The organism is Pseudomonas alcaligenes (assembly GCF_041729615.1).
Lineage (GTDB): Bacteria > Pseudomonadota > Gammaproteobacteria > Pseudomonadales > Pseudomonadaceae > Aquipseudomonas > Aquipseudomonas alcaligenes_B.
This window is the reverse complement of the sequence record NZ_CP154874.1, coordinates 843,920-1,288,955: the sequence shown is the minus strand read 5'-3', so window position 1 is coordinate 1,288,955 and position 445,036 is coordinate 843,920. Positions and strand designations below refer to the sequence as shown.

Annotated in this window: 411 protein-coding genes, 8 pseudogenes and 1 riboswitch (2 of these 420 cut by a window edge); of the genes and pseudogenes, 222 read left to right on the top strand and 197 right to left on the bottom strand. The window is 67.3% G+C overall.

Annotated elements, in window-relative coordinates; translation table 11 throughout:
- The 7 genes from AAG092_RS06160 to AAG092_RS06130 all read left to right on the top strand — a co-directional run.
- Window positions 1-685: the 3' portion of a hypothetical protein gene (locus AAG092_RS06160; RefSeq protein ID WP_373388980.1), read on the top strand. 188 nt of this gene lie to the left of the window's left edge; only the last 685 of its 873 coding nucleotides appear in the window; its start codon lies off the left edge, out of view; its stop codon occupies window positions 683-685.
- Window positions 685-2,391: a hypothetical protein gene (locus AAG092_RS06155; RefSeq protein WP_373388979.1), complete on the top strand. Its 1,707-nt coding sequence runs from the start codon at window positions 685-687 to the stop codon at window positions 2,389-2,391. The genes AAG092_RS06160 and AAG092_RS06155 overlap by 1 nt, the downstream gene beginning before the upstream one ends.
- Window positions 2,381-3,202, top strand: a complete 822-nt coding sequence (locus AAG092_RS06150) for a phage BR0599 family protein (protein WP_373388978.1) — start codon at window positions 2,381-2,383, stop codon at window positions 3,200-3,202. Before AAG092_RS06155 ends, AAG092_RS06150 begins: the two co-directional genes overlap by 11 nt.
- A 9-nt stretch (window positions 3,203-3,211) precedes the next feature.
- Complete coding sequence (locus AAG092_RS06145) at window positions 3,212-3,454, top strand: hypothetical protein (RefSeq protein ID WP_373388977.1); 243 nt, start codon at window positions 3,212-3,214, stop codon at window positions 3,452-3,454.
- Window positions 3,451-3,696 (top strand): hypothetical protein, encoded by a 246-nt coding sequence (locus tag AAG092_RS06140; protein ID WP_373388976.1) that lies wholly within the window; start codon window positions 3,451-3,453, stop codon window positions 3,694-3,696. The genes AAG092_RS06145 and AAG092_RS06140 overlap by 4 nt, the downstream gene beginning before the upstream one ends.
- Window positions 3,674-6,934: a hypothetical protein gene (locus AAG092_RS06135; protein WP_373388975.1), complete on the top strand. Its 3,261-nt coding sequence runs from the start codon at window positions 3,674-3,676 to the stop codon at window positions 6,932-6,934. Before AAG092_RS06140 ends, AAG092_RS06135 begins: the two co-directional genes overlap by 23 nt.
- Before the next feature lie 122 nt (window positions 6,935-7,056).
- Window positions 7,057-7,359 (top strand): ribbon-helix-helix domain-containing protein, encoded by a 303-nt coding sequence (locus tag AAG092_RS06130; protein ID WP_373388974.1) that lies wholly within the window; start codon window positions 7,057-7,059, stop codon window positions 7,357-7,359.
- Window positions 7,360-7,412: 53 nt separating this feature from the next.
- Here the strand turns inward: AAG092_RS06130 and rhlB are convergent, their stop codons facing one another.
- From rhlB to AAG092_RS06110, 4 genes are all read right to left on the bottom strand, one after another.
- Window positions 7,413-8,822 carry an ATP-dependent RNA helicase RhlB gene (rhlB, locus tag AAG092_RS06125; protein ID WP_110681017.1) on the bottom strand — a complete coding sequence of 470 codons (1,410 nt, stop codon included), beginning with the start codon at window positions 8,820-8,822 and terminating at the stop codon, window positions 7,413-7,415.
- 92 nt (window positions 8,823-8,914) lie between these two features.
- Window positions 8,915-10,075: a dipeptidase gene (locus AAG092_RS06120; protein WP_373388973.1), complete on the bottom strand. Its 1,161-nt coding sequence runs from the start codon at window positions 10,073-10,075 to the stop codon at window positions 8,915-8,917.
- Between the two features lie 96 nt (window positions 10,076-10,171).
- Complete coding sequence (locus tag AAG092_RS06115) at window positions 10,172-11,110, bottom strand: GGDEF domain-containing protein (protein WP_110681019.1); 939 nt, start codon at window positions 11,108-11,110, stop codon at window positions 10,172-10,174.
- 242 nt (window positions 11,111-11,352) lie between these two features.
- Entirely contained in the window at window positions 11,353-12,012 is a 660-nt protein-coding gene (locus AAG092_RS06110; protein WP_373388972.1) for an alpha/beta hydrolase, read from the bottom strand.
- 392 nt (window positions 12,013-12,404) lie between these two features.
- Between AAG092_RS06110 and AAG092_RS06105 the strand changes: the two genes are divergently transcribed.
- The 4 genes from AAG092_RS06105 to AAG092_RS06090 all read left to right on the top strand — a co-directional run bounded on the left by AAG092_RS06105 (window position 12,405) and on the right by AAG092_RS06090 (window position 16,598).
- Window positions 12,405-13,433 carry an amino acid ABC transporter substrate-binding protein gene (locus tag AAG092_RS06105; RefSeq protein ID WP_110681021.1) on the top strand — a complete coding sequence of 343 codons (1,029 nt, stop codon included), beginning with the start codon at window positions 12,405-12,407 and terminating at the stop codon, window positions 13,431-13,433.
- Window positions 13,434-13,531: 98 nt separating this feature from the next.
- A complete protein-coding gene (locus AAG092_RS06100) occupies window positions 13,532-14,716 on the top strand; it encodes an amino acid ABC transporter permease (RefSeq protein ID WP_110681022.1) in 1,185 nt (394 codons plus the stop codon).
- 10 nt (window positions 14,717-14,726) lie between these two features.
- Window positions 14,727-15,824: an amino acid ABC transporter permease gene (locus AAG092_RS06095; RefSeq protein WP_373388971.1), complete on the top strand. Its 1,098-nt coding sequence runs from the start codon at window positions 14,727-14,729 to the stop codon at window positions 15,822-15,824.
- A 12-nt stretch (window positions 15,825-15,836) separates the two neighbouring features.
- A complete protein-coding gene (locus tag AAG092_RS06090) occupies window positions 15,837-16,598 on the top strand; it encodes an amino acid ABC transporter ATP-binding protein (RefSeq protein ID WP_373388970.1) in 762 nt (253 codons plus the stop codon).
- 58 nt (window positions 16,599-16,656) lie between these two features.
- Here AAG092_RS06090 and AAG092_RS06085 read toward each other — a convergent pair whose 3' ends face one another.
- The 17 genes from AAG092_RS06085 to AAG092_RS06005 all read right to left on the bottom strand — a co-directional run bounded on the left by AAG092_RS06085 (window position 16,657) and on the right by AAG092_RS06005 (window position 33,394).
- On the bottom strand, window positions 16,657-16,962 hold the full coding sequence (locus tag AAG092_RS06085; protein ID WP_110681025.1) for a YkgJ family cysteine cluster protein: 306 nt from the start codon (window positions 16,960-16,962) through the stop codon (window positions 16,657-16,659).
- Window positions 16,963-17,020: 58 nt separating this feature from the next.
- Entirely contained in the window at window positions 17,021-17,488 is a 468-nt protein-coding gene (locus AAG092_RS06080) for a glycine zipper 2TM domain-containing protein (protein WP_373388969.1), read from the bottom strand.
- 428 nt (window positions 17,489-17,916) lie between these two features.
- Window positions 17,917-19,005, bottom strand: a complete 1,089-nt coding sequence (locus tag AAG092_RS06075) for a type I restriction endonuclease (protein ID WP_373388968.1) — start codon at window positions 19,003-19,005, stop codon at window positions 17,917-17,919.
- A gap of 70 nt (window positions 19,006-19,075) precedes the next feature.
- Window positions 19,076-19,624, bottom strand: a complete 549-nt coding sequence (locus AAG092_RS06070) for a DUF2878 domain-containing protein (RefSeq protein ID WP_373388967.1) — start codon at window positions 19,622-19,624, stop codon at window positions 19,076-19,078.
- A 58-nt stretch (window positions 19,625-19,682) separates the two neighbouring features.
- A complete protein-coding gene (locus tag AAG092_RS06065) occupies window positions 19,683-20,957 on the bottom strand; it encodes a class I SAM-dependent methyltransferase (RefSeq protein ID WP_373388966.1) in 1,275 nt (424 codons plus the stop codon).
- Window positions 20,944-21,735: a DUF1365 domain-containing protein gene (locus AAG092_RS06060; protein WP_373388965.1), complete on the bottom strand. Its 792-nt coding sequence runs from the start codon at window positions 21,733-21,735 to the stop codon at window positions 20,944-20,946. Before AAG092_RS06060 ends, AAG092_RS06065 begins: the two co-directional genes overlap by 14 nt.
- Entirely contained in the window at window positions 21,732-22,979 is a 1,248-nt protein-coding gene (locus AAG092_RS06055) for an NAD(P)/FAD-dependent oxidoreductase (RefSeq protein ID WP_373388963.1), read from the bottom strand. The genes AAG092_RS06060 and AAG092_RS06055 overlap by 4 nt, the downstream gene beginning before the upstream one ends.
- Window positions 22,976-23,734 (bottom strand): SDR family NAD(P)-dependent oxidoreductase, encoded by a 759-nt coding sequence (locus AAG092_RS06050; RefSeq protein WP_373388962.1) that lies wholly within the window; start codon window positions 23,732-23,734, stop codon window positions 22,976-22,978. The genes AAG092_RS06055 and AAG092_RS06050 overlap by 4 nt, the downstream gene beginning before the upstream one ends.
- A complete protein-coding gene (locus AAG092_RS06045) occupies window positions 23,731-24,153 on the bottom strand; it encodes a nuclear transport factor 2 family protein (protein ID WP_373388961.1) in 423 nt (140 codons plus the stop codon). The genes AAG092_RS06050 and AAG092_RS06045 overlap by 4 nt, the downstream gene beginning before the upstream one ends.
- Window positions 24,146-25,588: a deoxyribodipyrimidine photo-lyase gene (gene phrB / locus AAG092_RS06040; protein ID WP_373388960.1), complete on the bottom strand. Its 1,443-nt coding sequence runs from the start codon at window positions 25,586-25,588 to the stop codon at window positions 24,146-24,148. The genes AAG092_RS06045 and phrB overlap by 8 nt, the downstream gene beginning before the upstream one ends.
- The gene (locus AAG092_RS06035) at window positions 25,585-26,502 is read right to left on the bottom strand and encodes a MerR family transcriptional regulator (RefSeq protein WP_373388959.1); all 918 of its coding nucleotides are present in this window, start codon (window positions 26,500-26,502) and stop codon (window positions 25,585-25,587) included. The genes phrB and AAG092_RS06035 overlap by 4 nt, the downstream gene beginning before the upstream one ends.
- Window positions 26,499-27,449, bottom strand: a complete 951-nt coding sequence (locus tag AAG092_RS06030) for a YbgA family protein (RefSeq protein ID WP_373388958.1) — start codon at window positions 27,447-27,449, stop codon at window positions 26,499-26,501. Before AAG092_RS06030 ends, AAG092_RS06035 begins: the two co-directional genes overlap by 4 nt.
- Window positions 27,450-27,614: 165 nt before the next feature.
- A complete protein-coding gene (locus AAG092_RS06025; protein WP_373388956.1) occupies window positions 27,615-27,911 on the bottom strand; it encodes a helix-turn-helix domain-containing protein in 297 nt (98 codons plus the stop codon).
- A 51-nt stretch (window positions 27,912-27,962) separates the two neighbouring features.
- Entirely contained in the window at window positions 27,963-30,794 is a 2,832-nt protein-coding gene (locus AAG092_RS06020; RefSeq protein ID WP_373388955.1) for a valine--tRNA ligase, read from the bottom strand.
- Between the two features lie 149 nt (window positions 30,795-30,943).
- Window positions 30,944-31,402: a DNA polymerase III subunit chi gene (locus AAG092_RS06015; protein ID WP_373388954.1), complete on the bottom strand. Its 459-nt coding sequence runs from the start codon at window positions 31,400-31,402 to the stop codon at window positions 30,944-30,946.
- A 79-nt stretch (window positions 31,403-31,481) separates the two neighbouring features.
- Window positions 31,482-31,898 carry a DNA polymerase III subunit chi gene (locus AAG092_RS06010; protein ID WP_373388953.1) on the bottom strand — a complete coding sequence of 139 codons (417 nt, stop codon included), beginning with the start codon at window positions 31,896-31,898 and terminating at the stop codon, window positions 31,482-31,484.
- Window positions 31,899-31,906: 8 nt separating this feature from the next.
- The gene (locus AAG092_RS06005) at window positions 31,907-33,394 is read right to left on the bottom strand and encodes a leucyl aminopeptidase (protein WP_373388952.1); all 1,488 of its coding nucleotides are present in this window, start codon (window positions 33,392-33,394) and stop codon (window positions 31,907-31,909) included.
- A 142-nt stretch (window positions 33,395-33,536) separates the two neighbouring features.
- Here AAG092_RS06005 and lptF point away from each other — a divergent pair, with 142 nt between their 5' ends.
- Together lptF and lptG are read left to right on the top strand one after the other, a co-directional pair.
- Window positions 33,537-34,679 carry an LPS export ABC transporter permease LptF gene (gene lptF, locus AAG092_RS06000; RefSeq protein ID WP_110681041.1) on the top strand — a complete coding sequence of 381 codons (1,143 nt, stop codon included), beginning with the start codon at window positions 33,537-33,539 and terminating at the stop codon, window positions 34,677-34,679.
- Complete coding sequence (gene lptG / locus AAG092_RS05995; RefSeq protein ID WP_373388951.1) at window positions 34,666-35,727, top strand: LPS export ABC transporter permease LptG; 1,062 nt, start codon at window positions 34,666-34,668, stop codon at window positions 35,725-35,727. Before lptF ends, lptG begins: the two co-directional genes overlap by 14 nt.
- 51 nt (window positions 35,728-35,778) lie before the next feature.
- Here the strand turns inward: lptG and AAG092_RS05990 are convergent, their stop codons facing one another.
- Complete coding sequence (locus tag AAG092_RS05990) at window positions 35,779-37,044, bottom strand: Hsp70 family protein (protein ID WP_373388950.1); 1,266 nt, start codon at window positions 37,042-37,044, stop codon at window positions 35,779-35,781.
- Window positions 37,045-37,212: 168 nt separating this feature from the next.
- On the opposite strand from AAG092_RS05990, the gene AAG092_RS05985 reads away from it, so the two are divergent.
- From AAG092_RS05985 to AAG092_RS05975, 3 genes are all read left to right on the top strand, one after another.
- Window positions 37,213-38,139 (top strand): substrate-binding domain-containing protein, encoded by a 927-nt coding sequence (locus AAG092_RS05985; protein WP_373388949.1) that lies wholly within the window; start codon window positions 37,213-37,215, stop codon window positions 38,137-38,139.
- A gap of 83 nt (window positions 38,140-38,222) precedes the next feature.
- The gene (locus AAG092_RS05980; RefSeq protein WP_373388948.1) at window positions 38,223-38,963 is read left to right on the top strand and encodes a substrate-binding periplasmic protein; all 741 of its coding nucleotides are present in this window, start codon (window positions 38,223-38,225) and stop codon (window positions 38,961-38,963) included.
- Window positions 38,964-39,131: 168 nt separating this feature from the next.
- Complete coding sequence (locus AAG092_RS05975; RefSeq protein WP_110681045.1) at window positions 39,132-39,995, top strand: oxaloacetate decarboxylase; 864 nt, start codon at window positions 39,132-39,134, stop codon at window positions 39,993-39,995.
- Here AAG092_RS05975 and AAG092_RS05970 read toward each other — a convergent pair.
- Window positions 39,985-40,722 (bottom strand): ABC transporter substrate-binding protein, encoded by a 738-nt coding sequence (locus tag AAG092_RS05970; protein WP_181418730.1) that lies wholly within the window; start codon window positions 40,720-40,722, stop codon window positions 39,985-39,987. The two genes, AAG092_RS05975 and AAG092_RS05970, sit on opposite strands and share 11 nt — an antisense overlap.
- 104 nt (window positions 40,723-40,826) lie before the next feature.
- Between AAG092_RS05970 and AAG092_RS05965 the strand changes: the two genes are divergently transcribed.
- Window positions 40,827-41,093 carry a DksA/TraR family C4-type zinc finger protein gene (locus AAG092_RS05965; RefSeq protein ID WP_373388947.1) on the top strand — a complete coding sequence of 89 codons (267 nt, stop codon included), beginning with the start codon at window positions 40,827-40,829 and terminating at the stop codon, window positions 41,091-41,093.
- Here the strand turns inward: AAG092_RS05965 and AAG092_RS05960 are convergent, their stop codons facing one another.
- Window positions 41,094-41,561 carry a hypothetical protein gene (locus AAG092_RS05960; protein WP_373388946.1) on the bottom strand — a complete coding sequence of 156 codons (468 nt, stop codon included), beginning with the start codon at window positions 41,559-41,561 and terminating at the stop codon, window positions 41,094-41,096.
- A 140-nt stretch (window positions 41,562-41,701) separates the two neighbouring features.
- On the opposite strand from AAG092_RS05960, the gene AAG092_RS05955 reads away from it, so the two are divergent.
- On the top strand, window positions 41,702-42,565 hold the full coding sequence (locus AAG092_RS05955) for a DMT family transporter (RefSeq protein ID WP_373388945.1): 864 nt from the start codon (window positions 41,702-41,704) through the stop codon (window positions 42,563-42,565).
- A 3-nt stretch (window positions 42,566-42,568) separates the two neighbouring features.
- Here AAG092_RS05955 and ureC read toward each other — a convergent pair whose 3' ends face one another.
- From ureC to AAG092_RS05925, 6 genes are read right to left on the bottom strand one after another with little or no spacing between them, the layout of a single operon-like run.
- A complete protein-coding gene (gene ureC, locus AAG092_RS05950; RefSeq protein WP_373388944.1) occupies window positions 42,569-44,269 on the bottom strand; it encodes an urease subunit alpha in 1,701 nt (566 codons plus the stop codon).
- Window positions 44,269-44,574, bottom strand: a complete 306-nt coding sequence (locus AAG092_RS05945; RefSeq protein ID WP_061903491.1) for an urease subunit beta — start codon at window positions 44,572-44,574, stop codon at window positions 44,269-44,271. Before AAG092_RS05945 ends, ureC begins: the two co-directional genes overlap by 1 nt.
- Window positions 44,571-45,083 carry an N-acetyltransferase family protein gene (locus AAG092_RS05940; RefSeq protein ID WP_373388943.1) on the bottom strand — a complete coding sequence of 171 codons (513 nt, stop codon included), beginning with the start codon at window positions 45,081-45,083 and terminating at the stop codon, window positions 44,571-44,573. The genes AAG092_RS05945 and AAG092_RS05940 overlap by 4 nt, the downstream gene beginning before the upstream one ends.
- 10 nt (window positions 45,084-45,093) lie before the next feature.
- On the bottom strand, window positions 45,094-45,396 hold the full coding sequence (gene ureA / locus AAG092_RS05935) for an urease subunit gamma (RefSeq protein WP_076425734.1): 303 nt from the start codon (window positions 45,394-45,396) through the stop codon (window positions 45,094-45,096).
- Window positions 45,396-46,232 (bottom strand): urease accessory protein UreD, encoded by an 837-nt coding sequence (locus AAG092_RS05930; protein WP_373388942.1) that lies wholly within the window; start codon window positions 46,230-46,232, stop codon window positions 45,396-45,398. Before AAG092_RS05930 ends, ureA begins: the two co-directional genes overlap by 1 nt.
- 54 nt (window positions 46,233-46,286) lie before the next feature.
- Window positions 46,287-47,336, bottom strand: a complete 1,050-nt coding sequence (locus AAG092_RS05925; RefSeq protein ID WP_373388941.1) for an AraC family transcriptional regulator — start codon at window positions 47,334-47,336, stop codon at window positions 46,287-46,289.
- A 301-nt stretch (window positions 47,337-47,637) separates the two neighbouring features.
- On the opposite strand from AAG092_RS05925, the gene eat reads away from it, so the two are divergent.
- The 3 genes from eat to eutC are packed head-to-tail and all read left to right on the top strand — an operon-like array spanning window position 47,638 to window position 51,273.
- Window positions 47,638-49,002: an ethanolamine permease gene (gene eat / locus AAG092_RS05920; RefSeq protein WP_373388940.1), complete on the top strand. Its 1,365-nt coding sequence runs from the start codon at window positions 47,638-47,640 to the stop codon at window positions 49,000-49,002.
- 49 nt (window positions 49,003-49,051) lie between these two features.
- Window positions 49,052-50,446 carry an ethanolamine ammonia-lyase subunit EutB gene (locus tag AAG092_RS05915; protein WP_373388939.1) on the top strand — a complete coding sequence of 465 codons (1,395 nt, stop codon included), beginning with the start codon at window positions 49,052-49,054 and terminating at the stop codon, window positions 50,444-50,446.
- Between the two features lie 11 nt (window positions 50,447-50,457).
- Complete coding sequence (gene eutC, locus AAG092_RS05910; protein ID WP_373388938.1) at window positions 50,458-51,273, top strand: ethanolamine ammonia-lyase subunit EutC; 816 nt, start codon at window positions 50,458-50,460, stop codon at window positions 51,271-51,273.
- 27 nt (window positions 51,274-51,300) lie between these two features.
- Here the strand turns inward: eutC and AAG092_RS05905 are convergent, their stop codons facing one another.
- The 22 genes from AAG092_RS05905 to AAG092_RS05800 form a co-directional block, all read right to left on the bottom strand.
- Window positions 51,301-51,720 carry a hypothetical protein gene (locus AAG092_RS05905; RefSeq protein ID WP_373388937.1) on the bottom strand — a complete coding sequence of 140 codons (420 nt, stop codon included), beginning with the start codon at window positions 51,718-51,720 and terminating at the stop codon, window positions 51,301-51,303.
- 64 nt (window positions 51,721-51,784) lie between these two features.
- Window positions 51,785-52,483, bottom strand: coding sequence for an urea ABC transporter ATP-binding subunit UrtE (gene urtE, locus AAG092_RS05900; protein ID WP_373388936.1), 699 nt, complete (start codon window positions 52,481-52,483; stop codon window positions 51,785-51,787).
- Between the two features lie 152 nt (window positions 52,484-52,635).
- Complete coding sequence (gene urtD / locus AAG092_RS05895; protein ID WP_373388935.1) at window positions 52,636-53,487, bottom strand: urea ABC transporter ATP-binding protein UrtD; 852 nt, start codon at window positions 53,485-53,487, stop codon at window positions 52,636-52,638.
- On the bottom strand, window positions 53,484-54,575 hold the full coding sequence (gene urtC / locus AAG092_RS05890) for an urea ABC transporter permease subunit UrtC (protein ID WP_373388934.1): 1,092 nt from the start codon (window positions 54,573-54,575) through the stop codon (window positions 53,484-53,486). Before urtC ends, urtD begins: the two co-directional genes overlap by 4 nt.
- The gene (urtB, locus tag AAG092_RS05885; protein ID WP_373388933.1) at window positions 54,575-56,146 is read right to left on the bottom strand and encodes an urea ABC transporter permease subunit UrtB; all 1,572 of its coding nucleotides are present in this window, start codon (window positions 56,144-56,146) and stop codon (window positions 54,575-54,577) included. Before urtB ends, urtC begins: the two co-directional genes overlap by 1 nt.
- A gap of 175 nt (window positions 56,147-56,321) precedes the next feature.
- Complete coding sequence (gene urtA, locus AAG092_RS05880; protein ID WP_373388932.1) at window positions 56,322-57,587, bottom strand: urea ABC transporter substrate-binding protein; 1,266 nt, start codon at window positions 57,585-57,587, stop codon at window positions 56,322-56,324.
- A gap of 14 nt (window positions 57,588-57,601) precedes the next feature.
- The gene (locus AAG092_RS05875; RefSeq protein WP_373388931.1) at window positions 57,602-58,372 is read right to left on the bottom strand and encodes a GntR family transcriptional regulator; all 771 of its coding nucleotides are present in this window, start codon (window positions 58,370-58,372) and stop codon (window positions 57,602-57,604) included.
- A gap of 4 nt (window positions 58,373-58,376) precedes the next feature.
- On the bottom strand, window positions 58,377-60,170 hold the full coding sequence (atzF, locus tag AAG092_RS05870) for an allophanate hydrolase (RefSeq protein ID WP_373388930.1): 1,794 nt from the start codon (window positions 60,168-60,170) through the stop codon (window positions 58,377-58,379).
- Between the two features lie 166 nt (window positions 60,171-60,336).
- Window positions 60,337-60,930 carry a MarC family protein gene (locus tag AAG092_RS05865; RefSeq protein ID WP_174237177.1) on the bottom strand — a complete coding sequence of 198 codons (594 nt, stop codon included), beginning with the start codon at window positions 60,928-60,930 and terminating at the stop codon, window positions 60,337-60,339.
- 70 nt (window positions 60,931-61,000) lie between these two features.
- Window positions 61,001-63,766, bottom strand: coding sequence for a response regulator (locus AAG092_RS05860; protein ID WP_373388929.1), 2,766 nt, complete (start codon window positions 63,764-63,766; stop codon window positions 61,001-61,003).
- Between the two features lie 142 nt (window positions 63,767-63,908).
- Window positions 63,909-65,198, bottom strand: coding sequence for a phosphoribosylamine--glycine ligase (gene purD, locus AAG092_RS05855; RefSeq protein ID WP_373388928.1), 1,290 nt, complete (start codon window positions 65,196-65,198; stop codon window positions 63,909-63,911).
- Window positions 65,199-65,415: 217 nt separating this feature from the next.
- On the bottom strand, window positions 65,416-67,023 hold the full coding sequence (purH, locus tag AAG092_RS05850) for a bifunctional phosphoribosylaminoimidazolecarboxamide formyltransferase/IMP cyclohydrolase (RefSeq protein ID WP_373388927.1): 1,608 nt from the start codon (window positions 67,021-67,023) through the stop codon (window positions 65,416-65,418).
- A gap of 83 nt (window positions 67,024-67,106) precedes the next feature.
- A complete protein-coding gene (gene fis, locus AAG092_RS05845; protein WP_110681068.1) occupies window positions 67,107-67,442 on the bottom strand; it encodes a DNA-binding transcriptional regulator Fis in 336 nt (111 codons plus the stop codon).
- Window positions 67,439-68,437 (bottom strand): tRNA dihydrouridine synthase DusB, encoded by a 999-nt coding sequence (gene dusB / locus AAG092_RS05840; protein WP_373388926.1) that lies wholly within the window; start codon window positions 68,435-68,437, stop codon window positions 67,439-67,441. The genes fis and dusB overlap by 4 nt, the downstream gene beginning before the upstream one ends.
- Window positions 68,438-68,649: 212 nt before the next feature.
- Window positions 68,650-70,056: a DUF3426 domain-containing protein gene (locus AAG092_RS05835; protein WP_373388925.1), complete on the bottom strand. Its 1,407-nt coding sequence runs from the start codon at window positions 70,054-70,056 to the stop codon at window positions 68,650-68,652.
- A gap of 61 nt (window positions 70,057-70,117) precedes the next feature.
- Window positions 70,118-70,999, bottom strand: a complete 882-nt coding sequence (gene prmA, locus AAG092_RS05830; protein ID WP_373388924.1) for a 50S ribosomal protein L11 methyltransferase — start codon at window positions 70,997-70,999, stop codon at window positions 70,118-70,120.
- 122 nt (window positions 71,000-71,121) lie between these two features.
- Complete coding sequence (gene accC, locus AAG092_RS05825; RefSeq protein WP_110681072.1) at window positions 71,122-72,477, bottom strand: acetyl-CoA carboxylase biotin carboxylase subunit; 1,356 nt, start codon at window positions 72,475-72,477, stop codon at window positions 71,122-71,124.
- A 17-nt stretch (window positions 72,478-72,494) separates the two neighbouring features.
- Complete coding sequence (gene accB / locus AAG092_RS05820) at window positions 72,495-72,956, bottom strand: acetyl-CoA carboxylase biotin carboxyl carrier protein (RefSeq protein ID WP_110681073.1); 462 nt, start codon at window positions 72,954-72,956, stop codon at window positions 72,495-72,497.
- Between the two features lie 25 nt (window positions 72,957-72,981).
- Window positions 72,982-73,425: a type II 3-dehydroquinate dehydratase gene (gene aroQ, locus AAG092_RS05815; RefSeq protein ID WP_110681074.1), complete on the bottom strand. Its 444-nt coding sequence runs from the start codon at window positions 73,423-73,425 to the stop codon at window positions 72,982-72,984.
- 122 nt (window positions 73,426-73,547) lie between these two features.
- On the bottom strand, window positions 73,548-75,338 hold the full coding sequence (dsbD, locus tag AAG092_RS05810) for a protein-disulfide reductase DsbD (RefSeq protein WP_373388923.1): 1,791 nt from the start codon (window positions 75,336-75,338) through the stop codon (window positions 73,548-73,550).
- Window positions 75,339-75,445: 107 nt separating this feature from the next.
- On the bottom strand, window positions 75,446-76,339 hold the full coding sequence (locus tag AAG092_RS05805) for a methyl-accepting chemotaxis protein (RefSeq protein WP_373389563.1): 894 nt from the start codon (window positions 76,337-76,339) through the stop codon (window positions 75,446-75,448).
- Between the two features lie 1,150 nt (window positions 76,340-77,489).
- Window positions 77,490-79,127 (bottom strand): diguanylate cyclase, encoded by a 1,638-nt coding sequence (locus AAG092_RS05800; RefSeq protein ID WP_373388922.1) that lies wholly within the window; start codon window positions 79,125-79,127, stop codon window positions 77,490-77,492.
- A gap of 243 nt (window positions 79,128-79,370) precedes the next feature.
- Between AAG092_RS05800 and AAG092_RS05795 the strand changes: the two genes are divergently transcribed.
- The 4 genes from AAG092_RS05795 (at window position 79,371) to speA (ending at window position 83,635) form a co-directional block, all read left to right on the top strand.
- Window positions 79,371-80,441 carry a DUF2333 family protein gene (locus AAG092_RS05795; RefSeq protein ID WP_373388921.1) on the top strand — a complete coding sequence of 357 codons (1,071 nt, stop codon included), beginning with the start codon at window positions 79,371-79,373 and terminating at the stop codon, window positions 80,439-80,441.
- Window positions 80,441-80,977, top strand: coding sequence for an NUDIX hydrolase (locus AAG092_RS05790; protein WP_373388920.1), 537 nt, complete (start codon window positions 80,441-80,443; stop codon window positions 80,975-80,977). The genes AAG092_RS05795 and AAG092_RS05790 overlap by 1 nt, the downstream gene beginning before the upstream one ends.
- A 252-nt stretch (window positions 80,978-81,229) precedes the next feature.
- Window positions 81,230-81,601, top strand: coding sequence for a translation initiation factor Sui1 (locus tag AAG092_RS05785; RefSeq protein ID WP_373388919.1), 372 nt, complete (start codon window positions 81,230-81,232; stop codon window positions 81,599-81,601).
- A 120-nt stretch (window positions 81,602-81,721) separates the two neighbouring features.
- The gene (gene speA / locus AAG092_RS05780; RefSeq protein ID WP_373388918.1) at window positions 81,722-83,635 is read left to right on the top strand and encodes an arginine decarboxylase; all 1,914 of its coding nucleotides are present in this window, start codon (window positions 81,722-81,724) and stop codon (window positions 83,633-83,635) included.
- Window positions 83,636-83,757: 122 nt separating this feature from the next.
- Here speA and AAG092_RS05775 read toward each other — a convergent pair whose 3' ends face one another.
- Genes AAG092_RS05775 through AAG092_RS05765 form a run of 3 tightly spaced genes read right to left on the bottom strand, consistent with a single transcriptional unit; the run spans window position 83,758 to window position 86,619 of the window.
- Window positions 83,758-84,216, bottom strand: coding sequence for a DUF2214 family protein (locus tag AAG092_RS05775; RefSeq protein WP_373388917.1), 459 nt, complete (start codon window positions 84,214-84,216; stop codon window positions 83,758-83,760).
- A 9-nt stretch (window positions 84,217-84,225) separates the two neighbouring features.
- A complete protein-coding gene (locus AAG092_RS05770) occupies window positions 84,226-85,260 on the bottom strand; it encodes a diguanylate cyclase (RefSeq protein ID WP_373388916.1) in 1,035 nt (344 codons plus the stop codon).
- A gap of 12 nt (window positions 85,261-85,272) precedes the next feature.
- Window positions 85,273-86,619, bottom strand: a complete 1,347-nt coding sequence (locus AAG092_RS05765; protein ID WP_373388915.1) for an MATE family efflux transporter — start codon at window positions 86,617-86,619, stop codon at window positions 85,273-85,275.
- Between the two features lie 162 nt (window positions 86,620-86,781).
- Between AAG092_RS05765 and AAG092_RS05760 the strand changes: the two genes are divergently transcribed.
- From AAG092_RS05760 to AAG092_RS05750, 3 genes are all read left to right on the top strand, one after another.
- Complete coding sequence (locus tag AAG092_RS05760; protein ID WP_373388914.1) at window positions 86,782-87,246, top strand: aminoacyl-tRNA deacylase; 465 nt, start codon at window positions 86,782-86,784, stop codon at window positions 87,244-87,246.
- Between the two features lie 84 nt (window positions 87,247-87,330).
- On the top strand, window positions 87,331-92,232 hold the full coding sequence (locus tag AAG092_RS05755) for an alpha-2-macroglobulin (RefSeq protein ID WP_373388913.1): 4,902 nt from the start codon (window positions 87,331-87,333) through the stop codon (window positions 92,230-92,232).
- 212 nt (window positions 92,233-92,444) lie between these two features.
- A complete protein-coding gene (locus AAG092_RS05750; protein ID WP_373388911.1) occupies window positions 92,445-92,840 on the top strand; it encodes an endonuclease domain-containing protein in 396 nt (131 codons plus the stop codon).
- A 73-nt stretch (window positions 92,841-92,913) separates the two neighbouring features.
- Here the strand turns inward: AAG092_RS05750 and AAG092_RS05745 are convergent, their stop codons facing one another.
- A complete protein-coding gene (locus tag AAG092_RS05745; protein WP_373388910.1) occupies window positions 92,914-93,204 on the bottom strand; it encodes a hypothetical protein in 291 nt (96 codons plus the stop codon).
- A gap of 80 nt (window positions 93,205-93,284) precedes the next feature.
- On the opposite strand from AAG092_RS05745, the gene pbpC reads away from it, so the two are divergent.
- Window positions 93,285-95,606 (top strand): peptidoglycan glycosyltransferase PbpC, encoded by a 2,322-nt coding sequence (gene pbpC / locus AAG092_RS05740; protein WP_373388909.1) that lies wholly within the window; start codon window positions 93,285-93,287, stop codon window positions 95,604-95,606.
- A gap of 7 nt (window positions 95,607-95,613) precedes the next feature.
- On the opposite strand, the gene AAG092_RS05735 is transcribed toward pbpC, so the two are convergent.
- The 9 genes and pseudogenes from AAG092_RS05735 to AAG092_RS05695 form a co-directional block, all read right to left on the bottom strand.
- On the bottom strand, window positions 95,614-96,330 hold the full coding sequence (locus AAG092_RS05735; RefSeq protein ID WP_373389562.1) for a methyl-accepting chemotaxis protein: 717 nt from the start codon (window positions 96,328-96,330) through the stop codon (window positions 95,614-95,616).
- A gap of 144 nt (window positions 96,331-96,474) precedes the next feature.
- Window positions 96,475-97,506 (bottom strand): annotated as a pseudogene (locus tag AAG092_RS05730) (methyl-accepting chemotaxis protein); the annotation flags it as partial.
- Between the two features lie 176 nt (window positions 97,507-97,682).
- A complete protein-coding gene (locus AAG092_RS05725; protein WP_373389561.1) occupies window positions 97,683-98,744 on the bottom strand; it encodes a GGDEF domain-containing protein in 1,062 nt (353 codons plus the stop codon).
- Between the two features lie 147 nt (window positions 98,745-98,891).
- Window positions 98,892-99,335: a DMT family transporter gene (locus tag AAG092_RS05720; protein ID WP_110681091.1), complete on the bottom strand. Its 444-nt coding sequence runs from the start codon at window positions 99,333-99,335 to the stop codon at window positions 98,892-98,894.
- A gap of 56 nt (window positions 99,336-99,391) precedes the next feature.
- Entirely contained in the window at window positions 99,392-99,880 is a 489-nt protein-coding gene (locus AAG092_RS05715) for an N-acetyltransferase family protein (RefSeq protein WP_373388908.1), read from the bottom strand.
- Window positions 99,877-100,437 carry a DUF4136 domain-containing protein gene (locus AAG092_RS05710; protein ID WP_373388907.1) on the bottom strand — a complete coding sequence of 187 codons (561 nt, stop codon included), beginning with the start codon at window positions 100,435-100,437 and terminating at the stop codon, window positions 99,877-99,879. The genes AAG092_RS05715 and AAG092_RS05710 overlap by 4 nt, the downstream gene beginning before the upstream one ends.
- 63 nt (window positions 100,438-100,500) lie before the next feature.
- On the bottom strand, window positions 100,501-101,100 hold the full coding sequence (locus AAG092_RS05705; RefSeq protein ID WP_373388906.1) for a DUF4136 domain-containing protein: 600 nt from the start codon (window positions 101,098-101,100) through the stop codon (window positions 100,501-100,503).
- 103 nt (window positions 101,101-101,203) lie between these two features.
- The gene (locus AAG092_RS05700; protein ID WP_110681094.1) at window positions 101,204-101,866 is read right to left on the bottom strand and encodes a TetR/AcrR family transcriptional regulator; all 663 of its coding nucleotides are present in this window, start codon (window positions 101,864-101,866) and stop codon (window positions 101,204-101,206) included.
- A 219-nt stretch (window positions 101,867-102,085) separates the two neighbouring features.
- Complete coding sequence (locus tag AAG092_RS05695) at window positions 102,086-103,006, bottom strand: LysR family transcriptional regulator (protein ID WP_373388905.1); 921 nt, start codon at window positions 103,004-103,006, stop codon at window positions 102,086-102,088.
- A 109-nt stretch (window positions 103,007-103,115) separates the two neighbouring features.
- Here AAG092_RS05695 and AAG092_RS05690 point away from each other — a divergent pair, with 109 nt between their 5' ends.
- From AAG092_RS05690 to AAG092_RS05680, 3 genes are all read left to right on the top strand, one after another.
- Window positions 103,116-104,462, top strand: a complete 1,347-nt coding sequence (locus AAG092_RS05690) for an aspartate aminotransferase family protein (RefSeq protein WP_373388904.1) — start codon at window positions 103,116-103,118, stop codon at window positions 104,460-104,462.
- A gap of 144 nt (window positions 104,463-104,606) precedes the next feature.
- Complete coding sequence (locus tag AAG092_RS05685; RefSeq protein ID WP_373388903.1) at window positions 104,607-106,103, top strand: CoA-acylating methylmalonate-semialdehyde dehydrogenase; 1,497 nt, start codon at window positions 104,607-104,609, stop codon at window positions 106,101-106,103.
- Between the two features lie 337 nt (window positions 106,104-106,440).
- Window positions 106,441-107,211, top strand: coding sequence for a gamma-glutamyl-gamma-aminobutyrate hydrolase family protein (locus tag AAG092_RS05680; RefSeq protein WP_373388902.1), 771 nt, complete (start codon window positions 106,441-106,443; stop codon window positions 107,209-107,211).
- A gap of 389 nt (window positions 107,212-107,600) precedes the next feature.
- Here AAG092_RS05680 and AAG092_RS05675 read toward each other — a convergent pair whose 3' ends face one another.
- Window positions 107,601-108,368, bottom strand: a complete 768-nt coding sequence (locus tag AAG092_RS05675; protein ID WP_373388901.1) for a hypothetical protein — start codon at window positions 108,366-108,368, stop codon at window positions 107,601-107,603.
- 145 nt (window positions 108,369-108,513) lie between these two features.
- Window positions 108,514-108,912 (bottom strand): hypothetical protein, encoded by a 399-nt coding sequence (locus AAG092_RS05670; protein ID WP_373388900.1) that lies wholly within the window; start codon window positions 108,910-108,912, stop codon window positions 108,514-108,516.
- Between the two features lie 878 nt (window positions 108,913-109,790).
- Here AAG092_RS05670 and AAG092_RS05665 point away from each other — a divergent pair.
- Window positions 109,791-110,228, top strand: a complete 438-nt coding sequence (locus tag AAG092_RS05665; RefSeq protein ID WP_373388899.1) for an abscisic acid-deficient protein Aba4 family protein — start codon at window positions 109,791-109,793, stop codon at window positions 110,226-110,228.
- 56 nt (window positions 110,229-110,284) lie between these two features.
- Here AAG092_RS05665 and AAG092_RS05660 read toward each other — a convergent pair whose 3' ends face one another.
- The 3 genes from AAG092_RS05660 to AAG092_RS05650 all read right to left on the bottom strand — a co-directional run bounded on the left by AAG092_RS05660 (window position 110,285) and on the right by AAG092_RS05650 (window position 112,392).
- Window positions 110,285-110,869 (bottom strand): hypothetical protein, encoded by a 585-nt coding sequence (locus AAG092_RS05660; protein WP_373388898.1) that lies wholly within the window; start codon window positions 110,867-110,869, stop codon window positions 110,285-110,287.
- Window positions 110,870-111,085: 216 nt separating this feature from the next.
- Complete coding sequence (locus AAG092_RS05655; RefSeq protein ID WP_110681104.1) at window positions 111,086-111,433, bottom strand: virulence factor; 348 nt, start codon at window positions 111,431-111,433, stop codon at window positions 111,086-111,088.
- A 104-nt stretch (window positions 111,434-111,537) separates the two neighbouring features.
- Window positions 111,538-112,392, bottom strand: a complete 855-nt coding sequence (locus tag AAG092_RS05650; RefSeq protein ID WP_373388896.1) for an OmpA family protein — start codon at window positions 112,390-112,392, stop codon at window positions 111,538-111,540.
- Between the two features lie 124 nt (window positions 112,393-112,516).
- Here AAG092_RS05650 and AAG092_RS05645 point away from each other — a divergent pair, with 124 nt between their 5' ends.
- Window positions 112,517-113,230 carry a hypothetical protein gene (locus tag AAG092_RS05645; RefSeq protein WP_373388895.1) on the top strand — a complete coding sequence of 238 codons (714 nt, stop codon included), beginning with the start codon at window positions 112,517-112,519 and terminating at the stop codon, window positions 113,228-113,230.
- 6 nt (window positions 113,231-113,236) lie between these two features.
- On the opposite strand, the gene AAG092_RS05640 is transcribed toward AAG092_RS05645, so the two are convergent.
- From AAG092_RS05640 to AAG092_RS05625, 4 genes are all read right to left on the bottom strand, one after another.
- A complete protein-coding gene (locus AAG092_RS05640; protein ID WP_110681107.1) occupies window positions 113,237-113,962 on the bottom strand; it encodes an ABC transporter substrate-binding protein in 726 nt (241 codons plus the stop codon).
- A 51-nt stretch (window positions 113,963-114,013) separates the two neighbouring features.
- Complete coding sequence (locus AAG092_RS05635; RefSeq protein WP_110681108.1) at window positions 114,014-114,355, bottom strand: zinc ribbon domain-containing protein YjdM; 342 nt, start codon at window positions 114,353-114,355, stop codon at window positions 114,014-114,016.
- Window positions 114,356-114,400: 45 nt separating this feature from the next.
- Window positions 114,401-114,877 (bottom strand): LEA type 2 family protein, encoded by a 477-nt coding sequence (locus AAG092_RS05630; protein ID WP_110681109.1) that lies wholly within the window; start codon window positions 114,875-114,877, stop codon window positions 114,401-114,403.
- A 75-nt stretch (window positions 114,878-114,952) separates the two neighbouring features.
- Window positions 114,953-117,016, bottom strand: a complete 2,064-nt coding sequence (locus tag AAG092_RS05625; RefSeq protein WP_110681110.1) for a bifunctional diguanylate cyclase/phosphodiesterase — start codon at window positions 117,014-117,016, stop codon at window positions 114,953-114,955.
- A gap of 246 nt (window positions 117,017-117,262) precedes the next feature.
- Here AAG092_RS05625 and AAG092_RS05620 point away from each other — a divergent pair, with 246 nt between their 5' ends.
- Together AAG092_RS05620 and AAG092_RS05615 are read left to right on the top strand one after the other, a co-directional pair.
- Window positions 117,263-118,564: an ammonium transporter gene (locus AAG092_RS05620; RefSeq protein WP_373388894.1), complete on the top strand. Its 1,302-nt coding sequence runs from the start codon at window positions 117,263-117,265 to the stop codon at window positions 118,562-118,564.
- A gap of 1 nt (window position 118,565) precedes the next feature.
- Window positions 118,566-119,210 carry a hypothetical protein gene (locus AAG092_RS05615; RefSeq protein WP_181418732.1) on the top strand — a complete coding sequence of 215 codons (645 nt, stop codon included), beginning with the start codon at window positions 118,566-118,568 and terminating at the stop codon, window positions 119,208-119,210.
- Between the two features lie 63 nt (window positions 119,211-119,273).
- On the opposite strand, the gene AAG092_RS05610 is transcribed toward AAG092_RS05615, so the two are convergent.
- The 4 genes from AAG092_RS05610 to AAG092_RS05595 all read right to left on the bottom strand — a co-directional run bounded on the left by AAG092_RS05610 (window position 119,274) and on the right by AAG092_RS05595 (window position 121,947).
- The gene (locus tag AAG092_RS05610) at window positions 119,274-119,855 is read right to left on the bottom strand and encodes a superoxide dismutase (protein ID WP_110681112.1); all 582 of its coding nucleotides are present in this window, start codon (window positions 119,853-119,855) and stop codon (window positions 119,274-119,276) included.
- Between the two features lie 179 nt (window positions 119,856-120,034).
- The gene (locus AAG092_RS05605; RefSeq protein ID WP_110681113.1) at window positions 120,035-120,877 is read right to left on the bottom strand and encodes an EamA family transporter; all 843 of its coding nucleotides are present in this window, start codon (window positions 120,875-120,877) and stop codon (window positions 120,035-120,037) included.
- A gap of 58 nt (window positions 120,878-120,935) precedes the next feature.
- On the bottom strand, window positions 120,936-121,544 hold the full coding sequence (locus tag AAG092_RS05600) for a LysE/ArgO family amino acid transporter (protein ID WP_110681114.1): 609 nt from the start codon (window positions 121,542-121,544) through the stop codon (window positions 120,936-120,938).
- 1 nt (window position 121,545) lies between these two features.
- Entirely contained in the window at window positions 121,546-121,947 is a 402-nt protein-coding gene (locus AAG092_RS05595; RefSeq protein ID WP_373388893.1) for an ACT domain-containing protein, read from the bottom strand.
- 95 nt (window positions 121,948-122,042) lie between these two features.
- Between AAG092_RS05595 and AAG092_RS05590 the strand changes: the two genes are divergently transcribed.
- Complete coding sequence (locus tag AAG092_RS05590; RefSeq protein ID WP_373388892.1) at window positions 122,043-122,933, top strand: LysR family transcriptional regulator ArgP; 891 nt, start codon at window positions 122,043-122,045, stop codon at window positions 122,931-122,933.
- Between the two features lie 228 nt (window positions 122,934-123,161).
- On the opposite strand, the pseudogene AAG092_RS05585 reads toward AAG092_RS05590, so the two are convergent.
- Both AAG092_RS05585 and AAG092_RS05580 read right to left on the bottom strand, forming a co-directional pair.
- A pseudogene (locus tag AAG092_RS05585) lies at window positions 123,162-123,698 on the bottom strand (methyl-accepting chemotaxis protein); the annotation flags it as partial.
- Window positions 123,699-124,277: 579 nt separating this feature from the next.
- Window positions 124,278-125,054: pseudogene (locus AAG092_RS05580) on the bottom strand (cache domain-containing protein); the annotation flags it as partial.
- Between the two features lie 265 nt (window positions 125,055-125,319).
- On the opposite strand from AAG092_RS05580, the gene AAG092_RS05575 reads away from it, so the two are divergent.
- The 6 genes from AAG092_RS05575 (at window position 125,320) to AAG092_RS05550 (ending at window position 131,083) form a co-directional block, all read left to right on the top strand.
- Window positions 125,320-126,309: an NAD-dependent epimerase/dehydratase family protein gene (locus tag AAG092_RS05575; RefSeq protein WP_373388891.1), complete on the top strand. Its 990-nt coding sequence runs from the start codon at window positions 125,320-125,322 to the stop codon at window positions 126,307-126,309.
- 85 nt (window positions 126,310-126,394) lie between these two features.
- On the top strand, window positions 126,395-127,417 hold the full coding sequence (locus AAG092_RS05570) for a Leu/Phe/Val dehydrogenase (RefSeq protein WP_373388890.1): 1,023 nt from the start codon (window positions 126,395-126,397) through the stop codon (window positions 127,415-127,417).
- A 66-nt stretch (window positions 127,418-127,483) separates the two neighbouring features.
- On the top strand, window positions 127,484-128,575 hold the full coding sequence (pdhA, locus tag AAG092_RS05565; RefSeq protein ID WP_373388889.1) for a pyruvate dehydrogenase (acetyl-transferring) E1 component subunit alpha: 1,092 nt from the start codon (window positions 127,484-127,486) through the stop codon (window positions 128,573-128,575).
- On the top strand, window positions 128,568-129,557 hold the full coding sequence (locus AAG092_RS05560; protein ID WP_373388888.1) for an alpha-ketoacid dehydrogenase subunit beta: 990 nt from the start codon (window positions 128,568-128,570) through the stop codon (window positions 129,555-129,557). The genes pdhA and AAG092_RS05560 overlap by 8 nt, the downstream gene beginning before the upstream one ends.
- A 15-nt stretch (window positions 129,558-129,572) precedes the next feature.
- Window positions 129,573-130,679 (top strand): dihydrolipoamide acetyltransferase family protein, encoded by a 1,107-nt coding sequence (locus tag AAG092_RS05555; protein ID WP_373388887.1) that lies wholly within the window; start codon window positions 129,573-129,575, stop codon window positions 130,677-130,679.
- A gap of 11 nt (window positions 130,680-130,690) precedes the next feature.
- On the top strand, window positions 130,691-131,083 hold the full coding sequence (locus AAG092_RS05550; RefSeq protein ID WP_110681376.1) for a GFA family protein: 393 nt from the start codon (window positions 130,691-130,693) through the stop codon (window positions 131,081-131,083).
- Here the strand turns inward: AAG092_RS05550 and AAG092_RS05545 are convergent.
- From AAG092_RS05545 to AAG092_RS05535, 3 genes are all read right to left on the bottom strand, one after another.
- Window positions 131,080-131,982 (bottom strand): DMT family transporter, encoded by a 903-nt coding sequence (locus tag AAG092_RS05545; protein ID WP_110681123.1) that lies wholly within the window; start codon window positions 131,980-131,982, stop codon window positions 131,080-131,082. The two genes, AAG092_RS05550 and AAG092_RS05545, sit on opposite strands and share 4 nt — an antisense overlap.
- Window positions 131,983-132,279: 297 nt before the next feature.
- Entirely contained in the window at window positions 132,280-132,540 is a 261-nt protein-coding gene (locus tag AAG092_RS05540; RefSeq protein ID WP_110681124.1) for a YebG family protein, read from the bottom strand.
- 158 nt (window positions 132,541-132,698) lie between these two features.
- Window positions 132,699-133,568, bottom strand: a complete 870-nt coding sequence (locus AAG092_RS05535) for a helix-turn-helix domain-containing protein (RefSeq protein ID WP_110681125.1) — start codon at window positions 133,566-133,568, stop codon at window positions 132,699-132,701.
- Window positions 133,569-133,712: 144 nt separating this feature from the next.
- Between AAG092_RS05535 and AAG092_RS05530 the strand changes: the two genes are divergently transcribed.
- Entirely contained in the window at window positions 133,713-134,609 is an 897-nt protein-coding gene (locus AAG092_RS05530; protein WP_373388886.1) for a DMT family transporter, read from the top strand.
- Here AAG092_RS05530 and AAG092_RS05525 read toward each other — a convergent pair.
- From AAG092_RS05525 to yaaA, 4 genes are all read right to left on the bottom strand, one after another.
- Window positions 134,606-135,241 carry a 2'-5' RNA ligase family protein gene (locus AAG092_RS05525; protein WP_373388884.1) on the bottom strand — a complete coding sequence of 212 codons (636 nt, stop codon included), beginning with the start codon at window positions 135,239-135,241 and terminating at the stop codon, window positions 134,606-134,608. The two genes, AAG092_RS05530 and AAG092_RS05525, sit on opposite strands and share 4 nt — an antisense overlap.
- Window positions 135,242-135,243: 2 nt before the next feature.
- A complete protein-coding gene (locus tag AAG092_RS05520; protein WP_373388883.1) occupies window positions 135,244-135,612 on the bottom strand; it encodes a hypothetical protein in 369 nt (122 codons plus the stop codon).
- 6 nt (window positions 135,613-135,618) lie between these two features.
- Window positions 135,619-136,452, bottom strand: coding sequence for an SDR family oxidoreductase (locus AAG092_RS05515; RefSeq protein WP_373388882.1), 834 nt, complete (start codon window positions 136,450-136,452; stop codon window positions 135,619-135,621).
- 72 nt (window positions 136,453-136,524) lie between these two features.
- Window positions 136,525-137,304 (bottom strand): peroxide stress protein YaaA, encoded by a 780-nt coding sequence (gene yaaA / locus AAG092_RS05510; RefSeq protein ID WP_373388881.1) that lies wholly within the window; start codon window positions 137,302-137,304, stop codon window positions 136,525-136,527.
- A 210-nt stretch (window positions 137,305-137,514) separates the two neighbouring features.
- Here yaaA and AAG092_RS05505 point away from each other — a divergent pair, with 210 nt between their 5' ends.
- From AAG092_RS05505 to AAG092_RS05470, 8 genes are all read left to right on the top strand, one after another.
- Window positions 137,515-138,645, top strand: a complete 1,131-nt coding sequence (locus AAG092_RS05505) for a tetratricopeptide repeat protein (RefSeq protein ID WP_373389560.1) — start codon at window positions 137,515-137,517, stop codon at window positions 138,643-138,645.
- Window positions 138,646-138,707: 62 nt separating this feature from the next.
- Entirely contained in the window at window positions 138,708-139,835 is a 1,128-nt protein-coding gene (locus tag AAG092_RS05500) for a polysaccharide deacetylase family protein (protein WP_373388880.1), read from the top strand.
- A 66-nt stretch (window positions 139,836-139,901) separates the two neighbouring features.
- Entirely contained in the window at window positions 139,902-140,831 is a 930-nt protein-coding gene (dmeF, locus tag AAG092_RS05495) for a CDF family Co(II)/Ni(II) efflux transporter DmeF (protein WP_373388879.1), read from the top strand.
- A gap of 280 nt (window positions 140,832-141,111) precedes the next feature.
- Complete coding sequence (locus AAG092_RS05490) at window positions 141,112-142,503, top strand: PhoH family protein (RefSeq protein ID WP_110681139.1); 1,392 nt, start codon at window positions 141,112-141,114, stop codon at window positions 142,501-142,503.
- A gap of 99 nt (window positions 142,504-142,602) precedes the next feature.
- On the top strand, window positions 142,603-143,094 hold the full coding sequence (gene moaC / locus AAG092_RS05485; protein WP_373388878.1) for a cyclic pyranopterin monophosphate synthase MoaC: 492 nt from the start codon (window positions 142,603-142,605) through the stop codon (window positions 143,092-143,094).
- Entirely contained in the window at window positions 143,091-143,336 is a 246-nt protein-coding gene (locus AAG092_RS05480; RefSeq protein ID WP_110681143.1) for a MoaD/ThiS family protein, read from the top strand. Before moaC ends, AAG092_RS05480 begins: the two co-directional genes overlap by 4 nt.
- Before the next feature lies 1 nt (window position 143,337).
- Window positions 143,338-143,793 carry a molybdopterin synthase catalytic subunit MoaE gene (moaE, locus tag AAG092_RS05475; RefSeq protein ID WP_373388877.1) on the top strand — a complete coding sequence of 152 codons (456 nt, stop codon included), beginning with the start codon at window positions 143,338-143,340 and terminating at the stop codon, window positions 143,791-143,793.
- A 242-nt stretch (window positions 143,794-144,035) separates the two neighbouring features.
- Window positions 144,036-144,812, top strand: coding sequence for an ABC transporter substrate-binding protein (locus tag AAG092_RS05470; RefSeq protein ID WP_373388876.1), 777 nt, complete (start codon window positions 144,036-144,038; stop codon window positions 144,810-144,812).
- A gap of 1 nt (window position 144,813) precedes the next feature.
- Here AAG092_RS05470 and AAG092_RS05465 read toward each other — a convergent pair whose 3' ends face one another.
- Window positions 144,814-145,491, bottom strand: coding sequence for an ArsR/SmtB family transcription factor (locus tag AAG092_RS05465; protein WP_373388875.1), 678 nt, complete (start codon window positions 145,489-145,491; stop codon window positions 144,814-144,816).
- Between the two features lie 75 nt (window positions 145,492-145,566).
- On the opposite strand from AAG092_RS05465, the gene AAG092_RS05460 reads away from it, so the two are divergent.
- The 4 genes from AAG092_RS05460 to AAG092_RS05445 all read left to right on the top strand — a co-directional run bounded on the left by AAG092_RS05460 (window position 145,567) and on the right by AAG092_RS05445 (window position 148,539).
- On the top strand, window positions 145,567-145,893 hold the full coding sequence (locus tag AAG092_RS05460; RefSeq protein WP_373388874.1) for an NIPSNAP family protein: 327 nt from the start codon (window positions 145,567-145,569) through the stop codon (window positions 145,891-145,893).
- Window positions 145,881-146,228 carry an antibiotic biosynthesis monooxygenase gene (locus AAG092_RS05455; RefSeq protein WP_373388873.1) on the top strand — a complete coding sequence of 116 codons (348 nt, stop codon included), beginning with the start codon at window positions 145,881-145,883 and terminating at the stop codon, window positions 146,226-146,228. The genes AAG092_RS05460 and AAG092_RS05455 overlap by 13 nt, the downstream gene beginning before the upstream one ends.
- A gap of 80 nt (window positions 146,229-146,308) precedes the next feature.
- Window positions 146,309-147,649, top strand: coding sequence for a putrescine-ornithine antiporter (gene potE, locus AAG092_RS05450; RefSeq protein ID WP_373388872.1), 1,341 nt, complete (start codon window positions 146,309-146,311; stop codon window positions 147,647-147,649).
- A complete protein-coding gene (locus tag AAG092_RS05445; RefSeq protein WP_373388871.1) occupies window positions 147,649-148,539 on the top strand; it encodes an amino acid ABC transporter substrate-binding protein in 891 nt (296 codons plus the stop codon). The genes potE and AAG092_RS05445 overlap by 1 nt, the downstream gene beginning before the upstream one ends.
- A 35-nt stretch (window positions 148,540-148,574) precedes the next feature.
- Here AAG092_RS05445 and AAG092_RS05440 read toward each other — a convergent pair whose 3' ends face one another.
- Genes AAG092_RS05440 through AAG092_RS05430 form a run of 3 tightly spaced genes read right to left on the bottom strand, consistent with a single transcriptional unit; the run spans window position 148,575 to window position 150,543 of the window.
- Window positions 148,575-148,910, bottom strand: coding sequence for a cupin domain-containing protein (locus tag AAG092_RS05440; RefSeq protein ID WP_373388870.1), 336 nt, complete (start codon window positions 148,908-148,910; stop codon window positions 148,575-148,577).
- 14 nt (window positions 148,911-148,924) lie between these two features.
- On the bottom strand, window positions 148,925-150,247 hold the full coding sequence (locus AAG092_RS05435) for a DUF1329 domain-containing protein (protein WP_373388869.1): 1,323 nt from the start codon (window positions 150,245-150,247) through the stop codon (window positions 148,925-148,927).
- 2 nt (window positions 150,248-150,249) lie between these two features.
- Window positions 150,250-150,543 carry a hypothetical protein gene (locus AAG092_RS05430; RefSeq protein ID WP_373388868.1) on the bottom strand — a complete coding sequence of 98 codons (294 nt, stop codon included), beginning with the start codon at window positions 150,541-150,543 and terminating at the stop codon, window positions 150,250-150,252.
- A gap of 136 nt (window positions 150,544-150,679) precedes the next feature.
- Here AAG092_RS05430 and AAG092_RS05425 point away from each other — a divergent pair, with 136 nt between their 5' ends.
- A complete protein-coding gene (locus tag AAG092_RS05425) occupies window positions 150,680-151,186 on the top strand; it encodes a winged helix-turn-helix transcriptional regulator (protein WP_373388867.1) in 507 nt (168 codons plus the stop codon).
- 1 nt (window position 151,187) lies between these two features.
- On the opposite strand, the gene AAG092_RS05420 is transcribed toward AAG092_RS05425, so the two are convergent.
- The 4 genes from AAG092_RS05420 to AAG092_RS05405 all read right to left on the bottom strand — a co-directional run bounded on the left by AAG092_RS05420 (window position 151,188) and on the right by AAG092_RS05405 (window position 155,267).
- Window positions 151,188-151,817: a transcriptional regulator gene (locus AAG092_RS05420; RefSeq protein ID WP_110681164.1), complete on the bottom strand. Its 630-nt coding sequence runs from the start codon at window positions 151,815-151,817 to the stop codon at window positions 151,188-151,190.
- Between the two features lie 74 nt (window positions 151,818-151,891).
- A complete protein-coding gene (locus AAG092_RS05415) occupies window positions 151,892-153,028 on the bottom strand; it encodes an NAD(P)/FAD-dependent oxidoreductase (RefSeq protein WP_373388866.1) in 1,137 nt (378 codons plus the stop codon).
- The gene (locus tag AAG092_RS05410; protein ID WP_373388865.1) at window positions 153,025-153,966 is read right to left on the bottom strand and encodes an ornithine cyclodeaminase family protein; all 942 of its coding nucleotides are present in this window, start codon (window positions 153,964-153,966) and stop codon (window positions 153,025-153,027) included. The genes AAG092_RS05415 and AAG092_RS05410 overlap by 4 nt, the downstream gene beginning before the upstream one ends.
- A gap of 104 nt (window positions 153,967-154,070) precedes the next feature.
- Window positions 154,071-155,267 (bottom strand): CaiB/BaiF CoA transferase family protein, encoded by a 1,197-nt coding sequence (locus AAG092_RS05405; RefSeq protein ID WP_373388864.1) that lies wholly within the window; start codon window positions 155,265-155,267, stop codon window positions 154,071-154,073.
- 147 nt (window positions 155,268-155,414) lie between these two features.
- Between AAG092_RS05405 and AAG092_RS05400 the strand changes: the two genes are divergently transcribed.
- The 5 genes from AAG092_RS05400 to AAG092_RS05380 all read left to right on the top strand — a co-directional run bounded on the left by AAG092_RS05400 (window position 155,415) and on the right by AAG092_RS05380 (window position 160,288).
- Window positions 155,415-156,572: a diguanylate cyclase gene (locus AAG092_RS05400; RefSeq protein WP_373388863.1), complete on the top strand. Its 1,158-nt coding sequence runs from the start codon at window positions 155,415-155,417 to the stop codon at window positions 156,570-156,572.
- A 35-nt stretch (window positions 156,573-156,607) separates the two neighbouring features.
- Window positions 156,608-157,147 (top strand): YaeQ family protein, encoded by a 540-nt coding sequence (locus AAG092_RS05395; RefSeq protein ID WP_110681172.1) that lies wholly within the window; start codon window positions 156,608-156,610, stop codon window positions 157,145-157,147.
- A 100-nt stretch (window positions 157,148-157,247) separates the two neighbouring features.
- On the top strand, window positions 157,248-158,963 hold the full coding sequence (gene recJ, locus AAG092_RS05390) for a single-stranded-DNA-specific exonuclease RecJ (protein ID WP_110681174.1): 1,716 nt from the start codon (window positions 157,248-157,250) through the stop codon (window positions 158,961-158,963).
- A gap of 46 nt (window positions 158,964-159,009) precedes the next feature.
- Window positions 159,010-159,447, top strand: coding sequence for a nucleoside deaminase (locus AAG092_RS05385; protein WP_373388862.1), 438 nt, complete (start codon window positions 159,010-159,012; stop codon window positions 159,445-159,447).
- Window positions 159,448-159,547: 100 nt separating this feature from the next.
- On the top strand, window positions 159,548-160,288 hold the full coding sequence (locus AAG092_RS05380; protein ID WP_373388861.1) for a tellurite resistance TerB family protein: 741 nt from the start codon (window positions 159,548-159,550) through the stop codon (window positions 160,286-160,288).
- Between the two features lie 3 nt (window positions 160,289-160,291).
- Here AAG092_RS05380 and AAG092_RS05375 read toward each other — a convergent pair whose 3' ends face one another.
- Window positions 160,292-161,935 (bottom strand): diguanylate cyclase domain-containing protein, encoded by a 1,644-nt coding sequence (locus AAG092_RS05375; RefSeq protein WP_373388860.1) that lies wholly within the window; start codon window positions 161,933-161,935, stop codon window positions 160,292-160,294.
- Between the two features lie 200 nt (window positions 161,936-162,135).
- On the opposite strand from AAG092_RS05375, the gene AAG092_RS05370 reads away from it, so the two are divergent.
- The 9 genes from AAG092_RS05370 to AAG092_RS05330 all read left to right on the top strand — a co-directional run bounded on the left by AAG092_RS05370 (window position 162,136) and on the right by AAG092_RS05330 (window position 170,490).
- Window positions 162,136-163,068: an autotransporter domain-containing protein gene (locus tag AAG092_RS05370; RefSeq protein WP_373388859.1), complete on the top strand. Its 933-nt coding sequence runs from the start codon at window positions 162,136-162,138 to the stop codon at window positions 163,066-163,068.
- A 177-nt stretch (window positions 163,069-163,245) separates the two neighbouring features.
- Window positions 163,246-164,341, top strand: a protein-coding gene (prfB, locus tag AAG092_RS05365) for a peptide chain release factor 2 (RefSeq protein ID WP_373388858.1) whose coding sequence is annotated in 2 segments (ribosomal slippage) — window positions 163,246-163,317 and window positions 163,319-164,341 — 1,095 coding nt in all. Because the reading frame shifts where the segments join, the coding sequence is not laid out codon by codon here.
- 53 nt (window positions 164,342-164,394) lie between these two features.
- Window positions 164,395-165,912, top strand: a complete 1,518-nt coding sequence (gene lysS, locus AAG092_RS05360) for a lysine--tRNA ligase (RefSeq protein WP_373388857.1) — start codon at window positions 164,395-164,397, stop codon at window positions 165,910-165,912.
- Between the two features lie 131 nt (window positions 165,913-166,043).
- Complete coding sequence (locus tag AAG092_RS05355) at window positions 166,044-166,757, top strand: TetR/AcrR family transcriptional regulator (RefSeq protein ID WP_373388855.1); 714 nt, start codon at window positions 166,044-166,046, stop codon at window positions 166,755-166,757.
- Window positions 166,758-166,824: 67 nt separating this feature from the next.
- On the top strand, window positions 166,825-167,376 hold the full coding sequence (locus tag AAG092_RS05350; protein ID WP_373388854.1) for a hypothetical protein: 552 nt from the start codon (window positions 166,825-166,827) through the stop codon (window positions 167,374-167,376).
- Between the two features lie 9 nt (window positions 167,377-167,385).
- On the top strand, window positions 167,386-168,675 hold the full coding sequence (locus tag AAG092_RS05345) for a flavohemoglobin expression-modulating QEGLA motif protein (RefSeq protein ID WP_373388853.1): 1,290 nt from the start codon (window positions 167,386-167,388) through the stop codon (window positions 168,673-168,675).
- A 114-nt stretch (window positions 168,676-168,789) separates the two neighbouring features.
- Window positions 168,790-169,536: a TIGR00266 family protein gene (locus AAG092_RS05340; protein ID WP_373388852.1), complete on the top strand. Its 747-nt coding sequence runs from the start codon at window positions 168,790-168,792 to the stop codon at window positions 169,534-169,536.
- A gap of 93 nt (window positions 169,537-169,629) precedes the next feature.
- Window positions 169,630-169,962, top strand: a complete 333-nt coding sequence (locus AAG092_RS05335; RefSeq protein ID WP_373388851.1) for a hypothetical protein — start codon at window positions 169,630-169,632, stop codon at window positions 169,960-169,962.
- Between the two features lie 24 nt (window positions 169,963-169,986).
- Window positions 169,987-170,490, top strand: a complete 504-nt coding sequence (locus AAG092_RS05330; protein ID WP_373388850.1) for an O-acetyl-ADP-ribose deacetylase — start codon at window positions 169,987-169,989, stop codon at window positions 170,488-170,490.
- Here the strand turns inward: AAG092_RS05330 and AAG092_RS05325 are convergent.
- Window positions 170,487-170,831 (bottom strand): pilin assembly protein, encoded by a 345-nt coding sequence (locus AAG092_RS05325; protein ID WP_373388849.1) that lies wholly within the window; start codon window positions 170,829-170,831, stop codon window positions 170,487-170,489. The genes AAG092_RS05330 and AAG092_RS05325 overlap by 4 nt on opposite strands.
- A gap of 195 nt (window positions 170,832-171,026) precedes the next feature.
- Here AAG092_RS05325 and ppc point away from each other — a divergent pair, with 195 nt between their 5' ends.
- The 5 genes from ppc (at window position 171,027) to AAG092_RS05300 (ending at window position 176,533) form a co-directional block, all read left to right on the top strand.
- Window positions 171,027-173,663, top strand: coding sequence for a phosphoenolpyruvate carboxylase (gene ppc / locus AAG092_RS05320; protein ID WP_373388848.1), 2,637 nt, complete (start codon window positions 171,027-171,029; stop codon window positions 173,661-173,663).
- Window positions 173,664-173,825: 162 nt separating this feature from the next.
- Window positions 173,826-174,473 (top strand): adenylate kinase, encoded by a 648-nt coding sequence (gene adk / locus AAG092_RS05315; protein ID WP_373388847.1) that lies wholly within the window; start codon window positions 173,826-173,828, stop codon window positions 174,471-174,473.
- Window positions 174,474-174,559: 86 nt separating this feature from the next.
- Window positions 174,560-175,240 (top strand): tRNA (adenosine(37)-N6)-threonylcarbamoyltransferase complex dimerization subunit type 1 TsaB, encoded by a 681-nt coding sequence (gene tsaB / locus AAG092_RS05310; RefSeq protein ID WP_373388845.1) that lies wholly within the window; start codon window positions 174,560-174,562, stop codon window positions 175,238-175,240.
- Between the two features lie 94 nt (window positions 175,241-175,334).
- A complete protein-coding gene (locus AAG092_RS05305; RefSeq protein WP_110681220.1) occupies window positions 175,335-175,679 on the top strand; it encodes a hypothetical protein in 345 nt (114 codons plus the stop codon).
- Window positions 175,679-176,533, top strand: a complete 855-nt coding sequence (locus AAG092_RS05300; RefSeq protein ID WP_373388844.1) for a DUF72 domain-containing protein — start codon at window positions 175,679-175,681, stop codon at window positions 176,531-176,533. The genes AAG092_RS05305 and AAG092_RS05300 overlap by 1 nt, the downstream gene beginning before the upstream one ends.
- Here AAG092_RS05300 and AAG092_RS05295 read toward each other — a convergent pair.
- The gene (locus tag AAG092_RS05295) at window positions 176,530-177,297 is read right to left on the bottom strand and encodes a hypothetical protein (protein ID WP_373388843.1); all 768 of its coding nucleotides are present in this window, start codon (window positions 177,295-177,297) and stop codon (window positions 176,530-176,532) included. The genes AAG092_RS05300 and AAG092_RS05295 overlap by 4 nt on opposite strands.
- Window positions 177,298-177,403: 106 nt before the next feature.
- Between AAG092_RS05295 and AAG092_RS05290 the strand changes: the two genes are divergently transcribed.
- Entirely contained in the window at window positions 177,404-178,183 is a 780-nt protein-coding gene (locus tag AAG092_RS05290; protein ID WP_373388842.1) for a class I SAM-dependent methyltransferase, read from the top strand.
- Here AAG092_RS05290 and AAG092_RS05285 read toward each other — a convergent pair.
- Window positions 178,180-178,818 carry a TetR/AcrR family transcriptional regulator gene (locus AAG092_RS05285; protein ID WP_110681228.1) on the bottom strand — a complete coding sequence of 213 codons (639 nt, stop codon included), beginning with the start codon at window positions 178,816-178,818 and terminating at the stop codon, window positions 178,180-178,182. The two genes, AAG092_RS05290 and AAG092_RS05285, sit on opposite strands and share 4 nt — an antisense overlap.
- 93 nt (window positions 178,819-178,911) lie before the next feature.
- Here AAG092_RS05285 and AAG092_RS05280 point away from each other — a divergent pair, with 93 nt between their 5' ends.
- Both AAG092_RS05280 and AAG092_RS05275 read left to right on the top strand, forming a co-directional pair.
- Complete coding sequence (locus AAG092_RS05280; RefSeq protein ID WP_373388841.1) at window positions 178,912-180,015, top strand: efflux RND transporter periplasmic adaptor subunit; 1,104 nt, start codon at window positions 178,912-178,914, stop codon at window positions 180,013-180,015.
- Window positions 180,016-180,018: 3 nt separating this feature from the next.
- The gene (locus tag AAG092_RS05275; RefSeq protein ID WP_373388840.1) at window positions 180,019-183,090 is read left to right on the top strand and encodes an efflux RND transporter permease subunit; all 3,072 of its coding nucleotides are present in this window, start codon (window positions 180,019-180,021) and stop codon (window positions 183,088-183,090) included.
- Window positions 183,091-183,151: 61 nt separating this feature from the next.
- Here the strand turns inward: AAG092_RS05275 and AAG092_RS05270 are convergent, their stop codons facing one another.
- From AAG092_RS05270 to plsB, 3 genes are all read right to left on the bottom strand, one after another.
- On the bottom strand, window positions 183,152-183,829 hold the full coding sequence (locus AAG092_RS05270; protein WP_110681233.1) for a DUF4197 domain-containing protein: 678 nt from the start codon (window positions 183,827-183,829) through the stop codon (window positions 183,152-183,154).
- Between the two features lie 112 nt (window positions 183,830-183,941).
- The gene (locus AAG092_RS05265; protein ID WP_373388839.1) at window positions 183,942-184,343 is read right to left on the bottom strand and encodes a hypothetical protein; all 402 of its coding nucleotides are present in this window, start codon (window positions 184,341-184,343) and stop codon (window positions 183,942-183,944) included.
- 75 nt (window positions 184,344-184,418) lie between these two features.
- Entirely contained in the window at window positions 184,419-186,905 is a 2,487-nt protein-coding gene (gene plsB, locus AAG092_RS05260; RefSeq protein WP_373388837.1) for a glycerol-3-phosphate 1-O-acyltransferase PlsB, read from the bottom strand.
- A gap of 274 nt (window positions 186,906-187,179) precedes the next feature.
- Between plsB and AAG092_RS05255 the strand changes: the two genes are divergently transcribed.
- The 5 genes from AAG092_RS05255 (at window position 187,180) to AAG092_RS05235 (ending at window position 192,162) form a co-directional block, all read left to right on the top strand.
- Entirely contained in the window at window positions 187,180-188,100 is a 921-nt protein-coding gene (locus AAG092_RS05255) for an ABC transporter ATP-binding protein (protein WP_373388836.1), read from the top strand.
- Window positions 188,097-188,828, top strand: coding sequence for an ABC transporter permease subunit (locus AAG092_RS05250; RefSeq protein WP_110681240.1), 732 nt, complete (start codon window positions 188,097-188,099; stop codon window positions 188,826-188,828). Before AAG092_RS05255 ends, AAG092_RS05250 begins: the two co-directional genes overlap by 4 nt.
- A gap of 2 nt (window positions 188,829-188,830) precedes the next feature.
- A complete protein-coding gene (locus tag AAG092_RS05245) occupies window positions 188,831-190,663 on the top strand; it encodes a GldG family protein (RefSeq protein WP_373388834.1) in 1,833 nt (610 codons plus the stop codon).
- 82 nt (window positions 190,664-190,745) lie between these two features.
- Complete coding sequence (locus AAG092_RS05240) at window positions 190,746-191,723, top strand: DUF4340 domain-containing protein (protein WP_373388833.1); 978 nt, start codon at window positions 190,746-190,748, stop codon at window positions 191,721-191,723.
- Between the two features lie 229 nt (window positions 191,724-191,952).
- Window positions 191,953-192,162, top strand: a complete 210-nt coding sequence (locus AAG092_RS05235) for a cold-shock protein (protein ID WP_043306963.1) — start codon at window positions 191,953-191,955, stop codon at window positions 192,160-192,162.
- A 108-nt stretch (window positions 192,163-192,270) separates the two neighbouring features.
- Here the strand turns inward: AAG092_RS05235 and AAG092_RS05230 are convergent, their stop codons facing one another.
- The 5 genes from AAG092_RS05230 to AAG092_RS05210 form a co-directional block, all read right to left on the bottom strand.
- Complete coding sequence (locus AAG092_RS05230; protein WP_373388832.1) at window positions 192,271-192,642, bottom strand: hypothetical protein; 372 nt, start codon at window positions 192,640-192,642, stop codon at window positions 192,271-192,273.
- 3 nt (window positions 192,643-192,645) lie between these two features.
- Entirely contained in the window at window positions 192,646-193,458 is an 813-nt protein-coding gene (locus tag AAG092_RS05225; protein WP_373388831.1) for a putative RNA methyltransferase, read from the bottom strand.
- Entirely contained in the window at window positions 193,455-194,594 is a 1,140-nt protein-coding gene (dapE, locus tag AAG092_RS05220) for a succinyl-diaminopimelate desuccinylase (protein ID WP_373388830.1), read from the bottom strand. Before dapE ends, AAG092_RS05225 begins: the two co-directional genes overlap by 4 nt.
- A 104-nt stretch (window positions 194,595-194,698) precedes the next feature.
- A complete protein-coding gene (locus AAG092_RS05215; protein WP_373388829.1) occupies window positions 194,699-197,296 on the bottom strand; it encodes a glycosyltransferase in 2,598 nt (865 codons plus the stop codon).
- A gap of 109 nt (window positions 197,297-197,405) precedes the next feature.
- Window positions 197,406-198,536: an iron-containing alcohol dehydrogenase gene (locus AAG092_RS05210; RefSeq protein ID WP_373388828.1), complete on the bottom strand. Its 1,131-nt coding sequence runs from the start codon at window positions 198,534-198,536 to the stop codon at window positions 197,406-197,408.
- A 91-nt stretch (window positions 198,537-198,627) separates the two neighbouring features.
- On the opposite strand from AAG092_RS05210, the gene tcdA reads away from it, so the two are divergent.
- The 3 genes from tcdA to AAG092_RS05195 are packed head-to-tail and all read left to right on the top strand — an operon-like array spanning window position 198,628 to window position 200,793.
- Window positions 198,628-199,437 carry a tRNA cyclic N6-threonylcarbamoyladenosine(37) synthase TcdA gene (gene tcdA / locus AAG092_RS05205; RefSeq protein ID WP_373388827.1) on the top strand — a complete coding sequence of 270 codons (810 nt, stop codon included), beginning with the start codon at window positions 198,628-198,630 and terminating at the stop codon, window positions 199,435-199,437.
- A 46-nt stretch (window positions 199,438-199,483) separates the two neighbouring features.
- On the top strand, window positions 199,484-199,945 hold the full coding sequence (locus AAG092_RS05200; protein WP_373388826.1) for a DUF1456 family protein: 462 nt from the start codon (window positions 199,484-199,486) through the stop codon (window positions 199,943-199,945).
- A gap of 50 nt (window positions 199,946-199,995) precedes the next feature.
- A complete protein-coding gene (locus AAG092_RS05195; protein ID WP_181418734.1) occupies window positions 199,996-200,793 on the top strand; it encodes an ABC transporter substrate-binding protein in 798 nt (265 codons plus the stop codon).
- On the opposite strand, the gene AAG092_RS05190 is transcribed toward AAG092_RS05195, so the two are convergent.
- The 7 genes from AAG092_RS05190 to map form a co-directional block, all read right to left on the bottom strand.
- Entirely contained in the window at window positions 200,790-201,194 is a 405-nt protein-coding gene (locus tag AAG092_RS05190) for a SufE family protein (RefSeq protein ID WP_373388825.1), read from the bottom strand. The genes AAG092_RS05195 and AAG092_RS05190 overlap by 4 nt on opposite strands.
- Window positions 201,191-202,396, bottom strand: coding sequence for an aminotransferase class V-fold PLP-dependent enzyme (locus AAG092_RS05185; protein ID WP_373388824.1), 1,206 nt, complete (start codon window positions 202,394-202,396; stop codon window positions 201,191-201,193). The genes AAG092_RS05190 and AAG092_RS05185 overlap by 4 nt, the downstream gene beginning before the upstream one ends.
- 82 nt (window positions 202,397-202,478) lie before the next feature.
- Complete coding sequence (gene dapD / locus AAG092_RS05180) at window positions 202,479-203,513, bottom strand: 2,3,4,5-tetrahydropyridine-2,6-dicarboxylate N-succinyltransferase (protein ID WP_373388823.1); 1,035 nt, start codon at window positions 203,511-203,513, stop codon at window positions 202,479-202,481.
- A gap of 37 nt (window positions 203,514-203,550) precedes the next feature.
- Window positions 203,551-203,898 carry an ArsC family reductase gene (locus tag AAG092_RS05175; RefSeq protein WP_110681263.1) on the bottom strand — a complete coding sequence of 116 codons (348 nt, stop codon included), beginning with the start codon at window positions 203,896-203,898 and terminating at the stop codon, window positions 203,551-203,553.
- An 8-nt stretch (window positions 203,899-203,906) separates the two neighbouring features.
- Window positions 203,907-205,103 (bottom strand): succinyldiaminopimelate transaminase, encoded by a 1,197-nt coding sequence (dapC, locus tag AAG092_RS05170; protein WP_373388822.1) that lies wholly within the window; start codon window positions 205,101-205,103, stop codon window positions 203,907-203,909.
- 17 nt (window positions 205,104-205,120) lie between these two features.
- The gene (locus AAG092_RS05165; RefSeq protein ID WP_110681268.1) at window positions 205,121-207,823 is read right to left on the bottom strand and encodes a [protein-PII] uridylyltransferase; all 2,703 of its coding nucleotides are present in this window, start codon (window positions 207,821-207,823) and stop codon (window positions 205,121-205,123) included.
- A gap of 24 nt (window positions 207,824-207,847) precedes the next feature.
- Window positions 207,848-208,648: a type I methionyl aminopeptidase gene (map, locus tag AAG092_RS05160; protein WP_373388821.1), complete on the bottom strand. Its 801-nt coding sequence runs from the start codon at window positions 208,646-208,648 to the stop codon at window positions 207,848-207,850.
- A gap of 263 nt (window positions 208,649-208,911) precedes the next feature.
- Between map and rpsB the strand changes: the two genes are divergently transcribed.
- From rpsB to ispD, 23 genes are all read left to right on the top strand, one after another.
- Complete coding sequence (rpsB, locus tag AAG092_RS05155; RefSeq protein ID WP_110681271.1) at window positions 208,912-209,652, top strand: 30S ribosomal protein S2; 741 nt, start codon at window positions 208,912-208,914, stop codon at window positions 209,650-209,652.
- Between the two features lie 123 nt (window positions 209,653-209,775).
- Window positions 209,776-210,639 (top strand): translation elongation factor Ts, encoded by an 864-nt coding sequence (tsf, locus tag AAG092_RS05150; protein ID WP_110681273.1) that lies wholly within the window; start codon window positions 209,776-209,778, stop codon window positions 210,637-210,639.
- Window positions 210,640-210,790: 151 nt separating this feature from the next.
- The gene (gene pyrH / locus AAG092_RS05145) at window positions 210,791-211,534 is read left to right on the top strand and encodes a UMP kinase (protein ID WP_110681275.1); all 744 of its coding nucleotides are present in this window, start codon (window positions 210,791-210,793) and stop codon (window positions 211,532-211,534) included.
- The gene (frr, locus tag AAG092_RS05140; protein WP_373388820.1) at window positions 211,531-212,088 is read left to right on the top strand and encodes a ribosome recycling factor; all 558 of its coding nucleotides are present in this window, start codon (window positions 211,531-211,533) and stop codon (window positions 212,086-212,088) included. The genes pyrH and frr overlap by 4 nt, the downstream gene beginning before the upstream one ends.
- Before the next feature lies 1 nt (window position 212,089).
- On the top strand, window positions 212,090-212,851 hold the full coding sequence (gene uppS / locus AAG092_RS05135; RefSeq protein WP_373388819.1) for a polyprenyl diphosphate synthase: 762 nt from the start codon (window positions 212,090-212,092) through the stop codon (window positions 212,849-212,851).
- Entirely contained in the window at window positions 212,845-213,660 is an 816-nt protein-coding gene (locus tag AAG092_RS05130) for a phosphatidate cytidylyltransferase (RefSeq protein ID WP_373388818.1), read from the top strand. The genes uppS and AAG092_RS05130 overlap by 7 nt, the downstream gene beginning before the upstream one ends.
- Window positions 213,657-214,844: a 1-deoxy-D-xylulose-5-phosphate reductoisomerase gene (gene ispC, locus AAG092_RS05125; protein WP_110681283.1), complete on the top strand. Its 1,188-nt coding sequence runs from the start codon at window positions 213,657-213,659 to the stop codon at window positions 214,842-214,844. Before AAG092_RS05130 ends, ispC begins: the two co-directional genes overlap by 4 nt.
- A 19-nt stretch (window positions 214,845-214,863) precedes the next feature.
- Window positions 214,864-216,216: a sigma E protease regulator RseP gene (gene rseP, locus AAG092_RS05120; protein WP_373388817.1), complete on the top strand. Its 1,353-nt coding sequence runs from the start codon at window positions 214,864-214,866 to the stop codon at window positions 216,214-216,216.
- Window positions 216,217-216,290: 74 nt separating this feature from the next.
- A complete protein-coding gene (gene bamA / locus AAG092_RS05115) occupies window positions 216,291-218,654 on the top strand; it encodes an outer membrane protein assembly factor BamA (RefSeq protein ID WP_373388816.1) in 2,364 nt (787 codons plus the stop codon).
- A gap of 36 nt (window positions 218,655-218,690) precedes the next feature.
- The gene (locus AAG092_RS05110) at window positions 218,691-219,194 is read left to right on the top strand and encodes an OmpH family outer membrane protein (RefSeq protein ID WP_110681288.1); all 504 of its coding nucleotides are present in this window, start codon (window positions 218,691-218,693) and stop codon (window positions 219,192-219,194) included.
- 2 nt (window positions 219,195-219,196) lie between these two features.
- A complete protein-coding gene (lpxD, locus tag AAG092_RS05105) occupies window positions 219,197-220,255 on the top strand; it encodes a UDP-3-O-(3-hydroxymyristoyl)glucosamine N-acyltransferase (protein WP_373388815.1) in 1,059 nt (352 codons plus the stop codon).
- 44 nt (window positions 220,256-220,299) lie between these two features.
- Complete coding sequence (gene fabZ, locus AAG092_RS05100; protein ID WP_110681292.1) at window positions 220,300-220,740, top strand: 3-hydroxyacyl-ACP dehydratase FabZ; 441 nt, start codon at window positions 220,300-220,302, stop codon at window positions 220,738-220,740.
- Window positions 220,737-221,513, top strand: a complete 777-nt coding sequence (gene lpxA, locus AAG092_RS05095; RefSeq protein ID WP_110681293.1) for an acyl-ACP--UDP-N-acetylglucosamine O-acyltransferase — start codon at window positions 220,737-220,739, stop codon at window positions 221,511-221,513. Before fabZ ends, lpxA begins: the two co-directional genes overlap by 4 nt.
- Before the next feature lies 1 nt (window position 221,514).
- The gene (lpxB, locus tag AAG092_RS05090) at window positions 221,515-222,648 is read left to right on the top strand and encodes a lipid-A-disaccharide synthase (RefSeq protein ID WP_373388814.1); all 1,134 of its coding nucleotides are present in this window, start codon (window positions 221,515-221,517) and stop codon (window positions 222,646-222,648) included.
- Entirely contained in the window at window positions 222,648-223,250 is a 603-nt protein-coding gene (gene rnhB, locus AAG092_RS05085; RefSeq protein WP_373388813.1) for a ribonuclease HII, read from the top strand. The genes lpxB and rnhB overlap by 1 nt, the downstream gene beginning before the upstream one ends.
- Window positions 223,251-223,340: 90 nt before the next feature.
- The gene (gene dnaE, locus AAG092_RS05080; RefSeq protein WP_373388812.1) at window positions 223,341-226,871 is read left to right on the top strand and encodes a DNA polymerase III subunit alpha; all 3,531 of its coding nucleotides are present in this window, start codon (window positions 223,341-223,343) and stop codon (window positions 226,869-226,871) included.
- 115 nt (window positions 226,872-226,986) lie between these two features.
- The gene (locus tag AAG092_RS05075; protein WP_110681299.1) at window positions 226,987-227,937 is read left to right on the top strand and encodes an acetyl-CoA carboxylase carboxyltransferase subunit alpha; all 951 of its coding nucleotides are present in this window, start codon (window positions 226,987-226,989) and stop codon (window positions 227,935-227,937) included.
- 59 nt (window positions 227,938-227,996) lie between these two features.
- Entirely contained in the window at window positions 227,997-229,313 is a 1,317-nt protein-coding gene (tilS, locus tag AAG092_RS05070; protein ID WP_373388811.1) for a tRNA lysidine(34) synthetase TilS, read from the top strand.
- Between the two features lie 157 nt (window positions 229,314-229,470).
- Window positions 229,471-231,099, top strand: a complete 1,629-nt coding sequence (locus AAG092_RS05065; RefSeq protein WP_373388810.1) for a CTP synthase — start codon at window positions 229,471-229,473, stop codon at window positions 231,097-231,099.
- A gap of 10 nt (window positions 231,100-231,109) precedes the next feature.
- The gene (kdsA, locus tag AAG092_RS05060) at window positions 231,110-231,955 is read left to right on the top strand and encodes a 3-deoxy-8-phosphooctulonate synthase (RefSeq protein WP_373388809.1); all 846 of its coding nucleotides are present in this window, start codon (window positions 231,110-231,112) and stop codon (window positions 231,953-231,955) included.
- A 72-nt stretch (window positions 231,956-232,027) separates the two neighbouring features.
- Window positions 232,028-233,317: a phosphopyruvate hydratase gene (gene eno, locus AAG092_RS05055; RefSeq protein WP_373388808.1), complete on the top strand. Its 1,290-nt coding sequence runs from the start codon at window positions 232,028-232,030 to the stop codon at window positions 233,315-233,317.
- Window positions 233,318-233,376: 59 nt separating this feature from the next.
- Window positions 233,377-233,661, top strand: a complete 285-nt coding sequence (locus AAG092_RS05050; protein ID WP_110681309.1) for a septum formation initiator family protein — start codon at window positions 233,377-233,379, stop codon at window positions 233,659-233,661.
- Complete coding sequence (ispD, locus tag AAG092_RS05045) at window positions 233,658-234,368, top strand: 2-C-methyl-D-erythritol 4-phosphate cytidylyltransferase (protein ID WP_373388807.1); 711 nt, start codon at window positions 233,658-233,660, stop codon at window positions 234,366-234,368. Before AAG092_RS05050 ends, ispD begins: the two co-directional genes overlap by 4 nt.
- Window positions 234,369-234,402: 34 nt before the next feature.
- Here the strand turns inward: ispD and AAG092_RS05040 are convergent, their stop codons facing one another.
- A complete protein-coding gene (locus tag AAG092_RS05040; protein ID WP_373388806.1) occupies window positions 234,403-236,541 on the bottom strand; it encodes a methyl-accepting chemotaxis protein in 2,139 nt (712 codons plus the stop codon).
- A 174-nt stretch (window positions 236,542-236,715) separates the two neighbouring features.
- On the opposite strand from AAG092_RS05040, the gene AAG092_RS05035 reads away from it, so the two are divergent.
- Window positions 236,716-237,531, top strand: a complete 816-nt coding sequence (locus AAG092_RS05035) for a M48 family metallopeptidase (RefSeq protein ID WP_373388805.1) — start codon at window positions 236,716-236,718, stop codon at window positions 237,529-237,531.
- Window positions 237,532-237,564: 33 nt separating this feature from the next.
- Here AAG092_RS05035 and AAG092_RS05030 read toward each other — a convergent pair whose 3' ends face one another.
- The 4 genes from AAG092_RS05030 to AAG092_RS05015 all read right to left on the bottom strand — a co-directional run bounded on the left by AAG092_RS05030 (window position 237,565) and on the right by AAG092_RS05015 (window position 240,932).
- Entirely contained in the window at window positions 237,565-238,008 is a 444-nt protein-coding gene (locus AAG092_RS05030) for an ester cyclase (RefSeq protein WP_110681317.1), read from the bottom strand.
- 101 nt (window positions 238,009-238,109) lie between these two features.
- Window positions 238,110-238,691, bottom strand: coding sequence for a TMEM165/GDT1 family protein (locus tag AAG092_RS05025; RefSeq protein WP_181418736.1), 582 nt, complete (start codon window positions 238,689-238,691; stop codon window positions 238,110-238,112).
- A gap of 93 nt (window positions 238,692-238,784) precedes the next feature.
- Window positions 238,785-238,898: riboswitch (yybP-ykoY riboswitch) on the bottom strand.
- 33 nt (window positions 238,899-238,931) lie between these two features.
- Window positions 238,932-239,930, bottom strand: a complete 999-nt coding sequence (locus tag AAG092_RS05020) for a methyltransferase (protein WP_373388804.1) — start codon at window positions 239,928-239,930, stop codon at window positions 238,932-238,934.
- Between the two features lie 33 nt (window positions 239,931-239,963).
- Complete coding sequence (locus AAG092_RS05015; protein ID WP_373388803.1) at window positions 239,964-240,932, bottom strand: 2-hydroxyacid dehydrogenase; 969 nt, start codon at window positions 240,930-240,932, stop codon at window positions 239,964-239,966.
- A 67-nt stretch (window positions 240,933-240,999) separates the two neighbouring features.
- Between AAG092_RS05015 and AAG092_RS05010 the strand changes: the two genes are divergently transcribed.
- Window positions 241,000-241,629: a LysE family translocator gene (locus AAG092_RS05010; protein ID WP_373388802.1), complete on the top strand. Its 630-nt coding sequence runs from the start codon at window positions 241,000-241,002 to the stop codon at window positions 241,627-241,629.
- A 54-nt stretch (window positions 241,630-241,683) separates the two neighbouring features.
- Here AAG092_RS05010 and AAG092_RS05005 read toward each other — a convergent pair whose 3' ends face one another.
- A complete protein-coding gene (locus AAG092_RS05005; RefSeq protein ID WP_373388801.1) occupies window positions 241,684-242,859 on the bottom strand; it encodes an acetyl-CoA C-acyltransferase in 1,176 nt (391 codons plus the stop codon).
- A gap of 171 nt (window positions 242,860-243,030) precedes the next feature.
- On the opposite strand from AAG092_RS05005, the gene AAG092_RS05000 reads away from it, so the two are divergent.
- The 4 genes from AAG092_RS05000 to AAG092_RS04985 all read left to right on the top strand — a co-directional run bounded on the left by AAG092_RS05000 (window position 243,031) and on the right by AAG092_RS04985 (window position 250,950).
- Window positions 243,031-244,713 (top strand): fatty acid--CoA ligase, encoded by a 1,683-nt coding sequence (locus AAG092_RS05000; RefSeq protein WP_373388800.1) that lies wholly within the window; start codon window positions 243,031-243,033, stop codon window positions 244,711-244,713.
- Window positions 244,714-244,931: 218 nt separating this feature from the next.
- Entirely contained in the window at window positions 244,932-246,704 is a 1,773-nt protein-coding gene (locus tag AAG092_RS04995; protein ID WP_373388799.1) for a DUF1302 domain-containing protein, read from the top strand.
- 28 nt (window positions 246,705-246,732) lie between these two features.
- Window positions 246,733-248,100 carry a DUF1329 domain-containing protein gene (locus AAG092_RS04990; RefSeq protein WP_373388798.1) on the top strand — a complete coding sequence of 456 codons (1,368 nt, stop codon included), beginning with the start codon at window positions 246,733-246,735 and terminating at the stop codon, window positions 248,098-248,100.
- A 132-nt stretch (window positions 248,101-248,232) separates the two neighbouring features.
- Window positions 248,233-250,950, top strand: coding sequence for a LuxR C-terminal-related transcriptional regulator (locus AAG092_RS04985; protein WP_373388797.1), 2,718 nt, complete (start codon window positions 248,233-248,235; stop codon window positions 250,948-250,950).
- On the opposite strand, the gene AAG092_RS04980 is transcribed toward AAG092_RS04985, so the two are convergent.
- Complete coding sequence (locus AAG092_RS04980) at window positions 250,943-251,770, bottom strand: metal-dependent hydrolase (protein WP_373388796.1); 828 nt, start codon at window positions 251,768-251,770, stop codon at window positions 250,943-250,945. The two genes, AAG092_RS04985 and AAG092_RS04980, sit on opposite strands and share 8 nt — an antisense overlap.
- 115 nt (window positions 251,771-251,885) lie before the next feature.
- Here AAG092_RS04980 and AAG092_RS04975 point away from each other — a divergent pair, with 115 nt between their 5' ends.
- The 5 genes from AAG092_RS04975 (at window position 251,886) to AAG092_RS04955 (ending at window position 260,446) form a co-directional block, all read left to right on the top strand.
- Entirely contained in the window at window positions 251,886-252,926 is a 1,041-nt protein-coding gene (locus tag AAG092_RS04975; RefSeq protein WP_373388795.1) for an AraC family transcriptional regulator, read from the top strand.
- Window positions 252,923-253,567, top strand: coding sequence for an MBL fold metallo-hydrolase (locus AAG092_RS04970; protein WP_373388794.1), 645 nt, complete (start codon window positions 252,923-252,925; stop codon window positions 253,565-253,567). Before AAG092_RS04975 ends, AAG092_RS04970 begins: the two co-directional genes overlap by 4 nt.
- Before the next feature lie 84 nt (window positions 253,568-253,651).
- Window positions 253,652-254,338, top strand: coding sequence for an OmpA family protein (locus tag AAG092_RS04965; RefSeq protein WP_373388793.1), 687 nt, complete (start codon window positions 253,652-253,654; stop codon window positions 254,336-254,338).
- A gap of 185 nt (window positions 254,339-254,523) precedes the next feature.
- Window positions 254,524-258,282 (top strand): PAS domain S-box protein, encoded by a 3,759-nt coding sequence (locus tag AAG092_RS04960; RefSeq protein ID WP_373388792.1) that lies wholly within the window; start codon window positions 254,524-254,526, stop codon window positions 258,280-258,282.
- A gap of 25 nt (window positions 258,283-258,307) precedes the next feature.
- Window positions 258,308-260,446, top strand: coding sequence for a putative bifunctional diguanylate cyclase/phosphodiesterase (locus tag AAG092_RS04955; RefSeq protein WP_373388791.1), 2,139 nt, complete (start codon window positions 258,308-258,310; stop codon window positions 260,444-260,446).
- Between the two features lie 78 nt (window positions 260,447-260,524).
- Here AAG092_RS04955 and AAG092_RS04950 read toward each other — a convergent pair whose 3' ends face one another.
- Window positions 260,525-261,427: an acyltransferase gene (locus AAG092_RS04950; protein ID WP_110681345.1), complete on the bottom strand. Its 903-nt coding sequence runs from the start codon at window positions 261,425-261,427 to the stop codon at window positions 260,525-260,527.
- Window positions 261,428-261,639: 212 nt separating this feature from the next.
- Entirely contained in the window at window positions 261,640-265,113 is a 3,474-nt protein-coding gene (locus AAG092_RS04945; protein ID WP_373388790.1) for a NahK/ErcS family hybrid sensor histidine kinase/response regulator, read from the bottom strand.
- A gap of 145 nt (window positions 265,114-265,258) precedes the next feature.
- Here AAG092_RS04945 and AAG092_RS04940 point away from each other — a divergent pair, with 145 nt between their 5' ends.
- Window positions 265,259-265,828 carry a GNAT family N-acetyltransferase gene (locus tag AAG092_RS04940; protein ID WP_373388789.1) on the top strand — a complete coding sequence of 190 codons (570 nt, stop codon included), beginning with the start codon at window positions 265,259-265,261 and terminating at the stop codon, window positions 265,826-265,828.
- A complete protein-coding gene (locus AAG092_RS04935; protein ID WP_373388788.1) occupies window positions 265,821-266,651 on the top strand; it encodes an AraC family transcriptional regulator in 831 nt (276 codons plus the stop codon). The genes AAG092_RS04940 and AAG092_RS04935 overlap by 8 nt, the downstream gene beginning before the upstream one ends.
- A gap of 7 nt (window positions 266,652-266,658) precedes the next feature.
- Here the strand turns inward: AAG092_RS04935 and pta are convergent, their stop codons facing one another.
- From pta to AAG092_RS04920, 3 genes are all read right to left on the bottom strand, one after another.
- Window positions 266,659-268,758 (bottom strand): phosphate acetyltransferase, encoded by a 2,100-nt coding sequence (gene pta / locus AAG092_RS04930; RefSeq protein WP_373388787.1) that lies wholly within the window; start codon window positions 268,756-268,758, stop codon window positions 266,659-266,661.
- 65 nt (window positions 268,759-268,823) lie between these two features.
- Window positions 268,824-270,011: an acetate kinase gene (locus AAG092_RS04925; protein ID WP_373388786.1), complete on the bottom strand. Its 1,188-nt coding sequence runs from the start codon at window positions 270,009-270,011 to the stop codon at window positions 268,824-268,826.
- Window positions 270,012-270,013: 2 nt separating this feature from the next.
- The gene (locus tag AAG092_RS04920) at window positions 270,014-270,256 is read right to left on the bottom strand and encodes a DUF3565 domain-containing protein (protein WP_373389559.1); all 243 of its coding nucleotides are present in this window, start codon (window positions 270,254-270,256) and stop codon (window positions 270,014-270,016) included.
- Between the two features lie 50 nt (window positions 270,257-270,306).
- Here AAG092_RS04920 and AAG092_RS04915 point away from each other — a divergent pair, with 50 nt between their 5' ends.
- The 3 genes from AAG092_RS04915 (at window position 270,307) to AAG092_RS04905 (ending at window position 272,222) form a co-directional block, all read left to right on the top strand.
- Entirely contained in the window at window positions 270,307-270,792 is a 486-nt protein-coding gene (locus AAG092_RS04915; RefSeq protein WP_110682349.1) for a peptidylprolyl isomerase, read from the top strand.
- A gap of 118 nt (window positions 270,793-270,910) precedes the next feature.
- Entirely contained in the window at window positions 270,911-271,393 is a 483-nt protein-coding gene (locus tag AAG092_RS04910; protein ID WP_110682348.1) for a glutathione peroxidase, read from the top strand.
- A gap of 91 nt (window positions 271,394-271,484) precedes the next feature.
- Window positions 271,485-272,222, top strand: coding sequence for a nitroreductase family protein (locus AAG092_RS04905; protein ID WP_373388784.1), 738 nt, complete (start codon window positions 271,485-271,487; stop codon window positions 272,220-272,222).
- Window positions 272,223-272,226: 4 nt separating this feature from the next.
- Here the strand turns inward: AAG092_RS04905 and AAG092_RS04900 are convergent, their stop codons facing one another.
- The gene (locus AAG092_RS04900) at window positions 272,227-272,922 is read right to left on the bottom strand and encodes a class I SAM-dependent methyltransferase (RefSeq protein ID WP_373388783.1); all 696 of its coding nucleotides are present in this window, start codon (window positions 272,920-272,922) and stop codon (window positions 272,227-272,229) included.
- A 150-nt stretch (window positions 272,923-273,072) separates the two neighbouring features.
- Here AAG092_RS04900 and AAG092_RS04895 point away from each other — a divergent pair, with 150 nt between their 5' ends.
- From AAG092_RS04895 to rarD, 4 genes are all read left to right on the top strand, one after another.
- On the top strand, window positions 273,073-273,666 hold the full coding sequence (locus tag AAG092_RS04895; protein WP_373388782.1) for a TetR/AcrR family transcriptional regulator: 594 nt from the start codon (window positions 273,073-273,075) through the stop codon (window positions 273,664-273,666).
- A gap of 58 nt (window positions 273,667-273,724) precedes the next feature.
- Window positions 273,725-274,834, top strand: a complete 1,110-nt coding sequence (locus AAG092_RS04890) for an NADH:flavin oxidoreductase (RefSeq protein ID WP_373388781.1) — start codon at window positions 273,725-273,727, stop codon at window positions 274,832-274,834.
- Between the two features lie 46 nt (window positions 274,835-274,880).
- A complete protein-coding gene (locus AAG092_RS04885; RefSeq protein ID WP_373388780.1) occupies window positions 274,881-275,282 on the top strand; it encodes a hypothetical protein in 402 nt (133 codons plus the stop codon).
- A gap of 163 nt (window positions 275,283-275,445) precedes the next feature.
- The gene (gene rarD, locus AAG092_RS04880) at window positions 275,446-276,342 is read left to right on the top strand and encodes an EamA family transporter RarD (RefSeq protein ID WP_373388779.1); all 897 of its coding nucleotides are present in this window, start codon (window positions 275,446-275,448) and stop codon (window positions 276,340-276,342) included.
- Here the strand turns inward: rarD and AAG092_RS04875 are convergent.
- The 3 genes from AAG092_RS04875 to AAG092_RS04865 are packed head-to-tail and all read right to left on the bottom strand — an operon-like array spanning window position 276,339 to window position 277,998.
- Complete coding sequence (locus AAG092_RS04875) at window positions 276,339-276,872, bottom strand: dihydrofolate reductase family protein (RefSeq protein ID WP_373388778.1); 534 nt, start codon at window positions 276,870-276,872, stop codon at window positions 276,339-276,341. The two genes, rarD and AAG092_RS04875, sit on opposite strands and share 4 nt — an antisense overlap.
- Window positions 276,873-276,882: 10 nt before the next feature.
- Window positions 276,883-277,287 (bottom strand): anti-virulence regulator CigR family protein, encoded by a 405-nt coding sequence (locus tag AAG092_RS04870; protein WP_110682340.1) that lies wholly within the window; start codon window positions 277,285-277,287, stop codon window positions 276,883-276,885.
- A 57-nt stretch (window positions 277,288-277,344) separates the two neighbouring features.
- Entirely contained in the window at window positions 277,345-277,998 is a 654-nt protein-coding gene (locus AAG092_RS04865) for a 7-cyano-7-deazaguanine/7-aminomethyl-7-deazaguanine transporter (RefSeq protein WP_110682339.1), read from the bottom strand.
- Window positions 277,999-278,173: 175 nt separating this feature from the next.
- On the opposite strand from AAG092_RS04865, the gene AAG092_RS04860 reads away from it, so the two are divergent.
- Window positions 278,174-279,508, top strand: coding sequence for a DEAD/DEAH box helicase (locus AAG092_RS04860; protein ID WP_373388777.1), 1,335 nt, complete (start codon window positions 278,174-278,176; stop codon window positions 279,506-279,508).
- A 167-nt stretch (window positions 279,509-279,675) separates the two neighbouring features.
- Here AAG092_RS04860 and AAG092_RS04855 read toward each other — a convergent pair whose 3' ends face one another.
- Window positions 279,676-280,653: a zinc-dependent alcohol dehydrogenase family protein gene (locus AAG092_RS04855; RefSeq protein ID WP_373388776.1), complete on the bottom strand. Its 978-nt coding sequence runs from the start codon at window positions 280,651-280,653 to the stop codon at window positions 279,676-279,678.
- A gap of 148 nt (window positions 280,654-280,801) precedes the next feature.
- Here AAG092_RS04855 and AAG092_RS04850 point away from each other — a divergent pair, with 148 nt between their 5' ends.
- A complete protein-coding gene (locus AAG092_RS04850; protein ID WP_110682336.1) occupies window positions 280,802-281,527 on the top strand; it encodes an ABC transporter substrate-binding protein in 726 nt (241 codons plus the stop codon).
- Window positions 281,528-281,572: 45 nt separating this feature from the next.
- On the opposite strand, the gene AAG092_RS04845 is transcribed toward AAG092_RS04850, so the two are convergent.
- A complete protein-coding gene (locus AAG092_RS04845; protein WP_110682335.1) occupies window positions 281,573-282,295 on the bottom strand; it encodes an rRNA pseudouridine synthase in 723 nt (240 codons plus the stop codon).
- 97 nt (window positions 282,296-282,392) lie between these two features.
- Between AAG092_RS04845 and AAG092_RS04840 the strand changes: the two genes are divergently transcribed.
- Entirely contained in the window at window positions 282,393-283,520 is a 1,128-nt protein-coding gene (locus AAG092_RS04840; RefSeq protein ID WP_373388775.1) for a PQQ-dependent sugar dehydrogenase, read from the top strand.
- Between the two features lie 12 nt (window positions 283,521-283,532).
- Here AAG092_RS04840 and AAG092_RS04835 read toward each other — a convergent pair whose 3' ends face one another.
- Window positions 283,533-285,734, bottom strand: coding sequence for an LTA synthase family protein (locus AAG092_RS04835; protein WP_373388773.1), 2,202 nt, complete (start codon window positions 285,732-285,734; stop codon window positions 283,533-283,535).
- Between the two features lie 169 nt (window positions 285,735-285,903).
- Between AAG092_RS04835 and AAG092_RS04830 the strand changes: the two genes are divergently transcribed.
- Window positions 285,904-286,740, top strand: coding sequence for a S1 RNA-binding domain-containing protein (locus AAG092_RS04830; RefSeq protein ID WP_373388772.1), 837 nt, complete (start codon window positions 285,904-285,906; stop codon window positions 286,738-286,740).
- A gap of 131 nt (window positions 286,741-286,871) precedes the next feature.
- Window positions 286,872-287,309 carry a PaaI family thioesterase gene (locus AAG092_RS04825; protein ID WP_373388771.1) on the top strand — a complete coding sequence of 146 codons (438 nt, stop codon included), beginning with the start codon at window positions 286,872-286,874 and terminating at the stop codon, window positions 287,307-287,309.
- Window positions 287,310-287,436: 127 nt separating this feature from the next.
- On the opposite strand, the gene cmoB is transcribed toward AAG092_RS04825, so the two are convergent.
- The 10 genes from cmoB to AAG092_RS04775 all read right to left on the bottom strand — a co-directional run bounded on the left by cmoB (window position 287,437) and on the right by AAG092_RS04775 (window position 295,740).
- Window positions 287,437-288,408, bottom strand: coding sequence for a tRNA 5-methoxyuridine(34)/uridine 5-oxyacetic acid(34) synthase CmoB (gene cmoB / locus AAG092_RS04820; protein ID WP_373388770.1), 972 nt, complete (start codon window positions 288,406-288,408; stop codon window positions 287,437-287,439).
- Window positions 288,405-289,148 carry a carboxy-S-adenosyl-L-methionine synthase CmoA gene (cmoA, locus tag AAG092_RS04815; RefSeq protein ID WP_373388769.1) on the bottom strand — a complete coding sequence of 248 codons (744 nt, stop codon included), beginning with the start codon at window positions 289,146-289,148 and terminating at the stop codon, window positions 288,405-288,407. The genes cmoB and cmoA overlap by 4 nt, the downstream gene beginning before the upstream one ends.
- Window positions 289,149-289,213: 65 nt before the next feature.
- Entirely contained in the window at window positions 289,214-289,783 is a 570-nt protein-coding gene (locus tag AAG092_RS04810) for a hypothetical protein (RefSeq protein WP_258371496.1), read from the bottom strand.
- 86 nt (window positions 289,784-289,869) lie between these two features.
- Complete coding sequence (locus tag AAG092_RS04805; protein ID WP_373388768.1) at window positions 289,870-290,538, bottom strand: lysoplasmalogenase family protein; 669 nt, start codon at window positions 290,536-290,538, stop codon at window positions 289,870-289,872.
- Window positions 290,539-290,634: 96 nt separating this feature from the next.
- Window positions 290,635-290,826 carry a hypothetical protein gene (locus AAG092_RS04800; RefSeq protein WP_373388767.1) on the bottom strand — a complete coding sequence of 64 codons (192 nt, stop codon included), beginning with the start codon at window positions 290,824-290,826 and terminating at the stop codon, window positions 290,635-290,637.
- Between the two features lie 10 nt (window positions 290,827-290,836).
- Entirely contained in the window at window positions 290,837-291,238 is a 402-nt protein-coding gene (locus AAG092_RS04795) for a protease inhibitor I42 family protein (protein WP_110681857.1), read from the bottom strand.
- A gap of 72 nt (window positions 291,239-291,310) precedes the next feature.
- A complete protein-coding gene (lon, locus tag AAG092_RS04790) occupies window positions 291,311-293,698 on the bottom strand; it encodes an endopeptidase La (protein WP_373388766.1) in 2,388 nt (795 codons plus the stop codon).
- 49 nt (window positions 293,699-293,747) lie between these two features.
- Window positions 293,748-294,452, bottom strand: a complete 705-nt coding sequence (locus tag AAG092_RS04785) for a hypothetical protein (protein ID WP_373388765.1) — start codon at window positions 294,450-294,452, stop codon at window positions 293,748-293,750.
- Window positions 294,449-295,186 (bottom strand): hypothetical protein, encoded by a 738-nt coding sequence (locus tag AAG092_RS04780; RefSeq protein ID WP_373388764.1) that lies wholly within the window; start codon window positions 295,184-295,186, stop codon window positions 294,449-294,451. Before AAG092_RS04780 ends, AAG092_RS04785 begins: the two co-directional genes overlap by 4 nt.
- Entirely contained in the window at window positions 295,183-295,740 is a 558-nt protein-coding gene (locus tag AAG092_RS04775; RefSeq protein WP_373389558.1) for a methyl-accepting chemotaxis protein, read from the bottom strand. Before AAG092_RS04775 ends, AAG092_RS04780 begins: the two co-directional genes overlap by 4 nt.
- Window positions 295,741-296,409: 669 nt before the next feature.
- Here AAG092_RS04775 and AAG092_RS04770 point away from each other — a divergent pair.
- Window positions 296,410-297,162: an AraC family transcriptional regulator gene (locus AAG092_RS04770; protein ID WP_373388763.1), complete on the top strand. Its 753-nt coding sequence runs from the start codon at window positions 296,410-296,412 to the stop codon at window positions 297,160-297,162.
- Window positions 297,163-297,166: 4 nt separating this feature from the next.
- Here the strand turns inward: AAG092_RS04770 and AAG092_RS04765 are convergent, their stop codons facing one another.
- Window positions 297,167-298,021: a sulfurtransferase gene (locus tag AAG092_RS04765; protein WP_373388762.1), complete on the bottom strand. Its 855-nt coding sequence runs from the start codon at window positions 298,019-298,021 to the stop codon at window positions 297,167-297,169.
- A gap of 99 nt (window positions 298,022-298,120) precedes the next feature.
- On the opposite strand from AAG092_RS04765, the gene AAG092_RS04760 reads away from it, so the two are divergent.
- Entirely contained in the window at window positions 298,121-298,912 is a 792-nt protein-coding gene (locus AAG092_RS04760; RefSeq protein ID WP_373388761.1) for a lysophospholipid acyltransferase family protein, read from the top strand.
- Between the two features lie 184 nt (window positions 298,913-299,096).
- Here AAG092_RS04760 and AAG092_RS04755 read toward each other — a convergent pair whose 3' ends face one another.
- Window positions 299,097-300,158, bottom strand: a complete 1,062-nt coding sequence (locus AAG092_RS04755; RefSeq protein WP_373388760.1) for an SMP-30/gluconolactonase/LRE family protein — start codon at window positions 300,156-300,158, stop codon at window positions 299,097-299,099.
- Between the two features lie 108 nt (window positions 300,159-300,266).
- Between AAG092_RS04755 and rnd the strand changes: the two genes are divergently transcribed.
- From rnd to AAG092_RS04740, 3 genes are read left to right on the top strand one after another with little or no spacing between them, the layout of a single operon-like run.
- A complete protein-coding gene (gene rnd / locus AAG092_RS04750; RefSeq protein WP_373388759.1) occupies window positions 300,267-301,382 on the top strand; it encodes a ribonuclease D in 1,116 nt (371 codons plus the stop codon).
- Window positions 301,379-301,672, top strand: coding sequence for a YcgL domain-containing protein (locus AAG092_RS04745; RefSeq protein ID WP_110681866.1), 294 nt, complete (start codon window positions 301,379-301,381; stop codon window positions 301,670-301,672). The genes rnd and AAG092_RS04745 overlap by 4 nt, the downstream gene beginning before the upstream one ends.
- 5 nt (window positions 301,673-301,677) lie before the next feature.
- Window positions 301,678-302,604, top strand: a complete 927-nt coding sequence (locus AAG092_RS04740) for a D-2-hydroxyacid dehydrogenase (protein WP_373388758.1) — start codon at window positions 301,678-301,680, stop codon at window positions 302,602-302,604.
- Window positions 302,605-302,619: 15 nt separating this feature from the next.
- On the opposite strand, the gene AAG092_RS04735 is transcribed toward AAG092_RS04740, so the two are convergent.
- A complete protein-coding gene (locus AAG092_RS04735; RefSeq protein WP_373388757.1) occupies window positions 302,620-304,242 on the bottom strand; it encodes a methyl-accepting chemotaxis protein in 1,623 nt (540 codons plus the stop codon).
- Between the two features lie 186 nt (window positions 304,243-304,428).
- Here AAG092_RS04735 and AAG092_RS04730 point away from each other — a divergent pair, with 186 nt between their 5' ends.
- Complete coding sequence (locus AAG092_RS04730; RefSeq protein ID WP_110681868.1) at window positions 304,429-304,878, top strand: YcgN family cysteine cluster protein; 450 nt, start codon at window positions 304,429-304,431, stop codon at window positions 304,876-304,878.
- A 58-nt stretch (window positions 304,879-304,936) separates the two neighbouring features.
- The gene (locus AAG092_RS04725) at window positions 304,937-306,157 is read left to right on the top strand and encodes a hypothetical protein (protein ID WP_373388756.1); all 1,221 of its coding nucleotides are present in this window, start codon (window positions 304,937-304,939) and stop codon (window positions 306,155-306,157) included.
- A 28-nt stretch (window positions 306,158-306,185) separates the two neighbouring features.
- Here the strand turns inward: AAG092_RS04725 and AAG092_RS04720 are convergent, their stop codons facing one another.
- Window positions 306,186-306,533: a YajD family HNH nuclease gene (locus tag AAG092_RS04720; RefSeq protein ID WP_373388755.1), complete on the bottom strand. Its 348-nt coding sequence runs from the start codon at window positions 306,531-306,533 to the stop codon at window positions 306,186-306,188.
- An 83-nt stretch (window positions 306,534-306,616) separates the two neighbouring features.
- On the opposite strand from AAG092_RS04720, the gene AAG092_RS04715 reads away from it, so the two are divergent.
- On the top strand, window positions 306,617-306,889 hold the full coding sequence (locus tag AAG092_RS04715) for a hypothetical protein (protein WP_373388754.1): 273 nt from the start codon (window positions 306,617-306,619) through the stop codon (window positions 306,887-306,889).
- On the opposite strand, the gene AAG092_RS04710 is transcribed toward AAG092_RS04715, so the two are convergent.
- Together AAG092_RS04710 and AAG092_RS04705 are read right to left on the bottom strand one after the other, a co-directional pair.
- Window positions 306,873-307,298, bottom strand: a complete 426-nt coding sequence (locus AAG092_RS04710; RefSeq protein WP_373388753.1) for a hypothetical protein — start codon at window positions 307,296-307,298, stop codon at window positions 306,873-306,875. The genes AAG092_RS04715 and AAG092_RS04710 overlap by 17 nt on opposite strands.
- On the bottom strand, window positions 307,298-309,334 hold the full coding sequence (locus AAG092_RS04705; RefSeq protein WP_373388752.1) for a S9 family peptidase: 2,037 nt from the start codon (window positions 309,332-309,334) through the stop codon (window positions 307,298-307,300). The genes AAG092_RS04710 and AAG092_RS04705 overlap by 1 nt, the downstream gene beginning before the upstream one ends.
- 109 nt (window positions 309,335-309,443) lie before the next feature.
- Between AAG092_RS04705 and AAG092_RS04700 the strand changes: the two genes are divergently transcribed.
- From AAG092_RS04700 to AAG092_RS04685, 4 genes are read left to right on the top strand one after another with little or no spacing between them, the layout of a single operon-like run.
- The gene (locus AAG092_RS04700) at window positions 309,444-309,926 is read left to right on the top strand and encodes an MFS transporter (RefSeq protein ID WP_110681874.1); all 483 of its coding nucleotides are present in this window, start codon (window positions 309,444-309,446) and stop codon (window positions 309,924-309,926) included.
- 36 nt (window positions 309,927-309,962) lie between these two features.
- Window positions 309,963-310,406 carry an HIT family protein gene (locus AAG092_RS04695; protein ID WP_373388751.1) on the top strand — a complete coding sequence of 148 codons (444 nt, stop codon included), beginning with the start codon at window positions 309,963-309,965 and terminating at the stop codon, window positions 310,404-310,406.
- Between the two features lie 3 nt (window positions 310,407-310,409).
- The gene (locus tag AAG092_RS04690) at window positions 310,410-311,189 is read left to right on the top strand and encodes a class II glutamine amidotransferase (RefSeq protein WP_110681876.1); all 780 of its coding nucleotides are present in this window, start codon (window positions 310,410-310,412) and stop codon (window positions 311,187-311,189) included.
- A gap of 2 nt (window positions 311,190-311,191) precedes the next feature.
- Entirely contained in the window at window positions 311,192-311,725 is a 534-nt protein-coding gene (locus tag AAG092_RS04685) for a DUF2937 family protein (protein WP_373388750.1), read from the top strand.
- Between the two features lie 48 nt (window positions 311,726-311,773).
- Here AAG092_RS04685 and AAG092_RS04680 read toward each other — a convergent pair whose 3' ends face one another.
- The 3 genes from AAG092_RS04680 to AAG092_RS04670 all read right to left on the bottom strand — a co-directional run bounded on the left by AAG092_RS04680 (window position 311,774) and on the right by AAG092_RS04670 (window position 314,519).
- A complete protein-coding gene (locus AAG092_RS04680) occupies window positions 311,774-312,268 on the bottom strand; it encodes a PaaI family thioesterase (protein WP_373388749.1) in 495 nt (164 codons plus the stop codon).
- 82 nt (window positions 312,269-312,350) lie between these two features.
- Complete coding sequence (locus AAG092_RS04675) at window positions 312,351-313,529, bottom strand: VWA domain-containing protein (protein ID WP_110681879.1); 1,179 nt, start codon at window positions 313,527-313,529, stop codon at window positions 312,351-312,353.
- Window positions 313,530-313,673: 144 nt separating this feature from the next.
- A complete protein-coding gene (locus AAG092_RS04670) occupies window positions 313,674-314,519 on the bottom strand; it encodes a MoxR family ATPase (RefSeq protein ID WP_110681880.1) in 846 nt (281 codons plus the stop codon).
- A gap of 213 nt (window positions 314,520-314,732) precedes the next feature.
- Here AAG092_RS04670 and cysK point away from each other — a divergent pair, with 213 nt between their 5' ends.
- Complete coding sequence (gene cysK / locus AAG092_RS04665) at window positions 314,733-315,707, top strand: cysteine synthase A (protein WP_373388748.1); 975 nt, start codon at window positions 314,733-314,735, stop codon at window positions 315,705-315,707.
- A gap of 246 nt (window positions 315,708-315,953) precedes the next feature.
- On the opposite strand, the gene AAG092_RS04660 is transcribed toward cysK, so the two are convergent.
- The 3 genes from AAG092_RS04660 to AAG092_RS04650 all read right to left on the bottom strand — a co-directional run bounded on the left by AAG092_RS04660 (window position 315,954) and on the right by AAG092_RS04650 (window position 319,507).
- Window positions 315,954-316,856: a DMT family transporter gene (locus AAG092_RS04660; RefSeq protein ID WP_373388747.1), complete on the bottom strand. Its 903-nt coding sequence runs from the start codon at window positions 316,854-316,856 to the stop codon at window positions 315,954-315,956.
- Window positions 316,857-316,966: 110 nt separating this feature from the next.
- Window positions 316,967-317,710 carry a TorF family putative porin gene (locus AAG092_RS04655; RefSeq protein WP_373388746.1) on the bottom strand — a complete coding sequence of 248 codons (744 nt, stop codon included), beginning with the start codon at window positions 317,708-317,710 and terminating at the stop codon, window positions 316,967-316,969.
- Between the two features lie 96 nt (window positions 317,711-317,806).
- A complete protein-coding gene (locus AAG092_RS04650) occupies window positions 317,807-319,507 on the bottom strand; it encodes an amidohydrolase (RefSeq protein ID WP_373388745.1) in 1,701 nt (566 codons plus the stop codon).
- Between the two features lie 156 nt (window positions 319,508-319,663).
- Here AAG092_RS04650 and AAG092_RS04645 point away from each other — a divergent pair, with 156 nt between their 5' ends.
- From AAG092_RS04645 to AAG092_RS04635, 3 genes are all read left to right on the top strand, one after another.
- A complete protein-coding gene (locus AAG092_RS04645; protein WP_373388744.1) occupies window positions 319,664-320,587 on the top strand; it encodes a LysR substrate-binding domain-containing protein in 924 nt (307 codons plus the stop codon).
- A 100-nt stretch (window positions 320,588-320,687) separates the two neighbouring features.
- Window positions 320,688-322,325 (top strand): AMP-binding protein, encoded by a 1,638-nt coding sequence (locus tag AAG092_RS04640; protein ID WP_373388742.1) that lies wholly within the window; start codon window positions 320,688-320,690, stop codon window positions 322,323-322,325.
- Between the two features lie 2 nt (window positions 322,326-322,327).
- Window positions 322,328-323,503 (top strand): CaiB/BaiF CoA transferase family protein, encoded by a 1,176-nt coding sequence (locus AAG092_RS04635; protein WP_373388741.1) that lies wholly within the window; start codon window positions 322,328-322,330, stop codon window positions 323,501-323,503.
- A gap of 32 nt (window positions 323,504-323,535) precedes the next feature.
- Here the strand turns inward: AAG092_RS04635 and AAG092_RS04630 are convergent.
- Window positions 323,536-324,028, bottom strand: a pseudogene (locus AAG092_RS04630) (Lrp/AsnC family transcriptional regulator).
- Window positions 324,029-324,228: 200 nt separating this feature from the next.
- Between AAG092_RS04630 and AAG092_RS04625 the strand changes: the two are divergent.
- Window positions 324,229-324,849 (top strand): LysE family translocator, encoded by a 621-nt coding sequence (locus AAG092_RS04625; protein WP_373388740.1) that lies wholly within the window; start codon window positions 324,229-324,231, stop codon window positions 324,847-324,849.
- A gap of 19 nt (window positions 324,850-324,868) precedes the next feature.
- Here AAG092_RS04625 and AAG092_RS04620 read toward each other — a convergent pair whose 3' ends face one another.
- The 6 genes from AAG092_RS04620 to AAG092_RS04595 form a co-directional block, all read right to left on the bottom strand.
- Window positions 324,869-326,197 carry an ATP-binding protein gene (locus AAG092_RS04620; RefSeq protein WP_373388739.1) on the bottom strand — a complete coding sequence of 443 codons (1,329 nt, stop codon included), beginning with the start codon at window positions 326,195-326,197 and terminating at the stop codon, window positions 324,869-324,871.
- A 54-nt stretch (window positions 326,198-326,251) separates the two neighbouring features.
- Window positions 326,252-326,701 carry a Spy/CpxP family protein refolding chaperone gene (locus AAG092_RS04615; protein WP_373388737.1) on the bottom strand — a complete coding sequence of 150 codons (450 nt, stop codon included), beginning with the start codon at window positions 326,699-326,701 and terminating at the stop codon, window positions 326,252-326,254.
- A gap of 244 nt (window positions 326,702-326,945) precedes the next feature.
- Window positions 326,946-327,623: a response regulator transcription factor gene (locus AAG092_RS04610; protein ID WP_110681892.1), complete on the bottom strand. Its 678-nt coding sequence runs from the start codon at window positions 327,621-327,623 to the stop codon at window positions 326,946-326,948.
- 27 nt (window positions 327,624-327,650) lie between these two features.
- Window positions 327,651-328,061: a hypothetical protein gene (locus AAG092_RS04605; RefSeq protein WP_373388736.1), complete on the bottom strand. Its 411-nt coding sequence runs from the start codon at window positions 328,059-328,061 to the stop codon at window positions 327,651-327,653.
- A 51-nt stretch (window positions 328,062-328,112) separates the two neighbouring features.
- Window positions 328,113-328,412, bottom strand: a complete 300-nt coding sequence (locus AAG092_RS04600; protein ID WP_373388735.1) for a YciI family protein — start codon at window positions 328,410-328,412, stop codon at window positions 328,113-328,115.
- A 1-nt stretch (window position 328,413) separates the two neighbouring features.
- Window positions 328,414-329,004: a septation protein A gene (locus AAG092_RS04595; protein WP_373388734.1), complete on the bottom strand. Its 591-nt coding sequence runs from the start codon at window positions 329,002-329,004 to the stop codon at window positions 328,414-328,416.
- 65 nt (window positions 329,005-329,069) lie between these two features.
- Between AAG092_RS04595 and AAG092_RS04590 the strand changes: the two genes are divergently transcribed.
- From AAG092_RS04590 to rluB, 6 genes are all read left to right on the top strand, one after another.
- Complete coding sequence (locus AAG092_RS04590; protein WP_373388733.1) at window positions 329,070-329,930, top strand: PHP domain-containing protein; 861 nt, start codon at window positions 329,070-329,072, stop codon at window positions 329,928-329,930.
- Window positions 329,931-329,943: 13 nt separating this feature from the next.
- Window positions 329,944-330,576 (top strand): L-threonylcarbamoyladenylate synthase, encoded by a 633-nt coding sequence (locus tag AAG092_RS04585; RefSeq protein ID WP_110681897.1) that lies wholly within the window; start codon window positions 329,944-329,946, stop codon window positions 330,574-330,576.
- Window positions 330,577-330,686: 110 nt separating this feature from the next.
- Complete coding sequence (locus AAG092_RS04580) at window positions 330,687-331,385, top strand: ScpA family protein (RefSeq protein ID WP_373389557.1); 699 nt, start codon at window positions 330,687-330,689, stop codon at window positions 331,383-331,385.
- A complete protein-coding gene (gene scpB, locus AAG092_RS04575) occupies window positions 331,386-332,174 on the top strand; it encodes an SMC-Scp complex subunit ScpB (RefSeq protein ID WP_373388732.1) in 789 nt (262 codons plus the stop codon). It abuts the gene before it with no gap.
- A gap of 77 nt (window positions 332,175-332,251) precedes the next feature.
- The gene (locus tag AAG092_RS04570; RefSeq protein WP_110681900.1) at window positions 332,252-332,437 is read left to right on the top strand and encodes a DUF1289 domain-containing protein; all 186 of its coding nucleotides are present in this window, start codon (window positions 332,252-332,254) and stop codon (window positions 332,435-332,437) included.
- A 92-nt stretch (window positions 332,438-332,529) separates the two neighbouring features.
- Entirely contained in the window at window positions 332,530-333,672 is a 1,143-nt protein-coding gene (gene rluB, locus AAG092_RS04565) for a 23S rRNA pseudouridine(2605) synthase RluB (protein ID WP_373388731.1), read from the top strand.
- 54 nt (window positions 333,673-333,726) lie between these two features.
- Here the strand turns inward: rluB and AAG092_RS04560 are convergent, their stop codons facing one another.
- From AAG092_RS04560 to AAG092_RS04540, 5 genes are all read right to left on the bottom strand, one after another.
- Entirely contained in the window at window positions 333,727-334,653 is a 927-nt protein-coding gene (locus tag AAG092_RS04560; protein WP_373388730.1) for a GGDEF domain-containing protein, read from the bottom strand.
- 199 nt (window positions 334,654-334,852) lie between these two features.
- Complete coding sequence (locus AAG092_RS04555) at window positions 334,853-335,593, bottom strand: YciK family oxidoreductase (protein WP_373388729.1); 741 nt, start codon at window positions 335,591-335,593, stop codon at window positions 334,853-334,855.
- Between the two features lie 31 nt (window positions 335,594-335,624).
- On the bottom strand, window positions 335,625-336,296 hold the full coding sequence (gene mupP / locus AAG092_RS04550) for an N-acetylmuramic acid 6-phosphate phosphatase MupP (RefSeq protein WP_373388728.1): 672 nt from the start codon (window positions 336,294-336,296) through the stop codon (window positions 335,625-335,627).
- 5 nt (window positions 336,297-336,301) lie between these two features.
- Complete coding sequence (gene ubiG / locus AAG092_RS04545; RefSeq protein WP_110681905.1) at window positions 336,302-337,000, bottom strand: bifunctional 2-polyprenyl-6-hydroxyphenol methylase/3-demethylubiquinol 3-O-methyltransferase UbiG; 699 nt, start codon at window positions 336,998-337,000, stop codon at window positions 336,302-336,304.
- Between the two features lie 12 nt (window positions 337,001-337,012).
- The gene (locus AAG092_RS04540) at window positions 337,013-338,347 is read right to left on the bottom strand and encodes a TRZ/ATZ family hydrolase (RefSeq protein ID WP_373388727.1); all 1,335 of its coding nucleotides are present in this window, start codon (window positions 338,345-338,347) and stop codon (window positions 337,013-337,015) included.
- A gap of 103 nt (window positions 338,348-338,450) precedes the next feature.
- Between AAG092_RS04540 and mtnA the strand changes: the two genes are divergently transcribed.
- The 28 genes and pseudogenes from mtnA (at window position 338,451) to AAG092_RS04400 (ending at window position 369,508) form a co-directional block, all read left to right on the top strand.
- Window positions 338,451-339,527: an S-methyl-5-thioribose-1-phosphate isomerase gene (gene mtnA / locus AAG092_RS04535; protein WP_373388726.1), complete on the top strand. Its 1,077-nt coding sequence runs from the start codon at window positions 338,451-338,453 to the stop codon at window positions 339,525-339,527.
- Window positions 339,528-339,740: 213 nt separating this feature from the next.
- The gene (gene gyrA, locus AAG092_RS04530) at window positions 339,741-342,509 is read left to right on the top strand and encodes a DNA gyrase subunit A (protein ID WP_373388725.1); all 2,769 of its coding nucleotides are present in this window, start codon (window positions 339,741-339,743) and stop codon (window positions 342,507-342,509) included.
- A 10-nt stretch (window positions 342,510-342,519) separates the two neighbouring features.
- Complete coding sequence (serC, locus tag AAG092_RS04525) at window positions 342,520-343,605, top strand: 3-phosphoserine/phosphohydroxythreonine transaminase (RefSeq protein ID WP_373388724.1); 1,086 nt, start codon at window positions 342,520-342,522, stop codon at window positions 343,603-343,605.
- Window positions 343,605-344,702, top strand: coding sequence for a prephenate dehydratase (gene pheA / locus AAG092_RS04520; RefSeq protein ID WP_373388723.1), 1,098 nt, complete (start codon window positions 343,605-343,607; stop codon window positions 344,700-344,702). Before serC ends, pheA begins: the two co-directional genes overlap by 1 nt.
- Before the next feature lie 9 nt (window positions 344,703-344,711).
- A complete protein-coding gene (gene hisC / locus AAG092_RS04515) occupies window positions 344,712-345,821 on the top strand; it encodes a histidinol-phosphate transaminase (protein ID WP_373388722.1) in 1,110 nt (369 codons plus the stop codon).
- A gap of 4 nt (window positions 345,822-345,825) precedes the next feature.
- Window positions 345,826-348,054 (top strand): bifunctional prephenate dehydrogenase/3-phosphoshikimate 1-carboxyvinyltransferase, encoded by a 2,229-nt coding sequence (locus AAG092_RS04510; protein ID WP_373388721.1) that lies wholly within the window; start codon window positions 345,826-345,828, stop codon window positions 348,052-348,054.
- Window positions 348,051-348,719 (top strand): (d)CMP kinase, encoded by a 669-nt coding sequence (cmk, locus tag AAG092_RS04505; protein ID WP_373388720.1) that lies wholly within the window; start codon window positions 348,051-348,053, stop codon window positions 348,717-348,719. The genes AAG092_RS04510 and cmk overlap by 4 nt, the downstream gene beginning before the upstream one ends.
- Before the next feature lie 146 nt (window positions 348,720-348,865).
- The gene (rpsA, locus tag AAG092_RS04500) at window positions 348,866-350,545 is read left to right on the top strand and encodes a 30S ribosomal protein S1 (RefSeq protein ID WP_110681914.1); all 1,680 of its coding nucleotides are present in this window, start codon (window positions 348,866-348,868) and stop codon (window positions 350,543-350,545) included.
- Between the two features lie 158 nt (window positions 350,546-350,703).
- Window positions 350,704-350,988 (top strand): integration host factor subunit beta, encoded by a 285-nt coding sequence (ihfB, locus tag AAG092_RS04495; RefSeq protein ID WP_110681915.1) that lies wholly within the window; start codon window positions 350,704-350,706, stop codon window positions 350,986-350,988.
- A gap of 27 nt (window positions 350,989-351,015) precedes the next feature.
- On the top strand, window positions 351,016-351,276 hold the full coding sequence (locus AAG092_RS04490) for a LapA family protein (RefSeq protein WP_373388719.1): 261 nt from the start codon (window positions 351,016-351,018) through the stop codon (window positions 351,274-351,276).
- A gap of 87 nt (window positions 351,277-351,363) precedes the next feature.
- The gene (locus tag AAG092_RS04485; RefSeq protein ID WP_373388718.1) at window positions 351,364-352,329 is read left to right on the top strand and encodes a UDP-glucose 4-epimerase family protein; all 966 of its coding nucleotides are present in this window, start codon (window positions 351,364-351,366) and stop codon (window positions 352,327-352,329) included.
- Window positions 352,323-353,333, top strand: a complete 1,011-nt coding sequence (locus tag AAG092_RS04480) for a glycosyltransferase family 4 protein (RefSeq protein WP_373388717.1) — start codon at window positions 352,323-352,325, stop codon at window positions 353,331-353,333. The genes AAG092_RS04485 and AAG092_RS04480 overlap by 7 nt, the downstream gene beginning before the upstream one ends.
- Window positions 353,334-353,366: 33 nt before the next feature.
- Window positions 353,367-355,359: pseudogene (locus AAG092_RS04475) on the top strand (polysaccharide biosynthesis protein).
- An 89-nt stretch (window positions 355,360-355,448) separates the two neighbouring features.
- The gene (locus AAG092_RS04470; RefSeq protein WP_373388716.1) at window positions 355,449-355,769 is read left to right on the top strand and encodes a ComEA family DNA-binding protein; all 321 of its coding nucleotides are present in this window, start codon (window positions 355,449-355,451) and stop codon (window positions 355,767-355,769) included.
- A gap of 98 nt (window positions 355,770-355,867) precedes the next feature.
- Entirely contained in the window at window positions 355,868-356,755 is an 888-nt protein-coding gene (locus AAG092_RS04465) for an NAD(P)-dependent oxidoreductase (RefSeq protein ID WP_373388715.1), read from the top strand.
- On the top strand, window positions 356,752-357,558 hold the full coding sequence (locus AAG092_RS04460) for a hydroxypyruvate isomerase family protein (RefSeq protein ID WP_373388714.1): 807 nt from the start codon (window positions 356,752-356,754) through the stop codon (window positions 357,556-357,558). Before AAG092_RS04465 ends, AAG092_RS04460 begins: the two co-directional genes overlap by 4 nt.
- 118 nt (window positions 357,559-357,676) lie before the next feature.
- Window positions 357,677-358,936: a lipopolysaccharide biosynthesis protein gene (locus AAG092_RS04455; protein ID WP_373388713.1), complete on the top strand. Its 1,260-nt coding sequence runs from the start codon at window positions 357,677-357,679 to the stop codon at window positions 358,934-358,936.
- A 27-nt stretch (window positions 358,937-358,963) separates the two neighbouring features.
- Window positions 358,964-359,962 (top strand): UDP-N-acetylglucosamine 4,6-dehydratase (inverting), encoded by a 999-nt coding sequence (gene pseB, locus AAG092_RS04450; RefSeq protein ID WP_373388712.1) that lies wholly within the window; start codon window positions 358,964-358,966, stop codon window positions 359,960-359,962.
- 3 nt (window positions 359,963-359,965) lie between these two features.
- Window positions 359,966-361,126, top strand: coding sequence for a UDP-4-amino-4,6-dideoxy-N-acetyl-beta-L-altrosamine transaminase (pseC, locus tag AAG092_RS04445; protein ID WP_373388711.1), 1,161 nt, complete (start codon window positions 359,966-359,968; stop codon window positions 361,124-361,126).
- Entirely contained in the window at window positions 361,123-361,821 is a 699-nt protein-coding gene (pseF, locus tag AAG092_RS04440) for a pseudaminic acid cytidylyltransferase (RefSeq protein ID WP_373388710.1), read from the top strand. The genes pseC and pseF overlap by 4 nt, the downstream gene beginning before the upstream one ends.
- Before the next feature lie 4 nt (window positions 361,822-361,825).
- Entirely contained in the window at window positions 361,826-362,917 is a 1,092-nt protein-coding gene (gene pseG / locus AAG092_RS04435; protein WP_373388709.1) for a UDP-2,4-diacetamido-2,4,6-trideoxy-beta-L-altropyranose hydrolase, read from the top strand.
- 20 nt (window positions 362,918-362,937) lie between these two features.
- Window positions 362,938-363,426: a UDP-4-amino-4,6-dideoxy-N-acetyl-beta-L-altrosamine N-acetyltransferase gene (gene pseH, locus AAG092_RS04430; protein WP_373388708.1), complete on the top strand. Its 489-nt coding sequence runs from the start codon at window positions 362,938-362,940 to the stop codon at window positions 363,424-363,426.
- Between the two features lie 5 nt (window positions 363,427-363,431).
- On the top strand, window positions 363,432-364,493 hold the full coding sequence (gene pseI, locus AAG092_RS04425; RefSeq protein ID WP_373388707.1) for a pseudaminic acid synthase: 1,062 nt from the start codon (window positions 363,432-363,434) through the stop codon (window positions 364,491-364,493).
- 12 nt (window positions 364,494-364,505) lie between these two features.
- Entirely contained in the window at window positions 364,506-365,498 is a 993-nt protein-coding gene (locus AAG092_RS04420) for a hypothetical protein (protein WP_373388706.1), read from the top strand.
- A gap of 86 nt (window positions 365,499-365,584) precedes the next feature.
- On the top strand, window positions 365,585-366,694 hold the full coding sequence (locus AAG092_RS04415) for a DUF1972 domain-containing protein (protein ID WP_373388705.1): 1,110 nt from the start codon (window positions 365,585-365,587) through the stop codon (window positions 366,692-366,694).
- A 128-nt stretch (window positions 366,695-366,822) separates the two neighbouring features.
- Entirely contained in the window at window positions 366,823-368,154 is a 1,332-nt protein-coding gene (locus tag AAG092_RS04410; protein WP_373388704.1) for an undecaprenyl-phosphate glucose phosphotransferase, read from the top strand.
- Window positions 368,124-368,207, top strand: coding sequence for a hypothetical protein (locus tag AAG092_RS04405; protein ID WP_373389556.1), 84 nt, complete (start codon window positions 368,124-368,126; stop codon window positions 368,205-368,207). Before AAG092_RS04410 ends, AAG092_RS04405 begins: the two co-directional genes overlap by 31 nt.
- Window positions 368,208-368,287: 80 nt before the next feature.
- Window positions 368,288-369,508 carry an O-antigen ligase family protein gene (locus AAG092_RS04400; RefSeq protein ID WP_373388703.1) on the top strand — a complete coding sequence of 407 codons (1,221 nt, stop codon included), beginning with the start codon at window positions 368,288-368,290 and terminating at the stop codon, window positions 369,506-369,508.
- 56 nt (window positions 369,509-369,564) lie between these two features.
- Here AAG092_RS04400 and AAG092_RS04395 read toward each other — a convergent pair whose 3' ends face one another.
- Window positions 369,565-371,619: a hypothetical protein gene (locus tag AAG092_RS04395; RefSeq protein WP_373389555.1), complete on the bottom strand. Its 2,055-nt coding sequence runs from the start codon at window positions 371,617-371,619 to the stop codon at window positions 369,565-369,567.
- Between the two features lie 555 nt (window positions 371,620-372,174).
- On the opposite strand from AAG092_RS04395, the gene AAG092_RS04390 reads away from it, so the two are divergent.
- The 3 genes from AAG092_RS04390 (at window position 372,175) to AAG092_RS04380 (ending at window position 374,198) form a co-directional block, all read left to right on the top strand.
- Entirely contained in the window at window positions 372,175-373,335 is a 1,161-nt protein-coding gene (locus AAG092_RS04390) for a CynX/NimT family MFS transporter (RefSeq protein ID WP_373388702.1), read from the top strand.
- A gap of 91 nt (window positions 373,336-373,426) precedes the next feature.
- The gene (locus AAG092_RS04385; RefSeq protein WP_110681925.1) at window positions 373,427-373,855 is read left to right on the top strand and encodes a hypothetical protein; all 429 of its coding nucleotides are present in this window, start codon (window positions 373,427-373,429) and stop codon (window positions 373,853-373,855) included.
- 10 nt (window positions 373,856-373,865) lie between these two features.
- Window positions 373,866-374,198 (top strand): YnfA family protein, encoded by a 333-nt coding sequence (locus AAG092_RS04380; protein WP_110681926.1) that lies wholly within the window; start codon window positions 373,866-373,868, stop codon window positions 374,196-374,198.
- An 8-nt stretch (window positions 374,199-374,206) separates the two neighbouring features.
- On the opposite strand, the gene AAG092_RS04375 is transcribed toward AAG092_RS04380, so the two are convergent.
- From AAG092_RS04375 to AAG092_RS04355, 5 genes are all read right to left on the bottom strand, one after another.
- A complete protein-coding gene (locus AAG092_RS04375) occupies window positions 374,207-374,437 on the bottom strand; it encodes a YheU family protein (RefSeq protein WP_373388701.1) in 231 nt (76 codons plus the stop codon).
- 28 nt (window positions 374,438-374,465) lie between these two features.
- Entirely contained in the window at window positions 374,466-377,219 is a 2,754-nt protein-coding gene (locus AAG092_RS04370) for a 7TM diverse intracellular signaling domain-containing protein (RefSeq protein ID WP_373388700.1), read from the bottom strand.
- A gap of 80 nt (window positions 377,220-377,299) precedes the next feature.
- Complete coding sequence (locus AAG092_RS04365) at window positions 377,300-378,496, bottom strand: osmoprotectant NAGGN system M42 family peptidase (protein ID WP_373388699.1); 1,197 nt, start codon at window positions 378,494-378,496, stop codon at window positions 377,300-377,302.
- A gap of 43 nt (window positions 378,497-378,539) precedes the next feature.
- Entirely contained in the window at window positions 378,540-380,276 is a 1,737-nt protein-coding gene (gene ngg, locus AAG092_RS04360; protein ID WP_373388698.1) for an N-acetylglutaminylglutamine synthetase, read from the bottom strand.
- A 14-nt stretch (window positions 380,277-380,290) separates the two neighbouring features.
- Window positions 380,291-382,060 (bottom strand): N-acetylglutaminylglutamine amidotransferase, encoded by a 1,770-nt coding sequence (locus AAG092_RS04355; protein WP_373388697.1) that lies wholly within the window; start codon window positions 382,058-382,060, stop codon window positions 380,291-380,293.
- Between the two features lie 113 nt (window positions 382,061-382,173).
- Here AAG092_RS04355 and AAG092_RS04350 point away from each other — a divergent pair, with 113 nt between their 5' ends.
- Window positions 382,174-382,638 (top strand): MarR family winged helix-turn-helix transcriptional regulator, encoded by a 465-nt coding sequence (locus tag AAG092_RS04350; RefSeq protein ID WP_373388696.1) that lies wholly within the window; start codon window positions 382,174-382,176, stop codon window positions 382,636-382,638.
- Window positions 382,639-382,662: 24 nt separating this feature from the next.
- Here the strand turns inward: AAG092_RS04350 and AAG092_RS04345 are convergent, their stop codons facing one another.
- From AAG092_RS04345 to mnmC, 5 genes are all read right to left on the bottom strand, one after another.
- Window positions 382,663-383,355, bottom strand: a complete 693-nt coding sequence (locus tag AAG092_RS04345; RefSeq protein WP_373388695.1) for an MBL fold metallo-hydrolase — start codon at window positions 383,353-383,355, stop codon at window positions 382,663-382,665.
- 2 nt (window positions 383,356-383,357) lie between these two features.
- Window positions 383,358-384,113: a sulfite exporter TauE/SafE family protein gene (locus AAG092_RS04340; protein ID WP_373388694.1), complete on the bottom strand. Its 756-nt coding sequence runs from the start codon at window positions 384,111-384,113 to the stop codon at window positions 383,358-383,360.
- Window positions 384,113-384,655, bottom strand: coding sequence for a rhodanese-like domain-containing protein (locus AAG092_RS04335; protein ID WP_373388693.1), 543 nt, complete (start codon window positions 384,653-384,655; stop codon window positions 384,113-384,115). Before AAG092_RS04335 ends, AAG092_RS04340 begins: the two co-directional genes overlap by 1 nt.
- 28 nt (window positions 384,656-384,683) lie before the next feature.
- The gene (locus tag AAG092_RS04330; RefSeq protein WP_110681935.1) at window positions 384,684-384,950 is read right to left on the bottom strand and encodes a metal-sensing transcriptional repressor; all 267 of its coding nucleotides are present in this window, start codon (window positions 384,948-384,950) and stop codon (window positions 384,684-384,686) included.
- 82 nt (window positions 384,951-385,032) lie between these two features.
- A complete protein-coding gene (gene mnmC, locus AAG092_RS04325; protein WP_373388691.1) occupies window positions 385,033-386,985 on the bottom strand; it encodes a bifunctional tRNA (5-methylaminomethyl-2-thiouridine)(34)-methyltransferase MnmD/FAD-dependent 5-carboxymethylaminomethyl-2-thiouridine(34) oxidoreductase MnmC in 1,953 nt (650 codons plus the stop codon).
- A gap of 78 nt (window positions 386,986-387,063) precedes the next feature.
- Here mnmC and pap point away from each other — a divergent pair, with 78 nt between their 5' ends.
- The gene (gene pap, locus AAG092_RS04320) at window positions 387,064-388,557 is read left to right on the top strand and encodes a polyphosphate:AMP phosphotransferase (protein WP_110681937.1); all 1,494 of its coding nucleotides are present in this window, start codon (window positions 387,064-387,066) and stop codon (window positions 388,555-388,557) included.
- 1 nt (window position 388,558) lies between these two features.
- On the opposite strand, the gene AAG092_RS04315 is transcribed toward pap, so the two are convergent.
- Window positions 388,559-388,768, bottom strand: a complete 210-nt coding sequence (locus AAG092_RS04315) for a DUF6316 family protein (RefSeq protein ID WP_110681938.1) — start codon at window positions 388,766-388,768, stop codon at window positions 388,559-388,561.
- A 207-nt stretch (window positions 388,769-388,975) separates the two neighbouring features.
- Here AAG092_RS04315 and AAG092_RS04310 point away from each other — a divergent pair, with 207 nt between their 5' ends.
- Window positions 388,976-389,941: a DMT family transporter gene (locus AAG092_RS04310; RefSeq protein ID WP_373388690.1), complete on the top strand. Its 966-nt coding sequence runs from the start codon at window positions 388,976-388,978 to the stop codon at window positions 389,939-389,941.
- Here AAG092_RS04310 and AAG092_RS04305 read toward each other — a convergent pair.
- The 3 genes from AAG092_RS04305 to AAG092_RS04295 all read right to left on the bottom strand — a co-directional run bounded on the left by AAG092_RS04305 (window position 389,931) and on the right by AAG092_RS04295 (window position 393,032).
- Complete coding sequence (locus AAG092_RS04305) at window positions 389,931-390,551, bottom strand: NAD(P)H-dependent oxidoreductase (RefSeq protein WP_373388689.1); 621 nt, start codon at window positions 390,549-390,551, stop codon at window positions 389,931-389,933. The two genes, AAG092_RS04310 and AAG092_RS04305, sit on opposite strands and share 11 nt — an antisense overlap.
- The gene (locus tag AAG092_RS04300; RefSeq protein ID WP_373388688.1) at window positions 390,544-391,938 is read right to left on the bottom strand and encodes a class II fumarate hydratase; all 1,395 of its coding nucleotides are present in this window, start codon (window positions 391,936-391,938) and stop codon (window positions 390,544-390,546) included. Before AAG092_RS04300 ends, AAG092_RS04305 begins: the two co-directional genes overlap by 8 nt.
- 80 nt (window positions 391,939-392,018) lie before the next feature.
- Window positions 392,019-393,032: a DUF2804 domain-containing protein gene (locus AAG092_RS04295; RefSeq protein ID WP_373388687.1), complete on the bottom strand. Its 1,014-nt coding sequence runs from the start codon at window positions 393,030-393,032 to the stop codon at window positions 392,019-392,021.
- A gap of 203 nt (window positions 393,033-393,235) precedes the next feature.
- Between AAG092_RS04295 and AAG092_RS04290 the strand changes: the two genes are divergently transcribed.
- The 6 genes from AAG092_RS04290 (at window position 393,236) to AAG092_RS04265 (ending at window position 398,204) form a co-directional block, all read left to right on the top strand.
- Complete coding sequence (locus AAG092_RS04290) at window positions 393,236-393,730, top strand: DUF2059 domain-containing protein (RefSeq protein WP_110681943.1); 495 nt, start codon at window positions 393,236-393,238, stop codon at window positions 393,728-393,730.
- 12 nt (window positions 393,731-393,742) lie between these two features.
- Complete coding sequence (locus AAG092_RS04285) at window positions 393,743-394,048, top strand: BolA family protein (protein WP_373388686.1); 306 nt, start codon at window positions 393,743-393,745, stop codon at window positions 394,046-394,048.
- A 123-nt stretch (window positions 394,049-394,171) separates the two neighbouring features.
- Window positions 394,172-395,110: a rhodanese-related sulfurtransferase gene (locus AAG092_RS04280; RefSeq protein WP_373388685.1), complete on the top strand. Its 939-nt coding sequence runs from the start codon at window positions 394,172-394,174 to the stop codon at window positions 395,108-395,110.
- A gap of 118 nt (window positions 395,111-395,228) precedes the next feature.
- Window positions 395,229-395,828: a DsbA family protein gene (locus AAG092_RS04275; RefSeq protein ID WP_373389554.1), complete on the top strand. Its 600-nt coding sequence runs from the start codon at window positions 395,229-395,231 to the stop codon at window positions 395,826-395,828.
- Window positions 395,821-397,599, top strand: a complete 1,779-nt coding sequence (locus tag AAG092_RS04270; protein WP_373388684.1) for an ABC transporter ATP-binding protein — start codon at window positions 395,821-395,823, stop codon at window positions 397,597-397,599. The genes AAG092_RS04275 and AAG092_RS04270 overlap by 8 nt, the downstream gene beginning before the upstream one ends.
- A gap of 92 nt (window positions 397,600-397,691) precedes the next feature.
- Window positions 397,692-398,204: a hypothetical protein gene (locus tag AAG092_RS04265; protein WP_373388683.1), complete on the top strand. Its 513-nt coding sequence runs from the start codon at window positions 397,692-397,694 to the stop codon at window positions 398,202-398,204.
- Between the two features lie 163 nt (window positions 398,205-398,367).
- Here AAG092_RS04265 and AAG092_RS04260 read toward each other — a convergent pair whose 3' ends face one another.
- The 3 genes from AAG092_RS04260 to ccoG all read right to left on the bottom strand — a co-directional run bounded on the left by AAG092_RS04260 (window position 398,368) and on the right by ccoG (window position 401,948).
- The gene (locus AAG092_RS04260; RefSeq protein WP_373388682.1) at window positions 398,368-398,973 is read right to left on the bottom strand and encodes a hypothetical protein; all 606 of its coding nucleotides are present in this window, start codon (window positions 398,971-398,973) and stop codon (window positions 398,368-398,370) included.
- Between the two features lie 87 nt (window positions 398,974-399,060).
- Window positions 399,061-400,470 (bottom strand): GntR family transcriptional regulator MpaR, encoded by a 1,410-nt coding sequence (gene mapR / locus AAG092_RS04255; protein ID WP_373389553.1) that lies wholly within the window; start codon window positions 400,468-400,470, stop codon window positions 399,061-399,063.
- A 62-nt stretch (window positions 400,471-400,532) separates the two neighbouring features.
- A complete protein-coding gene (ccoG, locus tag AAG092_RS04250) occupies window positions 400,533-401,948 on the bottom strand; it encodes a cytochrome c oxidase accessory protein CcoG (RefSeq protein ID WP_373388681.1) in 1,416 nt (471 codons plus the stop codon).
- Window positions 401,949-402,320: 372 nt separating this feature from the next.
- Here ccoG and hppD point away from each other — a divergent pair, with 372 nt between their 5' ends.
- The 4 genes from hppD (at window position 402,321) to maiA (ending at window position 406,328) form a co-directional block, all read left to right on the top strand.
- Window positions 402,321-403,403 (top strand): 4-hydroxyphenylpyruvate dioxygenase, encoded by a 1,083-nt coding sequence (gene hppD / locus AAG092_RS04245; protein ID WP_373388680.1) that lies wholly within the window; start codon window positions 402,321-402,323, stop codon window positions 403,401-403,403.
- Window positions 403,404-403,407: 4 nt separating this feature from the next.
- Window positions 403,408-404,547, top strand: coding sequence for a homogentisate 1,2-dioxygenase (locus AAG092_RS04240; protein ID WP_373388679.1), 1,140 nt, complete (start codon window positions 403,408-403,410; stop codon window positions 404,545-404,547).
- Window positions 404,548-404,692: 145 nt separating this feature from the next.
- Window positions 404,693-405,676, top strand: coding sequence for a fumarylacetoacetate hydrolase family protein (locus AAG092_RS04235; protein ID WP_373388678.1), 984 nt, complete (start codon window positions 404,693-404,695; stop codon window positions 405,674-405,676).
- Entirely contained in the window at window positions 405,666-406,328 is a 663-nt protein-coding gene (maiA, locus tag AAG092_RS04230) for a maleylacetoacetate isomerase (RefSeq protein WP_373388677.1), read from the top strand. Before AAG092_RS04235 ends, maiA begins: the two co-directional genes overlap by 11 nt.
- 795 nt (window positions 406,329-407,123) lie before the next feature.
- Here maiA and AAG092_RS04225 read toward each other — a convergent pair.
- Both AAG092_RS04225 and AAG092_RS04220 read right to left on the bottom strand, forming a co-directional pair.
- Entirely contained in the window at window positions 407,124-408,971 is a 1,848-nt protein-coding gene (locus tag AAG092_RS04225; protein WP_373388676.1) for an AAA family ATPase, read from the bottom strand.
- A 182-nt stretch (window positions 408,972-409,153) separates the two neighbouring features.
- Window positions 409,154-409,621 carry an Lrp/AsnC family transcriptional regulator gene (locus AAG092_RS04220; RefSeq protein WP_373388675.1) on the bottom strand — a complete coding sequence of 156 codons (468 nt, stop codon included), beginning with the start codon at window positions 409,619-409,621 and terminating at the stop codon, window positions 409,154-409,156.
- Between the two features lie 198 nt (window positions 409,622-409,819).
- Here AAG092_RS04220 and AAG092_RS04215 point away from each other — a divergent pair, with 198 nt between their 5' ends.
- The 5 genes and pseudogenes from AAG092_RS04215 (at window position 409,820) to AAG092_RS04195 (ending at window position 418,302) form a co-directional block, all read left to right on the top strand.
- Window positions 409,820-413,287, top strand: a complete 3,468-nt coding sequence (locus AAG092_RS04215; protein WP_373388674.1) for an indolepyruvate ferredoxin oxidoreductase family protein — start codon at window positions 409,820-409,822, stop codon at window positions 413,285-413,287.
- A 175-nt stretch (window positions 413,288-413,462) separates the two neighbouring features.
- Window positions 413,463-414,515: a Leu/Phe/Val dehydrogenase gene (locus AAG092_RS04210; protein WP_373388673.1), complete on the top strand. Its 1,053-nt coding sequence runs from the start codon at window positions 413,463-413,465 to the stop codon at window positions 414,513-414,515.
- A gap of 64 nt (window positions 414,516-414,579) precedes the next feature.
- A complete protein-coding gene (locus tag AAG092_RS04205; protein ID WP_373388672.1) occupies window positions 414,580-416,040 on the top strand; it encodes a sodium-dependent transporter in 1,461 nt (486 codons plus the stop codon).
- Between the two features lie 325 nt (window positions 416,041-416,365).
- Window positions 416,366-417,565: pseudogene (locus AAG092_RS04200) on the top strand (MFS transporter); the annotation flags it as partial.
- Window positions 417,566-417,750: 185 nt separating this feature from the next.
- Window positions 417,751-418,302, top strand: coding sequence for a glutathione peroxidase (locus AAG092_RS04195; protein ID WP_110682687.1), 552 nt, complete (start codon window positions 417,751-417,753; stop codon window positions 418,300-418,302).
- Between the two features lie 55 nt (window positions 418,303-418,357).
- On the opposite strand, the gene AAG092_RS04190 is transcribed toward AAG092_RS04195, so the two are convergent.
- From AAG092_RS04190 to AAG092_RS04170, 5 genes are all read right to left on the bottom strand, one after another.
- Entirely contained in the window at window positions 418,358-419,641 is a 1,284-nt protein-coding gene (locus AAG092_RS04190) for an outer membrane protein transport protein (protein WP_110682686.1), read from the bottom strand.
- Window positions 419,642-419,786: 145 nt separating this feature from the next.
- Window positions 419,787-420,266: a hypothetical protein gene (locus AAG092_RS04185; protein WP_373388670.1), complete on the bottom strand. Its 480-nt coding sequence runs from the start codon at window positions 420,264-420,266 to the stop codon at window positions 419,787-419,789.
- 231 nt (window positions 420,267-420,497) lie between these two features.
- Complete coding sequence (locus AAG092_RS04180) at window positions 420,498-423,023, bottom strand: penicillin acylase family protein (RefSeq protein ID WP_373388669.1); 2,526 nt, start codon at window positions 423,021-423,023, stop codon at window positions 420,498-420,500.
- Window positions 423,024-423,134: 111 nt separating this feature from the next.
- On the bottom strand, window positions 423,135-423,344 hold the full coding sequence (locus AAG092_RS04175; RefSeq protein WP_373388668.1) for an SEC-C metal-binding domain-containing protein: 210 nt from the start codon (window positions 423,342-423,344) through the stop codon (window positions 423,135-423,137).
- Window positions 423,345-423,349: 5 nt separating this feature from the next.
- Complete coding sequence (locus AAG092_RS04170; protein WP_373388667.1) at window positions 423,350-423,832, bottom strand: LEA type 2 family protein; 483 nt, start codon at window positions 423,830-423,832, stop codon at window positions 423,350-423,352.
- Window positions 423,833-423,944: 112 nt separating this feature from the next.
- On the opposite strand from AAG092_RS04170, the gene AAG092_RS04165 reads away from it, so the two are divergent.
- Entirely contained in the window at window positions 423,945-424,508 is a 564-nt protein-coding gene (locus AAG092_RS04165) for a hypothetical protein (protein WP_110682683.1), read from the top strand.
- Window positions 424,509-424,547: 39 nt separating this feature from the next.
- On the opposite strand, the gene AAG092_RS04160 is transcribed toward AAG092_RS04165, so the two are convergent.
- The 3 genes from AAG092_RS04160 to AAG092_RS04150 all read right to left on the bottom strand — a co-directional run bounded on the left by AAG092_RS04160 (window position 424,548) and on the right by AAG092_RS04150 (window position 426,694).
- Window positions 424,548-425,657 (bottom strand): hypothetical protein, encoded by a 1,110-nt coding sequence (locus AAG092_RS04160; protein ID WP_373388666.1) that lies wholly within the window; start codon window positions 425,655-425,657, stop codon window positions 424,548-424,550.
- Window positions 425,658-425,721: 64 nt separating this feature from the next.
- Window positions 425,722-426,192, bottom strand: a complete 471-nt coding sequence (locus AAG092_RS04155) for a YchJ family protein (RefSeq protein ID WP_373388665.1) — start codon at window positions 426,190-426,192, stop codon at window positions 425,722-425,724.
- Window positions 426,193-426,196: 4 nt separating this feature from the next.
- Complete coding sequence (locus AAG092_RS04150) at window positions 426,197-426,694, bottom strand: DUF6231 family protein (RefSeq protein ID WP_373388664.1); 498 nt, start codon at window positions 426,692-426,694, stop codon at window positions 426,197-426,199.
- Between the two features lie 422 nt (window positions 426,695-427,116).
- On the opposite strand from AAG092_RS04150, the pseudogene AAG092_RS04145 reads away from it, so the two are divergent.
- Together AAG092_RS04145 and AAG092_RS04140 are read left to right on the top strand one after the other, a co-directional pair.
- Window positions 427,117-427,479, top strand: a pseudogene (locus tag AAG092_RS04145) (OmpA family protein); the annotation flags it as partial.
- A gap of 132 nt (window positions 427,480-427,611) precedes the next feature.
- Window positions 427,612-428,352: an OmpA family protein gene (locus AAG092_RS04140; protein ID WP_110682678.1), complete on the top strand. Its 741-nt coding sequence runs from the start codon at window positions 427,612-427,614 to the stop codon at window positions 428,350-428,352.
- 63 nt (window positions 428,353-428,415) lie between these two features.
- On the opposite strand, the gene AAG092_RS04135 is transcribed toward AAG092_RS04140, so the two are convergent.
- On the bottom strand, window positions 428,416-428,880 hold the full coding sequence (locus tag AAG092_RS04135) for a CopD family protein (RefSeq protein ID WP_373388663.1): 465 nt from the start codon (window positions 428,878-428,880) through the stop codon (window positions 428,416-428,418).
- 79 nt (window positions 428,881-428,959) lie between these two features.
- On the opposite strand from AAG092_RS04135, the gene dinG reads away from it, so the two are divergent.
- The 8 genes and pseudogenes from dinG to AAG092_RS04095 all read left to right on the top strand — a co-directional run bounded on the left by dinG (window position 428,960) and on the right by AAG092_RS04095 (window position 439,926).
- A complete protein-coding gene (gene dinG, locus AAG092_RS04130; RefSeq protein ID WP_373388662.1) occupies window positions 428,960-431,107 on the top strand; it encodes an ATP-dependent DNA helicase DinG in 2,148 nt (715 codons plus the stop codon).
- 81 nt (window positions 431,108-431,188) lie between these two features.
- Window positions 431,189-433,444: a beta-agarase gene (locus tag AAG092_RS04125; protein ID WP_373388661.1), complete on the top strand. Its 2,256-nt coding sequence runs from the start codon at window positions 431,189-431,191 to the stop codon at window positions 433,442-433,444.
- A gap of 108 nt (window positions 433,445-433,552) precedes the next feature.
- Complete coding sequence (locus tag AAG092_RS04120) at window positions 433,553-434,698, top strand: serine hydrolase domain-containing protein (RefSeq protein ID WP_373389552.1); 1,146 nt, start codon at window positions 433,553-433,555, stop codon at window positions 434,696-434,698.
- Window positions 434,699-434,721: 23 nt separating this feature from the next.
- Window positions 434,722-435,411, top strand: a pseudogene (locus tag AAG092_RS04115) (OmpA family protein); the annotation flags it as partial.
- Window positions 435,412-435,453: 42 nt separating this feature from the next.
- Complete coding sequence (gene pdxH / locus AAG092_RS04110) at window positions 435,454-436,143, top strand: pyridoxamine 5'-phosphate oxidase (protein ID WP_373388660.1); 690 nt, start codon at window positions 435,454-435,456, stop codon at window positions 436,141-436,143.
- Window positions 436,144-436,174: 31 nt separating this feature from the next.
- Complete coding sequence (locus AAG092_RS04105; protein WP_373388659.1) at window positions 436,175-437,263, top strand: CdaR family transcriptional regulator; 1,089 nt, start codon at window positions 436,175-436,177, stop codon at window positions 437,261-437,263.
- Between the two features lie 125 nt (window positions 437,264-437,388).
- Window positions 437,389-438,747, top strand: a complete 1,359-nt coding sequence (locus AAG092_RS04100) for a GntP family permease (protein WP_373388658.1) — start codon at window positions 437,389-437,391, stop codon at window positions 438,745-438,747.
- 48 nt (window positions 438,748-438,795) lie between these two features.
- A complete protein-coding gene (locus AAG092_RS04095; protein ID WP_373388657.1) occupies window positions 438,796-439,926 on the top strand; it encodes a glycerate kinase in 1,131 nt (376 codons plus the stop codon).
- Here AAG092_RS04095 and AAG092_RS04090 read toward each other — a convergent pair.
- Window positions 439,923-440,165: a hypothetical protein gene (locus AAG092_RS04090; protein WP_373388656.1), complete on the bottom strand. Its 243-nt coding sequence runs from the start codon at window positions 440,163-440,165 to the stop codon at window positions 439,923-439,925. The two genes, AAG092_RS04095 and AAG092_RS04090, sit on opposite strands and share 4 nt — an antisense overlap.
- A 179-nt stretch (window positions 440,166-440,344) precedes the next feature.
- Here AAG092_RS04090 and AAG092_RS04085 point away from each other — a divergent pair, with 179 nt between their 5' ends.
- The 4 genes from AAG092_RS04085 to AAG092_RS04070 form a co-directional block, all read left to right on the top strand.
- The gene (locus AAG092_RS04085) at window positions 440,345-440,809 is read left to right on the top strand and encodes a hypothetical protein (RefSeq protein WP_110682669.1); all 465 of its coding nucleotides are present in this window, start codon (window positions 440,345-440,347) and stop codon (window positions 440,807-440,809) included.
- Between the two features lie 215 nt (window positions 440,810-441,024).
- Window positions 441,025-443,820 carry a monovalent cation/H+ antiporter subunit A gene (locus tag AAG092_RS04080; RefSeq protein ID WP_373388655.1) on the top strand — a complete coding sequence of 932 codons (2,796 nt, stop codon included), beginning with the start codon at window positions 441,025-441,027 and terminating at the stop codon, window positions 443,818-443,820.
- On the top strand, window positions 443,820-444,179 hold the full coding sequence (locus tag AAG092_RS04075; protein ID WP_373388654.1) for a Na+/H+ antiporter subunit C: 360 nt from the start codon (window positions 443,820-443,822) through the stop codon (window positions 444,177-444,179). The genes AAG092_RS04080 and AAG092_RS04075 overlap by 1 nt, the downstream gene beginning before the upstream one ends.
- On the top strand, window positions 444,176-445,036 hold the 5' portion of the coding sequence (locus AAG092_RS04070; protein WP_373388653.1) for a monovalent cation/H+ antiporter subunit D. The gene runs 627 nt beyond the window's last position; only the first 861 of its 1,488 coding nucleotides appear in the window; its start codon is at window positions 444,176-444,178; its stop codon lies off the right edge, out of view. The genes AAG092_RS04075 and AAG092_RS04070 overlap by 4 nt, the downstream gene beginning before the upstream one ends.

Here is a 445,036-nt window from a genome sequence, read left to right as displayed (position 1 = left end):
CACCGATCCCAGCACAGAGGTGACCATTGCCGCCGGCGGCGGCGGCTCGTCCATCGTGCCCCTCACTTTTCCTGCCACCTACCACCTTTTCGTATTCGACCAGGAGGTGTACTGCGTCCTGAACTACTCGGTTAACCGCTACCAGTGGTGTGCCTGGGGCAAGTCAACAGTCGGTGGCTTGGTAAGCAGCGGCATGTGGCTAGGGGCCACATGGGGGGGTGTAGCCTCTGGCAGCGGTTTCAGCATCGGATTGAATACCAACAGCACCGCGAACCCATCGGGCGCTCTGATGTGGGCCGCCCACCCCAACAACACGACGCGCACCTCCCTGATTGCAGCTGGCCTCGATGGCAAAACCTGGTTCACCGATGACTGGCTCGGGGGTACTTACGTCGCCAACGAAATACTCGCCACCCAGCCCAACTCCTTTAACAGTGAGTCTGTACTGGTGCCCATTCGTGCCTATGCACCCCGACCATCGTTGAAGTGGTCGCTGGTTACCGATCTGGTGTATGCCCGATATTTGCGTATCGACAACTATGAACCAGGCCAGCTCATCGAGCTGGGTACTGATCGCTGGATGGTGTTTCCCTGGCATCAGAAGAACCCGGCGGCACGGAACGGCGGCGGCGCTATCAACCACACCGGCACCTTCGGCTGGGCCATTCGGTACGAGGGGCCGTAATGGCAGTGCTCACTGGTACGCTGCGCCGGACCTCTTCTGGCGGGGCAACTGGCGGGGGGATCACTGTCGAGCTGGAGCAGTTCGCCGTGCTGCCGACTCCGCAGCCTGGGTACCCCGCTGTCAGGTCCGCCGGCGGCAATATCCTGATCACCGCCTGGCCAGTCGAGGCGAACCCCCGAGCACTGACCGGCTCGCGGCGGAGGATATTCGTTGACGACTGGTACTACCGCATCCACATCAATCCGCATCGCATCGATCTCGGCAACGTAGTTTCCACCCAGACCTCCTTGGTGCGTGTCTGGAACGCATACCTGACACCGGTCACGCTGCAGGAGATCGAGAGCGGGGAGGAAGGCGTCCTGGTTGTCGGTCAGCCGGAGCCGCCGTTCTCGATCGCTGCGCTGAAGGAGCTGTCCTGGAGCGTCAGCGTTACCCCTGATGGCCAGCCGGTACTGGATACCCATATCGAATGGCGTTTCGCCGGCGGCCACACCGCCAGGCTCCGAATCACGGCCAACCGAATCGTCGCCTGGAGCCTGGTACCAGACTGGGCTGACGGCATCCTCGAGGAGCTGGAGTGGAAGACCGACGTGCTGGCCAGCGAAACCATGGTCGAGCAGCGCCGGGCTCTGCGTCTGAGCCCTCGCCGCGTTCTGGAGGCTCTGGTATTCGCCGAGGGCCACGAGCGGCAACTGCTCGATCTGATGCTGTACTCCTGGGGGAGCAGGGTTTGGGCGCTGCCGATCTGGCCAGACATCCAGCTACTCGCCGAGGGCGTGCCGCTAGGCAGCTACCGCATCAACTGCCAGACCGTAGGGCTGGACTTCGAGATCGGCGGCATTGCGCTACTGAGAGGCGATGACGCATTCACCTATGAGGTGGTGGAAGTCAGCGACATCGACGCCACTGGACTGGATCTTACCCGGCCAACCCAGCAGCAATGGCCGGCTCGATCCAGGCTCTATCCGGCGCGGCCGGCACAGCTCTTGGAAGAACCGCAGCTGACTCGAATGACCGACCAGTTGCAGTCACTGACGGTGCGTTTCCTGATCCTGGACGCCTGTGACTGGCCTGATCAGATGCCGGCGACGAGCTATCGGGGCCGCGCGGTTCTCGATACCGCGCCGGACGAGTCCGAGGATCTGACCTCTACGTTCGCCCGGCTGCAGGCGACGCTCGATAGCGGCCTGGGACTCCCGCTGCTCACCGACCTGGCCCAGCGGGCGATGCCGGTGTGCTCCTGGCGCTGGATTGATATGGGGCGTGCCAAGCGGTCTGAGCTGCGATCGCTGCTGTATGCACTGCGCGGGCAGCAGGTGCCCCTGTGGATACCGACCTTCGCCGATGACCTGACAGTGGTCGCCGATATTCCGGCGGCGGTTTCCCATATAGATGTGCGTAGCATCGGCTACACCCGCTTCGCCTCAGCTCGTCCGGGCCGCCGGGACATTCGCATTCAGCTGACCTCGGGTGCCGTCTTCTATCGGCGCATCTCCAGCAGCACCGAGCTGGAAGGGCATATCGAGCGCCTGGCCATCGATTCGGCCCTAGGGCTGGACGTTCCTCTCGGCGCCGTTGCGAGGATCTCCTGGATGGTGCTTAGCCGGCTGGCCTCGGATCGAGCAGTGATTGAGCACGAAACTGATAGCGAAGGCGTGGCCACATGCGCGCTTACATTCCGCGGGGTTAGAGACGATGAGTTTTAACAGTCGCGAGTTCAGCCTGGCCAGCGGCCGGCCGGTTCGGCTGTATCAGTTCAGCCGCGGCGTGCTGCATTGGAGCTACAACAGCAGCGATCGGGACGTCGCCCATCAGAACCAGATATTCCGGGCTCTGCGTGGCGGTATCAGCGACGACGGCATCCGACAGGGCGGCGGCGACAACGTGCGCAACCTGCGCATCCTAGCGCCGGCCGACTTGGAGGTCGCTCAGTTCTACCGGGGCATTCCGCCGAGCGATGCGATCGACCTGGTCATCTACGACCGCCACGTCGGTGAGGAAGAGTTCCGGGTTTCCTGGGTCGGCGAGATCCAGAGCGTTGCCTGGCCGGCGGTCGACCGCTGCCAGATCGTCTGTAACCCTGAGACGGTGAGTATGGGCCAACAGGGCCTGCGCCTTTGCTGGGAACGGCCTTGCCCACATGCCTTGTACGAGCACAATTGCCGGGCCAACCGGGACGATTTCAGGGTCGACGGGACCATCACCAGCATGGATGGCGCGATGATCCACTCGGCAGCGTTCGCGACCAAGCCTGCAGGCTGGTTCAGTGCTGGCTACCTGGAGTGGAGCCTGGGCGCCAATGTCTGGGAGCGGCGGGCGATCGAGGGCAACCTTGGTACCGGACTGCTGGTGTTCGGCGGCACATCCGGGCTGGAGCTGGACATGCAGGTACGCGCCTATGCCGGGTGCGACCAGCTCCTGCAGACCTGCTCGGACAAGTTCCACAACCATCTCAACTACGGCGGGATCTTCCACCTGCCGCGTCGCTCGCCGTTTGACGGCAACCCAATCTTCTAGAGGTGCTGCATGGACCCGTACACATGGGCATACATCGCCATCATGGCCATCAGTGCCTACGTCTCTTACAAGAATCGGCCGAAGTCTGCAGCCCCCAAGCCCACGGCGTTTGAGGACTTCGAGTTTCCGCAGTTCGAGGAGGGCCTGGCTCAATGCGTGTTCTTCGGCGATTGCTGGACCGAGGACTGGATGGTGGGCGGGCTGGGCAACTTCCGCACCCGCGCCATCAAGACCAAGGGGGGCAAGAAGTGACCGAGGACTTCTTCGTCACGCTGCAGCACCTGCATAGCGTTCCTGGGCTGAGTTCCCGGCCGGGCTTCTGCCACAAGGGCGCCCGCCAGCTTGCCGATCGCTACCAGCTCGATTGGGCCCAGATCGTTGCCCGAGGTGGCATCGAGGCCAGCCGTCTGTTGGCCACCGGCGACTCCATGGCCAAGCACCTGGTGGACTTTGCACGTGAGGAGGTAGTCCGTGGGCAGCAGCAAGAGCGTTAAAGTTGGGTATCGCTACTACTTCGGCATACACATGCTGCTCGGCCGCGGAGAGGTCGACGAGCTGCTGGAGATAAAGGTCGGCGGCAAACGAGCCTGGCGAGGTAGCGCCACTGGCAACACTTCCTTCCAGATAAACGCTGGCGAGCTGTTTGGTGGCGACGACGGTGAAGGTGGCATCCAGGGGCGCCTCGACGTGATGATGGGGGCACCGACTCAGCCAGTGAACGCCAACCTGGCGGCCATGCTTGGCGGCATCGTCCCGGCGTTCCGCGGCATGTTCACCCTGTTCTACGACGGCCTGGTCACGTCGATGAATCCCTACCCGAAGCCCTGGACATTCCGCGTCCGCCGAGCCTTGAAAGGCTGGGATGGTGACGTTTGGTATTCGGACAAGGCAGTCATCACGATGATCGATCCGGAGACCGGCGACACTATCAAGGCCATGAACCCGGCCCACATCCTATACGAGCTGGAGACCAATCGGGATTGGGGGCGGGGCAAGAGCCGGACCCGCATCGACGATGCTGCCTGGCGTGCAGCAGCTGACCAGCTCTATGCCGAGGGCTTCGGTCTGTGCATCCGCTGGGTGCGGTCCGACTCGATTGACAGTTTCGCCGGCGGCATACTGGATCACATCGCCGGCAATCTCTACACCAGTAGAACCACCGGCCTGCGCAAGCTGACGCTGGTACGAGACAACTACGACGTCGACGATCTGCCGCACTTCACCCCGGAGGACGGCTTGCTCGACATCGAGGACGATGACAACTCGGCAAACGCTGATGCAGCCAACGAGGTTGTCGTGACCTGGCGCAATCCGATCGATAACTCCAAGCGCCCAGCACGTGAGCGCAATCTGGCCGCGATCCGCGCCGCCGGCGGCCGAGTTATCAGTGTGACAACCGAGTACCTGGGCATTCCGACCTATGCGCTGGCAGCGCGGGTCGCGAAGCGAGACCTGCGGGCAAAGGTGGCAGCCAAGCGCTGGAAGCTGGTCCTGGATCGCCGAGCCAGGGATATCGAACCTGGCGCTGCTTTCCGTTTCTCTTCTCCAGCCCGCGGGCTCTACAACATCGTTGTCCGCGCCGGCCGCGTCGACGAGGGCACGCTCGACCAGGGCAAGATGACCATCACCGCGGTGCTCGATGTCTTCGGCATGCCTTCGACCACGTTCTCGGCGCCGCCGCCATCCGGCTGGACGCCACCCAACACCACTCCCCAGGCCGTTACCGTTCGACGCTTGGTCGAGGCAACATGGCGCGACCTGGCGGCCTCGATCGACGCGGCCAACATGCAGCTGCTCGATGCCACTTCGACCTATCTGGCTGCCCTGGCGGTTCGGCCGACCAGCCTGTCTCAGGGGTTCCACCTACACACTCGCGTCGGCTCTGCGGCGTTCGGCAAGCGTGATGGGGGCGACTTCTGCCCAACCGCGTTGCTGGCCACCGCGATTCCGATTGGGCATGCCCCTGTAGTTGTCGGGGTGACGGCCCCCATTGACCTGGACCAGGTCGTGGTTGGTACCGCAGTGCTGATTGATGACGAGATCCTCCGCGTGGATGCCATCGACCAGACGGCCCTAATCGTCACGCTGGCCAGGGGCTGTGCTGACACTATCCCAGCGCAGCACGCGACTGGGGTTCGGATGTGGTTCTACGAGGGCTTTGCCGGGAACGACCCTACGGAGTACTCCTCCGGCGTGACCGTCGATGCGAAGCTGCTGACCAGCACCTCCTCGGGCATCCTGAGTGAAGACTCCGCGCCAACTGACAGCCTGTTGCTGCAGGGGCGTGCCGGAAGGCCTTATGCACCAGGTGCTTTCCGTATTCAGGGGGAGATCCTTCCAACAGCTCTCGCTGGCGTGCTGGAGCTGACCTACGCCCACCGCGATCGCACTCTGCAGGCCGACCAACTGGTGGATACTGCCCAGGGCAGCATCGGCCCGGAGCCGGGTGTCAACTACAAGGGCAGGCTCACGCGTGTAGACACCGGTGAAGCGCTGGACGCCCAGAGCAGCTCCAGCGCCTCGATGTCACTGTTCGGGGCATACGATGGGCTCGTCGAAGTTGAGCTGTGGGCCGAGCGCGGCGGCCTGGCCAGCTGGCAGGTCTACAAGCGGCGCTTCAACTACACCTTCACCTTCACCGGCTGGGCGACGCCAGCCGCGGTCATCACGGCGATGAGCGAGGCGTATGCTGACTTCAATACGCTCCCGGCTACCGCGGTGCGCACCAACTACGGACTAAGCCTTTCCCAGTCATACATGGGCGGGGTACTGGGCCCAGATGGGCGCATCTACGCAGTCCCGTCGAACGCCGCCTCGATCCTGATCATCAACCCTGCATCAGGTACCGCCAGCCTGAGCGCTATGGGGGCGAGCCTTTCGGGTTCCTCCAAGTTCAACGGCGGCCTGCTCGGCCCCAACGGGAAGATCTACTGCATCCCCTCGGCCGCCACCGACATCCTGATAATTGACCCTCTGACGAGCAGCGCCACACGCAGTACCATGGGGCTGTCGCTTACTTCCACCTCCAACAAGTGGTTCGGAGGTTCCGTAGGGCTCGATGGGAAGCTCTACTGCGTGCCATTTGAGAGCGCGCAGATCCTGATCATCGACCCAAGTGCTGGCACCGCCAGTCTGAATGCCATGGGGGCCACGCTCACCGGATCCGCGAAGTGGATCGGAGCGGTGCTGGCCAACAACGGCAAGATCTACTGCATTCCCCACGACGCGACGGACATCCTGATCATCGACACCACGACTGGAACCGCCACCCGCAGCACGATGGGGGCGAGCCTGAGCGGTTCGTCGAAGTGGTGTGGAGGGGTGCTTGGCTCGGATGGGAAGATCTACGGTATCCCGTACAACGCGACGGACATCCTGATCATCGACCCTATCGCAGGCACAGCGACCAGGAGCGCTATGGGTGCCACCCTGTCTGGCAGCAACAAGTGGGAGTGCGGTGCGTTCGCTCCGAACGGCAAGATCTACGGCTTGCCCAGGAATGCTGCGGACATCTTGGTCATCGACCCGGTCGCCGGCACTGCCACCAGGTCGACCTTGGGGGCCAGTCTCAGCGGGAGTGACAAGTGGTATGGAGGGGTGCTGGGGCGGGACGGGAAGATCTACACGGTTCCAGGGTCAACTGGCTCAGGAGACGTCCTGGTGATATCGGTGCCAGATGCCGAGGCGCTACCGGCCGATATCTGCTGGAGCCCTAAGCTCAACAAGTTTTAGAATTCCTTTACCACAGCTGCAACGCCTGAGCGTGATGGTTTATCGCGCACAGGCGCTGCGTTTTTCGCGCGCCGCTACATCAACGCAGCATGGCCGACGCGCAGCAGATTCGGGAGCAGGCGATGTGTGAGCTGTATGTGAAGGCCGATCCTATCCTCTACGAGTCGCGCTCGCGCTCCCTGCGCATCCGCGGGGTGGTCACCACCCTGCGCCTGGAGAACCAGTTCTGGGACATCCTGCGCGAGATCGCCGAGGTCGACGGCATGACCACCAACCAGCTGATCACCAAGCTGTACGAGGAGGTCATGGACTACCGCGGCGAAGTGGTCAACTTCGCTTCCTTCCTGCGCGTCAGCTGCACGCGCTTCCTGACGCAGCGCCCGCAGCGCAGCGCCGAGGTGCTCAGTCTGGTGCAGTCGCGCTAGGCTGGCGCGCACAAAAAAGCCCGCATCGAGCGGGCTTTTTCTTGGGCTGCCGATCAGTGCTTGCGCGGCACCGGCTTGAGCAGTTCTTCCGGCGGCATCTCGCAGGTGATCTTGCGCCCGAGCAGCTCCTCGATCGGTGGCAGGGCGAAGGCGTCGTCCTCGCCGGCGAAGCTGATCGAGGTACCGCTGGCACCGGCGCGACCGGTGCGGCCGATGCGGTGCACGTAGTCGTCCGGCACTTCCGGCAGGGTGAAGTTGATCACGTGGCTGATGGCATCGACGTGGATGCCGCGGCCGGCCACGTCGGTGGCCACCAGCACGCGGATCTTGCCCTCGCGGAAGCCTTCCAGGGTCTTGATCCGCTTGTGCTGCGGCACGTCGCCGGACATCTGTGCAGCGCTGACGCCATCGCGCACCAGCTTCTCCTCGATGCGCCGTACCTCGTCGCGGCGGTTGGCGAACACCATCACCCGCTGCCAGTCGTTCTGCGTCACCAGGTTGTACAGCAGCTTGTACTTGTCCTTGCTGGACACGGCGTAGACGTGCTGCTCGACGGTGTCGCTGGCGACGTTCTCCGGCTCGATCTCGACGATCGCCGGGTTGACCGTCCACTGCCGCGCCAGGTTCATCACATCTTCGGTGAAGGTGGCGGAGAACAGCAGGGTCTGGCGCTCGCCCTTCATCGGGGTCTGGCGGATGATCTGGCGTACCTGGGGGATGAAGCCCATGTCGAGCATGCGGTCGGCCTCGTCCAGCACCATCACCTCGACCATGTCCAGGTGCACCTCGCCGCGCTGGTTGAAGTCCAACAGGCGGCCCGGGGTGGCCACCAGGATGTCGCAGTAGCGCGACTCCAGCTGCTTGAGCTGCTTGTCGAAGTCCATGCCGCCGACGAAGCTCATCACGTTGAGGCCGGTGTACTTGGTCAGGGCCTGGGCGTCCTTGGCGATCTGCACCACCAGCTCGCGGGTTGGCGCGATGATCAGTGCGCGCGGCTCGCCCATGTAGCGTTCCTTGGGCGGCGGGGTCTGCAGCAGCTGGGTGATGGTCGAGATGAGGAAGGCGGCGGTCTTGCCGGTGCCGGTCTGGGCGCGGCCGATGGCGTCCTTGCCCTTGAGGGTGTGGCCGAGGACCTGGGCCTGGATCGGGGTGCAGTAGGGAAAGCCCAGGTCGTGGATGGCGTGCATCAGCTCGGGGGCCAGCTTGAAGTCGTGGAAGCGGGTCTTGCCTTCGGCGGGTTCGACCACGAAGTCTTCCAGCTTCCAGGTATCCACCGGCTTGGCCGGGCGCTCCTGGCGCGGCTTGTCGTTGCGTGCCTTCTTCTCGCGCGGCTTGGTCGCCGGCTTGGGCTGTTCGGCGCGGGGTTCGCGGGCGGCAGCCGGCTGGCTGGCGGGGGTGGAGCTGGTTGGGGTGGGCTGCTCGGCATCGCCCTTGCTGAAGATTTTCTTGAGTGCTTTGAGCACGGGCCGGTCTCGTATTGGTTAAGGAATGAACGCCGGCCAGTGTAATGCAAGAAGCCCGCGCGGCGAAGAGCCGGGCGGGCTGCGCGCGGGGCTCAGTCGGGCAGGCTGGCCAGCAGCAGGTCGCGCACGTTGCCGCCCATGATGGCGGCGATCTCGGCCTCGCTGAAGCCGGCCTTCTGCAGGCCCTCGGTGATCTGCGCCAGGCCGGTGCTGTCGAAGGGCGTGTGCACCGTGCCATTGAAGTCCGAGCCCAGCGCCACGTGGGCCACGCCGACCTTGTCCGCCGTGTAGCGGATGGCGCGGACGATGGCGTCGACCGAGGTCGCGCAGACCGCGGCGTCCCAGTAGCCGATGCCGATCACCCCGCCGCTGGCGGCGATGCGCTTGAGGTGTTCGTCGCTGAGGTTGCGCGGCCCCGGGCAGGTGCCGGCCACGCCGGTGTGGGAGACCAGCAGCGGGCGCCTGGCGACGGCCAGGACTTCATCGATCAGCGCCTTGGAGGCGTGGGCCAGGTCGATCAGCATGCGCTTCTCCTCCAGGCGCGCGACGACCTGGCGGCCCAGCGGGGTCAGCCCGCCTTTCTCCAGGCCATGGGCCGAGCCGCCGACCTCGTTGTCGAAGAAGTGGGTCAGGCCGGCGATGCGAAAGCCGGCGTCATACAGGCGGTCGATGTTCTCCAGCTTACCCTCGATGGGATGCAGGCCCTCGGTGGCGAGCAGGGCGGCGACCCGCTGCGGGTCCTGCTGCCAGGCCTGCAGGAAGGCCTGCAGGTCGCCACGGCTGCGTACCAGCACCAGTTGCCCCGCGCTGCCGGCGGCGGCCTGCTCCAGCTTGCCGGCCTGGTACAGAGCGCGTTGCAGCAGGCTGTCCCAGGTCGCCCGCGGCCAGCGCTGGGCCATGGCCAACAGGGTGATGTTGTCGGTATCGCTGGGGTTGCTCTGGTAGTTGATGCCGCGCGGGGTCTTGGTCACGGTGGAGAACACCTGCAGGCCGACGTGGCCTTCGAGCAGGCGCGGCAGGTCGGAGTGGCCGTAGTCGTGGCGCTGCAGCAGGTCGCGTTGCCAGAGCAGGGCGTCGTCGTGCAGGTCGGCGACGAACAGGCGCCGATGCAGTTCCTCTGCCTTGTCGCTGGCGGGGTAGGGGGCGGGATTGGCCACGCTGTTCATCTGGCGGTCGAGCAGGCCGGGCAGGGTGAAGAAGACGCCGGCGCCGACGGGGACGAGGAGCAGCAGGGCGAGCAGCAGCTTGCGCATGAGGGGCATCCATTCATTGTTGTTATGCCGCGACTCTAACAAGCCGATGCAGTGCAGGGCGATGAGGCGGCCGATTCGCCGGGGGATTTGGCCGGGTCAGCCGAACAGGCAGTTGCGCCCCTGCTGCTTGGCCTTGTACAGCGCCGCGTCGGCCCGCGCGATCAGGCCTTCCAGACCATCCTTGGGCTGCATCTGGGCCATGCCGATGGACACGGTGAGGCCGGGCAGGACGCCCACCGGCGAGTAGAACGAGGTGACCTGTTCCAGGCTCAGGCGCAGGCGCTCGCCGATGGTGCGGGCCTCCTCGGCGTTGAGTTCCGGCAGGAGGATGACGAATTCCTCGCCGCCATAGCGCACCATGCTGTCCTTGGGCCGCAGCTGGTTGCGCAGGGTGTGCGCCACCAGGCACAGGGCGTAATCGCCGGCCAGATGGCCGTGCTGGTCGTTGTAGGCCTTGAAGTGATCGACGTCGAGCATGAGCATGCACAGCGGCTGGCCATTGAAGGCGCAGCGAGTGCTTTCGCGCTCGTACACGTGCTCCAGCCAGCGCCGATTGAAACAGCCGGTGAGGGTGTCGAGGTTGGCGCTCTGCTCGCTGTCGAGGATGATCCGGTTGCCCTGGCGAACTCGGTCGCAGAGCAGCTCCAGCAGGTTCTGCATCAGCTCCGGCGACTGCTCGAACAGCTTGACCAGCGACTCGCGGTGCAGGCGCAGTATCAGCGAGGGGCGCGTGGCCACCACATAGGCGGAGGGGCGGTCGTTGTCGATGAAGCTGATCTCGCCGGCGCAGTCGCCCGGTGACAGGGTGCTCACCGCCTGGTTGTCGAGGGAGCCGAGGTAGACCTTAAGCTCGCCTTCCAACAGGACGTAGAGGTGCTGGTTGCGGTTGAACGGTGACAGGAGAATCTCGCCGGCTTCCAGTTCGCAAGCACGAAATTCCCCGAGCAGCTTTTGCAGGCTGCTGGCGGCGACGTTCTGGAACAGTCGCGATTGACGGATCTGCTGCAGATCCTGCGGCCAGTGGGCGTTTTTCATCGGTGCAATGAATAACCTGTCCGGCTGCGTCTGTTTGCTGGCATCGCTAACACTCCCTGTCGTGGGGCGAGCACCATTTCTGACCTTATTCCCAGGAATAAGGCCTAGGCAATCCTTGACCCCGGCCTGCCCGACCAGCGGTCAAAGGTGGCGAATGACGCCGCCCGAAGCGTCATTCGCCTGACTGGGCAGGCTTCACTTGGCGCGCCCGTTGCGCGGGGTGACGATGCCTTGACGCAGGCTCAGCTGGCCAGGCGCTGGTGCAGCCAGGCGGCGATGTCCTGGATTTCCTCCAGCACCACCTCGTGGCCCATGGGGTATTCATTCCAGGCCACCGGCACGCCATGGGCGGCCAGTGCGTCATGGGCGGCGCGGCCCATGAAGGGCGGCACCACCTCGTCCTGGCTGCCGTGCAGGCAGAGCACCGGCAGGGTCAGGCGGGCGGCGTCCAGCTGCAGGTTCTCGGTGAAGGTCGGGGCGTAGGTAGAGAGCGCCAGCAGCCCGCCCAGCGGTCCCTGCCAGCTCAGGAAGGCGGTATGGAAGACCACCGCGCCGCCCTGGGAAAAACCGGCCAGGATGATCCGCGCCGGGTCGATGCCGCCGTCGCGCTGCGCCTCGATGAGATCGATCACCACCTGTGCCGAGGCTTCCATCTGCGGCCTGTCGATGGCCCGCGCCGGGCTCATGGCGAGGATGTCGTACCAGCTGGGCATGGACCAGCCGCCATTGATGGTCACCGGCCGGGTCGGCGCCTGCGGCAGCACGAAGCGGGTGCCCGGCAGCGTCTGCTGGAGCATCTGCGCCACCGGCTCGAAGTCGTAACGGTCGGCGCCCAGGCCGTGTAACCAGATGACGCAGGAGTCGGCGGCGAGGGTGGGTTCGAGTATCAGGGCTTCGTGCATGCTTGCTCCAGGTTGGTGCGCTGACGCCTCCCCCGAGGGCGGCGTGAAATTGTTGTCGGTTGAATCAGTTAAGAAGATGTCGCGTCGGTAAAACTTTGCCTATTGACCCTCGTTAAAAACCGTTCGGTCAGGAAACTGGTACGGCCCTTGCTGTAGCGAACGGGTCCGGCGGGGGCCGCCTCTGGAGCGGAAAGCCGGACGATCTGCTGCGTCTCAATCCCGTATGACCTGCGGGGCGGAGTGGGTGATTCGCCGGTCCGCGGATCGGCATCTAGACTCACTTCAGGTTCGCACCCCGGTTGATCCCGCCATGGTGGCGGGATCGAACGTGCCTCACAAGGGTACGGCGGCAGGACCGAGACTCGACCAAACAAGAACACTTGGAGGTTTTGATGAAGATGGTGAAATCCACCCTGGCGGTATTGACCACGGCTGCGGTGCTCGGCGTGAGCGGTTTCGCTCAGGCCGGTGCGACCCTGGATGCGGTGCAGAAGAAAGGCTTCGTGCAGTGCGGTATCAGCGACGGCTTGCCCGGTTTCTCCTACGCCGATGCCAAGGGCAACTACATGGGCATCGACGTGGATGTTTGCCGTGCCGTGGCCGCTGCCGTGTTCGGCGACGCCTCCAAGGTCAAGTACAGCCCGCTGACCGCCAAGGAGCGCTTCACCGCGCTGCAATCCGGCGAAGTCGACATGCTGTCGCGCAACACCACCTGGACCAGCTCGCGCGACGCGGCCATGGGCCTGAACTTCACCGGCGTGACCTACTACGACGGTCAGGGCTTCCTGGTGAACAAGAAGCTCGGCGTTTCCAGCGCCAAGGAACTGGACGGCGCCACCGTGTGCATCCAGGCCGGTACCACCACCGAGCTGAACCTGGCCGACTACTTCCGCGCCAATGGCCTGAAGTACACCCCCATCACCTACGACACCTCCGACGAGAGCGCCAAGTCGCTGGAGTCCGGCCGTTGCGACGTGCTGACCTCCGACCAGTCGCAACTGTACGCCCAGCGCATCAAGCTGGCTGCGCCGGACGACTACGTGGTGCTGCCGGAAGTGATCTCCAAGGAGCCGCTCGGCCCGGCCGTGCGCCAGGGTGACGAGGAGTGGTTCGACATCGTGCGCTGGAGCCTGTACGCCCAGCTCAACGCCGAGGAACTGGGCGTGACTTCCGCCAACGTGGAAGAAATGGCCAAGTCCACCAAGAACCCCGACATCGCCCGCCTGCTGGGCGCCGAGGGTGACTTCGGCAAGGATCTGAAACTGCCGAAGGACTGGGCCGTGCAGATCATCAAGCAAGTCGGCAACTACGGTGAAATCTTCGATCGCAACGTCGGTGCCGGCAGCGAGCTGAAGATCGAGCGTGGTCTCAATGCCCTGTGGAACAAGGGTGGTCTGCAGTACGCGCCGCCGGTGCGTTGACCGCCATGCCATCGCCCCCAGTCGCGGGGCGATGGTGTTCCTGATTCCATGAACTCCGCGCCGCCGATTCGGGGCGCGGAGCTTCCATGAGGGCCGTTATGCAAAATCCCCCCATTCCCTCGCGCCCGCGCTCATCGGTCTGGACCGATCCGCAGGTGCGCGCCTGGCTGTTCCAGATCATCGCCGTGGTCGCCGTGGTGGCCGTCGGCTGGTACCTGTTCCACAACACCCAGAGCAACCTGGCCCAGCGCGGCATCCTGTCCGGCTTCGGCTTCCTCGACAACAGCGCCGGCTTCGGCATCTCCCAGCACCTGATCGACTACACCGAGAGCGACACCTACGGGCGCGTCTTCGTCATAGGTCTGCTGAACACCCTGCTGGTGTCGGCGATCGGCATCGTGCTGGCGACCATCCTCGGTTTCATCCTTGGCGTGGCGCGGCTGTCGCCCAACTGGTTGATCAGCAAGCTGGCCACCGTCTATATCGAGACCTTCCGCAACATCCCGCCGCTGCTGCAGATCTTCTTCTGGTACTTCGCGGTGTTCCTGCCGCTGCCCGGTCCGCGGCAGAGCCTGAGCATCAACGACACCTTCTTCCTCAGCAACCGCGGCCTGAACATGCCGTCGCCGGCCATTGCCGAGGGCTTCTGGCCCTTCCTTATCGCCCTGGTCGTGGCGCTGGTGGCGATCTTCTTCCTCGCCCGCTGGGCGCGGCAGCGTTTCGAGGCATCCGGGCAGACCTTCCCGACCCTGATCAGCAGCCTGGTGCTGCTGTTTGGCCTGCCGGCGCTGGCCATGCTGGTGTTCGGCGATCCCTTCCACTGGACGCTGCCCGAACTCAAGGGCTTCAACTTCACCGGCGGTTGGGTGCTGATCCCCGAGCTGATGGCGTTGACCCTGGCGCTGACCATCTACACCGCCGCCTTCATCGCCGAGAACGTACGCTCCGGCATCCAGGCGGTCAGCCATGGCCAGACCGAGGCGGCGCGCTCGCTGGGCCTGCCGGCCGGCAAGACCCTGCGCCTGGTGATCATTCCGCAGGCCCTGCGGGTGATCATCCCGCCGCTGACCAGCCAGTACCTGAACATCACCAAGAACTCGTCGCTGGCCGCGGGCATCGGCTACCCGGACATGGTCTCGCTGTTCGCCGGTACCACCCTCAACCAGACCGGTCAGGCCATCGAGGTCATCGCCATCACCATGAGCGTGTACCTGGCCATCAGCATCAGCATTTCCATCCTGATGAACTGGTACAACAAGCGCATCGCGCTGATCGAGCGGTAAGGAGAAGCGCATGGAAGTCCATCAATTCCGTCCCAGTCTGCCGCCGCCGCGCATGAGCGTGGGTGTGATCGGCTGGCTGCGGGCCAATCTGTTTTCCAACTGGTTCAACACCCTGCTGACCCTGCTGGCCATCTACCTGGTCTGGCTCATAGTGCCGCCGCTGCTGCAGTGGGCGCTGTTCCAGGCCGACTGGAGCGGCACCACCCGCGCCGACTGCACCAGCGAGGGCGCCTGCTGGGTGTTCATCAAGGAGCGCTTCAGCCAGTTCATGTACGGCTTCTACCCGGAAGAGCTGCGCTGGCGCGTGGATCTGACCGTGTGGCTGGCGGTGATCGGCGCGGCGCCGCTGTTCGTGCCGATGATGCCGCGCAAGGCCCTGTATGGCCTGGCGTTCCTGGTGGCCTACCCGCTGCTGGCCTTCTGGCTGCTGCATGGTGGCTTCCTCGGCCTGAGCGAGGTGGAGACCAGCCAGTGGGGCGGCCTGATGCTGACCCTGGTGATCGCCGCCGTCGGCATCGCCGGTGCGCTGCCGCTGGGCATCCTGCTGGCCCTCGGCCGACGCTCGAAGATGCCGGCGATCCGGGTGATCTGCGTGACCTTCATCGAGTTCTGGCGCGGCGTGCCGCTGATCACCGTGCTGTTCATGTCCTCGGTGATGCTGCCGCTGTTCCTGCCGGAAGGCCTGAGCTTCGACAAGCTGCTGCGCGCGCTGATCGGGGTGATCCTGTTCCAGTCCGCCTACATCGCCGAAGTGGTGCGTGGCGGCCTGCAGGCCATCCCCAAGGGCCAGTACGAGGCGGCCGCGGCCATGGGCCTGGGCTACTGGCGGATGATGGGCCTGGTGATCCTGCCGCAGGCGCTCAAGCTGGTGATCCCGGGCATCGTCAACACCTTCATCGCCCTGTTCAAGGACACCAGTCTGGTGATCATCATCGGCCTGTTCGACCTGCTCAACAGCATCAAGCAAGCCACCACCGACCCGACCTGGTTGGGCATGGCCACCGAGGGCTACGTGTTCGCCGCCCTGGTGTTCTGGATCTTCTGTTTCGGCATGTCCCGCTACTCCATGCACCTGGAGCACAAGCTGGACACCGGCCACAAGCGTTAGGAGTCATAGAGCATGACCGAAGTTAAGAAAGAAGCCGCGGCCGAGCCGATCATCCGCCTGCAGGGCGTGAACAAGTGGTACGGCCAGTTCCATGTACTGAAGGACATCAACCTCGACGTGCAGCAGGGCGAGCGCATCGTGCTCTGCGGCCCGTCCGGCTCCGGCAAGTCCACCACCATCCGCTGCATCAACCGCCTGGAGGAGCACCAGCAGGGGCGCATCGTCGTCGATGGCACCGAGCTGACCAGCGACCTCAAGCACATCGAGGCGATCCGCAGCGAAGTGGGCATGGTGTTCCAGCACTTCAACCTGTTCCCGCACCTGACCGTGCTGCAGAACTGCACCCTGGCGCCGATGTGGGTACGCAAGATGCCCAAGCGCAAGGCCGAAGAGATCGCCATGCACTTCCTCGAGCGCGTGCGCATCCCCGAGCAGGCGCACAAGTACCCGGGCCAGCTCTCCGGCGGCCAGCAGCAGCGCGTGGCGATTGCCCGTGCGCTGTGCATGAAGCCGAAGATCATGCTGTTCGACGAGCCGACCTCGGCGCTCGACCCGGAAATGGTCAAGGAGGTGCTGGACACCATGATCGGCCTGGCCGAGGACGGCATGACCATGCTTTGCGTGACCCACGAGATGGGCTTCGCCCGCACCGTGGCGAACCGGGTGATCTTCATGGACCGTGGCGAGATCGTCGAGCAGAACGAGCCCAACGCCTTCTTCGACAACCCGCAGAACGAGCGCACCAAGCTGTTCCTCGGGCAGATACTGCACTGAGGCGCAGCCGCAACGAACAAGGGAGCCGCAGGGCTCCCTTTTTTGTCGGCGGACGACTTCAGCGGTAGATGGTGGACATCCCCCGGCGCTCGTCCTGGCACTCGGCCGAGCCCATCTCGAACTCGCGGCAGATCAGCGGGCGCACCTCGTAGATGGTGCAGCGCATGTTGTCGCGATCCAGCGCCGCGCACCAGCCGTCGTCCAGGCGGCGCATCACCTCGCCGCCCCAGGCGTCGGTGGCGATGAAGCGCTCTGGCACGCCGGTGTCGCTGATCAGCATGACCTCCAGCTGGCAGCAGCAGGCCGCGCAGTTGCTGCAGCTGAGGTCGCTGGCGGGAAGTTGCAGGTGGGGAATGCTATTCATGGCCGCGCAGTCTACGGCAGGGCGTCCCCGCGCGCTTGCCCGGCCGACCGCTGCCCTGTCACAGCACCACCCGGCTGGCGCCGTTGACCGTGGTGATACGCACCCGGTCGCCGAGGCGCAACGGCTGGGCCGGGTCGACCTCCTGCACATAGGCGCGCAGGCTGCCGTCGTCCTCGCGCACGGTGATCTCCACGCCCTGGCGGCGGGTCAGGCCTTCCTCCGCCGCCGCCCCGGCCATGCCGCCGGCGACGCCGCCGAGCACGGTGGCGATGGTGCTGCCGCGCCCGCCACCGATGCCGCTGCCGGCGATACCGCCGACCGCGGCACCGGCCAGCGCGCCGATCGGCGTGCGGGTGCCCTCGATCTGCACCGGGCGCAGGGACTCGACGGTGCCCAGGCGCACCGTCTGCACGGCGCGGGCATCGGCCCGCGAGTAGGTGGAGCCATTGAGGTTGGAGGCACAGCCGCCCAGCAGCAGGGCGGCGCTCAGGGTGGCAGTCAGCAGCAGGGTCGGGAAGCGTTGCATGGCTAGGTCCTCGTGGACATCTTCAAGATGGCTACAGGTTACGAGGAGGTCGCTGAACGCCGGCTGAACCCTGGCTGAACCAGAGCTGAACGACTCGATAGTGGTGCTGCATATGCTTCAGACAGCGCTTTGCTGAGGCGAATACAAAGGTCTCAGGCGTGCCGATTCCCCGTCAGGAGGCCGAGTGGATGGGGCGCACAGGGGGACGCGAGGCAGGGCGCCGAGCGAGGAGCGAAGGGACAGGGACTTCCCTTCGTGACGCCCCCCGGAGCGGCACCGGAGGGAGGGAACCCCGCCGTAGGCGGGGCTGGATGCCGGGGTGTGTTTCTTTGCTTACTTTCTTTGCACAGGCAAAGAAAGTAAGGCGCCCAGCAGGGCGAAACAATGGCGAAGTTACTCGCCTGAAGCCCGATACCTACGACATCAACTCATTCCGCTTGAGGGCTGTAGTAACCCACTGTGGCCTTGAGTTGTTCGGAGAAGCCGAAAATCTCATCTAGGGAGGAGATCGGGTGGCGGGTTTCGTTCTTCTCCTGATCGAAGATGCCGATGTACTTGAGGCTCCGATTAAAGTGCAGTCGACAGATGGGTTTGCGGTTGTTGTCGTCGAGCAGAATGCCAAAGTAGCTCTGTGTGTCCCGATGCACGATGCGTTTGGCATCGACGACGGTGCGTACTATGGCTTTAACGATATGGAAGCCTTCCAGCTCTTCCAAAGTGGTTACCACACTATCATCCGCCGGCTCAACAGCCTTGCTCTGCTCTTCAGTGGTTGTGGGTGGAGCTGTTTGGAGCAAAGGAGCTCCACTCATTGCGGATTTCAAGCGGTCATTGATTTGGTCATTGAGAAACTGAGCCATTGCCTTGCGGGTTAGTTCGCCGAACTGTTCACGTACTTTCTGCGTGATAATTCCATCGTAAACCCGCGCAGCGAAAAATTTCACGAACTCGTCGCTAGGGCTGTTGAATTGACCTGCAATTTCTTTCTTGATCTGGCTGACATACTTCAGCTCACCAGCTGCGTTGATGATTGACTCGACATCGAACGCACTTTTGGTCAGTTTCTGCAGCTCGGGGACAACGTGCTCGTCTATGTCGAGCAGGTCCAGCTCCAGAAAAGCCTTCTCGTCCATCTTGTTTGGAGCGTCGAGGTCAGTGAAGAACTTGTAAACCTGACCGTTGGTGAGAATGGCTATGCGCGCATTGGTTACATGGAAGTAGCGAAACAGCTGCGAGGCATGGTTCAGGCTAAGCGGCTCACCAATTTTTTTGCACTCAATAAGGATCTGAACGATGCCTTCCTTGAGAATCGCGTAATCGATCTTTTCGCCCTTCTTGGTACCGACATCGCAGACATACTCGGGAACTACCTCAGTAGGGTCGAATACGTCATAACCAAGCACCGCATTGATGAAAGGCATGACGAACGCTGTTTTCGTGGCCTCCTCGGTTTTGATCGACGCTGCCTGCTGGCGGACTTTTGCGCTGAGACTATTTAGCTTTTCGAGAAACTCCATATCCCGCTCCTTGCTGACAAATTCGTGGTCGTCTGACCGGTCAAGTAGGAACGAGTGTAGATACTGTGTTTCAGGCTTGCCCGTTTGCTGATCGATGTTCGGAAAGCGCCTTGGCCCGATACATTCCGGCAAAGCCATGTACCACCACCATCACCCCGGCCCAGATCGCCGCGAGCAGCAGCAGGGTCGGCCACAGCCCCAGCGGCAGGCCGACACCGGCCAGCTTGGCGCCGCCCAGGTAGGACAGCGGCCCGGCGATGGCCCCGAGCAGGCTGCCCAGCCACCAGGGGCGGGCGCTCCAGGCCAGGCTGTGGTTGAGGCTGGTGGCGAACAGCGCCCACAGCAGGGCTAGCCAGGGCGGCAGCAGGCGGCTGTCGCCGGCGAAGTCGAACACGCCGAGGTTGAGCAGGAAGGTATCCAGCGCACTGCCGAACAGCGCTACGCTGGCCACCAGGCGGCCTTCGGCGCGCCAGCTGGCGACCCAGACGAAGTGTGCGGCCAGGCAGGCCAGGGCCAGGGCCAGCAGCCAGGGGCGGGTGGCGCCGAACACACAGGCGAACCAGCCGATCTGGAACAGCAGGGCATTGAGGATCAGCGAGCGGGGCGCGGTCAGCTGCATGGCGTTCTCGAAGGGTTGGAGACGGCGAGGATAGCCCGATCCTCGCCAGGGGTGGGCCTCAGGCGCCGAAGTTTCCCAGCAGCGGTGCCGGGCGGGCGCCTTCCTTGGCCAGCAGCAGCTGGGCGGTGCCGATGGTGCGCTCGAGGAAGCCGCCCTCGCAGTAGCACAGGTAGAACTCCCACAGGCGGTAGAAGTAGTCGTCGTAGCCGAGCTGCTCCAGGCGGTGGCGGGCGCGGCGCAGGTTGTCGTGCCACAGGCGCAGGGTGCGCGCGTAGTGCAGGCCGAAGTCCTCCATGTGGTGCAGGTTGAGGTCGGTGTCGCGGCTGACGATCTCCAGCATCTTGTTCACCGAGGGCAGGGCGCCGCCGGGGAAGATGTAGCGCTGGATGAAGTCCACTGACTTGCGCGCCTGCTCGTAGCGCTGGTCGCGGATGGTGATGGCCTGCAGCAGCATCAGCCCGTCGTCCTTGAGCAGGCGCGCGCATTGCTTGAAGTAGGTGGGCAGGAAGCGATGGCCGACTGCCTCGATCATCTCGATCGACACCAGCTTGTCGTACTGGCCCTGCAGGTCGCGGTAGTCCTCCAGCAGCAGGGTGATGCGCTCCTGCAGGCCCAGCTGCTCGATGCGCTGGCGGGTGTACTCGTACTGTTCGCGCGACAGGGTGGTGGTGGTCACCCGGCAGCCGTAGTGGCTGGCCGCATAGATGGCCATGCTGCCCCAGCCGGTGCCGATCTCCAGCAGGTGGTCGTCGGCCCTGAGGTCGAGCTTCTGGCAGATGCGTTCGAGCTTGTTCAGCTGGGCCTGCTCCAGGCTGTCCTGTTCGCTGCCGAACATGGCCGCCGAGTACATCATGGTGGGGTCGAGGAACTGCTCGAACAGCGCGTTGCCGAGGTCGTAGTGGGCGGCGATGTTCTTGCGCGAACCCTTGCGGGTGTTGCGGTTGAGCCAGTGCAGGCCCTGCAGCAGGGGCCGGCCGAGCCTGGCCAGGCCGCGCTCCATGCCGTCCAGCACGTCGAGGTTGCTGACGAACACGCGGATCACCGCGGTCAGGTCCGGGGTGGTCCAGTAGCCGTGGATGTAGGCCTCGCCGGCGCCGATCGAGCCGTTGCCGGCGACCATGGCCCAGACGGCGGCGTCCTGCACGTGGATTTCCGCGTGCAGCGGCGAGCCGGCCTGGCCGAAGGTCTGCCGTTCGCCGTCCTCGACGATTGCCAGCTGGCCGTGGCGCAGCTGGCCGAGTTGGCGCAGCACGGCGCGCTTGAGCAGGCCGGCGCCGACGCCATTGCCGGCGCGCACGCTGGTTTTCGCGGAAGTAAGGTCAGGACTCTTCATGGCGGGGCTCCAGATGGGCGGTGCGGTATTCACCGTCCGCGGCACGATGGGAAAAGATCGGGGTGCGTTTGAGCAGCAGGCGCAGGGCCTGCCAGTAGATGCCGAGCAGGGTCTTGGCGGTCATCCAGGGGAAGGCCAGCAGGTGGCGGTGCAGGCTGGCGCGGCTGAGCTCAATGCGGCTCAGGCCGAGGCCGGCCTCGAACAGCTTGTCCGCGCCCTGCCAGTCCTCCATGTGGATGTGCAGGCGTTCGCCGGGGGGCGAGTAGCGCATGCGGTATTCCAGTTCGCGCGGCAGGAAGGGCGAGACATGGAAGCTCTTGGCCACACGGTGGCGCGACTCGCCCTCGGCGTTGGCCGGCAGCACGTAGTGGTAGCGCTCGCGCCAGGGCGTGTTGCTGACCTCGCAGAGGATCGCCTGCAGGCGCTCCTGCTCGTCGAAGCAGTAGAAGAAGCTGGCCGGGTTGAAGGCCAGGCCCCAGCTGCGCGGCTGGCTCAGCAGGCAGATGCGCCCGCGCGGCGCCTGGCCCAGGGCCTCGCCGACGCGCTGGCGCACGGCATCGGCCAGGCGCATGCCGCGGCCGGTGAGCTGCGGCAGGAAATCGCTCTCGCGGAAGGCGAAGGGCGCCCAGCGCGAGCGCCCGGCCAGCGGCGACAGGGCGAGTACGGCATCCTGCTCGGCCAGGTCGAGGTAGAGCATGCCCATGCGGTAGCGGAAGGCATGGCCGCGCGGCAGATGCCGGCGATGCCCGACCCAGCCCTGGTACAGGGCGCTGTTCACAGTTCTTCCCCGAAGGCGCGGGCCACACGCAGCGCGCTGGTCACGCCGTCCTCGTGGAAGCCGTTGGCCCAGTAGGCGCCGCAGTAGTAGGTGTGCTGCACGCCGCACAGTTCTTCCCAGCGCGCCTGCGCGGCGATGCCGGCCAGGCTGTACTGCGGGTGGGCGTAGCGGTAGCGGCCGAGAATCTTGGACGGGTCGATGGCCGCGGTCTGGTTGAGGCTGACACAGAAGGTGGTGTCGCTGCGGATGCCCTGCAGGATGTTCATGTTGTAGGTCACCGCCGCCGGCTGGTCGACCGGACCGCCGAGGCGGTAGTTCCAGCTGGCCCAGGCCAGGCGGCGCTGCGGCAGCAGGCGGGTGTCGGTGTGCAGCACCACGTCGTTGTCGGCATAGCGCAAGGCGCCGAGGACCTGCTGCTCGGCCTCGCTGGGCTGCGCCAGCAGGGCCAGGGCCTGGTCGCTGTGGCAGGCGAAGATCACCTTGTCGAAGCGCTCGACGCCGGCCGGGCTGTGCAGCAGCACGCCGGCGTCGTCGCGCTCCACGCGCTGCACCGGGCAGTTCAGGCGGATGCGTTCGGCGAAGCTGGCGGTCAGCGGCGCCACGTAGCTGCGCGAACCGCCGCAGATCACCCGCCATTGCGGGCGATCGCTGACCGACAGCAGGCCGTGGTTCTTGAAGAAGCGCACGAAGAACTGCAGGGGAAAGGCCAGCATGTCGGCCAGCGACATGGACCAGATCGCCGCGCCCATCGGCACTATGTAGTGATCGATGAAGCGCTGGCCGTAGCCGCGCGAGTCCAGGTAGGCGCCGAGGGTCATGTCGGCCGGGATGTGCTGTTCGGCGAGGTCGAACAGCGCCTCGCGGTTGAAGCGCAGGATGTCGCGCAGCATGCCCCAGAAGGCCGGACGCAGCAGGTTGCTGCGCTGGGCGAAGAGGCTGTTGAGGTTGTTGCCGTTGTACTCGCTGCCGCTGACCGGGTCGTGCACCGAGAAGCTCATCTCGGTGGGCTGCGAGGCGACGCCGAGCTGGTCCAGCAGGCGGATGAAGTTGGGGTAGGTCCAGTCGTTGAACACGATGAAGCCGGTGTCTATCGCATAGCGCTGGCCCTGCACCTCGACATCCACCGTGTGGGTGTGGCCGCCGATCCAGTCGCCGGCCTCGAACAGGCTGATCTCGTGCTTGCGGTTGAGCAGGTAGGCGCTGGTCAGGCCGGCGATGCCGCTGCCGACGATGGCGATTTTCATGAGTGCGATTCCGTGCGGGAGAGTCGTTTGCCGATGGCCAGCTGCAGGCCCTTGGGCAGGTGCGCGAGCAGCAGCAGGATGGCGATGAAGGGGCCGGGGAAGGCGATTTCGTAAGGCCGCCGCTGCAGTTTCGTGGCGATGTGCCGCGCGGCCTTTTCCACTGGCCAGCGCATGGGCATGGGGAAGTCGTTTTTCTGTGTCAGCGGTGTGTCGACGAAGCCGGGGCTGACCAGGGTGACGGCGATGCCTTCGGCGGCCAGGTCGACGCGCAGCGCCTCGAACAGGTAGCGCATGGCGGCCTTGGAGGCGCCATAGGCCTCGGCGCGCGGCAGCGGCAGGAAGGTCACCGAGCTGGACACCGCCACCAGGTGCGGGCGCTCGCCGCGGCGCAGCAGCGGCAGGGCGGCTTCCACGCAGAGGGCGGCGGAGAACAGGTTGGCGCGCATCACCCGCTCGACCATGGCCGCTTCGAAGGCGCTGACCTCCACGTATTCGCAGGTGCCAGCGTTGAGGATGGCCTGGTCCAGCGCGCCCCAGTGCTCGCTGATGCGCTGGCCAATGGCATGCACCTGCTCGGGGTCGGTCAGGTCGCCGGGCGCCTGCAGCACCTGGCCGGGATAGCGCTCGGCCAGTGCATGCAGGGCGCCGGCATTGCGTGCGCTGAGGGCCAGGCGATGCCCCTCTTGCAGCAGGACTTCGGCCAGGGCGGCGCCGATGCCACTGCTGGCGCCGGTCAACCAGATGCGTCTGCTCATGCCAACCTCCTTTTCAGCCAGGCGATGACGCCGCCCATCAGCGGCAGGTGTTCGTAGAGCATGGCACCGGCGTCGAAATAGTCGCGGTGCTGGTAGACCTTGTCCCACCACAGCAGGTGCGAGCAGCCATCCACGCTGATGCGCGCGCCGCCACGCAGGCGCGGGTGGCGAAAGTGCATAGTCCAGCGCAGGTAGCCTTCGCCGTCGCACACCTGGTCGAAGCCGTGGAAGTCAAACTCGAGGCGGCCGACATTGGCATACAGCTCGGCGAAGTAGCGCTGCAGCGCTGGCAGTCCGCGCACCTCGTGCAGCGGGTCGCGGAACAGCACGTCGTCGCTGTACAGCTGGCCCAGGCGCTGCAGGTTGCTGGCGTCGAGCGCGGCGAACTCGGTGGCGAAGCGCCGCAGGAACTCAGACATCGGCCACCTCCAGCGACGGCAGGTTCTTGAAGGCCTGCAGGGCGCGCTCGCGCGAGCGCGCCAGGTCGACGATCGGGCGCGGGTAGTCGGCGATGCCGAACAAGCCGCCCATTGCCGACGGATCATGGATGTCGCGCTTGTTCAGCCCGGCCAGTTCCGGCACCCAGGTGCGGATGAAACGGCCATCCGGGTCGAACTTCTGCGACTGGCTGATCGGGTTGAAGATGCGGAAGTAGGGTGCCGCGTCGGTGCCGGTGGAGGCGCTCCACTGCCAGCCGCCGTTGTTGGCGGCCAGGTCGCCGTCGATCAGGTGCTGCATGAAGAAGCGTTCGCCCAGGCGCCAGTCGAGCAGCAGGTTCTTGGTGAAGAACATCGCCACCACCATGCGCAGGCGGTTGTGCATCCAGCCGGTGGCCAGCAGCTGGCGCATCGCCGCATCGACGATGGGGATGCCGGTGCGGCCCTGCTGCCAGGCTTCCAGGTCCCCGGGCGCATCGCGCCACGGCACGGCCTCGGTCTCCGGGCGGAAGGCGCGGTGCCGCGATACCCGCGGGTAGCCGACCAGGATGTGCTTGTAGAACTCGCGCCACAGCAGTTCGTTGATCCAGCAGACCGCGCCCGGGTTGCCGCTGTCGAACTCGCCCTGGTTGCTGCGCAGGGCGGCGTGCAGGCACTGGCGCGGCGAGATCACGCCGGCGGCGAGGTAGGGTGACAGCTGGCTGGTGCCGTCGATGGCAGGGAAGTCGCGCTGCTCCTGGTACCAGGCCATGCGCTGCTCGGCGAACTCGGCCAGGCGTTGTTGGGCGGCGTCCTCGCCGGCTGGCCAGAGCGCGCGCAGGGCCGGCGTGGGCGTGGCGAAGCCGTCCACCGCCAGCGGTAGCGGATCACCGGCAATCGCCAGAGGTGCCTGCGCCTGCGGCGCCGCCACCAGGGCTGGCAGGGCGCTGTGCAGCAGGCGATAGCAGGCCTTGCGGAACTGGCTGTAGACCTGGAAATAGTTACCGGCCTGGGTCAGCACGCTGCCCGGGCGGAAGAACAACTGGTCGAGACACTGCCGGAAGGCCACGCCCAGGGGTTGCAGTGCCCGGGCCACGGCCTGGTCGCGGCGGCTCTCGTGGATGCCGTACTCCTCGTTGACCCAGACGGTACCGACATCGTGGCTGCGGCACAGGGCGGCGAGCACCTCGGGGGCGTCGCGCCAGTGCGCAGCCAGGCGCACCAGCAGCGGCACGTTGAGACGGGCCAGTTGCTGCTGCAGCTCGGCCAGGTTGCGCAGCCAGAAGTCCACCTTGGCCGGTGCGTCATCATGCTCGCGCCACTGTTCGGGGCTGATCAGGTAGACGGCCAGGGTCGGGCCGGCGGCCATGGCGGCGGCGAGCGCGCTGTTGTCCTGTACGCGCAGGTCGCTGCGCAGCCAGATCAATTGATGTTTCACAACAACTCCTGCTGCTTCAGCAGCTGTTCGGCGCTCAGCGGGTCGTCCGCCAGGTGCAGGCCAGGCAGCATGCGCACCTCGTCGGCATGGATGCGCGCCGCCGGGCCGGCCAGCAGCAGCGGCGCCGGGAAATGACTGTTGAGGCGCGGCAGCTCGCGTTGCAGCAGCTGCGCGTCGAGGCTGTGGCTGGAGTACAGCAGCAGGGCACGCGGGGCGATGCGTTCGCAGGCCAGGGCCAGCTCGCCCAGCGGCATGGGCCAGTCGAACACCTCCACCGGGCAGCCGGCGCTGCTGGCCAGCCAGGCGCACAGCCACAGCTCGGGCTCCAGCGGCAGACTGGAGAGGTTGACCAGCAGCAGCGGCGCACCGCCCTGCTGGCGATTGCTGTGGTAGAGGCGGGCGCCGAGCTTGCTGCGCAGCCAGGAATGGAAAAACACCCGCTCCAGCTGGGCGCCGAACGGTGCGCCCTGCCAGCGCTGCTGCAGGTCGGCCAGCAGCGGCAGCAGCAATTGCTGGCACAGGGTGCGCGGCGGGTAGAGGGCCAGGGCGCGGTTGAACTGTTCGTCCAGCGTGCGCTCGGCCTGCTGCTCGATGCTCTGCAGCAGCTCCTGGCGCAGTGCATCCCAGGGGCTGGCGCCGCTGTGTTGCGCCAGCGGACGCTGTTCCAGCAGTTCCTTGACCTGGCCGACCGCCACGCCGCGCGCCAGCCAGGTGAGGATGGCCTGGATGCGCACCACGTGGTCCTGCGAGTACAGGCGGTGGCCCTTGGGCGTGCGGTGCGGCACGATCAGCCCGTAGCGGCGCTCCCAGGCGCGCAGGGTGACCGGGTTGACCCCGGTGCTGCGCGCCACTTCGCGGATCGGCAGGTAGCCCTGGGCGAGGGCGGCCTGGTAGTCGTCGCCGGCCGTGCTCATAGGGCGTTGCGCAGGCTGAGGTTTTCCGGATGCGGCTGCAGGTAGGCCTGGCGCGCCACGTAGCGATCCGGATGACGGCGGAAATGGTGCTTGAGCAGGGTCAGCGGCACCACCAGGGGAATGATGCCGCTGCGGTACTGGGTGATCAGCTGCTGCATCTCTTCCTTCTCCTCGCTGCTCAGGGCCTGCTTGAGGTAGCCGGAGAGGTGCTGCAGCACGTTGCTGTGGGTGCCGCGAGTGGCGCACTTCTTCAATGCCGCCATCAGCTGGCTGAAGTAGTGCGGGCCGAACTCCAGCGGGTCGTGCCTGCCCAGGTCGGCGAGCAGGCGGCCGAGGGCCTTGTACTGCAGCGGGTTGTTGGCCATCAGCTGGTACTTGTAGCGGGCATGGAAGTCGATGATCGCCTTGCGCGTCAGGCCGGCGTGCAGCAGACGCTGCCACTCGGCGTAGGCGAACACGCGGGTGAGGAAGTTCTCGCGCAGCACCGGGTCGTTGAGGCGGCCGTCTTCTTCCACCGGCAGGTCCGGGCGCAGACGGGTGAAGGCGGCGGCGAAGATGCCGCTGGCGCCGCCATCGGCCGGGTAGCCGTTGTCCTGGTAGACCTTGACCCGCTCCATGCCGCAGGAAGGCGACTTGTGCATGAAGATGTAGCCGCTGATGTCGTCCAGTTCGCCGGCCATGCGCGTGCCGTAGTCGTGCAGGGCCTGGGTCACGTCGCGCTCGCGGTTGACCGTGCCAAGGGCGCGCGGCGCCTGCGGGTCGCCGACCAGGCGGATGGGCTCGCGCGGGGTGCCCAGGCCGATGGCCACTTCCGGGCACAACGGGACGAAGTCGAAATGCTCGGCCAGCACCCGGCTGCACAGGCGCGATTCCTTGTGGCCGCCGTTGTAGCGTACCTCGGCCCCCAGCAGGCAGGCGCTGATGCCCAGCTTGAGCTTGCTCGTCATGGCTCCTCCCGTTCGTAAACTTGTACAGGTTTTGCTCTTTGTACAGATATTCCTATCTTAGGAATTAACTTGTACAAGTCAAATTATTTGTACAGTTTTCGTATCGGGTGTTTCTCCAGGCGTGCAGGGGCCGCCGCCCTGATGGCGGTGCCCGGACGGCGGGGGTCAGGGGTAGTCGAGCAGCAGGCGGATCTGCGGCAGATGGGCGGCGACCCAGGCAGGGTCGATCGGTCCCCAGTCGGCGATGCGGTAATGGCCGGCGTTGTTGCGCTCGCCGTCGTGCTGCACGAAGTCGCAGCGGATATCCAGCTCGGCCAGCGCCGCCAGGGTGTCCTGGGCGGTGCGCCGGGGCATGCCGGTGGCGGCCATCAGCGCCGGCACGCTGGTGGCCGTGCCGCTGTCGATCAGCCAGGCGACGTAGAGGCGGCGGTAGAAGCTGGTGCGGGTCTTGCTGACTTCCATGCGTGCTCCTGCAGACAGCACAAGGCCCGCGATGGCGGGCCTTGTCGGGGGTTACAGCTTGGCGATCTTCTCGCGCTGCTCGACCAGCTTGGCCAGCGCCTGTTCGGCCTCGGCCAGCTTGGCGCGCTCCTTGTCGAGCACCTCGGCCGGGGCCTTGGCGACGAAGCCCTCGTTGGCCAGCTTGCCGCCGACCCGCTGCACTTCGCCCTGCAGGCGCTGGATTTCCTTGTCCAGGCGCGCCAGTTCGGCGTCCTTGTCGATCAGGCCGGCCATCGGCACCAGCACCTGCATCTCGCCGACCAGGGCGGTGGCGGACATCGGTGCTTCCTCGGAGGCTTCCAGCACGCGCACCGACTCCAGCTTGGCCAGCTTGCTCAGCAGCGGCTCGAAGTCGGCCAGGCGGCGCAGGTCTTCGGCGTTGGCGTTCTGCACGATGATGTCGATGCGCTTGGCCATGGAGATCTTCATCTCGCCACGGATCTGCCGTACGCCGAGCATCAGCTGCTTGACCCACTCGATGTCGCCTTCGGCGCTCGCGTCGATGCGGCTCTCGTTGGCCACCGGCCATGCCTGCAGCATGATGGTGGCACCGTCCTTGCCGGCCTGGGCCTTGATGCGCTGCCAGATTTCCTCGGTGATGAAGGGCATGAACGGGTGGGCCAGGCGCAGGATCACCTCCAGCACGCGCACCAGGGTGCGGCGGGTGCCGCGCTGGCGCTCGATCGGCGCGTTCTCGTCCCACAGCACCGGCTTGACCAGCTCCAGGTACCAGGCGCAGTACTCGTCCCAGATGAACTCGTACAGGGCTTGCGCCGCCATGTCGAAGCGGAAGGCGTCGAGGTGGCGGGTGACGTCCTGCTCGCAGCGCTGCAGGGCGGAGATGATCCAGCGGTCGACCGGCGACAGGTCGACCGGCTCGTCGTTGACACCGGTGTCCTGGCCATCGGTGTTCTCGATGACGAAGTTGGCGGCGTTCCACAGCTTGTTGCAGAAGTTGCGGTAACCCTCGACGCGGCCCATGTCGAACTTGATGTCACGACCGGTGGAGGCCAGCGCCAGGTTGGTGAAGCGCAGGGCGTCGGTGCCGTAGGCGGCGATGCCTTCCGGGAACTCGGCGCGGGTCTGCTTGGCGATCTTCTCGGCCAGCTTGGGCTGCATCATGCCGCTGGTGCGCTTGGCCACCAGGGCTTCGAGGTCGATGCCGTCGACGATGTCCAGCGGGTCGAGCACGTTGCCCTTGGACTTGGACATCTTCTGGCCCTGGCCATCGCGCACCAGGCCGTGCACGTACACGGTCTTGAACGGGATCTGCCCGGTCAGGTGGGTGGACAGCATGATCATCCGGGCAACCCAGAAGAAGATGATGTCGAAGCCGGTGACCAGCACGTCGGTGGGGTGGAAGGTCTTGAGGAAGTCGGTCTGCTGCGGCCAGCCGAGGGTGGAGAAGGTCCACAGGCCGGAGCTGAACCAGGTGTCCAGCACGTCTTCGTCCTGGCGCAGGGCGATGTCACCGAGGTTGTGCTTGGCGCGCACTTCCGCCTCGTCGCGGCCGACATAGACGTTGCCGGCCTCGTCGTACCAGGCCGGGATGCGGTGGCCCCACCACAGTTGACGGCTGATGCACCAGTCCTGGATGTCGCGCATCCAGCTGAAGTACATGTTCTCGTACTGCTTGGGCACGAACTGGATCTCGCCGCTCTCGACCACGGCGATGGCCTTCTCGGCCAGCGGCTTGGTGGAGACGTACCACTGGTCGGTCAGCCACGGCTCGATCACGGTGCCGGAGCGGTCGCCCTTCGGCACTTTCAGGGCGTGGTCTTCGATCTTCTCCAGCAGGCCGGCGGCTTCGAAGGCGGCAACGATCTGCTTGCGCGCGACGAAACGGTCGAGGCCGGCGTATTCGGCCGGCAGGCTGCCGTCGATCTCGGCGTTGACGCTGCCGTCGATGTTGAACACCTGGGCCCTGGCGAGCACCTGGGCGTCCTTGTCGAAGATGTTGATCAGCGGCAGGTTGTGGCGCTTGCCGACTTCATAGTCGTTGAAGTCGTGGGCCGGGGTGATCTTCACGCAGCCGGTGCCGAACTCGGGGTCGCAGTAGTCGTCGGCGATGATCGGGATGCGCCGGCCCACCAGCGGCAGTTCGATGTAGCTGCCGATCAGCGCCTTGTAGCGCTCGTCTTCCGGGTGCACGGCCACGGCGGAGTCGCCGAGCATGGTTTCCGGGCGGGTGGTGGCGACGATCAGGTAGTCCAGGCCCTCGGCGGTTTTCTTGCCGTCGGCCAGCGGGTAGCGCAGGTTCCACAGGTGGCCCTTCTCGTCGTGGTTTTCCACTTCGAGGTCGGAGATGGCGGTGTGGAACTTGGTGTCCCAGTTGACCAGGCGCTTGCCGCGGTAGATCAGGCCGTCCTGGTGCAGGCGCACGAAGGCTTCTTTAACGGCTTCGGACAGACCTTCGTCCATGGTGAAGCGCTCGCGCGACCAGTCCACCGAGGAGCCCAGGCGGCGGATCTGCCGGGTGATGGTGCCGCCGGACTGCTCCTTCCACTCCCAGACCTTCTCCAGGAACTTCTCGCGACCCAGATCGTGACGGCCAATGCCCTCGGCGGCCAGCTGGCGCTCGACCACCATCTGGGTGGCGATGCCCGCGTGGTCGGTGCCCGGCTGCCACAGGGTGTTGCGGCCCTGCATGCGGCGGAAGCGGATCAGGCAGTCCATGATCGAGTTGTTGAAGCCGTGGCCCATGTGCAGGCTGCCGGTGACGTTCGGCGGCGGGATCATGATGGTGTAGGGCTCGCCGGAACCTTGCGGGGCGAAGTAGTTGTTCTGCTCCCAGGTCTGGTACCAGGAAGTTTCGATGGCGTGGGGCTGGTAGGTCTTGTCCATGAGTCGGCGGGACCGTATTGGCAACTGAGCGGGAAAGCCGCCGAGTATAACGGCTGGCGCCACCCGCGTGCCACTGGCCGCCGGTTGGCGTGGCCCGGCGCTAGCCGCGGGGCCTCAGTTCGCCTGCCGGGCTGGCGAGTGTGGGCAACTCAGGGCTTGGGCTGCTTGAGCAGGCGGTCCAGGCGGGCATCCAGGCGGCGCTTGAGCTCGGCCTCGATCTGCGGGACGAAGTCGTCGATCACGTCCTGCAGGATCAGCTGGGCGGCGGCACGCAGCTCGGCGTCCAGGCGGTTCTGCAGCAGCTGGCTCTGCACCACGCGGGCGGTCACCTGCGGCGCCACGCTGGCGGCCTGGGGCGCGGCGGGCGCCGCCACGGCCGGCTGCACCGGGTAGGACAGCGGCACACTGGTTACCGGCGCGGCGGTGACGGGAGCGGTAGTCGGCCCGGGGCCGGGCTCGATGATTTCCGAGAGCAGGGGGATCTGCAGGTCGTCGTCGAGGGTTTCGGTCAGCAGGGGCGGCTCCAGCTGCTCCTTCTCCAGCAGCTGGCGGATGGCCTCGAGGTCGTCCAGCAGATGGGCGGGTTTGGGCGGTTGGGAGCTGTCCATGGGCGTCGCGGGAGGGGAAGGTGGCCGAGGAGGCCGATTCTACGCTGTGCGGCGGGCTATTTCGAGAATGCGCTGCATTTCACAGCTCGACCCGCTGCGGCTCGTGGCCGAGCTGGCGGTACTGGCGGAAGTTCTCGCGGCACTGGGCCAGCAGCGCCGGCTCTTGGTTGACGATCTCGATCACCCGGGTGAAACGGGCCAGGTGCGGCGACAGCTGCGGGTGCAGGTTGAGCAGCACGCCGCCGGCCTGCGCCGGCTCCTGGTCCAGGCCGATCACCACCGGCGCCTGCGCGTCTTCCTCATGCAGGCCGTGGGGGATGAAGGATTCCGGGCGGAAGCTCCACAGCAGGCGGTCCAGTTCCTCGCACTGCGCCTGGTCGGCGCCGCGCAGGAACACCGGCAGGCCGGCCTTCCAGGCCTTGGCGGCCAGCTGGCAGGCCGCGCGCAGGCGGCCTTCCGGCGTGGCGGAGGAGAGCACGTAGAACTCGACGCGCATGGGCCGGGTCAGGCCTTGGCGCGGTCGAGCAGGTACTGGGTCAGCAGGGGTACCGGGCGGCCGGTGGCGCCCTTGTCCTTGCCGCCGCTGACCCAGGCGGTGCCGGCGATGTCCAGGTGCGCCCAGTGGTAGCTCTTGGCGAAGCGCGACAGGAAGCAGCCGGCGGTGATGGTGCCGGCCTTCGGTCCGCCGATGTTGGCGATGTCAGCGAACGGGCTGTCCAGCTGCTCCTGGTACTCGTCGTACAGCGGCAGCTGCCAGGCGCGGTCGTCGGCATGCTCGCCGGCCTTGAGGATCTGTTTGACCAGCGCCTCGTTGTTGCCCATCAGGCCGGAGACGTTGGCGCCCAGGGCGACCACGCAGGCGCCGGTGAGGGTGGCGATGTCGATCACCGCCTGCGGCTTGAAACGCTCGGCGTAGGTCAGGGTGTCGCACAGCACCAGGCGGCCTTCGGCGTCGGTGTTGAGGATCTCCACGGTCTGCCCGCTCATGGTGGTGACGATATCGCCCGGCCGAGTCGCCCTGCCGCTGGGCATGTTCTCGGCGCAGGCCAGCAGGCATACCAGGTTGATCGGCAGTTGCAGCTCCAGTACGGCGCGCAGGGTGCCGAGCACGCTGGCGGCACCACACATGTCGTACTTCATCTCGTCCATGCCGGCGGCCGGCTTGATGCTGATGCCGCCGGTGTCGAAGGTGATGCCCTTGCCGACCAGGGCGAAGGGTTTGTCGTCCTTCTTGCCGCCCTGGTAGTTGAGCACGATCATCCGCGGCGGCTGCTCGCTGCCCTGGGCCACGGCGAGGAAGGCGCCGGCGCCCAGTTCCTTGAGCTTCTTCTCGTCGAGGATGTCGACCTTGAGGTTCTTGTGCGCCTTGGCCAGGGCCTTGGCCTCCTCGGCCAGGTGGCTGGGGTGGCAGAGGTTCGGCGGCAGGTTGCCGAGGTCCTTGGTGAAGGCCATGCCGGTGGCGATGGCGCGGGCGTGCAGGCTGCCGCGCTCGACGTCGGCCAGCTCGGCCTTGTCGGCGATCAGGGTGATCTTCTTCAGTGCCTTCGGCTCGGCCTTCTTGCTCTTGAACTGGTCAAACACGTAGCCGCCATCGGCCAGGGTTTCCACCAGCAGACGGGCCTTGCCGTAGGCATCGCGGCCCTTGACCTTGAGCTCGCCGAGGGCCAGCACCGCGTCGCTGCCACCGAGGTTCTTCAGCACGCCATGGGCGGCTGCAACCAATTTGCGGAACTGGCGGTCGGAGAGTTCGCCCTTGCCGCTGCCGAGCAGCAGCACGCGCTCGGCCTTGAGGCCCGGCAGGCTGTGCAGCAGCAGGGTCTGGCCCTGCTTGCCGGCGATGTCGCCGCGCTTGAGCAGGGCCGAGATGGCGCCACCGCTGGCGTCGTCCACGGCCTTGGCGGCGACGCCGAGCTTGCGGCCTTCGCCGAGGGCGACGACCAGGGTGGCGGTCTTCAGGGTTTCCGGACGGGTGCTTTTGACGAGGAATTCCATGGTGAGCTGTCCCCAAGACAAAGAGTCGGGTTTGCAGGATAATGCCGGCTATTTTTTCGAGGTCCGCCTTGGCGGGCCGTGCAACCGAGTGCGGCTAGTGTGAGCGTTGCCGCCTGAGCCTGACAACCCTGGAGCGTCCGGTTTGATCGTCTTCCGTTACCTTTCCCGTGAGGTGCTGGTCACCCTCGGCGCGGTGAGTGCCGTGCTGCTGGTGATCATCATGAGCGGGCGTTTCATCAAGTACCTTGCCCAGGCCGCACAGGGAGTGCTGGACCCGGGCGTGCTGTTCCTGATCATGGGCTACCGGATTCCCGGTTTCCTCCAGCTGATCCTGCCGCTGGGCCTGTTCCTCGGCATCCTGCTGGCCTACGGCCGGCTCTATCTGGACAGCGAGATGACCGTGCTGTCCGCCACCGGCATGAGCAACCGCCGCCTGCTCGGCTACAGCATGGCGCCGGCCGCCGTGGTCGCCGCGCTGGTGGCCTGGCTGAGCCTGGGCCTTGCGCCGCAGGGCGTGGCCGAGGTGGCGCGCATCCTCCAGCAGCAGGATGCCCTGACCGAATTCGACACCCTGGTTCCCGGTCGCTTCCAGGCCATGAAGGACGGCTCGCGGGTGACCTACACCGAGGGCCTGTCCGATGACCGCGCCCAGCTGGCCGGGGTATTCATCACCGAGAAGCGCGCCGACCAGGGCCGTGCCGACCAGGGCAAGAGCCGCGCCGGCGGTATCACCCTGCTGGTGGCCGAGCAGGGCCGCCAGGTGATCCAGGAGGATGGCAGCCGCTACCTGATCCTGGAGAACGGCTACCGCTACGACGGCAACCCCGGCCGCGCCGACTACCGGGCGATCAAGTACGACACCTATGGCGTGCTGCTGCCCAAGCCGGAAGTCAGTGGCGAGATCGGCGAGCGCGAGGCGATTCCGACCCGCGAGCTGCTCGGCAGCGACGAGCCGCGCCACCAGGCCGAGCTGCAGTGGCGCCTGTCCATCCCGCTGCTGGTGTTCGTCGTCACCCTGCTGGCGGTGCCGCTGGCACGGGTCAATCCGCGCCAGGGCCGCTTCCTCAAGCTGCTGCCGGCGATCCTCCTGTACATGGCCTATCTGGCGCTGCTGATCGGTGCCCGTGGCCAGCTGGACAAGGGCAAGATTCCCCTGGAGCTGGGCCTGTGGTGGGTCCACGCGCTGTTCCTGCTGATCGGCCTCGGCCTGGTCGGCTGGCAGCCCCTGCAACTCAAGCTGGCCAGTCGCCGCGCAGCCAAGGAGATGGCCCATGGGCAGGCTTGATCGTTACATCGGCAGCAGTGTGTTCTTCGCCATCCTGGCGGTGCTCGGCATCATCGTCGGGCTGGCCCTGCTGTTCGCCTTCATCGACGAACTGGGCGACGTCGGCGACAACTACGGCACCCTGGAAGCGCTGATCTACGTGCTGCTGACCCTGCCGCGGCGCGCCTACGAGATGCTGCCGATGGCGGCGCTGATCGGCTGCCTGATCGGCCTCGGCAGCCTGGCCAGCAGCAGCGAGCTGACCATCATGCGCGCCGCCGGCGTGTCGGTCGGGCGCATCGTCTGGGCGGTGATGAAGCCCATGCTGGTGCTGATGCTGGTCGGCCTGCTGGTCGGCGAATACCTGGCGCCCTGGAGCGAGAGCCAGGCCCAGGCCCATCGCTCGCTGGCCCAGGGTGGCGGCGAGGCGCAGAGCTCCAAGCGCGGCCTGTGGCATCGCCAGGGCCAGGAGTACGTGCATATCAACGCCGTGCAGCCGGGTGGCAAGCTGCTCGGCGTGACCCGCTACCAGTTCGATGGCGAGCGCAAGCTGCTGTCCGCCAGCTTCGCCCGTCGCGCCCAGTACCAGGGCGACCACTGGCTGCTGGAAGAGGTGCAGACCACCCACTTCCGCGAGCGCAGCACCGAGGTGCTCAAGGCCGCCAGCGAACGCTGGGACGTCGAGCTCAGGCCCGAGCTGCTCGGCACCGTGGTGCTGGAGCCCGAGGCCCTGTCGATCAGCGGGCTGTGGCGCTACATCCACTATCTCGGCGAGCAGGGCCTGAACAACGGCAACTACTGGCTGGCGTTCTGGACCAAGGTGCTGCAGCCGCTGGTGACCGCGGCGCTGGTGCTGATGGCGATTTCCTTCATCTTCGGCCCGCTGCGTTCGGTGACCCTCGGCCAGCGCGTCTTCACCGGCGTGCTGGTGGGCTTCGTGTTCCGCATCGCCCAGGACCTGCTGGGGCCATCCAGCCTGGTGTTCGGCTTCGCGCCGCTGCTGGCGGTGGCGGTGCCGGCGGCGATCTGCGCCCTGGCCGGGGTGGTGCTGCTCAGGCGCGCGGCCTGACCCCCGCAGGCAGGAAAAGGCCGGGCATTGCCCGGCCTTTTTGTTTGCGCCTCAGCCGTAGCGCCGGTGCGCCTCGATGGCCAGGCCGCTGCCGATGCTGCCGAAGCTGTTGCCCTCGGTGGCGCGGGCGTTGGGCAGCAGGGCGGCGACGCTCTGGCGCAGGGCCGGCACGGCGCTGGAGCCGCCGGTGAAGAAGATGGTGTCGACTGCGGCATGATCCACGCCGGCGCTTCTGAGCAGCTCGTCGACGCCGGTGCGGATGCGTTGCAGCAGGCCGTCGATGGCCTGGTCGAACAGCGGCCGGTCGAGCATGGCGACCAGGCCATCCTCGACGCGTGCCAGGTCGATCAGGTGCTCGTCCCGCTCGGTCAGGCTGATCTTCGCTTCCTCCACCTGCATGGCCAGCCAGTGGCCGGCGCGCTGTTCGGTGAGGCGCAGCAGGCGATCGACGCCGGTCGGATCGACGATGTCGTAGCGCATGCTCTTCAGTGCCAGCTGGGCCTTCTGTGCGTACACCGCGTTGATGGTGTGCCAGGTGGCCAGATTGAGGTGGTGGCTGGTCGGCATCAGCGCGTCGCTCTTCATCCGGCGGCCATAGCCGAACAGCGGCATCACCCCGTCCAGGCTCAGCTGCTTGTCGAAGTCGGTGCCGCCGATATGCACGCCGCCGGTGGCCAGGATGTCGTCCTGGCGCTCGCTCAGCTCGCGGCGCTGCGGCGCCAGGCGCACCAGGGAGAAGTCCGAGGTGCCGCCACCGATGTCGACGATCAGCACCAGTTCCTCGCGGGTGATGCTGCGTTCGTAGTCGAAGGCCGCGGCGATCGGCTCGAACTGGAAGGACACCTCCTTGAAGCCGAGCTTGTGCGCCACCGCCTGCAGGGTGTTGGCAGCCTCGGCGTCGGCGAGCGGGTCGTCGTCGACGAAGAACACCGGGCGGCCCAGCACCACCTGCTCGAACTCGCGGCCGGCCTGGGCCTCGGCGCGCTTCTTCAGTTCGCCGATGAAGAAGCCGAGCAGGTCGCGAAACGGCAGGGCGCTGCCCAGTACGGTGGTCTCGCTCTTCAGCAGCTTGGAGCCGAGCAGGCTCTTCAGCGAGCGCATCAGGCGCCCCTCGTAGCCATCGAGGTATTCGGCCAGGGCCTGGCGGCCGTAGACCGGGCGGCGCTCCTCGGTGTTGAAGAAGATCACCGAGGGCAGGGTGATCTTGCCGTCCTCCAGCTCCAGCAGCGGCTCCAGGCCCGGCCGCCACCAGCCGACGGTGGAGTTGGAGGTGCCGAAGTCGATGCCCAGGGCGTTGGCGGGGAGCGGATGGTTCATGGCGCGGCGATTCCGGAAAAAACGGCCGCGCATTCTATGCGAGTACCCGGGCGCGTGCGCGGGCAATCGTCGGCTGGAGTGATGGCAGAGTGCTAGGCTGGGAAGGGGAGACCGAGGATGTTGTCTGGAGTCGGAAGTGGGTCTCCCGAGTCCGTCTGGAGTCCCCTCATGCGTCTGCTCCTGCTGCCCACACTGGGCTTTGTGCTGCTCTGCTCGCTGGGTGTCGCGGCCCGCGCCGATTGCGTCAGCCTGGTGTCCGGCGCCGGTGGCGCGGCCTTCTGGCACGGTGTCGAGCAGGGCGCCCGGCAGGCGGCCCAGGAGACCGGGCTGCAGCTGTATTTCCGCGGGCCGAGCAAGGAAACCGATCCCCAGGCGCAATTGCGCATCGTCGAACGCATGCTCGCGCATGGCTGTCGCGCGCTGATAGTCGCGCCCAGCGGCGCGGCTGTCGCCGAACACATGCGCCAGCTGAAGGACCAGGGCATCGCCGTGCTTTATATCGATCGTGACCTGGGCGGTGACGAGGTGATAGGCGCCGTGGTGACCGACAACCACCAGGCCGGTCTGCTGGCCGCTCGGCAGATGGCGCGGCTGCTGCGGGGTGGCGGTCGGGTCGGCGTGCTGCGTCCCGACTCCCAGGCCAGTTCGGTGGCCGAGCGCAGCGTCGGTTTCATCCAGGGGGCGCGCGAGGCCGGCCTGGACGTGGCGCTGGAGGCACGCCTGCCGGTGCACGACTACATGCCCAGCGCGGCCGATCTGCAGGTGCTGGAGACCCTGGACGGCCTCTTCACGGTCAACGAGCGCACCACCCAGAGTGCCCTGGCGGTGCTGCGCCGCGCCGGGCGCAGCGGGCAGTTGGTGCATATAGGTTTCGATGCCGACCCTCTGCTGGTCGAGGCCCTGCGCCGTGGCGAGCTGGCCGCCCTGCTGCTGCAGCAGCCCTGGGAAATGGGCTATCGCAGCGTGTGGGCGGCCCACCAGCATTTGCGTGGCGCCAGGCCCGGCCCGCGCCACGAGCCGCTGGCGGCGCTCTACGTGGATGCTCAGCGGCTGGACGACCCCGCCATTCGCCACCTGCTGCCCCTGGCGGACTAGCCGGCCAAGCCGACGAACAGCGCTCCCGCTGGCGGCGCGCGAGCGCTGCTGGACTAGGCTGAAGCCATGGGAGGGCGGTGCGGATGCGTGCATCGGTGCGGGTCTGGATATTCTGCTGCGTTCTGTGGCCGCTGCTGGCGGTGGCCGAGCTGCGCCTGCTGACCGAGCAGGCCCCGCCCACCAGCTTCCTGCGCGATGGCCAGCCCGACGGCTACTCGGTGGAAGTGGTGCGCGAACTGATCCGGCGCACCGGCAGCCAGGCCAGCATCGAGCTGCTGCCCTGGACCCGCGCCTACTTCCTGGCCAAGAGCGAGGCCGATACCGGCCTGTTCGCGGTGGTGCGCACCGCCGAGCGCGAGGCGCTGTTCCAGTGGGTCGGGCCGATCCTGCAGGGGGCGACGCGCTTCTACTCGCTGAAGAGCAGCAACTTGCGCATCGACAGCCTGGAGGACGCGGCCCGCGCCGGCACCCTGGCCCTGCCCAAACAGTGGTACAGCTACGAGACCCTGCAGCGCATGGGCTTCACCAACCTGTACGGCGTGCCCAGCTCCCGGCAGATGGTGACCATGCTCAAGCACGGCCGGGTCAAGCTGATCGCCACCGAGGACCTGACCCTGCGCGAGGAGCTGGCCACTGGCGGGCTGACCCCGGAAGAGGTGCAGGGGCACCTGGCCTTCATGCAATCCGACTACTACATCGCCTTCTCGCCGCAGACCGCGCCAGCGTTGGTCGAGCGCTGGCGGCGCGAGCTCGATGGCATGCGCCGCGACGGCAGCCTGGAGGCCATCCTGCGCCGCTGGTTACCCTCGGCCAGGTTGCATTGAGCGCCAGGGACAGCGAGGTGCACGGGTGAAAATGCTGCGGCGCCACCCGTCGCTGAAAGCGGAGTGCAAGGCGGATGGGTGTATATGTAGTTTTACTACATGACGAGTTTTGTAGTTTTGCTACATAATTCGCCGGGATAACCGAGAACGACCTGCAGAATGCCTTCCATGCCAATAGCCTCACACCATGATCTTCGCGCCCAGTTCCGTGCGCTTCTGGCCTCGGATGCCTGCTACCACACGGCATCGGTGTTCGACCCGATGTCCGCCCGGATTGCCGCCGACCTCGGATTCGAGGTCGGTATCCTGGGCGGTTCTGTAGCTTCACTACAAGTTCTGGCCGCGCCGGACTTCGCCCTGATCAGCCTCAGCGAGTTCGTCGAGCAGGCCACCCGCATCGGCCGGGTGGCACGCCTGCCGGTGATCGCCGACGCCGACCACGGCTACGGCAACGCGCTCAACGTGATGCGCACGGTGGTCGAGCTGGAGCGCGCCGGCATCGCCGCGCTGACCCTCGAGGACACCTTGCTGCCGGCCCAGTTCGGTCGCAAGTCCACCGACCTGATCGGCATCGACGAAGGCGTCGGCAAGATCCGCGCGGCACTGGAAGCGCGGGTCGACCCGGACCTGGCGATCATCGCCCGTACCCACGCCGGGGTACTCGAGGTCGACGAGGTGATCCGCCGTACCGTCGCCTATCAGGAGGCCGGCGCCGACGCGATCTGCATGGTCGGGGTGGGCGACTTCGAGCATCTGGAGGCGATCGCGCAACATCTCAGCGTGCCGCTGATGCTGGTCAGCTATGGCAACCCCTCGCTGCGCGACGACGCGCGCCTGGCCAGCCTCGGCGTGCGCATCGTGGTGGACGGCCACGCCGCCTACTTCGCCGCGATCAAGGCCACCTACGACTGCCTGCGCGAGCAGCGCGGCATCCCCGCCAGCGATCACAACGCCACCGAGCTGACGCACAAGTACACCCAGCCCGAGGACTACATCGTCTGGGCCCGCGAGTACATGAACGTCAAGGAGTAGCGATCTCCTGCTCGATCAGGCGCTGCAGCGAGCCGTCCCGGCGCATGTCCTTCAGGGCCTGGTCGAAGCGCTGCAGCAGCGCGCCCTGGCCGGCCTGCTTGGCGAATACCAGGTAGGTGGGGTTGATGCTCAGCGGCCGCGGCAGGGCGACCAGTTGCTCCAGCCCCGGCAGGGCCAGCAGGCGCTGGCCGGCCAGCTCGATGGCGATCACCGCGTCCAGCCGGCCGGAGGCCAGCTTGCGCAGGTTGGCTTCGTCCGCGCTGCCTTCCTGGGTCTCGATCTGCCCGGTGCGTGCGGCCTGGTCGAACTCCTCCGTGTAGCTCCAGCCGCGAATCACCCCGACGCGCTTGCCGTGCAGGTCTGCGATGCCGCGGAAGTCGAAGGCCCGTTCGCGTTGTACGTAGAGCAGCAGGCGCTCTTCGAAGATCGGCGCGGAGTAGTCGAACACCCTGAGCCGCTCGGCGTTCTTGTAGATGCCGCCGATGCCCAGTTCACCGGCGGCGCCCCGGAGCAGGGCGCGCTTCCAGGGCATGGCCTGGATCGCCAGGGGTTCGCCGAGGCGGGCGAACACGGCCTGCAGCAGGAGCGGGTAGAGCCCCCGGGGCTGACCATCCTGCTGGTACATGAAGGGGGGATTGGCGTTGTCGATGGCGATCAGCGTCTGCGCCCGGGCGGACAGGACGCTGCAACTGAGCAGGAGAATCGCCAGCAGACGTAGGCAAGGCATCGATGGGTTTCCTCGGCTGTTGCCGCAAGCATAGCCAGCGGTGCTTGCATTGCCGACAGGCTGGGCGCATATCTGGGAGCGAGAGCCCATTGCCGGAGGTACCCATGGCCGGAGGTTGGACCAACGACGGCGCGGTGCAGGAGCAGATCGACAGCAGCATCGAGGACGCCATCGCCCGCGCACGCAGCCAGCTGCCACGCGGCGAGAGCCTGAGCCACTGCGCGGAGTGCGACGCCCCCATCCCCGAGGCACGCCGCCAGGCGGTGCCCGGCGTGCGCCTGTGCGTGAACTGCCAGGCGGCCCACGACCAGGAGCAGGCGGCGTTCAGCGGCTACAACCGGCGTGGCAGCAAGGACAGCCAGCTGCGCTGATCAGGGGCTGATCGAGTAGCCGCGGGCGCTCATGCAGTTGATATAGGCCTGGCTGGAACCGCTCTGCGCGGCCTGCTCGCTGCGCCTGTCCGCGCGCCGCTCGCGGCGTTGGCGCGAGCCGCCGACCACCACGCCGGCGGCCGCCGCCTCGCGGGCCTGGTTCTGTCGGTATTGCTGCTTCACATCGTCGTCGATGCGGTCGTAGACCTCGTCGTGGCGCTGGCCGCGCACCTCGGCCGCCGCCGCCCCCGCCGCCGCGCCCACCGCGGCGCCACGCAGGCGCTCGCCACCGCGGGACGAGTCCGACGACGAGGAGGGACTGCCGGCAGCCTGGCTCTGGCAGGCGGCGATATCGTTCTGGATCTGCTGCTGGGTCTGGCCGTTGAGCGGGATCAGCGTCTCGGCGCCGGCCATGGCGGTCGCCAGCAAGGAGCAGGCGAGCAGGGGGATGCGAGGGGACCTGAGCATGGCGACCTCCTTGAGCGCTGCGCTGTGTTAACTCTAGTTGCGGGGGCGGGCATCGGCGGCGCAGCAGACGGCTGGTGCTGGTCGCGACCGACGCGCCTTGGCAGAATTGTTAGCCACCTTATTATTAGGCTGTTCTCAAGTTGCACGAGCATTCCCGCCCCGGCCTGGGTATCGCGCTGATCCTCGCGGCCGGCCTGCTGCTGTCCAGCCAGGATGCCCTGGCCAAGACCCTCGCCGCCTCCTATCCGCTGCTGCTGGTGGTGTGCCTGCGCTACCTGGCGCAGAACCTGCTGATGCTGGTGGTGTTCGCCCCGCGCATGGGCCTGGACCTGGTGCGTACCCGCCGCCCGCTGCTGCAGCTGGCGCGTGGGCTGAGCCTGGTCGGGGTGACCCTGCTGTTTTACGCCGGGCTGCGCCATATCCCGTTGGGCGAGGCAACGGCGGTGATCTTCCTGGCGCCGCTGGTGGTGGTGGTGCTGTCGGTGCTCTGGCTGAAGGAGACGGTCAGCCGCGGCGTGTGGCTGGCGGTGGGCGGCGGTCTGCTCGGCGTGCTGCTGATCGTGCGCCCCGGTGGCGAGCTGTTCAGCCCGGCCAGCCTGCTGCCCCTGGGCGCGGCGTTCTGCTTCGGCCTGTACCAGCTGCTGACCCGCCGGCTCAGTGCCACCGATGCCCCGGCCACCAGCAACTTCCTCACCGCGCTGGTCGGCACCCTCGGCGCGGGCCTGCTGTTGCCCTGGACCTGGCAAATGCCGGCGCCCATGGACGTGCTGCTGATGGCTGCCCTGGGCGGCCTGGCGATGACCGGGCACATGCTGCTGACCCACGCCTACCGCTTCGCCAGCGCCGCCAGCCTGGCCCCCTTCACCTACGGGCAGATCCTGATCGCCACCCTGATTGGCGCCCTGGTGTTCGACCACCTGCCGGATGCCTGGGCCGTGCTCGGCATGGCGGTGATCATCCTCAGCGGCGCCGCGCTGGCCTGGAGCCAGCGGCAGAGGGCGTAGTGCTCAGAACAGGAAGTAGCGCTGGGCCAGCGGCAGTACCTCGGCCGGCTCGCACCAGAGCAGCTGGCCGTCGGCCTTGACCTGGTAGTTCTGCGGGTCGACCTCGATGCTCGGCAGGTAGCCGTTGTGGATCAGGTCGGTCTTCTGCACCTCGCGGCAGCCCCTGACCACACCGATCTTCTTCTTCAGCCCCAGCTGCTCGGGCACGCCGGCGTCGAAGGCCGCCTGGCTGATGAAGGTGATGCTGGTGGCATGGCGGCTGCCGGCGTAGCTGGCGAACATCGGTCGGTAGTGCACCGGCTGCGGCGTGGGGATGGAGGCATTGGCGTCGCCCATCAGGCTGGCGGCAATCGCTCCGCCCTTGAGGATCAGCGTCGGTTTCACCCCGAAGAAGGCCGGGCGCCAGAGCACCAGGTCGGCCCACTTGCCCACTTCCACCGAACCCACCTCGTGGCTGATGCCGTGGGTGATGGCCGGGTTGATGGTGTACTTGGCGATGTAGCGCTTGGCGCGGAAGTTGTCGTTGCCTGGCGCGTCCTCGGGCAGCGGGCCGCGCTGCTGCTTCATCTTGTCGGCGGTCTGCCAGGTGCGGGTGATCACCTCGCCGACGCGGCCCATGGCCTGGCTGTCGGAGCTGATCATGCTGAAGGCGCCGAGGTCATGCAGGATGTCCTCGGCGGCGATGGTCTCGCGGCGGATGCGGCTCTCGGCAAACGCGACGTCCTCGGCGATGCTCGGGTCCAGGTGGTGGCAGACCATCAGCATGTCCAGGTGTTCGTCGATGGTATTGCGGGTGAACGGCCGGGTCGGGTTGGTCGAGCTGGGCAGCACATTCGGGAACCCACACGCCTTGATGATATCCGGCGCATGGCCGCCGCCGGCGCCCTCGGTGTGGTAGGTGTGGATGGTGCGGCCCTTGAACGCGCCCAGGGTGGTCTCGACGAAGCCGGACTCGTTCAGCGTGTCGGTGTGGATCGCCACCTGCACATCGTACTGGTCGGCGACCGACAGGCAGTTGTCGATCGCCGCCGGGGTGGTGCCCCAGTCCTCGTGCAGCTTGAGGCCGATGGCGCCGGCCCTGACCTGTTCGATCAAGGGTTCGGGCAGCGAGGCGTTGCCCTTGCCGGTGAAGCCCAGGTTCATCGGGAAGGCGTCGGCGGCCTGCAGCATGCGCGCCATGTGCCAGGGCCCGGAGGTGCAGGTGGTGGCGTTGGTGCCGGTGGCCGGCCCGGTGCCGCCACCGATCATGGTGGTGACGCCGCTCATCAGCGCCTCTTCGATCTGCTGCGGGCAGATGAAGTGGATATGGGTGTCGATGCCGCCGGCGGTGAGGATCATGCCCTCGCCGGCGATCACCTCGGTGCCGGCGCCGATCGCGATGGTCACGTCGGGCTGGATATCCGGGTTGCCGGCCTTGCCGATGGCGTGGATGCGCCCGTCCTTGAGGCCGACGTCGGCCTTGACGATGCCCCAGTGGTCGATGATCAGCGCGTTGGTGATCAGGGTGTCGACCACGTCGGCGGCGCACAGCTGGCCCTGGCCCATGCCGTCGCGGATCACCTTGCCGCCGCCGAACTTCACTTCCTCGCCGTAGCTGGTGAAGTCCTTCTCCACTTCGATCCACAGGTTGGTATCGGCCAGGCGCACCTTGTCGCCGACGGTGGGGCCGAACATGTCGGCATAGGCTTGGCGCGAAATCTTCATCACAGGTCCCCCATCACGCGGCCGGCGAAGCCGAACACCCGGCGCGCGCCGGCCAGTTCCACCAGCTCCACCTCGCGGCTCTGCCCCGGCTCGAAGCGCACCGCGGTGCCGGCCGGGATGTTCAGGCGCATGCCTCGCGTAAGCGCTCGATCAAACGCCAGCGCATCGTTGGTCTCGAAGAAGTGGTAGTGCGAGCCGACCTGGATCGGCCGGTCGCCGCTGTTGGCCACGCTGAGCCTGAGGGTGCGGCGGCCGGCGTTGAGTTCGATCTCGCCGTCCTGGATCTGGTATTCGCCGGGGATCATGGTGCGCTGCGCTCCGGGGTGAGGATCAGTTGCATGAAGGTCAGGTCCAGCCAACGGCCGAACTTGCGGCCCACCTGGGGCATCTGCCCGGTGATGGCGAAGCCCAGGCGCTGGTGCAGGCGGATCGAGGCGGCGTTGCCGCTCTCGATGGCGGCGACCATCACGTGCTTGTCGCAGGCCTTGGCGCGCTCGATCAGCGCGGCCAGCAGCAGCGGGCCGAGACCTTTGCCGCGCTGGTCGGCGCGGATGTACACCGAGTGCTCGACCGTGTGGCAGAAGCCGTCGAAGGGGCGCCAGTCGCCGAACGAGGCGTAGCCGACCACCTCGCCGGCGGCGTTCTCGGCCACCAGGATCGGGTAGCCCTGCTGGGCACGGGCGGCGAACCAGGCCTGGCGGTTGGCCAAGTCGACCACGTTGTCCATCCAGATCGCGGTGGTATTGAGCACCGCGTCGTTGAAGATGTCGCGCAGGGCCGGCAGGTCGGTTTCCAGGGCGTCGCGGATCAGCATGCGGGCGGCCTCAGGCAATCGGCTGGTGGACGGTGACCAGCTTGGTGCCGTCGGGGAAGGTGGCCTCGATCTGGATCTCCGGAATCATTTCCGGCACGCCTTCCATCACCTGCTCGCGGGTCAGCAGGGTGGTGCCGTAGTGCATCAGCTCGGCCACCGTGCGGCCGTCGCGGGCACCTTCGAGCAGGGCGGCGGAGATCAGCGCCATGGCCTCCGGGTAGTTGAGCTTGAGGCCGCGGGCCAGGCGCCGCTCGGCCACCAGGCCGGCGGTGAAGATCAGCAGCTTGTCCTTCTCGCGGGGCGAAAGATCCATCAGGTACTCCAGATTCGCGGGGGCACGGCCGCGCGGCCGAGCAGGGCAGGGCGCAACAGGCGCCAGAGTTCGATCAGCCAGGCGCGCGCGTGCAGCGCCTCGCCGGCCAGGCAGCGGGCCACCAGCAGGCCCGGCAATTGGGTCAGGTCGCCACGACCTCTGCAGTGCAGCTCGCGGCAGCGCTGCAGCAGTTCGGCATCGATCTCGCCGCTGGCCAGCAGGGTGGCGAACACCGGCTGGCCGTCCAGGCCGATGGGCGAGTCGAGCAGACCGTCGCCACCGACCACGCGCTGGCGCTCGTGCCACAGCAGCTGGCCATCGCGGCGGATATCCAGGCCGGCCTGGAAATGCCCGGCCTCGAAGCGCTCGCCGGCGGCGGGGCGGCCGAGGGCGACCATGTCCCAGTAGAACAGGCGGGCGTCGCCTTCCAGCTCGATGCGGGTGCTCAGCTCGGCCTGGGCGCCGGCGTAGACGATGGTTTCCTGCGGCAGCCATTCCAGGGTTGCGCCTGGGGCCACACGCAGTTCGATCCGTTGCTGCGCCACGCTGCTGGCACGGTACCACTTGGCCGCGCCCGGGCTGGTCAGTTGTGTCCAGGCCTGCTCGCCGACGCTGGCCGAGAGAGTGAGGCTGTCGCCGCCGGCGATGCCGGCCGGCGGGTGCACGATGATGTGCTGGCACACCTCGGGGCCCTCGGCGTGCAGGTGTTTCTGCACCCGCAGCGGGCCCAGGTGGCGGCGCAGCACCGGGCGCGTCCAGTCCTGCTGGCGGGCGTAGGCCAATTCCAGTTCGGCGTGCCAGGCGGGGGTGATAAGCGCGGGTTGAACGGCGGTCATGCGGTGGTTCCAGGCAGACTGGACGAGGCGGCAGTGTAGCGTGGCAGCATGGGATCAGGCCGTACTCATCTGCAGCCATTGCCGCGGGCTGGCGTCGAACCAGCGGCGGAAGGCGCGGGAGAAGGCGCTGGTCTCGGAGTAGCCGAGCAGCGGCGCCAGTTCGCTGACCGGCAGGCGCCGGCGCAGGTAGTGCAGGGCCAGCTCGCGGCGTACCTGGTCGATCAGCGCCGAGTAGCTCAGGTTCTGTTCGCGCAGGCGCCGTTGCAGGGCGGCCGGGGTCAGGCCGAGGCCGGCGGCGATGCGCTCCAGCGGCGGCTCGCCCAGCGGCAGGGCATCGCGCACCAGGCCGCGGGCCTGGTCGACCAGGCACTGCGGCGATTGCTGGCCGCCGAGGCGGACGATGGCGTCCTGCACCAGCATCAGCAGCACCGGATCGCGCTCGGGCATCAGTTTGCCGGCGATGTCGCGTTTGGGAATCAGCAGGGCATTGCAGGGCTGGTCGAACAGCACGGGGGCGTCGAAGGCCGCCTGGTGCTCGCGCCAGCCTTCCGGTCTGGCATGTTCGAACAGCACGGCACGCGGTGCCCAGTCCGGCCCCAGGGCGTGGCGCACCAGGTTCAGCGCCATGCCCATGGTCAACTCGGCGTCCTGGCGGCGATCGAGGATGGCCGGGTGATGCACCTGATAGTCGAAGCGGTAGCACTCGTCGATGTCCACCAGGCGGATCAGGGTGTCGTGCTGGTGGTAGGGAAAGGCTCGGGCGAAATTCTGCAGGGCCTGCTCCAGGCTATGCGAACAGAGCCCGACATAGCCGAGCAGGCCGAGTGCGCGCGGCAGGAACTGCTGGCCGTAGCGCAGGCCGAAGTTGTCGCAGCCGGACTGGCTGGCCGCTTCCTCCAGCACCTTGCAGTAGTTGCTCAGGCTGAGGCTGAGGGTCGGGTGCAGCAGCAGGTCCGGGTCGATGCCGGCCACGCCGAACACCCGCTCCGCGTCGCCACCCTGCAGGCCGATGAAGCCGTCCAGGCCACAGGCGGCGGCCGACAGCACGCCGAGGTTGCTCGGCGAGTCGGTCATGGCCAGCGGATGGGCGAGGTTCAGGGGCATGGGCAGGCGCCACGGTGAAGTTGCCAGTGGTTTAGCAATAGTCATGCCCCGTCGCCTAGGCGCTCTGCCATCCGCCTCGGTCCGCTGGTTCGGCGCCATTTTGCATCGCCTTGGGGCGGCGCCGTAACGGTATGCACCGGCATGGCGCAAAAGCCCGTGCCAGAGCGGTTTGCGGGCCGTCTGCCGACTTGACTCTGCAGCTGCGCGCGGACTTTGCAAGGTCAAGTCTCGGCCGGGGGCGGCTGGATATCCTCGCCATGCGATCGACCTATCACGTGGCTCTCTACCGAGGAACAAGACCATGAGCACAGCGCAACTTAAACCCAGCCTCGGCACCCTGCACCTCTGGGGTATCGCCGTGGGCCTGGTGATTTCCGGGGAGTATTTCGGCTGGAGCTATGGCTGGGGCGCGGCCGGCACCCTGGGCTTCCTGATCACCACCCTGATGGTGGCGGCGATGTACAGCTGCTTCATCTTCAGCTTCACCGAACTGACCACCGCAATACCGCACGCCGGTGGGCCCTTCGCCTACAGCCGGCGTGCCTTCGGCCCCACCGGCGGGATGATCGCCGGCATGGCCACCCTGATCGAGTTCGTCTTCGCCCCGCCGGCCATCGCCATGGCCATCGGCGCCTACCTCAACGTGCAGTTCCCCGGGCTCGATCCGAAGCTGGCGGCGGTCGGCGCCTACCTCATCTTCATGACCCTCAACATCCTCGGCGTCAGCATCGCCGCCACCTTCGAGCTGGTGGTCACCGTGCTGGCGGTGCTCGAGCTGTTGGTGTTCATGGGCGTGGTGGCGCCGGGCTTCAGCTTCAGCAACTTCGTGGTCGACGGCTGGGCCGGCAGCAATGAGTTCGGCATGCCCGCCATCGCCGGCATCTTCGCCGCCATTCCGTTCGCCATCTGGTTCTTCCTCGCCATCGAGGGCGCGGCCATGGCCGCCGAGGAGGCCAAGGACCCGAAACGCACCATCCCGCGTGCCTATATCGCCGGCATCCTGACCCTGGTGTTCCTGGCCCTGGGCGTGATGGTGATGGCCGGCGGCGTGGGCGACTGGAAGGCCCTGTCCGGCATCAACGACCCGCTGCCGCAGGCGATGAAGGCGGTGGTCGGCGAGAACTCCGGCTGGCTGCACATGCTGGTGTGGATCGGCCTGTTCGGCCTGGTCGCCAGCTTCCACGGCATCATCCTCGGCTACTCCCGGCAGTTCTTCGCCCTGGCTCGCGCCGGCTACCTGCCGCCGGCCCTGGCCAAGCTGTCGCGCTTCCACACCCCGCACCGCGCCATCATCGCCGGCGGCCTGATCGGCATCGCGGCGATCTACAGCGACGGCCTGATCGCCCTGCAGGGCATGAGCCTGACCGCGGCGATGATCACCATGAGCGTGTTCGGCGCCATCGTCATGTACATCATGAGCATGCTCAGCCTGTTCAAGCTGCGCAAAAGCGAGCCGAACCTGGAGCGCACCTTCAAGGCGCCGGGCTACCCGCTGGTGCCGGGCATCGCCCTGGCCCTGGCCCTGGTGTGCCTGGCCGCGATGGTCTGGTTCAACGGCACCATCGCCCTGTTGTTCCTCGGCCTGATGAGCATCGGCCTGGTGTACTTCAAGCTGACCGGCGCCCAGCGCGACGCCGTGCCGGCCGACGCCCTGCTGCAACCGTAATCGCGATGCGCCCGCCGGCAACGGCGGGCTTTTGTTTCAGGAGAGAGCCATGGCCAGTTTCAGCCACACCGTCGGCCACCAGACCTGGCGCTTCGACAGCCTGCGCGAGGTGATGGCCAAGGCCAGCCCGGCGCGTTCCGGCGACTACCTGGCTGGCGTGGCCGCCAGCAGCGATGCCGAGCGCGTCGCCGCACAGATGGCGTTGGCCAATATCCCGCTCAAGCATTTCCTCAACGAGGCACTGATTCCCTACGAAGACGACGAGATCACCCGGCTGATCATCGACACTCACGACGCGGCGGCCTTCGCCCCGGTCGCCCACCTCACCGTCGGCGGCCTGCGCGACTGGCTGCTCGGCGAGCGCGCCGACGAGGCTAGCCTGCGCGCCCTGGCGCCGGGGCTGACGCCGGAGATGGCGGCGGCGGTGTCGAAGATCATGCGCGTGCAGGACCTGATCCTGGTGGCGCAGAAGATTCGCGTGGTCACCCGTTTTCGCAACACCATGGGCCTGCGCGGCCGCATGTCGACGCGCCTGCAGCCCAATCACCCGACCGACGATCCGTCCGGTATCGCCGCCAGCATTCTCGACGGCCTGCTATACGGCAACGGCGACGCCATGCTGGGCATCAACCCGGCCACCGACAGCCTGGGTGCGCTGAGCGACCTGCTGAAGATGCTCGATGCGATCATCCAGCGCTACGAGATCCCCACCCAGGCCTGCGTGCTGACCCACGTCACCAGCTCCATCGCCGCCATCGAGCGTGGCGCGCCGGTGGACCTGGTGTTCCAGTCCATCGCCGGCACCGAGGCGGCCAACGCCGGCTTCGGCATCACCCTGCAGGTGCTGCAGGAGGGCTACGAGGCTGGGCTGTCGCAGCAGCGCGGCACGCTGGGCGACAACCTGATGTACTTCGAGACCGGCCAGGGCAGTGCACTGTCGGCCAACGCCCACCATGGTGTCGACCAGCAGACCTGCGAGGTGCGCGCCTACGCGGTGGCGCGCCACTACAAGCCATTCCTGGTGAATACCGTGGTCGGCTTCATCGGCCCGGAATACCTGTACAACGGCAAGCAGATCATCCGCGCCGGCCTGGAAGACCACTTCTGCGGCAAGCTGCTCGGCGTGCCGATGGGCTGCGACATCTGCTACACCAACCACGCCGAGGCCGACCAGGACGACATGGACACCCTGCTGACCCTGCTCGGCACGGCCGGCATCAACTTCATCATGGGCATCCCCGGTTCCGACGACGTGATGCTCAACTACCAGACCACTTCCTTCCACGACGCGCTCTACGCGCGCCAGGTGCTCGGCCTCAAGCCCGCGCCGGAGTTCGAGGCGTGGCTGGAGCGCATGAACATCCTGCATCAGCAGGGCGGCCGCCTGCGCCTCGGTGACGCGGTGCCACCTGCCTTCCGCAGCGCCCTGGCGCAGCTGGCCTAGTGGAGATGGCGATGAACGATCATGACGAACTCGCGGCCAATCCGTGGATCGCGCTACGCCGCCTGACTCCGGCGCGCATTGCTTTGGGCCGTGCCGGCACCAGCCTGCCCACGGCGGCGCAGCTGGATTTCCAGTTCGCCCACGCCCAGGCGCGCGATGCCGTGCACCTGCCGTTGCATGCCGAGGCGCTGGCCGAGGACCTGGTCAGCCAGGGGCTGCCGGTGCTGCAGCTGCACAGCGCGGCCAGCGACCGGCATACCTACCTGCAGCGCCCCGACCTGGGACGACGCCTGGACGCCGCTTCGGCGCAGCGCCTGCGCGACCACCGCTCCGAGCACCCGCAGGGCTACGACCTGGCCATTGTCATCGCCGATGGCCTGTCGGCTTTGGCCATCGAGCGACATGCCGCGCCTTTCCTTGCCCGCCTGCGCGAGCAGGTGAGCGGCGATGACTGGTCGCTGGCTCCGCTTTGCGTGGTGCGCCAGGGGCGGGTGGCGGTCGCCGACGAGGTGGCCGAGCTGCTCGGCGCGAAGATGGTGGTGATCCTGATCGGCGAGCGTCCGGGGCTGAGTTCGCCGGACAGCCTCGGCCTGTATTTCACCTACGCGCCGAAAGTCGGCCTGACCGACGCCTTCCGCAACTGCATCTCCAACGTGCGCCTGGAGGGCATGAGCTACGGTGTGGCCGCACACAAGCTGCTGTACCTGATGCGCGAGGCCTGCCGGCGCAAGCTGTCCGGCGTCAGCCTCAAGGACGAGGCCGAGCTGCCAGGCCTGGAAAGTGAGCAGCCGGCGCGGCTGAATTTTCTGCTGGATTCGTTGCAATAGCTCGCGGGGAAGCGTTGCGAGGCGGCTCTACCCGGCGGCCCGCTCGGCGCGTTGGTGCAGCCAGGCGGCGATGCTGGAGTACAGGCTCAGTACCAGCAGGGCGGCGCACACCAGCCACCACCACTGCAGGTGCAGGCCATAGTATGGTGGCGAATGCAGCACGCCGGTTAGCCAGAACAGCGCCAGCGGTATTGCCATCAGGGTGGCGCACCAGGCACGGCCCCAGGAGCGGCAGTACGACCAGGGCCGCAGCACGGCCAGCAGCAAGGCGCACTCGGCCAGCACGATGACGCAGAACAATAATACCCACTGCAGCGGATAGGCCGGTTCAATGCCCTCGGGCATGGAGCGACGTGCCCAATAGTCCGGCAGGCTGCCGCCATAGATGACCATGGCGCAGCCGAACACGGCGCAGAGGGGCAGCAACAGGTGGCGCCAGGCGATCATCGGTTTCGCTATCCAGTCGGAACGATGACCGATTATGGGCAAAACACGGGCTGGGCGTCGCCGTTCAGATCGCCACCAGGCCGCGCACGCCATCGGCCTCCATGGTCTCGCCACGGCCCTGCTGGACGATTTCGCCGCGGCTCATCACCAGGTACTGGTCGGCCAGTTCGGCGGCGAAGTCGTAGAACTGCTCGACCAGCAGGATGGCCATATCGCCGCGCTCGGCGAGCTTGCGGATGACCACGCCGATCTCCTTGATCACCGAGGGCTGGATGCCTTCGGTGGGTTCGTCGAGGATCAGCAGGCGCGGCTGGCTGGCCAGCGCGCGGCCGATGGCCAGCTGTTGCTGCTGGCCGCCGGAGAGGTCGCCGCCACGGCGCTGCTTCATCTCGCGCAGCACCGGGAACAGCTCGTAGATGAACTCGGGGACGGTCTTGGCTTCGCTGGCGCCGAAACGCGACAGGCCCATCAGCAGGTTCTCTTCCACGGTCAGGCGCGGAAATATCTCGCGGCCCTGCGGCACGTAGGCGATGCCGGCGTGCACGCGCTGGTGCGGCTTGTGGCCGTTGATGGTCTGGCCTTCCCAGGCGATGCTGCCTTCCTTGGCCGGGATCAGGCCCATGAGGCATTTCAGCAGGGTGGTCTTGCCCACGCCGTTGCGCCCGAGCAGGCAGGTGACTTCGCCGATCTTCGCCTCGAAGGACAGGCCGCGCAGGATATGGCTGCCGCCGTAGTACTGGTGGAGTTGTTGGACTTCTAGCATGTATTCGCCTCTTGAGTCCTACTTGTCTGCTTCCCTCTCCCCCGCCCCTCTCCCGCCGGCGGGAGAGGGGAGCAAGTGCGCAGTGTCGGACCTTGGCTCCGCGCAAGTTCCCTCTCCCATTTATGGGAGAGGGTTAGGGAGAGGGTGGTTGTTCAGCGACCGAGGTAGACCTCTATCACCCGTTCATTGGCCTGCACTTCTTCCAGTGAGCCCTCGGCCAGCACGCTGCCCTGGTGCAGCACGGTGACGTGGTCGGCGATGGTGCCGACGAAGCCCATGTCGTGCTCGACCACCATCAGCGAGTGCTTGCGTGCCAGTGACTTGAACAGCTCGGCGGTGAACTCGGTTTCGGCATCGGTCATGCCCGCCACCGGCTCATCGAGCAGCAGCAGTTGCGGGTCCTGGACCAGCAGCATGCCGATCTCGAGGAACTGCTTCTGGCCGTGGGACAGCAGCCCGGCGGGACGATGGCGCGAGCTCTCCAGGCGGATGGTGGTCAGCACTTCCTCGATACGCTCCTTCTGCGCGCCGGAGAGCCTGGCGCGCAGGCTGGCCCATACCGACTTGTCGGTCTTCAGCGCCAGTTCCAGATTCTCGAACACGCTGAGCGCCTCGAACACCGTGGGTTTCTGGAACTTGCGGCCGATGCCGGCCTGGGCGATCTCGACCTCGCTCATCTGCGTCAGGTCGAGGGTTTCGCCGAAGTAGGCGTGGCCGTTGTCCGGGCGGGTCTTGCCGGTGATCACGTCCATCATGGTGGTCTTGCCGGCGCCGTTGGGGCCGATGATGCAACGCAGTTCGCCGACGCCGATGTACAGGTTGAGGTCGGTCAGTGCGCGGAAGCCGTCGAAGCTGACGTTGATGCCTTCCAGGGTGAGGATGGTGCCGTGGCGCACATCCAGGCCCTTGGCCGCAGCGCTGCCGAGACCGACCGCGTCGCGGCCGCTGCCGGCCGGGTCGAAGGCGGGTTCGAGCATGAATTCGGGTACTGGAGCGGCTCTCATTGGTCCTTCTCCTTCTTGATCAGACCGATCACGCCTTTCGGCAGGAACAGGGTGATGACGATAAACAGCGCGCCGAGGGCGAACAGCCAGTACTCGGGGAAGGCCACGGTGAACCAGCTCTTCATGCCGTTGACCATGCCGGCGCCGAGCAGCGGTCCGATCAGCGTGCCGCGGCCGCCGAGGGCGACCCAGATGGCCGCCTCGATGGAGTTGGTCGGCGACATCTCGCTGGGGTTGATGATGCCCACCTGCGGCACGTACAGCGCGCCGGCCAGGCCGCACAGCACGGCGGAGAGCACCCAGATAAACAGCTTATAGCCGCGCGGATCATAGCCGCAGAACATCAGGCGGTTCTCCGCGTCGCGCACGGCGGTCAGTACCCGGCCGAACTTGCTGCGCGCCAGGGCAAAGCCCAGCGCCAGGCTGCCGGCCAGCAGCAGCACGGTACAGAAGAACAGGAAGGCGCGGGTGCCCGGCGCGGTGATATCGAAGCCGAGAATGCTGCGGAAGTTGGTGAAGCCGTTGTTGCCGCCAAAGCCGGTTTCGTTGCGGAAGAACAGCAGCATGCCGGCGAAGGTCAGCGCCTGGGTCATGATCGAGAAATACACGCCCTTGATCCGCGAGCGGAAGGCGAAGAAGCCGAACACCAGGGCCAGCAGGCCGGGCGCGAGCACCACCAGGCACATCGCCCAGAGGAAGCTGCTGGTGCCGTACCAGTACCAGGGCAGCTCGCTCCAGGCGAGGAAGCTCATAAAGGCGGGCAGCCCATCTCCCGCACTCTGGCGCATCAGGTACATGCCCATGGCATAGCCGCCCAAGGCGAAGAACAGGCCGTGCCCCAGAGAGAGCAGGCCGGCGTAGCCCCAGACCAGGTCCAGCGCCAACGCGACAATGGCGTAGCAGAGGATCTTGCCGACCAGGGTCAGGCCGTAGGCCGAGACGTGCAGTGCGTGGTCTGCCGGCAGCAGGTGCAGCAGCGGCATGGCCAGCAGCACAGCCAATACCAGCAGGCCGATGGAGAGAGAAGCCTGCGGACCCAGTTTCGCCGTGGCGCGGGCCAGCAGCGTTTGGTTGAGTGCTTGAGTCATCAGTCGATCACCCGTCCCTTGAGTGCGAAGAGGCCCTGCGGACGCTTCTGGATAAACAGAATGATCAGCGCGAGGATCAGGATCTTGCCGAGCACGGCGCCGATCTGCGGCTCCAGCAGCTTGTTGGCGATGCCGAGGCCGAAGGCGGCCATGACGCTGCCGGCCAGCTGGCCGACGCCACCGAGCACCACCACCAGGAAGGAATCGATGATGTAGCTCTGGCCCAGGTCCGGGCCGACGTTGCCGATCTGCGACAGGGCCACGCCACCGAGGCCGGCGATACCGGAACCGAGGCCGAAGGCGAGCATGTCGACCTGGCCGGTCGGAACCCCACAGCAGGCTGCCATGTTGCGGTTCTGGGTGACGGCGCGGACATTGAGGCCGAGGCGGGTCTTGTTCAGCAGCAGCCAGGTCAGCGCCACCACGAACAGCGCGAAGCCGATGATCACCATGCGGCTGTAAGGCAGTACCAGGTTCGGCAGCACCTGCACGCCGCCGGACAGCCAGCCGGGGTTGGCGACTTCGACGTTCTGCGCGCCGAAGATCACCCGCACGGCCTGGATCAGGATCAGGCTGATGCCCCAGGTGGCCAGCAGGGTTTCCAGCGGACGGCCGTAGAGGTGGCGGATCACCGTGCGCTCCAGCGCCATGCCGATGGCGGCGGTGACGAAGAAGGCCACCGGCAGGGCGGCCAGCGGATACAGCGCCAGGTAGCCGGGAGCGAAATTCTGGAAAGCGATCTGCACCATATAGGTGGTGTAGGCGCCGAGCATCAGCATCTCGCCGTGGGCCATATTGATCACGCCCAGCAGGCCGAAGGTGATGGCGAGACCGAGGGCGGCCAGCAGCAGGATCGAGCCGAGGCTCAAGCCGCTAAAGGCCTGGCCGAGCAGCTCGCCGACCAGCAGGCGACGCTTGACCTGGGCCAGGCTGGTTTCGGCGGCGGTGCGTACCGCGGCGTCGCTTTCCACCCCATCGGCCAGCAGGCCTTCCAGGCGGGTGCGGGCCAGCGGGTCGCCGCTCTCGCCGAGCAGGCGCACGGCGCTCAGGCGCACGGCCGGGTCGGGGTCGACCAGCTGCAGGTTGGCCAGGGCCAGGGCCAGGGCGGCGCGCACGGCCTCGTCCTGCTCGCCGGCGACGCGGGCGTTGAGCAGTTCCAGCTGCGCCGGCTTGGCGCTCTTCTGCAGCTGCTGGGCGGCGGCCAGGCGCGTGGCCGGCTCCGCGGCGAGCAGTTGCTGGCTGGCCTGCACGTTGGCCAGCAGGCCGCGCAGACGGTTGTTCAGGCGCAGCTTCTTCGGCGTGCTGGCTGGCAGGGCCTCGCCTTCGGCGGCGACGAACTGGCCATCCTGTTCGATGAAGGCCTGCTTGGCGCTGTCGACGGCCAGGCGCCCGCCCTGCAGGGCATCGAGCAGCGGCTGGCGGGCGGGATCGGGCTGTGCGGCCCAGCGCTCCAGGAGCTTGGCCTGCTTGGTCGGGTTGGCGGCGACGAAATCATTGGCGTCGCCGGCATGGGCGGTCAGTGGCAGCAGCAGTGCCAGTGACAGCAGGATTCGATAAAGGGCAGTGGGCATACGAAGGATCCTTGGGGTACGCCGGAATATTCCCTCTCCCATTGATGGGAGAGGGTTAGGGAGAGGGGCTTGGTCTGGCGAACCCTCTCCCCCGGCCCCTCTCCCGCTAGCGGGAGAGGGGAGGCAGACCGCAGCCCGGGTGCAACCGGGAACGGCCTAGCGGACTACTTAGGGCTTAGTTGGACTTCACCGCATAGTCCGGCTTCTTGTCGTTGCCGGGGATGAAGGGGCTCCACGGCTGGGCGCGCAGCGGGCCTTCGGTCTGCCAGACGATAGAGAACTGACCGTCTTCCTGGACTTCGCCGATCATCACCGGCTTGTGCAGGTGGTGGTTGGTCTTGTCCATAGTCAGGGTGTAGCCGCTCGGTGCGGCGAAGGTCTGGCCGGCCAGGGCTTCGCGGACTTTGTCGACGTCGGTGGTGCCGGCTTTCTCGACGGCCTGGGCCCACATGTTGATGCCGACGTAGGTGGCTTCCATCGGGTCGTTGGTCACCGCAGTCTGGTAGTTCGGCAGGTTCTTGGCCTTGGCGTAGGCCTTCCACTTGTCGACGAACTCGCTGTTGACCGGGTTATCCACGGACTGGAAGTAGTTCCAGGCGGCCAGCTGGCCGACCAGCGGCTTGGTATCGATGCCGCGCAGTTCTTCCTCGCCGACCGAGAAGGCCACCACCGGGATGTCGGTAGCTTCGATGCCCTGGTTGGCCAGTTCCTTGTAGAACGGCACGTTGGAGTCGCCGTTGACGGTGGAGATCACCGCAGTCTTGCCGCCGGCGGAGAACTTCTTGATGTTGGCGACGATGGTTTGATAGTCGCTATGACCGAAGGGGGTGTAGACCTCTTCGATATCCTTGTCGGCCACGCCCTTGCTGTGCAGGAAGGCGCGCAGGATCTTGTTGGTGGTGCGCGGGTAGACGTAGTCGGTACCCAGCAGGAAGAAGCGCTTGGCCTCGCCGCCGTCCTCGCTCATCAGGTATTCCACGGCCGGGATGGCCTGCTGGTTCGGCGCGGCGCCGGTGTAGAAGACGTTCGGCGACATCTCCTCGCCTTCGTACTGCACCGGGTAGAACAGCAGGCCGTTGAGTTCCTCGAACACCGGCAGCACGGACTTGCGCGATACCGAGGTCCAGCAGCCGAAGACCACGTCGACCTTGTCCTGGGTCAGCAGCTGGCGCGCCTTCTCGGCGAACAGTGGCCAGTTGGAGGCCGGGTCGACCACCACCGGTTCGAGTTGCTTGCCGTTCACGCCGCCCTTCGCGTTGATCTCGTCGATGGTCATCAGCGCCATGTCTTTCAGCGAAGTTTCGGAGATGGCCATGGTGCCGGACAGCGAGTGCAGGATGCCGACCTTGATGGTCTCGGCGGCCTGCACGGTCCAGGTCATGCCCATGGCGGCGATGGAAGCGGAAAGGGTGAAGGCCTTGATCAGGCTGCGACGTTGCATAGTGCGATCTCCATTCACGAACTTGAGTGTTGAACTGCTGGGTTGTTGTTATCTGTTGTGGCAGTGGAACCAAGGTCATCGCGTCCCCCCCGCGCCGCCGGCGCCTTCTGTCGGGCGCTGTGCAGCATGTGCAGGGTGATCTTGCGCACTTCCGCCTTGCTCTCTTCGATATGGGTCCTGAGCAATAGCTGTGCCTCTTCGCAACGGCGCGCGAGGATCGCGCCAAGAATTCGTCCATGCTCGTCGTAGGTGGCGGTAATCCGTGGCCGCTGGGTGAAGTCCAGGCGCCTTAGAATGCGGATCTGCTCGGTGACCTCCTGGTGCACGCGGGCCATCTCGCGATTGCCGCCGGCCTCGACCAGCTGGCAGTGGAACTGCTCGTCGAGCAGGGAAACCGCCTTGCCGTCGTGCAGGCGCTGCTCGGGTTGCACCAGCCAGGTGCGACCGAGCTGCTGCAGGGCGGGACCCGGCTCGACTTCGGGGCGCTGGCACAGGCGGCGCACCGCCTCCAGTTCCAGCACGATGCGCAGGTCGTAGAGTTCCTCGAAGCGCGCGAAGTCCAGCGGGCTGACCTGCCAGCCGCTGCGAAACTGCACCTGTACCTGGCCTTCGCGCTGCAGGCGGTACAGCGCCTGGCGCACCGGCGTGCGGCTGGCGGCCATGCGCTCGGCCACCTCGCCCTCGCTGAAGCGATCGCCCGGCAGCAGGCGGAACTCGAAGATGTCCTCCTTCAGCTGCCGGTAGATGGCATCGGCCAGGCTCGGCGGTGCGCCGCGTCGGGGCATGGACTCAGCCCTGCTGGCTGGCGATGAAGGCGCGCCAGCCGCCGAAACCGGTGATGTCCCGTGCACCCTCCAGCGCATAGGGCTCGCAGATGAAGCCCTTGACCCAGCGCCCGTCGGCCAGCTGCAGGTTGCCGATGCCCAGCGGTGGTGGAATCTCGGCGACGAATTCGCCGAAGCGTGCCTGCGGCACGTCCCACAGCTCGACGATGATCTCGGCGCCGTCCTCGGCCACCCGCGCCAGGCCCGGCTTGGGCGGCACGGTGCCGGGCAGGGCGTAGAGGCGGTAGTGGGCCGAGCTGGTGGTCTGCTCGACCAGCACCGCATCGCGGCTGGTGAGCTGGAAGTTCAGCGGCATGCCGGTGAGGTGCGCGCCGACCACGGCCACCCGCACGCTGCCCGGCGCCTGGACCGGCGCGCCCTGGGGCGGCAGCGCGCGGCCGGTGGCACCCAGCGGCAGGGCGCGGAAGTCCTGCCAGCGCCGGCCGAGGGCGGCCAGTGCCTGGTCGTGCCAGGCCGGGGCGAGCAGGGTGATGCCGGCCGGCAGGCCGTCGGCGCGCAAGCCCGCGGGCACGGCCAGGGCGCAGAGGTCGGCGAGGTTGGTGAAGTTGGTGTAGGTGCCGAACTGGCTGTTGAACAGCACCGGTTCGGCCTGCATCTCGGCCAGGGTGCGAATGGTCGGCGAGGTCGGCACCACCAGGGCGTCGAAGTCGGCCAGGGCCTCGTTGATCCTGCGGCTCAGCTCGGCGCGGATGTACTCGGCCTTGTAGGCGTCGCAGGCGCTGTATTTCTCGCCGCCCGCCACGATGCCGCGTATCACCGGGTTGATATGCGCGGGGTCGACGCCCTCGACCGCCACCGTGCGTTCGGCGACCCAGGAGCCCTGGTAGAGCTGCGCGGCCAGTTCGCGGAAGGGGGCGAAGTCGATCTCCACCAGCTCGGCGCCCAACTCGCGCAGCTGGCCCAGGGCCTGCTCGAACACGGCCTGGTTCTGCGCATCGCCGAAGAACTCGGGGGCGGCCGGCACGGCCAGACGCGGCTTGGCCGGCATGCCGACCTTGGCGCTGTTGGGGTTTTCCCTACTGTAGGGATCGGCGGCATCGAAGTCGCCGGCGATAGTGGCCACGGCCTGGGCATCGGCCACGGTCAGGGCAAACACCGAGATGCAGTCCAGGGTACGGCAGGCCGGCACCAGGCCGCGGGTCGACAGCCAGCCCTTGGTCGGCTTGAGCCCGACGATATTGTTGAAGCCGGCCGGCACGCGGCCGGAGCCGGCGGTATCGGTGCCCAGGGCGAAGGGCACCAGGCCGCGCGCCACCACGCTGGCCGAGCCGGAGCTGGAGCCGCCGCTGACGTAATCCGGATCGAAGCTGTTGGGCACCGCGCCATAGGGCGAGCGGGTGCCGACCAGGCCGGTGGCGAACTGGTCGAGGTTGGTCTTGCCGATGACGATGGCGCCGGCGGCGCGCAAGCTGGCGACTACGCAGGCGTCGGCCGCGGCGGTGTAGGCGAACTCGGGGCAGGCGGCGGTGGTTGGCCAGCCGGCGACGTCGATATTGTCCTTGATGGCGAAGGGCACGCCGTACAGCGGCAGCTTGGCCAGGTCGCCGGCGGCGGCCAGACGCTCGGCCAGCTGCTCGAGCTGGGCCTGCAGCTGCTGCGCAGAGGCGAGGCTGATCCAGGCGGGATCGCTGTCGCTCAGTTCGGCCAGCAGCTCGGCCAGCACGACCGGTTGCAGGTGCTGGTTGCGATAGGCCTGTTGCCAGTCGGTCAGGGTCCAGCCGCGGGTGCTGTGCGACATTGCTGCGGATTCCTTCTTGTATCCAAGTTGGTATCCGCAAAGCAGAAGCTATGCCAGTCTGTTAACTGACTGATTTATATGATTTTTATCGTGGTTGATAGCGCGCATGGGCGTCGCGGTTGCCCTCTTTGGGGGCCGCGCGCCCGGCGCTGGTGCGTGCGGGTGATCAGGGGGCCAGGTAGCCCTTGACCCCGGTGAAGATGATCTGCGCGGCCAGGGCGCAGACGAACAGGCCCATCAGCCGGCTGAGGATCTGCAGGCCCTGCTGGCCGAGCAGGCGCTCGACCTTGTCGGACAGATAGAGCACCAGGCCTACCGTGACGCTGGCAATGGCGATGGCGGCGATGGCGATCAGCTTGTCGTCCCACTCCGGCTGGCTGATGCCCATCACCAGCAGCGCACCGATGGTGCCGGGGCCCACGGTGAGCGGGATGGTCAGCGGTACGATTGTGACGTCCTGGTTGACGTTGTCGGCCTGCACTGCCGACTTGCCCTGGGCCATGCCCAGCGCCGAGATGAACAGCACCGAGCCGGCGCCGATGCGGAAGGCATCGGCGGTGATGCCGAAGATCTCGAAGATGGTCTGGCCGAACAGGTACAGCAGCACGCTGGAGATCAGGGTGCCCAGCGCCACCTTCCAGGCCAGCCGCTTGCGCTCCCTGGTGCTGTAGCCCGGCGTCAGGCCGATGAAGCAGGACAGCACGAAGAACGGGCTGTAGAGAACCAGCATCTTCAGGTAAATGGTGAACAGCAAGGACAGCATGGGAACGGCTCGCCAGTGGAAGTGCAGCACAGCATAGAGGGCGACGGCTGGAGGCCGCTACCCGGGTTCAGGAGGGCAGGGCGTCACGCTGGCGGCGTTCGCGCTCGCCGACCCAGTGGGCGATCAGCTCGCGCAGCTGCGACATTTCCACCGGCTTGGACATGTGCCCGTCCATGCCGACCTGGCGTGCGCGCTCTTTGTGTTCGGCGAGGATGTGCGCGGTCAGTGCCACCACCGGCGTGCGGCCGCGCCGCTCGCGCTGCTCCCACTCGCGCAGGCGCTCGGTGGCGGAGAAGCCATCGAGCACCGGCATCTCGCAGTCCATCAGCACCAGGTCGTACTGGCGTTCCTGCATGGCGCGCAGGGCCTCCTCGCCGTTGCTGGCGGTGTCCGGCTGCAGGTTGAGCTTGCTCAGCATGCCGCGGATGACCTTGGTGGAGATGCTGTTGTCCTCGGCCACCAGGATGCGGAAGTCCTCCGGCACCTGCAGCGGGCCACTCTCGGCCGGTTGCAGCCGGGGGATACCGGCCTGGCGTTGGGCCAGTTCGTCGGCCAGGGTGGTCTTCAGCGTGTAGCCGGCCACCGGCTTGGCCAGGATGCGCTTGATCCCGGCGTTGCGCGCGATGATCTTGCTCGGCGCGTTGCTGATGCCGGTGAGCATGATCAGCAGGATGTCGTGGTTGAGGTTGGGGTCTTCCTTGATCTTGGCGGCCAGCTGCATGCCGGTCATGCCGGGCATTTCCTGGTCCAGCAGCACGGCGTCGAAGAACTCGCGCAGGTGCGCCTTGGTGCGCAGCAGGGCCAGGGCCTCCTTGCCGGAAGCCACCGCGCTGACCTGCAGGCCCCAGGCCGTGCACTGCTGCACCAGCACCTTGCGACAGGTCTCGTTGTCGTCCACCACCAGCAGGCGCGCGCCCTGCAGCGGGCCGTCGAGGTCGGCGGTGGGCTGCTCCAGGCGCTGCGGGTCGAGCGGCAGGGTCAGCCACAGGGTACTGCCGGCGCTGCCGCCGCTCTGCACGCCGAACTCGCCGTCCATCAGGCGCACCAGCTGGCGGGCGATGATCAGGCCGAGGCGGCCGCCGAGCTTGCTGCTGGAGAGGAAGTCGCTGCTGTGCAGCTGGCTGTTGAGCAGGGCATCGCGCTCCTCGGCCTCCAGCGGACGGCCGCTGTCCTGCACGGCGATGCGCAGGCGCGGAGTCTTGCCTTCGGTATCCAGGGCCACCACCAGCAGGACTTCGCCCTCGTCGGTCTGGCGGAAGGCGTTGTCCAGCAGGCTCAGCAGGGTCTGGCGCAGGCGCGTGGGGTCGCCGCTGACCACCCTGGGTACCTGCGGCTGGGTGAAGCTGATCAGCTCGACCTTCTGCTGCTCGGCCTTGGCGCGGAAGATGTCCAGGCAGTCGTCGATCAGGGCATTGAGGTCGAACTGCACGTCGTCCAGCTCGATCTGCCCGGATTCCAGCTTGGAGATGTCGAGGATCTCGTTGATCAGGGTGAGCAGCTCGTTGCCGGAGCTGTGGATGGTCTGCACATAGTCGCGCTGCTTGGCCGACAGCGGGGTGCCGAGCAGCAGCTCGGTCATGCCCAGCACGCCGTTCATGGGGGTGCGGATCTCGTGGCTGATCTTCGCCAGGAACTCGGCCTTGGCCTTCAGCTCGGCGCTGCTGGCGGCCTCGCGGGTGCTCTGGAACAGGGTCTCGCGCTGGATCTGCCGCTGCCGCTCGGACAGCGCGATGCTCAGCACCAGGCCGGCGACCATGGCCACGCTGAACAGGCTGAGCACCAGCCAGCCGGGGTTGAGCTGGTCGAAGCCGAACAGCACCGGGCCGAGCACGGCGAAGCCCAGGTCGAAGATCGCCACGCCGGCGAACACCAGGCGTGCCGGACGGTAGCCGCCACGCCAGTGCACCAGTGCGATGGCCGGTACGGTCAGGGCCACCAGCACCACCAGGCCGTAGACCAGCCAGCTGTGCCAGAACAGACCGGTGAAACCGATCATGGCCGCGGCGGCGGCGATCAGGGCGAATTCACCGTGCAGGACATGGCGCAGCGGGCTGCGTTCGGCCGGGCTGCCGCTGAAGAAGAAACGGGTGTAGCCGAGGATGCACAGGGCGGCGGCCAGGGCCGCCAGGTCGGCGATCAGCGACTGGTTGTAGCTCTGCTCCGGCAGCAGCACCGCCAGCAGGCCGATGTTGGCGGTGGCGCAGACGGCCAGGGCGACGTGCATGCCGGCCAGCCACAGGTTGCTGGCGGTGGGCGAATAGGCCATGCGCAGCAGGTTGAACAGGGCCAGCAGCAGCAGGCCGCCGAGCAGCGCGCCGAACAGATAGGCGGGTTTTTCCTGGGCCACCAGCTCGGGTTCGTCGATGACCTTGAACCACATCATCAGTGCATGGTTGGAGGTCATGCGCAGGTAGGCGGTGCGCGGCTGGTCGTCGTTGGGCAGGCTGAACAGGTAGGCCCGCGAGGGCAGTGGCCGCGAGCTCAGGGTCAGGGCCTCGCCGGTGCGCAGCTGCTGTTCCAGCTCACCGTCCTTGACCAGGTAGAAGTCCAGATGCTGCACGCGCGGGGCGAACAGCCACAGCCAGTGCGGGCTGGACAGGGCGCGGGTATCGACTTTCAGCCAGATGGCCTGGGGCGAGGCGGGGAGGGTGAAGGCCAGGCGGTCCAGCGGCTGGAAGCGCGAGCGCTGGGCCTGGACCTCGGTGAACGTCAGCTCGGCCGACTTGTCCAGCAGGATCGACCAGCTGTCTCCGGTGGTATTGGGCGCAGCCGAGGCCGACAGCCCCAGGAGCAGGCTGACGAGAAGTCCTGTGGCGATCCAGAGCCGGCGCACGGCAGAGTCCCTTCGGTGAGTGATCTCCGGATTATAGCTAGGGCTTATGGACAAAAGGCAGCCATCTAGGCTGCCTTAATGAGGGTTTTACCGCATCTTTACCTTGCGGCCGGTCGCAATAGTGCGGACCGGCCGCCGACTGTCACTTCTCGCCCTGTTCGCGGGCGATGGCGCGGTAGCCGATGTCGGTGCGGTAGAAGCTGCCGTTCCAGCGGATCTGCTCGGCCAGGCGGTAGGCCTGCTGCTGGGCGGACGACACGCTCGGGCCGATGGCGGTGGCGCACAGCACGCGGCCGCCGGCGGTGACGACCTGGCCGTCCTTCAGCGCGGTACCGGCATGGAACACCTTGCCGTCGATCTTGGCGGCGGCGTCCAGGCCCTCGATCACGTCACCCTTGGCGTAGTCGCCCGGATAGCCACCGGCGGCGATCACCACGCCCACGGTCGGACGCGGGTCCCAGGTCGCCTCGACCTTGTCCAGCGCCTTGGCCAGCGCGGCCTCGACCAGCAGCACCAGGGAGGATTCCAGGCGCAGCATGACCGGCTGGGTCTCCGGGTCGCCGAAGCGGCAGTTGAACTCGATGACCTTGGGCTTGCCGGTCTTGTCGATCATCAGGCCGGCATAGAGGAAGCCGGTGTAGACGTTGCCTTCGCTGGCCATGCCGCGCACGGTCGGGTAGATCACTTCGTCCATCACGCGCTGGTGCACGTCCGGAGTGACCACCGGAGCCGGCGAGTAGGCGCCCATGCCGCCGGTGTTCGGGCCGCTGTCGCCGTCGCCGACGCGCTTGTGGTCCTGGCTGGTGGCCATCGGCAGCACGTTCTCGCCGTCGACCATGACGATGAAGCTGGCTTCCTCGCCGTCGAGGAACTCCTCGATCACCACGCGCGCACCGGCATCGCCGAAGGCGTTGCCCGACAGCATGTCGCGCACGGCTTCCTCGGCCTCTTCGAGGGTCATGGCGACGATCACGCCTTTACCGGCAGCCAGGCCGTCGGCCTTGACCACGATCGGTGCGCCTTTCTCGCGCAGGTAGGCCAGGGCCGGCTCGACTTCGGTGAAGTTCTGGTAGTCGGCAGTCGGGATCTTGTGGCGGGCCAGGAAGTCCTTGGTGAAGGCCTTGGAGCCTTCCAGCTGGGCGGCGGCGGCGGTGGGGCCGAAGATGTCCAGGCCGCGCGAACGGAACAGGTCGACCACGCCCTTCACCAGCGGCGCTTCCGGCCCGACTATGGTCAGCTGCACGTTCTTCTCGGCGAAGTCGGCCAGCTGCTCGATGGCCAGCACGTCGATGGCGACGTTCTCGCACTTGGCCTCAGTGGCGGTGCCAGCGTTGCCCGGGGCGACGAAGACTTTCTCGACGCGCTTGTCCTGCGCCACTTTCCAGGCCAGGGCGTGCTCGCGGCCGCCGCTGCCGATGATCAGTACGTTCATGGGGTATCTCCTGACCGTAGCCCGGATGTAATCCGGGGCTTTTGAGTGGGGTGTTCCCGGATTTCATCCGGGCTACGACGCAAATCTTTCGGGCCGCGATGGAGCTGGTGGATGCTAGGCGCGGAGGGCTTCGATAAGCGCAGTTGCCGACTGGCAATGAGCATTAGCGAAGTCGTCCGCAACAACGCAGACGCCTGCTACAGCGCGGCCATGCCAATCAATGGCGGAAGTGGCGCATGCCGGTGAACACCATGGCAATGCCGGCTTCGTCGGCGGCATCGATCACTTCCTGGTCGCGCATCGAGCCACCCGGCTGGATCACCGCGGTGATGCCGGCCTTGGCGGCGTTGTCGATGCCGTCGCGGAAGGGGAAGAAGGCGTCCGAGGCCATCACTGCGCCCTTCACTTCCAGGCCGGCATGCTCGGCCTTGATGGCGGCGATGCGCGCGGAGTTGACGCGGCTCATCTGGCCGGCGCCGACGCCGACGGTCTGGCGGTTCTTGGCATAGACGATGGCGTTGGATTTGACGAACTTGGCCACTTTCCAGGCGAAGATCAGGTCGTGTACTTCCTGCTCGCTCGGCGCGCGCTTGGTCACGACTTTCAGGTCGCTGGCGGCGATCATGCCGATGTCACGGCTCTGTACCAGCAGGCCGCCGTTGACGCGCTTGAAGTCCCAGCCGGCGGCACGTTCGGCCGACCACTCGCCGCACTCCAGCAGGCGCACGTTGGCCTTGGCGGCCACCACGGCGCGGGCCTCGGCGGAGACTTTCGGGGCGATGATCACTTCGACGAACTGGCGCTCGACGATGGCCTTGGCGGTCTCGCCATCCAGCTCGCGGTTGAAGGCGATGATGCCGCCGAAGGCGGATTCGCTGTCGGTGGCGTAGGCCAGGTCATAGGCCTTGCGGATGCCGCCTTCGTCTTCCGGTACCACGGAAACGCCGCAGGGGTTGGCGTGCTTGACGATGACGCAGGCCGGCTTGACGAAGCTCTTCACGCACTCCAGCGCGGCGTCGGTGTCGGCCACGTTGTTGAACGACAGTTCCTTGCCCTGCAGCTGCTTGGCGGTGGACACGCTGGCTTCGCCCGGGGTGGCCTCGACATAGAAGGCCGCGCTCTGGTGCGGGTTCTCGCCGTAGCGCATCTCCTGGGCCTTGATGAACTGGCTGTTGAAGGTGCGCGGGAAAGCGCCGCGGCCTTCGGTGGAGAGGGTGTCGCGGCTCTGATCGATGGTGCCCAGGTAGTTGGCAATCATGCCGTCGTAGGCGGCAGTGTGCTCGAAGGCCTTCAGCGCCAGGTCGAAGCGCTGGGCATAGGTCAGGCCGCCGGCTTTCAGCGACTCGACTATGCCGGCGTAGTCGCCGGCGTTGACCACGATGGCGACGTCCTTGTGGTTCTTGGCCGCGCTGCGGACCATGGTCGGACCGCCGATGTCGATGTTTTCGATGGCATCGGCCAGGTCACAGCCCGGCTTGGCCACGGTGGCGGCGAAGGGGTAGAGGTTGACCGCGACCAGGTCGATCGGCTGGATGCCGTGCTCTTCCATCACCGCGCCGTCGAGGGCGCGACGGCCGAGGATGCCGCCGTGGATCTTCGGGTGCAGGGTCTTGACGCGACCGTCCATCATTTCCGGGAAGCCGGTGTAGTCGGCGACTTCCACGGCTGCCACGCCGTTGTCCTTGAGCAGCTTGTAGGTGCCGCCGGTGGAGAGGATTTCGACGCCCAGGGCGACGAGCTCGCGGGCGAACTCGAGGATGCCGGTCTTGTCGGAGACGCTGATCAGGGCACGGCGAACGGGGAGGCGGGTGGTCTGGTCGGTCATTGCAAAGTCCATCGGAGCTTGGGGTTCAGTAAAAAAGGGCGACCCTTTCAGCTTGCGGGCCGCCCTTTTCCAGGATTCGCTGCTTACAGCAGATCGTATTGCTTGAGCTTCTTGCGCAGGGTGCCGCGGTTCAGACCGAGCAGCTCGGAGGCCTTGGTCTGGTTGCCCTTGACATGGTTCATCACGGTCTCCAGCAGCGGTGCCTCGACCTCGGTCAGTACCAGGTTGTAGACGTCGGTCACTTCGGCCCCCTCGAGGTGGGCGAAGTAGTTGCGCAGGGCCTTTTCGACGCTGTCGCGCAGGGTCTGGCCCTGTTCGAACGGCGTGTTCAGGTGCTGCTTCAGGTTGGCGTTGTCGCTCACGGGTACTGCCCCATCAAAAACTGATTGCTCAAAAAAAGGCTCGGTCATCCTCGTCATGCGGCCACCCCTTCTCCTTTATTGTTCTGCTCGGCGAAGAACTGCCGAACGGCGGTGCACTGCGCGTCCGTACTTTCCAGACGATTGAACCCGGCGCGGAACTCGCGAGCGCCGGGCAGGGTTGCCAGGTACCAGCCGACATGCTTGCGGGCGATGCGCACGCCCATCACTTCGCCATAGAAGGCGTGCAGCGCGGCCAGGTGCTCCAGCAGGATGCGTTCTACTTCGTAGAGGGTCGGCGCCGGCAGCTCCTTGCCGGTTGCCAGGAAGTGGGCGATTTCGCGGAAGATCCACGGTCGCCCCTGCGCCGCACGGCCGATCAGCAGAGCATCGGCGCCGGTGGCGTCGAGCACGGTACGGGCCTTGTGCGGCGAATCGATGTCGCCGTTGGCGAACACCGGAATGGATACCGCCTGCTTGATGGCGGCGATGGTGTCGTACTCGGCCTCGCCGGTGTACAGGTCGGCGCGGGTGCGGCCGTGCACGGCCAGGGCGGCGATGCCGGCCTGTTCGGCGATCTTGGCCACGGTGACGCCGTTTTTGTTCGCCCGGTCCCAGCCGGTGCGGATCTTCAGGGTGACCGGCACATCCACCGCCTTGACTACGGCGTGGAGAATCGCCGTCACCAGCTCTTCATCTTTCATCAGGGCTGAGCCGGCGGCCTTGTTGCAGACTTTCTTGGCCGGGCAACCCATGTTGATGTCGATGATCTGCGCGCCCATCTCCACATTGCGCCGGGCGGCCTCGGCCAGCATCTCGGGATCGCCGCCGGCGATCTGCACCGAGCGTGGCTCCGGATCCCCCTCGTGCACTAGGCGCAGGCGCGACTTGCGGCTGTTCCACAGGCGCACGTCGCTGGTGACCATCTCGGAGACCACCATCCCGGCGCCGAGGCGCCGGCACAGCTGCCGGAACGGCTGATCGGTGACGCCCGCCATGGGGGCGAGGATCAGCTGGTTGGGCAGTGTGTAAGGGCCGATGCGTACCACCGACATGGTCATCCCTGTTGTCTCGAAGGTCGTTTCGGGCAATGGCGTAGCCTGCCAGGGAGCGAAACGGCGATCGGGGGAGTGCGAAAAAGGGAGGGCATGATACCCGCTCTCGATGACCGGATAAAGGCTGTTTTGAACAAATTATGAGCAGCCATCGGGTTATCGCCTTTGGCTAGGAGAAGTGCCGCAAGCGCCGGGAATCCGGCGCTTGCGGCCTATTCGGGAGAGTGGAAGCTGAGGCTGTAATTGACCGCCTTGGCGCCCGGATCCTTGATCTCCAGGGAGATGTGGATCGGCGTCTGCGGCGGCATCTCATCCTGGCCGGCCAGCTCGCCGCTGAGGTACTCGCTGGGGCGGAAGCGGCTGCTGGCGATCAGCTGGCCGTTGAGGTCGGCGAAGCGCAGCTCCAGCAGCGGGAAAGGCTGGGCGAACTGGGCGCGGTTGTAGAGGATGGCATCGACCATCAGCGCGTCCATGTACTGCGGGTGGCTGCGCACCACCAGGTTGGTGCTGCGGATCTGCGTGATGTCGACCTTGGACGGCAGGCTGCAGCCGATCTCCGGGCAGAGTGCCTCGAACCAGGGGCGGTACTGGTCCTGGCGGGCCAGTTCCTCGAAGTGGTAGATCACGTACTGGGTGGCCAGGGCGCCGGCGGCGATCAGGTTCAGCAGGCTCCAGCCGATCCAGCGACCCCAGGGCTTTCTGGGCTGTCGCCAGTCCAGTTGCAGCGGATCGTCGCTGAGTGCCAGCAGGCTGTCATCGCGCAGCGCTGGCTCGCTGCGAGCCGGTTTGGATGGCGCCGCGACCACCGGTTCGGCGGTGATGCCGTAGTCGCCGTCGGCGATTTCCTCGGGCTCGTCGGTGCCGAGGTCGCCCAGTACCGGCTCGTCACGTTCGCGTGCAGATGCTTCGATGGGTTGCGCCCTGTGCGGTGACTCGGTCTTGGTTGTGGGAAGCGGGCTGGGTGCAGTGTGCTGCTCCGCTCGGGCGGCTTGCTCGGAGTGGGATTCCTCGGCGCGTGGGCGCGGCATCGGGGTGGGCTTGCGCGGCGCCTCGTCTTTGAGCAACGACTCGGCCCAGCTCTCGTCATGGCGCTTGTCCTCGTCCTCGCCGCGCAGCAGGCGTTCGGCCGGCTTGGGGGCGCTGTCCATGGCCAGGAACTCGCGGGACAGCTGCATTTCCTGTTCTTCCAGCTTGGCCAGCTCCTCGTCCAGGTCGAGGTTGTCCAGATCCAGGTCGTCGTGAATCCACAGGGTGTCGACGGACTTCTTCTCGGGCGCCGCTGGCTGGCTGGGCTTGACCGGCACCGTTGGCGTGGCGGCGGCCGGCGCGGGTGCGGCGGGCGGTGGTGCTACAGGCGCCGGGGCGGGCGCAGGGTGGGGCGGTGCGGCGGTGGTTGCGGGGGCGGCCGGTTTCGTCGCTGCCGGTGCGGGAGTCGCTGCGGGCGATGACGTAGCTGGTTTGCTGGCCCGGTTCTGGTCCACCAGCAGCTGCTGGGCGGCATTGAACACGCGCATGCAGGCCCCGCAGCGCACCGCACCATGGGCCGCGCCCAACTGGGCGCGACTGATGCGGAAACTGGTACGGCAGTGGGGGCACTGGGTGACGAAACTGTCGGTCATGCGGCGGTCCGTGCGAAACAGGGCGCTAGTTTACCCAAGCCGGGGCCCGGGTAGACAAGCTCTAGGCGCGTTTGACGCCGCTGATGCGGACCCAGCCGTCCTTGATCGCGGTCGGATCCAGGTCGAAGGCGCCGGCGTAGGCGGCGCGCACTTCCTCGGCCTGTTCGGCGAGGATGCCGGACAGCGCCAGGCGGCCGCCGGCCTTGACCAGGGCGGTGATCTGCGGGGCCAGAGATACCAGCGGGCCGGCCAGGATATTGGCCACCACCACCTCGGCCGGCTGCTGCGGCAGGTCGGCGGGCAGGTAGACCGGGAAGCGCGCCGGGTCGATGCCGTTGCGCCCGGCATTGTCGCGCGAGGCCTCCAGGGCCTGCGGGTCGATGTCGGTGCCGAGCGCCTGGGGCGCGCCGAGCAGCAGGGCGGCGATGGCCAGGATGCCGGAGCCGCAGCCGAAGTCGAGCACGGTGCAGCCGGTGAGGTCCTGGCCGTCCAGCCATTCCAGGCACAGCGCGGTGGTCGGGTGGGTGCCGGTGCCGAAGGCCAGGCCCGGGTCGAGCAGCAGGTTGACCGCCTCCGGCTGCGGCGCGGCGTGCCAGCTCGGCACTATCCACAGACGCTGGCCGAAACGCATCGGCTGGAAGTTGTCCATCCAGCTGCGCTCCCAGTCCTGGTCCTCGATGTGCTCGATCTGGTGCTCGGGCAGCGGGGCGCCAGTAAGCAGTTCGAGGTGCGCGACCAGATTGGCCGGGTCGGTGTCGGCCTCGAACAGGGCCAGCAGGTGAGTGTTGGACCACAGCGGGGTGGTGCCCAGGTCCGGCTCGAAGATCGGCTGGTCCTCTGCGTCCATGAAGGTTACCGACACGGCGCCGACGCCGAGCAGGGCGTCCTCGTAGGTCTCCGCCTGCTGCGGGGTTATGGCGAGACGGACTTGTAACCAGGGCATGGCGAACCTCATGGGCGGTGTAGCGTGGGCGCGCAGCTTACTTGAGGGGGCGGTGCCCCGCCAGTTCAGGCGCTGAAACGACAAGGGCCGCCCGAAGGCGGCCCTTGCTCACGGCAGGATAATCAGTGCTTATCCATGCCCAGCTTCTTCTCGAGGTAGTGAATGTTCACGCCCCCCTTGAGGAAGCCCTTGTCGCGGGTCAGGTCGCGGTGCAGCGGGATGTTGGTCTTGATGCCGTCGACCACGATCTCGTCCAGGGCGTTGCGCATGCGCGCCATGGCTTCGTCGCGGGTGCGACCGTAGCTGATCAGCTTGCCGATCAGCGAGTCGTAGTTCGGCGGTACGGAGTAGCCGCTGTACAGGTGCGAGTCGACGCGGATGCCGTTGCCGCCCGGAGCGTGGAAGTGCTTGACCTTGCCGGGGCAGGGCATGAAGTTGTCCGGGTCTTCGGCGTTGATCCGGCATTCCAGGGCGTGGCCGAGGATCTTCACGTCTTCCTGCTTGATCGACAGCTTGTTGCCGGCGGCGATGCTGAGCATTTCCTTGACGATGTCGATGCCGGTGACCATCTCGGTGACCGGGTGTTCGACCTGCACGCGGGTGTTCATCTCGATGAAGTAGAAGCGACCGTCTTCATAGAGGAACTCGAAGGTGCCGGCGCCACGGTAGCCGATCTCGATGCAGGCATCGACGCAGCGCTTGAGCACTTCGGCGCGGGCCTTCTCGTCGATCAGCGGGGCGGGGGCCTCTTCCAGCACCTTCTGGTGACGGCGCTGCAGCGAGCAGTCGCGGTCGTACAGGTGGATGGCGTTGCCCTGGCCGTCGGACAGTACCTGGACTTCCACGTGGCGCGGGTTGCCGAGGAACTTCTCCAGGTAGACCATCGGGTTGCCGAAGGCGGCACCGGCCTCGGTGCGGGTCAGCTTGGCTGACTTGATCAGGTCTTCTTCCTTGTGCACCACGCGCATGCCGCGACCACCCCCGCCGCCAGCGGCCTTGATGATCACCGGGTAGCCCACTTCGCGGGCGATGCGCAGGGCTTCTTCCTCGTCTTCCGGCAGCGGGCCGTCGGAGCCCGGTACCACCGGCACGCCGGACTTGATCATGGCTTCCTTGGCCGAGACCTTGTCGCCCATCAGGCGGATCACGTCGGCGGTCGGGCCGATGAAGGCGAAGCCGGACTTCTCCACGCGCTCGGCGAAATCGGCGTTCTCGGCGAGGAAGCCGTAGCCCGGGTGGATGGCGGTGGCGCCGGTGACTTCGGCGGCACTGATGATCGCCGGGATGTTCAGGTAGGACTGCGCGCCCGGTGCCGGGCCGATGCATACCGACTCGTCGGCCAGGCCCAGGTGCATCAGTTCGCGGTCGGCGGTGGAGTGCACGGCCACCGTCTTGATGCCCAGCTCCTTGCAAGCGCGCAGGATGCGCAGGGCGATTTCGCCACGGTTGGCGATCAGGACTTTCTCCAGCTTCTGCATCGCAGGTTCCCCGCGCATCAAACGATGGTGAACAGGGGCTGGTCGTACTCAACCGGCTGGCCGTTCTCGACGAGGATCGACTCGATCACGCCGCTGGCCTCGGCCTCGATGTGGTTCATCATCTTCATGGCTTCGACGATGCAGAGGATGTCGCCCTTCTTCACGGTCTGGCCGACTTCGGCGAAGTTGGCGGAGGTCGGCGAGGCGGCGCGGTAGAAGGTGCCGACCATCGGCGAGCGCACCACGTGGCCGTTCAGCTTGGCAGCGGCCGGCGCGGCTTCGGCGACGGGTGCGGCGGCGACCGGTGCGGCCGGTGCGGCGACCGGGGCCGGCGCTGCGGCATACACCGGCTGGGCGGCCATGGCCTTGTTGCTGTGCCGGCTGATGCGCACGGACTCTTCGCCTTCGCGGATTTCCAGCTCGTCGATACCGGACTCTTCCAGCAGCTCGATCAGTTTCTTGACTTTACGGATATCCATAGCTTTTCAACTCCCAAGGGTGAGGTCAGGGGCGTTCTAATTGTTCCAGGGCGGCCTCCAGGGCCAGTCGATAACCGCTGGCGCCAAGGCCGCAGATCACTCCCACCGCTACGTCGGAAAAGTAGGAGTGATGGCGGAAGGGTTCGCGCTTGTGCACGTTGGACAGGTGCACTTCGATGAATGGGATGCTCACCGCCAGCAACGCGTCACGTAATGCGACGCTGGTATGGGTGAAAGCCGCCGGATTGATGAGGATGAAGTCGACTCCTTCACCTTTCGCCGCATGAATGCGCTCGATCAGCTCGTACTCGGCGTTGCTCTGCAGGTACAGCAGGTGATGGCCGCCGGCGCGGGCGCGCTGCTCCAAGTCCTGGTTGATCTGCGCCAGGGTGGTGGAGCCGTACTTGTCGGGCTCGCGGGTGCCCAGCAGGTTGAGATTGGGGCCGTGCAGCACCAGGAGGGTGGCCATGGGCGCTTCCTTGTTGTTCTGACCGTGGATTGGCCGGGACTATGCCGAAAGCGCCGCAGGCTGTCCAGTTGCCGGGAGTAGTCGGCACGATGGCCGAAATTTGCGGCAGAAATATGACGTCGTCAGTTCTGGCGAGCGGCGGCGCGGGTCAGGCGTTCGGCGAAGTCGGCGGCACTGATTTCACCTACGACACGCAGATCGGCCCATTCGTCACCCTTTTCGCCGAAGAACAGGATCGCCGGCGGGCCGAACAGCTGGTAACGGTCGAGCAGGGCGCGCTGGTCCTCGCGGCTCTCGGTGATGTCGAAACGGATCAGCCGGTAGCCGCCCAACTGCGCGGTGACCGCCGGGGCGGTGAGCACTTCGCGCTCGATCACCTTGCAGCTGATGCACCAGTCGGCGTACCAGTCCAGCAGCAGCGGCTGGCCGGCGGCCTTGGCCGCGGCCAGGGCGGCGTCCAGCTCGGCCGGGGTGGTGACGGTCTGCCACTCGCCGTGTGCGGGCGCATCCGCCGTGGCGACGACGGCGGCCTCGGCGCGCCCCAGCGGGCGCAGCGGGTCGCCCTCGCCCTGCAGGGCACCGATCCAGGCGATCACCGCGTAGACCAGCAGCGGCAGGCCGAGCAGCTGCGCCAGCTTCTGGTGATGGGTCTTGGGCGTCAGCTCCAGCACACCCAGCCACAGAGCGATGCCGGCAGCCAGCAGGCCCCACAGGGCCAGGGCGACCGGTGCGGGCACCACGCGTTCTAGCAGCCACACGGCCACCGCCATCAGCAGGGCGCCGAAGGCGTTGCGCACGGTGACCATCCAGGGGCCGGACTTCGGCAGCAGGGCGCCGCCGCCGACGGCGAACAGCACCAGCGGCGCGCCCATGCCCAGGCCCAGAGCGAGCAGCTTGAGGCCGCCGCCGAGGGCGTCGCCGCTGCTGCTGATATACAGCAGGGCGCCGGCCAGCGGCGCCGACACGCAGGGCGATACCAGCAGGCTGGAGAGCACGCCGAGGGCGGCGGCGCTGAAGATGGTGCCGCCGTGCAGGCGCTGGCTCAGGCGCTGCAGCGGGGCGTCGATGGCGGCCGGCAGGCGCAGTTCGAGGAAGCCCAGGCTGGCGGCGCCGAACAGGGTGAAGAAGATGGCGAAGGGCACCAGCACCCAGGGCGACTGCAGGCGCGCCTGCAGGTTGAGTTCGGCGCCGAACAGGCCCATCAGCGCGCCGAGGATGGCGAAGCTCAGCGCCATCGGCAGCACATAGGCCAGCGACAGCACCAGGCCGCGGGCGCCGCCTGGCTGACCGCGCAGCACTACGCCGGTGAGGATCGGCAGCATCGGCAGCACGCAGGGGGTGAAGGTCAGGGCCAGGCCGCCGAGGAAGAACAGCGCCAGTTCCTTCCAGGTCCAGCCGCTCGGCGCGGTGGCCGGCGCCGGGCTGGCGCTGGGCTGCGCCGCACCCTGGCCATCGACCTCGATGCGCTCGCTCTCCGGCGGGTAGCACAGGCCCTTGTCGGCGCAGCCCTGGTAGCCGACATGGATGGTGAAGGGCAGGCCGATGGGGTTGTCGATCGGCAGCGTGATGTCGGTGATGCCGTAGTACACCTCGACGTCGCCGAAGTATTCGTCATGCTTGGGCTCGCCGGCCGGCAGCATGGCCTCACCCTTGGCCAGGTCGCTGGGCTCGATGCGGAAGCTGAAACGGTGCTTGTAGAGGTAGTAGCCCTCGGCATTGACGAAACGCAGCTTGACCGACTGCTCGCCGCTTTCCACCAGGCTCAGGCGGAAGGCCTCGCGCACCGGCAGGAAATCGCCGCTGTTGTTCAGCGGGGCGTCGTCGATGATGCCGCGTGGCGCCGGGTCCTCGAACAGGCCGGCTAGCGCGGGCAGGGTGAACAGCAGCAGGAACAGGGGCAACAGACGGCGCATGACGGACTCGCACGAAAGAGGTGCCGGCATCATACCCAAGTCGTCCGCCCGGCCACAGGCGACCCGTGGGCGCAGGGTGTCAGCGGATATTGCCGGCCGACGTGCGGCTAGACGCGGAAGGCCTGCACCGCCGTGTGCAGCTGGCCACCCAGCTGCAGCAGCTGCTCGCCCTGGGCACGGCCCTCGCCGATGCGGCTGAGGTTGTCGCCGCCGAGGCTGTGGATGCGCTCGCTGCGGTCGCGGATCTCGCTGGCCGCGCCGCCCTGCTGGGCGGTGGCCTCGGCGATGCGCTCGGCCATGCTGGCGATGGTGCGGATGGCGCCGACCACCTCGTCCAGCGCGCCATCGGCCTGCTCGGCCTGGCCGGCGGTGGCCTCGGCGTGCTCGACCTGGGCGCGCATGGCCGCCACCGACTGCTGGGCGGCCTGCTGCAGGCGGGCGATCAGCTGCTGGATTTCCTCGGTGGCGCCGCTGGTGCGCTGGGCCAGCGAGCGCACTTCCTCGGCCACCACGGCGAAGCCGCGGCCCATCTCGCCGGCGCGCGCCGCCTCGATGGCGGCGTTGAGGGCGAGCAGGTTGGTCTGCTCGGCCACGCCACGGATCACCGTCAGCACCGAGCCGATGGTGGCGGTCTCGGCGGCCAGCTGTTCGATGGACTGGGCGTTGCCCTGCACCTCGCCGACCAGTGCATGCAGGCCGGTGAGGCTCTGTTCGATGACCCGCTGGCCCTGTTCCACGGCACGGCTGGCGGCGCGACTGGCCTCGGCGGCCTGGCTGGCGTCGGCGGCGACGCTGGCGATGGTGTGCTCCAGCTCGCCCAGGGCGTCGCGGATCTGCGCGGTATCGGCCAGCTGGCGCTCGGCGCCGCCGTGCAGGCCCTGGCTCAGCTCGGCCAGGGTGCGGCTGCTGCCGGCCACCTCGCCGGCGTGCTGGTGGATGGTGCCGACCAGCTCGACCAGGTAGCGGCGCAGGCGGTTGAGCGAGTCCTCGATATCGCGCATCTCGCGGGTACGCGCCTGCAGCTGGATGTCGGCGGCGAAATCGCCGGCGGCCCAGGTCGACAGGGCCGGGGCCAGGCGCGTCAGGACATGGCTCATGCGCCGCTGGATCTGGTCCAGGAGCAGGGCGATGAGCAGGATCAGGCCGATCGCCAGGCCCTGGATCAGGCGCACCTCGCCCTGGATGCGTCCGTGCTCGGCGCGCACCGCCGGCTCCAGCTCGGCCAATGCCTGCTGCAGCTGCGCTACCTTGGCCGCACTGGCGGTAGCCAGCGCGCTGCGCTGCTCGATCAGGGCGCGGGTGCGAGCCAGCTCGGCCGGGTAGCGCTTGATCAGGCTGGCCAGGTCGCGCTTGAGGGCGATGCCCTGGTCTTCGGCCTGCTGCTGTTCGGCGCCGCTGTCGAGGCCGAGCAGGTCGGCGAAGCTGCTGGCGGCCGAGTCGGCGCTGGCGGTCACGCCCAGCAGAGGCAGGGCATCCAGGGCGCTGGCCAGCTGGGCCAGGGCCTGCAGTTCGCGCTCGACATCCGCCGCCAGCTCGCTGCGCCCGCTGCTTACCAGCTTGCCGCGCGCATGGGCCAGGCGTGCCAGGTGCTGGGCGGCGCGGAACAGCGGCTGCTGGTAGGTCGCGGCCGCCGAGCTGGCGCTGTCCGCGGCGTATTTCTGCAGCTGATCGAGGGCCCCGCCGATCTCGCGCTCGGCCTGTAGCAGCAGGCCCTGGGGGTCGCCGGCCAGCTTGCCGGCGGCCAGCAGGTCGCCGGCGATGAAGGTGCTCAGCTCGGCCAGGCTGGGGCGCAGGTTGTCGGCCAATGCGCCGGGCAGGACCTCCAGCTGGGCCTCCAGTTCGGCGATGGCCTGGCTGGCCTGGCTGTGGCGCAGGGCATCGCCGCTGCCCAGGTAGGCCTGTACGTTGCCGGCGACCTGGTGCTGGAACTGCTGGGACAGGTTGAGGTAGCGCTGCATCAGCAGGTAGGGCTGCTCCAGCGCCCGCTCCGACCACCACAGAGTGGCGCCGAGGGCGACGCAGGCGGTGACGAGGAGGGCGGTGGAGAGATTGGTGAGCTGCTTGAGACGCATGGGGCACCGGAAAACGACCTAGGCGATGCCCCGCAGGTTATTGCGGTTTGGTTACGGCTTTATGACGGCATGACGCGGATCACGCTTCGTCGCGGTGGAGCGCCACCCGGTGGATCTCCACCCGGTTGCGCCCGCCGCGCTTGGCCACGTAGAGCGCCTCGTCGGCCTGCTTGGACAGGGTGTTGCAGTCCATGCCCTCGGCCAGTTCGGCGATGCCGCAGCTGAAGGTGCAGGACAGGTCCTGGGGCTGTGCCGGGTAGTGGATCTCGGCGAAGCGCCGGCGGATCTCGTCGAGCACCTTGGCCGCGGTGACGGCGTCGGTGTCCGGCAGCACCACGGCGAACTCCTCGCCGCCGTAGCGGCCGATGTAGTCGGTCTTGCGCAGGCGCTGCTTGAGGAACAGCGCCAGGCTCTTGATTACCCGGTCGCCCATGGGGTGGCCGTAGGTGTCGTTGACCTTCTTGAAATGGTCGATGTCGAGCATGGCGAAGGTCAGCGGCTGGCCGTCGCGGCGGGCGCGGAAACGCGCATCCTCCAGCAGCTGCAGGGTGTGAGTGTGGTTGTACAGCCCGGTGAGGCTGTCGCGCACCATGCGTGCCTTGAGATTACGTGCGCGGGCCGCGCGGTTGCGCACGGTGGCGATCAGGTGGCGCGGCTTGATCGGCTTGGTCAGGAAGTCGTCGCCGCCCTCGCTCATGGCATCGAGCTGCTTGTCCAGGTCGTCCTCGGCGGACAGGTAGATGATCGGCACGCTGACATAGCGGTCGTTGTGGCGGATCACCTTGGCCAGTTCGGTGCCGTTGCACTCGGGCATGTACATGTCGAGGATGATCAGGTCGGGCTGGAACTCGGCCAGCTCGGCCATGGCCTGGATCGGCTCGGTGAGGGTGCGGGTGACGATGCCGGCGCTGTTCAGCACGCGCTCGGTGTGGGTGGCCTGGGCCCGCGAGTCGTCGACGATCAGCACCTTGTAGGGGTCGTAGTGGACCACGTTGGTGAGGATCTCGATGCGCTCGATCAGGCTGGAGGCGTCCAGGGTACCGGTGAAGAACTCCTGGCCGCCGGCGCGTACTGCGGCCAGGCGGGTCGGGGTGTCGACGTCCTGATGGCTGAAGAACAGCAGTGGCAGTTTCTGCTCCAGGCCCTGCTGGGCCTCGTCGGCCAGGGTCAGGCCGAGACCGGGGCCGGCGAAGTCCACTTCCATCAGGATGGCGGCCGGGTGGCGCTCGGCCATGGCCGCACGGAAGGCCGGGGCGCTGTCCAGGGCCTGGGCACTGAGGCCGAAGAATTCCAGCTGCTGGGCCAGGCGTTCGGCGCGCTCGCGGTCCTGCAGGGCCAGGTACACCGGCTTGCGCAGCGGCGGCAGAAAGGTCTGCTCGTACTGGTCGCCATGGCGCAGGCCGGTACGCGACAGGCGCTGCATCAGCTGGTTGATTTCGGTGATCAGCGGGCTGGTGAGGCGGCCGCGATTCGCTTCCACGGCATCCAGACAGTGGCCGATGGCGCTGGCCAGCTGGATATGCACGTCCTGCTCGAAGCGCTCGGCGTAGCGCAGCAGGCCCAGGTTGGCCTCGACCATCTCGGCCATCACGCCGGCATCCCACTCCTGCTGCTGCAGGCGCTGCCATACTTCCAGCACCTGGCGGGCCTGATGGATCACGCGCTTGGCGAAGTGCTGCTTGAGGCGGTCGCGACTGGGGTCTTCGTGCTCGGTCATAAGGGCATCTGGCTGGTGCAGGCCTCGAGTGCTGCGTGATGGCGTCATGCTACCACTGGTTATTATCTGTACGACAACCATCGATCATCTGGCGCCGGTTTTCCAGCATTTGGCCGAATCAGCCGCATGTACAACCTATGAGACCATTCCGACACTGCTTCCGATCCGAGCTTCACTTATAGTGCTGTCGAGGAATCGGCCGCAGCAAGAGCGGACGACGGGTGCAAGCTAAGGACCAAGATCATGCTGGACTGGAAGAATCGCGCGGGCGAGCTGCGTGACAACCTCGGAGACTCGGTTGATGGCGTGCGCAGCTACGCACGCGGTGGCTGGCTGGGCAAGACGCTGGGTAGCCTGCTCGGCCTCTACCTGCTCGCCGCCCTGCTGGTTGGCTGGTACTGGAGCCAGGAGCCTGAGCTGTTCCCGGTGCAGCAGCATGCCCAGGCCGCGGCCGAGCAGGCCCAGCGCAAGCTGGTCAGCGGCTACACCACGGTGGAGACCCTCAAGCAGGTGTCCGAGACCCTGCTGAGCAAGCCCGGCGGCTACCTGTCCAACGACATCGCCCCGCCCGGCCTGTGGCTGGACAACATGCCGGCCTGGGAATACGGCGTGCTGGTGCAGGTGCGCGATCTGTCGCGGGCGCTGCGCAAGGACTTCGCTCGCTCGCAGTCGCAGTCCACCGAGGACCCCAACCTGGCCAAGGCCGAGCCGCGCTTCAACTTCGACAACAAGTCCTGGGCCCTGCCGGCCTCCGAGGCCGAGTATGCCGAGGGCATCAAGTCGCTGGATCGCTACCTGGCCGCCCTGGCCGACCCAGGCCAGCCCAAGGCGCAGTTCTATACCCGCGCCGACAACCTCAACAACTGGCTGGGCGACGTCGCCACCCGCCTCGGTTCGCTGTCCCAGCGCCTGTCCGCCAGCGTCGGCCGGGTACGCCTGAACACCGACGTGGGCGAGGGCCAGGGCGCGCCCGTGGGCGAGAGCCTGCCGGTGCGCGAGGAGGAGGTGAAGACCCCCTGGCTGCAGATCGACAACGTGTTCTACGAGGCCCGTGGCCAGGCCTGGGCGCTGTCGCACATCCTGCGCGCCATCGAGGTGGACTTCGCCGACGTGCTGGCGAAGAAGAACGCCACCGTCAGCGTGCGGCAGATCATCCGCGAGCTGGAGGCGGCCCAGGAGCCGCTGTGGAGCCCGATGGTGCTCAACGGCAGCGGCTACGGGGTGCTGGCCAACCATTCGCTGGTGATGGCCAACTACATCTCCCGCGCCAATGCCGCGATCATCGACCTGCGCACCCTGCTGAGCCAGGGCTGATGGCCATCAGCGCGCGCGAGGCGGCGCACCGGGCCGCCTCCGACGCCGAGCGCATCGCCTGGGTCGACGAGCAGGACCACCTGCTCGGCAGCCTGCCACGTGCCGAACTACGCGAACGCGGGCTGATCGGGCGCGGCACCTTCATCCTGCTGTTCAACACGCGCGGTGAGCTGTGCGTGCACCGGCGTACCCTGAGCAAGGCGATCTATCCCGGCTACTGGGATGTGGCGGCCGGCGGCATGGTCGGCGAAGGCGAGAGCTATGCCGAGTCCGCCGCCCGCGAGCTGCACGAGGAGCTGGGCATCGCCGGCGTGGCCCTGCACGAACATGGGCGTTTCTTCTTCGATGTGCCGGGCAATCGCCTGTGGTGCGCGGTGTACGCGGCCGTCTCCGACGCGCCGCTGCGCCTGCAGCCGGAGGAGGTGCTGGAGGCACGCTTCATCGCCCCGCAGCAGGCGCTGGAGGAGGCGCTGGGCAAGCCCTACTGCCCGGACTCGCTGCAGGCCTTGCGGCTGTACCTGGCCGCCCTGGCCTGAGCCGCCGCGGCCCGCGCCGGGCCTGGTTTTGTGCAGTATTTCCGTGCGCGGCGTGCGCGATGCCGCACGAGGTCGCCAATCCGTCGATCAATGGCGCAATTTCGCACTTAGCATCCCGGCCTTTTGCCCTTACACTGCGCCACCTTTCCAAGCCAGGCGCCATGCCTGGTTGCGCTGCCCCTGCCTGAGTGGGGCTTCGCGGTCGGTTGCCTGCCGGCCAGTCGCTATCCTGACCCCTACGAGGAAAAGCCGGTGGTCAAGAAAGCTTCGTCGTTCTCCGCCCTGGGCGGTCTCGTCTATTCCACCGATGCCGGTCGGCACTGCCCCGACTGTGGCCAGCCCGTGGCCGCCTGCATCTGCAAGCAGAGCCGGATTCCCGAAGGCGACGGCATCGCCCGCGTGCGCCGCGAGACCAAGGGCCGTGGCGGCAAGACCGTCACCACCGTCACCGGCGTGCCGCTGCCCGAGGCCGAGCTGAAGGAGCTGGCCAGCGCCCTGAAGAAGCGTTGCGGCTGCGGCGGCGGGCTCAAGGACGGGGTCATCGAGATCCAGGGCGACATGGTTGAGCTGCTCCTCGAAGAGCTGGCCAAGCGCGGCTTCAAGGCCAAGAAATCCGGCGGCTGAGCCGGGGTTTCCTAAACTTCCCCGAGAGCGGTGCGCTGCAGGCACCGGCAATCGTCATATCCATGCTCTATACCAGGCTGCCCATGGGCGGCACTTTTCCCTCGCCAACAGGAGACCTCGATGGCCGCAAGACGCACCCGCAAAGACGATGGCAGCCAATGGACAGTCGCGGACAGCCGCAGCGTGTATGGCATTCGCCACTGGGGCGCCGGCTTCTTCTCGATCAACGACGCCGGCCGTGTCGAGGTGCGCCCCAATGGCCCGGACAGCGCGCCGATCGACCTCTACGCCCAGCTCGACGGCCTGCGTGAGAGCGGCCTGTCGCTGCCGCTGCTGGTGCGTTTCCCGGACATCCTGCAGTCGCGCGTGCGCCAGCTGACCAGCGCCTTCGACGCCGCCATCGAGCGCCTCGAGTACGGCAGCCGCTACACCGCCCTGTACCCGATCAAGGTCAACCAGCAGGAAGCGGTGGTGGAGAACATCATCGCCACCCAGGACGTCTCCATCGGCCTGGAGGCCGGCTCCAAGCCCGAGCTGATGGCCGTGCTGGCGCTGGCGCCGAAGGGCGGCACCATCGTCTGCAACGGCTACAAGGACCGCGAGTTCATCCGCCTGGCGCTGATGGGCCAGAAGCTCGGCCACAACGTGTTCATCGTGATCGAGAAGGAATCCGAGGTGCAGTTCGTCATCGAGGAGGCGGCCAGGATCAAGGTCACCCCGCAGGTGGGCCTGCGCGTGCGCCTGTCCTCGCTGGCGTCCTCCAAGTGGGCCGACACCGGCGGCGAGAAGTCCAAGTTCGGCCTGTCCGCCGCGCAGATCCTCTCGGTGGTCGAGCGCCTCAAGCAGGCCAAGCTGGACCAGGGCATCCGCCTGCTGCACTTCCACATGGGCTCGCAGATCGCCAACATCGCCGACTACCGCAAGGGCTTCCGCGAGGCCATCCGCTACTACGGCGAGCTGCGTGCCCTCGGCCTGCCGGTGGACCACATCGACGTCGGCGGCGGCCTCGGCGTGGACTACGACGGTACCCACTCGCGCAACGCCAGCTCGATCAACTACGACATGGAGGACTACGCCGCCACCGTGGTCGACATGCTCAAGGAGTTCTGCGACCGCCAGGACATCCCGCATCCGCACATCTTCTCCGAGAGCGGCCGGGCGATGACCGCGCACCACGCCGTGCTGGTGGTGCAGGTCACCGACGTCGAGCGGCACAACGACGAGGTGCCGCGCATCGACGCCAGCGTCGAGCAGCCGGAAGTGCTGCAGGTGCTGATCGAACTGCTCGAGGACAGCGATCCGGAGATGGTCGCCGAGACCTACTGGCGCGCCACCCACTACATCGAGGAAGTGGCCGCGCAGTATTCCGCCGGCAAGCTCAACCTGGCGCAGAAGGCCCTGGCCGAGCAGTGCTACTTCGCCATCTGCCGGCGCCTGCACAACCAGCTCAAGGCGCGCCAGCGTTCGCACCGCGCGGTGCTCGACGAGCTCAACGACAAGCTGGCGGACAAGTACATCTGCAACTTCTCGGTGTTCCAGAGCCTGCCGGACACCTGGGCCATCGGCCAGATCCTGCCGATCCTGCCGCTGACCCGCCTGGACGAGGAGCCGCTGCGCCGCGCCGTGCTGCAGGACCTGACCTGCGACTCGGACGGCAAGATCAAGCAGTACGTCGACGAGCAGTCGATCGAGACCAGCCTGCCGGTGCACGAGGTGCGCGAGGGCGAGGACTACGTGCTCGGCGTGTTCCTGGTCGGCGCCTACCAGGAGATCCTCGGCGACATGCACAACCTGTTCGGCGACACCGACTCGGTGAACATCTACCAGCGTCCGGACGGCAGCGTGTTCCACACCGGTATCGAGACCCACGACACCATCGAGGACATGCTGCGCTACGTGCACCTGTCGCCCGAGGAACTGATGACCTACTACCGCGACAAGGTGGCCGGGGCCAAGCTCAGCGCCGCCGAGCGCGCCCAGTACCTGGATGCGCTGCGCCTGGGCCTCACCCGTTCGTCCTACCTGGCGACCTGAGCCAGCGGCAGCTCCTGCGCGTGAACGAAAAAGCCCGGCATTCGCCGGGCTTTTCTCTGCACGGTAGCCCGGATGCAATCCGGGACAGGCGCCCCCCGGATTGCATCCGGGCTACAACATGATTAACCGCCGAACATCCCGTGGCCACGCGCCATCAGGCTGGCCAGGAAGGGCAGGCAGAGCAGCAGGAGCAGCTCGATGCGGATCACCCACAGGGTGCGCCGGGCCGTGGCCGGGCTGATGCTCGGCGCCTTGCCGGCCAGCAGCTCGTTGCGCCAGCCGAAGAAGGTCAGGGTCGGCACGATCGACAGCAGGCCGATCAGCAGGAACAGGCTGACCTTGGCGTGGAACAGCCCGTTGTGCAGGTAGTAGTCCAGACCCTTGCCGTACCACAGCACCCGCACCAGGCCGGTGGCCAGCACCAGGCCGGCGCTGATGCCGTAGGCGATGTCGATGCGTTGCAGGCGGCGGGCGGTGGCGGCGTCCAGTTCGGCCTTGAACAGCACGTGCTCGCTGGTGAGCAGGGCGAACAGCACGAAGATCGACAGGTAGTGCAGGCTGGCGGCGATGGCGTCGGCCATGGGGGCTCCTCAGATGGTGGGATCGGCATGGACCGTACGGTTGCGGCCCTGTTGCTTGGCCTGGTAGAGGGCGCGGTCGGCGCGCTCCAGCAGTTCGGCCTGCGGCTCGCCCGGGCAGGCCAGGGCGGTGCCCAGGCTGGTGGTCATCGGGTGCTGGAGCGCGCCGATGCTCATCGGCTGGTCGGCGATGGTATGGCGCACGCGCTCGGCGATCAGACTCAGCTCGTGCTCGTCATGCACCGCCACCAGGGCGACGAACTCCTCGCCGCCCAGGCGTACCAGCAGATCGTTCGGGCGTAGCGCCGCGGCCATGCGCCGGGCGCTCTGCCACAGCACCTGGTCGCCACCGGCATGGCCGAACTGGTCGTTGACCTGCTTGAAATGGTCGAGGTCGATGTAGATGGCGCCCAGGCTCAGGCCGGCGGCCAGGGCACTGGCCTGTTCGCGGGCGAAGAACTGGTCGAGGGCGGCACGGTTCCACAGTTGGGTCAGGGCGTCGATCAATGCTTTGCGCTGCTCGCGGTTGACCGCCTGGCGCAGCTGCTGGGCCTGCTGGCCCATGCTGCGCAGCTGCAGGTAGCCCTCGGCCAGGGTGGCCAGGTCGCGCAGGCGCAAGCGCTCCTGCTGGCTCAGCCCGCGCGGCTGGGGATGCAGTATGCACAGGGTGCCGATCGGCTGGTTATCGTGGAACAGCGGCTGGCCGGCGTAGAAGCGGATGAAGGGCGGTCCGGTGACCACCGGATTGTCGGCGAAGCGTGGGTCCTGCCGCGCATCCTCCACCACCAGCGGACTGCGCTGGGCCACGGCGTGGCCGCAGAAGGAGATGTCGCGCGGGGTCTCGGTCAGCTCCAGGCCGATACGTGCCTTGAACCACTGGCGGTCGTGGTCGATCAGGCTGACCAGCACCGTCTCTACCCCGAACAGCTCGCGGGTCAGGCGTACCAGGGTGTCGAGGTATATCTCGGCAGGTGTATCGACCAGCTCCAGGTCGTCCAGGGCGCGCTGGCGCAGGTGTTCATCGGCAGGGCAGGGGGCAGGCAGCATATCCATCTCCGCTCAGTGTTGGGGGGCCAGCCAGGCATCTTGCCGGTGCAGGCGCCAGCCGAGAACGGCCAGGCTGAGCCCACGCATCAGCATAAAGCATAGGAGCGCCAGCCACAGGCCGTGGTTGCCCAGGCCGCGCAGCAGCCAGCCGAGGGCCAGGCCCAGGGCCACGCTGACCAGCATGGCGTTGCGCATCTCGCGGGCTCGGGTGGCGCCGATGAACAGGCCGTCGAGCAGGTAGCTCCACACCGCCACCAGCGGCAGGGTGGCCAGGTAGGGCAGGTACTGGTAGGCCACCGCGCGCACGGCGGCGATGTCGCTCTGCAGCTCGACGAACAGCCGGCCGCCGAGCAGGAACAGCAGGGCGAACAACAGGCTGCCGAGCAGCGACCAGCCGCCGGCCACCACCAGGGCGCGGCGCAGCGCCAGGCGGTCGCGCGCGCCGATGGCATGGCCGCACAGCGCCTCCACCGCGTGGGCCAGGCCGTCGAGGGCAAAGGCGGCGAGCAGCAGGCCGTTGAGCAGCAGGGCGTTGGCCGCCACCGTGGCGTCGCCCAGGCGGGTGCCCTGCACAGTGATGAGGAAGAACACCAGGTGCAGGGCCAGGGTGCGGATCAGGATGTCGCGGTTCACCGCCAGCAGCGCGCGCCAGCTGTGCCACTGGCGCAGCGCCGCGCGGTCGATTCGCCCTGGGTGGCGCTCGAGGGTGCGCCAGGCGAGAAACAGGCCGAGCAGGGCGCCGCACCATTCGGCGAGCACCGAGGCGCGCGCCGAGCCGAGTACGCCCCAGTCCAGGCCGAGGACGAACCACAGGTTGAGGGCGACGTTGAGCAGGTTGGTGGTCAGCATCACCGCCAGTGCCCCGCGCGCGCTCTGCGTACCGAGCAGCCAGCCGATCAGCGCGGCCACCGCCAGGGTCGCCGGCAGACCCAGCAGGCGCTCATGGAAGAAGGCGCGGGTCAGCGCGTCGAGCTGCGCCGAGGGGCGCATCAGCTGCAGCGCCAGGTCGCTCAGGGGGATGGCCAGCAGGCCGACCAGCAGGGCGATCAGCCCGGCCAGGGCCAGGCTCTGCAGCAGCACCTGGCGCAGCGCGGCGCCGTCGCCGCGGCCCACCGCCTGGGCGGCGAACCCGGTGGCGCTCATGCGCAGGATGCCGAACACCCCGACCAGCATGGCGTACAGGCTGCCGCCCACGGCCACCGCACCGAGCTGGTGGGCGTGCGGCAAATGGCCGATCACCGCCGTATCCACCAGCGCCACCAGGGGCACCGAGAGGTTGGACAGGATCATCGGCGCGGCCAGCGCCCAGACCCGCCTGTGGGTCGGGGCATGGCGCCAGGCGGCGAGCAGTGCGGGCATGGGCGATTCCGGCAAAAGGCCGATTATAGGCGCGCAGGCATAGCGCAAAGCCATCTAACGCACTGCCCCGGATAGTCGCAAGTGCAAGGCCGGGCGAGCGCCGCGCCGGCTAGACTGCAAGCAACGGAGGGCCGCAGCTGGTCGCGGCCGAGGAGGTGCAGCATGCGCATGGCCGAAACCCTGGTCCGCAGCCTGAAGCGGGCCGACTGTCATTACGATCTGGTCGAACACGAGCATTCCGCCACCAGCCTGGAGTCGGCGCGCAAGGCGCGCATCCCGGCCGAGCGCATGGCCAAGTCGGTGGTGCTCGACGACCGCCGAGGCCACTACCTGATGGCCGTGCTGCCGGCCAACCGCCTGCTCGACCTGAACAAGGTGCACAAGGGACCCTGGCGCTGGCAGCTGACCCGCGAGCAGAACCTCGGCAGCCTGTTCAAGGACTGCGAGCGCGGCGCCATCCCGGCCATCGGCGAAGCCTACGGCATGGGCATGCTGATCGACCCGGCGCTGGCGCGCCAGGCCGACATCTATCTGGAGGCCGGTGACCACGAGAGCCTGGTGCGTCTGCCGATCGAGGACTTCTTCCGCCTGGCGCCGAATGCCCAGCTCTGTGAGCTGAGCCATTAGCGAACTGCGTGGCGGTTCCTCGAAGGTGGTGGTCGGCTCGGCTATAGTGCTGAGCTTCCCACCTCACTCTTCCGAGAGTCTGCCATGCATTGCAAAGGATTGTTTCTGGCCGTCGCGCTCGCGCTGCTGAGCGCCTGTGATTCCTCCACCCCCGATACCCCGGCGCCCACCACCAGCCCCGCCGCCACGCAGGATGCGGCGCGGCCGGCGGTGGACCAGGCGGCGCTGGCCAAGCGCTACGCCGGCCGCGAGCTGAGCGTGGCCGATGCCTCGGAAATCCAGCTGGACGGCGCCAGCACCCTGTCGGTGAGCTTCAGCGTGCCGCTGGACCCGGACCAGGACTTCGCCAGCAAGCTGCACCTGGTCGACAAGAAGAGCGGCAAGGTCGACGGCGCCTGGGAGCTTTCGGACAACCTGATGGAGCTGCGCCTGCGCCACCTGGAACCGCGGCGCAGCCTGGTGCTGTCGGTCGACCCCGGCCTGCGCGCGATCAACGGCAGCGAACTGGCCGCCGAGTACAGCGCCACCCTCGACACCCGCGATCTGCAGCCCACGGTCGGCTTCGCCAGCCGTGGCTCGCTGCTGCCGACCCGCCTGGCCGAGGGCCTGCCGGTGATCGCGCTGAACGTCGACAAGGTCAACGTCGAGTTCTTCCGCATCAAGCAGGAGGCCCTGCCCAGCTTCCTCGCCCAGTGGGGGCGCAACGCCAACCTCGACACCTGGCAGTCGCGCGAGCTGCTGCCGATGGCCGAGCTGGTCTATGGCGGGCGCTTCGACCTCAATCCGGCGCGCAACACCCGCGATACCCTGCTGCTGCCGATCGCCGGCCTGGAGCCGTTCAAGCAGCCCGGCGTTTACCTGGCGGTGATGCGCCAGGCCGGTACCTACAACTATTCGCAGCCGGCGACCCTGTTCACCTTGAGCGACATCGGCCTGTCGGTGCACCGCTACCACGGCCGCCTGGACGCCTTCGCCCAGGCCCTGGAAGGCGGCAAGGCGCTGGAGGGCGTGCAAGTCGAACTGCTCGGCGACAAGGGCCAGGTGCTGGCCAGCGCTGAGACCGACGACAGCGGCCATGCCGAGCTGCCGTTGCCGGACAAGGCCACCCTGGTGCTGGCCCGCCAGGGCGAGCAGACCAGCCTGCTCAACCTCGGCAGCCCGGCCCTTGACCTGGCCGAGTTCGACATCACCGGCCCGCTGGCCAACCCGCTGCAGTTCTTCGTGTTCGGCCCGCGCGACCTGTATCGCCCCGGCGAGCTGGTCCTGCTCAACGCCCTGCTGCGCGATGCCGATGGCCGCGCGGTGCAGCCGCAGCCGGTCAACGTGGAAGTGCGCCGGCCGGACGAGCAGGTCAGCCGCAAGTTCGTCTGGGAGCCAGGCGCGGGCGGCCTCTACCAGTACAAGCTGCAACTGGCCGGCGAGGCGCCGACCGGGCGCTGGCAGCTGCTGTTCGACTTCGGCGGCGGTCGTCGCCAGGTCTACGAATTCCTGGTCGAGGATTTCCTCCCCGAGCGCCTGGCACTGGAGCTGAAGGGCAGCGAGACGCCCATCGCGCCGAGCGACGAGGCGCGCTTTCAGGTCGAGGGGCGCTACCTCTACGGTGCGCCGGCCGCCGGCAACCGCCTGACCGGCCAGGTCTACGTGCGTCCGCTGCGCGAGGCCGTGGCGGCGCTGCCCGGTTACCAGTTCGGCTCGGTCACCGAGGAGGAGCTGAGCCAGGACCTGGAGCTGGAGGAGACCATCCTGGACGCCCAGGGCAAGGCCACGGTCGGCGTGGAGAACCGCTGGGCCGAGGCCAAGTCGCCGCTGCAACTGATCCTCCAGGCCAGCCTGCAGGAATCCGGCGGTCGCCCGATCACCCGCCGCCTGGTGCAGCCGGTGTGGCCGGCCGAGCGCCTGCCGGGCCTGCGCGGCCTGTACGACGGCGACAGCGTGGACGGCGACGGCCTGGCCGAGTTCGAGATCCTGCTGGCCGACCCGGCCGGCAACAAGCTGGCCAGCGACAACCTGCAGGTGCGTCTGATCCGCGAGCGTCGCGACTACTACTGGAGCTTCTCGGAGAGCGAGGGCTGGAACTACCACTACAACGAGAAGTTCCTCAACCTGGGCGAGGAGAGCATCCAGGTCGCCGCCGGCGGCACCGCCAGGGTCAGCTTCCCGGTGGAGTGGGGCCCCTATCGCGTCGAGGTGACCGACCCCCAGACCGGCCTCACCAGCAGCCTGCGCTTCTGGGCCGGCTACTCCTGGCAGGACAACACCGAGGGCGGCGCGGTACGCCCGGACCAGGTCAAGCTGGCGCTGGACAAGCCGGCCTATGGCGCCGGCGACACGGCCCAGGTCACCGTCACCCCGCCGGCCGGTGGCAGCGGCTACCTGATGGTCGAGTCCAGCGACGGCCCGCTGTGGTGGCAGGAGATCGAGGTGCCCGCCGAGGGCAAGAGTTTCGACATCCCGCTGGCCAAGGAGTGGGCGCGGCATGACCTGTACGTCAGCGCCCTGGTCATCCGCCCCGGCGAACGCAAGGCGGGCGCCACGCCCAAGCGCGCCGTGGGCCTGCTGCACCTGCCGTTCGACCGCGCGCCACGCCAGCTGCAGGTCAGCCTGACCGCACCGGAGAAGATGCGTCCGCAGCAGCCGCTGAAGGTCAAGGTGCAGGCGAAGAACGCCGACGGCAGCATTCCGCAGAAGGTCAACGTGCTGGTGGCGGCGGTGGACGTCGGCATCCTCAATATCACCGAATACCAGACGCCCGATCCGTTCGTCGAGCTGTTCGGCCGCAAGGCCTATGGCGTCGACCAGCTCGATGTCTACGGCCAGCTGATCGAGGCCGGCCAGGGGCGCCTGGCCAAGCTGGCCTTCGGTGGCGACGCGGCGCTGGCCAAGGGCGGCAAGCGTCCGGACACCAGCGTCACCATAGTCGCTTTGCAGAGCGTGCCGATTGAGCTGAACGCCCAGGGCGAAGGCGACGTCAGCCTGGACATCCCCGACTTCAACGGCGAACTGCGCCTGATGGCCCAGGCCTGGACCGACGAGCGCTACGGCATGGGCGAGGGCAAGACGGTGGTGGCCGCGCCGCTGGTGGCCGAGCTGTCGGCGCCGCGCTTCCTCGCCGGTGGCGACGAGACCAGCGTGGCCCTGGACCTGACCAACCTGTCCGGTGCTGCACAGAAACTCGAGGTGCAGATCGAGGCCGAAGGCCAGCTGAGCCTGGCGGACCCCGCCGGCCATAGCGCGCCACTGGCCCTCGACCAGGCCCAGCGCCACACCCTGCGCATTCCGGTCCGCGCGGCCGGCGGCTATGGCACCGGCGTGCTGCGGGTCAAGGTCAACGGCCTGAGCCTGCCGGGCGAGAACCTGCCGGCCTTCGCCCGCGAGTGGCGCATCGGCGTGCGCTCGGCCTGGCCGGCGCAGCAGCGGCACCTGCGCAGCGTGCTGCAGGGCGACAGCTGGCAGCTGCCGGCTGGCACCCTGGCGGCCTTCGAGCCGGCCGGGCGCGAGGCGCTGCTCAGCGTCTCCAGCCGCCCGCCGCTGAACCTGGCCGAGCAGATCCAGGCGCTCAGGGCCTACCCCTATGGCTGCCTGGAGCAGACCACCAGCGGCCTGTACCCCTCGCTCTACGCCGACGCGGCGACGCTGCAGAAGCTCGGCCTGGAGGGTGAGCCGGACGAGCAGCGGCGCAACTCCATCGAGATCGGCATCGAGCGTCTGCTGGGCATGCAGCGCTACAACGGCAGCTTCGGCCTGTGGGGCTCGGACAGCGAGGAAGAGTATTGGCTGACCGCCTACGTCACCGACTTCCTCCTGCGCGCCCGCGAGCAGGGTTTCGCCGTGCCGCCGGAGGCGCTGGAGAAGGCCAGTGAACGCCTGCTGCGCTATCTGCAGGATCGCCAGCTGGTCGACGTTGGCTACAGCGACAACCTCGACCACACCCGCTTCGCCGTGCAGGCCTACGCCGGCCTGGTGCTGGCGCGCAGTCAGCAGGCGCCGCTGGGCAGCCTGCGCGCGCTGTACGACCGCCGCGCCGACGCCAAGTCCGGCCTGCCGCTGGTGCAGCTGGCCGTGGCCCTGCAGAAGATGGGCGACAAGCCGCGCGCCGACGAGGCCCTGGCCCTCGGTCTGGGACTCGGCCGCCAGCGCCAGGAGTGGCTGGCCGACTACGGCAGCCCGCTGCGCGACCAGGCGCTGATCTACGCCCTGCTGGAAGAGAACGACCTGGCCGCCGGCAGCCGTGACCAGCTGCTGTTCAGCCTGGCCGAGGAGCGCGCGCTGCAGGACTACCTGTCGACCCAGGAGCGCAACGCCCTGTTCCTCGCCGGCCGCGGCCTGATCAAGACCCCGGAGAAGAGCTGGAACGCCGTGCTCGAAGCCGGCGGCCAGGTGCGCGAGCTGAGCAACGCGCAGCCGGCGGTCAAACTGGACGGCGCCAGCCTGAGCGAGCCGCTGAGCCTGAGCACCGGCTTCGCCGACAAGCTCTACCAGCAGCTGACCATCTCCGGCTACCCGACCCAGGCGCCGGCCGCGCGCGGCAACAACCTCAGCATCGAGCGCGGCTTCTACGGCCTCGACGGTCGTCCGCTGGACCTCGGTAACCTGGCCAGCGGCCAGCTGGTGCTGGTGCACCTGGCGGTGCGCGCCGAGGAGCGCGTGCCCGACGCCCTGGTGGTGGACCTGCTGCCGGCCGGCCTGGAGTTGGAAAACCAGAACCTGGCGCAGAGCGCTGCCAGCCTGGACGACGCCAGCAGCGCGGTGAAGGAGTGGCAGAAGGCGATGCAGAATGCGGCGATCAAGCACCAGGAGTTCCGCGACGACCGCTTCGTCGCCGCCGTCGACGTCAATGGCTACGACACCACCCACCTGCTGTACCTGGCCCGCGCCGTCACCCCCGGCAGCTACCGGGTACCGCCGCCTCAGGTCGAGTCGATGTACCGCCCGGCGTGGAACGCGGTGGGGGCGGCGCCGGCGCAACTGGTGGTGAGGGAGCGCTGAACAGCACCCTCTCCCTAGCCCTCTCCCGTAAACGGGAGAGGGGACTGGCCGTGCGGGAGGTTAGTACGGGGTTGTCCTACGAACTCACACGTCCAGGGGCCAGAGGACGATGTTGGAGTGGCAGGTGCGTGCAGGGAGCCGAGATGGAGTCACCCCTCTCCCGCTCGCGGGAGAGGGGCGGGGGAGAGGGCAGCAGGAGCAAGGAGGCTCCCATGGGGCTGAGGGAAAACGCCAAGACGCTGCGAACCCATATGACAGACGCCGAAGCGCGGCTCTGGTATCAGCTGCGCGCCCATCGTTTCATGGGCCTCAAGTTCAAACGACAGAAACCCGTAGGTCGCTACATAGTCGATTTCGTCTGCCTGGAGTACTTTCTGGTAATCGAGTTGGACGGTGGGCAGCATATGGAACAGGCCGATCAGGACCGCGAGCGGGATCAGTATCTAAGCGAGCGAGGTTATCGGGTGCTGCGCTTCTGGAACCATCAGGTACTGCGTGAGATGGAGGCGGTGCTGGAGCGGATTCGTCTGGAGGTTGGTCCCTCTCCCTACGCGGGCCGCCCCGGCCCCTCTCCACTTGGCGTGCCCCCACAAGTGGGCGAGGGGTGACGACAGTCAATGGTCCCTGCGCGGACTGCTCCCTCTCCCGTTCACGGGAGAGGGCCGGGGAGAGGGTAGGGCTTCAACTCACGATCAAACTCAACAACCACAACCCCAGCAACCCATAGACCACCATGCGCACGAAGGCCTTGCGCATGCCGGCGCGGACGGCGGCATAGAGCAGCAACAGGCCGCAGACCATGGCGACGATGCTGAGCAGGCCGACGTCGGTGCCCAGTGCGCTGGCCAGGCCGTCGAGGAAGCTGCGGCCGATGTCGGCGAACAGGCCGAAGAAGCCGCTGAGGGCGTCGACGATGAAACGGATCAGGGTGCCGAGGGCATGGCCCAGCCATTCGAAGAAGTCTTGGATCAAGGTATGAATATCCGCAGGGCCGGTAAGGGTTGCCGCGCAGCATGCCATAGCCGATGCCCCTCGCGCAGCGAGGGCCGGCGATGAAGCGCTGGCGGCGCAGGCTGGCGCTGATCGCCCTGCCGCTGGCCCTGCTGTGGCTGGCCGACCGCCTGTTCCCGCTGCCCTTGCCGGAGGACGGCCTGGCCCGCGTGGTGCTGGCCGAGGACGGCACGCCGCTGTGGCGCTTCGCCGATGCCGAAGGCGTGTGGCGCTACCCGGTGACCACGGACGAGGTCTCGCCCTACTACCTCGAGGCGCTGCTGACCTATGAGGACCGCTGGTTCTACCAGCACCCCGGGGTCAACCCGCTGGCCCTGGGGCGTGCTGCCTGGCAGAACCTGTCCGGCGGGCGCGTGCTGTCCGGTGGCAGCACTCTGTCGATGCAGGTGGCGCGCCTGCTCGATCCGCACCAGCGGACCCTCGCCGGCAAGTTCAAGCAGCTGTGGCGCACCCTGCAGCTGGAGTGGCACCTGTCCAAGGACGAGATCCTCGCCCTCTACCTCAACCGCGCGCCCTTTGGCGGCACCCTGCAGGGCGTGGCGGCGGCCAGCTGGGCCTACCTGGGCAAGCCGCCAAGCCAGCTGACCCGCGCAGAGGCCGCGCTGCTTGCCGTGCTACCGCAGGCGCCCAGCCGGCTGCGCCCGGACCGCCACCCCGAGCGTGCCCAGGCCGCGCGCGACAAGGTGCTGCGGCGCCTGGCACAGTTCGCGCAATGGCCACAGTCGGCGGTGGACGAGGCGTTGCAGGAGCCGGTGCTGCTGGCGCCGCGCCAGGAGCCCAACCTGGCGCCGCTGCTGGCACGACGGCTGAACGTGGCGGGCAGCCCGCCGCTGATCCGCACCACCCTCGATGCCAATCTGCAGCGACGGCTGGAGGACCTGCTGCTGGGCTGGCGCGCGCGCCTGCCGGAGCGCACTTCGGCGGCCATCCTGGTGGTCGACAGCGAGAGCATGGCGGTGCGCGCCTACCTCGGTTCGCTGGATGTCGGGGATGACAAGCGCTACGGCCATGTCGACATGATCCGCGCCCAGCGCTCGCCCGGCTCCACGCTCAAACCGTTCCTCTATGGCCTGGCCATGGACGCCGGGCTGATCCACTCCGAATCGCTGCTGCAGGACGTGCCGCGGCGCTACGGTGACTACCGGCCGGGCAACTTCGCCGCCGGTTTCACCGGCCCGGTATCGGCCAGCGAAGCGCTGGCCACCTCGCTCAACCTGCCTGCCGTGCAGCTGCTGGAAGCCTATGGACCCAAGCGCTTCGCCGGCGAGCTGCGCGGCGCCGGGGTGCCGTTGGCGCTGCCGGCCGGCGCCGAGCCGAACCTGGCGCTGATCCTCGGTGGCGCCGGCAGCCGCCTGGAAGAACTGCTGGCCGGCTACAGCGCCTTCGCCCGTGGCGGGGTGGCCGCGCGGCCACGGCTGCAACCGCAGGACGCGCTGCACGAGCGACGTCTGCTCTCGCCCGGCGCGGCCTGGGTGGTGCGGCGCATACTTGCCGGGCAGGCGCGGCCGGACCGTGACCCGCGCGCCGAGCTGGTGCAGCGTCCCGTATTGGCCTGGAAGACCGGCACCAGCTACGGCTTCCGCGATGCCTGGGCGATCGGCGTCGGTCCGCGCCACCTGATCGGCGTGTGGATCGGCCGCCCGGACGGCACGCCGGTGCCCGGCCAGTTCGGCCTGGCCTCGGCCGCACCATTGCTGCTGCAGGTGCACGACCTATTGGTCAACCGCGACCGCCAGCGCGGCCTGGTGCCGCCGCCACAGGAGGTGCCGGCGAGCATCGGCGTGGCGGCGATCTGCTGGCCGCTGGGCCAGGCGCTGGCCCGCGACGACCCCAACTGCCGGCGCCAGCGTTTTGCCTGGACCCTCGACGGCACCGTGCCGCCGACCCTGCAGGCGGCCGACCAGCCGCTGGGGCTGGGCTTGAGCCAGCGTGTCTGGCTGGATGCGCATGGCCGGCAGGTGGCGGCCAGCTGCGAAGGCGCACGGGAAAGCCAGATCGCCCTGTGGCCGGCGCCGCTGGAACCCTGGCTGCCACGCCGCGAGCGGCGCGCCGCGCGCCTGCCGGCGGTCTCCGCCAGCTGTCCGCCCGCGCTGCCGCCACCGGCGGCGCCGCTGTCCATCGTCGGGGTGCGCGAGGGTGACCGCCTGCGCCGCCCGGCCGGCAATGCCGGGCCGCTGCGCCTGAGCCTCTCGGCCCTGGGCGGCAGCGGCACGCGCTGGTGGTTCCTCAATGGCGCGCCGCTGGGCGAGAGCCAGCCGGGCGAGAGCCTCGAGCAGAAGCTCGAGGCGACCGGGCTCTACCAGCTCAGCCTGCTCGACCAGAGCGGGGCGACGGCGCGGGTGGAGTTCCGCGTCGACGACTGAGCTCGCCTCAGGCTAGCTTGAAACGGTTGACCAGGGTCTGCAGCTCGCCACCCAGGCGCGCCAGGTCGACGCTGGCGGCCGAGGTTTCCTCGGTGGCCGCGGCCGACTGCTCGGCCACATCGCGGATGCTGGACACGCTGCGGTTGATCTCCTCGGCCACCGAGCTCTGCTGTTCTGCGGCGGTGGCGATCTGCTGGTTCATCTGCTGGATATTCGACACCGCCAGGTTGATCGCCTGCAGCGCCTCGCCGGCCTGGCGGGCGGCGGTCACGGTGTCGCCGGCCTGCTCGCGGCTCTGGCCCATGGTCTGCACCGCGCCTTCGGCACCGCTCTGCAGGGTGCTGATCAGGCCCTCGATCTCCGCGGTCGATTCCTGGGTGCGACGTGCCAGCGCGCGTACCTCGTCGGCCACCACGGCGAAGCCGCGTCCGGCCTCGCCGGCGCGGGCCGCCTCGATGGCCGCATTGAGCGCCAGCAGGTTGGTCTGCTCGGCAATGCTCTTGATCACGTCGAGCACGGTGCCGATGTTGTTGCTGTCCTGCTTCAGGCGCTCGATGGAGCCGGCCGACTGCTCGATGCTCTGCGCCAGGTTCTCGATGCGGGCGATGGCCTGCTGCACGGTGTGGCTGCCCTGGGCCGCCTGGTAGTCGGCCTGCTCGGCGGAACCGGCGGCGGCCTCGGCGTTGCGCGCGACATCCTGCACGGTGGCGGTCATCTCGTTCATCGCCGTGGCCACCTGTTCGGTCTCCATGCGCTGCTGCGCGACCCCGGCGCTGGTCTGCTCGGTCACCGCGGACATTTCCTCCGCCGCCGTGGCCAGCTGCTCGATGCCGCTGCTCAGGCGGGTCAGCAGGTTGCGCAGGCTCTCGGTCATGGCCTGCATGGCTTGCATCAGCTGGCCCAGCTCGTCGCCCCGGCTCGTCTCGATGTTCTCCGACAGGTCGCCCTCGGCCACCTTGCGCGCCAGGCCGACCACCTGCTGCAGGGGGCGCACGATCAGCTGGGTGATCAGTAGGGCACAGGCCAGGCCGATGATGAAGGCGATCACGCTGGCGCTCAGCAGCAGGGCTTCGGCCTGGCTGGCTTCCTCCTCGAGTGTCTTCATCTGCAGGGCCAGGGAGTCGGCCGAGGCCTTGGCGACCAGGCGGGCGCGCTCGGTCATGTCGCTTTCGCTGCTATCGCGCTGCGCCACGGCCTGACGCAGGCGCTCGAAGTCGCCGCGGTAGACGTCGAGCTGCTGCAGGGCGGCATCGATGTCGGCACGCGCGGCCGGGTCGTCCAGCTGGGCGCGCAGTTCCTGGCCGAGCTGCTGCAGGCCGTCGAACTGGCTCTGCAGGCGCTGGGCATGTTCGGCCGCGCCGCTGATGATGAAGTTCTTCTCGTGGCGCCGGGCGTCGAGCATCTGCCGGGCCAGGGTGCTGGCTTGGTTGGCGAATTCCAGGGTGCGGATGCTGTTCTCGTCGCCGCTCTGGCGGATCTGCTCGACGGCGACCTGGTTCAGGCGCTGCTCCAGCTCGTCGAACTGCACCAGGGCCTCACGGGCGGCCTTCTCCATGGCGGCCTGTGCTTCACGATTACCGGAACTGGCGCGTTCCAGGGCCTGCAGCTGCTGGCGGTAGGCGGTCGCCTCGGTGCGGATCGCCTGCATCAGCGCGATGGTTTCCGGGCGGCTCATCACCGCCAGGCTCTCGTCCACCAGACGGTCGATCTCGTCGATGGCCTTGAGCGCCTCGCGCAGGTACTTGTCATCGCCGCGCAGGATGAAGTTCTTCTCGTCCTGGCGGGCATGGGCCAGGGTGCTGTCGATCTGGTTGACCCGCAGCAACACGTCGAAGCGCCACAGGGTGCTTTCCAGCGCCCTCTGGCTGGTCAGGGCTACGCCCAGGGTGATCAGCAGCACCAGGCCGAACCCGCATAGGAGCTTCTTGCGGACGCTGAGGTCGAGTAGGAGGGTCTTGAGCACGATGTATTCCTCTGAAACCAACTGAGCCGGATGATGGCAAATTAATGGCGTCAGAGGATTGTACAGTTGTCGCAGAGTATTGCTAGCGTGTTTGTATAACTTTTGTACAAGAATCAGGGGGCCGCTAGAACCAACCTGTCACGTCCCTCGGCCTTGGCCCGGTACAGCGCATCATCGACCCGCTTGAAGAAGGATTCGGCGCTGTCGTCGCCGGGCTCCAGGCAGCCGACGCCGAGGCTGGTGGTCAGCGGCAGGCTCTGGCCCTGCAGCTCGAAGCCGTCGGCGGCGAGTTCGCGGCGGAACTGTTCGGCCAGCTCGCGGGCCTGCTCCAGTGCGGTGCCCGGCATCAGCACGCCGAATTCCTCGCCACCCAGGCGCAGCAGGGCGTCGCTGTCGCGGCGGAACACCTGGCGCATGCGCTCGGCGAAGGCGCTCAGGCAGGCGTCGCCGCTGCTGTGGCCGTACTGGTCGTTGATGCGCTTGAAGAAGTCGATGTCCAGCAGCACCAGCGACAGCGGAGTGCCCTGGCGCCGGGCGCCGGCGACCATGGCCGGGAACAGGCTGTTGAACTGCAGGCGGTTGCCCAGCTGGGTCAGGCTGTCGGTACGGCTGAGCTGCTCGTAGCGCTCGCGCTGGTCGAGCAGCTGCTGTTCCAGGTCGAGGGTCGCGTGGTACTCGCGGTGGCTGCGGTTGAGGGCCAGCAGCAGGTAGGCCAGGTAGAAGGCCAGGGTCACCAGCAGGGCCTCCTGGGTCGCCCAGTGCAGCGCCAGCACGACCAGGCCGGGCAGGTAGATCAGGAAGATGGCGGCCACGCAGCGCTGCTTGCGCATCGGGAAGTTGAAGGCCATGGCGGTGCTGAAGGCCACGGTGCTGAGGGTGGCGATCAGCCGCGACGGCTCGAACTGCGGGTGCCACAGGGCCCAGGCGTGGGCCAGGCCCCAGCTCAGGCAGGTGACATGGATCAGCAGCCAGTGGCGGTCGATCCACTGGCCGAGGCTGGCCGCGTTGTCCTGGCTGGGCAATCGGTGCAGCCAGCGCAGGGCCAGCAGCAGGGCGAACAGGGCGGCGCCGAGCGAGCCGAACAGGGTCATGTCCGCCGGGGTGCTGCTGAAGCCCCAGGTCAGCAGCCAGGCCAGCAGGTAGAAGATGCCGCCAAGGCGGGTGCGCACGCGCATGTCCTGGCTTTCGCGCCAGAGGGCGAAGTGGGCGGAGGGATGAGGGCGTGCGTCGGGAGCCATGCGCTGTGATCACAAAATCGGCTGATCGTCAGCATAACGTCGACTCGCGGCAAAGTGCCAGCACTCCGTCGCCTGGCCTCCTGTTCAGCCGCGACGGATCATCCAGACCCCGCCGATGATCAGCGCCAGGCCGGCGATCTTGCCCAGGGTGATGGGCGCCTCGCGAAAGCCCGCCCAGCCGTTGTGGTCGAGCAGCAGGGCCATGCCCAGCTGGCCGGCCAGCACCAGCACGGTGAACAGCAGGGCGCCGATGCGCGGCCCGGCGAAGGCCGCGGTGACGATGAAGAAGGCGCCGAGCAGGCCGCCGCTCCAGTGCCACCAGTTCAGCCCCTTGAATGCGGCCAGGCCGGAGACCTCGCGCTGCGCCAGGACGATGATCAGCAGCGCGGCGGTGCCGACCAGGAAGGACACCAGGGCGGCGGCCATGACGCTGGACAGGTGCTTGGCCAGCTGGCCGTTGATACCGGCCTGCAGCGGCATGATGGCGCCGGCGAGCAGGGGCAGGGCGAGTAGCCACCAGTTGGGCATGGAGGTCTCCGGGCAAATCGTGGGGGCGGCATTATGCCTTTTTGCTGTCCCTGCGGTCAGCTTTGCAGGGGCTTGGCGAACTGCACCAGGGCCACCCGGCGCTGGCCGCGCTGACGCTCGACCAGGCCCGTCAGGCGATAGCCCAGGCCGGCATAGAGCAGCAGGCCGGCGCCGTTGTCGTTGAAGCAGGAAACCCGCAGTTCGCGGGCGGCAAAGTCGCGCCGGGCCAGCTGCTCCATCACCCCGACCAGGTACTGGGCCACGCCCTGGCCGCGCGCCCAGGGCGCGATCATCAGGTTACCCAGGGCGCAGTAGTCGCCGGCGACGCTCTGGTAGAAATTGGCGAAACCGGCCGGGCGGCCGTCGAGCAGGGCCAGGGTGCTGGCCTGGCGTTCGGCGCAGGCAGCGGCCAGCTGTTCGCGGGTCAGCGGCCAGTGGGCGCGGGGGAAGGCGAAGAACAGCTCGTCGGCGTTGCGCACGAACTGCACCACCTGGTCGAGGTCGGCGTCGGTGGCCGGGCGATGGCCGAGCAGGCGGTCGTTCATTGCGGCGGATACTGGCCGATGATCTCGGCCACCCTGGCACGCAGGGCCGCCTCGCGCTCAGCCGGGGTCTCCGGCGCCGGACGCAGCACCTGCTCGGCGCTGCCACGCCAGACCAGCTTGCCATCGCGGCCGTCGAGCAGGTCGATCTGCAGGGTGCTCACGCGGTAGTCCAGGGTGCGCGTCTCGGTGTGCACCGGGCCGCTCCAGAAGCCGCCCCAGGGATCGCCCCAGTAGCCGCCGTAATGGGTGCTGACCTGGTCCTGGCGCTGCTCGACGATCAGCCAGGCCTGTACCTTGAGGTCCGCCGTGCCGCCGGCCTGGGCCGGGCGCAGGCCGCGCTGCTCGAGCTGCTCGGCGATGGCCTGGCGCAGGCGCTGCTCGGTGAGGTCGCTGCGGATGCGTGGGTCGTCCGGGCGGTACTGCAGGGCCGGCGCCTGCCAGCTCCAGCTGCGGTAGGCGGCGAAATCACGGTGCTGGTCGTAGTCGCGCTCGACCCGGGCAGTCTGGCAGGCGGCCAGGAGTAGCAGGGCGGGCAGCAGGAGCAGGCGGGCGAACATGGTGCAACCTCCGGGGCAGAACCCCTATCGAACCCCAGGCGGCGGCGTTCGGCAAGCACCGTTTCAGTTCGGCGGGTAGGCGCCGAGGGCATCTTCCACCGCGCGGCGCAGGGCCTCGGCGCGCTCGCCCTGGCTGCCCTCGCTGCGTGCCTCGGCGCTGCCGCTCCACAGCGGCTGGTCACTGGCGCCGTCGTACAGGTCGATGCGCACCACCGCCACCTCCACCTCGTAGGTGCGCACCAGCGGCACGCTGCCGTACAGGCCGTAGTGGTCGCCGTAGGGGCCGTGGCCGTAGTAGCTGCCGTAGTCGTCGCGCACCTGGTACTGGCGCCGCTCCAGGTGCAGGCTGGCGCCGACCTGCAGGTCGGCGGCCGTGCCGGCACGGGCCGGGCGCAGGCCGCGCTGGTCGAGGCCGGCGCCCACCACCTCGGCCAGCAGCGCGCCATCGGCCCAGGCGCTGCCGGCCGGCGGCTCGCGCCAGGCCCAGTTGCGGTAGCGCGCGTAGTCGCGCGGCGCGGCCGGGTAGGCGCTGCGGTCGAAATGGTTGGCCGCCTCGGGCGGTGCCGGCGGCAGCGGCTGGCCTTCGGCGCGGTAGGGGTTGGGGCTCTGGCAGGCGGCGAGCAGCAGGGCCAGGGCCAGGGCCGGCGGGAGCAGGGCTTTCATGCGCGGGTCCGGGAGCATGGCGAAGTCTCCTCAGGGTAGCGCGGATGGCGGGCGTGGGGGAGGGCGGCCGCCCGGCGCGCCGTCGCGCGCCGGGCCGGCGAGGTCAGCCGCGGGCCGGCGGGGTCAGGCCGCAGCCCTTGAGGATGATGCGCTCGAGGTTGTCGGCGGCTTCCTCGAAGTCGGCCTTCTTCAGGCTGTTCTTGCCGGTGAACAGGCAGATCTGGCTGGCGAAGTCGGCGTAGTGCTGGGTGCTGCCCCAAAGCAGGAAGATCAGGTGCACCGGGTCGATCGGGTCCATCTTGCCGGCGTCGATCCAGGCCTGGAACACCCCGGCGCGCTGGCGGAACCACTCGCGGTAGTCCTGGTTGTAGTGGGCGGTCAGGTACTGGCCGCCGCTGATCACTTCCATGGCGAAGATGCGCGAGGCCAGCGGCTGGGTGCGCGAGTACTCGATCTTGGCGCGGATGTAGCGCGACAGCGCCTGGGCCGGGTCGTCGTCCGCGCTCAGGCTGCTGAAGGTGGCGTCCCACTGGTCGAGGATGTTGTTCAGTACGGCGATGTACAGGCCCAGCTTGCTGCTGAAGTAGTAGTGCAGGTTGGCCTTGGGCAGCCCCACCGCCTGGGCGATGCTGTTCATGCTGGTGCCCTTGTAGCCGTGGCGGGCGAACTCCACCTCGGCGGCGGCGATGATGGCTTTTTCGTTCTTCTGGCGGATGCGTCCGGCGGGTTTGCCGGCGCTGGGAGCAGGGGAGGAAACAGCTGACATCTGAGGGGTCCGTACTGATGATCGGTTTTGTGTGCGAACTGATACCCCAGCGCGGGTCACGAAACAACCCTCGGGCGTCAAAAACGTGTGTTGTTCAGACGAAGCTGCCCGCCGGCTCGGTAAAACCCCCTATCGGGTGTCAGAAAAACGTCGAAAAGGCGCAATCTGGCTCGCTGGAAAAATGGCGAAAAGCCTGATGGCACGGGCGTTCCAGCTCGCTCAGCCGGTCTTCGCCAGCGCCTCCAGGAAGGTCTCCAGCACCAGCTGCGGGCGCCGCCCCTTGCGCGTCACCGAGGCCAGGGTCAGGTCGTAGAAACGGCTGGCCGGCTTGAGCACGCGCAGGCGGCCCTGCTGCACCCACTGCTGGGCGTAGTGGTCCGGCAGGTAGCCGATGTAGCGCCCGGTGAGGATGAGGAAGGCCATGCCCTCGCGGTCCGAGGCGCTGGCCGTGCAGTTGAGCACCTGGTAGCGCGCCTGCACCTCCGGCGGCAGGCGGAAGGTCGGGGCGATGGCGTCCTGGGCGTTGAGGCGGGTGTCGGACAGCTGGCCGTCGTCCACATAGAAGAGGGGATGGCCCACCGCGCAGTACAGCAGCGAGCGCTCGCCATACAGCGGCTGGTACTCCAGGCCGGACAGGCTGTGGCTCTGCGGCACCACGCCGACGTGCAGGCTGCCGTCCAGCACGCCCTGTTCCACCTCCGAGGGCGGCGTCATGCGGATCTGGATGCGCACGTCCGGGCCCAGCTCCTTGAGCCGCGCCAACGCGTGGGTGATGCGCATGTGCGGCACGGTGACCAGGTTGTCGGTCAGGCCGATGTGCAGCTCGCCGCGCAGTTCGCGGTGCAGGCCGTTGACGTTGTTGCGGAAGCTCTCCAGCGCGCCGAACAGCTGCAGCGACGACTGGTACACCTCGCGGCCCTCCTCGGTCAGGGCGAAGCCGGCGCGGCCGCGCTGGCACAGGCGCAGGCCCAGGCGCTGCTCCAGGTCGCTCATCTGCTGGCTGATCGCCGAGCGGCCGATGCCCAGCACGCTCTCCGCGGCGGAGAAGCCGCCGCACTCGACCACGCTGCGGAACAGGCGTAGCAGGCGGATATCGAAGTCGCTGACCTGGGCCAGGGGGTCGGAACGGCGGCTGCTCATATGTTTAGTCCGGGCTGAACTTAAAGTGCGAAGATTTGGATTTTCGTGACTTTATGCCCGTGGCACCTTCTCTGGCAACAAGACCACAGTGCCGCTCTGGAGAGCCACGATGAACATGCCGCAGACTGCCACCCCGTCCCTGGCCAGCCAGCTCAAGCTGGATGCCCACTGGATGCCGTTCTCCGCCAACCGCAACTTCAAGCGCGACCCGCGCCTGATCGTCGGTGCCGACGGCAACCACTTCATCGACGACAAGGGCCGCCGCGTGTTCGACAGCCTGTCCGGCCTGTGGACCTGTGGCGCCGGCCACAACCGCAAGGAAATCCAGGAGGCCGTGGCCAAGCAGCTCGGCACCCTCGACTACGCGCCGGGCTTCCAGTACGGCCACCCGCTGTCCTTCCGCCTGGCCGAGCAGATCGCCGAGCTGACCCCGGCCGGCCTCGACCACGTGTTCTACACCGACTCCGGCTCCGAGTGCGCCGACACCTCGGTGAAGATGGCCCGCGCCTACTGGCGCCTGAAGGGCCAGCCGAGCAAGACCAAGTTCATCGGCCGCGCCCGTGGCTACCACGGCGTGAACATCGCCGGCACCAGCCTCGGCGGCATCGGCGGCAACCGCAAGATGTTCGGCCAGATGATGGACGCCGACCACCTGCCGCACACCCTGCAGCCGCACCTGGCCTATACCCGCGGCATGGCCGAGACCGGCGGCGTGGAGCTGGCCAACGAGCTGCTCAAGCTGATCGAGCTGCACGACGCCTCCAACATCGCCGCCGTGATCGTCGAGCCGATGTCCGGCTCGGCCGGCGTCATCGTGCCGCCGCAGGGCTACCTGCAGCGCCTGCGCGAGATCTGCACCCAGCACAACATCCTGCTGATCTTCGACGAAGTGATCACCGCCTACGGCCGCATGGGCAAATGGACCGGTGCCGAGTACTTCGGCGTCACCCCGGACATCATGAACACCGCCAAGCAGGTCACCAACGGTGCCATCCCGCTGGGCGCGGTGATCGCCTCCAAGGAGATCTACGACACCTTCATGCAGCAGGCTACCCCGGAGCATATGGTCGAGTTCGGCCACGGCTACACCTACTCCGGCCACCCGGTCGCCTGCGCCGCCGGCCTGGCCACCCTGGAGCTGCTCAAGCGTGACCACCTGATCGAGCAGTCCGCCGCCCTGGCGCCGGTGTTCGAGGAGAAGCTGCACAGCCTCAAGGGCAGCCAGCACGTGATCGACATCCGCAACTGCGGCCTGGCCGGCGCCATCCAGCTGGCCCCGCGCGACGGCGACGCGGTGATCCGCCCGTTCGAGGCCGGCATCAAGCTGTGGAACGCCGGCTTCTACGTGCGCTTCGGCGGCGACACCCTGCAGTTCGGCCCGACCTTCAACACTCAGCCCGAGCAGCTGGACGCCCTGTTCAACGCCGTGGGCGATGTGCTGAACAAGCTGGATTGACGCTTTACCTCCCCTCTCCCATTCATGGGAGAGGGGCCGAGGGAGAGGGCGGCCGGCAGCATAAAAGCCAAAGCCCCTCTCCCTAACCCTCTCCCGTAAACGGGAGAGGGGACTGACCCGAATTCAACTGAGAGATTGCACCCCATGAGCACCATCGCCCACCTGATCAACGGCGACATCGTTCTGAGCGGCCAGCGCACCGCGCCGGTCTTCAACCCGTCCATCGGCGAGCCCGTGCGCCAGGTCGAGCTGGCCGACCGCGGCACCATCCAGGCCGCCATCGACTCCGCCAAGGCCGCCTTCCCGGCCTGGCGCAACACCCCGCCGGCCAAGCGCGCCCAGGTCATGTTCCGCTTCAAGCAGCTGCTGGAAGCCAACAAGGACAAGATCGCCGCGCTGATCAGCGAAGAGCACGGCAAGACCCTCGAAGACGCCGTCGGCGAACTGCAGCGCGGCATCGAGAACGTCGAGTACGCCTGCGGCGCCCCCGAGCTGCTCAAGGGCGAGTACAACCGCAACGTCGGCCCTAACATCGACAGCTGGAGCGACTTCCAGCCGCTGGGCGTGGTCGCCGGCATCACCCCGTTCAACTTCCCGGCCATGGTGCCGCTGTGGATGTACCCGCTGGCCATCGTCTGCGGCAACTGCTTCATCCTCAAGCCGTCCGAGCGCGACCCCAGCTCCACCCTGTTCATCGCCCAGCTGCTGCACGAAGCCGGCCTGCCGCGCGGCGTGCTCAACGTGATCAACGGCGACAAGGAAGCGGTAGACGCGCTGATCGAGGCCCCCGAGGTCAAGGCCATCAGCTTCGTCGGCTCCACGCCGATCGCCGAATACATCTACACCGAGGCCAACCGTCGCGGTAAGCGCGTACAGGCCCTGGGCGGCGCCAAGAACCACGCCGTGGTGCTGCCGGACGCCGACCTCGACAACACCGTCAACGCCCTGATGGGCGCCGCCTACGGCTCCTGCGGCGAGCGCTGCATGGCCATCTCCGTGGTGGTGGCGGTGGGCGACCACGTGGCCGACGCCCTGGTGGAAAAACTGGTGCCGAAGATCCAGGCGCTGAAGATCGGTGCCGGCACCTCCTGCGGCCTCGACATGGGCCCGCTGGTCACCGGCGCCGCGCGCGACAAGGTCAAGGGCTACATCGACGCCGGCGTGGCCCAGGGCGCCCAGCTGGTGGTCGACGGCCGCAGCCTGAGCGTGCCGGGCAACGAGGCCGGCTTCTTCGTCGGCGGCACCCTGTTCGACCGCGTCACCCCGGAGATGAGCATCTACCAGGAAGAAATCTTCGGCCCGGTGCTGTGCATCGTCCGCGTCGGCAGCCTGGAACAGGCCATGCAGCTGATCAACGACCACGAGTACGGCAACGGCACCTGCCTGTTCACCCGCGACGGTGAGGCCGCGCGCCTGTTCTGCGACGAGATCGAAGTGGGCATGGTTGGCGTCAACGTGCCGCTGCCGGTGCCGGTCAGCTACCACAGCTTCGGTGGCTGGAAGCGCTCGCTGTTCGGCGACCTGCACGCCTACGGTCCGGACGGTGTGCGCTTCTACACCAAGCGCAAGACCATCACCCAGCGCTGGCCGCAGCGCGCCTCCCACGAGGCCGCGCAGTTCGCCTTCCCGAGCAACGGTTAAGCACCATCCAGGGCTGGTCTGCGGACCGGCCCTTTTTTGTGCCGTCCGGCTGGATGTATTGGTCGGGCAGCATGCTTTGCACCCTCTCCCGTTCACGGGAGAGGGTTGGGGAGAGGGGCCGTCGAACCACGCCCTCTCCCCCAGCCCCTGTCCCACCAGTGGGAGAGGGGATAACCCTGCCGCGCGGGCGCGGCACTGGTGCAGTGAACCGGCAAAGATCGGGGCGCGGCACCCCTTGGGTGAGCGGACTCACGTTTCAGGTGAACCGCAAGCCCGCTCTCCCAAGGGCAGCCCACTTCAATTAACAGAAGAGGACTACCCTGCAATGAGCAAACCCATGATCGGTCTCCCCCTGTGCCGCTGGCAGCTGACTGACCGCGACATCGGCTGGTTCCACCTGGTGGGCGAGAAATACATCCAGTCCGTCACCGGCTTCGGCGCCTTCCCGCTGATGATCCCGGCCTTCGCCGACGACCTGGACATGGACACCGTGCTCGACAGCGTCTCCGGCATCATGTTCGGCGGCTCGCTGTCCAACGTGCACCCGAGCTTCTACGGCGACGACCACCCCGGCCTCGGCCTGGCCGACAAACCCCGCGACGCCACCGTGCTGCGCCTGATGCGCGCCTGCATCGAGCGCGGCATTCCCTTCCTCGGCATCTGCCGTGGCGTGCAGGAACTCAACGTGCTGTACGGCGGCACCCTGCACCGCGAAGTGCACGAAGTCGAAGGCCGTCTCGACCACCGCGAGCGCAAGGGTGTGCCGGACGACGTGGCCTACGGCCCGATGCACAAGGTCGCACTCACCGAAGGCGGCGTGCTGCACCAGCTGCTCGGCGAGCGCGAGATCAGCGTCAACTCGCTGCACGGCCAGGGCATCGACCGCCTGGGCGAGGGGCTGCAGGTGGAAGCAGTGTGCGAGGACGGGCAGATTGAGGCGGTCAGCGTGATTGGGGCCAAGGCGTTTGCCGTGGGGGTGCAGTGGCATCCGGAGTATCGCTATTGGGAGAAGGCCGATTACAACGCGCTGATTGGGGCGTTTCATGAGGCGGCGAGGGAGTATCAGGCCAGCAAGCTTGCTAAGCGGAGAGAGGCAGTCGGCGCCTGAGTGGTGCACCAATTGAAAAGGCCCGTCAATTGACGGGCCTTTTGCTGAGGTTGATGAAGGAGCAGGCTTCTACCCTTCAGGGCAGCTCAAGCTCGTACTAGAAAGCAAAAGCAGTCAGCCTTTTTAGGGAAGACTTGCTTACCCGTCTTGTAGTGCTTGAAGGATTTACAGAAAATCCAACGGCACCCAGGAGGGGCTGGAAAAGGAGGAATGGCCACGAGGCAATCTCCAGAGCTCCTTTACACCAGTCCCACATCGCACCTAGAATTCAATCGCCAGATAGTCTTCTGTAGCGTGTGAGATCTAGCCTTCCTTTGGGTAGCTCTTAACACCCACGGAAGATTTTCAAGTAAACCGCTTGTGGTTCCCGCCACAAGCGGTTTTTTATTTCAATCTTGATTTGGCTTTCCTAGTTTATTTTTAACTTTCCTAAGCATCGCTTCGACAATAATTAAATCGTCCTCTTCGTTTATGAGGATCTTTGAGTCCATTCCAGGGCCTTTGATGTGAATAGTGAATATTTCATGGGCTCGTGGGTCTTGGCTGTCGATAGATGGTTCTATTTTATTTGTGTTGTCTATTCCGATCTTCGGGCTTTCAATCAATTGTCTTTCTGGCTCTTGCGCGTCATCAATGTAGATCTCTTCCTCAGTATCTTCGTTGTGTCTGTTAGCTTGAGACGAGGCGCCGATTTCTAGTAGTACGTTATTTTCACTAAGAATCCCGCATTGTTTGGCTCCTTCTAGAAAATACTTAACAGTTCTAGAGCCAAGTGGTTCAGGGACGCTGAACTCGCGAATTAGAACCTTCTCAAAATGGCCGAGAGGAAGCTCTAATCCTTTGAATCGGTCGTAAAGCTTTTGGAAAAGGGGCGGTGATAAAAAAGCTTGAGTCAGTGCTGCATTAGCCTCTTCATGTGAATAGGCAAGTTTGTGCTGCCGGTAAAGGCCTGTAACTTCAAGCTGGCCCTTCTTATTGTCAATCAGTCCGAATTTCGCAGCTGAAGCGATGATGGCATTGAAGTTCCCCGAGACCTTCATGCCTAGCTTGTCTGCTGCAAGTTCCGGCGAGCACTTTCCTCCAAAGGAGTCGACTGCTTTGGCCAGTTGGATGCAGGTCTGTAGTGAGGATCTGGGGTAGTCAATTATCTTGGCCATCAGGTTGCTCTCATGCCTGCCTTAGTGTGAGAAAAGATATTTTCTATTGCGTTTTCAGTCAAGCTCATCCTGCTAAAAAATGACTGAATATCAATAATCAAGACGGTATTTCTATTTAAGTAATTGATTTTAAAAGTAAAAAAAATCAGCTCATCTCTGTATTTTTCGGTCTTTCGTCTTCTGGTTTCAGGGTAATAGATGGTTTTCGGACGGTTTTGGCTGCTTTTTTCCTGCTTATGAGTAGCAAGTGCCCTGGATATCTGTAGGGCGGACAATGCTTTGCTTGTCCACCGTCTGAGCCCACGTAAATCCTGTTAACACCGAAACCATGCTTTTCGCCTTCCCGGCGAGTCACTTTCTCTTTGTTTGCGCAAAGAGAAAGTAACCAAAGAGAAAGCGCCCCCGGCATACGGGTCTGACGGCTGCGCCGCCAGACTTCCTTCGTTCCATTGTTGCTCCAGGGGCACGCCGCGAAGGGCCATCCCTGGCCCATCGCGTCTCTCGCGGCATCCATGCCGCTCAACCCCTTACGCAACGATTCCACTCAGCCTCCTGACGGGACCCGGTCCCGGCCCGAGCTTTTGGTTTGATGGTGATGTTGTGGTAGTGGCGTTTGAGTTTGTTGCGTGCGCGTCGATGGTTCCCACGCTTCGCGTGGGAACCCTTCCGGGGACGCTCTGCGTCCCGCAGACGCAGAGCGTCTGTGGCTGCATGCCCACGCAGAGCGTGGGCACGATCACGGAGTGAACCGTAGGGTGGGCAACCGCGCAGCGTTGCCCACCATGGGCGCTGCTGGTGGATAAGCCGCAAGCGGCGTTATCCACCCTACGGCGAGGTCGTCCGGTGGCCGTGGGCAAACCGACGACTCCGAGCGGCCTGAAACGCCAAACTTTCATGCGCGCAAACTCCCCGTCAGTAGGCCGAGTGAAGGTGTTGCGCAGGGGGACGAGCCGCATGGATGCGGCGAGAGGCGTAAAGGGGCATGGACGCCCCTTGTACGCCGGCCCCCGGAGCGGCACCGGAGGGAGGGGAGTCGAGCGCAGCGAGACCCGGATGCCGGGGGGCGCTTTCTTTTGCTTACTTTTCTTTGCGCAAACAAAGAAAAGTGAGGCGCCGTACAGGGCGCAATCTGTAGTCGAGCGCCGAGGAACGCGCTGCGAGAAGTGCACGAGGCTTGAGCCGCTAAAGAGATCCGGGGAGATTCGGCGAGGAATCGTGGCAATCACCGCCATGAACAACGCATCCCTGCAGGTCGATGCCCGACCATACTGCGAACCACGTCGCAACGCCATACTTGAAAATACGGTCAACAACCGGCCCATAGCCCAACCCCAGCCCCCACCATTCACCCCCTCACTGATGGCAGCCGCCGCTGCCGCTTTTCGGCTACAACCGAACCCACACCCCCGTGAGGAATCCCCCATGCCCGCCCTCAGCCAGAAACGCCTGTTCCAGCTCGCCAGCCTCGCCGCCCTGGGCGGCTGGAGCGTGCTGATCCTGCTGCCCACCTGGAGCCACGGCCCGCGCCTGGTGCTCGGCGTCGCCGTGGTGCTGCTCTGCGTGCTGTACGGCGTCAGCCTGTTCCAGGCGCTGACCAGCCGTGGCGAGCGCGGCCAGGGCAAGCCCGGTTTCTTTAGCCTGCGCGGGGTGCTGGCGCTGTTCAGCAACCCCAAGGCGGTGCTGGCGGCGTGGATCCACATCCTCGCGTTCGACCTGCTGGCCGGCCTGTACATCCAGCAGCAGGGCGCGGCGCAGGGCATCGGCCACCTGTGGCTGGTGCCCTGCTACCTGCTGGCGATGATGTTCGGCCCGCTGGGCCTGCTGCTGTTCCTCGCCATCGGCCTGCTGCACGGGCTGTGAGGCGGCCATGAAAAAAGCCCCGCGCGTGCGGGGCTTTTTGCTGCGTAGCGCCGGGCTCAGCGCTGCGCGAGGTCGAGGCGGTTGTAGTCGGCGATGAAGTCGCGAAGGATCTCGTCCAGCGCCAGCTTGGTCGACTGCTGGATGGCGTTCTTCATGGCGAAGGGGCCGCCCCAGAACATCTTGCCGCCCTGGCTCTGCCCCTCGACCTGGTAGGCCTTGCTGAACAGCGCCTGGCCGCCAGCGGCGACGCTGATCTTGAGGGTGACGTAGGCGCGGAAGTCCTCGAAGCGGTAGTCCTGCAGTTCGAAGGTCAGCAACGGCGCGCTCGGCGCGCTGCCTGCCTGCAGGCTGCCGAAGGCCTGCTGCACGTCGCTGGATTGCAGGGTGGCGTCCAGCATCTGGCCGAACTCGACGATCCACAGGTGGGCATAGCCCACGGTGGCGGAGCGGAATTCGTAGCGGTGGGCCTGGGTGCTGGCCGCCGTCTGGTATTCGGCGGGGGCGCTGGCGCGCGGAAGGTTGCTCTGGCCCTGGTTGTTGGCCAGGTAGGTGCCGTAGTCCTCGGCCACCGGGTGGTTGAAGCTGCAGCCGGTGAGCAGGGCGCCGAGCGCCAGCACCAGCAGGTAAGCGAAGCGTTGCATGGGAAGTTCCTTGTCGTGACTGCCAGGAGGGCCCGCGAGGGTCGGCCGAATCTGCCGCCCGCTCCCTGGGCGCGCTGCAGGCTACAGGCTGGGCACGATGATCGCAAATGGCCAGCGCGGGTTTTCGCTGGCGTTCATACCGGGGCCGCAGCAGAGGGCGGCAGATTCGGCAGTGGGGAGCAGAAACGACAGGCCCCGCATGTGCGGGGCCTGGGTTTACCAGCGATGGCCGTGGCCATGATGGCGGTGGTGGTGGCGGTGATGGCGTTTCCAGTGCTTGTGGTGGTAACGCGGGCCGTCGACATAGATCACCGGGCCGGGGCTGTAGTAGACCGGCCGCTCGACGTAGACCGGTGCCGGGTAGTAGACGGGCGGTGGCGGTGCATAGTGCACCCGCGGCTGTTCATAGACCACGACCTGGCGCGGCGTCAGCACGCTGCCGAGAATTGCGCCAGCCGCCACGCCGATGGCCACATCGCCGCTGTCGGCTGCCTGGGCTTGCTGGGCGCCAGCAAAGAGCAGGCTGGCGATCAGGCCGGTGATGAGGGGGATGCGTGAACGCATGGTCGAAACTCCTGTGAGGCCGGTCTATTCCGGTTACAGCTTTCGACTCTGCGTGTGGCGATAGTCTCCCCGGGGGAGTGTAAATCCTGTGTAAACCCGCGGGCCTACTGCTTCACCAGTTCCACCCGGCGGTTCTTCGCCCGGCCTTCCTCGCTGCGGTTGTCGGCGACCGGGCGCTCCTGGCCGAAGCCGGCGGCGGAGAGACGCTGCGGCGCGATGCCGGCGGCCACCAGGGCGTCCAGCACGGCCCGGGCGCGGCGCTCGGACAGGGCCTTGTTGGCCGCCGCCTGGCCGACGTCGTCGGTATGGCCCTCGATGGCCAGTTTCAGTTCCGTCGCGCCTTTGAGCATGCTGGCGATTTCCGCCACCGTGGCCTGGCCGTCGGCCTTGAGTTCGGCCTTGCCGCTGTCGAAGTTGATGTACAGGGCGACGAAGCCGTTGCGGTTGAGTTCGTCCAGCAGCTGGCTGGCGGTGACCCGCTGCTGCATGGCGGCCACCTCGACTATGGCCAGCCGGTAGCTCTGGGTCGGCGCGCTGAAGATGCCCGGCTCGACCCGCACCCAGACCTCCTTGCCGCCGGTGAGCACCTTGAGGGTGGTTTCGCCGCCGTCGCCCTCGCCGGGCAGGCGCTCGTAGATCACCTCGCCGCCGATGGCCTTGATCGCGTTCTGGTAGTTGCGCAGCAGCTGCAGGGGGCTGGGCTGGGTGTCGGCGCTGTCGTGGAAGTAGAAGATCTGGGTGGCGTCGCCCTCGATGCTGCGGCGTTGCGGCACGCCATCCTGGCTGTCGATGGTGAAGTCCACGGCGTTGTAGTTCTGCTGGTATTCGGTGATGTGGGAGGCGGGGTAGCGGCTGAGCAGCGGGTGGTCCCTGGCGCCGGGCAGGTCCTCGGCGGCCTGGGCCGGCGGCGCCAGCAGCGCGCAGACGAGGACGAGGCGTTGCAGGATGGGCATCTTCATGGGGCGGTCCTCCGCACCGGTGGCCTCTTTCACTCTAGCCCAGCCTGCCCGCTGCGGCCTGGCGCACAGTGCGGATCCGGGTTTTTGCGCTTTACTGCAAGGCAAAAGGAATGGGGGCGTTCCGATGAAGCGGGCGGTTCATGGCGGCGTGGCGTTGCTCTGCCTGGTCCTTGGCCTGGTCGGCTGCAGCGGGCGCCTGGCCCACGACAGCATCGTCAACCAGAGCAACGCGCTCAAGCCCGGCGAGCTGCTGCAGAGCGACGTCGACCGCATGGCCACCCTGGCCATGCGCGACAACCTCAACAGCCTCTATCGGCTGCTGAGCAAGCTGTACCAGCGCAACCCGCAGGAGTGGCGCAAGACCGGCCTGGCCGACCGCGCGGCGGCGGAGCGGGCGATCCACCTGGCCATCGAGGAGAACCGCCCGCTGCCGCAGCTCGGCGGGCGCCGCGACATCGAGGCGCTCAGCTATGCGCTGAGCCCGGAGTTCCAGGGCGACCGGGTCGGCGCCTTCGTCTATGCCCTGGGCAGCATGCTGATCACCGCCCACGGCGGGCGCACCGAGTTCTACCTGACCGATGCCTTCAACGCCGAGTTCATCCACAACGCCGCGCGCAACATCGAGCGCGCCGCCTGGATGCTGGCCCAGCGCCGCGACGCGCAGGGCCGCCCGCTGCTGCTGTCGAACGAGGGCAGCAACCTCAGCTACGCTGTGGAGTTCGGCAAGATGACCGCGCGCCTGGACCTGCTCACCCATGTGCTGGAGGAGCGCTACCGGCGCCTGGGGGTGAACTACGCGCAGAGCCTGCTGTTCCTCAACTTCCTGCCGGTGCAGTGAGGCGCGCTACTGCTCCCACTTGTGCAGGATGCGCTCCAGCTCGCCGCTGGCCCGCACGCGCTCCAGGGCGCTGGCGAAGCGCTCGGCGCGTGCCTGGTCGCCCTTGGCGAAGGCCACGTAGCGTGGCATCTGCACCAGCGGCCTGGGCAGGATGCGCACGCTGTGCTGGGCGCGCTGCTCCTGCACGAAGTAGAGCAGCTGGGTGCGGTCGCCGACGATGATGTCGATGCGCCCGGCCAGCAGCATGGACACCAGCTGGCGCGGGTTCTGCGCGCTGGTGTCGCGGGCCAGGTCGGCCTGGTCGAAGTCCGACTGGTAGGCGTAGCCGCGCACCTGGCCGATCACGAAGGGCGAGAAGTCGTCCAGGCTGCGCCAGTCCTGCAGGGCGATCTTGGCGGTGGTCATGAACACCGTGGCGCCGGTGCGCAGGGGGCCGACCAGTTCGTACTGGGCCATGCGCTCGGGGGTGCCGGCGAACTGGAAGGCCATTTCCGCCTCGCCGCGTTCGAGCATGCGCTTGACCCTTTCCCAGGGGTAGAGGCGCAACTGGTAGGCGATGCCGGCGTCCTTCATCACCGCCTCGACCAGCTCGACGTCCACGCCGCGCGGGGTGTCGTCATCCAGGGCGACGAAGCTGTAGGGAGCGAACTGTTCGTCGCCGACCACGCGCCAGGTTTCCCCGGCGCAGAGCGGGCTACACAGCAACAGCAGGACGAGCGAGAGGATGCGCATGGAGCCTCCGCAGCGGGCGCTTTCTCCTTAGCCTAGCCCAGCGCGAGCGCTTCAGACCTTGCGCACGAACTCGGATTTCAGCTTCATCGCGCCGATGCCGTCGATCTTGCAGTCGATGTCGTGATCGCCGTCGCACAGGCGGATGTTCTTCACCTTGGTGCCGACCTTGACCACCAGCGACGAGCCCTTGACCTTGAGGTCCTTGATCACGGTGACGCTGTCGCCGTCCTGCAACAGGTTGCCCACCGAGTCCTTGATCACCCGGGCGTCATCGCCGGCCTCGCTGGCGGCCTGGGCCGACCATTCGTGGGCGCACTCCGGGCAGACCAGCTGGCCGCCATCCTCGTAGGTGTATGCGGAGTGGCACTGGGGGCAGGGCGGCAGGGTGCTCATGGCGGGGCCTCGGTTGGCTGGAAAAGCCGCGCATTGTATAGGGTTTTAGCGTCCTTGGCCCACCGCTCCGGGTTGCGGCCAGTCCAGCGTGCCGCTGTCGCTGAAGCGCGCCGCGCCGAACAGGCCGCCGCCGAGCTTGCCGCGCAGCTCGTAGGGCAGGCCGCGGCCCTGCGGGTAGCCGGCCGCGGCCCAGGCCTGGCGAAAAACGGAGAAGGCCGAGACGCTGAGCGGCACCCGCAGCAGCACCTCGCCATAGCGTGGCACCTGGCCGCGCTGGGCGCTGACGCCGCTGGCCAGGGGCTGGCCGTTGACGTCCAGCTGCAGGGCCACGCCGTCGAAGTCGATGGCGCCGTCATTGGGGTTCTGCACCCGCAGCAGCACGGCGAAGCGCATCTCCAGGCCCTGCGCCGGTTCGGGCTGCAGGTCGACCAGGTCGATGTGCAGCGGGTCGCGCGGGGCCAGCGCGGCGCAGCCGCCGAGCAGGCCGAGCAGCACACAGGTGAGCAGGCGGGTGGCGCGCATGGGCGGGGGCTCGCAGTGGTGGTCGTGCAGGCAGTCTAGACGCGCCGCGGTGCCCGCAGGGGCAACCCGCGGGGCTCAGAGGGTGGCGGGGTTGCCGGCGTTGCTCAGGCGGCGGGCCTGCTTGAGGTAGAGGGTCAGCTCGCGGGCCGGCAGCGGCTTGCTGTACAGGTAGCCCTGACCCTCGTGGCAGCCCTGGGCAATGATGTAGGCCTCCTGCTCGGTGGTCTCCACGCCCTCGGCGATGACCTGCATGCCCAGGCTCTTGCCGAGCTGGATGATGGCGCGAACGATGGTGGCGTCGTCCTCGTCGTCGAGCAGGTCCTGGACGAAGCTCTTGTCGATCTTGATCTTGTCCAGCGGCAGGCTCTTCAGGTAACTCAGCGAGGAGTAGCCGGTACCGAAGTCGTCGATGGCGATCAGGGCGCCGGCGCGGCGCAGGCTCAGCAGGTTCTGCGCGGCGGTGCTGATGTCTTCCATCAGGCCGGTCTCGGTGACTTCCAGTTCCAGGCTGCGCGGCGGCAGGCGGTAGACCTGCAGCAGGTTGCTGACCATGCGCGGCAGCTCGTTGTGGTGCAGCTGCACGGTGGACAGGTTGACCGCCATGCGCAGCTCGCTGAAGCCCTGGTCGTGCCATTCGCGCAGCTGGCGGCAGGCTTGGTCGAGCACCCATTCGCCGATGGCGATGATGGTGCCGTTCTGCTCGGCCAGCGGGATGAACAGGTCTGGCGGCACGAAGCCGTGCTGCGGGTGCTGCCAGCGGATCAGCGCCTCGACGCCGACCACGCGGTGGTCGCGGTAGTCGACCTGCGGCTGGAACACCAGGTGCATCTCGTTGCGCCCGAGCGCCTCGCGCAGTTCCTTCTCCAGCTCGCGGCGGCGCCGCATCTCGCTGTCGACGCTGGCGATGTAGAACTGGTAGCGGTTGCGCGAGCGGCTCTTGGCCAGGGTCATGGTCTGTTCGGCTTTCTGCAGCAGCTTCTCGGTGCTGTCGCCGTCTTCCGGGAACAGGGTGATGCCGATGGTGGCGCGCAGGCGCACCTCCTGCTGCTCCAGGGCGAAGGGCGCCTCCAGGCTGTCGAGGATGCTCTGCGCCAGCTCGGCGGCCTCGTAGGGCTGCTCGATGTCGGCCTGGACCAGGGCGAACTGGTCGCCACCGAGGCGGGCCAGGGCGCCGAGGCGGCCGCTGTGGCTGCGCAGGCGGTCGGACAGGGCCAGCAGCAGCTGGTCGCCGGTCTGGTAGCTGAACTGCTCGTTGATGCCCTTGAAGTCGTCCAGGCCGACGCACAGCACCGCCACGCGGCGCTGCAGGCGGCCGGCGTCGTCGAGGATCTGGTCGAGCTGCTGCTGCAGCTGCTGGCGGTTGGGCAGGCCGGTGAGGAAGTCGTACTGCGACATGCGCAGCAGGCTGTTTTCCGCCTCGCGGCGCAGGTGGGTGTTGCGCTCGATGGATTCCAGCAGCTGGTTGGCGGTGTCGATCCACAGCCCCAGTTCGTTCTTCTCGTTGCCCTGCAGCATCGGCAGCTTGTGCTCGCTGGGGCGGTCCGGGTTGATGTTGGTGAGGTGCTCGATGATCTTCGACAGCGGCTTGGTCAGCAGCCAGTGGTAGACCATGTACAGCACCAGGGCCATGGCCAGGGCGCGCAGCACGCCGGAGACGAAGATGATCACCGAGGTGGTGATGAAGTTCGCGCCGTAGCTGGCGGTGTCCAGGGTGATGGTCAGGTCGCCGTAGTACTCGCTGTACGGGCCCTTGCCGACCAGCTGGGTGGTGAAGGTCTGCTCCTGGCCGAGGATGGGGTCGGTGATCCAGCGGCTGGTGGAGGGGGTCAGCTCGCGCGAACGCTCGGCGAGCATGGGCTCGTTGGGGTGGCCGATGGCGGCGTAGCGCACCGCCTCGTGCTGGAACAGGCCCTCGATGACCTGCATGCCCATCTCGCGGTCGAGGCTGTAGACGGCCTGGGTCGAGGGGTCGCGGAACATGCCGAGGATGCGCTGGGCGTCGTTGGCCACGGCCTGGCGGGTCTTGTAGATGTCGAAGACGATCTGCCCGCAGCTCAGCACCACGCCCACCACCAGCGCCGACAGCAGGACCACTCGCAACAGTTTCAGCGACAGGCTGTTCTTCAGTTCCAGCTTCAAATGGATTGTCCTTGTTCGCCGCCGGATGTTTGTGACCGGTCTGAGTATTGGCAAATGCGCGTTAGCCGTCAAAGGGCCATTACGTCGCGGAGCGCTTTTTTCTGCCACTGATCCGTGTTGGCGCGCGGAACCTGCCGTTGGCGCCCTGCTGGTGCGTGGCGTGGCCCGCAATAGGGTTTTCGGCCGAATCCGGCCTGGCATGAGAGTTGCGAAGCCTCCGTTCATCACCGTGTCGGGGGATTCGCCATGAAGGTCTACCTGCTGTCGCTGTGTGTTCTGTTCTTCCCGCTGCATGCGCACGCCGGCGCTGCCGACGAGCTGGCCCGCAATACCGCCTGGGTGGTGCTGGCCAGTGCCCTGGTGTTCTTCATGCAGGCCGGCTTCGCCCTGCTGGAGAGCGGCATGTCGCGGGCCAAGAACGCGGTCAACGTGATGATGAAGAACTACATGGACGGCTGCGTCGGCGGCATCGTCTTCTGGCTGGTCGGCTTCGGCCTGATGTTCGGCGCCAACGCCACCGGCTGGTACGGCATGAGCCATTTCGCCCCGCATCGCGGCGAGGCCTGGGACTTCACCTTCCTGCTGTTCCAGATGATGTTCGCCGCCACCGCGGCGACCATCGCCAGCGGCGCCATGGCCGAGCGCACCCGCTACGCCGGCTACCTGGTCGGTGCGGTGGTGATCAGCGGCTTCATCTACCCGGTATTCGGCAGCTGGGTGTGGAGCGGCATCTACGGCGGCCAGGGCTGGCTGGCCAAGCTCGGCTTCATCGACTTCGCCGGCTCCACCGTGGTCCACAGCGTCGGCGCCTGGTGCGCCCTGGCCGGCATCTTGGTGCTCGGCCCACGCCTGGGGCGCTTCGCTGCCGACGGCACGCCGCGCGCCATTCCCGGCCACAACCTGGGGCTGGTGACCCTCGGTGGCTTCATCCTCTGGGTCGGCTGGTTCGGCTTCAATGCCGGCAGCACCCTGGCGATGAACCACAGCCTCGGCCTGATCGCCCTCAATACCCACCTGGCCGCCGCCGGTGGCGCGATCGGCGCCCTGTTGATGCTGCGCGGCACGTCCAGCCCGATCCTGCTGACCACCACCATCAACGGCTCGCTCGGTGGCCTGGTCGGGGTCACCGCCGGTTGCGCCACCATGCTGCCGGGCTTCGCCATCCTCACCGGGCTGGTTGCCGGCGCGGTGGTGGTGCTGGGCATGCGCCTGCTCGACAGCCTGCGCCTGGACGACGTGGTCGGCGCCGTGCCTGTGCACGGTTTCTGCGGGGTCTGGGGCACCCTGGCGGCGGGGCTGTTCTATGAGGGCGACCTGTTCAACTGGGAGCGCGTCGGCGTGCAGCTGCTCGGCGCCGGCGCGGCCTTCCTGTGGGCCTTCCCGATGGCGCTGGCGCTCTATCTGGTGCTCGCCAGGACCATCGGCCTGCGCACCCCGACCCAGGACGAGCAGCGCGGCCTGGATTACTCCGAGCACGCCGAGGTGGGCTATCCGGAGTTCAACCAGCAGGTGACCTTCGATGCCAGCGAACTGAACCGGAGGAGCTGAGATGAGCCTGAGCACCCGCCGTCGCGCTATCTACACCGGGCTGGCCGGCCATCTGTCCGAGGAAGAGCTGCTGCCGCTGCTGTCGCTGTGGGAAGCCAAGTACGCCGACAAGCCGCCCTTCGCCCTCAACGAGTTCCTCGCCGAGGTGGTGCAGCGCAGCGGGCGCAAGCTGGAGCGTGCGCGCCTGTACCGCGAGCTGGTCGGTGCGCTGACCGGACCGGTCGGCGACCTGCTGCCGGACCCGGCGCCACGCCTGCAGGCCTGGCGCCGGGGGGCGGGGCAGGGCGCCGAGGAAGTCTCCGGTCCCGATGCGCTGGCGCGGCAGACCTTCGATGCGCTGAGCCAGGCGCTGTTCGCCCAGCTCGACGCCGCGCTGGTGCCGCGCCTGCGCCGCTTCGCCGCCGGCAATCTCAACGCCATGCAGCTGGACACCGAGCTGCGCCTGCGCCTGCGCGGCTGGTTGGAGCAGGGCGGCTCGCTGGGGCTGACGGCGCTGGGCCTGGAGCACCTGCGGGTGCTGCTCAACCTGCTGTATGTCGGGCTGTGCGAGTACCTCGGCCCGGTGGCCGCCGACCAGGCGCTGACCCGCGCCGTGCAGCGGGTCGAACTGCTGCAGCTGCCGTTGCCGCCGCAGAAGCTGCTGTGAGGGGCACCCGCTGAAAGCAAAAAACCCGGCAAGGCCGGGTTTTTTGTGGACGCTGGTTGCGACTTAGGCGGCGAAGTTCTTCGCCACGAAGTCCCAGTTGACCAGGTTCCAGAACGCCTCGACGTACTTCGGACGCAGGTTGCGGTAGTCGATGTAGTAGGCGTGCTCCCACACGTCGCAGGTCAGCAGCGGAGTGTCGCCGCTGGTCAGCGGGCAGCCGGCGCCGATGGTGCTGGCCAGGGCCAGGGAACCGTCGGCCTTCTTCACCAGCCAGCCCCAGCCGGAACCGAAGGTGCCGATGGAAACCTTGCTGAACTCTTCCTTGAACTTGTCGAAGGAGCCCCAGGTGGCGTTGATGGCGTCAGCCAGGGCGCCGGTCGGCTGGCCACCGCCGTTCGGCGACAGGCAGTTCCAGTAGAAGGTGTGGTTCCAGATCTGCGCGGCGTTGTTGAACACGCCACCGGAGGAAGTCTTGATGATCTCTTCCAGGCTCTTGCCTTCGAACTCGGTGCCCGGCACCAGGTTGTTCAGGTTCACCACGTAGGCGTTGTGGTGCTTGCCGTGGTGGAACTCCAGGGTCTCGGCGGACAGGTGCGGCTCGAGGGCGTTCTTCTCGTACGGCAGCGGCGGCAATTCGAAAGCCATGGTCTATCTCCTCATCAGGTCGGGATATGTGCGACTAGCGCAGGCCGTTCACGGGGCGGCCGGAATACGGGCGGCGACGAGTTTGTACTCTTTAAGTCTGCCGCGAGGCCGGGATCATAGCACCCGACCCCGGCCTTATCCACGCAGCAACTGTGTGGGAAAGCCGATGCCAGCAGGCCTCAGGCGAGCTTGAGGAGGACCACGCCGAGGGCGATCACGGCACAGGCGAGCAGGCGCATGGGCGGCATCGGCTCCTTGAGCAGCAGCCAGCCGATCAGCAGGGCGAACAGCACGCTGCTCTCGCGCAGCGCCGAGACCATGGCCACCGGCGCCTGGGTGGTGGCCCAGATCACCAGGCTGTAGGCCAGCATCGACATGGCGCCGCCGCCCAGGCCGCCGCGCCAGTGCGGGCCGAGCCGGAGGAAGATGCGCGGGCCGCTGCGCAGGGTGATCAGCAGCGTCGCCACCAGGCCGTTGACCACGAACAGCCACAGCGCATAGCCGATCGCATCGCCATTGCTGCGCGCGCCGAGGGCATCGGCCAGGGTGTAGCCGGCGATGCAGGCGGCGGTGGCGAGGGCATTCAGCAGCAGCGGGCCGTTGAGCGAGGCATGGGCGTGGCCGCCGCGCCAGGCCATCAGCCAGATGCCGGCGACCAGCACCAGCAGCGCCGCCCACTGCGCTGGTTGCAGCAGGTCGCCGGCCAGCAGCGCCAGCAGGGCGACCAGCAGCGGCGAGCTGCCGCGGGCGATGGGATAGACCTGCGACAGGTCGCCGTGCTGGTAGGCACGCGCGAGGAACAGGTTGTAGCCGACGTGGAGCAGCGCGGAGAAAGCGATGAAAGGCCAGGCGACGGGCTGTGGCAGGTTGAAGAAAGGCAGGGCGGGCAAGGCCACGCAGGCAGCGCCGATCTGGATCAGCGAGGCGGTCAGGTAGCGGTCCAGGCCGATCTTCAGCAGGGCGTTCCAGCCCGCATGCAGCGCGGCGGCGGCCAGTACCAGGACAAATACCGTCGAATCCACGCGCCGCTCCTTCTCCCCGTCCAGAGCGCCGCAGCATAGCGCCGCCGCACCGGCGCGGTCATGCGCCGGGTGCGTGCAGCAGCAGTTGCGCCGCCACCGCGAACATCATCGCCGCCACCGCCAGGTCGAGCAGGCGCCAGGTCGCCGGGCGCGCCAGCCAGGGGGCGAGCCAGGCGGCGCCTAGGGCCAGGGTGAAGAACCAGATCAGCGAGGCGCTGGCCGCGCCCAGGGCGTAGGCGCCGGGCACCGGCTGCTGGGCGCCGAGGGAGCCGATCAGCAGCACGGTATCCAGATAGACGTGCGGGTTGAGCAGGGTCACCGCCAGCGCCGCCAGCAGCACCGCACGGCGCGAGCGCGGGCCGCTGTCCTGCTGCTGCAGCGCCTGCGGCCGGATGGCCCGGCGCAACGCCTGCACGCCCAGCCAGAGCAGGAAGGCGGCGCCACCCCAGCGCGCTACCGCCAGCAGCGTCGGACTCTGCGCCAGCACGGCGGCCAGACCGAACACGCCGGCGGCGACCAGCAGGGCGTCGCACAGCACGCACAGTGCGGCCACCGGCAGGTGATGCTCGCGGCGCAGGCTCTGCGCCAGGACGAAGGCATTCTGCGCGCCGATGGCGATGATCAGGCCGGCCGCCACCAGCAGGCCGTTGAGGTAGCTCTGCCACATCTCAGCGGCCCTCCGCGGCCAGGCGCTGCAGCCTGGCCAGGGCGCGCTCGGCATCGGCCTCGGCGACGAACAGGTGGTCGTGGTGAAAGCCGGCGATCACGTTGCAGCTGATGCCTTCGTCGGCCAGGGCCTTGGCGAAGGCGGCGGTGAGGCCGACGGCGGCCAGCGACGAATGCACCTCGAGGGTGATCCAGGCGGCCAGGTAGTCGTAGGCCAGGCCCAGGCGCTCGGCTTCCTCGCGGGCCAGGATCAGGGTGGTGCCCTCGGCCTCGCGGAAGCTGCCGAGGGCGGCAGCGACCTGTACCACGGTGGGCTGCGGCGCACTGCAGAACACGAAGCGGCCGGGGTTGAGGCGTGGCGAGAGGCTGGCGAGCAAGGTGCTGAGGTTGGTTTCGCCGGTCATGGCGGAGTCCTTGAGAGGGTTGCGATGCTGGCCAGTCTGGGGATTGCGTGTGTATAAGGAAAACGAATCGTGCTGATCTCTCATTAGGAAATCTTATGTTCGACTACAAGCTGCTGGCCGCCCTGGCCGCGGTGGTAGAGCAGGGCGGCTTCGAGCGCGCGGCGCAGCTGCTTGGCTTGTCGCAGTCGGCGGTGTCGCAGCGGATCAAGCTGCTCGAGGCGCGGGTCGGTCAGCCGGTGTTGTTGCGCGCCGCGCCGCCGGCGCCCACCGAGATCGGCCGGCGCCTGCTCAACCACGTGCAGCAGGTGCGCCTGCTGGAGCGCGACCTGCAGGGCCAGGTGCCGGCGCTGGCCGAGGACCAGCCGGCCGAGCGCCTGCGCATCGCCCTGAATGCCGACAGCCTGGCCACCTGGTGGGCGCCGCTGATGGGCGAGTTCGTCGCCGAACACCGCCTGCTGCTGGACCATGTGGTGGATGACCAGGACGTCGGCCTCAAGCGCATGCGCGCCGGCGAGGTGGCCGGTTGCGTGTGCGCCGCCGAGCGCCCGGTGGCCGGTGCCCGCGCCCTGCCTTTGGGGGCGATGCGCTATCGCGCACTGGCCAGCCCGGCCTTCGTTGCCCGGCATTTCGCCGCGGGTGTCGATGGCGCGGCGCTGGCGCGGGTGCCGTCGATCGTGTTCGGCGCCGACGACCAGCTGCAGCACCGCTTCCTCGCCGGTCTCGGTGTCGGCGGCGGTTTCGCCCACCACCTGTGCCCTTCCTCGGAAGGCTTCGTACGCCTGGCCTGTGCCGGGCTCGGCTGGGGCATGGTGCCGGAGCTGCAGGTGCGCCAGCAGCTGGCCAGCGGCGAGCTGGTCGAGCTGCTGCCGGAGCGGCCGCTGGACGTGCCGCTGTACTGGCACCACTGGCGCAACGGCGGCGAGCTGCTGGCCAGCCTGACCCGCCACCTGGAGCGTGGCGTGGGGGACTGGCTGGTGCAGACTTAGGGCGAGTGCAACCTGCGAGAGTAGAGTGGCGCGGGTTTCACCCGCCCTACCTTTATGACCTTGGGGCTGGCGCGGGTGACTGGTTTTAGAGCTCCCCTCTCCCACGGGTGGGAGAGGGGCCGGGGGAGAGGGGGCATGGCCCGAATGAAGGCCGTAGCCCGGATGTAATCCGGGAACGGGGCGCCCCGGATTACATCCGGGCTACATCGGCAGGGTTGGCCGAGCTGCCTAGAGCTGGAACTGCGCCACCAGCTGCTCCTGGCTGCCGGCCACCTTGCGCAGGTGCTCGCCGCAGTCGCGGGTGTGGGCGGCGGTGCGGCGGTTCTCGCCGGTCATGTCGTTGAGGCGGTGCATGTGCTGGTTGACCTCCTGGGTGGTGGCCGCCTGCTGCTCGGCTGCCGCGGCGATCTGGAAGGCCAGGGCGTGCACGCCCTGCAGCGAGTCGTCGAGCTGGCCGAGGCTGCCGAGCACGGCCTGGGTCTCCAGTTCCAGGGCGCGCGCCTGTTCGCTGGAGCCCTGCATGCGCGCCTGCGCCTCGCCGGAGGACTGGCCGATGGCCTCGACTATGGCGACGATTTCCTCGGTGGCCTGGCGGGTCTTCTGCGCCAGGTTGCGCACCTCGTCGGCAACCACGGCGAAGCCGCGCCCCTGCTCGCCGGCGCGCGCCGCCTCGATGGCGGCGTTGAGGGCGAGCAGGTTGGTCTGTTCGGCGATGGCGCGGATCACCGCCAGCACCGAGCCGATCTGCTGGCTGTCGGCGGCCAGGGTCTGCACTACCTGGTCGGCGCCGCGCAGGCCGGCGAGCAGCTGGTCCTGCTGGCCGATCATGCGCTGCAGGCTGCCCTGCACGGTGGCGAAGGCCGCGCGCGCGGCGGCGCTGCCGTCGGCGCTGTGGCTGGCGCTGCTGGCGATCTCCTGCACGGTGGCGGCCATCTGGTCGACGGCGCTGACCACCAGCTCCAGCGCTTCCTGCTGCTGGTCCAGGCTATTGCTGGTGCGGCCGGCGGCGCCGAGGATGTCGCCGCTGGCGGCGTCCACTGCCTGGCTGGCCTGGCGCAGGCGCTCGACCACCTCGCGCCAGGCCCGTGCCATCTCGTGCAGGGCCTGCATCAGGCCGCCCTGCGCGGCGTCGCCGTGCAGGCGCAGCTCGCCGGCGGCCAGGCGCCGGGCCAGTTCGGCCATGCTGCGTGGCTCGCCGCCCAGCGGGCGCATCACGCTGCGGCTGACCAGCCAGGTGGCGACGGCCACGCCGGCGATGGTCAGGGCGACCAGCAGGAGCACCTGCCACATCAGTGTGCGCACCGGGGCGAAGGCTTGCTCCTGGTCCATCTCGGCGATCAGCGCCCAGCGCTGGCCGTCCAGTTGCAGCGGCACGAAGGCTTTGAGCACCGCTTGGCCGTCGATGCCGGGCTCGGCCAGGCGGCCCTGCTCGCCGTTCAGTGCGCGGCCGATGGCGGCGCCGGGCAGGGCCGTGCCGGGCTGGGCGTCGCGCGCCACCCGGTGCGCGGCGAAGCGCACCGAGTCCGAGCGCAGCTGGCCGTCGGCGCCGACCAGGTAGGTCTCGCCGGCCTCGCCCAGGCCCTGGCGGGCCTGCATCACCCGGTTCAGCTCGGCCAGCGGCAGCTCCAGCACCAGCAGCAGCTGCAGCTCGCCCTCGTCGAGGATGGGCGCGACGAGGAACTGGCTGGGCTCGGCGCCGGGGGCGCTCACCGTCAGGTCGCCGATATGCGCCTGGCCGCTGTCCAGGCCGGTGCGCACCACACGGCCGAGCGGGGTGTCGCGCCAGGCCGGGTCGCCGAGGTTCTGCTGGTAGTCGGCGCCGCGCAGCAGGCTGAACAGCACCTGGCCGTCCCGCGACACCAGCTTGAGCTCGCGGTAGCCGTAGGTCTTGGCGAAGTTGTCGAAGATCGGCCGGTCGTAGTTGGCGGTGCTGACCAGGGCGGCGCCCTGCAGCCCGGCATAGCTGGTGCCGAGGTTGCTGGCCAGGGTGCCGAGCTGGTTGTGACGCGCCTGCCAGCTGTCCTGCAGCTGCTGCTGTTTGATATTCGCTACGGCCTCCAGGGCGTTCAGCGCCTGCTCCTGGAGGGCCTGGCTGGCCTGGCGATAGACCGTGAAGGCCATCGCCAACACTGGAATTAGACCGATCAGCAGGAAACTGACGGCAAGCTTGAGACGCAACGGCATGTCCCGGGACTCCGCGTGTAGATGGGTGACAGAGGGTTGCAAGCGTCAAGAATTTTGCAAGAAGCGTGCAAATTGCTTAACGGGCGTCAAAAAAATCGAGCAGTGGTCCGCAAGGCCGCTGTTCTGGCCGCCTCGGCAAGCGGCGCAACCCGCGCCGGCTGCTAAAGTCGCAGCACAACAAGAACCACGGGGGAGTGGCGCAATGAAGATTCTGGTAACGGGAGCGAGCGGCTTCATCGGTGGGCGCTTCGCCCGTTTTGCCCTGGAACAGGGCCTGGCGGTGCGCATCAACGGGCGCCGCCCCGAGGCGGTGCAGCACCTGACCAAGCGCGGCGCCGAGTTCGTCCAGGGCGACCTGGCCGACCCGGACCTGGCGCACAAGCTGTGCCGCGACGTGGAGATGGTGGTGCACTGCGCCGGCTCGGTCGGTACCTGGGGCACCTACCAGCACTTCCACCAGGGCAACGTGGTGCTGACCCAGAACGTCATCGAGGCCTGCCTGGGGCAGAAGGTGCGGCGCCTGGTGCACCTGTCCTCGCCCTCGGTGTACTTCGACGGCAAGGCGCATGTCGGCCTGAAGGAAGAGCAGGTGCCGAAGAGGTTCGTCGACCACTATGGCGCCACCAAGTACCTGGCCGAGCAGAAGGTGTTCGAGGCCCAGGAGTTCGGCCTCGAGGTGATCGCCCTGCGCCCGCGTTTCGTTACCGGCGCCGGCGACACCAGCATCTTTCCGCGGCTGATCGAGATGCAGCGCAAGGGTCGCCTGTTCGTCATCGGCGACGGCCTCAACAAGGTCGACTTCACCAGCATGCAGAACCTCAACGACGCCCTGTTCAGCAGCCTGCTGGCCGCCGGCCCGGCGCTCGGCAAGGTGTACAACATCAGCAATGGCGCGCCGGTGCCGCTGTGGGACGTGGTCAACTTCGTGCTGCGCCAGTTCGGCCTGCCGCCGGTGAGCAAACACCTGCCGTTCGGCCTGGCCTATGCCGCCGCGACCCTCAACGAGAGCCTCTGCAAGCTGCTGCCGGGGCGGCCCGAGCCGGCGCTGTTCCGCCTCGGCGTGGCGGTGATGGCGCGCGACTTCAGCCTGGACATCTCGCGTGCCCGCCAGTACCTGGACTACGACCCGCAGGTGCCGATCTGGACCGCGCTGGAGGAGTTCTGCACCTGGTGGAAGGTGCAGGGGCGATAAGCCACTCCGGGCTTATTCCCGCCTGCCCGGTCCGACCCCGGCGGCCGACCTATACTGGCCTGTAAAGCCAGCGAGGAAGTCCGCCATGTTCACCATGATGGAAAGCGCCAGGCTCGAAGCGCTGCATCTTGCCCAGGATCCTGCCAGCGGCCTCAAGGCCATCATCGCCATCCACAGCACCCGGCTCGGCCCGGCCCTGGGCGGCTGCCGCTACCTGGCCTACCCCGACGACGACAGCGCCATCCGCGACGCCATTCGCCTGGCCCAGGGCATGAGCTACAAGGCCGCCCTGGCCGGTCTGGCGCAGGGCGGCGGCAAGGCGGTGATCATCCGCCCGCCGCACCTGGACAACCGCGGCGCGCTGTTCGAGGCCTTCGGCCGCATGATCGAGTCGCTGAACGGGCGCTACATCACCGCCGTCGACAGCGGCACCTCCAGCGCCGACATGGACTGCATCGCCCAGCACACCCAGCATGTGACCAGTACCACGGCCGCCGGCGACCCCTCGCCGCACACCGCCATGGGCGTCTACGCCGGCATCCGCGCCACCGCCCTGGCGCGCCTCGGCAGCGACGACCTGGACGGCCTGCGCGTGGCCGTGCAGGGCCTGGGCAACGTCGGCTACGCCCTGGCCGAACAGCTGGCCGCCGCTGGCGCCGTGCTGTACGTCAGCGACCTCGACCCCGGCCGCGTGCAGCTGGCGGTGGAGCAGCTCGGCGCACGGGCGGTGAGCAGCGAGGAACTGCTCTGCACCCCCTGCGACATCCTCGCGCCCTGTGGCCTGGGCGGCGTGCTCAACGCGCAGACGGTGGGCGAGCTGCACTGCGCGGCGGTGGCCGGGGCGGCCAACAACCAGCTGGCCAGCGCCGAGATCGCCGATGAGCTGGAGGCGCGCGGCATCCTCTACGCGCCGGACTACGTGATCAATTCCGGCGGGCTGATCTACGTCGCGCTGCAGCACCGCGGCGAGGAACTGCCGGCGATCACCGCCCACCTGACCCGCATCGGCCAGCGCCTGACCGAGATCTTCGCCCACGCCCAGGCCGACAAGCGCTCGCCAGCGCGGGTCGCCGACGCGCTGGCCGAACGCATTCTCTACGGCGCCTGACCCGGCGCCGCAAGACCCGCTGCCACAAGCGGCGGAATGACGCCTGCACCTACCCGGAGGCATGCGATGAACCAGCCCGAGATCCCCCTGACCCGCTACCTGGCCGCCGACGGCCGTCCCTGCGCCGAGCTGCCGCCCTGGGCCGCCGACGTCGACCTGCTCACCCGCCTGTACCGGCAGATGGTGTTGACCCGCCTGTTCGACCTCAAGGCCGTGGCCCTGCAGCGCACCGGGCGCATTGGCACCTACGCGCCGACCCTCGGCCAGGAGGCCATCGGCGTGGCCATCGGCAGCCTGATGCGCCCCGAGGACGTGCTGGTGCCCTACTACCGCGACACCGCCGTGCAGCTGATGCGCGGCGTGCGCATGGAGGAGATCCTGCTGTACTGGGGCGGCGACGAGCGCGGCAGCGACTTCCAGGACCCGGCGGTGGCCCAGGACTTTCCGCTCTGCGTGCCGATCGCCACCCAGGCCCTGCACGCCTGCGGCGTGGCCACGGCGTTCAAGATCCGTGGCCAGCACCGCGTCGCCGTCACCACCTGCGGCGACGGCGCCACCAGCAAGGGCGACTTCCTCGAGGCGCTCAACGTCGCCGGCGCCTGGCAGCTGCCGGTGGTCTTCGTGATCAACAACAACCAGTGGGCTATCTCCACCCCGCGGCGCATCCAGAGCGGCGCGCCGAGCCTGGCGCAGAAGGCCATCGGCGCCGGTTTCGCCGGCGAGCAGGTGGACGGCAACGACGTGCTGGCGGTGTACGACAGCATGCAGGCGGCACTGGAGCGTGCGCGCCAGGGCAAGGGCCCGGTACTGCTGGAGTGCCTGAGCTACCGCCTGGGCGACCACACCACCGCCGACGACGCCACCCGCTACCGCAGCGCGGAGGAGGTGAAGCGGGCCTGGGAGGAGGAGCCGATCAAGCGCCTGCAGGGTTTCCTGGCCGGCCAGGGGCTGTGGGACGAGGGCCGCGAGCAGGCCCTGGTGGCCGACTGCCAGGCGCGGGTGCAGCGCGCCGTGGACAACTTCGAGGCGGCCGGCAACCAGCCGCCCGAGGCCGCCCTGGATTATGTCTACGCGCGCTGGCCGGCGGCCCTGATGGATCAGTGCGAGGCGCTGCTGGAGCGCGCGGCGCGCCGCGCGGGAGGGCAGGGCCATGAATGAGATCAAGAGGTACACGCTGCTCGAAGCGGTCAACCAGGCCCTGCACCGGGCCATGCGCGAGAGCCAGGATGTGCTGGTGCTGGGCGAGGACGTTGGCGTCAACGGCGGGGTGTTCCGCGCCACCCTCGGCCTGCGCGAGGCGTTCGGTTTCAAGCGGGTGATCGACACGCCGCTGGCCGAGACCATGATCGCCGGCCTGTCAGTCGGCATGGCCGCCCAAGGCCTGAAGCCGGTGCTGGAAATCCAGTTCCTCGGCTTCGTCTTCGCTGCCCTGGAGCAGCTGCTGGCCCACGCCGCGCGCCTGCGCTGCCGCACCCGTGGGCGGCTGAGCTGCCCGCTGGTGCTGCGCAGCCCGATGGGCGCCGGCATCCGCGCGCCGGAGCACCACAGCGAGAGCACCGAGGCGCTGTTCGCCCATATCCCCGGCCTGCGCGTGGTGATCCCCTCGTCGCCGGCGCGGGCCTACGGCCTGCTGCTGGCGGCCATCGACGATCCCGACCCGGTGGTGTTCCTCGAACCGACCCGGCTGTACCGCATGAATCCGCAGCCGCTGGTCGACGATGGCCGGCGCCTGCCGCTGGACAGCTGCTTCACCCTGCGCGAGGGCGGCGACATCACCCTGGTCAGCTGGGGCGCCAGCGTGCACGAGACGCTGCAGGCCGCCGAGCGCCTGGCCGAGCAGGGCGTGTCGGCCGAGGTGATCGACGTCGCCTGCCTCAAGCCGCTCGACCTCGACACCCTGGAGGCCTCGGTGCGCAAGACCGGGCGCTGCGTGATCGTGCACGAGGCGCCGCGCTCCTGCGGGGTCGGCGCGGAGATCGCCGCCAGCCTGTACGAGCGGGCGCTGCTCGACCTGCAGGCGCCGATCCAGCGGGTCACCGCGCCGGACATCCCGCCGCCGCTGTACCGCCTGGAGCAGCTGTATATGCCCGGCGTCGAGGACATCCTCGGCGCCTGCGAGGCCACCCTGAACTACGCCTGAGACGAGGAGCACGCGATGAAATACTTCAAGCTGCCCGATCTGGGCGAGGGCCTGCAGGAGGCCGAGATCGTCGAATGGCACGTCAAGGCGGGCGATGCGGTGAAGGCCGACCAGCTGCTGGTCTCGGTGGAAACCGCCAAGGCCATAGTCGACATCCCCGCGCCCTACGACGGCGTGGTGTGCAAGACCTTCGGCGGCGCCGGCGACATCCTGCATGTCGGCGAACCGCTGCTGGCCTACGAGGGCGAGGAGGACGCCGGCACCGTGGTCGGCCGCCTGGAGGGCGGCCAGGGTGGCGCCCAGGAGGACAGCTTCTTCATCGGCGCCGCGCCTTCGACCCGCGAGCACCTGGCGCCGCGCGCCACCCCGGCGGTGCGCCAGTTGGCGCGCCGGCTCGGCGTCGACCTGGCCAGCCTCGCCGGCAGCGGCGCCGACGGCCTGATCAGCGCCGCCGACGTGGAAGCGGCGGCGCAGGGCGAGCGCGAGCGTTTCGGCGGCGAGCGCCTGCGCGGGGTGCGGCGCAGCATGGCGATCAACATGGCCAGGGCGCATGCCGAGGTGGTGCCGGTGACCCTCTACGGCGATGCCGACCTGCACCGCTGGAAGGCCGCGCGCGACCCGCTGATCCGCCTGGCCAAGGCCATCGCCCACGCCTGCACGGTGGAGCCGGTGCTCAACAGCTGGTTCGACGGTCGCGGCCCCTCGATCCGCCGGCACGACCGCCTCGACCTGGGCATCGCCGTGGACACCCCGGACGGCCTGTTCGTGCCGGTGCTGCGCAATGTCGGCGAGCGCTCGGCCGAGGACCTCAAGCAGGGCATGGCGCGCCTGCGCGCGGACGTGCAGGCGCGCTCCATCCCGCCGCAGGAGATGATGGGCGCGACCCTCACCCTGTCCAACTTCGGCACCCTGTTCGGCCGCTACGCCAATCCGGTGGTGGTGCCGCCGCAGGTGGCGATCATCGGCGCCGGCGGTATCCGCGACGAGGTGGTGGCCTGGCAGGGCCAGCCTGCGGTACACCCGATCCTGCCGCTGTCGCTGACCTTCGATCACCGCGCGGTGACCGGCGGCGAGGCCGCACGCTTCCTCAAGGCGCTGGTGCAGGCCCTGGAGACCCCATAGGAGAGATGCAGATGGAACGATTCAAGGGTGGCTGCCTGTGCGGCAGCGTGCGGTTCGTGGCGCAGGGCCGGCCCTATCGGGTCGGCCTGTGCCACTGCCTCGACTGTCGCAAGCATCACGGCACGCTGTTCCATGCCAGCGCGATCTTTCCGCAAAGCGCACTGGCAATCACCGGCGAAACCCGCGACTACGCCGGCCGGCATTTCTGCCCGCGCTGCGGTTCATCGGTGTTCGCCCGCAGCGCGGATGAGGTGGAAGTCGGCCTGGGCGCCCTGGACGAAATCGACCAGCTGCGCCCGACCTACGAGCTGTGGACCCTGCGCCGCGAGGCCTGGCTGCCGGCCTTCGCGCTGGCGCGGCACTACGAGCGAGACCGCGACGGCGGCAGCCGCTTCGAGGCCTAGGACGGGCGTGCCTGGCCTGCGGGCTGCGTGCTGGCCAGCGCGCTGCGCTGCGGGCGAAACACCAGCAGCAGGCCCAGCACAATGGCCGCCATGCCCACCAGGCTCAGGCCGCTCATGGCGTTGCCGAGGAACAGGTAGTCCATCGCCGCCGTCACCCCCGGCACCAGGTAGAACAGGCTGGTGACGTTGACCAGGTTGCCGGCGCGGATCAGCCGGTACAGCAGCAGCTGCGCCACCACCGAGATGACGAGGCCCAGCCACAGCAGCGGCACCAGGAAGTCCAGCGACCAGTCCACCGTGAAGCGCTGGAACGGCAGGAACAGCCCGCACAGCAGCAGGCTGACCCCGTACTGCAGCGGCAGCGCCTGCAGCGGCGACTGGCTCAGGCCCTTCTGGGCGATGGCGCCGAGGGTCATGCACAGCAGCGCGCCGAGGGCGTAGCCGGTGCCGGCCACGGAGAAGCGCGCCAGGCCGATGCTCTGCCACACCACCAGCACCAGGCCGAGCAGGGCCAGCGCCAGGCCGGCCAGGCGCAGGGCGGCGAAGCGCCGTTCCAGCAGCATCAGGGTGAGGATCGGTTGCACGCCGAGCAGGGTCGCCAGCACCCCGGGGGTGATGCCCTGGTCCAGCGCTAGCAGGTAGCAGATCGAGTAGCCGCCGACCATCAGCAGGCCGGTGCCGGCCGTGCGCAGGCGCTGGCCGCGTGCCGGTAGCCAGCTGCGGGCGAGGGCGCCGACCAGCAGCAGGACGCCGAGGGCGAGGATGAAGCGCAGGGTCAGGAAGGCGAAGGCCGAGGCGTGGTCCAGGCCCAGGCGGGAGAAGATCGCGCCGCTGCTCCAGAGCAGGACGAACAGCGTGGTGGAGGCGCAGGCGCCCCAGAAGGTCTTGTCGAAACGCATGAAGAATCACCTGTCGAAGATGGCAACAGGCTCCGTCGCCCGAGCAGGCGCAGAGAGGACGGAACCGTGAAGGCTGGAGTGATCGGCCGTGGGCGGCGAACCGCGCGGCGGCAGACGATCAGGCGCGCGGCGGCGGCGGTGGCGTGCCGGCGCGCAGGGCGACAGGTGGTGGCGCGCACGGGCGCTCGCCGCGGGCGGCGGCGAGGGCGGGGAGGTCGAGGTGCGCGTGGTGGTGCATGGGGGATTTCCTCAATGGCCTGCCGACACTAAACCCGGCTGGCCATTCGGTCAACTCCGTCAGTCCGCCTCGCCCTGGCCCAGCTCGGCCAGGGCCTCGGGCTGGTTCTTGAAGGCGCGGGCGAAGGTGTCGCGGTTCCTGGCCATGAAGATGCCCAGCTCTTCCACCTGCTCCTCGCTGAGCGAGGGCACCGCTTTGTGCAGGGCGGCGGACAGCGCTTCGGCCAGCTCCAGCATCTTGTCGTAACGATCGGCTTCGGCCTTATCCATGAACAGGCGCTCCGGATCGCGACTGCTGCGGTACACCACTTCGACGGCCATTCATCACCTCATTCCCATATCTGGTTGATCTGTATGTATATACAGTAATGGTCTGTCCCCGGCCTGGCAAGTCCGCGAAGCTCTCCATGAGGCAGGACCTCACCCTGAATAGTCGGTGGAGTTGCGCCAGTCCAGTGCTGTTACCGGTGTGCGGCGTGCTAACGGGCCGCGCGCAGCAGTCCGGGCGCCGCGCCGAAGGCCTGGCGGAAGCGGTTACTGAAGTGGCTGGCGCTGGCGAAGCCGCAGGCCAGGGCGATCTCACCGAGCGGCAGGGCACTGTGCAGCAGCAGTTCACGCGCCCGCAGCAGGCGCCGCTGCAGCACGTAGCGATGCGGCGGCAGGCCGAAGCTGGTGCTGAACATGCGCGCGAAGTGGTACTCCGACAGCGCCGCCAGCTGTGCCAGCTCGCCGAGTGCCAGCGGCTGGTCCAGGTGTTGCTCGATGTAGTCCACCAGGCGCCGGCGCAGGTGTGGCGCCAGGCCACCCTTGAGTTTCAGGCCCTGTCGCTGGCCGACCTGGGTCAGCAGCACATGGTCGATCATCGCGTGGGCCAGGCTGCTGGTCAGCAGGCGCTCGCCCGGCTCGTTCCAGTCCAGCGTCACCAGCTGGCGAAACTGCGCGGCCAGCTGCGGGTCTTCGAGGAAGGTGCTTTCGCGCAGCTGCAGCTCGCGCGGCTCGCGGTCGAGCAGGGCGACGGCGCTGGCGGCGAAGCGCTCGGGGCTGACATAGAGGTGCGCCAGGCGGATGTCGCCGTTGATCACCCAGGATGACTCGTGCCCGGCCGGCAGCACGCACAGCTTGTCCGGTGCGCCCTTGGCGCCGGGGCGCTCGCGGCGGAAGGTGCCGGTGCCGCCGGCCAGGTAGCAGGACAGGGTGTGGTGGCTGGGGCCCTGGTAGTCGCGGGCGTCGTGGTGGTTGCTCCACAGCGCCGCGGCCAGCTCGTCGCCCAGCTCGGCACCGCGCAGCAGGCGCGCATTGGGCGAGCTGCTGAGCGACTGGAATACCAGGTTGTGTTCGAGTGCGGCCATGGAGCGGACATCGACTGAAGGGGATGGCTGCCATCCTACTCCTGCGGTAGTGGCCTGCCAGGGGGTGGCGACAGATAAGCGCAAGTTTGTGCAAGCGCGCGGGCGTGGCCGGGGCGGAGACTGGCCGGGTCAAGGAGCCCTGCCATGAACCTGTCGCTGTACCTGCTCACCGTCCTGATCTGGGGCACCACCTGGATCGCCCTCAAGCTGCAACTGGGCGAGGTGGCCATCCCGCTGTCGATCGCCTACCGCTTCAGCCTGGCCGCCGCCGTGCTGTTCGCCATCCTCCTGCTCAGCCGCCGTCTGCAGCCGCTCGACCGGCGCGGCCAGCTGCTGTGCCTGGCGCAGGGCCTGTGCCTGTTCTGCCTCAACTTCATGTGCTTCTACACGGCCAGCCAGTGGATCCCCAGCGGCCTGGTGGCGGTGATCTTCTCCACCGCCACGCTGTGGAACGCGCTCAATGCCCGCGTCTTCATGGGTCGGCGGATCGCCGCCAACGTGCTGGCCGGCGGCGCGCTGGGACTGATGGGCCTTGGACTGCTGTTCTGGCCTGAGCTTTCGCACCACGAGGCCAGTCGCGAGACCTTGCTGGGCATCGGCCTGGCGGTACTGGGCACCCTGTGCTTCTCCGCCGGCAACCTGCTCTCCAGCCTGCAGCAGCAGGCCGGGCTCAAGCCGCTGACCACCAACGCCTGGGGCATGTTCTACGGCGCCTTGCTGCTGCTGGCGTACTGCCTGCTCAGCGGTGTGCCGTTCACGTTCGAGGCCAATACGCGCTACATCGGCTCGCTGCTGTACCTGGCGATTCCTGGCTCGGTGATCGGCTTTACCGCCTACCTGACCCTGGTCGGACGTATGGGGCCGGAGCGCGCGGCCTACTGCACCGTGCTGTTCCCGGTGGTGGCGCTGAACATCTCGGTGTTCGTCGAGGGCTACCAGTGGACGCTGCCGGCGCTGCTCGGCCTGGGCCTGGTGATGCTCGGCAACGTGCTGGTGTTCCGCCAGCCCCGCCCGGCCGCCCCACAGGCGCAGCGGGCCTAGCCCGCCAGGCGCACCCGCGCTTCCAGGCGCAGTGCCCCCTGCGGCTCGGCGGCGGCGTAGCTGAGCAGCTGCAGCTCGCGCACCGGCAGCGCCAGCGGCGGGCAGTCATGCAGCGGGCGGGTGTGCTCGAGCCAGGTCTGGCGTGCGATAGCCTGGCGGTAAAGGCCGGCAGTCAGGTGCGGCACATAGGGCGCCTGGCGTACTTCGGGCGAGAGCCGGGCGAGTGCTTCGCGCAGGCGCTCGAGCCGGCCGCTGTCGTGTACCGCCAGGAAGGCCGCACTGGCGAAGCTGTCGAGCCCGCCGATGTGCAGTGCGAATGGCGCCATGCTCAGCTTTTCGAGGGCGCGGCGTTGGGTCTCCAGCACGGCCGGGGTGATGTCGTCGTCCAGCTGCGCTGTGGCGGTGGCGAAACCACAGACGAACAGCGTGATATGCGCCTGGCGTGCGCCCGGTGGATGCAGCCAATCGCCCAGCAGTGCTCGCACCGCCTGCAGGCGCTGCAGCACGGCCGGGCAGTCCACCGCAATCGACCATAGCCAGTAGCGCTCGCGCCCCAGGTGCCATTCGGGGTGGTCACGCAGGACGCAGGGCAGGGTGGCCGCCGGGGCGTCTTGTCGGTCCAGCAGGCGCATGCTCAGTCGTGTCGACCGAGATGCAGCACCAGCGCCAGGATCAGCGGGTAGCTCAGGTAGTGCAGGACGAACAGCAGCTGGCCCATGTGGCCCGGCTCGTCCTTCAGCCACATCAGGCCCCAGATCAGCAGGTACAGCAGGCCGAGTGCCAGGCCGTACAGGGCGACCAGTGCCCAGCGCTGGCCCGTGGCGGGCGGGTGACCTTCCAGGCGGGTGAAGCACCAGCGCAGGCCGAAGGCGACCAGGCTGGCGGCGATCAGGGTGGCGGGCAGGCCACCGATCTTCAGCGGCACGCGCAGCAGCAGGTTGCAGGCGAAGACCGCGGCCACCGCGCCGAGCACGTAGTAATGGAGCGCGAAGCGTGCAGTCATGGCCGCTCAGTCCAGCTGGCGGTCGAGGCCGAAACGCTTCATCAGCACCAGATCCAGCAGCCGGGTGGGAATCCAGCGGGCCAGCAGCGGCATGCTGCGGCAGCCGTTGCCGATGCGCAGCAGGGCCGGTCGCCGCGGCCTGGCGACCGCGGCCAGGAGGGTGGTGGCGAATGCCTGTGCCGAGGTGGGATGGTCCTGCGAGGCGCGGGCGCGGGCGCGGATGCCCTCGCGCAGCGGCCACCAGGGCGAGTCCTCGCGGATCAGCTGTTCGGCCTGGGCGCTGGCATTGGCGCCGAAGCTGGAGGCGATCGCCCCCGGCTGTACTTCCATCACCTGCACGGCGAAGGGCGCCAGTTCCAGGCGCAGGGCGTCGGACAGGGCATGTACCGCCGCCTTGGAGGCGCAGTAGGCGCCGGCGAAGGGGGTGACCAGCACGCCGGAGACGCTGCCGATATTGACCACCAGGCCGCGGCTGGCGCGCAGCAGCGGGAAGCAGGCGCGGGTCAGCTCGACCAGGCTGAACACGTTGGTCTCGAATTGCTGGCGCATGGCTGCGGCGCCGCCGTCCAGCAGCGGGCCCATGGCACCGTAGCCGGCGTTGTTGACCAGTACGTCGAGGCGCCCGGCCTCGGCCTTGATCCGGGCCTGGGCGCGGGCGATGTCTTCGGCGTCGTTGACGTCGAGCTTAACCGCGGTGAAGCCGGCGGCATTCAGCGCCTCGAGGTCGGCGCCCTTGCGCGCGGCGGCGAACACCCGGTAGCCGGCGCCCTTGAAGGCATCGGCCAGGGCGCGGCCGATGCCGCTGGAGCAACCGGTGATCAGGACGACGGGTTGGGTCATGGCGCTTTCCTTGTCTTGGCTGCAGCGATCATAGCCGCCAGGCGCTTTGGCGTAATGGCTTTGCCGGCCAGATCAGTCTTGCGCATGGTCGCGCAGGAACACCAGGCTGTCCGGCTTCGACTGTTCGGCACTGTAGCGGTAGCCCTGGTAGTCGAAGGCCTTGAGCTGCTCCGGGTCGCGGATGCGCTGCTTGATCACGTAGCGCGCCATCAGGCCGCGGGCCTTCTTGGCGTAGAAGCTGATGATCTTGTACTGGCCGTTCTTCAGGTCCTTGAACTCGGTGTCGATGACCCGGGCGTTCAGGGCCTTGCGCTTGACCGCGCCGAAGTATTCGTTGGAGGCCAGGTTGAGCAGGATGTCGTCGCCCTGGGCGGCCAGCGCCTCGTTCAGCCAGGCGCTGATGCGTTCGCCCCAGAACTCGTAGAGGTTGTTGCCGCGGGCGTTGGCCAGCTTGGTGCCCATCTCCAGGCGATAGGGCTGCATCAGGTCCAGCGGGCGCAGAACGCCATACAGGCCGGAGAGCATGCGCAGGTGTGCCTGGGCGAAGTCGAAGTCGTCCTCGGAAAAATCCTCGGCGGCCAGGCCGGTGTAGACGTCACCCTTGAATGCCAGCAGTGCCTGCTTGGCGTTGGCCGGGGTGAAGTCCGGGTGCCAGCTGCCGTAGCGCGCCACGTTGAGGGCAGCGAGCTTGTCCGACAGGTGCATCAGTTCGCCGACCTGCTGCGGGCTCATCTGGCGCAGCTGGCCGATCAGCTCCTGGGCGTGATCCAGGTGCTGCGGTTGGGTAAAGCGCGCGGTGGCCGGCGGGGTGTCGTAGTCCAGGGTCTTGGCGGGGGAAATCACCAACAGCATCGAATGGTCTCCAGAAAGCGTGGCGCGATTCTAGGCCGGATGGCGAACCCGGCTCCAGCTATCGGAGCGATTGATCACAGACGGCGACGATCGGTGCGGCTATAGTTCGCCGCGCGCGCCACCGGCGCGTCACCCAAACATCACTCTGACAAGGAGGTCGCAGTGAGAATCCTCGCGCGCGCCGTTGCCCCTCTGCTGTTCGCTTGCACCATGCTCTCGGCCCAGGCCGAACAACTCTCCATCGATGTGCTGAGTGCCGTGGTCAAGGACCAGCGCATCGCCGACGCCGAAGTGCTGGTGCAGAAGAATGGCGCCCAGACCGCCGTGGGCCGCACCGACGGCAATGGCCGGGTCAATCTCGGCACCGGCTTCGCCGACGACGGCGCCAGCCTGCTGATCATCAAGAAGCCCGGTTACTCCAACCTGGTAGCCAAGTGCCCGTGCCAGGGCATGACCTATGCCATCAGCCCGGTCATGGAGAGTCTCGACGGCCTGCGCGTGGTGCTGAGCTGGGGCGCCACGCCGAGCGACCTGGATTCCCATATCGCCTATCCCGACAACCACATCTACTTCGACGCCAAGCAGGGTGACGAGGCCCATCTCGACGTCGACGACACCGACAGCTACGGCCCGGAGACCATCACCCTGCGCAAGAAGCGCTTCGGCGAGACCTACGTCTATGCCGTACGCGACTTCAGCAACAATTCCGCCCCGGCATCCTCGGCCCTGAGCCATAGCCAGGCCAAGGTGTTCGTCTACATCGGCCAGTCGCTGGTGCGTACCTACTACGTGCCGAGGGATCAGGTGGGCAACCTGTGGACGGTGTTCCGCATCACCGGCAGTGGCGAGATCCAGGACATCAATCGCCTGGAAAGCACCGTGGCGGAAAGTGGCACCATCGGCGGCCTGCTGCGTCCCCTGCAGGACGATGCGCAGAGCGTTGCCAGCCTGCCGGTCGTGCCCCAGGCCCAGGGCGATGCCAAGGCGCTCAACCAGCAGGGCGAGGCGGCCTACCACGCCGGCCAGCTGGACCAGGCCATCGACCTCTACCGCCAGGCCATCGAGATCGATGGCAACTACGGCCAGGCCTACAGCAACCTGGGCCTGGCCTACCAGAAGGCCGGGCGCACCGCGGAGGCCATCTGGGCCAACCGCAAGGCCATCGCCCTGGCCCACGGCGGCAGTGCCGCCACCGTGCGCGCCAGCTCCTACTACAACATCGCGCGCATCTACGAGAGCGCCCGCCAGTACGACGACGCCCTGCGTCACTACCAGTTGGCCAGGGAACAGAAGGCCAACCCGGTATACGACAAGGCCATCCAGCGCGTACAGGCGCTGTAAACGCGTCTGCCGCGGTCGACGCGCTCCTTCGGGGGCGCGTTTTCATTCAAGGAACGAAAAAGATGCTGATCCGTTATCTGCCGCTGGTTCTGGCCCTGTTCGCGGGTGCCGTGCAGGCGGCCGGTCCCGCCCGTTTTGCCACCCTGGACCGCGCTACCTGGCCGGAGCCATTGCACAGCCAGGCCGCCTTCGACACCGCCTCGCGCGCGGAGATACTGACTTTCGCCCAAGTCCTGCAAGCCAGCGAGGGACTGGACGAAGGCGGCTGGTCTCGGCGCCTTGGGCTCAAGTCGGTCAACCTGCAGTCCGTGGTTCGGGTACGCGAGCGCTTCTGGCAGCGCCTGCTGGAGAACTATCGGCTGGCCAGTCGCGCCTGCACGCCGGCCGTCGACTTCTGCCCGCCGGTGGTCGACCTGGCCGGGCTGCAGGAGCAGTCTCGGCAGCTGGTGGTGGCACCCGAGTCGCGCTACTTCGCCTGGGCCGAGGCCAGCCGCCGTTTCCACCTCAACTACCTGAACGAGCAGATGCGCCTGGCCGCGCTGTTCCCGCGCATCAGCAGCGAGATCGAGCTGTTCTCCAAGCAGGAGCGCAACGGCGACGAGCTGGCCGACATGCAGTTCCTGCTGACCTTCGACGACGGTCCCAGTGTGCAGGGCGGCAGCAGTGACAGGCTGGCGGACTGGCTGCGCCAGCAGGGACTCAGTGCCACCTTCTACGTGCTCGGCGGCAACCTGCAGCAGCGCCTGCAGAAGACTTCCGCCGAGGCCGTGCGCCAGCTCTATGCCGGGCAGTGCGTGGCCTCGCATGGCTGGGCGCACAAGTCCCACGCCAGCTGGAGCGACTGGCAGGACTCGGTGATCCGCACCCGTGAACTGCTGCAACAGAGCGTACCGGAGCTTTATGTGCCGCTGTTCCGCCCGCCCTACGGCCAGCGTCGCGCGGACAGCCAGGCCTTCTTCGCCGGCCAGGGGCTGCAGGTAGCGCTGTGGCAGATCGACTCGCAGGACTGGAGCGGCCAGGTCGGCGCCGAGGCCGCCGGGCAACGGGTGCTGACCCTGATGCTGCTGTGGCGACGCGGCGTGCTGCTGTTCCACGACATCCAGCGCAAGGCCGAGGGCGGTCTGCCCTGGCTGCTGCGCGCTACCGCCGGCGTACCACTGCAATGGCAGGATTGCCGGAGCTATCGCTGAGCCGGGCTTGACCTTCTCCTCGTGGCAAGGTGCAAGCTGTCAGGCCTGCTTCCGGGAGAAACTGTCATGAGCGAATGCAATCACCAGCGCTGGCGCAGCGAGCATCGTTACCGGCCGCTGGCCAGCGGCGCCGAGCGCCAGGCCTGGCTGGTCACCGCGCTGACCGGCGCGACCATGCTGGTGGAGGTGGTCGCCGGCTACTGGTTCAACTCCATGGCGCTGCTTGCCGATGGCTGGCACATGGCCTCGCATACCCTGGCCATCGGCCTCAGCGCGCTGGCCTACCTGCTGGCGCGGCGCTATGCCGACGATCCGCGCTTCGCCTTCGGCACCTGGAAGATCGAGGTGCTGGCCGGCTTCGCCAGCGCGGTGCTGCTGGTCGCGGTGGTGGCAAGCATGCTGTTCGAGTCGCTGTGGCGGCTGTGGTCGCCGCAGGCCATCGCCTTCGACCAGGCGCTGGCGGTGGCCGTGCTGGGGTTGCTGGTGAACCTGCTGTCGGCCTGGCTGCTGCACGATGGCCAGGGGCATGCTCATCATGATCATGATCATGGCCATGGCCATGGCGAGGATCTCAACCGCAAGGCGGCCTTCCTGCACGTGCTGACCGATGCGCTGACCTCGGTGGCGGCCATCCTCGCGTTGCTCGGCGGCAAGTGGCTGGGCTGGCACTGGCTGGACCCGCTGATGGGCGTACTCGGCGCGCTGGTGATCGGCCTGTGGGTCAAGGGCCTGCTGCTGCAGACCGGCAAGGTGCTGCTCGACCGGGAAATGGACAGCCCGCTGGTGCAACGGGTACGTGGTCACCTGGAGGGCCTCGACGATACCGAGGTGCTCGACCTGCACCTGTGGCGCGTGGGCAGCGCGCAGTACGCCTGCATCATCCACCTGGTGACCCATGGCGGGGCCAGCGCGGATCACTACAAGGCGCAGCTGGCGAGCTTTCCGCAGCTGGTTCACGTGACGGTGGAGGTCAATCGCTGTGGCGCCGGGGGATAGGGCGCCGGGGGCAGGACTTCCGACTTTAACGGTGCTGCCCGGCCTCGCCAAGCGTTATTCGTCGCACCGATAAAAAAGCCTGGCGGCACAGAAAAAGTTCTTTTTTCTGTCATCCGGATTGGGGTATTTAGAAAGCAGACCGCCGAACCCTGCAGCACAGGTGGCGGCCCTCGGCCATCACCTTTGCTCGCGCGATCCCGCTCCGTTCGGGAGGTGGGCGGTCCTCCCGGCGGAGTCCCTGTGGCTCCGTCGTCCAGGCCCCTCGATAAGGTGACCGAGTATGGATGATCACGGACGCACCCGCTCCACCCAGCCCACCCTCTACGTCCTCGACACCAACGTCCTGATCCACGATCCCAACGCGCTGCTGAATTTCCAGGAACACCACGTCGCCATCCCCATGACCGTGCTGGAGGAGCTGGACAAGCTCAAGACCGGCAAGCACACGGTCGCCGCCGAATGCCGCCAGGCCATCCGCCTGATCGACCAGACGCTGGGCGAGGCCAGCCCCGAGGAGGTGGAGCAGGGGGTGCCGATCCGCCGCGGCAAGAACGAGCCCAAGGGCACCCTGTCGATCCTCATGAGCAAGCGCGCGGAGCCGATCACCTGGCTGCCCGAGCACCTCAACGACAACAAGATCATCAACCAGCTGGTGGAGCTGCAGAGCCGGCGCAGTGGCTCGCCCGTGGTGCTGGTGACCAAGGACATCAACATGCGCCTGAAGGCGCGTGCCTGTGGCATCTCCGCGGAGGACTACCACACCGACCAGCTGGTCGACGACGTGTCCCTGCTGTCGCGCGGTTACCACAACCTGGCCGGCTCCTTCTGGGACCGCGTGAGCAAGGTCGAGACCCGTCAGGGCCATGGCCGTACCTGGCACCAGGTGCAGCTCACCGACAATCTGCCGGCCGTGCACATCAACGAGTTCATCGTCGACGAGCAGGGCTTCGTCGGCTGGGTCAAGGGCATCCAGGGCAGCAGCCTGACCATCCTCGACCTGCACCAGGAGCCGCTGCTGCACCAGGAGGCCTGGGGCCTGCGCCCGCGCGACGTGTACCAGGCACTGGCGCTGTACGCGCTGCTGGACCCGGACATCCACCTGGTCAACCTGTCCGGCGCCGCCGGTTCGGGCAAGACCATCCTGGCGCTGGCTGCGGCCATCGAGCAGACCATGGTCAGCAAGCGCTACCGGCGCATCATCGCCACCCGCAGCGTGCAGGGCCTGGACGAGGACATCGGCTTCCTGCCCGGCACCGAGGCGGAGAAGATGGAGCCCTGGCTCGGCGCCATCACCGATAACCTGGAGGCGCTGCACTCGGACGACGAGAGCACCCATGGCAGCGTCGACTACATCCTGCAGAAGGTGCCGCTGCAGTTCAAATCGCTCAACTACATCCGCGGGCGCAGCTTCCAGCACAGCCTGATCCTGATCGACGAGTGCCAGAACCTCACCCCGCACCAGATGAAGACCATCATCACCCGTGCCGGCAACGGTTCCAAGGTGGTCTGCCTGGGCAACCTGGCGCAGATCGACACTCCCTACCTGTCCGCCACCAGTTCGGGCCTGACCTACCTCACCGAGCGCTTCAAGGACTTCGAACACGGCGTGCACATCACCCTGCAAGGGGTGCCGCGCTCGGTGCTGGCCGAGTACGCCGAGGCGCATATGTAATCGCCCCAGGTGCGTGCTCCTCCGACCGGAGGAGCACGTGGGCGCACGCTTCGCGTGGCGGCGGCGTTACAATGGCCGCATCCACTCCGGAGCAATATCGTGCTGACCCATCTCGATTCCCAAGGCCGCGCCAACATGGTGGACGTCACCGACAAGGCGGTGACGTCCCGCGAGGCCGTGGCCGAAGCCCGCGTACGCATGCTGCCCGCCACCCTGGCGATGATCGCCGATGGCAGCCATCCCAAGGGCGACGTGTTCGCCGTGGCACGCATCGCCGGCATCCAGGCGGCGAAGAAGACCTCCGACCTCATCCCCCTTTGCCACCCGCTCATGCTCACCAGCGTCAAGGTCGAGCTGCAGGCCGACGGCCTCGACTGCGTGCGCATCGTCGCGCGCTGCAAGCTGGCCGGGCAGACCGGCGTGGAGATGGAGGCGCTGACCGCCGCCAGCGTCGCCGCACTGACCATTTACGACATGTGCAAGGCCGTGGACCGCGGCATCACGATCGAGACCGTGCGCCTGCTGGAGAAGTCCGGCGGCAAGAGCGGTGACTACCACCTGGACTATCACGAGGCAGGGAGCCTGACATGATCCGCGTACAGTACTTCGCCCGCTACCGAGAGGTGCTGGGCATCGACGGCGAGCAGCTGCAGCGCGCTGCGCTGGGCAACCTGGAGCAGCTGCGCGAGCACCTGCTGAGCCGCGGTGGCGTGTGGCAGGTGCTGGCCGAGCAGAACCTGATGTGCGCGCGCAACCAGGAGCTGTGCAGCCTGGACACCGAGATCGCCGACGGCGACGAGATCGCCTTCTTCCCCACAGTTACAGGCGGCTGAGATGAGCGTCCGGGTACAGGTCGAGGCCTTCGATCCGGGCCACGAACTCAATGCGCTGCACGCCGCCAACCTGGGCATCGGCGCGGTGGCCACCTTCGTCGGCTACGTGCGCGACTATAACGACGGCCAGGACGTGTGCGGCCTGTTCCTCGAGCACTACCCGGGCATGACCGAGAAGGCCCTCGCCGGCATCGTCAGTCAGGCCGAACAGCGCTGGCCGCTGCTGCGGGTCGAGGTGCTGCATCGGGTCGGCCGCCTGCAGCCGGGCGAGCCCATCGTCTTCGTCGGCACCGCCAGCGCCCACCGCCAGGCGGCGTTCGACGCCTGCAACTTCATCATGGACTACCTGAAGACCCGCGCACCCTTCTGGAAAAAGGAAGACACCCCGGAGGGTGCGCGCTGGGTCGAGGGTCGTGCCAGCGATCAGGCAGCCGCGGCGCGCTGGTCCAAGCCCTGAAAGCCCTTTTGCATGAGCGGCGCGGATGCCTGTCTGCGGCGTTGTGACAGGTTGTTGACGATTTGTACATTAAAGTCCAGTATGGACTCATAAGTACAAATTAGCGGCTCGTCGATCATGCTCCAGTGCCAGCTATATCCGCTCCAGCCTGTGCGCCGACATCCGTCGGTGGCGCCTTCTCCTGCCCAGCCTCAGCTTGCCAACCTGCCCGCCTCACGGTGGGCGCATCCGGGAGTCACACCATGAAGAAACTCGCACTGCTGGGCGGCCTCGCCCTGAGCCTGCTGGCCTCCAGCCTGTTCGCCGCCGACAAGCCCCTGCGCCTGGGCATCGAAGCCGCCTATCCGCCCTTCGCCTTCAAGCAGGCCGACGGCTCCATCGCCGGTTTCGACGTCGACATCGGCGTGGCCCTGTGCGCCGAGATGAAGGTCGAGTGCCAGTGGGTCGAGCAGGAATTCGACGGCCTGATCCCCTCGCTCAAGGTGAAGAAGGTCGACGCCGTGCTGTCGTCCATGACCATCACCGACGAGCGCCGCAAGTCGGTGGATTTCACCGGCAAGTACTACTACAGCCCGGCACGCCTGACCATGAAGGAAGGCACCGTGGTCAGCGACGATTTCTCCAGCCTGTCCGGCAAGCGCATCGCCGTGCAGCGCGCCACCACCACCGACCGCTTCGCCACCGAGGTGCTGGCGCCCAAGGGCGTGGAAGTGGTGCGCTACAGCTCGCAGAACGAGATCTACCTGGACATGGTCTCCGGTCGCGTCGACGGCACCCTGGCCGACGCCATCCCGGTGGACGAAGGCTTCCTCAAGACCGCGCAGGGCCAGGGCTTCGCCTTCGTCGGCCCGGCCTTCACCGATCCGGCCTACTTCGGCGAGGGTGCCGGCATCGCCGTGCGCAAGGGCGACAAGGCCCTGCTGGACAAGCTCAACGCCGCCATCGCCGGCATTCGCGCCAGCGGCGAGTACCAGAAGATCCAGAGCAAGTACTTCAGCTTCGATATCTACGGCGACTGATTCAGCCCTGCAACAGGCGCTCCAGCTCGCGCTCACCCCGCGGGCTGAAGGCGATCACCCGCGAGGCCGGATCGCGCCTGGCCCAGCCCAGTTCCACTAGGCGCTGCAGCAATTGCGCGCCGAGCGCGCCGCCCAGGTGGTGGCGCCGCTCGCTCCAGTCCAGGCAGGGACGGCACAGCTGACGTCGCCCGGCGGCGGCCTCCACGTCGATCTGCAGCGCGGCGAACCAGCTCTTGCCGGTCTCGGTCAGGCGCAGCTGTTCGCCGTGTTCCTCGATGCAGCCGCGCTGCAGCAGGCTCTCATAGGCCTTCACGCCCAGCTCTCCGGCCAGGTGGTCGTAGCACACCCGTGCCTTGCGCAGCGCCGGCTCGCGCGGGCTGGAGCGCACGCGCACGGCGCCGGCGCGGAAGGCCACGCCCATCAGCGCCTCAAGCAGGTGGGCCACGTCGGCGTCGGCCAGGCGGAAATAGCGATGGCGGCCCTGAGCCACGGCGCTGACTAGGCCGGCCTCGAGCAGCTTGGCCAGGTGCGCGCTCATGGTCGGCTTGCTCACCCCGGCGATCTGCGCCAGCTCGGTGGCGGTCAGCGCGCGGTCGGCCATCAGCGCAGTGAGCACTTCGGCGCGGGCGTGGTCGCCGATCAGTGAGGCGATGCGGGCGATGTTGGGTCCGTCTTTCATAGTTCGATCCTAGTCGAACCATCGACCGGCGACAAAGCGCTAGGGTGAAGCCGTGCATCCAGGGAGAACACCGGCATGACCATCACCTGCTTCATCCGTTACCAGATCGACCCGTTCCAGCGCGAGGCCTTCCGCGAGTACGCGGAGAACTGGGGGCGCATCATCCCGCGCTGCGGCGGCCAGCTGCTCGGCTACTTCCTGCCCCACGAGGGCAGCAACGATATCGCCTGGGGGCTGATCGCCTTTCCCAGCCTGGCCGCCTACGAGGCCTACCGCACCCGCCTGAAGGGCGATGCCGAGGGGCGCGCCAACTTCGCCCTGGCCCAGGAGAAACGCTTCATCCTGCGCGAGGAGCGCAGCTTCCTCGAAGTGGTGGAGGGCACGCAGCCATGCTCGCGGTGATCTTCGAAGTGCAACCGGCAGCGGGCCGGCGCGACACCTACCTGGGCCTGGCCGCCGAGCTGCGCGAGCAGCTGCAGGGCATCGACGGCTTCCTCTCCATCGAGCGCTTCGAGAGCCTCAGTCAGCCGGGCAAGCTGCTGTCGCTGTCGTTCTGGCGCGACGAGGCGGCGGTGCGCCAGTGGCGCAACAGCGAGGAGCATCGCCAGGCGCAGATGGCCGGGCGTGACGGGGTGTTCGCCGATTACCGCCTGCGTGTCGCCGAGGTGTTGCGCGACTATGGCCTGCAGGCGCGCGAGCAGGCACCGGCGGACTCGCAGACGGCTCATGGGGGCTGAAAAATATATCCCGGCTGCCCGAGCGCCTTCGTTGTGCTCTGCCTAGTATGAGTGGAGGCTGACAAGGAGAGGGGGCAGCCATGGCCACGGCCGGCAAGAAAATGGGGCTCACCGGGCTGACCACCCTGGTGGCGGTGAACATGATGGGCTCGGGCATCATCATGCTGCCGTCGAGCATGGCCCAGCTGGGGGCGGTGTCGCTGCTGTCCTGGGTAATCACGGCCATCGGCTCGATGGCCATCGCCTACTGCTTCGCCCAGTGCGGCATCTACTGCACGCGGCCGGGCGGCATGTCGGCCTACACCGAGGAGGCGCACGGCAAGTCGGCGTTCTTCCTCTGTTCCTACCTGTACTTCCTGTCGCTGGCCATCGGCAACGTGGCCATCGCCATCTCCGCGGTGGGCTACATGACGCCCTTCCTGCCCTGGCTGGGTAGTGGCGCCATCCCGTTGTTCGTCGGTACGGTCGGGCTGATCTGGCTGACTACCCTGGCTAACTTCGGTGGGCCGAAAGTCACCGGCCAGATTGGTTCCATCACCGTCTGGGGGGTGATCATCCCGGTGGCTGGACTGTCGCTGATCGGCTGGTTCTGGTTCGATGCCGAGGTGCTGCGCCAGGCCTGGAATCCCAACGGCATCGCCACCAGCGAGGCCATCGCGCAGAGCATCCCGCTGACCCTCTGGGCCTTCCTCGGCATGGAGTCGGCGGCGCAGAATTCCGACGCGGTGGAGAACCCGCAGCGCAACGTGCCGCTGGCCTGCCTGCTCGGCACCCTGGGTGCGGCGGTGATCTATGTGGCCTCCACCACGGTGATCATGGGCATAGTGCCCAACGCCGAACTGGCCAGCTCCAGCGCGCCCTTCGCCTTCGTCTATGCGCAGATGTTCAACGGCTGGGTCGGCGACATCATCATGGCCCTGGCGGTGATGGCCTGCGTCGGGTCCCTGCTGGGCTGGCAGTTCACCCTGGCGCAGACCGCCAAGGTCACCGCCGAGCAGCAGATGTTCCCGCGCCTCTTCGCCCGTGTGACCCTGCTCGGCGCGCCCATCCTCGGGCTGATCGCCAACGCTGCGCTGCAGACCGGCATGGCGGTATCGACCATCTCGCCGAACGCCTCCGAGCAGTTCGGCAAACTGGTCAACCTGGCGGCGGTGACCAACATCATTCCCTACATCACCGCGCTGTCGGCATTGCTGATCATCATGCAGAAGGCCGGGGTGGCGCGCGGCGTGCAGTACCGCAACGGCGCGGCGCTGGCAGTGGCCATGGCCTACAGCTTCTATGCGTTGTATGCCTCGGGCACCGAGGCGGTGTTCGGCGGCATGCTGGTCACGGCGGTGGGCTACCTGCTGTTCGGCTACATCGCCGACCGTTTCCTGGATGAGCGATCCGGCCAGGCTGCCGCAGGGAGGGGGCGCTGATGATCCTACGTACGATCGCAGTTCTGGGCCTGGCCTGCAGCCTGGCATTGCCGGTGGCGGCGCAGACCTTGGAGCGGGTGCATGCCAGCAATGTTCTGACCCTGGGCTACGTCGACCGACTGCAGCCGTTCTCTTCCGGTCCGGTCGAGCGGCCGGCCGGCTACGTCGTCGAGCTGTGCCAGCGCATCGCCGAGCGCATCAAGCGCGAACAGTCCCTGCCGCATTTGCGCCTTGTCTATAGCCAGGTCGCCCGCGACGAGGCGCTGGCGGCACTGCAGGAAGGCCGGATAGATCTACTGTGCAGCCCGCTGGTGGCCAACCTGGAGCGTCGCCGCAGTTTCAGCTTCTCGTTGCCGATCTATCCCTCCGGGCGTGGCGTAGCGGTGCGCGGTGATGCACCACCGGCTCTGTTACGAGCATTGGAGGGCAAGGTGGAACGCACCGCGCCACAATGGCGCGCCACCATCAATCGCGGCCTGGCCCGCGGCAGCTTCGCGGTGATCGTCGGTAGCACCACCGAGCAGTGGGTGCGCCAGCAGTTGCGTCTGCTGGGGGTGGTGTCCGAAGTGTTGCCGGTGCAGAGCTTCGCCGAGGGGACCGCCCTCCTGGAGGCCGGCAAGGCCGATGCCTTCTTCGGCGACCGTGTGGTACTGCAGCAGCTGGTCGCCTCCAGCCAGGCGGAGAATCGGCCACGGGTGCTGGAGCGGATCTTCGAGATGGAGCCGGTGGCCCTGGCCCTGCCGCGCGGCGACGAGGACCTGCGCCTGCTGGTCGACAGCGAGCTGAGCCTGATCTACCGCAGTGGCGAGATCGAGCCCCTGTACCGCCAGTACTTCGGCGAGCCGGGCGAGCAGGTGCGCCTGCTGTTCAAGGCCTACGCGTTGCCCTGAGGGCGCCATGCCCGGGGAGGGCATGGCGCCTGGCGTCACAGGTTGGGCTTGCCGCCGGCGGCGGTCGAGGTGATGTTGAGGCCGGCGATGAGAAAGCCGGTCTCCTCGTCGGCCCGCGGGCAGTGCTCGACCCCCCTGGGCACCACGAACAGCTCGCCGGGCCGTAAGTCGATCGCACTGTCGCGCAGCTGGATGGTCAGGCAGCCATAGCAGACCATGAACAGCTCATCCTGGTCGTCGTGCTTGTGCCAGCGGGTCTCGCCGACGCCCTTGGCCAGCTTGAGCAGTTGCCCATTGGCCTCGCCGATGATGCGTTGCGACCAGTGTTCGTCGATGCGTGCCAGTTCGTCCAGCAGGTTGACCTTGTGCATGGCGGGTATCCCCATCACTTGATGCCGGCGCTTCTCAGGGCCGCCGGCAGGAACTCGGCCTTGGCCGCCTTGAAGCCGAAGGACACCGGGTTGCCGGAGTTGTACAGCAGGCCCATCACCAGGTAGCGGGAGCTGTTGAAATCATAGATGGCCTCGGCGGCGTACCAGGGCGTGTCGGCATAGTAGTACTGCACGTGGAAGCCCTCGGCGAAGCGCCACAGCGAACCGCGGCTGTCGTAGTGCTCGGCCAGGGCGATCTGCCAGGTGTCCTCGTCGATGTAGAAGACCCGCTTGGCATAGACATGGCGCTGGCCCTCGCGCAGGGTGCCGACCACCTTCCACACCCGGTGCTTCTCGTAGCGCAGCAGCTCCGGGTTGAGATGGCCCTTCTGGATCAGGCGTTCGGAGTCGAGATTCTGGTCGGTCAGGCGATGGTTGTTGTAGGGGATGTAGAGTTCCTGCTTGCCCTCCAGCTTCCACTCGTAGCGGTCGGGCGAACCCGAGTACATGTCGACGTTGTCCGAGGTGCGCAGCCCGTCCGCCGCCGTGCCGGGGCCGTCGTAGGCGACCTGGGGGGCGCGGCGCACGCGGCGCTGGCCGGCGTTGTAGAGCCAGGCCAGGCGCGGCTGCTGGTACTGGTCGACGGTCTCGTGGACCAGCAGCATGTTGCCGGCCAGGCGCGCCGGGGCCACGACTTCCTGCTTGGCGTAGATCATCACGTTGGCGTCGGTTGCCGGGTCGAAACCATTGAGGTTTTCCGGCCATACTGCGCGCTCTTCGATCTGCACTTCGCTGAACGAGCCGCTGGCCTGGGTGATGACCTGGGTCTGTGAGCGGAACAGGCTGCCACCGCGGTAGCGCATGAAGTGGTTCCACAGCGCCTCGAGGCCGTTCTTCGGCGCCGGGAAGGGGTAGTAGCCCTGGTAGTTGGTCACGCCGTTGCCATCGGGCGTCAGGCGCGCGCTTTCGCGGTTGCGGTCGGCGGCCTGGTATACGGCCTCGGGTACGGCGGCGGTACGGCGCGTCGGATAGACGTTGAGGCGGTAGCCGTTCTGGTTGCGGCGCAGCTGCTCGATCTGCCCGGGGCTGAGGTACTGCTGATACTGCGTGTAGTTGCTGTGATCGATGGTGAATTCGATGGGATCAGCGGCAAAGGGGTCGACGAAGCCGCTGGCGATGTTGGCCGCCGCCAGGGACTTGCGGTAGCCGCCCTGCCAGGCGGGGATGGAACCGTCGGCGTTGCCGGCCAGTTCGGCGCCCAGCGGTGTGGTGGGCGTCGCCTGGGCGGTGGCTTGCAGGGCGAGGCCGAGGACGAGGAACAGAGGCAGTCTGGTCATGGTCATTGCGCCTCGGCGGCCAGTTGCAGGCGGGCATGGGTGGTTTCCAGCTGGCGTTGCGCGTCTTCGGCGCCCAGTACCTTGGCCTGGAGGAACCAGCTGTGGGCGTACTCGAGGGCGGGCAGGCCGTCGGGGCCGTTGCTGGCCGCGGCGAGATGGCACTTGCCGATCTCCAGCGCCAGGGTCGCGGTGACGCTGTCCCGCTCCAGTTCGTTGGTGATGCACGGGCTTTCCGGCTGGGCCAGGACCGCGCCGCTGGCGAGGAGCAGGCCGGCTGTGAGGAGCTGCTTGAGCATGATGGGAGACCTCGGATCAGGGGGTTGAGGTTTGGTTCTATAATAGAACCGTGCAAGGTTGAAATTAGGTTCTATAATGAAACCTGTCAAGCGCTTTCGCGCCGGGTTTCTTTCGTGGCGTTCTGGAGGTCACAGAGTGGAAAGGCTCACGTTCGAGGATCGGAATTGCTCCATCGCTCGCTCGCTGGATGTGCTGGGGGACTGGTGGAACGTGCTGATCGTGCTGGAGTGCATGTGGGGCTCCAGCAAGTTCGACGAGTTTCAACGCAATCAGGGGATATCCAAGGGCATCCTGTCCAAGCGCCTGAAGCTGCTGCAGGAGCACGGCATCCTCAGCAAGCGCGCGGTGCAGGGCGGCACCGAGTACAAGCTGACCGAGAAGGGGCGGTCACTGCATGTGATAGTGGTAGCCATCCTGCAGTGGGGCGACCGCTGGAATCCCCTTCCGGAGGGGGCGCCTGTGGTGCCGGTCAACCGCAACAGCGGCGCTCCGGTGGCGCCCTTGGAGCTGCTCGATGCCGAGGGGCAGCCGGTGGGCATGCGCAACCTGGGATTGCTGCCTGGTCCCGGCGCCAACGCCAATACCCGCCGGCGCCTGGAAGAACTGGCGCGGCGGCGGCAAGCCAGCGAGCAGGTGGGCTGAGTCAGGCCTCGCCCTTGATCTCCTTGAGATGCTTGTACACCGTGGCGCGGCCCATGTTGAGCACGTTGGCGATGTAGTTGGCGGCGCTCTTGCCCTTGAACGCGCCTTCGGCGTGCAGGGCCTCGACCAGTTCGCGCTTGTGCTCGCGGGTGAGCAGGTTGAGGCCGAGCTGGCGCTGCTGCAGCCAGGCGTGCAGGAAGCTGTTGATGCGCTCCTGCCAGTCGTCGCGGAACAGCGCATCGGGCTGGGGTATCACCCGGCTGGCGGAGAGGAACAGGTCCAGCGCCTGCTTGGCGCTCTCCAGCATGGAGATGTTGAAGTTCAGGCACAGCACGGCCACCGGCGTGCCCCGGGCATCGCGCAGCACGGTGCTGACCGAGCGGATCTTCCGGCCGTCCCAGTTGAGCTTCTCGTAGGGGCCGATGTTGCGCTCGTCCGGGGTGTGCTCCAGCAGGTCCTCCAGCGCCGCGTCGTCGCCCACCGCGCGCTTGGACAGGTTGTTGGCGATGTGGTCGATCTTCTGCGTGCGCAGGTCGTGCAACACCACCTCGACATGGGGGAAGAACAGGGTGGCGATGGCGTCGGCGATGGCGCGGAAGTTGTCGAGGTCGGCGGCGGGGCGGGGCGTCATGCAGTGGGCTCCTGGGGCGGCACGGCGAGTGTGCCGCAAAGCGTCGGGGGCGTCATCAGGCGCCCCCGCTGCGTCTATCGACCCAGGCGGGCCGGCGAGAGCATCGCCGCGCTGAGGCCGAAGGCGGCGATATGCGCCGGCAGCGGCTGATGGCGGATCAGCGCGGCGCAGGCCTCGCCCATCGCCGCGCTGGTCTGGATGCCGTAGCCGCCCTGGGCGGCCACCCAGAAGAAGCTTTCGGCATCCTCGGCATAGCCGCCGACCAGATCGCCGTCGGCGACGAAGCTGCGCAGGCCGGCCCAGGTGTGCTGCGGGCGGCGGATGGTCAGGCTGGTATGCTCCTCGATCTGGTACAGGCCCATGGCGATATCCAGCTCTTCCGGCTGCACGTCGTGCGGTGCCACCGGGTCGGCGTTGGCTGGCGAGCCGAGCAGCTGGCCGGCATCCGGCTTGAAGTAGAAGGCTTCGTGCAGGTCCACCAGGCAGGGCCAGGCATGGCAGTCCAGCCCTTCCGGCGGCAGGAAGGTGAAGGCGGCGCGGCGCTTGGGCGTGAGACCGATGGGGGCGACCCCGGCCAGCTTGGCGATCTCGTCGCACCAGCCTCCGGCGGCGTTGACCAGCACCCGGCAGCGGTACAGCTGCTCGCCGCAGCGCACCTGCCAGCCGTCCGCGAGCCGCTCGATCGCGCTGACCTCGCGGTTGCAGTGGATTTCCCCGCCCTGCTGGCGGATGCCGCGCAGGAAGCCCTGGTGCAGGGCATCGGTGTCGATGTCTGCGGCGCTGGGGTCGAGCATGGCGCCATGCACCTTGTCGTGGCGCAGCACCGGCACCAGGGCGCAGGCCTCGTCGGCGCTGAGCAGGCGCATCTGCGGCACGCTGGCCTTGCCGCTTGCGTACTGGCGTTGCAGTTCCTCGGCGTCGCCGGAGAAGTCCACCACCATCTCGCCGCGCGGGCTGAGCAGCGGGTGCTCGCTGAAACCGGCCGGCGGCGCGTCGAAGAAGGCGCGGCTGGCGGCGGTCAGGGCGCGCACCTGCGGCGTGCCATAGGCCAGGGTATAGAGTGCGGCGGAGCGCCCGGTGCTGTGGTAGCCGGGTTGGCTTTCGCGCTCCAGCAGCAGGGTCCTGCCGTGCGCGGCGAGGAAATAGCCGGTGCTGGCGCCGGCGATGCCGGCACCGACGATCAGGAATTCGCTGTCGATCACGTCGCTCATTGGCCTTGCTCCAGCAGCTGATGCAGGGCATGGGCCAGGGCCATGTCTTCGAGGCCCAGGCCGATGGAACGGAAGAACACCGGGCGGCCATAGTCCGGCCTGGGGGCCAGGCCGACGACCAGTTCGGCCAGGTCGCCGCGGATCAGGTTGCGGCTCCAGCCGCCTTCCGCCGCCAGCACCATCTCGCCGGCGGCGCCGGGAGTGGTGGCGCGGTAGTCGCAATACACGTCCATGCCGGCCAGGCTCTGTGGCGGCACCTCGTGGGCGCGCGGCGCATTGGTGCTGATCGAGGTGGCCAGCACGTTGCGGCCGAGGCTCAGCGGATCGAGCACCGGCCCGGCGGCGGAGGTGCACAGCAGGATGACCTCGGCGTCGGCCACGGCCTCCTCCTGGCTGGCGCACAGCTGCAGGCGCGGGTCCAGGGCGCGCAGCTCGGCGTGTTTCGCGGCGCCCTCGGCGGCCAGACCGGGGGAGTACAGGCGGATGCTCTGCCAGTCGCGCAGGTTCTGCACATAGCGCAGGTGGGCGCGGGCCACCGGACCGCTGCCGATGATTGCCAGGCGCGTGACACCGGCCGGCGCCAGCTCCTCCACGGCCACCGCGGTGGTGGCGGCGGTGCGCGCGGTGGTCAGGCTCTTGGCATCGCACAGCAGCAGCGGCTGGCCGCTGCGCATAGACATCAGCAGGGTCCAGGCGGTGACGGTGGCGCCCTGCGGGCCGGGGATGTAGGGCGAGGTCTTGATCCCGTAGACCCCTTCATCGGCCAGCACGCCCAGGTAGTTGATGAAGTCGCCGCCGTCGGGGAACTCCACCAGCTGTTGCGCCGGCTGCAGCGCGCGGCCCCTGGCCAGGCTGGCGAACATGGTGCGCATGGCCTGGTGCACGTCGATACGGGCGAGCAGGCGTTCGGCTTCGGTCTGGTCGATCACGCGGGTCATGGTGGGCTCCGGGAGTTAAACTAATTTGTCCATAATGGATTTTAAAGTTTATTCCGGCAACCATGACGCCGCGCTCTGGCGCCTGGATGAATCTTGCTGTCGCTTCAGATGGTTCCCGCCGCCTTCAGCGCGGCGATCTGCTCGGCGCCATAGCCCAGCTCGCCGAGTACCTGGGCGTTGTGCTCGCCCAGCGCGGGCCCGGTCCACTGCACGTCGCCGGGGGTGGCGGACAGCTTGGGCACTATGCCCGGCATCCTGAACGGCTTGCCGTCGGGCAGCCTGGCCGAGAGGAACATCTCGCGGGCGAGGAATTGCGGGTCGGCGAACATGTCCTCGGCGGAATAGATGCGGCTGGCCGGCACTTCCGCGCGCACCAGCACGGCCTCGACTTCGGCGAGCGGCAGGCTGGCGGCCCAGCGGTCGATCACCCCGTACAGCTCGTCGCGCCGCGCATCGCGGCCGGCGTTGTCGGCCAGGTCCGGCGCATCGGCCAGATCCTCGCGGCCGATGGCGCGCATGAAGCGCTGGAAGATGGCGTCACCGTTGGCGCCGATCTGGATGTGCTTGCCGTCGGCGCAGGTATGGATGGAGGAGGGGGTGATGCCGGGCATGATGTTGCCGGTCCTCTCCCGCACGAATCCGAATACGTCGAACTCCGGCACCATCGACTCCATCATGGCGAATACCGCCTCGTAGAGCGCCACGTCCACCACCTGGCCGCTGCCGCCGTTGACTTCGCGCTGGCGCAGCGCCATCAGGGCGCCGATCACGCCCCAGAGGGCGGCGATGGAGTCGCCGATGCTGATGCCGGTGCGCACCGGCGGACGGTCCTTGAAGCCGGTGATGTAGCGCAGCCCGCCCATCGACTCGCCCACCGCGCCGAAGCCCGGCTGGTCCTTCATGGGGCCGCTCTGGCCGAAGCCGGACAGGCGTACCATCACCAGCTTGGGGTTCAGCGCGTGCAGCACGTCCCAGCCCAGGCCGAGCTTCTCCAGCACGCCGGGGCGGAAGTTCTCGATCAGGATGTCCGCCTCGGTCAGCAGCTTCTTGAGGACCTCGCGACCGTCCTCGTGCTTGAGATTGAGAGTGATGCAGCGCTTGTTGCGCGCCTGCACGAACCACCACAGCGAGGTGCCCTGGTACAGCTTGCGCCACTTGCGCAGCGGGTCACCGCCGTCAGGCGACTCGACCTTGATCACCTCGGCGCCGAACTCGGCGCAGATGCGCGAGGCGAAGGGCCCGGCGATCAGGGTGCCGAGTTCGACCACTTTCAGGCCGGCGAGGGGTTTGTTGGCGATCATGGGTTGTCCCTGCGAGTTCACGAATGCCGGCCAGCCTATCCTCGGCCGGCGGGCGATGCCAGGGCACTTCACCCGCCGGCAGTGGCCTTTTGCTAGAGTGCGGGCAAAGAGCCGTCCGTTCGTGCTCAGGGAACCGAGCCCTACCCGATGTCGCAACTGCATATCCCGTCTCTGCTGCTGGCCAATGTCAGCGTCGTGTTTTTCTGCGCCGCACTGATGCTCTACAGTTGGTGGCGCGGTCGCCACGAACGCACTCTGTTGTGGGCCAGCGTGATGCTGTTCCTCGAAGGGGCGGGGCTGATACTCAACGCCCTGCGCGGCCTGGGCTTCGACTGGGTGCCGATAGTCGTCGGCAATGTGGTCCTGCTGCTCTGCATCGGCATGACCTGGGCTGCCATGCGGACCTTCTGCGGGCGCGAGCCGCGCTGGTGGCTGGTCACCCTGGGGGCCTGGGGCTGGCTGTTGCTGTGCCTGTGGCCGGCCTTTTATGGTGATATCCGCTGGCGGGTCACGGCCTTTACCCTGCTGCTGGTCGCCTACATGCTGGCTGCCATGCATGAGCTCTGGCGCGCGCGCGGACAGCAGGTATCCATCCTTGCCGCCCAGCTGCTGATGGGCGGGCACGTGCTGTTCCATATCCTGCGCATGCTGTTTGGCACCTGGGGCAACAATGGCAGCGCACCTTACAGTCCGATGTTCGTCGCGCTGCTGATCGAGAGTGTGCTCTACGCCGTGGGCATGGCCTTTCTGGTGCTGTCCATGGTCAAGGAACGGGCCGAGCAGCAGTATCGAGTGGCGGCATACTCCGACCCGCTGACCGGCATCGGTAACCGCCGCGCCTTCCTCAGTGCCGGCGAGCACCTGTTGCGGCTGTGCGCCGAGCAGCGCCAGCCGGTGGCGCTGCTGCTGTGCGACCTCGATCATTTCAAGGCAATCAACGACCGACTCGGCCATGCCGAGGGGGACCGCGTGCTGCAGGCCTTCAGTGCCGGGGTGGTCGATCGCCTGCGCAAGACCGACGTGTTCGGGCGCATCGGTGGCGAGGAGTTCGCCTGCCTGGTAGCGGGGTCGCAGGCCGAGGCGTTGGCGCTGGCCGAGCGCATTCGCAGAGAGTTTGCCGAGGCCTCCGGCAGTTGCGCGCAGAGTGTCAGCATCGGCGTTTCCAGCAGCACCGCAGGCGGGTATGACCTGCCGCGTCTGTTGTCCCTCGCCGACCAGGCGCTCTATGCGGCCAAGCGTTCCGGGCGTAACCAGGTGCTGGCGTTCGGGGCGGACGGCGAACCCCTGGCGGCCTATTCGCGGTAGACTTGCCGCCTTTCCGCCAGCCAAGAAGCCCGCCCATGGCCCTGCAAGCCACGCCCTACAAAGTCGAACTGAACCTCACCGATATCGACCGCAACGTCTACGAAAACCTGCGCTTCACCGTGGCCAGGCACCCCTCGGAGACCGAGGAGCGCCTGTGCGTACGGCTGATCGCCTATGCGCTGTGGTACGGCGAGCAACTGGCCTTCGGCCGCGGCCTGTCCGATGTCGACGAACCCGCCCTGTGGGAGAAGAGCCTGGACGACCGTGTGCTGCACTGGATCGAGGTCGGCCAGCCGGATGCTGAACGCATGACCTGGTGCTCGCGGCGCACCGAGCGCTTCAGCGTGCTGGCCTACGGCAACCTGCGGGTGTGGCAGAGCAAGGTGCTCGACGGCGTGCGCGGGCTGAAGAACCTCAACGTGGTCGGTGTCGATCAGGCCGCCCTGGAAGAGCTGGCCCGCGACCTGCCGCGCTCGGTGAGCTGGAGCGTGATGATCAGCGACGGCCACCTGTACGTCACCGACGAGCGCGGCCAGCACGAGATTCCCCTGGAGTGGCTGGCCGGCGAACGCTGACCGCAGTCCTGGCGCGCGGCTCCGGAGGTCATCCGGGGCCGCTGCGCCGCGATGTTCCCGGATTGCATCCGGGTTACCCATGCCTGCTTCGGAATACTCCATGCGCATCGATCTTCGCCCCCTGCCCGCAACCCTGCCCGATCTGGGCCAGCTGCCGCCGCTGCTGACCCGCCTGTACGCCGCCCGTGGCGTGCAGTCCGCCGCCGAGCTGGACAAGGGCCTGGCGCGCCTGCTGCCGTACCAGCGGCTGAAGGGCATCGACGGTGCGGTGCAGCTGCTGGTCGAGGCCCTGGAGCAACGCCAGCGCATCCTCTTCGTCGGCGACTTCGACGCCGACGGCGCCACCGCCAGCGCGGTCGGCGTACTCGGCCTGCGCATGCTTGGCGCCGCCCACGTCGACTACCTGGTGCCCAACCGCTTCGAGTACGGCTACGGCCTGACGCCGGAGATCGTTGCCGTGGCCCTGCAGCGCCGGCCCGACCTGCTGGTGACGGTGGACAACGGCATCTCCAGCGTCGAGGGCGTGGCGGCGGCGAAGGCCGCCGGCCTCAGGGTGCTGGTCACCGACCACCACCTGCCGGGCCCGGAGCTGCCGGCGGCGGACGCCATCGTCAATCCCAACCAGCCGGGTTGCGACTTCCCCAGCAAGGCGCTGGCCGGCGTCGGGGTGATCTTCTATGTGCTGCTGGCGCTGCGCGCCAGGCTGCGCGAGCTGGATTGGTTCGCCCGGGCCGGGCAGCCGGAACCGAACCTGGGCGAGCTGCTCGATCTGGTGGCTCTCGGCAGCGTCGCCGACGTGGTGCCGCTGGATGCCAACAACCGCATCCTGGTCCACCAGGGCCTGGCGCGCATCCGTGCCGGCCGCGCGCGGCCGGGGCTCAAGGCGATCCTCGAGGTGGCCGGGCGGCAGGCGGCACGGATCAGCTCCACCGACCTCGGTTTCATCCTCGGCCCGCGCCTGAACGCCGCCGGCAGGCTGGACGACATGAGCCTGGGCATCGAGTGCCTGCTGTGCGACGACGAGGCGCTGGTCCGCGACATGGCCCAGCAGCTCGACGAGCTGAACAAGGACCGCAAGGCCATCGAGCAGGGCATGCAGCGCGAGGCCCTGGCCCAGCTGCGCGAGCTGAACGTCGAGGACCTGCCCTTCGGCCTGTGCCTGTTCGAGCCGGACTGGCACCAGGGGGTGATCGGCATCCTCGCCTCGCGCCTGAAGGAGCGCTACCACCGCCCGGCCATTGCCTTCGCCGATGCCGGCGACGGCCTGCTCAAGGGCTCGGCGCGCTCGGTGCCGGGCCTGCATATCCGCGATGCGCTGGATGCCGTGGCGGCGCGTCACCCGGGGCTGATCAGCAAGTTCGGCGGGCATGCCATGGCCGCCGGCCTGTCCCTGCCGCAGGAGAACTATGCGGCCTTCGCCGCCGCCTTCGATGCCGAGGTGCGCCGCCAGCTGAGCGCGGACGACCTCACCGGTCGCCTGCTGTCCGACGGCCAGCTGGGAGCCGAGGAGTTCCATCTGGAGCTGGCCAAGGCCCTGCGCCATGCCGGGCCCTGGGGCCAGCACTTCCCCGAGCCGCTGTTCCACGGCCTGTTCCAGATCGTCACCCAGCGGGTGGTGGGCGAGAAGCACCTCAAGCTGGTGGTCAAGACCGAGTGCGGCAGCCAGACCCTGGATGGCATCGCCTTCAACGTCGACCGCGACACCTGGCCCAACCCCAACGTGCGCTGGGTGGAGCTGGCCTACAAGCTGGACGTCAACGAGTATCAGGGCCGCGAGAGCGTGCAGCTGCTGGTCGCGCACCTGGCGCCACGCTGAGGCGCCGCCTAGGGTTAGGGGGACTTCGACGCCACGAGGAACCCCAATGGACCCCTTCATGCAAGCTGCCATCGACGAGGCCCGCCTGGGCCTGGCCGAGGGCGGCATTCCCATCGGCTCGGTGATCGTGCATGACGGCCGCATCATCGGCCGTGGCCACAATCGCCGGGTGCAGCAGGGCAGCGCTATCCGCCACGGTGAGATGGATGCCTTCGAGAATGCCGGCCGGCAGCCGGCCCGCGTCTACCGCGAGGCGGTGCTCTACACCACCCTGTCGCCCTGCGCGATGTGCAGCGGCGCCATCCTGCTGTACGGCATACCGCGGGTGGTGATCGGCGAGAACCGCACCTTCCTTGGCGAGGAGGCGCTGCTGCGCGAGCGTGGCGTGCAGCTGGAGGTGCTGCAGGACGCCGAGTGCATCCGGCTGATGGAGGACTTCATCGCCGCCCGCCCCGAGCTGTGGCATGAGGACATCGGCGAGTAGCCTGCAATATCCGGAAGCACAGCTCTGCACGCCAGCCGGCAACCCCGCTGGCTAGAATCGGTCTGTGCATGGAATGGCATTCGCCCCAGAGGAGAAGCATATGAATACCCGTGGACTGCTCGATCAGCTGCTCAAATCCGGCCAGGACCTCCTGCAGCAGAAGTCCGGCGGCTCATCGTCCGGCGGCCTGGGTGGCTTGCTCGGCAGCGTGGCCGGTGGCGGCAAGAGTGGCGGTGGCGACCTCGGCACCCTGCTCAAGGGCGCCGGCGGCGGAGCCCTGGCAGCCGGCGCGCTGGGCCTGCTGCTGGGTAACAAGAGTGCGCGCAAGGTCGGCAGCAAGGTCATCACCTATGGCGGCCTGGCCGCCCTCGGGGTGATCGCCTACAAGGCCTACGGCAACTGGCAGGAGCAGCAGCATGCGGCCAATGCGCGACCGGTCGCCGAGCCGCAGACGGTGGATCGCCTGCCGGCGCCGCAGGCCGAACTGCACAGCCAGGCGATCCTCAAGGCGCTGGTGGCCGCGGCCAAGGCCGACGGCCATGTGGACGCCAAAGAGCGCCAGCTGATCGAGGAGCAGATCGGCGCGCTGGCCAATGATCCCGAACTGCTGCGCTGGCTCGACGCCGAGCTGAACAAGCCGCTCGACCCGGCCGAGGTGGCGCGCGCCGCCAGCACCCCGGAGATGGCCGCGGAGATGTACATCGCCAGCGTGCTGATGGTCGACGAGGAGCATTTCATGGAGCGCGCCTACCTCGAGGAGCTGGCCCGCCAGCTCAAGCTGGAGCCTTCGCTCAAGGCCGAACTGGAGGCCCAGGTGCGCCAGGAGCTGGCCGCCGGCTGAGGCTCAGGCCGCCGGCGCTGCCCCGGTCTGGAATTCCGCGCGGTTCTTGCCGCCGTGCTTGGCGCGATACAGCGCCTGGTCGGCCAGCTCCAGCGCCTCGCCGAGGTCGGCATGGTCCAGCGGCCACAGCGCGCCGCCGATGCTGCAGCCAACGTTGGCCTCCTGTTCGCCCAGGCGCACCGGTTGGGCCAGCGACTGCAGCGCCCGCTCGGCGATCTGCCGGGCCTGAGTCAGGGCCTGGGCCGCAGGCACCTGCAGCACCATGAGGAATTCGTCTCCACCCAGACGCGCCACCAGGTCGCCGTCGCGCAGGCAGGCGCGCAGGCGGGCGGCCACTTCCTTGAGCAGCAGGTCGCCTGCGGCGTGGCCGAAGCGGTCGTTGACCGGCTTGAAACCGTCCAGATCCAGATAGAGCAGGGCCAGGCAGCCTTGCCCGGCCTGGCTGCGCTGCTGTGCCGCGGGCAGGAAGCGTTCCAGTGCCGCGCGATTGGGCAGACCGGTCAGCGGGTCGCTATGGGCGAGGTCCTCCATCAGGTTGAGCGCTGTCTGCTGGTGGGTGAGGCTTTCCACCAGGTGGCGGATCGACTGACTCAGCACGGCGATCTCGCTGGGGCTGCGCAGCTCGGGAATGGTGGTGATCTCGCCGGCGCTGAGGCGGTCGGCGGCGCGGGCGATCTGCCGTAGGGGGCGGGTGAAGTAGCCGGTCAGTGCCCAGCCCAAGGTAGCGAACAGCAGCGCCAGCCCACTGCCCCAGAGCAGGATGTTGCGCCTGGTCTCGCGGGCCGGGGCATAGGCCTGCTCGACGGCCTGGCGCGCCAGCACGATCCAGCCCAGGCCGGCGTAGTCCTGGTAGCCCTGGCTGTGGGCGAAGCCGGTGAGGTAGGCCTGGCCGTCCGGCCAGTCCTGCACGGCCCAGTAGCTGTCCCGGCCCTGCTGCTCGCGCAGGGCGGGCAGGTCGAGCACCTGGCCGATCATCGCCTTGGGACCCAGCAGCACGCTGTGGTCCTTGCCCAGCACCAGGAACTCCACCTGGCGCCGTTCCTGGATCGGTTCGAGCAGGGCCAGGCGCACTTCTTCGGCCCAGCCCCAGGACAGGTGCGAGGCCAGCACGCCGGTGAGCTGGCCCAGGTCGTTGCGTACCGGCAGGCTGATGTCGACGAATTTCATCGCCTCGCCGCTGGGGTTGGGCAACAGCTTAGCCAGCAGCACCGCCTCGTGCACGTCGCCGATGAACAGGCCCTGGCGGCCCTCGAGGTAGACCGGGCGCTGGGCGATGCTGGCACCCTCCAGCACGCCGTCGCTGGAAGCCAGGACCTGGCCCCGGGCGTCGGTGAAGCCGATCCAGGCGATGCTGGGGATCTGCTGCTGCAGGCGGTCGAGCAGCAGGCGGATCTCGCCGATGTCATCCGGCTCGCGCAGCGCCCGCAGCCCGCCGAGCACCTGCAGGTAGGCGGCGCGGCTGGCCATGTCGCGGTCCAGGCGGTCGATCATCTGCGCCGAGACCTCGGTGAGGTCGCGGCCGACCTCCTCGCGGATGCGCATGCTGGCGTCATGGCCGATCAGGCTGCCGAGCAGCCAGCTGAGGGCGCCGACCAGCAGGGCGATGAGAAGGGCGAAGCGAGTGCGCAGGCTCTGAGGGGGGCGCATGGTGCGGCGACTCCGAATGCGTGACGGTAAGAGTTCGCCCGGGTGGCCTTGGGCTGCGGTGGCGGGGCACGGTTTGAGTCTAGCCCAGCGCTGTCCGTGCCGGCATTGCACACAAACTCCGGGCAATCTGCAAACCCGGGCTGCATAGCTCGCCGCTGGCGAGAGTCGGTTAGACTGCTCGGCAGGCTCGGGAGGTGGGTATGAACTGGCGTCTGACGACCATCGGACTGGTGTTGGCCTGGTGCTGCGGCGCGGCGCAGGCCGGCGCGCTGTTGCTGGATCAGCGCGCGCTGTTGCTGGAGGGCAGTCGCCTGCCGCGCGAGGCGGCGCTGGACCGTCTGCAGCAGGTGCGTTTCGCCTTCCGCGAGGCGGCGCCCGAGACCGGTGAATGGCCGCTGTGGGCGCGTGGCTATGGCATCCAGGGCAGCTGGGACGGCGACGGCCTGGAGCGCCACGGCGAAGGCCTGCTGCTGGGCCTGGACCGGCCGCTCGGCGGGCAGTGGGTCGGCGGCGTGCTGGCCGGGGTGGCGCGCAGCCGGCTCGATCACCAGCAGGGCCATGCCAGCAGCGACAGCAGCCATATAGGCCTGTATGCCGCCACCCGCGTGTACAACCAGCTGGGCTTTCGCCTGGGGCTTCTGCACGGCTGGCACGACCTGCAGGGCGGCCGGGCGCGCAGCGCGCAGCTGTTCGGCGAGAGCAGCTTTGCCCTGGATTTTCGTGACTTCACCCTGGAGCCCTTCGCCGGCCTGGCCCTGGTTCATCTCGATGCCGAGGCCCAGCGCCGGGGCGATCTGCGCCTGCGCGGGGCGGACGAGGAGGGCGGCTACCTGACCCTCGGCTGGCGCCTGGCCGCGCCCTGGTACTGGCAGCAGCGCAAATGGGTGGGGCGCGCCAGCCTGGCGCTGCGCCAGGATCTGGGCAGCGATCGTCTGAATGCCGAGGCGATGACCGCAGATGGGCAGAGCCTGCGCCTGCAGAGCCGCGAGTTCGAGCGCAGCAGCCTGCGCCTCGACCTGGGTCTGGACCACGAGCTCAGCCGCAGCCTCTACCTCGGCCTGACCTACTCCGGCCACTATGCCGAGGACGCCCGCGACAATGCCCTGGCGCTGCGTCTGAGCGCCAAGTTCTGAGGGCGCTCCGCCGGTCAGGCTGCAGGCTGCCAGGGCGCATCGAGTCGGGTATACTCGCCGGCTTTTCCGAAACTTTGCGGTCGCGATCCGTTGCCTGTCCGGTCCAGCCTGGCGTCATGCCGCTGCGACGGGGCCTGGCCGGTTGCCCTGCGCCTTTGCCCGAGAGTGCTGCCCACCATGGAAATCAATCCGATCCTCAACAGCATCAAGGACCTGTCCGAGCGGACCCTGTCGATTCGGGGGTATCTTTGACTACGATCAGAAGCATGACCGCCTGATCGAAGTAAACCGCGAGCTGGAAGACGCCAGCGTCTGGAACAAGCCCGAGTACGCCCAGGGCCTGGGTCGCGAGCGCGCCATGCTGGCGCAGATCGTCGAAACCATCGACGACCTCACCGGCAGCCTGGCCGACTCCAAAGACCTGCTGGAAATGGCCGCCGAAGAGAACGACGAGGGCGCGGTCAACGACATCGTCGCCGAAGTCGAGCGCCTGCGCGAAATCCTCGAGAAGCTGGAATTCCGCCGCATGTTCAGCGGTGAGATGGACCCGAACAACTGCTACCTGGACATCCAGGCCGGCTCCGGCGGTACCGAAGCGCAGGACTGGGCCAACATCCTGCTGCGCATGTACCTGCGCTGGGCCGACAAGCGCGGCTTCGACGCCACCATCATCGAACTGTCCGAAGGCGAAGTCGCCGGCATCAAGGGCGCCACCGTGCACATCAAGGGCGAGTACGCCTTCGGCTGGCTGCGCACCGAGATCGGCGTGCACCGCCTGGTGCGCAAGAGCCCGTTCGACTCCGGCGCCCGCCGCCACACCTCGTTCTCGGCGGTGTTCGTGTCCCCCGAGATCGACGACAAGGTCGAGATCGAGATCAACCCGGCCGACCTGCGCATCGACACCTACCGCTCCTCCGGTGCCGGTGGTCAGCACGTCAACACCACTGACTCGGCGGTGCGTATCACCCACGTGCCGACCAACACCGTGGTGGCCTGCCAGAACGAACGTTCCCAGCACGCCAACAAGGACACCGCGATGAAGATGTTGCGGGCCAAGTTGTACGAGCTGGAGATGATGAAGCGCACCGCCGCCTCACAGGCCCTGGAGGACTCCAAGTCCGACATCGGCTGGGGCCACCAGATTCGCTCCTACGTACTCGATGACTCGCGCATCAAGGATCTGCGTACCGGCGTCGAGCGCAGCGACTGCCAGAAGGTCCTCGACGGCGACCTCGACCAGTACCTCGAGGCCAGCCTCAAACAGGGGCTCTGAGCCCTCACGCCCCCGAACTCAACTGATACAGACGCCAGGCAGATAGAACGACCATGAGCGACCAACAACTCGATCCGCAAACCCTCTCCCACGAAGAGCGGCAGCACGAAGAAAACAAGCTGATTGCCCAGCGCAAGGAAAAGCTGGCTGCCGTCCGTGAGCAGGGCAATGCCTTCCCCAACGATTTCCGCCGTGACAGCCTGTGCGCCGACCTGCAGAAACAGTACGCGGAGAAGACCAAGGAAGAGCTGGAAGCGGCCGCCATTCCGGTCAAGGTCGCCGGGCGCATCATGCTCAACCGTGGCGCCTTCATGGTCATCCAGGACACCTCCGGGCGCCTGCAGGTCTACGTCAACCGCAAGACCCTGCCGGCCGAGCAGCTGGAAGCGGTCAAGCACTTCGATCTGGGCGACATCATCGCCGCCGAGGGCACCCTGGCCCGTTCCGGCAAGGGCGACCTGTACGTCGACATGCTCAACGTGCGCCTGCTGACCAAGTCGCTGCGCCCGCTGCCGGACAAGCACCACGGCCTCACCGACACCGAGCAGCGCTACCGCCAGCGCTACGTCGACCTGATCGTCAACGAGGAGGTGCGTGACACCTTCCGCGTGCGTTCCCAGGTGATCGCGCACATCCGTCGCTTCCTCAACGAGCGCGGTTTCCTCGAAGTGGAAACCCCGATGCTGCAGACCATCCCCGGCGGCGCCGCGGCCAAGCCGTTCGAGACCCACCACAACGCCCTGGACATGGCCATGTTCCTGCGCATCGCGCCGGAGCTGTACCTCAAGCGCCTGGTGGTCGGTGGCTTCGAGAAGGTCTTCGAGATCAACCGCAACTTCCGTAACGAAGGCGTCTCGACCCGGCACAACCCCGAGTTCACCATGCTCGAGTTCTACCAGGCCTACGCCGACTACGAAGACAACATGGACCTCACCGAGGAACTGTTCCGCGAGCTGGCCCTGGCGGTGCTGGGCAGCACCGACGTGCCCTACGGCGACAAGGTGTTCCACTTCGGCGAGCCGTTCGTGCGCCTGTCGGTGTTCGACTCGATCCTCAAGTACAACCCGGAGATCAGTGCCGCCGACCTCAACGACATCGACAAGGCCCGCGAGATCGCCAAGAAGGCCGGCGCCAAGGTGCTCGGCTTCGAAGGCCTGGGCAAGCTGCAGGTGATGATTTTCGAGGAGCTGGTCGAGCACAAGCTGGAACAGCCGCATTTCATCACCCGCTACCCGTTCGAAGTCTCGCCGCTGGCCCGTCGCAGCGACGACGATCCGAGCGTCACCGATCGCTTCGAGCTGTTTATCGGTGGAAGGGAAATTGCGAACGCCTACTCCGAGCTGAATGATGCCGAAGACCAGGCCGCGCGCTTCCTGCAGCAGGTGGCCGACAAGGACGCCGGCGACGACGAGGCCATGCACTACGACGCCGACTTCGTCCGCGCCCTGGAATACGGCATGCCGCCCACCGCCGGCGAGGGTATCGGTATTGACCGCCTGGTAATGCTTCTGACCAATTCGCCGTCCATCCGCGATGTGATCCTGTTCCCGCATATGCGTCCGCAGGCTTGATCGCGGCGCCCGGAAAGGGCACCGTTGGAGTCAGGGTGGCACTTGGCCATCTCGCTGTTTGAAAGTCAGGGGTCTGCCGTCATGGCAGGCCCCTGTTTTTTGTCTTCAGCCAGTGCGAGGAAGGTCCAGCAGTGAACTCCAGCTCCGCCGCGCAGTGTCCGGTCCGCTTGGCCGGCGAGTTAGCCGAATCCGTGCAGTATCGTGGCCGCAAGGCCAGTCGCCAGGGCAGCGAGCAGCGCCGCCTGAGCATCCTCGAGGCGGCATTGCGCATCATCGTGCGCGAGGGGCTGCGCGGGGTACGCCATCGCGCGGTGGCCGCCGAGGCCGGGGTGCCGCTGTCGGCCACCACCTACTATTTCAAGGACATCCAGGACCTGATCGCCGACAGCTTCGCGCTGTTCGTGCAGCGCAGCTCGGCAAGCCTGGCGGCGCTCTGGGCCGGGGTGGACGAGGACTTCCGGCGCATCGCCGCGGCCATTGCGAATGATCCCGCTGCCCGCCGCGAGATGGTCGCCCATGTCATCGACCTGGCCGTCGCCCATGTGCAGGCCAAGATGCGTGCGCACGACGACGAGCTGCTGGTGGAACTGGCCTTTCGCCAGGAGGCGCTGACCAATGCCGAACTGCGCCCGCTGTTCCTCGCCCACCAGAGCCTGCGCATGCGCTTCGCCGAGCGCGCGGTGAGGGCCATGGGCTCCACCGCACCCTTCGAGGATGCACAGGTGTTGACTACGCTTATTTTGCGGATGGAATATCATGCCATCGTCGATGGGGTGGAAGACTTCGATCTAGAGGCTCAGCGCGCCGTATTGCAGCGCTTCCTGGACCTGCTGATCGGGTCTTGAGTCCCAGCCCCGCCCCGGCGGGGCTTTTCGTTTCTGGCAGCCGACCGAACCTCACAAGGAGTGCATGATGAAAGCCTGGCGCGTGGCCTTAGCCGCCCTGAGTTGCCTGCTGTTGAGCGGTTGCCTGGTGACCTTCAAGGACCCCATTCCGGCCAACGAGGCGGCGCCGATGCCGTTGCTCGGCGACTGGGAGCGCAAGGACGAGTGGGGCGAGCGGCAGTACCTGTCCATCGCCCGCGCCGGCTCCAACCTCTATCGCGCCAAGGCCTGGAGCGACAGCGCCGAGGATGGCGCGGCCGAGGAATACGGTTTCACCGTGGCCCACCATGGCCGCCGCTGGTACATCTCCGCCGGCCTGCCCAAGCGCCTGGGTGCCAACTTTGCCATCGCCGGCTTCGAGCTGACCGCCGGCAACGAACTGGTGATCTACAACCTGGATGTCGAGCGCATCCTCCAGGAGATGGAAGGCGGCGTGCTGCAGGGCCAGCCGGTGGAAACCCCGGAAGGCGAGGCGGTGCTGGTGACCAGCCCACTGGAGCAGGTGTTCGGCTACCTCGACGACCAGGCCAACGCCGACGTCTTCGTCGAAGTGGCGCGCTACCAGCGCAGCGTCGAGTAAGGGTTGCGCATGAGCCGGCGCAAGTCCCAGGACGACTATCACGACACGATCCGCGCCCTGTCCGGGCGCCTGGTCGAGGCGCAGACGCCGATCCGCGTGCTCGATGCCATCAAGTGGGATGACGGCGTGCGCCAGGGCTTCCTCAAGGCCAAGGGGCGCGAGCTGCCGGCGGTCGATCGCGCCTACTACGACAGTCGCCCGCTGGCCTTCGACCCGGTGGCGAAGAAGCTGGAATTCCAGAACATCGAGCGCGACATCACCCGCCAGCTCGGCCAGTTCAATCCGGTCGGGCAGATCATGCGGCGCATGTGCAAGGAATACCGCATGGTGATCCGCATGCTCGAGGCGCGCGGCACCGCCGACTTCGGCCTGATCTCGCAGGAACTCTACGGCGCCGCCTCGGACGCCTTCCACGCCGGCGACCCGACGCTGGCCGACCTCGGCCTGATGCTTTCCGACTACCTGAACAACATCGCCGCCCGCGGTGACCTGCAGGACGAGCCGAAGAGCCTCACCGCCAAGGACGCTGTGGCCATCCTCCAGGAACGCCTGGCCAAGGTGTTTGGCGACGACACCATTCGCGTGCTGGAGTCCGACGGCATCGTTGCCGATGCCGCCGCCGGCGCCGACTACATCAAGATTCGCAGCGACGCCCTGTTCAACGAACGCGACGTGCGTGCGCTGGAAGTGCATGAGGGTCTGGTGCATGTCGGCACCACCCTCAACGGTCTCAATCAGCCGGTGTGCACTTTCCTGGCCAAGGGCCCGCCCTCGTCGACCGTGACCCAGGAAGGCCTGGCCATCCTGATGGAGGTGATTGCATTCGCCTCCTATCCGTATCGCCTGCGCAAGCTGACCAACCGTACCCGTGCCATCCACATGGCGGAGGAGGGCGCGGACTTCCTGCAGGTGTTCGAGTTCTATCAGGAGCAGGGCTACGGCCTGGAGGAGAGCTACGGCAACGCCAGCCGGGTGTTCCGCGGCTCCACCCCGGACGGCCTGCCGTTCACCAAGGACCTGTCCTACCTCAAGGGTTTCATCCTGATCTACAACTACATCCAGCTCGCCGTGCGCAAGGGCAAGCTGGAGCAGATCCCGCTGCTGTTCTGTGGCAAGACCACCCTGGAAGACATGCGCACCCTGCGCCAGCTGGTCGATGAGGGGCTGGTGGCGCCGCCCAAGTACCTGCCACCGCAGTTCCGCGACCTCAACGCGCTGGCGGCCTGGATGTGTTTCTCCAACTTCCTCAACCATCTGAGCCTGGATCGCATCGAAGCGGACTACGCCAATATTCTCTAGATCCGCGGCTCCCCTCGCCCACTTGTGGGAGAGGGGTTGGGGGAGAGGGTAAATCATGTCCCTCTCTCGTAAACGGGAGAGGGCGCACCGCGCAACCTGCAAGGAATTCTTCCTATGCCCAGCCACACACTCGACTACGAAATCCTTGGAGCCTCGGCGCAGACCGTGGAGATCATCCTCGACCCGGGCGAGACGGTGATCGCCGAAGCCGGGGTGATGAACTACATGACCGAGGGCATCCGCTTCGAGACGCGCATGGGCGATGGCTCGGCCAGTGGCATGCTGGGCAAGCTGTGGGGTGCGGGCAAGCGCCTGCTCACCGGCGAGTCGCTGTTCATGACCCACTTCAGCAACCAGGGTAAGGGCCAGCAGCGGGTCGGCTTCGCCGCTCCCTACCCGGGCACCGTGGTGCCCATCGACCTGGCCCAGGTCGGCGGCCGGCTGATCTGCCAGAAGGACGCCTTCCTCTGCGCCGCCTACGGCACCGAGATCGGTATCAGCTTCAACAAGCGCATCGGCGCCGGCTTCTTCGGCGGCGAGGGCTTCATCCTGCAGAAGCTGGAAGGCGACGGCCTGGCCTTCGTGCATGCCGGCGGCACGGTGATCCGCAAGGAGCTGAACAACGAGACCCTGCGCCTGGACACCGGCTGCCTGGTGGCCTTCACCAGCGGCATCGACTACGACATCGGCCTGGCCGGCGGCCTCAAGAGCATGCTGTTCGGCGGCGAGGGCATCCTCCTGGCCACCCTCAAGGGCACAGGTACCGTGTGGGTGCAGAGCCTGCCCTTCTCGCGCCTGGCCGAGCGCATCTATGACGCCACCTTCAGGGCCCGCGAGGAAGTGCGCGCCGGCGGCAAGTAACCGGCCGCGATGTCACGCGCTGCGACATTGCGGACGCGCGGTGCGCCTGGGCAACGGGTAAACTCTCGCTTTTTTGTACAGCGAGCCTTTCCCATGAGTGAAGAACGCAACGCCATTCCCCTGATTCTCACCGGCATCGCCAGCGTCATCGCTACCGTCGGCGTGCTCTGGTACTACGGCTACCTGCATTTCGCCAAGGAGGAGGACGCCCTGCTGCTGGCCGACTTCACCATGCTCAAGACGGTGCCCGGCGAGGACTACAAGGTCTCGCTCAAGCCGGCCAGCCAGGTGGCGCAGTGCATCGACGGCGTGCTGGTGCTGTTCGATACCCAGCAGAAGGGCCTGACCGGCGTGCTGGTGGACAGCAAGAAGCAGGCGGTGCGCTGCATGGGCCAGGAAACCCCGCAGGCGCCGCAGCAGCAGTAAGCGCCAGCGCCGAGGAGGAACACGATGCAGATCGCAGTCTTCCACGGCGATATCACGGCCCTGGCGCTGGACGCCATAGTCAACGCGGCCAACAGCTCGCTGCTCGGCGGTGGTGGGGTGGACGGGGCCATCCACCGCGCCGCCGGCCCCGAGCTGCTGGCCTGCTGTCGCGCGCTGGGCGGCTGCCCCACCGGCGAGGCGCGTATCACCCCAGGCTTTGCCCTACCGGCCCGGCACGTGATCCACACGGTCGGCCCGGTCTGGCGCGGTGGCGGGCAGGGCGAGGCCGACCTGCTGGCCGCCTGCTACCGCAACAGCCTGGCTCTGGCCGAGGCGCACGGGCTGGCCGAGATCGCCTTTCCCGCCATCAGTTGCGGGGTCTACGGCTATCCGCCGGAAGCGGCGGCGCGGATCGCCATCGCCGAGCTGCAGCGTGGGCGCCAGGCCGATAGTAGCCTGCGCCGCGCGCTGCTGGTGGCCTTCTCCGCCGAGATGGCCGGGCTCTACCGGCGTCTGCTGGCGCCCTAGTGCTTGGCGCCATCCTGCTGCGCGGTCATTTCCCGCAGGTAGCGGCGCGACAGGGCGAGGAAGCGCGGCGTGGGGCCGATGTCCTCGTACAGCGGGTCGCCCTGCTCGTCGGTGGCCACCACCTTGCTGCCCTTGACGTAGGGCAGGCTGGCCTCCAGTTCCTCCAGGGCCGCGCCGATCAGTTCGCCGAGCAGTTCCTCGGCGCTGCGCTTGGGATACATCTCGCACAGCGCCGCCAGGCGCGCGGCGGCTTCCAAGTCGATATGGATGTGGTACTGGCTGCGGGTCAGGCGACCCTTGGCGTTCTGCTCCCAATGGCGGGCGAGTTCACGGATCTTCATACACACCTCGGTATGCCCATTCGTGGTGGGCGGTGGTCTGGTCGGGGACTGCCGGGCCCGACCCACGGGGCTTTTGCCCCCGCTCTGTTCAGCCTAGCTCGCCTGCGCCGGGCCCATGGCCATTCGTCGCGTGCTTGTAAGAAGCGGTCGCCCTGTGCAAGCTGAAGGCTCTATCCCGAGGCGGAGAGGACGGCCATGGCGGAAATCGATGCGCGCCTGCGCGAAGAGGTTCACCTGTTCGGCGAGTTGCTCGGCGACTGCATCCGTAACCAGCGCGGCGAGGCCTTCCTGGCCAAGATCGAGCTGATCCGCCAGGGTTCCAAGGCCGGTCGCCAGGGCTCCTCGGCCGGTGAACAGCAACTGCGCGAGACTCTCGCCGCGCTCAGCGACGACGAGCTGCTGCCGGTGGCGCGGGCCTTCAACCAGTTCCTCAACCTGGCCAATATCGCCGAGCAGTATCACCGCATCCGCCGGCGTCGCCCGGACGAGGCGCAACCCTTCGATGACCGGGTGCTGGCCGAGTTGCTTCAGCGCCTGGTTGCGGGCGGGCATGCCCCGGAGCAGCTGGCCCGCCAGCTCGGGCGGGTCGATATCGAGCTGGTCCTCACCGCGCATCCCACCGAGGTGGCGCGGCGCACCCTGATCCAGAAATACGACGCCATCGCCGCCCAGCTGGCCGCCCTCGATCACAACGACCTGCTGCCGGCCGAGCGCGGCGAGGTGCAACTGCGGTTGCGCCGACTGATCGCCGAGGCTTGGCACACCGAGGAAATCCGCCGCAGTCGGCCCAGCCCGGTGGACGAGGCCAAGTGGGGCTTCGCGGTGATCGAGCATTCCCTGTGGCAGGCCGTGCCGAGCTTCCTGCGCAAGGCCGACCAGGCCCTGCAGGACGCCTGCGGCCTGCGCCTGCCGCTGGAGGCGGCACCGGTGCGTTTCGCCTCCTGGATGGGCGGCGACCGCGACGGCAACCCCAATGTCACCGCCAGCGTCACCCGCGAGGTGCTGCTGCTGGCGCGCTGGATGGCCGCCGATCTGTACCTGCGCGACGTCGACCGGTTGGCCGCCGAGCTGTCCATGCAGCAGGCCAGCGACGAGCTGCGCCTGCGGGTCGGCGTCCATCCCGAGCCCTATCGCGCCGTGCTCAAGCAGCTGCGCGAGCGCCTGCGCGCCACCCGCGCCTGGGCCGAGGCGGCGCTGGCCGCGGACGTCGCCCCGGGCCCCGAGGTGCTGCACGACAACCGCGAGCTGCTCGAGCCGCTGGAGCTTTGCTACCACTCGCTGCATGCCTGCGGCATGGGCGTGATCGCCGAGGGCGAGCTGCTCGACTGCCTGCGCCGCGCGGCCTGCTTCGGCCTGTTCCTGGTACGCCTGGACGTGCGCCAGGACGCCGCCCGCCACTCCGCCGCCATGGCCGAGATCACCGACTACCTGGGCCTGGGCAACTACGCCGAATGGGACGAGGAGCGGCGCATCGAGTTCCTACTGCGCGAACTGGACAACCGTCGCCCGCTGCTGCCGGCGCAGCACCGGCCCTCGGCCGAGACCGCCGAGGTGCTGGCCACCTGCCGTGTCATCGCCGCGGCGCCGGCCGCCTCGCTCGGCACCTATGTCATCTCCATGGCGGGCGCGCCATCCGACGTGCTGGCGGTGCAACTGCTATTGAAGGAAGCCGGCCTGCAGCGGCCGATGCGGGTTGCACCGCTGTTCGAGACCCTGGCCGACCTGGACAACGCCGGCCCGGCCATCGACCGCCTGCTCGGCCTGCACGGCTACCGTGCGCGCCTGCACGGGCCGCAGGAGGTGATGATCGGCTACTCCGACTCGGCCAAGGATGCCGGCACGGTAGCCGCCGCCTGGGCCCAGTACCGCGCCCAGGAGACCCTGGTGGAGGTGTGCCGCAAGCACGAGGTCGAGCTGCTGCTGTTCCATGGCCGTGGTGGCACTGTCGGCCGCGGTGGCGGCCCGGCCCACGCGGCCATCCTGTCGCAGCCGCCGGGCTCGGTGAGCGGGCGCTTCCGCACCACCGAGCAGGGCGAGATGATCCGCTTCAAGTTCGGCCTGCCGGCACTGGCCGAGCAGAACCTCAACCTGTACCTGGCCGCCGTGCTGGAGGCCACCCTGCAGCCGCCGCCGGCCTCCGAGCCGGCCTGGCGCGCCGCCATGGACCGCCTGGCCGGGGAGGGCGTGGCGGCCTATCGCGCGGTGGTGCGCGAGCATCCGCAGTTCGTCGAATACTTCGCCCAGGCCACCCCGGAGCAGGAGCTCGGTCGCCTGCCGCTGGGCAGCCGCCCGGCCAAGCGCCGCGCCGGCGGGGTGGAGAGCCTGCGGGCGATTCCCTGGATCTTCGCCTGGACCCAGACGCGCCTGATGCTGCCGGCCTGGCTGGGCTGGGAGACGGCCCTGGGCAACGCCCTGCAGCGTGGCGAGCAGGCCCTGCTGGAGGACATGCGCGAGCGCTGGCCGTTCTTCCGCACGCGCATCGACATGCTGGAGATGGTGCTGGCCAAGACCGACCTGTCGATCGCCGCCCTGTATGACGAGCGCCTTGTCGATACAGCACTGCGACCCCTGGGTGCGCAGTTGCGCGACCTATTGTCGCAGTGCCGTGCTCTGGTATTGGGCCTGACCCGTCAGTCGGAGCTGCTCACCCACAGTCCGGAGACCCGCGAGGCGATTACCGTGCGCAATATCTACCTGGACCCGTTGCACCTGCTGCAGGCCGAGCTTCTGGCCCGTTCCAGGCAGCGCCAGAGTGCGGCGGAAAGCCCCCTGGAGCAGGCTCTGCTGGTCACCGTGGCAGGCATCGCGGCGGGCCTGCGCAACACCGGCTGAGGCCCCGCCGCCTCCGACTTTCGGTGGCTTGTGCAGCCTTGATGCGCTGTGTATCGTGGCCATCCTTTCGCCGCTCAGTGACGCGGAAAACCAATTAACGAGATTGGCCCCACGAGGCGAGTCCGACGACATTTCGGTCTTATTTTTTTGAGGAGCACTTCGATGCGCGTGATTCTGCTGGGGGCGCCCGGTGCCGGCAAAGGTACCCAGGCTGGTTTCATCACCAAGAAGTTCGGTATTCCGCAGATCTCCACTGGTGACATGCTGCGCGCCGCCGTCAAGGCCGGCACCGAGCTGGGCCTGCAGGCCAAAAGCGTGATGGATGCCGGCGGCCTGGTCTCCGACGACCTGATCATCAACCTGGTCAAGGAGCGCATCGCCCAGCCGGATTGCGCCAACGGCTTCCTGTTCGACGGTTTCCCGCGCACCATCCCTCAGGCCGAGGCCATGAAGGAAGCCGGCGTGACCATCGACAACGTGGTCGAGATCGCCGTCGACGACGAAGAGATCGTCCAGCGCATCGCCGGTCGCCGTGTGCACGAGTCCAGCGGCCGCGTCTACCACGTGGTCTACAACCCGCCGAAGGTCGCCGGCAAGGACGATGTGACCGGCGAGGACCTGGTTCAGCGCAAGGACGACACCGAGGAGACCGTGCGTCACCGCCTGGCCGTCTACCATTCGCAGACCAAGCCGCTGGTGGACTTCTACCAGAAGCTGTCCGCCGCCGAAGGCACCCCCAAGTACAGCGCCATTGCCGGCGTGGGCTCGGTGGAAGAGATCACCGCCAAGGTGCTCGAAGCCCTCAGCTGATCGGCTGACCGCTCTGTCCAACGGCCCGCAATCGCGGGCCGTTGGCGTTTATAATGCCTGCCTTTTTCTGCCCACCGGATGCCCCGATGACCACTCTGCTGGCCCTGGATACCGCCACCGAAGCCTGTTCCGTCGCCCTGCTGCACGAGGGCAGGGTGCTCAGCCACTACGAGGTGATCCCGCGCCTGCACGCCCAGCGCCTGCTGCCCATGGTCCAGCAGATCCTCGGCGAGGCGGGGCTGGCGCTGTCCGCGCTGGACGCCATCGCCTTCGGTCGCGGTCCCGGTGCCTTCACTGGCGTACGCATCGCCATCGGCGTGGTCCAGGGCCTGGCCTTCGCCCTCGACAGGCCTGTGCTGCCGGTCTCCAACCTGGCCGTGCTGGCCCAGCGCGCGCTGCGCGAGCATGGCGCGCAGCAGGTGGCAGCGGCCATCGATGCGCGCATGGACGAGGTCTACTGGGGCTGCTACGTCGCCGCGCAGGGCGAGATGCGCCTGCAGGGCGTGGAGGCGGTGCTGGCTCCGGAGCTGGCGCAGCTGCCGCGCGGCGCCGCGGGCGACTGGTTCGCCGCCGGCACCGGCTGGGGCACCTACGGTGCGCGTATCGGGCTGCAACCCAGCGGCAGTGATCCGGCCATGCTGCCGCATGCCCAGGACCTGCTGAGCCTGGCCCAATTCGCCTGGCAGCGCGACGAGGCGCTACCGGCCGACCAGGCCCAGCCGGTGTACCTGCGCGACAATGTGGCGACACCCAAGCAGGCGATCTGAGCGGCTGGCCATCCGTCCGCCATTTGACGCCGGCAAATTGCCATTTTTAGCCGCGGCCGCTACAGTCCACCGCACGTATTGCGAGCAGTAACAGATGCGTATCGACGGTTTCTCATCCTCCTACCCGCTGGATCGCAGCCCCCGCCCGGGCAGTGCGGTCACGCCCCTGCGCGAAAGCCAGCGCGAGGTCGAGGAACGTCGCGAACAGCCGGCATCGCCGTCCGCCACTCAGGGCTACGAGCAGCTGGCCCAGCCGCGCCGGGTGCAGGCCGGCAATGCCAGCAGCGACAGCCTGCCGGCGCGCTACCAGGATGGCTTCGCCCAGCAGCGTGGCCTCAGCGCCAAGGCTAACCAGGCCCTGGCTGCCTACGGCAATACCGCCGGATTCACCGAAGAGCGCGATGCCAGCGAAGTCCTGGGCCTAGACCTCTACGCCTGATGCTGCCCTACTTCATCGGCTGCCCGTCGTGGAACGAGCCGGCCTGGCGCGGCAGCTTCTACCCCGCCGATCTGCGTCCCGCCGAGACCCTGGCCCACTACTGCGCCACCTTCAATGCGGTCGAGGGCAATACCACCTTCTATGCCCGTCCTACGGCGCAGACCGTGCAGCGCTGGGCCGAGCAGATGCCTGCATCCTTCCGCTTCTGCGCCAAGCTGCCGCGCGATATCAGCCACGGCGGCGATCTGCGCGAGCATTTTGCCGCCAGCGCCGATTTCCTAGCCTTGCTAGCCCCCCTCGGCAAGCGGGTGGCGCCGCTCTGGCTGCAGCTGCCGGCCAGCTTCGGTCCCTCGCGTCTGGACGAGCTGCTGGCCTGGCTGGACGAATTCGCCGACCGTAGCGTGGCCGTGGAGCTGCGCCATCCGCTCTTCTTCGCTCGCGGCGAGGAGGAGCGCCTGCTCAATCGCGAGCTGCAGGCGCGAGGCGTGGAGCGTATCTGCCTGGACTCACGGGCGTTGTTCGCCTGCACCTCGCGTGATCCGGCGGTGCTGCATGCCCAGGCGAAGAAGCCGCGCCTGCCGCTGCGCCCGACTGCTTTCAGCGCCAGCCCGCAGCTGCGTTTCGTCGGCGGCCCGGACCTGGAGGCCAATCAGGCCTTTCTCGAGCCCTGGCTGGACAAGGTGGCGGACTGGATAGGCCAGGGCCTGACGCCCCATGTGTTCCTGCATACCCCGGACAATCAGCTGGCCGCAGCACAGGCGCTGCGTTTCCATCAGGCGCTGATGCAGCGCCTGCCCGGCTTGCCGGCGCTGGCGCGGTCCGAGCCTGAAGTGGAGCAGCTGGGGCTGATCTAGCGCCGCGCCAGCAGCAGGTCGGCGGCCTGACCGCTGCGGCCGTCGGCGAATTCGAAGCGGCCCAGCTGGGCGATCTCGTCGTAGGCGCCCAGGGCGATCTTGACGTCGCGCGCGCCCAGTTCGATGGCGGCGACCCCGGCCTGGTCCAGGCTCTGGCTGTGCTGGCGGCCCTCGGCGTCGAAACGCAGCAGGCGCAGGCGTTCGAACACCGCGTCCTGGGCATCGATGCGGCCATCGTCGTTGTCGTCGTACCTGGCCAGTTCGGCGAAGCCGTTGGCGGCGCCGTTCTGGTCGCCGAACAGCTCGCGGCCGTCATCGATGCGGCCGTTGCCGTTGCGATCCAGAGCCAGCAGGGCGTCGTCGCCGCCGGGTGCGCTGATGCGGTCGCGGCGGCCGTCGGCGTCCAGGTCGAAGCGCACGGCATCGTCCAGGCCGCGGGTGGCGAAGCCGTTGCCGGCCAGGTCGAGCACCAGTGGGTCGGTCTTCTGTGGCTGCGGGTTGGCGGTCACGTTCAGCTCCAGCTCGCGCTGCTGCAGCACCTGCTGGAAACTGGCGGCCTGGGCGGTGGCATCCGCCGGGGCCTGTGCTGCGGGCGGGGCGCTGCGCGCCTCCTCGATCTCGGCGGCGGCCGCCTCGGGCGCGGGCTGCTCGCCCTTGGGCATCAGGGTGCGGCGCAGGATCTGGTAGTCGAGGGAGTCGCGCAGGCCGGCGTCGAGCTGCTTGTCCAGCGCGGACGGGCGTGGGGTGGAAAGGGCATCGAACATGCGGGAACTCGGTGCGGTCGCCGTGGGCCGCGTCTGGCAGAATAGGGCACAGTTATGTATCGGCTTGGTGCCGCGTCTTTTGAGCGTTTTTTGAGCATATTTCCTGATGAGCGACGAACGGCCTATAACCAGAATCCGGGTCGAGGCCCTGCATCCGGCCCTGGCCGCCGAGGCCGCGCAGTGGGCCGCGCGCCTGGGGCTGCCGCTGGCCGGTGAGGCCGAGTTCGCCCTGCAGCTGAGCGAGCAGGGCCTGCAGCTGGCCGAGCTGGGCCCGCAGGCGCCGGGACCGATCCGGGTGGATTTCGTCGAGGGGGCCGTGGCCCATCGCCGGCTCTATGGCGGCGGCAGCGGGCAGATGATCGCCAAGGCGGTCGGCGTGCAGCCGGGCGTGCGCCCGAGTGTGCTGGATGCCACTGCCGGCCTGGGGCGCGACGCCTTCGTGCTGGCCAGCCTGGGCTGTGCCGTGACCCTCAGCGAGCGCCAGCCGATCATCGCGGCGCTGCTCGAGGATGGTCTGGCCCGCGCGCAAGGTGACGCCGAGGTGGCCCCCATCGCCACGCAGATGACCTTGCTGCACGGCAATGCCATCGAACTGATGCGCGACTGGCAGGGCGAGCCGCCCCAGGTGATCTACCTCGACCCTATGTTTCCGCACCGCGACAAGAGCGCCCTGGTGAAGAAGGAAATGCGCCTGTTCCGTCCCCTGGTGGGCGACGACCCGGACGCCCCCGCCCTGCTGCAGGCGGCCCTGGCCCTGGCCAGCCACCGGGTGGTGGTCAAGCGCCCGCGCAAGGCGCCGATCATCGAGGGCGCCAAGCCGAGCTATGCGCTGGAGGGCAAGTCCAGCCGCTACGACATCTACCCGAAGAAGGCCCTGAAGCCCTAGGGTCTGTAGGCGCGCACGAACAGCCGCACCACTTCCTGCACATGCTCTTCGGCAGCGCTGCCGCTCAGCGGCTGGGCGATGCCCATCAGCAGGCGGAAGTGGCAGCCGCCCTTGATCAGGCAGAAGAAGTGCTCGGCGGCGTGCTGCGGGTTGTCGATGCGCAGCTGGCCGCGTGCATCCGCCTGCTCCAGCAGGTGCTGCATGGCATCGATCACCCGCTGCGGACCGGCATTGAAGAACAGTTGCGCCAGCTGCGGGTTCTGCGCGCCCTGAGCCACCATCAGGCGGTGCATGGCCAGGGATTCCGCGCTGTTGATCAGGGCATTGAAGCCGCGGCCGATGGCCAGCAGGGCCTGCTCGACGCTGCTGTCCGGGCGCAGTTCGAAGAACAGCGAGGGCAGCTGCTCCTCGCACTTGGATTCCACCGCGCAGGCGAACAGCGTCTCCTTGTCGGTGAAGTGGCTGTACACCGTGAGCTTGGACACCCCGGCCTCGGCGGCGATGGCGTCCATGCTGCTACCGTCGTAGCCGTTGTGCATGAACAGGCGCTTGGCCGCCTCCAGGATGGCCTGGCGCTTGGCGGGGTCCTTGGGCCGTCCGGGGCCGCTGGATGGCTGTAACAGTTTGTCGGACATTTGGCCTTTTAATACTGGACTGGTGAGTTTGCTATTTTTACTATACCGGGCAGTATAAGTATTCCAAGCTCCTTTTGCGAAAGGTCCTCCATCATGCTCCGTCATGCCTTGTCCCTCGCCGTACCCCTGTCGCTGATCTCCCTGCTGGTTGCCTGCGGCAACGGCGAAACCGCCGAGGCGCCGGTACGCCCGGCCATGGTGGTGCAGCCGCTGCCGGCGGCGGACGCGGTGGATACCTACCCTGGCGAGGTGCGCGCGCGCTTCGAGCCGGAACTGGCTTTCCGCATCGGCGGCAAGATCGCCAAGCGCCTGGTGGATGCCGGCGACCGGGTGCGCAAGGACCAGCCGCTGGCGGAACTGGACCCGCAGGACGTCAAGCTGCAGCTGGAGGCCGCCCGTGCCCAGCTCAATGCCGCCGAGGCCAACCTCAAGCTGGTGCGTTCCGAGCGCGATCGCTACAAGACCCTGCTGGCCCGCCAGCTGATCAGCCAGTCGCAGTACGACACGGTGGAGAACCAGTACCGCGCCGGCGAGGCGCGGGTGAAGCAGATCAAGGCCGAGTTCGACGTGGCCAGCAACCAGGCCGGCTACTCGGTGCTGCGCGCCTCCCAGGACGGCCTGATCGCCCGCCGCCTGGGCGAGGTGGGCCAGGTGGTGGCCGCCGGGCAGACCGTGTTCACCCTGGCCGCCGATGGCGAGCGCGAAGTGCTGATCAGCGTGCCCGAGCATGCCCTGGAGCGCTTCCGCATCGGCCAGGAAGTCAGCATCGAGTTGTGGTCGCAGCCGGACAAGCAGTTCCCCGGGCGCATCCGCGAGCTATCGCCAGCCGCCGATGCACAGTCGCGCACCTTCGCCGCGCGGGTGACCTTCAGCGATCCCAAGGTCAAGGCCGAGGTGGGGCAGAGCGCCCGCGTGTCGATCACCGCCGATGGCGAGGTGCCGCTGTCGGTGCCGCTGTCCGCGCTCAGCGCGGAGAAGGGCACGCCCTTCGTCTGGGTTATCGACCCCAAGGAGTCCAAGGTGGTGCGCACGCCGGTACGGGTCGGCGCCTACGGCCAGGAGCGGGTGTCGATCCTGGAAGGCCTGAAGGAGAGCGATTGGGTGGTGGCCGCCGGCGTGCACGTGCTGCTCGACGGGCAGAAGGTGCGCCCGGTAGACCGCGACAACCGCGTGGTTGCGCTGGTCGGCAAGGAGTAAGCCATGTCCTTCAACCTCTCCGAATGGGCGCTGCGCAACCGCAGCGTGGTGCGCTACTTCATGATCGTGCTGGCGGTGATCGGCGCGCTGTCCTACACCAAGCTCGGCCAGAGCGAGGACCCGCCCTTCACCTTCAAGGCCATGGTGGTGCGCACCGACTGGCCGGGCGCCACCGCCGAGGAAGTCTCGCGGCAGATCACCGAGCGCATCGAAAAGAAGCTGATGGAGACGGGTGACTACCAGTTCATCAACTCCTATTCGCGCCCGGGTGAGTCGGTGGTCACCTTCATGGCCCGCGACAATATCCATTCCAAGGACATTCCCGAGCTCTGGTACCAGATCCGCAAGAAGGTCAACGACATCCGCCACACCCTGCCGCCCGGCATTCGTGGCCCCTTCTTCAACGATGAGTTCGGCACCACCTTCGGCAACATCTACGCGCTGACCGGCGAAGGCTTCGACTACGCGGTGATGAAGGACTATGCCGACCGCCTGCAGTTGCAGCTGCAGCGGGTCAAGGACGTGGGCAAGGTCGAGCTGATCGGCCTGCAGGACGAGAAGATCTGGATCGAGCTGTCCAACGTCAAGCTGGCGACCCTAGGCCTGCCGCTGGCGGCCGTGCAGCAGGCGCTGGACGAGCAGAACGCAGTGACCTACTCGGGCTTCTTCGAGACCCCCGCCGAGCGCATCCAGATGCGCGTGTCCGGGCGCTTCAAGACGGTCGACGAGATCCGCGATTTCCCCATCCGAGTGGGTGATCGCACCTTCCGCATCGGTGACGTGGCCGAGGTGCATCGCGGCTTCAACGACCCGCCCGCGCCGCGCATGCGCTTCATGGGCGAGGATGCCATCGGCATCGCCGTGTCGATGAAGGCCGGCGGCGACATCCTGGTGCTCGGCGAGGCCCTGGAGCAGGAGTTCGCCCGCTTGCAGCAGACCCTGCCGCTGGGCATGGAGCTGCACAAGGTGTCCGACCAGCCGGCGGCGGTGAAGACCGGTGTGGGCGAGTTCGTCCGCGTGCTGGTGGAGGCGCTGATCATCGTGCTGTTGGTCAGCTTCTTCTCCCTCGGCCTGCGCACCGGCCTGGTGGTGGCGCTGTCCATCCCGCTGGTGCTGGCGATGACCTTCGCCCTGATGCACTACTTCGGCATCGGCCTGCACAAGATTTCCCTGGGCGCGCTGGTGCTGGCGCTCGGATTGCTGGTGGACGACGCGATCATCGCGGTGGAGATGATGGCGATCAAGATGGAGCAGGGCTACGACCGCCTGCGCGCGGCCAGCTTCGCCTGGACCAGCACGGCCTTCCCGATGCTCACCGGCACCCTGATCACCGCCGCCGGCTTCCTGCCGATTGCCACCGCGCAATCCGGCACCGGCGAGTACACCCGCTCGATCTTCCAGGTGGTGGCCATTGCCCTGATCGTGTCCTGGATCGCCGCCGTGGTCTTCGTGCCCTACCTGGGCGACCGCCTGCTGCCGGACCTGGCCAAGCTGCATGCGAAGAAGCATGGTGGCAGCGCAGCGGGGCACGATCCCTACTCGACCACCTTCTACCAGACCGTGCGCGAGGTGGTGGAGTGGTGCGTGCGCCGGCGCAAGACGGTGATCCTGGTGACCATCGGCCTGTTCGTCGCCTCGCTGCTGCTGTTCCGCTTCGTGCCGCAGCAGTTCTTCCCGGCCTCCGGGCGCCTGGAGCTGATGGTTGACATCAAGCTCACCGAAGGCTCGTCGCTGAAGGCCACCGAGGAGCAGGTCAAGCGCCTGGAGGCCAAGCTCAAGGAGCACGAGGGCATCGACAACTACGTGGCCTACGTCGGCACCGGTTCGCCGCGTTTCTACCTGCCGCTGGACCAGCAGCTGCCGGCGACCCGCTTCGCCCAGTTCGTCATCCTGGCCAAGAGCATCGAGGACCGCGAGCAGCTGCGCAGCTGGCTGATCGAGGTGATGAACGAGGACTTCGCCTTCGCCCGTACCCGTGTCTCGCGCCTGGAGAACGGCCCGCCCGTGGGCTTCCCGATCCAGCTGCGGGTCAGTGGCGAGCACATCGACGAGGTGCGTGCGATCGCCCGCCAGGTGGCGGCCAAGGTGCGTGAGAACCCCTACGTGGCCAACGTCCACCTGAACTGGGAAGAGCCGAGCAAGGTGGTGTACCTGAACATCGACCAGGAGCGCGCCCGCGCCCTGGGCGTGACCAGCGCCGACCTGTCGAGCTTCCTGCAGAGCTCGCTGACCGGCTCCAGCGTCAGCCTGTATCGCGAGGACAACGAGCTGATCGAGATCCTCCTGCGCGGTACCGTGCGCGAGCGCCAGGCGCTGGAGTTGCTGCCGAGCCTGGCGGTGCCGACCGCCAGCGGCAAGAGCGTGGCCCTGTCGCAGATCGCCACCCTGGAATACGGCTTCGAGGAGGGGGTGATCTGGCGTCGCGACCGCCTGCCGACCGTGACCATCCTCGGCGATATCTACGGCAGCGAGCAGCCGGCCAGCCTGGTCAAGCAGATCATGCCGACCCTGGAGCCGATCCGCGCCGCGCTGCCCAGCGGCTACCTGCTGGAAGTCGGCGGCACGGTGGAGGACTCGGCGCGCGGGCAGAAGTCGGTCAACGCCGGCGTCCCGCTGTTCATCCTGGTGGTGCTGACCCTGCTCATGCTGCAGCTCAAGAGCATGTCGCGCACGGCCATGGTGTTCCTCACCGCGCCGCTCGGGCTGATCGGCGTGACCCTGTTCCTGCTGGTGTTCCAGCAGCCCTTCGGCTTCGTCGCCATGCTCGGCACCATCGCCCTGGCCGGCATGATCATGCGCAACTCGGTGATCCTGGTCGATCAGATCGAGCAGGACATCGCTGCCGGCATGGATCGCTGGCACGCTATCATCGAGGCCACGGTACGGCGCTTCCGGCCCATCGTGCTGACCGCCCTGGCGGCGGTGCTGGCGATGATTCCGCTGTCGCGCAGCGTGTTCTTCGGGCCGATGGCGGTGGCCATCATGGGTGGTCTGATCGTCGCCACGGCGCTGACCCTGCTGTTCCTGCCGGCGCTCTACGCGGCCTGGTTCAGGGTCAAGGAAGTGGAGCGCTAAGCGCTGCTGCCATGAAAAAGCCCGGCAAGTGCCGGGCTTTTTCATGGGCGGTGCGGCCGCTTCAGAGCGCGCCGAATACCTTCTTCGCCAGGCTGGTGGCGGCGCCGGCGGGGTTCTGGCGGATACTCGCCTCCTGCTCGGCGATCATCTTGAACAGGCCATCCAGGGCCTGCTCGGTGACGTAGCTCTCGACGTTGGCGCTCTTGGCATCGACCACGCCGAAGGCCGCGGCCTGGCCGGCGAAGGCGTTGTACTGCTGGGCCAGGCCGACCTTGTCGGTGGCCTGCTTGACGATCGGCAGGAAGCGCGCGCGGATCTGCTCGCGGCTGCTCTGGTTCAGGTACTGGGTGGCCGAATCGTCGCCCCCGGCGAGGATGGCCTTGGCGTCGCTCACCGTCATCTTCTTCACCGCATCCACCAGGATCGCCTGGGCCTGCGGCACGGCAGCCTCGGCGGCCTGGTTCATGCTGGCCTCCAGTTCCTCCACCTGCTCGCCCATGCCCATCATCTTCATGGTCTGCGCGGCCTTGCCCAGCTTGCCGGGCAGCTCGATGCGCACCTCGTCGTTGTTGCTGAAACCGCCCGGCCGGCCCAGCTGCTTGACGGCGATCTGCGCGCCCTGGGTCAGCGCATCCTTGAGCCCGCCGCTGGCGTCGCTCTGGCTCAGATCGGCCAGCGACAGGGCCAGGGCGTTGGCGGAGAGCAGCAGGCCGGCGGCCAGGGTGGTGAGTCGGAGCATGAGCGAATTCCTTCGTGCAGTGGGAGTTGAACGAGCTTAGCGGAGCGGACAGACAGAGATGAATGGATTTTCCATTCTGTACGCCTGGACCATGTGTGATATCTGCATCATTTCAGGCGTCGCGCAACAGGTCGTGGGCGTCCAGCAGCCGGAAGGCGATCTCGGGGTTGCGTTCCAGGCCACGGCGGATGGCGGCGGGGATGGCCTGGCGGGTCTTGCGGCACAGGCCGGGCAGCTCGTCGATGTGGATGGCGATGCCGCGCATGCTGCGTACCTCGTTGCTGCCCGGGGCGACGTGCACGCGCAGGCCGAGCAGCTCGAACATGCGCCTTTGCATGTGCTGCAGGTCTTCCAGGCTCTGCAGCTGCTCCAGACGTTCGAGCAGGCGCTTTTCCTCCTGGCGGGTCAGCTGCAGGATGCGCAGGTCGGTGCTCGCCTCCTGCAGCAGGCGGTCACGCTCGCAGGTGCAGGCGCCGGGCGGGCAGGGGTGGCGGATCGGGGCGGTCTGGGACATGGCGTTCGATCATAGCCAGGTCCGGGGTCGCGGCACAAACCGCCGGGGCCGCCGTGGACGGCCCCGCGGCCGGGGTCAGGCGCTCTGCGTGGCGTGCTCGCCGCGCTCCAGCGCCACCTGGCGGATCGACAGGCGGATTTCCGCCGGCAGCACGCGCTTGGCCGCGCCTTCCACCAGCTCGGCCAGCTGCGGGTGGTGGCTGAGCTTGCCTTCGCCGTTCTGGCGCAGCACGCCCTGGTCCAGCAGGGTCTGGATGAAGTGGCGGAACAGGCTCTTGTCGAAGAACTCCGGGGCGTTGAGGCCGTGCAGGATCGACAGGCGCTGGGCCATGACCACGCAGAGGTTCTCCAGTTCCTCGGCGGAGAGGGCGTACTGGCCGGCGTTGAGCAGCAGGGCGGTGGCCATGTAGAAGCGCTGCAGGGTCTGCACGATGGCGCGGGCCAGCAGGCTGAGCAGGACGAACTGGCGCGAGCTGGGTGCCGGGCGGATGAACATGTCGTCCTCGCGGCGCAGCAGGCCCTGCTCGACGAAGGCCTCCAGCCACTGGTCGACCACGCCTTCCAACTCCTCCTGCTTGAAGCGGATGAACAGCTCCGACTGCAGGTAGGGATAGAGCGCGCCGACGTAGCGCAGGATCTGCTCGCGGCTCATGCGCGAGCTGCTGAGGAAGAAGCTGGCCAGCAGCGCCGGCAGGGCGAACACGTGCAGCACGTTGTTGCGGTAGTAGGTCATCAGGACGGCGTTCTGCTCGTCCAGGTAGAGGATCCTGCCCAGGGCGTCCTTCTGCTCGGCCAGCAGGTCCATGCTCTGCACGTAGCGGATCAGGTCCTGGCCATCGCCCTGCGGCAGAGTGGCGTGGGGCGAGTAGGGCACCTTGCGCAGCAGTGCCAGGTACAGGTCGAGCACGCGCGCCAGGGCCTGCTCATCCAGCGCCAGCTTGCTGGTGGAGAGCAGGGCCAGGCCGACCAGGTTGACCGGGTTGATCGCCGCCGCCTCGTTGAGGTGCTGCGCCACCCGCTCGCCGAGGCGGTTGGTGGTGCGGTTGAGCCATTCGGGGCGGTACTGGTCGCCGTAGTCCTGGCTGCGCCAGCCCGGCTGCTCGGCATCGAGGAACTCGGCCAGCTTGATCGGCTCGCCGAAGTTCACCCCGACGCTGCCAAAGCGCTGGCGGCGGATCGCGCCGATGACCTTGAAGATGTCGAAGATCGACTCCTTCTTCTTCGCCGCGCCGCGCAGCTCGCCCAGGTAGGTGCGGCCTTCGAGCACGCGCTCGTAGCCGATGTAGACCGGCACGAAGGCGATCGGCAGGCGCGAGGAGCGCAGGAAGCTGCGCAGGGTGATGGCCAGCATGCCGGTCTTCGGCTGCAGGGTGCGGCCGGTGCGCGAGCGCCCGCCCTCGACGAAGTACTCGACCGGGAAGCCCTTGCTGAACAGGGTGTGCAGGTATTCGTTGAACACCGCGGTGTACAGCGGGTTGCCCTTGAAGGTGCGGCGCATGAAGAAGGCGCCGCCACGGCGCAAGATGCCACCCACGACCGGCATGTTGAGGTTGATGCCGGCGGCGATATGCGGCGGAGTAAGTCCGTTTCTGAACAGCAGGTAGGACAGCAGCAGGTAGTCGATATGGCTGCGGTGGCAGGGCACGTAGATGATCTCGTGATCATGGGCCAGGTCGCGCACCGCCTCCAGGTGGTTGACCTGGATGCCTTCGTACAGTTTGTTCCAGAACCAGCTGAGCACCGTCTCCAGGAAGCGGATGGCGGTGTAGGTGTAGTCCGAGGCGATCTCGTTGCCGTAGTGCAGGGCCTTGGCCTCGGCCTTCTCGACACTGATCTTCTCGCGCTCGGCCTCCTCGAGGATGGCCTGGCGCACCTGCGGGCCGTGGATCAGGCCTTTCACCAGGTTGCGCCGGTGCGATACGTCCGGGCCGATCACCGCGGCCTTGAGGCTGCGGAAGTGCACGCGCAGGATGCGCTGCACCATGCGCAGGGTGCGCTCGCGGCCCTTGCCCTGGTCGAGCAGCTCGCGCAGGTGGATGGGCGCGGAGAACTGCACGCGGGTCTTGCGCCCGAGAATCAGGATGCTGACCAGCTTGCGCAGGCGCCCGGTGACCGCCCAGGTGTCGGCGAACAGCAGCTTCCAGGGGCTGGTCTCGCGGTCCGGCGACTGGCCCCAGAACACGCTGACCGGGACTATCTGCGCGTCGTCCAGGGCATTGCCGTCGAGGCTGGCGAGCAGGCGCTGCAGGGTGGGCGGCGCGCCGCGCTTGTCATGGCCGCCGAACCAGCTGGGCTCGCGGGTCAGGTAGAAGAAGGCGGCCGGCTCTTCCTGCGCGCCGACCGTCACCGGCAGCACCGGGCGCGGCAGGCCGGCCTTGCTGCACTCGCTGTCGACCACCGCCAGGTCCGCCGCCGAAGGCTGCTGCAGCACGTAGAACACCGGCTTGCTGCGGTCCAGGCGCAGGTTGAAGGACGACTGGTTGATGGTTTCCGAGCGTACCCAGAGCAGCAGCAGGCGGCGCAGGGTACCGAAGGCGAGGCGGCGGAGCGGGGAGCGGGTCATAGAGTGCGGCTGTGAAAAAACGAGCAAGCGCTCGGGGCGGCTAGTGTGCCGTATTCGCCCCGTGGCGGCAAAAGCGCTGCAGGTACAAGTGTTCACCGGATGGTGCGCCGTTCCTGGCTTGCAGGCTGCTGGCGCCGATGCTGGCCAGGGCTCTGCAACTTTTCCTAAAAGCGGCTGTCTTGCCATGCCGCGGGTCGACTTTTATAGTCCGCCAGCGTTTGCAGGACCCCCGTGGTCAGCATGGCCCGGGGTTTCTCCCGTCGGGACGAGAGCCATGATCGAAATAAAAAATCTAACCAAGCGTTTTGCTCAGCACACGGCCGTCGATGGCCTCAGCTTCAAGGTCCAGCAGGGGGAAGTGCTGGGCTTCCTCGGCCCCAACGGGGCCGGTAAATCCACCACCATGAAGATGCTCACCGGCTTCCTGGCGCCGACCTCCGGCACCGCCAGCATCCTCGGTTTCGATATCCAGAGCGATACCCTCAAGGCCCAGCAGCAGATCGGCTACCTGCCGGAAGGCGCGCCCTGCTATGGCGACATGACGGTGCGCGGCTTCCTCGAATTCATCGCCGAAGTGCGCGGCTATCGCGGCGCCGAGAAAAAGCAGCGGGTGCAGCGCGCAGTCGAGCAGGTCGAGCTGGAAAAAGTGCTGGAGCAGAGCATCGAGACCCTGTCCAAGGGCTTCAAGCGCCGTGTCGGCCTGGCCCAGGCGATCCTCCACGATCCCAAGGTGCTGATCCTCGACGAGCCCACCGACGGCCTCGACCCGAACCAGAAGCACCAGGTGCGCAAGCTGATCCAGAGCCTGGCCAAGGACAAGATCGTGATCATTTCCACCCACATCCTCGAGGAGGTGTCGGCGGTGTGTACCCGCGCGGTGGTGATCGCCGCCGGCAAGCTGGTGGCCGACGGCACCCCGCTGGAGCTGGAGAGCCGCTCGCGCTACCACCAGGCCGTGACCCTGGTGGCAGAGGGCGAACTGGACCGCGCAGCCCTGGCGACCCTGCCGGGCGTGGTCGGCATCGAGGACAACGCCGAGGGCAGCCTGACCCTGCTGGCCCAGCCGGGCCAGGTGATCTTCCCGCAGGTCAACGAACTGATTCGCCAGCGCGGCTGGCAGGTGAAGGAGCTGGACGTGGAACGCGGCCGCCTCGATGAAGTATTCCGCAGCCTGACCCGGGGAGAAGCGGCATGAAGCAGTTGCCCGTGATCTTCAAGCGCGAGCTGGCCAGCTATTTCGCTACCCCTCTTGCGTACGTGTTCATCCTGATCTTCCTGGTGCTGTCCGGGGTCTTCACCTTCTACCTAGGCGGCTTCTACGAGAGCGGCCAGGCGGACCTGGCGCCGTTCTTCAACTTCCATCCCTGGCTGTACCTGTTCCTGGTGCCGGCCATCGCCATGCGCCTGTGGGCCGAGGAGCGCAAGTCCGGCTCCATCGAGCTGCTGATGACCCTGCCGATCACCCGCGCCGAGGCGGTGCTGGGCAAGTTCCTCGCCGCCTGGGTGTTCGCCGGCATCGCCCTGCTGTTGACCTTCCCGATGATCATCACGGTCAACTACCTGGGCGAGCCGGACAACGGCGCGATCTTCACCGGCTACTTCGGCAGCTGGCTGCTGGCCGGCTCCTACCTGGCCATCGGCTCGTGCATGTCGGCCCTGGCGAAGAACCAGGTGATCGCCTTCATACTCGCCGTCAGCGCCTGCTTCCTGTTCATCGTCAGCGGCTTCCCCATGGTGCTCGACGCCTTCGCCTGGGCGCCGCAGTGGCTGCTCGACGCGGTCGCCTCGCTGAGCTTCCTGACCCGCTTCGACGCGATCAGCAAGGGCGTGATCGACCTGCGCGACCTGCTCTATTTCATCACCCTGATGGCCGCCTGGCTGGCCGCCACCGCCGTGGTGGTCGATCTGAAGAAGGCTGACTGACCATGAAGAAACTGATGTATTCCGGCGCCGGCCTGCTGCTGATCGCCGTGGCCTTCCTGGCCTTCAACATGCTTGCCGCGCTGGGCCTGGGCAATGCCCGCCTGGACCTGACCGAGCAGAAGCTCTACACCATCTCCGAGGGCACCGAGCGCATCCTTGGCGAGCTGGACGAGCCGATCAACCTGTACTTCTTCTACTCCGACAAGGCCGCCCGCGACCTCGCCGTGCTGCGCAACTACGCCACCCGCGTGACGGAGATGCTCAAGGCCTACGAGCGCGCGGCGGGCGGCAAGATCAAGCTGCACATCATCGACCCCGAGCCCTTCTCCGAGGACGAGGACAAGGCCGCCGGCTTCGGCCTGCAGGCGGTGCCGGCGAACCAGGGCGGCGAGCAGATCTACTTCGGCCTGGCCGGCACCAACGCGGTGGACGACAAGCAGATCATCCCGTTCTTCCCGTTGGACCAGGAGGAGTTCCTCGAGTACCAGATCAGCCAGCTGGTGCAGGGCCTGGCCAAGCCGGAGCGGCCAGTGATCGGCCTGCTCTCCGGGCTGCAGCTCAACGGTGGCTTCGACATGATGGCGCGCCAGCCGATGGCGCCCTGGATGGTGATGGAGGAAGTGCGCCAGCTGTTCAAGATCGACAGCCTCAAGGCCGGCATCGACAAGATTCCGGACGAGGTCTCGGTGCTGCTGCTGGTGCACCCGAAGAACCTGCCGGAAGCGACCCTGTACGCCATCGACCAGTTCGTCCTGCGCGGCGGCAAGCTGCTGGTGTTCGTCGACCCGCTCAGCGAGGCGGACAACGCCGCGCCGGTGATGCCGGGCGACCAGCTGGACAAGGCCAGTGACCTGGAGCCGCTGTTCAAGGCCTGGGGCCTGCGCATGGTGCCGGACAAGGTGCTCGGCGACGGCTCCTACGCGCTGTCCGTGAGCATGGGCCAGGGCCAGCGACCGGCGCGGCATGCCGCCTGGCTGTCGCTGCCGCAGCGCGCGCTGAACCAGGACGACGTGGCCACCGCCGGCCTGGAGACCATCAATATCGCCTCCAGTGGCATCCTCGAGCCGATCGAGGGCGCCAAGACCCAGTTCGTGCCGCTGCTGCAGAGCTCCGAGTACGCCATGCCGTTCGACGCCACGCGCCTGTCTATGCTGGCCAACCCGGAGGAGCTGATCCGCGACCTGGAGCCGACCGGCGAGCGCTACGCCATCGCCGCGCGCATCAGCGGCCCGGCGCAATCGGCCTACCCGAACGGCATCGAGGGGCAGAAGGACGGCCTGAAGTCGGCGGAGAACATCAACGTGATCGCCGTGGCCGATACCGACCTGCTCAGCGACCGCATGTGGGTGCAGGTGCAGGACTTCTTCGGCCAGCGCGTGCCGCAGCCGTTCGCCGACAACGCCGGCTTCGCCATCAACGCGCTGGACAACCTGTCCGGCAGCGATGCGCTGATCAGCGTGCGTTCGCGCGGCCGCTTCAGCCGCCCGTTCGAGGTGGTCGAGGCGCTGCAGCGCGAGGCCGAGGCGCAGTTCCGGGTCAAGGAGGAAGACCTGCAGCAGCGCCTGGCCGAGACCGAGCAGAAGCTCGCCGCCCTGCAGCAGCAGGACCCGAGCAAGGCGCTGGAGCTGACCCCCGAGCAGCAGGCCACGGTGCAGCAGTTCCTTGCCGAGAAGGTGCGTATCCGCAAGGAGCTGCGCGAGGTGCGCTACCAGCTGAATGCCGATATCGAGGCCCTGGGGCGCACCCTCAAGCTGGCCAACATCCTGCTGGTGCCGCTGCTGCTGACCCTCGGCGTGCTGGCCCTGTGGCTGTGGCGCCGGCGCAAGGCCGCGTGATGCCCCCCGGGGGAGAGGGCCTGGCCCTTTCCCCCGCCTGCCTCTTTCCGATACCGATTCTTGCCGCGAGGAGAGCAAGACCATGACTCGCAAAACCTTATTCGTTCTGGCGGTGCTGGCGCTGGCCCTGGTGGCCAGCTGGTACTTCACCAGCCAGGTCAGCAAGCGGCCGGCGCCCGCGCAGGCCGAGGCCTGGCTGCCGGGGCTGCAGGCCGAGCAGGTGCAGGCCATCGAGGTCCAGCGCGCCGGCCAGCCGCTGGTGCGCCTGGAGCGCCGCGAGCAGGCCTGGGTGGTGCCGGCCAAGGCCGACTACCCGGCCGACCGTGCCGCCGTCGCCGCGCTGCTCAAGGCCCTGGGCGAGGCGCGCAAGGTCGAGCCGCGTACCGCCAATGCCGAACTCTACGCTCGCCTCGGCCTGGCCGAGCAGGGCAGCCCCGAGGAGCAGGCCGTGCGGGTGACCCTGCAGCGCGGCGAGCAGCCGCCGCTGCAACTGCTGATCGGCAAGCCCGGGCAGCGTGACGGGCACCTGGTGCGCCAGGCCGGCGAGGCGCAGAGCTGGCTGGTCAGCCAGCGCATCGAGCTGCCGGCCAGCGAGCTGGAGTGGCTGGACCGCCGCGTCGCCGCCGTGCCCTTCGCCACGGTGCGCGAGCTGGACCTGCGGCACGCCGGTGGTGAGCGCCTGACCCTCTATCGCGACAAGGCCGAGGAAGCCAACTTGCGCGTGCGCCAGCTGCCCGAGGGCAAGCGTCTGGCCTTCGACGGCGCCGCCGATGGCATGGCGCGCTTCTTCGCCGACCTGCGTTTCGCCGACGCCGCACCGCTGGCCCAGCTGAGCTTCGAGGACAAGCCGGTGCTGCAGTTCAGCCTGTCCACCTTCGCCGGCAAGACGCTCAAGGGCAGTCTGCATGGCCAGGGCGACCAGCACTGGCTGCTGCTGGAGCAGGGCAGCGACCTGCCCGCCAGCGAGCTGCCGGGGCGCAGCGACTGGGCCTATCGGATCGAGCCGTACCAGTACCAGAGCCTGGCCAAGAAGTTGACCGATGTGCTCGCCGCGGACTGAGGTAAAACCGCTGCAGGCCCTGTAGAACGGGGCCTGCAGACGGCCGAAAAAATCCCTTGGCAAGCCGAACGCTTGTTTTATACTCCCGATGCGGTCGCATCAGGACGCCATTCGGAACACCGCTCCACGCTCGTTTTGGCCGGGGTCGGAAAGAAGAAGAAGAACGTTTGCGCCGAACCGTCGAAGCCCACCAGGGCAACAACAAAACCGAGAATCGAGGGAAGTGGTAATGGCTGATCGTGAGGTCGGAACCGTCAAGTGGTTCAATGATTCCAAGGGGTATGGCTTCATTCAACGCGAAAGCGGTCCGGACGTGTTCGTCCACTACCGCGCCATCCGTGGCGAAGGTCATCGCACCCTGGTCGAAGGCCAGCAGGTGGAGTTCTCCGTGATCCAGGGCCAGAAGGGCCTGCAGGCGGAAGACGTGTCCAAGGTCTGAGACCTGCGCGACACACAACAAAAGGCCCGTCAGCGACGGGCCTTTTGCTTTTTCGGGAGGTTAATTCCCTCTCCCCCGACCCCTCTCCCACAAGTGGGAGAGGGGAGATCAATCGGTGCGCCAGATGATTTCCTGCTCGCCCTCGGCGTCGATCTTGATCCAGCGATCCGCCTCTTCTTCCGCTTCTTCCTCGCTCCAGCCGCCGGGGGCGCAGCGCACCTGCACGCCGAGCGCGGCGAAGGCGGCGCGGGCGCAGGCCAGGTCATCTTCCCAGGGCGTGGCGTCGCTTTCCAGATAGAGGCTATGCCACTTGCCCACGGCTTTCGGCAGCCAGGTCACCGGCACATCGCCGGCGCGGCACTTGAAGGTCTGGCCCTGCTGGCGCCACTCGCTGCACGGACCGATGGCCTCGCTCAGCCAGGCGGCAATGGCCTGCTGATCGGCGTCCTTCAGGTAGATCTCGATATCGGGTTGGCGCATGGCTCAGTCCTTGTTCTTTTCGATCCAATCGTAGCGGATGGCGACCGTCACCTCGAAGGCTTCGGCGATCACCGCGGCGCGGCGTTCGGCGCTGGCGCGCCAGCCGTGCGGGGTCATCGCCAGCAGGTCGGCGCGGGCCTGGGCGTCGGCCAGCAGCAGCGGGAAGCTGAGGGTCTCGCTGTGGGCCAGGTGCATGCCCGGCGGAATCAGCTCCAGATGCTTCTGGTCGTCGTAGTCGCGTACTTCGTCGTACAGCTTCTGCCGCAGTTCCATCAGGTGCGCGCGGGTCGGGCCCATGCGCAGCAGGCCGCCGCCGGGTTTGAGCAGGCGCAGCGCCTCCTGCCAGTCGAGTGGGCTGAACACGCTGGCCAGCAGGTCGCAGCTGGCGTCACTCAGCGGCACGCGGGCCATGCTCGCTACCAGCCAGCTGAGCTGCGGCGCGCGCTTGCAAGCACGTTTCACCGCCTCGCGGGAGATGTCCAGGGCGTAGCCCTCGGCATCCGGGAGCCGTTCGGCGAGCTGCGCGGTGTAGTAGCCCTCGCCGCAGCCGATATCCAGCCAGCTGCGCGGGCCGCGCTCGGCGGCCAGTTCGGCCAGGAGCCTGGCCAGTGGGGCGTAGTGGCCGCCATCGAGGAAGCGCCGGCGCGCCTCGACCATGGCTTGGTTGTCGCCCGGGTCACGGCTGTTCTTGTGCTGCACAGGCAGCAGGTTGTAGTAGCCCTGGCGGGCCCGGTCGAAGCTGTGCCGGTTGCTGCAGGCCAGGCCGCTGTCCGTCGGGCTCAGCGGCTCCTGGCAGATGGGGCAGGTCAGGCTCATGCCAGCAGTTTGACCAGGGTTTGGTAGTAGACCTCGGTGAGCAGGTCGAGGTCGCTGGCCAGCACGCGCTCGTTGATCTGGTGGATGGTGGCGTTGACCGGGCCCAGCTCGACTACCTGGGTGCCCAAAGTAGCGATAAAGCGCCCGTCCGAGGTGCCACCCGAGGTGGAGGGTGTGGTTTCGCGGCCGGTGACGCTCTTGATGCTGGCGGCCACGGCGTCGAGAAGCTCGCCCGGCTGGGTGAGGAAGGGCAGGCCGGACAGGGCCCAGTCCAGGTCGTAGTCCAGGCCGTGCTTGTCGAGGATGGCGCGGACGCGCTGCTGCAGGCCCTCGACCGTCGACTCGGTGGAGAAGCGGAAGTTGAACACCGCCTTCAGTTCGCCCGGGATGACGTTGGTGGCGCCGGTGCCGGCGTTGAGGTTGGACACCTGGAAGCTGGTCGGCGGGAAGTAGGCGTTGCCGTCGTCCCAGTGCTCGGCGGCCAGTTCGGCCAGGGCCGGGGCGGCCAGGTGGATGGGGTTGCGCGCCAGGTGCGGGTAGGCCACGTGGCCCTGCTTGCCGCGCACGGTGAGGGTGCAGCCGAGGGAGCCGCGGCGACCGTTCTTCACCACGTCGCCGAGCAGGCTGGTGCTCGAGGGTTCGCCGACGATGCACCAGTCCAGGCGCTCGCCGCGCTCGCGCAGGCGCTCGACCACCGCCTTGGTGCCGTGCTGGGCCGGGCCTTCCTCGTCGCTGGTGATGAGGAAGGCGATGGCGCCCTTGTGGTTGGGGTGGTCGGCGACGAAGCGCTCGACGGCGATGACCATCGACGCCAGGCTGCCCTTCATGTCCGCCGCGCCACGGCCGCAGAGCATGCCCTGCTCGTCCACGCGCACGTCGAACGGCTGGTATTGCCAAGCATCCAGCGGACCGGTGGGCACCACGTCGGTGTGGCCGGCGAAGCACAGCACCGGGCCCTCGCCGCCGCGCCGGGCCCAGAAGTTCTCCACTTCCTCGATGCGCATGCGCTCCACCGCGAAACCGACTGCCGCCAGGCGGCGCATCATCAGCTCCTGGCAGCCTTCGTCGACCGGGGTAACGGAGGGGCGGCGGATCAGGTCGCAGGCCAGTTCGAGGGTGGGGGAGAGGGTGGTCATTGCGGCTCCGGTACGGCGGTGGGCGAAAAGGCCGCCATTCTAAAGCAAAACGGCGGCGCAGGGTCCGTGGACGCTGCGCCGCCGTTGTGCTCGGGCCGCGGTGCTCAGGCCGCGCCGGCAGCTTCCTCGGCGTTCTGCGGCGGCGGCTTGGGCAGCGACGACAGCAGGGCCATCATCAGGGCGGCCAGGTAGGGCAGGGACTGTACCAGCAGGGTGGCGACCCAGAACTTCACGTCGGCGTTGCCGATGTCCTGCACGCAGCTGATGCCGATGGCCGCGCCCCACAGCAGGAGCATCACGAAGACTTCCTCGCGGGCCTCCGCCAGGGCCACCAGGATGCCGTGGTTGCTGGCCATCTTCGGCGTGCGGAAGAACGGGATGGTCTTGGTGAAGGTGCCGTACAGCACCGCCTTGGCGATGGTGTGGGACAGCGCCAGACCGGCGATGGCGGCCTGGAACGAGCGCACCAGGTCGACGCCCACCGCCTTGCGGTAGAGGAACATGATCTTGCCGAACTTGAAGAAGAACAGCGCCAGCGGCGGGATGGCGAAGATCAGTAGCGGCGGGTCGACCCGCTGCGGCACGATGATCATGCCGGCCGACCAGAGCAGGGCGCCGATGGTGAAGAAGATGTTCAGGCCGTCGGCGATCCACGGCAGCCAGCCGGCGATGAAGTGGTAGCGCTGGCCACGGGTCAGCTGCGAGCCCTCGCCGCGGAACAGGCTGCGCGCGTGGCCCTTCATGATCTGGATGGCGCCATAGGCCCAGCGGAAGCGCTGCTTCTTGTAGTCGATGAAGGTGTCGGGCATCAGGCCGCGGCCGAAGCTCTGGTGGGCATAGGCGGCCGAATAGCCCTTCTCGAACACGCGCAGGCCCAGCTCGGCGTCCTCGCAGATGGTCCAGTCGGCCCACTTCAGCTCGTCCATCACGCTGCGGCGGATCATGGTCATGGTGCCGTGCTGGATGATCGCGTCGCGGTCGTTGCGGGTGACCATGCCGATGTGGAAGAAGCCCTTGTACTCGGCGTAGCAGAGCTTCTTGAAGCTGCTTTCGTCGCCGTCGCGGTAGTCCTGCGGCGACTGCACCACGGCGATCTTCGGGTCACTGAAGTGCGGCACCATGTGCTTGAGCCAGTTGCGGTCGACGCAGTAGTCGGAGTCGATCACAGCGATCACTTCGGCGTCCGGCGCGGTGTGCGGCAGGATGTAGTTCAGCGCGCCGCCCTTGAAGCCCTCGATGGGCGCCACGTGGAAGAAGCGGAAGCGCGGGCCGAGCTGCTCGCAGTAGGCCTGCACCGGCTCCCACACCTTCGGGTCCTTGGTGTTGTTGTCGATGATGATGACTTCGTAGTCCGGGTAGTCCAGGGCCGCCAGGGCGTCCAGGGTCTGCTTCACCATCTCCGGCGGTTCGTTGTAGCAGGGCACGTGGATCGACACCTTGGGCCGGTAGGCGGTGTCGGTCAGCACCGGCAGGAAGTGCCGGCGGCGGGTGCGGGTCCAGGCCGTCTCGGCCAGCTCGTGGGCCTCGGTGAGCAGGACGATGAACACGCCCAGCGCGCCGATGCCGAGCAGGCCGCCGACGGTCAGGCTGAACCAGGTGCTGTACTGCTGGCTGTAGTCGTAGGCGATCCACACCAGGGCGGAGCCGCCGACGAAGGCGACGAAGGTCAGGAAGGTACGCCCGCGCTGGCGCAGGGCCGAGCCGTCGATCAGCATCAGTGCCAGGGCCAGCAGGCCCATGACCACCGAGGCCACGGCCAGCAGGCGCCATTGCGGGATGGCCACCACCGGCCCCTCGAAGGCGAACTTGGGCTGGCGGTCGAGGTTGTAGACGCCCCAGTAGGCGCCCACCGAGCCTTCCTCGCTGGCCTTCCACGGCTGGTCGAAGGCCTCGATGACGAAGTAGTTGTAGCCCTTGGCGTTCAGCGAGTTGACCAGGGTGCGCAGGTAGATGGCCTGCTCGGCCTGGTCCGCCTCGGCACCGCCGCGGGTGCGGCCGTTGCTCGGCCAGCCGACTTCGGAGAGCAGCAGCGGCTTCTTCGGGAACAGCTTCTTCAGGTCTTTGGCGCGCTCCAGGACGAACTCGCCGGAGTCTTCCATCGGCACGAACTCCCAGTAGGGCAGCACGTGCGCGGCGATCAGGTCGACGTGCTTGGCCAGCTCGGGGTTTTCCTGCCAGATGTGCCACTGCTCGGAGGTACTCACCGGCACCTTGACCGCCGCACGTACGCGATCGATGTAGCCGATCAGCTCCTCGACCTCGACTTCCTCGCGGAACAGCGATTCGTTGCCCACGGTGACCCGCACCACGCTGCGCGACTCGTTGGCCAGTTCGATGGCCTTGGCGATTTCGCGCTCGTTGCGCTCCAGATCGTTGCTGATCCACACGCCGAGGGTTACGCGCAGGCCGAATTCCTCGGCCAGACGCGGGATGTCGGCCAGCTTGCCGTCCACCGAATAGGTGCGGATGTTGTCGGTGTGCCGGCTCAGCAGCTCCAGGTCGGCGCGGATCTGCGCGTCGCTGGGGTAGGTGCCGGCCATCGGGCTTTGCCCGGCACGGAAGGGCGAGTAGGAGAAGCCGGAGATCTGCTCCGGCCAGTCCGGGGCGCTGACCGGGCGGTTGTAGAGCGCCCAGAGGCCGGTGAACAGGGCGGCGACCGCCACGATGACCACCAGATTGAGTCCGAGTTTGCGCGTTGGCATGGCTGTTTCGAATGGGCTGGAGAAGATGCCGGCGGACGCCGGTCGGCGCGCATGCTACTCCGCGGCCGCCGGCCTGTATAGCGCCGCCGGGCCCGTTGCCCTGGGCGGCTCACAGGGCCTGCAGGAGCAGGCGTTCATGCTGCTCCAGTGCGGCCTCCTGCGCCCCCTGGCCGCGCAGGTAGTCCAGCACCTGGAAGATCGCCTCGGCGTCCAGGCCGTGTTCGGACAGGCGGGTGAGCATGCCCATGTGCTTGAAGAAGCTGGCGCTGGCGGCAATGGCGGCCTCGATGCGCTGTTGCGCACTGCCCAGGCGCAGGCTCCAGACCCGCTCGGCATACTGCAGCAGCCTGGCCTGGCGCTGCGCCCGCTGTGCGCCGAGCCAGGCCGGCAGCAGCACCGCCAGGGCCTGCGCCGGCTCCAGGTGGTAGAGCAGGCTGAGCGCCTGGCCGAGCCGGCGCAGGCCATCGTCCGGCGCCGCGACCATTCCGGCCAGGCCCTGCAGCGCCTGGCTGGCGCACCACAGCAGGTTGGCCCGCACGGCATAGTCGCCGGGTTCGGCCAGGGCCCGCGGGCCGAGCTCCAGCAGGGTCAGCAGCAGGGCCTCGGCCTGGCGCTCCTGCAGCGGGCAGTCGTCGGGCTGGGCGAGATACTGCTGCAGGACATGGCCGAAGCCGGCCACCACGCCGTTGCCGATCTGCCGGGGCGGCAGGCTGAAGGTGGCGCAGGGGTCGAGAATGGCGAAGCGTGGCTGCAGGCAGGGGCTGGAAAAGCCCAGGCGCGCCTGCAGCCCGGCGTGGCACAGTTCGCCGTGGGGCGTGCTGGCCGACCCGCTGGCCAGGGTCGCTACACAGCCCAGCGGCACGGCGCGGCGGATCGGCGTGCCACAGAGCAGGTCGAAGGGCTCGCCGGGGTAGGCCAGGGCGGCGGCGATGAACTTGCTGCCGTCGATCACCGAGCCGCCGCCGACGGCGAGGATGAAGTCGCAGTGCTCGCGGCGGGCCTGGGCCACGGCACGCAGCAGGGTGGCGTACTGCGGGTTGGCCTCGATGCCGGCGAAGCGGCTGAGCCAGTGCCCGGCCAGTGCCTGCTCGACCTGCTGCCACACGCCGTTCTGCAGGATGCTGCCGCCACCGTGGGTGACCAGCAGCCGGCTGTCGGCGGGAATCAACTGGCCAAGGCTGGCGATCTGCCCGGCGCCGAACAGGATGCGGGTCGGGTTGTAGTAGCTGAAGTTGCGCATGGCGAACTCCACGCGGAGCGTCCTTGCACTATAGAAGCGTGCGCCGGGCCAGGGTCGTATAATGCCGGCCGAATTCTGAAGGTGCGACGAGATGGCAGACGAACAGCGCTTCGGTGGCATAGCCCGGCTCTACGGGCGCGAGGGCCTGCAACGCCTGGCCGCGGCCCATGTGGCGGTGGTCGGCATCGGCGGCGTCGGCTCCTGGGCGGCCGAGGCCCTGGCGCGCTGCGGCGTGGGCGAGATCTCGCTGTTTGACCTGGACGACGTGTGCATCACCAACACCAATCGCCAGGTGCATGCCGTCGAGGGCGCCGTGGGCAAGGCCAAGGTCGACGAGATGGCCGCGCGCATCCGTGCCATCAATCCGGCGTGCAAGGTTCATCCGGTGGCCGACTTCGTCACCCGCGAGACCATGGCCGAGTACATCACCGAGCAGCTCGACGGCGTTCTCGACTGCATCGACAGCGTGGCGGCCAAGGCCGCGCTGATCGCCTGGTGCAAGCGGCGCAAGATCCAGATCGTCACCACTGGCGGCGCCGGCGGGCAGATCGACCCGACGCAGATCCAGGTCGCCGACCTCAACAAGACCTTCAACGACCCGCTGGCGGCCAAGGTGCGCAGCACCCTGCGCCGCGACTACGGCTTCTCGCGCACGCCGGGGCGCAGCTACAGCGTGCCCTGCGTGTTCTCCAGCGAGCAGCTGCGCTACCCCAAGCCGGACGGCAGCGTGTGCCAGGCCAAGGGCTTCGTCGGCGAGGGGGTCAAGCTCGACTGCGCCGGTGGCTTCGGTGCGGTGACGATGGTCACCGCCAGCTTCGGCATGGTTGCCGCCGCGCGCATCGTCGACAAGCTGGTGGCCGGTGCGCGGCGGCCGTCCGAGCGTGCGGGCCAACCCGCCTGAACGCATTTTCCTTCCCGCGCCGCCCGGCGCATTCGAGTGCCTTTTGATGAACAACAACGACGTGCTGCGCAGCCTGCGCTACCTGCTGGATATCGGCGATGCCCAGCTGGCCGCGATCTGCCGGCTGGCCGACTACGAGCTGGCGCCCGAGACGGTGGCGGCCCTGCTCCGCAAGGAGGACGAGGACGGCTTCCAGCCCTGCAGCGACGAGGTGCTGGCGCACTTCCTCGATGGCCTGGTGTTCCACCGGCGTGGCCGCGACGACAGCCGTCCGCGGCTGCCGGTGGAGAAGCGCCTGACCAACAACATCATCCTGAAGAAGCTGCGGGTGGCCTTCGAGCTGCGCGACGACGACCTGCACGAGATCCTCCGCGCCGCAGACCTGCCGATGACCAAGGCCGAGCTCGGTGCGCTGTTCCGCAGCCCCGAGCACAAGAACTACCGCGCCTGCGGCGACCAGCTGCTGCGCAACTTCCTGCGCGGCCTGACCCAGCGTCAGCGCGGTTGAGGTCGGCGGGCTAAGCTGTAGGGGCTGACGGCCCCAGTCGTGAGGTGCCCATGTCCGTTCCGCTCCGTCGTTCGCCACTGCGCTGGCTGCTGCTGGCAGCTCTGGCGCTGGCTGGCCTGGTCGCGGCCGAGCCGGTGGTGCGCATCGGCACCGGCGACTGGGTGCCCTACGTCGACCAGCAGCGTGCCGATGGCGGTGCCCTGGCTCGGCTGGTCAGTGCGGTATTCGCCGCGGCCGGCTACCGGGTCGAGTATTCCTTCTACCCCTGGGACCGCAACGTGCTGATGCTGCAGCAGGGCGCGCTGGACGCCATCATGCCCTACAGCTGCAGCCCGATGCGCCTGGACTACGGCGTGTGCAGCGAACCGCTGGTGCGCGGCGAGATCGTCCTGTTCCACCGCAAGGACCTGCCGTTCGACTGGCAGCGCATCGAGGATCTCGGCCCCTACCGGGTCGCCACCACCCTCGGCTATTCCTACGGGCCGCAGTTCGACCAGGCGCAGCAGGCCGGACAGCTGCAGGTCGAGCAGAACAGCAAGGAGGACACCGCCTTCCGCCTGCTGGCGCTGGGCCGCGTCGACCTGCACCCGCAGGATCGCGCGGTCGGCTACGCCATGCTCAGGCGGCTGTTCTCCGAGCGTGAGCGCAGGGCCATCACTCACCATCCACGCTTCCTCAACACCGAGCCGCTGCGCCTGCTGTTCCGCAAGGGCGACCCGCAGGCCGAGGCACTGTTGCTGCGCTTCAACCGCGAGCTGGCCCGGTTCGCCGAGCGCGGCGACCTGCGCAGCCTGCAGCGTGCGCTGTACACCGGCGACCCGGACCGCTGGCGCCCGGGCGCGCCCTAGCCGGCCAGCTCGCGCATGCGCTGCAGCACGGCGTTGAGGCCGTTGCTGCGCGAGGGCGAGAGTTGGCGGGCCAGGCCCAGCTGGTCGAACCAGGCCGGCAGATCCAGCTCGGCCAGGGCCTGGGCGTCCAGGCCGTCGATGCGCGCCAGCAGCACGGCCAGCAGGCCGCGGATCAGCCGCGCATCGCTGCTGGCGCGGAAGCGCCAGTGTCCATCCTGCCGCTCTGCCACCAGCCAGACCTGGCTTTCGCAGCCGTGCACCCGGTTGGCTTCGCTACGTTCGCTCTCGCTCAGCCCTTGCAGGCGCTCGCCCCACTGCATCAGCAGGCGCGCGCGCTGTTCCCAGCCGGGGCAGGCGGCGAAGGCGTCGAGGGCCTCGCGGGCGGCGGCCGGCAGGCTCATCGCAGCAGCTCCAGGGCCTTGTCGAGGGCGGCGAAGAAGCGCGCGAGGTCCGCGCCATCGTTGTACAAGCCCAGCGACACGCGAATCGCGCCAGGCAGGCCGAGGCTTTTCAGCAGCGGCATGGCGCAGTGATGGCCGCTGCGCACGGCGATGCCCTGCTCGGTGAGCAGGTGGGCCAGGTCGGCGCTGTGCACGCCGGCCACCACGAAGCTGGCCAGCGCCACTTGCGGCGCCCCCAGCAGGCGCACGCCATCGCGACTGCTCAAGCCTGCCAGCAGCTCGGCATGCAGGGCCGCCTCATGGGCGGCGACGGCCTCGGCATCCAGCCCGGCCAGGTAGTCCAGCGTGGCGCCCAGGGCGATGACGGCAGCGATCGGCGGGGTGCCGGCCTCGAAACCCAGGGGCGCAGGGCGGAAGTGCGCATGCTGGTAGTCCGCCTGCAGCACCATCTCGCCGCCGAACTGCCAGTGGCGCAGGTCCTGCAGCGCCTGCCGGCGGCCATGGAGCAGGCCGACGCCCTCCGGGCCGTAGAGCTTGTGCGCGGAGCATACATAGAAGTCGCAGCCCAGCGCCTGCACATCATGGCGACCGTGCACGACGCCCTGGGCGCCATCCACCACGCTCAGGGCGCCCCGGGCGCGGGCCAGGGCGAGCAGTTCGGCCAGCGGCTGCCAGCGCCCCAGCACGTTGGACAGCTGCGACACGGCGAGCAGGCGGGTGCGCGGGTCGATCAGGCTGGCAGCCCGGTCGAGGTCGACCTGGCCATGGTCATCCAGGGGCAGCACCCTCAGCTCCAGGCCGCGCCGCTCGGCCAGCTGCTGCCAGGGCAGCAGGTTGGCATGGTGCTCCAGGGCGCTGACGACTATCCGGTCGCCGGCCTGGAACAGGTGCTCCAGGCCGTAGGCCAGCAGGTTGAGCGACTCCGTGGTGCCGCGGGTGAAGACGATCTCATCGACGCTGGCGGCGTTCAGCCAGTGCGCGGCCTTGGCCCGGGTCGCCTCGAAGGCGCGGGTGGCGCGTTCGCCGGGCAGGTGCTGGGCGCGGTGTACGTTGGCCGCGCCGCCGGCGTAATAGCCGAGCATGCTGTCCAGCATGGCCTGCGGCTTCTGCGCGGTGGCGGCGCTGTCCAGGTAGGTCTGGCCCTCGGCGGCGAGGGCCAGGATGCCGGGGAAGTCGGCGCGCCAGGGAGAGGTGATGGGCATGGTCTGCGGCACTGCTGGGAAATGTGCTGAGTATAAATAGACAGGCCGGGCATGGGCCCGGCCTGTCTGTCGTCTCACGCGATCAGTTGTGCGCGTGCAGCGCCTCGTTCAGCTCGATCGCGGTCTTGTTGGTCTTGCACTCCACCGCGCCGGTCTGCGAGTTGCGGCGGAACAGCAGGTCGGGCTGGCCGGCCAGTTCGCGCGCCTTGACCACCTTGACCAGGTTGTTGGCCTCGTCGAGCAGGGCCACCTTGGTGCCGGCGGTGACGTACAGGCCGGACTCCACGGTGTTGCGGTCGCCCAGCGGGATGCCGATGCCGGCGTTGGCGCCGATCAGGCAGCCTTCGCCGACGCTGATGACGATGTTGCCGCCGCCGGACAGGGTGCCCATGGTCGAGCAGCCGCCGCCCAGGTCCGAGCCCTTGCCGACGAACACGCCGGCGGAGACGCGGCCTTCGATCATGCCCGGGCCGGCGGTGCCGGCGTTGAAGTTGACGAAGCCCTCGTGCATCACCGTGGTGCCTTCACCGATGTAGGCGCCCAGGCGCACGCGGGCGCTGTCGGCGATGCGCACGCCGGCCGGCACCACGTAGTCGGTCATCTTGGGGAACTTGTCCACCGAGAACACTTCCAGCAGCTCGCCCTTCAGGCGGGCTTCCAGCTGGCGCTCGGCCAGCTCGCCGAGGTCGACGGCGCCCTGGCTGGTCCAGGCCACGTTCGGCAGCAGCGGGAAGATGCCGGTCAGGTTCAGGCCGTGCGGCTTGGCCAGGCGGTGCGACAGCAGGTGCAGCTTGAGGTAGGCCTCCGGGGTGGAGGTCAGCGCGGCGTCCTCGGCCAGCAGGGTGACCACCAGCGGCCGATGGCTCTCGGCCAGGCGGGTGAGCAGGGCGGCCTGGGTGGCATCGATGCCCTTGATGGCGTTGGCCAGTTCACCGGCCTGGTTGGTGCTGATGGCGATGGCCTGGTTGCCGCCGCTGTAGCCCAGCTTGGCCGCCACGGTGGCGACCAGCTCGGCGGCCGGGTCGAGCAGGGGCTGGGCGTAGAAGACTTCCAGCCAGGCGCCCTGGCGGTTCTGGGTGCCGACGCCGAAGGCCAGGCTGAAGAGTTTGCTGCTCATGTCGTGTTCCTTTTACCAAGTGGGGTGGGGCGCGGCCTCAGGCCAGCGCGGCGGAATAGAGTTCGGGCTTGAAGCCGACCAGGGTGCGGTCGCCCAGGTCGAGCACCGGGCGCTTGATCATCGAGGGCTGGGCCAGCATCAGCTCGATGGCGCGGGCCTCGTCCAGGTCGGCCTTCTGCGCCTCGTCGAGTTTGCGGAAGGTGGTGCCGGCGCGGTTCAGCACGGTCTGCCAGCCATGCTCGGCGCACCATTTGTGCAGGCGGTCGCGGTCGATGGCGGCGCTCTTATAGTCATGGAAGTGGTAGCTCACGCCGTGCTCGTCGAGCCAGCTGCGGGCCTTCTTCATGGTGTCGCAGGCCTTGATGCCGTAGAGGGTGATGCTCATGGTCTTTCTCACAATCCTTGAACGAAGGCGCGGATGCGCTCGGCGGCCTCGATGCACTCGGCCAGCGGGGCCACCAGGGCCATGCGGATGCGCCCGGCGCCGGGGTTCTCGCCATGCACCTCGCGCGACAGGTAGGAGCCCGGCACCACGGTGACGTGTTCGCGGGCGAACAGCTGGCGGGTGAACTCGGCGTCGTCGCCCGGGGTGCGTGCCCACAGGTAGAAGCTGCCGTCCGGGCGCTGCACGTCCAGCACCGGCTGCAGGATGTCCAGCACCGCGTCGTACTTGGCGCGGTACTGGTCGCGGTTGGCGCGCACGTGGGCCTCGTCGTTCCAGGCGGCGATGCTGGCCAGCTGGGTCTGCACCGGCATGGCGCAACCGTGATAGGTACGGTACAGCAGGAAAGGTTTCAGGATGTCGGCGTCGCCGGCGACGAAGCCGGAGCGCAGGCCCGGCAGGTTGGAGCGCTTGGACAGGCTGTGGAACACCACGCAGCGCTTGAAATCGCTGCGACCCAGCTCGACGCAGGCGGACAGCAGGCCGGGCGGCGGGTTGTCCTCGTCGAAATACAGCTCGCTGTAGCACTCGTCGGCTGCGATCACGAAGTCGTGCTCGTCGGCCAGGGCGATCAGCTTCTTCAGTTGCTGCATGGGTACCAGCGCACCGGTGGGGTTGCCCGGCGAGCAGATGAAGAGGATCTGGCAGCGCTGCCAGACCGCGGCCGGTACCGCGTCGAAGTCCGGGTTGAAGCCGTTCTCCTCGCGGCACGGCAGGTAGTGCGGCTCGGCGCCGGCGAGCAGGGCCGCGCCCTCGTAGATCTGGTAGAAGGGGTTGGGGCTGACCACCAGGCCCGCGGCTTCGCGGTTGACCACGGTCTGGGTGAAGGCGAACAGCGCCTCGCGGGTGCCGTTGACCGGCAACACGTGGCGGGCGGCGTCCAGCCAGCCGGCCGGCACGCCGAAGCGGCGCTCGCACCAGGCGGCGATGGCTTCGCGCAGGGCCGGCAGGCCCAGGGTGGTGGGGTAGACGGCCAGCTGGTCGAGGTTGTCCGCCAGGGCCCGGGCCACGAAGTCCGGCGACTTGTGCTTGGGCTCGCCGATGGACAGGGCGATCGGCCGCTTGTCCGCCGGCGGGGTGATGCCGGCGAGCAGGGCGCGCAGTTTCTCGAAGGGGTAGGGCTGCAGCTGGGTCAGGGCGTGGTTCATGGGGGCTCTTGCGTGGTTCAGATGCTGATGGCGCCGACGCCGAGGGACTCGCCGTTGGCCTGCGACAGCTGGCGCACTATGGCCTCCTGCAGGCGGGCGCAGAGTTCCGGGTCGGACAGCGGCTGGTTGGCGGCGTCGGTGATGAAGAACACGTCTTCCACCCGTTCGCCCAAGGTGGCGATCTTGGCGTTCTGCAGCGACAGGTCGAAGTCGAGGAAGATCTTGCCGATCCGTGCCAGCAGGCCGGGGCGGTCCGGGGCGGTGATCTCCAGCACGGTGACCGGGCGCTGGGCGTCGTTGTGGATGGTCACCTGCGGGGCGAAGGCGAAGTGCTTGAGCTGGCGCGGCACGCGGCGCTGGATGATCGCCGGGTACTCGTCGGGATTCTTCAGCGCCTCGACCAGGCCGTCGCGGATCTGCTTGATGCGCGCCGGGTTGTCGCCGATACGGCCGCCATCGGCGTCCAGCACGATGTAGGTGTCCAGGGTGAACTGGCTGGTGGAGGTGATCACCCGGGCGTCATGGATGTTCAGGTTGAGCTGGTCCATGGCCGCCACCGTCACGGCGAAGAAGTCGTGCTGATCCGGGGCGTAGATGAAGATCTGCGTGGCGCCCTCGAACTCGCGCTGGGCGGTCTCCTTGATCAGCACCAGCGGGTCCTTGCCGGCCGGGTGCTGGAGGATGGCCTCGGTGTGCCAGGCCACGTCGGCGGCGCTGTGGCGCAGGAAGTAGTCGTCGCCGAGCTGGCTCCACAGCTGCTCGGCGTCGTCCTGGTCGATGCCGCCACGCACCAGGATGTCGATCGCCGCGCTCTGCGTCTGGCGGATCTGCTCCTCGCGGTCCAGCGGGTTCTCCAGGCCGCGGCGCAGGGCGCGCTTGGTCTCGGTGTAGAGCTGGCGCAGCAGGCTGGCGCGCCAGGAGTTCCACAGGCTGGGGTTGGTGGCGTTGATGTCGGCCACGGTCAGCACGTAGAGGTAGTCCAGGCGGGTCTGGTCGCCGACCAGCTGGGCGAAGTCGAAGATCACCTGCGGGTCGGAGAGGTCCTTGCGCTGGGCGGTGGTCGACATCACCAGGTGGTTCTGCACCAGCCAGACGATCAGCCGGCTGTCCCAGCTGGGCAGCTGGTGGCGCACGCAGAAGGCCTCGGCATCCACCGCGCCGAGCTCGGAGTGGTCGCCGCCGCGGCCCTTGCCGATGTCGTGGTAGAGCCCGGCCAGGTAGATCAGCTCGGGCTTGGGCAGCTTGTCGATCAGCTTGCTGGCCAGCGGGAACTTCTCCGCCAGCTCCGGCCATTTCAGCTTGCGCAGGTGCTTGATCAGGTTGAGGGTGTGGGCGTCCACCGTGTAGATGTGGAACAGGTCGTGCTGCATCTGCCCGACGATGTGGCCGAACTCCGGCAGGTAGCGGCCGAGGATGCCGTAGCGGTTCATCCGCCTCAGGTTGCGGTGGATGCCCTGGGTCGACTTGAACAGCTCGATGAACAGACTGGTGTTGCGGATGTCGCGGCGGAAGTCGTCGTCGATCAGGTGGCGGCTGTCGCGCAGCAGGCGGATGGTGTCGGCGCGCACGCCCTTGATCTCGGGGTGCTGGGCCATCAGCACGAAGACTTCGAGGATGGCGAAGGGGGTGCGCTTGAACACGCCAGGGCTGGTCACCTCGATATAGCCGTCGCGCACCTGGAAGCGGCTGTTCAGCGGCTGCGCCGGGCCGCGCTCGCCCTCGCGCAGCAGGACGTCCTCGAAGTGCTGGTTGATCAGCTCGGAGAGCTCGGCGACACCCATCACCACCCGGTAGTACTTCTGCATGAAACGCTCGACAGCCAGCCGGCCGTCGCCATCCTCGAAGCCGAGCAGGGCGGCGATCTTGCGCTGGTGGTCGAACAGCAGGCGGTCCTCGGCGCGCCCGGCGAGCATGTGCAGGGCGTAGCGCACCTTCCACAGGAACTCCTGGCTGGAGGCCAGCATGCCGTACTCGCTGTCGACCAGGAAACCCTGCTGCACCAGGGAGTGCAGGTTGAGGCTGCCGAACTGGCGGCGCGCCACCCAGAGGATGGTCTGGATGTCGCGCAGGCCGCCGGGCGAGCCCTTGACGTTGGGTTCCAGGTTGTACTCGGTGTCGTTGTACTTGGCGTGGCGCGCCTTGGCTTCCTTGCGCTTGGCCAGGAAGAACTCCTTGCTCGGCCACATGCGGTCGCTGGCGGTGACCTCCTGCATGCGCTGGCGCAGGTGTTCGGGGCCGGCGATGGTGCGGCTTTCCATCAGGTTGGTGACCACCGTCAGGTCGGCGCGCGCCTCTTCCGCGCACTCGGCGACCGAGCGCACGCTCTGTCCGACTTCCAGGCCGATGTCCCAGAGCAGGGTGAGGAAGCCCTCGATGGGCTCGCGGAAGGTCTCGTGGTCGGCGCTGTCGAGGAGGATCAGCAGGTCGATGTCGGAGTAGGGGTGGAGTTCGCCGCGGCCGTAGCCGCCGACGGCCAGCAGGGCGATGTCGGCGTCCTCGCTCCAGTCGAAGCGCTTCCAGGCTTCCTGGAGGATCTGGTCGACGAACCAGGCGCGGTCCTCGACCAGGCGGCGGATGTCGCGGCCCTCGCGAAAGCGCGCGTCGAGCACTTCGCGCGCCTGCTTGAGGGCCTTCTTGAAGGCGGCGATGGGGCTGGACTTGAGCGCCAGTTCCGCCTGGAACTGGCCGCGGTCAAACAACTCCGGGTCCATCTGGGGCATGCGCGCCTTCCTCTATATGGATGCTCAGGGGGAAGTGCGCGGCAGGGTGTCGTCGCTGCGCAGGGTGAGGATCTCGTAGCCGCTCTCGGTGACCAGTACCGTATGCTCCCACTGGGCGGAGAGCTTGCGGTCCTTGGTAATGGCGGTCCAGCCGTCGCCGAGCAGGCGGGTTTCCGGGCGGCCCTGGTTGATCATCGGCTCGATGGTGAAGGTCATGCCGGCCCTGAGTTCCATGCCGGTGCCGGCACGGCCGTAGTGCAGTACCTGCGGCTCCTCGTGGAACACCGCGCCGATGCCGTGGCCGCAGTATTCGCGCACCACCGAGAAGCCGTGCTTCTCGGCATGCTTCTGGATCACTTCGCCGATATCGCCCAGGCGCGCGCCGGGCTTGACCAGCTGGATGCCCTTGTACATGCATTCCTGGGTGATCTGGGCCAGGCGCTGGGCCCACTCCGGCACCTTGCCGACCATGAACATCTTGCTGGTATCGCCGTGGTAGCCGTCCTTGATCACGGTGACGTCGATGTTCAGCACGTCACCGTCCTTCAGCGGCTTGTCGTTGGGAATGCCATGGCAGACCACGTGGTTGATCGAGGTGCAGATCGACTTGGGGAAGCCCGGGCGGCCCGGCGCGGCGCCGTAGTTGAGCGGGGCGGGGATGGCCTTCTGCACGTTGACGATGTAGTCGTGGCAGATGCGGTCGATTTCTTCGGTGGTGACGCCGGGTTTGACGTGCTCGCCGATCATCTCCAGCACTTCGGCGGCCAGGCGGCCGGCCACGCGCATCTTCTCGATTTCGTCGGGCGTCTTGATGGTGACGGTCATGCGGTCTCTCTCGGCGCCGGTGGCGCAAGGCAAAAACGGGAAAGACGGCGATTCTAGCAGAAAGCCGCCGGGCGGCGGCATGCGGCTGGCTCCTGGTTCGGCTAGCCTGTCGCTGCTTTCTGTGGTATAAAACGCGCCGCTTTACGGGCAGAGCTGCTCGTAGGGCTTAACTCCGCACACGTATCGACACGATTTCCTGGGTGCCCGCAAGGGTTGGAGATTGGGATGCGTGGAGGCCTAACCCGACTTATCAAGGAACTATCATGTCCCAAGTCAATATGCGCGATATGCTGAAGGCCGGTGTGCACTTCGGCCACCAGACCCGTTACTGGAACCCGAAAATGGGCAAGTACATTTTCGGCGCGCGCAACAAGATTCACATCATCAACCTGGAAAAGACCCTGCCGATGTTCAACGAGGCTCTGTCCTTCGTTGAGAAGCTGGCTGCCGGCAAGAACAAGATCCTGTTCGTGGGCACCAAGCGTTCCGCCGGCAAGATCGTGGCTGAAGAAGCTGCTCGCTGCGGTTCCCCCTACGTTGATCACCGTTGGCTCGGCGGCATGCTGACCAACTACAAGACCATCCGTGCTTCGATCAAGCGCCTGCGCGAGCTGGAAACCCAGTCCCAGGACGGCACCTTCGCCAAGCTGACCAAGAAAGAAGCCCTGATGCGCACCCGCGATCTGGAGAAGTTGGATCGTAGCCTGGGCGGTATCAAGGACATGGGTGGCCTGCCGGACGCGCTGTTCGTAATCGACGTCGACCACGAGCGCATCGCCATCACCGAAGCCAACAAGCTGGGCATCCCGGTCATCGGCATCGTCGATACCAACAGCAGCCCGGAAGGCGTTGACTACATCATCCCGGGTAACGACGACGCCATCCGCGCCATCCAGCTGTACATGGGTGCCATGGCCGACGCCGTGATCCGTGGTCGTGGCAACGCTGCCGGCGGCACCGACGAGTTCGTCGAGGAAGCCGCTTCCGAGGCCAGCGAAGGCTGATAACGGGAAGCACCTTTCCCGTTGTGCGAGAAGGGGGCTTGGCCCCCTTTTTGCCACTTGCGAATTTTGTGCCCGGCGTGGCCGGGTTGAATGGTTGAACACCACTTCAAGAGGATTGTGAACATGGCAGAAATCACTGCAGCCCTGGTTAAAGAACTGCGCGAGCGCACCGGCCAAGGCATGATGGAATGCAAGAAGGCCCTGGTTGCCGCCGGTGGCGACATCGAGAAGGCCATCGACGACATGCGCGCCTCCGGTGCCATCAAGGCCGCCAAGAAGGCCGGCAACGTCGCCGCCGAGGGCGCCATCGCCGCTCGCGTCGAGGGTGGTCGTGGCCTGCTGATCGAAGTCAACTCGCAGACCGACTTCCTGGCCCTGCAGGACGACTTCAAGGCCTTCGTCAAGGAGAGCCTGGACGAAGCCTTCGCCCAGAAGCTGACCGAAGCCGCCCCGCTGATCGCTTCCCGCGAATCCGCCCGTGAGGCTCTGGTTGCCAAGTGCGGCGAGAACGTCAACATCCGTCGTCTGGCTGCCGTCGAAGGCGACGTCGTGGGGTCCTACCTGCACGGCCACCGCATCGGTGTTCTGGTCGTCCTGAAAGGCGGCAACGAGGAGCTGGCCAAGCACGTTGCCATGCACGTCGCTGCTTCCAACCCGGCCGTGCTGAACCCCTCCGACGTTTCCGAAGAGCTGATCGCCAAGGAAAAGGAAATCTTCCTGCAGCTGAACGCCGAGAAGATCGCCGGCAAGCCGGAAAACATCGTCGAGAACATGGTCAAGGGTCGTATCGCCAAGTTCCTGGCCGAAGCCAGTCTGGTCGAGCAGGCCTTCGTCATGGATCCGGAAGTCAAGGTCGGTGAGCTGGTCAAGAAGGCCGGCGCCGAGATCGTTTCCTTCACCCGCTTCGAAGTGGGCGAGGGCATCGAGAAGGTCGAGGCTGACTTCGCTGCCGAAGTGGCTGCCCAGGTGGCCGCTGCCAAGCAGTAAGACGGTTTCGCACTGTCGAACAGAAGAGGCTGCCCGCTTACGCGTGCAGCCTCTTTTGCAAAGCGGGCAATGCTCCGCACGATTTGACCGGGCAGTGGTCTGACTGCCGGGTAATATAAGCAGCCAAACAACGCCGCAGGAGAGATACGCAATGGCTCAGCAGGTGAGTGGTCGTCAACCTCGCTATAAACGCATTCTGCTCAAGTTAAGCGGCGAGGCCCTGATGGGCTCGGAAGAGTTCGGCATCGATCCCAAGGTGCTGGATCGCATGGCGCTGGAAGTCGGCCAGCTGGTCGGCATCGGCGTGCAGGTCGGTCTGGTGATCGGCGGTGGCAACCTGTTCCGTGGCGCGGCGCTGTCCGCCGCCGGCATGGATCGGGTCACCGGCGACCACATGGGTATGCTGGCCACCGTGATGAACGCCCTGGCCATGCGCGACGCCCTGGAGCGCTCGAATATCCCCGCCATTGTGATGTCGGCCATCTCCATGGTCGGCGTGACCGACCACTACGATCGCCGCAAGGCCATGCGTCATCTGTCCACCGGCGAGGTGGTGATCTTTGCCGCGGGCACCGGCAACCCCTTCTTCACCACCGACTCGGCGGCCTGCCTGCGCGCTATCGAGATCGATGCCGACCTGGTGCTGAAAGCCACCAAGGTCGATGGCGTGTACACTGCCGACCCCTTCAAGGACCCCAATGCGGAGAAGTTCGAGCGCCTGACCTATGACGAGGTGCTCGACCGCAAGCTGGGCGTGATGGACCTGACGGCCATCTGCCTGGTGCGCGACCACAAGATGCCGCTGCGGGTCTTCAATATGAACAAGCCCGGCGCCCTGCTGAATATCGTGGTGGGTGGCGCCGAAGGAACCCTGATCGAGGAGGAAGCACAATGATCAACGAGATCAAGAAGGCCGCCCAGGAGCGCATGAGCAAGTCCCTGGAGTCCATGGGGCGCAACCTGGCCTCCATCCGCACCGGGCGCGCGCACCCGAGCATTCTGGACAGCGTCAAGGTCCCGGCTTATGGCAGCGAGATGCCGCTGAACCAGGTCGCCGCGATCACCGTGGAAGATGCCCGTACGCTGAAGATCGTCGCTCACGACAAGACCCTGAGCGCGGCGATCGAAAAGGCCATCATGACCTCCGATCTCGGCCTCAATCCGAGCAGTGCCGGTGCCACCATCCGCGTGCCGATGCCGGCCCTGACCGAAGAAACCCGCCGTGGCTACACCAAGCAGGCCCGTGGCGTTGCCGAGGATGCCAAGGTGGCGGTGCGCAACGTGCGCCGCGATGCCCTGGCCGAGCTGAAGAAGCTGTCCAAGGACAAGGAGATCAGCGAGGACGAGGAGCGTCGTGCCGCCGACGAGGTGCAGAAGCTCACCGACAAGTTCGTTGCCGACATCGACAAGGCCCTGGAAGCCAAAGAAGCCGACCTGATGGCGGTGTGATGTGAGCAAGAGCAAGCAGGACGCCCCGGCGGCGGTGCCACGGCATGTCGCCATCATCATGGATGGCAATAATCGCTGGGCGAAGAAGCGGCTGCTGCCCGGCGTGGCCGGGCACAAGGCCGGCGTCGATGCGGTGCGCGCGGTCATCGAGGTGTGCGCCGAGTCCGGGGTCGAGGTGCTGACCCTGTTTGCCTTCTCCAGCGAGAACTGGCAGCGCCCGGCCGAGGAGGTCGGGGCGCTGATGGAATTGTTCCTCTCGGCCCTGCGTCGCGAGGTGAAGAAGCTCAAGGAAAACGCCATCAGCCTGCGCATCATCGGTGATCGCTCGCGCTTCCATCCGGAGTTGCAGGCGGCCATGCGTGAGGCCGAGCAGCTGACCGCCGGCGACAGCCGCTTCGTCCTGCAGATCGCCGCCAACTACGGTGGCCAGTGGGACATAGTCCAGGCCGCGCAGCGCCTGGCGCGGGAAGTCCAGGGCGGTCATCTGCGGCCGGAAGAGATCACTCCCGAGCTGCTGCAGGGGTGCCTGGCTACCGGTGATCTGCCGCTGCCGGACCTGTGCATCCGCACCGGTGGTGAGCACCGCATCAGCAATTTCCTGCTTTGGCAATTGGCCTATTCCGAGCTGTACTTTTCCGACCTGTACTGGCCGGACTTCAAACATGACGCCATGCGCAAGGCGCTGGCCGATTTCGCCACCCGCCAGCGCCGCTTCGGCAAGACCAGCGAACAGGTGGAAGCCGAGGCTCGCAGTCAATGCTGAAACAACGCGTCATCACCGCCCTGATCCTGCTGCCCATCGCCCTGGGCGGCTTCTTCCTGCTCGAGGGCTGGGCCTTCGCCCTGTTCATCGGTGCCGTGGTCAGTCTGGCCGCCTGGGAATGGGCGCGCCTGGCCGGTCTGTCCACCCAGCCGCAGCGGGTGGCCTACGGGGCGGCGGTTGCGGCCCTGCTCTACGGCGCCTGGCTGCTGCCGGCGCTGGCGCCCTGGTTGCTGGCGGCGGCGCTGCTCTGGTGGCTGGCGGCGACCCTGCTGGTGCTGAGCTATCCGGGCAGCAGTCGCTACTGGGGCGGGCTGCCCGGCAAGCTGCTGATTGGTCTGGTGATCCTGCTGCCGGCCTGGCAAGGCCTGGTGCTGCTCAAGCAGTGGCCACAGGCCAATGGCCTGATCATCGCCGTGATGGTGCTGGTGTGGGGGGCGGATATCGGCGCCTACTTCGCCGGCAAGGCCTTCGGCAGGCGCAAGCTGGCGCCTCGCGTCAGTCCCGGCAAGAGTTGGGAGGGTTTCTATGGTGGCCTGGCAGCCAGCCTGCTGATCACCTTGGTGGTCGGTTTGCAGCAGGGCTGGTCAACGGCTGGCCTGCTGCTGGCTCTGGGGGGCGCGGCACTGGTAGTGGCCGCCTCGGTGATCGGTGACCTGACCGAGAGCATGTTCAAGCGCCAGTCCGGGATCAAGGACAGCAGTAACCTGCTGCCCGGCCACGGTGGCGTGCTGGATCGCATCGACAGCTTGACCGCGGCCATTCCGCTGTTCGCCGTGCTGCTCTGGCTGGCGGGATGGGGCGCGCAGTGAGTCGTCCGCAACGCATCACCGTGCTCGGGGCGACCGGCTCCATCGGTCTCAGTACGCTGGATGTGATCGCCCGGCATCCCGAGCGCTACCAGGCCTTCGCCCTCAGCGGTTTCTCCCGGCTGGCCGAGCTCGAGCAGCTTTGCCTGAGGCATCGCCCGCAGTTCGCCGTGGTCGCCGATCAGGCCAGTGCCAGCAGGTTGCAGGATGCACTGCGTGGCGCTGGCCTCGCGACTCGCGTGCTGGTGGGCGAGGGCGGGTTGTGCGAGGTGGCCGCTCATCCGGATGTGGATGCGGTGATGGCGGCCATAGTCGGTGCCGCCGGCCTCAAGCCGACCCTGGCCGCCGTGCGGGCCGGCAAGAAGGTGTTGCTGGCCAACAAGGAGGCGCTGGTGATGTCCGGCGCCCTGTTCATGCAGGCGGTGCGCGAGCATGGCGCCACCCTGTTGCCGATCGACAGCGAGCACAACGCCATCTTCCAGTGCCTGCCCGGCGACTATGCCCGCGGCCTGGGGGCGGTAGGGGTGCGGCGTATCCTGCTGACGGCCTCCGGCGGGCCCTTCCGCGAGACACCGCTGGCCGAGCTGGAGCGCGTCTCGCCCGAGCAGGCGTGCGCCCATCCGAACTGGTCGATGGGGCGCAAGATCTCGGTGGATTCGGCCAGCATGATGAACAAGGGGCTGGAGCTGATCGAGGCCTGCTGGCTGTTCGATGCGCGGCCCGAGCAGGTCGAGGTGGTCATTCACCCGCAGAGCGTGATCCATTCCCTGGTCGACTATGTGGATGGCTCGGTACTGGCGCAGCTGGGCAATCCGGACATGCGCACGCCCATCGCCCATGCCCTGGCCTGGCCGGAGCGGATCGATTCCGGCGTGGCGCCTCTGGATCTGTTCGCCGTCGCGCGCCTCGATTTCCAGGCGCCCGACGAGCTGCGCTTCCCCTGCCTGCGCCTGGCGAGGCAGGCCGCCGAGGCGGGGGGCAGTGCGCCGGCGGTATTGAATGCGGCCAACGAGGTGGCGGTGGCGGCGTTTCTCGAACGGCGCATCCGCTTTTCCGATATCGCGCGTATCATCGAGGACGGCCTGAATCGCGAGGCGTCGTCCGCGGTCGACGATCTCGATGCGGTGCTGGCGGCGGACGCGCGCGCGCGCGCCCTGGCCGCTGACTGGTTGAATCGCCACGGGTGACAGCCCGGAGGAAGATGGAATGAGTGCGCTGTACATGCTTTTCGGTACCCTGGTTGCGCTCGGGGTGCTGGTCACCTTCCACGAGTTCGGCCACTTCTGGGTGGCGCGCCGCTGCGGGGTCAGGGTGCTGCGCTTCTCCGTCGGATTCGGCAGTCCGCTGCTGCGCTGGCATGATCGCCATGGCACCGAGTTCGTGGTGGCCGCCATCCCGCTGGGCGGCTACGTGAAGATGCTCGACGAGCGCGAGGGCGAGGTGCCCGCCGAGCAGCTCGATCAGGCCTTCAATCGCAAGACGGTCAAGCAGCGCATTGCCATAGTGGCTGCCGGTCCTATCGCCAATTTCCTCCTGGCCATCCTGTTCTTCTGGGCGATCGCCATGCTCGGTACCCAGCAGGTGCGTCCGGTGATCGGCGCGGTGGCGCCGGACAGCCTTGCCGCTACCGCTGGACTGCGTGCCGGCCAGGAAATAGTGGCGGTCGATGGCGAGGCGACGCCCGGCTGGTCGGCCGTCAACCTGCAGCTGATTCGGCGTCTGGGGGAGTCCGGTACCGTCGAGCTGCAGGTGCGTGAGGTCGGCTCTTCCCTAATTGCCGATCGTCAACTGGTGCTGCGCGACTGGCTGCGTGGCGTCGACGAGCCGGAACCTCTCGAGTCTTTGGGTATCCGGCCGTGGCGGCCGGCGAGCGAGCCCGTGGTCAGCGAGCTTGACCCGCAGGGGCCGGCTCAGGCGGCGGGCGTGCGTCTGGGCGATCGGCTGCTGGCGCTCGATGAGCAGGCTCTGGACGAATGGCAGCAGGTCGTCGACTGGGTGCGCTCGCGCCCCGGCGAACGGGTAGTTCTGCGCCTGGAGCGTGCGGGTGAGCAGGTCGAGTTGCCTCTGGTGCTGGCAGCGCGTGGTGAAGGTGAGGCGCGTAGCGGTTATCTGGGGGTTGGCGTGAAGGGGGGCGAGTGGCCTGCGCACATGCTGCACGAGGTCAGTTTCGGGCCGCTCGATGCGGTTGCCGAAGGGCTTCGGCGCACCTGGAATATGACCCTGCTAACCCTTGATTCGCTAAAGAAAATGCTGTTCGGCGAGCTCTCGGTAAAAAACTTGAGTGGGCCGATAACCATTGCTAAAGTGGCGGGCGCTTCGGCTCAGTCCGGCGTGGCGGATTTCCTCAACTTCCTCGCCTACCTGAGCATTAGCCTGGGGGTTCTCAATTTGCTGCCCATTCCCGTTCTGGATGGGGGGCATTTGCTGTTCTACCTGGTCGAGTGGGTGCGTGGTCGCCCATTGTCTGAGCGGGTACAGGGTTGGGGCATTCAGATAGGTATCAGTCTGGTGCTGGGGGTGATGTTGCTGGCCCTGGTAAACGATCTGAGTCGTCTGTAACGAATAGCTGAATTCCGAATCTGCCGCGTATCGCGGCAGTTTCTTTATTATCAGTTGGAATAAGAAAGGACTTCATGAAACGTCTGCTGCTACCTGCGGTCTTCGCCGCACTGATGATCGCCGAAGTTCACGCCGAGTCCTTCACCATCACCGATATTCGGGTCAACGGTCTGCAGCGGGTTTCCGCGGGAAGCCTGTTCGGCGCCCTGCCGCTGAATGTGGGCGATGCGGTCGATGACCGTCGCCTGGTGGATGCCACCCGTGCCTTGTTCAAGACCGGTTTCTTCCAGGACATCCAGCTCGGTCGCGAAGGTGACGTGCTGGTGATCAACGTGGTCGAGCGCCCCTCCATCTCCACCATCGAGATCGAAGGCAACAAGGCGATCACCACCGAAGATCTGATGAAGGGCTTGCAGCAGTCCGGTCTGGCCGAGGGTGAAATCTTCCAGCGCGCCACCCTCGAGGGCGTGCGCAACGAGCTGCTGCGCCAGTACGTGGCCCAGGGTCGCTACTCCGCCGAGATCGAAGCCGAAGTGATTCCGCAGCCGCGCAACCGCGTAGCCCTGAAGATCACCATCAATGAAGGCTCGGTCGCCGCCATCCAGCACATCAACGTGGTCGGTAACAGCGTGTTCCCGGACGAGGACCTGACCGCCCTGTTCGAGCTTAAGACCACCAACTGGCTGTCCTTCTTCAAGAACGATGACAAGTACGCCCGCGAGAAGCTGTCCGGCGACCTGGAGCGTCTGCGCTCCTACTACCTGGACCGCGGCTACATCAACATGGATATCTCCTCCACCCAGGTATCCATTACCCCGGACAAGAAGCACGTCTACATCACCGTCAACGTCGACGAGGGCGAGAAGTACAGCGTCAGCGAAGTGAAACTCTCCGGTGACCTCAAGGTGCCGCAGGAGGAAATCGAAAAGCTGCTGCTGGTCAAGCAGGGGCAGGTCTTCTCGCGCAAGGTGATGACCACCACCTCCGAGCTGATCACCCGCCGCCTGGGCAACGAGGGCTACACCTTCGCCAACGTCAACGGCGTGCCGCAGCCTAACGATGAAGACAAGACCGTCGCCATCACCTTCGTGGTCGATCCGGGCAAGCGCGCCTACGTCAATCGCATCAACTTCCGCGGCAACACCAAGACTGAGGACGAGGTGCTGCGCCGCGAGATGCGCCAGATGGAGGGCGGCTGGGCCTCCACCTATCTGATCGACCAGTCCAAGACCCGCCTGGAGCGCCTCGGCTACTTCAAGGAAGTCAACGTCGAGACCCCGCAGGTGCCGGGCACCGACGACCAGGTCGACGTCAACTACAGCGTCGAAGAGCAGCCGTCCGGCTCCATCACCGCCAGCGTCGGCTTCGCCCAGAACGCCGGTCTGATCCTCGGTGGCTCAATCAGCCAGAACAACTTCCTCGGTACCGGCAACAAGGTCAGCGTCGGTCTGACCCGCTCCGAGTACCAGACCCGCTACAACTTCGGCTTCGTCGACCCCTACTGGACCGTCGACGGCGTCAGCCTGGGCTACAACGCCTTCTATCGCACCACCGACTACGATGATCTCGATGTCGATGTTTCCAGCTACTCGGTCGACAGTTATGGCGCCGGTATGAGCATCGGCTACCCGATCAGCGAGACTTCGCGCCTGACCTATGGTCTGACCATCCAGCAGGACAGCATCGATACTGGTGTCTACACCGTCGACGAGATCTTCGATTTCATCGAGCAGGAAGGCGACAGCTACCTGAACCTGAAGGCTTCGATCGGCTGGTCCGAGTCGACCCTCAATCGCGGCGTGCTGGCCAATCGTGGTCATTCGCAGAGTCTGGTGCTGGAAACCACCGTGCCGGGCAGCGATCTGTCGTTCTTCAAGCTCGACTACCGTGGCCAGATCTTCCAGCCGATCAACGACAAGTACACGCTGCGTTTCCATACCGAGCTGGGCTACGGCGATGCCTATGGTTCCACCGAGGAGCTGCCGTTCTATGAGCATTACTTCGGCGGCGGCTTCAACTCGGTACGTGGCTTCGAGGACAGCAGTCTCGGTCCGCGCAGCACTCCTAGCCGGGGCTTCGCTGTCACCGGTAACGAAGGTACGGAACGCGACCCGGATCAGGACCCGCTTCCCTTCGGCGGTAACGTGCTGATCCAGGGTGGTGCGGAACTGCTGTTCCCGCTGCCGTTCGTCAAGGATCAGCGCTCCCTGCGCACCGTGTTGTTCTGGGACGTGGGTAACGTGTACGACACCTCCTGTTCTTCCTCTTCGCCGAGCTGCAACAACATCGATTTCGGCGATCTGGCAAGCTCCGTGGGTGTCGGTGTGACCTGGGTCACCGCCCTCGGACCGCTGAGCTTCAGCCTGGCGGCACCGATCAAGAAGCCGGAAGAGGCGGATACCCAGGTATTCCAGTTCTCCCTGGGCCAAACTTTCTAATTTGCTAGACAACAGTGTTTGTTGCAGGAGTGCATCGTGCGTAAGTTGACTCAACTGGTTCTGGTCGCCGCAGCCCTGATGGCGACCCCGGCCTTTGCCGAGATGAAAATCGCGGTGATGAACTATCAGATGGCCCTGCTCGAGTCCGATGCCGCCAAGAAGTATGCCGTTGATGCCGAGAAGAAGTTCGGCCCGCAGCTGAGCAAGCTCAAGCAGCTGGAAAGTGATGCCAAGCGCATCCAGGATCGTCTGGTCAAGGATGGCGAGAAAATGCAGCAGGCCGAGCGTGAGCGCCTGGAGCTGGAGTTCAAGCAGAAGGCCCGCGATTTCCAGTTCCAGTCCAAGGAGCTGAACGAAGCCAAGGCCATCTCCGACCGCGACATGCTCAAGCAGCTCAAGCCTAAGCTGGACAAGGCCGTTGAGGAAGTGATCAAGCAGGGCAACTATGACCTGGTACTGGAGCGTGGCGCCGTGGTCGACGTCAAGCCGCAGTACGAGATCACCCGCCAGGTCATCGAGCGCATGAACTCGCAGCGCTGATCATGAGCGCAACTGTCTTCACCCTCGGCGAACTGGCCGGGCGTCTCGGCGCTACCCTGCGTGGCGCCGCGGACAAGCCGATCCGCGGCCTGGCGACCCTGCAGGATGCCGGACCCGAGCAGCTGAGCTTTCTGTCCAACGCCCAGTACCGCAAATACCTCGCCGATACCCGTGCCGGCGTGGTGCTGCTGACTGCCGCTGATGCCGAAGGCTATGCCGGCGATGTACTGCTGGTGGCCAATCCCTACCTGGCCTTCGCCCAGCTTTCCCACCTGTTCGACACCAAGCCCGTTGCCCCTGCCGGGGTGCACCCGACTGCCATCGTCGCCGCCGACGCCCAGGTCGATCCGACTGCCAGCATCGGTGCCTACGCGGTGATCGAGAGCGGCGCACGCATCGCCGCTGGCGTCACCGTCGGCGCCCACTGCGTGGTCGGCGCGCGCAGCGAGATCGGCGAGGGTGGCTGGCTGGCGCCACGAGTGACCCTTTACCACGATGTGAAGATCGGCAAGCGCGTGGTCATTCAGTCCGGCGCCGTGCTCGGTGGCGAGGGCTTCGGCTTCGCCAACGAGAAGGGCGTGTGGCAGAAGATCGCGCAGATCGGCGGCGTGGTGCTGGGTGACGACGTGGAAGTCGGCGCCAACACCACCATCGACCGCGGGGCCTTGGCCGATACCGTTATCGGCAACGGTGTGAAGCTGGATAATCAGATCATGATCGCGCACAACGTGCAGATCGGTGATCACACCGCCATGGCCGGCTGCGTTGGCATCTCCGGCAGCACCAAGATCGGCAAGCACTGCATGATCGCTGGTGGCGTCGGCATGGTCGGGCACATCGAAGTGTGCGACAACGTGTTCGTCACCGGCATGACCATGGTCACCCGCTCGATCACCGAACCAGGCGCCTATTCTTCCGGTACCGCCATGCAGACCGCTGCCGACTGGAAGAAGAGTGCCGCGCGTATTCGTCAACTGGACGACATGGCGAAGCGCCTGCGCGAGCTGGAAAAGCGCCTCGCCGCCGTGACCCCGGACGGTCAGGCCTCATCTGATGCCTGACCGTGCCCGCGGCACCCCCATTTTTTAGAACAGGCTCTCCGCACATGATGGACATCAACGAGATTCGCGAATATCTACCGCACCGCTATCCTTTCCTGCTGGTGGATCGCGTAGCCGAGCTGGACGTGGAAGCCAAGACCATTCGTGCCTACAAGAATGTCAGCATCAACGAGCCCTTCTTCAATGGCCACTTCCCCGATCATCCGATCATGCCGGGCGTGCTGATCATCGAGGCCATGGCTCAGGCCGCCGGCATCCTCGGTTTCAAGATGCTCGATGTGAAGCCGGCTGACGGCACCCTGTATTACTTCGTCGGCTCCGACAAGCTGCGCTTCCGCCAGCCAGTGCTCCCTGGCGACCAACTGGTACTGCAAGCCAAGTTCCTCAGCGTCAAGCGCAGTATCTGGAAGTTCGAGTGCCAGGCCAGTGTCGATGGCAAGGAAGTCTGCTCGGCGGAAATCATCTGTGCGGAACGCAAGCTATGAGTTTGATTGACCCTCGCGCCATCATCGACCCTTCGGCCAAGTTGGCCGCGGATGTCCAGGTCGGCCCCTGGTCGATCATCGGACCCGATGTGGAAATCGGCGAGGGTACCGTGATTGGCCCGCACGTGGTGCTCAAGGGCCCGACCGTGATCGGCCGGCACAACAAGATCTACCAGTTCTCCTCGGTGGGCGAGGACACGCCCGACCTCAAGTACAAGGGTGAGCCGACCCGGCTGGTCATTGGCGATCACAACGTGATCCGCGAAGGTGTCACCATCCACCGTGGCACCGTGCAGGACCGCTCCGAGACCACCATCGGCGACCACAACCTGCTGATGGCCTATGTGCACGTCGGTCACGACAGCGTGATCGGCAACCACTGCATCCTGGTCAACAACACTGCGCTGGCTGGCCATGTGCACATGGACGACTGGGCGATCCTTTCCGGCTTCACCCTGGTCCACCAGTTCTGCCGCATCGGCGCCCACAGCTTCTCCGGCATGGGCACGGCCATCGGCAAGGACGTGCCAGCCTACGTCACCGTGTTCGGCAACCCGGCCGAGGCGCGCAGCATGAACTTCGAGGGCATGCGCCGTCGCGGCTTCAGTGCCGAGGCCATCGCCGCCCTGCGCCGAGCCTACAAGGTGGTCTACCGCCAGGGCCTGACCGTCGAGCAGGCGCTGGCCGAGCTGGCCGAGTCCGCTTCCCAGTTCCCGGAAGTGGCGGTGTTCCGCGATTCCGTCCAGGCCTCGACGCGCGGCATTACCCGCTGATATGAGTCGCCCCCTTCGTGTTGCGCTGGTGGCCGGCGAGGCTTCCGGCGATATCCTCGGCGCCGGCCTGATGCAGGCGCTCAAGCAGCAACATCCCCAGGTCGAGTTCATCGGCGTCGGCGGTCCGCGCATGGAGGCCGAGGGGCTTGTCTCCGCCTTCCCCATGGAGCGCCTGGCGGTGATGGGCCTGGTCGAGGTGCTGGGGCGCCTGCGCGAGCTGCTGGCGCGGCGCAAGCGCCTGATTCAGGACCTGATCGCCGCCAAACCGGACCTGTTCATCGGCATCGATGCCCCGGATTTCAACCTGACCCTCGAGCTCAAGCTGCGCCAGGCCGGCATCAAGACCGTGCACTACGTCAGTCCTTCGGTATGGGCTTGGCGGCAGAAGCGCGTGCTGAAGATCCGCGACGCCTGCGACCTGATGCTGACGCTGTTCCCCTTCGAGGCGCGTTTCTACCTGGAGCACCAGGTGCCGGTGCGCTTCGTCGGTCATCCACTGGCCAACACCATACCGCTGCAGGCGGACCGCGCCGGCGCCCGCGAGGCGCTCGGCCTGGCGCTGGATGAGCCGGTGGTGGCCCTGCTGCCGGGAAGCCGGGGTGGCGAAGTGGCGCGCCTGGGCGCGCTGTTCCTCGATGCCGCCGAGCGCCTGCGCACACTGCGCCCCGGTATCCGCTTCGTGCTGCCCTGTGCCAATGCCGAGCGCCGCGCGCAGCTGGAGGCCATGCTGGCCGGGCGCAACCTGCCGCTGCTGTTGCTCGATGGCCGCTCTCATGAAGCGCTGGCCGCCTGCGATGCGGTACTGATCGCCTCCGGTACCGCCACCCTGGAAGCCCTGCTGCACAAGCGGCCGATGGTGGTGGCCTACAAGGTGGCGCCGCTGACCTACCGCATCCTCAAGCGCCTGGTGAAGAGCCCCTACATCTCGCTGCCCAACCTGCTGGCCGAGCGTTTGCTGGTGCCCGAGCTGATCCAGGATGCCGCAACCCCCGACGCCCTGGCCCAGACGCTGGCGCCGCTGCTGGACGATGGCGCGGTGCAGACCGAAGGCTTCGACGTTATCCACCGCGCGTTGCGCCAGGATGCCTCGCAGCAGGCCGCCGATGCCGTGCTCAAGCTGGTTGGGCAGGCCTGATGCAGCTGGGTCTGGATTTCACGCTGGTCGAGGAGCTGGTCGCCGGCGTCGACGAAGTCGGTCGTGGCCCGCTCTGTGGCCCGGTGGTCACCGCCGCGGTGATTCTAGATCCGGCCCGTCCGATCGCTGGCCTCAACGACTCGAAAAAGCTCAGCGAGGCGCGCCGCGAGAAGCTGTTCGACGAGATCCGCGAAAAGGCCCTGGCCTGGTGCATCGCCCGCGCCGAGGTGGAGGAGATCGACCAGCTGAATATCCTGCATGCCACCATGCTTGCCATGCAGCGCGCCGTCGAAGGCCTGAGCATCACGCCGAAACTGGCGCTGATCGACGGTAACCGCTGCCCCAAGCTGGCGGTGCCCAGCGCGCCTGTGGTCGGCGGCGACGCCCAGGTGCCGGCCATCGCCGCCGCCTCTATCCTGGCCAAGGTCAGTCGCGATCGCGAGATGGCCGAGATGGAGAAGCTCTACCCCGGCTATGGCATCGGCGGGCACAAGGGCTACCCCACGCCGGTGCACCTGGAGGCGCTCAAGCGCCTGGGCGCCACGCCCATCCATCGGCGTTCGTTTGCGCCGGTACGCAATGTGCTCGAAGGGATCGAATAAGCGCCACACGGCGGGTTCGCAAGCTGATGTTTAAGTCGAGGCCCGGTACAATCCGGGCCTTATCGTTTCTGTGTCACCAACGGGATTGCCATGACCGCCAGCTTCGTCCATCTGCGCCTGCACACCGAGTTCTCCCTGGTCGACGGGCTGGTGCGGGTCAAACCCCTGGTCAAGGCTGTGGCGGCGGCCGGTATGCCGGCCGTGGCCGTCACCGACATGAGCAACATGTGCTCGCTGGTGAAGTTCTACAAGACCGCCATGGGCGCCGGCATCAAGCCGATCTGCGGTGCCGACATCTGGCTGGCCAGCCCGGACGAGGATGGCCCGCTGTCGCGCCTGACCCTACTGGTGATGAACGCCAAGGGCTACCGTAACCTCACCGAAATGATTTCCCGTGGCTGGGCCGACGGCCAGGACAACGGCCTGGTGATCATCCAGCGCGATTGGGTCAAGGAAGCGGCCGAGGGCCTGATCGCCCTGTCCGGCGCGCGCGAGGGCGAGGTCGGCATGGCCTTGCTGGCCGGCGAGGGCGTCCGCGCCGAGACCTTCCTCAATGAGTGGCTGGCGGTATTCCCCGAGCGCTTCTACCTGGAAGTGCAGCGCACCAACCGCGTCAATGACGAGGAGCACCTGCACGCGGCCGTCGAGCTGGCCGGGCGCACCGGTGTGCCGCTGGTGGCGACCAACGACGTGCGCTTCCTCAAGCGCGGCGACTTCGAGGCCCACGAGACCCGCGTGTGCATCGGCGAGGGGCGCACCCTCGACGACCCGCGCCGGCCGCGCAACTACTCCGAGGAGCAGTACCTCAAGACCCCGGAAGAGATGGCCGAGCTGTTCGCCGACCTGCCCGAGGCGCTGGAGAACACGGTGGAGATCGCCAAGCGCTGCAACATCGAGGTGCAGCTGGGCAAGTACTTCCTCCCCGACTTCCCGACGCCCAACGGCATGGGCATCGACGACTACCTGCGCCACGCCTCCTTCGAGGGCCTGGAGGAGCGCCTGAAGGTCCTGCTGCCCAGGGACACGCCGGGCTACGAGGCGAAGAAGCAGGTCTACGTCGACCGCCTGAACTTCGAGCTCGACATCATCATCCAGATGGGCTTCCCCGGTTACTTCCTCATTGTGATGGACTTCATCCAGTGGGCGAAGAACAACGGCGTGCCGGTCGGCCCGGGCCGGGGTTCGGGTGCCGGCTCGCTGGTGGCCTACGTGCTGAAGATCACCGACCTCGATCCGCTGGCCTATGACCTGCTGTTCGAGCGTTTCCTCAACCCCGAACGTATTTCCATGCCCGACTTCGACGTCGACTTCTGCATGGACGGTCGCGACCGGGTGATCGACTACGTGGCCGACAAGTACGGGCGCAACGCGGTGAGCCAGATCATCACCTTCGGCTCGATGGCGGCCAAGGCGGTGGTGCGCGACGTGGCGCGGGTGCAGGGCAAGTCCTACGGCCTGGCCGACCGCCTGTCGAAGATGATTCCCTTCGAAGTCGGCATGACCCTGGAAGCTGCCTACGAGCAGGAAGAGGTCCTGCGCGACTTCCTCAAGAGCGACGAGGAGGCCCAGGAGATCTGGGACATGGCGCTCAAGCTCGAAGGCATCGTCCGCGGCACCGGCAAGCACGCCGGTGGCGTGGTGATCGCACCGACCAAGCTCACCGACTTCGCCCCGACCTCCTGCGACGAGGAGGGTGGCGGCCTGGTGACTCAGTTTGACAAGGACGACGTCGAGCAGGCGGGGCTGGTGAAGTTCGACTTCCTCGGCCTGCGCACCCTGACCATCATCAAGTGGGCGATGGAGACCATCCATCGCATCCAGAAGCGCGACGGTGCCGCGGACGAGGAGCTGGTCAACATCGACTTCATCCCGCTGGATGACAAGAAGACCTACGACATGCTGCAGAAGGCGGAGACCACCGCGGTCTTCCAGCTCGAATCGCGCGGCATGAAGGAGCTGATCAAGAAGCTCAAGCCGGACTGCCTGGAAGACATGATCGCCCTGGTGGCGCTGTTCCGCCCCGGCCCCCTGCAGTCGGGCATGGTGGACGACTTCATCAACCGCAAGCACGGCCGCGAGGTGATTTCCTACCCGCACCCGGACTACCAGTACCCAGGCCTGGAGCCCGTGCTCAAGCCCACCTACGGCATCATCCTGTACCAGGAACAGGTGATGCAGATCGCCCAGGTGATGGCCGGCTACACCCTCGGTGGCGCGGACATGCTGCGCCGCGCCATGGGCAAGAAGAAGCCCGAGGAGATGGCCAAGCAGCGCGGCGGCTTCATCGAAGGCTGCGCGAAGAACGGCATCGACGCGGAGCTGGCGGGCAACATCTTCGACCTGGTGGAAAAGTTCGCCGGCTACGGCTTCAACAAGTCGCACTCGGCCGCCTATGGCCTGGTCTCCTACCAGACCGCCTGGCTCAAGGCGCACTACCCGGCGCCGTTCATGGCGGCGGTGCTGTCGGCGGATATGCACAACACCGACAAGGTGGTGATCCTCATCGAGGAATGCCGCCACATGAAGCTGCGCATCGACGCGCCGGACGTGAACACCTCGGAGTTCAAGTTCACCGTCAACGACGACGGGCGCATCGTCTACGGCCTGGGCGCGGTCAAGGGTGTCGGCGAGGGGCCGGTGGAGGCCATCGTCGAGTGCCGCGCGGAGGGCGGGCCCTTCAAGGACCTGTTCGACTTCTGCAACCGCGTCGACCTCAAGCGCATCAACAAGCGCACCCTGGAGGCGCTGATCCGCTCCGGCGCCCTGGACCGCCTCGGCCCCTACTATCAGGACGAACTCAAGGCCTACCAGGCCAGCGTCGACCTCAACCGTGCCGTGCTGCTGGCGGCCATGGAAGAGGCGGTGCAGGCCGCCGAGCAGACCGCGCGCAGCCATGACAGTGGCCACATGGATCTGTTCGGCGGAGTCTTCGCCGAGCCCGAGGCAGACGTCTACGCCAACCATCGCAAGGCGCGCGAGCTGTCGATCAAGGAGCGCCTGAAAGGCGAGAAGGACACCCTCGGCCTGTACCTCACCGGCCACCCGATCGACGAGTACGAGGGCGAGGTGCGTCGCTTCGCCCGCCAGCGCATCGTCGAGCTGCGTGCCGCACGCGACACCCAGACCATCGCCGGCCTGATCGTCGCCCTGCGGGTGATGAAGAACAAGAAGGGCGACAAGATGGGCTTCATCACCCTGGACGACCGCTCCGGGCGCATCGAGGCCTCGCTGTTCGCCGACGCCTTCGCCAGTGCCCAGGCGCTGCTGCAGACCGACGCACTGGTGGTGGTCGAGGGCGAGGTCAGCAACGACGAGTTCTCCGGCGGCCTGCGCCTGCGCGCCAAACGGGTGATGAGCCTGGAGGAGGCGCGCACCGGCCTGGCCGAGAGCCTGCGCATCCGCGCGCCGCGCGAGGCGCTGGCCGGAGACCGCCTGCGCTGGCTTGGCGAGCTGTTCGCCAAGCACCGCGGCGCCTGTCCGCTGACCCTGGACTACAGCGGCAGCGAGGCCAAGGCCGTGCTGCAGTTCGGCGAGCAGTGGCGCATCGACCCGGCGGACAACCTGATCCAGGCGCTGCGTGACCAGTTCGGCAAAGACAACGTCTTTCTCCAATACCGCTGAACGGCAGAGCGCCAGCCTGCCGCGACGCCTCGACCGCGGGCGCGCTATCCCTTAAGGTAGGCGCCACATGGAACACCGCCCGGCCCACGGGGCCGCCGATGCTAGACGGATGCCTATGAACCCGAACTTCCTCGACTTCGAACAGCCGATCGCCGACCTGCAAGCCAAGATCGAAGAGCTGCGCTTGGTAGGCAACGACAATGCGCTGAACATCAGCGACGAGATTTCCCGGCTGCAGGACAAGAGCAGCGCGCTGACCGAGACCATCTTCGGTAACCTCAGCAGCTGGCAGATCTCGCAGCTGTCGCGCCACCCGCGCCGTCCCTACACCCTCGACTACATCGAGCACATCTTCACCGAGTTCGACGAGCTGCATGGTGATCGCCACTTCTCCGACGACGCCGCTATCGTCGGCGGAACCGCCCGCCTGGACGGCCAGCCGGTGATGGTCATCGGCCACCAGAAGGGTCGCGAGGTGCGCGAGAAGGTGCGCCGCAACTTCGGCATGCCGCGCCCCGAGGGCTACCGCAAGGCCTGCCGCCTGATGGAAATGGCCGAGCGCTTCAAGCTACCGATCCTCACCTTTATCGATACCCCCGGTGCCTACCCGGGCATCGACGCCGAGGAGCGCAACCAGAGCGAGGCCATCGCCTGGAACCTGCGCGTGATGGCACGCCTGAAGACCCCGATCATCGCCACCGTGATCGGCGAGGGTGGCTCCGGCGGTGCGCTGGCCATCGGCGTGTGCGACCAGCTGAACATGCTGCAGTACTCCACCTACTCGGTGATCTCGCCGGAAGGCTGTGCCTCGATCCTGTGGAAGACCGCCGAGAAGGCGCCGGACGCGGCCGAGGCCATGGGCATCACCGCCGAGCGCCTGAAGGGCCTGGGCATCGTCGACAAGGTGATCGCCGAGCCGCTGGGCGGCGCCCATCGCGACCCGGCCGCCGCCGCCGAGTCGATCCGCCAGGAGCTGGTCGCCCAGCTCAAGAGCCTGCGCAAGCTGGACGATGCCAAGCTGCTGGAGCGCCGCTACGAGCGCCTGATGAGCTACGGCATCGCCTGACGCGTGGCGTGCATCATCTGCAACGGGCCTTCGGGCCCGTTGTTGTTTAAGCTGGCGGCATGACTGCGCTCGAATCCTCCCTGCTCGAATCTCTCCGGCCCTGGCTTGCTGCGCCGGCCTGGCATGTCGCTTTGTCCGGCGGCCTGGATTCGAGCGTGCTGCTGCACCTGCTGGCGCGCCTGCGCGAGCATGAGGCGCTGCCGCCGCTGTCGGCCATCCATGTGCACCATGGCCTGCAGGCCGTCGCCGACGGCTGGCCGGCCCATTGCCAGGCGCTGTGCGAGCAGCTGGGCGTAGCGCTGCATATCGAGCGGGTGCAGGTCGACGGTGCTGCCAGCCTCGAGCGGGCGGCGCGCGAGGCACGCTACGCCGCCTTCGCTCGCCGGCTGGAGGAGGGCGAGCTGCTGCTGACCGGTCAGCACCGCGATGACCAGGCCGAGACCCTGCTGCTGCGCCTGCTGCGTGGTGCTGGGGTGCGGGGCTTGGGAGGCATGCCGCCGAGCCGCCGCTTGGGTGCGGGCTGGCTGGTGCGGCCGCTGCTGGGCGTTGCGCGAGCCGATCTGGAGCGCTATGCCCGGCAGCAGGGGTTGGCGTGGGTCGAGGACCCCTCCAATGCCGACACGACGCTGGCGCGTAATTTCCTGCGCCGCGAAGTGCTGCCGGCGCTGGCACGCCACTGGCCGCAGGCGGCGGCGAACCTGGCGCGCAGTGCCGAGCACCTGCGCGCGGCCGAACAGCTGATGAGCGAACTGGCCGAGCTGGACCTGCTGGCGTCGCGCGGCGAGGGTCCTTTCGCCTGGCTGGGGCTGCCCTCGTTGGCGCTGGCGCCCCTGCTGCCGCTCTCCGAGCAGCGCCAGCGCAATGCCCTGCGGCATTGGCTGGCGCCTCTGACGCTGCTGCCGGACACCGAGCACTGGGCGGGCTGGCAGGACTTGCGCGATGCCGGCGTCGATGCCATCCCGATATGGCGCCTGGCCGGCGGCGAGCTGAGGCGCGCCGACGGACGGTTATGGTGGTTGTCCGGGGAATGGCTGCGACAGCCATCATTGCCCGCCGCCTGGGATGAGCCGACGCAGCCGCTGCAGCTGCCGGGCAACGGTGTCGTGCAATTGACCGGAACCCGACCGGCCGGGCCGCTGCGCCTGGCTTATCGTGCGGGGGGCGAGGTGATGGCGCTGCCGGGGCGCGGACATCGCGATCTCAAGCGCCTGCTCAACGAGCGTGCAGTACCGGCCTTCGTGCGTGGCCGCCTGCCGCTGCTGTATCGCGGCGACGAGCTGCTGGCGGTGGCGAACCTGCCCGGGCTGGACGGTTCGCAGCATGGCGCCTGGCAGTTGCACTGGCGCCCGCCGACCAGCGCACAAGGTTTGAGCTGATAGACCCTTTCCGGTAGACTACGCTCCCGTCTTGTTACTGCTTCTGTGGGCTCCCTCGGAACCCGCAGTGCATTGCTTATTTCAGGTTGGCCAAGGCCAGCCTGCGCTCTTACCCCGGCGGCGCTGACCGCTTGAACGCAGACTTCTAGGATTTTTCATGACGCGCTACATCTTCGTCACGGGCGGTGTTGTTTCTTCATTGGGGAAAGGCATCGCCTCGGCTTCCTTGGCGGCCATCCTGGAGGCGCGTGGCCTGAAGGTCACCATGCTCAAGCTGGACCCCTACATCAACGTCGATCCGGGCACCATGAGCCCGTTCCAGCACGGTGAGGTTTTCGTCACCCACGACGGCGCCGAGACCGACCTCGACCTGGGCCACTACGAGCGGTTCATCCGCACCACCATGACCCAGGACAACAACTTCACCACCGGCCGCGTCTACGAGCACGTGCTGCGCAAGGAACGCCGTGGCGACTACCTGGGTGCGACCATCCAGGTGATCCCGCACATCACCGACGAGATCAAGCGTCGCGTGATCAAGGGCGCCGGCGATGCCGACGTGGCCATGGTCGAGATCGGCGGCACCGTGGGTGACATCGAGTCCCAGCCGTTCCTCGAGGCGGCCCGCCAGCTGCGCGTGGAGCTGGGCGCCAAGCGCGCCATGTTCATGCACCTGACCCTGGTGCCCTACATCGCTACCGCCGGCGAGACCAAGACCAAGCCGACCCAGCACTCGGTCAAGGAGCTGCGCTCCATCGGCGTGCAGCCGGACGTGCTGATCTGCCGTTCCGACCACGAGATCGACCTGGCTTCGCGGCGCAAGATCGCCCTGTTCACCAACGTCGAAGAGCGCGCGGTCATTGCCCTGGAAGACGTCGACACCATCTATCGCATTCCCTCGGTGCTGCATGCCCAGGGCCTGGACGACATCGTGGTCGAGCGCTTCGGTCTGCAGTGCCAGCCGGCCGACCTCTCCGAGTGGGATCGCGTGGTCGACGCCAAGCTGCACCCGGAGAAGGAAGTCACCATCGCCATGGTCGGCAAGTACATGGAGCTGCTGGACGCCTACAAGTCGCTGATCGAGGCGATGGGCCATGCCGGCATCCAGAACCGCACCAAGGTCAACCTGCGCTATATCGACTCCGAGGAGATCGAAAACGAAGGCACCGCCAAGCTGGAGGGTGTCGACGCCATCCTGGTGCCGGGCGGCTTCGGCCTGCGTGGCGTGGAAGGCAAGATCAAGGCCGTGCAGTACGCCCGCGAGAACAAGATTCCCTACCTGGGCATCTGCCTGGGCATGCAGGTGGCGGTCATCGAATACGCCCGCAACGTGCTGGGCTGGAGCGACGCCAACTCCACCGAGTTCACCCAGACCAGCAGCCACCCGGTGGTCGGCCTGATCACCGAATGGCAGGATGCCGCCGGCAGCGTCGAGGTGCGCAGCGACAGCTCCGACCTGGGTGGCACCATGCGCCTTGGCGCCCAGGACTGCCAGCTGATGGCCGGCTCCACCGTGCGCGAGTGCTATGGCAAGGATGTGATCGTCGAGCGCCACCGCCATCGCTACGAGGTGAACAACAATCTGCTGCCGCAGCTGGAAGCCGCCGGGCTCAAGGTCAGCGGCCGTTCCGCCGACGGCGCCCTGGTCGAGGTGGTCGAGGCCCCGGGTCATCCGTGGTTCGTTGCCTGCCAGTTCCACCCGGAATTCACCTCCACCCCGCGCGATGGTCACCCGCTGTTCAGCGGCTTCGTCAAGGCCGCGCTGAAACAAGCCGGCAAGGCATAAGGACAGGATCATGGCTCAGAAGATCATCAAGGTCGGCGGTATCGAGATCGCCAACGATAAGCCTTTCGTCCTGTTCGGCGGCATCAACGTGCTGGAGTCGCGCGATCTGGCCATGCAGGCCTGCGAGGAGTACGTGCGGGTGACCGAGAAGCTCGGCATCCCCTACGTGTTCAAGGCCAGCTTCGACAAGGCCAACCGTTCCTCCATCACCTCCTTCCGCGGCCCGGGCCTGGAAGAGGGCATGAAGATCTTCGAGGAAGTGAAGAAGACCTTCGGCGTGCCGGTGATCACCGATGTGCACGAGCCCTACCAGGCCGCCCCGGTGGCCGAGGTCTGCGACATCATCCAGCTGCCGGCCTTCCTCTCGCGGCAGACCGACCTGGTGGTGGCCATGGCCAAGACCGGAGCGGTGATCAACATCAAGAAGGCCCAGTTCCTCGCCCCGCAGGAGATGAAGCACATCCTCAAGAAGTGCGAGGAGGCCGGCAACGATCAGCTGATCCTCTGCGAGCGTGGCTCCTCCTTCGGTTACAACAACCTGGTGGTGGACATGCTCGGCTTCGGCATCATGAAGTCCTTCGAGTACCCGGTGTTCTTCGACGTCACCCATGCCCTGCAGATGCCGGGCGGTCGTGCCGACTCCGCCGGCGGCCGCCGTGCCCAGGTCACCGACCTGGCCAAGGCTGGCATGAGCCAGGGCCTGGCCGGCCTGTTCCTCGAGGCCCATCCGGACCCGGACAACGCCAAGTGCGACGGTCCCTGCGCCCTGCGCCTGGACAAACTGGAGCCGTTCCTCACCCAGCTCAAGCAGCTGGATGACCTGGTGAAGAGCTTCCCGCCGATCGAGACTGCCTGATTCGGCAATTCTCCGGTAAAGTGCGCGCCCGTTGGCCGTACCCTTACGTAAACATTTGGAGTGCTATACGCGATGGCAAAAATTGTCGACATCAAAGGCCGTGAGGTTCTCGACTCCCGTGGCAACCCCACCGTAGAAGCCGATGTGATCCTCGAAGGCGGCATCATCGGCAGCGCCTGCGCGCCGTCCGGTGCTTCCACCGGTTCCCGCGAAGCGCTGGAGCTGCGTGATGGCGACAAGAGCCGCTACCTGGGCAAGGGCGTGCTGAAGGCTGTGGCCAACATCAACGGCCCGATCCGCGACCTGCTGCTGGGCAAGGACGCGGCCGACCAGAAGGCTCTGGACCGCGCCATGATCGAACTGGACGGTACCGAGAACAAGGCCAAGCTGGGCGCCAACGCCATCCTCGCCGTGTCCCTGGCCGCCGCCAAGGCCGCTGCCCAGGCCAAGGGCGTGCCGCTGTATGCGCACATCGCCGACCTGAACGGCACCCCGGGCGTCTACTCCATGCCGGTGCCGATGATGAACATCATCAACGGCGGCGAACACGCCGACAACAACGTCGATATCCAGGAGTTCATGGTCCAGCCGGTTGGCGCCAAGAACTTCGCCGACGCCCTGCGCATGGGCGCGGAGATCTTCCATCACCTGAAGGCCGTGCTGAAGGCCCGTGGCCTGAACACCGCCGTGGGTGACGAGGGCGGCTTCGCGCCGAACCTGGCTTCCAACGAAGACGCCCTGGCCGCCATCGCCGAGGCCGTGGCCAACGCCGGCTACAAGCTGGGCGAGGACATCACCCTGGCTCTGGACTGCGCTTCCTCCGAGTTCTTTAAGGACGGTCAGTACGACCTGGCCGGCGAAGGCAAGGTATTCAACGCCGAAGGCTTCGCCGACTACCTGGCCGGCCTGACCCAGCGTTACCCGATCATCTCCATCGAGGACGGCATGGACGAGTCCGACTGGGCTGGCTGGAAAGTCCTGACCGACAAGATCGGCGAGAAGGTCCAGCTGGTCGGCGACGACCTGTTCGTCACCAACACCAAGATCCTCAAGCGCGGCATCGAAGAGAAGATCGGCAACTCGATCCTGATCAAGTTCAACCAGATCGGCTCGCTGACCGAGACCCTGGAAGCCATCCAGATGGCCAAGGCCTCCGGCTTCACCGCAGTGATCTCGCACCGCAGTGGCGAGACCGAGGACAGCACCATCGCCGATCTCGCCGTCGGCACCGCCGCCGGCCAGATCAAGACCGGCTCCCTGTGCCGTTCCGACCGCGTGTCCAAGTACAACCAGCTGCTGCGTATCGAAGAGCAGCTGGGCGGAAAGGCGCCGTACCGCGGCCGTTCTGAGTTCCGCGGCTAAGCCGGGAATGGTAAAAGGGCAGCGCAAGCTGCCCTTTTTGTATGGATACTCGTGTCCCCATGTCTAACAAAGCGCCTTACTGGCTGTTCGTTGCGCTCGTGCTGGTCCTGGCCGGCCTGCAGTACCGCCTGTGGGTGGGCGAGGGCAGCCTGGCTCAGGTCGCCGAGCTGCAGCGCGAGATCGATGAGCAGAAGGGTGAGAACGAGCGCCTGCTCGAGCGCAACCGCATCCTCGAAGCCGAGGTGCTGGAGCTGAAGAAAGGCATGGAGACCGTGGAGGAGCGTGCTCGCCACGAGTTGGGCATGGTCAAAGAGGGCGAGACCCTCTATCAGTTGGCCGAATGAGCCATTCCGCACTTCCCGCCTTCTGGGTGGTGATTCCCGCCGCCGGCATCGGCTCGCGCATGCGCGCCGACCGTCCCAAGCAGTACCTGCAGCTGGCCGGGCGGACCATCCTCGAACACACCCTCGACTGTTTTCTCGATCATCCGCGCCTCAAGGGCCTGGTACTCAGCCTGGCGGCGGACGACCCCTTCTGGGCGGCGCTGCCCTGTGCCCGCGATCCGCGCATCCTGCGCGCCGAAGGTGGCGCCGAGCGAGCCGATTCGGTGCTGGCCGGCCTGCTGTGTCTGCTCGAGCTGGGTGCGCAGCCGGATGACTGGGTGCTGGTGCACGACGCGGCGCGGCCCAACCTGGCGCGCAGTGATCTCGACCTGCTGCTGGCCGAGCTGGCCGACGACCCGGTCGGTGGCCTGCTCGCGGTGCCGGCGCGCGATACCCTCAAGCGTGTCGGCGCCGATGGTCGGGTCGCCGAGACGGTGGATCGCAGTCTGATCTGGCAGGCCTACACGCCGCAGATGTTCCGCTTCGCCGCGCTGCACCATGCCCTGGCCGATGCTCTGGTGGCCGGCGCGGCCATCACCGACGAGGCCTCGGCCCTGGAGTGGGCCGGCCAGGCGCCGAAGCTGGTAGAGGGACGGGCGGACAATCTGAAGATCACCCGCCCGGAAGACCTGGAGTGGCTGCGCCAGCGCTGGGCGCACAAGCACTGAGGGATCTGGCGGGGCAGAGTGCCCCGCCGGCGGATTACACCCTGAACTGATTGATCAGCCGCCGCTGCTGCTCGGCCAGCTTGGTCAGCTCGGCACTGGCCTGGCTGGCTTCGTCGGCGCCACCGGCCACCTCGGCGGCCACCTGGCCGATGTTGGTGACGTTGCGGTTGATGTCCTCGGCCACCGCGCTCTGTTCCTCGGCGGCGCTGGCAATCTGGGTGTTCATGTCGTTGATCACCGACACCGCCTGGGTGATGTTCTCCAGTGCACTGGCCGCGGCCTGTGCCTGCTGCACGCTGTCGTCGGTGCGTGCCTGGCTCTGCTCCATCACGTTCACCACTTCGCGGGTGCCGTGCTGCAGCTGCTGGATCATGCTCTGGATTTCCTCGGTGGCCTGCTGGGTCTTCTGTGCCAGGTTGCGCACTTCGTCGGCCACCACGGCGAAGCCGCGGCCCTGCTCGCCGGCCCGCGCGGCCTCGATGGCGGCGTTGAGGGCGAGCAGGTTGGTCTGCTCGGCGATGCCGCGGATCGCCACCAGGATGGCATTGATGTTCTCGCTGTCCTTGGCCAGGGTCTGCACCACGCCCACGGCGCGGCCGATCTCGCCGGCCAGGGCGGAAATGGCCTTGGCGGTGCCCTCGACGATGCGCTTGCCGTCGTTGGCCGAGCGGTCGGCGTGGCTGGCCGCCTCGGCGGCCTGGGTGGCGTTGCGCGCCACGTCCTGGGCGGTGGCGGTCATCTCGTGCACGGCGGTGGCGACCTGGTCGATTTCCGCCATCTGCCGCTGCACGCCCTGGTTGGTGCGGATGGCGATGTCGGCGGTATGTTCGGAGGAGTCGCTGACCTTCTGTACCGAGGTGACCACGTCGCGGATCATGTTCTGCAGCTTGTTGAGGAAGGTGTTGAAGCCGCCGGCGATCTGTCCCAGCTCGTCGGCGCGGTCCACCTGCAGGCGTACGGTGAGGTCGCCGTCACCCTTGGCGATGTCGTCGAGCATGCCGACCATCTGTTTCAGTGGGCGGGCGATGCCGTAGCCGACGAACCAGATCACCAGCAGGCCTAGTGCTGCTACCAGCAGGCCAACCAGGGCCATGCCGAAGGTATCCTCGTTGGCCTGGGTTGCCAGCTCGCCCTGCAGCTGGCGCAGCTCGGCCAGCACCGCCGCGGTGGGCAGTTCGATGGCCAGGGTCCAGCGGGTTTCGGTACCGGCCACGCGGAAGGGCAGCAGCAGCTGGATCTGCTCGCGCTCCTCGTTCAGCTTGAGGATGGGCGCGTCGCTGCTGCTCTGCTTGAGCTGCTGCAGCAGCTCGGCGTCCAGCGCCTTCTCGGCGGGCTGGGTGATCAGGCTGGCGTCCTTGGTGGCGGCGATCAGGTTGCCGTTGGCGGAGATCAGCGCCAGTTCGCCCGCGCCGGAATAGAGGCCCTGCTTGGCCTGGTTGAGCAGGTCCTGGATGAAGTTCAGGGCCAGGTCGTTGCCGACTATCCCTTTGAATTGGCCGTCGACCATGATCGGCGCGTTGAAGGAGGCGACCAGCACCTGCTTGCCACCGAAGTCATAGGCGGCCGGGTCGATCACGCAGGGCTTGCCGGTTTCCTTGGGGCACAGGTAGTACTCGCCGGTGCGTACGCCGGTCGGCTGGCGCTCCTGGCTCTCCATCTGCTCGATGGTCAGCGGCTCGCGCTTGAGCTGGCCACCGTCGCGGTACCACCAGGGCATGAAGCGGCCGGTCGCATCGTAGCCGTTGTCCTTCTGCCCGGCGTAGAGGTCGTCATCCTGGTCGAAGGCGTTGGCTTCCCAGCCGATGTACAGGTCGATCAGGTCGGGGTTGTCCTTGAGGTATTCGCCGAGCAGTGCCGACAGCTCTTCGCGACTCATGCCCAGTACCGTGCCATCGGGCAGGCTCTGGCCGAGGCGGCTGTTCAGCGTGGCGATCGACTTGGCCAGCAGCATGGGCGCCTCGAACTGGCGTTGCAGGCTACCGACCTGGGCTTCCGCCAGGGCCATTAGGCGCTGGTTGATGGTGCCCTGCAGCAGGCTCTGGGTGCGCTCCTGCACCAGATCCTGGGTGCGTGCCCCGGCGAACACGGCATACAGCACCAGTGCCACGACCACTGCCAGAATACTGGCTCCGGCCAGGAAGGCCACGGAGAACTGGATGGACTTGAATCGCATAGGGACTCCACATCATCGGGTTACACCTGTCCCTGGCTTATCGGCTGGCCACCACAAAAGCATGAGTGCTCTTGCAACTAGCAAAGATGCTCGTCGGTCATAGTGCAAGCGGGAGCATTGCCCCGCCAGCAGCGGCGCCCTAGCATACGGCGCCTGTTTATCCGGAGGATTGCTATGCACAGCCTGTTTCGCCTGACCGCCCTGGCCAGCCTTTCCCTGCTGGCGGCCTGTCAGGCCGTGAATACCACCAGCGGCGGCGCGGTGGGGGTGGAGCGCAAGCAGTACATGTTCAGCATGTTGTCCACCCAGGAAGTCAACCAGATGTACGCCCAGTCGTACCAGCAGACCCTCAGCCAGGCCGCCAGCCAGGGTGTGCTGGACAAGAGCAGCAAGAACGCGCGGCGGGTCGATGCCATCGCCAGGCGTCTGATCGCTCAGGCCCCTGTGTTCCGGGCCGACGCCGCGCAGTGGGACTGGCAGGTCAACCTGATCGACAGTCCCGAACTCAACGCCAACTGCGGCCCGGGCGGCAAGATCATCGTCTACAGCGGCCTGATCGAGAAACTGCAGCTGACCGATGCCGAGATCGCCGCGGTGATGGGTCACGAGATCGCCCACGCCTTGCGCGAGCACAGCCGCGAGGCGATGTCCAAGGCCTATGGCATCGAACTGGCCAAGCAGGGGGCCGGCGCCCTGCTGGGGCTGGGGGAGGGCGGTGCCGCCCTGGCCGACGCGGCGGTGCAATACGGCATGATGCTGCCCAACAGCCGGGCCAACGAGAACGAGGCGGACATCATCGGCCTGGAGCTGTCGGCGCGGGCCGGCTATGACCCGAATGCGGCGATCAGCCTGTGGCAGAAGATGAGCCGTGCCGGCGGCGGCGCCCCGCCGGAGTTCATGAGCACCCACCCGTCATCGGGCAGCCGCATCGAGGCGTTGCGGGCGGCCATCCCCAGGGTGATGCCGCTCTACGAGCAGGCCAGGCAGTAACGAATAACGGCGCCCTCGGGCGCCGTTGTCGTGTCAGGGCAGGGCCTTCTCGGCGAAGGGGCGGGTTTCCAGGCCGAGCTGGGCGCGGAAGCTTTCCATGTCGAACATGGTGCAGATCTCGCGGATGTCGCCCGAGGGTGTCAGGGTCCAGAAGGCCATGGCGGAGATGCTCAGCACCTTGTCGCTGGGCGGATAGCCCAGGGCCGGCTTCTCGATGGTGCCGATCAGCGTACTCCAGGTCACCACCTTGTAGCCTTCGGCGATGCACTCCTCGACCACCACCTCCATGTCCGGCATGGCGCTGCGGATGTCCTGCACCATCTGCACGAAGGCCGAGCTGCTCAGCGGGCGGCCGATGAACGAACTCTTGTAGAGGAAATCGGGGCTGTGCATCTGCTCGGCCAGGGCCAGGCGGCCCTTGTTCCAAGTCAGATCGATGTGCTGGCGCACGCGTTTCTTCATCTCTTCCTGTGACATCTACTGCTCCTTCGGTTGGTACTGCGCAATCCCTTGCACAGATTACCAGCCAAATCCGCTGCCGCTGTAGTCGCGCGTTTCGACTGCCGCGCGGCCGGCGGTCACAGCCCGCCGGCCAGCCCCAGCGCCTGAGCGGCTGCGTAGAGTGCCAGGGCGGCGAAGGCCAGGGCGGCGAGGCGACGAATGAGCGTCAGTGGCAGACGATCGGCGGCGAAGTGGCTGGCCAGTACCACCGGCACGTTGGCGATCAGCATGCCCAGGGTCGTGCCCAGTACCACCATGACGAAATGCGGGTACTGAGCGGCCAGCATCACGGTGGCGACCTGGGTCTTGTCGCCCATCTCGGCCAGGAAGAAGGCGATCAGGGTGGTGAGGAAGGGGCCGAAACGCTTGAGGTGGGACTCCTCGTCTTCGTCCAGCTTGTCCGGAATCAGCGTCCATACCGCCACGGCGGCGAAGCAGGCGGCGAGTATCCAGCTCAGGGTGGTGGCCGAGAAGAAGCCGGCGACCCAGTTGCCCACGGCACCGGCGGCGAAGTGGTTGGCCAGGGTGGCGAGCACTATGCCCCAGATGATCGGCCAGGGGCGGCGGAAGCGGGCGGCGAGGAGCAGGGCGAGCAGTTGCGTCTTGTCGCCGATTTCGGCGAGGGCGACGATTCCGGTGGGGACCAGCAGGGATTCCAGCATCAGGCGTTCCTAAGGGGCGGGTTTGACTGTGCTATGACACGTACTACCTCCCCGCCCCGGGTTGAGGTGTGCGTGTCATAGGTCTTGTCAAACCCAAGGCCGCGCGGGCCTTGGGTCGCATGCGCCATGCTCTGCGGAGCAAGTGTGTTGACGCATGCCGGGTGAGCGGGCGCTCACGGGAGACTACTCCCCTAGGACGGGGCGCATTCTGCCCAAACCGACAGCATGCGGCAAGCCTCAGCGCCGAATGGCGCGGTAGATGCGAAAGCCCTCGGCATCCTTGAGGGTCTGGCAGGGGCCCAGATGCTGCTCGATCAGCGGCGGGTATTTGAGGAAGCTGTTGGCCACTAGGCGCAGCTCGCCGCCCTTGTCCAGATGGCGGCTTGCCTGGCGCAGCAGCTGCTCGCTGGCCTGGTAGTCGGTGTGCACGCCCGTATGGAAGGGCGGATTGCTGACGATGGCGGCCAGGCCCGTGGGCGCTGCGTCGATGCCGTCGCCGGCAATCACCTCGGCCTCCAGGCCGTTGGCGGCCAGGGTCAGGCGGCTGCTCTCGACGGCGAAGGCGTCGACATCGAGCAGGCTCACCCGGCTCTGCGGATAGCGGCGCTTGAGCACGGCGCCGAGCCCCCCGGCGCCGCAGCCGAAGTCGAGCAGATGGCCCTGCGGCAGGCCGTCCAGCTGCTCCAGCAGCAGGGCGCTGCCGCGATCCAGGCGGCCGTGGCTGAACACCCCGGGCAGGCTGATGACCTGCAGCGGGCCGTCGGCCAGTGGCAGTTCGAAGCGCTGCGCCAGGGCCTGCAGGTCGGGTGCTGGCGGCGCGTAGTCCACCATCACCTGCCACAGCTGGCAGTGCCTGGCGCTGTCCAGCTTGCGCGGCTTGCCGTAGGCGGCCAGCTGCTTGGCGGCGCGCTCGATGCCGCCACGCTTCTCGCCGACCAGGTACAGCTCGCCACCGGCCAGGCGAGCGGCCAGGGCCTGCAGCAGGTAGTCGGTGAGTTCGCGCGACTTGGGCAGGAACAGCACGGCGCTGTCGAACGCCGCATCGGGAGCCTGAGTGCCGAACCGGCTGCGCCCGGTGAAGCGCGCCTCCAGCGCATTCTGCTCGCCGGCATGCCAGCTCCAGCCATGGGCGCGCGGCAGCTGGCCGAGCAGGTCGTCGGCCGGCAGGCCAGCCAGCAGCAGATCGCCCTGGAACAGCTCTGCCTGGCGCAGCAGCACCTCGCTTCGTGGGTCCATGGCGATCTCCGGGCTAGCAAAAGGGCGCGTAGTTTACCCGTTGACCACCCGCATGGGAGCGCCGGCGAAGAAGGCCGTGGCGTTCTCCGCCAGTTGCCCGACGATGCGCTGGCGCGCCTCACGACTGCCCCAGGCGTTGTGCGGGGTGATGATCAAGCGCGGGATGTCGGTGGCCAGCAGCGGGTTGCCGTGGCGTGGTGGCTCCTCGCTGAGCACGTCGAGCGCTGCGCCGCCCAGGTGGCCGGCGCGCAGGGCGGCGGCCAGCGCCTGTTCGTCGACCAGGCCGCCACGGGCGGTGTTGAGCAGCAGGGCGTGCGGCTTCATCAGTGCCAGCTCGGCGGCGCCGATCAGGTGGCGGGTCTGCTCGGTCAGTGGACAGTGCAGGCTGAGGGCATCGACCTGCGGCAGCAACTCAGCGAGCGGCAGGCGGTCGGCGCGGCTAGGTCGGCCGGGCAGGGCGCCATACAGCACGCGCATCCCCAGGGCCTCGGCGAGTCGGGCAAAGGCGCCGCCCAGCTCGCCATGGCCGAGGATGCCGAGGGTCTTGCCCTCCAGCTCGATGATCGGGAAGTCGAGCAGGCAGAACTGGCTGGCGCGCTGCCAGGCGCCGGCGCGGACCGCCGCCTGGTAGTCGAGCAGGCGGGTGGCCAGGGCGAGCAGCAGCATCAGCGCATGCTGGGCCACCGAGGCGGTGCCGTAGCCCTGGCAGTTGGCGACCGTGATGCCGCGCTCACGGGCGGCGGCCAGGTCGATGTTGTTGGTGCCGGTGGCGGACACCAGAATCAGTTTCAGCTCGGGGCAGGCGTCTAGGGCGGCGGCGTCCAGGCGCACCTTGTTGCTGATCGCCACCTCGGCGCCCTGCAGGCGTTCGACGACCTGTTCGCCGGTCGTTGCGGGGTGCAGGGCCAGCTCGCCGAAGACCTGGCGCAGCGGCGCCAGGTCGAGATCGCCGAGGTCGAGGGAGGCGTGGTCAAGGAAGACGGCGCGGGCGCAGTTGCTCATCAGCTGTACCTGTTTCGGGGCAATGGACTGGCGTAAGGTTGCCAGATTCCCATCCTCTGGAGGTGCTATGTACTGGGCGGAATTTCTCACCGTGGCGCTGATCCACCTGCTGGCCGTGGCCAGCCCGGGGCCGGATTTTGCCATCGTCGTGCGCGAGAGCGTGGCCCATGGTCGGCGCGCCGGAACCTGGACGGCAGTCGGCGTCGGCACCGGCATCTTCGTGCATGTGGCCTACTCGCTGCTCGGCATCGGCCTGATCGTGTCGCAGTCCATCGTGCTGTTCAACGCGCTGAAGTGGCTGGCGGCGGCCTACCTGTTCTACATCGGCATCAAGGCGCTGCGCGCCAAGCCGGCGGCGCCGGGCAGCCTGGAAGTGGCCGGCGATGGCATCGAGCGTTCGCCACGCGCGGCATTCATGACCGGTTTCGTCACCAACGGCTTGAACCCCAAGGCCACGCTGTTCTTCCTCTCGCTGTTCACCGCAGTGATCAACCCGCACACGCCGCTGGCGGTGCAGGCCGGCTACGGCGTCTACCTGGCCTTCGCCACGGCGCTGTGGTTCTGCCTGGTGGCACTGCTGTTCAGCCAGCGCCGGGTGCGCGCCGGCTTCGCCCGCCTGGGCCACTGGTTCGACCGGCTGATGGGCGCGGTGCTGGTGGGGCTGGGCGTTAAGCTGGCCTTTACCGAGCTTCGATAAAGAGTCGTCCATGAAAAAGCCCCGCCTAGGCGGGGCTTTTTCGTTGCGCAGTGCTTAAAGCAGCTCGATGGCCACGGCGGTCGCTTCGCCACCGCCGATGCACAGCGACGCCACGCCGCGCTTGCCGCCCTTCTTCTGCAGGGCGTTGATCAGGGTGACGATCAGGCGCGAGCCGGTGGAGCCGACCGGGTGGCCCTGAGCGCAGGCGCCGCCGAAGACGTTGACCTTGGCATGGTCCAGGCCGTGTTCGCGCATGGCCAGCATGGTGACCATGGCGAAGGCCTCGTTGATCTCGTACAGGTCGACGTCGTCCTTGCTCCAGCCGGTCTTCTTGAACAGGTTGCTCATGGCGCCGATCGGGGCGATGGTGAACTCGCTCGGGTCCTGGCTCTGGGTGGCGTGGGCGACGATCTTCGCCAGCGGCTTGAGGCCACGCTTGTCGGCTTCCTCGGCGGTCATCAGCACCAGGGCGCTGGCGCCGTCGGAGATCGAGCTGGCGTTGGCGGCGGTGATGGTGCCGTCCTTCTTGAAGGCCGGCTTGAGGGTCGGGATCTTGTCCAGGTTGGCGGTCAGCGGCTGCTCGTCATCCTTCACCACCACCTCGCCCTTGCGGCTGGTGACGGTGACCGGGACGATCTCGCTGGCCAGTTCACCGCTCTGGATGGCAGCCTGGGCGCGCTTCAGCGACTCGATGGCGTAGGCGTCCATCTGCTCGCGGGTGATGCCGTACTTGTCCGCGGTCTCCTGGGCGAAGGAGCCCATCAGGCGACCGGTGCGGGCATCTTCCAGGCCGTCGAGGAACATGTGGTCCTTGATCTCGCCATGGCCCATGCGCAGGCCGGTGCGGGCCTTCTCGACGATGTAGGGGGCGTTGGACATGCTCTCCATGCCGCCGGCGACCATCACCTCGTTGCTGCCGGCCTTGAGCGCGTCGAAGGCCTGCATCACGGCCTTCATGCCGGAGCCGCACAGCTTGTTGATCGTGGTGCAGCCGGTGGCCGCCGGCAGGCCGGCGCCCAGCGAGGCCTGGCGGGCCGGACCCTGCTTGAGGCCGGCGGGCAGTACGCAGCCCATGATCACTTCCTGCACATCGGCGGGCTGGATACCGGCACGGGCCACGGCCTCGCGGATGGCGATGGCGCCAAGCTCCACGGCAGGCACGCTGGACAGGCTGCCCTGGAAGCCACCCATGGGGGTGCGGGCGCCGCTAACGATGACGATATCGGACATCGGTATTACCTCTGAAGAGTGAAGCCGGAACGGCAGGGACGAGTCGATTCTACTGCGTGACCGGTAATGGCCAAAGAGTCACCGGAAAAATCATTCTTTGGGTGGATTAAGTCGGAGGCAGAGCGGTTCTAGATTGGCGCCGAAGAATAACTCCAAGTACAGGTTACCGACATGCTGCAGACCCGAGTCATCCCGCCAGCCGCCAATGCCAACCAGGCTCCGCTGCTGATCAAGCGCTTGCTGCTCTCCGGCAGCCGTTACGAGAAGACCCGCGAGATCGTCTACCGCGACCAGCTGCGCTACAGCTACGCCACCTTCAACGAGCGCGTGGCGCGCCTGGCCAACGTGCTGAGCGCGGCCGGGGTCAAGGCTGGCGATACCGTGGCGGTGATGGACTGGGACAGCCACCGCTACCTGGAGTGCATGTTCGCCATTCCGATGATCGGCGCGGTGCTGCACACCATCAACATCCGCCTGTCCGCCGACCAGATCCTCTACACCATGAACCATGCCGAGGACCGCTTCGTGCTGGTCAACAGCGAGTTCGTGCCGCTGTACAAGGGCATCGAGGCCCAGCTGACCACGGTGGAGAAGACCATCCTGCTCACCGACGGCGCCGAGAAGAGTGCCGAGCTGCCCAATCTGGTCGGCGAGTACGAGAGCCTGCTGGCCGCCGCCAGTACGAAGTATGACTTCCAGGACTTCGACGAGAACTCGGTGGCCACCACCTTCTACACCACCGGCACCACCGGCAACCCCAAGGGAGTGTACTTCACCCACCGTCAGCTGGTGCTGCACACCCTGGCCGAGGCCAGCGTACTGGGTAGCCTGGACAGCGTGCGCCTGCTCGGCACCGATGACGTGTACATGCCGATCACGCCGATGTTCCACGTGCACGCCTGGGGCATCCCCTACGTGGCCACCATGCTCGGCATCAAGCAGGTCTATCCCGGGCGCTACGAGCCGGACATGCTGTGCCGGCTGATTCGCGAGGAGAAGGTGACCTTCTCGCACTGCGTGCCGACCATCCTGCAGATGATGCTCAACGCGCCCAGCGCCCAGGGCTATGACTTCGCCGGGCTCAAGGTGATCATCGGCGGCAGCGCGCTGAATCGCGCCCTGTACGAGGCGGCCAAGGCCCGCGGCATCCAGCTGACGGCGGCCTATGGCATGTCCGAGACCTGCCCGCTTATCTCCTGCGCGCACATCAATGAAGAACTCAAGGCCGGCAGCGAGGACGAGCGTGTCACCTACCGGATCAAGGCCGGTGTGCCGGTGCCGCTGGTGGAGGCCGCGCTGATGGGGGCGGACGGTCAGCTGCTACCCGCCGATGGCGAAACCCAGGGCGAGCTGGTGCTGCGCGCGCCCTGGCTGACTATGGGCTACTTCAACGAGCCGCAGAAGAGCGCCGAACTGTGGGAGCACGGCTGGCTGCACACCGGTGACGTGGCAACCCTGGATGATTTCGGTTTCATCGACATCCGCGACCGCATCAAGGATGTGATCAAGACCGGTGGCGAATGGCTGTCGTCGCTGGAACTGGAAGACCTGATCAGTCGCCATCCGGCCGTGCGCGAGGTGGCGGTGGTAGGGGTCCCCGATCCGCAATGGGGCGAGCGTCCCTTCGCCCTGCTGGTGCTGCGCGAGGGGCAGGCGCTGGATGCCAAGGGACTGAAGGAGCATCTCATCCCCTTCGTCGAACTGGGCCACATCAACAAGTGGGCGATACCCAGTCAGATCGCGCTTGTTACCGATATTCCCAAAACTAGTGTGGGCAAGCTGGACAAGAAACGAATTCGTCTTGATATCGCCCAGTGGCAGGCCGCGGGCAGCGCTTTTCTGTCTACGCTGTGAGACCGAAGCCGTGCGGGTGGGGGCTTCGGCACCCGATCCGAGCAAACGCTTGGCTTGTTAATTGCTGTTGCGATGGGAATCTGGCCGGTGGCGCTCCGCGTGACTGGCCGGTCTAGAGAGGTTGGGGGCTGGAAATCACACTTTCGAGGGATCAAGCCTCGGGGGGCGCTGGCTATAGTCCGCAGCATCCATAACAAAAAACACATGGAGTAGCGTCGATGACAACCACTAAACCGTTCTGGCGTCTGGCCAAGCTGCCTCTGGCAGTCAGCCTCGCCTCAACCCTCGCTGCCCCGGCTTTCGGTGTCACCTTCAACATCGGTGAGATCGAGGGTCAGCTCGATTCTTCTCTGTCTGTCGGTGCCAGTTGGTCGGTGCGTGGCGCCGATCCGGATCTGGTCGGTGCCCGTAACGGCGGCGAGGCTTCCTCGCAGACCGGCGACGATGGCCGCCTGAACTTCAAGAAGGGCGAGACCTTCTCGAAGATCTTCAAGGGCATCCACGACCTGGAACTGAAGTACGGCGACACCGGTGTCTTCATCCGTGGCAAGTACTGGTACGACTTCGAGCTGAAGGACGAGCATCGCCTGCTCTATGACATCGACGACAGCAACCGCAAGGAAGCCGCCCAGTCCTCCGGCGCCCAGATCCTCGACGCCTTCGTCTACCACAACTACACCGTCGCCGATCAGCCGGGTTCCGTTCGTCTGGGCAAGCAGGTGGTGAGCTGGGGTGAGAGCACCTTCATCTTCAACTCGATCAACTCCATCAACCCGGTTGACGCCGCCGCGTTCCGTCGTCCCGGAGCCGAGATCAAGGAAGGCCTGATCCCGGTCAACATGTTCTACGTGTCGCAGAGCCTGACCGAGAATCTCTCGGCAGAGGCCTTCTATCAGATCGAATGGGATCAGACCATTGCCGACAACTGCGGCACCTTCTTCTCCGTCGATGTGGTGCAGGATGGCTGCGTGGATCGTCTGGCCGTACAGGGCAGCGATCTGGATCCGACCGGCGCCGCCGGTTACCGCTACCTCGGTCGCCTGGGCGATGAGGATGCTCGTGACAGCGGCCAGTGGGGCCTGGCGCTGCGCTGGTTCTCGCCCGAGCTGAACGACACCGAGTTCGGTTTCTACACCATGAACTACCACAGCCGCACCCCGATTCTGTCCTATGTGGCAGGTGATCCCGGTCTGTACGACGTGGAGGATCCGGTTACCGGTGAGCTGAGCGGCAAGTACTTCCTGGATTACCCGGAAGACATCCGCCTGCATGGCGTGAGCTTCTCCACCAACGTCGGCTCCACTGCCGTGTCCGGTGAGCTGAGCTACCGCCCGAACATGCCGATGCAGCTCAATACCACCGACCTGACCGTTGCCTCCGTGGCTCAGGCCGGCCCGCTGATCTGGAACAACAGTCCGATCTACACCAGTGGTCATGCCGATCGTGGTGCGGGTGAGCTGATCAAGGGTTATGTGCGTAAGCCAATGACTCAGGCTCAGGTAACCGTGACCCAGTTCGTCGATCAGGTCATGGGGGCCGAGCGTCTGACCTTGGTTGGTGAGGTCGGTTATACCCACGTCAGCGATCTGGGCAAGAACGAGCTGCGTTTTGGTCGCGCCCCGGAGTTTGGTAATGGTGAGATTCCCACCAACTCTCTGTGCGAGACCCTGCTCAACTCGCCCAATCCGCAGAACTGCGACAACAAGGGCTTCTTTACCAACACCTCCTGGGGCTACCGCGCTCGCGCCATCCTCGACTACAACGACGTGTTTGCCGGTGTGAACCTCAAACCCAACGTCTCCTGGTCGCATGATGTGGATGGTTACAGCCCGACCTTCACCGAAGGCAACAAGGCCATCAGCGTCGGCGTCGATGCCGAGTATCAGAACACCTATACCGCCAGCCTGTCCTACACCGACTTCTTCGGTGGCGAGTACAACACCAACACTGATCGCGACTTCGTCGCCCTCAGCTTCGGCGTGAACTTCTAAAGGTCAGGACTATTAGGAACGTATGCACATGAAAACAACAAAGTACCTGCTGCAATCCGGGGCACTGGCCCTCTCCCTGCTGGCTACCAGTGTGATGGCTGCCGTCTCCGCCGATGAGGCCGCCAAGCTGGGCACCACCCTGACTCCGCTGGGGGCGGAGAAGGCTGGTAACGCCGATGGCTCCATTCCCGAGTGGACCGGCGGTCTGCCCAAGAATGCCGGTACCGCCGATGACCGCGGCTTCCTCAGCGATCCGTTCGCCAGTGAGCAGCCGCTGTTCACCATCACCGCGCAGAATGTCGACCAGTACAAGGACAAGCTGACTCCCGGTCAGGTCGCCATGTTCAAGCGCTACCCGGACAGCTTCAAGATCCCGGTTTACCCGACTCATCGCTCCGCCACTGCTCCGCAGAGCGTGCTGGACGATGTGAAGATCAACGCGACCAATACCAAGCTGGTCGAGGGCGGTAACGGTCTGGAGAACTTCAAGACCGCTTACCCCTTCCCGATCCCGCAGAACGGTCTGGAAGCGATCTGGAACCAGATCACCCGTTATCGTGGCGGTAGCGTGCGTCGCCTGGTTACCCAGGCTACTCCGCAGGCCAACGGCTCCTACAGCCTGGTCTACTTCCAGGACGAGTTCACCTTCCCGACCAGCCTGACCGACTACGATCCGAGCAAGCCGAGCAACATCCTGTTCTACTTCAAGCAGCGCGTGACCGCGCCGGCACGTCTGGCCGGTAACGTTCTGCTGGTCCACGAGACCCTGAACCAGGTGAAGGAGCCGCGTCTGGCCTGGCTGTACAACGCTGGTCAGCGTCGTGTGCGCCGTGCCCCGCAGGTGTCCTACGACGGCCCGGGTACCGCGGCCGACGGCCTGCGTACCTCCGACAACTTCGACATGTACAACGGCGCTCCGGATCGCTACGACTGGAAGCTGAATGGCAAGAAGGAGATCTACATCCCGTACAACTCCTACAAGCTGGACTCGCCGAAGCTGAAGTACGCCGACATCATCAAGGCTGGCCACCTGAACCCGGAACACACTCGCTACGAGTTGCACCGCGTCTGGCACGTGACCGGTACCCTGAAGGCCGGCGAGCGCCACATCTACGCCAAGCGTGATGTGTTCATCGACGAGGATACCTGGCAGGCCGCTGTGATCGACCATTACGACGGTCGTGGCGCCCTGTGGCGTGTCGCCGAGGCCCATGCCCAGTACTACTACGACAAGCAAGTGCCGTGGTACACCGTGGAAACCCTGCACGACATCATCTCTGGTCGCTATCTGGCCCTGGGTATGAAGAACGAGGAGAAGCAGTCCTACGACTTCAACTACAAGGCCGCTTCCAGCGATTACACCCCGGCTGCCCTGCGTCAGGCCGGCGTGCGTTAATCCTCGCGTCACCTGAAGAAGCCGGCCTAGCGCCGGCTTTTTCTTTTGTGTGATGTGCTTTGGGCTTCAAATGCGAGTACCAAGGGGATAGGCTGCGAAGATTGTGCTGTCGCCGATGACCCCGATGCTCTCGTGACCGATCTGTCCCGCTCTCCCGCCTTTGCCAGCCTCCCGAGCTCTTCGGGCGAGGGGCGCTTCTTTCGTCCGCCTCTGCCTGCCGGCCATGTTCGCCGCCCGCGACTGTGCGAGCGGTTGGAGGAAGGGCGCGAGGGTCGCCTGCTGCTGATCAGTGCCCCCGCTGGATTCGGCAAGAGTTCCCTGGCCGTGGAGTTCTGCGAGCGTCTCCCTGCACATTGGCAAAGTCTCTGGCTAGGGCTGAGCCGACGTGACGGCGACCCAGGGCGTTTTCTCGAACGCCTGCTGGAGGGCCTGCGTCAGTTTTTCCCGCGGATAGGCGATGAGGCTCTGGGCATGCTCAAGATGCGCCAGCGCCACCAGCCGTTTGCCTTCGAGGAGTGGCTGGACGGCCTGCTCGACGAACTGGGCGAGTGCCTGGACCCGCAACAACCTCTGCTGCTGGTGCTGGATGACTACCACCTGGCCCAGGGCGCGGTGCTGGATCGTTGCCTGCAGTTCTTCCTCAATCACCTGCCGGCCGGCATGCTGGTGCTGGTGACCAGCCGCCAGCGTCCGGACTGGCACCTGGCACGCCTGCGCCTGTCGCGCCAGCTGCTGGAACTGCAGGAACAGGACCTGCGCCTGACCCCGGAAGAAACCCGCGCCCTGTTGCTGGCGCAGGGCGCCGATCTGCCAGCCGAGCAGGTCGATAACCTGCTGCAGCGCAGCGAGGGTTGGGTCGCCGGGCTGCGCCTCTGGCTACTCACTGCCGGCGAGGGTGGGAGTGACCTGCACGGCGCTCAGGGCATGGTGCGTGACTACCTGCTGGAAGAAGTGATCGAGCGCCAGCCGCCCGAACTGCAGGCTTTTCTCTACGACACGGCTTGTCTGGAGCGTTTCTGCGCCGAGTTGTGCGATGCGGTGCGCGACAGTGGCGACAGCGCGGCCATCCTCCAGTATCTGCAGGCTCATCAGGTATTTCTGGTGCCGCTGGACGAGCAGGGGCGCTGGTTCCGCTATCACCACCTGTTTTCCGACCTGCTGCGGGCCAGCCCCAGCCATCAGCTGTCCTTGCCGCCAGCCAGTATGCACCTGCGTGCCTGTCGCTGGTTCAGCAGCCAGGGGTTGCTGGACGAGGCGGTGGAGCAGGCCCTGCGTGCCGGTCAGCCTGACGTGGCGGCCAGTCTGGTACAGAACTTTTCCGAGGAGCATCTGCTGGCCGAGCAGAATGTCGCCATGCTGTTGCGCTGGAAGATGGACCTGCCCGACAGCTTGCTGACCAGTACACCGCGCCTGATCCTGCTGTACAGCTGGGCGCTGGCCCTGGCCTGCCAACTGGATGCGGCCGAGGATCTGGCCAATCAGCTGGTGCGTTTCCTGCCGGCGCCGAGCCAGGCCGAACAGCAGTCGCTGCTGGCCCAGTGGCTGGCCATCAGCGGTGTGATCGCTCGTGGGCGCGGCGACAGTCAGCAGGCCGAGGCCTACTGTGGCGAAGCGCTGGCTGCGATGCCCACGGAGCACTATGGCTCGCGCCTGCTGTGCCTTTCGACCCTGGCCAACCTGGCCGTGGTGCGTGGTGACCTGTGGCGTGCTCGCGGCCTCAATCGTGAGGCGCTGGAACTGGCTCAGCGGCAGAGCAACCCTCTGTTCGAAGCGCTCTGCCTCTATGATCGTGGTCGTGTGTTGCTGGCGCGTGGCGAGATCGTGCGGGCACTCGAAGAGGTTCGCTCCGGCCAGGAGCGCCTGCGCGGCTTGTCGGCGCAGAAGGTCTACGCGGTGCGTGCCCGCCTGACCCTGTACGAAGGTTTCCTGCTGGCCCTGCGTCTGCGCCCCGACGAAGCGCGGCAGAAACTAAGGGCGGGGATTGCCGAGGCGCGCAGCTGCCGTGACATCAGCCTGCTGGTGGGCTACTGCATCCTGGCCAGCCAGGAGGGGCGCCAGGGGCGGTTCAACGAGGCCTTTGCCGAGTTGGCCGAGGCCGAACGGTTGATGCATATCTGGGATGTGCCGCCGGTCTATTACCTGGCGATGATCACGGTGACCAAGTGTGAGCTCTGGCTCAGCCAGGGCCAGATCGACCTGGCCAATGCCTGGTTGCTGCGCCTGGCCGAGACCTACAGCGGTGAGCAGGCCGCTGCGGCGCCGGAGTTCCATCCGCAGCTGCCGTTGCACATTGAGTTGCAGCGTGCCGCGCTGGAGCGCCGGCAGGGGCAGGGTGAGGCCGCCGAGCGTCGGCTGCGCGCCCTGGTGCTGCGGGCCCAGGCACAGGGTGGGCAGCTGCTGGGGGTGTTCGCCCAGGTCCAGCTGAGCCTGCTGCTGTATGCCGGTGGTCGCGAGCGCGAGGCTCAACTGCAGCTGCAGGCCAGCCTCGAAGCGGCCAGCGGCGGAACTCTGCTGCCCTTTCACGAGTTGCTGATGCACCAGCCGGCGTGGTTGCGTACGCAGTTGCAGATGGCACCGCTTACGCCGCTGACCGAAGCATTGCGCCAGTGCCTGCCAGCAGAGGCCGAGGTGCAGCCGTTGGCCACGGGGGCCGCGGAAGCGCTCAGCACTCGTGAGCTGGCGGTATTGCGCCTGATCGCCCTGGGCTGCTCCAACCAGGAAATCAGCGAGCGCCTGTTCATCTCCCTGCACACCGTCAAGACGCATGCCCGCCACATCAACAGCAAGCTCGGCGTCGAGCGGCGCACGCAGGCGGTGGCCCGGGCCAAGGCTCTGGGGCTGCTCAGTTGAGCACGCCCTCAGCATCGAATTCGCGGCGCCGCTCCAGGATCAGCTGCAGATTGTCGTGCTGCCAGGGGTGGAAGTCGGCCCGGTAGAAGTCGCAGTAGGCGCGTACCAGAGGCCGCAAAATGCCACGGTGCCCCCACAGCCAGGCCAGGCCGTCGCGCCACAGTCGCCAGTGCCATAGCTGGCCATCGCGCCGCAGCATGTGTACCAGGCCCTTGAAGGTGTCCAGGGTGAAGAAGAAGGTACTCTGCAGCATGGCGCGGCGACGCAGCCATACTTTGCCGCAGACCTGCTGGTAAAGGTCGAAGGCAACCGCCTTGTGCTCGCTTTCCTCCAGTGCATGCCAGCGCCACAGGCGCGCCATCTGCGCATCAGCCCCATCCAGCCAGTCCGGGTTCTGCAGAATGGCGTCGGCCATGATCGCGGTCAGGTGCTCCACCGCTACCGTGGCGGCCAGGTGCACCTTGGCTGGCAGATGCTTGCGCACGAAGGCCAGGCGCTTTTTCAGGCGGCGCTCCAGATAGTCCAGGTCGTAGCCGCAACCGCGCAGGGCCTCGTTGTAGTGTTCGTGCTCGCGGCTGTGATGGGCTTCCTGGCCGATGAAGCCGCGGATCTGCGCTAGCTGCTGCGGGTCGCTGACCTGATCGCGATAGGCGCGTACCGAGTCGATGAAGAAACGCTCGCCATCCGGAAACAGCAGCGACATGGCATCGAAGAAGTGACTCTTGAAGGCGTCACCGCCATGCCAGTGCCGGGCCCAGGGCGAGGGCAGGGCAAATTCCGGCTGACGGGGGCGGATCTGCAGATCGGGGGGGCTGGCCATGCCGTGGCCTCCATTCTTATCGTTATGGGCTGAGTGGACTATGGGCTTGCCGACTTTTTCCGGGCAAGGTTATCTTCAGCCAATATTCAGGTCATATCTGGCCAGTACATCCGTCATGAACAAGCCGCTGAACCTGAATGCCGAACTGGTGCCGCAGGCTTATGCCGAGGCCCTGCTGGCCTTGTGCGAGGAACTCGGCGTGCCGCGCGAGCGGCTGCTGACGCAGGCGGGAGTGCGTCAGCAAGTGCTGAACAACCCCACCGGGCGCATTAGCCTGGCCGACTTCCACCTGCTGGCCAGTGCCGCGCTGTTGCTCTGCGATGAGCCCGCCCTTGGGTTGCTCCTCGGTCGGCGTCTGAACGCTTCGGCCCACGGCATCCTCGGCTACGCGCTGCTGTCCAGTGCGGATTTGGGGCGTGCCATCCAGTTCGCCCTGCGCTATTACCGGGTGCTGGGGCTGACCTTCGAGCTGGAGCTAGTGGACAGCAGAGACTGGCTGGAGCTGCGCGCCAGCGAGTCGATCCCCTTGGGCACGCTCAGCCGCTTCGCCGCCGAGGGCCTGTTCGGCAGCCTCTACAGCATCGCCCAGTTTCTGCTCGGCGAGCGGCCGCAGGGAGTCGAGGTCGGCTTCGCCTATCCCGCCCCCGGGCATGCCCAGCTCTATCGCCAGGTCTTTGGCCGCGCTGCCGTTTTCGAGCAGCCCTGGCACTGGTTCCGCCTGCCGCGGTACTACCTGGCGCGCCCCATGGCGTTGGCCAATCCGGCCACCATGCAGATGTGCGAGCAGCAGTGCGAAGCGCTATTGGCCAGTCTGGACGTGCAGGAGGGCCTGCTCAGCCGTCTGCGCCGCCTGCTGCTGGCGCGCCCCGGGGACTTCCCCAGCCTGGACAGCGCCGCCCGTGCCCTGCACACCAGCGGGCGCAGCCTGCGCCGCCACCTGGCCGCCCATGGCACCAGCTACCAGCAAGTACTCGACGAGGTGCGCAAGCGCCTGGCCCTGCAGTACCTGCAGACCACCCACCTGCCGCTGTTCGAGATCGCCCAGCTGCTGGGCTTCAGCGACCCTTCCAACTTCCGTCGCGCCTTCCGCAAATGGACGGGCAGGGCGCCCAAGGATTATCGTGCGCGGCCCCTGACCGAGGAGAATGCCAGATGACCGACAGCCCGCAACCCAGCCTGATCCGCGAGACCTTCCCGGTTGGCCCGCTGCAGTGCAACTGCACCATCATCGGCGACCCGCTGAGCAAGAAGGCCATAGTCGTGGACCCGGGCGGCAATCCCGAGTTGATCATGGCGCGCCTGGAGGCCCATGGGCTGCAGGTGGTCAGCATCATCCACACCCATGCCCACCTCGATCACTTCCTTGCCTCCGGGCAGATGAAGGAGAAGACCGGCGCGACCCTGCACCTGCACAAGGACGACCAGTTCCTCTGGGACAACCTGGAAATGCAGTGCCGCATGTTCGGCGTGCCTTACACGCCGGTGCCGGCGCCGGACCAGTGGCTGGCCGACGACGAGGCACTGGCCTGCGGCTGCGGTGTGGCGCTGCATACGCCGGGGCACACGCCGGGCTCCACCAGCTTCTGGTTCCCCGCAGCCAAGCTGCTGATCGCCGGCGATACCCTGTTCCGCCGCGGTATCGGTCGCACCGACCTGTGGGGCGGCGACTACGCCACTATCGAGCGTTCGATCAGGCGCCTGTACACCCTCGACGAGGATGCCACCGTGGTTACCGGTCATGGGCCGGATACCCGCCTGGGTGACGAGATGCGCGAGAATCCCTTCATTCGTGCCTGAGCCTGCGGGAATCTTTCGGCCCCAGCCCTATCTAAGCTTTGCCGGTCCGTCTTACCGGTCACTTCGTTCCAGGAGCACGACAACATGCTGAACCCTACACGCCTGACCCTTGCCGCCCTGCTGGTCGCCCTGGTGACAGGTTGTGCCTCGCAGAATCCCTATGACAGCCAGAGCCAGCAGAGCTCCGGCGGCATGAGCAAGACCGCCAAGTACGGTGGCCTGGGCGCCCTGGCCGGTGCCGTGGCCGGTGCCGCGATCAATCACGACAACCGTGGCAAGGGCGCGCTGATCGGCGCTGCGGTGGCCGGCGCGGCCGGCGCCGGCTACGGCTACTACGTCGACAAGCAGGAAGAAGAGCTGCGCCGCAGCATGCAGGGCACCGGCGTGGAAGTGCAGCGCCAGGGCGATACCATCCAGCTGATCATGCCCGGCAACATCACCTTCGCCACCGATTCGGCGGACATCGCCAGCAGCTTCTACTCCCCGCTGAACAACCTGGCGTCGTCCTTCCGCCAGTACAACCAGAACAGCATCGAGATCGTCGGCCACACCGACAGCACCGGCAGCCATGCCTACAACATGAACCTGTCGCAGCGTCGTGCGCAGAGCGTGGCCAACTACCTGCTGGCCCAGGGGGTCGATGCCTCGCGCCTGAGCACCCGCGGCGCCGGCCCCGATCAGCCGGTCGCCAGCAACGCCACGGCCGATGGCCGGGCGCAGAATCGTCGGGTGGAAGTCACCCTGCGCCCCCTGCCTGGCGCCCAGTACTAAAGTCGCCCCCCACGAGGCCCCGCAAGGGGCTTCGTGCATTTCAGCGCTCGCTCGAGCGCCGTTGGTCGCCACAGTCTGAGTGGAAAAAATCCTGACTACACTCTCAGCAGATTGCGTGCGAAACCGCACGAGCGTGGGCATGCCTCAGGTGAGCGGGGCTGGCCCGGACCGGATCAGGAGACCTCATGGACGACAGTGCTCCCCACTTCTCGCCCCGCAAGCCCTGGATTCCCCTGCTGGTCAGCCTCTTGTTGCTGGCCGGTCTCAGCCTCCTGGTGTTCTGGCAGTGGTCGGTACTCGATGCCGGTAGCCGCGAGGCGCAGGAGCGTCGTTTCGCCCTGGCGGTGGATGGCGTCGAATCCAGCGTGCAGGAGCGCATGCGTGCCTACGAGATGGTCCTGCGCGGCATGTCCGGGCTGCTGGCCGGCAGTGACGACGTTTCCCATGGCGAATGGCAGCGCGCCACCGACCAGCTGCAGTTGCAGGAGCACTACCCGGGCATCCAGGCCCTGGCCTGGGGGCGCTACTTGCGCGCCGGCGAGCTGCCGGCCTTCGTGACCCGGGCGCGCGCCGATGGCCGGGGGGACTTCCAGGTCTATCCGGCCGGCGAGCGCGAGACCTACCTGATCGTCGACTTCATCAATCCACTGGATTGGCGCAACCGCCGCGTGCTCGGCTTCGACATGTACAGCGAGCCGGTGCGCCGCGAGGCCATCGAGCTCGCGCGCGATGGCGGCGAGGCGGTGCTGACCGGACCGGTACGACTCAAGCAGGAGACCGAGAAGGACGTGCAGGCCGGCGTGCTTCTTTACCTGCCGGTATTTCGCCTGAATGCCCCGTTGAGCAGCGTCGAGGAGCGGCGTGAGGCGGTGCTCGGCATGGTTTCCGGGTCATTTCGCATGGCTGACCTGATGCACGGCATCCTCGGCAGCAGCAGTGAGCTGTTCGAGATCGAGTTGACCGACCGAGCCGATGCCGACACTCCCCTGCTCAACGAGCGCAGCCCGCAGCCCCGTCAGCCAAGCTTCGAGACTCTGCGCACCCTGAACATCTACGGGCGGGACTGGCAACTGCGGGTCAGCAGTACGCCGGCCTACGAGGCCACGGTGAGCAACCAGAGCCTGCCGATCAGCCTGGTTACCGGCCTGCTGGCCTCGCTGCTGCTGTCCCTGCTGGTCGGCGGCTTCCTCTACCTGCGCGAGCGTGCGCTGGTAGCCAGTGAGGGCCAGAGCCAGCGCCTGCGCGAGAGCGAAGGGCGCTTCCGTCTGGTGGTGGAGGCCTCGCCCAATGCGATCGTGCTGGTCGACGGCCAGGGCCGGGTGGTCATGGTCAATCGGCAGACCGAGCAGATGTTCGGCTACGAGCGCAGCGAACTGCTCGGCCAGCCGGTGGAGCGGCTGCTTCCCGAGGGCTCGCGCCACGGCCATGTCGGCCTGCGCCAGGCCTACCACCAGGCTCCCGAGCATCGACGCATGGGCGGTAACCGCGAGCTGTTCGGCCAACACCGCGACGGCCGGCTGATTCCCGTGGAAGTCGGGCTGTCGCCGATCCGCTCCGGCCAGGAGACCCTGGTGCAGGCGGTGATCATCGACATCAGTGAGCGGCGTGCCGCCGAGGAGCGCTTCCGCCTGGTGGTGGAGGCCTCGCCCAACGCCATCGTGCTGGTCGATGGCCCCGGGCGGGTGGCCATGGTCAACCGGCAGACCGAGCAGATGTTCGGTTACAGCCGCGACGAGCTGCTCGGCCAGCCGGTGGAGAAGCTGCTGCCCGAATCCATGCGTGCGCTGCACCCGAAGTTGCGCGAAGGCTTCCTCAAGGACCCGACGCCGCGGCGCATGGGCAGCAACCGCGAGCTGTTCGGCCAGCACCGCGATGGCCGGCTGATTCCTCTGGAGGTCGGCCTGTCACCACTGCGCAGTGGCGATGACCTGCTGGTGCAGGCGGTGATCATCGACATCAGCGAGCGCAAGGCCGCCGAGCAGCGCCTGCGCGAGCAGGCCGAGCAATTGGCCCTGGCCAACCGCTACAAGTCCGAATTCCTCGCCAACATGTCGCACGAGCTGCGTACGCCGCTGAACAGCATCCTGATCCTCAGCGAGCAGCTCAAGCACAACGTCGCCGGTAACCTCACGGAGAAGCAGGTCAAGCACGCCGACATCGTCTACAAGGCCGGCAACGACCTGCTGCAGCTGATCAACGACGTGCTCGACCTGGCCAAGATCGAGGCCGGCCGGGTCCAGCTCAAGCTGGAACCGGTGAACATCCACGACCTGCTGGTGGAGCTGGATTCCAGCCTGCGGCCGATGGCCGAGATCAAGGGGCTGCGCCTGCTCACCCACCTCGAGCCCGGTGTGGCGCGGGTGATCCACAGCGACCGCGGGCGGTTGCAGCAGATCCTGCGCAACCTGCTGTCCAACGCGCTGAAGTTCACCGAGCACGGCGAGGTGGAACTGGCCATCGGCCGCTCGCCGGTATCCCTCGACGAAGAGCGCGAGACCCTGCAGTTCGTCGTCCGCGACAGTGGCATCGGCATCGACCCGGCGCAGCACGAGCGGATCTTCCAGGCCTTCCAGCAGATCGATGGCTCCACCAGCCGGCGCTTCGGCGGCACCGGCCTGGGCCTGGCCATCACCCGCCAGCTGGTCGAGGTGCTGGGCGGGCAGATCAGCCTGGAGAGTACGCCAGGGCAGGGCTCGCGCTTCATCGTGCGGCTGCCGGTGGTAGCCCTGCAGCAGAACAGCCGCGAGGACGAGTCGGCCAGCAGCCTGCCGCAGCGCAGCGGCAGCGGTCCGGCGATACTGATAGTCGAGGATGACCTGAACTTCGCTGCGGTGATCGCCGAGGAGGCCCAGGCCCATGGTTTCGCCAGCGTGCACTGTCGCAACGGCAAGCAGGCCATTGCCCTGCTGCAGAGCGAGCGCTTCGCCGCGGTGATCCTCGACATCCTCTTGCCGGACATCAGCGGCTGGCAGATCTACCGGCGCCTGCGCGGCCTGCTGCAGTACCGCGATGTGCCGGTGCACATCCTGTCCTGCGTGCCGCAGCCGCAGGACTGGCATGACGACGGCACCCGCTACCTGGTCAAGCCGATCGCCCGCGAGGACCTCGAGCAGGTCTTCCAGCACATCGCCGTCGAGCCCGACGCGCCGAGCCGCGCGCTGCTGCTGGTGGAGGACGTGGAGATCGAGCGCGAGCATTACCGCGAGCACCTGCTGCAGATCGGCTTCGCCGTGAGCGCCGTGAGCAGCGCCGAGGAGGCCATCCAGACCTACATCGGACGTGACTTCAGTGCCCTGGTCATCGATCTCGACCTGCCCGACCGTGACGGCTTCGACCTGCTCGAGGCGCTGCATCGTGAGCGGCCACTGCAGGGCTGCCAGGTGGTGATCAATACCGGCGTGGACGTCACTCGTCAGGATCTGCAGCGCCTGCGCCGCTACTCGGCGGTGGTGGTGCGCAAGAGCGGCGACGACCTGCGCCCCCTCAGCGCCGCCCTGCAGGGCTTCTTCGCCGATGTGCGCGAGCCGCAGGTCGACAGCTCGGGGCTGACCGGCAAGCGGGTGCTGCTGGTGGACGACGACATCCGCAACATCTACGCCATGACCGCGCTGCTCGACGAGATCGGCCTGGCCGTGCTGCCGGCCAAGGATGGTGTCGAGGCACTGGAGGTCTTCGCCCGCGAGCCGCTGGACCTGATCCTGATGGACATGGCCATGCCCAACATGGACGGCTACACCGCCACGCGCATCCTCAAGGGTGAGCGTGATTGTCGCATTCCGGTGATCGCCCTGACCGCCCATGCGATGAAGGGGGACCGCGAGAAGTGCATCACCGCGGGTGCCGACGACTACCTGGCCAAACCGGTGGGCCGCCAGGAACTGCTGGAAATGCTGCATCGCTGGCTGGCCGTACCCAATGATGCGCCCCGTCGGGCGCTGGGTTGAGCGGTCACGGGCGAAGGAGGTCGGTATGGCTCGGTTGCAGGTTGAGGCACAGATGGACCAGCAGGTGCTGCTGGTGGTGGACGACCGCGAGGAGAACCTGGTGGCGATGGAGGCGCTGCTCGGTGATGGCGACTGGAACGTGCGCACCGTCGACTCCGGCGAGGCGGCGCTGCGCTGCATGATGGACGAGGATGTCGGCCTGGTCCTGCTCGACGTGCAGATGCCGAAGATGGACGGTTTCGAGGTGGCCCGCCTGATGCGCGGCAGCCCGCACACCCGCTACACGCCGATCATCTTCCTCTCCGCCATCGCCCACACCGAGGACTCGGTGCTGCAGGGCTACGCCATCGGCGCGGTGGATTTCATCCTCAAGCCCTTCGACCCCAAGGTGCTCAAGCACAAGATCGGCGTGCTGCTGGAGCAGGAGCGCCATCGCCACGAACTGCAGCTGCTGACCCAGCAGCTGGACAGCGAGCGCGCCTTCAACGCCTCGGTGCTGGACAACGCCTCCGAAGGCATCCTGGTGATCGACCAGGACGGCATCATCCGCTTCGCCAACCCGGCCATGGCGCAGATGCTCCACGGTGAGGTGGCCGACCTGCAGGGCAGCCGCCTGCTGTCCTACCTGCATGCCCCGGCAGTACCGGCGGACTGGCAGGACACCGAGTTCTACCGCCACTGGCGCGCCGGCCAGACCTACCGCATGCACGATGCCGTGCTGGCCACCCTGAGCGGCGGCTACCTGCCGGTGGCGCTGTCCTGCTCGCCGCTGCCGCAGTATCAGAACTCCATGGTGCTGATCGCCCTGGACATGTCTGTGGTGCGCAACCTGCACGCCCAGCTGGAGTCGCAGGCGGTCACCGATGCGCTGACCGGCCTGCACAACCGCCGCGGCTTCAACCAGGCGCTGGAGAACGCGCTGTCGCGCATCGACCGCAGCGGCAAGCGCATGGCCGTGCTCTACCTGGACCTGGACGGCTTCAAGCGGATCAATGATTCACTCGGCCATGCCGCCGGCGACCAGGTGCTGCGCAGGGTGGCCGAGCAGCTGAAGACCTGCCTGCGTCCCTACGACGTGCTGGCACGCATGGGCGGCGACGAATTCACCGCACTGCTGGATTCCCTCGACCATCCGGAGGACGCGGCGCGGGTGGCGGAGAAGCTGATTGAGCTGGTGTCGGTGCGGCACAGGGTCGATGGCGTCGAGTTCACCCTGGGCGCCAGCGTCGGCATCGCCTGCTACCCGGAATGCGGGCAGACGGTGGACGGCCTGCTGCGTTCGGCGGACATGGCCATGTACGAGGCCAAGCGCGCCGGACGCCAGCAGTACCGTTTCTTCTCCCCGGAGATGAATGGTCGCGCCCGTTCCCGGCTGATGCTGGAGGAGAGCCTGCGCACGGCCATCGAGCAGGACGACTTCGTGCTGGTCTACCAGCCGCAGATCGACCTGGACAGCGGCCGCCTGCGCGGGTTCGAGGCACTGCTGCGCTGGGAGCACCGGGTGGCCGGGACCATCTCCCCCGGGGTGTTCATCCCGCTGCTGGAGGAGACCCGTCTGATCAACCGCCTGGGCGAGTGGATCTTCGAGCAGGGCGTGCGCCAGTGCCGCGCCTGGCAGACGCAGTTCGGCGAACGGCTGTTGCTCAGTCTCAACGTCAGCCCGGTGCAGTTCGGCATGCCACAGCTGGTGGAGGACCTGCGCCGGGTGCTGGAGCGGCAACAGCTGCAGCCCTCGCAGCTGGAGGTGGAGGTCACCGAGAGCGCGCTGATGCAGGACCTCGACACCACCCGAGAGCAGTTGCGCCAGCTGCGCGAGCTGGGAGTGCGCATCGCCATCGACGACTTCGGCACCGGCTACTCGTCGCTGGCCTACCTGCGCCACTTCGAGCTGGACACCCTGAAGATCGATCGCCTGTTCATTGCCAGCATGTTGGAGTCGCCCAAGGACGCGGCCATCGTCAGCACCATCATCGACCTGGCCCACCACCTGGGACTGGAAGTGATCGCCGAGGGGGTGGAGACGGTGGCGCAGCGCGACTGGTTGATCGCCCATCGCTGCAGCACCATGCAGGGTTTCCTGGTGGCGCCCGGGCTCAAGGCCGAGCAGGCCGGGGTCTTCCCGACGCGCCTGGACTGGGCGAACTGGCAGACACCAGACCCGTAGCCCGGATGCAATCCGGGAGTGGGGTTGCTGGTCGCCCGGCGTGTATCCGGGTGACCAGTGCGCCGGTCTGCGCCCCGATCAGCCCGGGAACTGGCGGTGCAGTTCGGCCAGCTGCGCGTCCTTGGCTTCCCACAGCTGGTTGACCCACTGCTGGAACTGCAGGCGGTACTGCTCGTCCTGGTCGTAGTTGCGGCCGATGAAGTCGGCCGGAATATCCAGCTTGTCGAAGCGCACCACCACCTCGCCCAGGCGCCCGCACAGCAGGTCCCAGAAGCCGGGGTTGCCGCCCGGGTAGTGGATGGTGACGTTGACCAGGGCGTCCAGCTGCTCGCCCATGGCGTCCAGCACGAAGGCGATGCCGCCGGCCTTGGGCTTGAGCAGGTAGCGGAAGGGCGATTGCTGCTGGGCGTGCTTCTGCGGGGTCAGGCGGGTGCCTTCGAGGAAGTTGAACACCGATACCGGATTGCTCTTGTAGCGCTCACAGGCCTTGCGCGTGGTGGCCAGGTCCTGGCCGCGCTTCTCCGGATGCCTGGCCAGGTATTCCTTGCTGTAGCGCTTCATGAAGGGGAACTCCAGCGCCCACCAGCACAGGCCGATCACTGGCACCCAGATCAGCTCCTGCTTGAGGAAGAACTTGAGCAGCGGCATGCGCCGGTTGAGCAGGTACTGCAGCACCAGGATGTCCACCCAGCTCTGGTGGTTGCTGGTCACCAGGTAGGAGTGGCGCGTGTCCAGGCCCTGCATGCCCTCGACGTTCCAGCGGGTGCGCCGGGCCAGGTCCATCCAGAACTTGTTGAAGCCGATCCAGGCCTCGGCGATGCCGTGCATGACGAAACGCAGGCCACGTTGCACCAGGGCAATCGGCAGCAGCAGCTTGAGCAGGGCGACGAAGAACAGTGGCCAGCACCAGAACAGGGTGTTGAGGGCCAACAGCAGGGCGCTGACGATACCGCGCAGCGCGTGGGGTAGAAAATGCAGCATGGGCGCGAGAGGCTCCGGGTCTGGGGGCTGCGGTGTGCCCCGATGCGATCGAGATACCTGCGGCACTCCCTGCGGCAAGTCGGTCCGGTGCCAAGGTTAACGCTTGTGCACTGAACGGCAAGTGCTGTGGCGGACCGCCTGGTCAGCTTCGCCGCGAGTGGCGGGCGCGGCGGATTCTAGCGCAAGCGCAGAGGCACGCGCCCGGCTCGGCCTCACTCCAACGGCAGGTGGCGGCTGATCAGGGCGCGCAGGGCGGCCGGCTTGACCGGCTTGGCCAGGTAGTCGAGGCCGGCGGCGTGCACCTCGGCCACCAGCTCCGGGCGGCCATCGGCGCTGATCACCACGCCCGGCAGCGGCTGGCCGAGACGGGTGCGCAGCCAGGCCATCAGCTCGGTGCCGGTGTCGCCCTCGTCCAGGTGGTAGTCGACCAGCGCCAGTTGTGGTTGCACCGCCTCGTCCAGCAGGTGTTCGCACTCCAGGCGGTTGCGCGCCGTCCACACCTGGCAGCCCCAGCGCGACAGCAGGCTGTGCATGCCGGCGAGGATGCTGTCCTCGTTGTCGATGCACAGCACCTGGGCGCCGCCGAGGGCCTGGCCGTTCAATTCGCTCACCGGCAGCGCCGCGCCTGCCGCGCTCTGGCTGCTGGCCAGCGGCACGCTGACGCTGAACACGCTGCCCTTGCCCGGCCAGGAGCGCACCTCCAGGCGGTGGCCGAGCACGCGACAGAGGCCATCGGCGATCGCCAGGCCCAGGCCCAGGCCCTTCTCGGCGCGGGTCTGGTGGCTGTCCAGGCGCTTGAACTCCTCGAAGATCACCTTGCGCTTGTCCTCGGGAATGCCCGGGCCGCGGTCCCACACCTCCAGGCGCAGCTGCCCGCCCTCGCGGCGCGCGCCGAGCAGCACATGGCCCTTGGCGTAGCGGAAGGCGTTGGTCAGGAAGTTCTGCAGCACCCGCCGCAGCAGGCGCGGGTCGCTGTCGATGCGCAGGCGGCAGGGCACCATACGGAAGTCCACGCCCTGCTCCTGGGCCAGCACCTTGAACTCGGCACCGAGGGCCTCGAACAGCTGGGCCAGGGGGAACTGGCTGCGCTCGGGGGTGATGCGCCCGCTCTCCAGGCGCGAGATGTCCAGCAGGTCGGTGATCAGGTCCTCGGCCGAGCGCAGCGAGCTGTCGAGGTGGCGCACCAGCTCGCGGGCTTCGCGCGGCAGGGCGTCCTGCTGGTGGGCGAGGGCGGCGGAGAACAGCCGGGCGGCGTTCAGCGGCTGCATCAGGTCGTGGCTGACGGCGGCGAGGAAGCGGGTCTTCGACTGGTTGGCGGCCTCGGCCCCGGCCTTGGCCTCGGAAAGCGCCTGGTTCAGCTGCGACAGCTCGCGGGTGCGTTCGGCCACCCGCTGCTCCAGGCCCTCGTTGGCTTCCTTGAGGGCGCGCTCGGCCTCGCGGAAGGCGGTGATGTCGGTGAAGCTCATGACGAAGCCGCCGCCGGGCATGGGGTTCCCGATCAGCTCGATGACCCGGCCGTTGGGGAACAGCCGTTCGGAGGTGTGCGCGTTGCCCTGGCGCATCCAGTGCAGGCGGCGGGTCACGTGGCTTTCCACCTCGCCGGGGCCGCACAGGCCGCGCTCGGCGTTGTAGCGGATGATGTCGGCGATCGGCCGGCCGACGCCGATCAGCCCCTCGGGGTACTCGAACAGTTCCAGATAGCGACGGTTCCAGGCCACCAGCTGCAGGTTCTGGTCGACCACGCTGATGCCCTGGGTGATGTTCTCGATGGCGCCCTGCAGCAGGGCGCGGTTGAACTGCAGGACCTCGGACGCCTCGTCGACGATGCGCACCACGTCCTCCACCTGCATCTCCCGCCCCTCGATGGCGGCGCGCACCACCGCGCGCGTGCTGGAGGCGCCGAGCACGCCGGCGAGCAGGCGCTCGGTGTGGGCGATCCACTCGCTGTCGGCGTTCTGGCTGAGGTTGAACGGCTTGTCCTGCTGGTAGGAGAAGCGCAGGAAGCTCTGCCTTGCCCGTTCCTCGCCGACGAAGCGCGCGGCCAGGGCCATCAGGTCGGCCACCTGCACCGCCAGCAGGTGGCGCGCGCCGGGCCGCGCGCCGGTGTCCAGGCCGATGAAGCGACCGGCCTGCCAGTGTTCGGAGACCCGCGTGCGGGAGAACCAGGAGACCCCGGCGAACAGCAGCCAGTTGCCGGCCAGCGACAGCACCACGCCACGGGTCAGCGGGTCGACCTCGAAGCCGATCGGGTAGTAGAGCAGCTCCGGCAGCAGCGGGAAGCTGTCCAGCGACCAGCGCAGGCCGCCGGCCACCAGCGGCAGCAGCAGGGTGTAGAACCACAGCGCGCAGCCGGCGGCCAGGCCGGCGAACACGCCGCGGCGGTTGGCCTGCTTCCACACCAGGGCGCCGAACATGGCCGGCGCCAGCTGGCCGATGGCGGCGAACGACAGCTGGCCGATGGTGGCCAGGCTGGCGTTGGAGCCGAGCAGGCGGTAGCACACGTAGGCCAGCAGCAGGATGATCAGGATGCTCAGGCGCCGCGCGCTGAGCATCCAGTGGCGGAAGGCCTCGAACGGCCGCTCGGCGCTCTGCCGGCGCAGCAGGGCCGGCAGCAGCATGTCGTTGGAGACCATGGTCGACAACGCCACCGCCTCGACGATGACCATGCCGGTGGCCGCCGAGGCGCCGCCGATGAAGGCCAGCAGGGCCAGAGCCGGGTGCGCCTCGGCCAGCGGCAGGCTGATGACGAAGGAGTCCGGTGCCACGTCGCCCGGCAGCAGCAGCTGGCCGGCCAGGGCGATGGGCACGACGAACAGTGCGGCCAGCAGCAGGTAGGCGGGGAACACCCAGCGCGCCAGGCGCAGGTCGCTGGCCTCGTTGTTCTCCACCACGCCGACGTGGAACTGCCGCGGCAGGCAGACGATGGCCAGCATGGCCAGGCCGGTCTGCACCAGCATGCTTGGCCAGCTCAGGGTCTGCGCCCAGAACGCGTCGAGTTCCGGCGCCCGGCTGGCGCGCGCGAGCAGGTCGTCGAAGCCGTCGAACAGGCCCCAGGTGACGAACAGGCCGACGGCGAGGAAGGCCAGCAGCTTGACCAGCGACTCGAAGGCGATCGCCAGCACCATGCCGCGGTGGTGCTCGGTGACGTCCAGGCTGCGGGTGCCGAACAGCACGGTGAATAGGGCGAGGATCAGCGACACGATCAGCGCCGTGTCCTGGCCGCGGCTGGGGCTGGGCTCGGTGCCCACCAGCAGGTTGACGCCGAGGACGATGCCCTTGAGCTGCAGGGCGATGTAGGGCAGCACGCCGACCAGGCAGATCAGCGCCACCACCACCGCCAGGCTCTGCGACTTGCCGTAGCGGGCGGCGATGAAGTCGGCGATCGAGGTGATGTTCTCCTGCTTGCTGATCGCCACCATCTTCTCCACCACCCAGGGGGCGAAGAGCAGGACGATCATCGGCCCCAGGTAGATCGGCAGGAACGACCACAGCTCGCCGGCGGCCTGGCCGACCGCGCCGAAGAAGGTCCAGCTGGTGCAGTACACCGCCAGCGACAGGCTGTAGACCCAGGCGCGCAGGCGCGGCGGCAGCGGAGTGCGGCGGCGGTCGCCGTAGAAGGCGATGGCGAACAGGATGGCCATGTAGGCCAGGGCGACGAAGGCGATCAATCCGCCGGACAGCGACATGCGGGCTCCAGATGCGGCATCTGCGAGCCTGTAGTCTCGCACGGGTTCCGCCAGCCGTCAGGCCGACCATGGTCGCAGCGCCCTTGAGTCGCCGCCGGGCCCCTGCTAGCGTGGCCGGCCGTGGTCGCTTTACCGGAGTCGCGTCATGTTCCAGCCCCAACCCGTCACCCTGCAGCAGGGCGCCCTGCGCCTGGAACCGCTGAGCGAGGCGGACCTGCCGGGGCTGCTGGCCCTGGCCGAGGCCAACCGCGAGTCCCAGCAGTACATGAGCGGCAGCAGCCGCCCGGACTGGTACCGCAGCGCCCTGGCCGAGCACCGTGAGGGCCGCGCGGTGGTGTTCGCCATCCGCCTGGCCGGCGAGCTGGTCGGCACCACCCGCTTCTTCGACTTCAACCCGGTGCTGCCGGCCGCCGAGATCGGTTCCACCTGGCTCGATGCCCGCCAGCAGGGCACGGGCCTGAACGGCATGATCAAGTACCTGCTGCTGCGCCACGCCTTCGAGGAGTGGCAGCTGGTACGCGTGCAACTGAAGACCGCCGCCAGCAACCTGCGCTCGCGGCGCGCCATCGAGAAGCTCGGCGCCGTGCGCGAGGGCCTGCTGCGCAACCATCGGCGCCTGGCCGACGGCCGCCTCGACCACACGGTGATGTACAGCATCACCGACAGCGAGTGGCCGCAGGTCAAGGCTGACCTGGAGGCGCGCTTCGGTGCCTGAGGCCGAGCAGTCACGCTTCAGCTCGGTGGCCGAGCTGGGCGGCCTGGAGCTGCTGTCCGCACGCTTCATCGAGCACTGCTTCGATCCCCATGTGCACGACAGCTACGCCATCGCCGTGCTGGAGGAGGGCGCCGAGCGTTATCGCTACCGCGGTGCCGAGCACCTGGCGGCGGCCGGCAGCTTCGCCCTGCTCAACCCGGACGAGGTGCATACCGGCTCCCGCGCCAGCGAGCAGGGCTGGCGCTACCGGGTGTTCTATCCTCATCCGCAGCAGTTCCGCGACCTGCTCGCCGAGCTGGAGCTGCCGCATGCCAGCGCGCCGATGTTCCATGGCAGCGTGCATGGCGACGCCGACCTGGTCGGCGCCCTGCTGCTGCTGCACCGCCAGCTGGAGGACCCGCAGGTCCCGGCGCTGCAGCGCCAGACCCTGTGGCGCGAGGTGATGCTGCCGCTGCTGCAGCGCCACGCGCGGATTCCCGAGGCGCGCGAGGCCGGGCGCGAGCCGCAGGCGGTAGCGCGGGCCAAGGAGCTGCTGGCCGCCAGCCTGGCCGCGCCACCGTCGCTGGAGCAGCTGGCGGCGGCGGTCAACCTGTCGCCGTTCCATTTCGCCCGGGTATTCCGCCGCGCCACCGGCCTGCCGCCGCACGCCTGGCTCAAGCAGCGCCGCCTGGAACAGGCGCGCGCGCTGCTGCGCGCCGGCTGTGCGCCGCTCGCGGTGGCCATGCAGCTGGGCTTCGCCGACCAGAGCCACCTGAGCCGCCAGTTCAAGCAGAGCTATGGCGTCAGCCCCGGCGAATACCGCCGGGCCTGCGCCGGCGGCTAGCGCGGCTTCAGCCCCTGGCCGCGGCCTGGATCGCGGTGAGGGCGATGGTGAACACGATGTCGTCCACCAGCGCGCCGCGCGACAGGTCGTTCACTGGCTTGCGCAGGCCCTGCAGCATGGGGCCGACGCTGACGCAGTCGGCGCTGCGCTGCACCGCCTTGTAGGTGGTGTTGCCGGTGTTCAGGTCGGGGAACACGAACACCGTGGCGCGGCCGGCCACCGGGCTGTCCGGTGCCTTCTGCCGGCCGACGCTGGCGATGGCGGCGGCGTCGTACTGTAGCGGGCCGTCGATCAGCAGCTGCGGGTTCTGCTCGCGGGCCAGGCGGGTGGCCTCGCGCACCTTCTCCACCTCGGCGCCGCTGCCGGAGTCGCCGGTGGAGTAGCTGATCATCGCCACCCGCGCCGGCACGCCGAAGGCCTCGGCCGAGGCGGCGCTCTGCAGGGCGATTTCGGCCAGCTCGGCGGCGCTCGGGTCGGGGTTCACCGCGCAGTCGCCGTACACCAGCACCTGGTCCGGCAGGAGCATGAAGAACACCGAGGACACCAGGTTGTAGCCCGGCGCCGTCTTGATCAGCTGCAGGGCCGGGCGGATGGTGTTGGCGGTGGTGTGGATGGCGCCGGAGACCAGGCCGTCGACCTCGTCCAGGGCCAGCATCATGGTGCCCAGCACCACGCTGTCCTCCAGCTGGGCCAGGGCCATGGGCGCGTTGAGGCCCTTGCCCTTGCGCAGCTCGACCATCGGCTCGACGTAGCGCTCGCGCACCAGGTCCGGGTCGAGGATCTCCAGGCCCGGCGGCAGTTCGATGCCCTGCGCCTTGGCCACCTTGAACACCTCGTCGGGCTTGGCCAGCAGCACGCAGCGGGCGATGCCGCGGGCCTGGCAGATGGCCGCCGCCTGCACGGTGCGCGGCTCGCTGCCCTCGGGCAGGACGATGCGCTTGTTCGCCTCCTGGGCGCGGCGCACCAGCTGGTAGCGGAACGCCGGCGGCGACAGGCGCAGCTCGCGCGGGGTGCCGCAGCGCTGCTTGAGCCAGTCCAGGTCGATGTGCCCGGCGACGAACTCGGTGACCTTCTCCGCGCGCTCGCGGTCGTCCACCGGGATTTCCTTGTTCATCCGGTTGAGGTTGGTTGCCGTGTCGTAGGAGCCGGTGCTCACCGTCAGCACCGGCAGGCCGCCCTGCAGGGCCCCCTGGCACAGTTCGAGGATGCGCGGGTCCGGCGGGAAGTCGCTGCATAGCAGCAGGCCGGCCAGCGGCACGCCGTTCATGGCCGCCAGGCTGGCGGCGAGGATGATGTCGTCGCGGTCGCCGGGGGTCACCACCAGCACGCCGGGCTTGAGCAGCTGCACGGTGTTGGGCACGGCGCGGGCGCACAGCACGATCTTCTGCACGCGGCGCTGCTCGTAGTCGCCGGCGTTGAGAATCCGCGCGCCGAGCAGCTCGGCCACGTCACGGGTGCGCGGGGCATTCAGCTCGTCCTGCCAGGGGATGCAGCCGAGCAGGCGGAAGTTCTCGGTGCGCAGCAGCGGCGAGAGCTGGCCGAGCTGCTCGGTGAAGGCCTCGATGCCCTGCGGGTGGCGCACCTTGTTGAGGATCACGCCGAGCATCTTCGGCTCCTGCGGGCCGCCGAACAGCTGGGCCTGGATCTCGATGCGGTCGGACAGCTCGGTCAGGCTCTCCGGCTCCTCGCCTTCCGGGGCCGAGACCAGGATGATCTCGGCGTCCAGGCTGCGCGCCAGGTGCACGTTGACCCGCGCGGCGTAGCTGGCATGGCGGGTTGGCACCATGCCCTCGACGATCAGCACGTCCATGCCGGCGGCGGCCTGCTGGTGCAGGCTGACGATTTCCTCCAGCAGCTCGTCCAGCTGGCCGTCGCCGAGCATGCGCTCGACCTTCGCCAGCGGCAGCGAGCGCGGTGGCAGCAGGCCGTGGGTGCGCGCGATCAGCTCGCTGGAGCGTTCCGGGCCGGCGTCGCCGGGGTGCGGCTGGGCGATCGGCTTGAAGAAGCCGACCTTCAATCCGGCACGCTGCAGGGCGCGGACCAGGCCGAGGCTGATGGAGGTGAGGCCGACGCCGAAACCGGTGGGGGCGATGAAGAAGGTATGCATGGGGTCTCCCTTGCAGGGGGTGATGGGCGCGCGCCTATGGGCGGGGGGCAATGCCCGCCAGGGCCTCAGGCATCGAGCAGGGCCAGGGTGTCGAGGGCGATCTGCCGTTCCTCGTTGGTCGGCACCACCAGCACCCGCGGGTGGCCTGCGGCGCCGATGGCGCCGGCGACGCCGCGGATGCAGCGGGCATTGGCCTGCGCATCGAGGGCCAGATTGAACAGTTTCAGGTGCTCCACCGTCTTGCTGCGGATCAACGGTGAATTCTCGCCGATGCCGCCGGTGAAGATCAGCCCGTCCAGCTGCGGCAGGGCGCAACTCATGGCGGCCAGCGACTTGGCCAGGCGGTAGCAGAACACCTCGATGGCCAGGGTGGCGCCGGCGTGGCCCTGCTCGCGGGCCTGCTCCAGGCTGCGCATGTCGTTGGACAGGCCGGACAGGCCGAGCAGGCCGCTGTCCTTGTTCAGCATGGCGTCGATCTGCTCCAGGCTCCAGCCCAGGGTGCGGGCCAGGTGGCCGTGCAGGTTGGGGTCGACGTCACCGCTGCGGGTGCCCATCACCAGGCCCTCCAGCGGGGTCAGGCCCATGCTGGTGTCGCGGCTCTGGCCATCGACGATGGCGCAGGTCGAGCAGCCGTTGCCCAGGTGGGCGGACAGCCAGCTGCTGCGCGTATAAGGCAGCCCGGCCAGTTCCGCCGCGCGCTGGCTGACGTAGCGGTGGCTGGTGCCATGGAAGCCATAGCGGCGCACGCCGTGCTCGCGGTACAGGTGTTCCGGCAGCGCATAGCGATAGGCGTGCTCGGGCAGGCTCTGGTGGAAGGCGGTGTCGAATACCGCCACCTGCGGCAGCTCGGGGAAGAGCTTGAGCGCCGCCTCGATGCCCTGCAGGTTGGCCGGGTTGTGCAGCGGCGCCAGCGGCGAGGTGGCGCGGATCGCCAGCAGGCTGACGGTGTCGATGCGGCAGGCCGCGGTGAACTGCTCGCCGCCGTGCACCACGCGGTGGCCGATGCCGTGCAGCTGGCCGCCGGTGGCGTTCTGCACCAGCGGCAGCAGGTGTTGCAGCGCGGCGCGATGGTCGCCGCCCTGCAGCAGCAGGCTGTCCTTTTCGCCATTGTGCTGCCAGTGCAGCACCGCTTCCGGGCTGGCCAGGCGTTCGGCCAGGCCGCTGAGAATGAAATCGGGCTGTTCCTCGTTGATCAGGGCGAACTTGATCGACGAGCTGCCACAGTTGATGACCAGGATGTTGCGTGCCGGCATGACTACTCCCTATCCACTTGCTCTGCCTTGGCGGCGCACCAGCCACAGACGAAGGGCTGGCCGAGGTGGCGCTGACGTTCGCGCGGGTCGAGCACCCAGGCCCGATTCTGCCACGGCGGCTGATGACGCAGGTGCTGCGTATGGCCGCAGGACAGCTCGGCGACCCAGTGGCCGTCCTCGTCCCGGTGGAAACCCAGCAGGCGGATGGCCCGTCCGTCAGGCCCGCGGTCGCTTTCGGCCGGTATGGCGGGTAAACTTGATCCCTTTCCATTCTCTAGCAAAAGGTTTTCCCTCCATGCTGATCGCCGCCAACAAGGCTGTCTCCATCGACTATACCCTGACCAACGATGCCGGTGAGGTGATCGACAGCTCCGCCGGCGGCGCCCCGCTGGTGTATCTGCACGGTGCCGGCAACATCATCGTCGGCCTGGAAAAGGCCCTCGAGGGCAAGCAGGCCGGCGACGAGCTGAGCGTGGCCATCGAGCCGGGCGAGGCCTACGGCGAGTACAGCGCCGAGCTGGTCGCCACCCTCAACCGCAGCATGTTCGAAGGCGTCGACGAGCTGGAAGTGGGCATGCAGTTCCACGCCTCCGGTCCGGATGGCGGCATGCAGATCGTCACCATCCGCGACATCGAAGGCGATGACGTGATCGTCGACGGTAACCACCCGCTGGCCGGCCAGCGCCTGAACTTCCAGGTCAAGGTGGTCAACGTGCGTGACGCCCATGCCGAAGAGATCGCCCACGGCCACATCCACGGCGAAGGCGGTCATCACCACTGATCGCCAATGGGAGCGAGCAAGACGACTTATGGTCGTTCCAGGCTCGACTCCGGCTGCTAAGCTGAGTAAACCGAAAAGGCGCCCACGGGCGCCTTTTTTGTCCCCCGAGGAGTCCGCCATGAGTGCTTTTCACGATCTCAATCTGCGTGCACTGGACGGCCAGGACCTGCCCCTGGCGCCTTACAAGGGCCGGATAGTGCTGGTGGTCAACGTGGCCTCCAAGTGCGGCCTGACCCCGCAATATGCCGGGCTGGAGAAGCTCTATCAGGAGTACCGCGAACGCGGCTTCACCGTGCTCGGCCTGCCGTGCAACCAGTTCGCCGCCCAGGAGCCGGGCAGCGAGGAGGAGATCCGCGAGTTCTGCAGCCTCAACTACGGGGTGACCTTCCCCCTGGGCAGCAAGCTCGAGGTCAACGGCCACGACCGTCACCCGCTGTACCGCCTGCTGGCGGGCGAGGGCGCCGAGTTCCCCGGCGACATCACCTGGAACTTCGAGAAATTCCTGGTCGGCCGCGACGGCCGCGTGCTGGCGCGTTTCTCGCCGCGCACCACGCCGGACGACCCGGCACTGATCCAGGCCATCGAGAAAGCCCTAGGCTGATTGCGCCAATCCTCCGGCCGATTACCCACCAGCCTCTTGCCCCCTCGGCGTCCCGGTAGCCTAATCGGGACCTCTGCCGAGGATGCCCGCGATGACCAGTTTTTCCCCCGACGAGCTCAGTCCCACGGCCTCGCCGCAGGCCCTGCGCGCGCTGATCGAGAGCCGCCGCTCGGTGCGTCGTTTCCTGCCCGAGGCGGTGCCCGACGCGGTGATCCGCGACTGCCTGGAACTGGCCGTGCTGGCGCCCAATTCCTGCAACCTGCAGCCCTGGAGCTTCCAGGTGGTGCGCGACCCGGCGCTGCTTGCGCGCCTGCACCCGGTGTGCATGAGCCAGAATGCGGCCAGGGCGCCGCTGATCATCGCCGTGCTGGCGCGCCCGGACACCTGGAAGCAGGCCTGTGCCAACATGGTCAAGTACTGGCCGGAGCCCGAGGTGCCGGCGCGCATCCGCCACTTCTACGCCAAGACTGCGCCCTTCCAGTACAACCAGGGTCCGCTGGGCCTGCTCGGCCTGTTCAAGCGCCAGCTGGTGAGGTTGGTGGCGCTGCGCAAGCCGCTGATGCGCAAGCCCAACAGCCATGCCGACATGCGCTTGTGGGCGGTGAAGTCGACGGCGCTGGCGGCGGAGAACCTGATGCTGGCCTTCCAGAGCCACGGCTACGCGACCTGCCCGATGGAGGGCTTCGACGAGGTACGCCTGCGCAAGGTGCTGGACATCCCGCGCCAGGCCATCCCGATCATGCTGCTGGCGGTCGGCCGGCAGGGCGAGAAGGGCGTGTACAACCCGCGCCTGCGCTTTCCGCTGGAGCAGCACGTCACCTGGCTCTAGGGACTCAGACGCGCCGCGCCAGCCAGGCGTGGATCAGCCCGGCCTGGAAGAACGGTACCGGCAGGGCGAAACCGCCGGCCGCGATGATCGCCGCGGTGCGCTCAGGCGACAGCACCCCGACATCCCTGGCATAGGCCTGGCGCATGCGTGCCATGGTCTCTGGCGAGAGTTCGGCCGCCGCCATCATGTGCATCCAGGCCGTCAGCAGCACTTCGTATTCCGCCGAGTCCAGGTCGGCGGCCAGGTCGGAGCTGGCGAGCAGCCCTCCGGGCTTGAGCCGTTCGGCAATCTCGGCGAAGAAGGCCGCGCGCGCCTGCGCTTCGAGAATGAACTGCGAGACCAGACAGCAGGTAGCCGCGTCGTGCGCAGCGGTTGCCGGCAGCGTTTCCAGATACCCCTCGTGGAAGTCGCAGCGGGCGGCGAAGCCGTCCCGTTCGGCCCGCTGCCGGCACACTTCGAGCATGGCCGCCGAAGGCTCCACTGCGGTGAAGCGCCAGCCCGGGTTCTGTGCGGCCAGATGGGCCAGCTCCGTACCGGTGCCGACGCCGACGCACAGGATGCGCGCAGTGCTCGGCAGCTCGGCGAACAGCGAGTCGACGAGCAGGTGCAGGCAGTCGCGCAGTGGCGCCGTCTTGGCCCACTGCCTGTCATAGCTGGCGGCCTGTTGCTGGAAGATGTCCCTGACCTCGTCGCGATGCATGTGGCGCTCCTCAAAAAACGCGGGTTCAGTGACAGCCTACCCTGCGTGTCAAGAGCGGCGGCGGTCGCTGGCGCGGCCTGCTTCTGGAGCGCAATCACCAAAATCAATAGTGCTGGGCGGGGCGAGACGACCGGTCATATGCTCGCCGCCATGAACAGTACAGTCCGACTCGACAAGCGCGACCTGATCCTGGCCAAGGGCTCGCAGGTGATGACCCGGCGTGGCTACCACGGCACCGGCGTGATGGAGATCGTCCAGGCCGCCGGCATCCCCAAGGGCAGCTTCTACCACTACTTCGCCAGCAAGGAAGACTTCGCCCTGCAGGCCCTGGAGTTCGTCTACGGGCCGCGCCTGGCGCGTTACGCCGAGGCCCTGGGCAACCCCGCGCTGAGCCCCAGTGCGCGCATCCTCGGCTACTACCGCGAGCTGCTGGCGCATTTCTCGCGTCAGGAGCAGCCTGAGTACCACTGCTTCATCGGCAGCCTGAGCTTCGAGATGAGCGAAGTGCTGCCGGCCATCGGCGCCGAGGTCGAACGTATCCAGCAGGCCTCGGTGGACATCCTGCGTGACTGTCTGGAACAGGCGCGCGCTGCTGGCGAACTGGCGGCCGACGAGGATTGCGACAACCTGGCGACCTTCATCGCCAACGCCTGGCAGGGCGTGCTGGCCCGCCTCAAGGTCGGCCGCAGCCTGCAACCCCTGGAAGCCTTCATTCAGCGTCTGGAGCTGCTGCTGCGGCCCTGACGCGTTTTTTTGCCCATCGACGAGACGACCGGTCAGCTGGCCGGCTAGAGGAGACACCATGACCGCCCCCGTCAAAGCCCTGTTCGCACCCTTCCGCCTGGGCAGCCTGGAACTGCCGACCCGCGTGGTCATGGCGCCGATGACCCGCTCCTTCTCCCCGGGCGGCGTGCCCAACGCCCAGGTGGTGGAGTACTACCGCCGCCGCGCCGCCGGCGATGTCGGCCTGATCATCACCGAGGGCACCACCGTCGGCCACAAGGCCGCCAACGGCTATCCGCATGTGCCGCGCTTCTACGGCGAGGACGCCCTGGCCGGCTGGAAGCAGGTGGTCGACGCCGTGCACGCCGAAGGCGGCAAGATCGTCCCGCAGCTGTGGCACGTGGGTAACGTGCGCAAGCTGGGCACCGAGCCGGACGCCAGCGTGCCGGGCTACGGCCCGTCGGAGAAGGTCAAGGACGGTAACCTGGTGGTCCACGGCATGACCAAGCAGGACATCGCTGAAGTGATCGCCGCCTTCGCCCAGGCCGCCCGCGACGCCAAGGCCATCGGCATGGACGGCGTGGAGATCCACGGTGCCCACGGCTACCTGATCGACCAGTTCTTCTGGGAAGGCAGCAACAAGCGCACCGACGAGTACGGCGGCGACCTGGCCAACCGTTCGCGCTTCGCCATCGAGCTGATCCAGGCCGTGCGCGCCGCCGTCGGCCCGGACTTCCCGATCATCTTCCGCTTCTCCCAGTGGAAGCAGCAGGACTACACCGCACGCCTGGTGCAGACCGCCGAGGAGCTGGGCGCCTTCCTCAAGCCGCTGAGCGACGCCGGCGTGGACATCTTCCACTGCTCGACCCGCCGCTTCTGGGAGCCGGAGTTCGAAGGCAGCGACCTCAACCTGGCCGGCTGGACCCGCCAGCTCACCGGCAAGCCGACCATCACTGTCGGCAGCGTCGGCCTGGACGGCGAGTTCCTGCAGTTCATGGTCAACACCGACAAGGTGGCCGAGCCGGCCAGCATCGAGAACCTGCTGGAGCGCCTGAACAAGCAGGAGTTCGACCTGGTGGCCGTGGGCCGCGCCCTGCTGGTCGACCCGGACTGGGCGGTGAAGGTGCGCGATGGTCGCGAAGCCGACATCCTGCAGTTCAGCCGCGAGGCCCTGAAGCAGCTGCATTGATCCAGGCGGGCGCCCGCGCAGGGCGCCCCAGCGAAGGGAGTCAGCCATGTCGAAGAACCTGTTGTCCTGGATGCTGTTCGCCGCTTTCGTCGCCCTCGCGCTGGGCCTGCATTGGCATGCTCAGCTGCTGGTCTTCAGCGGTCTGGTGGGGGCGGGCAAGGCCCTGGTGTGGCTGGTCTGGCTGGCCTTTGTCGGCTACTCGATCCACTGCAGCCGGCGCGAGAACATCGTCAAGAGCATCCGCGGCATGGCTCGCCTGTACTGGGGGCGGCAGATCATCATCGATCTGTACCTGGGCGTGGCGCTGTTCCTGGCGCTGATTGCCCTGCACCAGGGCGCTCTGGTGATGCTGGCCTGGCTGCTGCCGGTGCTGCTGTTCGCCAACCAGGCCACGCTGCTGTATCTCGCCATCCATTTCGAGTCGTTGCTGGCCCTGCTGGCGAACTGACTGCGCCTTACCCCCGGTCCGCCTCGGCGGATCGTTTCAGCCCCGGCACACCGGGGCTTTTTTATGCGCGCTGTATCGTTTGCATTTTTCGCAACTGTGTTTGAAATATTGAACGCCGTGTGTTGCCATAGCCGACCTTGAGTCCGGGTGTGCGGAGGCGGCAGTGCTGTTGTCGGGTCGTGGTGTGGCGCTGTCGGTGGCGGCGTCGGTGATGTTCGTCCTGATTCCCGGCTATGTGCGCGAGCTGGCGCCGCTGGATGGCCTGCAGGTGTTCGCCCAGCGCATCCTCTGGTCGATTCCGGCGGTCCTGCTGCTGGTAGCCATGGCCCGCCAATGGGAGGTGCTCGGCGCCGCCTTCGTGCGCCTGCGCCGCGAGCCGCTGCTGCTGCTCGCCCTGCCGCTGGCGGCGGCGCTGATGGGCGTGCAGTGGCTGCTGTTCGTCTGGGCGCCACTGGCCGGCAGGATGCTCGATGTGTCGCTCGGCTACTTCCTGCTGCCGCTGGCCATGGTGCTGGTCGGCCGGCTGTTCTATGGCGAGCGTCTGCGCCCGCTGCAGCGCATCGCCGTGGGCTGCGCGCTGCTTGGCGTGGCCCACGAGCTGTGGCTGACCCAGGCGTTCTCCTGGGTCACCCTGGTGGCCGCGCTGGGCTATCCGCCGTACTTCATGCTGCGCCGCTGGATGCGACTGGACGCGCTGTCCGGCTTCGTCCTGGAGATGCTGGTGCTGGCGCCACTGGCCGTGTGGCTGATCCATGCCTACGGTCCGCCGGCGCTGTTCGAGCAGGCGCCGCAGCTGTGGTGGCTGCTGCCCGGCCTGGGCCTGCTCAGCGCCCTGGCCTTCGGCGCCATGATGGCGGCCAGCCGCCTGTTGCCGCTGGGGCTGTTCGGCATTCTCAGCTACGTGGAGCCGGTGCTGCTGTTCGGCGTCGCCGTGCTGTTCCTCGGCGAGGCCTTCGCCCCGCAGCAGCTGTGGACCTACCTGCCGATCTGGCTGGCGGTGCTGCTGACCGGCTGGGACAGCGCGCGCCTGCTGCGCAAGCAGGCGCGGCAACTGGGTTAGCTGGCTTCTACCCGATAGTGCAGCTGGGCGACGCCGCTGGCGAAGACCCGATGTGCCTGCAGGCTCAGGCGCTGTTCCAGGCCGCCGGCGAACAGCTGGATGCCGGCGCCGAGCAGGTGCGGGATGACGCTGACCACCAGCTCGTCGAGCAGGCCGGCGGCCAGGCAGTTGCCGGCCAGGCTGCCGCCGCCGACCAGCCAGACCCGTTGGCAGCCGCGCGCGGCCAGCTCCTCCAGGGCCTCGGTCGGGGTGCAGTGGCGGCCTTCGACGCCCGCCGGCGCCTGTGCCAGCGGGTTGCGCGCCAGCACCACGCAGGGCTTGCCGGGGTAGGGCCAGCCGCTGCCGAAGCCCTGCACCATGTCGTAGGTGGCGCGGCCCATCAGCAGGCCGTCGATGCCTCGGTAGAACTGCTCGTAGCCATGGTCGTCGCCGCAGGCCTCGATGGCTTCCAGCCAGTCCACGGCGCCATCCGGGCGGGCGATGTAGCCATCCAGGCTGGCGGCCACGTAGTAGATCAATTGTGGCTTCATGCGCCGGCCATTAGTCCAGGACGTTCTCGATGATCTCGTAGATCAGCCCGGTGGCCAGGGTCACCAGGACCACGTCGGTGCCGACCTGGCGCCACTCGTAGCCGTCGTAGTGCGGCAGCTGACCGAGCAGGCGGTTGTCGAAGCGCTTGGCGATGCCCGGCGGCAGCGGCTTGCCACGCGCCAGGTTCTTGCGGATGCCTGGCGGCAGGGAATCGGCGGGGCCGATCAGGTTGCGATTCTCGCCGAGGACGATGCGCACCCGGCCGATGTCGATGCTCGGGCCGCGCAGGTCGACGGTGACGTCGTCGCCGCCGCCGTGCTTGTCATGTTTATCGTGCTTGGGGGCGGCGCCGGCGCTGTTCAGCCCGAGGGCAAGGGCGGCGGCGATCAGGGCGAGCGGCAGGGTACGGGGCATGGGGCCTTCTCCGGTCAGGGGTACAGGTTTCGAGTGCGGCCGTGCCCGATCGTTCCCTCAGGCCAGTGCACGGCTGCGGTGGTCCAGCACTCGCAGTATGGCGCGCAACAGCATGCCGTACAGCGGCACGAACAGCATCAGGCTGACGGCCAGCTTGACCCCGTAGTCGACCGTGGCGATTTCCACCCAGTGCTCGGCCATGAAGGGGTTGTCGCTGCGCCAGAAGGCCACCGAGAAGAAGGCGAAGGTGTCCAGCAGGTTGCCGAGGATGGTCGAGGCGGTCGGCGCTATCCACCACTGCCGCAGCTGGCGCAGGCGGTCGAACACCTGGATGTCGAGGAGCTGGCCGAGCACATAGGCGAGGAAGCTCGCCACCGAGATGCGCAGGACGAACTCGTTGTACTCGCCCAGCGCCGCCAGGCCACGGAAGGCGCCTTCCTGGAACAGCACCGAGACCACGTAGGAGGCGAGCAGGGCAGGGAGCATCACCCGGGCGATCACCTGGCGCGCCGGGCCCTTGCCGAGCAGGCGCACGGTCAGGTCGCTGGCCAGGAAGATGAACGGGAAGCTGAAGGCGCCCCAGGTGGTGTGCCAGCCGAACAGGGTGATCGGCAGCTGCACCAGGTAGTTGCTGGCGATGATGATGAGGATATGGAAGGCGATCAGCACGGCCAGGGCCGAACGCTGCTGCGCGGTCTGCGAAACGAGCATGGAGGCTACCTTTTTGGGGATGGGGTTAGGGAACCCATGCCGGCCGGGATGGCAGGCGGCGCGCATTCTATCCGTTCGGACGGATTTGTACAAAATTCGATCAGATGCGGCCTTTTGCCCCGACAACCGTTAACCTATGCAGCTGTTTCCGATTTTTGTCCCGAGGTAAGCCCCTGTGTTCTCCCAATTCGCCCTGCATGAACGCCTGCTCAAGGCCGTCGCCGAGCTGAACTTCACCGAGCCGACGCCGGTGCAGCTGGCGGCCATTCCGCCGGCGCTGGAGGGGCGCGACCTGCGGGTGACGGCGCAGACCGGCAGTGGCAAGACCGCGGCCTTCCTGCTGCCGCTGCTCAACCGTCTGCTCGGCGACGCCAACGCGAAACAGCGCACCGACGTGCGCTCGCTGATCCTGCTGCCGACCCGCGAGCTGGCCCAGCAGATCCTCAAGGATGTGGAGCGCTTCTCCCAGTACACCTTCATCAAGAGCGGCCTGGTCACCGGCGGCGAGGACTTCAAGGAGCAGGCGGCGCTGCTGCGCAAGCAGCCCGACCTGCTGATCGCCACCCCCGGCCGGCTGATGGAGCACCTCAACGCCGGCAGCCTCAAGCTCAATGGTGTCGAGGTGCTGGTGCTGGACGAGGCCGACCGCATGCTTGACCTGGGCTTCGCCGAGGACATCGAGCGCATCACCCACGAATGCGCCAACCGCCAGCAGACCCTGCTGTTCTCCGCCACCGGCGGCGGCAAGGTGCTGCGCGAGATGATCGCCAAGGTCCTGCGCGAGCCGCTGCACCTGAAGCTCAACAGCGTCGACCAGCTCAGCGCGACCACCGTCCAGCAGATCATCACCGCCGACGATGCGACGCACAAGGAGCGCCTGGTGCAGTGGCTGCTGTCCAACGAGCCGCACCGCAAGGCGATGATCTTCTGCAACACCCGCGCCCAGGTCGACCGTCTCTACGGTCATCTGGTGGCCCTGGACTACAAGGCCTTCGTGCTGCACGGCGAGAAGGACCAGAAGGACCGCAAGCTGGCCATCGACCGCTTCCGCCAGGGCGGCAGCAAGGTGCTGGTGGCCACCGACGTGGCGGCGCGCGGCCTGGACATCGAAGACCTGGATCTGGTGATCAACTTCGACATGCCGCGTTCCGGCGACGAGTACGTGCACCGCATCGGTCGGACCGGCCGCGCCGGCGCCAGCGGCCTGGCGATTTCGCTGATCTGCCACAACGACTGGAACCTGATGTCGAGCATCGAGCGCTATCTCAAGCAGCGCTTCGAGCGCCGCGTGATCAAGGAGCTCAAGGGCAGCTACCAGGGGCCGAAGAACGTCAAGGCGTCCGGCAAGGCGGTCGGCGTGAAGAAGAAAAAGACCGACAAGAAGGACGGCGCCAAGAAAACGGTCACCAAGACGGCACCGAAGCGCCGCCCCAACGCGCCCAAGGCGGCGCCCCTGGTCAGCCAGGACGGCATGGCCCCGCTCAAGCGCAAGAAGCCGGCGGCAGAGTGAGGATGTTGCCCCCTCTCCCGTTTACGGGAGAGGGTTGGGGAGAGGGGCGTGGCTGGTTTTCCCTCTCCCCCAGCCCCTCTCCCACAGGTGGGAGAGGGGAGCATATAGGTCAGCGGTGAAACGAGAAGGGGGCCTGCAGACCCCCTTTTTCTTTTGGCGCGAACCGATCAGGGCACGATCAGGATCTTGCCGTCGCGCTCGCCGCTGGCGGCCGCGGCCACCGCTTCCTTGATCTGCGCCACGCTGTAGGTGGCGGCGATGCGCGCCTTGAGCTTGCCGCTGGCGATCAGCTGGGTCAGCTCGCCGAACACCTTCATCTGCTCGGCCGGGGTGGCCTTCTGGAACCACTTGGCCAGCCAGAAGCCGCGCAGGGTCACGTCGCGGAACACGAAGGAGGCGGCCGATACTTGGCACGGCTGGCCACTCATCAGGCCGTAGTTGACCAGGGTGCCGCCCTCGCTGAGGCAGGCTGCGATGTGGTCGGTGGCCGGACCGCCGATGGCGTCGATGCCGAGCATCAGCTTGGCGCCGCCAGTGGCCTCGCGCACGCGCTTGTGTAGGTCGGGGCCGTCCACCAGCACCACGTCGCCGCCCTCGGCCTTGACCCCGGCCACCGCCGACTCGCGGCGCACCACGTTGATGGTCTTGAAGCCACGCAGCTTGGCCAGTTGGATCAGGTAGCCACCGACACCGGAGTTGGCGGCGTTCTGGATCACCCAGTCACCGGGCTGCAGGTCGACGAACTGGCTGAGCAGCAGCGAGGCAGTCGGCGGGTTGATGGTCATCATCGCCAGCTGCTGCGGGTCGGCATTCGGCAGCGGAATCAGCTTGTCGGCGGGGGCGTTGAGGTGAGTCACCCAGGTGCCGCAGCCGACCGGCAGCAGCACGGTCTGGCCGACCTTGAGGTGCTTGACGCCTTCGCCCAGCTGCTCGACGCGGCCGACCCCCTCGTTGCCGCCGATGGCCGGCAGCGGCGGCAGCATGCCGTACTCGCCAGTCAGGGTGAGCACGTCGGACGGGTTGATCGGCGCGGCCAGCACCTTGACCAGTGCCTGGCCGGCGGCCAGTGGCGGCAGCTCCAGCTTGACCGCTTCGATGACGTCCTGCGGGACCTTGCCGCGGTGTTGGTATTCGGCTTTGAGCATGGCGTTTCTCCTTGGGCCAAGGGGCTGTCAAAGCGCTGAGTCTAGCCGCTGGGGGGCGCCTGCGGATGAATCCTGCGGCATACAGGTGGGTGATGGCGCTGGAGGTGGCAGCCGGCCTATCCTTGGCACAGTATTCAGGGGGAACTGCATGTCTTCACGCGCCTGGCTGTGGCTGGTCCTGCTACTGGCGCCGGTCGCCTGCGCGGAATCGCTGCGCATCGGCTTCGGTACGCACAAGCCGCCTTATGTCTTCGAGGGCGAACACCGCGGGCTGGAGTACGACATCGTGGCTGCCGCCGTGCGCGCCGCCGGTTACGACCTGGAGGTGCACTACGCGCCCATGGAGCGCCTGCACCTGGCGCTGCGTCGCGGCGAGTTGGATGGCATCGCCACCACCAACCGGCATAGCGGCATCGTGGCGCACTACTCGGCCACCTACATCCATTACCACAATGCGGCGGTGGCCCTGGCCGCGCGTGGCTACCGCATCTCCACCATAGCCGAGCTGGGACGCTATTCCATCAGCAGTTTCCAGCGCGCACGCTACCTGCTCGGGCCGGAGTTCCAGGCCATGGCCGACGCCAATCCGCGCTATCGCGAGGAGGCCCAGCAGATCAACCGCAACCGCCTGCTCTACAGCGGGCGGGTCGATGTGGTGATTGGCGATCCGCGCATCCTGCGCTACTTCAACCGCGAGGTGGCGGAGCAGGTCGATACGCGCCAGCCGCTGACCCTGTACCTGCTGTTTCCGCCCACGCCCTACAGCGTCGGCTTCCGCCTGCCGATCCAGCGCGAGCGTTTCGACCGAGGCCTCGAAGCCATCCGCGCCAGCGGCGAGTACCTCGAGATCGAGCGGCGCTACGCCGATTACTGAGCCGGGCCGGGTCGCTGCGCTCGCCTGTCAGGCTCGGCCAGGCCCTTAGAACTTCTCGTTGAGCCCCAGGTAGCGCCACTGGCCGACCGGTAGCTTGGCCAGGCCACTGCGGCCGAAGCGCAGGCGGCGGATGCCCAGCACCTGCAGGCCGACGTGCTCGCACATGTAGCGCAGCTGTCCCGGTTGCACCGCCTTGATGGCGAAGCGCAGGCGCGTCTCGCTCTGCCAGCTGACCTTGCACGGCGGCAGGGTGGTGCCCTTGTAGCTGAAGCCGAAGCTCAGGCGCTTGAGGCCCTTTTCGTCCAGGCTGCCGGCCACGTCCACCAGGTATTCCTGTTCCAGCTCCGCGCCTTTTTCCTTGAACAGGCGCTGCACCGCATGGCTCTGGCTGAATACCAGCAGACCGCTGGCGTCGGTCTCCAGCGGGGTGAGCAGCTCCAGGCGGCGCAGGTGGCGCTGCAGCGGGCGGATGCCGCTGGGGTCTTCGGCCCAGTGATAGGCGTGGCTGAGCAGCTGCTGGGCGGAGTTGGCGCCCAGGCCGCAGCCCAGGCCGACCGGCTTGTGCAGCAGCAGGGTGACCGGCGGCTGGGTTTCGGCCTTGGCGCCGGGCAGTAGCACCACCTGTTCGCTGGTCACCGGGTGCTGGGGTTCCTCCACCACCCGGCCGTCCACCGTCACCCAGCCTCCCTCGATATACAGCTCGGCCTCGCGCCGCGAACAGGAGGTGAGCTGGATCAGGCGTTTGGACAGGCGTTCGGCTTCGGTCATGGCGGTGGGTCACAAAAGGAAATGAACGGCATTGTACCCGGCCTGGGAGGAGCGCCGGGATTGGGCTACAAGGTATCGGTCGAACGGGAGGATGAAGATGAAGCGGTTACTGGCAAGTCTGCTGGCGAGCGCGCTGCTGGCGGCGCCGGCCCTGGCCGAGCGCAGCGAACTGGGCGAGCTGCAGCTGAGCGAGGTGGTGGGCGGCCTGGAACATCCCTGGGCGTTGGCCTTCCTGCCGGGCGGGCAGGGCAGCCTGATCACCGAGCGCCCGGGACGGCTGCGCTGGTTGGATGCTCAAGGGCGGCTTAGTGCGCCGCTGGCCGGCGTACCAGCGGTGTTCGCCCGCGGCCAGGGTGGCCTGCTGGACGTGGCGCTGTCGCCGAGCTTCGCCGCGGATCGCCTGGTCTACCTGAGCTACGCCGAGGCGGACGAGTCTGGCGACAAGGCCGGTACCGCGGTCGGTCGCGGCCGGCTGAAGGAGGACATGAGCGCACTGGAGGGCTTCCAGGTGATCTTCCGCCAGCAGCCCAAGCTCTCCGAGGGCATCCACTTCGGCTCGCGCCTGGCTTTCGATCCCCAGGGTTTCCTGTTCGTCAGCCTGGGCGAGAACAACCAGCGCGCCACCGCCCAGGACCTGGACAAGCTGCAGGGCAAGCTGGTGCGCCTGAACCCGGACGGCGGCGTGCCGACGGACAATCCCTTCGTCGGCCGCGCGGGCGTGCGTGCGGAGATCTGGTCCTATGGCCACCGCAACCCCCAGGGCCTGGCGCTCAACCCCCTGAGCGGGCGGATCTGGCTGCACGAGCACGGCCCGCGCGGCGGCGACGAGATCAATATTCCCGAGAAGGGCCGCAACTACGGCTGGCCGCTGGCCACCCATGGCGTCAACTACAGCTTCCTGCCGATTCCCGAGGCCCGTGGCGAGCGCGTGGCCGGCACCGAGCCGCCGCACCATGTGTGGGAGAAGTCGCCGGCGCTGTCCGGTATGGCCTTCTACGACGCCGAGCGCTTCCCGGCCTGGCGCCACAGCCTGTTCGTCGGTGCGCTGGCCGACCAGGCGCTGATCCGCCTGCAGCTCGACGGCGACAAGGTGGTACACGAGGAGCGCTTGCTGCAGGGCAGGGGCTGGCGCATCCGCGACGTGCGCCTGGGGCCAGACGGTTTTCTCTATCTGCTGACCGATGCGCCGGACGGCAAGCTGCTCAGGCTGGGGCTGTTGGAGTGACGGGGCAGGGCGTCAGTGTGCCGCCGCCTCCATGGCTGACTCCGGCTCCTGTGCCGCCACCAGCTCCGGTGGCAGCGGCTCGGTGACCACGCTGAAGTCGCTGATGCGGATGGCGCCACGGCCTTCGCCGAGCAGGTGGAAGGAGAATGCCTTGCGCGTTTCCGGGTTGTCGAAGTCGAAGCTCAGCTGGACGCTCTCGCCACGCTTGAGCGGTGGCAGCTCGGGGATGGGCAGGGCGTTGTTGCGGTCGAACTCCTTGGTCAGCAGGCGCAGGCTGGCACCCTGGCGGTCCAGGCGAACGGCCTCGATCTTCAGGGTCACGCGGGTGCGGGTGCCCTTGGGCATCTCCAGGTACTGGGCGCCGATCAGGTTGTCCGCCCAGTCGTCGCGCGACTCGGGCTTGAGCTCGATGCGCTCGCGGTTGGCGAACTGGTAGCGCTGGCCGACCTGTCCGCCAGTGATCGACTGGTCGAGCAGGGCGGCGCGCTGGCTGACCAGGCGTGCCTGGCGGCCGCTGATGCGCCCCAGGTACTCGGCCCGGTCGGCGATGAAGCCGCTGTTCGCGTAGCGCCGGCAGACCTGCTGGAAGTTGCACTCGGTGAACACCTTGCCGTCGTGCTGGCGCAGCAGGCCGTTGGTGTAGGAGATGATCTCGCGCGGCGTGGCGTAGTCGCGTAGCAGCGAACGCCCGGCGATGTTGTCCGGTACCGGCAGGGCGAAGTAGTCGAGCAGCGAGGCGGTCAGGTCGACGTGGCCGTACACCCCGGGCTTGACTTTGGGCAGCTTGTCCGCCTCCGGCGCCAGCATCAGGTTGAAGCCCCAGGCCGAGGCCAGGCGCACATTCTCCAGGCCGTGGGACTCGTCGGAGGTGATCACCACCAGGGTGTCTTCGAGCACGCCCTGTTTCTGCAGACCGTCGAGGAAGTCGGCTACCGCGTCGTCCAGGTAGCCAATGGCGGCCTGCTTGGCGGTGGGGTAACGCTCCAGATAGGCCTTGGGCGCCGAATAGGGCTGGTGGGTGCCGACCGTGAGCAGGGTGAGCATCCACGGCTGGCGGTTCTGCCGCAGCTGCTTGACGTACTTCAGCGCGCCCTCGAAGTAGGCCTTGTCGTCCATGCCCCAGGGGAATTCCAGGTAGGGCTTGTTCTTGAACCAGTCGCGGCCGTGGGTCTGCTCGAAGCCCATGTGCGGCATGATCTGGTCCTTGGCCATGAAACGCAGCCCGGCGCCCTGCAGGAAATGGGTGCGAAAGCCCATGGCGCGCAGCTGGTGCGGCAGGCACTGCAGGTTGCGGGTCTGGCTGTTGAGCAGCTCCACGCCCTTGGGCGTGCCCGAGTCCAGCTTGCTGTAGTCGCCGCAGAGCATGGCGTACAGGCCGCGGATGGTCTGGTGGCTGTGCAGCACGTAGTCCGGCGTGGTCATGCCGCGTTCGGCCCACTGGCTCAGGCGCGGCATCAGGTCTTCCTGGTAGCTGCTGCCGAGCAGCTGGCGATTCCTGGCGATGTAGGCGCCGGGGATGCCTTCCAGGGTGATGATCAGTAGGTTGCGCGCCTTGCCGCCGTTCGGCAGCAGCGGCGTGCCGGACAGGTCCAGCTTGCTCAGGCCGTCGATGTCCGGCGGCAGACCCGACTCATCGGCGTACCAGTGGTCCTCCAGGGCCACGCGGGCACGGCTGATACCCTCGGCCATGACCTTGTGCGGCAGGTTGAACAGCTGCCACTGGTCGTCCTCGCTCGGCTGCAGGTACTGCTGGGTGGCATGGCCGAGCAACAGGGCGGCGGGTAGCGCATAGGCGTAGCTGGAAATGCGCGGGCCGCTACGGCGGCCCAGCAGCAGGCAGAGCAGCACGGCGAGCGCCAGGGCCGTTGCCAGCAGCGGATAGCGGATGCCGCCGCCCTGGGTGGACTGGCTGACGAACTGCGGATCACTCAGGTACTTGAGGTCGTTGGGCTCGGGCATGCGCCCGACCGCGTTGATCAGCTCGGCATTGCCCAGCAGCATCAGCGCCCAGGCCACGGCCAGCGGTGCCGCTAGCAGCGGGCGGCGATAGCAGAGCAGCAGGAGCAGGCCGCCGATGCCGAGGTCGGAGACATAGCCCGGCCAGCTCGACCAGCCCAGCCAGTAACGGCTGGCGATGGGAAGCAGGAGGAACAGCAGGCCGAGGGCGAGAAGCGACGCGGCGGGAAAGGGCAGCCAGCGGCTGGAAGAACGCACGGAAACTCCTGGAATGGAACGGCGAGAGGCCGTGTCCATGAGACAAGGGGGCAGGGCCGAAGTTGCGGCCTGCCATGATTCTGAAACATGACCGTGCTAGGCGCCAGTGGCGCCTATCGCCGGCCACCGCGATGCTAGAATGCCGGCCTCTTCGAATTGGGTGACGAACATGGCTCTGATCGGGCGCTACAACTCTCTGCAGGTGGTCAAGCTGGCCGACTTCGGCCTCTTCCTCGATGGCGGCGCCGACGGCGAGATCCTCCTGCCCAAGCGCTACATCCCCAAGGGCGAGCCCTGCGAGGTGGGCGACTGGCTCAACGTGTTCATCTACCTGGACAGCGAGGACCGCCTGATCGCCACCACCGAGAAGCCCAAGGTGCAGGTCGGCGGCTTCGCCAGCCTCAAGGTGGTGGACATCAACCGGGTCGGCCTGTTCTTCGACTGGGGCCTGCCCAAGGACCTGCTGATGCCGCACTCCGAGGAGAAGCGCCCACTGCAGGTCGGCGACTACTGCGTGGTGCACGCCTACCTCGACCCGCGCACCCGCCGCATCACCGCCACCGCACGCCTGGATCGCTACCTGGACAAGACCCCGGCCAACTACCAGGTCGGCCAGGCAGTCGACCTGCTGGTGGTGGAGCAGACCGACCTGGGCTTCAAGGCCATCATCGACGGCCAGCACTGGGGCCTGATCCACAAGAACGAGGTGTTCAAGTTCCTCCGTGGCGGTTCCCAGGAGAAGGGCTTCATCAAGGAGCTGCGTGCCGACGGCAAGATCAGCCTGAGCCTGCAGCCGGTCGGCCAGCAGGCCCGCGACGAGCTGTCCGAGCAGATCCTCACCGCCCTGCGCGACGCCGGCGGCAGCCTGGCGCTGTCCGACAAGAGCTCTCCGGAAGCGATCAGCAAGGCCTTCGGCGTGAGCAAGGGCAACTTCAAGAAGGCCATCGGCGGGCTGTTCAAGCAGGGCCTGATCCGCATCCTCGACGACCGTATCGAGCTGGTCTGAGACCGAACGGCGAGGGCGACAGACCGCCTAGCGGCCGTTCTCGCCATGCTCGCGGGCTCTGCGGCCGTAGTGGTTTCGTTGCCCTGGCGGTGCGATAGAGTGGCGCCATAACCATGAACAGCGGAGTCGCCATGAGCCCCGAGGAACACTATCAGCGCCTGCAGAACATGTATGGCGCCGCGCCGGTCAACGCCTTCTACCAGCCGCTGCTGCGTGTCAGCGAGGGCGCGGCGGAGATCGAGATCCGGGTCGATGAGAAGTTCTTCCATGCCGCCGGCGCGGTACACGGCTCGGTCTACTTCAAGCTGCTCGACGATGCCGCCTTCTTCGCCGCCAACTCCCTGGAACCCGAGGTGTTCGTGCTGACCACGGCTTTCACCACCTACCTGACCCGCCCGGTGTCCGCCGGCAAGCTCAAGGCGGTGGGCAAGGTGGTCAACCGCAACCGCTCGCAGTTCATCGCCGAGGCCGTGCTCTATGGTGATGACGGCAAGGAAGTCGGGCGCGGCAACGGCGTGTTCGTGCGCAGCAAGATCAGCCTGGTGGACGCCCTGGGCTACGCCGACTGAAAACTGTCTACGTGGTCCAGCCGTTGTTGGTAGCGCCCTCGGATGCTCATTTACTGCTTGTAAACTGCGTTTCTGCGGGTGCTCCCGCCCAGGCTGGCCTGCCTCGCCGACGTTTCCGGCTTTTTTATCAGGGCTTGCGCGCCAGCAGCACGGCGCGGGTCGGCGCCGGTAGGCCCTCGACGGTGCGGCTGTGGTCGGCCGGATCGAGGAATTCCGGCAGCGACTGGAAGCGCATCCAGTCGGTGGCGCGCTGCTCCTCGACGCTGGTGGTGGACACGTCCACGCAGCGCACGTCGACGAAACCGGCGCGGCGCAGCCACAGCTCCAGCGCCGGCACCGAGGGCAGGAACCAGACGTTGCGCATCATCGCGTAGCGGTCCTCGGGCACCAGCACCTGCTGGGCATCGCCCTCGACCACCAGGGTCTCCAGCACCAGTTCGCCGCCACGCAGCAGCTTGTCCTTGAGGTCGAGCAGGTGGTCGATGGGCGAGCGGCGGTGATACAGCACGCCCATGGAGAACACGGTGTCGAAGCCTTCCAGCCTGGCCGGCAACTCCTCCAGCGCCAGCGGCAGGTGCCAGGCCGGCGAGTCGGGCAGGTAGTTCTTGACGGCGAGGAACTGGTTGAGGAACAGCCAGTTGGGGTCGACGCCGACCACTGCGTCGGCGCCGGCGCCGAGCATGCGCCACATGTAGTAGCCGTTGCCGCAGCCGACATCGAGGATGCGCTTGCTGGCCAGGTCCAGGTGCGGCGCCACCCGCGACCACTTCCAGTCCGAGCGCCACTCGGTATCGACATGCACGCCGAACAGCTCGAAGGGACCCTTGCGCCAGGGAATCAGGCCCTGCAGGGCCGTCTGCAGCGCGGCGCGGGTGGCCTCGTCGCAGGTGCCGTCCAGGCGCAGCGTCTCGCGCAGCTCGCTGCGCTCGGCGACCAGCGCCGGCAGCGCCTCCACGGCGGCGTACCAGCGTTCGAGATCGCCATGGCCGACGGCCAGCTTGGCGTCGAGCTGGCCGGGCAGGCCGGCGGCCCAGTCTTGCAGCGGGGTGCCAGCCAGCTGCTGTTGCAGGGCGTCGAGGTCGAGGCGGGAAAAGATCATGGCAGGGCGATCAGCGAGGCGAAGTTGAGGCACTGGAACCAGGGCACGACCCTGGAGAAACCGGCGGCCAGCAGACGCTCGCGGTGCTGCTCCAGGCTGTCCGGCTTCATCACGTTCTCGATGGCGCTGCGCTTCTGCGCGATCTCCAGCTCGCTGTAGCCGTTGGCGCGCTTGAAGGCCAGGTGCAGCTCGCCGAGCAGCTCGTGCTCGGCTTCGTCGGCAAAGCGCAGTTTCTCCGAGAGAATCAGCGCGCCGCCGGGCAGCAGCGCCTGGCGGATGCGCGTCAGCAGCTCCAGACGCTGCTCGGGGGCGACGAACTGCAGGGTGAAGTTCAGCGCCACCAGCGAGGCTGGCTGGAAGTCGAGGGCGAGGATGTCGGCCTCGATCACTTCGACCGGCAGCAACTCCTGGAACATGGCGTCCTGGGCGTGCAGGTACTCGCGGCAGCGCTCGACCATGGCATGCGAGTTGTCCACCGCGATCACCTTGCAGTCATCGGCCTTCACGTGGCGACGCAGGGCCTGGGTCACCGCGCCGAGCGAGCAGCCGAGGTCGTACAGGGCGCTGCGCGGTTGGGCGAACTGCGCGGCGAGCACGCCGAGGTTCTCGACTATGGTCGGGTAGCCCGGCACCGAGCGCTTGATCATGTCCGGGAAGACCTTGGCCACGTCCTCGTTGAACACGAAGTCCGGCACCTGGTCCAGGGGCTGGGCGAAGAGTCGGTCGGGCTGCTGTTTCACGGCGGTCGGTTCACGGCGGAAAAGGCCGGCATTCTAGCCAAGAGCGGGCGCCAACCCAACCGCCGTCAGGGCAACTGGTCGAGGATGAACTCGCCGCCGCCCTGCAGCGGGCCCAGCGGGTTGCGCTTGACCTCGTAGCGGCGGATGTTCGGCTCGCCGTTGCTGACCTTGTGCACCAGCACGTCGTCGACCAGCACGAACACGGCGCGGAAGGTCCAGCCCTTGAGTTCGCGGGTCTTGCGGAAGTTGAGCACGTCGGCCCAGAAGTTCCCCACGCGCTGGGTATCGGTCTTGTTGAACTCGAAGGCGTAGCCGATGCAGCGGTCCTTGGCCTCCAGGCAGCGCAGCATGCCGTCCGGCAGGTATTCGATGGGCACATTGGGCTGGACGAACAGCAGGCGCAGGTCGATGAACGAGAGCATCTTGCCGTTGCCCTGGGCTAGCGGGTCGAAGCCCAGGGAGAAGAGTTCGGAGCGGGTGGTCCTGCCCGGCTCGGCCTGGGCGTAGCGGATCTCGGTATCGGTGTAGTCACCGAAGGGCGAAACTACCTCTGCCCGTTGGCTGGGCAGCAGGCTGGTGCAGCCGGTCAGAAGCAGCAGGGGAAGCAACAGCGACATGCAACGAGAGCCAGGCATGACAACCTCCGTCGATGAGCCCCCCTTACTCTCTATAGACGATTTGTCGGGCCGCCGTCGTCTCGCCGCAGGGACGAGCGGTGTTTCTAGCCCGCTGAGCAGACAGTGCCGCGGATCTGTCGCGAGGCCAGTACCACCGCCGAGGCGGCGATGCCCAGTTGGCCCAGCCAGTAGCTGAGGATGATGGCGTAGCGCGCGCCATCGAAGGGTGCGACGAAGCGGTTGATGCCGATCAGGCTGTCCGACAGTACGAACAGCGCCGCGCCGCCGGCCGCCAGCCAGGCCGAGCGCGGCGCTACCACGCCGACCCTGGCCAGGGCGCGCCAGAGCATGGCGCCGATGGCCAGGCTGTACAGCGCCACGGGCGCCAGCAGGGTGCCGAGCCCGGCGCGGCTGAGCACGAAAAACATGCCGCCGGCCGCCGTCGCCGCGATCAGCAGGTCGAAGGGCGCCAGGCGGCGGGTATCGCCTAGGTAGGCCGCCAGGTAGGCCAGGTGCGCGAGCAGGAAGGCGCCCAGGCCGAACACGAAGAGGTCGGCCGGCCATTCCAGCAGCAGGTCGCCGAGCAGCGACAGGCCCAGGCCGATGGCGATCCAGCGTCGGTAGGCGCCGGCCGGTGCGGCGCGCAGCCAGAGCAGCAGGCACAGCACCGGCACGGGTTTGCTGAGCAGGGTCAGCCACTTGAGGTCGAGGTGCAGGCCGAGCAGGAACAGGGTGGTGCCGGCGAGGGCGACGAGCAGGAGCAATGGGCGCATGGCGGAACTCTCTTGTTGTTTGCGCCCAGTATGGCCGTCGAGTAGCTCTGCAGCAGTGCGCGGCGTGACAGCCAGGGTGGCTGATTGCGTCAGCGGCTAGAGCCAGATGGCTGCCTGTCCGTCATTCGCTCTGATTTTCTGCAACACCTTCGCGGCCTCTTCGTTATTGCGGTAGGCCAGCAGGAATCGATTCTTGCCGGACTTGCGATTCCAGACCGCCGGGCTGCCTGCTTTGGTGATGATGATTTCGCACTCGCCCAGGTTTCTGGGCAGGCGTACCCGCGCCATTGCATCCGCCTCAGCGCACGCTGATCGGGCAGTCGATGATCTTGGCCGGCGCCACCTCGACTTCCCAGGGGCGCTGGTAGTGCATCAGCAGGCGGCCGTTGCCGGCCTGGTAGGCCTGGTAGCGCCACGTCGACTTGCCGGCGCTGCCGACGATGCCGGCGTCCTCCGGGGTGATGTAGACCTCCGGGCTCAGGCTGCGCAGCACGCCTGGCGCGGCATCGACCACCACCCAGCGGAAGCCGGTGGTGGGGTTGCTCGGCAGGCTGATGGTCAGCGACTGGCCGCTGTACAGCTGCATCGGGCACTTGCCCAGCTGCTTCTCTTCCACGGCGACGCCGGACTTGGGCTGCGAGCCGCAGGCGGCGAGCAGGGCCAGGGTGCAGGGCAGCAGCAGGCGCAGGGCAGGTTTCATGGCGGACTCCGGTCGGGCGAAAACCGCCACAGCATAGCCGCTGTGCACGGGCGCGGGCGAGCGCAGTGCCGCTCAGTCGAACAGCACCCGGGCCACCTCGGCGTAGCGCCTGGCAAAGTGCACGGTCAGCCCTTCGCGCAGGTAGTCCGGCAGTTCGAGGAAGTCGCCGCGGTTGGCCTCCGGCAGGATCAGCTCGTGGAGCTTCTGCCGGCGCGCGGCGATCACCTTCTCGCGCACGCCGCCGATGGCCAGCACCTGGCCGGTCAGGGTCAGCTCGCCGGTCATCGCCACGCCCTTCTTCGGCGCCTGGTTGCGCGCCAGGGAGAGCAGGGCACTGGCCATGCTGATGCCGGCGCTGGGGCCGTCCTTGGGCGTGGCGCCCTCGGGCACGTGCAGGTGGATGAAGGCCTGGTCGAAGAAATTCGCATCGCCACCATACTTCTTCAGGTTGGCGGTCACGTAGCTGTAGGCGATCTCCGCCGATTCCTTCATCACTTCGCCGAGCTGGCCGGTGAGCTTGAAGCCGCGGTTGAGGGTGTGGATGCGCGTGGCCTCGATCGGCAGTGTGGCGCCACCCAGGCTGGTCCAGGCCAGGCCGGTGATCACCCCGGTGCCTTCGATGACCTGCTCGCCGCGGAACAGCGGCATGCCGAGGTAGCCTTCCAGGTCCCTGGGGCCGATCCGGACCTTGCTGCCCGGCTCGTCGAGCAGTCTGACCACCGCCTTGCGCACCAGCTTGCCCAGCTGTTTCTCCAGCTGGCGCACGCCGGCCTCGCGGGCGTAGCCCTCGATCACCGCGCGCAGCGCGGCATCGCTGATGGCGAGCTGGGCCTTCTTCACGCCCGCCTTGGCCAGCTGGCGCGGCCACAGGTGCTGCTTGGCGATGGCCAGCTTCTCCTCGGCGATGTAGCCGGACAGGCGGATCACCTCCATGCGGTCGAGCAGCGGGCCGGGGATGGAGTCCAGGGTGTTGGCGGTGCAGACGAACAGTACCTTGGACAGGTCCAGGCGCAGGTCCAGGTAGTGGTCGAGGAATTCGACGTTCTGCTCCGGGTCGAGGGTTTCCAGCAGCGCCGAGGCCGGGTCGCCCTGGTAGCTGGCACCCATCTTGTCGATCTCGTCGAGCATGATCACCGGGTTCATCACCTCGACTTCCTTGAGCGCCTGCACCAGCTTGCCGGGCATGGCGCCGATGTAGGTGCGGCGGTGGCCCTTGATCTCCGCCTCGTCGCGCATGCCGCCGACGCTGAAGCGGTAGAAGGGCCGCCCCAGCGATTCGGCGATGGACTTGCCGATGCTGGTCTTGCCCACGCCGGGCGGGCCGACCAGCAGCACGATGCTGCCGGCGATCTCGCCCTTGAAGGCGCCGACGGCGAGGAATTCGGTGATGCGCGCCTTGATGTCGTCCATGCCGGCGTGGTGCTTGTCCAATACCCGGCGCGCGTGCGCGAGGTCGAGCTTGTCCGCGCCGAGCACGCCCCAGGGCACGCTGGTGGCCCAGTCCAGGTAGTTGCGCGTCACCGCGTATTCCGGCGAGCCGGTCTCGAGGATGGCCAGCTTGCCGAGCTCCTCGTCGATGCGCTTCTGCGCCTGGGCTGGCAGGGTCTTGCCGGCCAGGCGGGCGCGGAACTCGTCGGCGTCGGCGCTGCGGTCGTCCTTGGTAATGCCCAGCTCCTGCTGGATCACCTTGAGCTGTTCCTTGAGGAAGAACTGGCGCTGGTGCTCGCCGATCTTGCGGTTGACCTCGGCGGACAGCTCGTTCTGCAGGCGTGCCACCTCCACTTCCTTGCGCAGCAGCGGCAGCACTTTCTCCATGCGCCGCAGGATCGGCACGCAGTCCAGCACCTCCTGCAGCTCGGCAGGGGTGGCGGTGGTCAGCGCGGCGGCGAAGTCGGTGAGTGGCGACGGGTCATTGGGGCCGAAGCGGTTGAGGTAGTTCTTCAGCTCCTCGCTGTACAGCGGGTTGAGCGGCAGCAGCTCCTTGATCGCGTTGATCAGCGCCATGGCATAGGCCTTGACCTCGTCGCGCGGGTCAGCCGGACTCTGCGGATAGTCCACCTCGGCCAGGTAGGGCGGGCGATGGCGCTTGAGCCAGCCGCGCACGCGCACCCGCCCCAGGCCCTGGGCGACGAACTGCAGCTTGCCGTCGCCACGGCTGGCGTGGTGCACGCGCACCAGGGTGCCGTGCTCGGGCAGGCTGGCGGTGTCGAAGTGGCGCGGGTCGGTCACCGGCTGGTCGACGTAGAACAGCGCCAGGCACTTGTGCTCGGTGTTGGCCACCAGCTCCAGGGTCTCGGCCCAGTGTTCCTCGTTGACGATGACCGGCAGCACCTGCGCGGGGAAGAACGGGCGGTTGTGGATGGGGATGACGTATAGCTTGTCCGGCAGCGTCTGCCCGGGCAGGGCCAGGCTGGTGGTCTTGGCTTCGATGATTTCCGGCGTGTTGTCCTGATCGTTCATGGCGCACCCTCGGTTATGGGGTGCTAGATGGGGCGAGGCGCCGGCGATTTCAACTGTGGCCCAGGCGGGTGCCCTGCAGCAGGCGCTCGATCGGCGGAGTGAGTAGGGCGAAGCAGTCGGCCGGGCCCAGGCTGGGCTGGCGCGCTTCGATCAGGTCGCTGCGCAGGCGCGCCAGCAGGGCGTGCAACTGCTGGTCGGCGTTGCCGGCGGCAATGCGTCGACACAGTTCGCGCATCTGCTCCTGCAGCACCGGCGGGCACTGGCCGTAGTTGGCGGCGCGCACGGCCAGGCCGCGCAGGCGGGCCAGGTCCTCGAGATTGCGGCAGGTGCTGGCGAGGCCGCGCACGACGCCGTGTGCGCGTGAGGCCAGGCGCTCTTCCAGGGTGTCGATCACCTGCAGCAGTACCTCGATCACCTGGCAATGGGCCTCGAAGTCGGCCGGGCGCATGCGCAGCAGCGGCCATTCGCGGTGCAGCGGGGCCAGCTCCAGGCTCTCGCCAGGCCAGTTCAGCCAGAGCTGGTCGAGCTGGCGGGCCAGGGCGTTGCGCTGGCTGACCGCGACGATGTCCTGCTGGGCGCCCAGGCCACGGTGTTTCTGCAAGGCACGCAGCAGCTCCAGGCTGCGCTGCAGGCACTGGCCTTCGAGCTGATCGAGGGTGGCGCGATGCATCTGTGCGGCGCGACGGGTCAACAATTGGCCCAGGGCCAGCAGGCCGAGGCCCAGGGCAAGGGCGAAAAGCAGTTCGGGGCTCATCTGGCGGGCTCGTGGTGCATGGGTGGGCGAATGGCAGGGTCGGCGGCGGCCAGCAGGCGTTGGCGCAGGGTGCCGAGCTGCTCGTCGATCAGCGGGGTGAGCAACTCGAAACATTCCTGCGGCGCGATGGCCACCCGCAGCGGCTCGATCAGCTGGCGTTGTAGGCGCTCCAGGGCCTGGGCCAGGGCGCTGTGCGGTGCCACCTGGCGCTGCAGGCGCAGGCTCAGGTAGCGCAGCTGCACCTGCAGCGGCAGTGGGCAGCGCGGCGCGCCGGCCCCACGTACCGCCAGGCCGCGCAGGCGCGCCAGCTCCTCCAACTCGCGGCAGCGGCGGGCGATCTCGATGTCCTCGCCCTGGCGCAGTTCGAACAGCTGCATGGCGGTCAGCAGCTGCTCGATCAGCCGGCAATGGCCGTCGAAGTCGTCGGCCTGGCTGCGCAACCGCTGCCAGGCCGGGAGCAGCTCCTCCAGCTCGGCGGCGGCGGGCGGCAGCTCGCGCCACAGCCGGTCCAGCTCGTCGGCCAGCAGTCGGCACTGGGCGCGCGCGGCGGCGCTGTCCTGGCCGCCCAGGCCGCGATGCTTCTGCAGGCGCTGGAGCATTTCCAGGCTGTGCATCAGGGCCTGCAGCAGCGCGCGGCCCTGTTGGCGGCTGCGGCGCAGGGCGTGGCGGCGGTAGAGCAGGGCCAGCAGCAGGAGCGTGGCGAGGCTGGCGCCGAGCAGGGTGGCGAGGCTCATGAGCTGGTCCTGCGCGTCAGGTACAGGGTCAGGGCGTGCAGTTCGCGGTTCTGCGCGCTCTGCTGGCCGAGGGCGGCGCCTATCTCGTGCAGCTGCTGGTTGAGCGCCTGGTTGGCCTGGGTGTGTTCGTCCAGGGCTTGGCGCATGGCGCCGAAAGCCTCCAGGTGGGAGGCGCTGAAGTCGGCCTGCTGGTGCAAGCGCGCGGCCAGCTCCAGGTTGCATGCGCAGCCCTGGCCGAGCAGCTCGCGGTGCTCGTCGACCTCGCTGCGCACGTGGTTCATCGACTGGCCGATGGCGGCGACCGCCTGGGTGATCTCGCTGGCCGCCGCCGCGGTGGACTGCGCCAGGTTGCGCACTTCCTCGGCGACCACGGCGAAACCGCGGCCATGCTCGCCGGCGCGGGCGGCCTCGATGGAGGCGTTGAGGGCCAGCAGCTGGGTCTGCTTGGCCAGGGCCTGGATCAGCTGCACCGCCTGTTCGACGGCGGCGTTGTGACGCAACAGCTGGCCGACGGCCTGGTCGGTACGGCCGAGGCTGGCCTGGATCAGTTGCATCTGATCGCCCACCAAGCGGGCATCGAGGCTGCCCTGTTCACTCATTTGGTGCAGGCGGCGGAAGGCCTGCAGGGCCTCCTCGGCCAGGTCGCCGATGTGCAGCAGGGTCTGGCCGATCTCCTCGCTGGCGGTGGCGATCATGTTCACCCGCAGGTTCTGCGCCTCGCCCTGCTGCTCGGTGTGCTCGGCCATGCGCTCCAGCGCCTGGGCGGCGAACTGCACCTCGCTGCGCAGGCGCTCGGCGGCGCGGCGCTCGTCGTCGCACTTGACCAGCAGGCGGGTACGCTCCGCGCTGCTCTCGAACAGGCCGGCCAGCTGTCGCAGCAGGTGGCTCTGCGCCTGTTGCTGGCGTCGCCAGCTGAGGCTCTGGGCACCACCGAGGTAGAGCAGCAGGGGCAGCAGGCAGAGGGCGGCGGCGTCCTGGTCGAGCAGCGCCAGCAGGGTGCTGGCCAGCGCCAGTGTGGCCAGCAGCCAGGTGCGGGCGGCGCCGCAGCGTTGCAGGCAGTAGATGCCGAGTTCCAGCATGAAGGCAGTCCAGGCGGGGCAGGGAAGTCAGCAGGACAAAGCAAGATGCTGGCCAGCCTCCATCCGTCGCAACCCATGCGGGAGGGCTGTTGCAACTAGGTGCAACCCGATAAAGTGCAGGCTTGCCCCGAGTCGGTGAAGAGAATGCTCAACGCCCGTCTGCTGCGCCTGGACGACCAGGCCCATGAACATGCCCACGACTACCACCAGCTGGTGCTGTCGCTGTCCGGTCGCGCGGAATTCGAGGTCGACGGCTGTGGCGGCGAAGTGTGCCGGATGCGCGCCTGCCTGGTGCCGGGCGACGCCGACCACCAGTTCGCCGGCATGGGCGACAACCGCATGCTGATCCTCGACCTGGACGAGCGCGACACCTCGCCGGAGGACCTCAGCCTGCTCGCCGAGCTGTTCGAGAGCCCGCGCTACCCGACCCTAGACGCCGATTTCCAGAACCTGCTGAGCTACGCCGGTGCCGAGCTGGCGCGCTACGGCAGCGACCCGCACCTGGCCCGCGCCCTCGGCGGCGTGCTGCTGCGCGCGCTGCACCTGCGCCTGTTCGGCGAGCGCGGCCGCAGCGCCGTGGCCGGCCTAGACATTGGCCGCCTGGACGCCTACATCGTCGAGCACCTGGCGCGGCGCATCACGGTGATCGAGCTGGCCCAGGTGGCCTGCCTCAGCCCCAGCCATTTCCACGCCCAGTTCAAGGACGCCGTGGGCCTGACTCCACACCAGTACCTGCTCAAGACCCGCCTCGACCACGCCGCGCGCCTGCTGCGCGAGAGCCCGCTGCCGCTGGTGCGGATCGCCGAGGAGTGCGGCTTCTCCAGCCAGAGCGCGCTGACCACGGCCATGCGCCGCTACCTGGGGCTGACCCCCAAGCGCCTGCGCGGCCTGCAGTAGCGCCTCAGTCGCCGGTCGCCACGGGGCGCGCCGGGTCGGTGATCCATTCGCTCCAGGAGCCCGCGTACAGCGGCGCCAGCGGGTAGCCGGCGAGGCTCATGGCGAACAGGTTGTGGCAGGCGGTGACGCCCGAGCCGCAGTAGGCCACCAGCGACTCCATCGGCCGCGTACCGCGCAGGGCGTCGAAGCGTACGCGCAGCTGTTCGGCGGGCAGGAAGCGTCCGTCGGCGCCCAGGTTGTCGGTGAACACCGCGCACTGCGCGCCGGGGATATGCCCGGCCACCGGGTCCAGCGGCTCCACCTCGCCACGGAAGCGCGGCAGGGCGCGGGCGTCCAGCAGGGTCAGATCGCTGGCCCCCAGGCGCTGCTGCAGCTGCGTGGCGCTCAGCAGCAGCGAGTGGTCCGGCTGGCCGCTGAAGCTGCCCGCCCGCTGTGCAGGCATGTCGGTGGTCAGCGCCAGGCCGGCTTCCTTCCAGGCCTTGAGGCCGCCGTCGAGCAGCCACACGCCGTCGCGCTTGCCCAGCCAGGCCAGCAGCCACCAGGCGCGGGCGGCGAAGGCGCCGGGACCGTCGTCGTACAGCACGATGGTCGAGTCGTTGTCGATGCCCCAGGCGCGCAGCCGGTCGACCAGGGCGGCGGCGTCCGGCAGCGGGTGGCGGCCGGTCAGGCCCTTGATCTTCGGCCCCGACAGGTCGTGCTCCAGGTCGGCGAAGCGCGCGCCGGGCAGATGCCCCTCGGCATAGCTGCGCGCGCCGTAGCCCGGGTCGTCGAGGGCGAAGCGGCAGTCGAGGACCACCAGGCCTGGCTCCTGCAGGCGGGCGTGCAGGTCGGTGGCGCTGATCAGCTGGGCGAGCGGCATGGGAACTCCTGTGTCGAAATCGTGACTATGGGCATCATAAAGACAGCCTTCCATAACCAGAAGCGAACCCCAGGCGGTTCGCCGCGCGAGGTAGTACTCATGCTCAGCCTGCAACCCGCCATCGAAAGCGCCAACCTGGCCCGCCGTGTCGGCGTGGTCCTGGGGTCGCTGCTGGTGACCTTCTACTACTGCAGCAAGGTATTGCTGCGCGCCGTCAGCGGACGCCTGCGGCGCGCCGACGTGGACCGCTACACCCGCCGCTGGTCGGGCCTGCTGCTGCGCCTGGTGCGCATGCGCCTGAGCGTGCACGGCCAGGTGCCGGACTTCAACGACGGGCGGCGCTACATCCTGCTCAGCAGCCACGCCAGCCATTACGACATCCCTGCCAGCTTCGTCGCCCTGCCGGGCTCGATCCGCATGCTGGCGAAGAAGGAGCTGTTCGGCATTCCGATCTTCGGCGCGGCGATCCGCGCTGCCGAGTTCCCCTCGGTGGACCGGCACAACCGTCACCAGGCGGTGAAGGACCTGGAGCAGGCGCGGCGCATGATGGAGAGCGGCATTGTCCTGTGGGCCGCGCCCGAAGGCACGCGCTCGAAGGATGGCCAGCTGCTGCCGTTCAAGAAGGGCTGCTTCCACCTGGCCCTGGACACCAACGCGATCATCGTGCCGATGGTCTTTCGCGGCATTCACGAGGTGCTGCCGGCGCGCACCTGGCGCTTCAATCTGGGCCTGCCGGTGCAGCTGCACATTGGTGCGCCGATCGACGCCAGTCGCTTCAGCCCCGAGCAGTTGCCGGAGCTGATGACGCAGACCCGCCAGAGCATGCAGGCGCTGCTCGGCGAGCCGGCGCCCGGTACGCCCCAGGGGCTGCTGACCGAGCAGCCGGTCTGACGAAAAAGCCCGCCGAATGGCGGGCTTTTTCATGGAAGTGTAAGAGCTCATCGCGTAGCCCGGATGCAATCCGGGGGGCGGAGCAGCCTGGTTCCCGGATTGCATCCGGGCTACGAATGATACTGTCGGAGCAAGTTGCCAATAGGGGGCTCCTCGCCCCCTGGCCCGCGTGGAGAGGGCTGTCTCAGCGGATCTTCAGCTTGCCGATCCGGTCGTTGTCCAGGCTGCCCAGGTACAGGTAGTCGCCCACCGGTTTCACCGAGGTGACCATGCGCAGGTGGGTGCCGCTGGTGTCGTGCAGGCTCTGCACGATCTCGCCCTGCTCGTTGAGGGCGATGGCCAGGCCGTAGGAGGCCGGCTTCGGCCACAGCGCGCGCGGCAGCTTGGCCAGCTGGGCCTTGATCCAGGGCTGGTTCTGCAGGAAGTCGGCGTCGCCCTTGCGCGGGGTCGGCAGGGCCACCCAGAAGGTGCCGGCGCGATCGCCCTGCAGGTTGTCCGGCATGCCCGGCAGGTTGTCGGCGAACAGGTCGTGGGTGCCGGCCTTGTCGCCCCTCAGCCAGTAGCGCTGGATGCGGTAGCGGTAGGTCTCGTTGACCAGCACGAAGTCCTCGTTCTGCGACAGGGCCACGCCGTTGGCGAAGTACAGGTCCTTGAGCAGCACCCGGGTCTGGCCGCTGGCCGGGTCGAACACCATCAGGCGGCCATAGGGGCGGCCTTCGAGCAGGTCGAGCAGGTAGTCCGGCTGCTGGAACTTGCTGGAGGCGTCGGTGAAGTAGATGCGCCCGTCGCTGGCGATATCGAGGTCGTCGGTGAAGACGAACGGGCCGCCCTCGGCCTCGGTGGCCAGCACCTCGATCTTGCCGGCCGGGTCGATGCGCAGCAGGCCCTTGTAGGCGTCGGCGAGGATCAGGTTGCCCTGGGCGTCGAAGTCCATGCCCAGCGGGCGGCCGCCGGTGGCGGCGAAGGTTTCCGTCTTTCCGTCCGCGCCGATGCGCACGACGCGCCCGTCATGCAGGCCGGCGTAGACCCGGCCCTGGGCATCCACGGCGGTGTCTTCCGGGCCGTGGATCTGCCCCCGGGCCAGCAGCTCGGCCTTCATCAGGGTGTCGTTGGGCTCCAGCACGCCGGTCATCTGCGGGGCCGGCCGCGGCTGCCAGGCCAGCGGGTCGATCGGGCTGGGGGTGAGGGCGAGGTAGCCGGCAGCGCCGGCGATGGCCAGGGCCAGCAGGCCGAGAAGCTTCTTCATTATGTTTCTTCCCTGGTTTGCGATGCGCGGCAGTGTACACGCAGGGCGCCGATGCCCGGTATCAGCGCCGGCCATATATACTGCGCGGCATTGATCAAGGAGTGCCGCGTGGCCATCGATATTCAGTGGATCCTCGACGACGCCAGCCTGGCGCGTCACTGCGCCGAGTGGCGGCAGTTGCCCTTCGTCGCCCTCGATACCGAGTTCATGCGGGTCGACACCTTCTACCCCATCGCCGGCCTGCTGCAGGTCGGTGACGGCCAGCGTGCCTACCTGATCGACCCGCTCGAGGTGAAGGACTGGACGCCCTTCGCCGAGCTGCTGGAAGACCGCGCCGTGACCAAGGTGCTGCACTCCTGCAGCGAGGACCTGGAAGTCTTCCTGCGCCTGACCGGCGCGCTGCCGGCGCCGCTGTTCGACACCCAGCTGGCGGCCGGCTACCTCGGCATCGGCTTCTCCATGGGCTATTCGCGTCTGGTGCAGGAGGTGCTCGGCATCGAGCTACCCAAGGGCGAGACCCGTTCCGACTGGCTGCAGCGGCCGCTGTCGCCGACCCAGGTCAGCTACGCCGCCGAGGACGCCCAGCACCTGGCCGAGCTGTACCAGGCTCTGCTGCCGAAGCTGCCGGCGGACAAGCTGGCCTGGCTGCTGGAGGATGGCGCCGAGCTGGTCGCCAACCTGCGTCGCGAGACCGACCCGGACGAGGCCTACCTGGAGGCCAAGCTGGCCTGGAAGCTGTCGCCCCAGCAACTGGCCGTGCTGCGCGCCCTGTGCGCCTGGCGCGAGCGTCAGGCGCGGGCGCGCAACCAGCCGCGCAATCGCATCCTGCGCGAGCACTCGCTGTGGCCACTGGCGCGCTTCCAGCCGGACAACACTGTGGCCCTGGCGCGCATCGAGGACATGCACCCGCGCACCGTGCGCCAGGATGGCGAGACCATCCTGCGGCTGATCCGCGAGGCCGCCGGGCTGCCGCCCGAGCAATGGCCCGAGGCCCTGCCGGCGCCGCTGCCGATCGAGGCCGGCGCGTTGCTGAAGAAGCTGCGCGCGGTGGGCCAGCGCGAGGCCGAGCGCCTGCAGATGGCGCCCGAGCTGATGCTGCGCAAGAAATCCCTCGAAGCCCTGCTCAAGAGCGGCTTCCCCGACGGCCCCTGGACGCTGCCGGACAACCTGCGCGGCTGGCGCCGCGAACTGATGGGCCAAGCCCTGCTGGACGTACTGCAATGAAGAAGATCTGCTCCATCTACAAAAGCCCGCGCAAGAACGAGATGTATCTCTATGTGCTCAAGGCCGAGGCCCTGAGCCGCGTACCGGAAGGCCTGCTGGCCGCCTTCGGCACCCCGCAGCTGTGCTTCGAGATGATCCTCACCCCGGAGAAGAAGCTGGCCCGCGAGGACATCCATCAGGTGCTGGAGAACCTCGACAAGCAGGGCTACCACCTGCAGATGCCGCCGCCCGAAGAAGAGTACATCCAGCACCTGCCGGAAGAGCTGCTGCGCCGCAACGACCCGGTGTGACGCCGGTGCGCATCCTCCTGCTGGAGCACGACCACGCCCGCTACGCCGAGCTGCTGCGCGCCGCCGCGCCCGAATTGCAGCTGGTGCCCGGCGCACAGGTCAGTAGCGAGCAGGCCAGCGCCTGCCCGATCTGGCTCGGCCAGCCGGACCTGTTGCTGCCGCTGCTGCGTCAGGGCCTGCGTCCGGCCTGGCTGCAGTCCACCTGGGCCGGCATCACGCCGCTGCTGGGCAGCGAGCTGCCGCGCGACTACCGCCTGAGCCGGGCGGTCGGCATCTTCGGCCAGCCGATGGCCGAGTATCTGCTGACCTACCTGCTGGCCCACCGGCGCCGGGTGCTGGCGCGCCTGGCCAGCCAGGTCGAGCAGCGCTGGGACAACCAGGCGCCGCGCAGCCTGCGTGGCTGCAAGGTGCTGATCGTCGGCACCGGCGATATCGGCGTGGAGGTGGCGCGCCTGCTCGCGCCCTTTGGCGTCGAGCTGCGCGGCATCGCTCGCCAGCCGCGGCCGATCGCGCCCTTCGCCGCGGTACATGGGCTGGATCAGCTGGCCGAGCAGGCGGCCTGGGCCGACTGCCTGGTCAACCTGCTGCCGGATACCCCGGCCACCCGCGACCTCTACGATGCCGCGCTGTTCGCCCGCATGTGTGGCGAGGCGCTGTTCGTCAATGCCGGGCGCGGCGTGGCGGTGGTCGAGGCCGACCTGGTCGCCGCCCTGCGCGCCGGACTGTTGGCCGGCGCGGTGATCGACGTGTGTCGCGAGGAGCCGCTGCCGCCCGGCCATCCGTTCTGGGATGCGCCGCGCCTGCTGCTCACGGGCCATAGCGCGGCGCCCACCGAGCCGACGGCGATGGTTGAGTTATTCCTCGACAACCTGCAGCGCTACCGTGACGGTCAGGCGCTGCGCGGCGAGGTGGATTTCGCCCGCGGCTACTAGCGGGCGTCGCCGGCCTCAGTAGCTGAAACGCCGCAGCATGCCCTGCAGGCGCCCGGACATCGCCTGCAGCGCCTGGATGGCCTGGACGATGCCGCCTTGGGCGGCAGAGTTCTCCTCGACTATCTGCGCCACCCGCTCGACATTGGCTGCCACCTGTTCGCTGGCGGCGCGCTGCTCCTGCAGGGACAGCGAGATCACATTGACCGCGTCGAGCGACTCGCTCAGCGCGGCGCGGATGTCCTGCATCGCCGTGCCGGCCTGTTCCACCAGGCGCGTGCCGCTGCCCAGGCGCTCGCGGCCCAGGCCCATGCTGCTGCGCGCCTGTTCCACGCCGCCCTGGATGGAGCCGACCAGGGCGACGATCTCGGTGGTGGACTGCGCGGTGCGGCTGGCCAGGCTGCGTACCTCGTCGGCCACCACGGCGAAGCCGCGCCCCTGCTCGCCGGCGCGGGCGGCCTCGATGGCGGCGTTCAGCGCCAGCAGGTTGGTCTGCTCGGCGATGCCCTTGATCACGTCGACTATGGCGCTGATGTTGGCTGACTGGGCGGCCAGTTGCTCGAGATCCGCCGAACTCTGCAGGACCAGCCCGGCGATGCTGCGCATTTCCTCGATGGCGGCGGCGGTCACCTCGAGGCCGTGGTCGCTGAGCCGGCCGGCCTTTTCCGCCATGTCGCGGGTCTGCTGGGCGTTCTCGGCGATCTGGCTGATGCTCACCGCCATCTCCTCCATGGTGGCGGCGATGGCCGAGGCCGTATCGCTCTGCACGTTGGCGCTGTTGAGCACCTGTTCGGAGGAGGCGGCCAGCTGCAGGGAGGCGCACTCGATCTGCTCGGAGGCCTCGCCGATGTTGCCGATCATGTCGCGCAGGCCGTGGTGCATGCTCTGCACCGATTTCATCACGCCGCTGCTGGCACGCTCCAGGCTCGCCTGGCTGTCCAGCTGGCCGGCGGCGATGCGCGCGCTGATGGCTTCCAGCTCGCCCGGTTCGGCACCCAGCTGCAGGCGCAGCAGGCGGGCGAAGTACAGCGCCTGGGCGCCGCCGAGCAGCAGAGCCAGCAGCAGTAGGCCCAGGCTTAGGCGCAGATCTCTGGTGTAGGTGGCCTGGCCCCGCTCGTACTGGTGCCGGGCCTCGCCCAGCTGGACCTCGATCAGCTCGGCGAACTTGGCCGACAGCGGGTCGATCAGCGGGTACAGGCGCTGGTCGGCGAACTCGCGCGTGGCTTCGCGCTGCGCCTGGCGCAGCAGGTCCTGCAGATGGTCGAGCGGCGCCTCGGCGGCGGCCATCAGTGGCTTGATCTCGGCGATCAGGCGTTGTTCCTCGGCGATCAGCTGGGTGTCCAGGTAGGCCTGCCAGGTCTTGTCGATATCGCTCCGGGCCTGGACTATCAGGGCTTGCGCGGCGCTGCTGGAGAGGCTGCCGCTGTTGGCCTTGTGCGTGGCGTCGACGATGTTGACCGCGTAGAGGTCGGCGATCAGCTTGAGGTCGCGCAGCGGCACCACCCGATCCAGGTACACGGTTTCCAGGCCGCGCACCGTCGACTGCAGCCCGTGCAGGCCGAGCAGCCCAACCAGCAGCAGGCTCGACAGCAGGGTGCCGATCAGCAGGAACAGATGGGTTCTGATCTTCCAGCTTTTCATGGGAGTCTTCCTTGAGGTAGGCAGGGGCTGGCCAGGGGCCATGACAGGAGAAGCCTAGATCAGTTCGGTGAATATCTGTTGTTTCGATCAGTAAAATTACCGGCCTGCGCGACCGCCAGTCGCGCCTGCTTGGCCGCGTTCCTGGCACGGGCTAGACTGCCGGCCTTCCCAGCTGTCCTCATCGTCATGGCCGCCATCGTTCAACCCTTCTGGAAACGCAAGACCCTCGCCCAGCTCGACCAGGACGAGTGGGAATCGCTGTGCGACGGCTGCGGCCTGTGCTGCCTGCAGAAACTGGAAGACGAGGACGACGGCAGCGTCTATTACACGCGCATCGCCTGCAAGCTGCTGGACCTCAAGACCTGCCGTTGCAGCGACTACGCCAATCGCCGCCAGCAGGTGCCGGATTGCGTGCAGCTCACCCCGGCCCAGGCCGACCAGTTCAAGTGGCTGCCGCCGACCTGTGCCTACCGCCTGGTCAGCGAGGGCAAGGACCTGCCGCTGTGGCACCATCTGGTCTGCGGCGACCCCGACGCCGTGCACCACGAACGCATTTCCCAGTCCGGGCGCATGCTTGCCGAAGGCAGCGTGGCCGAGGAAGACTGGGAGGATCATCTGATCTTCCGCGCCGGTTGAGTTTTTCCCTTCGGCGGCGGTCCAAGGTCGTTCTCATTCACCCGCATGGAGCCCTTCGATGCCCGCCCGCACGCTGTTGACCGCCACCCTTCTGCTCGGCCTGAGCGCGCCCCTGTGGGCCGCCAAGCGGGTCGACCTGGATTACCGGGTCAAATTCCTCCCGGAAAGCGACCAGGCCGAGGTCAGCCTGACCCTGGAAAAGGGCGAGTTCGTACAGAAACTGGCCTTCAATCTGGGCAGCAAGGACTACTACAGCGACTTCAGCACCGACGGTAGCTGGACCCAGGAGGGCCCCGACAGCGGCACCTGGCAGCCGGCCAAGGGCAAAAGCAGCCTGACCTACAAAGTGCGCATCAGCCATCCGCGCGATGCCGGCAAGTTCGATGCGCGGATGACCGCGGACTGGGCCCTGCTGCGCGGCGACGACCTGGTGCCCAGCGCGCGCCTGGTCAAGGACGACAAGGTCGAGCTGGTGGCGCGCCTGCAATTCGACCTGCCCAAGGGCTGGGGCGGCTTGGAGACCGGCTGGCCGCGCATCGGCGAGAACAGGTTCCGCATCGACAACCCGACCCGCAAGTTCGACCGCCCCACCGGCTGGATCCTCGCCGGCAAGATCGGCAGCCGCCGCGCCCGGCTCGGCGACACCGACGTGACGGTGGCCGCGCCGGTGGGCGAGGGCATGCGCCGCATGGACATCCTGACGCTGCTGACCTTCGTCTGGCCCGAGGCCCAGGCGGTGTTCCCGCGCGACCCCGCCAAGCTGCTGATCGTCGGCGCCGGCGACCCGATGTGGCGCGGCGGCCTATCGGCGCCCAACTCGATCTTCTTCCATGCCGACCGGCCGCTGGTCAGCGAGAATGGCACCAGTTCGCTGGTGCATGAACTGGTCCACGTGTTCAGCCGCATCCGCGACACCGATCGCAGCGACTGGATCAGCGAGGGCCTGGCCGAGTACTACGCCATCGAGCTGGTGCGCCGCGCCGGCGGCATGAGCGAGGATCGCTACCAGGCGATCCGCAAGAAGCTGGCGAAGTGGGGCAAGCCGGTCGACAGCCTGCGCACCGAGGACTCCACCGGTCCGGTCACCGCCCGTGCCGTGCTGCTGTTGCAGGAGCTGGACCGGGAGATCCGCAAGCACACCGACAACCAGCGCTCGCTGGATGATGTCACGCGCGGCCTGATGCGCCTGGAAAAAGCCAGCACCAAGGATTTCGTCGAGATCAGCGAGAACGTCATGGGCCGCGGCTCGGAAGTGCTGGACAGCGCGCTGCTGCGCTAGCGCCTCTCGGGCCAGGGAGGCAGCGCACTCAGCCCTTGCCCTTGAGCAGCGCCTCCAGCCCGGCCAGGGCCTTGTGGGTGACCTTGGCGCCGTTGCCGGCGCTGGCCGCCTCTTCCTTCTGGTAGTGCAGGTCGACCTGGCGCTGGTGCTCGTTGTCGTGGCAGTACAGGCACAGCAGCTCCCAGTTGGAGCCGTCTTCCGGGTTGTTGTCGTGGTTGTGGTCGCGGTGGTGCACGGTCAGCTCGCTCAGGCGCTTGCCGCTGAACTCGCGGCCGCAGCGCCCGCAGATGTGCGGGTACATCTTCAGCGCCTTCTCGCGGTAGCTGGTCTCGCGTCGGCGCTGGGCCTCGGCGAGGATCTGGTCGAGCTTGTTCATGGCGGTACCTGTGGTCGGCTGGGAAGTCGCGGGCCGGCGACCCTGCCAGAATAGAACGAAAGTCGCCGCCGCTGGAGCCCCCCATGCATCGTCTAGCGCCATTGCCGCTCCTGCTCCTCAGCCTCTGCGCCCAGGCCCAGCCCCAGGGCCTGCCGGGCACCGCTACGCCACAGCCCTATGCCCAGCCCCAGGTGCGCAGCCTGCCGGCCGCCCCCTATGGCACGCCGCCGCTGTTGGTCAATCCCGACCAGCCCGCCAGGCCGCTGGTCAATCCGCCGCCCGCGCCCAGGGATAAGCCGCTGCCACAGCTGGAGAAGCGGCAGCAGGGCCAGCAGCACCCTAGCGACAAGCCCTGAGCGGGCGCAGGAACAGCAGCGGCAGGGCGATGGAGAGGGCCGCCGCCGCATTCAGGTAGGCGTGCAGCGCCAGGTTGAAATGCACGGAAATGGCGCTGTCCAGCAGGCACCAGAGCAGCAGCGCGGCGAAGATCGCCGGCTTGATCGGCGCATGGCCGTGGCGGCGGTAGAGCAGCACCAGCACGCTGAACAGCAGGCCCCAGCTGGCCACGGTGGGGCCGAACAGGCCGACCATGGTGCGCAGCAGCGCCTGGTACTCCGCCGGCGGCGGAGTGGCCGAGACACTGGCGTGCAGGTAGTCGAAATAGGCCTGGGTGGCCGGCAGCTGGGCGGCGAAGGCCAGCGCCACGCCCAGCGCCACATGGCCCAGGCCGACCAGCAGCAACCAGCGGTAGAGCAGGGTCTGCATCAGCTCACTCCCAGTACCTTGAACAGGAAGGCGTATTCCAGGGCCACGTCCTTCAGCGCCTGGTAGCGTCCGCTCATGCCGCCATGGCCGGCGCCGAGGTCGGTCTTGAGCAGCAGCAGGTTGCTGTCGGTCTTCAGCTCGCGCAGGCGGGCCACCCACTTGGCCGCCTCCCAGTACTGCACGCGGCTGTCGTTGTAGCCGGCCACGGCGAGGATCGCCGGGTAGCCCTGCGCGCGCACGTTCTCGTAGGGCGCATAGCCCCTGATGCGCTCGAACACTTCAGGGTCGTTCGGGTCGCCCCATTCGTCGTACTCGGTCACGGTCAGCGGCAGGTCGGGGCTGAGCATGGTGTTGAGCACGTCCACGAAGGGCACCTCGGCGATGGCCGCGGCGAACAGCTCGGGACGCAGGTTGAGCACGGCGCCGATCAGCAGGCCGCCGGCGCTGCCGCCGCTGATCACCAGTTGCCCGGCAGTGGTCAGGCCGTCGGCGATCAGCTGCTCGGCGCAGGCGATGAAGTCGCCGAAGGTATTGGCTTTGTGTTCCAGCTTGCCGGCGCGGTACCAGGCCTCGCCCAGTTCGCCGCCGCCGCGCACGTGGGCGATGGCGAAGACGAAGCCGCGCTCCAGCAGGGACAGGCGCGCGTGGCTGAACCAGGGGTCGAGGCTTTCGCCGTAGGCGCCGTAGCCATAGAGGTAGAGCGGGGCGGGCGCGCCTGCCGCGAGCACGTCCTTGCGCGCCACCAGGCTGATCGGCACCCGGGTGCCGTCGGCGGCGCTGGCCCACAGGCGCCGGCTCTCGTAGGCGTCGGCGTCGAACGGGCCCTCCACCGGGGTCTGCTTGAGGACCTGCTGCGCACCGCTGGCCAGCTCCAGCTGGCGCACCTGGGCCGGGCGGCCGAGCGCCTCGTAGCGCAGGCGGACCACCTCGCTGTGGAACTCCAGGCTGTCCTGCACGTAGAGGCTGTAGGCGGCATCCGGTAGCTGCACGGGGTAGGGGGCGCCGCCCTGCGGGTGAACCTCGATGATCGGCAGGCCGCCTTCGCGCAGGCTGAGGACGAAGGCATCGCGGTTGAGGCTGACGCCCTCGAGCATGCGTGTCTCGCTATGGCCGACCAGCTCGCGCCAGTGCTCGCGGCTCGGCTGGGCCTCGTCCGCGACATACAGGGCGAAGTTGATGCCGGCCTGGTTGCTGCGCACGAACCAGGTCCACTGGCCGTCCAGCAGGCCGTGGTCGACGTCGTACTCGTGGTCTTCCTGGCGCGGCGCCAGGCAGCGGAACTCGCCGGCCGGCGTGTCGGCGTCGAGCACCCAGGCCTCGCTGGTGGTCTTGCTGCTCAGGCTGAGCACCAGCTGGCGCTCGGAGCTGGTGCGGTGGCAGCTGAGGAAGAAGCGCCCGTCGGCCTCCTCGAACACCAGGTCGGCGCCGGCGTTACCGAGCCTATGGCGGTACAGGCGGTGTGGCCTGTGGGTGTCATCCAGGGTGACGAAGAACAGGGTCCGGTTGTCGTTGGCCCAGGTCATCTGGCCGTCGCAGTCGTCGAACGGCAGCTCGCGCAGCAGGCCGCTGTCCAGTTCCTTGACGAACAGGCGGTAGACCTCGTCGCCGCTGGTATCCAGGCTGTAGCCGAGCAGGCGGTGGTCCGGGCTGATGGTGAAGGCGCCGAGCGACAGGTAGCCGTCGCCGGCCAGGGCATTGGGGTCGAGCAGCAGCTGCTCGGCGTTCTCGTCCACCGTCAGCGAGCCGTCGGCCGGGCGCGGGCAACGGTAGTGGCGCGGGTATTCGTCGCCGGCGCTGGTGCGCTGGTAGTACAGCCAGGGGCCCCAGGGCACCGGCAGGGACAGGTCAGTCTCGCGGATGCGGCCCTTGATCTCCCGGAACAGCGTCTCGCGCAGCGCGGCCTGGTCGGCCAGCTGCGCCTCCAGGTAGGCGTTCTCGGCCTGGAGATGCTCGAGCACCTCGGTGGCATCGCGCTGCTGCAGCCAGCGGTAGGGGTCGGCGCCGGCTTCGCGGCGGGCAATCGGGGCGTCGGTCATCGCGCTTCTCGGCTTTCGGTTTTCGGCTCGGGGGCGACCGCGGGGAGGCGCAGGTCGCGCAAAAGCCGTTATCATAAGCGCCCCTCTGCCGGCCAAGCCACGAAACGCCATGACCGAACAAGACTATCTGCTCGCCTGGGCCGTCTATGCCGTCGCCGCCCTCGGCTGCCTGCTGGTATGGATGCGCATGACCGGCTGGATGTGGCGCTGGCTGCGCGAGCCATTGCGCGTGCTGGTGGCCGTGCTGCTGCTGACCCCGACCATAGTCGACCCGGCCCGCGAGCTGTTCGCCCCGGCCATCGCCATCACCGCCCTCGACCTGCTGTTCAAGGTCGGCAACAACGCCTGGCGCGCGGTGGCCGACCTGGCCATCTACGGCCTGATCGCCTTCGCCGTGTGGCTGGCCTTCTGCGCCCTGCGCTGGCCCGTCGAGCGCTGGTGGCAGGCGCGCCAGGGCAAGCCGGCGCAGGCCGCTGCCGAGGACGACGAACCGACCCTGCGCCAGCTCATGGACCGTGATGAGCGTTTCGATGCCGACACCCGCCTGGACGCCCAGGGCGAGCGCCGCCTGCGCATCGAACCGCGCCTCTAGAGGCTGCGCGCGGCCGGCATGCGCCAAGGAGAGCCCATGAATTGCGTGTTCTGCGCCATCGCCGACGGCCAGCTGCCGGCCCATGTCGTCCATGAGGACGAGCATTTCCTCGTGCTGCTGGACATCTTCCCGCTGCGCCCCAGCCATGTGCTGATCGTCGCCCGCGGCCATGCACCCTTTCTCGCCGACCTGCCGGCCGCGCCGCGCGAGGCCCTGCTGGCCCTGGCCGAGCGGGTAGGCCGTGCGCTGTACCGCAGCGATCCTGCCGTGCTCGGCATCAACCTGCTGCTCAACGACGGCCCGGTGGCCAACCAGCATGTGCCGCACCTGCATCTGCACCTGATTCCGCGGCGTGTCGGCGACCTGCCGGCCCTGTGCTGGCGCATCCTCACGCGCTTCCTGCCGCTCGGCCGCAAGCGCCTCGAGGCACGCCTGGTGGGCGAGGCCGAGCGTCTGCGCGCGGCCCTGGCGGAGGGCTGAGCCATGTGCGAGCTGCTCGGCATGAGTGCCAACGTGCCCACCGACATCGTGTTCAGCTTCACCGGGCTGATGCAGCGTGGTGGCGGCACCGGCCCGCACCGCGACGGCTGGGGCATCGCCTTCTACGAGGGGCGCGGCCTGCGCCTGTTCCAGGACCCGGCGGCCAGCGTCGAGTCCGAGGTGGCGCGCCTGGTGCAGCGCTACCCGATCAAGAGCGAGACGGTGATCGGCCACATCCGCCAGGCCAATGTCGGCCGGGTGTGCCTGGCCAATACCCACCCCTTCGTGCGCGAGCTGTGGGGACGCAACTGGTGCTTCGCCCACAACGGCCAGCTGGCCGGTTTCGTCCCGCGCCTGGATTTCTACCGCCCGGTGGGCGACACCGACAGCGAGGCGGCCTTCTGCGACCTGCTCAACCGGGTGCGCGGCGCCTTCCCCGAGCCGGTGCCGGCCGAGGTGCTGCTGCCGGTGCTGGTGCAGGCGGCGCAGGAGTATCGCGGCAAGGGCGTGTTCAACTGCCTGCTCAGCGACGGCGACTGGCTGTTCTGCTTCTGTTCGACCAAGCTGGCGCAGATCACCCGTCGCGCGCCGTTCGGCCCGGCGCGGCTGAAGGATGTAGAGGTGACGGTGGACTTCCAGGCTGAAACCACGCCCAACGACGTGGTCACCGTGATCGCCACCGAGCCGTTGACCGACAACGAGCGCTGGAACCTGTTCCAGCCCGGCGAATGGAGCCTGTGGCGGCGCGGCGAGCGCGTCGCCCACGGGCAGATGGGGGAGTGAGGATGTTCAGGGCTTACTTGCGCTTGCTGGTGTTCGCCTTCGGCCTGCTGGTCGGGGTCCAGGTGCCGGGCTTCATCGACGACTACGCCAAGCGCGTGGCGGCCCAGCGTGCCGAGTCCGAGGAGAGCCTGCTGGGCTTTCGCGAGACCGCCGCGCGTTTCTTCAATGCCGATCTTAATGCTTTGGTCGCCCACTACCGCGCCAGCACCGACGAAGTGATGCGCAGCGACGCCGAGAGCGTCGCCCATCTGGTGACTCGTTCCGAACTGCTGGAAGGCGAGTGGCTGGCCATGCAGGGGCCCTGGTACGCCCAGGCCTGGCACCTGGCCACGGCCGCCGACCCTGAGCTGCTTGAGGCGGCCTACACCGCCTATACCTACCAGGTGCTGCTGGCGCCCCAGGCTATCGCCTGGGCACTGGGCGTCGGGCTGGTCCTGGCCTGGCTGGTCGAGCTGCTGGCGCTGGGCATCGGCTGGACCCTGGGCATCGGCCGCAAGCACAAGCCGATCGCCTACGAGAAGCGCCACTGGCGCTGACATGCAAAAGGCCCCGCGAGGGGCCTTTTTCTTTTGCCGCAGCCGTTGTCAGTTTTCGCGACCGTGCGCCGTGGCGGCCAACTGGCTGGTGTCCACCCGCACGAAGACCGAATCGCCGATGGCGGTGAGCACATCGCCGGCGTAGATCTCGCAGATCACTTGGGTCTTGCGCCCCACCTCGCCCTCGACCCGCGCGCGCAATTGCAGTGGCACGCCCATGGGCGTCGGCTTGATGTACTTGATGCCGAGGAACCCGGTGACACAGTCGATGCGCGGCAGGCTGCCGGGCTCGCGGCCTTCGGCGCGGTAGTGGTAGGCCATGGCCGTCCAGTTCGAATGGCAGTCCACCAGCATGGCGATCAGCCCGCCGTAGACCAGGTCCGGCCAGCCGCAGTGCATGGGGTCGGGCAGGTGTTCGGCGAAGACGTGGATGCCGTCCGCGTGCCAGCGGCTCTTGACGTGCAGGCCGTGCGGGTTGCGGCTGCCGCAGCCGTAGCAGACGCCATCGGGTGCGGCGGCGTCCTGCAGGGAAATATCGTGCATGTTTGGCTCGATGCGAAGGGATAACGCACCAAGCCTAACGGCTTTCGCCGCAAAGCAGAACGGGCCCGCATGGGCCCGTCCGTCACTTGGAGAGGAACTTCATGCCGTCTTCCAGCCCGCGCAGGGTCAGCGGGTACATCTGGTCGTTGATCAGCTCGCGGACGATGTTGGTGGAGGCGGTGTAGTTCCAGGCGTCCTTGGGGTAGGGGTTGATCCAGATGAGCTTCTTGTACTTGTCCATGAAGCGCTTCATCCATACGTAGCCGGCTTCCTCGTTCCAGTGTTCGACGCTGCCGCCGGCCTGGGTGATCTCGTAGGGCGCCATGGACGCGTCGCCGACGAACACCACTTTCCAGTCCGGCCCGTACTTGTGCAGCAGGTCCGAGGTGGAGAAGCGTTCGCTGGTACGGCGCAGGTTGTTCTTCCACACGCTCTCGTAGATGAAGTTGTGGAAGTAGAAGTACTCCAGGTGCTTGAACTCGGTCTTGCAGGCCGAGAACAGCTCCTCGCACACCTTCACATGCGCATCCATCGAGCCGCCGATGTCGAACAGGATCAGCAGCTTGACCGTGTTGCGCCGTTCCGGGCGCATCTGGATGTTGAGCAGGCCGGCGTCCTTGGCCGTGTGGTCGATGGTGCCGCCGAGGTCGAACTCTTCCGCCGCGCCTTCGCGGGCGAACTTGCGCAGGCGGCGCAGGGCCACCTTGATGTTGCGCGTGCCCAGCTCGACCTGGTCGTCGAGGTTCTTGTACTCGCGCTGGTCCCACACCTTGGCGGCCTTGCCCTGGCGTTTGCCGGCATCGCCGACGCGGATGCCCTCGGGGTTGTAGCCGCCGGAGCCGAAGGGGCTGGTGCCGCCGGTGCCGATCCACTTGTTGCCGCCGGCGTGGCGTTCCTTCTGTTCTTCGAGGCGTTTCTTGAACTCCTCGATCAGCTTGTCCAGGCCGCCCAGGCTCTGGATCTGCGCCTTCTCTTCCTCGGACAGGTGGCGCTCGAACTCCTTGCGCAACCACTCCTCGGGGATCAGTGCCTCGATGTGTTCGTTGAGGTTTTCCAGGCCCTTGAAGTAGGCGCCGAAGGCGCGGTCGAACTTGTCGAAGTGGCGCTCGTCCTTCACCAGGATCGCCCGGGCGAGGTAGTAGAACTCGTCCATGTCGGCGAACACGACGTTGTGCTTGAGCGCATTGATCAGGTCGAGCAGCTCGCGCACCGAGACCGGCACCTTGGCCGCGCGCATTTCATTGAACAGGTTGAGCAGCATGGCTGCGGACCTCTTGGGGTATGCGGACAATTCCCTCTCCCTTGAGGGAGAGGGCTAGGGAGAGGGTGAACGGACAACGCCGAGTAGCCGGCTTTCCCTCTCCCCCGGCCCCTCTCCCGCAAGCGGGAGAGGGGAGACAAGCAATCAGCGCCCGGCGCGGCGCGCCATGAAGGCCAGACGCTCGAGCAGCTGCACGTCCTGCTCGTTCTTCACCAGGGCGCCGGCCAGCGGCGGAATGGCTTTGGTCGGATCGCGCTCGCGCAGCACGGCCTCGCCGATGTTGTCGGCCATCAGCAGCTTCAGCCAGTCGACCAGCTCGCTGGTGGAGGGCTTCTTCTTCAGACCCGGCACCTTGCGCACGTCGAAGAACACGTCCAGCGCCTCGGCCACCAGCTCGCCGCTGATGCCCGGGTAGTGCACGTCGACGATCTTCTTCAGGGTGTCGCGGTCCGGGAAGGCGATGTAGTGGAAGAAGCAGCGGCGCAGGAAGGCGTCCGGCAGTTCCTTCTCGTTGTTCGAGGTGATGATGATGATCGGGCGCTGCTTGGCCTTGATCGTCTCGTCGGTCTCGTAAACGTAGAACTCCATCTTGTCGAGTTCCTGCAACAGGTCGTTGGGGAACTCGATGTCGGCCTTGTCGATCTCGTCGATCAGCAGGATCACCCGCTCCTCGGACTCGAAGGCCTCCCACAGCTTGCCTTTCTTGATGTAGTTGCGAACGTCGTGGACCTTCTCCGAGTTCAGTTGCGAATCGCGCAGGCGGCTGACCGCGTCGTACTCGTAGAGGCCCTGGTGCGCCTTGGTGGTGGACTTGATGTGCCAGGTAATGAGCTTGGCGCCGAAGGCCTCGGACAGCTGCTCGGCCAGCATGGTCTTGCCGGTGCCCGGCTCGCCCTTGACCAGCAGTGGGCGCTGCAGGGTGATGGCGGCGTTGACCGCGAGCTTCAGGTCGTCGGTGGCGACGTAGGACTGAGTGCCTTCGAACTTCATCGTGTAATCCTCGAACGGTAACGCGCGGGCGGCGCCCGGCACGGCGAACAGCTGAAAAAGCCAATATACCCCGCGCCCTGGCGCACTGTGAACGCAGACCCGCCATTCAGTCACTGAATGGCGGGTCACCCGCTCAAGGTCAGCGGCTGGACGCCCGCGCGGCCTGGGCATAGGCTTGGCGGTCTAGTTCCCGCTCGCACAAGGACTTCCGCCATGAGCCGCATCTATTCCGACAATGCCCAGTCCATCGGCAACACGCCGCTGGTGCAGATCAACCGCCTGGGGCCCAAGGGCGTGACCATTCTGGCGAAAATCGAAGGGCGCAACCCGGCCTATTCGGTCAAATGCCGGATCGGCGCCAGCATGATCTGGGATGCCGAGTCGCGCGGCGTGCTCAAGCCGGGCATGACCCTGGTCGAGCCGACCTCGGGCAACACCGGCATCGGCCTGGCCTTCGTCGCCGCGGCCCGTGGCTACAAGCTGATCCTGACCATGCCGGCCTCCATGAGCCTGGAGCGGCGCAAGGTGCTTAAGGCCCTGGGCGCCGAACTGGTGCTGACCGATCCGGCCAAGGGCATGAAGGGCGCCATCGCCCAGGCCGAGGAAATCGTCGCCGGCGATCCGGCCAGGCATTTCATGCCGGCGCAGTTCGACAACCCGGCCAACCCGGCCATTCACGAGAAGACCACCGGCCCGGAAATCTGGAACGACACCGACGGCGCCGTCGACGTGCTGGTGGCCGGCGTCGGCACCGGCGGCACCATCACCGGCGTGTCGCGCTACATCAAGCACAGCCGGCACAAGCCGATCCTTTCGGTGGCGGTGGAGCCCATTGCCTCGCCGGTGATCAGCCAGACCATCGCCGGCGACGAGGTCAAGCCGAGCCCGCACAAGATCCAGGGCATCGGCGCCGGCTTCGTGCCGAAGAACCTCGACCTGTCGATCGTCGACCGCGTCGAGCAGGTCTCCGACGATGAGGCCAAGGCCATGGCCCTGCGCCTGATGCGCGAAGAGGGCATCCTCTGCGGCATCTCCTGCGGTGCCGCCATGGCTGCCGCCGTGCGCCTGGCCGAGAAGCCGGAGATGCAGGGCAAGACCATCGTGGTGATCCTGCCGGACTCGGGCGAGCGCTACCTGTCCAGCATGCTGTTCAGCGACATGTTCACCGAGCAGGAGCTGCAGCAGTAAGCAGCTGCCGTGCATGAAAAAGCCGCCCATGAGGCGGCTTTTTTGTATCCCCTCTCCCCATGGGAGAGGGGCGGGGGTGAGGGTGCGACAGGCGACACGGAGTTGCCCGTCAGCCCCTCACCCAAAGGGAGAGGGAATGTCCTACGCCTTGGCCTGCGTCGTGCCCGGTGCGCTGGGCCGCACTAACGGCCGTAGCCCGGATGTAATCCGGGAAACAGGCCACTCCGCTCCCGGATTGTATCCGGGCTACGTTCTGGCCGGCGCAGCGCTCGGTGCGCTCGGCCGCACCACCAGCCACAGCGCCACACCGATCAGCAGGCAGCCGGGCAGGTAGTCCCAGCTCAGCGGTTCGCCCAGCAGCAGGGCGCCCCACAGCACGCCGAAGGGCGGGATCAGGAAGGTGGTGGTGCTGGCCTTGATCGGGCCAATGTCGGCCAGCAGACGGAAATACAGGACATAGGCGAAGGCGGTGCAGACCAGCCCCAGGCCGGCCAGCGACAGCCATACGGTGGGCCCGCCCCAGCTGGTCGGTGGTTGCCAGGTCAGGCTGCCGGCGAACAGCGGCAGCTGGAACAGGCTGGCACCGACCAGGCTGGCGAAGGCCACCAGGCGGTTGTCCAGGCCCAGCGGGCCGATCCAGCGGCGGGTGAGAAAGCCGGCGAAGCCGTAGCAGGTGGTGGCCACCAGGCAGGCAGCGGCGCCCAGCAGCAGCGGCAGGTCGAAGTCCACCGGGCCGGTGCGGGTCAGTACGGCCACGCCGAACAGGCCGAGCGCCACGCCGGCGGCCTTGCTGGTGGTCAGCCCCTCGCTGAAGAACAGCGCGCCGATCAGCACGCCCATTAGCGGCGTGGTGGCGTTGAAGATCGACGAGTAGCCGGCCGGCAGCACCAGCGCGGCCAGGCAGTACATCACCGAGGGCAGCCCGGCATTGATCACGCCCAGCACCAGGCAGGCGCGAAACTTGCCTTGGTAGTTCCACAGCGGCCGCATCAGCAGGAGGAAGGCCAGCAGGCCGAGGGCGCCGAGGCTGGCGCGGAAGAAGGCGGTCGGCAGGCTGCCCAGCACCGGCACGGCGATGCGCATGAACAGGAAGCTGGCGCCCCAGATGGCGGCGAGCAGCAGCAGGCGGAACAGATCGGCGGGTTTCATCAACGGCTCCAGGCAGGAGCCGCCAGATTACGCCGCCCGGCAGACGGCGCAATCCGCAGCTGGCTTTCAAATCGGCCGTACAGATGCATTCGCACGGCCGTGGTCATGGCTCAGAAGGTCTTGCTGGCGCTCACCACCAGGTCGGCGCCGCACAGGTCGTCGTAGCCGGTGAAGCTCAGGCACTCGGCGTCGGACAGGTCGGTATCGACATAGCTGAGGCCCCAGGTGATGCCGGCCAGCTCGCGGTTGAGCGAGACCTGCCAGTTGTCGTAGTCCTCGCGCGAATCGCTGTAGTCGGCGTTGAAGAACACCCCGTCCTTGTAGTCGACGTTCTCCCAGCGCAGCTCCAGGCCGATCTCCAGCGGCAGCTGGGTGCGGTAGCCGGCGTACCGGGTGAAGGCGGTTTCGTCCGTGTCGTGGGAGTGCTTGCCGCCGACGAAGAAGCCGTAGGCCTCCAGGGTCAGGTAGATGTCGCTGCCGTTGAACTGGCTCTCGCCGGGGAAGGTGTAGCGGTTGTAGTAGCCGTCCAGGCTGATGGCGTCGGTGATCTGCCAGTAGTAGCCGAGGTAGTAGTCGATCTCCTGGCGGGTGCCGAAGCGGTCGTCGTTCGCCCAGTCGTAGCCGAAGTCGACGTTGCTGGTCCACACCCCGGCGTACAGGCCGCTGGCGTGGCTGAGCATCAGGTCGAGCTGGGCGGCGGGGTCGCCGAGGGTCTGCGAGATGCCGCTGTTGCGGTAGTCGCTGTAGAGGCCTGGGGTGATCGCCAGGGCGAACTGCTCGTTGAGTTCGATGGCCTGGGCCTGCAGGGTGCCGCCGGCCGCGAGGGCCAGGGCGAGAAGGTGCTGGATGCGCATGGAAGAGCCTTGTGTTGTGGTTGTTAGGTCGGCAGTTCGAAGGCGAGCCGCTGCGCCGCGCGCCGCAGGGCGCACGGTGAAGGCGGCGGGTGGGTCTTATTCGGCGTGGGCGGTGGTGGCGCCGGCCTGGTGCACCGGCTTGCCGGCGAACCAGGTCTGCAGCACCCGGGTGTCGAACAGCTCGGCGTCGCTCACCGTGAAGATGTCGCGGTCGAGCAGGATCAGGTCGGCCCGCTTGCCGGGCGCCAGCGAGCCGATGCGCTCCTCCAGGCGCAGGGCCTTGGCGGCATTGATGGTGTAGGCACGCAGCATGGTTTCGCGGTCGATGCTCTCGGCGGCGTTGAGCACGCCGAGCGGGCCTGTGCGGGTGCTGGCCTGGGCGATGGCGTTCCACGGGTTGGGGCTGGACACCGGCCAGTCGCTGGCCCCGGCGATGGTGGCACCGGCCTTGTGCAGCGAGCGCGCCGGGTACTGGTAGCGGTAGGCGAAGGCGCTGACGTAGGGCTTGACCAGCTCCTCGGTGTAGCTCTCGGCGGTGGCCCACAGCAGCTGCATGGAGGCGATCACGCCGAGCTCCCTGAAGCGCGCGAACTCCTTGGGATTGACCAGTTGCAGGTGGGTGATGCTGTGCGGCAGCGCCTTGGCATTGTGCTGGCGGGCGTACTGCACGGCGTTTAGTGATTCGCGCACAGCGCGGTCGCCGACGGCATGCATGTGCACGATCCAGCCGCGCTGCTCGGCCGCGGCCAGCAGCGGGCCGAAGCCCTGCGGATCGATCAGCAGCTGGCCCTGCTTGTGGCTGTTGGTGTACGGGTCGATCACCGCGGCGGTCTGCCCCGGGTATTCGAGGATGCCGTCGACGAACACCTTGAGGCCGGGGAAGGTCAGGTTGGGCACGCCTTCGAACTGGCGCATCACCTCGGCCTGCACGGCGAGGTCCTCGGGCTTGCTCTGCGGGTGGGCCAGCAGCAGGGCGGCCACATGCACGTTCAGCTCGCCTTTCTCGGCCAGCTCGCGGTACAGCGGCAGTACGCCGAGGTCGCGGGTGGTGGGGCGCATCTCGAACAGCGACTGCTCGCCGCCGCCGTTGGCCGCGGCATCCATCCAGGCGGTGACGCCCACTTCCAGATTCAGGCGCACCGCCTCGCGGGCGGCCTTCAGCATCAGTTCATGGGAGGGCTTGGGCAGCTGGCTGCGTACCCGGTCCCAGCCGGTTTCGCTGAGGTAGCCGGTAGGCTTCAGGTCCGCCTCGTGCTCGATGTAGCTGGCTTCCTTGGCGTCCAGGGTCTTGATCAGTGCGGCATCGATGCCGACGCGCCGCAGCATGGCCTGGTTGGCCCAGCCGGTGTGCCCGTCGATGCCGTCGAGCACCAGCGGCTGCTCGGCCCAGCGGCCCTGGTTGAAGCGCTTGGCCAGTGCGCGGCTGTCCTTCCAGTAGGCCGAGCTGACGCCGCTGATGACGATGATGTCGTCCAGGCGCGCGGTGCCGGCCGCGTCCTGCGCGAGAATCCACTGTTCCAGTTCGGCCAGCGGCTTGACCTCGTCGTAGAGGTTGGCGCGCAGGCTGGCCAGGGCGCCCATCACCGGGTGGCTGTGGGTGTCGATCATGCCCGGCATCAGCACCTTGCCGGCCAGGTCGATGCGCTGGGTGCTGGCGTCGGCCAGGGCGAGGATGGCCGCGTCGCTGCCGACCTGGAGAATCCTGCCGTCGTCCACGGCGATGGCCTGGGCCCTGGGCTGGCTGGCCTCGGCGGTAAACACCTGGCCGTTGTAAAACACCAGATCGGCGGCGGCCATGGCTTCCAGGGAGGAAAAAGCTAGTGCACTTGCCAGTAACGCTCTTTTCACAGCAGACCCCTTGTTTTTATTGATCTGCCGGCGAGACTAGCGAGCATGGGGAGCAGGCAGAACGGCCTGTTCGCGCAAAATCCTTTTGCCTGGTAGGAAACGACCATGGACAAGTTCAGTGCCCTCGGCATGTTCGTCGCCACGGCCGAGCAGGGCAGTTTCAGCCGCGCCGCCGAGCTGCTGGGCAAGACGCCTTCGGCCCTGACCAAGGCCGTCGGCCACCTGGAGCGCGAGCTGGGCGCGCAGCTGTTCGAGCGCAGCACCCGGCGCATCGTGCTGACCGAGGCCGGGCGCCTGTATCTGGACACCGCGCGCCAGGTGTTGCAGCGCCTGCACGAGGCGGGCGAGGAAATCGGCCAGCTGCAGCATGGCCTGCACGGCAGCCTGCGGCTGACCGCGCCGCTGGCGTTCGGCCAGGCCTTTCTCGATCAGGTCTGCGCCGGCTTTCTGACCGAGTACCCGCAGATTCGCCTGCGCGTCGATCTGTGCGACGACTTCGTCGACCTGGTCGAGGCCGGCTACGACCTGGCCCTGCGCGAGGGGCCGAGCGACCTGCCGGGGCTGATCGCGCGGGTGGTCGGCAAGAACCGCATCTGCCTCTCCGCCAGCCCCGCCTACCTGGCCCGCAACCCGCTGCCACTGACGCCGCAGACCCTGGAGCAGCATGACTGGCTGATGTACGCCCACCCGGCGCTCGGGCGCGACGGCTGGTGGGTGGTGCGCGATGGAATGCGCATCCGCCTGCCGCACCCGCAGCGGGTGCGCCTGGAGAGCGACAACTACGACCTGCTGCTGGCCAATGCCGTGGCCGGCAACGGCGTGCTGCACACGCCGCTGTGGAGTGTCGCGCCCCATCTGGCCGATGGCCGCTTGGTGCGGCTGATGGCGGACTACCAGATCGAGCCGGACGCCTTCGGCGAAGACATCCTCGCGGTCTACCCCAGCCACCGCCGTGCCACCGGCAAGGTGCAGGCCTTCATCGATTACCTGCAGCGCTTCCTGGCCTTCACCCTGGAGGCTGACCGCTAGGGTCAATCGCGCCGAGCGCTTGGGTCATTGAGGGGCGGCGAGGGCGGGTCTACCTTGAGCGAGCCCGGCGGGGCAGATAACAACAAGAAGGGACGCCCGCATGACCGAACAACTGCCGCTAGAACGTTTCCAGCACTGGTGCGAGCGCACGCCCGAGCGGGTCTGGCTGCGCCAGCCGGTGGCCGGCGCCTGGCATGACTTCACCTGGCGCCAGGTCGACGACCAGGCACGGCGCCTGGCCACCGGCCTGCAGGTCCTGGGCTGCGCGCCAGGCGACCGGGTGGCGATCCTGGCGAAGAACTGCGCCGAGTGGTTCATCAGCGACCTGGCCATCATGATGGCCGGGCTGATCAGTGTGCCGCTCTATCCGCTGCAGACCGCCGAGAGCATTGCCTACGTGCTGGAGCATGCCGAGTGCCGGGCGATCATCCTCGGCAAGCTGGACGAACCGGACAAGCTGGAGGGGGCCATCGGCGCGCAGGTGGCGCGCATCGCCATGCCCTATCCGACCCTGCGCGCCGACTACCAGTGGCACCAGCTGCAGGCCCATGCGCCGTTGCAGCAGGTGCACCGGCAGCAGGGTGACGAGCTGCTCAGCATCCTCTACACCTCCGGTACCACCGGCCAGCCCAAGGGCGTGATGCTGTCGGCGCGGGCCATGGCCTTCTCCGCCGCCAACGCCTGCGCCGAGATGAAGATCGGCGAGCGCGACCAGTTCTTCTCCTACCTGCCGCTGTCGCACGCCGCCGAGCGCTTCCTGGTGCAGATGAACAGCCTCTACGCCGGCGCCGCGGTGGCCTTCGTCGAATCGCTGGAGACCTTCGCCGCCGACCTGCAGCACGTGCGCCCGACCGTGTTCTTCTCGGTGCCGCGGTTGTGGACGCGCTTCCAGCAGGGCGTGCTGGAACGCCTGCCGCAACGCAAGCTGGACCTGCTGCTGCGCCTGCCGCTGCTCGGCAGCCTGGTGGCGCGCAGGATTCGTCGTGGCCTGGGCCTGGACCGGGCGCGCATCCTGGTGTCCGGCGCCGCCGCGATTTCCCCGGGGCTGCTGGAGTGGTACCGGCGCATCGGCCTGACCATCTGCGAGGGCTACGGCATGACCGAGAACTTCGCCTACGGTTGCTTCAACCGCCCAGGGCAAGTGCGCTTCGGCACGGTCGGGCGGCCCATGCCCTTCCTCGAAATGCGCCTGGCCGACAGCGGCGAGGTGCTGTTCCGCAGCCCGACCCTGATGCAGGGTTACTACCGTGAGCCGCAGCTGAGTGCCCAGGCCCTGGAAGGGGGCTGGCTGCACACCGGCGACAAGGGCGAGGTGGATGCCGACGGCTACCTGCGCATCACCGGGCGGGTCAAGGACATCTTCAAGACCAGCAAGGGCAAGTACGTGGCGCCGGCGCCGATCGAGGGCGAGATCGCCAAGAACACCTGGGTCGAGCAGGTCTGCCTGATGGGCAGCAACCGCGACCAGCCGCTGGCGCTGATCGACCTGTCGCCAGCGGCCCGCGCCCAGGCCCGCGAGCAGATTGCCGCCGACCTGCTGGTGACCCTGGAGCGCCTCAATGCTGCGCTGCCGGCTCACGAGCGTCTGAGCCATCTGCTGCTGGTGAGCGAGAGCTGGACCGTGGACAACGGCAGCCTGACGCCGACCCTGAAAATCCGCCGCAACGTGCTGGAGGCCCGCTACGCCGAGTGGGTCGCCCGCCTGCCGCATCAACCTGCTGTTCACTGGGAAGACTGAATATGAAAGGCCCGCTGTCCTCGCTGAAAGTCCTCGACTTCTCCACCCTGCTGCCGGGGCCCTTCGCCTCGCTGCTGCTGGCCGACCTGGGTGCCGAGGTGCTGCGCATCGAATCGCCGACGCGCATGGACCTGGTACGCGTGCTGCCGCCGCATGTCGACGGCGTATCCGCCAGCCATGCCTACCTCAACCGCAACAAGCGCTCGCTGGCGCTGGACCTGAAGAAGCCCGAAGCACTGGAAGTGGTGCGCCGCCTGGTGGCCGAGTACGACATCGTGCTGGAGCAGTTCCGCCCCGGGGTGATGGACAAGCTCGGCCTCGGCTACGAGGCGCTGAAGGCGATCAATCCGCGGCTGATCTATGTCTCCATCACCGGCTACGGCCAGACCGGGCCGTACAAGGACCGCGCCGGCCACGACCTCAACTACCTGGCGCTGAGCGGCCTCGCCAGCTACACCGGGCGCCGCGACAGCGGCCCGCTGCCGCTCGGCATGCAGGTGGCGGACATCGCCGGCGGCTCGCTGCACGGGGTGATCGGCCTGCTCGCCGCGGTGATTGCCCGGCACAGCACGGGGCAGGGCCAGCACGTCGACATCAGCATGACCGACTGCGCCTTCAGCCTGCACGCCATGGCTGGTGCCGGTTTCCTCGCTGCCGGCCAGGAGCCGGACATGGAGAACCAGGCGCTCAACGGTGGCAGCTTCTACGACTACTACCGCACCCGCGACGGCCGCTGGCTGTCGGTGGGCAGCCTGGAGCCGCAATTCATGCAGCAGTTCTGCGCCGCCATCGGCCGCCCGGAGCTGGCCGCCCTGGGCCTGTCGCCCAAGGATCAGAAGGCGCTCAAGCGCGAGATCGAGATCGAGATCGAGAAGCACGATCTGGCCGAGTGGCAGCAGCGTTTCGCCGCCCTGGATGCTTGCGTCGAGCCGGTGCTCAAACTGTCCGAGGCGGTCGAGCACCCGCAGCTCAAGGCCCGTGGCGTGGTCACCGAAGTACCGCGTGAGGGCAGGGCGGCGCAGCGCCAGCTGGCCTGCCCGATCCGTTTCTCGCAGGGGCTGGAGTCACCCCGGCATATCGGCAGCGCCCTCGGCGCGCACAGCCTGGAGGTGTTGCGCGAGCTGGGCTACGACGAGGCGCAGATCGCCGCGCTACAGGCCGCCAAGGCGCTCGGCTAGCTGCCCGGCGCCGTTTCGGTGCCTGGCGGCCGTCATGCCGCGCCGCTGGACGGGCGCTTGATCGGGAACGCGACGAAGGGCTTGATTTCCTTGAGCACGAACATGCTCTGCATTTCCTTGATGCCGGGTAGCTGGCGCACGACTGTCATCGCAAAGTCGGCAAAGCAATCCAGGTCGCGTGCCACTACCTGCAACAGGAAGTCGGCGTCGCCGCCGATGCTGTAGCAGGCGACGACATCCTCCAGGCGCATGACTTCCTCCTCGAACTTCTGGGCCTCGGCCTTGCTGTGGCTGTCGATGCTGATGCGGATGAACACCATGACGCCCAGGCCGATCTTGCGCCGATCCAGCACGGCCCGGTAACCCTGGATGAAGCGGTGTTCCTCCAGCTGGCGGACCCTGCGCCAGCAGGGTGAGGGCCGACATGCCGAGGTGCTCGGCCAGGGTCTGATTGGTCATGCGGCCATCCTGCTGCAGGGCGGCCAGGATGCGGGCGTCGGTAGCCGTCAAATCGTGATCGGTCATAAATACCCCTGGGCTGTATCTATGTGAAATTTCCTGCCCTTTCTAATCGATTCGGAAGCCTAAGTAGAGAAGTTTTTCCCGGTCTGGAGGGTTAGAGTTTTCCCGTTCTCCTGGGGCGGCGACCATACCGCCCGTCGAGAGAGCTCTGCGCGCGCAGGCCGAGGTTTGCCGCAGTCGACCATCTTCTCGAGGGCCACAGCGTGCTCGATCTGACCCAACTCATGACTTATGCGCTGTCTTTGCTGATTGCGGCGATAGTGCCCGGCCCCGGCATGGCGGCGCTGGTCGCCCGCAGCGTGGGCGGCGGGGCGGCTGCGGGAACCTGCCTGCTGCTCGGCTTGATCCTGGGCGACCTGATCTACCTGTCGTTCGCCGTCTTCGGCCTGGCGCTGATCGCCGAGCATTTCGACCTGCTGTTCCAGTTGGTGCGCTGGGGGGCTGCTCTCTACCTGGGCTACCTGGCCTGGCTTTTCTGGTGCGCCGATCACCAGGAGATCGTGGTGGGACGGCCGGCGCATAGCCAGGAGCTGCTGTCCGCCGCCCTATCGGGGCTGACCATTACCCTGGGCAACCCGAAAACCATCGCCTTCTACCTGGCGCTGGTGCCCCTGGCCATCGACCTGAACAGCGTTTCCCTCGGCACCTGGGCATTGGTACTGGTGCCGCTTACCGTGGCGGTACTGCTGGTGGTGGGGGCGGTGTTCATTCTCGCGGCGGTGCGCATCCGCCACATGCTCTCGAGCCCGCGCGCCCAGCAGCACCTGTTCCGCGGGGCGGCCACGGTGATGCTGGGGGCGGCCCTGTCCATGCTGGTACGCTGAGCCAGGGGCCAGGACCGCCTCACTGCTGCTGTGTCAGCGGCAGTTCCAGGGTGGCGATGAAGCCGCCCTCCGGGTGGTTGTCCAGCAGCAGGCGGCCGCCATGGCGCTCGGCGGCGCGGCGCGCGATGGCCAGGCCCAGGCCGTGGCCGGCGGCGTCCTGGTTGGGCGCGCGGTAGAAGGGTTCACCCAGCCGCGCCAGCACCTCCTGTGGGGCGCCGGGGCCATGGTCGCGCACGCTGATGCGCAGCTGGCCGTCCTGCTGCTGCACCGTCACTTCGATGGGCTGGCCCGGCGGGTTGAAGCGCAGGGCGTTGCGCAGCAAGTTGTCTAGCGCGCGGCCGAGCATGTCCGGCCAGCCCGCGAGCGGCAGGGGGCGGCTGTCCATGCGGATCTGCAGGCGCTGGGCGGGGGCGGCCAGGGCGGCGTCGGCCTGCAGGCCGTCGAGCAGCTGGCGCAGGTCGATCGGGCGCGCGGCCCCGGGGTCGGCGTCCAGGCGGGCGAGGGCAAGAATCTCGCCGATCAGCGCCTCCAGGCGATCGCATTCCTGGGTCAGGCGGCCCCACAGCTTGTCCCGTTCGCCCGGCTCGGCGCGTTCGGCCAGGGCCAGGGCCACGCGCAGGCGTGCCAGCGGCGAGCGCAGTTCGTGGGAGACGTCGCGCAGCAGCTGGCGCTGGCTGCCGATCAGGTCTTGCAGGCGCGCGCCCATGCGGTTGAAGTCGCGGGCCAGCACGCCGAACTCGTCGCCGCGCGCGGCCAGCCTGGCCAGGCTGTGCTGCTGGTAGGCGGTCTGCCCGAGGTCGTGCACGGCGCCGCGCAGGCGGCCGAGCGGGCGGGTGATGGAGAAGGTCAGCAGCAGGCTGATGGCGGTCAGCACCACCAGGGCGATGCCGAGGGCACTGAGTGGCCAGAACAGGCTGTCGCGGTGCCAGGCCATCATCTCCGGATGGGGGATGCGGTAGATGAACAGGTAGGTCTCGCCCGAGGCCGGGCTCTGGTATTCCTCGGTGATGCGCCGCCAGGGCAGGCGTTGCGGGTTGTCCTGGCGTGCCTCGAAGGCGGCCGCGCGTGGCGGAAAGGTGCCGTAGACCAGGGCCTGGCCATTGTCGTTGAGCACCTGGACGTTGACCCGGAAGCGCCGCTTGCGCTTTTCCAGGAACTGCTGGGCGGCCTCGGGGCCGTCGCGCTCGTAGAGCTGGGTCCAGAGTTCGGGCAAGTCCTTGAGGGCCGGGTGGCGGCCGAGCACCCAGGCGTCCTGGTCCAGCGCGCGGCCCAGCAGCAGCGACAGGCCGGCGACCAGGGCCACCGCCAGCCAGAAGCTGGCGAAGATGCGCCAGAACAGTGAACGCATGGAGGCTCCTTGAAACGGTGGGCCCGGCACTGCGCCGGGCCCGATTGCCGGATATTACTCGGCTTTTTGTGCTTTCTCGGCCTTCCAGGCCTCGAATTCCGCGCGTTCGGCGCGACGTTTCGCCATCTCGGCCTTGTGCGCGTCGAAGGTCTTCTGCTGCTCCGGGGTGAGGATGGCGCGGATGGCCTTGTCATGCTCCAGGCGCGCGGTTTCCAGCTCCTGCTTGAGGGCGTCCTGGTCGGCCTTGGGCAGCTTGTCCAGATACTTCTGGGTGATCTCGCGGGGATCGCCCTTGCGCTCGCGCATCAGCTTGCCCATCTGCTCGCGCTGTTCGGCGCTGAGGTCGAGGTCGAGGTCCTTGAACATCCGCATGCCGTGGCCGCGGTGCTCGCCGTGCATGGCCTTGCTGCAGGGGCCGTGCTCGCCAGGGGCGCCTTCGGGCATGGCCAGGGCGAGGGTCGGCAGGCTGGCGGCGAGCAGCAGGGCGGTGAGGGTCTTGCGCATGATCTGTCTCCTTGTCTCGAAACCGGTGGTTTACCGGATGAGCCCAGTCTAGGGAGGGCAAGGTCAGGCGCGGTCAGGGGAGGGTAAAGGCTGGGTAAAGCCGAACCTGCCCGGAAGCCTGCTGCGCGTCAGGCATGCTGCGTTAAAACTGTGTTCAGAACGCTCATTTACCTCGCGTAAATTGCGCCTCTTCACCCAGTTTTGCCTTGCATGCCTGCAGCTCGCGATGCTTCTGAGCTGGTTCTCAGGGCGCGTAGTAGTAGCCACGGCTGCGCAGGGCGACGATGCGCGGGCGGCCGTCGGGGTGCGGACCGAGCTTCTTGCGCAGGTTGCTGACGTGCATGTCCAGGCTACGGTCGTAGAGGGTCAGCTTGCGACCCAGCGCCAGCTGGGCCAGGGCCTGCTTGTCCAGCGGTTCGCCGGGTTGCTGCAGCAGGGCCTCGAGGATGCGGCCCTCGGACAGGGTCAGGGCGATCTCGTGCTCGCCGAGGTTGGCCACGCCGCGCTGCGGGCTGTAGCTGAGGTCGCCCAGCTCCAGGCGCGAGGAGCTGGCGACCGGCTGGCTGCGGCGCAGCACGGCGCGCAGGCGGGCGGTCAGCTCGCGCGGGTCGCAGGGCTTGGCCAGGTAGTCGTCGGCACCCAGCTCCAGGCCAAGGATGCGGTCCAGCGGCTCGCCGCGCGCCGAGAGCATCAGCACCGGCAGTTCGGCGTGCTCGCTGCGCAGCTGCTTGAGCAGCTCCAGGCCGCTGCCGTCGGGCAGCATCACGTCGAGTATCACTGCCGCCGGGCTCTGCCCGGCCAGGGCCGCGCGGGCGCTGACACCGTCATGGCAGGCGCGCACGGCGAAACCTTCCTGCTGCAGCCAGCTGGCCAAGAGCTCGCAGAGCTCAGTGTCGTCGTCGATCAGCAGCAGGTCGGTCATGGCGGTTTCGGCGGCTCAGGGTCGCGCTCAGACCCACTCGCTGCGCCTTTTGTTCCGCCCGCCGGCGCTCAGGCGGCCGACGATGAAGGCGATCAGCGCGCTGCCGGCGCCGATGGCGTACCACAGCTGCTGTTCGCTGAGCAGGCGCGGCGGTTGCTCGGCCTGGGCCTGCTTGAGCTGCAGCTTGAGGCGCTGGTTGTCCTGGCGCAGACGGCTGATCTGCGCCGCCTCGCGCTCGCCGCCCTGCAGTTCACCGAGCTGGCGCTGACTCTCGGCCAGTTGCTGCTGCAAGGCGGCGATCTGTGCGGCGCCGTCGCTGCTCGGTGCCGTGGCTGCGGCAGGTACCGGATTGAGGGCCAGCGGCTGGGACTCTTCCGCGTGCAGGGCGGGGATGACGCAGAGGGTGGTGAGCAACAGGTAGAGCGGGCCTTGGCGCATGGGGAACTCCGTTGTGCGAATTATTGTTATGGGCCTGCGTCGTGGGTCGGATCAGGGCATTACCTGCTTGAAGGGTTTGACCAGCACGCTGGCGTAGACGCCGGCGGCACGGTAGGGGTCGGCGTCGGCCCAGCTCTGGGCGGCGGCGAGGGACTCGAACTCGGCGACGATCAGGCTGCCGGAGAAGCCGGCCGGACCGGGGTCGTTGCTGTCGATGGCAGGATGCGGGCCGGCCAGCACCAGGCGGCCTTCGGCTTTCAGTTGCTCCAGGCGGGCCAGGTGGGCTGGGCGGGTGGCCAGGCGCTTGTCCAGGGACTCGGGGGCATCGCTGGCGATGATGGCGTAGAGCATGTCAGTCCTTGCTTTGCTGGGGGGCGTCGTCGTGGATGTGGCGCGCCAGGTAGACGCCCTGGGCGATCAGGAACAGCACGGTCATGCCGAGGCTGCCGAAGACTTTGAAGTCGACCCAGATGTCGTGGAAGGTGAAGGCGACGAACAGGTTGGCGCAGCCGCTGAAGACGAAGAAGGCGATCCAGGCCAGGTTCAGGCGGACCCAGATCGGCTGCGGCAGCTGCACCGCATGGCCCATGATGCGCTGGATCAGCACCTTGTCGCCGATGAAGTGGGTGGCGGCGAAGCCGGCGGCGAACAGCCAGTTGACCACCGGCGCCTTCCACTTGAGGAAGGTCTCGCTGTGGAAAGCCAGGGTCATGCCGCCGAACACCAGGCAGGCCAGCAGGGTCAGCCACTGGCCCTTTTCCAGCTTGCGCTGGAGCAGGAGCAGCACGCCGTAGACCACCACCGAACTGGCGATCAGCACGGCGGTGGCGCTGAAGATACCGCCCAGCTCGAAGCTCTGGCCGGCCAGTTCGACGTTGCGCGGATCGAGTTTGTAGACGATGAAGAACAAGATGAGCGGGATGAAATCGATGAATTGTTTCACGGCGGCAGCCAGAAGCGGGATGTGGCGGCATAATAACAAACAACCCCGTTAACGAAAGACGCGCCATGAAGGTCGACCTGCACTGCCACAGCACCGCTTCCGACGGCGTTCTGCCGCCCGCCGAGGTGGTTGCGCGCGCCCATGGGCGCGGCGTCGAGCTGCTGGCGCTGACCGACCACGACACCCTCGAGGGCCTGGACGAGGCGCGCGCCGCCGCTGCCGGCCTGGGTCTGCGCCTGGTCAACGGCATCGAGCTGTCCTGCACTTGGGGCGGAGCGACCATCCATGTGCTCGGCTATGCCTTCGCCAGCGAGGCGCCGGCCTTGCAGCAGGCCATCGCCGAGCTGCACCAGGGCCGCTGGCTGCGCGCCGAGGAAATCGCCAGGCGCCTGGCAGCCAAGGGCATGCCCGGTGCCCTGGAGGGGGCCCGCGAAGTCCAGCAGGGCCTGGGCGACAGCGGCAACGCGCCGGCGCGGCCGCACTTCGCCGAGTTCCTGGTGCGCGCCGGGCATGTGCGCGACCACGCCGAGGCGTTCCGCAAGTGGCTGGGCTCGGGCAAGCTGGGCGACGTCAAGCAGCACTGGCCGACCCTGGAACAGGCGGTCGGCACGCTGAAGACGGCCGGCGCCTGGATCAGCCTGGCGCATCCCTGGCAGTACGATTTCACCCGCAGCAAGCGCCGCCGTCTGGTGGCCGACTTCATCGCCGCGGGGGGGCACGCATTAGAAGTGGTGAACGGCCTGCAGCCGGCCGAGCAGGTCGGCGGCTTGGCCATCCTGGCCCGCGAATTCGGCATGCTGGCGAGCGCCGGCAGCGACTTCCATGCCCCGGGCGACTGGTCCGAGCTGGGCATGTACCGCCCGTTGCCGGACGATCTGTCTCCTCTCTGGGAGCGCTTCGACCATGCACGCGCTACTACCGCCTGAACAGGGAACGTCAATGAGCCAGTTCTTCCAGGTCCACCCGGAAAACCCGCAGCCGCGCCTGATCAAGCAGGCGGTGGAAATCCTTCGCAACGGCGGGGTGATCGTCTACCCGACCGACTCCTCCTACGCCATCGGCTGCCTGATCGGCGACAAGGGCGCGGTGGAGCGCATCCGCCGCCTGCGCCAGCTGGACGACAAGCACAACTTCACCCTGGTGTGCAGCGACCTGTCGCAGATCGGCCTGTTCGCCAAGGTCGATACCGGCGCCTTCCGTCTGCTCAAGGCGCACACGCCGGGGCCCTACACCTTCATCCTCGGCGCCACCCGCGAAGTGCCGCGCATGCTGCTGCACCCCAAGCGCCGCACCATCGGCCTGCGGGTGCCGGCGCACCCCATCGCCCTGGCCCTGGCCGAGGCCCTGGGCGAGCCGCTGATGAGCGTGAGCCTGATCCTGCCCGGCGCAGACCTGCCGATGAGCGACCCCTACGAGATGCGCCAGGTCCTCGAACACCAGGTCGACCTGATCATCGACGGCGGCTACGGTGGCCTGGAGGCTTCCACCGTGATCAACCTGGCCGAGGGCGAGCCCGAGGTGATCCGCGTCGGCTGCGGCGACCCGACGCCGTTCCAGGGGGACGCGGCGTGAGCGAGCAGCTCGACAGCCAGGCCGGCGCCCAGCAGGAATTACCTTTTGCTCTGGTCTACGGTCAGGCCGTCACCGAGCTGCCGCTGGACCTGTATATCCCGCCGGATGCCCTGGAGGTCTTCCTCGAAGCCTTCGAGGGCCCGCTCGACCTGCTGCTGTACCTGATCCGCAAGCAGAACATCGACATCCTCGACATCCCGGTGGCCGAGATCACCAAGCAGTACATGGGCTATGTCGAACTGATGAAATCGGTGCGCCTGGAGCTGGCCGCCGAGTACCTGGTGATGGCCGCCATGCTGGCCGAGATCAAGTCGCGCATGCTGCTGCCGCGCTCGGCCGAAGCTGAGGAAGAGGAGGACGACCCGCGCGCCGAGCTGATCCGCCGTCTGCAGGAGTACGAGCGCTACAAGGCTGCCGCCGAGGGCCTGGACGAACTGCCGCGGGTCGGCCGCGACCTCAGCGTGCCGCGCCTGGACGCCCCCGAGGCACGGGCGCGCAAGCTGTTGCCGGAGGTCAGCCTGGAGGAAGTGCTGCTGTCCATGGCCGAGGTGCTGCGCCGCGCCGACATGTTCGAGAGCCACCAGGTGACGCGCGAGGCACTGTCCACCCGCGAGCGCATGAGCGAGGTGCTGGAGCGCCTCAAGGGCAATGGTTTCGTGCCGTTCGTCACGCTGTTTACTGTGGAGGAGGGCCGTCTCGGGGTGGTCGTCACCTTCATGGCGGTGCTCGAACTGATCAAGGAACAACTGGTGGAACTGGTGCAGAATGAGCCCTTCGCGCCCATCCACGTCCGTGCCAGAGCCGAATAGATGAACCTGAACGACCCCAAGGAACTCGCCTCCCTGCTCGAAGCCTGGCTGCTGGCCCTGGGTCGGCCGCTCTCGCTGGAACGCCTGGGTGAGCTGTTCGAGGAAGGCGAGCGGCCGGAGCCGGCGCAGCTCCGCGAGGCGTTGGAGGTGCTGCGCCAATCCTGCGAGGGGCGCGCCTTCGAACTCAAGGAAGTGGCCAGCGGCTACCGCCTGCAGGTGCGCGAGAAGTTCGCCCCCTGGGTCGGCCGCCTCTGGGAGGAGCGCCCGCAGCGCTACTCGCGGGCCATGCTGGAGACCCTGGCGCTGATCGCCTATCGCCAGCCGATCACCCGTGGCGAGATTGAGGACATCCGCGGCGTGGCGGTCAACAGCCAGATCATCAAGACCCTTCAGGAACGTGACTGGATTCGCGTGGTCGGCTACCGCGATGTACCGGGCAGGCCGGCCATGCTGGCCACCACCAAGGCGTTCCTCGATTACTTCAACCTCAAGAGCCTGGAAGAGTTGCCACCGCTGGCGGCCCTGCGCGAACTGGAGCCGGAGCCGATGCTGGCGCTGGACGACGACCTGCAGGTGCCATCTGGTCTGCAGGCGCGGGTGGATGCCGAGCTGGGTGAGGCGGAAGTGCCGGCCGAGCCGCGCGAGGAAACCAGCTTCCGCAGCCTGCTGGTCGAGCTGGACCAGATGGAGCAGGGCCTGAAGACCGATTTCAGTGATCTGCCGCAGTCTGCCGACGACGCGGAAGAAGAGCAGGGCGAGACGCTGGATAGCAGCGATTCCCTGCATTGAGGGGATTGAGACTTTCAATTCCGAGCTGAGGCCCTCTCGGCCTAAGCTGGCCGCGCCTTCCCCGAGCGGTTGTCCTCATGAGCAAGAATCCCTGCATCAATATCTGTGAGTTCGAGGCCGACATCTGTGTCGGCTGTGGCCGCAGCAAGCGCGAGATCAAGGCCTGGAAGAAGCTCGGCAAGGCCGAGCGCCTGGTGTTGCTGGCCGAGGCCGATCTGCGCCTGCTGGCGCTGGCGGCGACCGGGCGGCGCAAGCACCGCTGAGCGGTCTATAGTCAGTCAGCCGTGCGTGCGGGCGGCGATCCGCGTATGATGCGCGACCTTTTTCATCCTCAGTTACACCGGGAGGTGCCCAGATGAGCGAATCCGAATTCGAACCTCGTCCCAGCGGCGAGAAGCTGCAGAAAGTCCTGGCCCGTGCCGGCCTCGGCTCGCGTCGCGACATCGAGCAGTGGATCACCGATGGTCGGGTCAAGGTCAATGGCGCCATCGCCAACCTTGGCGCCCGTGTCGAGCCGCGCGATGCCATCAGTGTCGATGGCCAGTTGCTCAGACGCGAAGACGCCCAGGTGGTACGCCGCGTACTGATCTACAACAAGCCGGAAGGCGAGATCTGCACCCGCGACGACCCGGAAGGCCGCCCGACCGTATTCGATCGCCTGCCGCGACCGAAAGAAGGGCGCTGGATCAACATCGGCCGCCTGGACATCAACACCACCGGCCTGCTGCTGTTTACCACCGACGGCGAACTGGCCAACCGCCTGATGCACCCCTCCTACGAGATGGACCGCGAGTACGCCGTGCGCGTGCGTGGCGAGGTCACCGAGGAGATGATCGAGCAGCTCAAGGCTGGCGTGATGCTGGAAGACGGCCCGGCCAAGTTCACCGACATCAAGGAAGCGCCCGGCGGCGACGGCCTCAACCACTGGTTCCACTGCGTGGTGATGGAAGGCCGCAACCGCGAGGTGCGCCGCCTGTGGGAGTCCCAGGGCGTGGTGGTCAGCCGCCTCAAGCGCGTGCGCTTCGGCCCGGTGTTCATGACCTCCGACCTGCCCATGGGGCGCTGGCGCGAGATGGGCCAGCGCGAGGTGGACATCCTCAGCGAGGAGGTTGGCCTCAAGCCGGTGGCCCTGCCGGCGATGAAGGAGAAGATGCGCGAGAAGCTTGACCGCCTGCAGCGCAAGGCGGCCAAGCCGCTGGCCCGCGGCGAGCGGCCCAAGCGCGTGCTGCGTCCGGCCGAAGGCGAGGTTGCCGAGGCGCCCCGTGCGCCCCGTGGCGAGGGCGCCGAGCGTGCGCCGCGCAAGCCGGCTGGCGAGCGCCGCGAAGGTGGCCGTGGGACGCCGGTGGCCGAGCGGCCGTCCGAGGTGAACAAGAAGCGCGCCCCGCGCCCGGCGGTGGAACTGGCCGATCGGCCGGCGCGCAAGCCTCGCCCGGTCGCACCGGGCAAGCGCCCGCCGAGCGGCGATGGCCAGCGCCCCGGCTTTGGCCGCAAGCGCTGATCGGCGGCAATGAAAAAGGGGCTCCACGGAGCCCCTTTTTGCTGCCCGGCCTTATCAGCCGGCCATGGACAGGCGGTTGCGCCCCTCGCGCTTGGACACATAGAGCGCATTGTCGGCGCGGCGCTGCAGGCTTTCCGCCGTCTCGCCCGGCAGCAGGGTGGCGCAACCCAGGCTGATGGACAGCTCCAGGGCGCGGCCTTCTTCGAGGTATTGCAGGCCGAGCACGGCCAGACGCAGGCGTTCGCCGACCATCTGCGCCGCCTCGCGACTGGTGTTGGACAGCAGCACGAGGAACTCCTCGCCACCGTAGCGGAACACCATGTCGATGTTGCGCAGGCTGTTCTTCAGTGCGCTGGCCACGGCCTTCAGCACTTCGTCGCCGGTAGCATGGCCGAAGCGATCGTTGATCGATTTGAAGTGGTCGATGTCGAGCATCAGCACCGACAGCGGCTGCTGGCTGCGGCGGGCCAGTTCGATCTCGCGCTGCAGGGCCTGGTTCATGGCGATGCGGTTGCCGGTGTCGGTCAGCGGGTCGCGCAATGCGCTCTGCAGGGCGGAGCGGTAGAGCAGGGCATTGCGCAGCGGGAACAGCAGGCTGGCCAGCAGCGACTCCAGCTGGCCCAGTTCGTCGTCACTGAAGCGCTGGCTGCGGCGGAAGATCAGCTCGCCCAGGTACTCGCCCTCGTGGCTCAGGCGGTAGCCGGCCGAATGATTGGCGCGCTCACCCAGTTCGATGCGCAGGTCGCAGGCAGCCAGCTGGTAGCTCAGGCAGTCGAGCGGGACCAGGCGCTGCACTTCCTGGAAGAACAGGCCGAGGATGCGGTCGACTTCCAGGGAGGTCTGCAGCTGCAGGCTCAGCTGCTGGCGTAGCTGCGCCAGGCTGACCGGCTTCACGGCCCGACTGTTGCGCGCCGCATAGCCCAGGCGCTGCAGCTTGGCGGCATCGAAGTCGATCGTATTGGACGGGGTGTGTGGAGCCATGGAACTCAACCTCTGGCGCTGGGCGCGTTGATGGGAGAGGTAAAGCGAGTTCCGTGCCAATGAGATTTAACTTATTTAAATCAGATAGTTACGTTTATTTTTGGCGAGGGTTCGGCAAATTCTTGCCGGTTCCTTGGCGGCGATGCTGGCAATCTGATGCCGTTATGTGGGTGTCCGCCGGAAAACCGGCGGCAGGTCCTCACTGGGCGTCGAATGCCTGGCCGTTGACGTCCCGGCTGTCCGGGCCCATCAGGTACAGATAGACCGGCATGATGGCTTCCGGCAGCGGGTTGTTCGCTGGATTCTCCCCGGGGTAGGCCTGGGCGCGCATGCCGGTGCGGGTGGCGCCCGGGTTGACGCTGTTGGCACGTACGTTGGCGATGCCGTCTACCTCATCGGCCAATACCTGCATCAGGCCCTCGGTGGCGAACTTGGACACCGCGTAGGCACCCCAGTAAGCGCGGCCCTTGCGCCCGACGCTGCTGGAGGTGAACAGCACCGAGGCGTCCTCGGAGAGCTTGAGCAATGGCAGCAGGGTGCTGGTCAGCATGAACATGGCGTTGACGTTGACCTGCATGACGCGCATGAAGTTGTCGCCGGACAGCTGTTCCAGCGGCGTGCGCGGCCCGACGATGGCGGCGTTGTGCAGCAGGCCGTCGAGGCGGCCGAACTCGGCCTCCACGGTGGCGGCCAGCTCGTCGTACTGGTGCGGCAGGGCGGTTTCCAGATTGAAGGGGATCACCACCGGTTGCGGGTGGCCGGCGGCCTCGATCTGGTCATACACCTGGTTGAGGTTTTCCTCGCTCTTGCCCAGCAGCAGCAGGGTGGCGCCGTGGGCGGCATAGGCCTTGGCGGCGGCGGCACCGATGCCGCGGCCGGCACCGGTGACCAGGATGACGCGACCCTGGAGCAGGTCGGGGCGGGCGCTGTAGTCGAACATGGGGCGGGATCTCGTTGTTGCGTGAATCGGATCAGCAGCTGCACAGGGCGCGGTCGAGCACGGCGCGCAGCTCCAGGGGATGGTCCACCACCACGTCGGCGCCCCAGTGGCGCGGGTTGTCCTCGGGGTGGATGTAGCCGTAGGTGACGGCAGCGGTCTTGCAGCCGGCGGCGCGGCCGGCCTCGATGTCGCGGGCATCGTCGCCGACGAACAGCACCTCGGCGGGGGGTATGCCCATCTGCTCGCAGGCCAGCAGGAGCATATCCGGCGCCGGCTTGCTGCGCGGCACGTGGTCCGGGCAGACCAGTGTCGCCGAGCGCCCGGCCAGCTCGAGCCGTTGCATGATCGGCTCGGCGAAGCACACCGGCTTGTTGGTGGCCACGCCCCACTTGAGGTGCGCCGCCTCGATGTCGGCGAGCAGCTCGGGCATGCCGGCGAACGGCTTGCTCAGCACTGCGCAGTGCTCCTGGTAGCGCTCGAGGAACTCCAGGCGCAGGGCTTCGAAGCCTTCGGCGCCAACCTCCAGGCCGAAGGTGGCGGACACCATGGCGCGGGCGCCACCGGAGACCACGTCGCGGATCAGTTGCGCGTCCATTGGCGGCAGGTCGCGCGCGGCGCGCATGGCCTGGCACACGGCGACGAAGTCGGGGGCGGTATCCAGCAGGGTGCCGTCCATGTCGAAGAGTACTGCTCGCAGGGCCATGCGCCTCAGTCCTCGCGCAGGGTCTGGATCATGTAGTTGACGTCGACGTCCGCCTCCAGCTTGTAGCGTTTGGTCAGCGGGTTGTAGGTCAGGCCGATGATGTCACGCACCTCGAAGCCGGCCTGGCGACACCAGGCGCCGAGTTCGGACGGGCGGATGAACTTGCGGAAATCGTGAGTGCCGCGTGGCAGCAGGCGCAGCACGTACTCGGCACCGACGATGGCGAACAGGTAGGCCTTGGGGTTGCGGTTGATGGTGGAGAAGAACACCTGGCCACCGGGCTTGACCAGCTTGTGGCAGGCGCGGATCACCGAGGACGGGTCGGGCACGTGCTCGAGCATCTCCAGGCAGGTGACCACGTCGAACTGGCCAGGCATCTCCTCGGCCAGGGCCTCGGCGGTGATCTGCCGGTACTCCACCTCTACGCCGGACTCCAGCTGGTGCAGCTGGGCCACGGCCAGCGGCGCCTCGCCCATGTCGATGCCGGTAACCGTGGCCCCGCGCTGGGCCATGGACTCGCTGAGGATGCCGCCGCCGCAGCCGACGTCGAGCACCTTCTTGCCGGCCAGGCCGACGCGCTCGTCGATCCAGTTGACCCGTAGCGGGTTGATGTCGTGCAGCGGCTTGAACTCGCTCTCGCGGTCCCACCAGCGGTGGGCGAGAGCCTCGAATTTGGCGATTTCGGCGTGGTCGACGTTGCTCATGCGGACTTTCCTTTAAATCGAATGCTTGCCAGCAATGCGCGCGCCCCAGGCGCGGGCATTGGTGATGATGTTTTCTTCATCGAGACGTGTCAGTCGGCCGTCGTCGAGCAGCTGCTTGCCGCCGACCCAGAGGTGCTTGGCGCAGCTGCGGCTGCCGGCGTAGATCAGTTGCGACACCGGGTCGTAGACCGGCTGCTGGGCCAGGCCGGAGAGGTCGAAGGCGGCCAGGTCGGCCAGCTTGCCCGGCTCCAGCGAGCCGGTGTCCTCGTCCAGACCGAGGGCGCGGGCGCCGTTGAGGGTGGCCATGCGCAGCGCGGCGTGGGCATTCAGGGCGGTGGCGCTGCCGGCCACGGCCTTGGCGAGCAGGGCGGCGGTGCGGGTCTCGCCGAGCAGGTCGAGATCGTTGTTGCTGGCCGCGCCATCGGTGCCGACGGCTACGTTGACGCCAGCCTGCCAGAGTTTTTCCACCGGGCAGAAGCCGCTGGCCAGCTTGAGGTTGGACTCGGGGCAGTGGATCACGCTGCTGTTGCTTTCCACCAGCAGCTCTACGTCTGCCTCGTCGATCTGGGTCATGTGCACGGCCTGGAAGCGCGGGCCGAGCAGGCCCAGGCCCGCCAGTCGCTGCAGCGGGCGCATGCCGTGCAGCTCCAGGCTTTGCTGCACCTCGAAGGCGGTCTCGTGGACGTGCATGTGGATGCCGGCGTCCAGCTCCTCGGCCAGCATCAGTACCTGCTGCAGCTTGTCGTCGCTGACCGAGTAGGGCGCGTGGGGGCCGAAGGCGACCTTGATCCGCGGGTGCTGCTTGAGGTCGTCGAACAGGCGCAGGCCCTTGCGCAGGGCCTCCTCGGCATCACGCGCGCCGGGGGTGGGGAAGTCCAGCACCGGGATGGTCAGCTGGGCGCGGATGCCACTCTTGTGCACCAGCTCGCTGGCCACTTCCGGGAAGAAGTACATGTCGGAGAAGCAGCCGATGCCACCCTTGAGCTGCTCGGCGATGGCCAGTTCGGTGCCGTCGCGCACGAAGTTCTCGTCGACCCACTGGGCCTCGGCGGGCCAGATATGGTCCTGCAGCCAGCTCATCAGCGGCAGGTCGTCGGCCAGGCCGCGGAACAGAGTCATGGCCGCGTGGCCGTGGGCGTTGACCAGGCTTGGGGTGAGTACGCAGCCCGGCAGTTCGCGCACCTCCTTGACCGGGTGGCGCAGGGCCTCGGCGCGCGGGGCGAGCAGGGCGATGCGGCCATCGCGGATGCCCAGGCCGTAGTCGCGCAGTACCACGCCGGCGGGCTCGACCGGCACCAGCCAGCTGGGCAGGAGCAGCAGGTCGAGCGGCTGGCGCGGTTCGGGCATGGCATTTATCCGGGCAATAAAAAGGTGGCGGCAGTATAACTGAGCCACGGCGGGGCCGGCTCGCTATAATCCGCGGCTTTTCGTTTCATCTTGTGGGGATGTCATGCGCGACGAACTGTTGGCAGCGGAGAAGGTAAAGGCCATCGAGTGGCGCGACGGCATATTGTTCCTGCTGGACCAACGCCTGTTGCCAGGCGAGGAAACCTGGCTGGCCCATGACTCGGCCGCCGGCGTGGCCGAGGCCATCCGCAGCATGGTGGTGCGTGGTGCGCCGGCCATCGGCATCGCCGCCGCCTTCGGCCTGGTGCTGGGCGCGCGGGCGCGTCTGGCCGCCGCCGGCGACTGGCAGGCGGCGCTGGAGGAGGACTTCCGGATGCTGGCCGAGTCGCGGCCGACCGCGGTCAACCTGTTCTGGGCCCTGGATCGCATGCGCGAGCGCCTGCAGCGGCTGAAGGCGGGCGAGGATGCCCTGGCGGCGCTGGAGGCCGAGGCGGTCGGCATCTTCGACAGCGACCGCGAGGCCAACCTGACCATGGCCCAGCTCGGCCTGGAGCTGATCCGCAAACACCAGAACACTCCGCAGAAGCTGCTCACCCATTGCAATACCGGGGCCCTGGCCACTGGCGGCTTCGGTACCGCGCTGGGGGTGATCCGTGCCGCCCACCTGGCCGGGCTGGTCGAGCGGGTGTTCGCCGACGAGACCCGGCCCTGGCTGCAGGGCTCGCGCCTGACTGCCTGGGAGTTGGCCGGCGAGGGCGTGCCGGTAAGCCTGAACGCCGACTCCGCCGCCGCGCACCTGATGAAGACCGAGGGCATCACCTGGGTGATCGTCGGTGCCGACCGCATCACCGCCAATGGCGACGTGGCCAACAAGATCGGCACCTACCAGCTGGCGGTCAACGCCATGCACCACGGCGTGCGCTTCATGGTGGTGGCGCCCAGCTCGACCATCGACATGAACCTGGAAGACGGCGAGGACATCCCGATCGAGGAGCGCGACGGCCGCGAGCTGCTGGAGGTCGGCGGTCAGCGCATCGCCGCCGAGGTGCATGCGGTCAATCCGGTGTTCGACGTGACGCCGGCCGACCTGATCGACGCGATCGTCACCGAAAAAGGGGTGGTAGAGCGGCCAGATGCGGCGAAAATGGCGCAACTCATGTGCCGCAAGCGCCTGCACTGAGCCCGCCCGGCGGGGTAGGTCTGCACCGGTGACTGTGGTAAGCTCCGGCAGTTTTCGGGCGGCTCCGTGCGGGCCGCTCCATTTGCGCCAATAACCGACTTAACTCGTTGATTTGTCGTGAGTCGCTGCCACGCAGGGGCGGCCACGGCGGACTCCGGTCAGGCCCAGGAAGGGTGCGACGGGGTTTCACCAGAATAAGGAACCAGGCTTCTCATGGGCGAACTGGCCAAAGAAATCCTCCCGGTCAATATCGAAGACGAGCTGAAACAGTCCTACCTCGACTACGCCATGAGCGTGATCGTCGGGCGTGCGCTGCCGGATGCGCGCGACGGTCTCAAGCCGGTGCACCGTCGTGTGCTCTACGCCATGAGCGAGCTGGGCAACGACTGGAACAAGGCCTACAAGAAGTCCGCCCGTGTGGTCGGTGACGTGATCGGTAAGTACCACCCGCACGGCGACACCGCGGTGTACGACACCATCGTGCGCATGGCCCAGCCTTTCTCCCTGCGCTACATGCTGGTCGACGGCCAGGGCAACTTCGGTTCGGTGGACGGCGACAACGCCGCGGCCATGCGTTACACCGAAGTACGTATGGCCAAGCTGGCCCACGAGCTGCTGGCCGACCTGGACAAGGAAACCGTCGACTGGGTGCCCAACTACGACGGCACCGAGCAGATTCCGGCGGTCATGCCGACCAAGATCCCCAACCTGCTGGTCAACGGATCAAGCGGTATCGCCGTGGGCATGGCGACCAACATCCCGCCGCACAACCTGTCCGAGGTGATCGACGGCTGCCTGGCGCTGATCGACAACCCCGAGCTGACCGTCGACGAGCTGATGCAGTACATCCCCGGTCCGGACTTCCCGACCGCGGGCATCATCAACGGCCGCGCCGGCATCATCGAGGCCTACCGCACCGGCCGCGGGCGCATCTACATGCGTGCCCGCGCCACCGTCGAGGACATGGAGAAGGGCGGCAGCCGCCAGCAGATCATCGTCACCGAGCTGCCCTACCAGCTGAACAAGGCGCGCCTGATCGAGAAGATCGCCGAGCTGGTCAAAGAGAAGAAGATCGAAGGCATCACCGAGCTGCGCGACGAGTCCGACAAGGACGGCATGCGCGTGGTCATCGAGCTGCGCCGTGGCGAAGTCGGCGAGGTGGTGCTGAACAACCTCTACGCCCAGACCCAGATGCAGAGCGTGTTCGGCATCAACGTGGTGGCCCTGGTCGACGGCCAGCCGCGCACGCTGAACCTCAAGGACATGCTCGAAGTGTTCGTCCGTCATCGCCGCGAAGTGGTGACCCGCCGCACCGTCTACGAGCTGCGCAAGGCGCGCGAGCGTGGCCACATCCTTGAGGGCCAGGCCGTCGCTCTGTCCAACATCGACCCGGTGATCGAGCTGATCAAGACCTCGCCGACCCCGGCCGAGGCCAAGGAGCGCCTGATCGCCACCGCCTGGGAGTCCAGCGCCGTGGAGGCCATGGTCGAGCGCGCCGGCGCCGATTCCTGCCGTCCGGAAGACCTGGAACCGCAGTACGGCCTGCGCGAGGGCAAGTACTACCTGTCGCCCGAACAGGCCCAGGCCATCCTCGAGCTGCGCCTGCACCGCCTGACCGGCCTGGAACACGAGAAGCTGCTGGCCGAGTACCAGGAAATCCTCACCCAGATCGGCGAGCTGATCCGCATCCTGACCAACCCCGAGCGCCTGATGGAAGTCATCCGCGAGGAGCTGGAGAAGGTCAAGGCCGAGTTCGGCGATGCCCGTCGCACCGAGATCATGGCCTCGCAGATGGACCTGACCATCGCCGACCTGATCACCGAGGAAGAGCGCGTCGTCACCATCTCCCACGGCGGCTACGCCAAGAGCCAGCCGCTGGCCGCCTATCAGGCCCAGCGTCGTGGCGGCAAGGGCAAGTCGGCCACCGGGGTGAAGGACGAGGACTACATCGAGCACCTGCTGGTCGCCAACAGCCACGCCACCCTGCTGCTGTTCTCCAGCAAGGGCAAGGTCTACTGGCTGCGTACCTTCGAGATTCCCGAGGCCTCGCGCGCCGCCCGTGGGCGTCCGCTGGTCAACCTGCTGCCGCTGGACGAGGGTGAGCGCATCACCGCCATGCTGCAGATCGACCTGGAGGCCGTGCGCGCCCGCTTCGCCGACGAGGAGAGCGAGGACGACGACGTGGTTGCCGAGCAGGTCGCCGAGGTGGTCGAGGCGGAAGACGCCGAAGAAGGCGACGACGCCGACTTCAGCCAGGACGAGCCGACCGGTGCCTATATCTTCATGGCCACCGCCTACGGCACCGTGAAGAAGACCCCGCTGATCCAGTTCACCAAGCCGCGCTCCAACGGCCTGATCGCCCTGAAGCTCGAAGAGGGCGACTCGCTGATCGCCGCCGCCATCACCGACGGCTCGAAGGACGTAATGATGTTCTCCGACGCCGGCAAGGTGATCCGCTTCAAGGAGAGCAAAGTGCGCATCATGGGGCGCCTGGCCCGCGGCGTGCGCGGCATGCGTCTGGCCGATGGGCAGCGCATCATCTCCATGCTCATCCCGGAGGCCGGTGCGCAGATTCTTACCGCCTCCGCGCGCGGCTACGGCAAGCGCACCCCGCTGGCCGACTATCCGCGCCGCGGCCGTGGTGGCCAGGGCGTGATCGCCATGGTGATCAACGAGCGTAATGGCAAGTTGGTCGGTGCCGTGCAGGTGCTGGATGGCGAGGAGATCATGCTGATCTCCGACCAAGGCACCCTGGTGCGTACCCGGGTCGATGAGGTCCGTGGTGCGGGCCGTAACACCCAGGGCGTGATCCTGATCAAGCTGGCCGAGGACGAGACCCTGGTCGGCCTGGAGCGCGTGCAGGAGCCCTCCGGCGGCGACGAAGGCGAGCTGGAAGCGCTGGAAGGCGAAATCGTCGAGCAGAACGAAGAAACGGTGACCGAGGCCGAAGAAGGCGCGGAGACCGGTAACAGCGAAGAGTGAGAGAGTCGAAGTGAGCAAACGCGCCCATAACTTCTGCGCCGGCCCGGCCGCGCTTCCCACCGCCGTGCTGGAGCGTGCCCAGGCGGAGATGCTCGACTGGCAGGGCAAGGGCCTGTCCGTGATGGAGATGAGCCATCGCAGCGACGAGTACGTGGCCATCGCCGAGAAGGCCGAACAGGATCTGCGCGACCTGCTGAGCATTCCCAGCGACTACAAGGTGCTGTTCCTGCAGGGTGGCGCCAGCCAGCAGTTCGCCGAGATTCCGCTCAACCTGCTGCCGGAAGGCGGCGTGGCCGACTACATCGAGACCGGCATCTGGTCGAAGAAGGCCATCGAAGAGGCGCAGCGCTACGGCAACATCAACGTCGCCGCCAGCGCCAAGGGCTACGACTACTTCGCCATTCCCGGGCAGAACGAGTGGCAGCTGTCGAAAGACGCCGCCTACGTGCACTACGCCAGCAACGAGACCATTGGTGGCCTGCAGTTCGACTGGATCCCCGAGGTGGGGGATACCCCGCTGGTGGTGGACATGTCCTCGGACATCCTCTCCCGCGAGATCGACGTCTCCAGGTTCGGCCTGATCTATGCCGGCGCGCAGAAGAACATCGGCCCCAGCGGCCTGGTGGTTGCGATCATCCGCGAAGACCTGCTGGGGCGCGCCCGCAGCGTCTGCCCGACCATGCTCAACTACAAGGTCGCCGCCGACAACGGCTCCATGTACAACACCCCGGCGACCTATTCCTGGTACCTCTCCGGCCTGGTCTTCGAGTGGCTGAAGGAGCAGGGCGGCGTCGCCGCGATGGAGAAGCGCAACAAGGCGAAGAAGGACCTGCTGTACAAGGCCATCGATGCCAGTGACTTCTACACCAACCCGATCCAGCCGAGCGCGCGCTCGTGGATGAACGTGCCGTTCCGCCTGGCCGACGAGAAACTGGACAAGGCCTTCCTGGCCGGCGCCGAAGCGCGTGGCCTGCTCAATCTCAAGGGCCATCGCTCGGTGGGCGGCATGCGTGCCTCCATCTATAACGCCACCGGCCTGGATGCCGTGGAGGCCCTGGTGGCCTACATGGCGGAGTTCGAGAAGGAGCACGGCTGATGAGTGACGCCGATCAGCTCAAGGCGCTGCGGGTTCGCATCGACAGCCTCGACGAGAAGATCCTCGAGCTGATCAGCGAGCGCGCGCGCTGCGCCCAGGACGTGGCACGGGTGAAGATGGCTTCCCTGCCGGAAGGCGAGAAGCCGGTGTTCTACCGCCCCGAGCGCGAAGCCTGGGTGCTCAAGCACATCATGGAGCTGAACAAGGGCCCGCTGGACAACGAGGAGATGGCGCGGCTGTTCCGCGAGATCATGTCCTCCTGCCTGGCTCTGGAGCAGCCGCTCAAGGTCGCCTACCTCGGCCCGGAAGGCACCTTCAGCCAGGCCGCGGCGATGAAGCACTTCGGTCACTCGGTGATCAGCGTGCCGATGGCCGCCATCGACGAGGTGTTCCGCGAAGTGGCCGCCGGCGCGGTGAACTTCGGCGTGGTGCCGGTGGAGAACTCCACCGAGGGCGCGATCAACCACACCCTGGACAGCTTCCTCGAGCACGACATGGTGATCTGTGGCGAGGTGGAGCTGCGCATCCACCACCACCTGCTGGTCGGCGATACCACCAAGACCGACAAGATCACCCGCATCTATTCCCACGCCCAGTCCCTGGCGCAGTGCCGCAAGTGGCTGGACGCGCACTACCCGAACGTCGAGCGCGTGGCCGTTTCCAGCAATGCCGAGGCGGCCAAGCGGGTGAAGAGCGAGTGGAACTCGGCGGCGATCGCCGGTGATATGGCGGCCAACCTCTACGGTCTGACCAAGCTGCAGGAGAAGATCGAGGACCGTCCGGACAATTCCACGCGCTTCCTCATCATCGGCAGCCAGGAAGTGCCGCCGACCGGCGACGACAAGACCTCGATCATCGTCTCCATGCGCAACAAGCCGGGCGCGCTGCACGAGCTGCTGGTGCCGTTCCACACCAACGGCATCGACCTGACCCGCATCGAGACCCGCCCGTCGCGCAGCGGCAAGTGGACCTACGTGTTCTTCATCGACTTCGTCGGCCACCACCAGGACCCGCTGATCAAGGACGTGCTGGAAAAGATCAACAGCGAAGCCGTCGCCCTGAAGGTGCTGGGTTCCTACCCGAAAGCGGTTCTCTGAGGAGCCATCATGAGTTGCGATTTCCTCGCCCTGGCCGTGCCGGGCGTGCAGAAACTCTCGCCCTACGTGCCGGGCAAGCCGGTCGACGAGCTGGCCCGCGAGCTGAATCTCGACCCGGCCGGCATCGTCAAGCTGGCCAGCAACGAGAACCCGCTGGGCCCGTCGCCCAAGGCGCTGGAGGCGATCCGCGCGGCGCTGCCCGAGCTGACCCGCTACCCGGACGGCAACGGCTTCGAGCTGAAAACCAAGCTGGCTGCCCGCTGCGGCGTCAGTCCGGCCCAGGTGACCCTGGGCAACGGCTCCAATGACATTCTCGACCTGGTCGCTCGCGCCTGGCTGGCGCCGGGGCTGAACGCGGTGTTCAGCCAGTACGCCTTCGCCGTGTACCCGATTGCTACCCAGGCGGTCGGCGCGCAGGGCAAGGTGGTGCCGGCCAAGGAGCATGGCCACGACCTGGAAGCCATGCTGGCGGCCATCGACGAGAACACCCGCGTAGTGTTCGTTGCCAACCCGAACAACCCGACCGGCACCTGGTTCGGCCCGGCTGCGCTGGAGTCCTTCCTCGCCCGCGTGCCGCAGCACGTGCTGGTGGTACTGGACGAGGCCTATATCGAGTACGCCGAAGGCGACGAGCTGCCGGACGGCCTCGAATACCTGGCGCGCTACCCCAACCTGCTGGTCTCGCGCACCTTCTCCAAGGCCTATGGCCTGGCCTCGCTGCGCGTCGGCTATGCGCTGAGTTCGCCGCAGGTGGCCGATGTGCTCAACCGCGTGCGTGCGCCGTTCAACGTCAACAGCCTGGCCCTGAGCGCCGCCTGCGCGGCGCTGGACGATGCCGACTACCTGGCGGCCAGCCGGCGCACCAACGATGCCGGCATGGCCCAGCTGGAAGCGGGCTTCCGTCGCCTGGGGCTGAGCTGGATTCCGTCCAAGGGCAACTTCATCGCCGTCGACTTCGCTCGCGATGCTGCGCCGATCAACCAGGCGCTGCTGCAGGCCGGTGTCATCGTGCGCCCGGTGGCCGGCTACGGCATGCCGACCTTCCTGCGCGTGTCCATCGGCACCGAGCAGGAAAACGCCCGCTTCCTCGAGGCGCTGGAGCAGATTCTCCGTGGCTGATGCAATGCCGCTGCAACACGCGCTGGGCAAACTCGGCCGCCTGGTGGTGGTGGGGCTCGGCCTGATCGGCGGCTCCTTCGCCAAGGGCATGCGCGAGAAGGGGCTGTTCGACGAAGTGGTGGGCGTGGATCTGGATGCCGAGTCGCGCCGCCTGGCCGTGGAGCTGGGCGTGGTCGATCGCTGCGAAACCGAGCTGGCGGCCGCCTGTCAGGGCGCTGCGGTGATCCAGCTGGCGGTGCCTATCCTGGCCATGGAAAAGCTGCTGGGCCAACTGGCCAAGCTGGAACTGGGTGATGCGGTGCTCACCGACGTCGGCAGCGCCAAGGGCAATGTGGTGCGCGCGGCGCGCCTGGCCTTCGATGGCAAGGTGGCGCGCTTCGTGCCCGGCCATCCGATCGCCGGCTCCGAGCAGAGCGGGGTGGAAGCCTCCAATGCCGAGCTGTTCCGTCGGCACAAGGTGATCCTCACGCCGCAGGCCTCCACCGATGCAGCGGCGCTGGCGCTGATCGACCGACTTTGGCGCGCCCTTGGTGCCGATGTGGAGCACATGGAGGTGGAGCACCACGACCAGGTGCTGGCCGCCACCAGCCACCTGCCGCACCTGCTGGCCTTTACCCTGGTTGACTCGCTGGCCAAGCGCAGCGAGAACCTGGAGATCTTCCGTTACGCCGCCGGCGGTTTCCGCGACTTCACGCGGATTGCCGGCAGCGACCCGGTGATGTGGCACGACATCTTCCTCGCCAACCGCGAGGCGGTGCTGCGCACCCTCGACGCATTTCGCGACGACCTCGACGCCCTGCGCGGCGCGGTCGACGCTGGGGACGGGCATCAGTTGCTCGGCGTGTTCACCCGCGCCCGGCATGCCCGCGAGCATTTCAGCAAAATCCTGGCCCGCAGGGCCTATGTGGACGCCATGCACTCGAACGACCTGATCTACCTCGCCAATCCCGGTGGCTCCCTCTCCGGCCGCATCCGCGTACCGGGCGACAAGTCCATCTCGCACCGCTCGATCATGCTCGGCTCGCTGGCCGAAGGCGTGACCCAGGTGGAGGGCTTCCTCGAAGGCGAGGACGCCCTGGCCACCCTGCAGGCCTTCCGCGACATGGGCGTGGTGATCGAAGGTCCGCATCATGGCAAGGTGACCATCCATGGTGTGGGTCTGAATGGCCTCAAGCCGCCGCCCGGCCCGCTGTACCTGGGCAACTCCGGTACCTCCATGCGCCTGCTCTCCGGTCTGCTGGCCGCACAGCCGTTTGACACCGTGCTGACCGGCGACGCTTCGCTGTCCAAGCGCCCGATGAACCGCGTGGCCAAGCCGCTGCGCGAGATGGGCGCGGTGATCGAGACCGGTCCTGAAGGCCGTCCGCCGCTGACCATTCGCGGTGGCCAGCGCCTGACCGGCATGAGCTACGAAATGCCTATGGCCAGCGCCCAAGTCAAATCCTGCCTGCTGCTGGCCGGCCTGTATGCCGCCGGCGAGACCCGCGTGACCGAGCCGGCGCCGACCCGCGACCACACCGAGCGCATGCTGCGCGGCTTCGGTTATCCGGTAGCGGTCGATGGCAATGTCGCCAGCGTCGAGTCCGGCCACAAGCTCAGTGCCACTCATATCGAAGTGCCGGCTGACATCTCCTCGGCTGCCTTCTTCCTGGTCGCCGCCAGCATCGCCGAGGGTTCCGAGCTGGTGCTGGAGCACGTCGGCATCAACCCGACCCGTACCGGCGTGATCGACATCCTCAAGCTGATGGGCGCCGACCTGAGCCTGGAAAACCAGCGCGAAGTCGGCGGCGAGCCGGTGGCGGACATCCGCGTGCGCGCGGCCAAGCTCAAGGGTATCGACATCCCCGAGGACCTGGTGCCGCTAGCCATCGACGAGTTCCCGGTGCTGTTCGTCGCCGCTGCCTGTGCCGAAGGTCGCACCGTGCTGCGCGGCGCCGAGGAGCTGCGCGTGAAGGAATCCGACCGCATCCAGGTGATGGCCGACGGCCTGATCGCTCTGGGCGTGAAAGCCGAGCCGACCCCGGACGGCATCATTATCGAGGGCGGTCCGATCGGCGGCGGCGAGGTGTGGAGCCATGGCGACCACCGCATCGCCATGTCCTTCAGCGTCGCCTCGCTGCGCGCCACGGCACCGATCCGCATCCACGACTGCGCCAACGTCGCCACTTCCTTCCCCAACTTCCTCGGCCTGGCCGCCAGTGCCGGCATCCGCGTGGCGGAGGAGGGCAAATGAGCGCCATGGTGATCACCATCGACGGACCGAGCGGCTCGGGCAAGGGTACCGTCGCCGGCCTGCTGGCTGCCAAGCTGGGCTGGAAGCTGCTGGATTCCGGCGCGCTCTATCGCCTGCTGGCCTTCGCCGCCGGTAATCACGGCATCGACCTGACCAACGAGGAAGCGCTGAAGACACTGGCCGCCCACCTGGACGTGCAGTTCATCGACAAGCGCATCATCCTCGAGGGCGAGGAAGTCACCGACGCCATCCGCAATGAACAGGTCGGTGCCGGTGCCTCCATGGTCGCTTCGTTGCCGGCGGTGCGCGAGGCGCTCCTGCAGCGTCAGCGCGCCTTCCGCGAGGCACCGGGCCTGGTGGCCGATGGTCGCGACATGGGCACCGTGGTGTTCCCGGACGCGCCGCTGAAGATCTACCTGACCGCCAGCGCCGAGGAACGGGCCCGTCGCCGCTACCTGCAGTTGAAAGGCAAGGTGGAAGGTGTTAGCCTGACGAGTCTGCTAGACGAGATTCGTGCGCGTGATGAGCGCGACATGCAGCGCGCCGTGGCTCCGCTGAAGCCGGCGGCTGACGCCATTCAGCTGGATTCCACCGAGCTGAGCATCGAGCAGGTGCTGGAAAGAATTCTCAGCGAGGTCGCCAATCGTGATCTCGCGGGTAATTGAGCCACGGCTGACTTAAGTCGAAAGGCTCGCAAGGAGGCAGGCGGGAGACCAGTCACAGTCCCGCAGGCCTCTTTTTACATGAACGAACCCACATTGTCTGGAGTGTGGTTTGGGCGAATCCCCGCCCTTGATCAACAGGAATCAACATGAGCGAAAGCTTTGCAGAACTTTTTGAAGAAAGCCTGAAATCCCTCGACATGCAGCCGGGTGCCATCATCACCGGCATCGTGGTCGACATCGACGGTGACTGGGTCACCGTACATGCCGGCCTGAAGTCCGAGGGCGTCATCCCGCTCGACCAGTTCTTCAACGAACAAGGCGAGCTGACCATCAAGGTCGGTGACGAAGTCCACGTTGCGCTGGACGCTGTGGAAGACGGCTTCGGTGAAACCAAGCTGTCCCGCGAGAAAGCCAAGCGCGCCGAGTCCTGGCTGGTTCTGGAAGCTGCGTTCAACGCTGAAGAAGTGGTCAAGGGCGTTATCAACGGCAAGGTCAAAGGCGGCTTCACCGTTGACGTCAACGGCATCCGCGCGTTCCTGCCGGGCTCCCTGGTCGATGTCCGTCCGGTGCGTGATACCACCCACCTGGAAGGCAAAGAGCTGGAGTTCAAGGTCATCAAGCTGGACCAGAAGCGCAACAACGTTGTCGTTTCCCGTCGCAGCGTGCTGGAAGCCGAGAACAGCGCCGAGCGCGAAGCTCTGCTGGAATCCCTGCAGGAAGGCCAGCAGGTCAAAGGTATCGTCAAGAACCTCACCGACTACGGTGCGTTCGTTGACCTGGGCGGCGTAGATGGCCTGCTGCACATCACCGACATGGCCTGGAAGCGCATCAAGCACCCGTCCGAGATCGTCAACGTTGGCGACGAGATCGACGTCAAGGTCCTGAAGTACGACCGCGAGCGCAACCGCGTCTCCCTGGGTCTGAAGCAGCTGGGCGAAGATCCGTGGGTCGCCATCAAGGCCCGTTATCCGGAAGGCACCCGTGTTACCGCCAAAGTCACCAACCTGACCGACTACGGCTGCTTCGCCGAGCTGGAAGAGGGCGTGGAAGGCCTGGTGCACGTGTCCGAGATGGATTGGACCAACAAGAACATCCATCCGTCCAAAGTCGTTCAGGTCGGCGACGAAGTGGAAGTTCAGGTTCTGGACATCGACGAAGAGCGTCGTCGTATCTCCCTGGGTATCAAGCAGTGCAAGTCGAACCCGTGGGAAGACTTCTCCGGCCAGTTCAACAAGGGCGACAAGATCTCCGGCACCATCAAGTCGATCACCGATTTCGGTATCTTCATCGGTCTGGACGGCGGCATCGACGGTCTGGTTCACCTGTCCGACATTTCCTGGAACGAAGTGGGCGAAGAAGCCGTACGCCGCTTCAAGAAGGGCGACGAGCTGGAAACCGTCATCCTCTCCGTTGATCCGGAGCGCGAGCGCATCTCCCTGGGCATCAAGCAGCTGGAAGACGATCCGTTCTCCAACTACGCCTCCCTGAACGAGAAAGGCACCATCGTGCGCGGTACCGTCAAGGAAGTGGACGCCAAGGGCGCCGTGATCAGCCTGGGTGGCGACATCGAAGGCATCCTGAAGGCTTCCGAAATCAGCCGCGACCGCGTCGAAGACGCCCGCAACGTGCTGAAGGAAGGCGACGAAGTCGAAGCCAAGATCATCAGCATCGACCGCAAGTCCCGCGTTATCAGCCTGTCCATCAAGTCCAAAGACGTCGAAGACGAGAAGGATGCGATGAAAGAGCTGCGTAACAAGCAGGAAGCCGAGACCACTGGTCCGACCACCATCGGTGATCTGATCCGTGCCCAGATGAACCAGAACTAAGTTCCGGTTTCAGCTGGAAAAAGGGCGACTTCGGTCGCCCTTTTTCGTTTCCGCGCCAATCATCATCCCCTCTTGACATTCGGACTATCCAAAGCCTGGCGGGCGTGCTAAAAACACCCTACTAGATGATCTAGCCGCTTGAAAAAGAAGGGAAAACCATGACCAAGTCGGAGTTGATCGAGCGTATTGTCAGTCACCAGGGGCTACTGTCCTCCAAGGACGTGGAGCTGGCGATCAAGACCATGCTAGAGCAGATGTCCCAGGCTCTGGCTACCGGTGATCGCATCGAGATCCGCGGCTTTGGCAGCTTTTCCCTGCACTACCGTGCGCCGCGCGTGGGACGCAATCCCAAGACCGGCGAGTCGGTGCGGCTGGATGGCAAGTACGTGCCGCACTTCAAGCCTGGCAAGGAACTGCGCGATCGCGTCAACGAAGATGAGTGAATACCTGTTGAAAGTCCGGAGCTATTCGTGCTGAGTCGTGTGGGCAGGTTGTTGCTGTTCCTGGCCTTGATGCTGGTCGGTCTCGCGGTCATTCTGCTGATCCTGCAGAACCCTCAGCAGTCGCAGTTTCATTTCCTGCACTGGATTACCCCGCAATTACCTTTCTCCATTCTGCTGATCGTCGCCTTCCTGCTAGGGGCCTTTAGTTCCACTCTGCTGGGGCTCTGGCTGGCAGGTCGCAGAAAGCTCGGCTCGCTGCGTTTGCGCCGCACCTCAGCGCCGGAGTGATTCCGGTCGCATCTTGCTCGTTCCCCCTGCCGTTTGCTTCTTGGGCACAATGGCAACCTGAATAATCATCCCAGTGAGTGCTTACCCATGAAACGGGTGCTTGTGACAGGGGCCTCCGGTTTTGTCGGAAGTGCTTTGTTAGCGAGGCTCAGTCAGGAGCCTGGAATAGAAGTCATCGCTGGCGTGCGTCGCGAGGGCGGCCCCATGGCGGTTGGCGGCGTTGCTTGCCTGCAACTGGGCAACCTCGAGGAGTGCCGGTTCGAGGCGTTGCAGCAGCAAGGCATCTCGGTTGTGGTGCATGCCGCCGCCCGTGTTCATGTGATGCGCGAACGGGCGGACGATCCGCTGGCCGAGTTTCGTCGAGTCAATGTGCTCGGTACCCTGGCGCTGGCGAGGGCCTCTGCCGCTGCCGGGGTCAGGCGCTTCCTGTTTCTCAGCTCGATCAAGGTCAACGGCGAGGAGAGTCGTCCTGGCGTGCCCTTCCGGGCGGATGACGCGCCGGCACCCAATGATCCCTACGGTATCTCCAAGTACGAGGCCGAGCAGGGATTGCTGCAGATCGCCCGAGAGACCGGCATGGAGGTCGTGATCATCCGTCCGCCGCTGGTTCATGGGCCTGGGGTGAGAGCCAATTTCCTCAGTATGTTGAACTGGCTGGACCGCGGCTTACCGCTGCCGCTGGCAGGCATCGACAATCGCCGCAGCCTGGTGGCCCTGGAGAATCTGGTCGACTTGCTGTGTCACTGTATCGAGCACCCGGCCGCAGCCAACCAGGTGTTCCTGGTCAGCGACGGCGAAGACCTTTCGACAAGCGACCTGCTTCGGTGTCTGGGGGGCGCGATGGGCAAGCCTGCCCGTCTCTTGCCCTGGGCGGCGGCACTGCGTCGGGCATTGCAGTTGCTCGGGCGCGAGGCATTGATTCAGCGGCTGTATGGTTCCCTTCAGGTCGATATAAGCAAGACCCGTAGGTTATTGGGCTGGAATCCACCCGTGCCGGCTCGGCAGGCATTGTTACAGACTGCTGCAGGTTTCATGAGGAGCAAGACATGCTGATGCCGGCAATGCTTCTGATCACGGTGCTGCTGTTTGCCTGGGGCGTTACCGGCGGCATGCGTCATTACGCCTTGCGCCGCAATATTCTGGACATGCCCAACCAGCGCAGTTCCCACAGTGTGCCTACGCCGCGCGGCGGCGGTATGGCCATAGTGCTGAGCTTCATGCTGGCGCTACTTGTATTCCTGTTCCAGGGGCTGGTCGAGCCTGAGCATGCGGTCGCTCTGCTGGGTGGGGGGGGGCTGGTTGCCCTGATCGGTTTTCTCGACGATCACGGCCATGTACCGGCACGCTGGCGCCTGTTGGTACATTTCCTGGCAGCTGGCTGGGGGCTCTACTGGTTGGGCGGCTTGCCGCCGTTACAGCTGGGTGACACGGCTGTGCAGCTGGGCTGGCTAGGTATGCCGCTGGGGCTGCTGTACCTGGTATGGCTACTCAATCTGTACAATTTCATGGATGGCATAGACGGGATTGCCGGTATCGAGGCGGTCACCACCTGCGCCGCCGCCGGGTTGCTCTGTGGTGTGCTGGGTAACTGGCAGGCTGCCCTGCTGCCGGCGGTGCTGGCAGCGGCAGCAGGAGGCTTCCTGCTCTGGAACTGGCCGCCGGCAAAGATCTTCATGGGGGATGCCGGTAGTGGTTTCCTCGGCCTGATGCTCGGTCTGGTTTCCCTGCAGATGGCCTGGCTAGAGCCGCAGCTGCTTGGCGCCTGGGTTATCCTGCTGGGGGTGTTTCTGGTGGATGCCAGTATCACCTTGCTGCGCCGTTTCTGGCGTGGCGAGAAAGTCTACGAGGCACACCGCAGTCACGCCTATCAGCATGCGACCCGTTCGCTGGGGCGACATTTGCCGGTGACCGCCGCTGTCGCGCTGATCAATCTGCTCTGGCTGCTGCCCCTCGCGCTGTGGGTGGCGCTGAATGGAGATGCCTGGCTGGTTGTTCCCCTGGCCTATGCGCCGTTGATCTGGTTGGCGCTGAAATACCGTGCAGGTCTCGCAGAGTAGTGGTTGTCTGACATTTTTCGGGGCATGGAGCCTATGAATTTGCGCCTTTGGCTGGTGAGCTGGCCGCGTCGTTACAAGCGTCTGTTGCAGGTCAGCGCCGATATCCTGCTGTGCTGGGGGGCGCTGTGGCTGGCGTTCTGGGTTCGGCTGGGTTCGGACAAGCTGATCAACCCTCTGGGCGATCACCTCTGGTTGTTCGCGGCAGCGCCCTTGATCGCCATACCCATCTACATCCGTTCCGGTATGTACCGTGCGGTACTGCGTTACCTCGGCAACGATGCTCTGGTGACCATCTTCAAGGCGGTCACCGTGTCGGCCCTGCTGCTGGCGCTGGTGGTGTACTGGAACCGCAACGTTCCAGCCGTGGTGCCGCGCTCACTGGTATTCAACTACTGGTGGCTGAGTTTGTTGCTGGCGGGTGGGCTGCGCCTGCTGATGCGCCAGTACTTCATGGGCGACTGGTTCAACGTGCGCGCGGTCATGAGCCTGGTGGCCAAGGATGACGGGCTTCCCCGTGTGGCCATCTATGGTGCGGGAACAGCTGGCAACCAGTTGGTTGCTGCGCTGCGCATGGGGCGCTCGATGCGTCCGGTGGCCTTCATCGATGACGACGATAATATCGCCACCCGGGTGATCGCCGGGCTGAAGGTCTACAAGCCCAAGCACATCGCCCAGATGATCAATGAAACCGGTTGCCAGGAGATTCTGCTGGCCATCCCTTCGGCCAGCCGTGCGCGCCGCAAGGAAATCCTCCAGTACCTGGAGTCTTTCCCGCTGCATATCCGCTCGGTGCCGGCCATCATGGATCTCGCCAGCGGGCGGGTGCGCGTCGACGATATCCAGGAGGTGGATATCGCCGACCTGCTCGGGCGCGATGCCGTTCCGCCCCAGGTCGAACTCTTTGAACGCTGTATTCGCGACAAGGTGGTCATGGTGACCGGCGCGGGCGGGTCGATCGGCTCGGAGCTGTGTCGCCAGTTGCTCGGCAGCCAGCCCAGAACCCTCGTGCTGTTCGAGCATGCCGAGTTCAATCTCTACAGCATCCACGGCGAGCTGGAGGCCAGCATACGCCGCGAGTCCTTGCCCATCCGGCTGATCCCCATTCTCGGCTCTGTTCGATCCCAGGAGCAGTTGCTGGAGGTGATGCGCGCCTGGGGAGTCGACACGGTCTACCACGCGGCCGCCTACAAGCATGTGCCCATGGTCGAGCACAATATCGCCGAGGGGGTGCGCAACAACGTGATGGGTACCCTGAGTGCGGCACAGGCGGCGCTCAAGGCAGGGGTCGAGCATTTCGTGCTGATCTCCACGGACAAGGCAGTTCGTCCGACCAATATCATGGGCAGTACCAAGCGTCTGGCCGAGCTGGTGCTGCAGGCACTGAGCGGAGAGCCTGCGCCAGTGCTGTTCGGTGATCCGAGTGGGGTGCATCAGGTCAACAAGACGCACTTCACCATGGTGCGTTTCGGCAATGTTCTTGGTTCTTCCGGCTCGGTTATCCCGTTGTTCCGTCAGCAGATCAAGCGTGGCGGGCCGGTTACCGTGACGCACCCGTCCATCACCCGTTACTTCATGACTATTTCCGAGGCTGCGCAGTTGGTGATCCAGGCTGGCGCCATGGGGCAGGGGGGAGGTTTTCGTGCTGGACATGGGGCAGCCGGTCAGAATCCTCGACCTTGCCGAGAAGATGATCCACCTGTCCGGACTCAGTGTGCGCACTGAGCGTAATCCGCAGGGCGATATCGAAATCCAGTTCACTGGGTTGCGCCCGGGCGAGAAGCTCTATGAGGAGTTGCTGATTGGCGACAATGTCAGCCCGACCTGTCACCCGATGATCATGCGGGCCAGCGAGGAGAGCCTTTCCTGGGAGGTCATGCGAGACGTGCTCGAGGACATGCTCGGGGCTCTGCAGCGGGATGACTACGACAGGGTGCGGCAGTTGTTGCGGGAGACCGTGAGCGGATATGTTCCGGAAGGTGAAATAGTCGACTGGATGCATGTGCAGCGCCGCACAGAACCCAAGTAGTGGCGATTTGACGCTGACGAGCGGGTGGCTAGCTTTTCATGGGCGTGTCGGGAAGTACGCGCACCCATCCATGAAAAGGAGTTTTCGTCATGCTCAAGAAGCATCTTGCTGTCCTGCTGTTGTCCTGTGCCTCCTGCCTGTCCTTCAATGCCATGGCCACCGAGAGCGCCAAGCCTGCAGTGGCTCCGGCGGAGCAGGTGCAGCCGGCCGCCAGTTCGGTCAATCTGAATACTGCCGATGTGGCCACTCTCGAGGCCGGGCTGCTTGGCATAGGGCCAGCCAAAGCCCAGGCGATTGTCGACCATCGCAACAACAATGGCCCTTTCGCCTCGGTGGATGAGTTGCTCGAGGTCAAGGGTATCGGTCCGGCAACCCTGGAGAAGAATCGCGACCGTTTGAGCGTCAACTGAAGCTGTCGCGTCATGGAAAGCCGGTCGAATGACCGGCTTTTTTGCTTTTGTCGGGACGACGTTACAATGCCGCTCCGCAATCAGTTCTGGAGCCCGTCGTGCCTCGACAGCCCTCGCTCGGATTCATTGGCATTGGTTTGATGGGCCTGCCGATGGCTCATCGTCTGCTCGCAGCCGGTTATCCGCTGACCGTCTGGAACAGGACCAGGGGAAAGTGCTCCTCCCTGGTCGAGGCCGGGGCACTCCTGGCGGAGACTCCCGGTGAGCTCTGTGCCAGCGTCGATCTGGTGTTCCTGTGTCTGGCCGATACGGCAGCCGTGAGGCAGGTAGTATTCGGTCCAGAGGGTATCGCCCAGCGGGCTCATTCGGGGCAGCTGCTGGTCGATTTTTCCAGCCTGGAACCCGCCGCCACTCGGGAAATGGCTGCCCAGCTGGAGGCTCTTGGTGGCATGCGCTGGGTGGATGCCCCGGTTTCCGGGGGCACGCCTGGTGCCGAAGCCGGAACCCTTGCCATCATGGCGGGCGGGCGCGCCGATGACATCGAGCGTGTGCGTCCAATCCTGCGTCACCTGGGGCAGCGGCTGACGCGCATGGGTGAGGTGGGCGCCGGCCAGGTGACCAAGGTTTGCAACCAGATGCTGGTCGCTTGCAATGCCTTGGTGATTGCCGAGGTGGTGGCTCTGGCGCAACGTTCGGGGGTCGATGCGGGACTGATCGCCGAGGCGCTGGCGGGTGGCTTCGCCGACTCCAGGCCTCTGCAGATCCTCGCCCCGCAGATGGCCGAGGCTCGCTTTGAACCGGTCAAGTGGCATGTCCGCACGCTGCTCAAGGACCTGGATACCGCTGTAAGGCTGGCTCGTGAGCAGGGTGGAGCGACGCCAATGAGCGGGCTGGCCGCCCAGTTGATGCGTCTGCATGGTATTCAGGGGCATCTCGAACATGACCCGGCGACCCTGATCCAGCTGTTTCGCGAGACAGTCTCATGAGGCTCAGCGCCAATCTTTCTCTTCTGTTTACCGAGTTGCCACTGATCCAGCGGCCTCAGGCCGCCGCAGCCATGGGCTTCGATGGCGTAGAGATCCAGTTTCCCTACGAGCTGCCGGCGCTGCAGCTACAGGAGTCGTTGGCGCGCGCCGGGATGCCACTGGTACTGATCAATCTACCTGCTGCAGACCTGATGCAAGGGGGGGCTGGGCTGGCTGCCGTGCCGTCCCGGCGTGAGGCGTTCCGGCTCGCTCTGGAGGAGGCTCTGGCCTACGCGGCAGTGGTTCGCCCGGCCTGTGTCAATGTGCTGGCAGGGCGCTTGCCTGATGGGATCAGTCGCGCCGAGGCGCTGCACACCCTGGTGGATAATCTGCGCCTGGCCGCGCAGGCCTTCGATGCCCTGGGTATCCAGGTGCTATGCGAGGCCATCAATCCCCTGGACATGCCTGGTTTCCTCATCAACACACCGCAGCAGCTGGATGAGCTGCTACGGCAGGTGGGGCATCCCAATTGCCTGGCTCAGCTGGATCTCTACCACCTTGCCCGCCAGGAGCTGGATGCCGCGGCGGGTATCGACTTATTGAAAGGACGCATAGGCCATGTGCAGTTCGCCGACTGCCCGGGGCGCGGCGCTCCCGGCACTGCGCGGGTGGATTTCTTCATTGCCCTGAAGGCTCTGGCGGCGGCTGGCTATATCGGATGGTTCGGCGCCGAGTACAACGCGCCCACCCTGCGTCTCGAGGACTGTCGCTGGCTGGCGTCCTGGCGTTCCGCGTGGGAGAACCTGCAGGTGGAGGCACGTTGAGCGTGGGACTCCTGTCTGCAGCCGGACGGTCTTGGTCATGTATCGTTCGGGGTCGAGACCTCAGCGTATCCAGAGCGTCCGGTCGATTCCTCTCTTTGTCCAGCAGGCCCAAGGTTTGATGACAACTCGCAGTCTGGCCCGTCTGTTCAATATGGCGTTGCGCGGCCTGACTCTGGCCAGCAAGTTCCTCTTGATCTTCTTCCTGGCGCGCTTTCTCGAGCCTGCCGAGCTCGGGCTGTATGGCCTGGTGGTCGCGACCATTGGCTACGCCCTCTACCTGCTGGGGCTGGATTTCTATACCTTCTCGACCCGTGAAATTCTCAAGCATGAGCGTGGCGAGTGGGGTGGCTTGCTGAAGAGCCAGGGCGCTCTCACTACCTGGCTCTATCTGTTGTTCGTGCCGCTCCTGTTGCTGCTGTTCGCCCTGGGCATACTGCCTTGGCATCTGGCGGGATGGTTCATGGCCTTGCTGGTGCTGGAGCATCTGAATCAGGAGCTGATGCGCCTGTTGGTGGCGGTATCCGAGCCCCTGCTGGCGGGCCTGACCCTGTTCCTGCGCTCGGGGTGTTGGGCCCTGGTTCTGGTTCCGCTGATGGCCATCGATGAGGCGCTGCGCAGCCTCGATGCCGTGCTGCTGGCCTGGACCTTCGGCGGTTTGGCGGCCCTGCTATTGGCCGTCTGGCGCTTGGCGACCCTGCGCATCGGAGGCTGGCGGCGGCCCGTCGACTGGGCCTGGGTACGGCTGGGAATTCGGGTGGCGCTCCCGCTTTTACTCGCGACCCTGGCGCTGCGGGCCATGTTCATACTGGATCGATACTGGCTCGAAGCCTTGGCGGGGCTCGAAGTACTGGGGGCCTATGTACTGTTTGCCGGCCTAGCCAATGCCATGGTGTCGTTTCTGGATGCAGGGGTATTCGCCTTCAGCTATCCGCGAATGATCGCGGCCTATCAGCAACAGCTGACCGCCGTTTATCGTCAGGAATTCAGGGCGCTGCTGCTGCAGACAGGCATCGTCGCGATCAGCTTCTGCCTTGTCGCCCTGCTGGCCATCGAGCCGCTGTTGGTATGGCTGGGTAGAGCGGTCTATCTCGAGCAGCAGGGGATTTTTCCCTGGATCCTGCTGGCGACCTTGCTGCATTGCCTCGGCATGGTTCCCCACTATGGCCTGTATGCGCAGAGCAGGGACCGCTCTATCATTCACAGCCATATCGCCGGGCTGGTTGCCTTTATTCCCTCCACCTGGCTTTTCTCGCTACATTGGCCTGCTATCGCCATTCCCTCAGGGCTGTGCCTGGCGTTCTTCCTGATCCTGCTGTGGAAGTCGCTCGCTTATCTCAGGCTGACTCCGGCGCCCTATCGTTTACGTCTGCGAAGCTGATCGCGGGTTTCAACAAAGGTATCCAGCATGTTCGACAATTCATCCATCCTGATCACCGGCGGTACGGGATCTTTCGGCAATACCTTCGTGCCGATGATCCTGGCCAGGTACAACCCGCGCCGGGTAATCATCTATTCCCGCGATGAGATGAAGCAGTGGGAAATGGCCAAGCAGTTTCAGGGCGACCCACGCATCCGTTTCTTCATAGGTGATGTGCGTGATCGCGAGCGCCTGTACCGGGCCCTGGACGGCGTGGATTATGTGGTGCATGCCGCCGCCACCAAGATCGTGCCCACGGCGGAATACAATCCGTTCGAGTGCGTGAAGACCAACATCATCGGTGCCATGAACCTGATCGATGCCTGCATCGACAAGGGTGTCAAGCGCGTTGTCGCGCTGTCCACCGACAAGGCCAGCAGCCCGGCCAACCTCTATGGCGCCACCAAGCTGGCGTCGGACAAGCTGTTCGTTGCCGGCAATTCCTACGCCGGTGCTCATGAAACGCGCTTTGCGGTGGTGCGCTACGGCAATGTGATGGGCTCCAGGGGGTCGGTCATCCCGTTCTTCATGTCGATCAGGGACAAGGGTGTGCTCCCCATCACCGATGAGCGCATGACCCGCTTCATGATCTCCCTGGAGGAGGGCGTCGAGCTGGTCTGGCATGCCTTCGCGGACATGGAAGGCGGCGAGATCTACGTGAAGAAGATCCCTTCGATGAAGGTCACCGATCTGGCTCGCGTGGTGGCGCCACAGGCCCGCCAGGAAGTCGTCGGCATTCGACCGGGAGAGAAGCTGCACGAGCAGATGATCAGCGCCGAGGACTCCTACTACACCTACGAGTACCCCGAGCATTTCAAGATTCTGCCCGCGATCAACGACTGGGCCAGCTGTCCCAAGCGCATCAAGGATGGCCAGAAGGTCGCCGAGGGCTTCGTCTATGCCAGCGACAGCAATACCGAGTGGATGAGCGATGCCGCGCTGCAGGCCTGGATCGAGCAGAACCGCGAGAAGATCGGGAGTATCTGAGCCATGATCCCTTACGGTCGTCAGGACATCACCCAGGCGGACATCGAGGCGGTGGTGCAGGTGCTGCAGTCCGACTTCCTGACCCAGGGGCCGATGGTGCCACGCTTCGAGCAGGCGGTGGCGGGACATGTCGGGGCCGCGCATGCGCTGGCGGTGAACAGTGCCACCTCGGCCCTGCATATCGCCTGCCTGGCTCTTGGCTTGGGCCCCGGCGACCTGCTCTGGACCAGCCCCGTCACCTTCGTCGCTTCGGCCAACTGCGCGCTGTATTGCGGCGCGGAAGTGGATTTCGTCGATATCGACCCGCGCACCTACAATCTCTGCCCCCAAGCGCTGGAGCAGAAGCTGCAAGCGGCCGAGCGATTGGGCCGGCTGCCCAAGGTCGTGGTGCCCGTACACCTCTGCGGCCAGCCCTGCGACATGCAGGCCATCCACCGGCTGGCCAAGCGCTATGGCTTTCGCATCATCGAGGATGCTTCACATGCCATTGGCGGCCGCTACCGGGGTGAGTTCATCGGCAATTGCCGCTTCAGCGACATCACCGTATTCAGCTTCCATCCGGTGAAGATCATCACCACCGCCGAGGGCGGCATGGCCTTGACCAACGATGCTGCGTTGGCTGAACGCATGGCATTGCTGCGCAGCCACGGCATCACCCGCGAGCCGTCGCGCATGACCCATGAGGCGGACGGCCCCTGGTACTACCAGCAGATCGATCTCGGCTTCAATTACCGCATGACGGAGCTGCAGGCGGCCCTGGGGGTCAGCCAGCTGGAGCGCCTGGATCGTTACGTGGCTCGCCGTCACCAACTGGCTGCTCGTTACGATCAGCTTCTGGCCGGCTTGCCGGTCGCCACACCCTGGCAGCACCCCGATGGCTATTCGGGGCTGCACCTCTATGTGATCCGTCTGCACCTGAATAGCCTCGAGGTCAGCCACCGCGAGGTGTTCGAATCGTTGCGCGAGCAGGGTATCGGGGTGAACCTGCACTACATTCCGGTGCATACCCAGCCCTTCTACGAAGCGCAGGGCTTCAGGGTAGGTGATTTTCCCGAGGCTGAGCGTTACTACCGCGAAGCCATCAGCCTGCCCATGTACCAGACCCTGACCGATGCCCAGCAGGACGAGGTCATTGCGGCCCTGCGCAAGGCGCTTGCTCCATGAAAATCGCGGTCATTCCGGCCCGTGGCGGCAGCAAGCGCATCCCGCGCAAGAACATCAGACCTTTCTGCGGCAAGCCGATGATCGCCTGGTCGATCGAGGCTGCCCTGGCCAGTGGCTGCTTCGACCAGGTGGTGGTCTCCACCGATGACACCGAGATCGCCGAGGTCGCCCGGTTGCATGGGGCCTCCGTGCCCTTCATGCGCCCCGCCGAACTCGCGGATGACCATACGGGGACCATCCCGGTCATCCGTCATGCGCTCGAGTGGTTCGCCAGCCAAGGAAGCGTTCCGCAGGAGGTCTGCTGCCTGTACGCGACCGCCCCCTTCGTGACTGCTGAAGACATCCGCCGTGGCTTGTTGCTGTTGCAGGAAAACGCTTGCTCCTATGCCTTCTCGGTCACCAGCTACGCCTTTCCCATCCAGCGGGCGATTCGCATCACCGCTCAGGGGCGTGTCGCCATGTTCAATCCGGAGCATTTCGCTACCCGCTCCCAGGACCTCGAAGAGGCCTACCATGATGCCGGCCAGTTCTACTGGGGGCAGGCCGACGCCTGGCGCGAGGGCCGGCTGATCTTCGGTGCCGACTCGGTCCCGGTGCTGCTGCCTCGCCACCGTGTACAGGACATCGACACCGACGAAGACTGGGAGCGCGCCGAATGGCTGTTCAAGGTCATGCAGGCGCAGACGGGCCACTGATGTCATGAGAGTCGCTTTCCGTGCGGATGCGTCCCTGCAGATCGGCAGTGGTCATGTGATGCGCTGCCTGACTCTGGCTGATGCCCTGAGGGCGCAGGGAGCCGAGTGTCATTTCATCTGCCGTGCGCATGCGGGAAATCTCATCGAGCGGGTTCGCGGCCTGGGTTACGTGGTCCATGAGCTGCCGCCCGAGCCGGATGAGCTGACCCCGGAGGCGAGCGTGGCCCACCGCAGCTGGCTGGGGGCGACACAGGAGCAGGATGTGCGGGCCTGTACACCCATCCTGCAGGTGTTGCAGCCGGACTGGCTGGTGGTCGATCACTATGCCCTGGACGTTCGCTGGGAGACGCCATTGCGGGCGCTCTGCCGCAGCCTGCTGGTGGTCGACGATCTGGCCGACCGGGCGCACGACTGCGATCTGCTGCTCGATCAGAACCTGGGGCGTCGGCCTGAGGACTATGCGGGGCTGCTCCCGGCTCGTTGCGTTCGCTTGACCGGACCGCGTTATGCCCTGCTGCGCCCGGAGTTCGCCCGGTGGCGTGATTACAGTCTGCGGCGCCGTCAACGACCCGCGCTGCGTCATCTGCTGATCAGCATGGGGGGGGTGGATCAGCCCAACGCGACAGGGTTTCTGCTCGATGCACTGGGCACTTGCCCACTGTCCGAGGACTGCAGCATTTCCGTGATCATGGGCGGCAACGCCCCCTGGCTGGACGCCGTGCGGGGGCAGGCGGCAAGGATGCCGTGGCCAACGCAGGTGCTGGTCGGCGTCGATGACATGGCCCGGCGCATGGCAGACTGTGACCTGGCTATCGGCGCGGCCGGCGGAACTGCCTGGGAGCGCTGCTGCCTGGGTGTGCCTTCCCTGCTGGTGGTTCTGGCAGAAAATCAATGGTCTGGTGCAAGGGCGCTGCACCACTGCGGGGCTGCCGAACTCATCGGCGACCTCGCGGCAATCCCCGCCTTGCCCGCCAGCCTGGCGCATCTGGCAACCGATATGGCGTTGGCGCGGATGAGTCAGGCGGCCTCGCGGATAACCGACGGGCAGGGGGCGCAGCATGTCACGGCTGCGCTCATGGAGGCATGTCAGGCATGAGTTCTAGTCGACTTCGTGAGATGTGTGATGCCGACCTGGAGATGGTGCTTGCCTGGCGCAACCATCCCGAGGTGCGACGTTATATGTATACCCAGCACGAGATAGGCCTCGACGAGCATCGGCGCTGGTTCGAGCACTGTGCCAGCAACCCCTTGAAGCACCTGCTGGTGTTCGAGCATGCCGGTGCGGCCAGCGGCTTTGTCAGCTTTACCCAGATGAGTGATGGCAAGATCGCCGACTGGGGCTTCTACATCAGGCCCGATGCTCCCCGCGGTTGCGGACGGCTTCTCGGGCAGGTCGCGTTGCAGCATGCGTTCTCGGCCCTTGGACTGCACAAGGTGTGTGGCCAGGCCCTGGCCTACAACGAGCGCTCCATCGGTTTCCATCGTCGTCTGGGGTTCGAGCAGGAGGGCATCCTGCGTGATCAGCACTTCGATGGCGAGCGCTACCATTCGGTGGTGTGCTTTGGCCTGCTCGAGCCCGAGTGGCAGGCACGGAGAAAAGGATGAGAAACATGTCGAATAGCCCCAGCATTGCCATTGCCGGGCGGCGCATCGCGATCGATGCACCGCCCTATGTCATCGCCGAGCTTTCCGCGAATCACAATGGCCGGCTCGATACAGCCATGCGGATCATCGAAGCCGCCAAGCAGGCTGGGGCCGATGCCATCAAGCTGCAGACCTACAGGCCCGATACCATCACCTTGGACTGCGACTCGCCGGAGTTCCAGATTCATGGAGGGCTGTGGGACGGGCGTACGCTCTACGAGCTCTATCAGCAGGCGCATATGCCTTGGGAGTGGCACGGGCCGCTGTTCGAGCATGCGCACAAAGTGGGAATCACCCTCTTCAGTTCGCCCTTCGACAGCACAGCCGTCGACCTGCTGGAAGACTTGAATGCACCCGCCTACAAGATCGCTTCCTTCGAGGCGATCGACCTGCCGCTGATCCGCTATGTCGCCGGCACCGGGAAACCCATGATCATCTCTACCGGGATGGCCGATGCGGAGGAGATCGAGGAAGCCATCGCGGCGGCGCGCGATGGCGGCTGCAAGGAACTGGCCATTCTCCACTGCGTCAGTGGCTATCCGGCCCCTGCGGAGGATTACAACCTGCGCACCATTCCCGACATGCTCGAGCGCTTCGGCCTGGTGACCGGACTGTCCGATCACACCCTGGACAACACCACGGCCATTGCCAGTGTCGCCCTGGGCGCGGCGATCATCGAGAAGCACTTCACCCTGGACCGTCGCGGCGGCGGCCCCGATGACAGTTTCTCGCTCGAGCCGGCGGAGCTTGCAGCCCTCTGTCGCGACAGCAAGACCGCCTGGGCGGCTCTGGGGCGTGTCGACTACGGGCGCAAGTCGAGCGAGCAGGGCAATGCCCAGTTTCGCCGCTCCCTTTATTTCGTGAAGGATCTGAAAGCCGGAGACAGGGTCACGGCCGATGCGGTGCGCAGCGTGAGGCCGGGATTCGGTCTTGCCCCCAAGCACCTGGAGGCCGTGCTCGGGCGCCGCTTGGGAACCGACATTCCCGCCAACACTCCCGTGACCTGGGCCGTGCTGATCGAAGACTGAGGCGAGGGTGGCATGCGGCACGTCAAGGTTGTCATAGGTTTCACCCCCTTCCATGCGCTTTTTGCGGCAAGGCTGCTTGCGCAGCTGGAGGGTGAGGTTTACTGCCTGTTCACCAAGGGCTGGCCGCGAGAGGGACGGCCATACAGGCGACTGGGCTTTTTTTCCGGCAGGGGGCCCGTGTTCAGGGCGCTGAGCTATGTCGCATCGTGCCTGTATTTTTCCCTGCGCATCCACAGCCTGTTTCTGCGCGGGTACAAGGTGCATCTGTATGCGCCACACCCCTCCAACATTTTCACCAATTACCTGTTTTTCGCGCGGCGCACGGCCTCGGTGAATGTCTACGAGGATGGCCTGCTCAACTATTACGATGTTCCTGCCAGTCGAGGAGGGGTGAGCCAGGGGCTGAAGTGTCTGGCTCTGCTGTGCGGCATACCCTATCGGCACTATTCGGGCCACCTGGCGGGCTATGATGCCCGCAGGGTCGACTCGCTGTTCGTGTCCAGGGCGGGGGCGGTCGTCTCCCGAGAGAAGGTCGGGGCTGTCATGCAGCTGTCCGCAGTCGGCGGCAGTATCGAGCCGGTCGCGCGCAGGGTCCTGTTCCTCGATCAGGATGTCAGCCGCTTTATCCCCACGGCGCAGCGCGCGGCGCTGCTGGCCAGGATGTCAGCCCTCTATCCGCCGGGCGAGTACGAGTATTTCTACAAGGGCCACCATGACTTCGTCGCGGCCGGCGTCGATATGCGCAGCCTGTCGCCGGAACTCGCCTCCCGTCCAGCGGAGCTGGTGGTGGGCGATTTGCGTCCCGAGATTGTCGTGAGCTTCTTCAGTTCGGCGCTGCTGAACATCGCGGAGACGTTTCCCGGAGTGAAGTGCCTGGCCCTGGCGGCGGGTGAAGTGCGGATTTCACGAGATGGCAATCCGGGCTCGCTGGCCGATATCTTCTGCGCCGCGGGTGTGGAGTGTCTGGACATGACCGTGGCTGATTCCGTAGCAGCCGCCAAGTGATGAACATGCGGGACTGGGTTTGTTAACGGGGTGCGTCTGTCATGAAGCCGCCGTTCTTGCTGGGGTGACTGGGGATTATCGATATCGTGCAGAAAAAGCTATCCATTCTCGGGATCAGAGGAATTCCCGCCTGTCATGGTGGATTCGAGACCTTCGCCGAGAAGCTGTCACTGTTTCTTGTCGCTCAGGGCTGGAAGGTTACCGTCTACTGCCAGGAGGACGAAGGTGGTCCGCGGGGAGAGAGTACCTGGCAGGGCGTCAGACGAATCCATATACCGGTCCGCCTGCAAGGCGCTGCGGGAACGGTGATATTTGACTGGAAGTCCGTCGTTCATGCGTTGGGCGAGGATGGGCTGTTCCTGACGCTCGGCTACAACACGGCCGTATTCAATGCCCTGCAGCGACTCAAGGGGCAGGTGAACATCATCAACATGGATGGCATCGAGTGGCGCAGGGACAAATGGGGGGCAATTGCCAAGGCCTGGTTCTGGCTGAACGAACGTGCCGGCTGCTGGGTGGGCAGCCATCTGATCGCAGACCATCCGGATATCAAGGCGCATCTGGCGACTCGCGTAACGGCCGGCAAGATCAGCATGATTCCCTATGGCGGCGACGAGGTGCGCGGTGCCGATGCCGGGCTGTTGCAGGCTTATGGCATCGTTCCCGGAGAGTTCTCGGTCATCATTGCGCGCCCGGAGCCGGAGAATTCATTTCTGGAGATGGTGCGAGCCTTCAGCCAGAAGCGCCGTGACCATAGGCTGGTTGTGCTCGGTCAGTTCACTCCGCAGAGCAATGACTTCCATCGCCGGGTGATGGCGGCTGCCAGTGACGAAGTGATCTTCCCCGGGGCTATTTACGATGCTCCCGTCGTTCAGGCACTGCGTTTTCACTGCCGCTTCTATCTACACGGCCATCGTGTGGGCGGCACCAATCCTTCCCTGGTCGAGGCTCTGGGGGCGGGGTGCGCGGTGATTGCGCATGACAACGGATTCAACCGCTGGGTGGCCGGCACATGCGCGGCTTACTTCGCGGATGAGGCGGCTTGCGCTCGGCTGTTCGACGGGTTGCTCAGCGACCGGCTGGCTATCGAGCGAATGAAGAACGCCAGCCGTTCCCGCTTCCTGGAGCGTTTCACCTGGCCGCAGGTTCTTGGGGAGTACGAGGAATTGCTCACACGTTGGTACCCCGCGTCCTGAGTCGACGCCTGCCCGGCTCGGGGATGTGTATATTCGCCCAGCAGCGGTCGGGCTGGGTATGTTCATCCATGGTAACGATCGGCCAGGGGCCCAGGGCCCATTCACATCAGGGGAGTTTGCCTTACATCATGCCGTTCGAGTCCCGCTATCAGCCCACTTTTGCCGAGCGTTACCCGGTGCCCATGCTGGCAGCGGTGCTGGACTTCCTGCTGGTGGTTGCGGCGGTCTATCTCGCGCACTGGCTGCGTTTCGGTACGCTTCAGCTCAATCCCCTTTACATGCCGGCCACTCTGGTCATCGCGCTGGTCGTCATGCTCAGCTTCTGGTCCTGCAGTGTGTATGGGTCCTGGCGAGGGCTCTCTCTTACCCGGCAGCTGGGCAACGTCTTTATGGGCTGGGTCGTGGCCGTCGGTGTGTTGCTGACCCTCTCCGTCATGCTGAAGGTGTCCGAGAGCTATTCACGCCAGTGGTTCGGCTATGTCCTGATCATCGGTGGCAGCCTGTGTGTCGCCAAGCGCCTCGTGGCGTTCCTTGTGCTGCGGCAGCTGCGCTCTCTCGGGCGCAATCTGAAGATGGTTCTGATCGTCGATGCTGGCGGGAAGCCCGCCCATCAGTTGCATAATGGCCGTGCGCTGAGCGAGTTCGGCTTCCATATCGCCGGCAGAATGACCCTGTCGAACGGCGAGGATGACTTGCAGGCCCTGGAAGAGCGAGTCGTCGAACTCGGTGTCCATGAGGTCTGGCTTTGCCTGCCCCTGAGCGAGGGTGAGGCAATCAAGTCTGCTCTCTATGCACTGCGTCACCAGACCGTGGCGGTGCGCTTCTTCCCCGAGTGGGATGACGTGCCCTTGTTCAGCCACAAGATCAGCAACATCGCCGGGCTCTATGCGCTGGACCTCAGTTCCACGCCCATGGTCGGCCCCGCTCGCTTCCTCAAACGGCTGGAGGATCTTGTTCTGGGCGGGCTGATCTCCGTGTTGATCCTGCCGTTGTGCCTGGGCATAGCCCTGGCCGTTGCGCTGACCTCGCCTGGCCCCGTGCTGTTCAAGCAGTACCGGACCGGCATCAATGGCAAGCGCTTCAAGGTCTACAAGTTCCGCTCCATGGTCGTGCATCGGGAGGAGAGTGGCCAGGTGACCCAGGCGCGCAAGGGCGACTCGCGTGTCACGCGGGTCGGGGCATTCCTGCGTCGCACCAGCCTGGATGAGCTGCCGCAGTTCTTCAATGTGCTCCAGGGGCGCATGTCGATTGTCGGTCCCAGACCCCATGCCCTGGCGCACAATGAATACTACAAGGAGCTGGTCGAGTCCTACATGCAGCGGCACAAGGTCAAGCCCGGTATCACCGGCTGGGCGCAGGTCAATGGCTATCGGGGGAAACCGATACGCTGGAAAAGATGCAAAAGCGCGTCGAGCACGACCTCTGGTATATCGACAACTGGTCGCTGGGTCTGGATCTGAAGATCATCGTGCAGACGGTATTCAAGGGCTTCAGGGACACGAATGCCTATTGAGCCGCCAGGCTCGCCGAAAGAGCGGCCTGACCCCGTGTAGGCGGGGCAGGCCATACTTGTTGATTGTTTGGAGATGGTCTTTGAGCTTCAATCCAAGGGTATTCAGTGGCCAGTGGCGGGTTGTCCTGCTGGGGCTGATCGCGGTAGGTCTGTTCGTGCAGCTGACGGGCTTGCTCTTCAACAACGATGGCAGCCGTTATGCCACGCAGGTCTACCTGCTGCTGTTCCTGCCGGCGCTGGTATTGCTGGTAAGTGGCTCGCAGGCGATGGAGATCCTTCGGCAGCCGGCGGCCTGGGCTTTGCTCGCCATGCTGGCCTGGGTTCTGCTCGTCGCCAGCGTGCATGAGGGGTCGGACAAGGATGCGCTGCGCTGGTCCAAGGTTCTGGTGCTGATATCGCTCTATGTGTTTGCAGTGGCGAGCCTGGTTCGCTCGGGGGCCATACTCACCTATCTGATCGGTCTGGCCCTGGGGGTTGTCGTTGCGTTCGCCTGGCTGACCCTGGTCTACCAGTATGGTGTGCTGGATCATCCACTGAGCTATCCGGAAGTCAGGCAGTTCCGCCTGCGCGAGCTGGGCTGGAATGGCCTGGCCGATCTCGATCACCCCATAGTCGCCGGGCTCTACTACGGTGCCTTCGCCATCATGCTCTGCTGGTTCTTTGTCAGCTTCCCGGTTCGGCTCTGGCAGGGCGCGCTCCTGGCGCTGGCCATGCTGGGACTGCTGCTCTACGTGCTGTTCACGTTTTCGCGCGGGGCCTGGTTTTCCCTGGCGGGGGCAGGGTTGCTCCTGCTTCTGCTGGTGCCCAATCTGAAGTCGCGAGCCCTGCTGGGGTTGGGGCTGCTTCTGGCCGTCGCCCTGGCGATAGTGTTGTGGCCGGAGATCCAGGCCGAGCGTGGCATCGGCCTGAATAATCGTGAGCAGATCTGGGCCAGCTGGCTGTCGCGCCTGCCGGATTTCTGGTTGACCGGCAGTGGCGCCGGTACCGACATGTACTTCCGCTTTGCCAACGGCTATGAAACCTACCATGCCCATAGCCTCTACCTGCAGCTGTGGTACGAGCTGGGCCTGGTTGGCATCCTGCTCTTCGCCTGCCTGCTGGGCTGCCTGCTGTGGAAGGGGTGGTCCTGCCGCGAGCAGCCACTTGCGCGGTTAGGTCTTGCGCTGCTGGTGTTTGCCATGGTGGCCATGGTCAGCGACATCTATGCCATCTTTCATCGCCCCAGCCCTTATTGGGTAGTGTTCTGGTTTCCTGTCGGCATTCTGCTGGGGGTGCGCCGGACCGAGCCGGCGGTTGCCTGAAAGCTGAACTGAAAAAGGCCTGCGATTGCAGGCCTTTTCGTTGGTGCTGCTTCTGATCAGGCCTTGTTGCCGTCGTAGTCGTTGAGCGAGATGACCCGGGTCTTGCCGACTCGGTGGCGATAGATCTCGCGCAGGTACTTGATGGCCTTCTTCACGCTCTCGCGCGACAGGCGGATGTCGTTGATCGAGACGAACTTGTCCTGATCGTGGATCAGCTCACGGTACTTCTTCTCGTACATCGGCTTGATCGCGTACCAGTTGGTGTCGAGGATCTTCGCCGGGTTCTCGTACTCGTTGAGCATGGCCTCGACGCGCGCCTCGTCGAATTCCTCGGAGACGATGAAGTCGAGCATGGCGTTGTCCAGGCTCTCGTCGTAACGGTACTGGTCGCGGGCGAAGCAGCGCTTGATGAAGGCGACGATCAGGGTCAGGAAATCGTCCGACAGGCACGGGCTCTTGACGATCAGGGTGGTCAGCGACAGGTTGGCCGAGGCGCCGATCACCAGGGCGTAGCGCTTCAGGGTGGTGTTGGGGAACAGGCTGTTGAGATGGGTCTTGAGCCGGTTCAGGTCCATGTAGGACAGCTTGTAGTCCTTCGGCAGCGAGACGATGGACACCACCGAGGAGCAGTTCTTGAAGAAGTGCAGGTCACTCAGGGCGCTGGCGTCGTAGTTGGACTTCTTGTACTGCTCCAGCGCCGCACGGTAGCGCTTGGCCTCGATCGGCAGCAGGCTGATGCCCTCGATGGCCTGGGTCGCCTTGTTGAAGTGCGGCAGGTCGATGGAACGGAAGAACAGGTCGTCGATATTGAGCTTGGGCTGCTCCTTCTCGAATACCTTGAACTTCTCGGTCGGCGCCGGCGCGGCCTGCTCGGCCACCACGGACTCGGCATAGGCCACCGCGACCGGGCCGGCCAGGCTCATGAACAGGTCGTTGGCATCCAGGCGGATGGTCTCGCCGATATCGATGCCGGCACGGCGGAAGTAGTTCTGGTCGTAGTCGGTGGTCACCGCCTGGGCGGTGAGGATGTTGAAGATCTGCTGCGAGATGTACTGGTTGGCGTGGCGCTCCATGGCGTTCACGTCGATGTTCTGCACGTTGCCGCCGTCGCTTTCCTCGGCGTAGCGCATGATGTCGTTGGAGATCAGCATCATCGCGTTCCACGGGCGGATGCGGCGCATCACGCTCTCTTCGCCGGTTTCCTCGCTGTCGAAGTTGTAGGAGAAGTCCCATTCCTCGGCGAGGTACTTGCACAGCAGGCGGCCGGCGTTGATGTGCAGGGCTTCGGACATCTCGATGCGCTGGTCGGAGATGTTCGGCAGGATGCAGATGCCGCTGGTGAAGATCGGCTCGAAGACGAAGGAGTGCCCGCGATTGTCCTCGCTGCTGCTCTCCTGCTTGGTCTCGAAGGTCTTGCTCATGTAGGCGAACTGCTGGGCCAGGCCGAACTCCGAGGCCATGCCCGAGCCGGTGCCGCCGCCGGCGCTGAAGATGTAGAAGTACAGGCGCGACTGGTTGGCCTTGATGCCGCAGGAGTCGATCAGGTAGCTGTGGATGAACTTCCAGTCGGCGTTGGAGAAGCGCTGGGTATCCTTGTTGAGGATGATCTTGGCCAGGTACTGGCCGAGGATCGGCGCGTTACCGGCGCCGCCGGCGTGGACCTCGGACAGGTCCATGATCTTCATCTTGCTGTAGTCGTCGAGGAAGCCGCTGGTCTCGGCCTTGCGCGAGAAGCGGATGCGCCCCTCGATGTCCTTGTCCAGGTCGCCCAGCATCACCAGTGGCTCGATCAGGAATACCGGTTTGGCGGCGCGGCTGCCGGCCAGGCGCAGGTTGCTGCGTAGCCAGCCAGCCGGGCGCTGCTCGGAGCCGCTCTTTTCCTGGTTGCTGAATTCGTTGAGGTAGAAGCGCCGCGCGTTGTACACCAGCGAGGCGACGTCCAGGGCGATGTTGGAGCCGCAGCGGCCAAGGCCGATCAGGCACACCGAGGGGAAGTGCTGGGCGTGGCGGGCATCCAGGGCCTCGTCACCATGCAGCTTGGGGAACACCCGCTCGCGCAGGCCATCGAGGTTCTCCAGGATGCGGTCGATGTCGCGCTCGGTGAAGTACATGTACTGCTCGCCACCGATGTTGGCGGGGAGGTTCGGGGTTGCCGGTGCCGCCAGTTCCTCGACCGCGCTGGCGGTCAGGGTGCGCGGTTCGGAAACGGTGGAATCTACGTCTTTAGTTGTTTTCATCGGCGACATTCCGGGCTGTTGGCGGCAGCTTTCTTATTAAGGGAGTAGCATCAAAACAGCGCTGTTACATGACTAAGCACTATATACAGTGAACAGGCGTTATTCGAGGCGCCGTGTCGCTCTTTTTTATGCCCTATGCCGCGCCAGACCTGTGTCGACGACGGATCGCTGGCGAAATGCCATTTAGGGGTTGCGTGATGCTCGGCATGGTCGGTTTTCTGTCGGTGCCGTCGCGACGAGTGCGTAACTTCCGGGCCAGCGCAAGACACTTTCCCGGTGTGCTGCGCGAGACTTTCTGCTTGAACAAGTTGATGGTCGAAATATATGTCCGCGCGGTCAGAATTTGGATCCGAACGCTTGTCTGGCCCGTCTGTACAGGGGTAGGGTGACCGTCCCGGCCGAGATGGCTGCCCTGTTGTCGGATCTTGCGTGAAACCTGTATCCCGAGCCCTGCTGATGCTGGCTCTGGTGCTGGCGGCGATCAACCTGCGCCCCGGCATCACTTCCTTCGCCCCGCTGATCGAACGCATCGCCGAGGAGCTTGCCCTGAGCCGCGGCCTGATCAGCCTGACCACCGCCTTGCCGGTGCTGTGCATGGGCCTGCTGGCGCCGCTGGCGCCGCGCCTGGCCGTGCGCTTCGGCCTGGAGCGCACCATCGTCTGTTGCCTGGCCTTGATCGCCCTGGCGCTGCTGGTTCGCCTGGGTGGGCACGCCAGTGCCGTGCTGATCGGCAGTGCCGTGCTGCTCGGCACCGGCATCGCCGTGGCCGGGCCGCTGCTGTCCGGTTTCATCAAGCGGCATTTCCGTGATCAGGTCGGCCAGGTGGTCGGCTGGTATTCCTTCAGCATGGCCATCGGCGGTGCCGGCGGCGCGGTGCTGACCGTACCGCTGACCCAGCACCTGGGCGACGACTGGAGCCTGGGCCTGGCCGCCTGGTGCGTGCCGGCGCTGCTCGCCCTGGTGCTGTGGCTGCGCATGCCCAACCGCGCCGAGGCGGCGCAGCTTGGCGATGGCCAGGGGCTGCCCTGGCGCGAGCCGCGCGCCTGGCTGGTGACCGGTTTCTTCGCCATCCAGGCCGGCTTCTTCTACACCATGGCCACCTGGCTGGTGGCGCGCTACCACGAGGCGGGGCTCAGCCTGCTGTACAGCAACGGCCTGTTCAGCCTGTTCATGCTGGTCGGCCTGCCCAGTTCCTGGCTGATGCCCTGGCTGGCCCAGCGCTTCGATATCCGCCAGCCGCTGCTGGTGGCCTGCGGCCTGAGCCTGACCCTGTGCCTGGCCATGATCACCTTCCAGCCGACCCTGCTGCCCGAGCTCTGGGCCGTGTTGATGGGCTTCGCCCTGAGCGGCTCCTTCGCCCTGTCGCTGGTGCTGCCGCTGTACGAAGTGCACACGCCGCTGGCGGTCAGCCGCTGGACCGCGATGATGCTCTGCGCCGGCTACTGCATGGCCTGCCTGGCGCCGATCCTGGCCGGCCTGGGGCGTGATCTGGCCGGCAACTACCAGGCGCCGTTCATGGTGCTGATCGGTTTGGGAGGGCTGATGACGCTGATCGCCTGGGCCCTGCGCTCGCCGCGGCGCCCGGCCTGAGGCCCGGCTTTTTGCGCGTGTGGGGCACTGGTTCCTTTGCAGTCGCCATGCCCTGTGTTAGAAGGCAGCCTGCACTTTCTGGAGTACCCGAGTGGAGTCCGAATCCATCGTCTATGGCTGCATCCGCGACTGGCCGTCCGGTGACCGCGAGCAGCGCCTGGCGCGTCGCGCCACCAACCGGCGGATGCTGGAGCAGCTGCCCCAGGGCGAGTCCTGGGCCTTTCTCGGGCGTGACATGTTCTCCTTCTGCGCGGCCGAGGGCGAGGGCCTGTACCAGACCCAGGTGATCCACTTCGGCGCCAGCTACCAGGCCATCGAGTACGAATGGAGCCTGTGGATCAAGGAATTCGAGGCACTGCTCAAGCGCCTGTACTGGGCCAGCGCCGTGGTGCACCTGGAAACCGAGCTGAACGGCGTGCACACCTTCCGTTGGGAGTCGGAGAACGGCTTCCACAGCCCCCAGGAACAAGACCTGCGGGTACGCTGCGTGTGGGAGCGCGAGGGCAGCCTGCGCGGCTGAGAGAGGGGCGATGCTCAACTACTTCTGGTTCTTCCTCGCCGCGCTGTTCGAGATCGGCGGCTGCTACGCCTTCTGGATGTGGCTGCGGCTGGGCAAGAGCGCCTGGTGGATCGCCCCGGGCCTGCTCAGCCTGACCCTGTTCGCCCTGCTGCTGACCCGTGTCGAAGCGGCCTATGCCGGGCGCGCCTATGCCGCCTATGGCGGCGTCTACATCGTGGCTTCGCTGCTCTGGCTGGGGCTGATCGAGCGGACCCGGCCGCTGCTCTCGGACTGGCTGGGCGCGGCGCTGTGCCTGGTCGGTGCCGGCATCATCCTGTTCGGCCCGCGCTTCGCCAGCCACTGAGGCGAGGCTCAGTACTCCAGCCACTCCTTCGGCACTTCCTCGCGCAGCATCAGCTGGCACTGCTGGCTGTCGGGGTCGAAGGCGATCAGTGCCTGACCCTTCTCCAGTGCCCGGCGCGCCCGCTCGACGCGGGTCGCCAGCGGCGTGTCGTCGCCATTGTCGGTGCCGTCGCGGGTGACGAAGTCTTCCAGCAGGCGGGTGAGGGTCTCGGCTTCGAGCATCTGGTGGGGGATCAGCATGGCGGCTCCTGTTGGCGGGGCGGCCATGCTAATCGCTGGCGTTCGCCGCGGCGAGCAGGTGGCGATCGAGCACCGCGTAGAGCTGCTGGCAGTCCAGCGGCTTGCCGAGGAAGTCGTCCATGCCGGCCTCGGCGCCGCGCTGGCGATGCTCGTCGAGGATGTGTGCGGTCAGCGCGATGATCGGTACCGCCGGCAGCTGGCGCTGGTACTGCAGCTGGCGGATCTGCCGGGTGGCCTCGAAGCCGTCCAGCTCAGGCATCTCGCAGTCCATCAGGATCAGCGCGATGGCCGCCGGATCGCGGCGGTATTCGTCGACCGCCGCGCGCCCGTCGGCGACCAGGCGTACCTGGTAGCCGCGCTTCTTGAGAAAGCCCTGTACCACCATCTGATTCACCTTGTTGTCCTCGGCGACCAGGATGCAGGGCGCCCTGCCGCCACGGCTGGCCAGTGCCGGAGCAGGCTCCTGGGCTTCACGGCGGCGCTCGCTGTAGAGTTCCTGCAGGGCCTCGCGCAGACTGCTCAGGGACAGCGGCAGGGGCAGGCCGAGCAGGCGCAGGCCCAGGCTGTCCGGCAGGTGCTGGTGCTGTTCCGGCGGGCTCAGCAGCAGCACGCGCTGGCCGTGTTCCAGGTGCGGTCGCAGGCTGTCCAGCCAGTGGCCGCAGCTGCCCGGCCAGGGCGCCATCAGCACCAGCAGCGGTGGTGCACTGAAATCCTCCAGGTAGTCGCGCAGGCGCTCCGGATCCTGGCAGCGCTGGGTGCGCATGCCCCAGCGGCCGAGCAGGTGGCCGAGGTAGTCGAGCCCCTGGGCGTCCAGCGAGCAGAGCAGGGCGACACGGCTCTCCAGCAGGCCGAGCAGTTCGTCTTCCGTCTGCTCGCCGGGCTTCAGCGGAATATCGAAGGCGAAGCGCGAGCCCTGGCCCGGCGTGCTCTGCACTTCGATGCGGCCGCCCATCATCTCCACCAGCTCCTTGCTGATGGCCAGGCCCAGGCCGCTGCCGCCATAGCGCCGGGTGGTGCTGGAGTCGCCCTGGGCGAAGGAGCGGAACAGCTGGGTGAGCACCTCGTCGCGGATGCCGATGCCACTGTCGCTGACGGCGAATACCAGGTGCTGCTGGCCCTGACTGTTGCTGCGCCGGCTGATGGTCAGCGCGACGTGGCCTTCCTGGGTGAACTTCAGGGCATTGCCCAGCAGGTTCATCAGCACCTGCTTGAGCCGCGTCGGGTCGCCCAGCACGCGGCGGGGCACGCCGCCCTCCAGGCTGACGTAGAGGCGCAGGCGCTTCTCCAGTGCCTGGGCGGTGAACAGCACCAGGGTGTCGGAGACCATCTGCTCCAGGTCGAACTCGATCTCCTCCAGGCTCAGCTTGCCGGACTCGATCCGCGCGTAGTCGAGGATGTCGTTGATCACCGCCATCAGCGAGGTCCCGGAGCTGGCGATGGTGTCCACATAAAAGCGCTGGCTGCGCTCCAGCGGCGTCTCGCGCAGCAGCTGCAGCATGCCCAGCACGCCGTTGAGCGGGGTGCGGATCTCGTGGCTCATCTTGGCCAGGAAGCGGCTCTTGGCCTGGCTTTCGTACTCCGCCTGGGCCGCCGCCTGGCGTGAACGGTAGCCCTCCTCCTTGAGCAGGTTGATGCGGTCGGCCAGGCCGATCGACAGGGTCAGCAGCTCGATGGTCACGCCCACCTTGACCACCGCCGAGCCATAGATGCCGAAGATCTCCACGCCCAGCGAGCCGCTGGTGACCAGCATGAAGGCCACCAGCAGCACGCTCCAGGCCAGCACGTAGTAGGAGCCGTGGCGCACGCCGCGGCGCCAGGCGTAGATGCCGGTGAGCAGGAGGATCAGCGAGACCAGCAGCACCGCCAGGCTGGCCAGGATGTTCCAGGCGGCCAGGCCGATCAGCGGCACCGACAGCAGGCAGCCGACGATGCCCAGCATCAGCAGGCGCATGGCCTTGTCCAGCTGCGGGAAGTGCTGCGGGATGTGCAGGAAGTGGCGGCTGAACTGGACGGCTGTGAGGCAGTGCAGGTACATCAGGATGTAGATGCTCACCGACTGCAGCGCCACATGCTCGGGCAGCAGCTTGAACAGCATGCCGTCGAAGCAGGCGGCGAACAGGCCGACGTTGATGTTGTACACCAGGTACCAGAAGTAGGCGCGCTCGCGCAGCGAGAGGAACAGGAACAGGTTGTAGACGAACATGGCGAACAGCACGCCGTAGAAGGCGCCGTTGATGCCCATCAGGTTTTCCTGGGCCGCCGCGCTGGCACCGTGGGTGCTGAAGAACAGTGGCACGAAGATGGTGCTGGTGCTCTCCACCCGCAGCAGCAGGCTATGGTCGCCCGGCGCCAGCTGCAGCGGGAACCAGAAGTGGCGTACCTGCACCGGGCGCTGGGCGAAGGCGAAGGTGTCGCCGCTGTGCTGGCGCTGCAGCTGGCCGTTGGCGTCCTGCAGGTAGACGTCGATGTGGTCGAGCAGGGCGTAGTTGACTTCCAGGTAGCCGGCCAGCGGCTGTGGCCGGCTGTTGGCCAGGCGCACCCTGAACCACCACACCGAGTCGTTCTTGCCCAGGTTGGCGTGGTCGCCGGTCACCGGCTGGAAGGCGCTGTCCGGCAACTGCTGCGCCTCGGCGGGGCTCAGCTTGCCGCTCGGGTCTTCGTGGTAGGCCATGAAGGGCGCCAGCGACAGGCGCAGCTCGTCACGATCCAGCGGTGCCGGGGCGAGCGCCCACAACGGCCCGCACAGGCAGAGCAGCAGCACAGCCAGACACAAGCGCGGCATCCGCCAACCTCGGATTTCTTGTGAGTTATCCCTGCACTTTGCCCAGTTGCGCCACGCTCAGCAAGCACCGCGACGCAGCCCTAGTCCGCCGGGCTTGAGCGGCTGCCGAGCAGGCTGTCGATGGCCGGCACCTGGGTATCGCTGGCCATCTGCACGTCGTGCTCGATCTGGTGGCTGAAGCGCTCAAGCGACTGCTCGCGGGCCGGCTGGGCGTCGCTGGCGAACACCGGCGGGCTGAGCAGGTAGGCGCCGATCAGGCGGCTGAGCGCCGCCAGGCTGTCGATATGGGTGCGCTCGTAGCCGTGGGTGGCGTCGCAGCCAAAGGCCAGCAGGGCGGTGCGGATGTCGTGGCCGGCGGTCACCGCCGACTGCGCGTCGCTGTGGTAGTAGCGGAACAGGTCGCGGCGCACCGGGATCTCGCCGTCACCGGCCAGGCGCAGCAGATGGCGCGACAGGTGGTAGTCGTAGGGGCCGCCGGAGTCCTGCAGGGCCACGCTGACGCAGTGCTCGCTGGATTGCTGGCCGGGCGCCACCGGGGCGATGTCGATGCCGACGAACTCGCTGACGTCCCAGGGCAGAGCAGCGGCGGCGCCGGAGCCGACTTCCTCGGTGATGGTGAACAGCGGGTGGCAGTCGATCTCCGGCACCTCGCCGCTCTCGACGATAGCCTTGAGTGCGGCCAGCAGGGCCGCCACGCCGGCCTTGTCGTCGAGGTGGCGGGCGCTGATGTGGCCGCTATCGGTGAACTCCGGCAGCGGGTCGAAGGCGACGAAATCGCCCACCGCCACGCCCAGGGCCTCGCAGTCGGCGCGGGTGGCGCAGTAGGCATCGAGGCGCAGCTCGACCTGGTCCCAGCTCACCGGCAGCTGGTCCACCGCGGTGTTGAAGGCGTGCCCGGAGGCCAGCAGCGGCAGCACGCTGCCGCGCAGCACGCCGTTGTCGGTGAACAGGCTGACGCGGCTGCCCTCGGCGAAGCGGCTGGACCAGCAGCCAACCGGGGCCAGGGCCGGGCGGCCGTTGTCCTTCAGCTCGCGGACGATGGCGCCGATGGTGTCGAGGTGCGCCGAGACCGCGCGGTCCGGGCTGGTCTGGCGGCCCTTGAGGGTGGCGCGAATGGTGCCGCGGCGGGTCAGCTCGAAGGGGATGCCGAGCTCCTCCAGGCGTTCGGCGACGTAACGCACGATGGTGTCGGTGAAGCCGGTGGGGCTGGGAATGGCGAGCATCTCCAGCAGCACCTGGCGCAGGTAGGCGAGGTCGGGTTCGACGAGTCGGGTCATGAGGTCTCCTCGGAGGCGGTTGTGCTGGGGAGAGGGCACTGGCTCAGGGATGCACGCGGCTGAGCGGGAACAGCAGGTCGATGAAGCGCTCGGCGGTCGGTTGCGGCTCGTGGTTGGCCAGGCCGACCCGCTCGTTGGCCTCGATCAGCACGTAGTCGGGCTGGTCGGCGGCCGGCACCAGCAGGTCGAGGCCGACCACCGGAATCTCCAGCGCCCGTGCGGCGCTTACGGCCGCCTCGGCCAGCGCCGGGTGCAGGCGCGCGGTGACATCTTCCAGGGTGCCGCCGGTGTGCAGGTTGGCGGTCTTGCGCACGGCCAGGCGGGTGCCGGCCGGCAGCACGCTGGAATAGTCGTAGCCGGCATCGTGCAGGGTGCGCTGGGTCTCGGCGTCCAGCGGGATGCGGCTCTCGCCGCAGGTGGCGGCCTGGCGCCGGCGACTCTGCGCCTCGATCAGCGCGCCGATGCTGTGCACGCCGTCGCCGACCACGCTGGCCGGGTGGCGGATGGCGGCGGCCACCACCTGGTAGCCGATCACCACGATGCGCAGGTCCTGCCCCGGGTGGTAGCTCTCCAGCAGCACGCGGCTGTCGAACTGGCGGGCGCGGGCGATGGCATCTTCCACCGCCTCTGCACTGCGCAGGTCCACGGCCACGCCCTGGCCCTGCTCGCCGTCCACCGGTTTGACCACCAGCGCGCCCTGTTCGGCGAGAAAGGCGGCATTGCTCTCGGCATCCCCGGCCAGGCGCTGCGCCGGCTGGCGCAGGCCGGCGCGGGCGAAGGCGCGGTGAGTCAGGCGCTTGTCCTGGCACAGGGTCATGCTCAGCGCGCTGGTCAGGTCCGACAGCGACTCGCGGCAGCGGATGCGCCGGCCGCCCTGGCTGAGGGTGAACAGGCCGCCCTCGGCGTCGTCCACCTGCACCTCGATGCCGCGGCGCTGGGCCTCATCGACGATGATGCGGGCGTAGGGGTTGAGTCCGGCTTCGGGACCGGGGCCGAGGAACAGCGCCTGGTTGATGCCGTTGCGCCGCTTGATGGCGAAGGTCGACAGGTCGCGGAAGCCGAGCTTGGCGTACAGCGCCTTGGCCTGCAGGTTGTCGTGCAGCACCGACAGGTCGAGGTAGGCCAGGCCACGGCTCATGCCGTGCTCGATCAGGTGGCGCACCAGGGCTTCGCCGACGCCCGGGCGCGGGCAGTCCGGCGCTACCGCCAGGCACCACAGGCTGCTGCCCAGCTGCGGGTCGGCGAAGGCGCGCTGGTGGTCCAGGCCCATCACCGTGCCCAGCACGCGGCCGCCGACTTCGTCCTCGGCCAGCCAGTAGCTCGGCCCGCCGTCCTCGCGCGGGGTCAGCCGCTCGTGCTCCACTGGCAGCATGCCGCGCTGCAGGTAGAGGCGGTTGATGGCGTCCCAGTCTGCCTGGCCCTGCACCCGGCGTATATGGAAGCCGCGGAAGCTGCGTGGCGCCGGGCGGTAGTCGGTGAACCACAGGCGCAAGGTATCGGAGGGGTCGAGGAACAGCTGCTGCGGCGCCTGCGCCAGAACCTGCTGCGGCGCGGCCACATAGAGGGCTATGTCGCGTTCGCCGGCTCGTTCCTCCTGCAGTGCGGCCGCCAGGCTGGCGGCATCCGGGTAGGTATGGCCGATCAGCAGGCGGCCCCAGCCGCAGTGGATGCTCTGCGGCTGGCAGGCATCGCTGCCCTCGCGGGCCAGGTGTGCCTGCAGGCGCTCGTAGGACGGTGCCTGGCCGCGTTGCAGGCGCTGTTTGTAGGCAGTGGCGCGCATGGATGATCCCTCCCTCAGAGTCCCTGTTGATCCAGCCACAGGTGCAGCGCCGCCAGCTGCCACAGCTTGGAGCCGCGCAGCGGGGTGAGCTGCCCCTGCGGGTCGCTGAGCAGGCGGTCGAGCATGGCCGGCTCGAACAGGCCGCGATCCTGGCTGGGGTCGAGCAGCAGGTCGCGCACCCAGTCGAGAGTGGCGCCTTGCAGGTGCTTGAGGCCGGGCACCGGGAAGTAGCCCTTGGGCCGGTCGATCACCGCGTGGGGGATGACCTGGCGGGCCGCTTCCTTGAGCACCTGCTTGCCGCCGTCGCCGAGCTTGAAGCGCGCCGGGATGCGCGCGGCCAGCTCGACCAGGCGGTAGTCGAGGAACGGCACGCGCGCCTCCAGGCCCCAGGCCATGGTCATGTTGTCGACCCGTTTGACCGGGTCGTCGACCAGCATCACCGTGGTGTCCAGGCGCAGCGCCTTGTCCACCGGGGCGGCGGCGCCGGGCATGGCGAAGTGGTCGCGGACGAACTCGCCGGCCCAGTCCTCGCCCTGCCACTTGCGCTGCAGGGTATCCAGCAGCTCGCCGTGGTCGCGGTCGAAGAAGGCCGTGCGGTAGGCCTCGAGGGTGTCGCAGCGACCGTCCACCTGCGGGTACCAGTGGTAACCGGCGAACAGCTCGTCGGCGCCCTGGCCGCTCTGCACCACCTTGCAGTGCCTGGAGACCTCGCGCGACAGCAGGTAGAAGGCGATGCAGTCGTGGCTGACCATCGGCTCGCTCATGGCGCGGAAGGCCGCCGGCAGCTGCTCGATGATCTCCCGCTCGCCGATGCGCAGCTGGTGATGGCGGGTACCGTAGTGGTTGGCGATCAGGTCGGAGTAGTGGAACTCGTCGCCGCGCTCGCCGCCGGCATCGGCAAAGCCGATGGAGAAGGTCGACAGGTTGTCGACCCCTGCTTCACGCAGCAGACCGACCAGCAGGCTGGAGTCCACCCCGCCGGAGAGCAGCACGCCGACGTCCACGGCGGCGCGCTGGCGAATGCTCACCGCCTCACGCAGGCCGTCGAGCACGCGGTCGCGCCAGTCCGCCAGTTCCAGGGTGATTTCGTCGCGGTGCGGGCCGAATTCCAGCTGCCACCAGCACTGCTGCTCGCGGTTGCCGTTCAGGTCCAGGCGCAGCCAGCTGGCCGGCGGCAGCTTCTCGACGCCGCGCAGCAGGGTGCGCGGGGCTGGCACCACGGCATGGAAGTTGAGGTAATGATTGAGGGCCACCTGGTCCAGGCCGGTGTCGATGCCGCCGCCCTGCAGCAGGGCCGGCAGGGTCGAGGCGAAGCGCAGGCGCGCGCCGTCCTGGGTCAGGTACAGCGGCTTGATGCCGAGGCGGTCGCGGGCCAGGAACAGGCGCTCGCGGTCACGCTCCCAGATGGCGAAGGCGAACATGCCGTTGAGCTTGGGCAGCAGCTGCTCGCCCCAGGCGTGGTAGCCCTTGAGCAGCACCTCGGTGTCGCCGTCGGAGTGGAACTGGTAGCCCAGCGCCTGCAGCTCCGTGCGCAATTCCGGGTAGTTGTAGAGGGCGCCGTTGAACACCAGGCTCAGGCCCAGCTGGTGATCGATCATCGGCTGGCCGGAGGCCGGCGCCAGGTCCATGATCTTCAGGCGGCGGTGGCCGAAGGCCAGTGGTCCGCTGCTGTGGAAGCCACAGGCGTCAGGGCCGCGCGGGGTCAGGTGGTGGGTGATTTTCTCGAGAGCGGCCAGGTCGGCCGGCTGTTGGTCGAAGCGTAGTTCTCCAGCGATTCCGCACATAAGTCCTTACCGGTGTTGCCGTTGGGGAGGGGTTCGCGCGGTCACGAACCTTTTTACACCCAAACAAAATAATGCTTTCATGTCAAAGTTTTATTTCCAATAAAGCGCGGTATATGTCAGAAAAAATACTTCCTACTGAAATTGATTTGTCGCCCTTCGAGCCCGCCCTGTTCGCCGCCATGCGGCGCCTGCAGCAGGCCGGAGAGGTGCATGCCAAACGCCTGGCACGCTTCGGCGGACTGACCCCGATGCAGCTGATGATCCTGCGCGTGATGGAGGGCGAGGGGCGTATGACGGCCAGCGGTCTGAGCCGCCGCGTGAGCCTCAGTGCGGCGACCCTGTCGGGCATGCTGGAGCGCCTGGAGGAACGTGGCCTGCTGCTGCGCCAGCGCGACGAGGAGGATCGCCGGCGGCAGTGGCTGAGCGTCAGCGAGGCCGGGCGTGCGCTACTGGTGGCGGCGCCGCCGCTGTTGCCGCCGGCCCTGCGCAGCGCCTTGGCGGCGCTGCCGGAGTGGGAAAAGCACAGCCTGACCGCCGCGCTGCTGCGGGTGGCGGAGCTGTGTGGCGAAGTCGACTAGCGACTAGCGACTAGCGACTAGCGACTAGCCTTGGCCGCAGGCGCGGTTGGCCGGCACGGCCACGTCCATCAGCCTGGGGTTGGGCAGCTTGAGGTTGGCCATCAGCTGCGCATAGGCCGCGCCATCGGCGACCTGCAGGCGCGGGTTGTGCGCGGCTTCCTCGGCGATGCTGGAGCGGGTCCAGCCGCGGTAGTCGTGGCCGGGCCACACCTCGGTGTCACCGGGCAGGGCCAGCAGGCGCTGCAGGCTGGCCCACTGCGCACGCGCATCGCCGTTCTGGAAGTCGGTACGGCCGCTGCCGCGGATCAGCAGGGTGTCGCCGGTGAAGACCTTGCCCGGCTCGCCGGCGCTGGCCGGCAGCAGGAAGCAGTAGGAGTCGTCGGTATGCCCCGGGGTGTGCCAGGCGACCAGCTCGCGCTCGCCAAAGGCCAGGCGCTGGCCGTCGGCGAAGGTGAAGCTGGCGCAGGCGCTGCCGCTCTGCTGGCCGAAGCCGCTACGGCAGCCGGTGGCGCTGCGCAGCTCGCCGAGGGCGGTGATGTGGTCGGCGTGGGTGTGGGTGTCGAGCGCCAGTACCAGCTGCAGGTCCAGCTCGCGCAGCAGGCGCAGGTAGTCGTCCAGCTTGTCCTTCACCGGGTCGATCAGCACCGCCTGGCCGGCATCGACCAGCAGGTAGGTGTAGGTCGAGCTTTCGCTGTCGAAGAGTTGGCGAAACAGCATGATCAGTGTCCTCCGAGGAGTTTCTGCGCGGCCAGCGACAGACTGACCGCCACCAGCATCAGGGCGAACAGGCGCTGCAGCGTGCGTCCGCCCAGGCGCTGGGCCAGGGCGTTGCCGCCGAGCACGCCGGCCGCGCCGCCCAGGGCCAGGCCGGCCAACAGCGGCAGCGAGGGCTGCGCGCCGCTGAGGTAGAACAGGAAGCCGCCGCCGGAAACCAGGGCGATCACCGCCATCGAAGTGGCGGTGGCGGCCAGCATGCCGAGCGGGGTGAAGGCCAGCAGCGCCGGCACCACGAGGAAGCCGCCGCCGACGCCCATCAGCCCGGAGAACAGGCCGACACCCAGGCCGATGGCAACCAGCGGGGCGCTGCGCAGTGGACTGCTGCCCTCACGAGGCAGGCTCGAACTGCGCCACATGCGCCAGGCCGTCCAAAGCACCAGGGCGCAGAAGCCGAGAATCAGCACCGCCTCGGGAATCAGGCGGCCCAGCCACTGCCCGGCGACGTTGCCGGGCAGGCCGGCGAGGGCCAGCAGCAGCACCGGGCGCCAGGCCACCAGGCCCTGGCGGGCGCGCGGGACGGCACCGATCAGGGCGGTGATGGCCACGGCGCCGAGGCTGACGCCGATCGCATCGCGCAGCGGCAGGTGCAGGCTGAGCAGCAGGGGCAGGGCCACCAGCGAACCACCGGCGCCGGTGAGGCCGAGCAGCAGGCCGAGCACGGCACCGATGCCCAGGGCCTCCAGCAGCAATATCTCCATCAGCGGTTCCAGGGCATGCGGGCGAGCAGCAGGGCCATGGCGCAGGTGTTGCTGAGGCCGGCGAAGGTCAGGCCGGCGCCGACGAAGGCGGCCAGGCCATACCAGCCCGGATGCACCCAGGTGCCGAGTACGACACCCAGCAGCACCAGGCTGCCGGCGCTGATCTGCACCTGGCGCTGGATGCTGATCACGCCACTGGGGGCTTCTTCGGTGGGCAGGCCGCAGGCCACGCAGGCCTGGGTGCCGCCGTCGATCACCTGCACGCCGGGCAGCAATTGCTGCAACTGGTCGGCGGCGCGGCGCGCGCGCTGGCCGCTATGGCACAGCAGGTAGAGCTCGTCGCCGCGCTGCAGGCCTTCCTGGCGCAACTGCTGCACCAGGGCGGCCGGATTGAGCTGGTCGAGTGGCACGTTACGCGCGCCGGCCACGTGCTGGGCACGGAATTCCGCCGGGCTGCGCACGTCGATGAGGAAGCGCACATGCCCCTGCTGGCGCACGCTGGCGAAGCGCGGGGCATCGATCAGGCAGATGGTGTCGGTCATTGCAGGGTACTCCCTAGGGGTATGTGTTTCAGGTGTACTTGGTGAAGATGGCGCGCACGCGGGCCAGGGTCTCGGCATCGTCGCGCGCGGGGTCGAGCACGGTTTCCTCGAGCAGGCACGCGAGCATCTCCTGGTAGGCCTTGTCCAGGGCCTTGCGCGCGGCGGCGAACTGCTGGGCGATGGCCTCGCATTCCTCGCCGCGGCGGATCATCGCCTGGATGCCGCGGATCTGGCCCTCGACGCGGGCCAGACGCTTGAGCATGGCGTCCTGTTGCTGATGGTTCGGTGTGCTCATCACTATACTCCCTTGAGTATTTACTGGGGGGAGTATGTCGAGAGGGCTGCGCAGAGGCAAGCCCGTCCGTCGCCGGGCGTACTCAGGTGTTGCGAATCAGTTTGCGCAGGGCGAAACGGTTCGGGTGGCAGGCCTCGGCCACGGCGCGCGGCAGCGGCAGCGGTTCGTCATTCAGCCAGGCTGCCAGCAGCTCGCCGCACAGCGGCGCGCTGATCAGTCCGCGCGAGCCGTGGCCGCTGTTGACGTACAGGCCTTCGCGCCAGGGGCAGGGGGTATCCGGAACCTGGCGCGCATCCTTGGCGAGCACCGCGTAGGTCTCGGCGAAGGCCGCCGGGTCGGCCATTGGGCCGACGATCGGTAGGTAGTCGGGGCTGGTGCAGCGGAAGGCGGCGCGGCCTTCGAGCTGCGCCGGATCGAGGCGGCCAGCGTCCAGGCGCGCGGCCAGGTCGACGGAGATTTCCCGCAGCAGTTCCAGGTTGCCGGCGTGTTCGGCGGCGGTCGGCGTGCAGTCCTGGCTGTGGAAATCGAAGCTGGCACCCAGCGTATGTTCGCCGTCGCGCGCCGGCGCCACATAGCCTTCGGCGCAGACCACGCAGGCCAGCGCGGCGCTGCTGGCGGTCTGCGGCAGGCGGCTGATCTGTCCGCGGATGCGTTTGAGCGGCAATTCGGCGGCGAAGCGGCGTACCTCGGCGGCGCCGGCCAGGATCGCCACCGGCGCCTCGGCCAGCAGGCGCTCGCCGGCCAGGGCCTGCCAGTGGCCATCGACCCGCTGCAGCTCCAGCGCTTCACTGTGCGTCAGCAGGCGAATGTTCGGGTGGCTGGCGAGCTGGCGGCATAGCGCCGGCGGATGCACCCAGCCGGCCTCGGGATAGAACAGGCCGCCGGCCGGCAGCGCGACCCCGGTGATGGCCTCGGCCTCAGCGCGGTCCAGACTATGCAGCAGGTCAGCCGGGAAGGCCTCGGCCAGCCTGGCCTGGCGTTCGCCTTCCTGGGTGTCGAAGGCCAGCTGCAGCACACCGCAGGCGGCCCAGTCGCGGCCCTGCTGCAGCTGCTGGAGCAGGCGGCGGGTGTGGCCGAAGCCGGCCAGCACCAGTTGCGACAGCGCCGTGCCGTGGGCGGACAGCTTGAGGTAGAGCACGCCCTGGGGATTGCCCGAGGCTTCCTGCGCCACTTCGCCGTGGCGCTCCAGCAGGGTCACCTGCCAGCCGCGCGCGGCCAGGCTGGCGGCCGTGGCGCAGCCGGCCAGGCCGGCGCCGATCACCAGCGCCGCGCGCCTGTTCGGCCGCGACGGTCGGGCATACCAGGGCTTGTCCGCCGTGCCCGTGGCACCTTCGAAACGGCCGCAGAGCATCTCCCACTTCTTGCCATGCCCGGGCGCCCGGCGCATGGCGAAGCCGGCCTCGATCAGGCCCCGGCGCACCGTGCCCTTGCTGGTGAAGGTGGCCAGGCTGGCGCCGGGGGCGGACAGCCGCGCCAGCTGCTGGAACAGCGGCGGGGTCCACATCTCCGGATTCTTGTCCGGGGCAAAGCCGTCGAGGAACCAGACGTCGATGCGTGCATCCAGCTGCGGCAGCATCTGCTGGGCGTCGCCGACCAGCAGGGTGAGGATCACCCGGCCGCCATCCAGCACCAGGCGCTGGAAGCCGGGGTGGATGGCCAGGTACTGCTCCAGCAGCTGCCCGGACCAGGGCGCCAGTTCCGGCCACAGGGCCAGGGCGCGGCGCAGGTCGGCGGGCGCCAGCGGATACTTCTCAACGCTGACGAAGTGCAGGCGGGCGTCGCCCGGGGCATGGTGCGCGAAGGTCTGCCAGGCGCAGAGGAAGTTGGTGCCGGTGCCGAAGCCGGTCTCGCCGATCACCAGGCTCCCTCCGGCGGGCAGGGTGGCGCAGCGCTCGGCCAGGGCGTTCCCTGAGATGTACACGTGGCGCGTCTCGCCGAGACCGTCGTCGCGGGAGAAGTAGATGTCGTCGAACTGGCGGGAGCGTGGCTGGCCCTGCTCGTCCCAGTCGAGTTGGGCGTGGCGGAAATCGGTCATGCGGTCACCCTGGCGCGAGGTCGCGCATTGTAACCGGGGAATCCGCTAGGCTGAGCGAAGCGAAGCAAGGAGATGCACATGTTCGAATCCGCCGAATTGGGCCACGCCATCGACGAGGAAACCTTCGACCGGGAGGCCCCGGTACTGCGCGAGGCGCTGCTGGAAGCGCAGTACGAGCTGAAGCAGCAGGGGCGCTTCCCGGTGATCATCCTGATCAACGGCGTCGAGGGCGCCGGCAAGGGCGAGACGGTCAAGCTGCTCAACGAGTGGATGGACCCGCGCCTGATCCAGGTCAGCACCTTCGATACGCAGACCGACGAGGAGCTGGCCCGGCCGCCGGCCTGGCGCTTTTGGCGCCAGCTGCCGCCCAAGGGACGCATCGGCATCTTCTTCGGCAACTGGTACAGCCAGATGCTACAGGGGCGGGTGCACGGCCACTTCAAGGATGCCGTGCTGGACCAGGCCATCGACGGTGCCCTGGCGCTGGAGCAGATGCTCTGTGACGAGGGCGCGCTGATCTTCAAGTTCTGGTTCCACCTGTCCAAGAAGCAGATGAAGGCGCGCCTCAAGGAACTGCAGGACGATCCACAGCGGGCCTGGCGCATCAGCCCGCTGGACTGGCAGCAGTCGAAGACCTACGACAAGTTCGTGCGCTACGGCGAGCGGGTGCTGCGCCGCACCAGCCGCGACTTCGCGCCCTGGTACGTGGTGGAGGGCAGCGACGAGTACTACCGCAGCCTGACGGTCGGGCGCATCCTCCTCGACGGCCTGCAGGCGGCGCTCAAGGCCAAGGTGCGGCGCGTGCCGCAGCCGCACGTGGCACCGATGATCGCCAGCCTGGACAACCGTGGCCTGCTGGACTGCCTGGACCTGTCGCAGAGCCTGGAGAAGGAGGAGTACCAGGACATGCTGGCCCTGGAGCAGGCGCGCCTGGCCATGCTGATGCGCGACAAGCGCATGCGCCGGCACGCCCTGGTGGCGGTGTTCGAAGGCAACGATGCGGCCGGCAAGGGCGGCGCCATCCGCCGTGTGGCGGCGGCCCTGGACCCGCGCCAGTACCGCATAGTGCCGGTCGCCGCGCCGACCGAGGAGGAACGGGCGCAGCCCTACCTGTGGCGTTTCTGGCGGCACATCCCGGCGCGCGGCAAGTTCACCGTGTTCGACCGCTCCTGGTATGGCCGGGTGCTGGTGGAGCGGGTCGAGGGCTTCTGCGAGCCGGCCGACTGGCTGCGCGCCTATGGCGAGATCAACGACTTCGAGGAACAGCTGAGCAACGCCGGCGTGGTGGTGGTGAAGTTCTGGCTGGCCATCGACCAGGACGAGCAGTTCCGCCGCTTCAAGGAGCGCGAGCAGATCGCCTTCAAGCGCTTCAAGATCACCGAGGAAGACTGGCGCAACCGCGAGAAGTGGAACGAGTACTGCGATGCGGTGGGCGACATGGTCGACCGCACCAGTACCTCGATCGCGCCCTGGACCCTGGTTGAGGCCAACGACAAGCGCTTTGCCCGGGTTAAGGTGCTGCGCACCATCAACGAGGCCCTGGAGCGGGCCTTCGCCAGGGCCCGCGACTAGGCTAGAAGGCGCTGCTACCGGCCAGGGCCCTGGCCTGCTGCATGCGCAGTACGTAGCGCGTGATTTCCCGCTCGGCATCCACCCGGGTGAAGTAGGGACCTTCCAGGGTGCCTTCGCGGGTGGCAAAGAAGTACTGGCCGTTGACCGCGCTGACCCGCTCGCTCCGGTAGTGGGTACCGGGGGCCGGGTCGATCTGACGTTGACCGAACATGACGAGGGCTCCTGCAACGAGATGCACTGTCTTCAGTCTAGTGACTGGCTGCCCGGGGAAGAGGTCGGGCGACGGGTGGTCATAAAATGATCAATTGTTGCAGCGGCACAGTTCGACCTTGTCCGGTCGGTCAACTGTGGCTGTGAGGTCGCTGCGCGGGGGCCTAGAATGGCTTTCCGCCCATTCCTCCCGCCGATCGAGAGCTCCATGCACGTTTCCTCCGGCCGCTGGCTCTACGGCCTGCTGCTCGCCCTGACCACCGCGGTGCTCTGGGGCATCCTGCCGATCAAGCTCAAGGAAGTGCTGCAGGTGCTGGATCCGGTCACCGTCACCTGGTACCGCCTGCTGGTTTCCGGCCTGCTGTTGCTGGCGTGGCTGGCGGCCAACCGCCGCCTGCCACGCTTCGCCCCGCTCGGGCGGCGTGGCCACGGCCTGCTGGTGCTGGCCGTGTTCGGCCTGACCGCCAACTACGTGCTGTACCTGATCGGCCTCAACATGCTCAGCCCCGGTACCACCCAGCTGGTGATCCAGATGGCGCCGATCCTGTTCCTGGTGGCCAGCCTGTTCGTCTTCCGCGAGTCGTTCAGCCTTGGCCAGGGCATCGGCATGGCCATCCTGCTGCTGGGTTTCGGCCTGTTCTTCAACCAGCGCCTGGCGGAGCTGCTGACCTCGCTGACCGCCTACACCACCGGGGTGCTGGTGATATTGCTGGCCTCCTTCGTCTGGGTGTTCTACGGCCTGGCGCAGAAGCAGCTGCTGACCCACTGGAGTTCGCCGCAGATCATGCTGGTGATCTACCTGGCCTGCGCACTGCTGCTGACGCCCTGGGCCCACCCGCTGCAGGTGCTCCAGCTCGATTCGCTGCAGGCCTGGCTGCTGCTGGCCTGCTGCCTGAACACCCTGGTGGCCTACGGCGCCTTTGCCGAGGCGCTGGCGCACTGGGAAGCCTCGCGGGTCAGCGCGACCCTCTCGGTCACCCCGCTGGTGACCTTCGCCGCCGTGGCCCTGGCCGCCCTCTGGTGGCCGGACCACGTGCAGCCGGAGCAGATCAACCTGCTCGGCTACGCCGGCGCCTTGCTGGTGGTGCTGGGCTCGGCGCTGACCGCCCTGGGGCCCTCGCTGCTGGCCGGCTGGCGCGCGCGCCGGGCCCGCCTGGCCGCGCTCAGGCCCTGACGCCCAGCTCCTCGGCCTTGCGCAACCAGCCCTGGCGCTGCTCCTCGGAGGAGGGGCGCACCGGGGCGAACTCGCTCAGGCGGCGGGTCTTGATGCCGCAGAAGCCGAGGATGGTGCGCACCATCTGCCGGTGGGCCGGCGCGCCGTAGATCCAGCGGAAATACCAGGGCGGGGTGTCCAGGGTCACCAGCAGGTCGGCGGTGCGCCCGCTCAGCAGCTTGTCCCACAGCTGCGAGCGGTTGCGGTACTTGAAGGCGAAGCCGGGCAGGAAGGTGCGGTCGAAGAAGCCCTTGAGCAGCGCCGGCACGCCGCCCCACCAGACCGGGTAGACGAACACCAGGTGCTCGGCCCAGTGGATCTGCCGCTGCGCCTCCAGCAGATCCGGCTCCAGCGCCTGGTGCTGGCCGTAGCCTTCGCGCAGGATCGGGTCGAACTGCAGCTCGCCGAGGCGCAGCTGGCGCACCACGTGGCCCTGGGCGCGGGCGCCGTTGCTGTAGGCCTCGGCGAGGGCGTGGCACAGGCCATCGCTCTTGGGCGTGCCGATGATCAGCAGGATGCGCTTACCGTCGCCTTCCAGCGGGGTGGCGCCACTCTTCGCTTCTTCAGCCATGTTGACCGGACTCCAGCATCTTTTCCGGGCGCACCCAGGCATCGAACTGCTCGTTGCTCAGGTGGCCCAGCTGCAGGGCCGCCTCGCGCAGGGTAAGGTCTTCGGCATAGGCCTTCTTGGCGATCTCGGCGGCCTTGTCGTAGCCGATGTGCGGGTTCAGCGCGGTCACCAGCATCAGCCCGTGCTCCAGGTTCGCGGCCATCTGCCGGGCATCCGGCTGCATGTCCGCCACGCAGTGGCGGGCGAAGTTGCGACTGCCGTCGGCGAGCAGGCGGATCGACTGCAGCAGGTTGTGGATGATCACCGGCTTGAACACGTTGAGCTGCAGGTGGCCCTGGCTGGCGGCGAAGGCGATGCTGGCGTCGTTGCCGAGTACCTGGCAGGCCAGCATGGACAGCGCCTCGCACTGGGTCGGGTTGACCTTGCCGGGCATGATCGAGCTGCCCGGCTCGTTGGCCGGCAGACGCACCTCGGCGAAGCCGGCGCGCGGGCCGGAGCCGAGCAAGCGCAGGTCGTTGGCGATCTTCATCAGGGCCACGGCCAGGGTCTTCAATGCGCCGGAGAGGGTGGTGAGCGGTTCGTGGCCGGCTAGCGCGGCGAACTTGTTGGGGGCGGAGACGAACGGCAGGCCGGCCAGTGCGGCGAGTTCCGCGGCCATGGCCTCGGCGAAACCGCGCGGCGCGTTCAGCCCGGTGCCGACCGCGGTGCCGCCCTGGGCCAGTTCGCACACCGCCGGCAGGGCGGCGCGGATGGCCCTCTCGGCGTAGTCGAGCTGGGCGACGAAGGCCGACAGCTCCTGGCCGAAGGTCACCGGGGTGGCATCCATCAGGTGGGTGCGCCCGGTCTTGACCAGGTGCATGTGGCGCGCCGCCTGCTCGGCCAGTGCGCCGGACAGCTCGGCGATGGCCGGCAGCAGGTCCTGCTGGACCGTCTGCACGGTGGCGATGTGCATGGCGGTGGGGAAGCTGTCGTTGGAACTCTGCGCGCGGTTGACGTGGTCGTTGGGGTGCACCGGGCTCTTGCCGCCGCGGCCCTGGCCGGCCAGCTCGTTGGCGCGCCCGGCGATCACCTCGTTGACGTTCATGTTGCTCTGCGTGCCGCTGCCGGTCTGCCACACCACCAGGGGGAACTGCGTGTCGTGCTGGCCGGCCAGCACCTCGTCGGCGGCCTGCTCGATCAGCCGGGCGATGTCCGCCGGCAGCTCGCCGTTGCGGCTGTTGACCCGCGCGGCGGCCTTCTTGATCAGCGCCAGCGCGTGCACCACGGCCAGCGGCATACGCTGCTCGCCGATGGCGAAGTTGATCAGCGAGCGCTGGGTCTGGGCGCCCCAGTAGGCGTCGTCGGGGACCTCGATGGCGCCGAGGCTGTCGGTTTCGATGCGGCTCATGGGGCGAATCTCCGGGATGATTGTCGGCAGTTTAGGCCCCGGAGGATCGGCGCGGTTCCACACCGTCCCTATCGGCGTGATTACCAGCGCGCGTGGGTCGCGCCGAGCCAGCCGTAGGCAGCGTTCACCGGCACCGTGCGGCCCTCGGGGTCGCGCAGGTCGCCATCGAAGCGGCCGAACCACTGGCGGGTGTCGGCGTAGAAGGGGCCGAGCCGGGGGCAGGCCTGGTGCAGCTGGCGCGGGGTGAAGCGCAGCTCGACCTGGCCGCTGGGGCTGCTCAGCTGCCAGGGCGCCAGCGGCCCCTGCGGGTTCTGCACGGTGTGCACCGGTTCGTGCAGCTGCAGCAGCTCGCCACCGAACCACAGGGCGTTCTCCGACAGGCCGCTATGGTCGGTCCAGCCGGCGCCGAAGTTGCCGGCGATGCCGCCGGGGGCGGCGAAGGCGGCGCGCGTCCAGTGGCTGTGCAGGGGCCACACGCCGCGGGCGAAATCCAGCGAGGCGAAGCTCTGTCCCACCGTGCACAGGTATTGCCGGCGCCCCAGTTGCAGGTGGCCGGTCACCGGCAGGCCGAGCTGGCGGCAGGTGGCGTGGAAGGTGCGCCTGCCCATGGGGCAGACCAGGTTGACCGATTCCAGGTGTGGCGGGCGCTGGATGTCCAGCGCCGCCTGCAGCGGCTGCCCGCCTATATCAGGGGCTTGCACGGTGAGGCGCACGGCAGTGCCGCGGTCCTCGGCCTGCAGCTGCAGGCGCGGGTGGTTGAACTCGTGGCTCTCCTGCGGCGTATCCGGCAGCGCGCAGCCCAGGCCGAGGGGGCGTAGCTGGGTGCGCGAGGCGCCCTGGCCGCTGTGCAGGTCGAGGAAATAGGCGGCGCCGTAGCCCAGGTAGTCGAGGTCGGCGAAGGTCAGCGCCAGCATCCAGTCCGGGGTGGTGATGCACCAGTGGTTCCAGCGCTTGCGCCGGCCCAGGTGGCGGGGCAGGGCGCAGTTCACCTGCGGCCTGGGCGACCAGCCGATGGCGGCTTCCAGCAGGCGGCCGCGCTCGTCGCACAGGGGCTGCGCCGAGGGGGAAGCGAGCGGGTTGGTGAAGCTGTTCATGCAACACATCCATGTGTAGGTACGGGCGCTGTGGCGCGCTCTGCGCCGCCGTACGCGGAGAAGGCGCCAAGCATGCACAGTTGTACCAGTACAGAGCAAGTGCTGGCTTTTTGCTCGTTCCGGTCGTCAGGCCGACGCTTGAGCGATGCCGGGGGCGCGCGCAGAATGGCCGCCCGCACCTATACCCGCCCAAGGATTGCCCGATGATTCGCCTGTGTGCCCTGTTTTCCCTCCTGCTGCTCGCCAGCCCCGCGCTGCATGCCGAGACGCCGGCCACCGCCAGCCATGTCGCCGAGGCCCGGCGCTTCCTGCAGCTGACCCGCGTCGACAAGCTCACCGTGCCGGCCTACGCCCAGGTGCAGCAGATGTTCGCCCAGCGTTTCGCCCAGGCCCAGGGCAAGGACAGCCAGAAGCCCGTGCTGGAGCGCTACCAGGCCCAGGCCAACGCGGCGCTGGACCAGGTGGTGGGCTGGAAGACCCTGGAGCCGGAGCTGCTGGAGCTGTACACCCGCGCCTTCAGCGAGGCCGAGCTGAAGGAACTGGTGGCCTTCTACCAGACCCCGCTGGGCAGCAAGGTGCTGGAGCGGATGCCGCAGCTGATGGCGATGTCCGCCCAGCTGACCCAGACCCGCCTGCAGCAGGCGGTGCCGGAAGTGGACAAGCTGCTCGGCGAGATGAACGCCGAGCTCAAGCAGTAGGAGTCAGTGACCATGAGCATGCGCGACCAGATCATCGCCGCCCTGCAGCCGCTGCAGGCCGAGCACCTCGATGTCCTCGACGAGAGCCACATGCACAGCCGTGGCCAGGAGACCCACTACAAGGCGGTGATCGTCAGCCCGCAGTTCGCCGGGCTGAACGCGGTCAAGCGCCACCAGAAGGTCTACGCCAGCCTCGGCGAGCTGATGCAGCAGTTCCACGCCCTGGCCCTGCACACCTACACCCCCGAGGAGTGGGCGGCGCAGGGCATGGCGCCGGATTCGCCGACCTGCCGAGGTGGCAGCAAGCACGACCACTGATCCCGCTGCGCGTGCCCCCAGGCACGTGGCTGCGCTAGAATCGCCCCCGCGCCGGCTCCAGCCGGCGCTTGCATTTCATCCCCGGTCCGCCCTTTGCGCGGGCGACCACTGGAGAGAGTCCCCATGACCGACAAGATCGTCGTGGCGGCGCTGTACAAGTTCGTTTCCCTGCCGGACTACGTCGCGCTGCGCGAACCCCTGCTGCAAACCCTGCTGGATAACGGCATCAAAGGCACCCTGCTGCTGGCCGAGGAAGGCATCAATGGCACCGTCTCCGCCAGCCGCGCCGGCATCGACGCGCTGCTCGCCTGGTTCCGCCAGGACCCGCGCCTGGCCGATATCGACCACAAGGAGTCCTACTGCGACGAGCAGCCCTTCTACCGCACCAAGGTCAAGCTGAAGAAGGAAATCGTCACCCTCGGCGTGCCGGGCGTGGACCCCAACCAGCGGGTCGGCACCTACGTCGAGCCCAAGGACTGGAACGCCCTGATCAGTGACCCCGAGGTGCTGCTGATCGACACCCGCAACGACTACGAGGTGGCCATCGGTACCTTCGAGGGCGCCATCGATCCCAAGACTAAGTCGTTCCGCGAGTTCCCCGAGTACATCAAGGCCCACTTCGACCCGACCCGGCACAAGAAGGTCGCCATGTTCTGCACCGGCGGCATCCGCTGCGAGAAGGCCTCCAGCTACATGCTCGGCGAAGGCTTCGAGGAGGTCTTCCACCTCAAGGGCGGCATTCTCAAGTACCTGGAGGAGGTGCCGCAGGAGCAGAGCAAGTGGCAGGGCGACTGCTTCGTCTTCGACAACCGGGTGACCGTGCGCCACGACCTGTCCGAGGGCGACTACGACCAGTGCCACGCCTGCCGCAACCCGATCTCCGCCGAGGACCGCCAGTCCGAGCACTACTCGCCGGGCATCAGCTGCCCGCACTGCTGGAACTCGCTGCCGGAGAAGACCCGCCAGGCCGCCCGCGAACGGCAGAAGCAGATCGAGATCGCCCAGGCGCGCAACCTGCCGCACCCCATCGGCTACAACTACAAGGCGCTGCAGGGCGACTGAGCCCTGCGCCACCTTGTCCCCTGCGCAGCGCCCTGCTGCGCGGGTACACTGCCCCGGCCTCCAGCCTGTCAAGGAACTGCCTGTGCGCCCAGCCCGCCTGCTCTACGTGATGGACCCCATGTGTTCCTGGTGCTGGGGCTTCGCCCCGGTCGTCGAGGCCCTGGCCGAGCAGGCCGGCGCGGCCGGCGTGCCGCTGCAGCTGGTGGTCGGCGGCCTGCGCCGCGAGCGCGCGGCCATGGATCCGGCGGCGCGGGTGCGCATCCTCGCCCACTGGCAGGCGGTCAACGCCAGCACCGGCCAGCTGTTCAACTTCCGCGACGGCCTGCCCGAGGGCTTCGTCTACGACACCGAGCCGGCCTGCCGCGCCCTGGTCACCGCGCGCCAGCTGGACGAGCAGAGCGTGGTCCCGCTGGCCGGGCTGATCCAGCAGGCCTTCTACGCCGAGGGCCGCGACGTGACCCGCGCCCAGCTGCTGGTGGAGCTGGCCGAGCGTGCCGGCATCCCGCGCATCGAGTTCGCCGCCGCCTTCGACAGCGAGGCCATGCAGGCGGCCACCGCCGCCGACTTCGCCTGGGTGCAGGACCTCGGCATCGCCGGCTTCCCTACTCTGCTGGCCGAGCGGGACGGCCAGCTGGCCCTGCTGACCAATGGCTACCAGCCGCTGCAGGCCCTGGCGCCGCTGCTCGGGCGCTGGCTGGAGCGTGCCGCACATGCCTGACCGCCTGAGCTGGGCGGAGATCCGCCAGCTGGCCCTGCGGCATCGCAAGGGCCTGATCCTGGCCAACCTGATCGCCGTGTTCGCCACCCTGTGCAGCGTGCCCATTCCGCTGCTGCTGCCGCTGCTGGTGGACGAGGTGCTGCTGGGGCAGGGCGATGCCGCGCTCAAGGTGATGGACCGCTTCCTGCCCGCGGCCTGGGAGAGCGCCGCCGGCTACATCGGCCTGATGCTGGCACTGACCCTGGTGCTGCGCCTCGGTGCCCTGGTGGCCAACGTGCTGCAGGCGCGGCTGTTCGCCCGCCTGTCCAAGGACGTGATCTACCGCCTGCGCATCCGCCTGATCGAGCGGCTCAAGCGCATCGCCCTGGGCGAGTACGAGAACCTCGGCGGCGGCACGGTCAGCGCGCACCTGGTCACCGACCTGGACACCCTCGACAAATTCATCGGCGAAACCCTCAGCCGCGTGCTGGTGGCCCTGCTCACCCTGACCGGCACGGCGGCCATCCTGCTGTGGATGCACTGGCAGCTGGCGCTGCTGATCCTGCTGTTCAACCCGCTGGTGATCTACGCCACGGTGCAGCTGGGCAAGCAGGTCAAGCAGCTGAAGAAGCTGGAGAACGACAGCACCTCGCGCTTCACCCAGGCGCTGACCGAGACCCTGGAGGCGATCCAGGAAGTACGCGCCGGCAACCGCCAGGGCTTCTTCCTCGGCCGCCTCGGCCAGCGCGCCCGCGAGGTGCGCGACTACGCCGTGGCCTCGCAGTGGAAGAGCGATGCGGCCGGGCGCACCAGCGGCCTGCTGTTCCAGTTCGGCATCGACCTGTTTCGTGCCGTGGCCATGCTCACCGTGCTGTTCTCCGACCTGTCGATCGGCCAGATGCTCGCGGTGTTCAGCTACCTGTGGTTCATGATCGGCCCGGTCGAGCAGCTGCTCGGCCTGCAGTACGCCTACTACGCCGCCGGCGGCGCCCTGGCGCGGATCAACGAGCTGCTGGCGCGCGCCGACGAGCCGCAGCACGAGGGCCGCGTCGATCCGTTCAAGGGCCGCGAGACGGTCGGCATCGAGGTGCGCGGCCTGCGCTTCGCCTATGCCGACGAGCCGGTGCTGAACGAGCTCAACCTGAGCATCGCGCCCGGCGAGAAGGTCGCCATAGTCGGCGCTTCCGGCGGCGGCAAGAGCACCCTGGTGCAGCTGCTGCTCGGTCTCTACAGCCCGCAGGCGGGGAGCATCCGCTTCGGCGGCGCGAGCCTGGAGGAAATCGGCCTGGAGCGGGTGCGCGAGCACGTGGCGGTGGTGTTGCAGCACCCGGCGCTGTTCAACGACACGGTGCGCGCCAACCTGTGCATGGGCCGTGAACGCAGCGACGAGGCCTGCTGGCAGGCCCTGGAGATCGCCCAGCTGGCGCCCGCCATCCGTGCCCTGCCGCAGGGCCTGGACAGCATGGTCGGGCGTTCCGGCGTGCGCTTGTCCGGTGGCCAGCGCCAGCGCCTGGCCATCGCCCGCATGGTGCTGGCCGAGCCCCGGGTGGTGATCCTCGACGAGGCCACCTCGGCCCTCGACGCCGCCACCGAGTACGCCCTGCACCAAGCCCTGGGGCGCTTCCTCAACGGCCGCACCACGCTGATCATCGCCCACCGCCTGAGTGCGGTGAAACAGGCCGACCGCGTGCTGGTGTTCGACGGCGGCAGCATCGCCGAGGACGGCGACCACCAGCAGCTGATCGCCGAGGGTGGGCTGTACGCCAAGCTGTACGGGCACCTGCAGCACTAATTCCGCTGTCCCTTGTCTCACTCCTGTGACGGTCTGCCGTGTTTCGGACGGTGGCTGAAATAGACTGCAGAATCCGGTGCTGTGGAGGATTGATGATGCGGAAATTACCGACTGTGCTGGCCTTGTCGGCCAGTGCCTTGCTGCTGGCTACAGCGGTGCTGCCGCCTGAGGCCAACCCCTTGATCGACTCGGCCTATGCGCGTGACGGTGGAGGCGGTGGCGGTGGCGGTGGCGGTGGCGGTGGCGGCGGCGGAGGCGGAGGTGGCGGCAGCGGTGGTCACGGTGGCGGCCATGGCGGTGGAGTGGGTGGCGGTCACGGTGATGGTGTGGGTGGCGGCAAGGGGCATGCCTTGGCCGGTGGCGAGCACTCCCAGGGCAAGGGCCAAGGCCTCGGTCATGCGACCGGAACCGGCGTTGGTCAGGGCCAGGGCCATGGCACGACCACTTCGGCGGCAGCCCGCTCCGGCCTGACGACTGGGCTGGCCAAGGCCATTGACGTGGTGGCCACTACGCCGGCGGCCATCGCCGGAGCACTGGGCTTGAGCAAGGCCGTGGAAGCCCAAGACAGGGATCCGGCGGATAACGCCGACGAGACCGCCGATTGAGCGGATGGTGGATAGGCGCTGGAGAATCGAGTCCGCTGTTCAGTCGTAGCCCGGATGCAATCCGGGAAGCAGGCCACTCCATAGCCCGGGTTGCATCCGGGCTATGGAGGGTCAAGGGCGTAGATTTCTCACTGCCTATGCGCAGGGCGTTGCGCCCGCCGCTTTATTTGCCCTCTTCCCCCGACCACTCCTGCAGCGCCTTGACCCGCGCCTGGCTATCGGCCAGCGGCTTGGCCAGGGACTCCTCGTAGAAGTCCAGCCAGCTGCGCGAGCCCGGGGTCATGCCGGCCAGTTCGCGCATGCCGTCCTTGAGTGCGCCGAGGGTGTGCTGGTAGTTGCGCTCCTGGCCGATCAGGGTGCGCGCGAGCATGCGCACGTTGTCCTTGTCCTGCTCGCCGCTGGCGGCCGCCGCAGGCGCGGCGTCGCCCGGCGCGGCCGGCTTCTGTTGCTGCTGCGAGAGCATCAGGATGAGCTTCTGCTGATCCTTGAGCTGCTGCTGCAGCGGGCTGATCTGCAGCTGCAGGGCGGCGACCTCCTTCTGCAGCGTCTCGACGCTGGCGCGACTGGCCAGGGCCGCCAGGGTTTCCTCGTCCGGCTCGGCGGAGCCACCGAGCACGGCCACCAGCACCCAGGCGATCAGGTTCAGCAGCAGGGCGCCGGCCAGGCCGTAGATCAGCAGGCGGTTGAGCTTGCCGGCCTGTTCCAGCTGCTCGATGCGCTGCGCGTCGTCGAGCACCTCGATGGCGGTCGTTTGGTTGTCGTCAGTCATGGGCTTCACCCTTCATTCTTGTGCTGCGCCTCCTGCGCCGTTCATGTCAGTGTGCCACTATTTTCCGGCGGATGCCGCGCGGGCCGCTCAGAATGAGGCCAGGATTCGCCCCAGCAGTTCCATCGCCGCCTCGCTCTGGGCGTCCCAGGGGTGACCATGGTTCAGTCGCGCGCAATGGCGGAAGCCGCGGGTGGCGGAGAAGATCGGCCCCGGCGCCAGGCTGATGCCCTGGGCCAGGGCCAGCTGGAACAGCTGTAGCGAGTCGACCCGCGCGGGAAATTCGAACCACAGGAAGTAGCCGCCGGCCGGGCGGCTCACCCGCGTCTCGGCCGGGAAATGCCGGGCGGCGGAGGCGAGCATGGCCGCCTGCTGGGTCTCCAGGGCGATGCGCAGCTTGCGCAGGTGGCGGTCGTAGCCGCCGTGCTGCAGGTAGTCGGCGATGGCCGCCTGGGCCGGCACCGAGGGCGAGATGGTGGTCATCAGCTTGAGCCGGGCGATCTGCTCGGCGAAGCGCCCGCCGGCCACCCAGCCGACCCGGTAGCCCGGCGCCAGGCTCTTGGAGAAGGAGCCGCAGTGCATCACCAGGCCCTGGTCGTCGCAGCCCTTCACCGGCCGTGGCGGTTGCTGGCCGTAATGCAGCTCGGCGTAAACGTCGTCCTCGATCAGCGGCACCTGGTGGCGCTTGAGCAGGGCATATAGCTCGGCCTTCTTCGCCTCCGTCAGGCTGGCGCCCATGGGGTTCTGCAGGCTGCTCATGAACCAGCAGGCCTTGATCGGCAGGCTGTCCAGGCGCTCGGCCAGCACGCCGAGGTCGATGCCCTCGCGCGGGTGCACGGGAATCTCCACCGCCTTGAGCTTGAGGCGCTCCAGCACCTGCAGGGTGGCGTAGAAGGCCGGCGCCTCGATGGCCACCAGGTCGCCCGGCCGGGTCACCGTCTGCAGGCACAGGTTGAGCGCCTCCATGGCTCCGTTGGTGATCACCAGTTCCTCCAGCGCCAGGCGCACCCCGGCGACCATGTAGCGCAGGGCGATCTGCCGGCGCAGGTCGGGGTTGCCGGCGGTCATGTCGGCGATCACCGCGTGGCCCGGCATGTCGCGCAGGGCATGGGCCATGCTGCGCGCCAGGCGCGGCAGGGGGAACAGTTCGGGGCTGGGGAAGGCCGAGCCGAAGGGCACGGTGGCCGGGTCCTTGAGCGAGCCGAGCACGGAGAACACCAGCTCGCTGACGTCCACCGCCGTGCTGGCGGCCGGGGTGGCGCCGACCTGCGGCTCGGCCAGCGGCTGGCGCGCCAGCTCGCGGACGAAATAGCCGGAACGGGCGCGGGCCTGGATCAGGCCGCGATCCTCCAGCAGGTAGTAGGCCTGGAACACGGTGGACGGGCTGACCCCGTAGGTGCGGCCGGCGTGGCGCACCGAGGGCACGCGCTCGCCGGGGGCGAGCACGCCGGAGCGGATCAGCTCGGCGATCTGGTCGGCGAATTGCTCGTAGCGCTTCATCTTGTCCGTGAGGGTGGCCGTGGGCAGGTCACAGTCTACGGGCAGCAGGCGGGGCGCGGCCATCAGCGCCCGCTCGGTGCGATGAAGGTGCTGTCGGCCTCCTGGCGCTCCTCGCCGTCGTGCATGTTGATCACCTCGAAGCGTACCGGCGCCGGGCTGCGGCCCAGCGGCTCGCGCTCCAGCACCACGCTGACCGGTACCTCGAGGATCTCGCCGGCGGCCAGGCGCAGGTCGCTCGGCCCGTTCAGGCGGAACGGCTGGCCGGGCACCAGGCCCAGGTGGTAGCGCTGCGGCTGCTGGCTCTTGTTGATCAGCTTGAGGCGGTAGACGTTCTCGATCTGCCCGGCGGCGTTCTCGCGGAACATACCGCGGTCCTTGGCCACGTCGAGGGACACCAGGGCGCGGGCCTGCAGGGCCCAGGCGAAGGCGCCGATCATCAGCAGCAGGGCCGCCGCGTAGCCGACCAGGCGCGGCCGCAGCAACTGGCGGCGGCCGCCCTGCATCTCGCGCTCGGAGCCGTAGCGGATCAGGCCGCGGGCGTAGCCCATCTTGTCCATCACGCTGTCGCAGGCGTCGATGCAGGCGGCGCAGCCGATGCACTCGACCTGCAGGCCGTCGCGGATGTCGATGCCGGTGGGGCAAACCTGTACGCACATCGTGCAGTCGATGCAGTCGCCGAGGCCCTCGGCCCGGTGGTCGACCTCCTTCCTGCGCGGGCCGCGGTGCTCGCCGCGGGCGGCGTCATAGGCCACCAGCAGGGTGTCGCGGTCGAACATCACGCCCTGGAAGCGCGCGTAGGGGCACATGTACACGCAGACCTTGTCGCGCAGCCAGCCGGCGTTGAGGTAGGTGGCGCCGGTGAAGAACAGCATCCAGAACAGCGCGGCGCCCTCCAGTTGGCCGCCGAACAGCTCGGCCGCCAGCGGGCGGATCGGCGTGAAGTAGCCGATGAAGGTCAGCGCCGTGAGCAGGCTCAGCGCCAGCCACAGGCCGTGCTTGGCGGCGCGGCGCAGCAGCTTGGCCGGGCCCCAGGGGGCGGCGTCGAGCTTGATGCGCTGGTTGCGTTCGCCCTCGGTGAGCTTCTCCACCCACATGAACAGCCAGGTCCACACGCTCTGCGGGCAGGTGTAGCCGCACCAGACGCGGCCGGCGAACACCGTGATGGTGAACAGGCCGAAGGCGCAGATGATCAGCAGCGCCGAGAGCAGGATGAAGTCCTGCGGCCAGAAGGTGGCGCCGAAGATGTAGTAGCGGTGCTCGGCCAGGTTCCACAGCACCGCCTGGCGACCATCCCAGTCCAGCCAGGCGGTGCCGAAGAAGATCAGCATCAGCAGCCCCGCGCCGTACAGGCGCAGGTTGCGGAAGCGGCCGCTGAAGCTGCGGGTGTGGATCGCTCCGCCGGCTTGTGCCGGGGTCAGGCGGGACGGCTGGCGCGGCGCGTCGGATTCGATGATCCGCGCCGCTATGCGCTCGCTCATGGTGGGCCTCTCGGGCTGCTAATCGGGCTGCGCGCACTGTGCCTGCCGGGCTGTTTGCATAACAGACTCAGGTTTGCCGGGAAAAACCGTATCAGATGCGTCGCGGGCGCAGTGCGGCGCAGGAGCGCAGCAGGTGGCAGCCGCCTGAACCACGCTGGCAAGAAATCGTTACGTGGATGCCGAGGTTCGGGGAGGGCTCCCGCTCGATTCGGGCGGTGTAAGAAAAACTTGCCGGCCCGCCAGGCTATCCCGCTTCTGGCGGCATCCGCCTCGGCTTGTCCGCGTGCCGGCTCGGGGTTGTGATGGGGGCAACCCACCCGCACCGCCGCCAAGGCGGGCGACTGCCCGACAACAACAATTCAGGGAGGCCGGATGAACGCCGTGGCCAAGATCGATCAGCACAACCCCATCGGAACCGACGGTTTCGAGTTCGTCGAATTCACCGCGCCGACGCCGGAGGGCATCGAGCAGCTGCGCCAGCTGTTCACCGCCATGGGCTTCACCGAAACGGCCAAGCACCGCTCCAAGCAGGTCTGGCTGTTCCAGCAGAACGACATCAACTTCGTGCTCAACGGCAACCCCACCGGCCATGTCCGCGCCTTCGGCGAGAAGCACGGGCCGAGCGCCTGCGCCATGGCCTTCCGGGTGAAGAACGCGGCCCAGGCCGCCGCCTACGTCGAGCAGCAGGGCGCCAAGCTGGTCGGCAGCCACGCCAACTTCGGCGAGCTGAACATCCCCTGCGTCGAAGGCATCGGCGGCTCGCTGCTGTACCTGGTCGACCGCTACGGCGACAAGACCATCTACGACGTCGACTTCGAATACATCGAGGGCCGCTCGGCGGGCGACCATGCCGTCGGCCTGCAGCAGATCGACCACCTGACCCACAACGTCAAGCGCGGGCAGATGGACGTCTGGTCCGGCTTCTACGAGCGCATCGCCAACTTCCGCGAGATCCGCTACTTCGACATCGAAGGCAAGCTCACCGGCCTGTTCTCCCGCGCCATGACCGCGCCCTGCGGCAAGATCCGCATCCCGATCAACGAGTCGGCCGACGACAAGTCGCAGATCGAGGAATTCATCCGCGAGTACCACGGCGAGGGCATCCAGCACATCGCCATGAGCACCGACGATATCTACGAGACAGTGCGCCGCCTGCGCGCCAACGGCGTGGACTTCATGACCACCCCGGACACCTATTATGAAAAGGTCGACAGCCGCGTGGCCGGCCACGGCGAGCCACTGGACCAGCTGCGCGAGCTGAACATCCTGATCGACGGGGCGCCGGGCGACGACGGCATCCTGCTGCAGATCTTCACCAACACGGTGATCGGCCCGATCTTCTTCGAGATCATCCAGCGCAAGGGCAACCAGGGCTTCGGCGAGGGCAACTTCAAGGCGCTGTTCGAATCCATCGAGGAAGACCAGCTGCGTCGTGGCGTGATCACTCAGGAGTGATGCGATGAGCCGCCAATGGATCAGCTTCCCCCTGCGCGAGGGCGAGCACTCGCGCCAGGCGCACTGCGATTTCCCCGAGGGCACCTACGAGCGGGAGATGGGTCGCGAGGGCTTCTTCGGCCCGGTGACCCACCTGCACCACAAGCACCCGCCCACTGGCTGGGTCGACTGGGAAGGGCCGCTGCGCCCGCACGCCTTCAACTTCAACAAGATTTCCAGCGAGCGCGACTGCCCGCTGGAGGCGCCACTATGCCTGCATAACGCCGACGTGAAGTTGCGCGTGTGGAAGACCCACGGCGCCATGCGCCACCTGGTGCGCAACAGCGACGGCGACGAGCTGCTGTTCGTGCATGACGGCGCCGGCCACTTCTACTGCGACTTCGGCCACCTGGAGTACCGCGACGGCGACTACCTGCTGATCCCGCGTGGCACCGCCTGGCGCATCGAGCCGAGCGCGCCTAGCCACTTCCTGCTGATCGAGAACACCGACGGCGCCTACCAGCTGCCGGACAAGGGCCTGCTCGGCCCGCAGGCGATCTTTGATCCGGCGGTGCTCGAACACCCGCACATCGACGCCGCCTTCAAGGCCCAGCAGGACGAGCACACCTGGCAGGTGCGCATCAAGCGGCGCAACCAGATCAGCACCGTCACCTACCCGTTCAACCCGCTGGATGCGGTGGGCTGGCATGGCGACAACACGGTGGTGCGCCTGAACTGGCGCGATATCCGCCCGTTGATGAGCCATCGCTACCACCTGCCGCCGTCGGCCCATACCACTTTCGTCGCCAATGGTTTTGTTGTGTGCACCTTCACCCCGCGCCCGGTCGAGTCAGATCCCGGTGCGCTCAAGGTGCCGTTCTTCCACAACAACGACGACTACGACGAGGTGCTGTTCTACCACCGCGGCAACTTCTTCAGCCGCGACAACATCGAGGCCGGCATGGTCACCCTGCACCCCTGCGGCTTCCCCCACGGCCCGCACCCCAAGGCGCTGAAGAAGGCCCAGGAAGACCCGGCCACCTTCGCCGAGGAAGTGGCGGTGATGATCGACACCCGCCGCGCGCTGGAGGTGGCCGAGGCCGCCGCTGCGGTGGACGTGCCCGAATACGTGAACTCCTGGCGTGCGCCGGGGAAACAAGGCTGACGCAGAACAGCCCCCTCTCCCATTCATGGGAGAGGGTTGGGGAGAGGGCAGTGCAGATCGGCACACCCTCTCCCCCGGCCCCTCTCCCACAAGTGGGAGAGGGGAGTAAAGGCCCGCGTGCGAACAGACGAATAGGTAGGAACCCATGAAACTCGCATCACTCAACCAAGGCCGCGACGGCGTGCTGATCGTCGTCTCCCGCGACCTTTCTCGCGCCGTGCAAGTGCCGCAGATCGCCGCCACCCTGCAGGCCGCGCTGGACGACTGGGCGACCAAGCGCCCGCAACTGGAAGCGGTCTATCAGCGCCTCAACGATGGCCTGGAGCTCGAAGCCTTCGCCTTCGACCAGGCCGCCTGCCACAGCCCTTTGCCGCGCGCCTACCACTGGGCTGACGGCAGCGCTTACGTCAACCACGTCGAGCTGGTGCGCAAGGCCAGGGGCGCGGAGATGCCGGAGAGCTTCTGGCACGACCCGCTGATGTACCAGGGCGGGGCGGACAGCTTTATCCCGCCGCACAGCCCGATCCGCCTGGCCGACGAGGCCTGGGGCATCGACCTGGAAGCGGAGATCGCGGTGATCACCGACGACGTGCCCATGGGCGCCACGGCCGCCGAAGCCGGCGAACATATCCGCCTGCTGCTACTGGTCAACGACGTCTCGCTGCGCAACCTGATCCCCGGCGAGCTGGCCAAGGGCTTCGGCTTCTACCAGAGCAAGCCGTCGTCGAGCTTCTCGCCGGTGGCGGTGACCCCGGACGAGCTGGGCGAGGCCTGGAAGGACGGCAAGGTGCACCGCCCGCTGGTGTCGCACATCAACGGCGCGCTGTTCGGCCAGCCCAACGCCGGCGTGGACATGACCTTCAACTTCCCGACCCTGGTGGCCCACGCCGCCAAGACCCGCCCGCTGGGCGCCGGCACCATCATCGGCTCCGGGACTGTCTCGAACTACGACCGCAGCGCGGGTTCGAGCTGCCTGGCCGAGAAGCGCATGCTGGAAATCGTCGAACAGGGCGAGGCGAAGACGCCCTTCCTCAAGTTCGGTGACCGGGTGCGCATCGAGATGTTCGACGCCGCCGGCCAGAGCATCTTCGGCGCCATCGACCAGGCGGTGGAGCGCTATGAGCACTGAGCTGACGCTCCATGGCTACTGGCGCTCCAGCGCCGCCTACCGGGTGCGCATCGCCCTCAATCTCAAGGGCCTGGCCTACCGCCAGACGCTGGTGCACCTGGTCAAGGATGGCGGCCAGCAGCATGCGGCCGAGTACCAGGCGCTCAATCCCCAGGGCCTGGTGCCGCTGCTGGTAGACGAGGGTAATGGCGGGGTGCGCATCGCCCAGTCGCTGGCCATCCTCGAATACCTGGACGAAGTCTTCCCGGTGCCGGCCCTGCTGCCGGCCGACCCTGCCCTGCGCGCCCAGGTGCGCGCCCTGGCCCTGCATATCGCCTGCGATATCCATCCGCTGAACAACCTGCGGGTGCTGCAGTACCTCAGCGCCGAGCTGGGTGTCTCGGACGAAGCCAAGAATGCCTGGTATCGGCATTGGGTGGAGAAGGGCCTGGCGGCGGTGGAGCAGGGGCTGGCGGTGCTGGACGGCGGCCTGTCGCTGGGCAACCGCCCGGGCTATCTCGAAGCCTGCGTGATCCCGCAGCTGTACAACGCGCGGCGCTTTGCCTGTTCGTTGGAGGCCTTCCCGCGCCTGTTGGAGATGGAAGAGCGCTGCCTGGCCCTCGATGCGTTCAAGGCTGCCGCGCCCGAGGCGCAGCCGGACGCAGTGCTCTAGTTCCCTCTCCCGTTTACGGGAGAGGGTTAGGGAGAGGGCGCTTTTGCTCTTGCTCTGTTGTTTGGCGATTCCGTGCCGTTGCCCATTCTGATCGTTCCCACGCTATGCGTGGGAACGCAGCCTCTGACGTTCCAGCGTCTGTCCATTTCGGCGGTTCGTGCCGCTGCTGACTTTCGTGTTAGTTGATGCATTGGTTCCGCCCTGCTGGGCGGGTTCCTTTTGGCAGTCGCCCCAAAAGGAACCAAAAGGGCTTGCCCCGCCATCCGGCCCTACGCTTCGCTCCGGGTTCGTTCGCTCCATCGCCGTTCCAGGGGCACGCCGCGAAGGGCCATCCCTGGCCCATCGCGTCTCTCGCGGCATCCATGCCGCTCAACCCCTTCCACAACGATTCCGCTCACCCTCCTGAAGGGGCGTTTGGTGCTGCCTGACAGTTCGACGAATTGGCACGCGAAGCGTGGCGGCGATCAATGCGCGAAGCGCCAAGAAAAACCACCAAGCAACTCGGAGCCCGAGTCCCCGTCAGGAGGCCGAGTGGAGGTGTTGCGCAGGGGGACGAGCCGCATGGATGCGGCGAGAGGCGTAAAGGGGCATGGACGCCCCTTGTACGCCGGCCCCCGGAGCGGCACCGGAAGGAGGGAAGTCTGGCCGCAGGCCAGACCCGGATGTCGGGGTGGCCTTCTCTTTGGTTACTTTCTCTTGGCCAGACAAGAGAAAGTGACTCGCCGTAAGGGCGAAAGGGGAGGGTTCGTTCAACGCAGTGGCTCGGAAAATAAATCTTTCCTTCCTTGTCCAAAGCTACTGAGGCGCAAACGCCTCTTGCCAATCCTGCGCTAAAAGATGGTTGGTCGCGGTATAAATCCTACCGTCCGATACCTGCGAGGCTCCTCCAACATGGTGATGAATTCTCGGGCGAAGACCGTCCATAAGCATTTTGCCGTGAGAATGTTGGAAGGAGACAGGAGTCAGTCCGTTTGCGGGAACGAAAGCATTGACTGGTGGAGGGTTGTCGGGCATTCCGGATGCAGCCCACTCTGGTTTCCCACGCTTACGTGAAACACCGTAAAGCGATGAAGATATCTGTCCACGAGCAACGCGTGCTGCATTCACGAGGTCGTCGCGCCTGAACGCGGTCACATGCGTAATAGCAGCATCGATTAATTCAGGGGCAAGGTCGTTGAAGACCTCCTTCAGATGTGCAGGTTGAGCAAATGAGTGCTCGACGTCGTTCAGAGGAGTGAAAACTTCAGTAACACGTGTCACGCCGTTACGCTGGCGTTCTGAGGCGGCAGTTGATAGCTCAAATTGCATCTCTTCTTCGGTGCGGAAGTCTCGATCTCGATGCAAGATAATTCGGGCGTCAGGACGCATGTCCGTGATCATGTTTGCCAGGAGCCTTGCTGCTGAGAGGTTTCCGCATCCGTTGTAGGAAAGCACTGCCAAGTTATCAGGTGCGCCGTTCGCTTTCGCAAGCACTGTAACCGGTCGTGTTAGCTTGTCCTCTGTCATCAGTATCACTGGTCGAGCAGGGTCGAAGGCGTCGGCACCGGCCGATAGCGCACCGAGCGTCATCAGAATCGGAATCGCAGGGCGCTGGGCGTCATCAACAGGTACTTTCGCTCCTTCGCTCATCCATGCCACTGCAGCGTCAGGGTCGTACATGAGACGTTGGATCAGTTGAGGCGAATGGCTGGCAAACAGAATGCGAGTTTGTGTCTCAGCCGCAACACTTCTAAGCGCATCATAGAGTCGCGTCTGGCTATCGGCATGTAGGTGAGCATCGGGCTCGTCCAGCAGAATCAAAGGGGGGGCATAGAAGCAGGCATAGGCGATGATCTGAATGACCTGGAGCATGCCAGTCGACGCCATGTCGAGCGTGACCGTAGCGTCAGATGTTTTGACTTCGACCTTTACGTAGCGATCACGTAGTGGATCGTGACTTACTATGACGCGTGTGCCTGGATAGCAGCGCTCAAGAAGCCGAGAGAAAGTCTTCCATCCGCTGTCTGGTAGGAGGCCAATATCGCTATCCTGGCGCCATGCAGTCCTCGCCATCTCATCTAAATCGCGCGTGAAAAGATGATCAAGAACGGTGCGTAGATAGAGGTTAGCGTCACCGTGCATGACTGCGGCGTCCATTGATCCCTTTGTCCGCCATTCTTCGCGGATCGGGATTCCGGATAAGCCAGGCGTAAATATTGAGAATGGGCGAACACTGTTCGCTAAGACGACTGCGAGGTCGTCGTCTCCCGCACGATTGATAGCGATATTTGCGTTCTTGCCGCGGCGGATTTCGAGCGTTATATGCTTGTCCGCGCTTGTGTCGAGATCTACGCCTCTGTAAGTAATCGAGTAGCCGAGATTCTGCGTCGCGCTATCTCCACGCCTCAAGTCCAGCAGTCGCTCAGTCGGTCGGAACAACACTGCATCGTTGGCGACAGTGCCTGCGAAGTCGGGCATTCCATTCGCGCGTATACCTCGAAAAGCTGCCTGTAAAATCGATACACCGAGCTGCGCCGCTTGCAGGGCGCTGCTTTTACCACTCGTATTACCGCCAACCAGCGCAGTCACTGGTTGTAAGTCAATTTCCAGGGACTCTATCCGCTTGAAGTGATTAATGGTGATTCTATCGAGCCGAACTCGCATGTATCTTCCTTAGAACATATCGATTGAATATGCTGATGTAAGAGTTGCTTGTAACACCACTTGACTCATGGCCAAAGCTCACTCTTCAGTTTTTGTAGGAGAATATCGGCCACTTACTTAGCCGTCATTTCTAGCGTAAGAAGTCACAGAGACTCAATTTTGATGCGGCCCTAGTAGGCCGCTCAATCCAACGGCAACTCCGTAGTCCTCTTCACCTCACTCATCGCAATATGCGAGTGCGCCTCGTGCACATGTGGCCGCTGCAACAGGTGGTCGCGCAGGAAGCGCTCGTAGTCGGCAATATCCTTGGCCACCACCTTGAGCAGGTAGTCCGAACCGCCGGCCATGGTGTGGCACTCCAGCACCTGCGGGTAGCCGACCACCGCCTGCTCGAACTCCTCCAGGTTGCTGCGGCCGTGGGCCGACAGCTTGATGTCGACGAACACCGTGATGCCCAGACCGAGCTTCTTCGGGTTGAGCAGGGCGACCTTGCGCTCGATCAGCCCCTCCTCCTGCATGCGATGGATGCGTCGCCAGCAGGGCGATTGCGACAGCTCCACCTTTTCGGCGATCTCGGCGGCGGAGAGGTCGGCGTTGTGCTGCAGCAGGCGGAGGATGCGGCGGTCGATGGGGCTCAGGGAATCCTGCATGAATTGTTCTCTTTATTGGTCATGAAGGGATAGGTCATGCGCAGTATCCCGCTGCAGGCCCGAAAAAAGAAAGAAAAATCCAGAACTCCTCGGTCATAGTTTTGCCCATACGACCCGTCGCGGTGATCCCGCGCCAGGGTTTAACGGCAGTGCTCAACAGGCACGCCACGCTCAGCACAAGAACAAAAGGAGCGCCCCATGTCTCTGGCCGAAATCCGTCTGGACGACAAGTACCGTGTAGCCACGGGCCAGCTGTACCTCACCGGTACCCAGGCCCTGACCCGCCTGCCCATGCTGCAGAAGCAGCGTGATGCCGCCTTCGGCCTGAATACCGCCTGCTTTATCTCCGGCTACCGGGGTTCGCCCCTGGGCAACCTGGACAAGAGCCTGTGGGACGCCAAGCAGTTCCTCCAGGAAAACCACATCCACTTCCAGCCCGGCGTCAACGAGGAGCTGGGCGCCACCGCCGTGTGGGGCAGCCAGCAGGCCAACCTATTCCCCGGCGCGCGCTACGACGGCGTGTTCGCCATGTGGTACGGCAAGGGCCCGGGCGTGGACCGCTGTGGTGACGTGTTCAAGCACGGCAACTCGGCCGGCGTGTCCCCGCATGGCGGTGTGCTGCTGCTGGCCGGCGATGACCACGGCTGCAAGTCCTCGACCATCGCCCACCAGAGCGAACATGCGTTTATCGCCGCGTCGATTCCGGTGCTCAATCCGGCCAACGTCCAGGAGATGCTCGACTACGGCATCATCGGCTGGGAGCTGTCGCGCTACAGCGGCTGCTGGGTGGCGCTCAAGACCATCGCCGAGAACGTCGATTCCTCGGCCGTGGTGGACGTCGACCCGCTGCGCGTGAAGATCAGCCTGCCGACCGACTTCCAGCTGCCGGAAGACGGCGTGCACATCCGCTGGCCGGACCCGCCCCTGGCGCAGGAAAAGCGCCTGAACATGTACAAGATCTACGCCGCGCGGGCCTTCGCCCTGGCCAACCAGCTCGACCAGATCAAGCTCGACTCGCCCAACCCGCGCCTCGGCATCATCACCACCGGCAAGTCCTACCTGGACGTGCGCCAGGCCCTCGATGACCTGGGCCTGGACGAGGCACTGTGCGCCAGGGTCGGCCTGCGCGTGCTGAAGATCGGCATGAGCTGGCCGCTGGAGCCGGTGTCCGTGCACAACTTCGCCGAAGGCCTGGACGAAATCCTGGTGGTCGAGGAGAAGCGCAGCATCATCGAGGACCAGCTCACCGGCCAGCTGTACAACTGGCCGGTCGGCAAGCGCCCGCGGGTGGTCGGCGAGTTCGACGAAGAGGGCAACTCGCTGCTGCCCAACCTGGCCGAGCTGACTCCGGCGATGATCGCCCGGGTGATCGCCAAGCGCCTGGCGCCGATCTACACCAGCCCGCAGATCGAGGAGCGCCTGGCCTTCCTCGCCGCGAAAGAAGCCGCGCTGGCCGCACCCAAGCACGACACCAAGCGTACCCCGCACTTCTGCTCCGGCTGCCCGCACAACAGCTCCACCCAGCTGCCGGAAGGCAGCCGCGCCCTCGGTGGCATCGGCTGCCACTACATGACCCAGTGGATGGACCGGCGTACCGACACCTTCACCCAGATGGGCGGCGAGGGCGCCACCTGGATCGGCCAGGCGCCGTTTACCGACACTAAACATGTGTTCCAGAACCTCGGCGACGGCACCTACTTCCACTCCGGCCACCTGGCGCTGCGCGCGGCCGTGGCCTCGGGCGTCAACATCACCTACAAGATCCTCTACAACGACGCGGTGGCCATGACCGGCGGCCAGCCGATCGACGGCGAGCTGCGCATCGATCAGCTCAGCCAGCAGGTCTATGCCGAAGGCGTGAAGCGCATTGCCCTGGTCAGCGACGAGCCGGACAAGTATCCGACCCACGCCACCTTCGCGCCCATCGTCACCTTCCACCATCGTCGTGAGCTGGACGCCGTGCAGCGTGAGCTGCGCGAGATCAAGGGCACCACGGTCATCCTGTATGACCAGACCTGCGCCACCGAGAAGCGCCGCCGCCGCAAGCGCGGCAAGCTGGCCGATCCGCAGAAACGCGCCTTCATCAACTCGGCCGTGTGCGAGGGCTGCGGCGACTGCAGCGTGAAGTCCAACTGCCTCTCCGTGCTGCCATTGGAGACCGAGCTGGGGCGCAAGCGCGAGATCGACCAGAACGCCTGCAACAAGGACTTCTCCTGCGTCGAGGGTTTCTGCCCAAGCTTCGTTACCGTGCACGGCGGCGGCCTGCGCAAGCCTGAGGCCCTCGGCGCCAAGGCGCTGTTCGTGGCTCTGCCGGAACCGCGCCAGCCGCAGCTCGACAGGCCCTGGAACATCCTCCTGCCGGGTGTCGGCGGCAGCGGCGTGACCACCGTCGGCGCCCTGCTGGGCATGGCCGCGCACCTGGAAGGCAAGGGCTGCACCGTGCTCGACCAGGCGGGTCTGGCGCAGAAGTTCGGCCCGGTGATCAGCCATATCCGCATCGCCGCCAAGCAGGACGATATCTATGCCGTGCGCATCGCCGCCGGCGAGACCGACCTGCTGCTGGCCTGCGACCTGGTGGTGGCGGCCGGCGAGGAGTCGCTGGCCAAGCTGAACGACAAGATCGCTCACGCCGTGGTCAACAGCCACGAGGCGGCCACCGCCGAATTCACCCGCAACCCGGACGCCCAGGTGCCCGGCGCAGCCATGCGCGAGGCGCTGGTGGAGGCGGTGGGTGAGGGCAAGACCCATTTCGTCGATGCCACCCGCCTGGCCACCGCGCTGCTCGGCGACACCATCGCCAGCAACCTGTTCATGCTCGGTTATGCCTATCAGAAGGGCCTGGTGCCGGTGTCGGCCGAGGCCATCAACAAGGCCATCGATCTCAACGGCGTGTCCATCCCGCTCAACCAGCAGGCCTTCCTCTGGGGCCGCCGTGCGGCCCATGACCTGGCCGCCGTGGAGCAGCTGGCCAAGCCGAAAACGCCCGATGCGCCGCGTTGCGAAACCTTCGACGAGATTGTTGCCGACCGCATGGCGCGCCTGACCGCCTACCAAGACGCGGCCTATGCGCAGCGCTACCTGGAACTGGTGACCCGCGTGCGCCAGGCCGACAGCGGTGCCGACCAGGCGCTGAGCCGCGCCGTGGCGCGCTACTACTTCAAGCTGCTGGCCTACAAGGACGAGTACGAAGTGGCGCGGCTGTATAGCGAGCCGGCCTTCCGCCAGGCGCTGGAGGCGCAGTTCGAGGGCGACTACCGCCTGCACTTCCACCTGGCGCCGAGCTGGCTGGCCAAGCCCGACCCGCGCACCGGCGCGCCGGTCAAGCGCGAGTTCGGCCCGTGGATGCTCAAGGTGTTCGCCGTGCTGGCGCGCTTCAAGTTCCTCCGTGGCAGTGTGTTCGACCCCTTCGGCCACAGCGCCGAGCGCAAGGTCGAGCGCGAGCTGATCGGCGAGTACGAGCAGTGGATCGAGCTGTTGCTCAGGGAGCAACGCCCGGACAACTACCGCACCGCCGTGGCCCTGGCCGAGCTGCCGGAGCAGATCCGCGGCTACGGCCACGTCAAGGAACAGGCCCTGGCCAAGGCCCGCGAACAGGCCAAGCAGCTCAAGGCCCGTCTGCTGGTCAGCGAGATCGCCGCCGTCCAGCTGTTCGAACCGGCCGCCTGAAAACTCACCCTCTCCCCTAGCCCCTCTCCCATGAATGGGAGAGGGGAACAGGTGCTCCCTCTCCCGCTTGCGGGAGAGGGCTGGGGAGAGGGTGGAACCCCCATCCGGCCTTCGGCCACCTTCTCCCAGGGGGAGAAGGGTTTATTCCGCACCCAACAAGAACATCGAGGAATCCATGCCCGTCTTCACCCATATCGACTTCGACCAGCACGAACAGGTGGTCTTCGGCCACGACCCGGCCAGCGGCCTCAAGGCCATCATCGCCGTGCACGACACCACCCTCGGTCCGGCCCTCGGCGGCTGCCGCATGTGGAACTACGCCAGCGACGAGGAGGCCCTGCGCGACGTGCTGCGCCTGTCCCGTGGCATGACCTACAAGTCCGCGCTGGCGGGCCTGCCGCTGGGCGGCGGCAAGGCGGTGATCATCGGCGACCCGCGCAGCGGCAAGAGCGAGGCGCTGTTCCAGGCCATGGGCGACTTCGTCGACAGGCTCGGCGGGCGCTACATCACCGCCGCCGACTCCGGCACCGGCGTGGCCGAGATGCAGATCATGGCCCAGCGCACCCGCCACGTGGCCGGCGCCGGCCAGCGCGAGGCCTTCGACGGCGGCAGCCGCGACGGCAATCCCTCGCCGTCCACCGCCTACGGCGTGTTCGTCGGCATCCGCGCGGCGGTGCGTCACCGCCTCGGGCGCGACGACCTCAAGGGCCTCAAGGTGGCCATCCAGGGCGTCGGCGAGGTCGGCTTCGGCCTGGCCCGGCACCTCAAGGAAGCCGGCGCCGAGCTGTGGGTGACCGACATCTTCGAGGCCAACCAGCGCCGCGCCGTGGAGCAGGTGGGCGCCCGCGCCGTGGGCCAGCACGAGATCTTCGGTCTCGACGTGGACGTGTTCGCCCCCTGCGCCCTGGGCGCCATCGTCAACCCGCAGACCCTGGAGGCGCTGCGTGCGCCGATCATCGCCGGCGCCGCCAACAACCAGCTGGCCAGCCCGGAGCTGGCCGAGCAGCTGCGCCGCCGCGACTGCCTGTACGCGCCGGACTACGCGATCAACGCCGGCGGCATCATCGACGTGTGCTACGAACGCACCGGCGGCAGCACCGCCGAGCTGAAGGCGCACATCGAGGGCATCGAGACGACCCTGGCGGAGATCTTCCAGCGCGCCCAGGCCGAGGGTGCCACCACCACCGCCATCGCCGATCGCATGGCGCGCGAGCGCCTCGGTCGCTGACCGCCGCGCCGCCGGCGTGCGGCGGCGCTTTTCCCTGTCACACACAACAACAAGCAGGTGACGCATGACCCGTGAAACACCGAAGAACCTCTGGCTGTCGCGCTGGGGCTTCATCCTCGCCGCCACCGGCTCCGCCGTGGGCCTGGGCAATATCTGGAAGTTCCCCTACATCACCGGCGAATACGGCGGCGGCGCCTTCGTCCTGATGTACCTGGCCTGCATCCTGGCCATCGGCATTCCGGTGATGATGACCGAGATCGCCCTCGGCCGCCGTGGCCGTGGCAGCCCGCTGGACGCGGTGGCGCGGGTGGTGCGCGAGAGCGGCGGCAACCCGCTGTGGCGCGGCATGGGCCTGATGGCCATGCTCTGCGGCTTCATGATCCTGTGTTTCTACGTGGTCGCCGCCAGCTGGGCCTTCGCCTACACTTGGAAGATGGCCTCCGGGGCCCTGGCCGCGCCGAGCGTCGAGGCCCTTGGTCAAGTGTTCGAGGCGCACAACGGCAACCCCTGGCAGCTCGGTGGCTGGAGCCTGCTGGTGGCGCTGCTGACCCTGTGGATAGTCGGCAAGGGTGTGCAGGCCGGCGTGGAGCGCGCCTTCCGCTGGATGATGCCGGGGCTGGCGCTGATGCTGCTGATCCTGGTCGGCTATGCCCTGAGCAGCGGCAAGTTCGCCGCCGGCTTCGCCTTCCTGTTCACCTTCGATGCCTCGAAGATCACCGGCGAGGCCCTGCTGGCCGCCCTCGGCCATGCCTTCTTCACCCTCAGCCTGGCTTCCGGCGCCATCCTCACCTATGGCTCCTACCTGCCGGACGGCCAGTCCATCGCCCGCACCACCCTGGTGGTGGCCATCGCCGACACCTGCGTGGCACTGCTGGCCGGCCTGGCGATCTTCCCGATCATCTTCGCCAACGGCATGAGCCCGAGCGCGGGGCCGGGGCTGATCTTCATGAGCCTGCCGCTGGCCTTCCAGCAGATGCCGTTCGGCACCGTCTTCGGCGTGCTGCTCTTCGCCATGGTGTCGGTTGCCGCGCTGACTTCGGCCATCTCCCTGCTCGAAGCCACGGTGGCCTACCTCAACGAGCGCCATGGCGTCAGCCGGGCCAAGGGCGCGCTGGGCTCCGGTGCGCTGCTGCTGGTGATCAGCCTGCTGGCGATGTTCTCCTTCAACGTCGGCGCCGAATGGAAGCTGTTCGGCTTCACCCTGTTCGATGGCCTGGACTACCTTACCTCGCGCTGGATGATGCCGCTGGGCGGCATTCTCATGGTGATCCTGGCCGGCTACTGCCTGCGCCGCGAGATCATGCGCGACGAGCTGGGCCTGCCGCCGGCCGGCTACGCCCTGTGGCTGTTCATGGTGCGCTACGTCAGCCCGGTGCTGATCCTCATGGTGTTCCTGCATGCCCTCGGCTGGCTGGGCTTCGACCCCATCGCCCGCTGGTACTGGATCGCCGGCGCCATCGGTGCCCTGGCCGTGCTGGGCGAGCTGCTGGCGCCGCGCGTGCGCCACGAGCTGGCGCTGCGCTGAAGGCTGGGGCCTTCTCATCCCTCTTCCACTGGTGGGAGAGGGGGAGAGGGAAACGGCTGTTTATGCCCTCTCCCTAACCCTCTCCCGTTGTAGCCCGGATGCAATCCGGGGGCGGTGCTGCCTGCTTCCCGGATTGCATCCGGGCTACGGCCCTCTCCGCTGAGCGGGAGAGGGGGCGTTGCCGGATTCCCTTCTGTTCCGTCGACTGAATGAGCAACTGTGACTGCCGCCTGACCGCTTGCCAGGCGCATAGTGCGAGGCTGGTGTCGGCGAGGGGCCGCCACCGCCGACATCGCCGCGGGCCTGCCCGTGGGAAGGACGCTCTATGAATTCTCTCTGGCGCACCAGTGGCTGGGTGCTGCTCGGTGCCTCGCTGATCCTCGCCCTGTCGCTGGGCATTCGCCACGGCTTCGGCCTGTTCCTCACACCGATGAGTGGCGAGTTCGGCTGGGGGCGCGAGGTGTTCGCCTTCGCCATCGCCCTGCAGAACCTGATCTGGGGCCTGGCCCAGCCGGTCACCGGGGCCATCGCCGACCGCTTCGGCGCGCGCCGGGTGGTGCTGGTCGGCGGCCTGCTGTACGCCGCCGGCCTGGCGCTGATGGCCCTGGCCGACTCGCCCTGGTCGCTGTCGCTGAGCGCCGGCCTGCTGATCGGCATCGGCCTGTCCGGCACTTCCTTCTCGGTGCTGCTGGGCGTGGTCGGCCGCGCCGCCTCGGTGGAGCAGCGCAGCATAGCGATGGGCATCGCCGCCGCCGCCGGCTCATTCGGCCAGTTTGCCATGCTGCCCGGCAGCCTGGGGCTGATCGGCTGGCTGGGCTGGTCTGCCGCGCTGCTGGCGCTCGGCCTGCTGGTGGCGCTGATCCTGCCGCTGGCCTTCATGCTGCGCGAGCCGGCGCAGGCGCCCCAGGCCCAGCCGCAGAGCCTGGGCGAGGCGCTGCGCGAGGCCTGTAGCCATCCGGGCTTCTGCCTGCTGGCGCTGGGTTTCTTCGTCTGTGGCTTCCAGGTGGTGTTCATCGGCGTGCACCTGCCGGCTTACCTGGTCGACCAGCATCTGCCGGCACTGACCGGCACCACGGTGCTGGCCCTGGTCGGCCTGTTCAACATCTTCGGTACCTACATCGCCGGCTGGCTCGGCGGCCGCCTGTCCAAGCCGCGCCTGCTGAGCGCCCTGTACCTGGCGCGCAGCCTGGTGATAGTGGCCTTCGTCTACCTGCCGCTGAGCCAGTGGAGCGCCTATGCCTTCGGCATCGCCATGGGCCTGCTGTGGCTGTCCACGGTGCCGCTGACCAACGGCACGGTGGCCACCCTGTTCGGCGTGCGCAACCTGTCCATGCTCGGCGGCATCGTCTTCCTGTTCCACCAGCTGGGAGCCTTCCTCGGCGGCTGGCTGGGCGGCTACCTGTACGACCGCACCGGCAGCTACGAGCTGGTCTGGCAGATTTCCATCCTCCTCGGCCTGCTGGCCGCGGCCCTCAACTGGCCGGTGCGCGAGCAGCCGGTGGCACGCCTGCGCGCCGAGGGGGGCGGCATGAGCCGCACGGCGCTGGCCGGCCTGACGCTGGCCGGCGCGCTGCTGCTGGCGCTGGCCTGGTGGGGCTGGAGCCGCGGCGGGCTGGCCCTGCTGCAGCTGGGCATGGGCCTGTGCTGAGGATTGCCGCTGGCGCGGCGGGCGAGTAGCTTTGCAGCATCGTCGTTCTGGAGGCTGCCGCCATGCTCTCGCGTATCGCCCTGTGCACCCTGGCTACCCTGTTCGCCGCGCCGCTGTGGGCGGCGGAATGCCCGCCACTGCTCAAGCAGCAGGGGCAACTGCAGCAACTGCGCAGCAAGGACAGCATCGACCTGTGCCAGCGCTTCGCCGGCAAGGCGCTGGTGGTGGTCAACACCGCCAGCCGCTGCGGCTTCACCCCCCAGTTCAAGGGCCTCGAGGCGCTCTACCAGCGCTACAAGGGCCAGGGGCTGGAGGTGCTCGGCGTGCCTTCCGACGACTTCCGCCAGGAGGCCGACAACAGCGAAGAGACGGCCCAGGTGTGCTACATCAACTACGGCGTGACCTTCGCCATGAGCGAGCCGCAGCCGGTCAGCGGCGACGCCGCGGTGCCGCTGTTCCGCGAGCTGGCCGCGCAGAGCAGTGCGCCGCGCTGGAACTTCTACAAGTACGTGGTGGGGCGCGACGGCCAGGTGGTCGCCAGCTTCTCCAGCCTGACCAAGCCGGACGACGAGGACCTGATCGCCGCGGTGGAGAAGGCCCTGGCGCAGCCCTGAGGATAGGGCGGAAACAAAAAAGCCGGGCAATCGCCCGGCTTTTTGCTGCCTGCCGTCAGAAACGGTAGGTGGCCTGCAGGCCCAGGCCATGGGCGCTGTTGTTGTACTCGGCGCTGTAGCCGGGGACCAGGGGGCTGGTGCCCGGCTGGTTGACCGAGGCCTTGCTTTCGCGCAGGTAGGAGTAGGCGACGTCGATGGTCAGGTCGCTATTCGGCGACCAGCCGGCGCCTACCGAGAAGACCTTGCGGTTGCCCACCGGAATGCGCACGGTGCGGTGCTGGTTCTCGGCCGGCGACGGGTCGATGGCCAGGCCGGTGCGCAGCACCCACTGCGGGTTGAGCTGGTAGGCGGCGCCGATGGCGTAGGACCAGGTGTCCTGCCATTTCAGCTCTTCGCTGACGCTGGCGAAACGGTTGCCCAGCAGCGGCAGGGTGGGGGTGCCCTCGTTTTCCACCACGATTTCCTGCAGGCGGCTCCAGCGGGTGAAGGTGGCGCCGGCGTACAGGGTCCAGCGCTCGTCCAGCTCGAAGGTCACCGAGGTGTCGACGCTTTCCGGGGTGGTGAAGTCCAGGGTGGCGTCGTACTCGCCGTTCGCCGCGGCCAGCAGCGGGACATCCAGGCCGCTCACCTTGGTGCGACCTTCCAGGGTGTAGTCGACCTTGGAGTGGTAGGTCAGGCCCCAGGCCAGGCGCTCGGTGACGTCCACCAGCACGCCGGCGTTGAAGCCGATGGCGGTGTCGTCGCCCTTGATGTTGATCTTGGTGTCGCCGGCGCCGCCGAGACCGGCCAGGGCGCCGTCGTAGATGTTCTTGGTCAGCTTGCCCTTGATCTTGTTGAAGGTCGGGCCGAAGCCGACGGAGACGCGGTCGTTGATCCGGTAGCTCAGGGTCGGCTGCAGGGTGACCACTTCGACCTTGCTGTACAGGCCCTTGTAGCGACCGCCGAAGCTCTTCTCGTAGTCGCTGATCAGGCCGTAGGGCACGTACAGGCCCAGGCCCCAGCTCCATTGCTCGTCGATCGGGCTGGCGTAATAGGCGAAGGGCACCGGGGTCAGCGGCACCATGTCGCCCTTGTGGGTCTCGGCGCTGGAGTCGTCGATGTCGACGTTGGCCTTGACCAGGCCGAAGCCGCCGACCACTTCCGGGCGCTCCAGCTTGCTCAGGCCGGCCGGGTTGCCGAACAGGGTGGTGGCGTCCTGCGCAGCCGAGGCGCGGCCGGCGAAGGAGGTGCCCATGCCGCTGACGCTCTGTTCGTTGATGGCAATTCCGTTGCCCAGGCTGTGAGTGGAAACCGCGCCGATGGCCAGCGCGAGGGAAGTCTTCAACCAGAGGTTTTTCATTAGGAAGCTCACGAACAGCTAAAACGAGGGCGGCAAGCTACCCCTTTTGCCGGGGCTTGCCAACCGCTCAGGAATGCCTTTTTCGTGAAGATTCGTTAATCAAATCATGCACATGCAGTTGACTGATAGGTCAACAAGTGGCGCTTCAGGCGGCGTGGTAGTGGCCGACCACGCAGTGTTGCCAGGCCTGCAGGTAGTCGCGCAGCCGGCCATGCGGCTGGAACACCCGGCGCCAGACACGGGCCATGCCGTGCAAGTCGTCGGCGGCCGGCAGGGTGGCCTGCTCGACCTCAACCAGCAGCCAGGCGATGGCCGTGGCGTAGCGCAGGTTGACCGCCAGCTCCAGTTCCGGCGCGGCGAGGAAGGCGTGCTGGCTGGCCAGGCCGCGCACCAGGCTGGCCAGGTCCGGGTCGCGCGCCAGGTGCTGGTCCCAGAGCAGGCGATGGCGCTGCGCGCTGATGTGGTAGAGGCCATGGCCGTGCGGGTCGCCGAGGGCGCTGCCGAGCGCCGACTGGCTGGCTGCGGCACCCAGGAGCAGGGTTTCGGCGCTGGCGGAGTGGCGCCCCAGGTAGAGCAGGGTGGGGCGAATGACGTGCTGGCAGAGGTCGCTGGCGGCAATTCCCATGGAGCCCTCGCGAAGGGTGCCGGCGGGGCCAGGTGCCTGGCAGCTGTTCTTGGTTCTAATAAAGGCCCCGCCGGGAGCGGGGTTAGCCGCTCGATTTGAAGTGTAGTACGACAAATCGAGTGTAAAGGGCTGTTTTTAAACTGTTTAAGGATTGGCGTGCCGGCTGATAGATCGGACGGTACTTAAAAACGACCGGCTACTCGCGTCGAGATCGAACAGCCGGCCTTGGGATCAGCGGCCCGGGGTCAGCAGCAGGCGCTTGCTGCCGTAGACCCGGTCGATGTTGCCGCTCTGGAACGGGAAGCTCATGTAGCCGCCCTTGAGCCAGGCCTCGATGCCATCGGCGTAGTGCCGGCTGGCCGGGTTGCCGGACTGGCCGGAGCTGTTGACCCCGATCATCGGCTCGGGCAGGCCGAAGTCGACGACGATGCGCATGGCCGGGATCAGCCAGACATCGAAGTCGTTGCCCCATTCGTAGGCGGCCACGTTGAGGGTGCCGTGGTCGCCGCCGGCCGGGTAGGGGCCGCGATCCAGGTAGTTGCCGATCGACTGGATGCCGCTGCGCTGGCTGGCACTGAGGTAGGGCGCCATCTTGCTGGCATTGCTGGTCCAGCGATACTGGTGCAGCTTGCCCCACTGCCAGGCACTGCGATTGGCACCCAGTTCGGCTTCGAGGAAGGTCACGGCATTGGCCAGGCTGCGCGCCATGATCGCCGGCTTGTCTTCCTTCTGTGCGGTCTCCACGTCATCCCAGAACGGGCTGTCGTCGCGGCCGAGCAGGTGGTCGGCCTGGGCCGAGTAGCTGTTGTTGGCGGTGTCCACCAGTGCCTGCCAGGCCGGGCTGGTCTGCGGGCCCAGTTCGTCGAGGAAGGTGGCCTTGGCACTCTCCTGCAGGAAGGCGCTGTACAGCGCGGCATCGGCCGAGGTGGCGGTCATGCGCCCGTCGAAGGCCATCAGGCGCTTGTACGCCTCCTCTGCCTTGGCGCGCTGCGGGGCGGGCAGGGCGGCAATGGCCTGCTTCAGCGACGCGGCCATGCTGGGGGCATCGAACATCGTCTGCAGTTTGCCGGCGAAGGGCGTGGTCTGGTCGTACTGCATGGCGATCATGCTCTTCTGGTCGTGCTTGCCGCTCCCTGCCAGTTGCGCGATGCGCTCGGCACGCTCGGGGTAGAACCAGGAGTTGGACAGCTGCATGCCATAGCCGCGTGGCACCGTGCGGTGGTTGGCGGTGCCCAGCCAGCCCTGCATGGGGGCCTGGTCATAGGGGTGCAGCATGGGGTCGGCGTAGCCGTCCCAGTCATAGGCGCCGTCCCAGCCTGGCGAGGGCACCAGGCCGGTGCCCTGCTTGCGGTTGGGGTAGCGGCCGGTGACCTGCCAGCCGATGTGCTGGGCATCGGCGAACACGATGTTCAGCGCCATGGCGCGCACTTCGCGGGTGGCCTCGAAGGCCTGTTCCACCGACTGCGCGCGGGACAGGTCGAAGAAGGCGTCGATCGAGCGGTCCGCCTCGGCCTGGATGCTGCGCAGGGCCAGGCCGTAGCCGCTGGTGAAGGGCAGCGGCTGCAGGGGCGACTTGCGCTCGCCGAGGGCGGAGTTCAGCAGCGGGCCGTGGCGGGTTTCCCAGATGGTTTCGCGGATCGGCCGCTGGCCCTTGATGAAGAAGGTCTCCTGGCGCTCGCGGGCCGGCTGCCACTTGCCGTCGGCCTGGTAGTAGAGGCGGCCGCCCTCGCGCTTGAGCTTCTCCAGGAACAGGTCCTGGTTGTCGCCCATGACCATGGTCATGCCCCAGGCCAGCTTGCCGTTGAAGCCGGCGACCACCGCCGGCACCCCGGCGATGGACACGCCAGCGGCCTGGAATTTCGGCGAGCGGATCTGCACGAAGTTCCACACCGAGGGCATGGACAGCGGCAGGTGGGTGTCGTTGGCCAGCAGGCTCTTGCCACTGCGGCTGTTCTGCGGGGCGATGGCCCAGTTGTTGGAAGCGGCGACGCCGAGCATGTTCAGCGCGGCGACCTGGCCGGCGGCGTCGTTCACCGCGGCCAGCCCGGGAATCTGGCCACTCAGGCTCAGGCCGCGCAGCTTCTCGGCTTCCTCGAAGGGCAGCGGCTCATCCGGGTAGCTCGGCAGCAGCCAGGCCAGCTTGTCGGCGCCGACCTTGTCGGCCAGCTTGAGGGCGGCGATCTCCTCCTGCAGGTTGACCGACAGGCCGAAGTTGAGCAGGCAGAACAGCAGCACCGAGTCTTCCGGTTTCCAGTAGGCCGGGCGGTAGCCGCTCTCGGCCAGGTCCATCGGCAGCTTGTCCCGGTAGCGGAACAGGTAGGCATTGACGCCGCGGGCGTAGACCTCGAAGAACTTCTTGATGCGCGGCGAGGCGTTCTTGTATAGCACCTCGGCCTGCGTACGCAGGTTGACCGTACGCATGAAACGGTCGATTTCCAGCACGCCGGGGCCATTCATCTCGGCCAGGCGGCCCTCGGCCAGCAGGCGCATGCCAACCATCTGGCTGAGGCGGTCGGCGGCGTGCACGTAGCCCAGTGTGAACAGGGCGTCGTGGAAGGTGGTGGTCTCGATCAGCGGCATGCCCAGCGGGTTGCGCCGCACCACCACGCTCTGCGCCAGGCCCTGGACGCGGACGATGCCCTGGTCCGGGTGCACGCTGCTGGCATAGCGGCTGTCGAGGAAGGACTGGCAGCCGCCGAGCAGCAGGGTGCTGCCGAGGGTGGCTAGGGCGGTGAGGCGGAGAAAGCGCGAACCCATGACTGGCTCCTGGCGCAGGGAGACGGATGATGGGTGCGGATTGTAGAGGGCGAATGCGCCGGGGAGTAGGGGCGCGGCAGGGGCTGGGCCCTGCCGGCGGAGGCGTTCAGGTCAGGCGCCGTGGCACTTCTTGAACTTCTTCTGGCTGCCGCAGGGGCAGGGGTCGTTGCGGCCGACTTCCTTCAGCGGGTTGCGCACCGGCTCCTGGTGGTGATGGTTGCAGTGCGGGCCGTGCACGTGACCGTCATCGTGATGGTGATGGTGATGGTGATCGTGGTCGTGGTTGCAGTCGGGGCCGTGGACGTGGGGTTGCTGAGTCATGAGGCTCACTCCGGAATGTGATCGCCGGGAATTATCTCGCCATTGCGCTGCAGATGCACGCTGCGGCCGAACAGCAGGCCGGTCTTAACCTCGCCGCGCAGGCTGTAGCGGATGGGCCGCTCGGGATCTTCCAGGGCCTTGACGATGCCCTTCAGGTGGCGCCACAGGTTGGTGCGCACCGGCACCTCGAACTCGTGGTGGCCGCGGGCCGGCACGTTGAACCACTGGCTCGATTCACCCTCGGCCAGGGGCGTGCCGTTGAGCTGCACGGCGTAGCTCAGACGGCGTATGGGCAGCTCGGCGGCGTTGGGGTTGTCGATGCGAAAACGCAGGGAGAACTGCTGTTCGAGCAGCTTGGCCTTGATCACGTCGACCTTGACCAGGCGCACGTCCGGCTCGATGAAGGCATCGCCGAACCAGCTGGAGCAACCGGGTAGTGCCAGCAGCAGGAACAGGCAGGTGATGGTGGTTCGCACCTGAGAAAACATCATATCTCTCCGAGGACCGGGCCAGTGTAACAAGCGCCTGCTTGGGTGCCAGCAGCTGTTTGCGGAAAAAAACTGCGCCATACTGGGGGCCGAATTGGACAGGAGTGTGACCATGAGCCTCTACGAGATCGCTTTCGCCGGGCAGGTGGTGCCGGGTGCGCCGCTGGAGCAGGTGAAGGCGAACCTGGCGCGGCTGTTCCAGGCCGATGCCCAGCGCATCGCCCTGCTGTTCTCCGGGCGGCGCATCGTGATCAAGAGCGGGCTGGATGCCGCCGGTGCCGAGAAGTATCGTGCGACCATGGAGCGGGCCGGCGCCCTGGCCATAGTGCAGGCGCTGGATGTCGAGGAGGTGGAGATGGCTCCGCCGCCGGCTGCTGCGCCGGCCCCGGTGGCACCGGCCGCCGCCACAGTGGCTGCCGCGCCGGTGAAGGGCGGGAGCGCGGCCCGGGTGATTCCGCGTGACGAATACATGGCGGCCTTCAGCGACGTCGAGGCGCCGGACTTCGGCATCGCCCCGGTCGGCGCCGACCTGCAGGATGCCAAGCCCGAGGCCCAGGCGCCGAAGGTGGACCTGTCGCAGTTCAGCCTGGCGCCGGTGGGCAGCGACATGGGCCAGGCCAAGGCGGCGCCGGCTGCACCGCCGCCGGACACCTCGCACCTCAAACTGCAGGAATAAGCCCGAGGCCCGCATCTGCGGGCCTCGTTGCGTCTGGCGTCAGCTCTCGCTGGTGCTGCACTTGGCTTGTGCCTGCTCGGGGGGCAGGTTGCGGATCGAGGTGTAGAACAGCTCGCAGGTCTGCACCTGGTCGGTGACCTGCCACTTCTGCGTGCAGGCATTCAGGGTCTGCTGCGGGTCGGCGCTGGGGTTCTGGCCCATGCCGGCCTGCCAGCAGGCGGCGCTGATGTCCTGGCCCATCACCTTGAGCCCGGCGGCGTCGGCCTTGGCCTGGTCGCCGCCATAGTTCTCCGGGTCGGCCGCGTACCAGATATAGCTCGGGTGGTTGGAGCCCAGTACCGGCACGTTCTGACCCGGCGCCGGGCTGATCGTGTCCAGGCCCAGCACGCCGATATTGGCGTCGTAGGTCTTGTTGACCCAGGTGCGCACCGGGCCACCGAAGGCGACCATCGGCAGCGCGGTGCCATCGCCTGCGGTGAGCTGGGCGACCATGGTCTTCTGGTAGTCGGTGAAGTAGTCGTAGACGCCCTCCAGGTCGCCGCCGGCGCTGGCTGGTGCGGCGATCGGGGCGATGTCGATGATGGTCTGGTAGGCCGGTGTCTGCGCCGCCGCCACGCCGTTCACGCTGAGCAGTGCGGCCCAGCGGTCGGTGGTCTTGGACTCTAGGTAGTCCTGGGCCTGGGTCAGCGAATAATCCGGTGGAAAATGCAGCAGTTCCACGCTCTTGCGGTTGTCCAGGGCCATGCCCAGGGGCAGGAAGAAGTACCAGCTGTACTGCCACTTGCCGTCGCCGTTGAGCTTGTCGGCGCCCGCGAAGGCCAGGTCGCCGGCGTTCAGCAGGTTGGTCAGTGGCGTGCCGTAGTCGCTGGGGACGCCGCTGAAGCTGGCGCTGAGCATGTCGCCGTCGCGGCTGACCTTGACCGTGGCGGCGGCGTAACCGTCGCGCTGCAGGCTCTGCCCCAGGTAGTGCTCGGCGGTCTGCTCCAGGGTCCAGTCGCGGTAACAGATCACGCTGCAGTTGTTGGGGAAGGCGAACAGGCGGGCGACCCGCTCGCTGCTGCCCAGTTCGACCCGGACATCATCGGCCTGGACGGCACCGACCCATAGCAGGGCGGCCAGGGCGGCCGCGGTTCCACTGTGCTTGTGCATCTGCTTCTCCTTGTCGGACCCGGCCCCCTGCCGGGTTCTGGTCAACAAATGAAGCAGAGTTTTCCTAGCTCAGATAGCTCGCGCAGCACTTCTTGAACTTCTGCCCGCTGCCGCAGGGGCAGGGGTCGTTGCGCCCTGCCTTGAGGGGCACCGTGGGGTCGAGGAAGTACCAGCGGCCATCGCGCTGGACGAAGGCCGAGCGCTCGCGATGGCTGTGCTCGCCGCTGCCGTCGTGCCAGCGCGCGGTGAAGGCGACGAAGGCGTGCTGGGGCTGCGCGCCGATCAGCTCGCTGCCTTCCACCTCCAGCCCCAGCCAGGTGCTGCCCAGGCTCCAGGCGCGCATGCTGTCACGCTCAAGGCCGTGCTGCTGGGCGGGCAGGGTGGTGGCCACCAGATAGTCGATCAGGCCCAGCGCATAGGCGCTGTAGCGCGAGCGCATCAGGTGCTCGGCGCTGGGTGCGGCGGTGCCCTGGTGATAGTGGCCGCAGCAGGCGTCCAGCGCGCTACCGCTGCCGCAGGGACAGGCTTGGCTCATGCAGTCACCACCAGTACTTGCCGAAGTTTTCCGGGTTGGCCCAGAACTTGGCATTGAGCCAGTCGGGCACCTGCTTGTAGTCGCGCAGATCGTAGGTGAACAGGGTCAGCGTCTGCCCCTCGCGCCGGAAGCGCTCGCTGGCCTGCAGGGCCAGGGCGAAGAAGTCGGTTTCCTGCCAGTTGCAGGCAGCCAGGTCGACCAGCACCGCCAGGCGGCTGGCATTGAGGTTGCGGATGCCACCCAGCAGCTCCAGGGCCGTGCGCTTGGGCAGATGCTCCAGGCAGTCCACCACCAGGGCCAGATCGTAACGCTGCGCGGCCAGTTCCGCCGGTAAGGGACCGGCCGGCGCCTGGGCCAGCAGGGCGTCCGGGTGGGCCTGCTGGAAGGCGCCGAGCGCCGGCGGCTGGCTGGCGCCGACCAGCAGCAGGCGCTGCGGGGCGTGGTGATCGAGCAGGGCGGCCAGTGCCTGCTGCGGGGTGCGGGAGGAAAATGCAAGGGTCATAGGCAGAAATCCCGAGTGCGAATGCCAAGACTATCGCGCTCCGCGTGATTGGCCTATGGACCTTGGTATGGAAACTGCCTATAACTGGCGGATAGTAAGGAAGCCATCTTTACTTCTTTGCTGTCGGTTGTGTGCCGATTCCCTACAGGAGACCTAAGAAGATGAGTATCACAAGGAAAGCTGTACCCCTGATCCTGGCAAGCGGCCTGCTGACCGGCTGTGCTGGTATCCAGAAGACCGATTGGCCGACTTGCGCCGCCGTTGGCGGTGTGACCGGTGCTGCGCTGGGTGCGATCGAGAGTGCCGAATGGGCAGGTGGCGGTGCCCTGCTGGGTGCCGGCATGGCCGCAGCCTACTGCTGGGTACATGGTGCCGAGGAGCAGGTTGCTGTCGTCGAGGAAGTGGCCGAGCCGGCCCCGACTCCGGAGCCGGCCGAGCCGGTCCGCGTCGAGCTGGACGTCAAGTTCGACTTCGACAAGGCTGCCGTGAAGCCCGAAAGCGAGGGCGACATCAAGGCCCTGGCCGACTTCATGAGCCAGTACCCGCAGACCACCACCGTGGTTGAAGGTCACACCGACTCCGTCGGCACCGACGCCTACAACCAGGGCCTGTCCGAGCGCCGTGCCAATGCCGTGCGTGACGTGCTGGTCAACCAGTACGGCGTAGGCGGCGATCGCGTCAGCTCGGTCGGCTATGGCGAGACCCGCCCGGTGGCCGATAACGCCACTGCCGAAGGCCGCGCCATCAACCGTCGCGTTGAAGCCGAAGTCGAGGCACGCCCCTAAGACGGCTCTCCCCGGCATGGCGACCGCCGAAAACTCTGCGGTCGCCCACCGGGGTTGGCTTGTACACTTTGGGGGAGCGGTCTTTACTCCTGTGTTACCGGTATTCAACCGGTGACACAGGAGATCACCGCCATGAGAACAAGACTCTCAAGGGCTGCATTACCCCTTCTCTTGGTCAGCAGTGTTCTTTCTGGTTGCGTCACGACTTCCAGTACGGGAGATGCGCCGCTAAACCAAGGGAACTGGCCCATTTGTACAGCGATTGGCGGCCTGGCCGGAGGCGGTCTTGGCGCAATCGAAAGTTCTACCTGGGCAGCTGGAGGTGCCGTGGCCGGTGCGGTCATCGGAACTCTGATCTGTTATGCCCAGGACGGCGACCAGGATGGCGATGGTGTGTTCGATCGCCGCGACCGCTGTCCGGATACCCCACCCAATACTCCCGTTCGTCACAATGGCTGCCCGTTGCCGGTCTACCCGGACGATGCGCCTGCCGCTGAGCCTGTGGTCGAGGTCAGCGATCCGGTGCGGGTCGAACTGGACGTCAAGTTCGACTTCAACAAGTCGGTGGTCAAGGAAGAAAGCCAGGCTGACATCAAAGCCCTGGCCGACTTCATGAGCCAATATCCGCAGACCAGCACCACGGTGGAAGGTCACACCGATTCCGTCGGCTCCGATGCCTACAACCAGGGCCTGTCCGAGCGCCGTGCCAATGCCGTGCGCGACGTACTGGTCAATCAGTATGGTGTGGCGGCTGACAGGATTTCGTCGGTGGGGTATGGCGAGTCTCGCCCGGTGGCTGACAATGGCACCGACGAGGGGCGTGCAGTCAACCGTCGGGTCGAGGCGTCAGTCGAGGCGCAACCTGCGCAATAGCGCTTCTGGCGGTGACCTGCTCCCGTGCCTTCTCAGGAAGGTGCGGGAGCAGATTCGCCTGCATCAGAAGGTCGGGCGGGCTGCGGCGATGAGCATCAGGGCCAGGCCCACCAGCAGGTTGCTGCCGACCAGGCGACGGATGCGCCCGAGCGCCTGGCCACCGGCTGGCCAGTCCTGCACTTGCACCGCCTGGCGCAGCAGCGGCAGTTGCAGGAAGCGTACGCGCAGGAACAGCGCGAGCATCACCAGATACAGGCCCATCATCACCTGCACGTAGCGCGGCGCGGTCTCGAAGCCGGCGAAGCGCAGGTGCAGCATGCCCATGCCGGTAATCGGCAGTGCCAGCACGGCGATCCATACCCACAGGAAGAAGCGCTGGAACACCTCCAGCCACAGGCTCAGGCGCTCGGGCGCCTGCAGCTTGGCCACGGCGGCCGGGCGCAGGATCATCCAGGCGAAGAACATGCCGCCGACCCAGACCAGGGCGGCCAGCACATGCACGGCATACAGGGCGGAAAAGACAGTCATCGGCAGACTCCGGTTAACGATGGCGCGCGAGCATAACCTATCGGTAAACTACTGAAAATTTATCCAGCCTTTCGCGCCCATGCTCAGTTCCGAACTCAAGTCCCAGATCCAGGGCGCCTACAGCCGTTTCCTCGAAGCCAAGGGGCTCAAGGCCCGCTATGGCCAGCGCCTGATGATCGCCGAGGTGGCCAAGGTGCTCGGCGCGATCAAGACCAACGACGAAGGCCAGCGCGACGGCGAGCCGGCCGTGGTGGCCGTGGAGGCGGGCACCGGTACCGGCAAGACGGTGGCCTACAGCCTGGCCGCCATCCCCGCGGCCAAGGCCGCCGGCAAGCGCCTGGTGATCGCCACCGCGACCGTGGCGCTGCAGGAGCAAATCGTGCACAAGGACCTGCCGGACCTGATGCGCAATGCCGGCCTGCAGTTCAGCTTCGCCCTGGCCAAGGGCCGTGGCCGCTACCTGTGCCTGTCCAAGCTGGACATGCTGCTGCAGGAGGGCCAGGCGCAGAGCGCCACGGCGCAGATGTTCGAGGAGGAAGGCTTCCGCATCGACGTCGATGAGCAGAGCCAGAAGCTCTACAGCAAGATGATCGAGAAACTCGCCGGCAACCGCTGGGACGGCGACCGCGACAGCTGGCCCGAGGAGCTGGAAGACCAGGTCTGGAGCACCCTGACCACCGACCACAGCCAGTGCACCAACCGCCACTGTCCTAATTTCCAGCAGTGCGCCTTCTACAAGGCGCGCGAGGGCATGACCAAGGTCGATGTGATCGTCACCAACCACGACATGGTCCTGGCCGACCTGGCCCTGGGCGGCGGCGCCGTGCTGCCGGACCCACGCGAGACCATCTACGTGTTCGACGAGGGCCATCACCTGCCGGACAAGGCCATCGGCCACTTCGCCCACTTCACCCGCCTGCGCAGCACCGCCGACTGGCTCGGCCAGGTGGAGAAGAACCTGACCAAGCTGCTGGCCCAGCATCCGTTGCCCGGTGACCTCGGTCGGCTGATCGAGCAGGTGCCCGAGCAGGCGCGTGAGCTGCGCACTCAGCAGCAGTTCATGTTCAGTGCCTGCGAACAGCTGGCCGATTTCCGCGCCGGCGAGGACATGGAGGGCCGCGAGCGGCCGCGCCATCGCTTCGAGGGCGGCCTGGTGCCGGAGCACCTGCGCGAGCTGGGCATCGAACTGAAGAAAGGCTTCGCCAAGCTCACCGACGTCTTCACCCGCCTCACCGAGCTGCTCAAGCAGGCGATGGATGACGAGGGCAGCAGTATTGGCCTCGCCAGTCACCAGGCGGAGGAGTGGTACCCGCTGTTCGGCAGCCTGCTGTCCCGCGCCCAGGGCAACTGGGAACTGTGGACCGCCTTTACCGTCGAGGACCCGGAAGACAGCCCGCCGATGGCGCGCTGGCTGACCCTGGCCGAGAGCGGTGCGGCCTTCGATATCGAAGTCAACGCCAGCCCGATCCTCGCCGCCGAGACCCTGCGCCGCAATCTGTGGAACGTCGCCTACGGCGCCCTGGTGACCTCGGCCACCCTGACCGCGCTGGGTACCTTCGACCGCTTCCGCATGCGTTCCGGCCTGCCCAAGGCAGCCGTGACCGCCGTGGTGCCGAGTCCGTTCCACCATGCCGACGCCGGTGTGCTGCGGGTGCCGGACCTTAAGGCCGACCCGCGTGATGCCGCCGCGCACACCGCCGCCATCATTCGCGACCTGCCGGAGCTGGTGAAGGGCGCACGCGGCACTCTGGTGCTGTACTCCTCGCGCAAGCAGATGCAGGACGTGTTCGACGGTCTCGACCGTGACTGGCGCAAGCGCGTGCTGATTCAGGGCAACCTTTCTAAGCAGGAGACCCTGAACAAGTACAAGGCGCGGGTCGACGACGGCGAGGAGAGCGTGCTGTTCGGTCTGGCCAGCTTCGCCGAAGGCGTCGACCTGCCGGGTGCCTACTGCGAGCACGTGGTGATCGCCAAGATTCCCTTCGCCGTGCCGGACGACCCGGTGGAGGCGGCACTGGCCGAGTGGATAGAGGCGCGCGGCGGCAATCCGTTCATGGAGATCGCCGTGCCCGACGCCTCGCTGCGCCTGATCCAGGCCTGCGGTCGCCTGCTGCGTACCGAGGCCGACCGCGGCACCATCACCCTGCTGGACCGCCGCGTGGTGACCCAGCGCTATGGCAAGGCGATCCTCAACGCGCTGCCACCGTTTCGCCGCGAGATCGCCTGACAAGTTCGGGATAGAGCCGGCGGACTGGCATCGGCGGCCCCGCCTGGTGTCTACTTGGGCATCTTCCGGAGTGCATGTTCGATGATTTGCCGTTCCCTGACCCTCGTACTCGCCCTCGGTATGGCCGCGCCCCTGGTGGCCGCGCCCCAGGGCCAGCAGACCCTGTTCAGCTTCATCAAGCCCACCGACGTGGTAAAGGTCGACAGCCAGGCCGCCAGCTTCCCCGAGCTGACCGCCGAGCCCACCGCCGAAGGCGAGGTGCTGCGCCGCTTCACCTTCACCGCCGCCGAGCGCCCCAGCCTGCGCCTGAGCCCGCAGAGCGGCGACTGGGACTGGTCGCAGGCCGCCGCCATGAGCCTGCGCCTGCAGAACGCCATGGATTGGGCGATCACCCTCGAGGTGCGCATCGAAAGCCGCGACGGCAAGGTGCTGAACAGCCGCATCGCCCTGCCGGCAGGCCCGGCGCAGACCCTGCTGGTGCCGCTCGCGGCCACCTCGCCCAGGGCCCTCGGCATGCGCGCCGGCGCGCCCATGCCGCTGAACTTGGAAGGCCAGCGCGTGCTGCTGGCGGAAACCGTGGAGGGTGAGCTGAATCTCGCCCAGGTCAGCGCGGTGACCCTCAGCATGCAGCGCCCGGACGTTGCGCAGAGCATCCTGCTCGGCCGATTCGGCGTGCAGGCCGGCACTGCCGCGCAGCAGGCGGCCTACACCGGCATTGTCGATGCATACGGGCAGTACAGCCGTGGCCAGTGGCCGGAGAAGGTGCGCAACGAGCAGCAGCTGCGCGATGGCGCCGCCCGCGAGCGTGAGCAGCTCAAGGCCTGGCTGGCCGAGCGTCCGCAGCAGGACCGCTTCGGCGGCTGGCTGGGCGGCCCCACTTTCGAGGCCAAGGGTTTCTTTCGTACCGAGAAGCGCGATGGTCGCTGGTACCTGGTGACACCGGAGGGCAACCCCTTCTACTCGCTCGGCGTCAACGCGGTCAGTGCCTGGCAGAGCCAGACCTACGTGGAGGGCCGCGAGAGCATGTTCGCCGCGCTGCCCAAGGACGGCGAGCCGCTGGCCGCCTACTACGGCCGGCGCGACAGCCGCAGCGACAGCGGCGCCAACCGGGGCCGCGCCTTCGCCCATGGGCGCTGGTACGACTTCTACCGCGCCAATCTGCAGCGCAGCTACGCCCAGCCGTGCCCGACCGTGCAGCCGCCGCTGGCGGCCACCCCGGCCCCGGCCGAACTGGCGCCCTGTCCGCTGCCCGGCTTCGATGCCGAGCGCTGGACCCAGCATGCCCTCGATCGCCTGCAGGCCTGGGGCTTCAACAGCCTGGGCAACTGGAGCGACGACACCCTGGGCGCGGCCAAGCGCCTGCCCTACAGCATCCCGCTGGCGATTTCCGGCGACTACGCCATCATCAGCACCGGCCACGACTGGTGGGGCGGCATGCCCGACCCCTTCGACCCGCGCTTCGCCATGGCCGCCGAGCGCGCCATCGCCATCGCCACCCGTGACCGCCGCGATGACCCCTGGCTGCTCGGCTTCTTCGCCGACAATGAGCTGGCCTGGGCCGCCCCCGGCGACGATCCGAAATCGCGCTACGCCCTGGCCTACGGCACCCTGCGCCTGACCACCGACGTGCCGGCCAAGCGTGCCTTCCTCAAGCAGCTGCGCGACAAGTACCGCAACCAGAACGGCCTGTCCAAGGCCTGGGGCATCGAGCTCAAGGCCTGGGAGCTGATGGAAGACCCGGGTTTCGAGCCGCCGCTGCCGAGCGCCGAATTCCCGCAGATCGAGAAGGACCTGCAGAACTTCCAGCGCCTGTTCGCCGACACCTATTTCAAGACCATCGCCGACTCGCTGAAGTGGCATGCCCCCAACCACCTGCTACTCGGCGGCCGCTTCGCCGTCGCCACCCCGGAGGCCATCGCCGCCTGCGCCCAGTACTGCGACGTGCTCAGCTTCAACTTCTACGTCAGGGAGCCGCAGCACGGCTACGACTTCGCCGCGCTGCGCGCGCTGGACAAGCCGCTGCTGGTCAGCGAGTTCCATTTCGGCTCGCGCGACCGCGGCCCGTTCTGGGGTGGCGTGGTCGAGACCTACAAGGAGGAGGAGCGCGGCCCGGCCTATGCCCACTTCCTGGCCAAGGCCCTGGAGGAGCCGAGCATCGTCGGCGTGCACTGGTTCCAGTACCTCGACCAGCCGGTGAGCGGCCGCCTGCTCGATGGCGAGAACGGCCACTTCGGCCTGGTGGCGATCACCGACCGGCCCTGGCAGGGCTTCGTCACGGCGGTGCGCAAGGCCAACCTGGGGGTGCCGGCCCGGCTGCTGGCGCCGAACAGGCCCTGATGCGGGAGCACATGCCGTTGGTCTGACGAGACGAGTTGGGCAAAGGGCCAGGATTCACAGGAGCGGTTCAGGCTGGAACAATGCCGGCCATTGACCGAGGAGTACCAGTTGCAGATCCAGGGCTACTACGACCTGCGCTTCGAACCGCTCAGGGAGGCATTCGCCGAGCTGTTCGAAGATCCCCAGGAACGCGGCGCCGCGCTGTGCGTGCAGATCGGCGGCGAGACCGTCATCGATATCTGGGCCGGCAGCGCCGACAAGGATGGCGCCGAGGCCTGGCACAGCGACACCATCCTCAACCTGTTTTCCTGCACCAAGACCTTCGCCGCCGTGGCGGCGCTGCAGCTGGTGGAGCAGGGCCGGCTGGAGCTGGACGCCCCGGCGGCGCGCTGGTGGCCGGAGTTCGCCGCCGCCGGCAAGGAGCGCGTGACCCTGCGCCAGCTGCTCAGCCACCGTGCCGGCCTGCCGGCGCTGCGCCAGCTGCTGCCGGCCGAGGCGCTCTACGACTGGGAACAGATGACCACCGCCCTTGCCGCCGAGCGCCCCTGGTGGACGCCCGGCGAGGCCCACGGCTACAGTCCCATCACCTACGGCTGGCTGGTCGGCGAGCTGCTGCGCCGGGTCGACGGGCGCGGCCCGGGCGAGTCCATAGTCGCGCGCATCGCCCAGCCGCTGGGCCTGGACTTCCATGTCGGCCTGGCCGAGCAGGAGTTTCCCCGCGTCGCCCATATCGCCCGCAAGAAGGGCAACCTGGGTGACGCCGCCGCGCAGCGCCTGCTCAAGTGCATGATGAGCGAGCCGGAGGCGTTGAGCACCCGCGCCTTCACCAATCCGCCGTCTATTCTCACCAGTACCAACAAGCCGGAATGGCGCCGCATGCAGCAACCGGCGGCCAACGGCCACGGCAATGCCCGTGCCCTGGCCGGTTTCTACGCCGCGCTGCTCGATGGGCGCCTGCTGGAGGCGGAAATGCTGGGTGAGATGACCCGCGAGCATGCCTGCGGCGAGGACCGCACCCTGCTGACGTCGACCCGTCTGGGCCTCGGCTGCATGCTCGACCAGCCGCAGGTGGCCAATGCCACCTATGGCCTCGGCCGCAAGGCCTTCGGTCACCCCGGCGCCGGCGGTTCGGTGGGCTTCGCCGATCCCGAGCGCGAGGTCGCCTTCGGCTTCGTCACCAACAGCCTCGGCCCCTATGTTTTGATGGACCCGCGTGCGCAGAAGCTGGCGCGTGCGCTGGGCCAGTGCCTATGAACCCGTTTTGTGGAAGATCGACCATGCATAAGAACTCCCTCGTCCTGCTGTGCTGCCTGAGCCTCGCCGCCTGCGCCGGTTCCTCCGACAAGTCCGACGGCGGCTCCAGCTGGTGGTCGTTCGGCGGCGAGGAGAAGCCGGTGGCGGTGAAGAAGGCGCCGCCGAAGATCGACCACCAGCTCACCGATGCCTGGCTCGACGAGTACGAGCCGCGCCTGAAGTCGGCGCTGTCCGGCAGCAAGATGGAGCTGGAACGCCGCGAGAACGTGCTGGTGGTGACCGCGCCGGTGGACAGCTCGTTCAATCCGGATCGTCCGAGCATGCTGATGCCGGCCGTGCTCGGCCCCTTCACCAAGGTGGCCAAGATCCTCGAGAAGGATCCGCGCACCGGCGTGCTGATCCTTGGCCATGCCGACAGCCGTGGCCAGCTGGACAGCAACTTCAAGCTCAGCGAGGACCGCGCCAAGGCCGTGGCCTCGATCTTCCGCCTCAGCGGCCTGCAGCGCGACCGCCTGCTGCTCAAGGGCGTCGGCCCGGACATGCCGCGCGCGGCCAACGACAGCGCCGCCGGCCGTGCGCTGAATCGCCGGGTGGAAATCGTCCTGACGCCCAAGCCGACCCTGGTCGCCCTGCTGGCCAAGTACAGCCAGCCGGCCGCCGCGCCGGCCCTGCCGGTGGCCCAGGTTGCCGCAGATCAAAAGAAGAAGGAAAAGGCGCAGTAAGCTCTGCGCCTGACATCTTCCGAGGACAGCAGCATGGTCGATAAGCGCAGCCCGGGTGAGCCTACCCCACCGGGCCTCCCCCCGACCCTCGCCGATATGCGGCGTGACTACACCCGCGACGGTCTCAGCGAGGAGCAGGCCCCGGCCGAGCCCTTCAGCCTGTTCCGCCGCTGGTTCGACGACGCGGTGAGAACCGAGCAGCCGCCGGTGGAGCCCAACGCCATGACCCTGGCCACGGTCGACGAGGACGGTCGCCCGCACTGCCGGGTGCTGCTGCTCAAGGGCCTGGACGAGCGCGGCTTCACCTTCTTCAGCAACTACGACAGCGCCAAGGGCCGGCAGCTGGCGGCGCGTCCCTTCGCCGCCATGACCTTCTTCTGGCCCAGCCTGGAGCGCCAGGTGCGCATCGAGGGGCGGGTGGAGAGGGTCTCCGCCGAGGAGTCCGACGCCTATTTCCAGGTGCGCCCGCTGGGCAGCCGCCTGGGCGCCTGGGCCTCGCCGCAGAGCCGGGTGATCGCCGGGCGCGAGGAGCTGCAGGCGCTGCTCGCCGAGACCGAGCGGCGCTTCCTCGATCGCGCTCCGGAGTGCCCGCCGCATTGGGGCGGCTATCGCCTACTGGCCGAGCGCATTGAGTTCTGGCAGGGCCGTCCCAGCCGCCTGCACGACCGCCTCAACTACCGCCTGCTGGATAGTGGCTGGCAGCGCGAGCGCCTGGCACCCTAAACTCGGGCCTCCTTCCGCGGAGGCCCGCTCCATGCTCGAACTCGACTCCACCCTGGCGCAGCACATAGTCGACCGCGCCATGGCCATCCTGCCGCACAACATCAATGTCATGGATGCCCAGGGCATGATCATCGGCAGCGGCGACCCGCAGCGCCTGCACACCCGCCACGAGGGTGCGCAGCTGGTGCTGGCCAACCGCCGGGTGGTGGAGATCGACGAGCAGGCCGCCGCCTGCCTGCGTGGCGTACGCCCCGGAGTCAACCTGCCGCTGTTCCACGCCGAACAGCTGATCGGCGTGCTCGGCATCACCGGCCAGCCGGAGACCGTGCGCCCCTACGCCGAGCTGGTGCGCATGGCCGCCGAGATGCTGGTCGAGCAGCGCCAGCTGCAGGCCGAGCGGCACTGGCAGCGCCATCAGCTGGAGGCCTGGTTGCGCCAGCTGCTGGAGCGCGAGGTGCCGATCGCTCAGCTGGCCGCCGAAGCTGAGCGCATCGGCCTGCAGCTCGGCTGGCCGCGCCAGCTGGTGCTGCTGGAGCTGGATGAGCAGGGCGACCCGGCGCGCCTGCTCGCCGCCCTGGCCGGCAAGGGCGAGCAGTGCGGGCCGCTGGCCGCGCGTCTGCTCCTGCTCGGCCGCCCCTGGCAATCCGGGCGCGACGATGCGGCCTGGCTGCAGCAGGCCGATGGGCGTGGCTGGGGCGTGCGCCGCCTGCTGCTCAGCGACGCCCTGGACGGCCTGGCCGACCTGCGCGAGGCGGCCCTGGCCCTGCGCGAGCTGCTGGCCTATGCCCAGGTCCACAAGCCGCAGCAGCGCCTGCTGCGGCTGGAGGAGCATCGCCTGCAGGCGCTGCTGCACGGCCAGCGCCACAGCTGGTCGCTGCAGCGCTGGCTGGCGCCGCTGCGCCGGGTACTGGCGCAGGATGCCAGCGGCCAGCTGCGCCAGACCCTGGCGGCCTGGTGTCGCCACGACGGCCACCCGCAGGCCTGCGCCGAGGCCCTGGGCATCCACCGCAACACCCTGCGCTACCGCCTGGAGCGCATCGCCGAGCTGAGCGGGCTGGACCTGGCGCGCCGCGACCAGCGCCTGCTGTTCACCCTCGGCCTGGAGTTGCTGGAGGACTGAGTTGTGCGCCTGCACAAAAGTCTTGAGTTGTAAGGGCCTTCGCTTGGTGCTGGCGCATAGGGTGTCGCCCCCCCGGGCTGGGCCACAATGCCGCCACACCTAACAACAACAATGAGGAATCGGCCATGCTCCTGGTCCTGATCCTGGTGGCGCTGATCGCGTTCATCGTGCTGTCCACCACCCGTCTCAAGCTGCATCCCTTCCTGGCCCTGCTCGCCGCGGCCTTCGTCGCCGGCTTCGCCTACCAGCTGCCCAGCGCGGAAATCGTCAAGACCATCACCAGCGGCTTCGGCGGCATCCTCGGCTACATCGGCATCGTCATCGTGCTCGGCACCATCATCGGGGTGATCCTCGAGCGCAGCGGCGCCGCCATCACCATGGCCGAGACGGTGATCCGCCTGCTCGGCGAGCGCTTCCCGACCCTGACCATGTCGATCATCGGCTACCTGGTGTCGATCCCGGTGTTCTGCGACTCCGGCTACGTCATCCTCAACTCGCTGAAGAACGCCCTGGCCGCGCGCATGAAGGTCTCGGTGGTGGCGATGAGCGTGGCCCTGGCCACCGGCCTGTACGCCACCCACACCTTCGTGCCGCCGACACCGGGGCCGATCGCCGCCGCCGGCAATCTGGGGCTGGACGCCAGCCTCGGCCTGGTCATTGCCGTCGGCCTGCTGGTGGCCCTGGTCACCGCCCTGGCCGGCATGTGGTGGGCCAACCGCTTCATCGGCAAGGACATCGCCCTGGAGGACGACGGCCTGCCGCTGCCGGCCGCCGAGGATTTCGCTGAGCTGAAGGCGCGCTACGGCAAGCTGCCCAGTGCCTTCCAGGCCTTCGCGCCGATCTTCGTGCCGATCCTGCTGATCTGCCTGGGCTCGATCGCGGTATTCCCCAGCAAGCCGCTGGGCGAGGGCCTCGTGCTCGCGGCGCTGAGCTTCCTCGGTCAGCCGGTGGTGGCCCTGCTGGTGGGCCTGGCGCTGGCCTGCAGCCTGCTCAAGAGTGACGACAAGCGCAAGGAGTTCCACGACCACGTGGTCGAGGGCCTGCTCTCGGCCGCGCCGATCCTGCTGATCACCGGTGCCGGCGGCGCCTTCGGCGCGGTGCTCAAGGTCACCCCGCTGGGCGACTACCTGGGCAGCACCCTGTCGGCGCTGGGCATCGGTCTGTTCATGCCCTTCGTGGTGGCGGCCGCGCTGAAGAGCGCCCAGGGCTCGACCACCGTGGCGCTGGTCACCACCTCGGCGCTGGTCGCGCCGCTGCTCGCCCAGCTCGGCCTGGATAGCGAGATGGGCCGCGTGCTCACCGTGATGGCCATCGGCGCCGGCGCCATGACCGTGTCGCATGCCAACGACAGCTTCTTCTGGGTGGTCACCCAGTTCAGCCGCATGCCGGTGGCCGTGGCCTACCGCGCGCAGACCGTCGCCACCCTGATCCAGGGTATCGCCGGCATCCTCACCGTCTGGCTGCTCAGCCTGGTTCTGCTGTAATTGCCGTGGCGCCCGCGGGCGCCACGCTCCTCGCGCAAGGTCGTAGCCATGAAAATCGTCATAGCACCCGACTCCTTCAAGGAGAGTCTGTCCGCCCTCTTGGTGGCCGAGGCCATCGCCGCCGGGTGGCGCCAGGTGTTCGCCGACGCCGAGATCCTCCTGCGGCCGATGGCCGATGGCGGCGAGGGCACGGTGGATGCCGTGCTGGCCGCCAGTGGTGGCGAACGCCGCGAGCTGCGCGTGCGCGGCCCCCTGGGCGAAGCGGTGACGGCGCACTGGGGCTGGCTGGGGGAGGGCACCGCGGTGCTGGAGATGGCCGCCGCCAGCGGCCTGCACTGGGTGCCGCGGGATAGCCGCGACGCCACCCGCGCCTGCAGCTTCGGTACCGGCGAGCTGATCCGCGCGGCGCTGGATGCCGGCGCCACACGCATCATCCTCGGCCTCGGCGGCAGCGCCACCAACGATGGCGGTGCCGGCCTGCTGCGCGCCCTGGGCGTGCGCTGGCTGGATGTCGAGGGCCGGGAACTGGCCCCTGGCGGCCTGGCCCTGGCCCGGCTGGCGCAGATCGACCTGCGCGGGCTGGACCCGCGTCTGCTGCGGGTGCAGGTGGAAGTCGCCGCCGATGTCGACAACCCCCTGTGCGGCCCACGCGGTGCCTCGCGGGTGTTCGGCCCGCAGAAGGGCGCCAGCCCCGCGCAGGTCGAGGCGCTGGACGCCGCCCTGGCGCACTATGCGCGGGTGATGGCCGCCACCCTCGGCGAGGATCATGCGCAGTTTCCCGGTGTCGGCGCCGCCGGCGGCCTCGGTTTCGCCGCGCGGGCCCTGCTCAAGGCGCGCTTCCGGCCCGGCATCGAACTGGTCGCCGAGCTGTCCGGCCTGGCCGCGGCGGTGCAGGACGCTGACCTGGTGATCACCGGGGAAGGGCGCCTGGATTCGCAGAGCCTGCATGGCAAGACCCCGGTGGGCGTGGCGCGCATCGCCAAGGCCGCCGGCGTACCGGTGCTGGCCCTGGCCGGCAGCCTCGGCGAGGGCTATCAGGCGCTCTACGCGGCAGGCATCGACGCCGCCTTCAGCCTGGCGCCGGGGCCGCTGAGCCTGGAGCAGGCGCTGGCCGGCGCGGCTGCCGAACTGCAAGCACGCGCCAGCGACCTGGCGCGGCTGTGGCGCCTGGCCCGCTAGCCGCGCCGCTGCAGGTAGTCCCGGGCCGCCTGGTGCAGCCAGTCTTCCAGCTGGCCGCGCCGCACGCCCAGGCGCTTGGCCTCGGCCAGCTTCTCCAGCAGGTGTTCCTGCATGGCCGGATCGCCGGCGGCGATGGACAGCGCCAGGTCGCGGTCCATCCAGCGGCGGATGCGCACGTAGAGCCAGCCATGGAAGTACAGGCCGGCCAGTGTCGTCACCGCGACTATGAAGTAGTCCATCGTGGAAATTTCCGGGAGAGGCTGCAGCCATCCTGCGCCCACGCTTGTCGCCTGCACAGCGGACCCGATGTCGCACCCGCCCTCTACACTCTGCGGGTAGGTGTGGCGTGGCGCGCGGCGGGTGACAGAAGCCGGGCTGCACGGTCTAATGGTTGTCGCACTATTCGGAGAGAGTCTCGATGCGTAATTCCAAACTGATCACCGCTTCCCTCGTGGCCCTGAGTCTGACCCTCGGCGGCTGTGCCTCCAGCCTGACCGGCGATACCTACAGCCGCGACGAGGCACGCAAGGTACAGACCGTGCGCATGGGCACCATCGAGATGCTGCGCCCGGTGAAGATCGAGGGTACCAAGACACCGATCGGCGCCGGCGCCGGCGCGGTGATCGGTGGCGTGGCCGGTAGTGGCGTCGGTGGCGGTCGCGGCGCCGCCGTGGCCGCGGTGATCGGCGCCGTGGCCGGTGGCCTGCTGGGCGCCGCCACCGAGGAAGGGCTGACCCGCACCCAGGGTGTGGAGATCACCGTGCGCGAGGACGATGGCACCCTGCGCGCCTACGTGCAGGCCGTGCAGGAGAACGAAATCTTCCGCGTCGGTGATCGCGTGCGCATCCTCACCGTCGACGGCACCAGTCGCGTCGCGCGCTGATCGGTCCGGAGGCCCGGCACTCGCCGGGCCCCTTGCGGTGGGCTGGTCGAGATAAGTTTTAGTAATAATTCATCCATGACTTGCTTCCGATAGTTATGGATAATCGGCGGACGAACCTGAGCGGCGGGGCCCTTCCGGCGCCAGGCAATGGATGATTCGCCCCTGCCGCAGCCACTCTGCTCAACGGCGGGTCTGGGGCCGCAGAGGGGAGATTCATGGAGCTGCTGCTCATCGTCGCACTGCCGTTGCTCGGTGCCCTTCTGCCCCTGTTGTGCGACCGCTACGGACGTGTGCCCTGCACCCTGGCGGCGGCCGTCGCGCCGTTGCTGGGGCTCGGCCTGCTGTTGTGGCAGGCCCCGGCGGTGTTCGCCGGCGAGCGGCTGCTGGTCTCCCAGCCCTGGCTGCCGCAGCTCGGCCTGAACCTGGCCCTGCGCCTGGATGGCCTGGGCCTGCTGTTCGCCCTGCTGATCCTCGGCATCGGCCTGCTGGTGATCCTCTACGCCCGCTACTACCTCTCCGAGCGCGAGCCGACCGGGCGCTTCTTCGCCTATCTGCTGCTGTTCATGGGTGCCATGCTCGGCGTGGTGCTGTCGGAGAACCTGCTGCAGCTGCTGATGTTCTGGGAGCTGACCAGCCTGGCCTCGTTCCTGCTGATCGGCTTCTGGGGGGCGCGCAGCGATGCGCGCAAGGGCGCGCGCATGGCGCTGACCGTCACCGGCGGCGGCGGCCTGGCGCTGCTGGCCGGCATCCTGCTGCTCGGTCATATCGTCGGCAGCTTCGAGCTGAGCGTGGTGCTGCAGTCCGGCGAGCTGATCCGCGCCCATGCCCTCTACCCGCTGGTGCTGGTGCTGGTGCTGCTCGGCGCCTTCACCAAGTCGGCGCAGTTCCCCTTCCATTTCTGGCTGCCCCACGCCATGGCGGCGCCGACCCCGGTGTCGGCCTACCTGCACTCGGCGACCATGGTCAAGGCCGGGGTGTTCCTCCTGGCGCGCCTGTACCCGGCGCTGGCCGGCTCCGACCTGTGGTTCTACCTGGTCAGCCTGACCGGCCTGACCACCCTGCTGGTGGGCGCCGGCATGGCGCTGTTCCAGCATGACCTCAAGGGCCTGCTGGCGTTTTCCACCATCAGCCACCTGGGCCTGATCACCCTGCTGTTCGGCCTCGACACGCCGCTGTCCAACGTCGCCGCGGTGTTCCACATCATCAACCACGCCACCTTCAAGGCCTCACTGTTCATGGCCGCCGGCATCATCGACCACGAGACCGGCAGCCGCGACATGCGGCGTATCAACGGCATGTGGAAATACCTGCCACACACCGCCGTGCTGGCCATGGTGGCGTCTTCGGCGATGGCCGGGGTGCCGCTGCTCAACGGCTTCCTGAGCAAGGAGATGTTCTTCGGCGAAACCCTCCGCCAACACCTGCTGGGCAGCTTCAGCTGGGCGATTCCGGCGGCGGCGACCCTGGCCGGGGTGTTCTCGGTGGCCTATTCGCTGCGTTTCATCCACGACGTGTTCTTCAACGGCGAGCCGGTCAACCTGCCCAAGTATCCGCCCCACGAACCGCCGCGCTACATGAAGATTCCGGTGGAGATCCTGGTCTTCCTCTGCCTGCTGGTGGGCATGCTGCCGGCCTACACTGTGGCGCCGCTGCTGGCGGTGGCGGCCGGCGCCAGCCTGGGCGGCGCGCTGCCGGAATACAGCCTGGCGATCTGGCACGGCTTCAACCTGCCGCTGGCGATGAGCTGCGTGGCGCTGGTCGGCGGCATCCTCGTCTACGCCCTGCGCCAGCCGCTGTTCCGCTGGTACGCCGGGCTGCCGGAGGTGGATGCGCGGATGATCTTCGAGCGCCAGGTGCAGAACCTGGTGCGCCTGGCCGGCTGGCTGACCGGGCGCCTGGAGAACGGTTCGCTGCAGCGTTACCTGAGCTTCCTGCTGATCGCCGCCCTGGTGCTGGTGGCCACCGCCCTGGCGCCGCTGCCGCAGCTGACCGGTGCGCGCGGCCTCAGCCCGCTGGACGGCATCACCGCGCTCGGCCTGCTGGTGCTGGCGGCCAGCGGCCTGCTCACCGCCGTGTTCCATCGCCAGCGCCTGGTGGCGCTGCTGATCCTCGGCCTGGGCGGCATGCTGGTGGCGCTGGCCTTCGCCCGCTTCTCCGCGCCTGACCTGGCGCTGACCCAGCTGGTGGTCGAGGTGGTGACCATCATCCTGCTGATGCTGGCGCTGTTCTACCTGCCCTCGCGCACACCGCGCGAGAGCTCCAGCCTGCGCGGCCTGCGCGATTTCCTCTTGGCCGGCGGCTGTGGGGTGATGGTGGCGCTGCTGGTGTACGTGGTGCTGACCCGCGCCTATGACGGCATTGCTCCGTTCTTCCTGGCCAACAGCGTCAGCGGTGGCGGCGGTACCAACGTGGTCAACGTGATCCTGGTGGACTTCCGCGGCTTCGATACCCTGGGCGAGATCACCGTGCTGGCCATCGCCGCGGTGGGCATCCTGGCCATGCTCGACGGCCTGCGCCTGCACAATCCGACCTGCGATCCGCAGGGGCGGCGCTGGGCCTGGGCGAAGAACCCGCTGGTCCTGCTCACCCTGTCGCGCCTGCTGCTGCCGCTGGCGCTGCTGATCTCGGTGTTCATCTTCCTGCGCGGGCATAACCTGCCCGGCGGCGGCTTCATCGCCGGCCTGGTCACGGCCGTGGCGCTGGCCCTGCAGTACATCGCCAGCGGCGTGGCCTGGGTCGAGCAGCGCCTGCCGCTCAACTACCAGCGCATGGCCGGCATCGGGGTACTGATCGCGACGCTCACCGGCCTCGGCAGCTGGGTCTTCGGCCGGCCGTTCCTGACCAGCGCCTTCGGCCATTTCGAGCTGCCGCTGGTGGGCGAGTTCGAGCTGGCTACTGCCATGCTGTTCGACCTTGGCGTCTATCTCACGGTGGTGGGCTCCACCCAGCTGGTGCTGACCCGTCTGGGCAAGCTCAGCCTGGTGCCCGCCGCGAGCAAGGAGATTCACTGATGGAAGCGCTGTTCGCCGTCACCCTCGGTGTGCTCAGTGCCAGCGGCGTCTACCTGCTGCTGCGCGGGCGCACTTTTCCGGTGGTGCTGGGCCTGACCCTGCTGTCCTACGCGGTCAACCTGTTCCTCTTCGCCATGGGCCGCCTGAGTGGCGACGTGGCGGTGATCGGGCAGAGCGCCAATCCGGCCGACCCCTTGCCGCAGGCCCTGGTGCTGACGGCCATCGTCATCGGCTTCGCCATGACCGCCTTCGTGGTGATCCTGGCCCTGCGTGGCCTGGCCGAACTGGGCAACGACCATGTCGACGGCCGCCCGGACGACCAGCCGCACAGCCCAACGGATGGAGGGCGTGCACTTTGAGTCACTGGCCGATCCTGCCCATCCTGCTGCCGCTGTTCGCCGGCGCGCTGCTGCTGATACTGCCGTCCCGCGAGCGCCTCAAGCGCGGCCTGTCGCTGCTCGCCACCCTGGCCTTGCTGCCGCTCAGCCTGTACCTGCTGCAGCTGGCGGACGACGGCCAGCTGCGCGTCTATGCCCTGGGCGACTGGCAGCCGCCGTTCGGCATCGTGCTGCTGCTCGACCGCCTCAGCGCCTGGCTGCTGCTGGCCACCGCCGTGCTGGCGGTCGCCGCGCTGCTCTATGCGCTGCGCGGCGACGACCGCCTCGGCCCGCGCTTCCACGCGCTGTTCCAGTTCCAGCTGCTGGGCATCAACGGCGCCTTCCTCACCGGCGACCTGTTCAACCTGTTCGTGTTCTTCGAGATCCTGCTGATCGCCTCCTACGCGCTGCTGCTGCACGGCCAGGGCGCGGAGCGGGTGAGGGCGGGGCTGCACTACGTGGTGCTCAACCTCACCGGTTCGGCGCTGTTCCTCATCGCCCTGGGCATGGTCTACGGCGCCAGTGGCACCCTGAACATGGCCGATCTGTCGGCCCGGGTGGCCCAGGCCAGTGGCGACCAGGTGCCGCTGCTGGCCGCGGCCGGCCTGCTTCTGCTGCTGGTGTTCGCCCTCAAGGCGGCGCTGCTGCCACTGTACTTCTGGCTGCCGCGCGCCTACGCCGCCGCCAGCGCGCCGGTGGCGGCGTTGTTCGCGATCATGACCAAGGTCGGCATCTACGCCATCCTGCGCCTGGCCACCCTGATGTTCGGCGCGGGCGCCGGCGAGCTGGCCGACCTGACCCAGGCCTGGCTCTGGCCGCTGGCCCTGGCCACGGTGGCG

What these genes read in the sequence shown, in the direction of transcription:
- AAG092_RS06155 (WP_373388979.1), top strand. Translation starts at nt 685, where the DNA reads ATGGCAGTGCTCACTGGTACGCTGCGCCGGACCTCTTCTGGCGGGGCA.
- AAG092_RS06150 (WP_373388978.1), top strand. Translation starts at nt 2,381, where the DNA reads ATGAGTTTTAACAGTCGCGAGTTCAGCCTGGCCAGCGGCCGGCCGGTT.
- AAG092_RS06145 (WP_373388977.1), top strand. Translation starts at nt 3,212, where the DNA reads ATGGACCCGTACACATGGGCATACATCGCCATCATGGCCATCAGTGCC.
- AAG092_RS06130 (WP_373388974.1), top strand. Translation starts at nt 7,057, where the DNA reads ATGTGTGAGCTGTATGTGAAGGCCGATCCTATCCTCTACGAGTCGCGC.
- AAG092_RS06120 (WP_373388973.1), bottom strand. Translation starts at nt 10,075, where the DNA reads ATGCGCAAGCTGCTGCTCGCCCTGCTGCTCCTCGTCCCCGTCGGCGCC.
- AAG092_RS06115 (WP_110681019.1), bottom strand. Translation starts at nt 11,110, where the DNA reads ATGAAAAACGCCCACTGGCCGCAGGATCTGCAGCAGATCCGTCAATCG.
- AAG092_RS06110 (WP_373388972.1), bottom strand. Translation starts at nt 12,012, where the DNA reads ATGCACGAAGCCCTGATACTCGAACCCACCCTCGCCGCCGACTCCTGC.
- AAG092_RS06105 (WP_110681021.1), top strand. Translation starts at nt 12,405, where the DNA reads ATGAAGATGGTGAAATCCACCCTGGCGGTATTGACCACGGCTGCGGTG.
- AAG092_RS06100 (WP_110681022.1), top strand. Translation starts at nt 13,532, where the DNA reads ATGCAAAATCCCCCCATTCCCTCGCGCCCGCGCTCATCGGTCTGGACC.
- AAG092_RS06095 (WP_373388971.1), top strand. Translation starts at nt 14,727, where the DNA reads ATGGAAGTCCATCAATTCCGTCCCAGTCTGCCGCCGCCGCGCATGAGC.
- AAG092_RS06090 (WP_373388970.1), top strand. Translation starts at nt 15,837, where the DNA reads ATGACCGAAGTTAAGAAAGAAGCCGCGGCCGAGCCGATCATCCGCCTG.
- AAG092_RS06085 (WP_110681025.1), bottom strand. Translation starts at nt 16,962, where the DNA reads ATGAATAGCATTCCCCACCTGCAACTTCCCGCCAGCGACCTCAGCTGC.
- AAG092_RS06080 (WP_373388969.1), bottom strand. Translation starts at nt 17,488, where the DNA reads ATGCAACGCTTCCCGACCCTGCTGCTGACTGCCACCCTGAGCGCCGCC.
- AAG092_RS06075 (WP_373388968.1), bottom strand. Translation starts at nt 19,005, where the DNA reads ATGGAGTTTCTCGAAAAGCTAAATAGTCTCAGCGCAAAAGTCCGCCAG.
- AAG092_RS06070 (WP_373388967.1), bottom strand. Translation starts at nt 19,624, where the DNA reads ATGCAGCTGACCGCGCCCCGCTCGCTGATCCTCAATGCCCTGCTGTTC.
- AAG092_RS06065 (WP_373388966.1), bottom strand. Translation starts at nt 20,957, where the DNA reads ATGAAGAGTCCTGACCTTACTTCCGCGAAAACCAGCGTGCGCGCCGGC.
- AAG092_RS06055 (WP_373388963.1), bottom strand. Translation starts at nt 22,979, where the DNA reads ATGAAAATCGCCATCGTCGGCAGCGGCATCGCCGGCCTGACCAGCGCC.
- AAG092_RS06050 (WP_373388962.1), bottom strand. Translation starts at nt 23,734, where the DNA reads ATGAGCAGACGCATCTGGTTGACCGGCGCCAGCAGTGGCATCGGCGCC.
- AAG092_RS06045 (WP_373388961.1), bottom strand. Translation starts at nt 24,153, where the DNA reads ATGTCTGAGTTCCTGCGGCGCTTCGCCACCGAGTTCGCCGCGCTCGAC.
- AAG092_RS06035 (WP_373388959.1), bottom strand. Translation starts at nt 26,502, where the DNA reads ATGAGCACGGCCGGCGACGACTACCAGGCCGCCCTCGCCCAGGGCTAC.
- AAG092_RS06030 (WP_373388958.1), bottom strand. Translation starts at nt 27,449, where the DNA reads ATGACGAGCAAGCTCAAGCTGGGCATCAGCGCCTGCCTGCTGGGGGCC.
- AAG092_RS06025 (WP_373388956.1), bottom strand. Translation starts at nt 27,911, where the DNA reads ATGGAAGTCAGCAAGACCCGCACCAGCTTCTACCGCCGCCTCTACGTC.
- AAG092_RS06020 (WP_373388955.1), bottom strand. Translation starts at nt 30,794, where the DNA reads ATGGACAAGACCTACCAGCCCCACGCCATCGAAACTTCCTGGTACCAG.
- AAG092_RS06015 (WP_373388954.1), bottom strand. Translation starts at nt 31,402, where the DNA reads ATGGACAGCTCCCAACCGCCCAAACCCGCCCATCTGCTGGACGACCTC.
- AAG092_RS06010 (WP_373388953.1), bottom strand. Translation starts at nt 31,898, where the DNA reads ATGCGCGTCGAGTTCTACGTGCTCTCCTCCGCCACGCCGGAAGGCCGC.
- AAG092_RS06005 (WP_373388952.1), bottom strand. Translation starts at nt 33,394, where the DNA reads ATGGAATTCCTCGTCAAAAGCACCCGTCCGGAAACCCTGAAGACCGCC.
- lptG (WP_373388951.1), top strand. Translation starts at nt 34,666, where the DNA reads ATGGGCAGGCTTGATCGTTACATCGGCAGCAGTGTGTTCTTCGCCATC.
- AAG092_RS05990 (WP_373388950.1), bottom strand. Translation starts at nt 37,044, where the DNA reads ATGAACCATCCGCTCCCCGCCAACGCCCTGGGCATCGACTTCGGCACC.
- AAG092_RS05985 (WP_373388949.1), top strand. Translation starts at nt 37,213, where the DNA reads ATGCGTCTGCTCCTGCTGCCCACACTGGGCTTTGTGCTGCTCTGCTCG.
- AAG092_RS05980 (WP_373388948.1), top strand. Translation starts at nt 38,223, where the DNA reads ATGCGTGCATCGGTGCGGGTCTGGATATTCTGCTGCGTTCTGTGGCCG.
- AAG092_RS05975 (WP_110681045.1), top strand. Translation starts at nt 39,132, where the DNA reads ATGCCAATAGCCTCACACCATGATCTTCGCGCCCAGTTCCGTGCGCTT.
- AAG092_RS05970 (WP_181418730.1), bottom strand. Translation starts at nt 40,722, where the DNA reads ATGCCTTGCCTACGTCTGCTGGCGATTCTCCTGCTCAGTTGCAGCGTC.
- AAG092_RS05965 (WP_373388947.1), top strand. Translation starts at nt 40,827, where the DNA reads ATGGCCGGAGGTTGGACCAACGACGGCGCGGTGCAGGAGCAGATCGAC.
- AAG092_RS05960 (WP_373388946.1), bottom strand. Translation starts at nt 41,561, where the DNA reads ATGCTCAGGTCCCCTCGCATCCCCCTGCTCGCCTGCTCCTTGCTGGCG.
- ureC (WP_373388944.1), bottom strand. Translation starts at nt 44,269, where the DNA reads ATGAAGATTTCGCGCCAAGCCTATGCCGACATGTTCGGCCCCACCGTC.
- AAG092_RS05945 (WP_061903491.1), bottom strand. Translation starts at nt 44,574, where the DNA reads ATGATCCCCGGCGAATACCAGATCCAGGACGGCGAGATCGAACTCAAC.
- AAG092_RS05940 (WP_373388943.1), bottom strand. Translation starts at nt 45,083, where the DNA reads ATGCTGATCCGCGACGCCCTGGAAACCGACCTGCCGGCCCTGCGCGAC.
- ureA (WP_076425734.1), bottom strand. Translation starts at nt 45,396, where the DNA reads ATGGATCTTTCGCCCCGCGAGAAGGACAAGCTGCTGATCTTCACCGCC.
- AAG092_RS05930 (WP_373388942.1), bottom strand. Translation starts at nt 46,232, where the DNA reads ATGACCGCCGTTCAACCCGCGCTTATCACCCCCGCCTGGCACGCCGAA.
- AAG092_RS05925 (WP_373388941.1), bottom strand. Translation starts at nt 47,336, where the DNA reads ATGCCCCTGAACCTCGCCCATCCGCTGGCCATGACCGACTCGCCGAGC.
- eat (WP_373388940.1), top strand. Translation starts at nt 47,638, where the DNA reads ATGAGCACAGCGCAACTTAAACCCAGCCTCGGCACCCTGCACCTCTGG.
- AAG092_RS05915 (WP_373388939.1), top strand. Translation starts at nt 49,052, where the DNA reads ATGGCCAGTTTCAGCCACACCGTCGGCCACCAGACCTGGCGCTTCGAC.
- eutC (WP_373388938.1), top strand. Translation starts at nt 50,458, where the DNA reads ATGAACGATCATGACGAACTCGCGGCCAATCCGTGGATCGCGCTACGC.
- AAG092_RS05905 (WP_373388937.1), bottom strand. Translation starts at nt 51,720, where the DNA reads ATGATCGCCTGGCGCCACCTGTTGCTGCCCCTCTGCGCCGTGTTCGGC.
- urtE (WP_373388936.1), bottom strand. Translation starts at nt 52,483, where the DNA reads ATGCTAGAAGTCCAACAACTCCACCAGTACTACGGCGGCAGCCATATC.
- urtD (WP_373388935.1), bottom strand. Translation starts at nt 53,487, where the DNA reads ATGAGAGCCGCTCCAGTACCCGAATTCATGCTCGAACCCGCCTTCGAC.
- urtC (WP_373388934.1), bottom strand. Translation starts at nt 54,575, where the DNA reads ATGACTCAAGCACTCAACCAAACGCTGCTGGCCCGCGCCACGGCGAAA.
- urtB (WP_373388933.1), bottom strand. Translation starts at nt 56,146, where the DNA reads ATGCCCACTGCCCTTTATCGAATCCTGCTGTCACTGGCACTGCTGCTG.
- urtA (WP_373388932.1), bottom strand. Translation starts at nt 57,587, where the DNA reads ATGCAACGTCGCAGCCTGATCAAGGCCTTCACCCTTTCCGCTTCCATC.
- AAG092_RS05875 (WP_373388931.1), bottom strand. Translation starts at nt 58,372, where the DNA reads ATGCCCCGACGCGGCGCACCGCCGAGCCTGGCCGATGCCATCTACCGG.
- atzF (WP_373388930.1), bottom strand. Translation starts at nt 60,170, where the DNA reads ATGTCGCACAGCACCCGCGGCTGGACCCTGACCGACTGGCAACAGGCC.
- purD (WP_373388928.1), bottom strand. Translation starts at nt 65,198, where the DNA reads ATGAACGTACTGATCATCGGCAGCGGCGGCCGCGAGCACGCCCTGGCC.
- purH (WP_373388927.1), bottom strand. Translation starts at nt 67,023, where the DNA reads ATGACCGACCAGACCACCCGCCTCCCCGTTCGCCGTGCCCTGATCAGC.
- fis (WP_110681068.1), bottom strand. Translation starts at nt 67,442, where the DNA reads ATGACGAGGATGACCGAGCCTTTTTTTGAGCAATCAGTTTTTGATGGG.
- dusB (WP_373388926.1), bottom strand. Translation starts at nt 68,437, where the DNA reads ATGTCGGTGGTACGCATCGGCCCTTACACACTGCCCAACCAGCTGATC.
- AAG092_RS05835 (WP_373388925.1), bottom strand. Translation starts at nt 70,056, where the DNA reads ATGACCGACAGTTTCGTCACCCAGTGCCCCCACTGCCGTACCAGTTTC.
- prmA (WP_373388924.1), bottom strand. Translation starts at nt 70,999, where the DNA reads ATGCCCTGGTTACAAGTCCGTCTCGCCATAACCCCGCAGCAGGCGGAG.
- accC (WP_110681072.1), bottom strand. Translation starts at nt 72,477, where the DNA reads ATGCAGAAGCTGGAGAAAGTCCTGATCGCCAACCGTGGCGAAATCGCC.
- accB (WP_110681073.1), bottom strand. Translation starts at nt 72,956, where the DNA reads ATGGATATCCGTAAAGTCAAGAAACTGATCGAGCTGCTGGAAGAGTCC.
- aroQ (WP_110681074.1), bottom strand. Translation starts at nt 73,425, where the DNA reads ATGGCCACCCTCCTGGTGCTGCACGGCCCCAATCTCAACCTGCTGGGC.
- dsbD (WP_373388923.1), bottom strand. Translation starts at nt 75,338, where the DNA reads ATGCGCCGTCTGTTGCCCCTGTTCCTGCTGCTGTTCACCCTGCCCGCG.
- AAG092_RS05805 (WP_373389563.1), bottom strand. Translation starts at nt 76,339, where the DNA reads ATGCGCGATATCGAGGACTCGCTCAACCGCCTGCGCCGCTACCTGGTC.
- AAG092_RS05800 (WP_373388922.1), bottom strand. Translation starts at nt 79,127, where the DNA reads ATGACCGAGCACGAAGACCCCAGTCGCGACCGCCTCAAGCAGCACTTC.
- AAG092_RS05795 (WP_373388921.1), top strand. Translation starts at nt 79,371, where the DNA reads ATGCTGGACTGGAAGAATCGCGCGGGCGAGCTGCGTGACAACCTCGGA.
- AAG092_RS05790 (WP_373388920.1), top strand. Translation starts at nt 80,441, where the DNA reads ATGGCCATCAGCGCGCGCGAGGCGGCGCACCGGGCCGCCTCCGACGCC.
- speA (WP_373388918.1), top strand. Translation starts at nt 81,722, where the DNA reads ATGGCCGCAAGACGCACCCGCAAAGACGATGGCAGCCAATGGACAGTC.
- AAG092_RS05775 (WP_373388917.1), bottom strand. Translation starts at nt 84,216, where the DNA reads ATGGCCGACGCCATCGCCGCCAGCCTGCACTACCTGTCGATCTTCGTG.
- AAG092_RS05770 (WP_373388916.1), bottom strand. Translation starts at nt 85,260, where the DNA reads ATGCTGCCTGCCCCCTGCCCTGCCGATGAACACCTGCGCCAGCGCGCC.
- AAG092_RS05765 (WP_373388915.1), bottom strand. Translation starts at nt 86,619, where the DNA reads ATGCCCGCACTGCTCGCCGCCTGGCGCCATGCCCCGACCCACAGGCGG.
- AAG092_RS05760 (WP_373388914.1), top strand. Translation starts at nt 86,782, where the DNA reads ATGCGCATGGCCGAAACCCTGGTCCGCAGCCTGAAGCGGGCCGACTGT.
- AAG092_RS05755 (WP_373388913.1), top strand. Translation starts at nt 87,331, where the DNA reads ATGCATTGCAAAGGATTGTTTCTGGCCGTCGCGCTCGCGCTGCTGAGC.
- AAG092_RS05750 (WP_373388911.1), top strand. Translation starts at nt 92,445, where the DNA reads ATGGGGCTGAGGGAAAACGCCAAGACGCTGCGAACCCATATGACAGAC.
- pbpC (WP_373388909.1), top strand. Translation starts at nt 93,285, where the DNA reads ATGAAGCGCTGGCGGCGCAGGCTGGCGCTGATCGCCCTGCCGCTGGCC.
- AAG092_RS05735 (WP_373389562.1), bottom strand. Translation starts at nt 96,330, where the DNA reads ATGAACGAGATGACCGCCACCGTGCAGGATGTCGCGCGCAACGCCGAG.
- AAG092_RS05725 (WP_373389561.1), bottom strand. Translation starts at nt 98,744, where the DNA reads ATGCGCGTGCGCACCCGCCTTGGCGGCATCTTCTACCTGCTGGCCTGG.
- AAG092_RS05720 (WP_110681091.1), bottom strand. Translation starts at nt 99,335, where the DNA reads ATGCCCAACTGGTGGCTACTCGCCCTGCCCCTGCTCGCCGGCGCCATC.
- AAG092_RS05715 (WP_373388908.1), bottom strand. Translation starts at nt 99,880, where the DNA reads ATGAACGACCGCCTGCTCGGCCATCGCCCGGCCACCGACGCCGACCTC.
- AAG092_RS05710 (WP_373388907.1), bottom strand. Translation starts at nt 100,437, where the DNA reads ATGTTCGCCCGCCTGCTCCTGCTGCCCGCCCTGCTACTCCTGGCCGCC.
- AAG092_RS05705 (WP_373388906.1), bottom strand. Translation starts at nt 101,100, where the DNA reads ATGAAAGCCCTGCTCCCGCCGGCCCTGGCCCTGGCCCTGCTGCTCGCC.
- AAG092_RS05700 (WP_110681094.1), bottom strand. Translation starts at nt 101,866, where the DNA reads ATGTCAGCTGTTTCCTCCCCTGCTCCCAGCGCCGGCAAACCCGCCGGA.
- AAG092_RS05695 (WP_373388905.1), bottom strand. Translation starts at nt 103,006, where the DNA reads ATGAGCAGCCGCCGTTCCGACCCCCTGGCCCAGGTCAGCGACTTCGAT.
- AAG092_RS05690 (WP_373388904.1), top strand. Translation starts at nt 103,116, where the DNA reads ATGAACATGCCGCAGACTGCCACCCCGTCCCTGGCCAGCCAGCTCAAG.
- AAG092_RS05685 (WP_373388903.1), top strand. Translation starts at nt 104,607, where the DNA reads ATGAGCACCATCGCCCACCTGATCAACGGCGACATCGTTCTGAGCGGC.
- AAG092_RS05680 (WP_373388902.1), top strand. Translation starts at nt 106,441, where the DNA reads ATGATCGGTCTCCCCCTGTGCCGCTGGCAGCTGACTGACCGCGACATC.
- AAG092_RS05675 (WP_373388901.1), bottom strand. Translation starts at nt 108,368, where the DNA reads ATGGCCAAGATAATTGACTACCCCAGATCCTCACTACAGACCTGCATC.
- AAG092_RS05665 (WP_373388899.1), top strand. Translation starts at nt 109,791, where the DNA reads ATGCCCGCCCTCAGCCAGAAACGCCTGTTCCAGCTCGCCAGCCTCGCC.
- AAG092_RS05660 (WP_373388898.1), bottom strand. Translation starts at nt 110,869, where the DNA reads ATGCAACGCTTCGCTTACCTGCTGGTGCTGGCGCTCGGCGCCCTGCTC.
- AAG092_RS05655 (WP_110681104.1), bottom strand. Translation starts at nt 111,433, where the DNA reads ATGCGTTCACGCATCCCCCTCATCACCGGCCTGATCGCCAGCCTGCTC.
- AAG092_RS05650 (WP_373388896.1), bottom strand. Translation starts at nt 112,392, where the DNA reads ATGAAGATGCCCATCCTGCAACGCCTCGTCCTCGTCTGCGCGCTGCTG.
- AAG092_RS05645 (WP_373388895.1), top strand. Translation starts at nt 112,517, where the DNA reads ATGAAGCGGGCGGTTCATGGCGGCGTGGCGTTGCTCTGCCTGGTCCTT.
- AAG092_RS05640 (WP_110681107.1), bottom strand. Translation starts at nt 113,962, where the DNA reads ATGCGCATCCTCTCGCTCGTCCTGCTGTTGCTGTGTAGCCCGCTCTGC.
- AAG092_RS05635 (WP_110681108.1), bottom strand. Translation starts at nt 114,355, where the DNA reads ATGAGCACCCTGCCGCCCTGCCCCCAGTGCCACTCCGCATACACCTAC.
- AAG092_RS05630 (WP_110681109.1), bottom strand. Translation starts at nt 114,877, where the DNA reads ATGCGCGCCACCCGCCTGCTCACCTGTGTGCTGCTCGGCCTGCTCGGC.
- AAG092_RS05620 (WP_373388894.1), top strand. Translation starts at nt 117,263, where the DNA reads ATGAAGGTCTACCTGCTGTCGCTGTGTGTTCTGTTCTTCCCGCTGCAT.
- AAG092_RS05615 (WP_181418732.1), top strand. Translation starts at nt 118,566, where the DNA reads ATGAGCCTGAGCACCCGCCGTCGCGCTATCTACACCGGGCTGGCCGGC.
- AAG092_RS05610 (WP_110681112.1), bottom strand. Translation starts at nt 119,855, where the DNA reads ATGGCTTTCGAATTGCCGCCGCTGCCGTACGAGAAGAACGCCCTCGAG.
- AAG092_RS05600 (WP_110681114.1), bottom strand. Translation starts at nt 121,544, where the DNA reads ATGTGGCAGAGCTACCTCAACGGCCTGCTGGTGGCGGCCGGCCTGATC.
- AAG092_RS05595 (WP_373388893.1), bottom strand. Translation starts at nt 121,947, where the DNA reads ATGACCGGCGAAACCAACCTCAGCACCTTGCTCGCCAGCCTCTCGCCA.
- AAG092_RS05590 (WP_373388892.1), top strand. Translation starts at nt 122,043, where the DNA reads ATGTTCGACTACAAGCTGCTGGCCGCCCTGGCCGCGGTGGTAGAGCAG.
- AAG092_RS05575 (WP_373388891.1), top strand. Translation starts at nt 125,320, where the DNA reads ATGAAGATTCTGGTAACGGGAGCGAGCGGCTTCATCGGTGGGCGCTTC.
- AAG092_RS05570 (WP_373388890.1), top strand. Translation starts at nt 126,395, where the DNA reads ATGTTCACCATGATGGAAAGCGCCAGGCTCGAAGCGCTGCATCTTGCC.
- pdhA (WP_373388889.1), top strand. Translation starts at nt 127,484, where the DNA reads ATGAACCAGCCCGAGATCCCCCTGACCCGCTACCTGGCCGCCGACGGC.
- AAG092_RS05560 (WP_373388888.1), top strand. Translation starts at nt 128,568, where the DNA reads ATGAATGAGATCAAGAGGTACACGCTGCTCGAAGCGGTCAACCAGGCC.
- AAG092_RS05555 (WP_373388887.1), top strand. Translation starts at nt 129,573, where the DNA reads ATGAAATACTTCAAGCTGCCCGATCTGGGCGAGGGCCTGCAGGAGGCC.
- AAG092_RS05550 (WP_110681376.1), top strand. Translation starts at nt 130,691, where the DNA reads ATGGAACGATTCAAGGGTGGCTGCCTGTGCGGCAGCGTGCGGTTCGTG.
- AAG092_RS05545 (WP_110681123.1), bottom strand. Translation starts at nt 131,982, where the DNA reads ATGCGTTTCGACAAGACCTTCTGGGGCGCCTGCGCCTCCACCACGCTG.
- AAG092_RS05540 (WP_110681124.1), bottom strand. Translation starts at nt 132,540, where the DNA reads ATGGCCGTCGAAGTGGTGTACCGCAGCAGTCGCGATCCGGAGCGCCTG.
- AAG092_RS05535 (WP_110681125.1), bottom strand. Translation starts at nt 133,568, where the DNA reads ATGGCCGCACTCGAACACAACCTGGTATTCCAGTCGCTCAGCAGCTCG.
- AAG092_RS05530 (WP_373388886.1), top strand. Translation starts at nt 133,713, where the DNA reads ATGAACCTGTCGCTGTACCTGCTCACCGTCCTGATCTGGGGCACCACC.
- AAG092_RS05525 (WP_373388884.1), bottom strand. Translation starts at nt 135,241, where the DNA reads ATGCGCCTGCTGGACCGACAAGACGCCCCGGCGGCCACCCTGCCCTGC.
- AAG092_RS05520 (WP_373388883.1), bottom strand. Translation starts at nt 135,612, where the DNA reads ATGACTGCACGCTTCGCGCTCCATTACTACGTGCTCGGCGCGGTGGCC.
- AAG092_RS05515 (WP_373388882.1), bottom strand. Translation starts at nt 136,452, where the DNA reads ATGACCCAACCCGTCGTCCTGATCACCGGTTGCTCCAGCGGCATCGGC.
- yaaA (WP_373388881.1), bottom strand. Translation starts at nt 137,304, where the DNA reads ATGCTGTTGGTGATTTCCCCCGCCAAGACCCTGGACTACGACACCCCG.
- AAG092_RS05505 (WP_373389560.1), top strand. Translation starts at nt 137,515, where the DNA reads ATGCTCTCGGCCCAGGCCGAACAACTCTCCATCGATGTGCTGAGTGCC.
- AAG092_RS05500 (WP_373388880.1), top strand. Translation starts at nt 138,708, where the DNA reads ATGCTGATCCGTTATCTGCCGCTGGTTCTGGCCCTGTTCGCGGGTGCC.
- dmeF (WP_373388879.1), top strand. Translation starts at nt 139,902, where the DNA reads ATGAGCGAATGCAATCACCAGCGCTGGCGCAGCGAGCATCGTTACCGG.
- AAG092_RS05490 (WP_110681139.1), top strand. Translation starts at nt 141,112, where the DNA reads ATGGATGATCACGGACGCACCCGCTCCACCCAGCCCACCCTCTACGTC.
- AAG092_RS05480 (WP_110681143.1), top strand. Translation starts at nt 143,091, where the DNA reads ATGATCCGCGTACAGTACTTCGCCCGCTACCGAGAGGTGCTGGGCATC.
- moaE (WP_373388877.1), top strand. Translation starts at nt 143,338, where the DNA reads ATGAGCGTCCGGGTACAGGTCGAGGCCTTCGATCCGGGCCACGAACTC.
- AAG092_RS05470 (WP_373388876.1), top strand. Translation starts at nt 144,036, where the DNA reads ATGAAGAAACTCGCACTGCTGGGCGGCCTCGCCCTGAGCCTGCTGGCC.
- AAG092_RS05465 (WP_373388875.1), bottom strand. Translation starts at nt 145,491, where the DNA reads ATGAAAGACGGACCCAACATCGCCCGCATCGCCTCACTGATCGGCGAC.
- AAG092_RS05460 (WP_373388874.1), top strand. Translation starts at nt 145,567, where the DNA reads ATGACCATCACCTGCTTCATCCGTTACCAGATCGACCCGTTCCAGCGC.
- AAG092_RS05455 (WP_373388873.1), top strand. Translation starts at nt 145,881, where the DNA reads ATGCTCGCGGTGATCTTCGAAGTGCAACCGGCAGCGGGCCGGCGCGAC.
- potE (WP_373388872.1), top strand. Translation starts at nt 146,309, where the DNA reads ATGGCCACGGCCGGCAAGAAAATGGGGCTCACCGGGCTGACCACCCTG.
- AAG092_RS05445 (WP_373388871.1), top strand. Translation starts at nt 147,649, where the DNA reads ATGATCCTACGTACGATCGCAGTTCTGGGCCTGGCCTGCAGCCTGGCA.
- AAG092_RS05440 (WP_373388870.1), bottom strand. Translation starts at nt 148,910, where the DNA reads ATGCACAAGGTCAACCTGCTGGACGAACTGGCACGCATCGACGAACAC.
- AAG092_RS05435 (WP_373388869.1), bottom strand. Translation starts at nt 150,247, where the DNA reads ATGACCAGACTGCCTCTGTTCCTCGTCCTCGGCCTCGCCCTGCAAGCC.
- AAG092_RS05430 (WP_373388868.1), bottom strand. Translation starts at nt 150,543, where the DNA reads ATGCTCAAGCAGCTCCTCACAGCCGGCCTGCTCCTCGCCAGCGGCGCG.
- AAG092_RS05420 (WP_110681164.1), bottom strand. Translation starts at nt 151,817, where the DNA reads ATGACGCCCCGCCCCGCCGCCGACCTCGACAACTTCCGCGCCATCGCC.
- AAG092_RS05415 (WP_373388866.1), bottom strand. Translation starts at nt 153,028, where the DNA reads ATGAGCGACGTGATCGACAGCGAATTCCTGATCGTCGGTGCCGGCATC.
- AAG092_RS05410 (WP_373388865.1), bottom strand. Translation starts at nt 153,966, where the DNA reads ATGACCCGCGTGATCGACCAGACCGAAGCCGAACGCCTGCTCGCCCGT.
- AAG092_RS05405 (WP_373388864.1), bottom strand. Translation starts at nt 155,267, where the DNA reads ATGATCGCCAACAAACCCCTCGCCGGCCTGAAAGTGGTCGAACTCGGC.
- AAG092_RS05400 (WP_373388863.1), top strand. Translation starts at nt 155,415, where the DNA reads ATGTCGCAACTGCATATCCCGTCTCTGCTGCTGGCCAATGTCAGCGTC.
- AAG092_RS05395 (WP_110681172.1), top strand. Translation starts at nt 156,608, where the DNA reads ATGGCCCTGCAAGCCACGCCCTACAAAGTCGAACTGAACCTCACCGAT.
- recJ (WP_110681174.1), top strand. Translation starts at nt 157,248, where the DNA reads ATGCGCATCGATCTTCGCCCCCTGCCCGCAACCCTGCCCGATCTGGGC.
- AAG092_RS05385 (WP_373388862.1), top strand. Translation starts at nt 159,010, where the DNA reads ATGGACCCCTTCATGCAAGCTGCCATCGACGAGGCCCGCCTGGGCCTG.
- AAG092_RS05380 (WP_373388861.1), top strand. Translation starts at nt 159,548, where the DNA reads ATGAATACCCGTGGACTGCTCGATCAGCTGCTCAAATCCGGCCAGGAC.
- AAG092_RS05375 (WP_373388860.1), bottom strand. Translation starts at nt 161,935, where the DNA reads ATGCGCCCCCCTCAGAGCCTGCGCACTCGCTTCGCCCTTCTCATCGCC.
- AAG092_RS05370 (WP_373388859.1), top strand. Translation starts at nt 162,136, where the DNA reads ATGAACTGGCGTCTGACGACCATCGGACTGGTGTTGGCCTGGTGCTGC.
- lysS (WP_373388857.1), top strand. Translation starts at nt 164,395, where the DNA reads ATGAGCGACCAACAACTCGATCCGCAAACCCTCTCCCACGAAGAGCGG.
- AAG092_RS05350 (WP_373388854.1), top strand. Translation starts at nt 166,825, where the DNA reads ATGAAAGCCTGGCGCGTGGCCTTAGCCGCCCTGAGTTGCCTGCTGTTG.
- AAG092_RS05345 (WP_373388853.1), top strand. Translation starts at nt 167,386, where the DNA reads ATGAGCCGGCGCAAGTCCCAGGACGACTATCACGACACGATCCGCGCC.
- AAG092_RS05340 (WP_373388852.1), top strand. Translation starts at nt 168,790, where the DNA reads ATGCCCAGCCACACACTCGACTACGAAATCCTTGGAGCCTCGGCGCAG.
- AAG092_RS05335 (WP_373388851.1), top strand. Translation starts at nt 169,630, where the DNA reads ATGAGTGAAGAACGCAACGCCATTCCCCTGATTCTCACCGGCATCGCC.
- AAG092_RS05330 (WP_373388850.1), top strand. Translation starts at nt 169,987, where the DNA reads ATGCAGATCGCAGTCTTCCACGGCGATATCACGGCCCTGGCGCTGGAC.
- AAG092_RS05325 (WP_373388849.1), bottom strand. Translation starts at nt 170,831, where the DNA reads ATGAAGATCCGTGAACTCGCCCGCCATTGGGAGCAGAACGCCAAGGGT.
- ppc (WP_373388848.1), top strand. Translation starts at nt 171,027, where the DNA reads ATGGCGGAAATCGATGCGCGCCTGCGCGAAGAGGTTCACCTGTTCGGC.
- adk (WP_373388847.1), top strand. Translation starts at nt 173,826, where the DNA reads ATGCGCGTGATTCTGCTGGGGGCGCCCGGTGCCGGCAAAGGTACCCAG.
- tsaB (WP_373388845.1), top strand. Translation starts at nt 174,560, where the DNA reads ATGACCACTCTGCTGGCCCTGGATACCGCCACCGAAGCCTGTTCCGTC.
- AAG092_RS05305 (WP_110681220.1), top strand. Translation starts at nt 175,335, where the DNA reads ATGCGTATCGACGGTTTCTCATCCTCCTACCCGCTGGATCGCAGCCCC.
- AAG092_RS05300 (WP_373388844.1), top strand. Translation starts at nt 175,679, where the DNA reads ATGCTGCCCTACTTCATCGGCTGCCCGTCGTGGAACGAGCCGGCCTGG.
- AAG092_RS05295 (WP_373388843.1), bottom strand. Translation starts at nt 177,297, where the DNA reads ATGTTCGATGCCCTTTCCACCCCACGCCCGTCCGCGCTGGACAAGCAG.
- AAG092_RS05290 (WP_373388842.1), top strand. Translation starts at nt 177,404, where the DNA reads ATGAGCGACGAACGGCCTATAACCAGAATCCGGGTCGAGGCCCTGCAT.
- AAG092_RS05285 (WP_110681228.1), bottom strand. Translation starts at nt 178,818, where the DNA reads ATGTCCGACAAACTGTTACAGCCATCCAGCGGCCCCGGACGGCCCAAG.
- AAG092_RS05280 (WP_373388841.1), top strand. Translation starts at nt 178,912, where the DNA reads ATGCTCCGTCATGCCTTGTCCCTCGCCGTACCCCTGTCGCTGATCTCC.
- AAG092_RS05275 (WP_373388840.1), top strand. Translation starts at nt 180,019, where the DNA reads ATGTCCTTCAACCTCTCCGAATGGGCGCTGCGCAACCGCAGCGTGGTG.
- AAG092_RS05270 (WP_110681233.1), bottom strand. Translation starts at nt 183,829, where the DNA reads ATGCTCCGACTCACCACCCTGGCCGCCGGCCTGCTGCTCTCCGCCAAC.
- AAG092_RS05265 (WP_373388839.1), bottom strand. Translation starts at nt 184,343, where the DNA reads ATGTCCCAGACCGCCCCGATCCGCCACCCCTGCCCGCCCGGCGCCTGC.
- plsB (WP_373388837.1), bottom strand. Translation starts at nt 186,905, where the DNA reads ATGACCCGCTCCCCGCTCCGCCGCCTCGCCTTCGGTACCCTGCGCCGC.
- AAG092_RS05255 (WP_373388836.1), top strand. Translation starts at nt 187,180, where the DNA reads ATGATCGAAATAAAAAATCTAACCAAGCGTTTTGCTCAGCACACGGCC.
- AAG092_RS05250 (WP_110681240.1), top strand. Translation starts at nt 188,097, where the DNA reads ATGAAGCAGTTGCCCGTGATCTTCAAGCGCGAGCTGGCCAGCTATTTC.
- AAG092_RS05245 (WP_373388834.1), top strand. Translation starts at nt 188,831, where the DNA reads ATGAAGAAACTGATGTATTCCGGCGCCGGCCTGCTGCTGATCGCCGTG.
- AAG092_RS05240 (WP_373388833.1), top strand. Translation starts at nt 190,746, where the DNA reads ATGACTCGCAAAACCTTATTCGTTCTGGCGGTGCTGGCGCTGGCCCTG.
- AAG092_RS05235 (WP_043306963.1), top strand. Translation starts at nt 191,953, where the DNA reads ATGGCTGATCGTGAGGTCGGAACCGTCAAGTGGTTCAATGATTCCAAG.
- AAG092_RS05230 (WP_373388832.1), bottom strand. Translation starts at nt 192,642, where the DNA reads ATGCGCCAACCCGATATCGAGATCTACCTGAAGGACGCCGATCAGCAG.
- AAG092_RS05225 (WP_373388831.1), bottom strand. Translation starts at nt 193,458, where the DNA reads ATGAGCCTGACCTGCCCCATCTGCCAGGAGCCGCTGAGCCCGACGGAC.
- dapE (WP_373388830.1), bottom strand. Translation starts at nt 194,594, where the DNA reads ATGACCACCCTCTCCCCCACCCTCGAACTGGCCTGCGACCTGATCCGC.
- AAG092_RS05215 (WP_373388829.1), bottom strand. Translation starts at nt 197,296, where the DNA reads ATGCCAACGCGCAAACTCGGACTCAATCTGGTGGTCATCGTGGCGGTC.
- AAG092_RS05210 (WP_373388828.1), bottom strand. Translation starts at nt 198,536, where the DNA reads ATGCGCAACTTCAGCTACTACAACCCGACCCGCATCCTGTTCGGCGCC.
- tcdA (WP_373388827.1), top strand. Translation starts at nt 198,628, where the DNA reads ATGGCAGACGAACAGCGCTTCGGTGGCATAGCCCGGCTCTACGGGCGC.
- AAG092_RS05200 (WP_373388826.1), top strand. Translation starts at nt 199,484, where the DNA reads ATGAACAACAACGACGTGCTGCGCAGCCTGCGCTACCTGCTGGATATC.
- AAG092_RS05195 (WP_181418734.1), top strand. Translation starts at nt 199,996, where the DNA reads ATGTCCGTTCCGCTCCGTCGTTCGCCACTGCGCTGGCTGCTGCTGGCA.
- AAG092_RS05190 (WP_373388825.1), bottom strand. Translation starts at nt 201,194, where the DNA reads ATGAGCCTGCCGGCCGCCGCCCGCGAGGCCCTCGACGCCTTCGCCGCC.
- AAG092_RS05185 (WP_373388824.1), bottom strand. Translation starts at nt 202,396, where the DNA reads ATGCCCATCACCTCTCCCTGGCGCGCCGACTTCCCCGGCATCCTGGCC.
- dapD (WP_373388823.1), bottom strand. Translation starts at nt 203,513, where the DNA reads ATGAGCAGCAAACTCTTCAGCCTGGCCTTCGGCGTCGGCACCCAGAAC.
- AAG092_RS05175 (WP_110681263.1), bottom strand. Translation starts at nt 203,898, where the DNA reads ATGAGCATCACCCTCTACGGCATCAAGGCCTGCGACACCATGAAGAAG.
- dapC (WP_373388822.1), bottom strand. Translation starts at nt 205,103, where the DNA reads ATGAACCACGCCCTGACCCAGCTGCAGCCCTACCCCTTCGAGAAACTG.
- AAG092_RS05165 (WP_110681268.1), bottom strand. Translation starts at nt 207,823, where the DNA reads ATGCCCCAGATGGACCCGGAGTTGTTTGACCGCGGCCAGTTCCAGGCG.
- map (WP_373388821.1), bottom strand. Translation starts at nt 208,648, where the DNA reads ATGACCGTCACCATCAAGACGCCCGACGAAATCGAGAAGATGCGCGTG.
- rpsB (WP_110681271.1), top strand. Translation starts at nt 208,912, where the DNA reads ATGTCCCAAGTCAATATGCGCGATATGCTGAAGGCCGGTGTGCACTTC.
- tsf (WP_110681273.1), top strand. Translation starts at nt 209,776, where the DNA reads ATGGCAGAAATCACTGCAGCCCTGGTTAAAGAACTGCGCGAGCGCACC.
- pyrH (WP_110681275.1), top strand. Translation starts at nt 210,791, where the DNA reads ATGGCTCAGCAGGTGAGTGGTCGTCAACCTCGCTATAAACGCATTCTG.
- frr (WP_373388820.1), top strand. Translation starts at nt 211,531, where the DNA reads ATGATCAACGAGATCAAGAAGGCCGCCCAGGAGCGCATGAGCAAGTCC.
- AAG092_RS05130 (WP_373388818.1), top strand. Translation starts at nt 212,845, where the DNA reads ATGCTGAAACAACGCGTCATCACCGCCCTGATCCTGCTGCCCATCGCC.
- rseP (WP_373388817.1), top strand. Translation starts at nt 214,864, where the DNA reads ATGAGTGCGCTGTACATGCTTTTCGGTACCCTGGTTGCGCTCGGGGTG.
- bamA (WP_373388816.1), top strand. Translation starts at nt 216,291, where the DNA reads ATGAAACGTCTGCTGCTACCTGCGGTCTTCGCCGCACTGATGATCGCC.
- lpxD (WP_373388815.1), top strand. Translation starts at nt 219,197, where the DNA reads ATGAGCGCAACTGTCTTCACCCTCGGCGAACTGGCCGGGCGTCTCGGC.
- fabZ (WP_110681292.1), top strand. Translation starts at nt 220,300, where the DNA reads ATGATGGACATCAACGAGATTCGCGAATATCTACCGCACCGCTATCCT.
- lpxA (WP_110681293.1), top strand. Translation starts at nt 220,737, where the DNA reads ATGAGTTTGATTGACCCTCGCGCCATCATCGACCCTTCGGCCAAGTTG.
- lpxB (WP_373388814.1), top strand. Translation starts at nt 221,515, where the DNA reads ATGAGTCGCCCCCTTCGTGTTGCGCTGGTGGCCGGCGAGGCTTCCGGC.
- rnhB (WP_373388813.1), top strand. Translation starts at nt 222,648, where the DNA reads ATGCAGCTGGGTCTGGATTTCACGCTGGTCGAGGAGCTGGTCGCCGGC.
- dnaE (WP_373388812.1), top strand. Translation starts at nt 223,341, where the DNA reads ATGACCGCCAGCTTCGTCCATCTGCGCCTGCACACCGAGTTCTCCCTG.
- AAG092_RS05075 (WP_110681299.1), top strand. Translation starts at nt 226,987, where the DNA reads ATGAACCCGAACTTCCTCGACTTCGAACAGCCGATCGCCGACCTGCAA.
- tilS (WP_373388811.1), top strand. Translation starts at nt 227,997, where the DNA reads ATGACTGCGCTCGAATCCTCCCTGCTCGAATCTCTCCGGCCCTGGCTT.
- AAG092_RS05065 (WP_373388810.1), top strand. Translation starts at nt 229,471, where the DNA reads ATGACGCGCTACATCTTCGTCACGGGCGGTGTTGTTTCTTCATTGGGG.
- kdsA (WP_373388809.1), top strand. Translation starts at nt 231,110, where the DNA reads ATGGCTCAGAAGATCATCAAGGTCGGCGGTATCGAGATCGCCAACGAT.
- eno (WP_373388808.1), top strand. Translation starts at nt 232,028, where the DNA reads ATGGCAAAAATTGTCGACATCAAAGGCCGTGAGGTTCTCGACTCCCGT.
- AAG092_RS05050 (WP_110681309.1), top strand. Translation starts at nt 233,377, where the DNA reads ATGTCTAACAAAGCGCCTTACTGGCTGTTCGTTGCGCTCGTGCTGGTC.
- ispD (WP_373388807.1), top strand. Translation starts at nt 233,658, where the DNA reads ATGAGCCATTCCGCACTTCCCGCCTTCTGGGTGGTGATTCCCGCCGCC.
- AAG092_RS05040 (WP_373388806.1), bottom strand. Translation starts at nt 236,541, where the DNA reads ATGCGATTCAAGTCCATCCAGTTCTCCGTGGCCTTCCTGGCCGGAGCC.
- AAG092_RS05035 (WP_373388805.1), top strand. Translation starts at nt 236,716, where the DNA reads ATGCACAGCCTGTTTCGCCTGACCGCCCTGGCCAGCCTTTCCCTGCTG.
- AAG092_RS05030 (WP_110681317.1), bottom strand. Translation starts at nt 238,008, where the DNA reads ATGTCACAGGAAGAGATGAAGAAACGCGTGCGCCAGCACATCGATCTG.
- AAG092_RS05020 (WP_373388804.1), bottom strand. Translation starts at nt 239,930, where the DNA reads ATGGACCCACGAAGCGAGGTGCTGCTGCGCCAGGCAGAGCTGTTCCAG.
- AAG092_RS05015 (WP_373388803.1), bottom strand. Translation starts at nt 240,932, where the DNA reads ATGAGCAACTGCGCCCGCGCCGTCTTCCTTGACCACGCCTCCCTCGAC.
- AAG092_RS05010 (WP_373388802.1), top strand. Translation starts at nt 241,000, where the DNA reads ATGTACTGGGCGGAATTTCTCACCGTGGCGCTGATCCACCTGCTGGCC.
- AAG092_RS05005 (WP_373388801.1), bottom strand. Translation starts at nt 242,859, where the DNA reads ATGTCCGATATCGTCATCGTTAGCGGCGCCCGCACCCCCATGGGTGGC.
- AAG092_RS05000 (WP_373388800.1), top strand. Translation starts at nt 243,031, where the DNA reads ATGCTGCAGACCCGAGTCATCCCGCCAGCCGCCAATGCCAACCAGGCT.
- AAG092_RS04995 (WP_373388799.1), top strand. Translation starts at nt 244,932, where the DNA reads ATGACAACCACTAAACCGTTCTGGCGTCTGGCCAAGCTGCCTCTGGCA.
- AAG092_RS04990 (WP_373388798.1), top strand. Translation starts at nt 246,733, where the DNA reads ATGAAAACAACAAAGTACCTGCTGCAATCCGGGGCACTGGCCCTCTCC.
- AAG092_RS04980 (WP_373388796.1), bottom strand. Translation starts at nt 251,770, where the DNA reads ATGGCCAGCCCCCCCGATCTGCAGATCCGCCCCCGTCAGCCGGAATTT.
- AAG092_RS04975 (WP_373388795.1), top strand. Translation starts at nt 251,886, where the DNA reads ATGAACAAGCCGCTGAACCTGAATGCCGAACTGGTGCCGCAGGCTTAT.
- AAG092_RS04970 (WP_373388794.1), top strand. Translation starts at nt 252,923, where the DNA reads ATGACCGACAGCCCGCAACCCAGCCTGATCCGCGAGACCTTCCCGGTT.
- AAG092_RS04965 (WP_373388793.1), top strand. Translation starts at nt 253,652, where the DNA reads ATGCTGAACCCTACACGCCTGACCCTTGCCGCCCTGCTGGTCGCCCTG.
- AAG092_RS04960 (WP_373388792.1), top strand. Translation starts at nt 254,524, where the DNA reads ATGGACGACAGTGCTCCCCACTTCTCGCCCCGCAAGCCCTGGATTCCC.
- AAG092_RS04955 (WP_373388791.1), top strand. Translation starts at nt 258,308, where the DNA reads ATGGCTCGGTTGCAGGTTGAGGCACAGATGGACCAGCAGGTGCTGCTG.
- AAG092_RS04950 (WP_110681345.1), bottom strand. Translation starts at nt 261,427, where the DNA reads ATGCTGCATTTTCTACCCCACGCGCTGCGCGGTATCGTCAGCGCCCTG.
- AAG092_RS04945 (WP_373388790.1), bottom strand. Translation starts at nt 265,113, where the DNA reads ATGTCGCTGTCCGGCGGATTGATCGCCTTCGTCGCCCTGGCCTACATG.
- AAG092_RS04940 (WP_373388789.1), top strand. Translation starts at nt 265,259, where the DNA reads ATGTTCCAGCCCCAACCCGTCACCCTGCAGCAGGGCGCCCTGCGCCTG.
- pta (WP_373388787.1), bottom strand. Translation starts at nt 268,758, where the DNA reads ATGCATACCTTCTTCATCGCCCCCACCGGTTTCGGCGTCGGCCTCACC.
- AAG092_RS04925 (WP_373388786.1), bottom strand. Translation starts at nt 270,011, where the DNA reads ATGCCGGCACGCAACATCCTGGTCATCAACTGTGGCAGCTCGTCGATC.
- AAG092_RS04915 (WP_110682349.1), top strand. Translation starts at nt 270,307, where the DNA reads ATGCTGATCGCCGCCAACAAGGCTGTCTCCATCGACTATACCCTGACC.
- AAG092_RS04910 (WP_110682348.1), top strand. Translation starts at nt 270,911, where the DNA reads ATGAGTGCTTTTCACGATCTCAATCTGCGTGCACTGGACGGCCAGGAC.
- AAG092_RS04905 (WP_373388784.1), top strand. Translation starts at nt 271,485, where the DNA reads ATGACCAGTTTTTCCCCCGACGAGCTCAGTCCCACGGCCTCGCCGCAG.
- AAG092_RS04900 (WP_373388783.1), bottom strand. Translation starts at nt 272,922, where the DNA reads ATGCATCGCGACGAGGTCAGGGACATCTTCCAGCAACAGGCCGCCAGC.
- AAG092_RS04895 (WP_373388782.1), top strand. Translation starts at nt 273,073, where the DNA reads ATGAACAGTACAGTCCGACTCGACAAGCGCGACCTGATCCTGGCCAAG.
- AAG092_RS04890 (WP_373388781.1), top strand. Translation starts at nt 273,725, where the DNA reads ATGACCGCCCCCGTCAAAGCCCTGTTCGCACCCTTCCGCCTGGGCAGC.
- AAG092_RS04885 (WP_373388780.1), top strand. Translation starts at nt 274,881, where the DNA reads ATGTCGAAGAACCTGTTGTCCTGGATGCTGTTCGCCGCTTTCGTCGCC.
- AAG092_RS04875 (WP_373388778.1), bottom strand. Translation starts at nt 276,872, where the DNA reads ATGAAGCCACAATTGATCTACTACGTGGCCGCCAGCCTGGATGGCTAC.
- AAG092_RS04870 (WP_110682340.1), bottom strand. Translation starts at nt 277,287, where the DNA reads ATGCCCCGTACCCTGCCGCTCGCCCTGATCGCCGCCGCCCTTGCCCTC.
- AAG092_RS04865 (WP_110682339.1), bottom strand. Translation starts at nt 277,998, where the DNA reads ATGCTCGTTTCGCAGACCGCGCAGCAGCGTTCGGCCCTGGCCGTGCTG.
- AAG092_RS04855 (WP_373388776.1), bottom strand. Translation starts at nt 280,653, where the DNA reads ATGCTCAAAGCCGAATACCAACACCGCGGCAAGGTCCCGCAGGACGTC.
- AAG092_RS04850 (WP_110682336.1), top strand. Translation starts at nt 280,802, where the DNA reads ATGTCTTCACGCGCCTGGCTGTGGCTGGTCCTGCTACTGGCGCCGGTC.
- AAG092_RS04845 (WP_110682335.1), bottom strand. Translation starts at nt 282,295, where the DNA reads ATGACCGAAGCCGAACGCCTGTCCAAACGCCTGATCCAGCTCACCTCC.
- AAG092_RS04840 (WP_373388775.1), top strand. Translation starts at nt 282,393, where the DNA reads ATGAAGCGGTTACTGGCAAGTCTGCTGGCGAGCGCGCTGCTGGCGGCG.
- AAG092_RS04830 (WP_373388772.1), top strand. Translation starts at nt 285,904, where the DNA reads ATGGCTCTGATCGGGCGCTACAACTCTCTGCAGGTGGTCAAGCTGGCC.
- AAG092_RS04825 (WP_373388771.1), top strand. Translation starts at nt 286,872, where the DNA reads ATGAGCCCCGAGGAACACTATCAGCGCCTGCAGAACATGTATGGCGCC.
- cmoB (WP_373388770.1), bottom strand. Translation starts at nt 288,408, where the DNA reads ATGATCTTTTCCCGCCTCGACCTCGACGCCCTGCAACAGCAGCTGGCT.
- AAG092_RS04810 (WP_258371496.1), bottom strand. Translation starts at nt 289,783, where the DNA reads ATGCCTGGCTCTCGTTGCATGTCGCTGTTGCTTCCCCTGCTGCTTCTG.
- AAG092_RS04805 (WP_373388768.1), bottom strand. Translation starts at nt 290,538, where the DNA reads ATGCGCCCATTGCTCCTGCTCGTCGCCCTCGCCGGCACCACCCTGTTC.
- AAG092_RS04800 (WP_373388767.1), bottom strand. Translation starts at nt 290,826, where the DNA reads ATGGCGCGGGTACGCCTGCCCAGAAACCTGGGCGAGTGCGAAATCATC.
- AAG092_RS04795 (WP_110681857.1), bottom strand. Translation starts at nt 291,238, where the DNA reads ATGAAACCTGCCCTGCGCCTGCTGCTGCCCTGCACCCTGGCCCTGCTC.
- lon (WP_373388766.1), bottom strand. Translation starts at nt 293,698, where the DNA reads ATGAACGATCAGGACAACACGCCGGAAATCATCGAAGCCAAGACCACC.
- AAG092_RS04785 (WP_373388765.1), bottom strand. Translation starts at nt 294,452, where the DNA reads ATGAGCCCCGAACTGCTTTTCGCCCTTGCCCTGGGCCTCGGCCTGCTG.
- AAG092_RS04780 (WP_373388764.1), bottom strand. Translation starts at nt 295,186, where the DNA reads ATGAGCCTCGCCACCCTGCTCGGCGCCAGCCTCGCCACGCTCCTGCTG.
- AAG092_RS04775 (WP_373389558.1), bottom strand. Translation starts at nt 295,740, where the DNA reads ATGCAACTGATCCAGGCCAGCCTCGGCCGTACCGACCAGGCCGTCGGC.
- AAG092_RS04770 (WP_373388763.1), top strand. Translation starts at nt 296,410, where the DNA reads ATGCTCAACGCCCGTCTGCTGCGCCTGGACGACCAGGCCCATGAACAT.
- AAG092_RS04765 (WP_373388762.1), bottom strand. Translation starts at nt 298,021, where the DNA reads ATGCCGCTCGCCCAGCTGATCAGCGCCACCGACCTGCACGCCCGCCTG.
- AAG092_RS04760 (WP_373388761.1), top strand. Translation starts at nt 298,121, where the DNA reads ATGCTCAGCCTGCAACCCGCCATCGAAAGCGCCAACCTGGCCCGCCGT.
- AAG092_RS04755 (WP_373388760.1), bottom strand. Translation starts at nt 300,158, where the DNA reads ATGAAGAAGCTTCTCGGCCTGCTGGCCCTGGCCATCGCCGGCGCTGCC.
- AAG092_RS04745 (WP_110681866.1), top strand. Translation starts at nt 301,379, where the DNA reads ATGAAGAAGATCTGCTCCATCTACAAAAGCCCGCGCAAGAACGAGATG.
- AAG092_RS04735 (WP_373388757.1), bottom strand. Translation starts at nt 304,242, where the DNA reads ATGAAAAGCTGGAAGATCAGAACCCATCTGTTCCTGCTGATCGGCACC.
- AAG092_RS04730 (WP_110681868.1), top strand. Translation starts at nt 304,429, where the DNA reads ATGGCCGCCATCGTTCAACCCTTCTGGAAACGCAAGACCCTCGCCCAG.
- AAG092_RS04725 (WP_373388756.1), top strand. Translation starts at nt 304,937, where the DNA reads ATGCCCGCCCGCACGCTGTTGACCGCCACCCTTCTGCTCGGCCTGAGC.
- AAG092_RS04720 (WP_373388755.1), bottom strand. Translation starts at nt 306,533, where the DNA reads ATGAACAAGCTCGACCAGATCCTCGCCGAGGCCCAGCGCCGACGCGAG.
- AAG092_RS04715 (WP_373388754.1), top strand. Translation starts at nt 306,617, where the DNA reads ATGCATCGTCTAGCGCCATTGCCGCTCCTGCTCCTCAGCCTCTGCGCC.
- AAG092_RS04710 (WP_373388753.1), bottom strand. Translation starts at nt 307,298, where the DNA reads ATGCAGACCCTGCTCTACCGCTGGTTGCTGCTGGTCGGCCTGGGCCAT.
- AAG092_RS04705 (WP_373388752.1), bottom strand. Translation starts at nt 309,334, where the DNA reads ATGACCGACGCCCCGATTGCCCGCCGCGAAGCCGGCGCCGACCCCTAC.
- AAG092_RS04700 (WP_110681874.1), top strand. Translation starts at nt 309,444, where the DNA reads ATGACCGAACAAGACTATCTGCTCGCCTGGGCCGTCTATGCCGTCGCC.
- AAG092_RS04695 (WP_373388751.1), top strand. Translation starts at nt 309,963, where the DNA reads ATGAATTGCGTGTTCTGCGCCATCGCCGACGGCCAGCTGCCGGCCCAT.
- AAG092_RS04690 (WP_110681876.1), top strand. Translation starts at nt 310,410, where the DNA reads ATGTGCGAGCTGCTCGGCATGAGTGCCAACGTGCCCACCGACATCGTG.
- AAG092_RS04685 (WP_373388750.1), top strand. Translation starts at nt 311,192, where the DNA reads ATGTTCAGGGCTTACTTGCGCTTGCTGGTGTTCGCCTTCGGCCTGCTG.
- AAG092_RS04680 (WP_373388749.1), bottom strand. Translation starts at nt 312,268, where the DNA reads ATGCACGATATTTCCCTGCAGGACGCCGCCGCACCCGATGGCGTCTGC.
- AAG092_RS04675 (WP_110681879.1), bottom strand. Translation starts at nt 313,529, where the DNA reads ATGCTGCTCAACCTGTTCAATGAAATGCGCGCGGCCAAGGTGCCGGTC.
- AAG092_RS04670 (WP_110681880.1), bottom strand. Translation starts at nt 314,519, where the DNA reads ATGAAGTTCGAAGGCACTCAGTCCTACGTCGCCACCGACGACCTGAAG.
- cysK (WP_373388748.1), top strand. Translation starts at nt 314,733, where the DNA reads ATGAGCCGCATCTATTCCGACAATGCCCAGTCCATCGGCAACACGCCG.
- AAG092_RS04660 (WP_373388747.1), bottom strand. Translation starts at nt 316,856, where the DNA reads ATGAAACCCGCCGATCTGTTCCGCCTGCTGCTGCTCGCCGCCATCTGG.
- AAG092_RS04655 (WP_373388746.1), bottom strand. Translation starts at nt 317,710, where the DNA reads ATGCGCATCCAGCACCTTCTCGCCCTGGCCCTCGCGGCCGGCGGCACC.
- AAG092_RS04650 (WP_373388745.1), bottom strand. Translation starts at nt 319,507, where the DNA reads ATGGCCGCCGCCGATCTGGTGTTTTACAACGGCCAGGTGTTTACCGCC.
- AAG092_RS04645 (WP_373388744.1), top strand. Translation starts at nt 319,664, where the DNA reads ATGGACAAGTTCAGTGCCCTCGGCATGTTCGTCGCCACGGCCGAGCAG.
- AAG092_RS04640 (WP_373388742.1), top strand. Translation starts at nt 320,688, where the DNA reads ATGACCGAACAACTGCCGCTAGAACGTTTCCAGCACTGGTGCGAGCGC.
- AAG092_RS04635 (WP_373388741.1), top strand. Translation starts at nt 322,328, where the DNA reads ATGAAAGGCCCGCTGTCCTCGCTGAAAGTCCTCGACTTCTCCACCCTG.
- AAG092_RS04620 (WP_373388739.1), bottom strand. Translation starts at nt 326,197, where the DNA reads ATGCGTTCACTGTTCTGGCGCATCTTCGCCAGCTTCTGGCTGGCGGTG.
- AAG092_RS04615 (WP_373388737.1), bottom strand. Translation starts at nt 326,701, where the DNA reads ATGCGCAAGACCCTCACCGCCCTGCTGCTCGCCGCCAGCCTGCCGACC.
- AAG092_RS04610 (WP_110681892.1), bottom strand. Translation starts at nt 327,623, where the DNA reads ATGACCGACCTGCTGCTGATCGACGACGACACTGAGCTCTGCGAGCTC.
- AAG092_RS04605 (WP_373388736.1), bottom strand. Translation starts at nt 328,061, where the DNA reads ATGCGCCAAGGCCCGCTCTACCTGTTGCTCACCACCCTCTGCGTCATC.
- AAG092_RS04600 (WP_373388735.1), bottom strand. Translation starts at nt 328,412, where the DNA reads ATGCTCTACGCCATCATCGCCAGCGATGCCCCCGAGTCCCTGGACAAG.
- AAG092_RS04590 (WP_373388733.1), top strand. Translation starts at nt 329,070, where the DNA reads ATGAAGGTCGACCTGCACTGCCACAGCACCGCTTCCGACGGCGTTCTG.
- AAG092_RS04585 (WP_110681897.1), top strand. Translation starts at nt 329,944, where the DNA reads ATGAGCCAGTTCTTCCAGGTCCACCCGGAAAACCCGCAGCCGCGCCTG.
- scpB (WP_373388732.1), top strand. Translation starts at nt 331,386, where the DNA reads ATGAACCTGAACGACCCCAAGGAACTCGCCTCCCTGCTCGAAGCCTGG.
- AAG092_RS04570 (WP_110681900.1), top strand. Translation starts at nt 332,252, where the DNA reads ATGAGCAAGAATCCCTGCATCAATATCTGTGAGTTCGAGGCCGACATC.
- rluB (WP_373388731.1), top strand. Translation starts at nt 332,530, where the DNA reads ATGAGCGAATCCGAATTCGAACCTCGTCCCAGCGGCGAGAAGCTGCAG.
- AAG092_RS04560 (WP_373388730.1), bottom strand. Translation starts at nt 334,653, where the DNA reads ATGGCTCCACACACCCCGTCCAATACGATCGACTTCGATGCCGCCAAG.
- AAG092_RS04555 (WP_373388729.1), bottom strand. Translation starts at nt 335,593, where the DNA reads ATGTTCGACTACAGCGCCCGCCCCGACCTGCTCCAGGGTCGCGTCATC.
- mupP (WP_373388728.1), bottom strand. Translation starts at nt 336,296, where the DNA reads ATGGCCCTGCGAGCAGTACTCTTCGACATGGACGGCACCCTGCTGGAT.
- ubiG (WP_110681905.1), bottom strand. Translation starts at nt 337,000, where the DNA reads ATGAGCAACGTCGACCACGCCGAAATCGCCAAATTCGAGGCTCTCGCC.
- AAG092_RS04540 (WP_373388727.1), bottom strand. Translation starts at nt 338,347, where the DNA reads ATGCCCGAACCGCGCCAGCCGCTCGACCTGCTGCTCCTGCCCAGCTGG.
- mtnA (WP_373388726.1), top strand. Translation starts at nt 338,451, where the DNA reads ATGCGCGACGAACTGTTGGCAGCGGAGAAGGTAAAGGCCATCGAGTGG.
- gyrA (WP_373388725.1), top strand. Translation starts at nt 339,741, where the DNA reads ATGGGCGAACTGGCCAAAGAAATCCTCCCGGTCAATATCGAAGACGAG.
- pheA (WP_373388723.1), top strand. Translation starts at nt 343,605, where the DNA reads ATGAGTGACGCCGATCAGCTCAAGGCGCTGCGGGTTCGCATCGACAGC.
- hisC (WP_373388722.1), top strand. Translation starts at nt 344,712, where the DNA reads ATGAGTTGCGATTTCCTCGCCCTGGCCGTGCCGGGCGTGCAGAAACTC.
- AAG092_RS04510 (WP_373388721.1), top strand. Translation starts at nt 345,826, where the DNA reads ATGCCGCTGCAACACGCGCTGGGCAAACTCGGCCGCCTGGTGGTGGTG.
- cmk (WP_373388720.1), top strand. Translation starts at nt 348,051, where the DNA reads ATGAGCGCCATGGTGATCACCATCGACGGACCGAGCGGCTCGGGCAAG.
- rpsA (WP_110681914.1), top strand. Translation starts at nt 348,866, where the DNA reads ATGAGCGAAAGCTTTGCAGAACTTTTTGAAGAAAGCCTGAAATCCCTC.
- ihfB (WP_110681915.1), top strand. Translation starts at nt 350,704, where the DNA reads ATGACCAAGTCGGAGTTGATCGAGCGTATTGTCAGTCACCAGGGGCTA.
- AAG092_RS04485 (WP_373388718.1), top strand. Translation starts at nt 351,364, where the DNA reads ATGAAACGGGTGCTTGTGACAGGGGCCTCCGGTTTTGTCGGAAGTGCT.
- AAG092_RS04480 (WP_373388717.1), top strand. Translation starts at nt 352,323, where the DNA reads ATGCTGATGCCGGCAATGCTTCTGATCACGGTGCTGCTGTTTGCCTGG.
- AAG092_RS04470 (WP_373388716.1), top strand. Translation starts at nt 355,449, where the DNA reads ATGCTCAAGAAGCATCTTGCTGTCCTGCTGTTGTCCTGTGCCTCCTGC.
- AAG092_RS04460 (WP_373388714.1), top strand. Translation starts at nt 356,752, where the DNA reads ATGAGGCTCAGCGCCAATCTTTCTCTTCTGTTTACCGAGTTGCCACTG.
- AAG092_RS04455 (WP_373388713.1), top strand. Translation starts at nt 357,677, where the DNA reads ATGACAACTCGCAGTCTGGCCCGTCTGTTCAATATGGCGTTGCGCGGC.
- pseB (WP_373388712.1), top strand. Translation starts at nt 358,964, where the DNA reads ATGTTCGACAATTCATCCATCCTGATCACCGGCGGTACGGGATCTTTC.
- pseC (WP_373388711.1), top strand. Translation starts at nt 359,966, where the DNA reads ATGATCCCTTACGGTCGTCAGGACATCACCCAGGCGGACATCGAGGCG.
- pseF (WP_373388710.1), top strand. Translation starts at nt 361,123, where the DNA reads ATGAAAATCGCGGTCATTCCGGCCCGTGGCGGCAGCAAGCGCATCCCG.
- pseG (WP_373388709.1), top strand. Translation starts at nt 361,826, where the DNA reads ATGAGAGTCGCTTTCCGTGCGGATGCGTCCCTGCAGATCGGCAGTGGT.
- pseH (WP_373388708.1), top strand. Translation starts at nt 362,938, where the DNA reads ATGTGTGATGCCGACCTGGAGATGGTGCTTGCCTGGCGCAACCATCCC.
- pseI (WP_373388707.1), top strand. Translation starts at nt 363,432, where the DNA reads ATGTCGAATAGCCCCAGCATTGCCATTGCCGGGCGGCGCATCGCGATC.
- AAG092_RS04420 (WP_373388706.1), top strand. Translation starts at nt 364,506, where the DNA reads ATGCGGCACGTCAAGGTTGTCATAGGTTTCACCCCCTTCCATGCGCTT.
- AAG092_RS04410 (WP_373388704.1), top strand. Translation starts at nt 366,823, where the DNA reads ATGCCGTTCGAGTCCCGCTATCAGCCCACTTTTGCCGAGCGTTACCCG.
- AAG092_RS04395 (WP_373389555.1), bottom strand. Translation starts at nt 371,619, where the DNA reads ATGTACTTCACCGAGCGCGACATCGACCGCATCCTGGAGAACCTCGAT.
- AAG092_RS04380 (WP_110681926.1), top strand. Translation starts at nt 373,866, where the DNA reads ATGCTCAACTACTTCTGGTTCTTCCTCGCCGCGCTGTTCGAGATCGGC.
- AAG092_RS04375 (WP_373388701.1), bottom strand. Translation starts at nt 374,437, where the DNA reads ATGCTGATCCCCCACCAGATGCTCGAAGCCGAGACCCTCACCCGCCTG.
- AAG092_RS04370 (WP_373388700.1), bottom strand. Translation starts at nt 377,219, where the DNA reads ATGCCGCGCTTGTGTCTGGCTGTGCTGCTGCTCTGCCTGTGCGGGCCG.
- AAG092_RS04365 (WP_373388699.1), bottom strand. Translation starts at nt 378,496, where the DNA reads ATGACCCGACTCGTCGAACCCGACCTCGCCTACCTGCGCCAGGTGCTG.
- ngg (WP_373388698.1), bottom strand. Translation starts at nt 380,276, where the DNA reads ATGCGCGCCACTGCCTACAAACAGCGCCTGCAACGCGGCCAGGCACCG.
- AAG092_RS04355 (WP_373388697.1), bottom strand. Translation starts at nt 382,060, where the DNA reads ATGTGCGGAATCGCTGGAGAACTACGCTTCGACCAACAGCCGGCCGAC.
- AAG092_RS04350 (WP_373388696.1), top strand. Translation starts at nt 382,174, where the DNA reads ATGTCAGAAAAAATACTTCCTACTGAAATTGATTTGTCGCCCTTCGAG.
- AAG092_RS04345 (WP_373388695.1), bottom strand. Translation starts at nt 383,355, where the DNA reads ATGCTGTTTCGCCAACTCTTCGACAGCGAAAGCTCGACCTACACCTAC.
- AAG092_RS04340 (WP_373388694.1), bottom strand. Translation starts at nt 384,113, where the DNA reads ATGGAGATATTGCTGCTGGAGGCCCTGGGCATCGGTGCCGTGCTCGGC.
- AAG092_RS04335 (WP_373388693.1), bottom strand. Translation starts at nt 384,655, where the DNA reads ATGACCGACACCATCTGCCTGATCGATGCCCCGCGCTTCGCCAGCGTG.
- AAG092_RS04330 (WP_110681935.1), bottom strand. Translation starts at nt 384,950, where the DNA reads ATGAGCACACCGAACCATCAGCAACAGGACGCCATGCTCAAGCGTCTG.
- mnmC (WP_373388691.1), bottom strand. Translation starts at nt 386,985, where the DNA reads ATGACCGATTTCCGCCACGCCCAACTCGACTGGGACGAGCAGGGCCAG.
- pap (WP_110681937.1), top strand. Translation starts at nt 387,064, where the DNA reads ATGTTCGAATCCGCCGAATTGGGCCACGCCATCGACGAGGAAACCTTC.
- AAG092_RS04315 (WP_110681938.1), bottom strand. Translation starts at nt 388,768, where the DNA reads ATGTTCGGTCAACGTCAGATCGACCCGGCCCCCGGTACCCACTACCGG.
- AAG092_RS04310 (WP_373388690.1), top strand. Translation starts at nt 388,976, where the DNA reads ATGCACGTTTCCTCCGGCCGCTGGCTCTACGGCCTGCTGCTCGCCCTG.
- AAG092_RS04305 (WP_373388689.1), bottom strand. Translation starts at nt 390,551, where the DNA reads ATGGCTGAAGAAGCGAAGAGTGGCGCCACCCCGCTGGAAGGCGACGGT.
- AAG092_RS04300 (WP_373388688.1), bottom strand. Translation starts at nt 391,938, where the DNA reads ATGAGCCGCATCGAAACCGACAGCCTCGGCGCCATCGAGGTCCCCGAC.
- AAG092_RS04295 (WP_373388687.1), bottom strand. Translation starts at nt 393,032, where the DNA reads ATGAACAGCTTCACCAACCCGCTCGCTTCCCCCTCGGCGCAGCCCCTG.
- AAG092_RS04290 (WP_110681943.1), top strand. Translation starts at nt 393,236, where the DNA reads ATGATTCGCCTGTGTGCCCTGTTTTCCCTCCTGCTGCTCGCCAGCCCC.
- AAG092_RS04285 (WP_373388686.1), top strand. Translation starts at nt 393,743, where the DNA reads ATGAGCATGCGCGACCAGATCATCGCCGCCCTGCAGCCGCTGCAGGCC.
- AAG092_RS04280 (WP_373388685.1), top strand. Translation starts at nt 394,172, where the DNA reads ATGACCGACAAGATCGTCGTGGCGGCGCTGTACAAGTTCGTTTCCCTG.
- AAG092_RS04275 (WP_373389554.1), top strand. Translation starts at nt 395,229, where the DNA reads ATGTGTTCCTGGTGCTGGGGCTTCGCCCCGGTCGTCGAGGCCCTGGCC.
- AAG092_RS04270 (WP_373388684.1), top strand. Translation starts at nt 395,821, where the DNA reads ATGCCTGACCGCCTGAGCTGGGCGGAGATCCGCCAGCTGGCCCTGCGG.
- AAG092_RS04265 (WP_373388683.1), top strand. Translation starts at nt 397,692, where the DNA reads ATGATGCGGAAATTACCGACTGTGCTGGCCTTGTCGGCCAGTGCCTTG.
- AAG092_RS04260 (WP_373388682.1), bottom strand. Translation starts at nt 398,973, where the DNA reads ATGACTGACGACAACCAAACGACCGCCATCGAGGTGCTCGACGACGCG.
- mapR (WP_373389553.1), bottom strand. Translation starts at nt 400,470, where the DNA reads ATGAAGCGCTACGAGCAATTCGCCGACCAGATCGCCGAGCTGATCCGC.
- ccoG (WP_373388681.1), bottom strand. Translation starts at nt 401,948, where the DNA reads ATGAGCGAGCGCATAGCGGCGCGGATCATCGAATCCGACGCGCCGCGC.
- hppD (WP_373388680.1), top strand. Translation starts at nt 402,321, where the DNA reads ATGAACGCCGTGGCCAAGATCGATCAGCACAACCCCATCGGAACCGAC.
- AAG092_RS04240 (WP_373388679.1), top strand. Translation starts at nt 403,408, where the DNA reads ATGAGCCGCCAATGGATCAGCTTCCCCCTGCGCGAGGGCGAGCACTCG.
- AAG092_RS04235 (WP_373388678.1), top strand. Translation starts at nt 404,693, where the DNA reads ATGAAACTCGCATCACTCAACCAAGGCCGCGACGGCGTGCTGATCGTC.
- maiA (WP_373388677.1), top strand. Translation starts at nt 405,666, where the DNA reads ATGAGCACTGAGCTGACGCTCCATGGCTACTGGCGCTCCAGCGCCGCC.
- AAG092_RS04225 (WP_373388676.1), bottom strand. Translation starts at nt 408,971, where the DNA reads ATGCGAGTTCGGCTCGATAGAATCACCATTAATCACTTCAAGCGGATA.
- AAG092_RS04220 (WP_373388675.1), bottom strand. Translation starts at nt 409,621, where the DNA reads ATGCAGGATTCCCTGAGCCCCATCGACCGCCGCATCCTCCGCCTGCTG.
- AAG092_RS04215 (WP_373388674.1), top strand. Translation starts at nt 409,820, where the DNA reads ATGTCTCTGGCCGAAATCCGTCTGGACGACAAGTACCGTGTAGCCACG.
- AAG092_RS04210 (WP_373388673.1), top strand. Translation starts at nt 413,463, where the DNA reads ATGCCCGTCTTCACCCATATCGACTTCGACCAGCACGAACAGGTGGTC.
- AAG092_RS04205 (WP_373388672.1), top strand. Translation starts at nt 414,580, where the DNA reads ATGACCCGTGAAACACCGAAGAACCTCTGGCTGTCGCGCTGGGGCTTC.
- AAG092_RS04195 (WP_110682687.1), top strand. Translation starts at nt 417,751, where the DNA reads ATGCTCTCGCGTATCGCCCTGTGCACCCTGGCTACCCTGTTCGCCGCG.
- AAG092_RS04190 (WP_110682686.1), bottom strand. Translation starts at nt 419,641, where the DNA reads ATGAAAAACCTCTGGTTGAAGACTTCCCTCGCGCTGGCCATCGGCGCG.
- AAG092_RS04185 (WP_373388670.1), bottom strand. Translation starts at nt 420,266, where the DNA reads ATGGGAATTGCCGCCAGCGACCTCTGCCAGCACGTCATTCGCCCCACC.
- AAG092_RS04180 (WP_373388669.1), bottom strand. Translation starts at nt 423,023, where the DNA reads ATGGGTTCGCGCTTTCTCCGCCTCACCGCCCTAGCCACCCTCGGCAGC.
- AAG092_RS04175 (WP_373388668.1), bottom strand. Translation starts at nt 423,344, where the DNA reads ATGACTCAGCAACCCCACGTCCACGGCCCCGACTGCAACCACGACCAC.
- AAG092_RS04170 (WP_373388667.1), bottom strand. Translation starts at nt 423,832, where the DNA reads ATGTTTTCTCAGGTGCGAACCACCATCACCTGCCTGTTCCTGCTGCTG.
- AAG092_RS04165 (WP_110682683.1), top strand. Translation starts at nt 423,945, where the DNA reads ATGAGCCTCTACGAGATCGCTTTCGCCGGGCAGGTGGTGCCGGGTGCG.
- AAG092_RS04160 (WP_373388666.1), bottom strand. Translation starts at nt 425,657, where the DNA reads ATGCACAAGCACAGTGGAACCGCGGCCGCCCTGGCCGCCCTGCTATGG.
- AAG092_RS04155 (WP_373388665.1), bottom strand. Translation starts at nt 426,192, where the DNA reads ATGAGCCAAGCCTGTCCCTGCGGCAGCGGTAGCGCGCTGGACGCCTGC.
- AAG092_RS04150 (WP_373388664.1), bottom strand. Translation starts at nt 426,694, where the DNA reads ATGACCCTTGCATTTTCCTCCCGCACCCCGCAGCAGGCACTGGCCGCC.
- AAG092_RS04140 (WP_110682678.1), top strand. Translation starts at nt 427,612, where the DNA reads ATGAGAACAAGACTCTCAAGGGCTGCATTACCCCTTCTCTTGGTCAGC.
- AAG092_RS04135 (WP_373388663.1), bottom strand. Translation starts at nt 428,880, where the DNA reads ATGACTGTCTTTTCCGCCCTGTATGCCGTGCATGTGCTGGCCGCCCTG.
- dinG (WP_373388662.1), top strand. Translation starts at nt 428,960, where the DNA reads ATGCTCAGTTCCGAACTCAAGTCCCAGATCCAGGGCGCCTACAGCCGT.
- AAG092_RS04125 (WP_373388661.1), top strand. Translation starts at nt 431,189, where the DNA reads ATGATTTGCCGTTCCCTGACCCTCGTACTCGCCCTCGGTATGGCCGCG.
- pdxH (WP_373388660.1), top strand. Translation starts at nt 435,454, where the DNA reads ATGGTCGATAAGCGCAGCCCGGGTGAGCCTACCCCACCGGGCCTCCCC.
- AAG092_RS04105 (WP_373388659.1), top strand. Translation starts at nt 436,175, where the DNA reads ATGCTCGAACTCGACTCCACCCTGGCGCAGCACATAGTCGACCGCGCC.
- AAG092_RS04100 (WP_373388658.1), top strand. Translation starts at nt 437,389, where the DNA reads ATGCTCCTGGTCCTGATCCTGGTGGCGCTGATCGCGTTCATCGTGCTG.
- AAG092_RS04095 (WP_373388657.1), top strand. Translation starts at nt 438,796, where the DNA reads ATGAAAATCGTCATAGCACCCGACTCCTTCAAGGAGAGTCTGTCCGCC.
- AAG092_RS04090 (WP_373388656.1), bottom strand. Translation starts at nt 440,165, where the DNA reads ATGGACTACTTCATAGTCGCGGTGACGACACTGGCCGGCCTGTACTTC.
- AAG092_RS04085 (WP_110682669.1), top strand. Translation starts at nt 440,345, where the DNA reads ATGCGTAATTCCAAACTGATCACCGCTTCCCTCGTGGCCCTGAGTCTG.
- AAG092_RS04080 (WP_373388655.1), top strand. Translation starts at nt 441,025, where the DNA reads ATGGAGCTGCTGCTCATCGTCGCACTGCCGTTGCTCGGTGCCCTTCTG.
- AAG092_RS04075 (WP_373388654.1), top strand. Translation starts at nt 443,820, where the DNA reads ATGGAAGCGCTGTTCGCCGTCACCCTCGGTGTGCTCAGTGCCAGCGGC.